The following is a 461,373-nucleotide window of genomic DNA, read 5'->3' as shown; positions in this document are numbered from 1 at the left end:
GCGGCGCGGACCAATCTCCCAGGCAAATTTTACACCGGTTGCACGCTCAAAAGCATTTACAATTTCCAGTACAGATGTTCCTTTACCCGTGCCAATGTTAAATACATCGTATCCTTTAAAACTTTCTTCTTCCATCAATCTTAACGCAGCCACATGTGCTTTCGCTAAATCTACTACGTGTATATAATCGCGTATGCAACTGCCATCAGGTGTGTTGTAATCATTACCAAACACAGTTACCTTTTCCCGCTTGCCAATAGCTGTTTGCGTAATAAAAGGCACTAAATTCTGTGGAACACCAATAGGTAACTCACCAATTAATGCCGACTCATGCGCACCAACCGGGTTAAAATAACGTAGCGATACCACTTTATAGTTACTGCCAGATGCGATCATATCCTGCAATATCTCCTCGGCTATTTGTTTGGTATTACCATAAGGCGATTGAGCTGGTTTAACCGGCGCATCCTCAGTTACAGGCAATTGGTCGGGCTGGCCATAAACCGTACAGCTTGATGAAAACACAAAGTTTAACGGCTTACCATAATAGGCGTTAAGCAAGTTAAGCAACGAGTAAAAATTGTTACGGTAATATTTTAATGGATACTGTACCGATTCGCCTACTGCTTTGAAGGCAGCAAAGTGAATTATTCCTTCTACATCGGCCACGCTTGTAGCCAAGTTTTTAACAGCGGCCTCGTCGCACAAATCCAGCTGATGAAATACCGGCTTAAAACCTAATATAGTTGTTAGCTGGTCTAAAATGCTGATGTGTGAGTTAGATAAATCATCAATAATTACAGGCTCATAACCTGCATTTACCAACTCCACTACGGTGTGCGAACCAATAAATCCTAATCCCCCCGTTACCAATATTTTTTTCATAGTGATGCTTTTTTGACAATAATAAAATTATTTATTGAAAGCGTCGAACTCTTTGTGTTCGATGATGTGCTGAGGGAGTGATTTGAAGTACTCGTAGGTGATCTTCAGTCCTTCCTGACGTGACACCTTGGGCTCCCAGCCCAGTATGGCTTTGGCCTTGGTGATATCCGGCCTTCTTTGCTTCGGATCATCCGTTGGCAGCGGCTTGGAGATGAGCTGCTGGTTGGTACCGGTCAGCTTGATGATCTCCTCTCCAAATTCCCTGATAGTGATCTCATCGGGGTTACCAATGTTCATCGGCTGCACGTAATCGCTCAAAAGCAACCTGTAAATGCCCTCCACCAGATCATCCACATAGCAGAACGCCCTGGTCTGGCTTCCGTCACCGAACATCGTCAGCGGCTCGCCTCTTAAGGCCTGGCCAATGAAAGCCGGCAGCACCCGCCCGTCGTTCAGGCGCATCCTTGGTCCGTAGGTGTTAAAGATCCGTACAATGCGGGTCTCCACCCCATGGAAGGTATGGTAGGCCATCGTAATGGCTTCCTGGAAGCGCTTGGCCTCGTCATACACGCCTCTTGGTCCTACCGGGTTTACGTTGCCCCAGTATTCCTCCGGCTGCGGGTTTACGTTCGGGTCGCCGTACACCTCCGAGGTGGAGGCGATCAGCATCCGGGCGCCTTTGGCACGGGCCAGTCCCAAAAGGTTATGCGTGCCCAGCGAGCCTACCTTAAGCGTCTGGATCGGGATCTTTAGATAATCGATCGGGCTTGCCGGTGAGGCAAAGTGCAGGATGTAATCCAAATGCCCCGGTATGTGCACAAACTTGGATACGTCGTGGTTATAAAACTCGAACTGCTCGAGTTTGAACAAATGCTCAATGTTCTTCAGGTCGCCCGTAATGAGGTTGTCCATACCGATCACCCGGCACCCTTCTTTGATAAAGCGGTCGCACAGGTGCGAGCCCAGAAAGCCTGCCGCTCCGGTAATGAGTACTCTTTTGCCTTTTATGTCTTGGTTCATAGTGGTTATTGGTTATACTTCATGGTTCATAGACCACGGTTCATCGCTTTTGTTGGTTGATGATCAATATTGGGTAGCATATCGTTTAAACGAGAAGTTCTTCTCACTCTATGTACTATCAACTATAAACCATCGAACGCAACTACTTCACTTCCTTGCGTCCAATAGAGTTATAGTAAAAGCCGCAGTCGATCATCTTGTCCAGGTCGTACAGGTTACGTCCATCAAAGATCACCTTGGCTTTCAAAAGGCTTTCTACCTTGTTAAAGTCCGGCGTGCGGAACAGTGACCATTCGGTCACAATCAGCAGCGCATCGGCGCCCTCCAGTGCTTCGTACTGGTTTTCGGCATACTTGATCTTATCACCGATCAGGTTCTCGACGTTCTTCATCCCCTCGGGGTCAAAGGCGGTCACTGTAGCGCCGGCTGCTACCAGGGCATCGATAATGTACAGGGCCGGTGCCTCGCGGATATCATCCGTCTCGGGCTTAAAGGCCAGGCCCCACAGGGCAAAATGCTTGCCGGCAAGTTCGCCGTTATAGTATTTCTTTACCTTTTCGGTCAGTACCGTCTTTTGGATCTCGTTCACTTCCATCACCGAGTTGAGGATCTTAAAGTCGTAGCGGTTCTCCTGGGCCGATTTAGCCAGGGCCTGTACGTCTTTAGGAAAGCAGCTGCCGCCGTAGCCAATGCCGGCAAACAAAAAGCGTTTACCGATGCGTTCATCTGCCCCGATGCCTTTGCGCACCATATCCACATCTGCTCCTACCAGCTCGCACATATTGGCAATCTCGTTCATAAACGAGATCTTGGTGGCCAGAAACGAGTTGGCCGCATACTTGGTAAGCTCTGAGCTCCGCTCATCCATAAAGATGATAGGGTTACCCTGGCGCACGTATGGGCCGTAAAGCTCGCCCATGAGCTTGCGGGCACGTTCATCAGAGGTGCCTACCACTACGCGGTCGGGCTTCATGAAGTCTTCCACAGCTACCCCTTCTCTTAAGAACTCAGGGTTGCTCACCACGGCATATTCCACCCCGGGTGCTGCATGCTGCTGCATAACGGCCGTTACCTTATCTGCCGTGCCCACCGGTACGGTTGATTTGGTCACGATCACTTTATAATCGGTCAGCAGTTTGGCGATGTCGCCGGCTGCACCCAGCACGTAACTGAGGTCGGCTGCGCCGTCGCCGCCCGGAGGGGTAGGCAGGGCCAGAAAGATGATCTTGGCTTCCCCGATCCCTTCGGCCAGGTTGGAGGTGAACGACAGCCGGCCCTGGGCGATGTTGCGGTGAAACAACAGCTCCAGTCCTGGCTCATAGATGGGCAGCTGACCTGCCTTCATCATCTCTACCTTCTTTTCATTGATGTCTACACAGACCACCTCATTGCCCGTCTCTGCCAGACAGGTCCCCGTTACCAATCCCACATAGCCTGTCCCTACTACCGCTATTCTCATATAATTAAAAAATTATGTTGCCGTATTTGTACTTTTATACCTGACGAATATAAGACTTTCATTTTAAATGCTCATACTATATAATATTGGCATAAGATTTTATTATTTCTTTGCAATAATTGTATCTCTATTTAACACTAAGGCCAAAGCCTGGGTAAACGGAAGACGCAGTCAAAAAATCATCCCGCTTAAAAACAGCATTTGGTTTCACTTTGCCTCGTTAGGTGAATTTGAGCAGGGACGGCCTGTTATGGAGGCTATAAAAACGCTGTATCCTGAGCATCCAATCGTTGTTACTTTTTTTTCGCCATCGGGCTACGAAATAAGGAAAAACACGCCATTGGCTGATGCGGTTTATTATTTACCGTTAGATACCGCCAGCAATGCTCAAGAGTTTGTAGCAGCCATACAACCTGTTGCTGCAATATTTACCAAGTATGAGTACTGGTATCATTATTTTAACGAGTTGCATAGCATGCAGGTGCCTTTATACGTTATCTCGGCTATCTTTCGCCAAAAGCAAGTATTCTTTAAAAGCTACGGCAGCCTGCATAGGCAAATACTAAGTAAGATTACCTGTCTGTTTGTGCAGGACGAAGCTTCAAAGGAACTATTAAGCACTATAGGCATTAGCAATGTTTTGGTTAGCGGCGACACCCGGTTTGACCGCGTATGGACCAATGCTAATACCCCTAAAGCACTACCCCTAATTCAACAATTTAAAAGCGGACATTCGGTTTTTGTGGCTGGTAGTACCTGGCCGCCAGATGAGGCGATTATAGCGCCCCTACTTAATACACACCCTGATTGGAAGTTTATTTTTGCACCCCACGAAATTACCAGCGAGAAGATTGACAATCTAATAAAGCTTTTGCCAAAAGGTAAAACAGCCCGCTTTTCGCAAATTGCTGAATTGAAGAATGAGTTGTCAACTTATCAGGCATTAATAATAGATAACATTGGTATGCTGTCTTCATTGTACCAATATGGGGAGATAGCTTATATTGGTGGTGGCTTTGGCGTAGGTATTCATAACACGCTGGAGGCAGCTGCGTTTGGCCTGCCTGTTATCTTTGGGCCTAACTACACCCGCTTTAAAGAAGCACGAGATCTGGTAAAATTAAAAGCAGGGTTCAGTATCAATAATCAGCAACAATTAACTGACATTGCCAATGAGCTCATAGGCGATAATGCCCACTGGGCGCATGCCAGCAGAACAGCCAAGAACTACGTTGCTAATGGTAAAGGTGCGACAGAAATGATTATGAAGAATATTCAGATTAGGAGCTGAAACAGCTTACTTCCGACCACGGTTTGCTGAGCATTATAGACGAATCTAATTGTACTCCTCCCTACTCTACCGAAGAAGAGACACTTTAAATTAGTTACCAGATCTTACCATCTGCTCCAGGGCATCGATCCAAAGCGGCGAATCGTTTAGGCTCTCAACCAGTTGAATATGCTCTCCACCCAACGCTTTAAATTCTTCGTTATATTCTTCTGATACTTCAAATACGGTTTCCAGACAGTCGGCTACAAAGGCAGGACAGAATACGAGCATTCTCTTAATACCTTTCTTGGCCATTTCTGCAACTACCTCGCTGGTGTAAGGTTGCATCCAAGGGTCGCGCCCTAAACGCGATTGAAAAGTAAGCGTATACTTCTCTTTAGGAATATTTAATTTTTCGGCTATTAAACGGGCGGTAGCGTGGCATTGGGCGCTATAGCAAAAGCGGTTAGCGCCGGTGATGGTATCACAGCAGTTAGCCACTTTCAAACAATGCTGTTTGGTTTCATCGGCTTTAATCATTTGCCGTTGTGGCAACCCGTGGAAACTGAATAATATATGATCGTAAGTTTCAGGCTTATGTTTGGCTCCATTGTGGGCGAAGGCCTCAATTACCAGTTCATTATCATAAAAGGAATTCAGGAAGCTAATGGTGGGAATTGCCTGCCATTTGCTTACAATTTCCATTACCTTTTGCTGCACCGAACCTGTTGAGGCTGAGGCATACTGCGGAAACAGTGGAATAACCTGGATAGAAGTAACCTGTGCAGCACGTAATTTATCCAAAGCCGACTGGATAGACGGATTTTGATAGCGCATAGCCATTTCTACATGATATTCATCACCTAAACGTGCCTTAAGCAAATTAGCAGATTTGACCGTGTAAACCATTAGCGGCGACCCTTCCTCCGTCCAAATCTCCTTGTATGATTTGGCTGACTTTGGACCACGAAAAGGCACGATAATCCCTTTAATTAACAAAGTGCGGCTAAATGCATTAATATCAATAACACGCTCATCCATCAGGAATTCATCCAAATAGCGGCGCACATCTTTCGTTTCAGGACTATCGGGCGTACCCAGATTTACTAATAAAACTCCTTTTTTCATAAACTGCCCAACTCCCTAAAGGGGAGCAATTTCGGGACTGCAAATATCTAAAATAAATTGTCAGGTGAGTGTAATACTGGCTCTGAAAGGCGCAATGTGATCAATGTCATTATTGATATGTTTTATCTCCTTTAAGTAAGGCATAAATTGCCATTGCATGACCATGGCCTAATTCAAAATCAGCCTTTAGCCAGTTGGTGATATCGCCTGCTTTAACACCAGGTTTTATAGCACCGTTTAAGGTAAACCCCTTTTCTTCGGCCAGCTTCTTAAAATCTTCGGGCCCTTTACCTGTTTTTGCCTGGATATTATCGATGTAAGCTTGAAATGACATGGTACATGGTTTTAGTACCCACAAAGTAAGCAGCTTTACTCAAATTAACAAAGGCGTGCGTACGACAGTTTAAGTGGCCGTTTGCGACAAACTCTATTTTTTAGTTTGCCACAAGCGCCACCAAGGCATACCTGGCGAATGATGATGCTCGTAATGATAACCGAAAAAGTAGCAGGAAAGGAAAGCAAACACATGATTTTTATTTTGGGTGCGCGAATGATACTGATTATCATGCTCGCCTTTGTGGGGCTGATAGGTGCCAAAATAAAACAGCTGAAGTGTGCTTAACAACGATGGGACAACCCAAAACAAAATGAGATTAGCCTGAGGTATCCATATTTTAAGCACATTGAACAGGGCTGCCATAAAAACAACCTGCCAGATAGAAAGATAGTTGCGGATAAACCGGAAATACCATGCTATAAAACTGCCGTGATGATAATCCGGATCTTCATCGGAGTGCACGTGGCTGTGGTGCTTATGGTGTTTGGTATATAATTGCGGATACCAAAAGGCAGCATATAAAAAGGTAGTGATATAGCCCGCGGCGTTGTTTACAAATTTATTGGATGACACCGTACCGTGCATAGCATCATGTGCTGTGATGAACAACCCGGTATATAGGTGCATTTGCAACAGGATAAATAAATACAGCAGGGGGTTGGTGAATTTAACATCCCATTGCATTAGTAATATGGTAGAAGTAAACCAGCAACCAATAACTATAAGCGCAATCAAAGCGCCCAAGCCAACTGATGACTGCGCTTTATTGGATAGCTTGTACTGGTGTTCCATAAGTTACTAACAGGCCCTGTGCGTATTTGTTCAGACTGGTACTACCCCTTTTAAGGAGTTAGCCTATCAATAGCTTTCCAGTTCTGCCTTAACCTGCTCCATTAGCCACATAGGGGTTGAAGTTGCACCACTAATACCGATAGTATCGCCGGGCAAAAACATATCAGGCTTAAGTTCATCAGGAGCCGAAATGAAGTAGGTGTTGGGATTATGTTTTCGGCACACCTCGAACAGCACCTTGCCGTTAGAGGACTTTTTACCCGACACAAATACTATTTTATTAAATTTTTGTGCAAATTCAGGCAAGTCCTTATCGCGGTTTGATACTTGTCTGCATATAGTATCGTTAGCTTTCACCTCGTAGCCACGGGCAATTAGTTCTTCTTTAACGCGGTAAAACTTGTCGGTGCTTTTAGTAGTTTGGCTGTACAGCGTAATTTGTTGCGGCAGCTCCATAGTATCCAGTTCAGCAATGTCCTGAAAAACTTTAGCTTCATTATTAGTCTGCCCTTGCAGGCCAATTACTTCGGCATGTCCATGCTTACCAAAAATCAAAATATTCTCTTTGCTATCATGCGAAGTTTTGATACGGTTTTGCAGCTTAAGCACCACCGGGCATGAAGCATCAATTAGCGTGATATTATTTTGCAACGCTAACCGGTAGGTTTCGGGCGCTTCGCCGTGGGCACGTATAAGCACTTTCTCGTTATGAAGGTTTACCAGATCGGCATGGTCAATTATACGCAGACCTTTGGCTTTCAGACGTTCAACTTCCTCATCGTTATGCACAATATCGCCCAGGCAATACAAGTAGCCTTCCTCGGCCAGTATTTCCTCGGCCATATCAATAGCATACACCACGCCAAAGCAAAACCCCGAATCCTGATCTATCTGAACCTGTAATTGATATGCTCCCATGTAATTGCAAAATTACAAATAAAATGTTAGTAAAATCCCCTCGCCTGGAAGGCTTTGTTGCGATCTTGTATTTCCCCATCATTTCAATAAAATTGGAAATCTTATTAAGATGGATGAACTTACCGCCTTAGAAAGATTTCTTGCTGAAGCTCAGTTAACAACTTAAATTGATAACACTTTACTTTGATAAGGCTGCTGTAAACTCTCTTAATAAACTTGAGAAATAACTTAAGCTAATTGCAATAATCCAAAAAACACAAACTCCACCAGCAGTAATATGGGTGCTACTATGGTTTGCGGCTTAATCTTGAAAGCCTCAAAAAGACCCAAGAATGCAGCGCTTACAAAAAACCAACCTATATAGTTCTTTAGTGTTGGTACGCCGCCCGCCCAACTCCAATAATCAAACTTGATGGCTATGGGCTCTATCAGCAAATCTAGCAGTACGAGTAGCGCAGCGCCTAGGAGTACGCGGGCGGCGGCGCTTTTCAAACGGCTCCTTTGCATTAACACGCCAGTAGCATAAATAAGCAGAAACCAGTTTATACCTATCATCAATGGTATATCAAAAAATTTTATACCCAGCGTTCTTCCGTAATCATAATCGCCGAATATCCAGTGCTTATGCACCCCTATCCATTCTACAACTATGCCCATAACAAAAACAAGCCAGGCAAAACGCCAAAATCTCGAATCGGCCTTGTAATGGTTTACCAACACCACCGCTAACATCAGCAGTAAGTGAAACGGCACCAGTTTCGAAAACACAGGCCTGAATGACGGCACCATAAAGCCAATTAAGCCTACAAAGTGAAAAAGAATAATAACAATGACCGATACTCTAGTTTTGCTTAACCTCATATACGGCGGCCTTTCCACACGTTGTTTTTGGTGAGGTGGTTTTGTATCGCATAAAAACCAATTACTACCAACGTAAACATTTGCACAGGGTGCAGTAAACTATTGTATAAAGCACTTTGCCCCGATGCCAGCGATATCATAATACGGGTTAAAACAATGAGCCCGCACATGAACAAGATAAGAGGCAAATTTAAAGTTGAGATGACCAGTAAGGGGCCGCCGATAATAATAACCAGGTAAAATAAAAAACCCAGCACGCTATAATTAAAAGGCGCTAAAAAGTTTTTGCTAAAACCCAAAACGCCATCCCAATAACCTGTGTACATACGACAGGTAATTAAATTATTGGCCAGCAAGCTTTCACCATACAGCTTTTTAGCTTTAACCAGCTTCATTATCTCAACGTCTTCTACTATACGATCCTTGGATAGCTCATGCCATTGGTGCTGGCGGTATAAGGCAGCATGAAACATCATAAACTGACCGCTGGCAGCAGCAAAAGCCGGATTTTTGGTGAGGTAAATTAAACGTATGGGCAGCAAATTAAGCAATAAGTAGTGCATTAAAGGCACAACCGTACGCTCACCCAGGGTGCGCATATCCTGGTTGGTAAATAAGCTAAGCAAGGCCAGGTGTTTTGATTTAACCCGATGCACCGCACTGTTTATTAATCCATCATACACCTGCTCATCAGCATCTAAAAACAGCATGTAACTCCCTTTGGCCTCCTGCGAAAGTTGATGGCAGGCATACGTTTTGCCTAGCCAGCCTTGGGGCAGCGGCTTTCCGCGCATTACCCTGAAGCGCTTATGAGTAGCGCAAAACGCCTCACAAATTTCATACGTACGGTCCGATGAATCATCATCCAGCACAATCACTTCAAAATTAGGATAGTCCTGCTCATGTATAGACTGCAGCAGCGTAAGAATATTATTCTCTTCGTTACGTGCCGGAATGAGAATTGAGACCATTTCTTCCTGCATCCGGTTAACCTTGCGCAGTTTGGGGTCTGATATGAAGTTAAACAGGGTAACAACAAAGCGCAGAATCAGAAAGAAAAAGACGATTAAAATGGCGATGATCACGTTTATAGAACAATTTGGGTTTGCAGCAGTTTGGCCGATTCGTAATGTTGCTGATATAAAGTTTTCAACTCTTCTATACTATCAGTTTCATTAACGCTTTTTTGTACATAAACGTTTATGGTAGGTTTTTTATGTTGGAAGTACTCAATAAAGGTTGCGGCAAATACATACTGAAATTTACCTGCCGCCTGTTTCATAATCTTGAGCAAGCCGCGTTCAAAATGCACATCATTTACAAAATTGGAATATAATCTGGCTTGCGGAAAAACCAGTACCAGGTTTTGCGGATCCTCCAGCAATTGAGCGGCGTAATTTAGCGACTCGATCATAGATCGTGAGTTTTTAACCACTGAGAATGCACCCATATATTTTAGAAAGAACACCTTGCGTACGGTGTCTTCCAGTATCATAATGTGAAATTTTTTCCGGAGCAGTTTATGATTGAGCCAGTATAATAAAAACCCATCCCACCAACCAAAATGATTAGCCAGCAGCAGTACCGATTTATCCCGATCGATCTGGATACTGTTAAAATTAAAGTCCTGAAAATTACTGTGCAGAATATACCCGATATACCGATGAAAGAAGGCACGTATGAAACTATTGTTTTTGGGGTAAATCATGGCATTGGCAAGATAGCAATTCTGTTGTTGTGATTACAACGTGTTAATTACCTACAGCGGTCTAATGCTCTACATTTATTTGATTTTGTAACGCCTGTTTATGAAAGCCGTTGATATTTTCGGCCAACTGATCAAACGGAACATCTCCAGCCACACCGCAATCAAACAAGTGGATGAATGCAGAAGGTTTCAGGCTTTCAAAGTAGTCTATCAACACGCATGAATATACAATTTGGCAAGGGCCTTTAATGTGTTTTATAAGACGTTCAATACCTTTCTCAATAACAATACCTGTTGCATGGTTTGACACCAACTCGCCCTGTGGGAAAACCACCACCAGGTTTTCGGGATCGTTTAGCAAGTCGGCCGCGTAATGCAGTGATTTGAGCATTTCGCGCGTACCTTTTTCAATAGAAAAGCCGCCGAACAGGTTAAACAACATGCGCTGCTGCAAATGGTCATGCTGCATCATGATGTACAGCTTACGTTTTAGGTGCCAGTAAGCAAGGTAATTACCAAAAAAACCATCCCACCAGCTAAAGTGATTACATAACAGCAAAACGGAATGGCCGGGCTTTGGCTCAAACGGCATCACTACAATGCGGTTAAATGCCTTATGCATACGGTAGCGCATGTACTTGGCAAACCAGTTGCTGAATAATTTATTACGGCGGGCGGGTATCATATTTTACAATTTACCAAATATTCATCTAACTGGGTGGTAACCAGCCAGTGCCCCATCGGTACTTCATGCACCTGTGGATGCTTGAGCCGGTTAATAAATGCCTGGGCGGAGCTTTTAGGAAACAACATATCATGCTGCCCAAAAACCAGATGGCACTTGATACCATGCTCGTTAATCCGGTTGGTTATCTTAACCACGTCGGGCTGTAACTGTTTGATAAGATTTAAGGTATAGTATACATCCAACCGCTTTTGCGGCGTATCCATTTCGCTGTAAGCTATCTTATGCAAGCTTTCGTCAATAAATTTTACCTTTTTTAATCCGTTAAGCACACCTGGTGCCAGCCACTTACTTTTGGTTACCGTTTTAAACAACAACTTACCTGCGGGGTTGTGCATTAAAAAATTAAAGCCCTTATAAACCGATAAGCCATCGGGCGCCATGAGTATAATCTCGTCAACCCATTCGGCAAAATCCTCCAATAGTACCAGCGCCAAATTAGCGCCTATGGAGTACCCCATTAAACTTATGCGCTGCTGGCCACCATGTTGCTTAAACCACTCTTCGAGATAGGCACGCACTAGCGATTTGGGCATGCCGTTGAGTATTTGCTGCTCGGCCCAATTGTTAAGCTGGGTTTGCCCATGAAAAAAGTGATCGAAACTGTATACCCGGTATTGGGTTAAGATAGATTTTTGCAGTACTTCAAATTGTCGCCCCGTCATGCCGTAGCCATGAAAAGCAAGCATGGGTTTACTGCCCGTACCGTATTCGTGATAATGAATTTGCCCTAACTGTGGTAGATGTAGAAAAGCCATTGTTAAGGCAATGTTAGGGAATTTTTGTGAGTCTGGAAGTTTGTAAGTCCAAAAGTACAGATTGAAACTATAGACAGGTGTGTTCAGTTTCACCCACTTCTCATACCCTCTAACTTACTCCACCCACTCACTTACAATTTTGGCCGATAGCAGCGCCAGTGGAATGCCGCCGCCGGGGTGAACACTGCCACCGCAGAAATACAGATTATTTATTTTGGACGAGCGGTTGGCATGCCGCAAAAAAGCAGCAAACTGGCTGTTGGAGCTGGTACCGTATAAAGAACCCTGGTAAGAAGACGTCCTGCTTTCTATGCTGCGCGGGTCGAGTATACTTTCGTTTACAATACAGGGGGTTATGTCCTCTCCTAACTGTGCAGATAACTTAAGGATAATGTTTTTCCGGGCATCGCTAATCAGGCTATCCCAATCCTGCCCGGTGTTGGCCGGTACATTAATCATCACAAACCAGTTTTCGCAGCCTGTGGGGGCGTCAGCCGGTTCATATTTATTACTGATGTTAAGATAAACGGTGGGATTATTATAAATGCTTTGCTGCTTCCAAATGGCATTAAATTCTGCCTCGTAATTATCGCTAAAGAAAATATTATGGAGATCCAATTGAGGAAATTGTTTTTGTATACCCCAATAGAAAATGAGTGCTGAGCTGCTTCGTTCCTGATTCAGTATTCTCTCCGGAAAAAGCTGCGGGTAACTGGCCAAGAGCTTGCGATAGGTAAACCATACATCCATGTTAGATACCACCAAATCTCCCTTTACCAGATCACCTTTGACCTTTAAACCTTTGGCGCGGCTACCGTTCAATACAATTTCATCAACTGGTGCATGGTAATTGAAAACTACTCCTAAATCTTCTGCCAGTTTAACCAGGCTACGTGTTATATTGTACATGCCCCCATCAGGAAAGTAAGCACCATAGTGCTGCTCTAAATGAGGTATTACATTAAGTGTGGCAGGCGCACGATAAGGGTTTGAACCATTATAAGTGGCATAACGATCAAAAAACTGCACCATGCGCTTGTCTCTAAAAAAGCCTGCGTTTGCCCTGTGCATGCTCCTAAAAGCATCTATCTGAAACAAACGTAGTATAGATTGTACCGTACGCCGGTTAAGGTATGTTTTAAGCCGGTGTAATGACTGCTCTAAAAAAACATGATTGGTGATAGCATAAATTTGGCTGCTGTTATGCGCATACTTTTGCAGGGCCTGTGCCGGCTCACCCGTTTTATGGTTAACCTCCGCGGCCATTTTTTCGGCATCTGCATAAGCGTCAATGCTGATGCCGTCGGGATAAAAATAACGGCAAACAATATCCAGCTTTCGGTAATTAAAATACTGCCTGGGGTCTTTGCCTGCCAGTGTAAACAATTCATCCACGTACTGCGGCATAGTGAATAAACTTGGACCGGCGTCGAAGCGATACCCCTCCTGCTCAAACTCAGACAGCTTTCCGCCTGCGTAGCCGTTGGCCTCGTATACTTCAATAGTATAACCCTTTACAGCTAACCTAATGGCGGTGGCTATACCGGCTATACCGGCACCAATAATAAGCGCTTTTTTTTGGGGCATGGGCAAATATAAACTACAAGCAATAAAAAAGCAGAACCGTTATTGTTCTGCCTTTTTATTCTCTATTATGATTAGTTATTTATTCAGATGCATCATGCACACCTTCGGCAATCTCTTCAATAGTTTTGCGGTTAAACGCATCAAGGTCGGCCGGGGTACGGCTGGTTACCAGACCCTTGTCGGTCACTACTTCTTCGTCAACCCATTCGGCCCCGGCATTCTTTAGGTCGGTTTGCAAGGATGGGTAAGAAGTGAGTTTGCGCCCGCTGATCATGCCCGTCTCAATAAGCATTTGCGGACCATGGCATATAGCAGCCAATGGTTTACCTTCATCTAAAAACGCCGATACGAAAGCCACTGCATCTTTATTTTGGCGCAGCTTATCCGGGTTTAAAACCCCACCCGGCAATACCAGGGCATCATAATCATCCGGGCTCACATCACTGAGCATTCTGTCCACATCCACTTCAATGCCCCAATGGTCATGGTCCCAGGCTTTAATTTTTCCGCCTTGTGGCGATATAATATGCACAGTGGCGCCAGCTGCCTCCAAAGCTTCTTTGGGGCTGGTTAGCTCTACCTGCTCAAACCCTTCTTCGGTAAGGATTGCTACTTTACGGTTATCTAAACTCGGCATAACGTTGTTTCATTTTCATGCAACTTACATAAGCTGCATAAGTACTACAATAAGCCAAATTTTAAGTTTTCAATAATTGGATTTACTGGTTTTCCAGTGCATAATTGATAAAATTACTGGTAAGTCCGTTATCTTCGGTTCCTTTACGCCTGATGAAGTAAAAGTTCCGGGTAATCTCCAAACCCTCCACAGGCACCTCAACCAAATCGCCTTCGGCCAGTTGCCGTACAATAGAGGGCCGTGGCATAAAGCCCAGGCACTGATCGGCCAGTAAGAAATTCTTCAAAGCTTCCGTACCGCCTAATCTTATCTTCACCGCTAGCTCGGCCGGTTTAATGTGATGTGCTGCCAGCGCTTTCAATAAGGCATTTAAAGTACCAGAGCCACGCTCACGCAAAGCCAGGGGCGTTTTTACAAACTGTTTTAGCGTTAAGGATTTACCAGCCAGCGAACTTTTGGCCGAACAAACCGGTATTACCTCGTCGCTCATAAAGGGCTGGTAGGTAACGTTGGTAAGTTTGTTGTCTACCTCAATAATACCCACATCCACTTCATGGTTAAGCAGGGCGTTTAAAATATACTCGGAGTTACGATTAACCAGCTGTACGCCAACATTGGCATAACGCCGCTGAAAACCCGACAAGATAGATGGCAAGATATACAACGCAATAGTAGTACTGGCCCCTAAACGCAAATGCCCTGCCGCCTGCGACTGGTTGCTGAGCACCGACAGATCATATTCCACCTTACGTTCAATCTCGGTAGCCTGCAATAAGTATTCATTCAATTTGGTTCCGGCTTCGGTGAGCGTGATGCTGTTACCCTTACGTTCAAACAAGGGCAGCTTATATTGATCTTCAAGCGCTTTAATGTGCTTGCTTATTGCAGGCTGGGTAATAAATAGCACTTGAGCTGCTTTTGAGAAACTTAAATTGGCAGCAACTTCTATAAAAACGCGGTGACCAAAGGATATCATGTCGGGATAATGATGTAGGTTCAAAAGTAGGCTATTTTACAGCATACAGCTCAATAATAAGTTCAAATAATCGCATTAACGGCAAATAAGTTAACTTAGCCTCACATTTAATTTAACCAGGCAGGTTCGCATGCGATTCAACAAAAACTACCTCATTTTTATACTTATAGCTGTATCGGTAGCTTTTGCTTTTATATCATACAACCGGGGTATGAAAGCCGACGTAAATGGCGATTACTTTATTTACTGGCAAACCGGCGGGCATTTTTTAAGCGGACAGAAGATTTATACCCCCGGCCTTGTTGATGGTGGTTTTACGTATCCACCCTTCGCAGCGCTATTTTTTAGCTTGTTTTCTTTTTTTCCTTTTCATATATCCGCCTTCCTGTTTACTTATGTAATTAACTACGGTTTATGGCTGGCCTCATTTATACTGGTACACAAAATATTTAAGCAGTTATACCCTAACCAAAATATGAACTGGCCCTTAGGGTTGGCATTACTGTTTTCTATTGGATTTTACTGGCATAACTTTATATGGATGAATGCCAACATGCCGGTGCTTTGCCTAACCTTGCTGGGCATTTGGTATTACCAGCGTAAGCAATTTGGCCTCAGCTATTTATTTTTTATGGCGGGCACTTTCTTTAAGATCACACCGGTATTGTTTCTCATTTTTGCGGCCATTAAACGCGGGCCTAAAGACTGGCCTAAAATTATCCTGACTGCACTGCCCTTTATTATTGTACCTGCTATTTTACGAGGCTTCCCTACCGGCATTAATGATTGGAAGGATTATTACGAGGCCTTTGTTGCACCTTTTGGTAAGGGCAAAATAGATGAAAACATCATAAGCTTGGGGGTGCCAGCCCTGCTTAATAAAATAAACACCGGCAATGCAGAAGTGGGCATAGCGCCTGTTTTACACTTAACAGCACGTACTTTAAAACTGGCAATCCTTGCTTTCCAGGTGGTGAGTATATTAGCCATTACGCTCAAGTTTGCATACGACCGTTATATCAAAAAATCTGAAGGCTTTTCGGCTGCCGACTTTTGCCTTATTTTTATGGTTCCGTTGCTACTGCCAGGGCGTGTCTGGGCACATCATCATGTGTGTACCAGCTTTGTGTTCACTTATGTGTTCTTTGCACTTCTTAAGGAGAAAAGAACAACGTTGCTGGTTTTTTCCTGCATACTTTGCCTACTTACAAATTTAATTACTAAAGATGTAATAGGACAAACCATGACCAACTACCTGAAACATTACAGCTTTATTACGCTGGTGATGCTATTTGTTACCGGTATTATCATTGCTTTAAACTTCGGTACTACAAAACAAGCAAAAACAGCTGGAGAGTAACCTTAACAGGTACAAGCCTGAACTTGCATTACACTTATACAAGCTTGCAGCTGTTCGTTAAATTTATTGGTTATTTTGCATTCGGGTCAACCTCCAGACGTATTACATCATAGCAAATGCCGTTGGCTACACCACCTGCAGGCACAGTTAACAATATAGTGTTTTGACCAGCTTTCAGCAAAGCGGCATTAAATTTAAAATCACGCTCTACCCATGTACCTTCCACACCATCCCGAATCATACTGGCGCCACCGCCACCTATGTCTGTAAAAGGACCAACATCGTTGCCATTCACCGTAATGCCTAATGAGCGAGCGCCCGAACCGGCAATACCAAAACGCAATGTGGCCTTACCCGAAACAGGCACATCTTTAGCCATGGTAAAATTGATGGTCCATGGTGTGGCACGGCCCTGGTCTTTACCGTCAGGTTTGAAATCAGTGTCGTGCGGCACATGGTAAATGTACCAGTCTTTGGCGGGGTCAGATTTGCCTATAGTAAAGTTCACATCGTTCGGAAAAAACTTAGCATATTCAATATACATACCCCAGTGCCAGTGGTCGTCACCTTTGTAAAACTCCCTGGCCGAGCGGTTGGGCGTACCTATTTGCCATACTTGCTTACCAAAATGAGCCGGCTTCCATTGTATAGTACCCAAATCAAGCTTTTGCCCGGGTTTAACAATAATGGTAGCAGTAGCATCATAAGCGCCCAAAACACCGTCGGCAACGGCATGCAACTGGTAAGTACCGGGCCTTACATTCGGGATAGTAAAGGTTCCATCACTGGCGCCCTTGGCCCAAAATTCGTAATGCTTGGCATCGGTTTGCCAGTTTACCGGCTGCGGCTGAAAATTGAAGCCCGGCGGGCGGCCGTTAGCCGAACGAGGCGGCAAATAAGTACCTCGGTTAGCGCGCTTGCCATTAGGCAATAACCTGCCAGCCGTGTCGGCAGGCGTAGCTGGTGCAGGCGTTGGTTCAACAACAGCCGCCACAGGCGCAGCTTCGGTCCTCACGGGGCGAGGCACACGGGGTAGTTCGGGCTCATCCGGGAACGCCAATCCTACTAACAAATTAGCCAGTTTTACTGTAGGCGCCTGCGAGTCAGTTAGCTCAATGCGCCCTTTAACGGTAGCCCGTTGAGCAGCAGGGGTATAGTCCACTCCTTTTACCCAGGCATAGGGCCACGCTGCCTGCTGCGCTTTTGCCGTATTCTTTGCATCAGCAAAAAGCGCCTTAGGATCCTTACCTGTAGGTACATAAATATACATGGGGCCAACTACCTTAGTCCAAGGCTCATTAGCTGCAAAATTGAGCTGACTGCCGCCATAATGCGTACCTCTCCAGTAATTAAGCAGCGTTGGGTCTCCGCCGTCGCCATCATCCAAATGACCGGTGAGCTCAAAATGATTTGGCCCGCTGCTTAGATACTCAAATGATGGATTGATAATATATAGGCCTACCTTTTGCTTGGTAGACGACCAGCCGAAAGCCGGAATTTCATACTGCTTGGCCGAATAATCGTACTTATGCTCGGCACGGCCTTTATAAATACCGGTAGTAAGGCGGCGTGCCTCTTTCATGTTCAGATCGTCGCCTTCGTCCCAGTCTTTACCTGTTGGCATTAAGGCGTTACGCTTTTCATCTATAGACATCCAGTCGAACACATTGGCCGCCAGTTTAAAGCCAAACCTCGATTCGCCCACCGAGCCTGCCGGGTAAGTATCCTGATGTGTAAAAATAGCATAAGTATATACGCCATGTGCACCGCGTTCCAAGGTATAACGTATTTCCAGATCGGCAATTAAACCGCCGCCTTGTCCTGCAGCCGTAGGGTTAGCCCCTAAAATCGATTTGCCGTCCGAATATCCTTTTACCGAAACTTCGCCACGAGCGCCACCAACATCGGCTGGGTTTATGCTAATACTGGCTACTTCGCGAGCGGCCAGGGCCGGGCTTTGCTCCCAGTACCCGGCATGATGCCCCGAAACGTAACCCATCAATTCAATATTGGGTGTTAAAGTTTTGGGCGTTTTCAGGGAAGTAAGATCGCCGGTTCGCTTGTTCACTACCACGGTTAGGTAGCCGTTGCTTAAGGTGTAGGTTGATCCATTATCGGTAACGGTAACAGGTGGATCAGCCGGGGCAACGGTGCGGGCTTTTGCTTTCGCTACAGGTTTGGGCTTCATCATTACAAATGATGAAAATACCGCAAGTGCGACCAGCAATATCGGTGTGTACTTATTTTGCATAAATGGCGTATAACAGGTTTATAATTTAGCCAAGAGGCTATTATTGGTTTATAAAGAAACCAATGTAAATATCCTGCTTTGATTAGCTATCCTGTACTATGATTGTGCTATGGTATTGTTACATAGATTGAATGGACACCTTTTATGCAGTACCAGCGCTGTTGCTCATGAAGTTTATCTCTATGTTTTTTATAAGCAATTAATTAGCTAAACAGTTGCGCCAACAACCTAACTTAAACAACCATACTAATGTTATTAGGATTTCACTCCAACAATCCCGAACTTTACTTTTATGAATAACCTCCCCCCGTTAGCTGAGCGTATGCGTCCAAAATCGTTGGACGACTATGTGGGACAAAAGCATTTGGTGGGCCCGGGAGCAGTACTGCGTAAGGCTATTGAGTCGGGCAATTTACCGTCCATGATATTTTGGGGACCTCCTGGTGTGGGTAAAACTACGCTTGCATATATTATTTCGCAAGGCTTATCGCGCCCTTTCTTTTCGTTAAGCGCTATCAATTCGGGTGTTAAAGATGTACGGGAAGTGATTGAGAAAGCCGCCCTGCTTAAGCAGGGCGGCCAAACTTTACCCGTGCTTTTTATTGATGAGATACACCGCTTTTCCAAATCACAGCAAGATTCGCTGCTGGGTGCAGTAGAGCGGGGTATTGTTACGCTGATTGGCGCTACAACCGAAAACCCTTCGTTCGAAGTTATATCAGCTTTATTATCGCGTTGCCAGGTTTACATATTGCAGCATTTGCACGAAGATGATTTGGTGAATCTGCTGCAAAAAGCGATGCATGAAGACGAGGTTCTGCGTACTAAAAACATCACCATACAGGAACACGAAGCCTTACTGCGCCTTTCGGGCGGCGATGCACGCAAGCTGCTCAATATTTTTGAGCTGCTTATTAACGCCATGGATGCGCCGGAGATTATAGTAACTAACAACGCCGTGCTGGAAAACGTGCAGCAAAATATGGCCTTGTACGACAAAGCTGGTGAGCAGCATTACGACATTATTTCGGCCTTCATTAAATCCATGCGGGGAAGTGACCCTAATGGCGCCGTATACTGGCTGGCCCGCATGCTGGTAGGCGGCGAAGACCCATCGTTTATTGCACGTCGCATGCTTATTTTAGCATCGGAAGATATTGGCAACGCTAACCCTAATGCGCTGTTGCTGGCCCAAAGCTGTTTTGATGCTGTTAGGGTGATAGGTATGCCCGAAGCACGGATCATTCTTTCACAAACTGCCGTCTTTTTGGCTACATCGGCCAAAAGCAACGCCAGCTATATGGCTATTGATGCCGCCATGGCGCTGGTAAAACAAACCGGCGATTTACCTGTGCCCCTACACCTGCGCAACGCACCTACTAAGCTTATGAAAAACATTGGCTACGGTAAGGATTATAAATATGCGCACAGTTATGAGGGTAATTTTACTGACCTAGACTTTTTGCCCGAAACTATTAAAGGCACCAAAATTTACGACCCGGGCAACAATGCCCGCGAGAACGAAGCTCGCGAAAAGCTACGCAAGCTGTGGGGTAACCGGTATAAGTACTAATTACGCTTATAATTGCTTTGGCCCTGCGTTTTCATATAGGCCATGTTAATTTGTATTTGTGTAGGCTAAAGACTTTTGTAAGCCGTAAACTTGGTGTACTAATTGCTTACTATTAATTTTAACTTAGTACTATGCCCGTGATACGCCCCGCCACAATGGCCGATGCCGATTGTATTGTAAAAATTGCACACCAAACCTGGTGGCCAACCTACCGTGATATTCTTTCTACTGAGCAAATTACTCATATGCTGGAGGCTATTTATATATCAGACAAAATTGCCGAACAAATAGAAAGCGGCATACAACAATATTTGATATTGGAAGAGGATGAAGAACCGGTAGCTTTTGCGGCTTACTCGCCGCGCGAGGATGATGCCCAAATTTATAAGTTACACAAGCTGTACTGCCTGCCCAAAACCCAAGGCAAAGGTTATGGCAAAATACTTATGGAAGCCGTTACTAATGAGGTAAAACAAGCAGGCAAGCAAGTGCTGGAACTAAACGTGAACCGCAATAATAACGCAAAATCCTTTTACGAAAAAATGGGCTTTAACGTAGCATATGAAGAGGATGTTCCTATCGGTCCATACTGGATGAACGATTATGTAATGCGCAGAAATCTTTGATTTAAAGAAATCAATATTTAGCTTAGTATGATGAAACCTAAAATATTTATCATTATTATTTCGCTTGTATCTTTAACCCTGGCGTCCTGCAAAAAAGAGGAAAAAAAGACCATAGAAGAATTCAGCATGGATGCATTAACTAACGATGCATGGATGCTGACGCTTAACGATAGCAACATGTCAACCAATCCTAAAACAGGAAACAACGTATACTATGCCGTACAAGACTGCCAGAAGGATGATGTATATGCGTTTTCAAAAAGTAACGAACTGTTTATTGATTTTAAAAACACCGTTTGCAATCCGTCCGAAAATAGCAAAAGCAACTTTGTTTTTGATAAGACTAATCGGAAGATAACCATTGCAGGCGTTACTTATACCGTGCTTGAGCTTAGCGAAAAACGTTTAAAATATACTGTTGCCGTACCTATAGCTAGCGGGGTCAACAATATCATTTATCTGTTTGAGCACTTCTGATAAATAACAATAATTCTTTATCGCCACCGGCATTAATAGTGCCGTTTTGAACAAAGCCTAATTTACAAAGCAGCCTGATCGACTTTGTATTTTCGACCATTGTAATTGCTGCTAAAGCTTCAACTTTAAGTTCGGTAAATGCATGCTGCATAGTGGCCGCTACTATTTCCTGCGCATAGCCGTAACCTTCATATTGCGGCAGCAGGGCATAGCCAATATCCAGATGATCAAGATACTCCCGTTTGAGCAAGCCACACATGCCCATAGGCTGATGGCCGTTTTTTGACTCGACTATATATAAGCCATAGCCGTGAGCCGCATAACTTAAAAGCGGCCCGTTTAACAGATAACTTTGTGCCTGTGCAACGGTTTTGATGTCGCGGTCGCCAATGTATTGCAGCCAGCCGGGGCTGTTTAGCAATTCGACTATAAACGGCGCATCGGCCATGGTAAATCTCCGCAGTATGAGCCTTTCGGTCTCCAGCACAACAGCCATAAAGGTGTAAAGGTTAAGTAAATGCAAACGTAATAAAAAAAGCCACTCGTAAATGAGTGGCTTGATGCTCTATACAGTAAGAGATTACCTTTCTAGCTTGGCAATACGCTTAGGCGTATCCTTACCGGCAACAATACTGCGCGAACTTAGCGCAATGGCGCGAATGGTAGCGGTGATGTTGGCTGCATCTAACGAACTGAACTCGTCATCAACACTATGGTATAACTTGTCTGTATCAATTTGGTCGGTTGATATGGTATGTGCCGGTACACCGAGGCGGGCCAGCGTGGCATTATCGCTGCGGTAAAACAGGTTTTGCTGCGGATACGGATCAGGATGAAAAGTGAAAGCAGTGCCTTGCAGGTTGCGCTGTAGTATCTCGCCAAAATCCGACCGCTCGTAACCGGTAATGAATGCCGTATTCTGACCAAATTTTGAAGTCTTGCCAATCATCTCGATATTAAACATAGCTACCGTTTTTTCCGGGTCAAGCTGTTTAGAAAAATATTGCGAACCAAAGCCACCAATTTCTTCGGCTGTAAAAGCCACAAAGATCAGGGTACGTTCGTTGTTGTTCAACTTTTTGTAATACTTGGCCAGGCTTATCATGGCTGTAGTACCTGACGCATCGTCATCAGCCCCGTTAGCAATACTATCACCTTCCATGGGTTTGATAATGCCCAGGTGGTCATAGTGGCCCGAGAAAACCACATACTCATTAGGCTTGCTTTTGCCGGGTATCATACCGGCTACATTAAACAAGCCGGGATTATCGGTCTTGGTTTTGTAGTTCACCTCAAACAACTTTACATTATCATAGGTACCCAATACCATTACTACCTGCTGCGTGCCGGTGCCGGCAGGAGCCTGCATGTTAACATTGCTGTTAAAACGCTCTTTTAAAAAGCCGAAAGTCTCTCCAAATTTAGGATCAATGATAAGTAAGGTTTTTTTACCACTACGTATATAGGTACGATACTCTTGCTGAAAATTCTGTTCGGCAGTTATGCGGGCTACTTGCACATCCGTATTGTTATTCCAATCAAAATTAGCGCCTACAATAACCACCACGTTAGCCTCAGGCACCATTTGCCCATCAAGCTTAACTTGCTTTTGCACGGCACTGGTACGGTAAGCCGTAAAGCCTTGGCGGTAACTAGTTAAACCTGTTAAAGGCTGTAAACCTGCTTTTTTAAATTCGCTTTCAATAAACGTTGCAGCCTTATCAATACCCGGAGTGAAAGTACCGCGCCCCTGCATATCATCAGCGCTCAGGGTTTTAATAATGCGTTCTACGTCTTTCCGATCAATCAGTTTATTTACATCCTGCGCCTGGCTGCTTAAACCAGCGGCCAACAAGGCCAGGGTTATTATATTTCTTTTTCTCATCATTATTTTACTTTAGTGCTCAACCATTGGTTACGAAATTCTTTTTGTGCGGCCGACAGTTCTTTCCCTGCTGTTTCATAGGTTACCACATCATACATGGGATTCTCCTGCAGCGTTACGGCAACCTCGTGGTTACCTGTGCGGTCTTTGTAAGTGTAAGTAACCTTGTCGCCTGGCTTTTTTCCATTAATAATGTCCATATAAGCTTGCTGGTCTTTAACCTCTTTACCGTCAACAGTCATGATCAGGTCACCGGCATCAATACCAGCGTTATAAACAGGCGTACCTATAACCGTGCTGCCCTCGACCAATAAGCCACCAGCAACCGGATTGGCACGTAATGCACCGGCCCAAGCCTTTCCTGCCTGTGCTTTACGCAGTACCAGGCCTGCCTTATCCAGCAGTTGTCCGTAATTATTCTTCTCGAAACCGTAAATATATTTATTAAAGAAATCAGCCGCAAAGGTTGGATTTTTAGTTACCGAGGCTAATACGGCTTGCAGATCAGGAATGGTATAAGGTTTTTCGGGCTTACCATGTGCCAGCCACACGGCGCGCATATAATCATCAAGTGTTAGCTTAAACTCGCTGCGTAAGCGTAAATCAAGGGCCAGTGCAGTAGCACCACCGTAAGTATAATAGCTGGTAAAAATGTTGGCGTTATTATTCTGATCAATAGATACACCGGCATCGGCAAAAACCGCATAGCGGCTCATTTGTGCAGGTGAGTAACGTGCTGCCGCAGGTGTGTTAAGTACAGTGTTTACCAGGCCGGCAATGGTACGGTTATAGCCATCGGCATTACGCAAGCCGGCACGAACCAGCAGTAACTCGCCATAATACTGGGTAAAGCCCTCGGCAAACCAAAGTTCACTACTCATATTGGCATGCTCAAAATTAAACGGCTCTAACGATTTTGGACGGATACGTTCTACATTCCAGCTATGGAAATACTCGTGCGAGAAAGTGCCCAGCAAACGATTTTCGTTACCGGCAATTTTAGGCGTAGTTTGCACAATACTGGTGGAGTTGCGGTGCTCCATGCCATCACCGGCATTGCTTTCGGCTACATCATGTAAAAACACATAACTGCCATAATCATACACAGGTAATTCGCCAAAAACAGCCTGCGCCTCTAAGGTAATTTTCTTTACCATCTGGCCAAAGGCATTAACCGTGGCCTGGTCATCACTGCTGTTTGAGGTTAAATGTATAGCTTGACGTTTTCCCCCCGGATTGCTGATATCCCAACTGTAAGTTTTGTAAGCCGCTAACGAGGTAGGGCTATCCATCATGTACTGCAAGTTAGGTGCCGAGTAAACGCCATCAGCCTCCGGCTTTAATTGGGTAGCTACTTTCCAGCCGTATTTCTCGGTATCTAAAAATTTAAACTTTACCGGGCGTTTATCCATGCCCATTACCCAGGCAAATGCTGCGGGCATATTAAAATGCGCCGTATTGCCATCAATACCTACATAGGTACCATCCATGTGATTGCCAAACAGGGTATAGTTAACAATAACGGTAGTGCCATGCTGGGCTATTTCGTAAACGTCGCCTTCAACCTGTTTAACAGTAAGGGGCACGTTCCTTTCGCCATAAGCTTTAACGTTATAGATGTTCTTGCCAAACTCGTGCGTGGCATAGCGGCCGGGCGATGAGCGGCTCATCCGAAAACGCATTACGCCTGCCGGCACTTGCGGTACCCGCATGCTGATCTCAGCTTCGTGATGGGCAACATTAGGAAAAGATACGGTATAGGTGATATCATTTTGGGCAAAAGCAGCGGCCGACAATAACAGGGCGGCCGCCGATGAGTAAAGATTTTTCATGTGAACGCAATTACTGCGCTGAAATTAGGATAAAAAAGGCAGATATGTAAGTGATTTTATGATTAGACCAAGGCAATTCATAAAGCAGTAACGCCAATCAAGGATTTTGGTCTGAAGATTATTCGAGGGCAATTAAGCCTTTATTGATTAGCCGGTTTAGGTAAGCATCCACTTCGGCATCTCCCATGCCGTAAATAGGCAACTCGTTACTAAAGGCCTCAAAAACGGCTGCACGGCTGCTTATACCGTTTTTATACAGCTGTAATAGCTTTTGCTCAATGTAGCCTAATCCATCTTCGTTTTGTTGCAGGCGTTTTACATGAGCTTGCAGGGCGGGTTTTAACAGGTGCATGCTTCCCCAAAAAGGATTTTCGTCAATCCATTGCTGCAGTTCATGCACATTGCCCGTTATATATTTTTGCCAGGCCTCGGTTGCCAATGTAAAGTCATAATCGGTTAAATGCAGGCGATTATCATAAAGAGACTCTAACTGTTCGCCATTTAACTGCCCCATTCCCTTAAAGTTGGTCACATCCGGAAAGTCATCCGGGCACACCAGGTATATTTGCGGTACAGAAAGATCAACATGCTGTTGCAGCAGTTGCATAATGCCCAGCAGGTTCACCTGGCAGTGCAAATCAAACTCAAACCAAAGCGTAATATCGTCATAAGGTTCGCTCAGCTTTTCCAGTTCTTGCAAAATCATTTCCTGATAATTACCGGGTGCGTCTTTAAAAGTTTGGGCAACAAATTCGGCCCGCTTGCTCCAAAACTCCGCATCCAGCGTTACTGCAAGTGGCCCTTCCGAGAAAACCTCGCGCCATACGAGCACATCGCCGTCGAGCCCGGTTTGGTTGAAGCCATTTAAAGTTGCATCGCCGTTGATAATGTGTAAGTGGTTCATTTGTTCACTGGTTCATTGCTTATGGTAAGGTAAGTTTATTTTAGATAAGTTGTTTCATTTATACAAAGTGTATCATCTATTTACAAATGAACTATTGAACAAAAACTTATCTTTAACGCCGTATGAAAAAGCTGCTTTTGTTGCTCGGTATAGGCGTACTATCGCATCAGGCCTATGCCCAGCTCACTCCTTTCGAGTTAAGTAAAGACAAAAACTACACGGCCACTTACGCCGAGGTAATGGCGTATTACCCCAAGTTGGCTAAGCAATATCCGCAGCAAATAAAATTGTTCAATTACGGTACAACCGATGTGGGCAAGCCCTTAACGCTGGTGGTATTATCAAAAGACGGCGTTTTTGATGCGGCTAAAATTAAGCAGCAAAACAAGCGGGTAATTTTAATTAACAACGGCATACACCCTGGCGAGCCGGAGGGTATTGACGCCAGTATGATGCTGGTGCGCGACCTGCTCAAAAATAAGCAGTTGCCAAAAGATGTAGTGATATGCTTTATTGCGGTGTACAATATTGATGGCAGCTTAAACCGCGGTGTATCACGCATTAGCCAGAACGGGCCGCGTGCTTACGGTTTTAGAGGAAACTACCGTAACCTGGATTTGAACCGCGATTTTATAAAGGCTGATAGCCGCAATGCGCTAGCATTTATGCAGATTCTGAACGCCTGGCAACCGGACATATTTTTAGATAACCATGCCAGCAACGGTTCAGATTATCAGTATGTGATGACGCTGATTGAAACACAAAAAGACAAGCAGCACCCCCTGCTGGCCGAGTATACTTCCAAAACGTTATCGCCGGAGCTGTACAAGCGGATGGAAAAAAGCGGCTATGAAATGGTGCCTTATGTGGAAAGCCTAAAAACCACACCCGACTCGGGCATTGTTGCTTTTTTAGAAACGCCGCGTTTTTCGACCGGATATACAGTACAGCACAACATTATCAGCTACGTAACGGAAACACACATGTTGAAACCGTATGATAAAAAAGTGTATGCCACCTACGCATTTATGCAGCACCTGGTTGATATTTGCGAGCGTGATGCCCAACAGATTGGCGAACTGAAACGCAAAGCCAATGAGCAGGTAAAGCAACAAAAAACCTTTGCGCTTACCTGGACGTTAGATGAGCAAAAGTTTGACATGATTGCTTTTAAAGGCTACCAGGCTGGCTATAAACTCAGTAACATTAGTGGTTTGAACCGGCTATACTACGACCGCAGCAAGCCTTTTACCAAGCAAATTAAGTATTATAACACTTATAAAGCCGGCGTTATGGCGAATAAGCCGGTGGCCTATATTGTTCCGCAGGCTTGGGGTAAAATTATTGATCTGTTTAAGCTGAATAAGGTAGCCATGCGCCGGCTTGCCCATGATACCACGCTTACGGTACAAACTTATTACATTGCCGATTACAAAACCGGCGCCCGCCCTTATGAGGGGCACTACTTGCATAACAGCGTCAAGCTAAACCCAGTTGATAACAACAGTGTGAAATTTTACCAGGGTGATTACGTGGTGTATACCAATCAGGCTATTAACCGTTATATTATAGAAACATTGGAACCACAGGGTGTGGACTCATTTTTTGCCTGGGGATTTTTCGACTCGATGCTGAGCCAGAAAGAACATTATTCGGACTATGTGTTTGAGGATATTGCTTTTGATTATCTGAAGAAACACCCCGAGCTGCAAAAGCAGCTGGAGGATGAAAAAGCAAAGAACCCACAGCTAGCCAAAAGTGCAGCGGCACAGCTGGACTACGTTTACCGTAATTCGCCATTTTTTGAAAACACCTATATGCGTTACCCAATTGGGCGATTATTAACTGATACTAAACTTGATTTACAATAAATGCAGCCTTATTTAGAACTGGCACCGGTGGCCTCGGCCTTGTTTGCTTTAAACATTTTATTATCGCTCCTGGCCTTTTATAATGACAGGGTTTACAGCGAATTTATGCTGCACCCTTACAGCATAGCCCGCGGCGAAAAAGTCTGGACCGTGATTACCAGCGGCTTTATACATCGCGATTGGATGCACTTGCTGTTTAACATGTGGTCGTTCTTCTTCTTTGCTTTTCAACTCGAAACCATGCTGGGTCACTGGCAATTTGGCTTACTGTATATGGCTAGCCTCATATTAAGTGATTTACCTACCATTAGTAAACATAAAGACCATTACGGGTATCATAGCCTGGGTGCCTCTGGTGCTATCAGTGCGGTGGTATTTAGCTATATTATGTTTAATCCGCTGGCGCAAATGGGTATATTTCCGTTGCCTTTTCGCATACCCGCTATCATTTTTGGCGTGCTGTACCTGGTGTACTGCGTTTATGCTTCGAGGCAATCACGCGATTCCATTAACCATGATGCACACTTTTACGGGGCATTAAGCGGTATCATGATAACAATTTTACTTTACCACGAGGTAGTTAAAGTGTTTTTGGAACAACTAGGTTTGTAAAATCACCTATCATTTGAAAGTAGTAGATTTTCGGCCAAAAAGTTGTGTAATACCTGCCACTCAACTAAATCTGACCAGGTGCAATTGTCCTGATCGCTTTCAATAACTTTGACTCTCAATCATAACGGCAAGTCAACCGCCTCGGCACCTATTTTATGCCCATCTGGTGTAAACAAAAAGCTCATGGGTTGCTCAGGGTCCTTTATGATCTCGAGCAACAGGAAACCCCATTTTTTCCAAAAGCTTTCCAGTACTTGTCCGTAGGTTTTATTAGTCCATTCATCAAAGGTTGGCCTGCTGCTGGTACCGCGCAGTGGTGCGGCTTCAATAAATATTTCATCTGCTACAGGCAAAATTTCATACTCGGGCAGGCGGTTAAATAAAAAAGCGGAATAAAATACACGGGCGCTGAATTCCTCAAACTGGATGGGGTGCAAGGTGTCATTTTTAAGTTGCTCCCATATCTGCTGATGGTACCGGCCATTAACACCATTATCCTGCAAACAAATAATCAGCCCAAAATCCTGCACACGCAGTGAAATCGTCAGCGTATTAATCTCATCACGGTAAGCAAACTCATTTTCGGCATTGTTTACCTTGAATAGAAAAAAACTAAAAGGCATAAAGCCATCAAAAACAATGGGCAATTTAAGGCTTTGCAACATAAGGTGCAGATTGCCAAACTTGTGTGTAAGCGCTTGTGATAAATTGAAAACCTCGCCCTGTGCATGCTGCTGCCTGATGCCGGCCTGCATCTCGTTAAAAATAATACCGTAAAGCAATTTGCCTGCCCAATGGAACATAGTAAGCGGATCGAGTTGCTTTACGCCTTCGTATCCTTTGGCAAAAGCAGCTTCTACCTCAGTTTCCAAGGGTGTGATATACTGTTCGTTTATGGCGGCGGCACAAGGTATCTTCAGGTCTTTATAGCCTGTGTAGCTTTCGTCCAGCAGTTTAATCACCTTGTCTTCGAGCTGGTAACGGCTCATGAGCCATGCCGGGAAAACCTGTATCTTTTCCTCTTCGGTGCTTAAAGTTTGTCCGGTTAAAAAGCAGTTGCGGTTGCTAAAATTAAAACGGGTAAAAGGATTATAAATTGATGCCGCCATTGCTGCAAAGATAGAGCTAGTAAGCGGTTAAAAGTTAAACCGTATGTCATTCTTTAGCTAAAGCAAGTTAAATTCAACTAAAATCCTGCAAGCTCTAACTTATTTATTAGCTTTAATTTTTGATATGAAATTAACATTTAAACCTTTTGAGCTGCAACTAAAGCACCGTTTCACTATATCTAAGTTTTCGCGCACCTCAACCCCCATTATGCTACTGCAACTGGAGCATGAAGGTTATACCGGCTACGGCGAAGCTTCAATGGTGCCGTACATGGGCGAGAGCATAGAAACAGCGGTATCGTTTCTGCAAAAGGTGGATGTTAACCAATTGAAGTTTCCTTTCAACTATGCCGAGATCATACCTTACCTGGATAGCATAGCGCCGGGCAACCCGGCTGTTAAAGCGGCTATTGATATGGCTCTGCATGATCTGGAAGGCAAGTTGCTGGATAAGCCGAGCTGGCAATTACTAGGTAGTAACGCCGCCCTGATGCCGGTAACCAGTTATACCATCGGCATAGATTCACCCGATATCTTTGCCAAAAAAGTGCAAGAGGCAGCGGGCTATAAAGCCATTAAAGTAAAATTAGGAAGCAGTGATGACAAGCAACTTATTGATATTGTACGTTCCATAACCGACGTACCTTTATACGTAGATGCTAACCAGGGCTGGACCGACCGCGAACAGAGCCTTGACCTGGTACACTGGCTGCATGAACAAGGTGTACAACTCATAGAACAACCCATGCCTAAAACCGATCCTGATAGCAACGCCTGGCTTACCGAGCGCAGCCCCATTCCTATTTTAGGCGATGAAGCAGTGCAACGCCTGCCCGATGTGAATAAAGCGCATGGGGTGTATCATGGCATTAACATTAAATTAATGAAATCGGCCGGAGTGTACGAGGCAAAACAAATGATTGACAAGGCCCGCCAGTTGGATATGAAGATATTGATAGGTTGCATGAGCGAAACCAGTTGCGCCACCCTGGCCGCCGCCGCCCTGGCTCCCCAGTGCGACTGGGCCGATCTGGACGGCCCCCTGCTTACCAGTAATAATCCGTTCGCTATGCCAGAATTTGAGGAAGGTAAATGGTTGTTGAATGAAGATGCGGGCTTAGGATTGAGGATGTAAACTCATTTTAAAAGATTAGCCTATTAAGCCGATATCTTTTCTCTGAAAGCCATATTAACCTGCAATTCACAATGGAGCTGCTGGTACTGCATGAAAGGCTTATTGAACGTTAAGTTCATTAAGCCCTATGCAACCTCGCCTTAAAAGCATAGCTAACAATTACAGAGACTTCTTTGTATCTGCAATTGTTAGCCAAAAGTCTCATTCAAGACTTAAACATTTTTTTCTGTTGGGCTACTAATATCGCTCAATTTGGCAGGGATTAAATTCCTCGTTTTAAAGAAGGTAACGGTTACCACCAGCAAAGTCATACATCCGCCAAAAATAACGGATGGCACCGTACCCATTAATTCGGCTGTAGAACCCGATTCAAAGGCACCAATCTCGTTTGATGAGCCAATGAACATTGAATTTACGGCAGATACCCGCCCGCGCATCTCGTCGGGTGTTAACAGTTGCATTAGCGTACTTCTGATTATTACACTAACACTGTCGAACATGCCTTCTGTAAACAGGAAGATGAGCGAAATATAAAAGCTTTTAGATAAGCCGAAGCAGAGGATAGACAAACCAAATCCGGCTACGGCAATAAGCAAGTTGCGCCAAGGCCGGTTCATGGGCGAAAAGCGAGTCATGACCAGCATGGTTAACACCGCGCCTAGCGAAGATGTAGCCCGCATAATACCTAAGCCCTCTGAGCCTACCTTTAGAATATCATGGGCAAACACGGGCAGCAGCGCAATGGCACCGCCAAAAAATACCGAGAATAAATCCAGGCTCATTGCGCCCAGCATCATTTTATTCCGGAACACAAAGTTAATTCCGGCCGATAAGCTTTGCCATATATTTTCTTTAGGGATATAAACAGGTGGATATTTACGCAGCATATATACCAGCGCCAGCGAAATAAGCAGCAGAACATTGATGATGATGAAGGTTGGCGTAATACCAAAGCTTCCGAATATTAACCCACCGATAGCAGGCCCCAAAATAGTAGCAATTTGCCATGCAGAACTGCTCCACGTGCTCCCATTAGGATAAAGCTCTTTAGGAATGCTTTGCGCGTAAATGGTAAAAGTGGCCGGCCCGTAAAAAGCCCTGGCTACCCCATTAAGAAAAATCATCACATAAATAGTAGGAACAACCCAGCCGGCATGTACCAAATGGCTCATGCTTTGAAGCGTAACTACAAAAATGGTGAGCGATGCAAACAGTACTACCGAAAATATGAGAAACAGAAGTTTACGCTTTTCATACTTATCGGCAATGTAACCACCGTATAAGGCAATGCTAATGGCCGGTATAGCCTCACACAAGCCTATATAACCTAAGGCCAGTTTACTATGCGTGATTTGGTAAATATAAAAGCCTATTACAACGGCCTGCATTTGGTAGGCCAGTGTAAAAAAGAAACGCATACCAATGTATGCGCGAAAGTCTTTATAGCGTAATGCCGCAAATGAATCTTTTTTACCGGGTGCTTCCTGTCGTTCTTCCACAATTGATATTTTGATGCGTTGCAAATTTAACGCATTTATAAGGGCACAGGTTTACCTTTTTTCAATTTGTGTCCGGATGCAGGCTATCGAGTCAAATTGACCTGCCGGCTTTTAGTGGTTTTGCGGAAAAACCCTGATCGTTTTTAAATACCGGCCCTGGTAATAAGCGTTCAGCGGTGTTTCGGTAACACCATATTGTTTGCCCGATGTAGCGTGAATAAAACTTATACTATCGCCGGCATTTACAATAATGCCCATATGACCCACAACTTTCTGCGTGCTATCGGTACCGGTAAAAAGGATGAGGTCGCCAGGTTTTGCATGCTTAAGTTCAGTAGGTTCTTTTACGTTGGTAAAGTCTTTCGAGCTTCTGGGTACTGCAATGTTGAAGTGGTTAAAAGTATACGTAATAAAACCCGAACAGTCAAACCCTTCCTGTGGATTAACAGACCCATACTTATAAGTAATGCCTGTAAGCGTACGCGCAAAGGCGACGAGTTGAGCCGGCGTGGTTTTGCCCGTATTTATGGAGGTGATAGGCCCAGCATTGCTGGTGAAGGTTGTTGACTGCTGCCCTGAATCTGCGGCTGCTAAACGCCCCGATGCTATTGTAGATACCTGGCTGCCTGGCTGATTGCACGAAAGTACAAGAAAAGCTAAAGCAAGTATAATGTATCGTAACGGCATAACTTACAGACATGCAAGTTATGCTATTGTTTTGTACGCATTGATATACTGCAGAGGCGACGCAAATGATGACAGTGTTTCTTGTTATTGCAAAAGTAGCAACATAAGTACTTTATAAAAGCAAACCCTGCCCTGTTTAAACATTGGCTCAGTTTTTATAGTTAACTTGGCATATCTATCAATATGAACCATGAAAATTGCCACCTATAATGTAAACGGTGTTAACGGACGCCTACCGGTATTGCTGCGCTGGCTCGATGAGTCGGCACCAGATGTGGTTTGCCTGCAGGAGCTAAAAGCGCCGCAGGATAAGTTTCCAGAAGAAGCCATACGCAATGCAGGCTATAACGCTATTTGGCACGGGCAGAAAAGCTGGAACGGCGTGGCCATCCTAGCCCGTGGCACCGACACGGAGATAAAGGAAGTAAGGCGCGAACTGCCCGGCGATGAGACCGACGAGCATAGCCGCTACCTGGAAGCCGTGGTGAACGGTGTATTAATTGGTTGCCTTTACTTACCCAATGGCAACCCCGCCCCTGGTCCAAAGTTTGATTATAAATTAAGCTGGTTTGAGCGTTTAATTACCCACGCCGCTAAGTTATATACGTTAGATATTCCGGTAGTACTTACAGGCGACTATAATGTAATGCCCACCGAGCAGGATGTGTACAAACCCGAACGCTGGCTGGACGATGCGCTTTTTAGACCCGAAACACGTGCGGCTTTCCAAAAACTGGTAGCACAAGGCTGGACAGATGCTCTACGCAAGCTCTACCCGGATGAGACGATATACACATTTTGGGATTACTTCCGTAACGCTTACGGTCGTAATGCAGGCTTGCGAATTGATCATTTTTTGCTGAACCCTAAGCTGGTAGGCCGCCTTACCACCGCGGGCGTAGACCGCCACGTACGCGGATGGGAAAAAACCAGCGACCATGCGCCGGTTTGGATTCAGTTAAAAGAAAAATAATATGGCAAAAAAAGTAAAGCCTTCAATACGCATTGAAGGCTTTACTTTTAACGAATGCTACTGGGCATCATAAATAACTACTTTATCAAAATATACCCTAAACTCGTCCAAAAAGGCCTGATGTATGGGGTGTACCTGGTAAACATCGTGGGCTGCCAAGTCATCAAACAACAGCACCAAACTAAACGTGTAGGTGATATCTACAACGGCGCGCTCTATAGGTGCCGGTGTGCCTACGTGAATAGTTCTCACAACTTCAATTCCTTGCAGGCTTTCTAAACCTTTACGGAAAGCTTGCTTCTTGTCGTCGGTAGTATCGGTCTTAAGCCAGAATAAAACGTGGTGTGCAATCATAACTAATATTTTCGGCTAATATACGATTGACTAGGTGTTTACCCATAATCTTAAACAACCCGTTTTAACAGAACAATGGAAGCTGAGTTCCTAAACTATTTTTTCCTTCAAAAGGTAATTCAGCCACTTTTTGGTATCTGCCGGCAGATTCAAAGTAACCAGTATTGGACAAAACCACAGGTCGCCTTAACAGTAGCATTTCAGTTGCATAAAAAGTGGCATTAAATGCTTCCTTTTCATACGCTGCCCAAACTTCTTCACATTGTTGTGGGGACATGCCGCGTGCAATGGTGATGTGCAGCTTATTAATAAAATAAGGCTTCAGGCTATCAACCAGTTTAAGCTTATCTGCAAACTTCACTTTAAGATTGCTTACCAGATCCATAATTGGCTTTGGAGTAGCAACATTTACGTAAACAGTGTGGCTGTTAAATTTTCCGAAGCCTTTTAGGCCAACATGTATAGGACTTACCACACTGGCTTGGTTACGAAAACCTCTGATGATAGCTTCTTCATTTTCCGAAGTCTGTATGAAATTGGCTAAAGTCATGTGCGGTATCAATTGTGCTGCAAGCTTGCATCCATATTCTTCTTCAACGTATTTTTTGAACCTGGTAATTGTCTTGCCTATCTCTGATGATGGTGATAAAATTAACAGGTATTCATAGTAAAAGTACCCTCTTTCTGCCTCTGTTCTCATAATCTGTTGACTTTTAATTTCTTGTCTAAGTCAAAATTAAATTCAATTACTTTAAAAACTAAAAATATTAGCATTTATTTATCAACATCTTATCCACATAATGCCTGTCAATAACTACGAGGAACGGGCCTTTAATAAACCAACTTATACCCTACGCCCCTTACGTTAATGATCTGAACGGATGGATCGGCAGATAAACGCTTGCGTAATTTCGTAATAAATACATCTAAGCTACGGGCATTGAAAAAGCTGTCGCTTCCCCAAAGGTTGTTTAACAGCTGGGTTTTGTTCACTATCTGTTGCTGGTTTTGGCATAACACCTTCAACACTTCACTCTCGCGCGAGGTGAGCGAACTAATTTCCAAACCATAGATCAGGCTGTTTTTGCGCGAAATAAATTCAAAATTGCCAAACCTGAATACCTCTTCATCACGAAGAGCCGGTTTAACTTCTAAAACGCCTTGCTTACTCAACTGCACCTGTATCCGAACAATTAATTCTTCAACGCTGAACGGCTTTTTTAAATAATCGTTAGCACCCAACTCAAAGCCAGCCACAACATCTTTAGTATGCGATTTTGCCGTTAGAAAAATGATCGGTGTCTTTTTATCATTAATCCTGATTTGCTGCGCGACCGAAAACCCGTCCATCAACGGCATCATGATATCCAGCACTACAACATCAGGACGGCATTTTTTGTACTGCTGTAACGCGGCTTCGCCATTAGGGCATAAAATCACTTTGTAATTTCTTTCTTCCAGGCTCTCCCGTACAATGTGGGCCAGTGCCAGCTCATCTTCGGCTAAAAGAACAGTATACTCCATCGGTTATAAAGGCAATGCTATGGTAAATTCGCTACCCTGGTTAACGTTACTTTTAACAGTGATATAACCACCGTGCGCTTCTACAACATACTTTACATAGCTGAGGCCCAAACCGGTACCTTTTACGTTGTGAACATTACCGGTATGCACTCTGTAAAACTTATCAAAAATGTAAGGTATATCTGCAGCAGGTATCCCTATTCCATTGTCGGTCATTCTGAGGAAGGTAAAGTTATTTTCCTGATAACACCTGATAGCTATTTGAACCGTTTCCCCAGAATATTTAATGGCATTATCAATCAGGTTAACCAGCACATTTCTCAAATGATCAGGATCGGCTTTTATGTTCTTCATTGCATCCGGAACGCTGACCGAAAAATCCACCTGTTTAACCGCTCGCAACTTTTCGGCCTTAACAATATCTTGTAACACATGGAGCACATCTACCTCCTTTATATTAAGGCTAAAGTTCTTCTGCTCATATGCCGATATGTTGAGCACCTTAGTGACCATATCGTTTAACCGGCTCAGTTCGTTTCTCGACACCTCCAGGTATCGGGCGGTCTTTTCTTTGTCTGCTAATGCATTAAAGCTTTGCATTCCTTCAATAGCGGCCGATATGGTAGCGATCGGGGTTTTCAGTTCATGCGTCATGTTGTCTATAAAATCATCTTTCATGTCGGCCAGGCGCTTTTGTCGCAAAATAGTCCGCATCATGGAGATATAGGTAATTGTAGTAATAACCAGCAATACCACAGACGATAGCACCTGAACAAGCATGCCCGAAATAATTTTAACAGGATTGGTATGGAAGTTAACGGACATCCAGCGTTTGCCGCTGGTATAAGCTATGGTTCCTGATGCCCGGTAAGCTATAAAGCCCTCATACTTTGGCGGGACCCGTTCACCGCTTGAACACATAAATAATGGCTGAATAAATCGTGTTACATCTGCAATGTTTGCTTTTGCCAGATTAGCATAGAAGTAACGCATTATCTTTGCACTATCTGCTTTGAAATACAATGGCGAACATAAATTGGCAGGTACGGGGAATAACTTTTTCAGCGTATCTAAGGCTCTTTTATTTTCAGCTGCTGTACCTAGTGCACTATACTTAAGTTTTTTTGTTGGAAGAATAACTTTAACACGCCCTATATAGATAGCCTGACCATCTTGCACTTCCGGAATACCGGCCAAGGGCAGGCTATCGCGGTTGAGATGAATGATAAGAGAGTCATTACCCACAAAAATTTCGCCCGCATAACGATTAAAAGCGATTATTTTAGGCTGAATCAACTTTGCAACCTCGTCATTATATTCTGCATGAAACTTGTTTAGGGCACCGGCTAATGCTTTTTGCACCTGATTACGAATTCTTCCATGTTCGTACAGGTAAGTTTTATGCACCCAGTCTACCTGAAAAACCAGGGTTCCAATTACCGATGCGGTAAGTATAATGGTCAAAACAGTCATTTTCCATTTCATAAAATTCAATTTTTGACCGAATATATCTTCACTGATCAGCAAGTTGGATTTCTGTTAACATACGTTAACACTATTTAAGGAACAATAATGAACGCATGATCTAAAAAAGCAAAAATAGCAATCTGCATTACGTTTCTATAAGCGCTAACCACTGCTTAATTATGTGCTGCAAGGCCTCTTGCTTAACCTCCAAATCCTCCATCGAGAATATCTTTACCATGCGCCGGCCATCGGCATAGTCACCTTCCAGCAGCCCGGTTGTATCCTCAATGGTGACGCCGGTAGGAAAAATGAGCAGCAAGTGATCCTTTTGCCGCAGGTTAAGTACAATAAGGTCTCTCTTGTACTCCTTAGCATTAAAAGCTTGCATGTGGCCGGTGTAAAAAAAGCTAGGCGAGTTCCATTTAATCTGTTCGCCAATTTGATCGCTGGCTAATAAAATTACTTGCCTGATAGCTTTTACCAGTGACTGAGCGGGTTCGTTAAGCTTGGTAATATACTCGTTTACGGCGGCAGGGTTAGAAGTATCTGTTAGTTTAGTCATGTTTAATGTAAGGGTTTAATTCCATACAAGATTGCACAATTCAGATACTTCACTGCCCATTTTTACTTTTAACAGTTTGTTTAGTGACGTAATGCCTGAGCCGGATGGGTTGCTTTGGTAATTTTATAAAGTTTAGTCAACTAATATATTAAATAATAGCGCTTTGAATCAACGGCTTGTTATGCAATTATAACCTAAAGCCGTTGCGATACTGGCTTCCATACCTTAACATTGTATTGTTCATTAATCAACTATCATGCTCCACCTCTGCTGTATAGGGCATATTACCCGCGATAAAGTTGTTCACAACCTAAACGAACGGTATTTAGCCGGCGGTACATCTTACTATTTTTCATATGCGCTGAGCCGTATGCATATAGCTTATCAACTCATAACTGCCGTTGGAGAGAGCGAGTTACCTGTGGTAAATGAACTTCGTGCCAAAGGGATACCTGTTGAAGTTTTACCCAGTAAGCACTCAGTATACTTCGAAAATATTTATGCAGCTAACCAAGATCACCGCACTCAACGGGTACTGCGAAAAGCCGATCCATTTTTGGTTGAACAACTACAGGATGTTAATGCCCGAACATTTCACTTAGGGCCGCTACTGGCTGATGATATGCCGATTGCCGTTATCAAATATTTGGCTGGTAAAGGAAAGGTATCGCTTGATGTGCAGGGCTACTTGCGCGAAGTGCGTGATTTTGAGGTACACGCCATTGATTGGCCTGAGAAGCAGGAAGCGCTGCAATATGTATCCATACTGAAAGCGAACGAAGCAGAACTGGAAGTACTTACAGGCAGTAAAAACATTGAGCAAGGTGCCCGTATGTTAGCCATGTGGGGCGTAAAAGAAGTAGTGGTTACTTTAGGCAGCATGGGCTCGGTTATTTTGAGCGATGGCCATTTTTATACCATTCCCGCTTACCCGCCTGTAGCAGTAACAGATGCCACCGGTTGCGGCGATACGTATATGGCGGGCTATCTGTATCAACGCAGTAAAGAAGCTGACATTAAGCAGGCAGGTGAATTTGCGGCAGCTATGGCCAGTCTCAAAATTGCAACATCAGGAACATCAGGACCATTTACCGGGACAGAGCAGGATGTACTCAAATTTATGAGGCTAAGCCTATAGCCTATTTATGGTCCTTGTTCCAGCCAATTTTTATTTTGCCGCTCTCGTCGTCACGGGCGGCCAGGTGCAGTACAATGCCTTTAAACCGGCGTTTTTGTAATTCTTCCTTGTCGGTTATATCCTCATCTTTTTTAGGATTACGAAGCGGTATGTCCAGCGCAATGTCAGTACCCTTGGTTAGGGCATAAACGCCTGCTATATCGGCATTCAGTACACTTGAACTAAATTGCATTGGCCGGATAAAGATCTTTTCGCCGCGTACATCAAAATGAGCATCCAGTTTTGGTATCTCAATGTTTTTTAAATCACGAAAAGGAAAAGCAAACTTGCCCACCTTTATCAACGGCTCATAATTAAGCAATGCCCCGTTGCGTAAACTTACGTTTACCGTGCCATTAATAGACCGCGGAACTAAGTCGCCTTTGTCGGTCACCCCACCAGTAATACTGGTTTTTGCTGAAAGAAAGCCTTTCAGGTTTTCATAAGTAGGTGTTGATAGTCCAAAGTTGCTGAAAGATTGAAAAAACTCACGGATGTTTACATTCAAAACAGTAGTATTCAATGCAAAGCGGTTTAAGGCATCGCCCTGTGTTACCCGCCCATTAAGTTGCAGAGAGCCACCTGCATGCTTTACACCTACATTTTTGAGAATAACACCATCAGATGTGGTAATCAGATCGGCCTTGACATCGGTAGCCAAAAACTTGCGATAATACACCTTGGCTACTTCCATGTGCATTTCAGCGTTCCCCTTATCCAAAACGTTACTTAACTGGTCAACAACGTTGCCACTATTTCCCCGTGGTGCCGCACTGGCTTTTACGCGCCTGCGGGCAGCCAGAAATCCTAAAAACTCATTTAATCTAAGTTCAGGGCTCTTAATATTCCAGGTGAGTAAGATCTTTTCCGGCGCGTTGTAATACAGGTTTAAAAAGTTGTTTACCCTACCCTCCATCGTTACTACACTATGCCCGCTTTGCAGCCTTATGTTGTTAAGTATCAAATCATCTTTAATAAAATTAAGAGATAATGAGGTGTTTTTAAAGGCAAGATTACGAGGCAGATAGACCGCATCAGCATCTTTAAAGCTAATTAGTCCGGCAATTACAGGCTTATTCAGGCGGTAGTTAACCACATCTGCCTTATAGCGTAGCTTTACGTTAGCTGTTCCCCTGGTGAACTTGGCCACATCGCCAAAAGTATAATTCAAATTAGCCAGCGGGAACTTGGCTTGAAAGTTCCCTGTAGCAATAGGTTTTTTAAGGTTAATGATGCTCCCGGTATCAATTACAAATGGCAAATGATTATACCTGCCCGAGAACCGAAAAAGCCTTATGGTTGAATTTTCATCGTCATAGCCTTTGTTTGCCGCAGCATGGTTGTTAAATTCGGCATCAAAGCTACAACTGTCAATTTTGCCGCCAGGTATACTCAGCGTGTTATTTCGTATGTTTCCTGTTACATGTAACAACGGATCACCGCCACCAAAGCTGCCGGCAATTTTTGCGTTGATTTTTATAGGCTTGGTCAGGTTAAATTTATCAAGCGTTATCCTTATGTTTTCGGCCAGCAGTGCCGAAGCATTTCGCCATGTTATCTCGTTAGCTATAACCAGTATTTTAAACTCAGTTTCCTTTTTAGCAGTAATAAATGAAGCGTTGATCTGGAACGGATCCTGACCTATAGTCAGATTTTTGGAGGTAACGTTAATTTTGCCGTTATCCTCATTGTATCCGGCAATCATTTGCCCTGCAATAGTTTTGTCTTTTAAAAAGGTTCCTTTTAAAGTATTAAATGCCAAGCTTTTTGTTAAAACGTTCAATTGCAAATCGGCTCGCCAGCCCGTGTCAGGATAATTCATTTTCCCGGCCAACTGGTTAATATAAAACTGAAAAAGCTTGTTATTTTTTTGGTTGTTTACAGCAAAGCTTACTTTTTTTAAGGTGAACTTTCCAAACTCGGCCGAACTGCCGCCGTCATCACTTTGCTCCGTTTTAGGTTGCTGCTGCTTCTTCTTTTTAAAGACAGAAGTATTGCTATAGCCGGTACTGTCTTTATATAAGTCGATTGCGGCATTGCTAATGTCAATATTACTTATCCGAATGGTGCCCCGCAGTAAGGAAGCTGTGTTTATAGAGACATCAAAGTCTTTGGCATCTAATAGCGTGTGCCGATGCTCAGGCCAGCGCTTGTCTTTAATCAGCACGTTTTTAAGCGTTACCGATATTCCTGGGAAACCCTTAAAAAAAGTAGTTTCCATATCGCCTATGGTCAACTTACCATCCAGGTTCTTGTTAAGGGTACTGGTGATAAGCGTAAGTACTTTACCTTTATTAGTGTTGATATAAATCAGCAACCCTACAGAAAGCAATACAAACAAAAGAATTATACCTGCTACAACCTTTAAAACTATTTTTAACCACTTAGGCATTTTGCGCAATTTAATATAGAAGCCTGAAAGTGGTTGATTTGTTTGATACCGCCTCAAAGGGTGTAACTGAAGAGCGGTTAGTTCCAGCAAATAATTTTATTTAGGCTAAACGCGCGTTACTTACAAGCTAAGTTCCATCTGTATATTACAACGCTCGTAAGGAGAGGGTATACCTGTAACCTTTTTAAAGCCCAGCTTATGATAAAGATTAATGGCTGGTTTCAGGATAGTATTACTTTCCAGGTAAAGTTTACCGGCACCGGCTTGGCGGGCTTTTTCTATAGCAGCATTGCCCAACAGCCAGCCTATACCTTTACCCTTTGCTTTAGGCGATACAGCCATTTTAGCTAATTCAAAAGTTTGGTTTTCCATTTTAATAAGCGCACACGTACCTACAGGTTCGTTTTGATATAAAGCAAAAAGTATGTATCCACCCTTATCAAGAATATATTCTTCCGGGTGATCCAATGATTTATAATCAGAAGTTTCCATTTTAAAATAGGTGGTTATCCACTCTTCATTAAGTTGCTTAAAAGCTAGCTTCCATTCCGGACGATAGGCTGTTATTTCTACTTCTTTACTTTCACGCAGCTTTTTTTCATCCTGCACACGTTTGAGCAGGTCTTTCTGTGCCAACAGGTATTCCCATTCTTCAATCGCTTTCCAAATGTTGTATTGCGTTTCTTGCAGTGCATTTTCAACAGCTGCGTTTACATCAGCATATTGATCTTGTATTCGTTCATTAATGGTCAGGCCCAATTCTGTAAGCTTTACAAAGTTTTTACGCCCATCTGTATCATTCCCGCCTTTTGATACAATACCATCCTGAATCATCTCTTTTACGATATTGCTTACCGATGGATGAGAGTGGCCAATCTCCTGCGCAATCTGCATGATTGATTTTTCTTCGCCCGTAGATAGTGCATAAAAGACCGGCAGCCACTTGGGTTGCATAGCAATATTGTATAATTCATACACTTTACCGGCTTGCTCTGTAAGTGTTTCGCTCAAGCGGCGCAGACGGCTACCTAGTGCCATCTTACCCATTTTATCGAAAATATCCATACTTATCAAATTACGTAGGCAATTACGTAAATAAAAACCATTAATCAAAATTTGATATTATGCTCGTACAACTATAGTAACCTGTACTGTCCTGAATCATGTTATCAGCTCATGTTTTTAATTGTAGTTTAGTAATACCAATTAAGCCGTATGTATCTCAATCACGTACAGGCATCACATACCTAATATGAAAATAAGACCTTACTTGTTTTTGGCTGCTACTTGCGCTGCAGCAGTATTTGCATCTGCCGCCCAGGCGCAAATCGGCAAACGTTTTCCGTCGGAGCGTAAAGTTGTTAAAGATCCGGTTACCGGTGTAATGCTAACCTTTCTGACCAGCACACCCGCTGGTGACACTAAAATTTACCAAACGCATCCGCAGTGGACGGCAGACGGGCAATGGCTGGTATTTCGCTCCAATCGTGCAAAAGGAGAAGCCATGGCAGTTAATGAAAAGTATGGCGATATAGTTCAAATAACCGAAGGAGGCTATACCGGTATGCTGAACCTGGCACGTAAATCAATGAAGTTGTATCATATGCGTAATGTTGGCCCGGCAACCCAAGGGCCCGGCCGCGGGGGCCCCTTGGAGGTGGTTGAAGTTGATTTAACCAAAGTACTAACCGACAGTAAAGCCGGCAAAATGCAACCGGCCAGCACCTATCAACGCGTTTGCGGAACCATACCGGCCGAAATGGGTGCAGGTGGCGACATGGCGTTGGATGCCGATGAAGATAAAGTATACTTCCATGTGGGACGCACTGAAGCTGCCAAACATTTGGCTGCTGATGCCAAAGTGGAGGGCACTTTCGGTCCGCGTAATATGGGCGCCGGCCCTAACGGCCTGGCCAGCATGAATGTAAAAACCGGCGAAATTAAATACATTGTATCCGTTCCTTTTCAGATTGGACATATACAGGTTAATCCCTGGGTACCCGGTGAGATTGTATTTTGCTGGGAGACGGGAGGCAAATCACCACAACGCACCTGGACAGTTAAGGCCGATGGTAGCGGCTTACGACCCTTATACCCCGAAAGCCAATACGAGTGGGTTACCCATGAAGCCGTTATAACGCCTGATGAGGTAGCCATTGCTATTATGGGGCACCGCAAAGTGCCAGGTACAGGCGATGCTGCAGCCGGTACTCCGGTAGGTGGCGCTAATCCTGGTCAGGAAGCAGCGTGGGGACCATCGGGCACGCGCGAAAAACCCACCGGACTGGGTATAGTAAACCTACGTACACGCGAAATGACCATTGCTGGGCAAACACCAAGCGGTAGTGGTCTTTGGCATGTGGGCGGTTCAAAAGATGGGCGCTGGGCCGTAGGTGATGATTTTTCGCGGAGCATATATCTTATCGACCGTCACACCAGTGAGATGATGATGCTCTCTACCGGGCATAAAACCACCGCGGCCGACCACCCGCACCCAACCTTTAGTCCGGATGGTACACGCATTGAAATCCAATCGGCCATGTTATCGGCTGATGGAAGGGCCATGAACATTTGCATTATCCCCGTACCGGATGCCTGGTTAAAGCGTACTTATAAGCAGTAAAGCACTAGAGGACCTTAGCATCATCTATATGACAATTGCTGCATAAATAAATTGCGAATAGGCGTTTGATTGTGTTTGCTAAATATGCTACTAAACACCTGCTTTGGCGAGTAGTTACTTGTTGCTCAGTTTTGGGGAATACCATACAAATAGCACGCTTTGTTGCGGGCATGGCATTGCATAAGCGTTGCATCTTGTGTATCACATGCAGTTTAACTATTGCAGGTCAGGCAAATTATTCTGTCTGGAAGGTTTGCATATCAATAAGCTTACGGTATAAGCCATTGTTTTGCATCAACTGCAGGTGCGTGCCCTGTTCGGCCACGCGGCCAGCTTCAAGTACAATAATCAGGTCGGCGTTTTGGATAGTGCTTAAACGGTGTGCAATAATTAGTGAGGTACGATCCTTCATCAGGTTATTCAAAGCATCCTGCACCAGCTTTTCCGATTCGGTATCCAAAGCCGACGTAGCTTCATCCAGCAACATAAGAGGCGGATTGTTTAATACGGCACGTGCTATTGATATACGCTGCTTTTGTCCGCCCGATAGTTTTACACCACGGTCGCCCACACTTGTTTGGTAACCCTGCTCGGTGTTCACAATAAAGCTATGAGCATTGGCAATGCGGGCTGCGGCTTCTACTTCCTGTGGTGTGGCGCCGGGTTTGCCAAAGGCAATGTTGTTGTAAATGGTATCGTTAAACAAAATAGATTCCTGGTTTACAACGCCCATCAGTGCACGCAACGAATCTGTTTTTACTTTCCGAAGGTCGTTGCCATCAACCAGTATTTTTCCAGTTTGGGGTTCAATAAAGCGTGGTATCAAATCCATCAGGGTAGATTTACCACCGCCCGACGGACCTACTAAAGCCACCGTTTTACCAGCAGGTATCTTTAGGTTTATTTCTTTTAACACTTCGTTATCGCCGTAGGCAAAACTTACGTTTTCAAACACAATACCCTGGTTAAAGCCATTTAAAGCAACGGCATCAGGCGCATCAACAATCTGCGGCTTTTCGTCTATCAGTTCCAATACGCGTTCGCCGGCTGCAATGCCCGAATGTATAGACGAAAAAGAGTCGCCTATAGCCTTAGCCGGCCTCATCAGCTGCGAAAACAGCGCAATGTAGCTAATGAAAGTTGGCGCCGTAAGCGTAGACTGATTGCTGATTAGCAGGTAGCCACCATACAGCACAATTATGGCTACCATAGTTACGCCTAACGCTTCAGATACCGGCGAAGCCAGTTGCTGGCGCCGCGCCATACCTTTTATAATAGCTGTATAACGGGCATTTTCGTTATGGAAACGCTGCTTGGTATATTCGGTAGCATTAAAGGCTTTAATAATACGGATACCGGAAAGTGCCTCGTCCAGGTAACTGATCATATTGCCGTAAACCTCCTGGGCCAATACAGCCTGGGCCTTTAGTTTTTTTACAATTCTGGATATAATAAAAGCCGCAATAGGTATTACCAGTAATGAAAACAAAGTAAGTTTAACTGATATGGCAAATAGAGTAACCAGGTAAGCAATAAGCTGCAATGGTTCTTTAAAAATTACCTGCAAGGTACCGGTTACCGAGTATTGCACTATCTGAACGTCTGATGCAACTTTGGATAGGATATCACCTTTGCGTTCATTGTTAAAATACCCCAGGTGCAGGTTCATCACATTGCCAAATACGGCACGGCGTAAATTAAGCAAAGTATGCGCACGCATGTTTTCCATGGTGCGTTGTGAGAAGTATTTGAAAAGATTAGCTAAAACAACCGACCCAATTATAATGCCGCATACAAACTGCAATGCGCCCCAGGTACCGTATTTAATTACAATTTCGTTAACATGATAGGTAAAAAAGCCGCTCAGGCTATCAGCCGACTCTGTGTTAACAGTTGGGGCGCCTTTATCCTTACCCATAAACAGCGTTTGCAATAACGGGGCAAGTAAAGCAAGGTTGAGGGTATTAAACGTTACAGCAAACAGTGTGCAGATAATGTAAGGAATAGCAAATTTTTCAATTGGCTTGGCATAACCCAGTAAACGGAAATACGTCTTCATTTAAAAGAATAAAATCCCGCAAAATTAGCTAAATTTTAACTAACAGGCTCTGCTAATAAATTTTATAGCTTTGCTGTGTTAAAAGCTTGTGCATGATATCTGTTATAATATCCTCAGTTGTACCCCACATGCTGGCCAGTGTTAGCGAAAACATAGCCGCTACGATAGGCGTACCTTATGAGCTAATAGGTATTGATAACGGTACCGGCGCAAGAGGTATTTGCGAAATTTATAACCATGGAACCAGGCAGGCTAAATATGACATTTTGTGCTTTGTGCACGAGGATGTAGCGTTTAAAACAGCCAATTGGGGGCAGCATGTTATTGATACATTTGCTACAGAACCTGATTTGGGTTTATTAGGCATAGCCGGCAGCACCTACAAAAATGCCGCGCCATCCGGCTGGCATGGCATAGGGTTTTTTACCGACCATGTGAATATTTTGCAGGGCTATAAACATACCAATGCCGAATTAAAGCATTACTGCCGCAACCTGCACAACGATCAATTTACCGAAGTAGTTAGTATTGACGGCGTGTGGTTTTGTACCCCGCGCAAAGTGGCACAGCAAATACAGTTCGATCAAAATACCTTCAGCGGCTTTCATGCCTACGACGTAGATTTTTCGCTGGCCGTTAGGCAACACTATAAAGTAAAGGTGACTTACGATGTGCTATTGCATCATTTTTCGGAAGGGACTTACGATGACAAGTGGATTTTTGAGATATTAAAACTGCACAATAAATGGTATAAACACTTACCGGCCCAATCGGCGCCTATTGATCCGGATGACCAGTTTACCGCTGAGAGCAAAACATTTTTCCTCTTTATATCGCAGGCTGTTGCGGCCAAAGTGCCTATGCGTTTGGTGTACCAGGCCTTATGGCATTGCACCGTTTACCGTAAAAAGTGGCCTAAGTTTTTCTTTAAGCTAAGCAAGCACATTTACCGTTCGTATAGGGCCGCCCGTTAGAGAAAGTAAAATACAGCCGCTGTACAATCAGCCAAAACAAAAATTTACCAAGTTTTAATTATTTATAAATGATCTCTGTTATAATATCTTCGGCTAACCAAAAATTACTGGCCGATGTGCGTGTAAATATTGCCGAAACTGTTGGTGTGCCGTTTGAAATTTTGGCGTTTGATAACAGCACCGGCGCTAAAGGTATGTGCCAGATTTACAATGAAGGTGTAGCGCAGGCAAAGTATGATATTTTGTGCTTTATGCACGAAGATGTTAGTATTAAAACAGCCAGGTGGGGCGAAGTCGTAAACCGCCTGTTTCAGGAAAATCCGGCCGTTGGTCTGATAGGCGTGGCCGGCAGTAGTTACAAACCCCTATCGCCATCGGGTTGGCAAGGCGTAGGCGGCGACCGTACCGATTACCTGAACGTTTTACAATCCTATAAATACAACAAATTGGCGGCTGAGCATACTTACCGCAATCCCCGGAACGAAAAGCTGACCGAGGTAGTTAGTGTGGATGGCGTATGGTTTTGCACTACCCGGACGGTGCTGGCTAAGGCACGTTTTGATGAAGACACGTTTACAGGTTTCCATAAGTACGATCTGGATTTTTCGATGCAGGTAAGGCAGCACTACCAGGTAGTGGTTACTTACGATGTACTGATGGAACATTTTTCGGAAGGAAGCTTAAGCAAGGAGTGGGTATTTGAAACTGCAAAATTTAATGCCAAATGGATTAATCAACTGCCTGCTTATACCGAAGAGCTAACGGCCAAGCAAAAATTTGTGATCGAAAAACAAACGTTCAGGGCTTATATAGCATACCTGATTAAATATAAACTACCAGCCAGCCTGGCCTATCGCGAACTGTTTCGAAACCTGCGTTATCTGAAGGTTTACCCGTCATTGTTTTTTAAAAACCTGGCCTTTGTGGGTAAGGCTTATAAGGTAGCCAAAAAAGAGGGCCGTTTATAACTTTAAACTTCTTCCCATGATTTGATGGGATGCCAATGCGTAATCGGGCTTAATAAATCCAGCTCTGCATGGGTGGCAAAACCGGGTATTGGGCTTATAAGCACGCGCCTTTCGTTTTTAAATTCAGGGGCAGCTATCAAGCCTTTTATTTTTTTGGATAGTGTTTTCTTCTCTGGTACTACGCGGTGTGTAAGTACTTGAAAGGCATGAAAATCATCGGGTATATGGTTGTGGGTAAAGCGCCACCATATTTCCTTATCTTCTCTCAAGGTTTTTACCTTAACCCCGAACGACATGGTTGTGGAATTGGTATGTTTCCAGTGCGTGCTTTTGGTTAGCAATACGCGGCTTAACTCACCACCTTGTGCAATGTGCGGGTTAGGCCCCTCTTCCGAAAAATTAAGATACTTATCAGGGTGGTCATACAGCGTTACATAATCGGCCACGCCCAATCCTTCCTGCAAGGCCGTTAACGAGCCGGGCAAATGCAGATAGTCATCTTCAATTAAGTAAACGTAGCTATTATCATCAAAGTTTTCCAGCGCACGTTCAACCACATACCGCCATGATTTTGAGTTGCCCAATGAGGTTTTTACCGGCTCAATGCCGCGGCTTTTGATAGCCTCAATAGTTTCATGGCTGCAGTTATCGGCAAATACGTAAATGTTATTTTTAAACTCCTTAATAAAGTTATCCAGGCAGTGCATTTTAGTAGCAACATCCAGCTTTAGTTTGGGGTTGCCCGCATCAGAAATACGGTAGAGGTATTTGATATCAACCGGCAAATCTGCCTTAAAATTATTGAACATTGTATGCTGCATAAGCGGGTAGCCGTGCTGCTTAAAAATAGGATGCCAAAACTCCACATGCCTATCCCAGGCATGGCAGCCAAAGGGTAATTGTTGCTTGTTTATATTGAGGGCCCTTTGCGGCGAATTTTCGAAAGCAAAGCCTACCGCCTTTTTATAATCCGGAATATTCAATACTTTCTTTTTCCGGTTTACCTCAATACTCCAAAAGGCATCTTCATTAAACTGGTGCTTACCTTCTCGGGCCAGGTACTTTTGAATGTCCTGCTTACGGCTTATGGTTATATCATAAAACTTTTTTACCCTGCGTAATGAAAAGCCACCGTTGCCCGTACGGTTCTCAAACTGCTTTGGGCTGGGTTCGCCATTTTTCTGCACATCGTACCGGGTATGCACATAATACTGCACCCCAGACTTTGCCGCCTTAAACAGATCACCATGGTCAATATCGCGCAGCCAGGGAGCACCTACATAATCAATGTCCTGATTGCACCAGTGCAAAAGCTGGTCGCTGAAAACAAAAGCATCCAACTGGTAAATCAGGATGTATTCATAGTCCAGGAACTTGCCGTAAAACTCTTCAGACAGCATCAGTTTGTTATAACCGGCTATGCTTTCAAAGTAACTGTTATCAAAACTAACTACAGCGCTTAATGACACCTGTGCAGCTGCCTGGGGTAGTTTTAGATGCTCCGGCTTTATGGCAATAAGGGGATGATTACCCAAAACTTTTTGGCATTGCTGCAATGCAATGTTTTCATAATCAGAAATTGTATCACGATAGAAAGGAATAATAACACCAACTTTTTTTAAAGCGCCGATCATGAAGCAAATTTTAATTACAAAAACACCCCGTTTAACAACATATAATTTTACCGGAATACCGGCTGCTAAAATAATTAAAATTCTTAAGCAGATGACTTACTATTGCCAAGTAATACACCGCTGTTGTTTAAGCAATACCATTGTCACTATTTGTTTACCGATTGTTAATCAGGGCTTAAAAATGTACCTTTGCGGCAAACAAATAGGGCATCCCGTTTCATGAAATTGAATATCGATTACCAGGAAAAATTCCAGGCCAGACACATTGCACCAAACGACGCAGACACCGCTAAAATGCTGAAAACCGTTGGTGTAAACTCTTTAGATGAACTGATTGAACAAACCGTTCCTGAGAAGATCCGTTTAAAGGCTCCGCTTAACTTACCTGCTGCCAAAAGTGAGTTCGATTACCTGAATACGCTGAAACAAACCGTATCTAAAAACAAGGTTTTCAAATCAATGATTGGCCAGGGGTATTATGATGTGATTGTGCCGGGCGTTATTCAGCGCAACATTTTGGAAAACCCGGGATGGTATACGCAGTACACGCCTTACCAGGCCGAAATTGCACAAGGCCGTTTACAGGCTTTGTTAAACTTCCAAACCATGGTTATTGATTTAACCGGAATGGAAATGGCCAATGCCTCTTTGCTCGATGAGGGTACTGCTGCTGCTGAGGCTATGTTTATGCAATACAGCCTGCGTAAAAATCAAAAGGCCAACACCTTTTTTGTTTCTGAAGAACTGTTCCCGCAAACTATAGATATTTTAAAAACCCGCTCCGAGCCTTACGGCATTCAGCTGGTAATTGGCGACCACCGCACGGTTGAACTGACCGACGAAATGTTTGGCGCCATTGTACAATACCCTGCCAAAGACGGTGCAGTTTATAATTATACCGACTTTGCTACTGCTGCACACACCAAAAACATTAAATTAACCGTAGTAGCCGATTTAATGAGCCTGGTACTGTTAACGCCTCCGGGCGAGTGGGGTGCCGATATTGTGGTAGGCACCAGCCAGCGTTTTGGCGTTCCTATGGGCTTTGGTGGCCCGCATGCGGCATTTTTTGCTACTAAAGAAGAATACAAACGCTCAATGCCTGGCCGTATCATTGGCGTAACTATTGACAGCGCCGGTAACTATGCCCTGCGCATGGCCCTGCAAACCCGCGAGCAGCACATCCGCCGCGATAAGGCTACATCAAACATTTGTACTGCACAGGCTTTGTTAGCGATCATGGCTAGCATGTATGGTGTGTACCATGGTCCGCAAGGGTTAAAACTGATTGCGCAGCGTGTGCATGGATTAGCCGTTTTACTGGCCCAATCACTAGGTCAGTTGGGCTATGAGCAACTCAACAACAGCTATTTTGATACCGTTAAATTTGAAGTAGGTAGTTTGGCCGGCTCTATCCATGCCGAAGCGTTGAATAACGAGATGAACCTGCATTATGATGGTTCAATTGTAAGCATTGCTTTAGATGAAACTACTTCGCCTGAGGACATTAAAACTATCATCCGCTTTTTTGCCAAAGTAAAAGGCAAAACGCTGAATGATGTAAGCTTTGATGAGCTGAAAGCAAACTTAGAAACCGTTATACCGGCCGAACTGCAACGCCAATCTGCGTACTTAACGCACCCTATATTTAACTTGCATCACTCAGAGCATGAGATGCTGCGTTATATCAAATCATTAGAGGCTAAAGATCTTTCGCTTACGCATTCAATGATTGCATTAGGCTCATGTACTATGAAGCTGAACGCCACTACCGAAATGATCCCTGTAACCTGGCCTGAGCTTGGTAAAATGCACCCTTTTGCACCGGCTGATCAAACCGGCGGTTACATGCAGTTATTTGACGAACTGAACAAATGGCTTAGCGAGATTACCGGCTTTGCCGCCATGAGCTTACAGCCAAATGCCGGCGCACAAGGCGAGTATGCAGGCTTAATGGTAATCCGCGCTTATCATAACGACAGAGGGGATCACCACCGTAATATTGCCTTAATTCCATCATCGGCACACGGTACCAACCCGGCTTCGGCAGCTATGGCTGGCATGAAGATCGTGGTGGTTAAATGCGACGATAACGGCAATATTGATGTGGCTGATATGAAAGCCAAGGCAGAACAATACAAAAATGAACTGAGCTGCTTAATGGTAACTTATCCATCAACCCATGGCGTTTTTGAAGAGTCTATTATCGAGATATGTGAAGTGATACATGCCAATGGCGGTCAGGTTTACATGGATGGCGCCAACATGAACGCCCAGGTAGGCTTAACCAGTCCGGCCAATATTGGAGCCGATGTTTGCCACCTGAATTTACATAAAACATTCTGTATACCTCACGGTGGCGGCGGCCCCGGCATGGGCCCTATTGGTGTAGCTAAACACCTGGTGCCTTACCTGCCCGGCCATGCGGTAGTAAATATCGATCAGGGTAAATCTATCCCTGCCGTATCTGCAGCACCATGGGGTTCGGCCTCCATTTTGGTTATCTCGCATGCTTATATTGCTATGATGGGCGGCGATGGCTTAACCAACGCCACCAAATATGCCATCCTGAATGCTAATTACATTAAAACCCGTTTAGAGCAGCACTACCCGGTATTATACAGCGGTTCGCAAGGCCGTTGCGCACACGAGATGATTTTAGATTGCCGCAGCTTCAAAAACTTTGGTGTTGAGGTAACCGATATTGCCAAACGCTTAATGGACTACGGTTTCCATGCGCCAACAGTATCTTTCCCGGTAGCGGGTACAGTTATGGTGGAGCCAACAGAATCAGAACCTAAGCATGAGCTGGATCGTTTCTGTGATGCCATGATCGCCATCCGTCACGAAATTGAGGATGTGGAGAAAGGCCTGCTAGACAAAGCCGACAATCCATTAAAAAATGCGCCACACACAGCCGCTGTAATTACAGCTAACGAGTGGAGCCATCCATATACCCGCCAAAAAGCGGCGTTCCCGCTGCCTTATGTAGCTGAGCACAAGTTCTGGCCATCAGTAGGTCGTGTAAACGATACGTACGGCGACCGTACCCTCATTTGCTCATGCCCGCCCCTAAGCGAGTATGAGTTTGAAGAAAGCGAAGTAACTACACCAGAATACGGTACATGATAATAACAGCAGAGGCTCCTAATGGAGCCTCTGCTGTTACTAAATACTAATATTTAATTGTTTTATATCATCACCATGTTTGGGAATAAAGCAATCTCAGCTTCCTCAATTTGAGATAAATTAAATTTGATAACACCACCTACGAACCAAGTACTCTATTTACGCTTATCTGTTGCAACTCTATAATCCGGATCTTCCAGAATATTTACATCAATTACAGCACCGGCGTTTTCCAATAACTGGCGGCAATCAGGGCTAAGGTGTTTGAGGTGGAGTGTTTTGCCGGCTTTGTGGTAACGTTCGGTGAGTTTGTTCAATGCTTCAATGGCCGACATGTCTGAAACCCGGCTATCTTTAAAGTCAACAACAACCTTTTGAGGATCACCGGCTACGTCAAACTTTTCGTTAAAGGCCGTTACCGAACCGAAAAACAACGGCCCGTATATTTCATAGTTCCTGGCGCCATCATCGTCGGTATATTTGCGTGCACGTATACGTTTGGCGCTTTCCCAGGCAAATACCAGGGCCGAAACTATCACACCAATAAGAACAGCCAACGCCAGGTTATGCAGCCAAATGGTAACCGCCGCTACCAAAATACCTACAAATACATCCTGCTTAGGCATTTTGTTAATAATGCGAAAACTTGCCCATTCAAATGTGCCTATTGCAACCATAATCATTACGCCGGTTAAGGCAGCCATAGGTACCCTTTCAATAATGGGTGCACCAAATAAAATAATAAGCAGTATAGTTAACGCAGCCACAATGCCCGATAAGCGCGCCCTTGCACCTGCTGTTAAATTAACCAACGTTTGAGCAATCATTGGGCAGCCACCCATTCCAAAAAAGAAACCATTCAAGATATTTGCAGTGCCCTGGGCTACACACTCCCGGCTGCCGTTGCCTTTGGTAGCTGTTATTTCGTCTACTAAGTTTAGCGTAAGCAGGCCTTCGGTTAAGCCAACGCCCGCCATAATTAAAGCGTACGGGAATATTATCTGAAAGGTACCTAAACCAAACGGTACAGCCGGGATATGAAACGGCGGAAAACCACCGCTAACGGCAGCTATATCTTTTACTGTTTTGGTATGAATGCCGAAGCCCAGCACTATAGCAAACACCACAATAATAGCTACAAGCGATGGCGGCACTGCTTTAGTAAGCTTTGGAAGTAACAGTACAATACCAACAGTTAGCGCTACCAAGCCCGCCATAATGTAAAGTGGTATACCGCTTAGCCAGGTAGTTTGCCCATTAACTACGGTTTTGAATTGCTCAAGCTGCGCCATAAAAATAATAACGGCAAGGCCATTTACAAAGCCGTACATAACTGGTTGGGGCACCAAACGAATGAATTTACCCAGCTTAAATAAACCAACCACAATCTGAATTACCCCAGCCAGTGCTACCGCTGCAAATACATACTCCAACCCGTGCGATTTCATGAGCGCAATAAGCACCACTGCAGTGGCTCCTGCACCGCCTGATATTAGCCCCGGCCTACCACCAAGTATGGCAGTAACCAACCCCATGATGAAAGCAGCATACAAACCCACCAATGGCGGAAAGCCAGCCAGGATAGCGAACGACAATGATTCGGGCATCATAGTCATGGCTACTGTAAGACCGGATAGTATTTCGTTTTTATAATTTACTTTTTGCGAAAAATTGAAGAGACCTAAAGAAGACATAATTAAATAACATAAAAATAGCCAGCAATAAAATGCTGCACAAGCATGGAAACAAATACATTAAGGGAAAGCCAACTATACCGGAGAACGGAAGGAATGCAACCGGAGCTCAAACTTCAGGGTGGTGTAACCGGGTTGTTATTAATAGCTTCTTTCATAACAATTTGCAGCAAAGTTAAAAATTGAAACCTATTCTATAACCATTTACTGCCGAATCTCAGCCAGGCCGGTTAATATCTCATCCAGCTTACTCTCATCCAATACTATGCGTTCAGGTTGCCCGGCCTTGTCGTATTCCCATTTTATCAGCCGCATGCAGCCTTCCGTTATTTCGATACCGGTAATGTCACCATCATCGTAACAACAGCAACCAGTATTGAAGTAAGACGGCCGGTACCCCGGAAAGCTAAACTTAGCATCGCCCTTTAACACATGCTTGTTGATCTGCGCACGCAAACTTTGCGCTACGGCAGTATCGCCCTGCTGTTCGGCCTTTTCCAGGTCAATATACAACCGCTCCAAATGGGTAAGCGAGCGGAAAACAGGTTGGTGCGTATGTCCGGTAATAAGCAGCAGGTTATTTTGCCGGCTGCTCCACTCGTACATGATTTGGTTGTGCTGCGTTTTAAGGTGATCATTAGTGGCCGGGGTATTAGGGTTTATTTCGAGATAGGCCTGCAACGGCCCCCATACATTGGCAACAAACCATTTACTAAACCAGTTGCCATCACTTTGTAAATCGCCCTGATGGCCGTGAGTGAGGTAAATGCTCAGCGGCTTATTGTTCACTTTTGTTTGCAATATTACGCCTTCATAAATCTTAACCGGCACACCATAAATCTGCTCCAGCATAATACCCGCCAGCGGATCGTTATCCCAGTACAGGTCGTGGTTACCAAATATTTTAATGAAGGCATTACTTTTTAAAAACAGCTTTTCCTTTTCAAAAGTGGCTTTATTATGCTTTTTTACCGCCAGTATGCCATTCTCCCAAAGCTCCTCGCTATCGCCCAGGTTAATATAGTGATATTGTTGCTGCCCATAATAGTCTAGCGCCGCCAGGTAATTTTTCTCAGAAAGAACAAAATCATCGGCGTGATTACGGGCGCCCTTGTGCTGATCGGAAAGTATAACAAACTTATCCTTTTCCGCGTCAAATGGTATAATAATACCCCGCTTGCCGTTGTTGGTAATAAGGGAGTTGTACAATGCTGTAAGCGCGCCATGCACCCGCACGGCATCAGGCCGCGATGAATACTTATCAGCTAAACGAATTAAAGGCTGTTTAAACCATTTTTGCAGCAAACGGCGCATATAGACCTTAAACGTAAGCAATGTACTTTTGTGTGATGCCGGGTGATGTTCTGCACACCCTACTGCTTTAGTAAGGCCGCCTCCTTTGTTGCCGAAAAAGGTAGATACTTGATTTTGTCAAATGCGAGCCGATTTTTGATATCAGCCATATCTTTAAGCTTAAACTCGACATCTTTTACAATGTTATTCATGCTTTGCTCAGATAATATCCAGTTCATGGGCACATCTTTTTGGCTGGCCGACAGCGGCGCGTCGATAAAATCGCCCTCCATGCCTTCAATAACATCCCTCAGGTCGTGCACCGCCGCGTCGCTCCGGCCTTTGCGGGCATTATAAATACCGCCAATCACTTCAAATATTTCATTCCCAAAATTTAGGTTTGCACTACCATCCTCAGGGGCCAATTGATCACTAAAGCGCAAAAATATGACCACCGGCCTAATTTGTGCAAACAGATTACTATGCTGTAACTGCAATGCTTTTAACATTTCGAGCATGGAGCCTGCCCCGGTATTTTCTACATAACCGCCGTCCAAATAATGATATTTACGGCAGGCTTGTTTTATCATTCCGCCAGGTGAAAACAAAGGAAAACGCGTACTGAAATTGATGCCGGTGCTATAGGCAATATTGCCTTTAATTCTGCCGGCCAGCAAATCGCGCTGTCCGCTGCCCCACACGCCATCGGGTGCTGCATTCATGATCCAGCATTGCTGACCGGTTTCTACCTCGTCGGTATTAAATATAACAAGTGGCTTGTTGTTTTTGGTAACGTTAAGCGTATCGAAATGAGCACTGAAGATATTGCGGGTACTGTTTGGACTGAGCAGTTTGCTGTAACGACTTTCCCAGGCCTCCTCCATGGCAATGGCCCGATCAAGCCGGTTGATGTGCCAGGGCAAAAACAAGTTCAGTAAATCACCAAAAAACATTTTTCCAACTACAGGCGCTATATAATCACCTTTAAAAAAATCGAAAGCAGCACTATCTAAACTATTTTTGTATCTCAGTTCCTGAGATGAATTACCGTAGGCTACTGCATTAAACAACCCTAAACCCAGGGCTCCTCCCGACACGCCCGACATGGCATATATAGAGCGTTTTAAGTCTATATTATCATGCTCCAACCGCTTTTGCAGCTTAGTTAAATACAAAGCGGTAAAACCACCCGTACGTAATGCCCCACCCTCGGCACAAACAAATATAACCGGATACCTTCTACTAACAGAATCAGCCTTAACCGAATCCGCCCCTGCCGGAGTAAGCCTGCTCACAGGATATAAAGCATCCAACTCGGCCTTGTACTGACTAAACCATCTTGAAAAATGGTCTTTCAACACAGGTCTTTTAGTAATTAGGTCAGCCTGCTGAAGCTCTTCCCTAACCGGATGATCTTTGTTGCTTACAGAGGAATAAATGAGCAGGCACAACAACAGGAAGCGGATCGATACCGGCCACTTGCGAAGCCGGGCAAAATCAAGATACAGCACGCCTACATAAATACCAATCCAACAGGCAAAGGCCAGCGCAACTAAAGCCGGTGCACCCAGCATTTCAAAAAAGTTACTGCCTTCCCAGTTTGTAGATACAGGTATGATACTTACTACAGTAAACACAATTAACGATAGCAACGCAACCATCACTACCTGTTTGTGCAGGTTTTTATAAAAACCGGTGGGTATGCGGTAAGTCCACTGCAAGGTATGCGGATGGGCCGGTAATTGCGGGCTGAAGCTAATGAGCTCAAATTCAGCAGGTACTTTGGTATCATTACTTGGCACCTTGCTTTGCGGAAAGTTGTTCCGCAGATCGTCAGAAGTGTTAAATGTATTATTAAACTGCGCCACCAACTCCGATTCGGGCTCATTGAACTGCCCTTGATTGGGTAATGAGTAAACGTAGTTATTATAAATGCCGTAAAGCCTGCTCACCCAATTGTACTCGGTGGCCGGCAGGCTTTCGGCGGTAGGAAACAGCCTGCGCAGGTTAAGCCGCGGCTTGCTAGCTTCCGCCTTAATAAAATATAGATTGGTTAGTACACTAAACAGCACATATAAGCCTGTAAAAGCCACAACATACGGCAATGCAATAGCGCCCGGGTCTTTGTGCCGGCCAAAAGAAATAAGCAAACTTATGCCTACTAACACAGTTGGCCAAAGCAAACAACTGCCCGATACTACACGCTGCACCGTTTTTCGCCAGGTTACACGGGCGTCGGTTAGGCTTTTGCCGGAGTTATCGCTTACGTAAATGGCATACCGTACACCAAACTCCGAAACTACACTCCAGATAAATAGTGTAAGCAAGAGGAACAGGTAATTTTCAGGCCTTCCCGCGTCGAGATTTTCTATTACAACCAACAGCGTATCTATGCCCTGCGGCAGCACAATAAAGATAACTGATGCAATGATGGCAAAAATCAGCATCAGCCCAACCTGCTGCAACACCGAAAATAAATCGTGCATCAGGTACCGGAAGGAAATACCTTTAGCTTTTTGGTAAGTGTAGGCAAAAGCACCCCGTAAGGAGGGCACAAAGAAAAACCTGAGAATTTGAGATAGGTTACGCATAATAGGGCATTTAGGTTTAATCTAAGCTACTGATAATTAGGACAGGAGAAATAGATGGGGAGTAAATTGGATCAAAAAACGGTACCTAAAGTATATCGCGTTTTTTAATGTCTTTGGCACCAAACTTGCAGCTTACCGTCCATATAAATAGTAAACAATTTAAATCAGAAATACGATGAGCTTATTAAAATGGGCAGTTTTAGGTGCTGCTGCAGCCTATGGCATTAAACACATTACAAAAAAACGCGTTGAAGACGGAAAATCAATTATTGACGATTGGAACGAACAAGCGCCTGAATGGATTGAAAAAGCAAAACAGTACACTGACGAAGCTATTAGCAAGGTAACCAACCGTGCACAAGCTGCACAAGAAGATTACCAGTAGATTTTATTAGCTACTGCTAAATAAAAAGTCCCGGACATTGCTGCCCGGGACTTTTTATTTAGGTATTATGGCAAGCTTACTACCTCAAAGCCAACCTTACCACATTACACGAATAAGGCTGAAGGGTAATAGGCAACGTTTTTCCCTTCACAGCAATGCGCTCATCTTTCGGGCTCACATTTACCGCATTCTCAAAAGTATTAACCGCTTTCAAATCATTGCTGATATAGGTATGTATACCGGTAAGCGGCAGTTTATTATTGCTCTTTAACTGTACACTTCGCGTTTGTACCTTTTTGGAGGCATTCACTATTTTAATGATTAGCTCATTGCTCTTATGATCAACCACTGCCGATGCATACAAGCTATCCTGACCAGCCACCGCCTTATTACCTGTTGTAATTGATACCACATCTGTCCCCTTATATAATGAGTACAGCTTTTGTACGTAATAATTGGGCGTGCCGTACACATGCAGGTTATCTACCCAAATCATATCTGGCGTCCATTGCCAGCCCTCGGCATGGGCAAACAGCGGCGCATATGAGGCCATGCTTACCACAGCGGCATTGCGCTCTAAGCCGGTCATAAAGGCGGCCTCGGCAATGGCGCATTGCCAGTTGTTTTGATTGGTTGGCTTAGCTATGCCATCACTTTGGGCGGCATATTCGCCGGCAAATACTTTGGAGCCGTTACGATCATAACTATCATAGCGGGTAGCATTGCTAAAAAACCAGTCGGGCGAGCGGTAATAATGCTCGTCGATAATATCGGCCTTATTTTTACGCAGCGCGTTGTTCAAAAAATCAAAGCGGGCACCATTCGGATCAGTACCTGAGCTGTTTACGATCTTAATATCCGGGTAGTGCTTTTTAAGGCTGTCGGTAAAAATTTTCAAACGCTCCAAGTACTGTGGCCCCCAGTTTTCGTTACCAATGCCCATCATTTTTAAATTAAACGGCTCAGGGTGGCCCATTTCTGCACGTTTCTTGCCCCAGGGGGTATTAACATTACCGTTGGCGAACTCTACCAGGTCAAGCGCATCCTGCACATAAGAGCCTAACTGTTCTAATGGCACCAGTTCGGCAGTATTAAACTGGCAGGCCATGCCACAGTTAATTATGGGCAGGGGCTGTGCGCCAATATCTTCGGCCAACTGGAAGTATTCAAAAAAACCTAAGCCATAGGTTTGAAAGTAATCGCCGGTTAAACGGTGCTTAAATTCGGTGTTCCAGCGGTTAATGTTCAGTTCGCGGTTTTCAACCGGACCAATTGTCTTTTTCCAGGGATAGCGCGTGGCAAGGTCTCGGCCTTCTACCACACAACCGCCTGGAAAACGGATAAAGCCAGGCTTCATATCGGCCAGCAACTGCACCATATCGCTGCGTAACCCTCCGGGGCGCTGTTTCCAGGTATCGCCTGGAAATAAGGAGATCATGTCTAGATCAATCACCCCATTACCTTCCAGCCACATACCGAACTTGCCTTTAGCAACAGTATTGTTAGCCGTAAAGCTTACGCCTTGTTTATGCCATTCTGTTCCACTTTCTGCCGGCACCAATACCGTTTGACCTACTACGTTGTTCTTTTCGTCCAACAGTTCTATATGCAGTTTTACACCGGGCGCGGCCTGCCGGTACATTACTGAGAAGTTGTAGGATAAACCTTTTTTGATACCCATGCCCCTGAACCCCTCATTTACTATACCCATATCAGTTTTACTGGCAGCGTCCCTTACGTTAATCCGCATAAACCGTGGATTTGGATTATTAACCGGACTTTGCTGCCGATTAAGTATCAGTACATCTCCCTCGCTTATTTTCTTGCCCTTAACCGACCAGCCCATGAGCGGCGTGGCAAACTCGAATGAACGGTTTTTAACCAGCTCGGCATAAATGCCACCATCGGCACCCATGTTAATATCTTCAAAAAAAACGCCCCACATAGTGGGCTGCACCTTGGCAATGGACTTGTCGGCATTTACTATAATAGGCATACTTTTTTGCGCAGCGGCATTAAAGGTTAAAGCGGTTAAGCAGGCAAGGGCGGTAAACTTTAGGTTCATAACTGTCAAACGTACAATTAAAAAGATTTGGTCAAAAATTAACATGGCAGCCATGCAGGCTGCTATAATTTATTTTCTGGAATAAGGCTGTAAGCCGGTTTATAATCGGGTGTTAAATTAATTAAAAATCTGTCAACAATAACACCCGGATCAACTACATATAATTTAAGCTGATGCTTGCCGGGCTTTAACGCCGGAAAATTTATTTTACGAATAGCGTTATTGCTCAAAACGTTGTTCTTCCATTCGTTGCTGCGGGCCTCCGTTTTAAAATTAACAACCTGCGGCTTACTGCCATCAACCGAAACGGCGTAGCGCATACCATAATTCTTATTTAGCGGATGAGTAGGCACCGTAAATACCGACAATTGCGGCCGGCTGGCATCAGTAAGGGTATAAAAATCATAGCTAACATGTGATGCAGTGGCCCAGTTGGTATCTACTGCGGCGTGCATCTTGGTATAATTAGCTATTAAGGCGTGTTGCGAATAACCCAACGTGATATCGGTATCCCAATGATGTGAATCACTCTTTTGGCCGGTATAACTGGAGGCGAATATGGATACCATTCCTTCCTTTTCAATTAACCCCTTATAGCCGGCCAATTTAACCGATGTTAGGTTATCGGCTTTTACCAATACCGTATAAGTTTTGCCTGCCGTTGTAAAATCAATCTTTCCGCTATGTAAGCCGGGTTGCTTAGCCAGTAGTTTCCAGTTGATGCTAACGTAGGTCCGGATTTGTCTTTTACCCGCCTGATTCGTCAACTCGCCCTGGTTTAATAAAGTTATCCAGGGTTGTGAGGGTATTGCTTTCCACTTTAAAGTGGTATCCTTTTTCAGGTAAACGTCTACAAAATACGACTTGTCTGCTAATTGACTTATTACAGGCAATGTAAAAGTTGCCGGAGACACTTGCAAAGTATCGCCGTACCAGCCTTCGGGCGCAATGCCCCAACTTTCGGCTGATGTTTTATGGTTAAATGCAGGCAGATCCGGCTCCTGATAAACAGGCAAATTACGGGGCTGCATAGACATGATGTTATTCCATTTACCACCGGCCAGTTTATGATTGTAATATTCGGTTTCGGTAAAGATACTTTGGTAAGCTTTCCTGCTCTTTTCCGCGTATTCCTGTGCAACTAAACGGTTTTGTTTACCATACAGGTAGGCTTTATCGCGGTACAAAAACTTTTGGTTGATAAGCGATGCGCCGTTTACAGGATAGTATACTAACTCGTAAAAAGCATCTTTGTTGAGCATTCCCGTGCTGTTGTAAATTGAAGATGCTTCTTGCGCCAATTGCTGGTAAGCGCCTACCCTATTGGCAGCCTCATCACCATAAGCAAAGTGATTGTAAGCGGTATAATTGGTTTTGGTAGTTGGTTCTGTTTGACTCCAGCCCATAAACTCGGGGCGACGCTCCCACGCCAAATTGTAATAACGCTGCAGCAAGGCGCGGATATGTGAAGCTTTACCTGCTCCCCATTTTGCAGCACACCACCGCTGCAAGTGCTGCGTTAAATCACGGCTGCTTTCGAAGTTGCCGGCCTGGTAGGCCATGTCTAAAAACAGCTGCATGTTATACTCACAAGGCTTCAGGTCACCTATGTTAAGCACCCACATTTCGCGGGCATTCATATCATAAGCCTTCATCATTTCTTCGCGCATAAGGCCCGGTGATGTTGTGCTGAGCCACAAATAATCGTGCGGACGCCCCCAGTATGAGGCATGATAGTACACACCCGAGCCGCCCTTACGTTGCTGCTCCTGCGCATTACTAAGCCGTTGTATATAGCCGTAATTATCATCAGTCCACATTAGGGTTATATCATCAGGCACGGTAAGGCCATTTTCATATACATCAAGCACTTCTTTGTAAATGGTAAAAACTTGTGGCACTTTGGTGGCATCGCGGTTTACGTACTTTTGCAGCAGGCCACGCTGATCTGCAATAATCTGCTCCAGCAAGGGCACCGCTTCCTTAGGGCCTTTTACACCCTCCATGCCGCTATCATGCACGCCTCGCATACCCATGGTGTAAATGGCGTTGTTAGCGCTGCTTTCTTTTACCCGGCTTTCCCAATAGTTATAAACAGACTGTTTGTTGGTAACGTAGTTAAAGTGTCCCATGGTTTTCTCGTTCCACTCCCCTACGTTATTACGCAGCATGGGTTCTGCGTGCGAGGAGCCTACTTCAATCTGGTAATCGGCCGCTACTTTGGCATTGCCAGGATAAGAGTAAAAAGCTTTGGTGCTGGGATGCATGGCCGGCCAAATGAGATTAGCTTTCAGGCGCAGCAAAAGTTCAAATATCCTGGCGTAAGTTTTAGGACCTATGTCGCCGGTTTCCGGTTCATAAGTTTTGGCCGCCCAGGGCTGTAAGCCCCAGTCTTCATCGTTAATGAAAATGCCCCGGTATTTTACCGAAGGCGGCGCTGATGTGTAAGCCTTAATTTCTAACGTCAGCACCTTTTGTTGAACCGGCTTTACATCTGCCCACCAGTACCAGGGCGATACGCCCATACGTTCAGAAATATCGAAAACACCGTAGGCCATGCCGCGGGCATCGCTACCAATAATTGCCAATGCATGGTTAATGCTTTTAGTGGGATGATCGATAACCTGCAAGGCATAAGTTTCCCATTTGGCTTTTAAGGATGCCGTATTAACGTTTAGCTTTACCAGTAAAGCTGATTGTGCAGTGCCCACAATAATAACATTGCCTTTTGCCGCATTTATATCAGTTAACACCTTGGGTAAATAGCCGGTTACGCGCTGAATATCCTGCGCCAGCAAATGCGCCGTAATCGAATCAAGGTTTTGCCGGCCTTCTTCATAAACAATAGTTACTTTGGATTGCGCGGTAACTACATCAAACTTAACGGCATAAGCTTTTATACCCCACGTTAGCAGGATGAGTAGAATGAGATACGCGCGATTGTGTTTGTGCATTGTTGTAAAGTGCCTTGAATTACCTGCGGCCCGGACCTAACTATAGTGCCACTCAGCTAAACCTGAGTGGCGACCGTGTCTTTCCCTAAATTTTAACCCTAATACTGCACCAGCTTAACCGGCCCCAACAACCCCGATGGCACAGGCTTCCAGTTCGCGGCATCAAACGGTTTGTAGTTGATATTCACAAAATTAATCTCGTGGTATTTGCGCCATTCAATATTATGCTGATCCATGTAACGGATGCGGTTAGCCATCAGGTTATCTACTTCAACCTTGATGGTATTCTGCCCTGCTTTTAGAAAACTGCCTACACGGGCTTTGAATGGAATACTCCATAAAATACCCACTTCTTTACCATTGATCCATACCCGGGCACTTTCATCTACCTGCCCTAAATCTAATACGTACTCACCTGCTGTTTTAGCAGGCAGGGTAAACGTACTGGTATAAACGCCGGTACCAGAAAAGTTAACGGCTGTAGTATCTCCCAAGTCGGTCCATGAGGTTAACTTGCTCAATTTTTTAGGAGCAGGCAATGTAGGGCCACCCTGCGTAAACGCTAAACTCCAGGTATTTTCGAGTTTAACCTCACCGGTTGGTTTTTCCAGATACTTCCATTTTGACGATGTTGCTTTGGCTTGCATACTGGCAAACAAGATTAGCGCCTCGCCCGATTGCAGTTGCACGCGGACATAAGTTTTTTGTTTTGTTGTGGATGCTGATGCCAAACCGAAGCTGCCGCTTTGCGGATCCATAATTGTAACCGAAGCAAACGCACCGTTCAGTGGTATGCGGGTATCTATAGCTTTTGGCGTATGGTTAACTAAATAATAATATTTGCTGCCATTTACATCTCTGCGAATAAACTGCAAACCTGTTTCCACCAGTTTTTCGGCCGGTACCAATGCAGTTGTAAGCGCATCATCTAAATCTGCTGACAGCAACACTTTACCTGCGCCTACCGCAGCTTGTTTTACACCGCCCGAATTAGAAAACTTTAAGGTTGACAAAAGCTGTTTCAGCTTTGCTCTGCGGCCTTCAACATCGGCCAGGCCGGGTACGTCTTCGGGCAACTTTTGAAAGATCACCGTTGCTCCCTGTGCAGCCAGCTTTATTATTTGCTGCAAAGTTTCAACCGGCATCATAGTACATTCGGGCACTACTAAAACTTTATAATTGGCGTTAGCGCTTGTTTTTACACCTGCTGTGGTGCCGAGGCTTTTAGATAAGGCCAAATCGGATACAAAATCCAGGCTATAGCCCTTTTTTTGCAGGTTGGTTGCATTTTTGTAAAATGCGGTTGGAATCAACCACTCATTAATATCATGAATGGCCAAGGGCATATCTAAACCTTTATGATGGTTCCAGGCATCATAAATTGGCCAGTACATCAATATCTCATTATCGGCCTTGCCTGCTTGCAATACCGACTGGCAGCGCGTAATATATTCATTTAACCCCTTGCCGTGGCTCCACAAGCTATTATCGGGCACCATATTCATGGAGGCATAAAACAACCAGCCCGGGAACTTCACATCCTCTGGCGAGTAAGTGGTTCCGTGATAGAAAACATGATTAACACCGGATAGAAATATCTGCTCTACCTCGGGCTTACATTGCGAGTAAGAAGTTTTAAAATGCTCCGTTAACCAGGTAAACGTCTCAGAAGAAACCAGCGGTTTACTGTTCACATGCCCTGCCGATGAGGCGAATTCGAGCATTATAGGGTTAGGGTCTACATTGCGCACGTCTGCACTATCACGGCGTAAGCCCGGGATATTAAACTTACTGGAACCAAATGTCTCGCATTCCGGGATGTCAACCGTTCCATATAAATCAAGCAAGTTGCCCGGCGACCCGTGCGACTGGTTTTTAGTTATACTTTTTAATCCATGCGCCCAGTTAGTCCAGTTTTGGGTAAAGTTATGCAGTAGCATGTTGCTCATGGTTTCGCGGTAATCGGACTTTACGCGGCCTATGGCTTCCTTATCATCCTCGCTCATCAACTCGCGCAGATGCAGGCGCAAATCATAGCCATGCTCTTTTTGAAAGGCATCAAACAATACCGGCGACCAGCTGGCGCCGTAAACCTCATAGCTGTCGTTAAAATAAGCTCGTACGTTAGGCCGGCCACTTTTGTAAGCATTGGTAAAACGAGCCAGGTAAGTATCGGTAGCTGTTTTAGATAAGTGATCCAACGTATAACCTTCACCGCCCGGGGCGGCACGTTTAACTTTTTGCAGCGTTTTACCTGCAAAGGCTGCATAAATTTCGGTTTTGGCAGTTACCGGTGGCATGTTAAAATTGCCATTAGCATCTACCTTGCTCATTACGTTAGTGGCATTGCCTTTTTCGTCATAAGCCACCAGGGCTTGCAATACGGCCACATCACGTTGTTTAGGGTCGTTTACACGGATGGCATCTTTTACAATCTCGCCCGGGTTAAGTTTATAGGTTTGCACAATCAACCGCGTTGCCGCATCAGCAGGCTTAATCTGCGGCCCGCCAAATGGCCAGCCTGTACCGGTATTCATATCCACACCCATGCCTAATTGCGAGGCTGTAGTAGCGGTATAATTAAGCATATCCATCCACTTGGGTGAAAGGAAATCAATGTATCGGCTCTCGTAACCAATGGCACCATAAATAGGCGTTACCTCCACCCCGCCAAAGCCGGCTTGCTGGTATTTACGCAGCAGCATGCCAATATTTTTTTGGTCAACGGCATTGCCCATCCACCACCAGCGGGTCCACGGGCGGGTTTCTTTTTTAACTGCAGGCCAAACATTGGACTGCTTAACTTTGGTTTGTGCCGTTGCAGATGTAGCAACCACACAAAAAGTACTGATGTATAAAAGTTGCTTGATAAACATAGCGTAGTGTTTAGAGAGTGAAATTAATCCAGGTGAAAAACCGTTGTAAGCGGCGTACTTACCGGCGAATTATCTGGATTGGTTTCCATAATATCGGCCATATAGGCCCACCATTTTTGTACAATTTCGGTTGTGCCTAAATCCTGCGATGACTGGCCCGACTGCAGTTGAACGCCAAACAGCGTATTGGTCTCTTCATCCAGAAAAATAGTATAATCGCTTATGCCATTTTCCTTCAACAAGGCCGAAAGTTCAGGCCATATCTCGGTGTGCCGTTTTGTATATTCGTCTTTAAAGCCAGGTTTCAGCTTCATTTTAAAGGCTACTTTTTGCATAGGTGTTTTATTTTTCAATATTGTTATTCAGAGTTGTATGCAAGAAATTTTGTTCATTATGCTAAACTAAACACGGAACAGATCTCTACCATTCGTTTGAGATAACAGAAATGATTATTTTTTAATTATTGTCCTTTTCCGCTTTTAGCGGGAGCTGGCGAAGGCGTAGTATCAAACAGTTCATCTTTAACCGGTCTGGTAAAATTTTGCTGGCCCTTGCCCGCTTGCTCCAACAACCCGAAGTAAAAATATAAGGTGCGCTTGGTAGTACCGTTTAGATGGTTAAGCTCGCCGTTGGGGCCTAATTTAGGGGTGTTCATATCCACACCCAAAGCCAGCTTTGTACCCATGGGCGGTATAGCATCTAAAAAAGACAAATTACCTGACGGCAAAGCAGGAGCCGGTTTTATGCCCGACAATCCATAAAAATCAAACAAACGCACATATAAATTCGGTTCTTTGGCTGCTATTAAAAACTTGCCTTGCACGGTATTTAATTCCATCCAGGTTATATCGGCAAAGTAGCCTTTAAACTCAGGGAATATCCAGGGAGCACTACCGGTTTGGGTGTTATTATAGGCATTGATCCACACATCATCGGCCACGCCTTGTAAACGATTTTTCCAAACGCGGTATGGGCCTTTACCCAGCCATTTGGCCCCCAACACGTAATTTTCAGGATAATTAAAGGTAATGCCGGCATAAGGGTAATCGCCTTGTGGCAAATTGTACTCATAATCGAGACTTACCCAGCCGCTGTTAAACATTTTCCAGCGGGCGTATTTTAAGTCGCCGGTGTAGCTTACCTCTACCAGTTCGCCATCGGCTTCCTGACGGTGTTTAATGTCTTTAAAAGTGGCAGTGCCGCTTACCAGCCCCGGGCCGCCGCCAAAGTTTAATGGATCGCCGCTGTTACCCGTAAGCGACCGGATCTGACCGTTGCGTGTATTAAAGGTCAAAGCGATGGCGCCCGATTTGAGTTGCAGAGTTGAATCTGTTTCGATTACTGCAACCGGGTTTTTACCGGTTAAGGTCATAACGCTGTTCAGCAGGCGGTCATTGTTATTTTTCCAAACCCAGCGGTAAACCAGGTTTTTGAACGGGTCATAAGCCGAAAGCGTTAGCGCATCATAGCTTTTCCAATCCGCGGGCAGGGGCACATGCAGTTCACCTGCAGCTACCGGTGCAACTGAAGGACCATTTAACGTACCTTTTTTGCGTGTTATATAACCACCATCATTTTCATTAGGCTTACGATAATCAATTAATTCCCAACTGTAGGTACACTGATTAAGATTAGTGAAATGGAATCGGTTCTCTACCGGTATACTGCCATTAAAATTGGCAGGAAGCGTTTTCATGGTGATATGCACCGGTGAGAATATCTCACGCAGGGCAAAAAAGCTGCCTTCCTTTTCACGGTGCGGCCCAAGCACACCATCGGGCGCGTTTACACCATTTACGTCGATGATGCCGTTTTGGTCTGTACGCACGATGCCTTCATCAACCAGGGCCCAGATGAAACCACCGCCCGAGCGTTTCGATTTCCAGTGCAGGTCCCAGAAATCAGACATGCTGGTAGCAGCGCCACCATCATCCTGCGCATGCAAAAACTCAGTAGGCATATAAATGTTGGTGTCGGCCAATATGTTTTTGGTGCTGTAGTAATCTTCGTAGTGGTTACAATCAATGCCATTGTAAGCATTGCCCGGGCGGTGATGCGGGTGTATAACCGGGCGTTTCGAAAAATCGTATTGTGTAAAGTACTGATCGAGCTCTTTATTAGTACCGCCCTCGTTACCGTTATCCCAAAATATGATAGACGGGTGGTTCAAATCGCGCAGCACCATTTCTTTTACCAACTTTTTACCAGCGGCCGTGCTGTAATACTTTTGCCAGCCGGCCAGTTCATCCAACACGTATAAACCTAAAGAGTCACATATCTCCAGGAACTTCTTATCGGGCGGGTAATGCGACATGCGTACGGCGTTCATGTTCATTTCCTTCATCAGCTTCACGTCCATCAGCTGTATATCGTCGTTCAGGGTCCTGCCTGTTTCGGGCCACCAACTATGCCGGTTAATACCCTTCATTTTGATGTTGACCCCGTTGAGGTAAATGCCATCACCCTTGCGTATCTCAATAGTACGGAAACCAAATTTCTCAGTTGTTTGATGAATAACACTACCACCCGATTTAAGCGCTACGTTTACCTTGTACAGGTTAGGCGTTTCGGATGTCCACAACAAGGGATTATTTACACGGGTTGCTATATTTACCACCGTATCTGTTGCTTTTACATTGGCAGTAATGCTTTTTACCAGTTTGCCTTTTAAATCGGTTATCTGGGCAACCACCTGTAGGGCTTGCTTTAAGTGCTCGGGGTAAACCTGCATTTTAAAATTGCCGTTCGCTTTGGCATCTACTGCTATTTGTGCTATGTGCTGTTTAGGATAAGCAGCCAGGTAAACGGGGCGAAAGATGCCGCCAAAAATCCAGTAATCGGCCAAACGCTCCGCATTGTTTACCGATGCATCGGCAGACATTTTACTTACTCTGGCTTCCAGCAAATTGCTGCTGCCAAATTTCAGTTTGTTGCTGATGTTATATTTAAACTCATAAAAAGCGCCCTGATGTTTTTCGCCGGCTGCCTTGCCATTGATTTTAACTTCGGTATCGGTCATCGAACCCTCAAAAACCAGGTACACATCCATATTAGCCCAAGCCTGCGGCACCTTAAAATTGAGCTTATAGATACCCTGCTCATCGGCAAAGCGGAAGTTTTTGCCGTAGGTTTTATAATCGCGGCCATAATTGTAACTGCCAAAGCCTTGTTGCTCCCAGCAGGACGGCACGGCAATTTTGGTCCAGTAACCGCTTTTGCGTCCACCGGTGCAATAAAAATCCCATTGTACATTAGTGCGGTTGTCTTTACCCGAAAGATATTTGATTTGCCGGGTGCCCGGTGCCGGAGCAGCCGCCTGCGTACGGATGCTTAAAATACCCAACAGCAAAGCAAAAACAAGTTTTAATCGCGAAAAGGAAACAAAGTAAGTGTTGATCATCATAGGCTAATTATCATTCAACAATGCTCGAAATCACATCCGCATTGGTTGTGGTTTCATTATACTTTTTTAGCCAAAGCACGGCCAGCAATTATGCAGTAATTCAGACATTTTCGAGTTACAGCACAAAGCCTTTTTGCGGGCTAAAAACGGCATTATTGTATTATTATAGTTTTTAACTGGTTTTGGGGCTCAATGTACTCACTCGGCTACTTTCATCTATCCTGAACCATCATGTTTTTGTAAGCAAACTTATGTAATATCTTAGCATTTGATTAATAACAACTGCGGCATGATGCCACAGGATGGTTAGTTAAAAATGGATATATAGGTTAGCATTGCCAATTTAATTTTTCGCCTGGTAAGCTACCAATTACAAAACCACCTATTTTGCATGATGAGTTACTTTTCTTTGTCTATTGTTAAAGTTGCCTTATGGCTTGGCTTACCTGCGTTTTTAAGCAACCAGGCAAGCCGGCAATTTGTAACACCCACCGATACCCTTATCAAGTCAAATGGCAACCCCATCATCAGACATAAATATACGGCCGACCCGGGCGCTATGGTTTATAAGGAGAAGGTTTACTTGTACACCGGCCACGACGTTGCGCCCGAAAAGCAGGCCCGCTATGTGATGCACGACTGGCTATGCTTTTCATCAACCGATATGGTTAACTGGACCGAGCACCCCAGTCCGCTTAAAGCAAGCGATTTTGCCTGGGCTAAAGACGATGCCTGGGCTAGCCAGGTAATTGAGCGTAACGGTAAATTTTACTGGTATGTTGCTATTACACACAATACCATACATGGCAAAGCCATAGGTGTGGCTGTTTCTGACAGCCCTACGGGGCCTTTTAAGGATGCCCGGGGCTCGGCGCTTGTTACTAACGACATGACTACCGGCCAAACCAAAATTAGCTGGGATGATATTGATCCCACCGTTTTTATAGACGATGATGGACAAGCCTATCTCATTTGGGGTAACACAGCCTGCTATTATGCGAAACTCAAAAGCAACATGACGGAGCTTGATGGCCCTATACAAACGTTTACAGGCTTGCCGCATTTTACCGAGGCTCCCTGGATACATAAGCGCAATGGTTGGTATTACCTCTCATACGCGTATGAGTTTCCAGAAAAGATAGCCTATGCCATGAGCCGCAGTATTACCGGCCCCTGGCAGTACAAAGGCATTATTAATGAGATAGCCGGAAACTCCAACACCAACCACCAGGCCATTATTAACTTTAAAGGCAAAGATTATTTCATCTACCATACTGGTGCTTTAGCTGCTGATGCAGGCGGTTTTCACCGTTCGGTTTGTATCGATTACTTATACTACAATAAGGATGGGACTATAAAACGGGTGATTATGACGAGTGAAGGAGTTAAACCGGTGAAGTAGAATTCCAGTTCAAACTATATTGACTTATGAAAAAAACAGCTTTATTTTTTATACTGATATTCATAACCTCTACCCTTTTTGCTCAAGCAACATGGTACAACGTACGTACGTATGGTGCAAGAGGCGATGGGCAAACACTGGATACGAAAGCTATTAACCAGGCCATTGATGCGGCCTCGGCAGCGGGTGGTGGCACAGTATATTTTCCGGCAGGGAATTATCTAAGCATTTCTATACACCTCAAAAGTAAGATCACTTTACGTTTGGAGCAAGGCTGCACGCTCATAGCGGCCGATACCGGTTATGATGAGCCGGAGCCGAACCCTGCAGGCGGCAATTACCAGGATTTTGGCCATAGCCACTGGCATAACAGCTTAATTTGGGGTGAGAATTTGGAGGATGTTTCCATTATTGGGCCTGGCAAAATATACGGCAAAGGGTTAACCCGCAGTTCATTCCCTAAAGCAGGACAGGGCAACAAGGCCATTGCACTGAAACTTTGCCGTAGTGTGATGCTGAAAGATTTTACCTTATTGTATGGTGGCCACTTTGGTTTGCTGGCCACCGGTGTGGATCACCTTACCATTGATAACGTAATGATGGATACTAACCGTGACGGCATGGATATAGACTGCTGCCAGAACGTACGGATAGCCAACTGCGCTGTAAATTCTCCTTGGGATGATGGCATTTGCTTAAAAAGTTCTTACGCTTTAGGCTACAACCGTGCCTGCGAAAACATTACGATCACCAACTGTAACGTAAGCGGGTTTGACCGCGGAACTTTTGCCGATGGCACCTACCAGCGTAAAGAAGCGCACCTGGTGCCCGACCATGAGGGTCCTACAGGCCGCATTAAATTTGGTACCGAATCGAACGGTGGTTTTAAGAACATTGCCATTAGCAACTGTACCTTTCAGTTTTGCCGCGGACTGGCACTCGAAACGGTTGATGGCGCCAGTTTAGAAGATATTACCATCACTAACATCACTATGCGCGATGTTGTGAACTCGCCTATATTTTTACGCCTGGGTGCCCGCATGCGCGGCCCCGCTGGTACACCAGTAGGTAGTTTGAAACGGGTAATTATCAGCAACCTGATGGTGTACAATGCCGATTCACACTTTTCATCGCTTATAACCGGCATACCCGGACATGATATTGAAGATGTGCAACTCAACAACATTCGCATTTACTACCGTCCGCTTGACTCGGCAGCCAGCAAAATACAACAAGTGGTACCTGAACACGAAAAGCTTTACCCTGAACCCGAAAAATTTGGCGTGTTACCCGCTTACGGTTTCTTTATCCGCCATGCTAAAAACATTAAGCTGAATAATGTGGAGGTAAGTTATTTAACTACCGAACCCCGTCCGCCGTTTATATTCAACGATGTGAAAGGCATTATCCTTAACGAGGTAAAAGCACAGGTGCCTGCAGGGCAGCCAATGTACAAGTTGAATAAAGTAAGTGGCTTCGAAATTTTGCCCGAGAGATGGCTTAACAAGAACCTGATTGAGGAAGTGAAGTAATTGCACTTTGATGTAATATGTTGCAAATCTTCTTCTTGGTTGTAACTTACAGTTTGAGTTTAGTTAACTTAACAAGCACAACCATAACATAAAACAAAAGGCCTGAGCATACACTCAGGCCTTTTGTCAAACCAATCAAATTAAGGTATTACTTTACTTGTAAAGCAATATTTTCGCGGTTACTATGGATGGTTTTTATCCATAGCACTTTGCTGTTTTTATCATAATACCAGCCCGATGCATTTTGCAATGCATCAGCATCGCCGGCTTGTTTAATTGCTTGTCCGTTCTCGGTCACGCTGTTAGGCGTGGCTCTATCCCAACGTATTTTGGCTACATAAGCATGGCTGCCAGGAATAAACTTACCTTGCGGCTTATTAACCGTCAAAGTATATCCACTTGCTGTTAAGGCGCTGCTGATATGCGTTTGGCTATAATCACCTTGCTTATATTTTAGGCTTAGTCCGTCATCCTCATACAAATCAAAGCTCGATGCGGCTGATGGGAATATATCCAGCGTAATCACATCGGTAGCTTTTGCATCCATGTAATTCATTTCAGGCTGCATAGGGATAATGCTACCCGCTTTCACGTACAACGGCAACTTATCAAGCGGTGTTACTACATGAATGTATTGCTTGCCGGTATAAGTCTGCCCGGTCCAGTAATCTACCCAATTACCCTCGGGCAAATAAACGGTGCGGGTTTGGGCACCTTTAACCGTAACAGGGCAAACCATCATATTGTTGCCAAACAGGTACTGGTCGCCAATATCATACACATTAGGGTCGCTTTGATAATTTAACACCAAGGCGCGCATTAAAGGCATGCCTGTTTCATACTGATTATGTGCACTGCTATAGATGTAAGGTGTTAAACGGTAGCGCAGCTGGTCATACTTTTTAAAGTTAGCCAAACCTTCGGCTCCATAGTTCCAGGGTTCTTTATAACCCGGATGATCCATACCAAACACCATAGCCACCGGACTAAACATACCAAATTGCACCCAGCGGATATACAACTCAGGGTCGGCCGCATGCTCAAAACCGCCCATACAGTGCGACCAGTAGCCCACGCCAGATAAACCAACATTTAAACCTGCTTTAATAACCGGTGCAAAGTATTGCCATTCGCTTGGCCAGTCGCCGGCAAAAATGTATGGGTAACGTTGTATACCTGCATAACCTTCGCGGGTTTGGTTAACACCTCTAAAACCATTAAGCTCCTGAAACTTCAGATAAGGTGCTTTCGCATAAGCAATAGGAAACACATTATGCAGCTTCTCAATCTCTTTACCGGTTGGCCCAACTTTGTCACTTTCATTTGCCAGGTGACCAAAGGCGCTACCTTCATCAGTCTTTAGCATTTTAGCACCTATGGATGCAACCCGCATAACACCATTGTTCCACCACCAATCGGTGGCTTTCTGGTCAAAAAAATTAACGAACTCACCCGGCTTACCGTTTTCAGGGTAAGTGTATCCTTTGGCACGGGCTTGGTCGAGAAGGTCATAAGTTTTACCGTTATCAAACCGTGGGCGCAAGTGCAGCCCCACAACTTTGTAATTGAGACCATATAAGGTATCAAACATGGCTTTGGGGTTTTTGAAGGTTTCGCGCCACTCAAAAGAAGTAGCGCCTTTACCACCCACCTTGCCAAAAATACGCCACGTTGAATCCAAAAATAAAATATCAACCGGAATGCCCATCTCACGCATTTTACGTGCCAGGGCAATTACATAAGCATCAGATGTTTGTTCCTCATGCCCCCATGTGCCGCCACTGTACGTACCCATATGCAAGCCGAAAGCAAATTTGGGCAACATAGGCGCTTTGCCCGTAATAGAAATATAGGATTTTAAAATACTCGGAAAATCGGGACCATACATAAAGTAGTAATCTAGCTGTCCGCCTCTGCTCGCAAAGCTGTATTGATCGCCGTTTTGGCTGCCCATATCCCAGGTGGTGGCGTTAGGTGTGTGTAAAAAGACACCATACCCACGGGTGCTCATAAAAAACGGAATGGGCGAATAGTTAGCCTCATTAATATTATAAGCACCAACCAGGTGGTTACCGTTAATACTTTTACCCCGACCTACATTTAAATTAAGCTTTTTGTTGCGCTGGTCAATAAAGTCCATACGCTCGCCAAAGCCGAAGAAGTGCTCATCGGCCTGCAGTTGCTTAGTACAGCCGGCCGACTCGCCTTTTTGCCAGGCGCCGTCCTGATCGGCTGAGAGCAGTTTGCCCGTCAAATTATAAACGCTTACCTTAAATGGCGAAGAATTTATCAACACCTTGATTTTAGCTGTTGCCAGCTGTACACCGGTTTTAGTAGCAGTTGCTTTAACAGCTACATTAGGCCAGCTGTAGCTCTCCTGCATCAAAAACTCATCAGGCTCAAATTTGCCATTGTGGCTCATGCGCACCCTGAACATGGTTGGCGAGCAAAACTGCAAACGGATACTTTCGCCCCTGGCTTTAAACACGTACTCGCTACCATCCTTTACCAAACCTTTAACAGTTTGCGCTTTCAGGATAGTTGCAGGCAGACAGATCATGGAACTACCTGCTAAAAACAGTAACTTATATAACGCTTTCATTACTTGCTCAATCGGTATACTTCACTACCGGCCAATAAAAAGCAGCCCAAACCATAATCCTCAAAATCGGGGATATGATCATAATTTACAGGTTGACCATCTTTTGGCTCTTTACCGGTGCCTTGTACAAAGCCCAGCATTCCATCAGGGTGCAGGCAATCCTTAATCATGGCATTCCAGGCCTTGGTTACAATGGGCTCATATTTTTTCTTTTTTAAGATGCCGTTGTTAACCCCCCAAGCCATTCCGTAAGCAAATAATGCCGTACCGGTTAGCTCTTTACCACCATAATTGGTTGGATCCATTAAGCTAACGTTCCAGTAACCATCCTGACGCTGAAGGGGTACCAGTGCTTCTATCATGTCTTTATACATGTTTAGATATTCCTGGCGGTGAGGTGCATTTTTAGGCATCACTTCCAGCACACGTACCATGGCAGCTAATACCCAGCCATTACCGCGCGACCAGTAACAGTTGGCACCATTAGGCTCCTTGTACGGCGGCACAAAGTCTTTATCGCGCCACCATAGACGCTCTTGCGGGTTATATAAACCTTTGCCACCATGTACTGTTTTGGAGTAGTTATAGATATCGTACATTTTTTCGTAATACCGATTATCGTTATAAATAGCGCCCAGTTTAGCAAAAATGGGCATGGCCATTTGCAGCGCATCAATCCAATGCCAGTCGTCAACCTTATCGCTGGTAAGCATTAAATCAATGTTCTTTTTAATGGGTTCAATATAAGCCGGATTTTTATCCAGCTGATACATCTCAATGTAAGTTTGGCCACAGCACTGGTTATCAGCATTGCGCGTGTTCAGTCCGTCGCGTGGCTCCCATTTGTGGTGGTTGCCCCAATCAAGCGCATATTGGTAATATTTTTTCTTCGGGTCTATTTTATGCAAAGCCATCAGGCCTTCATAGTAAACGGCACGCGTCCAAAGGTTGCTGGTACGTACCCGGTTCACGTTTGTGGGCGTAGCCGGATCGGGCCATTTTTTCATGAAGTATTCATTGGCCAGTGCCATATCACTTACAATCTTGGTTTTAGCAGGCAGCTTTTGCGCATGTAAGCCTTTAAAAGGGGCCACCAGCAGCAGTCCTGCTATTACTGAATAGCCTATTTTACTTTTTAACATAATTATAATTTATGATAGATCTCAATTTCGTTAATGCCTAATATGGCTTTTTTATCCGGAATTACTGCGCCAGCGGCATCCTTTTTACCGGTTACCTCTACCAGTCCAAAGCCGTCTTTATCAGTGTTTGCACCTGCCAGTTCAACTGTTAAAGTGCTGCCCTGGGTTGATTTTACCGGCAGGGTTACATAGCCAAGGCTTTGCGTTGTTTCGCCCGAATACACTACTTTGCCATCAACTTTTATACGGATTGGATAACGGCGGTTACGCCAGTTATCCAGCTTCAAAGTTACCTCATCTACCCGCTCAGGCTTTGCAAAAGTGTATTTGATCCAGCCGTTTTGCAATTGACCATCACTGGCCCAGCTGGTTATTTCATTGTCATCATAACTACCGTTAGCTTTCTCATTGTTAGATCCTGCCGTAACGCTGGCAATATCGATAGCCTTGCGGCTCAAAGTAAAAGATGGCCCTTGTGGCGTTGGGCCGCGTTTAAGGCTTCCCTTTAATGCACTCGCCGAAAAATAGGGAGTTAAACCATTATTTACCTGTACAGGCTTTGACGTTAGGCTTATGTTAGCGCTTTTTAAACCATCGGCGCTGGCCTGCAGGGTTATTGCACCTGCTTGTGGTAACGAGCGCAGAATCACCCTGTTTACGCCACACTCTACCGGCAGGCTTTTAACTAAAATGTAATTTCCGGGTCCTTGAGCCAAGCCTCCACGCCATTCTGCCGGGCCATTGAGGGTGAAGTTGATCATATTTAAAGCAGTTGGGCAGCGTTGTCCCTTGGCATCTACCACTTCAACGTCTACTAAAGCGAGGTCTGCCCCATCGGCCATTAAGCCAGTTGGGCTGGTGTGAGGTGTAAGCCTTACCGCCACAGGGTCACCAGCTGTTGTTAGCGTTTCTTCATTCAGTTTTTTGCCGGTTTTATCAAAGCTAATGGCTTTTAATTGGCCTGGCTGCCAGGCTATGTTTTTAAAGGTAAATACAAATTGGTTCGACTGCGTGCCATAGCCTAATGATTTGCCATTGAGTAATAGCTGAACCTTGTCGCCTGTAGAAATCACATAAACATCTTTTTTTATGCCTGATTTATAGTTCCAATGGCCTACTAAATGGATGCCGTTTTTATTAGGATCAACCCAGCCGTCCCAAACTACTTTATGGGTATAAAACCCATCTTTAGGGATACGCAAGGCGTCTACCTCGCCGCTGCGGCGGTAATTTTCCGTACCACGGAAATGCGTATTAGAATCAGAAAAGACAATATTTACGCCACCCGAGCTTACGCGCTTGCCCGTGCCCGGACGCTCGCGCCAGTAATCATACCAACGTACTGCATTTTCTACAGCGTGCGAGTCTTGATTACGATTATAATTAAAGCCGCTTTCCTGCTTATATTTTGGTCCGTCACCGTTTTTATGGAAGGGCGGCGAATACTCATCCCAGTATTTACGCAGCGCTTCATCACGCGAATACTCCATAGCCCAGAAAGGCATTTTAGCGCTTTTGTTAATGTAAAGCATCTCGCCACCATACTCGGCTACTTTGCTATCCAGCATCTCGCGCGAACCGGAGGCACGACCGCCATGCGGATCAAACTCATCACGTATGGCTTTCATATCTTTCATGTGCTCTTCGGTAATACCTTTATTACCCGACTCATAAAATACAATGCTGGGATTATTGCGGTTATAAACCATGGCATCGCGCATCACCTCCAGGCGATGCTCCCACCGGCGGTCTTTAGGGTCGCCCTCGGCATCCCCTGCTGGCATGGCTTGTATAAGGCCAACGCGATCACATGATTCTACATCTTGTTTTGATGGAGTTACGTGCATCCAGCGTACCAGATTGCCGTTGCTTTCTACCATCATCCCGTTACTGTAATCGCTTATCCAGGCAGGCACATCGGTGCCCAGCGCGGGCCACTCATTGGTGCTCCGTTGTGCATAACCATGCATCTGGATAACCCGGTCATTCAGTTTAACCATGCCGTTGCCAAACTCGGTCTTACGAAAACCGGTTTGCGTTTTCACCACATCTACTACAGCACCATCCACCTTAAGCACAGTGTATACATCATATAAATAACCGTACCCCCAACTCCAGAAATTTAGATTGGTAAGCGGAATATCGGCTTTCAGTATTTGTATTTGGCCTGGTGCTATTGTTGCTTTAGCGCCGGCAGCTGTCTTAATTATCTTACCGTCTCTATCGGCAACTATTACCTCAAGCTCTACGTTTTTAGGTGCTTCGTACTCGTTTTTAACCTGCGTTTCGGTAGTAACAACAGCTTTACGGGCAGCTACATCAAAATTGTGCGGGTATATATAAGTTCCGGTAGTTTTAAAAGACGAATAAAGCGGCAGCGTTTGGTAAAGCCTATCGGTTACGTACAGGTTTACATTTTTGTTGATGCCGCCGTAGTTGGCGTAAAAATTAGCGTTGTTCCACTGAAAGGTGCTATTGGTTGATTTTTCGCGGTAGTCCCAGCGGTTATCAACACGTACTGCAATTTCATTGTCGCCGGTTGGGTTCACCTTGTTGGTAATGTCAAACCCGAAGGCCATAATGCCGTTTTCGTGTAAACCCAGCGGCTTACCGTTCAGGAAGAACTCACCTGCCTGGCGTATACCTTCAAACTCTAAAAACAGCTTTTTACCAGCGCTACCCTGCGGCACCTGAAACTTTTTTCGGTACCAGCTAATTCCCGCCGTTAAATCATGAATGTCTTTTTTGAATGCATCATCCTCATTAAAGGCATGCGGTAGTGTTACGTTTTTCCAGCCGGCATCATTAAAGTCCGGCTTTTCGGCGCCGGTGGTATCGCCCGGATATAGTTTCCAATCAGGATTGAAATTGTACTTTGCCCGCGCTACAGGTAACCGGGTTGTGGTTTGTGCACTGGTTTGTAATGCCAAGCACATCATAGCACATAGGGTAGTAAGTAAATGTTTTCTTTGCATATAACTGGTTGTAATTATGAAACTCAGGCAAGGCGTACCTTACCTGAGTTTAAATTTTTAACGTGCGTATACCCGCGCGGAGCGAGACTTACTTTGCCAAGTATTTACTTAATGAAAAGCCTTTACTGTTTTTAATTCCTTTGGCTACGAGCTGGGCATTTAATTTGGCGCCGGCCTCACTGGTATGGGTATGGTCGGTGGTTGTAAAGTAGGTTGATCTAACTTTGGCTTCACCTTCCTGGTCATAAACATCGGCCACTAGTGCGTTCAGGTCTATAAATGTAGCACCGGCTTGCTTAGCTGCCTGAGAGGCCCATAAAACGTAGCTGTCAGTACTGCGGTTAACCTTACTATCTTTCCAGTTATCGCGCGGAATGAGCGAGCATACGGCAACGGTGGCTCCTTTGGCCTTGGCCTCATTGATCATTTTACGCAGGTACCAGCCGTAGCTGTGTATCACTTCGTTCTTCTTAGTAAGCGGGTTATACAACTCCTGCTGCTCATCACTGTTGTTTTTAATGGTACCCCGGGCGCGCGAACTATCTACCAGCGGACTGGCGTCATTGTGCCCGAACTGCATGATCACGTAATCGCCGGGTTTAATTTTCACCAGTACTTTATCCCACCAGCCCTGCGTTTGAAACGTGCGGCTGCTGGTACCACCCAATGCATCATTTTCAACCGTAATTTTAGTGGTATCAAAGTAAGTACCCAGGTAATTGCCCCAACCCCACAGGCCACCATCACCTTTACCCTTGCCGTTCTTTACGGTTGAGTCGCCCACAAGGTATAGCACCGGCTTGGGCTTTTGCATAAATGAGAACAATACACCGGCAGTAAACACCAGTGCTACCGCAAAAAGCAAGGTCTTCAATTGATTAGAACGCATCATCTTATTTCTTTAAGTACTTATTTAATGTAATTGATTTGTTGGCCTTAATACCTGCTACTACCGACTCGGCATTAACCGTAGCGCCCAGTTTATTGGTATGAGTATGGTCACCGGGAAAGAATTTCTTAACCGAGTCGGCACCCCAGGCATCATATTTATCGGCGGATATGCCGTTCAGATTTATGAAAGCCACTTTTTCCTGCTCAGCTATTTCCCTAGCCCATTTGCCATAATCATTATCGGCACGCAGCACTTTGCCGTCTCTAAATTCGTTACGTGGAATCATAGACAGTACAATTGGTGTAGCGCCTTTGGCTTTGGTTTCGCGGATGAACTTGCGCAGGTACCAGCCGTAAGTATGCACGCTTTCCTTGGTACCGTTTGGCCAGGTTAGTTCCACTGTTTCCTCACCAGTTCCTTTTAAAACACCCCGGTAACCTGCCTTGTTTGTATCCGGCTTGCTGCCCTCGTTGTGGCCAAACTGCATCAGCACGTAATCGCCGGGACGAAGCATGCTATCCACCCGGTGCCAGCGGTTTTCCTTTATAAAAGTACGGGTGCTGCGCCCGGCCATAGCCTGGTTATTTACGCTGATCTTGCTTTCATCAAAATAGCTGCCCAATATGGAGCCCCAGCCCCACTGCACCTTATCGCTGTTATGAACCGTAGAATCACCAATGAGGTAAATAGTTGGTTTGGATGGCTGTTTAAAAGCCAGTACCACTAAGCAAGCTAAGGCGGCTACAGTGGTTATTTTAATTAGCTTCATAATGATATATTGTTACTTAATTAGGATAGTTAATAGTTGGCATAGTTTAATCACTGTACAATTTGTAAAGTAATAGCGGCCTCGGGCAAACCGGCCATGGTAGCTTTTAAAGTAACCGGCCCTGTTTTTAAAGTTTGATTATTCCCCTTTACCAACGCCATGCAATGGCCTTGATAAGCTTTACGCGCGCCCCCCTGGTATGATTCATGACTGGCTACATTGCCATTGTCAACTGCTGCAATTTCGGCCGGGCCGCTGATGCTAAATTTCACCAGATCATCAGTATTAGCGCAAACGTTACCCGCTGCATCTACTACGGTAACGTTTACCTGTGCAGCATCGTCCCACCGGTGCGTTAACTGATTGCGGCTGGCCGTAAGCAGCAGTTTGGCCGGCGCACCAGCCGATTTAAATTCTTCTGTTGTAACTTCTTTACCCTTGTTGCGACCTACCGCTTTTAATGTTCCCTTTTCAAAAGTAAGGTCCCATTCGCGCGGCGCATCATTGGCCGGTTTTGGCTTAATACCTTGTGATTTGCCATTTAAAAACAGTTCTACCTCGTCGCAATTGCTGTACACCTGCACTTTGGCATTATCGTAGGTCCCGAAATCGGCGGGTGTCCAGTTGGCTACCCAGTTGCCTGTACCATCGTTATCGGCACGCCTTACCATGTGTACAACCGGCTTGTCGCTCCACCAACTTTGGCGTTGCAGACCCAGCGGCTTCCAGTTACCCATGCGGTCTATCAGGCCAGAATCATGCGTTGTATTAGGCCAGCCTTCTTCGCCCAGGTAGTCTATGCCCGTCCATAAAAACTGGCCTGCCATATAGGGTTTATCGCGCAGGGCCAGCCACTGGGCTATGTCATGGGCGTTTTCAGTACCAATTACAATCCAATCAGGGTGCGCTTCATGCGCAGCTATGATTTCTTTCTCGCGATAATTTTGACCTACTACATCCATCATAGCTGCAAAACCATTGGCATACACACCAGATACGTTGGGCCTGAACAGCGCCATAGTAACCGGCCTGCCCGGATCAAGCTGATGAATGAGATTTTGCTGATCGCGATATTTCTTAAATCCGGTAGAATCGTTCAGGTTATCATGAATTTCGTTCCCTACGCTGTAAATAACGATAGATGGGTGGTTGCGGTCGCGCATAACCATTTCGCGGGTGTCGCGTTCCCACCAGTCGGTAAAATACAGGTTGTAGCCTTTTTCGCCATTGGGTTTGGAGGCATTCCATGTATCGAAGGTTTCATCCATTACTACAAGGCCCATGCGGTCGCACAGGTCCAAAAACTCAGGTGCCACAGGGTTGTGAGATGTGCGGATGCCGTTCACACCAATTTGTTTCAGCGTTTTAAAGCGTTCTTCCCAAACATCTAAAGGCACTGCAGCACCCACGGCGCCACCATCATGGTGTAAACACACACCTTTTATCTTTATATTCTTTCCGTTAAGCCAAAAGCCAGTCGCCGCTTCAAATTTTGCTTCGCGAATGCCAAAAACGGTTTTCTCATCATCTATTACTGTACCGCCCTGATTAACCGTAGTGATAGCGGTATAGAGATTGGGTTGATCCAGGTTCCATAACTTTGGATTTTTCACATCGGCTTGCAGTATAAAATCAGCCGTTACACCTGCCTTAACCGATTGACTTTTTTCAACCGTGGCTACGATTTTACCAGCATTATCGGTTATGGTGGTCATTACCTTGTAATCAGCTGACTTATCAGATTCATTTTTTACCTGTGCCTGAATTTTAACAGTACCTTTTGCGGCGGTGGCAACCGGTGTAGTTATATATACGCCGTTAGGTGTTAAATGTACCAAATCGGTTTGCACTAACCTTACATGCCTGTATATACCTGCGCCTGTGTAATACCGCGATGCAGGCTGAATACTATTATCTGCCCTTACGGAAATAACATTTGAGCTACCATAAGTAAGGTAAGGTGTGATATCATATCTGAATGTGCTATAGCCATAAGGTCTTTTGCCTAAATGATGCCCATTGATCCACACATCACTATTAGCCATTACACCATCAAATTCCACATACATTAACTTAGGAGTAGCCGGCTTGCTAAACGTAAAACATTTACTGCGATACCAGCCCACGCCTGATGGCAAGTACCCTCCTCCCCGGCTGGTAGGGTTGGTTTGACTATAGGGCCCCTCAATACTCCAGTCGTGAGGTACGGTTACCTCACGCCACTTTTTATCGTCAAAAGCCAATTGTTCGGCGCCGGCAGTATCGCCTTTGTGAAACTTCCAATTGGTATCAAAAGCTACATTGACACGTTTAATTGTGGGGCGCTGGGCTTGTGCGGTAACAGCAATAGCCAATAATGAGAAGGCTGTAACGAAATATTTTTTCATACCGTTAAGGTTTAGCCGAAAGCAGATTAGGTATAGTTAGTTTTGAATTATCAGTAGCGGTAATAGTGCTATTATTCCATTTCCAGCCTTGAGCATACTTTACTTCGCCCGCTGTTTCAACCGTCATATTCACATTATCAAACTGAAAGTTTTGCAGTTGTGATTCTTGCAAACCGATAGCATTAACGGCTTTTTTAGCGCCGTTGACTTTTATGTTAGAAATGAAAACGTCTTTGAAATGCGGAATACCCTTGGATGCCGGCTCTACCTTGGTGAGCATTTTTTTCCAGTGCGGCGGCAGGGTACTTTCGGTATAACCGTCGGGCAGCTTGGAATAGCTGTAGCTCGGGTTCCAGTTCATGGTGATCTGGAAGGCTGTTCGTACGTTGTTCATGGTGATGTTAGTGAAATGAATATCTTCCACCGTTCCACCACGCGTAGTGGCCGATTTAATGTTTAAGCCGTTGCTTGTTCCGTTGCCTACCAGGTTGGTTGCGTACACGTGGCGTATTCCCCCTGATGTTTCGCTACCCAGCGTAAGCAAGCCCGAGCCTGCCCGGGCCACACAGTTGCGAATAACTACGTACTCGGTAGGTTTATTCACCCGCAGGCCATCCCAATCTCTGCCCGACTTCAGGCAAAAATCATCGTCGTTACAATCAATATCACAATTTTCAATCAATATCTTGGTTGATGAATCCACGTCAATTCCATCGGTGCTTGGTCCGTGGCCATCTACATTATTACGAATGGTAATGCCATCAACGGTCACTTGGCTGGAGTAAAGTAACTGCACCGTCCAGAAACCGGCCTGCTGCAGGGTAATGCCCTTAATGGTTACGTCGGTTGAGTTCGTTACCAGCAGTGTTCGTGGCCTTTTGGCATCGTAATCCACTATCCAGCGTAAACCTTTAGGCTCATACTCCTTACGCATATTCCAGTATAAATCCCAAAAAGGCTTGCCTTGTGCATTGACCAACCCTTTACCTGTAATAGCTGCATTGCGCTGCCCCATAATGTTGAGAAGCGCTGCGGGCCATTTCATTTCTATACCGGCTATACGTGTATCTATTTCCGGGTAGTCGGCAATGTTCTGACTGCCCATTAATTCGGCACCTTCATTCAGTTGCAAGTTCACATTACTTTTAATGAACAGTGAACCGGTTAAATACTTTCCAGACTTAACTTCAACAATACCGCCACCAGCGGCCGAACATTTATCTATGGCCTGCTGAATAGCTTTGGTGCTGAGTGTTTTGCCGTCGTTTACTGCTTTGTAATCGCTAACGAGGTAAACTTTGGTTTTATAAGGAAAACTTTTCGCGCCTACCGTTTTAACCCAGCCTGGTTCGTCAGCAGCTTTAGTCACGGGTAAATTTAATGCCACCGATGCAACTAAAAGCAGCAAGTATTTCATCTTAATCGTCATATATGAAATCATTCTGCCTTGTTTGATTTGGCAGCCTTGGCTACTTCAACTGCGTAAATTTCATCGTGCCCTTCAAAGTTGGCTCTAAAAATCACCCATTTTTCATCGGGAGAGAAGTGTACGTTAGGCTCTTGCTTATAATAGTGATTCTTCATGTTAACCAACTTTTCTGACTTGAACTTATCACCTTCGGGCCTGAACAGATAGATCCACATGCCATCGGGCGCTTTGGCAACCTGGCCCGGGTCGCCGCCATCACCGCAAAAAAGCTTTTCATCTTCCGTTACATTAAAATGGATTGACCATTCATTACGGTTCATTTCGTAAATCTTCTCTTTACCCGTTTTCATATCGTATCCGGCTAGGAAGAAGGTTTGCCCTTTAGGCTTTTGCAGATCGAACCACTCCGTGTTGCCATTTGGCGACCAGAACTCGTGACCGGCAATTTCCATAGGCATTGTACGCTTATGCAAAAGGGTAGATTTGTTGGTTTTGATATTGTAGTTCCAGATGCGGTCTACTTTTTCCCAAGGGCCCTCATGGCAGTAGGAAAGTATGTTTGGATCAGTAGTAGAAAACAACAGATGGTTGGTCCACTCGTTCTCGCGGTTTACTTCCTTCAATTCCTTGGTTTTAGTGTTGAGTATATACAGCACATGCTCAATATGTGCGTTGTAAATCCGCTGGAAGAAATCTTTTTTTTCAGGGTACTGCTTTAATATCTCACGCTCCTGGTCGCCTACTGCTTTTACGCAGGCCATGTAAGTACCATCGGCATTTACCGTACCCACCCTGCCCTTAAATGAGGGGTCGAAAGCATAAATAAAACGCTCTTTACGGGTATCTACGTTGGCAGCAAACACGCTATCGCCGCTTTGGTAATAGGCCTCACGTGTTTTAGCGCAAACCATTTCGCCGGCCACGCGAGCCCTGTTGGTTAGCTGTGCAACTTTTTTTGTTTTCAGATTAAGGGTGAATAACTGTTTGCCATCAGTTGTTGTACCACCTGAGAAAACCATGATATCGCCTTCGCTTTTTAGCTGAGGTACAAAACAGTTGTTGTTAAAATAGAAACTGGTGTTGCCGCCCGGTCGGTTAACTAAGCGCACTACTTTGTGGCCGGTATCTTTGTCAATCCATTGGGCAACGGCCATGGGCTGTTTGTTGGCGCCGGTTTCGAGCATAGGTTGCGCTTGTGCAGCTATGCAGTAGCAGCTAAGAGCGAACAGCGGGGCGAACAGTTTCTTTTTCATAACAGGTAGTTTTGGTTAGTTACCATCTGGTTTAATGGCAGAATTTTTGGGGCTTAGCGGCCAGTTGAAGCTTTCGATGGGATCAGGTTTTGATGGGTCGAACGTTTTGGTATCAACCAGATACTTTTTCAGGCCCAGGTTATTCGTTTTAACTCCTTCTACAATACATTTAGCCAATTCGTAGGCACCGTAAGGGTTAAAGTGTGTATTATCTTCTAAAGCCTTATCCTGACCAGGAAAGGTATTAGCAGGATAATGTACCAGTGCTTTCTTAGAATTTTCGACACCCAGGGCATCGTAAAATTTCGTTACCATTTGGTTCAGGTCAATCAAAGGCACATTAAGTTCTTGGGCTACCTTGCGGGCGGCAGCTGGGTAATCGCCCAGTGTGTTTACCGTTTTACCTTCGGCATCGAATGAGCGGCGGGCTGTAGAGGTTACAATAACTGGGTTGGCTTTATGTTCGCGTGCCTGCATTACAAACAGCTTTAAGCGCTCGGTATAAGATTTATAAGCGCCATCGTTAGGGCCCTTCTCTTTCTGATCGTTGTGGCCAAACTCTATGAACAGGTAATCGCCGGGTTTAATAAGACTCATAACTTTTTCCAGGCGCTTACTGCCTATAAAGCTACCCAGCGTGAGGCCCGACTCAGCATGATTGGCAATGGCTACACCTGGCTTAAAAAAACGAGGTATCATTTGCCCCCAGGCAGCCCAGGGCTCATCGTCCTGGTCAACCACGGTTGAGTTGCCTGCCAGGTAAACGGTAATTTGATTTTCTACCTTTTCAATTTCAATAGCACTAACCGCAGAGTTACCCGCAAACTCAAGTGTAAGCTTATTGTCCCAATCCAGCTTGCCGTTTTCACGGGGTTTCAGTTTTACCATTTCGCCGTTAGCAATCTGCGGCATACGGATGTTAACTATAAAACTTACCTTTTTTGATTCATTAGGCTTGGTGGCAAAGTTTTCGACCATTAAACGGCGCGACTCGGCCTTAACGGTAGTTTGGGTAGGCCCTTCAGCATCACCCAGGGTTAGTGTTACTTTATAATTCCCCTCGGGTACGGCTGCCGAAAAGTAAAAGGGTTTATTGCTGGTTACAAAGCTGCTGCTATGACCTTTACGCATGATAACTTGCGAAGCAGTGCCCATGTCAAATCCATAATCGTTATTATAATTTTTTGACGTGCTAACGGCCGTAAAACCGGCTTTAGGCTTAGCTCCGCTTAGGTCGAACCGGTAGTTGGTTGCCGCGGTTTGTGCCCAAACAGGCGTAGCTAAGCTTGCGCAGAGCCCGGCAAACGACAGGGCCAAATATTTGATAGCCATCGGCTTCATGATCTGTAACATTAAATATTATACAGCGGTTTATAACTGCACGGTGCAGATTTGGTTAGATACTGTAGGCTCAAATTTATCTGATGCAGGGCTAAAGGGTATCCTGTACCGTCCTGAAAAGGCCGTGAACCGGCAATTACAACCACTTTATAACAGCAATGATACAATCACTGCTAAGGCTTTAAGCTAATGTAGGTTGGGGCATTACGGTCGCAGGTAAGTTTGCCATCTGCATACTTCAGCTCGGCCACCTGTAAACTGCTTCGTTGCCGCTCATACTGGCTGGTAGCCGGCGGTGTAGTACGGCCGGGATGCGTGAAGTAATAGATGTAGGCACGGTCATGGTTCACCACAATATCTGCATGGCCGCCTATTACGCCGTCATCAGCACCAGTACCGGGGGCTTGTAATATGTTATCGGGCTGGCGTTTCCAGTTCAGCATATCATCAGAGCTGTACACGGCCAAACCACGCCAAACGTCGGTTATCATCCAGTACTTACCTTTCCAGGTAAATACTTTGGGGCCTTCGCCCCCTTGGTCGGCTACCGCTTTTTTACCGTCGGTCCAGCTATACAGGTCTTTACTATCGGCGTAGTAAATTGACTTATGGTCGCGCTCGTTATTGTACCACATGCGCCAGTTGCCATTGGGCATACGAGCCACACAAGCATCAATAACCTTGTCGGTAGCCAGTTTGAGGGTTGATTCATACTTCCAGTTCAGAAGGTTGGTGCTGGTGAGGTGTAAAATGTTTCGGGGGTGACTCCAATCCTTAAACACGCCTGGTACATACGTAAGGTACATATGATATAACCCGTTGTGTTCAATAATCTCTGGAGCCCAGTGTGTATAACCAGCGGTTGGGCGGTACTGAATATCAGCGGTATCACGATATTTCCAGGTAGCGCCGTCTTTTGATTCAGCAATACCAATGCGGGTGCCATGAACCCACTCTACCCCACCTACAGTGGTATCCTTTGCCCGGCGGTTAGTATAAAACATGAACCACTTCTTCTCTCCTTTATTCCATATCACTACCGGATCGGCTGCGCCATCGTAAATCGGGTCGCGAAAAAGGGGTTTGGGTGCTGGTTTGCTATGTTTGTTAGTTTGTGCAAAGATGCTGGTAGATGAAACAAGTAGCAAGAACACAAAAGATAACTTTATAACTGTTTTCATTATATGATGGGGATACTTTAACTGTATATAAGTAACATTGGGCTTGTCCAGTACATTTTACTCCTGTAGCGTCAGCTTAATCAATGTTTATAATTTCTTCGTTCTTAATTTTTTGCCGCCTTCAACTTCTCATATTCAGCAACGGTAATTTTAAATACTGTGCCATGCCGTATGCCAGAGGGTAATTGTACTTGGTCAGATATATCCGTCCAAGTTTTCAGGTCGGTTGAGGTAAGCGCTCCGTATTTGTGGTTGCGGTATTTGTCAAAATATAGTATCCACTCTTTACCTTTTTGCAGTGCGGTTGGTCCTTCGGCCCAGTAATCGCCTGTAATATGCGTACCTGCCTGCTTGTAGGGACCGGTTATTTTATCGGCATAAGCAATCTTAATGTTTTTCTGAACCGGCTTCACCGTTTCATCTTTAAAAAACATGATGATTTTTTTCCCAAAAGGCAGTATACTGGCATCAATGCAATTAAAGCCTGGATTGTACAGGAGTTTTGTTGCTGTAAAGGTTTTAAAGTCTTTAGTCAGGGTGTAATAAATACGATGATTGTACCCCTTTTCGGTTATGGTATCGGCCAGTGGGTAGCGGCCCGTGATAGTACTGGCCCAGTAAATCATGTACTGTTTGGTGGTGGCATCATAAGTTACCTCTGGCGCCCAGGTGTTACGCGCACCTTTCTCAGCAGCCATCACCGGCAAAAAGCGCTGCTCCGACCAGTGGATCAAATCGGGCGAGTTAGCGTAGCCTATTCCTTTATCGTTCCAGCTTACCGTCCACACCATATGAAAAAGCCCGTCGGCTCCACGCAGTATACAAGGGTCGCGCATCAGTTTATCACTCGCTACGGCAGGTTTCAAAAATGAGCTATCACCTTTTAAGGCTTGCCATTTTAAGCCGTCGGTACTGGCGGCCAGGTGCAGGCCATCGGCACTACTGCCTTTAAAATAGCAAAACAGGTAAACTTCGTTTTTAGCATTTTGCGCGAAGGCGCCTGCTGCTACCAGCAGCATAGTCAATAGGTATACAAATCTTTTCATGTACTTTAGGTTAGTAAAGGCAAGCAGCCAAAGTTAACAGATTAGTTGAGCTGGTAATAGTTTAACCGTCCTATACTGTCTGCTTTGTGTTGGTTAATTAACTTTATTTCACTTTAATTTGTAAGGATGCGGATCATCGTATCTTCATCAACCAATTGTTACTTATCATGCTATAGCCATAGCATCTACAACCTGAATAACCCATATGAAAGCCACTAAAGCCGGATTAATGCTTTGCTGCGGATTACTTGCCAGTGAATTGGCCTTTAGCCAGAAAGTAAATGACGTGGTAACACCGCTGCATGCCATGAAAGTGAACTACCCTGTTCCGTATGACATCACAGATCAGGCCAAGGTAAAGCAAACGCTCGACCGTATATTGGACTACCTGGACAAGGGCACGCCAACACAGTTTATTAACCGCCGCACCAATGCTACTGTTGCTTTAAATGATGCCGATACGGCTACCATATTTAAACCCGGCGATTTCAGGCTAACCAGTTATGAGTGGGGCGTTACCTATGCTGGTATGTTGTTGGCTGGCCAGGCTACGGGCGATAGCCGCTATACCGATTATACCAAAACCCGCTTAACCTTTTTGGCTGATGCTGTGCCGGTTTTCAAGAAACTGAACCAGCAATACCCATCACGCCGCAACCCGCTGCACTCGGTGATGGAACCGGGCGCTTTAGATGATGCCGGCGCTTTGTGTGCGGCTACTATTAAAACCATACGCCTCGGCAATGCATCGCCTAACCTGCGCCCTATGGCCAATAATTTTATCAATTTTATATCGGCCAAACAACAGCGCTTTGCCGACGGTACTTTAGCCCGTAACCGTCCGCTTAAGAATACTTTGTGGCTGGATGATTTGTTTATGAGCGTACCGGCCCTTGCCCAAATGGGTAAGCTTACCGGCGATAATAAATATTATGATGATGCTGTAAAACAGGTTTTACAATTTAGCGCCCGCATGTTTAACCGCGAAAAAGGGGTTTACATGCACGGCTGGGTTGAGGAAATGGACGTACACCCGCAGTTTCACTGGGGCCGTGCCAATGGCTGGGCCCTGATGGCCATGACGGAGCTGCTGGATGTACTACCCGAGCAACACCCGGGCCGCAAAGCGGTATTGCAGCAATACCAGGCCTTAGCTAAAGGCTTGGTTACCTACCAATCGAGCCAAGGCTTTTGGCACCAGTTGTTAGACCGCAATGACAGCTACCTGGAAACATCGGCCACGGCTATTTATGCTTACTGTTTTGCCCGGGGCATTAACCAGGGCTGGCTTAACGGCAAGGCATTTGGACCGGCAACTCTGCTGGCCTGGAATGCTACGGCTACCAAGGTGAATGCACAAGGACAGGTTGAAGGCGTTTGTGTAGGTACCGGTATGGCTTTCGACCCGGCATTTTATTACTACCGCCCGGTAAATGTTTACGCCGCACATGGTTATGGCCCTGTTTTGCTGGCTGGCGCTGAAATAATTAATTTATTGAAGAATCATACGTTTGAAGTGAATGACAGCGCAGTGATGATGAAAAATTAAAACTTCATAATGAACACTCCGGCCGTCTTTATAAAATAAATAATTGCAGGTTATGCTGTTTGTACGTTTGCACTTTATTAAGAATGCAGGTTATACTATTCTAGCCGGCTTAAGTATACTGTTGGGTGGCTTGTACTTGTTGCATCATGCATCAGCTGCCAGGCATGATTTAGTAGCTACAGGCTTGTTGGCCGATATGATAATTACTTTTCCCGTTGCTTATTACTTCCTGCTCATCAGGCCGCTTCAGTTGCGAAAACGAAGTTTACTGCTGGTATTTAGTTGCTGTTGTGGCGCGGCCTATCTGATACTGCCGCCGCATCAGCGGCAATATATTTTACAGCTACGCAAACTTACCTTCGTGCTCGAACTGGGCATTATTATTTATGCCTCTACCCAAATTTCAAAGATACGCCGCTATTACCAGGCACTGCAAACCCAAATGCCTGACAGTGCTCACCATTTACGGCAAAGTTTAATTAATGTATTGGGCAACAGCCTACCTGTTAAATTGCTGGCTGCGGAGCTAACAGTTGTTCGGTTTGGATTACTATGCTGGAAAAGGCCAACTAAGTTGCCTTCAAATGCTCAATATTTTACCACCCATCGCAATTCAGGCTGTGTAGCTTTATTTGGCGTTTTTTTATTTGTTGGAATCATTGAGTTGGTGGCCGTGCACCTGGTAGTGTTGCAATACAGTTATAAAGCCGCGATAGTCCTCTCATTTATTAGCGTATACGGAATAATGTTCATCATCAGCGATTTTTCTGCTATCCTGAAAAGTCCGGTAATTATATTAGATAACCAGTTATTGCTGCGTACAGGCATTCGCTGGCGTGCACAAACCGAAATTCAAAATATTAAAGCTATCCGGCAGGTTAAGGAAGACGAGCAGCCAGACAGTGTTTGCTTCAAAGGGGGCGTCACTAAAAGCAGTGCCAATCTGCTGATAACCTTTAACCAACCAGTAAGTATTGAGCGGCTTTATCACAAATCCATTATGAGCCACAGTATAATGATGAGTATAGATCAACCTGCTGAATTCATCAGCCAGGTACATGCAGCAGTGGGTAACTGATTGGTCTAAAGCTTACATGCCTCGAAGCGATCATTTGAGTCCGTCGTCCAACTTGCCAGTTTGAGGATTGTTGAACCTTTATCAGGCAGCTTATTAAGCGTTGCATTACCTGTCTTTCACTTATACAACGTATGCCTGATTTACTTTTACTGAAATTAATATTACAAATCCAGGCACTTTTCCATATGTTGCTAATTCAAATGGATTAGGAACGATAGAACTACATTCGCCTATGGCGATGGGGGCTGAGACAATTGCTTTTGAAGCAAAGCTTAAGCTTATTATTTAAAGCCAATACGTACGTTATATTCAGTTAACAATGGGCCGTTACTTTTGTATTATAAGCATTTTGTGATATGAAAGCATTCTTATCGTCTGTGTTATTTATTGCAGCCTTAGAAAACGTAGGCATGGCGCAAACCACAGTGGCGCCGGCAGATTCTGTTAAACGCACAGGAATAGGGCCCTGCTTCGGCAGTATAACTCCACCCGGGCCTTTGTATATTATCCATACTAAGCATAAGATATATCAGTTACTGTCGGTTGATCTTCTTCAGCAAGAAGAAGTAGAAAAAATGCATGTCAAAACCAACCAAATAGAAAATACTGCCCTGTATGGAATTAAAGCGCAAAATGGGCTGGTGATATTTACCTTAAAGGCAGACAAGGAATCAGCCGTAATTAAGCGTTTAAATAAGAACCTGATAAAATTATAAGGGCGCCATTTTTACAGACGCCCCTGTCCTATTCTAAAAGCCTGTTGATAAAGCGCTTCCTCAAAAAGTTTATGCCTTACTTCACCACTTGTTTAACTGGTTTACTTACTTTTCAGTATCACGATATTAGGTTTAGCGGGCGCTTTCATACCATTACCTAAAAAGAAACTAGTGTACGGAGGCTGATTGTAACCTACGTTTTGCCAGGCAATACTTAGACGATACTGTGGATCGTGCATTAGTGTACGAAATTTATATTGGGTTGGAATAGTGGTGGTGTAAATGCGCAGGCTTTGGTTGTCGGCAGCACGCAATATTACTTCTTCGCGCCAGTCGCCAAACAAGTCGGCGCTTAGGGTTGGAGTCGATTTTGAACCATTATTGGATTGATAACCATCAGCCACCAGCAAATTATCTGTTTTACTGTTTTGGTAATCCCATTTCATGATGCGGTTCCCGTCCAACAGTTCGCGCAGCAGGTCCCCATCCCACCAAATACCAAAGTTTACAGTGCGTGGAGCTGCGCCTATTTTTTCGCCTTTTGCGGTCTTCAAGCCTTCGGCGCCACCCCACTGTTCCACACCAGCATAGCGAGGGTCAATGTCTGCCGACATGCCACGACCTACGTCCATATCCGGATCGCCCTGCCAAAGTATTTCGCCCGTGCGGGCATCATACATAGCGCTGCCTGCTCCTTTGGTTTTTTCTTCAATTTCGTGCACACCAAAAACCTCCAGGCCAGGGCGCAAAGGATCCATATCGCTCACGTGCACAGCATCGCCGTGGCGTAAACCAGTTGTATACAAGCCTTTGCCATTATCATCCACACACATAGAACCGTACACTATTTCATCCTTACCATCGGCGTCTACATCAGCAACAGTTAAATTATGATTACCCATGCCCGAGTAAGGGTTAGCCCCATCTTTAGTATCAAAAACCCAGCGGGAGGTAAGCTTACCGCCGCGCCAATCCCATGCGGCCAGCACTGTACGGCCGTAATAGCCGCGGCACATTATTACGCTGGGATGCACACCATCCAGATAGGCCACGCAAGCCAAAAAACGATCGACACGGTTACCGCTGTTATCATTACCGCCATTGCCCCCGCGGCCACCCCAGCCGCCAATGTTGCCACGGGCAGGTATGTAATCGGTAGTGGCTAAAGCAGCGCCTGTACGGCCATCAAATATGGTAAAGTACTCGGGGCCATCCAGTATGCGGCCTTGCGCGTTGGCATAACGCTTGGTGCTGTCGCCAATTACTTTGCCCTTACCGTCAACGGTACCATCGGCCGTTTTGCAGGCCAGTTCGGCAATGCCGTCTCCATCCAGGTCATACACCATAAACTGAGTATAATGCGCGCCTTCCCTGATATTATGTCCCAGGTTAATTTCCCAAAGTAAGGTACCGTCCAATTTGTACGCCTGAAAAACAGGCGGGTCGGTTATACCTGCCGATGAGTTATCGCGTCCGCGACCGGTTTGGTGCAGTATGATTTCGTATTGCCCATCCCCATCTAAATCGCCTACTGAAGCATCGTTGGGAATATAACCTTTGGGGTTTTTGAGCGGCAAATTCCAGTAAGCCTGGGCCGGTGCATTTGCATTAAGGGTATAGGTATTTCCGGCAGCCCCTTCTTTACCATTGATGATTGCCTTTACAAACCAGCTGTTGGCAACGGTACTGTCTACCTTTTGCTGGGTATAGCTGGTAGCCGCGGCTAAGGGTTTGGCATTCACTTTTACGGCCGGCTTGCCGCCCGCTTTATGATAAAGGTTATAGGTTACATTATCGGGCTCGGTGCCCAGCATGCGCCAACTTAAAAATACACTGCCCCCACCCTGGCTTACGGCAACCAGGCCCCTGTTTAGGTACTCCATCTGGCGCTGAGCAAAGGCAGTTGCTGTAACACATACCGTAATCATCAGCGTGAGCTTTAAGGCTTTGTTTAAAAATATTTTCATGAGGTGATTTATTAAATTTTAGCTGAAGCGCGTTTCAAAACCGGAACCGTATTTTAATGCAATACATAATAAGTAATAGGTTAAACTGTATACATGCCTGCTCTAAAACAAAAAAGGCAGCTTCGTTAAAAAATGAAGCTGCCTTTTTTGTGCGTAATAATTTAAAGTTTAAATGGCAGATACAATCCGGCTATACTTGACAGTTTGGACTGTGCAGTAGCGCCAGCAGCAGCATTACCATCGCGGCTCAGTTTGGCAGCCACTTTACTGGCCAAATAGTTAGGATCGTTACGACGAAGGGCTACGCGCAGCAGGTCTCCCCAGCGCTGGCCTTCAAAAGCCAGTTCTGCAGCATCTTCGGCTATAATAGCATCTTCCATACCTGGTACATTTGGAGTCGGCTGATATAGATTGGGATTTAACGCAGGCAAATTAGCGCGGCTGCGTGTGCCTATCTGCCTGTGCCATGGCCCCCTGTAATAAGGAACATCGCCATTACGTGCATCAATATCATAAGGCGCTGGCAAAAGCGTTTGCTGCAGGTTTGTTTTATCGGCCGGTACAGTGCCCGTACCCGGGTATATACTATTATATACTGTGGCGAAACCTACACTGGTTAAAGCATAGGCAACTTGAACCTGATTGTCGCGGCAAGCGGCCTCGGCAAAATGCAGATTAAGCGTTGCAGCGCGGTAAAGCAACCAGCGGCCTTGCTTTTGTAAAATATTGGTAGGTATTAAGGCATTATTGAGGTAGTAATACAACTGCTTGGCAATTACCGGCTGCCCGTTTATGGTTCTTACAGAGATACGGCCACGCGCATCACCGGCAAAGCCGTTACTTTGAGTTTGAGAATTCCAGTTATCAAGAGCCAAGCCTGATGCGGTAAGCAAATAACGACCACCCTGGTTAGAAAACAAATCGATAAATGGATTCACAGGTGCAAAGTTCCGGTCAAAAGGTATTGTCCATATCCATTCCGAGCTGGTTTCAGTACCTTGCGTAGTAGCTGCAAAAATGCCTCTCCACCCGTTGTTATTGGTATTATCGTCTATTAAAGTATTTTCGTCACCTGCTTTGGTATAAGTGATCAAGAAACGGCTATAATTGGGCTTGTACTGCCAGAAGCTGGCGTCGTTAGCACCACCAGCAGCACGGTAGCCGGTCTCGGTCACATATTTATACATGGTAGAAGCTTCTCTGTATCTGCCTCTCCATAAGTACAAATCGCCTAACAAGCAGCGTTTATTTACAAAAAATAAGTTGGTTGGGTAGCCATCAACCGTTGTATTTAATGAGGTATTGGTTGCACCTGTAGCGTTGGCAGCCGCATAATCATCAAGGTTACGGTTTGCCATTGAAGCTATCAGTTTATCCAGCAGATCATTAAAATTAGTTTTCGGAAACTTGGCTGCATCTTTCAACGCGTCGACCGTAGCCAATGGGTCCGTAACGTAGGGTACGTTACCCCAGTGTATACCCAGTTGCAGGTATAAAAAGGCTCTAACCGCATTAACATCAGCATAACGTTCGTCATAATCGCGCTGTGTTAACTTAGCATCCTTTAACATGATATCAAAGTTGGCCAAAGCATCATTACAATTCATAATAATGCGGTAAAACGGTTTTGGATCGGCCCAGGGGTTATCTTCGGTTACCGTATGCGTGTTCAGCTGCCTCAGGTACTGGTCGGCATTCATTGTAGGACTCATTAAATCGGCACGCAACTCGTTCAATACAATGTACCGATCGGCTATGCCTTGCAGCTGGCCATAGATACCAATAACCGCGGCATTGGCATCATATACGTTCTGGAAATGATTGGTTATATCTACTTGGTCTTCGGGTTTTACATCAACCAACTTTTTGCAGGAAAATGCAGTAACCAGGCAACTGGCCAGTAAAATTCTATAAACAAATTTATACGAATATTTTTTCATAATACTTATAAGTCAACTTAAACTATATACCTATGCGCACACCTAATTGTACTGTTCTGAACTGTGGCTCCAGTGTTGTATCCACACCACGCAGCAGCACGTTTTCGCTGGCTGCAAACTCCGGATCATAACCCAAATACTTGGTAAAGGTGATGATGTTGTTACCGGTGGCATAAACCTTAACATATTTAGGGAATCTGGCCTTTCTCAGGTTTACATCGTAGCTTACAGATATAGTACGCAGGCGCAGGTAAGATCCGTCTTCTATCCAACGATCAGAGAATGTTGCATTACCGCTCGGATCACCGTAAGAGGCTCTCGGAATATTGGTAACCTGACCATCGGCTCTCCAACGGTTATTGATAGCTAAAGATTGGTTGTTGAAATTACTTTGCGACTCAATTTGACGACGGGTATAATTGTACAACTGGTTGCCTTTACTAAAGGTTAACAAAGCGTTTACCGTAAAGCGTTTATATATAACGCCGGTAGTTATACCGCCTACATAATCGGGGTTAGGATTACCAATTACCTGCATATCTTGCGCATCAATAATTTTATCGCCGTTCACATCTACAAACCGAACGTCACCTCCCTGCTGAGCTATCAGGTTACCCTGAGCATCACGGTAAGACATGCCGGCAGTAACCGCCTGCGCATTTGTACTGTAAACACCATTGGTTTTATATCCGTAGAATACTCCGGCAGGCAGGCCAACCTGGGTTAAGATTGTACCGCCCGCATACTGCGTTCTGATTGGAGAAGGCAAGCTGGTGATTTTATTACGGTAAGCAGCAACATTAAAGCCTACATCCCATTTCAAGTCAGCTTTGCTGATAATGCGGCCATTAACGGATAGCTCTACACCATTGGTACGCATACCGCTGTTGTTAGTAACGGCAAAGGCCAAACCTCCGGCTGTAGTGATTGGTTCACGGGTAATCATGTTGGTAGTGGTGTTTCTGAATACATCAGCCGTAATGCTTAAACGCTCCTGAAAGAACGATGCGTCCACGCCAATGTCCAGTTTTTTACCAACTTCCCATTGCAGGGCAGGATTTCCGATGTTAGCTCTTACTAAACCTTGCAAACCCAAAAGGTTTTGTGATATGTAATACTGGCGGGCAGCATAGTTACCAATGTCATCATTACCGGTTAAGCCGTAGCTAGCTCTTAACTTCAGCATTTCTATAAAGTTAAGATTGGCCATAAATTTTTCTGACGATACCACCCAAGCGGCTGACGCAGATGGCAATAGGGCCATTTTCACACCACCCAACGATATTCCGTCGGCCTCGGTACCGAAGCGGGAAGAGGCATCGGCAGTTAAATTAAAGCCAAAAATGTATTTGTTGTACAACTGGTAATTAGCACTTAAATAATTATTTAACCAGCGGTATTTACCTATATCACCACCAACGGTACGGCTGGTTGCCACACCGTTACCTACGGTAATCAGCTGATCAATAGCTGAGTTGTAGCTTCTGTCAACATTATAATTACTGGTGAAGTGGGTAAAGCGGGTGCCTAAATAAACACCCAGGGTATGAATTCTGTTAAATGTGCGGTTGTACGAAACATAGGTATCGTTATACAAACTGTATAAACGCTGTGTTTGGCTACCTAAACGACTATCAATTACCATAGTAGCTGTAGTATCGTTAGCTACGCCAGCCCGCGGAATGAAAGTACTTTCACGAACCTTATCGGTAGTAATACCAATGAGCGTTTGAGCGGCCAGATACCGGCTGATTTGGTATTTAAAACTAATGTTACCAAAAAACCGGTAATTGCGGTTAAGCGCGCGTGAATTTTGAATAAGCGCAATCGGGTTACCTATGTTAAAAATATCAACATCGGCCAGGTTAGGCGATTGAATACCCGCTGCGTTCACATCATTGGTACGCAGAAAAGGTGATTTGGTTAAACTAAGGAATAATGGATTAGTGGTATTAGACAAACCCTGGTCGCGCAGGTTCTGCTCATTATACTCGAAAGACAAATTGGCCTTTGCAGTAAGCTTACGGCTAATATTTAAATCCGCGTTGAAGCGTGTACCCACTTTGGTTAAATCGGTCATGGGAGAGATGCCCTTGTTACCGGTATAACCTACAGAAAGCACATACCTGGCTATATCATCTCCACCTGATACACGCAGGTTATAGTTTTGGTTATAACCGTTTTTGAATGCTTGTTTTTGCCAGTCGGTATTGTTATGGTAAACGTAATAGTTGGGGCTGCTGGGGTTATCGTTAAAATAAGGTTGTGCCGCAATCTGAGCCGAAGTCAGGTTACTTGTACGCAACAGATCTGACAGATAAGTGCGATAGTCACCAGCTTGCATAATAGGCAAACGGAAGCTGGAAGGAACATAATTATAACCGCTATAAATGCCCAGGTCAATTTTTGTAGCCAGTTCGGGGTTGCTGTTGGTGTTAATTAAAATTACACCATTGGCACCTTTTGTACCATATATACTTGCCGAAGCATCTTTTAATATCGTATAGCTGTCTACATCACGCAGGTCAAGGTTACTGAACGGGTTATGAACATGGCCGCTTATTAACGAACTTCCGTAACGGTAAGTATCGTATATCATACCATCAACTAATACCAGCGGCGCATTGCCGCCAAACAAGGAGTTATAGCCTCTCAAAAACAAATTGGCGCCTACGTTAGGCGTTCCTGAACGGCGTACCACATCCAAGCCGGCTACTTTACCCTGCAAATAGCTGTCGGGCGTTTCGAGCGAGGATGTTTCCCACGAGCCAAATGTATTTACAGCCGATACCGCAGTTGACAGCTGACTTTGCGGAACCTGCCCGAACGGCATACGTGCAACATCATAAACTGAACTGTAGGAGCCTTCAAAGAGATAAATATCCGGCAGCACACTACGGCCTTTGATAGGTACTTGTTTTTCCTGGTATCCTTGTCCGCCTACGGTAAGCACAACATCGAGATTAGGCAGGTTTATGGTAAAACGGCCGTTTTCATCACTAATGGCTGATGAGTACAACGGCACACCAATGTTGATACCGGATACCGGCCTTTTGGTGGCTGCATCTTTTATAACACCGCTTATTTTAGGTCCCTTTGCCCTCAAAGTAGAGTCGGCTTTATAACGGGCAATACTATCTGCAAGCCGCACCACTGATACGCTATCTGTTTCCTGCGCATAAGCTTTTACACCTCCTAAAAGGCATAAAAGGAGCAGTAAACCTAATGATTTAGTAAAATTTTGCATAGTTAAGGTTGGTCGTTATTGTAAAATAGGTATCAGTTTTACGTAATCAAAAGTTATGTTATTGTTGTTTGCACCTGTGGCGTTAGCACCCACTACATACATATTTACCGATGTCCGTTTTAACACGTTAAGATTACCCGATGTTAAAGTAATGGTATTGGCTGCCGTTGCTGTTGTGGTTGGATTGCCTCCGGCAATATTGGTAGGCGGAGTAAGCGTACTGGTAGCGCTCCTGTTAGCCGGTGTAGGCAACGGTATTTCTTCGTACTTGGTAAGGCTAACCGGCCCCATGCGTTGTGCCGGAAAGTTTACCACCGCATTAGGCGTAATGGTTCCGTTTGCGCCCAGTACTGCTGCCGTAGTTTGGCCAAAATTGAAACTCTCTACAATATCGGTAGCGGTAGTAAAGACATCATTACTGGCCCGTACAACAATTTTATACTGGCAGGTATACAAATTGTTAAGCTTGTAAGCTGCAAAAAAGTTAGCCGGGAAGTTAGCATTGGTTCCCAGTAAAATATCACGGAACACCTGACCCTGAAGATCGCGGCGGCTACGGTAAAACGTGAATGAATTTGCATCTGTACGTGCAAAAAAGCTCGGATTTTCTCCCTGAATCACAATCGGTGTAATTTTATCGGCAAGGGCAAATGGCATGCTGCCAATTACATACACCATACCGTTGCTGGCGCTGTAACGTTGCACAATAGCAGCTTTGTTAACCGGTATGGGCACGTTATTTACAGACATAAGCCCGGTTGCAGGTAAATTAGCTTCAGCTATGGCGCCTCTAACAGCAACATCCTTTAATATGTTAAAAGAAGCCAGCATGTTACGTGTAGTATCTGTTGAGTTAGTTACAGTGGCAAAATATTTCACCACTTTATCGAGCTCAGTGTTTAAAGCAGCATCCGTTAATACAAAGTAAGTATAGGTACTGTCTTCGTTGGCTAAACTGGCCACCCGTGTAAAGTACTTATTCAGGTTAACTACACCTGTTCCCGGAACCAGAACAGGCTTACCGGTTTTAGGATCATAGCTTTGTATAGTAGCTTTAGATGTGTCGATGAAATTAGTATCCTGCCGTGTAATGTAGTTCTTATGAAGATCGGCCACACCGTTCAAACTTCTGATGAATTCAGAAATATTCATTTTGGGTGGCAGCGCCTTATCAATGGTATGTACTACCCCGTTTTTTACATACTGGTTAGCCACAGTAATATTGGCCTCTTCGACCATGCCTGTGGTAAATGTTAAGTTTTTACCGCCTAACGTACGCACCCGTAAGGACGGCTTAGGCGCAGTTGTTAAATACACCTGATTGGCAATATGATTGTTTACAAACACGCGCAGTTTGGCCGTATCACTAACAGTAGCCTGATCAACGCCTTGCAGCGCCTGGTTGGTAGGTGCCCAAACGGTATAGGTTCTTGAACTGGCTAGCAGTTTATCATAACCCAGCCTGGTAAGGTAACCGGCAAAAGTGCTTAGGTTACCATTCTCCTGTATCTGTTGCATCACTGTCTTGTCCAATTGCTGGTCTACAGCTTCGGTGCGATCGTCCCATTGCTTTTTACAAGCGTAAAAAACAGTGGTAAGCAGTAGTATCGCGATTATATATCTATTCTTGAAACTATTCATTCTTCTGATAAATTCGATTAGTGTATAAAATAAGACCTTCCTCTACTAAGGTATCAATGCACCGCTTCTGCCCAGTTTCGGACGCAGCTGATTCATATCTACCGGTCTGAACTCAACTGCGTCAAGCAGGAAGGTTCTGGCATCGCCCGATTGTGCTGTTGATGTAAAGGTGATTTTATGCCGGCCGGTTACCGTTACATTTATAATACCTACCAAACGGCCTACGTGGTTGGCAGCAACAGTTACATCTGATTCTGAATAGTTTTTAAATCCGCGGGCCTCGGCTTGTGCCTCGGTTTCAGTTGTACTTAATGCATCAGCAGTGTTAACCAGGTTTGGCAAAGTTTGGCCATCAAATGCTACGGGTATGTTTTGGTTATTACCATTGCGTTTAATATCCACCCATACTTTATAACGGCCCCTCACAATTACAGGCGTAGTAAACGTAGCCGATGAAACGTTGGATGCGTTAGCGCCGTTTCTGAAGCGGTTACCTATCTGAACCCAATCGTTACCGAAATAATAATCGGCAGAACCCGGGGTAGCAGGAGTTGTATTGTAAAATAAAGCGTTGTTATTTACATCTGCCGCACCAAGCAGCGTTACTTCAGAAAGTGCATTGTAAGCAAACACTTTGTTAGTTTGACCCGGTACCCGGTAGAAACCAGATCTTCTGATTTCGGGCTGGTCGGCCACATCAAAATAAACTGCTGTAGGGAAACGAACCTTAATTTTATAAGTACCTAAAACCCGGTGCAAAACACCATTGGTAGCCGTAATATCACTATTAGGGCGGTCGAGTGCAAAGCCAGGCTCCAGCACGCCGTTAAAGGTATCGTTGTTCAATAAAATGGTTTGCCCACTTAACTGGCTGGTAGTAATCTCAAGCGGCGCTAAAGTAGCATGTGCCGTTGAGGTAGCAATATCAGACAGGTAAGCCAGCTCAGGCCATACGCGGTAAGCGCAAAACAGCCACAAGCTGTCGGCATGATCTTTAGGATCATTTTTGGTTGAAAATTTAGCTTTAAGCGCATTAAAATCAGCAATGCCACTGGCCCTAAAAGCGCTATCTGTTTCGGCCATTAACGTAAGCAATCTGCGGGTTGCGTTTGTATTGGCTGATGATGCCACATTTAAGGTATCATAAAATCCTGTAGCCTTAAGTGCAGCAGTAAATATGGAATACTTGCTGTTTTGCTCCACCGTTTTAGCCAGCGTTAAATCAGATGGCACCAGCACGTTATCAATAATATGAATGATACCATTACCTGCACGGATATTGCCGGTTACATAGTTCGCTTGCTTGTTAATTACCACTTTGGTTTCGCCGTTAATGTTACGGGCGCCGGTAATTAAGTACTGGCCTGTTTGCGTTGCGGTACGCAGCCGGCCATCTTTAAAGGCACTCGATGTTAAAGTATCGGCTATCAAACTAACCGATACAATCTTCTTTGCTGTTTCGGCATCAATAGCATCAACACTCGCTTTATTGGTTGCCTTAAGGTAGGCATTTACACCAGCGTTGTTAGCTGCAAACAAGGTATACGCCCCATATGCATCTAAAAAGCTTGCGTACCCGGCTTTATCAATTATTTGCTTAAATAATGAGTAATCGGGGTTTTGGCCCAAATACGTGTACATGTTAACCGTACTGCTTGTGGTATACGTAAGCGCTTCGCGTTTACATCCATTTAAACCCATTAGTGCAGTAATACCTAATCCAATTAGCACCAGGTAAACACGTTCGAATATTTTTTTCATAATCTTTTTGCTTTTGCTGTTAAAGAACTATCTGTAAAAAGGGTTCTGAACAAGGTTAGGGTTAAGTTGTATCTCGTTTTGGTAAATAGGCAGGTAATGGTTATTCTTATCACGCAGCTTGTTCAGGGCTGACTGTTGTGCATCGGCCGGTATTACTCTGCTGAGTGCTGATAATAGAATCTCCAAACGTGCATAATTGTTCCGTTTAGCATGGCGCAGCAAGTCAAACCAACGTTTGCCTTCATAAGCCAGTTCAAGTGCACGTTCTTGCAGTACGTAATCATTTAAACCGTTAACATCAGTTACTGCAGGTGGCGTAACAGGAGCCGATTTTGGCAAGGCCTTGGCACGGGTACGTATCTGGGCAACCAGGTTCACGGTTTCCTGACCGCGGCCCGAGTTGGCACACGCCTCAGCTTTCATTAGCAATATATCGGCATATCGGTAAAAAATCCAGTGTGCGTAAGAGTTATCGGTAGAGCGCACCGTAGTTGGCGATAGGCCCAGATACTTGTAAATGTACTGGTCAGACTGGCGTACGGAGGCATCAACGCCGCGTATATCCTTAACATTTATCGGATCAACATCATCTAACCCCCAAAAATTATCTATGACATCAGCCGGCGCTTTGTAACGCAACGGCAGGTTAAACATGGTATAAAAAGGGTTCAGGAACTGGTTGTCAAACTGCAGCTCAAATATTCCTTCAGCCGAGTTGCCTTGTACATACAGTGCATTAAACCAGCCTGCATCGCCCGCAACCAGTGCATACCGGTTTGAGTTGATAATCTTATCGCATGCCGTAATACAATCGGCATACTTTTCCATCCACAAGTATACGTCTGCCTGCAGGGCATTTACCGCATATTTGGTTACACGGCCTTTATCAGAAGCTACAGTTCCAAAATTTACCGTTGCATAACCTTCGGCCTTATTTAAATCGGAAACAATCTGATTCAAAATTTCGGCTTGCGAGCTTTTTGATATCTGCCCCAAGTCAGAATCAGACGAAGTTGAGGTTAATTTAAGTGGTACATCACTAAAAGTACGCGCCAGATAAAAATACAATAGCGCCCGGATGGTTAATGCTTCAGATAAGTAAACATTCAACTGCTCGCGGCTTAGCGTATTATCGCGCTCAATAACGCCCGGACCAAAGTCAAGCACGTTATTGCACAAGTTAATTGCGCGGTAAAAATTATTCCAGTTGGTTATGCTATTGGTAGGCAAAATATTATCGGCCACCATGTTGATATCGTCCTGGCTGGCGTTAAGGCCCGGTATAACCATATCTCCTCTTAGCTCACCCCATATAAAAAATTGTGAGGTAGTGCTACCCATGGCATTGTATAGCGCTACAATTGCAGAAGAAAGCTGTTCTTTAGTTTGCCAGAACTTATCACGTGTGATGCCGTCTTGCGGCCGCAATTCCAGGTACTTGTTGCACGAGGTTGCTGATACCGTCATAATGGTAATCAGTATTGCTTTGTATATATTTCTTTTAAACATGTTGCAGTATATTAGAATGATGCTGATAAACCTAAGGTGTAAAGTTTTAATGGCGGCGTAGCGCTGTCATCCTTTGCCAATTGGAATATACCCGTACCTCTCAGTGATACTTCCGGATCCTGACCAGTATATTTGGTGAAGGTGGCCAGGTTTTCTGCTGTTACATAGGCGCTCAAGTTTTTAAGCTTTAAACGGTTTACTAACTTTTTGTTGAAAGTATAGCGTGCTGTAATGGAACGGAAACGCATAAAGGAACCATCCTCCACGTAGCGCGATGAACCTAACCAGTTGTAACCGGTTTGATATACGGCGCGCGGCATGTCGGTTTCATCGCCAGGGGTACGCCATCTTCTCAGTACGGCAGTACTTTGGTTATTAAACGAGTACATATTGGTGGTAAGCATTTTGGTTTGGTTAATAACCTGCCCGCCTGTACGGAATGAGAAGAAAGCATTTAACTTAATACTGCCTCTCCAGGTAATGCTTGGGCCAAAACCACCTGTAAATTTAGGGTTACCGTTACCCAGGTAAACTACGTCCTGGTAGTTAATGTTACCATCGTGGTTGATGTCTTCATAAACGGCATCGCCAGGCTGAAACAGGTAATCGGTAGCTGGATAGTTGAAGCGCATTTGCACCGGTGTACCGTTAGGGCTGATGATCTTATTACCGTTGCCATCACGCGCAATGGTAGACTCTGCATCCTTATAAACACCGGCAAACTTGTAACCATAAAACGAGCCCAACGGGTTGTTTACCTGCAACAGCTGCAAATAATCTCCGTTTCGCGAAACGTTACCATCTGAGGTTGCATATAAAGGTGATATTTCTTTAACTGCATTTATATTTTGCGATATGTTAAAGTTAAAATCAACTAACCAGTCTCTGGTTTTAATAGGCGTACTCAGGATGTTCAGTTCGTAACCTTGGTTATCAATGGTACCTACGTTGTACGGCAGGTTAGCATAACCGGTTGTACTTGGAAGGTTCAGTCTGTCTACAAATAAATCGCGGGTGCGGTTCTTGTAAAAACCCAGGTCAATGTTAAGCCTTTGTTTAAACAGAATGATGTTTACACCGGCATCTATACCTGTAAGCTGTTCCCAGCGCAGGTTATCCAACTGAATATTGTTAGAATACAAACCGGCCTGGCCTAAGTAACTCGAACCTGTACTTACATAATTGTTGTAAAATAAATAAGGGTCTGAAGGCGCACGGCCGCTTCGGCCTATACCACCCCTAAAGCTAAACTCATCCAGGAAATTTTCAAACCGCTTCATGAACTTTTCACCTGAAAGGCGGTAACGGGCAGAGATGGAAGGGAACAGACCATAACGCCTGTCGGCACCGAAGTTAGAGTTACCCTCACCACGTAAAGCTACGTTGATAATGTAACGGTCCAGATACTTGTACTGACCGTTAATTAAAGCTGCCACCCACCGGGTTTGTTCAACTCCCGAAGCAAAACCCCTGGTTAAATCGGAGTTGCTTAAGCGACCCGGAACAGAAGGATCTTGCAGATACGCTGATGCAGTACCGGCAATTAATTGCGATTGGGTTACCGATTTAACATCACTGGTTTGTACAGAGAGCAGACCGGTAAATGAGTGCTTTTCGTTTAACCGCGGCGTAAAAATCAAGTTGGTTTTTGATGCAACCGAGTAGGTATCGTAATCGGAGCTTCCGGCACGGTTAACCGAAGTTTCTGTAAACGGACGGCCCGTTGCAATTTGTGGCAAAAAGCGGGTTTGCCTGCCGTTAGAGATATCAAAAACGATATCGCCGTTCAAATTGAGCACATCCGGAATGATATTGTAAGTTAAGTTAAAGTGCGGGATGATACGGTCGGTTGCTGATGTATTTTTAGCAGCAACGGCCATAGCCAGCGGGTTGTAAAACGTAACTGTATTAGAGTTGGCCGGCGGGCTGTAAGCGCCTTGTATGTTAGAGGCTGGTGAGAAAAAGTTGGGTGTTAATATACCTGCATCGTTATACTCGTATACGCTCATGTTAGGCATACGGATAGTTGCAATATTACGTACCGCATCTGAGCCGGTACCGTTATTCGCAGTAGCGTAGTTATAATCGGTAACGTTGTGGGCATAAGAAATATAGGTAGTGAACCTGATTTTGCTGGATACAATGTAATCCAGATTCAAACGGGTGTTTAGACGCGAAAAACCTGTACCCAATGTTGTACCTGTTTGGCCGTTATACCCTACTGATGCAAAGTAACGGGCTTTATCGCCACCACCCGATATGGAAAGGTTGTTATCTGTAAGATAACCGGTGCGGGTAAGCGTTTTTAGCCAGTCGGTATTTTGGCTATAATTTTTAGAGTACGGATCCTGCAAATCATAAGCAAATTCGCGTATGCTGGTAGGCAATGGCACACCAGCCACGTTCATATACATTTCCGGAATAAAAGTAGAATACTGATCGCCGGTAAGCAGCGGTATTGGCGATGGCTGCGCAGACATAGTACCTTTAAAGGTATAGCTAATTATCGGCGGACCTTTCTGGCCACGCTTGGTTGTAATAATTAACACACCGTTAGCAGCCTGCGCACCCCAAACTGCCGTGGCGGCAGCATCTTTCAGTATCGATATATCTTTAATATCTGATGGCGCAATACTCAACAAGTCGGCATATTGGGTTTGATCTGCCGTGCTAAAATTAAAGCCATTTGGGATAGTGGTTTGAAAAGGCACACCATCAACCACAATAAGCGGGTTGGTATTACCATTCAGCGTAGATGTACCCCTGATTTTGATAGACATACCAGCACCCGGGTCACCTGAGTTGGCAATGATATCCACACCGGGTAAACGGCCTTGTATCGCCTGGTCAATACTAGTGGCCTGCAATTCTTCCACATCCTTTGCATTTAAGGTAACGGTGGAGGTGGTTTGGTCGCGCTTATCAATCACTAAGCCGGTACCATTGTTAACCGGCGGGCGGGCAGTTACCACAACATCGGTTAGTGCGCGCGCGTTTGATTCCAGCGTAACGTTAATTATACGGCGGGTACCTATTTCTAAAGTACGGCTTTTATAGCCTATGGTGGATATCACTATCTTGTGTGATACATCAGTTACTTTGAGTACAAAGTTACCGTCAATATCTGTAGCCTGACCGCTGATGGTACGGCCGTCTTTGTCCTGTTCAACAACAGTTGCACCAACAACAGGCAATTTATCTCTCGAGTCGGTAACCCGTCCCTTGATCAAAATCTTTTCGGCTGTTTGGGCATGTACATTTATTACAGTAACCAAGCAACACGCTAATACTGTAAAAAAAATAGCATTATAAATATTTCTCATGTGTAAAGCCAGGTCTTAATAAGTGTATTGTAAATAGTTATTAATTAGGTGAAACAGTGTACGGTTACCGAGGTAATTACTGGTTATCTGGCCAGGAGTATTGCTGCTGCTTGCCGGTAACACCGTAGCCGAACGCCCAAAATTATCCTGAATCCGTAAGTTGTTGGGCTGGTTAAATACAGATACGTTTACCACGTTACCGTTACCATCGCGCAGCACAGTTGGTTGTGCTGTTCCGTTGGGAGATTTTTTACCATCGGGCGCAATGGTTAAACCATTGATGATGTGATATAATATAAACCTGGATACCTTGTCTTTATCGGTTGATAAACTTGGGGTAAAATTGGGCACACCTGTAGCTGCGGTCCCGGGTAATATGCCATCTCTTACTGCCTGTGCAATGGCCGCATTAGTTGGTATAAGTACGGTGTAGCTTGCGCCTACAGTTAAGCCAGTAATATCCTGAGTTACCGCATTGTAGATTTGAGAATTTTTAAGGTATTGATAAAATGCATAATAAGGTGAAGAGCTGTTATCTGCATTGTTGAATAAAATTTCTTGCGGAATCGTTTTCTCAGGATAAAACAGCAACCCGTTATTGTCTAAATAATATACTTTGCCGTTAACGTAAGTTTTTGAATCAACCGCTCTGAAGGTAAGGCCTTTTTCTACCGTGCCGCCTGATGATATTATATTGTTATCCCAGCGAATATATTCGCCGTTAACCGTTTCTATTATACCGTTTCCTGATAAATTATCCAGTTCATTATTAGGCGTTGGCACAATGCTTAGCTGTAATATTCTCAGCAACTGGTCGCGTACACCATTACCTGTAACAGTGGCACCGTTTGAAGTAAAGCTATATGTGGTTGTGGCAGCATCGTAATTGTACCCGGCGGCCCGCAAGGCAGCATCAGGCATCATAAACACGGTATACCTTAAATTTGGATTGGATACGATGGTACGCAAACCATTATTAAGCAACGTGGTCATGATAGAGTAGTTGCGTGGATCAAGATAAGCCCGGGCAAAAACCGTACTGAAAACGTTAGTTCTTTGCGGCTGGTTAGTGCCGTAGAATATACCGTTACTACAAAATTTCCTGTCAATAATATCGGTATTCACGTTAAAGCGGGCCGGCTCGTTAAGAAAGTTGGCTGTAGCCGTAAACTTTGAAGGCCATACTGTAGTTTGGAACAAGTGCGCATTTAGCAGATCGGTAACAATGTTGGGCGGCAATGTGTTAACCAAAGCATCAATCTCGGCGTTGCTTAACTGCTGATTAGGCGTAGTTTTAAAAAACTCAAGCACTACATCATTCAGATATTTATAAAGCACATCGTTAGTAGGTATGAACATCGTATACCCGTCAGATTGAGCATCGTTTTCCTGCGTTTTCAGGAAGTTTTCGTTATTAGGCGAAAAAGCCAGCGTTGGGTTATAAAACTTGACATATACGTTGTTTGACTTACCGGTAAGGATACGGTAACGATTGTTAATATCGTTGCTGGTTGCATAGGTAACCATAAACCTTTCCAGTATACGCTTGTACAGGCTATACTGAGGGTTACTGGCCAGTTGGTCTTCCAGGTTTGGTAATGGCAGCACCACGCGGTCAATCTCGTGTATTACACCGTTTTCGGCTAAAATGTCTCTGCTTAATACCTGCGCATCAACCACATTGAAGCCGTTATAAGTACTGTTTGGAAAAAAGTACTTATAATCACTCTCTGTAAGGTTGCGAGCCGTCATATAAGTCGAATAGAAATACGGAATGTGCTTATTGTTGTTATCATTAAGCAGGTACGAGCCGTTACGGTTGCTGCTTAAAAGTGTACTGTTTGCACCGTCGGGGCCAGTACCGGTATAAAAACCATCGTAATATGCGGTACGGCGTTTGTAAGCCGCATTAGCCACCCAACCTACTGGTTGCGCAGTTGACTGAAAATCAGCTATGTGATTGGTTTGAAAAGCGTTATATACCAGGCAGTAAGTAACAATCTTACGCGCAGTAACAGAATCCATTGCAGCAAGTGAGGTATTCTTTTCAGAAAAATACTTCTGAAAAGCGGCATCGTTAGGTGCAAAAAGTGTCCAGTAACCGGCGTTGCTTAAAGTATTTTTATAGCCCGATTTATCAATTACAGCCAGCAAGGTAGTAAAGTTTCCCTTCGAAGCCAGCACTTGATAAATAGGAGGCGCCAGGTTTTCAGGACGTTCGTAAAATTCCTCCTTTTCTTTCCGACAGCTCCCGAAAAAAACAACAGCACAAAATAAAACAGATAAATTTTTGAGTAATTTATACATCATAAAGAATCTAATTACAGTTAGATTTAATTAATTGGAATGTGGTATAAAGCATGAGCGGTTAGAGAAGCTAACCGCTTGTAATTAAGTGTCAAACTGACGTATGAAAATCAGCTGTGCACAAAGCCATGAAGTTAGTAAGTAAAAGTTTTTCCATATTTTGGGTTTAATAATTGGTATTGATACTACAGTATACGATATTAGCGGGGAGGTATACGATATTATCAGTCAATAAAATTATTGACTTAATGTTGACAAACCATCCTGCACTATCCTTGATTTCCGATTTTTACAAAATTGATTAAGCGAAACTTGTTTAAATTGCCATATCAATAACCAATAAACCCTTCTTTTAAAAGAAAATTAATTTCACGTGAAAAGAATTATCAACTGTGTTGCCTTTGCACTGCTATGGGTAACTGTCCTGCCTGTGTTTGCACAAAACCAAGGGCCTCAAAAGGAGGTAAAACTGTTTTTTGAAAAAGTTTACCTGCATACAGACAGGCAACTTTATGCCCCCGGAGACGATATTTGGTTTAAAGCTTACCTGCTAAATGCACAAACTAACCAGCCGTTAAACACCAGCAAAAACCTTTATGTTGAGCTTATTACCCCTGCCAACAAAATAGCTGCCCGCGAAATTATTGCTCTGACAGAAGGCTTGGGCAAGGGCGACTTTAAACTGCCCGATTCCTTAGCAGCAGGCAGCTACCGGCTCAGGGCTTATACCAATTGGATGCGCAACTTTGGCGATAACTTTGTGTTTGAAAAACCTATAACAATTATTAGTAAAAACGGCCCTGCTCAAACCACCACCCAGGCAACAGGTACAGCCCGCATCCAGTTTTTGCCCGAAGGCGGCTCATTGGTAGAAGGTTTAGGATCTATAATAGCGGTTAAGGCCGAAATGCAGAACGGGCAGGGCGTAGGTTTGCGGGGTGCCATCTTATCATCACAGGGGGATACTATTGCGCATTTTAGTACCGATAGCCTGGGTATGGGTCTGTTTACCCTGCTGCCATTTGCCGGCCAGACCTATCAGGTTAAGATACTTAATGGCATGCAGGTGTTACCGCCGGTTTTTCCTAAACCGCTAAGCAGCGGGCTTACTTTAAAGGTGTTGCGAAAAGACACTGCTACATACGCTGTTATTACCTGTAATGAAAAGGCTATACCTGTATATACAGCGCAAACCTTAACGCTTAAGGCCCGCAGCTTTGGCCGGCTTACCTACCAGCAAAGCTTTCAGCTTAAAGGCAATACGGCTGTAATTGCTATTCCTTCCGGCCAGTTACCAGCCGGCATTGCCAGCCTTACCTTGTATGATGGCGAACAAAAACCTAACTGCGAAAGGCTGATGTATATTGATAACAAACAAAACGCCAACCTTATTATTAAAACCGATAAACCAGATTACACAAGGCGAGAAAAGGTGGTTTTAGACATTAACATAACTGACAACCAGGGCCATTCAGTACCGACTCATTTTTCGTTAACAGCAGTTGATGCAACCACTGTGCCTGCCGATGAAAGTAATATTATGGCTTACTTAATGCTGCAATCAGAACTTAGAGGTACAATTAAACACGCTGCCCGTTATTTTGATACCACCAATGTACAGCGCCAAAAACAGCTCGACTTACTCCTGCTAACCCACGGCTGGCGCGACTTTATATGGAAACGCCTGGCTGATACCACCCTGCGCATAGCCTATATTCCTGAACAGGGCATCAGTTTATCAGGGTCCGTTAAACTGCCTAAACAAGGCACACCAATAACAGGCGCCAACGTAACACTAATTGCACCTAAAGCAGTTAACGGCAGGTTGTTTTCGGCGCAAACCAACGCCCAGGGCAAGTACTTTTTCGACAACATGCAACTGTATGGCTCACAAAGCTTAAGGCTAAATGCCAAGGATATTAAGGGTAAGTCAATCGGCCTTATTTCCTTAGACTCCTTAAATGCCAATTATCCGGATATTAAGAACACATCTCCGGATTTAAACAGCCCTGCGGTTACTGCAACTAAGGCCGAGGCCCTGCTTAAGCAAGCAACGCTAACTAAGCAACGCAGCCTGAGCGATACCCTGATACGGCTAAAAGAAGTTGAAGTAAAAAACAAGCCCAAACAAGTTTTGCGCGACCGTACCATTACCGATTTTGGTTACAAAGATGAAGTGCTTACCGTTACCAAAGATGATTACAGGTACAATACCCTGCGCGACTATATCCAGTTTGCTTCTAAGCAAGCACGCGTAGATGCCAGCTCCAATCGACTTTATTTTATGGCCGATGGCCAAAAAGTTCCGCCACGTATTGTACTGAATAATCGGGAAGCCATGTTTTCAGAAAACGACCCGGATGATGTGATCGACCTGATATCGAACTCTTATTACGATTTGCCTGTAACCGCCATTGAAAAGGTTATTATAAAGAAAGCAATTGGCGGCCCCTCTTTATTAGTTGCAAATACCGAAGGCTCTGCCGCTACTGCCGCCGCACTCCGGCCTGCAGGTGCCAGTGCTTCGTCTTTAAACTTAGGCGTGGTTTTTATCATTTACATCACCCTTAAACCCGAAGCGCTAAGATCGCCTGAACCAGGCGCTATGCAGGCTGCAGTAAATGGCTATTACGAAGCTCGTACTTTTTACAGCCCCGCCTATAATCCATCGGTTCCGGATAGCCGTCAAGACTTACGGGCTACCTTACATTGGGAGCCCAACGGCAATACTAATGCAAGCGGCCATAGCGCCATAACTTTTTTTAATACCGACAACAAAACAACCGTACGGGTAATAGTACAAGGGATAACCAGTACCGGCATACCAGTAGCGGCTGTAAAAACTTACACCGTTAAATAAGAAAAGGGAGCCATGCTCCCTTTTCTTATTTGATTTTCTCAACGGTAATTACGGCATTGGCTTGAGGCCTTCCCATTTTACCTTCCAGGTTCCATCTTTAGGAAAACCAGGGTTAGTGCCTTTACTACCATCCCAGCCAGCACACATGCTTGCCACAGCAGCCAGCAAGCCGCCATTACCGGGTAGGTAGAGGCGCAGCCTGTCATCCTGGTAATTATGCCCGTTTATAAGGTAGGTATTGGTTTTAATGGGCATAAATAAGCCATCAATAGCCCTTTTCGGGTTACTCAGGCGGGCTGCTGTCATCGCCACCATTGGGAAATCCCAGCCCCAGGTATCTTTCCAGTCCCAGGTATCCCAAACCAGGTCAAAAGTTCTGCGCATAGCATCCATATCCAGCCTATCATTATAAGGCGTCATACCCAGTGCGCCCAGTACCGACGGATGGTCCGTTTTGTATTTTGGATTGCTGTATGAATCGGGCGCACTCTCTGCAGCCAGGTAAACGCCATTGGCTTTGGGCAAGGCCGATAGCTTAGCCATCACATCGGCATATTTTTTATCGGGTGCCAGGCCCAAACGTTTGCGCCATTGCTGAGCGGTATTGAGCGCCCAGTACCAGTATTGCAGTTCGTAAGTAGGATTAAAAGTTTCTTCGGCGTTATAGCGCTCCTGGGCTGGGATGAGCCCCTTGCCTAAAATATAACGGTCTTTATCTTTCTCGTAATATGGATAGGTGGCCATAAAATCGGCCGTGGCTAGCACCAACTTTTTGTAGGCGCTTAAGGTTTTTGCATTAGGATGCGCACGGTAAGCCAGCTCGGCAAAGTAAATAAAATGTGGTTGTTGCCAAATTAAAAAAGCACCCACCGATGAAGGACTTTCATTACCATCAGGGTCTGTCATTTTTTGCCAGCGCGCACCGGCATAGCCCTGCCTTTTAGCTATACCTCTGGCGTTATCATAAACATGATTATACCACTGCATACTTTTTTCCAGCAACTCGGGCCTTCCCCATAGGGCAAAATGAATACCGTGCCACCAATGCATTTCTAAGTGAGGTTTGCCATACCAGCTGTTATAAGTAAGGCCGGTTTCCTGCGGTGGTTGTGAGCCTGCACATTGTATTTTAGTAAGGTATTGCGAAAGGATGATACGCCGCTCCAGTTCATGCGCACGAGGATCAGTACTCCCTGCGAAATCAATTGCGCCGCCACTTTGCCAAAAAGCTTTCCAGCTTTGTACGCTATTGATTTGCACGGCGCCAAAAGCTGGTACCAGTGCCTGCCGCTTAGGTGTAAACAGGCAGCTTACCTGCAGTTGGTTGCTTTTTCCGGCGGGCGACAGCACAAAATCATGCGTTGCAGCACTGGCCACCGAAGCCTGGCCACTCCAAGTTAGATGTGTAAAATAGCTGTTGGTATCTAACTGATGCTTGATAACCGCCTGCTGCCCCGCCGCCTGTACAATGGACGATTGGTGCTTACCGCCGTTTTTCCAATTTGTACCGGCATCGGCAAACTCATTGGTTGGGAAAGGAAAACGCAGCCTAACTTTTAAACGCCCCTGTGCTATTAAGGCAGATTGTATATTAAACGAAACCACGTCCTGCTGCTGGTGCGATACGGTTACTACTTTAACCGGCTCCCCTTCGAGTGTAAAAGAACTGGTAATTTCACCGGTCCACAAGTTTAACTCTTGCCGGATGTTCTGAATATCGGCTGCAGTAGCCTGGCTACCGTTCTTTTTGCTAAGCCATAACCCCAGATTACCTAACTGCAGCCGGTGCACATTTTGCCTGAACCAGTTAGATGCATCTTTATTGCGTTTAGGATCATTCCACTGCACCGAATAAGTAACCTTGCGCCCGTTAAGCGTATACGTTTTTAATGATTCTTCGAACTTATAGCCTACTGTATCCTTGAAGCTATGCCAGCCCCATTCAGATTGCGTACCAAGCGGCACGCCTTTATCATATTTTTCGGGGAAGGTTTGCATACCCGTGGCATCAACGGTGTAGGCAAACTTACCATTGCCTACCGATAAGGACGACAGCGAATCAATCGCCTTGACCACCACATTATGGCGCTTTACCAATTGTTCCCGGTTAATGCGTTGCTGTGCATACACAGTCGGCATAAGTCCCAGGCCGCATAAAGCACCGATCAATATTCTGGAGATGTTTTTCATACTATATTAACTCAGTCTTTTTATTTAAAACGACATAGTTTGTCAGGTTAATAACCTATTCCGATTACCTTACCAACGTCACGCCCATTAAGCCCATCACTACATCATTGGCAACGGTTCTTAACTCTAAATTTTTTAACTTCTTAGCCGGGTTGAGGCACAAATCGAGCACGGTGGCTGCCCCGCCGTCTATGGCTTTATTGCTAAAGCCTTTAATGGTGGTGTAATTTGTAAAATCTAATGATGCGGTTCCTGTTTTAAGGTAAACACGCAGGGGCTTTGCAGCACCGGGGTTAAATGCAAAACCGTCATTATCATAGTCCTGCTCTATAGGCCACCAGTTTTCGGGGTTTTTCAGTTCCAGCAGTTCTTTGGTGCCATCCTCGTAGTTAACTGTAATAGTACCGTTAGTTAAGCGGCTCTGCATAGGGTTGGTAGAACCAGCCATTAACAAGTAGGCATGTGAGGCCGCCCCGTTTAATGGCACGCTTAAACTGCGGGGGTAATTATTCCACTGCGAGGTAAAAGCAATGTTTTTACCCGTACTTAGGGTATTAAACGGAATTTGCTGAGGCAGCGTAAACTTGTTTTGCGAACCGGCCGCTTTACGCAAACCACTATCATCAATTTTGGCCGTGGTAAGCGGATAACACCAGTTACCAATTCCTTGTACCGGCAGCTGCAGCGTTGCACTTTTAGGCCTTGGCGACAAGTACTGATTGGTAAAAATGTGTGTAAGCTCATCGTTAAAGCTGGCCGACATATCAACCGTTTGCATGGCTGAGCTATTTGCCGCATTAACTCTCCAGTTTATAATAGTCGTATCAATAACCTGTCCGCCATATTGCAATCTGATTCGGTTACTACCCGGAACTAAATGCGTCGCCGGAACCGTGATTTCGGCGATAGATTGATTTTCGACAGCATTTACGCTGGTTTGATAGGCTGATTGGGTATACGGGTTAACCTGTACCAATACCCTACCCTTGTAGCCGTGGCTTTGTACCTCGAACCTGATTTCGTTTTCGGGCTGGTTGGTATCATACTTCACTTCAACCGGCTTGGCATAGGCGGCAATATGTATTGGCTGCCACCAAGTTAACGCGGCCTCTTTTAGCTGAACAAATACTGTAAAATTGCCGGTTAAGGGTTTAACTGCCCAACTGATTTGGTGAGGCAAGCTGCGTTTGCTTTGCAGCACACTCTGCGGATCGGCTATTTGCAGCACCGTTGCTTTGCCAAATGTTTGCATGTATGTTTTACCAGCAGCACAATCGGCTTCAACAGGCAAGTTTAACATAGTATTCCCGCTCCAGAGTATTTTAATGGCATAGTTTTTTTGTACGCCTGCCTCAACTTGTATAACCGGCTGCCCGACTGAGGAAGTTATGCAACTCCACTTAACTGGCTGCCCGTTAACGGTTATTTGTTTTACCTGAGCTGCCCGGGCGTTGATCTGTAATTTGAGTGAAGTGGCTTTGGGTAATGATGAGGCTATGGTATAGCTGTCGGTAAGACCATTGCGCTTAAAATCAATGCTGATATCCGGAACCTTTAGAGCAGCGTAGTTCCATGCCGCTGGGAACCCCGGCTTGATGGTAAGGGTATTGTTCAATAAATCGGGCTTTACACCAAATAAGCCCTCAACTAGGGTACGGGCAGCCATACCCACCGGATCGGCAAAATCACGGTACAGTTCGCCGCGCTGTGCGTCATAAAAAGATAATTGCTGAAAACTGCCCGGACTTGCCCCCAGGTACATACTTTCCAGTAAAGTGCTTTTCCAAAGCTGATAAGCATTTGCCGAACGGCCGCCCTGCCAGTAAGCCAAAGCTGTGTGCAGATTTTCGGCCATGGCCACATTGTTAATTGACCAGGTATAAGGCAGCCAGTTACTGGTACTCAGCAGCCAGTAGTTACCGGTTAAGCCTTTGGCTGTTATAGGTATATGTGGTATATCTGTATCCACATATCGCAGGCTTTGGTAAGCCTGGCGGCTGTCCGGAACACCTTCGTCGATAGCATGGTAAATGGTCCACAACGCCGGCGATGTATGGAGCAGGCGGTTACCCAACAAGTCTTTAAACTCGGCATAAGTACCTTTGGCGGGCATCCATAACGTAGTAGCAATAGCTTGCTTAATGTGTGCAGCCTCACGCTCATATGGTGCCGGGTCTTCACCTACCAAACGGGCCAGCAAGGCGGCCATTTGGTTAGCCCGGTAGTTATAGGCCGATGAATGCGTTACGCCACCGCCGCTGTATTGCAGGGCGTCGCTGGCCCAAATGGCACAGTAAGCGTCATAAAGCCCATCTCCATCCAAATCATAATTTCTTTTCTCCCAGGCCAGGTGCCGTTTAATTAACGGCCAAAGCTTTTTAATTTCGGTAACGTCACCTGTCCAGTTAAAGTGATTGAGCAACTGGTCAATAAACACGAGGTTCATGTCATAATGATGCGGGCGCAGATCGCCGCCGGGGTTACGGCTAATGTAGCCGCTGCTAAACATAGCGGTACCTAACTTTTCAAGCTGGCGTGCCAGGTGTAAGGCAGTGTCGGCTATGATGGGTCCGCTCTCGGGCGTGGTTACTTGCGATAGCGCATAGCTGTTAAAGTGCTGTGAGGCTCGGTCATGCCAGCCCAAAAGATCGGCTACGTATGCACCGCGCCAAGCCGGCAGGCGCATACGCCAGGCCACCGCGCCGTGCATGTAAGATGGATTTTCCCAAATGGCATCACCGGCTACCGCCAGTGCCGAACCAAGTGTATTGATATAAGCATCGGGCGTATGCAACTGCACACGCGAGGTTAACGCCTGACGGGCCACCTCTGCCTCCTGCATCAACTGAGTAATTTGATTGTTGTTGCCCAAAGTTGCACCGCGGCCTATCATCCAGTATAAAGGCGCTTGTGTGTTCTTAACCAGTCCGCAGGCAAGCGGCTTGCCAGTGGGCACTGAGTTTAGCAGCGTTAAAGGTGTGCTTTGCTGTTCGGCATTGCCATGCTTTGCTATAACAGAAGCGGGGAACAGACCAGAAACCGCATTCTTTGATGTTTCAGTTTCATTCCTTTTAGCCGGACTTTGCTCATTCTCATACCGGGTAGCCTCCGTTGTCGCTTTAGCGTTAAAGTTTATGCGGAACATCGTCTGGTTTATTTCTACCGCATTATGTACGCAATACTCTGGCTTTAGGTAGAACGAGGATTCCGGATCGGCACCTATATCGCCATCGCGCGAGAACTTCTTACCCGTTGCACCGCCGTAGGCCCAAAATAACTCTACGCCTGGTGCATCCTTTACCTCAACTTTAAGCAGCATGTGTTCAGTACTGGCAGCCGCAAGCAACTGAACATGAATAACCCCCTTGCCTAATATAGGATCATGAATGGTGTACAGCATGGAGCCGGCACGGTACCGTGCTTCAATAGCTTTGGCTTCAATAAGCCATTTGCTTTCTTTATTCTTAACCAGGCCCAATTTGAGGTTACCGCCCATTCCGGGCAGGTACAGGGCAAATTCGGGCAAATCTCCTGCCTCAATTCTGAACGCAGTGTTGGTACCATATATAGCACGGTTAAAGCGCCTAGTGCCATTGTGAATCACAATATCCTGTCCATCGGGCTGGTATCTTATCTCGCGCTCTTTGCCATGCCAGGGCAGCCTGTGCGACTGGCCATAACTATCGCTTATGCACAACAATTGACTGCATACAGCAAATGAAAACAAGGCAATATTTTTCAGTCGTGGTAGAATGAAACGCGGCAAAGACATATCAATAACAGTTGGCGGCATAACCGCTTAATAGGAAACTTAGGTAATTGGCTTATTTTGCTAATGTGAACAAACAAACGCTAATTTCAAAATAGCTCACCCTTCAATCAGGACAGACAATGATGCCAACGCACTTTTCCTGTTGTGCGAAAAATCATGGAACAGGATGGCTTTGAAGTTTTCTTTCTGTTTATTTGTAACAGCTAATAATTAACCTTTCATCAACAAGCTGTGGCTATTTGATGAATAAATCCAAATAAACAACAATAACCTCTGCCATGAAAAAGCTGCAATTGCTCAGCATCACAGTATTGCTGTTATCAATGCTTAAAACAGCCAGTGCACAACCTTTTCAGGTACGTAGCCCTAACCAACAAATTTTAGTAAGGGTTGGGCTCGATGATAAGCGACTATACTATGAAGTAAGTTATAAAGGGTCTCCTATCATTTTAAAGTCGAAACTTGGGCTGATACGTGAAGATGCGGATTTTTCGAAAGGACTGGTGTTTGAAAACGTGCCCAAAGAGCTGATGGTTATTGACCGGTATAATTTGGCGACGGCAAAAAAAAGGAATATTACCTACAAGGCAACCCGGCAGTTTTTTCACCTGAAGAATCAAGAGGGCAAACTGATGGATGTCATATTCCAGGTGTCTGACGACGGGGTGGCTTTCCGTTATTACTTCCCGGAAAGATCAACAGACGTCAAGAAGATAACCGAAGAACTTACTACATACAAATTCAGCACAAATTCCAAAGGTTTTTTGCAGCCCATGTCTGATGCCAAAACTGGCTGGTCACAAACCAATCCCTCTTACGAAGAATATTATGAGCAGGGCATTCCGGTTGGCAAGCCATCGCCTATTAAAGCGGGTTGGGTTTACCCGGCCTTGTTTCAGTCGGGCAGTAACTGGGCGCTCATTAGTGAAACTTTTCCTGAGGGCAACTATTGCGGCACGCGCCTTAAGGCCGAATCGCCGGATGGCGAGTACGTAATAGGCTTTCCACAACCGGCTGAGGCTTTTACAGGCGGCAATTTAGGGCCTGAGTCAAGATTGCCATGGTATACACCCTGGCGTATTATCACTATTGGTTCGCTTAAAACCATTACCGAATCTACCATGGGCACCAATGTGGCTCCACCCGCCGTTAAGGCAGATGTCTCATTTGTAAAACCTGGGCAGGCCTCATGGAGCTGGGTGATTTTAAAGGACGACTCGACCAAATACAGCGTACAAAAACGCTTTATTGATTATGCAGCTCAGATGCACTGGGCCTACTGTTTAATTGACGCCGACTGGGACAGAAAAATAGGATATGAGAAGATAAAGGAACTGGCAGACTATGCCAAAATAAAAAACGTGGGCATTATACTCTGGTACAACTCAGCCGGAGCCTGGAACACAGCACCTTATACACCCCGCAATAAAATGCTAACGCATGAAAGCCGCGTGCAGGAATTTGCCCGCCTGCAAAAAATGGGCATTAAAGGCGTTAAGGTCGACTTTTTTGGCGGCGACGGCCAATCAATGATGCAGTACTACATTGATATTTTAAAAGACGCTTTGACCCACAAGTTACAGGTAAACTTTCATGGGGCTACGCTGCCCCGTGGCTTGCAGCGCACCTACCCTAACCTGGTTACTGCCGAGGCTATTAAGGGGATGGAATTTGCAACCTTTGAACAGCGCAATCAGGATATACAAGCCCAGCATTGCGCAACTATACCGTTTACCCGCAACGTATTCGACCCAATGGATTTTACGCCAATGGTGTTTGGTGAGATACCGCGCATTAAACGCAAAACCACCAACGCCTTTCAGTTGGCTTTGCCTGTACTGTTCTTATCGGGTATACAGCACATGGCCGAAACTGATCAGAGCATGCAAAAAGCCCCTGAATATGTAAAAAACTTTTTGCGCAACCTGCCCGCCCACTGGGATGAGGTAAAGTTTATAGACGGCTATCCCGGTAAACTGGCTATTATAGCCCGCAAAAGCGGCAACCGCTGGATCATAGCCGGTATTAATGGTGAAAATACTGAGAAAAGCCTCAAGCTCAATTTATCTGCCTTCAAGTATTTTACTAAACGCGCGTTGATTAATGACGGCAGCGAGGAGTTCTCATTTTCTACGACACCGGTTAATTCGGGTGCTACGCAAACGGTTAAAATAAAAGGGAATGGTGGATTTGTAATGACGTTAGAGAAGTAAACTTCCAATCGTCGTTGCGAGGGTGGTTTGCTTGTAGCTTACGCTTTATGGTAGGAAACTGAAACGTGTTATTAACTCTCTTCGTTTCCTCATTACCACAGCGGCTACATCTTGTGTCTTTAAAAAAGGAAGAAAACTACGTGCAACGACGGCATGAATGCCTCAAAACAAGGTGTGAACATTTCAACTCCGTGATAACGTCATCACACAAGGTCATACTTCGGCCTGTGCAATAGTTACCCGTGCTCTTTATTATGATATTGCTCTACTTTCTAAATCACTTTGCTGGCTGATGGGTAAAACCGGATAGCGTATCAAAGTTGGTTTTAATATCATCGCATAGTTCAAACAGGTTTTGAATGGTGACCTGGGCGGCCGAACGTTTACCCCATTTAAGGAGGCATTGGTCCCATATGTCGCCAAAATTAGTCATGCTGGCTATAACTTGCACCACATATTGAACCGATGCTTCTGTACTTTCAAACTCAATGGCTTCGAGCACATGTAGCTGCTTCATCAGGTCATAAATTAAAAATGGCAGGCGCTTATTGGCAATAATGCGAATATTGGTTTCGGCAGCGTTTACCTTAGTATCATACGATGCCTCAATGTTTATTTTTTGCGCGTCTATATAAGTGAGCACCATACTTTTCAGTGCTTGCTGTATCTCCTGTAATTGTGCAGTCATGAGGCAAAGGTTTTGTATTATGTCATTAACATTAATGTGTCTATTATCTGGTAGCTGGCTTTTTGAATCATCGTTTATAAGTTAGCATTCAAAAAGCAAGTAAATTTAAAATATCAGCTAACACCTTCTATCTTATACAAAGCAACAACTACGCCCCTACTACCCTGTTTATCAGGGTTTTTATCTACAAACGTTAATAAGTTTTCCACACGCATGTTAACAACTTCAAAATACTAAGCCATGTCCAGTTAATTTATCGTTGATTTACAGCGACTTATTGCATCCAATCTCAACACAAGTTTTAACACATTCTAAGTGAGCGCGATACGCTTATTATCCTCTTTGAAAACTCATTCATCAGTTTAATAGTTATAACCATATAAACACTACTGTTATGATGAGGTCGATCTGGAAAGGCTCAATTGGATTTGGGCTGGTAAACATTCCTGTTAAATTATACTCGGCCGTGCAAAACAGCACGCTCGATCTGGATATGCTCGATAGCCGCGACCACTCGCATATTCGCTTTTTGCGGGTAAACGAGCACACGCACAAAGAGGTTCCGTACGATAAAATAGTACGCGCCTACAAGCTGGATGATGATTACGTGGTGCTTGACGAACAAGACTTTGAGGATGCCAGTCCCGAAAAAACAAAGCTGATTGAGATTGAAAGCTTTGTGGAAGCGGTAGACATAAATCCCATGTATTACGAAACATCATATTATGCCGAGCCCGATGCCAAAAACAGCAAAGCCTATATACTATTGCTGGAAGCGCTCAAAAAAACAGGCAAAGCTGGCTTGGGGCGCTTTGTATTACGCAACAGCGAGAGCCTGTGTATTATCCACCCGGTTGAAAAAGCACTGGTGGTTAGCCGCATCCGTTTTGCTCAGGAACTGCGCTCAACCGACGACCTTACACTGCCTGATGCTACTGTAAGCAAAAAAGAACTAGATATGGGCCTGGCCCTGATTAAGCAGTATACCGAAGACTTTGACGTATCAAAGTTTAAGGACGAGTACACGGCTGAGCTGTTAAAGATCATCAAAGCCAAGGCTAAAGGTAAACGCCCAACCATTAAGAAGCTTAAGGTTGCCAAAACCAGCAGCGACGACCTGTACGATCAATTAATGCAAAGTCTCAATACACGGAAAGGAGCTTAAGCCATGAGTTTAGAGAAGTATGAAGCCAAGCGCGATTTCAAGAAAACAGCGGAGCCTAAGGGTGGCAAGGGTAGCGGCAAAACTTTAAGTTTTGTAGTGCAAAGGCACCATGCATCACACCTGCATTACGATTTTAGGCTGGAGCTGGATGGTGTGCTCAAAAGCTGGGCTGTGCCCAAAGGCCCGTCCATGAACCCCGGCGATAAACGGCTGGCCATGATGGTGGAAGATCATCCTTACGATTACCAGCATTTTGAAGGCGTGATACCCAATGGCGAGTACGGTGCGGGCATTGTGATAACCTGGGATCATGGCACGTACGAGTCGCTGGCCCCCGACCGCAAAGACGATGTAAAAACCCTGCATGCCGGCCTTCATTCGGGAAATCTAAAATTCAGGCTGAATGGGGAGATACTTAGAGGCGAGTTTGCATTGGTTAAACTGCACAACTCTGATAAAGAGGACGACAATTCCTGGCTGCTTATAAAGCACAAGGATGATTTTGCCGTAACCGCTAAATTTGACAGCGAGGCTTTTGTTCCTGATAATATTAAGGTGCTTAAAAATAATAAGGACGGCAAAGTTAAAAAGCTGCCTAAGCATGCGTTACTGGAAGTTGATATGCCAGCTAAAAAGGAAGCTGCCAAAGCAGCAACACCTGCTAAAAAAAGCGCTGCAAAGAAATCTGAAGACGAAAGCGGTAAACGCACACGTTACATAAAGCCCATGCTGGCCAAGCTTGAACCCCAATTGTTTGATGACGCCAACTGGCTATATGAATCAAAGATTGACGGCTACCGCGCTATCGGCTACACCGGTAAAAAAGCGGCGTTAATTTCGCGCAATGGTATTGAGTTCAATGAGAAGTATGAAAAGGTTTTTAACGAGCTGAAGCAACTGCCTGAAAAAGCTGTGCTTGATGGGGAAATTGTACTGGAAGACAGCCATGGCCGCAGTATCTTTCAGGATTTGCAGAACTATAACAGCCAAAAGAATAAACGCACATTAAGGTACTATGTGTTCGATCTATTGCAGCTGGACGGGCATGATCTGCGTGACTTGCCGCTCGTTAAACGTAAGGAGTTATTAAAAGCCTTTACAGCATCTTTTCCAAAAGAATCATCTATCACCTACCTGGAACATACGGTAGGCAATGGTACCGAGATGATGGTTAAATCGCAAAAGCAAGGCTGGGAGGGTGTAATTGGTAAAGATGCACAAAGCGTGTACGAAAGCGGCCGCCGCAGCGACCATTGGTTGAAGTTTAAAGTGCAGGCCTCACAGGAAGCCATTATTTGCGGTTACACGCCTCCTAAAGGTGCCCGTAAGCACATCGGCTCGCTGGTATTGGGCGTACAGCAGGGCGAAAACATTAAATACGTAGGCAATTGCGGCAGCGGCTTTAATACCGAAAGCTTGCAGGATTTGTTTGATAAGCTACAACCCCTTGTTACCACAGAAAGGCCTTTTCCCGACAAGATAAATTACCACGGTAAGGTAACCTGGGTGGAGCCCAAATTGGTTTGCGAAGTGTTTTATTCGGAGTGGACTGCCGACGGCAGCATGCGCCATCCGGTTTTTAAGGGCCTACGCATGGATAAAGAGCCAGACCACGTATTAATGGAAACACCCGACAAACAACTGGCTGATGAAACTACCGTTACTTACGGTAAAAAGAAAGTAAAGCTAACCAACCAAAATAAGCTGTACTGGAAAAAGGAAGGCATTAGCAAAGGCGAAATGCTTAACTACTACCGGGATATTGCCCCGCTAATGGTGCCGTATCTTAAAGATAAAGCCCTTTCCATGCGCAGGCAGCCAAATGGAATTGACGACCCCGGCTTTTTCCAAAAAGATGTGGATGTAACCCATTTACCCGATTGGATAAAGACCGAAAAGCTATATTCTGAAAGCAACGATAAAGATATCAATTACATTGTAGGCGATGATGAAGCAACATTGCTTTATGTAGTGAATTTGGGCTCTATTGAGATAAACCCGTGGTTGAGTAACTATCAAACGCCAGACAACCCCGAGTATGTGGTAATAGACGTTGACCCGCACGATGTGCCTTTTACCGAAGCTGTGCAGGTGGCCTTAAAAACTAAAGAGGTGTTTGACCGCATGAAACTTAAAACTTTCATCAAAACATCGGGATCTAAAGGACTGCACATTTACTGTTACCTGGGTGCTGTGTACGATTATGATTTTGTAAAGATGTTTGCTGAGTACACCGCGCACCTGATCCATGATGAGCTGCCAGACATTACCAGTGTTGAACGCAACCCGGCCAAGCGTAAAAACAAAACCTACATCGATTTTTTACAGAACCGCCGCGGGCAAACCATTGCTGCCCCTTATTCGGTACGGCCTAAGCCTGGCGCTACAGTATCTACCCCCCTGCACTGGCATGAGGTAAACGATCAGTTATCTTTAGCCGACTTTACCATATACACGCTAAAAGACCGACTTAAAAATGTAGAAGATCCCTGGAAAGATATACACAAAACTAAAGCCGACTTAAAAAAGGCATTAGCCCTTTTAAAAGAACATGCATAAAAAGCCAATCTATTAAGCAGGACTAATTGTTAGAAGCGTCACTTAATAACAAATGGAATGAAATTATTAGGAAATACATTAACTAAACTTACCGGTGCAAAAGCTATTGGCGCCGAAGCCATTGGTGCGCGGGCCATTGGCGCAACAGCAGTGGGCGCTTCGGCCGTCGGAGCTTCGGCATTGGGCGCATGGGCTCTTGGCGCGCTGGCCGTTGGTGCGGTTGCCATAGGAGCTGTGGCCATTGGCCGCGTAGCTATTAAGCGTATGGTGATTAAAGATTTGCAGGTAGGAACATTGACCGTCGATAAGCTGGTGATTAAAGAAAAGGAAGAACCAGTTGCCTAACAAATATGCTGTCGGTATGGGTTTATTGAAGGCTTTTAGCAGGGCAATATTGCTTCGCTAAGCTCATACTTATGGGCATAGCGGTTGAAGACCATATTTAAAAAGAAATGTGTATCTAAAATTTCAGCTTCTTCATCACCTTAACCAATAGGTGAGCAATCACCTGGTTGCCTTTATCAGAAGGGTGCAGGCCATCGTAGGTCATGCCAATTGCTTCAGGCGGGTAGGGATAATCGTCTTCGACGGGGTTAAACTTTAAGGTAGTATAATCCGGATAACGGAAGTTTTGATACCTACCGCTTACGGTATCTCTTAATCGCTTAAATTTCACTAAACGCTTTACCTTTAAACTGCCTTTGCTGTAAAGATCAACCACATTCAAATCCTCCTGCCTACCAATCTCTTTAACAGCATCTGCAAACTCGGCAAGCCATCGCTCATTCTTTTGCCTGTATGAGCCCCATGCATTATTTTTAGGATTGCGCAGATAAACAAAATCGGCACGTTGCATAGGTGTTAAGAGTATAATCTGGGCTTGCGGGCTTACCTTACGCAAGTAATTTATAATAACCCGAAATGCGCCGTAAACTGTAGCATAACCGGTGTTGTTATTGTAATCACTTATGGTGCCCAAAGGCTGGCTTCCCCACCAATCGTTAGTTCCCAACAACACTGTATATACATCAGCTTTCTGTATGCCCAGCTTTTCAATTTGCTTAGCTATGCGAATAGTGGTCCATCCGTTATGGCCCTGGTTGGTATATTGTATATAAGGAAGTTTTTCTGTGACCCGGCTTAAATAACCCTTCGTAACCCGGTTGCCCGTTTCGTCTAAATGGTCATTCAGGTATGTAATGGAATCGCCTATGGCTACCCACTTGATTTCCTTTTCAGGAACAAATGAGCTAATAGCCAAACTGAATATACCTAAAAACAACCATTTTTTTAACCGCATGCAGCAAACGTTTAAATGCTAAGATAGTATATCTGCCTTACTGTGCAGCTACTCTAACATAAAATGGAATGTTAGCGGTTGCTACTTTGTTATGCCCGTCGCTCACATATACAAACAAACGGTAAGCGCCTTCTTTTTCGGGTGTTTTAAGGATGGCCTTGTTCGTAACAACTGATGATAATAATCCGTTGATGGGTTGGGGTCTCGATTCATGGTCGCCTCCTTCTTTCAGATCGGTACTTTCGGGCAGCAACTCCCATCGGGTGGTTAATTTATCCTGGTTTGGATCGGCTACGGAAGCAACTGCATTATAGCTTTTACCAGGTTGCAGGTAAATATTGTCTGCAGCCGGTTTACCGTTCAACAAAAATGAACTTATATGCGGCGCTCGGTTTTTAGGCCAACTGCCTGTCCAAAGGTATTGCATCACGTCAACCACTTCATTTTCTTCGCCGGCCTCGGTAAACAGGCCATACCAGGTGGGAGTACGTTCCTGCTTTTGTCCCCATAAAAATACGTATGAACCCACGCAATGCTTATCCTGTTTAATAGATGCCTCATAACGGTTTTTATAAACGGCTGCTTTCTCACTACTTGTTTCCTCAACTGATGCCTTCCAGGGAGTTTGCGGTCCTTCCCAATGGCCTGTTGGCCCCCATTCAGTTACCATATAAGCGCCTTGCCAGCCTGCATCAAGCATTTGCTGAGGAACCTTGGCCAGGCCGCCATATACCTGCACTGATAATAAATCCAGATTGGGGCAGCGTACTTTGATGTAATCCACCTCACGTTTGTTAACCCCAGCCAGCATAGTAGTAGCCGGGTGATTGGGATCTTCCTGATGAATCATTTTGGCAATATCATTCACAGCGTCCCAAACTTTCGGGTTCTTATATTGCAGGTTAAGCTCATTACCAATACCCCAAATGAGCAGCGCCGGATGATTTTTGTATTTTCTTACCTCGTGTCTGAGCCTTTCGAGTTGCTGGTGTACGGCGGCTGTGTCATCATAATTAAAACCATGGCGCTCACGAGCAACATTCAAACCCATAGTCACACTCAGTCCCAGTTTCTGCGCCTGGTCTAACACATCTTGCCCGTTGCGGCTGTCCCAGGTACGCAGCGAGTTACCGCCATAACTGGCCAACCTGTCGCTATAATTAGTACCGCCGGCTCCTTTTATAAAATACGGCTTGCCGGCTCGTGTCAAGTTGAAACCTTGTTTACCTGCAACAACTTTAACAGGTAGCGGTGCAGTAACAGGCTGAGCATAGGCGCTAATAAAAAGGCCGCAGCACATTATTGCCGAAAAAGAAAATTTGCGGAAGTTCTTCATCATTAAAATTTGAAACGCATGAATAAGCCTTTACGTAAAGGGGTTATTTATTGGTTATTTAAGATCGTGAATATAGTGCAATTAGACCAAACAAAGGGGCGATTAGTGTGTAAAATACACCATTGTTACACAAACAATTTCATGGCTGTGTATAGTATAGTAATACACCTGCATGCGGCTATCATTGAGTAAAACCTTTACCCTAATAAAGCCGTAATTAAATAGCAACATCGTTAGCTTTCTTAACAGTTTTTAATGTTTAGCGTTTAAGTTTGTTTAGATACCTATTATTAACCCGATAGCTTTAACACATTACCCTTATGGCCATTTTAATTATTGAAGACGAACCCAATGTTGTATCTGTGATTAAACGCGGCCTGAACGAGTATGGCTTTGAGACAAGCGTAGCCACCAATGGGCTCACCGGCCTCCAGATGGCAACCGAGCATCAGTTTGACCTAATTATACTGGACGTAATGTTGCCTGGCATGGATGGCATACAAGTATGCCAGCATATTCGTAAAAACAACACGCAGGTACCTATATTAATGCTTACGGCGCTCGACTCTACTGAAAATATTGTAACCGGACTGGATAGTGGCGCCGATGATTACATGGTGAAGCCCTTTAAAATTATGGAACTGGCAGCACGACTCAGAACACTGTTGCGTCGTCGTAACGGCGATCAGTCCGTAAAAAATGTTCACAGAATAGCCGATATAGAAGTAGACACTGATGCCAAGACTGTAACCCGCAATCATACACCGCTAAGCCTTACCCCTACTGAGTACAGGCTTCTGGAATATTTCATTAAAAATCAAAAAAAGGTACTTTCACGCATTCAGATACTGGAAAGCGTTTGGGATATAGATTTCAATTTAGGCACCAACGTAGTAGATGTGTATGTAAATTACCTGCGCAAAAAGTTGGATAAAGACAACATCAACCGATATATACACACTATTTTTGGCATGGGCTATATGATGAAAGACACAGAGCAGCATGAAAATTCAAAGTAAGATAACCCTGCTTTTCCTGGCGCTTTCAACCGGTATTTTATTACTCCTTAACGCTTTCATCCTATATTTTGAATACCAGTTTAATTATGAAGACTTTTTTAAACGACTGGAAGCCCGCGTAAATATCAACTCACAGGTACGGCTTTTTCCCGGCGAAGAAAGCCGCGCTTACCAGGAGGTACGTAACCGGTATTTAGAAAAGCTTGATCACGAGAAAGAAGAACTCATCAAAGCCTCAAACGGAACATTTGACACGAAAGGCTTACCCTCCGCTTTTGTTGCCGAAATACTGGCTAAAGGGCGTGCACGTTTTAAAGTTAAGAATAAATTTTTTGCAGGTAAGGTTATAGTCCAGGGAAAGGATAAGTATCTTGTCATTGTATCGGCCCTGAATCCTTACGGTTTGCGTGAGATTGGCGAACTACAAAAGATATTGCTTATTGGTTTTTTTGGCTCACTGGTCATCGTATACTTTGTGGGCAAGGCGTTTTCTTATTATACTTTTACACCTATACGCAAGCTTACCGACAAAGTAAAAAGCATCACATCTGATAATCTGCACCATCGCCTTGATGAACCACAGGGCAAGGATGAAGTTGCCGAGCTAACCCATACATTCAACAACATGCTCAACCGGCTGGAAACAGCCTTTTCAACGCAGAATAACTTTGTGAGCAATGCCTCACATGAACTGCGCACGCCGCTAACAATTATCAACAGCGAAATAGAGCTTGCCTTAAATAAAGCGGAACTAAACGCAGCGCAGCGTCAGGTGCTCCACACCATCAATAGTGAAACCGATAAGCTAATACAAATTTTAAACAGTTTGTTATTGCTGGCGCAATCGGGCTTCGATGGCAAAAAGCAAAATTGGCAAAGCATACGCATGGACGAGCTGATCTGGATGTCGATTGAGTCGGCCAAAAAAATCCATCCAGATAGCAACATACAAGTCGATTTTTCGGCGCTTCCCGATAATGAAGATATGCTGCACGTATCGGGCAATAGCAATTTGCTCCGACTGGCCGTCACAAACATTATCAGCAACGCTTGTAAATATTCACATAACGAGTTGGTAAACATTAAGCTATCTGTGCAAAACAAACGTATCGTTATCAGCGTAACCGACCAAGGCATTGGCATTCCCTCTACAGAAGTACAGCATATTTTTGAACCTTTTTTCAGGGCATCCAATACGCACGATTATGAAGGTCATGGCGTGGGCCTGCCGTTAACCTTAAACATTATCAGGCTGCATAAGGGATCTATAGTCATACGTACGGAAGTGGATAGCGGAACGGAACTGCAGGTATTCCTCCCAATTGAGACAGCAAGTTAAACTCTAATGAGATTTTAATAACTCTCTTAAAAGTTATTAATAAGTGCGGGGTACAATTGTATTACATCAATTGTAACAACCAAAGATATTAATAACTATGAAAACATTGCTCATTCCTACCGATTTCGATTTAAAATCGTTGAACTGCGTACCAGGATTGGCACGTCGTTATGCGCCTGAAAAGGTAAATATCATCCTGGTTCATATGATGAAAATTACGGATAATATACAGGAGCTACTGATGTTATCCCGCCGTTCTACCGACTATCAGCACATATCAGAAGACTTTTATAATACTTGTACCGAAATAAGGCATAGTAACGCGGCTATTAGTAGTATTAAAGTAGAGTTTTTTTACGGGAGTACGGTAGCCGTTTTTAAAAACTTTTTAGAAGCACAGGAAGTGGATGCCATTGTGATGCTTGAGAATTATGAATACCGCATGCTCAACAAAAACAGCATTCAACCCTCATTGCTGGTTAGCCGTAGCGGTTTGCCATTAATACATACCGATTGCGCTACTACTCCAAAGCTTACAGTTGTAAAAACCGACGAGGCACTGGTTGAAGAAAGTGTATAACCCTTAAATATTACTGTTATGTTATTAAAAAAGAACATCCCTATCAGTTACGTTTTCGGGAAAATTAAATTAGAGTTGATTCTGGTTAGCGTTTACTCGGTTGCGGTGTATTTTGCGCATACGTACTTTGCTTTTTCGGGCGTATCGGTACCCTTGGCCATACATGGCATTTTAGGTACCATTATCTCCCTGTTGCTGGCATTCCGCTCTAACCAGGCATATGACCGCTGGTGGGAAGCCCGTACACTGTGGGGTGCTATTGTAAACGATTCGCGCTCGTTTGCACGCCAGGTGCTTACCTACATCGATAACTTATACGATGACAATGATAAGCACGACATGAAAGAGCGTCTTATTAAACGCCAGATGGCCTGGTGCTACAGCTTGAGCCAGCAACTTCGTGGCCAGGATGCACACCAAAGCCTCCATGAGTTTGTAAGCGATGATGAGCGCCAGGCGCTTGCCAACCAAAATAATGTGCCACTGGCCTTAATGGAACAGCACGGTACCGACCTGCGCCTGCTGCTGCGTATGGGCTGGATTAACGAGTACCAGCAGGTATGCATGGACGAAACCCTCACCCGCTTTTCGAATGCCATGGGTGCTTGCGAACGTATCAAAAACACAGTATTCCCGGTTACTTACAGTGTATATATTCATTTTCTGGTGCTGCTGTTTGTAATGCTGCTACCGTTTGGCCTTATTGAGCACTTCGGTATTTTGCAAATACCGCTGGTAGTGGCCATCGCATCTTCTTTCTTTTTGATTGAGAAAATGGCTATTCATCTGCAGGATCCGTTTGAGTGCAAACCAACCGACACACCAATGACCTCTATTAGCCGTAAAATTGAGCAGGATTTGCGCCAGATGCTTAAAGACGAGCGGCCTGTTAAAACTGATGGCGTAGCCATACCGCAGAATACGATGTTTTATATCTTGTAGTTTGTTTAAGTTCAGTGTTTGTTTGACCCGGAGCCGTTCCGTTTTTACGGGCGGCTCTTCTTTTTAATTACCACTGAAAAACAAGTTGAACGGGTATTGGATCTGATGCTGGCCCCTTGTTCAATAGCACCAACGATCAGTAATATAAAAGTTAGCGACAAATCTTATTGAGGAGATTAACGCTGTTATGGCCACAACTTACAACGCATTAAACGTTTACGGAGTGTTGTATAGTGCTCCTTTAAAGCTTGCAAAGCTGTAAAATAGGAGAATTATAGTTGAATAAAGTCTTCAATGCTATACCAGCCTCGTTTCAGAACCTCAGAAATAATTGATCCGCCATCCAAGCTTTCAAACAACTTCCTTTCTTAAATACTGCTCTCCTCCGCTTGTTCAATCCCGTCATGAGCAGGCTTTTCTTGCGTTGCGGCAGGTTGCTCATAGGCATAATTGCTGGCAGGATAAGGAACAATAAAAGTGCGGTGCACGCGTGCTGAGCGCTGGAAATAGGGTATCCAGATGGCTGCGGCTAATACCGCCCTAAAGATGCCCGACCCACCTTTGTCATCAAGCGAACCATACCCAATCATGGAGGCAACGGCATAATCGGCAATGGTAAACACCAGCACAAAAATGTATAACCCGGTGATATAATTAGGCAAAATATCGCGCCTGTTAACGAGCAGCACAAAACAGAATGCTGCATAACAAAGCAAAAACACATTACCTACAGCTTCAAAAACCAACAACGCTCCTAGAGACCAATCACTTTTTGAAGCCATAGTATGCCATTGATTAAGATTTAAAAAATCGTCGTTAATTAATACAGCCATTATCAAACGATATTCGACAGGAAAAACAAGCAGCTTACTTACTCCTACTGGAATAAAGCTTATGCTGAAGTAAGCCATTACAAATAAGTTAGCCCCATAGGGTTGTTGCTATCGTAATACACTGGCTCAAAATTTTCGTCGGCCAGTTCGCAGGAGGCAGTTATGGTTAGAAAGTTAACCTGGCCAAATATGGTAGCTATGGCAGCATCGGCAGCATCGCGGCCGGTAGCTATTTTAACCAAGCCATTAAGCGGCACCAGTTTAGTGGCATCAAATATTACCCATTCGCCGCCTATAAAGGCTTCAAAACAGGCATGAAAATCGGGTGGGTTAAGTTGATAGGCATAGCCGGTAAAATAACGGGCCGGAATATCGAGCGCGCGGCAAAGCGCTATGCCCAAATGTGCAAAATCCCGACATACACCGGCCTGCTCGGTAACGGTATCATATGCTGAGGTTTGCGAATTGGTAGAACCGCTCAGGTACTCTACATTGCTGTGTATCCAGTCGGTTAGGGCCAGTACCTTCTCGAAGGCATTATTTATTTTCCCAAACTTGTTATGGGCAAACCTGAATAATTTATCGGACTGGCAATAACGGCTTGGGAAAAGGTAAGGCAGCACAGAAGTGTCCATTTGCATAACAGGCACGTTGGTTAACAAATTACCCTCCGTTTGCTTAAACGACGTATCAATAACGGCATTATAGGCAATATTTAACTTGGCCGGCTCGGTAACCTCCACCCGTATAAAACGGTTTTCGGCATGCTGCGGCGTAAGTTCTTCTATTTTATGGTAGGGCTCAATCAAAAATGATTCTTCGAGCACGGCCTGGGCCTGGGTACGCAGGGCATGTATATTGAGTATAAACGTGGCTGGCGCTAATACGTCATACCCCAATGTTCCCACTACTCTAAATTTCATTATCCGCCTTTACAATATTATTTTCCAGCTTACTAAACGCAGTATCAATCCATTGGTTTGATATGTTATTCAGCGCATTTTTTAGTTCCTGGTGCCACTGTGCCGACACGCTTTCAAGGTCGGTGCTTTCATAATGATAATCAACCATATTAAAACTGTCTTTCTGGTACAGCGCCACATCAATTGGGAAATCCACATCGGCAGCGCTGATGCGGGTAGAATCGAAAGATAAAAAACCGGCTTTAAGCGCTTGCTTCATACTGGTGTCTCCCCTCAGGATGCGATTTAGAATAGCTTTACCTTGCGCAGCGTTGCCAATAATAACGTATGGCGCACCCTGCCCCAGTTCTACCCAGTTACCTTCCGGGTACAGTTGAAACAGCTTGTGTTCTTCATCGTCTTTCATCTGTCCGCCTATGATGGTGTTAAGGTTAAATTTAAACCCGGCCTTCTCTAATGATTCGCGGTCTTCTTCGGCCACCCGTTTCACCTGCTCACCAAAAGCATTTACCACTTTGTACAGCTTATTGTATTGCTGCAGGTTGCTATCCAGCAATTCGTCAAAATACACAATGGCCTTATCGCGCACCGAGCGCAGACCGCTGGTCATGATGAACAGCGAACAGCACTCCTTTTGCAGGGTGGTGAGTTTCTTTTTGGTGGTTACATCAGTCCCCGAAGTGATGCGGGTATCGGCAATGGCAACCAAGCCTTCTTTTACTTTAATGCCTAAGCAATAAGTCATGATCAGTTTATTTAATTAGGGCTGTTAAGCACCGCAAAGTAGCTTAAATTCATATGCCAGCAAAGCAAAAAAAGCTCGCAAGTAGTTTTCAGTTCTTTAAACGCAGGTTGGCATACCTTATAGTTGTGCTTGGCTTTGAGCCGAATATGCTACCTCCCTGCACCTCAATACCAACCGGTGCATCGCCTTTGTCTATTGGGGAAAATGTGATAACGTTGGTACCGTTGATGGATGTCCACTTTAAAGATTTGCCTTTTAGGGTTTTCAATACTGGTTTCCCCCGCACGGTAACCGGCTCCGAAAACGTTACTTGCACGGTACGATAAGGAGAGCCAAACTTTACTGCTACAATTTTAGGCTGCGCAGTTGTCTCCGGATTCCAAACGCAGTTAAAGGTCCATTCAGCCGTTATATCAGCCGGCTTAGGTGCGCCGGGTGCCTGGCTCAGGTTGTTGGCATGCCAGGGTTCGTCGCCACTATCTTTATGGCTGTTGTAAAAGTATGCCCTGCGGCCGTATCTAAACTCTTCGGTTAGTTTAGCGGGCGCATCGTCATCGCGGATGTTGGTAGTGCTGTCAGAAAACCGGCAGCCTATCAGATAAAATTGTGCGTCGCGCGGGTAACGGCCCAGTGCGTATTGATGTGCACCCTTGAACGATGAGTTTATAACAACCAGTTTTTTGCTGGGATCAAGGTCACCATCGTGCCAAAGCGCAGCGCGTGTATCAACCTCGTAAAAGGTAGAATTGGTTACATAGCACCAGCCACGGGGGCACAGGTAATCAACGTTGCCCTCAAAATGGCAGTCGGCATGGTAATAATAGCCGCCGCCTACCGCCCACAGTGCCACGGTATCATTCCCATTGGCAATAAAATCGCAGCCCTTGGTAAGCACAAATGAACCACGCCCGTACAGTGCGAATGTATGCCGGCGTTGCGGGTAAGTGTTGGCTATGGTAAGGTTTTCTAAGATAACCCCATCGCCAAAGATATTTAATACCCCACGCGATGGCTGCTCCACCCCGGCAGGTATTGAATACTCGATACGGGTTTGTTTGCGGCTTTCGCCTATCAGTGTTATGTTAGGCCGGTTAATGGTGAGCTTTTCATTATATACCCCGTTTTTAATATAGATGATAATACGATGCGTAGAGGCATTGGTTATGAATGACAGCGCCTCGGCAATGGTTTTAAAATTGCCTGAGCCGTCTTTTGCCACTACATAATCGGGCTTAAGGGTATCAATAGTGCTGATGGGCTTAACGGATGCGTTATAAGATGTAGCACTAATTGCCCATGTTTTTGTAAAACAAAGCAATAGCATCAACAGCAGGAATATGCCAGTATAGCTTTTTATTATCTTGTACATGAAACAGGCTTATAATGCTGAAAGTTAGATAATAAATTGAATAGCTGTAAGCTTCCTACCAGTCAGAACAGACTGTTTGATGAGATGATATAAAGATATGATAAGATGATACAAACCCCTCAAAAGCAAAGAAGTGCACTGACCAATCACTGTTTAATGCACTTCTTCAATACTTGTTGCTATTTACTTTAAGCTTAAAGAACCTATCACAACTGTTTAGGATCTGTAACAAGCCAACGAAGCTGCCATTTAAAGTAAGTTTTACAATACCGATCTAATTGATTTATAATGTTTTTTAAAATAAAAACGCAGCCCTTGCAGGCTGCGCTGTTTGTAAAGCAGAAATAGAAAAAAGATTATAAAGTTGCTACCGCGGTAAGCTTGATATCTCTTGATGATGCACCTACCAATATATTGTAGTTGCCTTTTTCGAGCATCCAGTTATTGGTTACATCATTAAAATACTGGAAAGCATCAGCGTTGAGGCTTAGGGTTACCTGCTTTTTCTCACCGGGCTGCAAAAACACTTTATCAAACGCTTTCAGCTCCTTTTCGGGTCGGGGTAAAAGGGATTGCTGCTGCTTTACGTAAACCTGTGCAATTTCGGCACCTGCTTTTTTACCCGTGTTGGTAACGGTAAAAGTAACGGTAGCCGTGTTGCCCTGGGTTTTCACTTGCAGGCCACTATAAGCAAATGTGGTATAAGATAAGCCATAGCCAAAAGCAAACTGCGGTTCAACTTTGTAGGTATCAAAATAACGGTAGCCTACATAAATATCATCATTGTAATACACGTTAACGCCATCCTTACTGGCCGGAAACTCGCCTAATTTATGGTCGGGTGCATCGGCCAGGGTTTTAGGGAAGGTCATGGGTAACTTGCCCGACGGATTTGTTTTACCGTAGATAATATTAGCCAACGCCGTACCACCTTCCATACCGGGGTACCAGGCCTGAATGATGCCGGGGGCATTTTGCGCCCACTGCGTCATATCAATCGGCCCGCCACCTAATAACACCACTACGGTTTTAGGGTTAGCTTTTAGTACAGCCTTAATCAGTTCATCCTGACCGAAGGGCATGTTCATGTCGGGCTTGTCGGTATCTTCCGCATCGTAAGCATTGTCTGCCCATTTGTTGTAATCGTAACCGTGCGTCCAGCCGCCAACTACAATGGCCACATCAGCTTTGGCAGCTGCATTAGCCGCCTCCTGAATCATGCCGGCATCAGCCTTGGCCCCGCGCTCAATTTTATAGCCCTGTGCGTAAGTGATCTTAACACCTTTGGCAGCTTGCTTCTTCAAACCATCCAGCGCGGTAACCTCGTACAAAGCCTTAATTTGCGAACTGCCGCCACCCAAAGCCTGCGGACGATTGGCATTAAAGCCAATTACAGCGATTGATTTAACTGCAGGTGCCAAGGGCAATATGTTATTCTGATTTTTTAACAACACTATACCTTCCTCGGCAATTTTTTGTGCGGTTTGCTGGTGTTCTTTTGTATTGAAAGTTCCTTTTTTGCGTTGCTTGTCAATCACATGTGTTTTAATCATCACATATAAAATGCGGCGCACCTTGTCGTTTATTAAGTACTCGGGCGTTTTGCCCGCTTTAACCAAAGCTAATACGGTATCGCCTAAAAAGTATTTGCGGTAATCGGGCTTATCACCTAAGGAAAGGTCGGTACCCATTTCAATATCAGTTCCGTTCCATAGGGCCTGCTGTGTATTATGCACAGCGCCCCAGTCGCTTATTACTATGCCTTTAAAGCCCCATTCCTTTTTCAGGATCTGGTTCATGAGGTAGTTGTTGTGCGTGGCCCACTCGCCGCGTACTTTATTGTACGAGCCCATCAGCGTATATACGCCCCCTTCCTGCACAGCGGCTTTAAAACCTGGCAGATAAATCTCCCGTAATGCACGCTCGCTTACTTCTACATTAATGCTGGTGCGTTTGGCCTCGATATTGTTAAGCGCATAATGTTTTACACAGGCCGATACACCCTGATCCTGCACACCCTTGATGTAGCCCACTGCCAGGCGCGAGATAAGGTACGGATCCTCGCTCTGGTACTCAAAATTGCGGCCGTTTAACGGCGAGCGAATAATGTTAATGCCAGGGCCTAAAATTACATCCTTGCCCCGATAGTTAGCCTCAGCACCGAGCACCGAACCAAAAGCATAGCCCAGTTTAGGGTTCCAGGTGGCGGCTAAACAAACGCCGGTTGGCAGGTAGGTACTTGCATCGGCAATACCCATACTGTCTTTATAAGTACGGCCATGCTCCAGCCTTACGCCATGCGGACCATCAGACATTACAAACTCGGGGATGCCCAGCCTTGGTACGCCGCCCGAGGTAAACGATGAGCTGCCATGTATCATGCTTACCTTTTCGGGCAAGGTCATTTGCTTGAGCAGGGCATCAGCTTGTTTAAAAACCTCAGCATCGGTTTGAGCAAAAGCGCCGGCCTGCTGCAGCAAAAGCGCCAGCAGTGCCGAGCCTTTGTAAATTAATTTAGTCAGTTTCATTAATAGATTATAGTATCAATAGTTAAGAAAGAAGGCAAGATTTATTTGTCGATCATTTTATAAACGCGCACATAATCTACCTCCATGGCTTTCGGGAAAACGCTTTCATCAACACCTTGCGCACCACCCCAGTTACCCCCTACGGCTACGTTTAACAACAAGTGGAACTTTTTATCGAAAGGCCAGGTAGCGTAACCTTTGCCATCGTTTACAAACTCAAATATCTTTTGGTCGTCAATGTATCCGCGTACGGCATAGGGCGTCCAGTCTACCCGGTAAATATGAAAAGCATCAAAAGCATCAACAATTTTTTTAGCATCGCCCTTTTGAGTGCCTATTGCACCGTTATAAGCCTCGGTATGCACAGTGATGTGTACATTAGTAGGGTCATAACCTACGTGTTCCATAATATCAATCTCGCCCGATTTTGGCCATTGCCCATAAGCAAAGTCAGTAGGCAGCATCCATATAGCCGGCCACGTACCCCGGCCTGAAGGCAATTTAGCTTTAATTTCGAACCGGCCGTATAAAAAATCGCCTTTACCTTTAGTTACCAGGCGGGCAGAACTATAAGCATTGGTACCAGAAGTTTCTTTGCGGGCAGTTATGGTTAATACGCCGTTAGATATACTGGCATTACTGGAGCTGTTGGTGTAATTTTGCAGCTCGTTGTTACCCCAGCCTGTACCGCCTAAATCGTAACCCCATTTGGTGCCATCCGGCGCACCGCTGGTGGTAAACTCATCGGCCCAAACGGGTGTTGTTTCAAATGCCCAGCCTTTGTCTGTAGGCGGACCAGCAACCACCTGTGTATTATCAGGCGGAAGGGGCTTTAAATCTTCTTTACCCGAGCAAGACATTAGCATGCCTGCCATGATAATCTTTCCAATAATCAAGGTATACATTTTGGAATTTTTTGTTGTACTGAAATTCATATGGTATCTTTTTCTTCACAAATCAAATAGCCGCCACCGGCGCCATAATTAGGCCGCAGCTTGAGGCTGCGGCCTGTAAATCATTTTATAGCAGTTGTATGCTGCCTACATAAAATATGCCCGGTACCTGGTGGCCTTCGCCGCCTAATTGTAATACAATCTGGTCATACAAAGTATTGCTGGCCACACCCGAGAAATCAAATTCAAGCTCAACCCACTCATTAAATTTGGTTACCTGCTTAACCACTTCGGTTTGTGTTTGCCACGCATTGCCACCCATTAATGAGTTTTGTAGTTTTAAGGCTACCTGTGGTTTTAATGTGCCGGTATAATTGTTGAGGCTTGGGAAGAACACTTTAACCCTAAACTTGTTGCGGGTAGTTAAATCGAAACGGTAATCGAAGGTATACTGCAGGTTACCGTATTGGTTAGCATCGCCGGTTAAGCGCTCATAATAAGCTACCTTGGCTGCGGTATTAAGTCCTTTAGGTACCGGATTGCTAAAGTTGGGCTGAAACACTATACCATCAGCCTTCCAGTTGATGGGTTTTATGCCATCAAATTTATCTACAATATCTGCAGCTTTTAACGGCTTTTGTATTACCGGACGCACGAACCCTTTGCGGATCAGCTTCAGGTACCAGGCATTGGCAGCGTTAGCTTTATCGCCAACTTTCAACCACATTTCATCATCAGATATGGATAGGATCTGATATTTGGAAACACCGGTGTAATAGGCTATAAATCCGTTGGTAATGGTCAGGAACTTTTTGGTTCCTTCATCTGTAATAATCCAACTCATGTTTGCTGGCGGCGTGTAATTCAGCGTTACATCGGCACCGGCAGCGCCACCTAAACCGGCTGCATTAGCGCCGTTAACAAAGGTGTTGCCATTGTTCGCATAAGTATATTTCAGGTTATTAGCCAGCGTAAAGGTCATCTCGTCATCGTAAAAGCCTTCAGAGGCTTTTTCATTTGGGCCAGCCTGGTACCACTCCGGAAAATCGGACGTGGCCGGACCAACACCCAAATGACCAGTTGAGGCTTTATCGATAACCCAGGTTTTGCCTGCTGTATTGTTGGCTCCACCGGTTAAGGAATTAAAGTCTGGCCGGTTAAGCATATCATACCGTGAGTTGGCTATGCGCACGGTTTGTGTGCTGGATACATAGCCGCCGCTGGTTAATATCGTTAACTTAACGGTGTACTCTCCGGCCAGGGCGAATGATCCGTTGATTTCCTCACCCGAACCGGTTTGGCCGTTACCCAGGTCCCAAACTGCTTTGGTTACCGGGCCCGAAAGATTTTTAAAAGTGATGATGTTAGCATTTGCGGCTGTTGGCGTGGCCGAAAACTTAACCTGATCGCTGGTAGGCGCATTACCCAGTTCAGGGTCGTCAACCTTACACCCCATCCAGGTAAGCACCATAAGCAGTACTGCGGCCGATTTCAATAAATATGTCTTCATTGCTCTTCTCTCTATTAAAAGTACAAAAAACTGATCTTAAAAATTGGGTTTTAATACGGGGCACAAATCGCGCTCACTTTGCGGTATTGGGAATAAGCCGCGGGTGGATTGGTTAAACGTCACGTTAAAGTCAACCTGATCGCCTATGTAGCCTGGTCCTCTTTGCCCTTGTATGGTAATAGCTGCATTTGCCACGGCAAGGCCCTGACGCAACAGATCCCAGTATCGGATACCTTCTAAAGCCAGCTCTGCACGGCGCTCCTGGTAAATATTGGCAAGTGTTGCGGGTTTACTACCCAGGCCTACACGGGCACGCACACGGGTTAAATAATTTTGTGCCTGGCTGCCACCGGTAACTACATCAAGCTCTGCAGCCATCAGCAACACATCCGAAAAACGGATAGAGCGGTAGTTGTTACCCCAGTTAAGCTCGGTTTGGCCTGATGTTGGGCGGTAATCGGCAGTAGTTGTATATTTTTTGCTAAAAAAGCCTGTATGCTGGTAACCGGTAGTTAAAGTGCCCGTTAAATCTGTCGCCGTATTCAAAATAGTTGCATCCCTGCGCGGATCATTAGCTTCGTAAGCGTTGTACAGCTGCTGTGTTACCGGTGCAAAGCTCCAGCCAGTAGTGTAAACCGGATCGCCGCTTACACGTGGGCCTTCCATTTGGGGCTGCATGTTGCCTTCGCCACCTTGTATGTAGTTCCAATCAAACCAGGGATTATCGTTAGAGTACGAAATCTCCCAAACCGACTCTTTGCTGAACTCATTGGCTTTGGTGAAGTTATCGGCATAGTTTCCCAGCAAATCATGGCCACTGTTGTTAATGAGGTCTTGCAGTTGGGTTAAAACATACGAACCATTTACAGCAACCGAACCAGCCTGCAATTCACCGTTGTAAACACCTTTATAGAACAGGTATACACGGCCCAGCAAGCCTTGCGCCGACCAGCGTGTAGCATGCGCTTTGCTAGTACGCAAGTCCGATTTATCTAATACCGGTATAGCTTCAACCAAATCTTTTGCAATCTGATTAAACGTTGCCGATGGGGCCGCCTGCTCTGTGCAGTATTCTGCCGGATTTTGAGGAGACAGTATCAATGGAATATTGCCAAACCACTTAGCCAGATCAAAATAAAAATAAGCACGTAAAAACTTACACTCGGCAGCCATCTTAGCTTTACTTGCATCACTCATGGTTATGCCCGGCAGTTTTTGCAACAGCAGGTTAGCGCGGTAAATACCGGTATAATGGTTGGCCCAGTAAACACGGATAAGCGAGTTGGAAGTTAATATTTTTTGCTGGTCGATCTGGATCATTTCGGGAGAGTCTGACCGGCTGGCCCCGCCCGCATAAGCATCGTCTGATGCAATGTCGGCCATCATAGGATCGGGGCTAAAGCCGCCGCCACCAGCATTTGTATGCCATTGCAAGGCATCATAAACACTATTTAAAGCCTCTGCTGCATCCTTTTCTGTTTTATAAAAATTTTGCTCTACCCGATTATCCAACGGGTTAAGGTCTAAAAATTTTTTACAGCCTGTTTGTGTAAATGTTAGTACACCGGCTAATATAATGGAGGTTGTATATTTATTTAAGTTCTTCATGAGTTAAGCCATTAAAAAGTTGCACTTAGACCTAAACGGTAAATCCGCGCTTGCGGATAAACGCCGCGGTCGATGCCAATATCCAGACTGCCGCGCGCGCCAATCTCCGGATCAAAACCAGTATAATTGGTTAAGGTTACCAGGTTGTCTCCTGAAACATAAACACGCAGCGTTTGTAAACGGAGTTTGGCAGCTATATTTTTGTTTAGTGAGTAACCCAATTGCAGCGTTTTCAAGCGAACAAAGTCGCCGTCTTCCAGGTACAGGTCTGATATGCGGGTATAATTACCGTTATTATCGCTATAAGTAAAACGAGGATAACGGTTGGTGCTGCCTTCACCTGTCCAGCGGTTAAGGTAAGTGGTTTGCATATTTGATGATACCAGATCTTGGCGGCGTATCCCGTTAAATATCTGATGCCCGAATGAACCAATAGCAAAACCGCTTAAGTCAAAACCCTTATATGCCAAGCTTAAGTTAAAGCCACCGGTAACATCGGGCGTAGGGTTACCCAGCTTGGTACGATCATTCTGATCAATTACACCATCTCCATTTAAATCCTTAAAGCGAACGTCGCCGGGTACAGCATCTGGCTGAATACGCACACCGTTGCGGCTGTAGGCATTAACTTCACCTACATTCTGGAAAATACCATCAGTTTGATATCCGTAGAAATAAGAGAACGGATCGCCAACAGTACTGCGTTGAACCTGGCCGTAGGTAGAAATGCCGGCACCACCTAATATGCCTTCGGCATTTTTGATCTCGATAACCTTGTTTTTGTTAAAGCTGCCATTAATACCGGCATTCACTTTAAACTCACCAAAGTTTTGCTGATAGTTTAAAGCTAACTCAATACCTGAGTTGCGTACCGAACCACCATTGGCAAAACCTGCTCCAACACCTACGCTTAACGGAATAGGCACTTGCAACAGCCAGCCCCGGGTAGTTTTAACATAATAATCGGCGGTGAAGGTAAACATGTTACGCAGGAAGGTGAGGTCTAAACCAACGTCAAGTTGTTCACCGGCTTCCCACCTGATATCAGGATTTGCTACGTATGTAGGAGATGCACCGCTTACATAACCGTTGCCGCTGCCATTGTAATAGGTATACCCGCGACCTACACCAATTACAGCCGCCCAAGGATAGTTATCGAGTGAGGCATCGTTACCCAGCTTGCCCCAAGAGGCACGCAACTTACCAAAAGTTAAGATATCGTTTTTAGGAATAAAGCTCTCCTCTGTAAATATCCAGCCTGCCGAAACTGACGGAAAATAACCAAAGGGATAGTTTTGCCCGAACTTGGATGAACCATCCCTACGTAGTGATGCAGAAAGCAAGTATTTATCAGCATAGCTGTAATTTACCCTGCCAAATATTGATGCTAAGGAATTTTGGCTGGCTCCGCCCCTGGCTACCGCCGTACCAGCATCAACAGCCAGGTTAAGGTAAGCCATGTTAGGATCACTTACCACAAGGCCGGTGTTTGAGCCTAACAGCGTTTCAGAATTCTCACGGCGTAAAGAAGTACCGGCTGTCACGGTGATGCTGTGTTTATCAAACTTTTTTTCATAGGTCAGTATGTTTTCCTGAGCCCAGCTGTAATAGCGGTCAACACCTTTATTTACGCTTGAATTGGTACTTTGCTGCGCTGCATTTAGGTAAAATAGCGGCGTGTAATTATTAGTGGTTACAAATGCCAGGTCTATACTGAAGGTTGACCGAAAGGTTAGGCCTTTCAAAATATTCAACTCAGCATAAGTATTCCCAACAAGTTTATCAACCCGCGTAAGGCCATTAGTAACCGCTAAACGTGCCAACGGGTTAACAATTTCCTGTGAGATGTAAGGTGATATACCATATACTTGCCCTTCGGGGTTCCTAACTAAGTTAGCCGAATTATAGCGGGATGCTGATAAAGCTGCCGGATCAGTTTCGATTACAGGTGTAATAGGGTCCAGGTTCAATGCATTACTTAAAACGCCGCCAAACTCCTGGTTAGGGTCAATTGATGTGCGGCGGATGTGTGCATAAGAAGCATTAGCTCCTACTTTCAAGAAGTCTTTAACCTTGTTATCAGTATTAGCACGGAAAGTGTAACGTTTAAAATCAGACTTATCGCCGCCTACAATACCTTTTTGGTTAAACAAAGAAAAATTAATAGCATAACTGTTTTTATCAGTTCCACCGTTAACGCCTACCTGATGGTTGTACATGGGCGCATTTTTTTCAAACAACGATTTTTGCCAGTCGGTACCTGTACCTGCAGGATATTTGCTTAGATCGGTAAAAATGGGTGAGCCACCGCCATTAATAGAACCTTCATTCTGCATCACGGCATATTCGCGGGCATCCAGCATGTTTAACTTACGCCATGGGTTTTGTATACCATAGTAACCATCGTAAGTAACGCGGGTGCGCCCATCTCTAGAGCCGCTTTTGGTAGTGATTAATACCACACCGTTGCCGCCGCGAGCGCCGTAGATAGCAGCAGAAGCAGCATCCTTTAATATATCCATTGATTGAATATCTGCTGGGTTCAGGTAATCAATTCCACCCACAATAAAACCGTCTACAACATATATAGGAGAGGAATTACCATTAGAACCAATTCCCCTGATGCGAACGGTAGGTGCATCACCGGGCTGCCCCGAAACATTGGTTACCTGCACGCCGGCAACACGGCCTTGTAAAGCCTGTTCAACGCGCGTAATAGGTGTTTGTGTAATCTGATCTGGCTTTACCGATGATATAGCCGATGTTACATTACGCCTAACCTGCGTACCGTAACCTATTACTACTACATCACTCAATGCAGTGGCCCTATCAGTTAATACGATTTGTATAGGGCTGGCAGTATTTACGGTATACCGTTGGGTTTCATACCCTATACCACTAAATACCAACACAGTGCCTAAACGTGGTATACGTACGCGAAACTCGCCGCTTGCGCCGGTGGCTGCACCGCCTGCTCCGCCCTCAATGGCTACGGTAATTCCGGGTACCGGAGAGCCGTCGCTCTTTTGAGTTACCGTTCCTGATACCTGAAGGTCCTGAGCCTTAAGCCCAAATGCCGACAACAGGAAAAGCATAAAAAAAAACGTAATTTTTCCTTTCATAGAAAATCGTAAATGGTTTATAAAATTGGTTTAACTGGTTAACAGGCATGAGGCCTGATTATTGATGAAGCAAATATATAGGGCCATTTAACTAATACGCTATTTTGCCATCCTATATAACCTATACAAGTATGTAGTAACCCCCTCTAACTCCCCTACTTTGCCACTACAAGCTTAATAATTTAAGAACACAAACCACTGATTATTAACATATTCATATTTTGATCTACACCTACACACCAAAAAGGCAAATTTCATAACCTTGTAGGGTATTATTCGGCATTTTTTTAGTTTTACTGCATTAATGAAAGAAGCATTACTAACCATTTTCACCTGCCTTTCATTCCTATTATCGTATGCACAAAACCCCATTGGGTTGCCGCAAATTGTAAATTATTCTAATTTGGATTACAAGGGCGGTATTCAAAACTGGGCTATTGATCAGGATAAGGATGGAAGGGTATATTTTGCTAATAACGAAGGGCTGTTATCTTTTGACGGTAAGCACTGGAAACTTAACCGTTTGCCTAATAACACAGTAGTTCATGCTTTAAAGATAGATGCCAGCGGAAAAATTTACGTAGGTGCTCAGGATGAGATAGGCTACTACCTGCCTGATAGCCGTGGAATATTAACCTATCATTCGCTAAAACCGCTTATGCCCGAATCGAGCCGGCAATTTGCGGATATTTGGAATATCTGCCAGCAGGACGGCGCCACGTTTTTCCGTACGGTTGAGAAGATATTTTATTTGAAAGACGGAATTGTAAGCGTTTTTAAAACGAACAACGAGTGGACGTTTTTAGGTTCGGCGCAAAACCAGGTTTATGCCCAGCAAAAGCATGAAGGGCTTATGGTATTTAGAGAAGGCACATGGCAAACTGCCTGCAGTGCCCCGATTTTAAAAGAAGGCATTGTTACAGCAGTATTAGATTATGCGCCCGGTACCTTGCTTATTGCCACGCTTAAAAACGGGCTTTTTCTGCTAACCGGAAACCAGCTCATACCTAAAAATACCGATGCCGATCAAATTTTCAATACCAGCTATATTTATTGTGCTATTCCGGTAAATAGGGAATGGTTTGCTGTTGGAACCACTACTTCTGCCTGTTATATCATCGACCGAAACGGCAAAGTCATTCAGCATTTCTCGAGCGACGAGGGGTTACAGAAGAACTACATTCGAAACCTGTTTACCGACCATGCCAAAAACCTTTGGCTGGCGCTGGATGACGGAATTGATTTTATTGCATTTAACAGCGCCATAAAGCAGATCTTTCCTGACAATAAAAAGCAGATCAGCAGCTACACCTCGTATATTTTTAACCAGAACTTGTACGTAGGTGCATCAAACGGCTTATTTCACCTGCCCATTAATAACAGCATTAAAGACCTGAGTTACTCGCGCGGCGAATTTAAAGAAGTAAGCAACCTTAAAGGGCAGGTGTGGGGTTTGCAAGAAATTAATCACCAGTTGTTATTAGGGCATGAGGATGGCACTTTTAACGTAGAGCAAAACCAATTAAAACCGGTTAATCAATCTATTGGCACTTGGTTATTTGAGCCCATATCGCCCATTGAGCCATCGCCCGATGCTTTAGCTGGCACTTACGAAGGCTTGCAACTATTGCATTTTGACAAAGGCACCTTTGTAAACGCCGGACCTATTACGGGGCTGGATAAAATTTCTCTGCGGTTTATGGCTTATGATCACAGCAACAACATTGTGTGGTCATCGCACCCTTACCGTGGCGTGTTTAAGTTGAACCTTTCGGCCGACCATAAACGCATCCTTAAGAGTAAACTGCTTACTGTTAAGGATGGATTGCCATCAACCTTGGGTAACTATCTTTTCCATATCAAAAACCGGATTGTAGTGGCTACGCTTAAAGGCATTTATGAGTATAACGACCATACGCAAAGGTTTGAGCACTCCGCTTTCTTTTATCCGTACGTAAAAAACACTGCCCTGCATTATTTGAACGAGGACCGGGCCGGCAACGTTTGGTTTGTAAACGAGAAAAAGTTGGGTGTTATTGATTTTTCGACTAATAAGAACCATCCTACGGTAGTTTATTTTCCGGAGTTGACATCTAAACTCGTATCGGGTTTTGAGCATATTTATCCATTTAACCAGCAAAATATATTTGTGGGCGCTAACAAGGGTATTTACCACATTAACTTTTTAAAATACCGCGAGCAGAGCAAGCAGTTAAACGCGTTGCTAACTCAAGTTAAAATATTTGGTAAAAAGGATAGCATTGTATTTGGCGGATACAGCAGCGGCAACATCAGCCAGGTAAAATTACCTTATGATTTAAATTCGCTGCAGTTCGAGTTCTCATCAACCCTGTATGAGCAGCAAAACACTATTGAGTTTAGCTACCAGTTGAGCGGATTTGATAAAGATTGGTCGGCCTGGAGCACCAAGGCAGAGAAGGAGTACACCAATTTGCCACCGGGTAAATATATTTTTAAAGTAAAGGCGCGTAATAATTTAGGTAACGAATCGAAACCGATTGAGCATTTAGTAATCATTGAACCGGCCTGGTATCAAACCTGGTGGTTTTACCTGTTTTGTGTGTGCATAGCAGCCGGATTTATGTACCTGCTAACTAAACGGCAGCAAAAGCAACACGTACAAGAGCAAGAAAAACTAAAATATCTGCATCAGCTGGAGCTGGAACACAACGAGCGGGAGATTATGAAGCTGCAGAACGAAAAGCTGGTGGCCGATGTTGTTTACAAGAACAAGGAGTTGGCATCAACCACTATGCACCTGGTGCAGCGGGGTAAACTGCTGGCAAAAATTAAAGAGGAGTTGCTGCCTTTAGCCAACAGCAGCTCGGGCGATAAAGCTGCCGAATTTAAAAGGGTGATTAAGTTATTGAATGAGGCAGAAAGGAATGATGCCGACTGGGAGCAGTTTGCCATTCACTTCGATATGATTCACTCCAACTTTCTGAGCCGCCTTAAAGAGCGGTTCCCGGATCTAAGCCCGAATGATCTGAAGCTTTGCGCCTACCTCAAAATGAACCTTACCTCCAAAGAAATTGCGCAACTGATGAGTATTACTATTAAAGCCGTAGAAGTGAGCCGATACCGTTTACGTAAGAAAATGCAGATACCATCAGACGTGCCACTGTTTGATTATCTGATTAACGCTATTAATTATAATTACCAGGAATAAAAGAGACAGTTTATTAAAAAGCTTTGTTGATATCAAGTAATGATTAACTCATTACTATTTAAGCATTAATGAGCGGCAGCGTGAACCAAAAGGTACTTCCGTTGCCATACTCGCTTTCGGCCCCGATCTGGCCATTGTGCCTTTTAATAATCTCAGAACAGATATAGAGGCCTAGGCCCAATCCTGAGTATTGTATACCGCTGTTGTCAACCCGGTAATAGCGGTCAAACAAGTTGGGCAGCTTTTCGGGCGGAATACCCGGACCTTTATCAATTACAGACACCTTAGCCATCGAACCTTGCTTCTCCAGGTTTATGATGATTTCCTTAGCATCAGGTGCATATTTAATAACGTTATTAACCAAATTGGTAATCACTTGCTCAATTTTATCTGCATCGGCATATGCCTGCAAATCTTTATTCCCAGTTACAACCACCTCATGCCCTGCTTCTGTATGTACATTTTGGCAGCATTCGGTAACCAGGCTGCTTAGTGCAACGCTGCTTTTATTTAAGTGCAGCTGGCCTTCTGTCATTTTAGTGGTGTTGAGTAAGTCGCTGATCAGCACACTCAACTTGTTCAAGCTTTTATTAGCCTGATCTATTAGTACGGGCAGCATTTTAGGTGAAGGGTTATCCTTCATGCGTGAAAGCAATTGCAGCGATGCTTTAAGGCTAGTAACTGGTGTACGTAACTCGTGGCTGGCTACACTTATAAATTCATCCTTATTCTGAATGTTCTTCCGGCGGATGCTTACATCCATAAAGGTACCTATGCCCCCAACAATATGCCCGTTATCGTCACGTAAAGGTGCAGCATTAATAGAGATGTAAAAACGCTCACCTTCTGGAGGCTGCACAGCAATCTCCTGATCAAAAAGAGGTTCACCTGTACGCATAATCACGGCCATGGGGTGCTCCCCGTCTGGCAATGGCGTACCGTCAATTCTTAAATTCTGCCACTTCGGATCGTCATACGTTCGTTTCAGAATTTCGTGCTCCTTTACGCCTAATATTTTTTGCGCCATGGGGTTGGCGTAAATTAATTTACCCTCAACGTCAATTATACCTACTCCCTCGGCCATTGTTTCGAGTATGCGGCTCAACTGTTGCTGGTTGCTGCGCAGCTCTTCCTCCACCCTGGTCTTCTCTTCTATATTTTTTTCGAGTTGGCGGGTACGCTCTTTAACTGTATGCTCCAAAGTGGCATTTAGGTGCTGCGCCACTTTTTGTGCCTCTTCCAGTTCAGCATTTTTTTGCTTGAGCAGCTTTTGTGTTTCCTTTTGCCCGGTAAGGTCGGTTATGATAATGCTTAATGCTAATCCTTCGTCTAAATCGAGCGTTTTAAGCGATAACAAAACCGGTAGTTCGGCACCATCGGCAGCAAGCAGGGTAAGCTCATCTTTAATATTATCCGCCCACGCTTTGGCAATTAGCTCCTTGCATTCCCGCTGGCAATCGTCGGTAACGTAACTAAAGAATGATTTACCTATTACTTTTTCAAGCGGAGAATTTACCAAGCCGGCAAATTGTGAATTGCTATATAATATATTACCGTCGGTGCTTAGGGTTACGGCACCCTCAGTCATTTGTTCAATAAAAATACGGTACGTTTGGTCGGCACTTTTGAGGGTGTAAAGTTGATGCCCGTCGTTAACTTTTACCACCAAGGCATCAATCTCCCCCGACCTGATGGCATCAATGGTATCAGTAGCTTCTTCCAGCTGTATGCGCAAATCGCTCAGCTCATTTAAAAGTTCCTGGTATGACTTTGAAGTTTCCAACTACAAAAATTATAATAGTCCCAGTCCGCGTAGTACCCTATCTGTGTCAGACATATCTCCAACCAGGCGTCTTTTGGGAATGGGTGTTTTTTTAATTAACATAGGCACGGCCGTTACGTCTTCGCTTTGTACCAGCAACGGTTGCTGATGCACGTCTACAATGTCCAGTTCGTATCTGCCTTTCAGGTGTGTTTCGAGTATAGCATGCAGATTATTTATGGCGCGAACAGAAACAGGAGATGTTCCGGCTACGAACAAACGCAGTACGTAAACCGTATCCTCTTCTTTTCCCCAATCGTAGGATAAGTCCCCATCATTAATCATTGTACTGCATATAAAAATCGCTTCTGTAAATTATCTGGGGCGTATATCTAAACCTACCAGCACCTTTTCTTTATTAGACAGGTCGCCGATTATTTTACGTACCGGCTCCGGCACCTTTTTTACAAGGGTAGGTATAGCCAATATCTGGTCGCCCTCGGCCAGTTGCGGTTGTACCAGTAAATCAATCACCTCAATGGTATACTGGCCAGCTAAATGTTCCTCGCAATACTTGCGCAAGTTGTTCAGTGCCGTAACCGATTTACTCGTCTTCCCTGCTACATAAAGCCGCAGTTCATAAATTTGTTCCAATGTTGCTGCTAATTATTATTTTCCGGAATCGGGTTTATTCGTTCCCCGCCTAATATCGGTAACCTTTTGGCGATTTTGTTCCAAAATTTCCTTTTTGAGATCTTCTTCAATATATACTTTGTTCAACTCTTCTTCGGTCGACTCAAATTCTGTTTTTAAGCTATCAATTTTTGCTTCAAGCACTTTGCGTTTCCTTAACAACTCTCGGTCTTTGCGGGTAATAGCATGCGTATGCAGCATTTGGCCGGTTTCTTCTAACAGCATCTGCGCTTCGCGGGCCGAGCCGGTTAGCACGCCATCCGGGCCCAAATATACATCTACCAGGTCAAGTCCTTCATCGGTAATAATAAACTCGCGTACTTGATTAGAGTGCTGCATCCCTCTCGATTTCATGATGTGTAAACCGCGGTTACGTTCGCCGTTCATTTCAATATCTTTAATGAGCAGCCAGGCATCCACTAATGAGGATACACCTTCGTCGGTTTGCTCATTAACAATGGTGTTTAAAGTTAGCGCCGTAAACATTACTGTTATCTGCTCTTCCTGTAAAAAGTCTATCAACCGTACCAGCATCGATTTTACATCGCTTACGGTACCCACGGTAATTAAATTGGTAATAGGATCGAGCACTACAATCTGCGGCTTATACTTCCGGATGGCTTTATGAATAGCCACCAGGTGCATTTCTAAACCGTACATAGTTGGCCTTGATGCATAAAACTGCAACAAGCCGTTATCAACATGGGTTTGCAGATCCATGCCTATAGATTGCATGTTACGTATAATTTGCCGGGGCGACTCCTCAAAAGCAAAATACAAGCAGCGTTCACCGCGCTGGCAGGCCTCATTTGCGAAGCTGCAACCAACGCTGGTTTTACCGGTACCTGCTGTGCCCGATACCAGTATGCTGCTGCCGCGGTAAAAACCACCTTTGCTCAGCATACCATTTAGCGCGTCTATACCTGAACTTACAGTTTCAGATGATACTTTTTTATTTAAAAGCAATGAGGTTACAGGCAATACAGAAATGCCCTCTTCATCAATTAAAAAAGGATATTCGTTAGTGCCATGTACCGAACCCCGGTACTTAACAATACGTAGCCGCCGCGTTGATATTTGGTTGATAATGCGATGATCGAGCAGGATTACACAGTCTGACACATATTCTTCAAGGCCCTGGCGGGTCAGCGATTCGTCGCCACGCTCGCCTGTTATGATAGCTGTTACCCCTTTGTTCTTTAACCACTGAAATAGCCTTCGCAGCTCGGCCCTCAAAATAGCCTGGTTAGATAGGCCCGAAAACAGATTCTCGATCGTATCGAGCACCACGCGCTTAGCGCCAATACTGTCAATTGCATAACCCAGGCGTATAAACAGGCCTTCCAGGTCATACTCGCCGGTTTCTTCAATCTCGGCACGGTCTACATGTATGTAGTCAATTTTAATTTTCTTCTCCTCCTGCAGCTTTTTTAAATCAAACCCCAAGGAGGCTACGTTGGTAGCCAGCTCATCAGCTTTTTCTTCAAAAGCAATAAACACGCCCGGTTCATTAAACTCCTGCGCGCCTCTTACAATAAACTCTAAAGAAAACAGTGTTTTGCCACAGCCCGCGCTACCACATATTAAAGTTGGCCGGCCGGTGGGTAATCCCCCTAAGGTAATCTCATCCAATCCGCTTATGCCGGTGGGTGTTTTAGGTAAATTAATAATGCTATTATTTAAATTATCGGACTGAGAAACGGACATGATTACTTGATAAGTGTGTACAAGGTACTGCTTTTTATCTCAATAAATTAATTTTGCGCTTATTTAAAGTATATTATTGCGCACAAATATTATCTAAAAAGATAGCAACACAAAGTACAAAAAGATTCATTTGCAGGCTTATACTCTGTAAACACACCCCAAATAACGCACAACACCAAGTTGTAAATTCAACTTCAGGGGAGTTGAACAAGTAAGAAAAGTAAGGTTTACATGCAGCTTCTTTAATTTGTAAGCTTTGCTATGGTTTGCTCAATTATAGCACAGCATTCATCCATTTGCAAAGCATTTATTACTAACGGCGGCGAAAAGCGTATGGTGTGGCCATGAGTTGGTTTGGCCAGCAAACCGTTATCACGTAGGGCTAAGCATATATCCCAGGCAGTAAAGGGTAGGTTGTCGGCAATATCAATTGCATTAAGTAACCCTCTTCCTCTAACTGCTGTTACTACTGCGGGGTACTTAGCTTTGAGCTGTTCCATGCGCTCCCTGAACACTAGGCCAAGGCTGTCAGCATTTTCAGGTAGAGTTTCATCTACAATTACCTGCAGTGAGGCTACACAAACTGCCGCCGCCAAAGGGTTACCACCAAAGGTAGAGCCATGCTCGCCCGGGCGAATGCATAACATAATATCATCATTAGCCAAAACGGCCGATACTGGCAGCACACCACCGGCCATGGCTTTGCCCACAATCAGCACATCGGCATGTACATCATCATAATAGCTGGCCAGCAGTTTACCTGTACGGCCAATACCGGTCTGTATCTCATCGGCCATAAGCAGTACATTATATTGCCTGCATAGGGCATGTACAGCGGCTAAATAACCTTGTTGCGGCACAATTACACCCGCTTCGCCCTGTATGGGTTCTACTAAAAAAGCACAGATGTTAGGATTGCTTTTTAAAGCATCTTCAAGCGCCTGCAAATTATTGTACGGAATAATGGTAAAGCCTGGCAGGTATGGCCCAAACTCGTCTTTAGACTCAGCACTGTCTGAAAAGGAAATGATGCCGGTTGTACGCCCATGAAAATTACCAGACGCTACCAGTATATCAGCTTTGTTATCAGCAATCCCTTTGTGCTGATAAGCCCATTTACGCGCCAGTTTAATAGCGGTTTCAACGGCTTCAGCGCCAGAGTTCATGAACAGCGCCTTATCATAATCAAACAAACGGCATACATATTCTTCTGCTTTTCCTAACTGGTCATTATAAAACGCCCGTGAGGTTAGCGTAAGCTTTTGCGCCTGGCTTATTAGCGCATTGATAATTTTAGGATGGCAATGACCCTGGTTAACGGCGCTATAGGCCGACAGGAAATCGTAATACCGCTTACCATCTACATCCCACAAGTACACCCCCTCGCCACGTGCAAGTACAACGGGCAGCGGATGATAGTTATGCGCGCCGTAGCGCTCTTCGGTATCAATGTATTGCTGGGTATGAGATAGAGTAAGCATAGGGCCAAAATATTAATTTACGTTATAAATAACGATAATGAATGCGGATTATTTATCCTGCTGTTAGCCCACAAGGTAACAAATCTGTAAGTGATAACCCATTGCCCGGTCAAAAAATAGTAATTTACCTATATTGCGTGGTCTAAAAAGCTTACTACATATTATACATATTTCATCATTGAGCATGAATAAACTCTTACTTACGGCATTTGCATTTACCCTTACAACAACTACTTATGCCCAGCAAGCACCAACCTTAACTGCTAAAGACTATGAACGTGCCGAAAGCATGTTAGGCTATAGCGCAACCCCGCTTATTGATGGTGGCATGATACGCCCCAACTGGTTGCCGGGCGATAAATTATGGTACCGCAACTTAACTGCTAACGGTGCCGAATTTGTAATGGTTGACCCTGCTAAAGGAACCCGTACACCGGCTTTCGATCATCAAAGAATGGCAGAGGCTCTATCTAAGGCAACAGGCAACCTTTACAGTGCCAATAGATTACCTTTTCAATCCATCATACCGGCTGCCTATGGTAAGTTGTTAAGCTTTTACGCCGCCGGAAAGATGTGGAAGGCAGATTTGCAGAATTATACCTTAACCGAAGATGCCAATGCTGCAGCACCTCGCTCTGTAATGCCAGGCCGCCGCGGTGGCCTAACGGGGGTAATATCGCCCGATGGTACGAAGGCTGCCTTTATAAAAGATTATAACTTATGGGTGCGCGATGTGCCCAGCGGCAAACAAACGCAGCTCACTAACGATGGCGTTAAAGATTTCGGTTATGCAACTGATAACGCAGGCTGGAAACATAGTGATATGGCTATTCTGCGTTGGTCTCCAGATTCTAAAAAAATTGCCACTTTTAAACAAGACCAGCGCAAGGTTGGCGATATGTACCTGGTGACCACCAACGTAGGAACGCCTAAACTGGAGGCCTGGAAATATCCCCTGCCTGGCGACAAGGACATACCGATGATACACCGCTGCATTATTGAAGTGGAAAAGCCTAAAGTGATTATGCTGAAGGTGCAGCCCGATCCTCACCGCGCTACTTTGAGTGATGATATATCGAGCAGTGGTACATTCGATGATGTTGACTGGAATGCTGATGCCTCGCAACTGGCCTTCGTATCTACCTCGCGCGATCATAAGCAGGAAAAAGTACGCATTGCCAATGCAGCTACTGGTGATGTACGCGAAGTGTTTGAGGAAACCGTGGCCACGCAATACGAATCGGGTTGGGACAGTATTAACTGGAAATACCTGGCAGGTAGTAATGAGATCATCTGGTTTTCGGAACGTGACAACTGGGGGCATTTGTATTTGTATGATGCGCGCACCGGCAAACTGAAAAACCAGATTACCAAGGGTAGCTTTGTGGTTACACAACTGCTAAAGGTTGATGAAAAAAACCGGCAGTTATACTTTTTGGCCGGTGGCCACGAGCCGGGTAACCCGTACTTCAGCCACTTATATCGCATAGGGTTTGATGGTAAGAAATTAACTTCGCTTACACCCGAGGATGGCAACCACCAGATTACCTTCTCACCCACCGAAAACTATTTTATAGATAGTTATTCGAAGCCCGATGTACCGGGTGCAACCGTTTTACGCAACCTGAATGGCAGGCTGATTGCATTGCTGGAGAAAACTGACATATCGCGCCTTACCGCTACCGGCTGGAAGGCGCCCACCGCTATAACCGTTAAAGCACACGATGGCAAAACGGATTTATTTGGTTTAATGTTCACGCCTACCAAGCTCGATCCTTCTAAAAAATACCCTATAATCAATTACATCTACCCTGGTCCGCAGGGCGGCAGTGTGGGTAGCTGGTCTTTTTCGCCTGTACGGGGCGACCACCAGGCACTGGCTGAGCTGGGCTTTATAGTGGTACTGATTGAGGGCACCAGCAACCCATTGCGCTCCAAAAGCTACCATGATATGAACTACGGCAACATGGCCGAAAACACACTGCCCGACCAAATTGGCGGCATGCAGCAACTGGCCCAAAAGTACCCGTACATTGATATTAACCGTGCCGGTATATGGGGACACTCGGGTGGAGGTTTTGCCACAGCATCGGCCATGTTTAAATACCCAGACTTTTTTAAAGTAGGCATATCAGAATCGGGCAACCATGAGAACCGCAACTATGAGGATGACTGGGGCGAACGCTATATTGGGTTGTTAACCAAAGATGCCAGCGGCAAATCAAACTATGAGGATCAGGCTAACCAAAATTACGCCAAGAACCTGAAAGGCAAGCTGATGCTGGTCCACGGTATGATGGATGATAACGTGCCGCCATACAATACCCTGCTGGTAGTTGAGGCATTGGAAAAAGCTAATAAGGATTACGATTTGGTGATTTTTCCTAACAGTGCACATGGTTACGGCCCTTACAGCTCCTACATGATGCGCCGCCGGTGGGATTATTTTGTACGTAACTTGCTGGGTGCCGAACCGCCGAAAGAATACCAGCTAAAAACCAAACCGGATCCACGCAACAGCCTACAGTAAAAGGAATTGCGCTTAATTAAAGTAGTATGAAAAAGCTGTTAATTTGCTTGTATATTGTTATTGCTGCATTTGAAGCGCGGGCCCAGCCTTTAAAGAGAGCGCGCAACTACGGCCTTCAGTTTGGCGTAATACCCACTGGCAAACAGAATGCAATTACAGATGTGGCCGGTGTAAAGGTGGGGCAAACCACCTTAATTAAAGGTGACAACATACGTACTGGCGTTACGGTAATCATGCCGCATGAGGGTAACGTTTTTCAGCAAAAGGTACCAGCTGCGGTGTTTGCAGGCAATGGCTTTGGCAAACTGGCCGGCAGCACACAAATTGCGGAGCTGGGCAACCTGGAAACGCCCATTGTATTAACCAATACACTTAATGTATCTACCGGCCTGGATGCGCTGATAGATTACACTTTACAGCAAAAGGGTAATGAGAAAATACAGTCGGTCAATGCAGTAGTTGGGGAAACCAACGATGGCTACCTGAATGATATACAAGGCCGGCATGTTACCAAGAATGATGTTTTACTAGCCATCCGGAACGCTAAAGCAAGCGATGTAGCCGAGGGCGCTGTTGGTGCCGGCACCGGTACGGTTTGCTTTGGTTTCAAAGGCGGTATTGGTACCGCATCTCGGCTATTGCCTAAAAGCTTGGGCGGTTACACGGTAGGCGTTTTAGTGCAAACCAACTTTGGCGGCGTATTGCAGATTGATGGCGCACCTGTGGGCCGCGAGCTGGGCAAGTTCGACTTTAGCAACCAGTTAATGAACAACGCAGATGGCTCTTGCATGATGATTGTTGCCACCGATGCGCCTTTGAATAGCCGGAATCTGCAAAGGCTGGCTAAACGTGCTTTTATGGGTCTGGCCAAAACAGGTGGCATTGCCTCCAACGGCAGCGGCGACTATGTGATCGCTTTTTCGACAGCAGCCTCGGTGCGGGTTTTTCACCAGCCTGTCCAACCCTTGCAACAAGCGGAGTATTTACAAAACGATTACGCATCACCAGTGTTTATGGCTGCTATAGAGGCAACCGAAGAAGCGATCATTAACTCGCTCTTTGCAGGTGTGGATATGAAAGGCAAAGAAGGCCATCAAGTACCAGCCTTACCGCTGGATAGGGTAATGCCTATTTTAAAGAAATATAACGTTGTGAAAAAATGAGTAAGTATACCGTTGTTAATAATGATTTTGTATTAGCTGGCGAGGCGTCGGTTTTGATTACAGATTTAGCTGTACAAAGAGGATATGGCATTTTTGATTTTTTTAAAATCATTAACGGGCAGCCCATCTTTTTAGAAGATCATCTGGACCGCTTTTATCATTCGGCCGGGCAATTGCGTCTGCCAGTTGCTTATAATCGCGATGAGCTAAAAGCAGTGCTGTTTGAGCTGATGAAAAAGAATGGGGTATCTGACTCCGGCATCCGGATTACGCTTACCGGCGGCTACTCACCTGATGGATATACAGTAGTTAAGCCGAACATGATCATAACACAACAGCCGCTTACCATAAGTAAGGAGATTAACACCCAGGGCATTAAAGTTATAACTCACCCTCACCAGCGCCAAATGGCCCACATTAAAACAATAGACTATTTAATGGCTATATGGCTGCAGCCCCTTATTAAAGAGAAAGGTGCTGATGATGTGCTGTATCATAATAACGGTATGGTGAAGGAGGTACCGCGGGCTAATTTCTTTATTGTCACCCCCAATAATGAGGTACTTACAAGCGGAACTGGTGTGTTAAAAGGCATTATACGCAAACAATTATTAGGACTTAACGGCAACGGCTTCAACGTACAGGAACGCGAAATAAGCCTGGAAGAAGTAATGGCCTGTAAAGAAGCCTTCATCACCAGTTCAACTAAGAACATACTGCCTGTTACCGAAATAGACGGCCATGTAATTGGCAATGGTGGGGCGGGTGAGGTTAGTAAAGCATTGAGCGAAAAACTGACATCACTGTTTAATTAAACATTTAAGCATCCCTCTATAAAACAAGAACAGCAGTTGCCGAGCAACTGCTGTTCTTGTTTTAATACAATATACAGGATGATTTACTTCTTGTCTGGAGCTTTGTCTATCAGTTCCATAAACTGATCAAGTTTTGGTGTGATGATAATTTGCGTACGGCGGTTACGTATTCTGCCGGCTTCGTTATCATTGCTGGTTAGCGGATTAAACTCGCCGCGGCCACCGGCAGTAAGCCTTTTAGGATCAACACCGTAATTGGTTTGCAAAGCCATCACTACTGATGAAGCTCTCAACGCGCTCAAATCCCAGTTGTTACGAATGTTAGGTTTAGAAATTGGAATATTATCGGTATTACCTTCAATCAGTACATCATAGTCTTTATAATCAGTAATAATCTTGGCAATTTTACTCAGGGTTGCACCTGCCGCATCCGAAATTTCGTAGCTGCCTGATTTGTACAGCATATTATCAGATAACGACACATAAACCACGCCTTTAAGCACCTGCACGTTTACGTCTTTAGATTCTTGCTGGCTTAATGAACGGGTAAGGTTGTTGGTAAGCACCATATTGAGCGAATCACTCTTATTTTTGCTGTTCACCAACTGCTGAATGTATTTGTTGGATGAATTAATTTCATCAACCAGCTTAGAGATGTTTACGTTACCCTGGCCGGATGAAGTTAAACACTTATCGAGCGCAGCCTGCAACGATTTTAGGTTAGAGCGCTCAGAAGCAATCTAATCTTCTAAACTGGTAACGCGTGTTTTTGCAGAAGCTAAATCTTTTTGGCTATTTAAATACCGTACATTAAGATCCTGGTGCTTGGTACGCAGGGTATCATAACTGGTTTGCAGCTGCTGATACTTTTTGGAGCTTACACAGCCCGACGCCAGAACGACGGCGAGTAAAGCTATTGGCAAAATTGAAACTTTCATAGTTATGTGCTAAAATTTAAACATTACGCATCAGCACCATTGTTGAAAGCTGTTTGATAAAACTGCACTATAATAGATGCAGCAACGATGGCTGATGCTGTTGAATTATTCCTGTTCACAACAAAAAGCCCGCCAATTAGTTTGGAGCACTCCCCCAGGCCCTCCCGGTGGAAGTTTGGGAGGGCTCCTTAATATTTAATTATTGTAAACTCTGTTCTTCGGTTTAGCTGATGTGCGGCCTCGCTGCACTGAACGCCGTTGCGGCAACGGTTAAGCAAGCGGGTTTCGCCATATCCGCGGGCTATGATGCGGTCTTCGTCAATATCTCCAGTGGTAATAATGTACTCAACCGCCTCGTTAGCCCGGCGGCGCGAGAGCGCCATGTTGTAATCATCGTCGCCGCGGCTATCCGTGTGTGAGCCAAGTTCTATTACCAATGTCGGGTTTTCTTTCAGGATGGCTACCAGTTTATCCAGCTCCACTGCCGCATCAGGCCGGATGTAGGATTTATCTAAATCATAATAGATATTTTCAAGACGGATGGTCTTTTTGATTTCAATTTTATTCAGGTACAGGTTCTTCTTAACTGTTGCCCCCGGTTCCAACCCGGTGGTCGTGAAGGGATTTAAATTATCAGCCAGGTAACCTTTCTTCTCGCCTCTCAGCTGATACTCGGTGTTCTCATACAGCTTAAAATTGAACTGCCCGGATGCATTGGTACTAACACTTATTTTTCCGCCATTGGTTTTACTTAAGGTTACCACACTGTTACCTATGGGCTTGCGCGAGTTTTTATCATAAACAACCCCTTGCAGCTGATAACTGACCACCGGCAACGGCGAAAAGCTGTAAATATCATCACTACCCACACCGCTCATGCGGTTTGATGACAGGTAGCCCGCGGTGTCATTCACCAGCACATAAGCAAAATCATCCTGTGCCGAATTGATAGGATAGCCCAGGTTTTGTTTAAGGCCAAAGCTTGTGCCTTGCTGCACAGCCTTAAAAACATCCAGACCGCCCATACCCTTGTCGCCATCAGTAGAGAAATACAGCGTGCCCATGGCATCCAGGTAAGGTGTGCGTTCATTACCGGCAGTGTTTACGCCTGCCAGGTTAACCGGTTGAGCCCAGGTACCATCGGGCGTACGGGCGCAAAAATAAATATCGGTACCACCTAACCCACCAGGCATATCTGAAGTAAAATATAAGCCTTTCCCGTCAGCCGTAATAAATGGGTCGCCAACGGAGTAAACTTCCTCTTTATTTAACGGGAATGCAACCGGTGTTTCCCAGCGATTAGTTACTGCATTGCGTTTGCTCGAATAAACTTCGACAGTGATGGTTTTTATTTTGGCGGTATCCTTCCCCTTGCCTTTTGGCAGGCGGGTTAAAGTAAAGAACATCTCATTGCCATTGGCCGTAAAGCTGGCTGCACCAATATGATAATCGGTACCGGCAATAAACGGAAACAGCTTCACAGCATCTGCGGCGTTTGCACCTAAAGGCGATTCATATAAATTCAGGTACTTATTGCCCGTCCAACCGTAAGTGCGCTTATCTAACCCGTCATTCCCGTCAAACTTGATGTAAAACGGGCTTTTCTTTTTCTGCTCATCCTTGTTAGGTTTCACTTCCCTATCCGAAGTAAATACCACCGTATTTTGGTACCGAACCGCTCCCCAGTCAGATTCGGGCGTATTAAGCGCCTGTTCATTTTCAATCAGTACCGGTACGGGGCTCTTCATCCATTTGATGGCCGAGTCGCAAGATGAGATCCACGTTTTTAGCTGTGTTTGGTCCGCTCCGCGGCTTAGGGTATAGTAACGGGTATACTGCGTTTTTGCCTCAGTATATTTCAGATTGTTCTTAAGTACCTCGGCATACTTTAAAATGTTATCGGTGCTGCTATTGGGCATATTCACGGTAGTAGCATACCATTTTTCGGCCTCGGGGTAACTACGCATAAGGCGGTAACTGTTGGCCAGATGCTCGGCCGTATACAGCGTAGGGTTCTTTTGATAGGCTTTCAGATACAATTCGGCAGCTTTGCTGTAATTGTACAAGCTATATTGCTCATTGGCTTGTTTAAGCACATATTGCGCCTTAACTGCCTGGCCAAGCGTTAAAAAACAAATGATGATGAGTACTCTTTGCTTCATAATTTTCACTTAGCCGGTTAAAAAAATCGGGGGGTTAGCATACGGGCTTTCTGCGTTCTGATGTAAAAGCCGATAGATATCTCATGCGTGCCGCTACTATAGCCTTTAAGCGGCCCTACAGAAATATCATAAGCATAACCCACGCGCAAGTTCTCAACCGGAAAAACCTCCATAGCCGCTACAAACGAATTGAGGTTGCTCAGGTCATTCTGTAAATAACTCTTGTTGTAAAGTTTTACACCGGTACGGTAAGAGCCGCCTACCCACAACTTTTGGCCAAACATCACAAACGCATTCAAATCTAAACTGGTAGGTCCGCCGGCATCATCCTTTAACAACATGCTGGGCCTGATCAGCACATCCTCAGACAGCGGGAACAACGCACCGCCGGTTAAATAATAGTGCGGCTTTGGCTGTGCAATATATCCACGGTTGCGCACATTAATGAATTGAGAAATGAGGTTATCGGCCGAGAGACCTGCGTAATATTTATCGTCCGAATAAAAGACACCTACCCTGCCATCGGGCACAATGGTGCTTTGCATACCGGTAGGCATGTTGGGCTCCGGGTCATTAGGGTTTAGCAATGCACCATTAATGCCCAACTGCATTACGCCAATACCAAAGCCTAAGGCTAATCGGGAACTCCCTTCATCGTTCATACGCAAACGATAGGCATAATTAGCGTAGGCCGAAAGATTGCTTTGCGCACCCAGCCTGTCATTTGATATTTGCAAAGCCAAACCTACATTGCCGTTATTAGCAATAGCATCAACAGCCAGCGACATACTTTTAGGCGCCCCCTCAATACCCGTCCACTGGGAGCGGAAGAAACTGTGAAAGTTCAGGTTTTCCTTATAACCTGCATAAGCCGGGTTAATGTATATACCGTTAAACATATACTGGCTTTGCTGCGCATCCTGTTGGGCGTACAGCAGGCTGCTGCTTAATGTAAATATAATGTATATTAAAAATCTCTTCATGTCATCCTGTTTGTTGCGTGCGGCAAATACTACTTTTATTGGTTTTTGAGCGTGCGCATTAAAGTGATGTATCCTTTTAAAACCTGCCAATTGGTGGTTCGTACTTTGAGTATGTAGTAATAAGTGCCCTCGTTGAGGCCTTCGCCTGTCCAGTTGTTTTGGTAGTTAACCTTGTGGTATACCTCGTTACCCCAGCGGTTTACAATAACCAGTTCATTTTCGGCAAACTTCTCCAGTCCGCGTATCTCAAACACATCGTTTATTCCATCGCCGTTTGGTGTAAACAGGTTAGGTATTTGCAACAATGACACCGCACTCACGGTAACATTTACCGTAGCCGGATTGGTGTAATAACCATTCAGATCTTTAACCCGGTAGGTAAAGCTGTCGGTACCTGCATAACCTGCATTTGGCGTGTAGGTTACTGTACCGTTGCCGCCAATAGTAACCGTACCATGAGCTGGCTGGGTTAGTAACTCTACCGATTGCTGGTTGAAAGTACTGCCCAACGCATCGTCGTTTTTAAGGATGTCTATAACCACCGGCAAGTCAATGCTTGTAAAAGCATTATCTGCAACGGCCGCAGGAGATTTGGGGAAACTGGTAGTGATACTGGCATTGCTGCTCACGGCGTTGCCCGCCTGATCGCGCCCGTTCACGCTGGCATTATTAGTTACCGTGCCTGCGTCTTTATCGGCCTGGGTTAGGGTGTAATTGTAGTTTAGGGTAACGTTTGCGCCGGGCTGCAACCCACTTGCCGGCAGCACAACCGCCGAGTTGGTAAGCCCCAGCTTGCTATCGGTTAAGTTAACGGTAGTAAGCACCGAATTACCGGTATTAGTAATTACAAAAGTGTAAGTAATGTAATACGAGTTGAACACACCGGTTTTGCTTAAGCTTACGGCACCCACTGCTGTGGCAGCTACTACGGTAGGGTCATCTGCGGCCAGCGTATTAGGATTATCAGAACGTGGCCGGGTTATAAGAACGCCGCTGGCATCAGTACCGCTGGCACTGGCCTGATTGCTGTAGCTGCGGTTGCTTACATCAGCCGGTGTTACCGTATGGCGTGCAGTTACCGTAGCCGAGGCACCGGGCGCCAGGCTGGCAATATTAGCCGGTGTTACAGAACCTGCATCGGCACCTACGTCTGTAACCACTACGTTTGATAGTTGCGAGCTGCCGGTATTGGTAACCGTTAGTGTATAGTTAATAATATCGCCTACCTTACTGTAGCTGTTGTTGGCCACTTTAGTTAAAGCAAGGGAAGCATTATAAATAGTAACCGTTACTGTTATAGGATCTGACACCACACCATCGGGTGTAGTGAGTGTATACGTATAGGTATCGGTACCCACGTAATTAGCCACCGGCGAGTAGGTGACCCGGCCGCTTGCATCAACAGTGGTAATGCCATGCAAGCCGTTGGTTGGCGTTACCGTAGTACCATTAGCGCTGGCACCGTCATTTGTTTTTACATTGGTCACTACCGGCGTGTTCACCGGCGTGGTAACCGCATCATTTACACCTACCGGCTTGATGCTGATAGTTACAATGATAGGGGCTGATGCCACACCATCACTTGTTGTTAAAGTGTAGGTATAGGTATCCTTACCTAAATAACCCGCATCAGGCGTATAGCTAACACGGCCGGTAGCATCAACGGTAGTGGTACCGTGTGCACCGTTGCCGGTGGTTACAATTGTGCCAATTGCGCTGGCACCGTCATTTGTTTTTACAATGGTGGTTACTGGTGTGTTGATGGGCGTTACATCCGCATCGGGCACGCCAACCGGCCTCACGCTTATGGTCACTGTGATGGGGTCTGATACAATACCATCTGCCGTGGCCAGCGTATAGGTATAAGTGTCGGTACCGGCATAGCCGGTTGCAGGCGTGTAGGTGATACGGCCGGTAGCATCAACCACTGTGGTGCCATGCGTACCGTTAATAGCCGTTACGGTGGTACCGGTAGCACTGGCGCCATCATTGCCCTTTACTATGGTGGTAACCGGCGTGTTAATGGCAGTTGCGTCAACATCAATAACGCCCACAGGTTTAACATTGATGCTGATAAGTGCGCTTACGCTTTCAGTTCCGAAATTATCCTTAATAGTGTAAGCTATAGGTGTGGTTTTACCGGTAAAGGCAGCCAGTGGCGTAAAGGTCACCTGCCCCGTTGCGTTAACCGTGTAGGTTCCCTGGTTGGCAATGGTAACCGTTGTCTTTTTACCGTTATCAGCAGGATCTATTAATAACACCGTGGCCGCATTTATTGTTCCGTCAGGGTCGGTGTCATTGGCTGGAATGGTCAGGGTAATAGGCTGTGCTATGTTTGTCGTACCGGCATCGGCCACCGTAACAGGGGCTCGGTTAATACCAAAATTTACGCCGCTAACATCTAAACTGGTACCGGGTGTGTTTACACTAATCTGCAGATCGGGAGTGCCTGGTTTGAGGCCTGTGTTACCGGCATTATTAACACCATAAGCTGCACCCGAGGCCTGGAAACCGGCTGGTAGATTAGCTGCAATTGCTGTAATATTACCGCCTATAGCAACATTGTTGGTTGATATGGCCACATTGTAACTACCGCTGTTATTATTAAGTAATGTGTAAGTGCCATCTGCAGCTACAATTGCTTTATTAACAATAGTACCGGCGTTGTTTACCAGGTAAGCAAACAACTGCTTTCCGCCTACCAACTGAAGCCCTGCTCCTGCAATGGCCCCATCCGCAGCGCCATTCCCGTCGCTTACTACAGCGCCCGAAATATTAACGCCAACAACATCTCTTAAACGGTAGTCTTCGGCCTCGCCATCAGCAGCGAAAGATATGCTTCTTTCATCGGTCGGAGTTCCGCCATCATCTAACAAGCTGGTTGTAGTGAGGCGCAGCCTGGCGTATAGAGCCCCAATTTTCACTTTACCGGCAAACATGGCATTGGGGAAAGTAAGGGTAAATACTTGGTTTGCTGTATTAGCTGGTACGTTTACGCTAATCATTTCATCGGGCGCAAACAGGCCATCGCCATTAAAATCTATCCATCCGTAAAGAGTAGCAGGTACAGCCTTTTCGTTGGTAGCGGGCACTGTTAATACAACATTGCCCTGCTGGTTAACTTTCACGGCCGGTATAGAAGCAGGCGTGAGGGTGCTTTCATCTGCGTTACCCACAAGGTCATCATTATCGGCGTTTTCGCCAAAATCTGGTTGCCCGTCAGGATCCAGATTATTGGTGCCTATGTACACATGGGCCTTTGGAGCTAACGGGGTGGTGTTGTAATTAACCACCTCGTAGGTGCCATCACCCGGGTAATAATCGGTTATTTGAAAATCATCTATGTAATGACCGGTAGTGCCATAGGTTGCGGGGTCATCGCCCAAATCAAAGGGAAGTACAAAGCCCAAAGCAAGGGCAGTTATACCCGATCCCTTCATAGATACATTGTTGAGGTTGCTGGCACCGCGTGCAAACATTACAGCCTGCACGCCAAAATTGCCCGGGGGCAGATCAGCGTATAATTTAAAGGACTTGCCCGAGTTGGTTAAATCCATTTTGTAATGAATATCAGCAATATTGCCCTGCGTTCGTTTGTTGAGCAGCTGCCACGCAACGGCATTAGGCGTACTGCCCGATATATATTCGCCACCCACATCTATTGATTCTGCGTCGGCTATAATCATACCTGGGTAGGCCACATTTGTCCACACGTTATTGATAAGGATGGCTACCTTGATATCGATATCGAAGGTCACTGTACCGCCGTTAGTAGTGGCCAGTGCAGAGTTGAGCACCCCCCTCGAATTAGGTTTGGGCAGATTATTGCCTGAGTAGATGAGATCCAAACCATCTCCCGAATAATTACCCGGTGTGTAAGACGTCATTCCGGCTCCTAAGGACAGCACCTGGTTACTGATTACCGCAGTGATACGCACCGTTGGCGAAAACTGCCATACATAGGTGCCATTTACAATATTTGAAGCATTGGCCGAGGCCGGGGCAGATATTAAGGTTGTACCCACTGCATTTTTATCCCAGGTTAACCAGTAAACGGAGTTAGCCAGGTTAGTACCAGCACTACCGCCTATAGCGTACTGTGCCGCAGCCGGCTTAACGGCGCAGGCCAGCATCACAAAAAGCAGCAGTACTCTAAGAATGTATTTTTTTGTCATAGCTATTCAAATTCCCCGCTAGCCTCTTCTAAAAGATATCCAACAGGAATGCGTCGGCATTTAAGAAGCAAACTTTATAAATTAACAGGCTGCAATGCCAATACAGGGCGCAAAGCCTTACGGCTTAAACTGCCTAAATAGCCAATAATAAGTGTGGAAATGAACTCGATAAGTAAGATTTTGACCATATGGGATAAAGATACTATTACAATGATTATTTAACGGGTTGCCGGTCTTACACAGCACCGGTCTCAACTTATACGAAACTTTACGCAAGCAGGTTACCTCATTTATCGCCCGATAAACACCAAGCACGAAAATTCCTGACATAAAATTTTCCGTCAACCCGTTATAATTTAAGTTTTTTAGCTTATTTGGCTTATGCATCGCAAACAGTTCCTTTCTGCATTGGTACCAGCAACACTAGCACTATCATCTTTTAAAGCTGGCGGCAATAATGCCGTAAAGCCAAAACTTCAGAATTTACGGATACCGCCTTATTTAAAACCTGGCGATACTATTGGCATTACCTCACCAGCCGGCTACATTAGCCTGGAGGATGTACAACCGGCTGTACAATTAATGCAAAGCTGGGGTTTTAAAATTGAGATGGGTAAAACGGTAGGTAAGCGCGATTTTACCATGGGCGGAACGGCCGACGAACGTACCGATGATCTGCAGTATATGCTCAACAACCCAAACATTAAAGCCATTATGTGTGCACGGGGAGGCTACGGCGTTGTTCAGATAATTGACAGATTAAGCTTTACACAGTTTAAGGCACACCCTAAGTGGGTTATCGGCTTTAGCGATATTACAGTGCTACATAACCATATTCACACAAACTGCCACGTAGCTACGCTTCACAGCAAAATGTGCAACAGTTTTCCAGCCGACTGGAATAAGGCCGAACCTATTCAAATCGAAACCATCCTTTCTATAAAACAAGCCTTAACCGGCGAAAAACTGCAGTATAATGCCACGGCATCTGCATTTAACCGGATGGGCAAGGTAAGTGCACCCCTGGTAGGCGGAAACCTGAGTCTTGTAGCCAACTTAACGGGCACCCCATCAGACCTGGATACCCGTGGCAAAATCCTTTTCCTGGAAGACACGGGCGAATATCTGTATAATATCGACCGCATGCTTTATAATTTAAAAAGAAGCGGCAAGCTCAGCCATCTGGCCGGCCTTATCATTGGCGGTTTCAAAGTAAAAGCCGGAGAAGCGGACGACGCTTTTGGCAAAACCATATATGATATAGTATTAGATAAGGTAAAGCCTTACCAATACCCCGTGTGCTTTGATTTTCCGGTAGGGCATCAAAAAAATAATTTTGCCCTAAAATGTGGCACCTTACATACGCTTGAGGTGGGTGGCAATGGCACCATTTTAGCATCGGTGTAAATACCGGTTCTCATTATATTCGTGTGCAGATAAACTTATGTCTGTAATTTAGGGTTATACTGGTGCTTGCTTCAAAGCGTGTGAACCTATTAGGCTAATGAAATTCAAGTGTGTCATATTACTTCTGCTTGTATGCATTACGGCTGGCTGTACAAAATGCAACCATGCGGGCAAACAAGTGTATGATGATGACAAGCCCCCGGTAGATACTGATAGTCCGCGATTAAAAATTGTATGGGATAGTGCCGCCCGGAAAATATCACACCACGTTTACTTTGCCGAGTATGCCCGTATACGCCGCTGGAATAAGGACACGTTGTTGCTCTATTATCACTGTGGCACCCCTGGTAATGAGTGGGACAATATTGCATTGCGCCGCAGTTACGACAACGGAAAAACCTGGCAACCCGCACAAGTTGTTGTGCCTGATAACCATCCCAAGCGTTATTACGGCTTTGCAACACCAGACTTAATTAAGCTTAAAAATGGCTGGCTGGTGCTGGCCTATACCGGTAGGGGGCGGCCAGATGACAGTACGCATAACAATATCCAGGTACGCCTCAGCAAAAACATGGGCAGGTCATGGACCAAGCCGGCCATTATAGCCACGGGCCGTGCCTGGGAGCCCGGGCTGGTACAGCTTGCAGATGGCGCTGTAGAGATGTTCTTTTCTATAGAACTAACCAGTTCCAAAGGCGCGCGCGGCAGGCACGAGCAGAAGATAGTAATGGCTGCCTCTAATGATAATGGCGTTCACTGGAAAAAGCCCCGAGATATAACCTTTATTAGAGGGCGCCGGGACGGGATGGCTACACCGGTTGCGCTAAAAGACCATAAAGGGATAGTGTTTGCTTTTGAGTCGGTTTACAATGCACAATCGCCCTGCTTTGTATGGTCATCTGAAAAAGCGAAGTGGCGTTATAAGGACCCGGCCACGGCCGATAATGGCCGGCGCTGGTGCGGTACCGAAAACATATGGGGCGGTGCGCCCAGCCTGCTGCAATTGCCCAGCGGCGAAACCATACTATCCGTTCAGGATGCTGGCGGCAGGCCTATTGAACGGTATACACAGTGGAAAAAAAACACCATGCTGGTACTGGTAGGCAACAGTGTAGCCAAAAACTTTTCGAACGTATCGTGCCCCTGGCCCAACCTGCCCGAAAACGAGGGCGCTTATTTCAGTTCCGTTTTCTTGAAGAATGATAGCACACTGGCTGCCATAAGCACCCGAAACTTTAAGGACAAGCACAGCGAAATATGGTATAAAGAGGGTCACATCAAACGGCATAACCTCACGGCGAAAGGAAATCAAAAAGTTATACTTAAGCCGACCAAGCAGCAGCCGTTACCCAATAATATAATTACTGCACCATAAACCGCTCAAACTCCAAACTGTCACCTTTAAAGGCGTCAAAATCAACTGCATGGTTAATACCGTTTACACGGGCAGTCTCTGAATGTTGCCAAAACCACCAGTTGGTGTTTTTTCCGGCTTTAAGTTCTTCGCGGTTGTAATGGGCAATCCACAGGCGGTAATCATCAAAATAACCGTCCAGGTAATCCTTGTAAAAACTCAAGCCGGTATATATAATGGGCTTCACATGCGTTTTAGCTCGTACATGGTCTAAAAATTCCTTAAGCTGCTTTCGCATTTCAGCAGGTGCCACACCGTCTAAGCGTTCAATATCTACTACAGCGGGTAGGTCTCCGGTTTCCAGCTTAACATTTTGCAAAAAAAAGCGCGCCTGCCACTGCCCGCTTTTTTTAGGTCTGAAAAAGTGATAAGCGCCGCAGCGTATACCCGCCTTTGCCGCCTCGCGCCAGTTACGCTTAAAGTACGGATCAACCGTTAGCAAGCCCTCTGTAGCTTTAATAAATGCAAAGCTGATATGTACGCTATCTTCTTCCATAGCTTTTACCTTAGGCCAGTTAATTTTACCCTGTGCATAAGATACATCAATGCCATGTATATGATAGCGTGTAGGTATGCGTATGCCAAAACTTTTATAGGTGCGGTAATGCGGCGAGGCCCCTATATTACGTATCCACTGCCAGGTAGATGAGAAAAAACCAGCTACATAACCATAGTAAAACGGCGAAAGCAAAACAAGCAATGCGCCTGCAGCAATCAGTTTCCAGGGGATGGCCGGGCCCTGCTGTGCCTTTTTATTAGACCGGGGCTTAGCCGGCTTTTTAGCTTTAACAGTCGGCTTGGGGTTCACGGTTCTTGTCCTTTTACCAGGCGCAGGCAATTTATCGGGCGTCACGCTGCAAAGTTAGCAGGTGTCGGTGGTATTGGCAATGATTATCATTCATATTTACAATGCAGCGATTACATCAAGGCTTTACCTAAACTTTATGATTTGCGCCGTGTTGATATTATGAAAGCCGGAGTGTAAACTACCGACACCTTTATTTTACCTAAGCAATACACCCATGAGAAGCAAGATAGCTGACACCTTGGATAAGATTACCCAATCAAACACCACCCAGGAGGAAAAGATAGACACAAAAGCGCTGCTAAAGCATGCGCCCGAAGCGCCTATACCCACCGGGTTAAAGCCTATGCTTGCCACCCTTGTAGATAAACCTTTTGATGACGCTGACTGGCAGTACGAGGTAAAGTGGGACGGTTTCCGTACGCTGGCTTTTATACAGCAAGGTGAGGTGGAGCTGCTATCGCGAAACAATAAAAGCTTTAGCGATAAGTTTTACCCCATCCATCACCTGATGCAAGCGTGGAAAATGAACGTAGTGCTCGACGGTGAAATACTGGTGCTGAACGAAAAAGGTATATCCAAATTTGGCGAGTTGCAAAACTGGCGCAGCGAGGCTGATGGCGCTTTGGTTTACTACGTATTTGACCTGCTTTGGTACGAGGGTAAGAACCTGATGGAGCTACCTCTTTTTCAACGCCAGGCAATACTTAAAGACATTTTGCCAAAAGGCGACGACCGCGTGCGTATTGGGCAGGTATTTACAGCCAAAGGCACCTCTTTTTATCAAGATGCTGAAAAACTGCAGTTGGAGGGTATTATGGCCAAGCGAAGAAGCAGCACTTATACGCCCGACCTACGCTCACAAGACTGGCTAAAAATTAAAGTACACCAACGGCAGGAAGTTGTTATAGCTGGCTATACCAAAAATGAAGGCACATCCAAGCTGTTCAGTTCCCTTTTACTAGGAGTTTATGAAAAGGGCGAGCTGCAATTTGTGGGCAAGGTAGGTACCGGTTTTACTAAGAAAGTACAGGAAGAATTGATAGCGTTGTTTAAGCCCTATTTAACAAAGAAAAGCGCTTTCAAAGTAATTCCGGATATCAATAAGCCTTCGCGCTTCAGACCCGATCCGCCCAAAGCAGAGGCTTTCTGGTTAAAGCCCGAATTGGTGGGTGAGGTTGCTTTTACTGAGATTACCAGCGATGGCATTTTCAGGCAGCCATCTTTTCAGGGGATGCGATCGGACAAGAAAGCGATTGAAATTGTGCGTGAGGTGGCCCAACCTACCGCCAAGGCAGTTAAAGTAAAGGCCGTTACCGCAAGTGAGGCTTTTGCCGGTGCGCTTACCCCGCCCGAGGTTAGAGAAAGAAGAACACTGCTCAACCCTACTAATGATAGCCAGGTACGGCCGGTTTGCGGTCATGATATTAAGTTTGGCAACCTAAGCAAAGTTTACTGGCCCGAAGATGGCGTTACCAAAAGAGATATGCTCAACTATTATTACCAGATAGCTGATTATATACTTCCTTACCTAAAAGATAGACCTTTATCGCTTAACCGTTTCCCTAATGGCATACACGGCACCAGTTTTTACCAAAAAAACGTTAAAGGCAAAGCGCCCGAGTGGGCACAGACATTTCCGTACACCACCAGCGATGGCCAGCATAAGGAGTTTTTGGTGGGAAATGATGAAGACACGCTACTATGGGCTGCCACCTCTGGCTGTATCGAGATGAACCCCTGGTTCAGCAGAACACATTCGCCCGATAATCCCGATTATTGCGTGATTGACCTTGACCCTGATAAGAACACCTTTGAGCAGGTAATAGAAGCGGCTATTGAAGTAAAAAAAGTGCTTGACGCGCTTGGCGTACCTACCTATCCAAAAACCTCCGGCTCTACCGGCCTGCATATTTATATACCCCTGGGCGCTAAGTATACTTATGACGAATCGCAGGACTTTGCTCGCAAACTGGTACATGTAGTGAATAAACAACTGCCCGACTTTACCAGCGTGGAGCGCATCATTGCGCACCGCAACGGCAAAATGTACCTCGATTTTTTACAAAACAGGCCCGGAGCTACCATAGCCGGACCATATTCCTTAAGGCCTAAAATTGGTGCTACGGTATCTATGCCGCTTCATTGGGACGAGGTTAAACCAGGCCTTACCATGCGCGATTTTACCATATTTAACACTGTAGAACGCTTAAAAACTGAAGGCGATTTGTTTAAAGCCGTATTAGGTGAAGGTGTTGACTTAGAGAGAACCCTAAAAAAAGCAGAATCCCTATTCTCTTAAAAACTCAACATCTATTTAGACCCCCGGCTTTAACATTTTTAAGCCGGTGGGTCTATTTATGGCTAATGTTTACATTTCCAGCGCATAAGCATATCAAACCTTATTAATAATATTGACTAGCACCGTCGAAATTATGTTTAACGCTTACTAAAAGCATTGTTGTTAGTATTTAATATCTATAATAGCCCGAGTAAAATAAAATAACTTAAGCCAAGCACTTGCGTATAACGAAATAAATTTACTATTTTAGGATTCCCTATTGATATTAAACTGATTTGATTAGATGCGCAAAATAGCTTTACTCGCGCTGGTGGTCTTATTTGCTGCCAGTTGTAAAAAAGAAACAGCCAATACACCCTTAAACGAAAGCAATACTATTGAATTAGGTACAACACCGGCACCCCAACAAATGCCGTCGGCACTACCTAAACGGGTTGGATTTGGTGTCGAAAACGATATTTCTCAAACTAGTCAGATTATTCAAGAAAGCGACTACCGGTACCATTACTTAGCTGGCGACATTTTTTCGAATGGCTGGGCCAGCTGGAACTCACCAACGGGCGAATGGGCCCGAACTTTTCTAAATCAAACCCGCCAAATGGGCAAAATGCCTATATTTTCATATTACAACATCGTTCCGGCTAAAGGGCGTTTTGAGGATCCAGGCTTTACAAACCTGAACGATGCTGAAGTAATGAACAAGTACTTTGATGACTGGAAGCTATTATTAAAAATATGCAGAGAATATGGCGGACCGGTTATTATCCATTACGAACCCGATCTGTTGGGTTATATGCAAATGTTTAAAAACGATGCAGCTAAAAGCACCATTAAGGTAAGCGAAAGCAATTATCCAGACGTAAAAGCCTTTACCAATGATGCCAGAGGACTTGCACAGGCTATTGTAAGCATGCGCGATAAATATGCACCTAATGTGATGTTAGGGTGGCATGCCTCGCAGTGGGCAACTGGTCAGGATTTAATTAAAGGCAAAAACAACCCCGAGCAATTAGCTGCACAAACGGCTGCTTATTATAAATCTTTAAACGCACATTTTGATCTCATTTTTGCTGAATTTTCTGACCGTGATTCTGGCTATGATGAGTTTGTAGGCGGCAAGGGTAACACGCTATGGTCTACCCAAGCTAATGCATCTAATGGCAACCTGAGTGATTTTGATCGCTTTCAGCGCTACTTAAAAAGACTAAACTTTGATACTGGCCAAAAAATTATGCTGTGGCAAATACCTATCGGTAACACGCTAACCAAAACCTGTAACAATACTAACGGCCATTATAAAGATAACCGCTCTGAATACTTTTTGCAGCCGGTATTAACTAATGGCAATATGGATAAAATTAACCAGTACGCACAGGCCGGTGTAATAGGCTTTTTATTTGGCCGCGGCGCCAGCGGATGCACCAGTTACCTTGACCAGAAAAACGACGGTATAACCGGCAGCAACGAAAGCGCCGATGACGATGGAGGCTACCTCCGCAATGCTGTTAAAGCGTATTATCAAAAAGGAGCCATAGGCATAGCTGCACAGTAAAGAGAGGCGGTGTTATAGGCTTAAATCTATAGATACTTGCTTTGCAAAATCACCTTCCAAAGGTTCGAACAGGTATGACGAATAAAAGCGAAAGCACGTCGTCTGCCTATTTGTTTTTGACAACAAGGCTTACCTTACATAGTGTGAATGGAATGGGACTTTGGCGTCTACGTGTGAGGCTAGTGCCTGGCTCGGCGCTTTAAAACGCCGCCCGCTGCTTCTTTAATAGTACTGGTAAATACAAAGGCTTTGTCGTCTATCTCATGCACCATATTGCGGAGGCGTCTTACCTCCAGGCGGGTTACTACCGTAAATACAATATCTACAGGCTGGCTAATATCAAAGCTTTCTTTCAAAAAGCCCCGTTCGCCTTTATAAACGGTAATACCGCGACCTAACTCCATCACCAGCCGCTGTTTAACCATTTCGCTCTGGCTCGATATAATGGTAACACCAGTGTATTCTTCCAGACCTTCAATCACAAAGTTAATAGTGCGCGATGCTGTGTAATACGTAAGTATAGAATACAAAGCAGTAGGCAATCCCAGTTCTAACGCCGCTATAAGGAAGATGACAATGTTTATACCCAGGATAATTTCGCTGATGGTAAAGCTGATGCGCTTACCTGTATACAAGGCCAACACTTCGATACCATCAAGTGCGCAGCCCCCACGCATGGCCAAACCTACACCTATACCCATAAATACGCCGCCAAAAATAGAAACCAGCAATTTATCGGACGTAATTTGTGGATAAGGAATAAACTGCAGGCATAATCCTAATCCAATAACCGCAACAAGAGTTTTAATGGCAAAATTGCGATTTACTTGAAAAGCGCCCATCACTATAAAGGGCAGGTTTACCAGCACAATCACATAGGCAATATTGAAATGGTACAGCTCGTGCAGCAGAAGAGATATGCCGGTTACGCCACCATCAAAAAATTTATTAGGAACTAAAAAGCCTTTTAATGCAAATCCGCAAAATAAAATACCGGCTACAGTATAAAGAGAATCTGTGACCCAATGCGGTAAATTCAAACCTTTCATGTCTCGCAAACTTACTTATTATTTAACTTAAGTGCCATTAAATGCCTGTCTTTTTGAGCTTGGCGAGTATTAATTGCAGTATTTGTAAAATAATGATGATTTCCTAAAAAGCGTATCTGCAGTTTATCCCATTCATTGCGGGTACTTATTACACCTAATGTGCATAACTCCGCAAAAAGCTTCTCCCCTATGGTAAAGAAATCATTGCGGCCTAAATAATCCAGATCGGCATCGGACAATATCATCTCCAACTTGTTTTGCGGCGATTGCGGAATGCGGGTAGCCCTAATCATGCCACAAATACGGTCAATCTCCTGGCCCGTATAATTGAAGCCTGGTAATACGGTCAGTGCTATCCTGCAGGAGGCTTCTTCATGCTGATTGGGGCCTTCTAAAAAGCCGGCATCATGGTACCATGCCGCTGTAAGCAGCAGTTTCATTTCGTATTCCGTTAAGCCTTCCTGTGCACCAATCTCCGCGGCTGCATTATATACATCTTGCGTGTGCTCAACGCTATGATAATAGAAGTGATGAGGGAACTCGCGCTGTAGCTTTTGAAGAATATAGGCGCCGGCGGGCTCAAACTGCATGTGTCGGTTATAATTGTTGCAGGCTAATATAAATACTTCGAACAATCAACCAGCTATTATTCCATAAGTAATATAATTTTCATTTGTAAGGCAAATAGCTATCTTTAAACCACAACTAAGAACCGTAATTGATTATATGCAGATTTTCCCCCTTCTGGCAGCTTTCCTTTTTCTGCGGCATGTAAAACGAGGGTTAAAAACCACAGATGTATTCCTTAAATGGAACGCTCTACTAACCACAACAGGATGGATTATAGTTGCTGTGTTTTTCGCCACAGAAAATTTGCTGGATGATTGGATGAATAACATCATAAGCGGTTTAATATTGCTTGGTTTGGTTTGGTATGCGCAAAATGAAGAGGATTTTAAATCATTCAGAGCGTTTGCTTACTCACACGTTCCGCTTGGTGCACTATCTATAATATATGGGTTAGCCGAACTGATAGCGCCAGATTACAGCTGGCACAAATATTTGCAATTAGCCATATTAGGCGCGTTTTGTTGGATTTTTGGCCGGGCAGCCACTTTCAGAAAACAACAGAAAGAAGTGGAAGCCGTTACTGGTAAAAACACGCAGTTGGAAATGCTGGTGGCCGAACGCACGGCCGAGCTTACGCGGCAAAAGAATGAGCTTCAGCAAACAGTTGATACGCTAAAAACCACCCAACAGCAATTAATTCAGGCCGAAAAGCTGGCCTCATTAGGTGAGCTTACAGCTGGTATAGCGCATGAGATACAGAACCCCCTAAACTTTGTAAACAATTTCTCGGAAGTTACCATCGAATTAATGGATGAACTGGAGGAAGAAATTACTAAAGGTGATAGGGAGGAGATTACAGCTATCGTTTCAGACATTAAGCAAAACCTGGAAAAAATAACCCACCACGGGCACCGGGCTGATAGCATTGTGAAAGGCATGTTGCAGCACAGCCGGACCAGCAACGGCCAAAAAGAACCTACCGATATTAATGCACTGGCCGATGAGTACCTGCGCCTGGCTTACCATGGGCTTAGAGCCAAAGATAAAAGCTTTAATGCCGAGATGATTACGCAGTACCAGGAGGCACTACCCAAAATAAGTGCAGTGCCGCAGGATGTTGGCCGTGTGCTGCTTAATTTGTACACCAACGCCTTTTATGCTATAAAGCAAAAAGCCGCACAACAAGGCCCTAACTTTAAGCCAACGGTGCAGGTAACAACATCGCTCATAGGCAACCGCATCTACGTATCGGTTAAGGATAACGGCACCGGTATACCCGAAGCTGTGAAAGACAAGATTATGCAACCTTTCTTTACCACAAAGCCAACCGGCGAGGGTACCGGCCTGGGCTTATCCCTCAGCTACGACATTATAGTAAAAGGCCACGGCGGAAAGATTGACATTGATACGCAGGAAGGTGAATACACCGAATTTATAATTACCCTGCCTGTACGGGCATAACTTAAACTATTGATTATATTTGACTGATGGCTATGAAAATATTAGTTGTAGATGATGAGGCCGACGTACAGCCACTTTTTTTACAGCGTTTTCGCAAAGAAATTCGTAGTGGGGAGCTGGAGTTCGATTTTGCCCTGTCTGGGGAGCAGGCGCTTACTTACCTGCATAACAAACACTCCGAAGTTGTACTTATCCTTTCGGACATTAATATGCCGGGCATGAGCGGCATTGAGCTACTTGGCCACATTAGACATGATTTTGCCAATCCGCCACCACCGCCGGTGGTAATGATGGTTACGGCTTATGGTGATGAGGAAAACCACCGCCAGGCCATGCAAAACGGCGCCAACGATTTTTTGACAAAGCCTCTCGATTTTAGTTTATTAAAAGAAAAACTTAAAAACTTTATTGCATAATGGCCAAAATACTGGTAGTGGATGATGAAGAAGACCTGGAAGTGCTGGTAAAACAAAAGTTTAGGCGCAAGATAAGGGAGCATGTATATGAGTTTGTATTTGCCCGCAATGGCCAGGAAGCGCTTGAAAAGGTAGCGGCACACCCAGATCTGGACATTATCCTGTCAGACATTAATATGCCCATTATGGACGGGTTGACCCTGTTGAGCAAATTACCCGAGGCCAACCCGATGATAAAAGCAGTAGTAGTATCGGCCTATGGCGATATGCAGAATATTCGTACCGCCATGAACCGCGGCGCTTATGATTTTGTATGCAAGCCGGTTGATTTTGAGGATCTTGAACTCACCATGCAAAAGACGATAGATCATGTAAAGCAGCTTCAGGATACCCTTAAAGCCATAAAGGAGAACAACATCCTTAAAATGTATGTGGATGAGAACGTACTCAATTTCATGACGCACAAGGAGTTTGAAAGCAGCTTATTAAAAAATGAGCTGCTGGAAGCTACGGTGATGTTTGTAGATGTTTGCGGTTTTACTGCCATTACCGAGCAGGTGCCGGCCAACCAGGTGGTTGAGCTACTGAACAGCCTTTTTGATAAGATAGTAAAAGAAATTATAGCCCAGGGCGGCCACGTAGATAAATTTATGGGTGATGCGGTAATGGCGGTATTTAGGGGCGATTACCACCTGGACCGTGCGATTGATGCTGCGCTGTCGATAAAACATGCGCTGAACGATGTACAAAACATTACTGCAGGCGACAAGACTTACAAACCACAAATTTCGGTAGGAATAAATTCTGGCGAAATGATTTCTGGCAACATTGGTTCAGCCTCCCTTAAACGGCTTGACTATACGGTAATTGGCGATGCGGTTAACCTGGCTCAGCGCATTCAATCGGCAGCCAAAGCCAACCAAATTGTTATTACGGAAGAAACTTATCAGAAAGCAAAAACCTCTTTTAGTTGCGAAGCTATTGGCGAAGTGCATTTAAAAAACAAGGCCAAACCGGTAATGCTTTACGAGGTACATGAATAATTAGCTTACACCGTTGTTTTTAGCATCGGTTTATAGCACATTAGCATGCTGACATGCAAAAGAAATAACATGAAGCTAAAAATTAAAAGCTGAGCAATGCTGCAAACCAGCGCAGACTCATCTGGTTACGCAATCAATATCATTACTTGCAAGGCATCATTGTCACAATTAAGTATCCCTTTCCTAATCATTAGTTACTGCACTTGCCAGCCTTCTGTTCTGAATTTTGCACAGTTAGGTAGAGAGGTTATATCCTTAGGCAAGGCTATATCCTATTGCACAAGCCGAAGAATGGTATGCAGACCGGCCAGTGCTCTTCTTAGTAAAATAGCATTTCCCTATAAAGAAGATAAGCGCAATAATGAGTATCAACTTTAGCCAGAACTTAACAATTTTCAGGAAAAGCATCAGCACTATAACACTGCATATAGCAATAGTTACCCAAGAGGTTGTAGATAATAAGAGAACAGATAAATTTTGCATAACATTTGCCCCTATACGTATAGTGTATGCATTATTACATGCCCACTAAACGTATGTCAAAACTATAAAAGGAATTTTAAAAAGAGAATGTTTTAACGGCCGAATAAAAAGCAATGTTAACTTCTTAAACATCCGTTAAAACTATATCGACAACGCAAGGGGGAACAAAAGCCTGCAGAACGTTAAACGATTGCCGGTGTTGTAAATCTTTCCTCGCGTTTAACTGTTGGTTGCTTCATTGACACAACGCGGTCGGGGTTTATGTATTCCATACACTTTTCTATTAGCTGGTTGGCAACCATTGCCAATAAAAAAAAGTTACTAATAAATGCAAGCACTAATAGGGCACTTAATGTAAAAGTACGGCTTAGTATACTACGAAAAGCTTTATACATACAATAGTGATTTAGGGGGTATGTAGCTTGTGTACGTTATATACTGGATTTTGTTACAACTAATTTGCCTTACTTATGCCATTTTGTATCGAAAAGCATGATTAGAGAAGCATCCAGACCTATCAGGATGTGAAAGATGAAGATGACTCCTTGATAAAAGATTGTGATGACAAATAATTGCCTTGCTTTCCCACCAGGTAGAGCGTATCATTACAATAATAACAACAAAACCTACGTATGGGCAAGAAAAAGAACAGGCTTTTTACCAGCCTGCTTCGCTTAATACGGTGTAACGGCGCAATACCACATTTAGGGCATGTATTTTTAGGGGCGTTCATGAAATGGGTTATATAGTTGATTAGTCAATTTAGGGGTGACAATACAAATATAACATTTCAATTGTAAAATATTAATACACAATTAAATACACAATCAACTGATAGTATATTTAACTGTTGGTTTATTAAAAATTTCACCTTTAGGAAAAACGCAGCTTTTCCTTTGGATAAAGCTGCGTTTTAGTTATAACATCTTGCTATATTATTAACTACCAAGCAAGCTTAAAAAGGATTATTGCGCTAATGATTTAAACCAGGGTAAGGCATCCAGCATCATGGGCGTTACACTGGTTTCGTGTGTGCCTCCCGGAATTGAAGTTAACGTTATTTGCGCCGAACCGGCCGCCTTAAACCTGTTAAATGTAGATTGGCTGGTTTCATAATAAACATTTTGATCTGCCGTGCCATGGTATAACCTGGTTGGGCTAACCGGATACCAATTAGGAAAGCTATTGGCCGCTACTTGAGCTTTGAAATTAGTTTCGGCCAACGGGTTACTTAAACTACTGTAAAAAGTGGGGTTAAAAAGCGCAGAAGGGGCAGCAGGCAGGGCAGCGTTAATCTGGTCGCTGGTTTTGCTGCCATCCAATAAGCCTGGTATATTAGTGGCATAGGGCTGGGTAAAAAAGTCGGTTAAAGGACGGTTATAATTATAAATAGAATTATAACCAATCATAAATAACGCAAAGAAAGACGGATCAGGATAGGTAGGCACCGTGGCTACCTTAGCTAACATGCCCGAAACATCATAGCCACCAGCACCTTCAGCAGCAGCTGTTAAGGTTAAGTTATGACTGGTATGGGTTTCAATTTCTTTTTGAGCCGCCATAGTTACATACCCGCCTTCCGAATACCCGATCAGAAACAGCTTATTATTAACTGCAATGTTCTTATCCTTTAAGTAATACTTTGCAGCCTTCAGCATATCGGTTACAGCCAAACCTGAAGTTTGCATGTCATAGTAAGGATGAATAATATCTTTTGATACGCCATAGCCAATAAAATCGGGGATAACCGTAATGAAACCAGCTGATGCAAATAATTCAAAACCGGTAAACGTGTTTGGAAAGTTCGACGGCGCATCAGCATCTCTGAACATAGTACCATGCTGCGCGCTGAGCAACGCGGGAGTTGTGGTCATGCCTTTGGGAATACACAACAAGCCGGAAGCATTAATCTTACTGCCTTTGTATGTTGTTTGGTAAGTAATTTTATAAAAGTCTACATCATACTGTATAAGCGGCAAAAAAGATCCAAAACCTTGCAATGCAGCTAAAGCTTGCAATTGTACTTTTGTAAAACTACCCGAAGTTGCAGACGACACAAAGAACTCCTTATTAGAATCTGTTTGTTCTGGTTCATCTTCGTTACGGTCTTTTTTACAACCGCTGAAAATCAGCAGCATAACCAGCAGGTAGCTGGCATAATGTAATTTTTTTTTCATGTGATTAAGATTTTTGCGTGAGCAATCTACATATTAATTATCGAGAATATAAATTAAATAAAAATTAAATCAGAGCTTCGATTTGTCAATTTATTCTTTCTCTATCAAGCAATTTCCTGCGGCTATAATCAATTAAAAAAACAATTCTATCGGGCCAATCCTTTATATATTACTTATGGAAACTGATAAAATAGCAGTTAATAATTATGTACACCTGCAAGCTGCCGGGGCGTTAGAAATCTGCCGTGTTTTAGGTGTCGGCGACCAAATCACAGTTGCATCTATCAATGATCCATTTGCAAACCTGCAGTTACAGCCTGCAGAAGTAGCACCCATTCCGCTGACAGATTTATGGCTACTGGAGCTTAACTTTACCCAAGCCCCCGGAGACCAAAACTTTGCCATACCCACACAAAAAAAGTTTACTCGCAATGGCATAACCGTATCGTTGCAACCAACTGACGCAGACGTGGAAGAAATCACCATTTCAAGTGAGGCAAATAATAACAGTCAAACCATAAAGTATGTACATGAACTGCAGAACTACGTTACCAGCCATACCAGCGAGGTTTTAAGTCTCCCATAGTTTATTGATACCAAAGCAATCAGGCATCACCTAATACAACAGCAATAGAACGTAATTAAAAATAAGCCGGCTCAGGTACTATGAAACCCTTGCCGGCTCTAACTATTAACTGACTTATTAAATTTTTAAGCGCCCAACACGTAAGTCACATCATTAAGCGATATATCTAGCCAACAGAAAATCTTCTGCAATTATTTAACAATGCGGGGTGCTGAACGACCTTGAATAGGTTTTTAGAAACCCCTTCGGGTTCACCATTACTTCTATATAATCTTTCCATTAACCTGGATGATGGCATACACGCTACCAAAATTAGTAAGCTATTTCAATGGATAGATTGATAGACAAAGGTGCTTTCAGGTTCAGTTCGTAGTAGCTGTTTTGGGTTCCACCGATTTGATTGAAAACACGAAAACATCAAAGACGCTGATGAAATGAGTACCGAAGCAAAAAGCCTGATCATTGCGCATTATTTAGAGCATAGTTATCTAATAATAACGGCATTATGAACGTCTTTAAATCCTCGTAAAGCAGATTGCGCAATGGTGAGAAAAAGTGTGCAGTGTAGTATTATCTGACTTTAATCTTTACCTGCTTTTAAAAACCCCTCTAATGGTGTTTTGCTCCAACTACTTGAAAATATGGGTTTTCCAGGAGCTATCTTCTTGAGACTTGGAAATGGCTTCATACTTTTCATTCCCTTTCCTATTTCACTTGAGGTAATCAAGTTGGCAGCGCCTTTTTGAGCACCAACAATGTCCCCGTCATTATTATATATAATGCCGTTTGCATACCAACCCAAATGATCGCCATTGAACCCGTAAATATGCCAGGCATTATATGCATCACTTAAATAGGCAACCGGCGCGCCGTCCCATAAGTATATTGTCGAATCTTCACTAATAAATGCTTTAGCTTCACCTTCTTTATCGAAAAGAGAAGTCTCATTTCTACCCCACAGTCCGAAGGATGATGCACTTATAAGCACAGTCAACATAGCAACAAAAAGCTTTCCTTTCATAATATCCAATCGCTCTCGAATATACTACTTTAAAAATCGGGCCAGGAGTGTTAGTGCGGGCTAAAAAGCTATTTAACGCGAATGTTGGTCTAAATCGACAACCACTGCCTTCACAATTAAATACACAATCAACTATATTATTGTACTGTTAAGGTTAGTTTACAGATGTTTATAGAATATCATTCTTATAATCATGAAGAAGTTAGTCTATTTGTCGTTGTTTAGTTTACTGTTTATTACCTCATGTGAAAAGAAAGAAGACGAAGAAATTGAATTCACTGTTGTTGGTACCTGGAAGGCCAGAAAATTTAGCCTTGATGTGGTTAATTGCGGAAATGCAGGCAACCCTGGGAGCAGCAGTGTAACGCGAGAGGGAAGTCAGTTGTCGAATATTCTTTTGATCAGTCCTGATGGCTCTGGCAATATCACCGCGAACGGGGAGCTTTTAGCAACATTCAATTGGACTTATTCTGATCAGGATATTGACCACTTCTTTATCAAGTTTTCCAACTATAAGATTGTAAATGCAAAATCTGATGATTTGCTAGTAAACGCAATCTCTAATTTTAAGTTTGAGTTTCACGAATTCAGTGAAACCGCATTAGGTTTTTATAGCGTAACTTATCCATCGGCAGCTAACTCTTGCCTTACAGAATATAAGTGGTTTAATTGGGAGCGAATTTCTAAATAAGAAACCTCATTGCTAATACTGACACCCAAATACAAAGAAGCATTTCCATCAACCCATCTAAAACCTGCCGTTTAATCCCAGTTTGCAAGCACTGTATTCAAATTTGAGATATTAGAAGCTGAGATTGTCGAGCGCCTGGATCAGTTGAGCATCCAGGGTGTCAAATACATGCAACCCACCGGCATTGATGATTCGCTAGTTATTCAGCTGGATTTGATGTGGTTCCTTAACCACAAAGATTTAAATTCATAGTGGAAACTGGACTACGTGGCATTAGTAATCTGCTTAGAACTAAAGCTTTAAATTCATATCACTATTTCGTTTTAGGATGTAAATGATCGAGACCTGGTACAAGTTATTATTATCTTACTGGCATATATATTTACCATTGGAGTATCGGTCGCGTCCTAAACCCAAGTATAGCTTATTGTTTATTTCCCATCATGAATCCCTCAGTTTAACAGACCCAGCCGGTATAATAGCTGTAATTCTTGACTGGTGGCCATTTGTCATCCTCTAAGTTATACATCGCAAAAAGGGATGAGTAAATCGACACATAACCGCTTGATTGATGACCTCCGTAAGTACAAATCTTGGTTCCTAAATTAACTAGGTAAGGGGTCATTGAGCCGACCTGCTTATCTTCAATCCAGCTTTAAGTATCAGTGATTTATTGCTGATATTAATTTCATAAAAAGTACGCATGGTTTTATTAAACACTCTTAAGCAATTAAACAGAAACTTACTTCAATACTTGGAAAATTCAAGCTCCGAATATAATCGTTGTCAAAATGCTACAAGAAAATGATAATCAAGTGCAATTATCTCACGCTATCTATAATTACTATTACCACAGGTTTTAACAGCCGCTACCAATTACCATAACCGAAGCTAGACAATTACTTTTTAAACCGAGTAAAGCAAGCATCATCATGGCAGGCTAATGCTACTGCCGGGGGGTACTGCTTCGACTTCAATTTCGTTTGCGCTTGTGTATACAAACAGGCCAGCAGTTTATTGTCTAATTTTTGGGTGGTCTGAGCTGTTTGTTAAACTACAATTTCGTTAACCTTAAAACTTACACTATGACCTAACAGTACATCTATCCTCACGCAAAAGCAATTTTGGTAAGCTACCACGCTTGCTACAAGACCAATTACTAAAACCAACGATTATGAAAAACTTTACTCTGCTCAAAAAAGCAGGCAGCCGCACTTTTCAGGTGCTTTTTCTGTTGCTGCTGCTCTGCACTAGCCGGCTTACGGCCCAAACCAACACACCTGTGCCTATTACCGGCCGTATTACCTCCAATAGTGGCGAAGAATTAGTAGGCGTCAGCATTAGAATTAAAAATGGTAGTACCGCTACCATGACTGACGTGAACGGTAACTTCAAAATAATAGCTCCTGATAATGTCACCCTTGTGGTTACTTATGTAGGCTATGTTACCCAGGAAGTTGCGCTTGCCGGAAGGCAAAACGTGAATATTACCTTACAAAATGACAATAAAGCGCTTGAAGATGTAGTAGTGGTAGGTTATGGCGTGCAACGAAAGGCCAACCTTACTGGTTCAGTAGGCACAGTTACCGGGGCAACCCTAACCGAAAGGCCTGCCCCAAACGCGGCTAACTTGTTACAAGGTCGTATAGCAGGCCTGCAGGTAACCCAGCCTTCGGCCGAACCAGGTCGTGATAATCCGGGCTTTCTCATCAGGGGACGTGGCTCGTTCAGTTCGGGTACAAATACACAGCCATTGGTATTGGTCGACGGCGTGATTGGCAATATGTCTGTTCTTTCGCCTGATGATATTGAAAATGTTACGGTGTTAAAAGATGCCGCATCGGCCTCTATATACGGTGCACGTGCAGCTAACGGCGTCGTGCTGGTAACCACTAAAAAAGGAAAAAAAGGCACTACCACGGTAAGCTACCGGGGTAACGTCTCTATCAACGTAGCCAATGCCCTGCCTGATCTGATTACCAACTCGGTAGACTATATGGAAATGTACCGCACAGCAGCACGCAGGCAGGGCCTACCCGAAATTTACACCCAGGCACGTATTGATGCTTACCGCAACGCTTCGGATAAAAACCAGTACCCCAATTTTGACTACCTCGATTATTATATTCAGCCAGCAGTGGTTAACAACCATAATATCAGCGTGTCGGGTGGTAGTGATAAAAGTGCATTCAATGTATCGGCCAGCTATTTGAATCAGAACGGTGTATTGCCCAATTACAAGTTTAAGCGGTATAACACATTGCTTAACTATACCAACCAAATCAGCAAAGCGGTAAGTTTTGGTACATCCTTAAACCTGGCCTATCGTGACCGTACTGATCCGCCTTTTACAAGCGAGAACATGATGCTACTGGTATTGGCTGCTGGTCCGCTTTATGGTCCCTACCTGCCCGATGGCAGCGGCCGTATTGCACAGCGCGCATACGAGAACGAAGGCCGCAACCGTAACCCTGAAACGGTTTTCAACATGGGTTACCAAAACACTAAGGAGTACAACTTTAACGGACAAGCCTACCTGGATGTAAAGTTTCTGCCTAATCTTACCTGGTCTACGAAAGTAGCGGTAAATTATGTGGATGAGTACTATAAAATGTACCAGCACGGTATCAATACCTACCTGCTGCAGGAACGGGGCGCCAACGGCGATTACAAGTTTTTTGATAATGGTCCGCCAGATATTCTGGGCGTTACCGATCAGTATACCAAAACCATATCGCCTACCGTTTACAGTACGCTAACTTATCAAACCACCGTAGCAAAAGATCACAACTTTAAAGTACTGGCCGGGTATGAGCAGCTATTCAACCGCTATCAAACCTTACGCGCAAACCGGCCCAACAGCGCGTTTCCTATTTTGGAGGAATTGAGCGGTTATTCGCCAACCAATCAGACACTGTTTAACACTTCACCCAGGCTGCCGGGAATACCGGTTAACCCATCGGAGTGGGCCATGCAGTCCTTTTTCGGCCGGTTGAATTATAACTTTAAGAATAAATACCTGCTCGAAGCTAACTTGCGTTATGACGGCACTTCCAAAGTTTCGCCACAATACCGCTGGGGAGCATTCCCTTCAGTTTCGGCAGGCTGGCTGGTTTCTGAGGAAAGCTTTATGCGCCGGTTTAACTGGTTAACGAGCTTTAAAGTGCGTGGATCATACGGTGTACTGGGTAACCAGGATGTGGGTACTTACTTGTACCAGGATAACTTGGTGACTGATAATATTGGTTATCCATTTGGCAACACGGCTTTGCAGCAAGGCGCCGTAATCAGCATACTGCGCGACCAGAGCCTGCGTTGGGAATCAACCCGTATAGTTGACTTGGGCTTTGATTTTGAGGCCTGGCGGGGTTTGTTAGGTATTACGTTTGATTGGTTTGATAAAAAGACCTATAACGTACTGGCACAACAACCCGTACCCGCGAGTTTGGGTTTAGGTGCCCCCACCACTAACGACGGCGAACTACAAAACCGTGGTGTGGAATTGGAACTAAGACATGATAACCGGATTGGCCAGTTCACCTACGGCGCCAACGTGGTGTTTGCTACTGCTAAAAACAAGCTGCTTAAAATACGTACGCCAAGTACCAGCGGCACCAGTATAAGGCAGGTTGGCCTACCATACGATGCCCATTACCTGTATGTATGGGACGGCATTTTCCAGGTAGAGGATATAGGTAATCCGGCGGTACCACGCCACGCACTTAACCCTAATCCTAAACCCGGCGATCTGAAGATTAAAGATCTTAATGGTGATAACGTAGTGGATGCCAATGATCGTACTGTTGTTGATGGCGCTTATGCTGACTACACCTACTCATTCGGTTTTCATGTGGGCTACAAAGCATTTAACCTGAGTACTTTCTTTCAGGGTGTACAAGGCTTAAAAAACCGGGTGAATAACTGGGGCATTGATCCATTTATGCAGGGCACCGCACCAACGGAAAAGTGGCGCAACGCCTGGACACCTGAGAACCGCAGCCAAACCTTACCTGCACTTTACATTGCGGGTTATACCGGGGTGGCCAATTATGTAGGTTCAACTTATTACCTGATGGATGCGTCTTACCTGCGTATGAAGAACGTTACGCTTACGTATACACTGCCAACCGACCTGATACGGAAAGTGGGGGCCAAGGGCGCCAGTATTTATTTCTCAGGCGAAAACCTGTTCACCATAACTAATTATGAAGGTGCTGATCCTGAAAGGCTGAACGGCAGCGTTGGGGGCCCTAGCGTAACGGGTAACTATGCCCAATATCCGCAAACCCGTATCTACAACTTTGGTATCAATGTTAAATTTTAAACTGAGCATCATGAAAACAAAATATTTACTGCGGTCGGCCTCAATGATTGTGCTGGTAGCTATATCATCCTGCAACAAGGACTTTTTAGATCGCAATCCTCTCAACAGTGTTTCGAGTCAGATCTTCTGGCAGTCTGAAACCGATGTGCAAACCGCGCTTGCAGGCGTGTACTCCAGGCTGCAGCAAAACTTTTTAGGTTACGAACGGGTTTATCTCGATGGCCTTTCAGATAATGCCTTTCTGGATAACAATACCAATCAAGGTGGTAACATGAATACGCTTACCACGGGTAACCTTTCGGCTGCCACAGGCGGCGCCATCAACAACCTGTACAGCTCACCTTACCGGGCTATATCAAGCTGTAACTTCTTTTTGGATAACGTAGACAAGGCGCCACTTACAGATGCCGCAAAGAACGTGTACAAAGCCGAGGTAAGATTCATCAGGGCACTGGCCTATTTTGACCTGGTGCAGTTGTTTGGCGGTGTGCCTATATACCGTACCAGTCCGCCTACCGCAGATGATGCCAAGATTGCCAAAAGCAGTGCGGCAGACGTATATGCCTTTATAAACGAAGACCTGGACTTTGCAATTGCCAACCTGCCCGATGACCGATATACCGGCCATGCGGTAAGAGGCAGTGCCAAAGGTATAAAGGTAAGGGTGCTATTAACCCAGCAACGCTGGGCTGAAGCTGCAGGCCTTGCACAGGAAATTATCAGCTCAGGTAAGTTTGCTTTGGCTAACAACTATGCCAACCTGTTTAAAACAGCCGGGCAGAGTAGCGGTGCAGGCAGTAACAACGAAATTATGTTTTCCACCCAGTACCTGGCGCCGAACAACATTCAAAGGGCCAACCAGGGCATGGATATTGAATTGGGCTGGTTCTCGCTCATTATGCCGTATAAAGATTTGATTGATGATTATGAGATGACCGATGGCAGGCGCATTACAGAATCTCCTTTGTATAATGCTGCGACACCCTATGCTAACCGGGACCCGCGTTTAGATCTTACGATTAAACTGCCGGGTGAAGTCTGGCGTAACGCACAGGGCACGGTTTGGTCAGGTAGCTACGTGTCGCAAACCACCTTCATTATGGAAAAGTATGTCGACCTTTCGCGAGCGCCTTTTACCACCTCAACAGCGCAGTCTACCGACCAGGACTATGTACATCTGCGTTATGCTGATGTTTTATTGATGTATGCGGAGGCCCAGAACGAGGCCAACGGCCCAAGCAGTAGCGTATACGATGCCGTGGATGCCGTAAGGGGCCGCGCCGGCGTTAATATGCCGCCGTTGGATCGAACCCGCTATAGCACCAAAGATCTACTGCGCGAAGCGATACGCCACGAACGACGCATTGAGCTGGCCTTGGAAGGACAACGCTATTTTGATTTGAAGCGCTGGAATATAGCCCACATTAAGCTGCCAACTTTAAAAACACCTGCGGGCACAACGCTGGTATTTGGCACTAACAATTACCTATTGCCGTTTCAGCAGAGTGAGCTGGACAATAACCCGCAACTAAGACAGAACACAGGTTATTAGAATCTCCATTTAACGATAAAGGCCTTGCTAAGCAAGGCCTTTTTTAATAACTTTAGGTTGGTAGATTGAATCTGTATTTCTTACTAATGTTATAAATTAATACAATAATTATACACATTATACAAAAAAGCCCTTCCATTTGCCATGGAAGGGCTTTTGTACCCCCGACGAGAATCGAACTCATATCTAAAGTTTAGGAAACTTCTATTCTATCCGTTGAACTACAGGGGCATTCGGTTAAAGTGCAAATGTGCAAATTTTTTGATTTATCTGCACATTTACAGCGCTGCTTATTTTTTGCAGCTTTTTTACCTGACCACCGAGCCGTTGTGCATATCGGCACCGGGTGATACAAAGCTGAGCTTACCCTGGGCATCCTCTGCCATCAGGATCATCCCCTGCGACAGGATACCCTTGATTTCGCGTGGCTCGAGGTTGACGAGTATGCTAACCTGCTTGCCAATAATGGCATCCGGCTCAAAATACTCGGCAATGCCCGACACTACCGTGCGCCGATCCAGTCCGGTATCAATAGTGAGCTTTAACAGTTTCTTGGTCTTGGCCACCTTTTCGGCTGTTAAAATAGTGCCGGTACGTATATCCATAGCTGCAAACTGCTCATAGTTGATGTTTTCTTTAGCAGGCACCAATGGTGTGGTTTCTTCTATTACGATTTCCAAAGCTTGCTTTTTATTAATCAGTTTCTGTATCTGTTTTTCAATCACTTCGTCTTCCAGCTTTTCAAATAACAGACTGGCCGCATTTAGCTGATGACCACTGGTAAATAACATTTCCTGATCAAAGTAGATCACATCATCGGGCCAGTTGAGCATGTACAATATCTTTTGCGCGGTACCCGGTAAAAACGGCTGCAGGCAGGTAGCAATATGCCCCATCAGCACCAAACAATTGTGCAGTGCTTGGCGTGCGGCTTCAGGGTTAGTTTTAATGGTCTTCCAGGGTTCCTGCTCGGTTAGATAACGGTTGCCCAAGCGTGCAATCTCCATAACAATCTGCTGTGCCTGCCTAAATTTATAGCTTTCAAAACTTTGCTCCAGCTCGTTGTACAAGCGATGGAGTTCGGTAGTTAAGCTTTCATCTTTTAAAGTAATCTGCGCAGTATCGGCCTCAACCTTACCGTCAAAAAACTTATGCATCAGTATCATTACCCGGTTAACCAAGTTACCTAAGATGGCCACCAGCTCGTTATTTACACGGGCCTGGTAATCTTTCCAGGTAAACTCACTGTCGCTGGTTTCGGGCGCTATGGCCGTTAGGTAGTAACGCAGCTCGTCTACCTTATCCGGAAAATCCTCAAGGTACTCATGCATTTCAATGCTCCAACCACGGCTGGTCGACATTTTATCGCCTTCCAGGTTCATAAACTCATTAGCAGGTACGTTATCAGGCAACACAAACTCTCCGTGCGCTTTTAGCATGGCCGGAAAAACGATACAATGGAACACGATATTATCCTTACCAATAAAGTGTACCAATTTGCTTTCGGGATCTTGCCAGTACAGTTTCCAGTCTTTACCGTTATTTAAGGCCCACTGCTTAGTGGCCGATATATAACCTATAGGCGCATCAAACCAAACATATAGCACTTTGCCATCGGCACCTTCAACAGGCACTTTTATACCCCAGTCTAAATCGCGCGTTACCGCGCGTGGGTGCAAGCCTCCGTCAATCCAGCTTTTGCACTGGCCGTATACGTTTGTTTTCCAGTCGTTGGCATGTCCCTCTAGTATCCACTCGCGCAGCCAGCCTTCATACTTATCTAACGGTAAATACCAGTGTTTGGTAGGTTTTAATACCGGCTTATTACCACTCAGGGTAGAGCGCGGATTAATCAGCTCATCGGGACTCAGGGAGCTGCCGCATTTTTCGCACTGATCGCCATAGGCATTATCGTTGCTGCAAACAGGGCAGGTACCTATTATATAGCGGTCGGCCAAAAAAGCCTTGGCTTCTTCATCATAATACTGGTCCGACTCGCGCTCCACAAAATCGCCTTTGGCGTTTAGCACCCTGAAAAAATCCTGCGCCGTTTCGTGGTGCAGGGGGGCACTAGTGCGGTGATAGATATCGAAAGAGATATTCAGCTTTTCGAAACAGTATTTGATCAGCTCATGATATTTATCGATAATAGCCCTTGGGGTTGTACCTTCTTTCATGGCTTGATTGGCAATGGCTGTGCCGTGCTCGTCAGACCCGCATACAAACACTACATCGCGGCGTTGCAGGCGCAGGTAACGCACATACAAATCGGCCGGAATGTAAGCGCCCGCCAGGTGACCAATATGTTTTGGGCCATTAGCATAAGGTAATGCCGCAGTTATGGTATATCGTTTATATTTTTGAGCTTCCAAATTGTTGTTCCGTTTTTCTATTTTGCAAAGATAATTCAAATATGAGCATAACTCCCCCATATATTCAAAAAGGTGACCGTGTGGCCATTGTGTGCCCGGCAAAAAAACTCCCCCAGCCTATGGATGATGCCGTAGCTCTGCTGCAAAGTTGGGGTTTGGAAGTAGTATTAGGCGAAACTATTACGGCCGATTACCACCAGTTTGCTGGCGATGATGACACCCGTGCCCGCGACCTGCAACGCTTTGTTGATGACGACAGCACTAAAGCCATTTTTGCCGCCCGCGGTGGCTATGGCACCGTTAGGATGATTGATAAAGTTGATTTCAGCAGATTAAAAAGCAGCCCTAAATGGCTTATTGGCTTTAGCGACATTACTGTGCTGCATGCACATATACAACAGAACTTAGGCATGGAGACCCTACACGGCCAGATGCCAATTAACATCCCCGATGCCACATCAACCTCGCTTGAAACACTGCGGAAAGCCCTTTTTGGAGCCGAAGTAAGTTACCAGATACCGGCGCACCCCTTAAATAGAAGTGGCAAAGCCCAGGGCATTTTAACAGGGGGAAACCTGGCAATATTGGTTTCACTTTCAGGTTCGGTATCAGACTTCGATTATGAAGGCAAGATTTTATTTATTGAAGATGTAGGCGAGTACTTGTATAACATTGACCGCCTGATGTACACCTTAAAACGAGCAGGCAAACTGGCTAAACTAGCGGGGCTTATAGTAGGCGGCTTTACGGAAATAAAGGACAATGACATTCCCTTTGGCCAAAATGCACAGGAAATTATAAAGGCACTGGTTGATGAATATACGTACCCGGTATGCTTCGATTTTCCGGCCGGGCATGTGGCTAATAATTGCGCGCTGATTTTTGGCAGGGAAGTGCAGTTGGACGTAGAAAGTGCTGTTGTAAAGCTACTGTAAGAAAAGGGCTCATAAACAAAAAGCCCGGAGGCGAGTGCCTCCGGGCTTTATTTATTCTACTATAATTAATTACTTGTTATCTACTGCCAGTTTATTCAATATCAACTCATTAGCTGATATTGGCCAAATATAACCTTGTTCGGTTGGTGCTTTTGCCGACACAGACTGTTTAGCCGGTATAGTTTGCCTCAAGCGCATCAGGTCAATGTTACGTAAGCCTTCACCTATAAACTCGATGCGTCTTTCAGTAAGTATCTGATCAATCAATGCTGCATTGGTAGCAGGCGCCAAGGTAACTGTTGCGTCCGAACGGCGGTGAACCGCATTCAATAAAGCTAATGCCTGTGCATCTGGAACGGCAGCGGCGGCGGCGGTGCGTGCACGGGCTTCGGCCAGGTTAAGCAACACTTCGGGCCAGCGCATTACAGGTGCATAATCCTGGTATTGGCCACCCGTAGGGAATTTTGAAACCCAGAACTTATTTGATCTTGCGAACAAGAGATCTGTTCTTCTTTTATCGGCAGCCCCCCATTGTGGGTTAGATAATATACCGTTAGGTAATGAACTAACTGCATACTCACCCACGCCCGGCGTACTACCATTCTGAAACCAGTAGTAACCCAGCTGATTTTGGCCGCCCGGGTTTTCAACGCCGGCAACAAATGGCATGGATAGTATAGACTCAGTAGTGGTATAATTTGTAAAAACTGTTTTAAGGTCGGCCTGCAGCTCATGTGCAACACCAGAAGTTGCTTTAAAAGGAGCTGTGGTCGGCACCATCTTGTTTGCCTCAATAATTACATCATTATAACGCTGCATGGTTAAAAGAACACGTGTTTTGAACGAAATTACAGTATTTCTGTGTGCCCTGGTTACAGTAACTGTAGCGCTGGGCACGGTACCCACCGTTGCATAGGCGCCTACCGGTACTGCAGTTTCTGCAAAGTTCAAATCCTGTAATATCTGATCATAAACCTGTGCTACGCTAGCTCTTGCTAAATCATAGTTGCCGGCACCGGTATTTCCGGTTAAACGCAGCGGCACGCCCGGATTAGCGCCATTATTATCTATATAGGGTTTTGCATACAGTTGTAATAAACTATAGTAACACAAAGCTCTCAAAAAGCGAGCCTCGCCTATATAAGCATTAGACGTAGCGGCATTACCAATAGTAGCTGTCCCGGTAGCTTCCATTCCTTCCAAAAATACGTTAATACGGTTGATGGCTAGATAAGCCTGAGCCCATAGGCCTTGTACGGCCGTTGCGCTGTTAGCTAAATTTAACTGATATACATCTGCACCAGTAACCAGGTTAGATGTTTCTATCTGAAAGTCCTCTCCACGAATGTCATTATAAACCTGGTAACGGCCACCATAAAATGTGCCACTCCTGATTGTTGCATATAATCCGTTAACCCCGGCTACAATTCGTGCTGGCGTGGTTAAAGCAGTTTCTGCCACAATAGAATCTTTCGGCACATCATTTAATCGTTCTTTATTGCAAGCTGTAAATACCGAAGTACCCACCGCCAGAACTGTTGCAAATAAATATTTCTTGTTCATTGCTTTTTTTTGAATCGTATAACAATAATTAAAACCCGAAATTCACACCGAATGTAATGGTACGGGCGTTAGGGCCACCGTTTCTGTCAGATCCCTGACCAGAAGAACTTGTTCCGTTGGAGGCAACTTCCGGATCCGGACCAGGATATTTAGTAGCGATAGCCAAATTTTGACCGCTTACATATATGCGGGCATTGTTAACTTTTATTTTTGAGGCAATTGATTTAGGTAGATTATACCCTAACGTAACGTTTTTCAACTTCACAAAATCGCCCTTAAATATGTTGAAATCACTTGGAAGGGTGTTGCCATAAGATACGTTATCACCGTATATTGGTCTAACCGCATCTTTAACATCGCCAGGTTTGGTCCAGTAATCCAAAAGGTCTGTAGTGTTGTTCCAGAAACGCTGATCGTGCAATGTAGCGTTTGAGCCATAAGACACATAAAAACCAAGCTGGTAAGTCAATAACACATTCAGGTCAAAACCTTTATATCTGAAAGTATTGTCAAAACCACCTACCCATTTAGGAATAGAATTTTGATAATAAACTGCATCAGCAGCAGTGATAGCCGTAGCTGGTGCACCGTTGTCTAAATAGCTCCATAGCGAACCGCCTGTTGGAACAATGTGCTGATAAGTTACAGCACGGCCGGCTGCGTTGTAAAATATTCTTCGGCCTGTTTGCGGATCCACACCACCTGTACGCACTACCTTTAAATATCCTAATGATTTACCAACTGTGGTATAGTTTACATTCTCACCGGTAGTTGTAGTACCTGTTGCTGTAACTATTTCCGTTAAACCATTTGCCAGTGAAGTAACCAGGTTTTTATTTAAAGTAATGTTGAAGTTGCTGGTCCAGTTAAACTCTTTGGTTTGAATAGGTACACCGCCTAATGTCAACTCAATACCTTTGTTGTACATGGTGCCAACGTTTTGTAAGATACTATTTGGAAACCCTGCAGAAGGCGGTTGAGGTACGCGAAGAATTAAATTATCAATATCATTCTTGTAGTATGTGATTTCACCGGTTAAGCGGTCACCAAACATACCGAAGTTGATACCAACGTCTGTTTTCTTACTGGTTTCCCACTGCAATACGTTATTGCCTGCAGCAGAAAACGATAAAGACGGAATGCCGGCGTAAGTACCAGAACCAAATGTTGACAAGTAATCATAACTACCTAAACCGGCTATATTGCCCACCTTACCATAGCTACCTTTAACCTGGAACGAGCTGAACACTTTATCTAAACCGGCACCGGTCCAGAAGGATTCACGAGCTATTTCCCACTTGGCACCCACACCATAAAACGTACCCTTTTTAACACCTAAACCCGAGTAATTATCCTCGCGTACGTTACCGCTTATAAAATATTTCTGATCGAAGTTATAGTTTAAGCGACCAAAGAATGATGCCAGATAGTTGGAAGAAATAATTTGACTGGTAGACAAGTTGGTTGCATAACCACCTGCCTGTACCACATTAAAATCTAAATCAGCCAAACCCTGGCGGTTAATGCCGTATCCCCTGGTTGAAGTAAACTGTTGTTCCTGTCCTGCTAATAAACTCACACTATGTTTAGTAGCAAAAGTGTAGTCAAACTGTGCAGTGTTTGTCCAGGTTTGGCGGGCATATTTTCTGAAAGCACCGGTAGCTGAACCCACGGTCGATACCGCATCACCGTGTATCGGGTTACCAAAAAGATCATTATCACTATCGATGTAATCAATACTGTACAACGACCGAAGATTAACCCAGCTCACCGGCTTCAATTGTGCATAAACGTTGCCTTGTGCGTGGTTAATTTCGTTGTTTGAACGGTTTAAATCGAACAAAGGCACAGGGTTGTAGAAACCAGCCTGGTTACCTGCCAGGTAGTTGGCACCCGGGCCTATATATTGCGTGCCAATGTTGTAAGAGCCATCAGCGTTGTAGGGCGAAACATTGGGCGCTGTTACCATGGCTGTACGGCCTAAACCGGCTGTACCGTAGGCTTCTTCATTTAACGAACCTGAAGAAACCGCAGCCAGGTTCTTTTCGTTTGAATAGGTGAACTTACCACCGGCAGTAAGCACTTTATTTATCTTGCTATCCAGGCTAAAAATGGTGTTAATACGTTTGTAATCATTTTTGTTGTATATACCTTTTTGATTGGTATAGCCAAATGAAGCATAATAACTGGTATTATCATTAGCGCCCGAAATGTTTACGTTATGGTTTTGTGATACACCCTGACGGTAAACAACTTTTTGCCAATCGGTATCTACTACGTTTCCGTTGGCATCGTATTGCAACCTGAACTCCTGAGGGTAAAACTGCGTTGGGTTAGTACCAGGTATAGCTACCGCAGATGCTGCTACAGAACCCGGACGTATAGCTCTTGCGTTGGCAATAGCCGTGTTTTTATAATTCGTATACTCAACGGCGTTCATCATATCGGGTAAACGATACGGGTTAGTAAAGCCCACCCAGCCATTGTAGTTAACTATTGGTTTGCCTACTTTACCTTTTTTAGTGGTTACAAACACCACACCGTTGGCTGCCCGGCTACCATATAACGCTGTAGCAGCAGCATCTTTAGCAACCTCAATACTTTCAATATCATTTGGATTGATGTTTGACAAGGCATTACCAGCTGATGAGGTTAAGCTAACATCGCCCGTAAAAACTACTTGCCCGTCAATAACAAAGATTGGCTGCGAGCTTAACGAAATTGAGTTTGTACCGCGGATACGGAAGACCGGGGGTGAGTTCAGCACGCCTGTAGGTATGGTAATTTGTACACCTGTTGCTCTACCGGCCAGTGCCTGGTCAAAACTTTGTACCGGCAATTGTGAAATGGAAGCGCCTTTTACACTGGCAACGCTACCTACGGCAGCTCTCCTGGTTTGGGTACCGTATCCGGTTACCACAACTTCATTCAGCGCGCTGGCCGAACCAACTAAGGCTACATTTTGCCTGTCGTTGCTTGGTGTGATGGTTTGGCTTTCGAAACCAATGAATGTAAACACCAAGGCTTGCCCACTGGCAACTTTAATGTTGTACGTACCATCCGGACCGGTTTGCGTTCCTGTTTTGGAACCTTTCACCATTACACTCACGCCGGGTAACGCGAGGCCATCGGCTTTACTGGTAACTGTACCAATTACAGTTCGGGTTTGTGCATAGGCATGACCACCTATAAGCAGCAAAACCCACAAAAATCTTTGTAAAGTTTTTTTCATCAGTTAATAGTTTAGTTAATCGGCAACAATGTAGAACTATTAACACAAAAACCCAATTAAAATCTACTATTTTTTTGTCTTTTTGTAAGAAACACTTAAATATTTTGCAATAACTGTTATTAATTAACCCAATTTATAACAAAACATACAAAATATAATTAAAATACAAGCGAAATTGACGCGAATTTCCAGTTTCGAAGAATTTCTTAAAACTTTTTACTCTTTTTTCATCTTAACCGTTCATCCAACTATCTTAACCATCCATCTAACTTTAGTTACACTTTTAAATTGTTTTTGGCAGATTTGCCTATATGAAAGGTGATTACAGTTATTATAGCGGCTCCTTCTTAAAGCTTAACCGCAACAATGCTGCTATAGGAGTTATTGTAGGGCTGTGTTTATGTGCAGTGCAATCTGTGTTTAGGGAAAGAATAATGGCCACCAAGGATATACTGATGACCATTATGTTTAGCATTGTTATTACCCTAAGCATAACCAACAGTGTGTACTTGTACCAACGCTTCCTTAAACCTAAAAAAAAGGTTAATCTGTGGCAATTCATCCTGGTATACTATGTATGCAATCTGTTGGGTATGTTTATCGGTGTGGAGCTTTCTTATTTCTTCGTATCGCTCATTTTTCACCTGAAGTACGTTCCGCTTGCTCATTTTAACGATTACAAGTTCACCTTCATCGTTGTGCTCATTGTAGGCACCATTATTTATTTTTATATGGCCCAAAAAGCCACTATGAATGCACAGATTAAAGAAAAGGAGTTGGATCTGGCGCGCCTTAAGCAATTAAAAACACAGGCTGAACTGCAAACACTGCAATCTAAAATCAATCCGCATTTTTTATACAACTCACTTAACTCTATAGCCAGCCTTATACATGAGGATGCCGATAAAGCCGAGGACATGACACTTAAACTATCCAAGCTTTTTAGGTACAGCATTAATTCGCAGCAGGAGAACATGGCTTTAGTGAAAGATGAAATGGAAATTGTAAATACCTACCTGGATATTGAAAAGGTACGCTTTGGCGATCGCATTAGCTTTAATTCGAGCATTGATAACAATTTACTTGATAAACGTATACCTCGCTTTCTGATCCAGCCACTGGTGGAGAATGCCCTTAAACACGGACTTAACCATACTGCCAAAAACGGCATACTCGAGGTAAACCTCAAACAGCAAAACAATAAACTGATTATAGAAGTGGTAGACAACGGCCCGCCCTTTCCAGACGAACTGAACATGGGCTATGGCATGCAAAGTACTTATGACAAGCTCAACCTACTCTATGGTGAAGGTTATGAAATGCAGCTCATTAACACCCCGAGGAAGCACATTTTTTTAAGCTTGCCTATTATTTAATTAACCGTCCTTTTTTAACTTGTATATGAAAACCTGGAAAACCTTAATTATAGATGATGAACAACTGGCACGCCAGCGCCTGAAACGACTGCTTAAACCTTTTGAAGAGTTTGAAATTATTGGCGAGGCCGTAAACGGTGCTGACGGCCTGGAGCAAGTTGACGAGTTAAAGCCTGAGCTGATATTTTTAGATATTGAAATGCCATTGCTTAATGGCTTTGAAATGCTGAGCCGCTTGCAGCACCAACCCAAGGTTATTTTTACTACTGCTTACGATCAGTATGCCATTAAGGCATTTGAGGAAGACTCGATAGATTACCTGCTGAAACCTATTGAAACCGAACGCCTGGAAAAAACGGTTAAAAAGCTAAGGCAAACTATGCAGCAGCCCGCCCCCGCCCTGCCGTTAGAAGCCTTAATGCAGCAGCTTTTTGTTAAAAAAGACATTAAAACACTTACCGTAAAAATAGGTGATAAGATACTGCTTATTAAGCTGGATGACATTATTTATATAGAGGCCGAAGACAAATACGTTTTTTTGCATACCAGTGATGGCAAAAAGCACCTTACCGATTTTACCATTACCGGGTTGGAAGAAAAACTACCCGAACGCTTTGTACGCATTCACCGTAGTTCTATTATTAACACCGATCATATTAAGGAGATACGCAAGGGGTTTAACGGCGCAATGGTTTTTGTAATGAATAACGCCACAGGCAGCAAACTTACCTCCAGCCGCTCAAACGGAGAAATGTTGCGCAACAGGTTTGATATTTAAATCAATTTCAGAACATATAGTCAAGAGTTGATATCCAAAAACACGCCGTTGATTGTGCATTTTAGCTTTAGGTGCTCAAGGCTAATACACCTCAGCTATAAAAATACTGGGCGCATCAAACGTCAAGCTAATAAAGCCGTCGGCCTGGGTTTGGTAAGCCTGCGCTGATAATTGCTGAAGGCCTTCCGTACTTACAGGCGTATCAACCGTTAATAGGGTAACCGTTTCGCCTGCAGGTTTCCATTTGCGAAAACCAGAAGTTATGGCATAAATTTTTTGGTGCTTATAGAAGATGACCACGTTAATTTGGGCAACATAGCTTTCATAGACGCGAAGGTCTAACTCGTCGGCTACAACATTAACAGCAGGATAGCCTTTTGTTACCAGGAAATGGAAAGCGGCCTGCAACCAGGACTGGCCGTTGGTATGGATATATTGTACATCTGATTGCAAGTCGCCGCTTACCTCATCACTAACAATATAATCTATTTTAATGCCATACACAGCCAGCTGTTCGGCTACGGGCAGTGTGGCTATCACGGTGGGGCTCCACTCTAACAACTGGCCCAGTTCCTCATCGGTAAAGGTGCTTAAGCCTACTATCAATAGAGCCGGCTCCTGCTTTTCGCGTACGATATGGTGTGATGACATATTTTGTTTTTGACTAAACGCCTTTACCAGGCAAATACTATGTTTGTAAACACAAACCGGCTTAGCTGGTATATGTGTTTACAAACAACTTTAACTCCGCTAGCGCCAAAGGTACAATGAATAATAACTACACCCAACATAACGTAGCGCTACTGGTGCACACCTGTGACCGTTACCGTTTTCTGTATGATGGGTTTAGTTATTTTTTTAACCAAAACTGGGATTTCGACACGCAGTGTAACTACTATTTTGCTACAGAGGAAGTGAGCGTAAGTTTGCCCCACTTTGCCAACATCAAATCGGGCCGGGGCGAGTGGGCCGACAGGCTGCGCCACCTGCTGCAAAATGTAATCACCGAAAAGTATATTATCTACTTTCAGGAAGATATGTGGTTGAACCGGCCGGTAAGCAGCAGCTTTTTTAATGAGCTATTTGCATTAATGGCCCATAACCAATGGCAACAAGTAAAGTTAGATAGCGCCGATATTTACAAAACGCATCCTACACCTTATTATATAGAAGGTTTTAATATAGCGCTGCTCGACAATAAAACATCAGGCTATTTAATGTCGCACCAGGTTACGGTTTGGGAAAAGGAATCCCTGATTCAGCAATTGCACAAGGGTGAGCATCCCTGGCGCAACGAGCGCAAAGGCACCAAGCGCCTCAAAAAGCTCGATCCGCAGATATACCATATCGATTACTTTGCACAGAACGGCCAGCAGGCTATTAATCAAAACCAGGTGCAAATAATGAGGAGCGAGTACCATACCGTATCGGGCAATAGCATGTTACAGGATAACGTACTTCCTTATATAAAACCGCTACAGCAGGCCGGAGCTGAACAACAGGCCTATGCCGCTCAATTACTGCATCACTATCAAAACCAACTAACGCACGACGGCCAACCCAAACCCCGTAAGGAAGACATTTTCAAGAAGATTAAAAACTTCTTTAAGCGTTAGGTAAACGCTACGGCCCCAAAAAAAGCTCGTTCAAAAAGTAAGAAGGGAATAAGTCGACTAACCTATTCCCTTCTATAAAATTATTTTAATACCTCCGGTATCACTTTACCAATACAACCGCTCGGCATTTGGATATGTAGTAAAGCAGCCAGCGTGGCCGATATATCTGTCATATGCGTATCTCTATTGAGAGCACCATGTTTTACACCCCAGCCCATAAATACCAGCGGTATATGCGTATCATAAGGTGAACTAACCCCATGTGAGGTGCCCGTTTTGTTGCGGCCCGCATACCAGCCCGGTTTCAGTATAAGTTGTATGGCACCGCTACGTTCGGCATTATAGCCGTTAACCATGCGCTCCTTCAGCTCTTCCGGTATGCCGGCTTGGGCTATGTTCTGCATATCTGCCGCATACAATACTCCTTCCTGCTTACGTAACCAGTTAATGCAGTCTTGCTTTATTTTATCAAAATCAGCTTTGCTGTTAGTAATAGCTATGTTGTTAAAATTAACCTGATAGTTATCAACCCCCAATACCGCACGTTTAACTTTGTACTGTTCTTCTATCATGCGGTTTAACTCGCGTATAGCCACACTACCATCAAATAAGCCGGTCGGGATATTATGATCTTTCAGGAAAGTGCTGTTATGCGCTGCGCCATGATCGGCCGAGAGGAATACCGTATAATCACCTTTGCCTACTTTGGCATCCAGGTAAGTAAAAAATGCAGCCAGGTCGCGGTCTAAACGCAGGTACACATCTTCGGCCTCAATAGAATTTGGCCCAAACTGGTGACCTACATAATCGGTTGATGATAAGCTCACCGCCAAAAAGTCGGTTTGCGTACCGCGGCCCAATTGCTCGGCATCTAACGCGGCCCGGGCAAAATCTAGCGTTAGGGTGTTACCAAACGGCGTGCTGCGGATGGCACCGTAATCGGCTCCCTTAATGGCAGGCAAATTATGCGGAAAAGTAGGCGTTGTTTCGCTTCTGTACGGCGTTTCATACGGCACATTATCGGCAGTGCTTTGCTTGTAGGTGTCTATGGGGTAAAGTGTTGTCCAGGGCTTGGTTAGGTATGTACCAACCAATTTTTGCTCATTAAACTTTTGCACCCATGCCGGTAAGTTTTTAAAGTAATAAGTGCTGGTTATAAAGTTACCGCTAACATCATCAAACCAGTAAGCGCCATCAGGCGTATGGCCGGCAGGCAATATGCTGCCACGATCTTTCAGCGCAATGCCAATAACCTTTGAACGGAAGTTGGTTGCCAGCTTCAGCTCATCAGTAATAGTGCTGGCCTGCAGGTTACGGGGCGACATGATGCCGGCCGGAGAGGTTGTACCCACACTTTGCACGGTAGTATCCTCGGCGCAATACATGTTGCGGCCGGTGGCCTGTATATAAAAGTTATTGGCTGCTATGCCATGTATGGCCGGTACGGAACCTGTATAAATACAGCTATGACCCGGACCAGTTTCGGTTGGTAGATAATCGATATGTGTATTTTCGCAGGTAAAACCTTCGCCCAGCATGCGCTTAAAGCCACCGGCCTGGTAGCGATCGGCAAAGCGGTACAGGTAATCCCAGCGCATTTGATCTACTACAATCCCTACAACTAATTTGGGGCGGGCTACGCCAGCAGTTGCAGCGGCAGAGGTTTTAGCTTTTTGTGCAGTGCTTATTAAAGGAGCTATGGCCAGAGCGGCCAACAGCAAACGTTTTATTATCATTATAGCCTGTATTTGTAAGGTTCAAATATCAACAATGAAAATAAAACACTATGTGATTTTTTTGTTATGATTTTAAGAATATTAAGATCAGTTTATGCCCCGCCAACTGCCTTTTTACCAGTAACCACTTGCAAATGTCGCTGTGATTTGTGATGTGTTACCTGGCGCAGGCGTTTAGCCTTTGGCTTCTTGCGTTTGCCCAAATAGATTATTAACCCGGTAATGGGCAGGCTGGCACAAATCAAACTGGCTATAAAAGCAATTATCTTGCCCGGCAAGCCAGCTATCTGACCTACGTGTATGTCGTAGTTCATATTGTTCAGTTTCATGCCGGTGCTTTTTTTAGCATGGGGCATGTAATTGAGCAGTTTGCCAGTGTACTTATCAAAGGTGTAATAATCATTAAAAGCATATTTGAGCGATTGCGCATACGCGGTGGCATGCAGTGCCCCATCTGCCCCGGCGCCTTCATACAGCATATACATCAAGGCTTTGGGTGATTGTTTGCGTATGTAAGCATAGGCTTTGTCTATAATAGGTTCTGGTGCAACGTTTCCTTTGTTAAGCGAGTCTGATTTAAATTCTTTTAACTCGGCAGCATAGCTTTTACCCAGATTACCGGCTTTGTATATGCCTTTCTCCATCCACTCAAAACTCATGGACAGGCCCGTTATGGCTAATATGAGCGCTATAGCGGTAGAATAAAAGCCCAGCACATTATGAAGGTCATAATTAACACGCCGCCAGCGACCATTCCATTTTACGGTAAAGCTGCGTTTGCGGTCTGATTTGCGCTTAGGCCACCACAGCACAATGCCGGTAATCATTAGCGTTACAAAAATAAGCACCGCCACACCTACCACCACTTTGCCAATTTTAGGAGGGAGGAGCAGATACAGATGTATAAATTCTACTATGATAAAAAAGTTGGTGCGTGGGTTTTCGTCAGACAAATACTTACCGGTGTAAGGATTGAAGTACATGAAGTGCTGCGCCTTCTTTTCATCCGTTAAGCGAACCTGTGCCGACCGATCTGCACCCATGTAGGCCACCATACCCGCCTTACCTTTAGGGAACTGCTTTAAAGCGGCCTGCTGCAGAGCCGTAGGCTTAAGGTAAGGCGCATTACTTACCGCTACTTTTCGGTAATCATACATAGCATCCTGTATCTCGTCCTGAAAACAGAATAAACAACCGGTAATGCTCACTATAAACACCACAAGCCCGGATACAAATCCGAGCCAGCGGTGAACAAATAGCACAGCTTTTTTAAAAGCAGTCATATGTTAAGCGTTTAAGGTGCTGTTAAAATTTAAACGTCAGGTTGGCTACTACGCTGCGAGGCATTTGTGGCTCCACGGTTGTCCATCCTTTAAAATATTCTTTATTAGTTAAATTATCTACCTTAATACCTAAGCGGTACTGGCGGGCATTGTAAAATATAGTGCTATTCAATACGGTATACGATGGCAAGGTAAACTCACCTATGCGGGTATCATTGGCAATAATGTTTTTACCAGCATAATTACCGCCAAAGCCTACACCAAAGCCGCTTAATTTACCGGTTGGCTGCGTGTAGCTAATCCAAAGGTTAGCCAGATCGGCCGGACCAGCACTCACCGGCCTGCGGCCTTGTACAGTTGGATCGGCATCGGTTAGCTTGCTGGTATTATGACTGTAACCGGCAACCAGGTTCAACCCGTCAACAGGGTTGGCAATGATGTCAAGCTCAAGGCCTTTACTTTTTTGGGTGCCATTTTGTACGGTAATATTATAGCTTTGGGTTCCCCGTACCACTTGCTCGGTACGGGTCATGTTCTTAACCGATATATCGTAGTAGCTTGCAGTAAAGGTTAAGCGGTTTCTAAAAGTATTCACCTTTACACCGCCTTCAATCTGGTTGGCCTGCTGTGGTTTAAATACGCCCGAAACATCAGGCAGGGGCTGTGTTACCGGAGCCACGTTACGGAAACCATTCATGTAGTTACCAAAAAGGGAAACCTGATCTTTTACCAGCTGGTAAACCAGCCCGAATTTTGGCGATACGGCAGTTTGCTTATAATCTCCTGTTGTAAGGTTGGTAGCCAGGTTATAAGTTCCGTCGTTATCAAAGCGGTCTACCCGTAAGCTGAGCATGGCCAGCAAGCGGTCGGTTACATTTAAAACATCTGATGCATAGGCACTGTAAACGTTGCTGATGGTGCGGTTCTTGGTGTACCCAGCTGTGCTGGCGCCAATGCGGGTTACTATTGATGACTGGTTGATATTTGCATACCGCAGATCGTTACGCGAGGAATTAACCTGATCGAACAGGATATATGGAGCATTGTTGTTATGCGTAATCTGGTTCAGGAAATCCAAACCCACTACTATACGGTTGCGTAAGCCGCCTATCTTAAAATCGCCATTAAAGTTCTGCTGCACATCAACCACCGTACTGGTTGAGTTCTGAATACTGGCATAACGGTTTAGCAAAGTATCACTGGCGCCAATGTACATCACATATTGGTTAATACCATCAGTTTTACGATAGCTGCGTGACAGGCTGGTTTGCGACGTCCACTGATCTGACATCTTATAGGTGGCCACACCGCGTACGTTTACAGTAGGCGTTTTAATGGTAATATCATTGGCGGTGTATGAGCGTTTAAAATCAAAGTTAAGTTCGGCCGGTGTACGGGCAATGAGCTGCCTGCTGCGGTTCAGGAAAACCATTAGCGGGTTAGTGCCTTCGTAATTGTAAAACTCAGCATTCAAGTTCAGCGTAAGCTTGTCATTGGCACGAAACTCTAATGATGGTGCTACAAAGAATGATTTACGGAAACCTACATCCTGAAAACTATTTTGATAATGATATGCTGCATTTACACGGCCCAGCAGTTTCTGGCTCTTATCCAGCGGACCATATACATCGGCCTGCAAACGGCTCAGGCTAAAATTACCGGTTGAGTAAGATATATTGCCACCCAGCGTATCAATTGGCCGTTTAGTTACCACGTTGATTAAACCGCCAAAGTTGGTTAACGCACCGCCAAAAAGCGTACCCGACGGACCTTTTATAACCTCTATCCTTTCAATGTTGGATGGATCCAGGTCGCCGTTGGTTAGGCCGGCAATACCATCAATCAGCGAGGGTTGTATAGTAAATCCACGTAAGGTATAATATGCCGCGCCATCACCTGCCCTGCCTGTTGATGACCAAAGCTTATCAAGCCCCGGTGTGTTTTTTAGCGCATCGTTAAAGTTGGTTGTAATTTGCTCGGCCAGCAGTTCTTTAGAAACACTGCTGAAAACCTGCGGATTTTCGAGATTACTCAACGGCATCTTAGCCACATAAGGGCTTTTACGCGCGGCCAGCCTGTTAATTTTATTTGAGGTAATATTTACCGCGTCTAACTGCGCCATATTACTGCTAATGGTAACAGTTGGCACAGTTACGGTTTGACCGGCCGTAACATTAACTTGTGTTTCAATAGGTTTTATACCAACGTATGATACTACCAAGGTATATGAACCAGACGGTGCCTTAAAGCTATATTCGCCATGATCAGAAGTTATGGTACCATACTTAGTACCTTGAAGGCCCACTGACACATTATCGGCCGGTTTGTTATCGGATGTTAAAATTTTACCTTTTATAGTGCCACGGTTTTGCTGCGCAAAGGTTGCAGCCGTACCAAAAGCTACTAAAATGAATGTAAAAAGTAATTTGGTATATAGCTTATTCATTAATTAAGGGGGTTGATATATAAAAAGGAACTTAAATGTTAAAATCTGTAACCAATAGAGGCACGTACTACGGCCGGGGCCTCGGCCTGCCAGGTGTAAACCCTGCTGCCGGTTGGGCTTAAATAATTTTCGCTACCGCCCGAGTACAGGTACGTGTTTAGTATATTGTTTACGTTTACCGCAAAGCTTAACTTTTTGATCTGGTAGGATGCAGCAGCGTCAAGGCGGAAGTAGTTGGGCAGATCAGCTGTGCCTGCGCCCAGGCTCCAGGGTATACGGTTAAGCTGCCACTGGTAACCGGCCGATAAGCCCAAACCCTTTAAAGAGCCTGTTTGTACGCGGTAGCTTAACCAGGCATTGGTAACATGTTTGGCAAAGCCGGGTACCGGAGTACCCACATTGGCAGGGTCGGTATCTTTTGATATTTCAGAATTAGTATAGGCATAGTTGGCCATTAAGCTAAGGCCGCTTACAATTTCGCCGCGGGCGTCAAACTCAACGCCGTGCGTTTTGGTTTGGCCCAGTTGTACTACCAGTCCGCTGGTTGGGTTGTTAGGATCCCCTACTAACTGGTTGTTTTTGGTGATTTGATATACCGAGACCGAGGTACTCCATTTGCCGTTGAACCAATCGCGTTTTATACCGCCTTCAAGGTTGTTTCCTGTAATAGGGTCAGGGCTCCCTCCGCCAACAAGATTACCAGTTTGCGGCAAAAACGCCTGATCATACACACCATATACTGCAGTGGCATCATTAACAGAATAGCTTAAGCCAACACGTGGTGTTATTTTTCTGTCGTTAGCACCAGCTTCAACTGCCGTAACATGGGTAAAGCGGCCAGCCAGTGTTAAGCGCAGTTTCTGATTTAAAAAGCCTAGTTCATCCTGCACATAAACCGATTGGTAATGCTGCATACTGGTAGCACCTGCACCGCGCTCGCTAAGCGGCTTAGTGCGGTCAAAAGCTGGCATTGCAACTGCGCCGTTGTTAGGGTGATTTATGTTAAACGGCGTAACGGGATCAAGCGAGCCCGACTGGAAGTAATCGGCTACGTAAAATTTGTCGCCAAAATCCAACCCGCCCAAAATGCGGTGTACCACAGTGCCCGTTTTAACTTCGCCGTTTACAAAGGCTTGTGCAAATTTGTTACGGTTGCTGGCATCCCACAGGCCCAGGCTGCGGTCAAGGTCGCCATTGTTTTGTATATAATTTATCCAGTAGCTGTAAGCATTTTGCTTGTAATTAAAATATGCTGCCTGCGCCGTAAATTTCCACTTATCGTTAAACTTGTGCTCAAAGTTTAAGAAAGCGCTATGATCGTATATGTCTGATGCCGGCGAATTTTCGGGCGCAAGGGTGAAGTTGCGCGACAAGCTTTCATAACCATTTGTAGAAAACAGGTAAGCCGTACCAAAGGCATTCATGCGCTGGCGCTGGTAAGTATACTCAGCGGTCAGCATGGTTTTATCGCTGAATTTATAGCGCAGTACCGGTGCAATAGCCATACGATTGGTAAAATCATAAGGGCGCCAAGATTCTGATAGCTGCCCCATCAGGTTTAAGCGATATTGCAGTTTACCGTTGCTGGTTATTTTGCCATCAAAATCGGCAGTGGCCCGGTAAGTGTTAAAGCTGCCTGCCGTAAAATCAAACGACTGGCGGTTTACATCCGTAGGCTTTTTGGTAACTACATTATAAAAGCCGGACGGATTACCGTTGGCCAGCATAAAACCAGCCGGACCTTTAACAAACTCAATACGGTCAACAAACGACATATCTTCGTTCAATGGCCCCCAGGTGGCTTCGATGTTCATTCCGTTACGAAAAGGCGCCAACCTATCGCCACGGGCGTTAATGCGGGCGTAATTACCCCAGTGCTCCTGCATGGTTAAACCGCTTACATTGCGCGATGCACCTTCGAGCATGGTAAATACCACCTGATCTTTCAACTGATCGGCTGTAACTACCTGGATGTTTTGCGGCACCTCCAGTAATGGCTCGTTAAGGCGCAGTGTAGGTGATGGATTATCTACCTTATATTTTTTTGTTTTGGCTTTAATTGCTACTTCGGTTAGCTGCTGTGCATTTTGCTGTAACATAAAATCGACTGTAACCGATTTACCGGCAACAACGGTTACATCTTTCTCGGCAGGTAATAAACCGATGGCTGATACCGACAGGGTATAAGATGCCGCCGGGGCCTTAAAAGTATACTCCCCGTTCTCGTTGGTCATACTGCCGTAACGTGTTCCCTTCAGGTTAACGGATACATTATCGGCCGGCTTATTATCAGAAGTATAAACTTTGCCTTTGATGGTTCCGCGGTTTTGCCCAAAAGCTGTGGCCGAAGCTAACAGAAAGAAAAGTAAGGTAAAGACTAAGGTTTGACGGCGTTGACTCATTTTATTTAGACTTATTATAAATAACGCCCAAAAATATAAACAAGTCATCAAAAAGCAAACTTATTTTTAATTATTCTAAATAAAAGGCTGGAAAGGTGTGATTTTGATGGCGTGAGCTACACTTATACATTTTAAGCTGAGGGAGGCTATTTATTTATAAGCTGGCGACATGGCTATTTTCTTAAGCCTGGCTAACGCTACTAACCGAATAAGATTTCTCTATCGCCCGAAATTAGGGAAAGTTTAAGCGGTAATATCAGCGCCGCAACTGTACTGTTAAAAGTGTGGGGCAGCATCGTGCCCGGATGGACTGCTAACCTTGAGCGGTTATAAGTATAGCGCAATCCAGGGGGGTTGCTTTTTGAGGCGATGCAAATTTAGGGTAATAATCTACAACACCTTTAACCGCACCTACAATCCGCGTTTAAGCGTTAAAACGCTTACTTTTTCTTTACAGCTACACTGTTTTGTGTAACCTGATGACAGTTATGCAGGCTGTTGGCGTCGACTGCTTATTATACGCTCGCGGTGTTGCATTCCCCATAGTCTTAGCTCAGAAAGCACCTTATCTAATGACCGGCTGTAGGGTGTAATTTCATAAGTAACCGTAACCGGCGTAGTATCATAAACCCTCCGTATCACAAACTCATTCATTTCGAGGTCCTTTAATTCTTTAGAAAGTATTTTGGGCGTAATATCGCCTAAGGCGCGCTGTATATCCTTAAACCTCAGAGGGCCTTCAGAAAGCGCTAAAATTAAGGGCAGTTTCCATTTGCCGCTCAGCACATAAAGCGCATCCCTTACGGCACCCACGCTGGCTTGGCACACCTCACGGGCAAGTCGGTTTGGCAGGCGTGTTTCAGTTATTTCTTCCATTAAATTAGCTTAAAGGTATTAGTATCTTTAGGATAGTAAATATAAGATGGTTAACTTTTATAAACAAGCAACTCCGTTACTGCCTAAAAATAAAGGGACCCCGATTACTCGCAGGTCCCCTCTCTCTACTATCACTATTTACAACGCAAGGTTATCTCCAACCGCCCCCAACAGAGCGGTACAGATCGACAGTAGCATCAAGCTGCGCCTTTTTAATGGCAGCCAGTTCCAGTTCGCTTTGCAGTACATTGCTTTGTGCAGTTATTACTTCCAGGTAGTTAGCCATCCCGTTTTTAAACAGCAGGCTCGCGTTACCGGTAGCCTGGCGCAGGGTTTGTGCCCGGTTAGCTATTATGGCTTGTTGCTGGTTTAGTTTATCTAAACGCACTAAGGCGTCAGATACTTCACCCACAGCAACCAATACCTGCTGACGGAATTGAATGATCGATTTTTCGCGTTCTACCCTGGCCAGTTCGTATTGTGTTTTCAATTGCCCGCGCTGAAACAGCGGCTGAGTTAAGCCACCTGCCACCGTACCAAACAGCGAGGCCGGTATATTAAACCAATTGCTGGCCCTGAATGAGTTTACACCACCCTGCGCAGTTATGGTTAATGATGGATACAGCTGTGCTTTGGTAACGCCAACCTCTGCATTGGTGCGCGCCACATCCAGTTCGGCGCTGCGCACATCAGGGCGCAGGCTTAGCAGGGTTGATGGCAAACCTGCCGATAATACCGGTGATACCGGAACGGCATCCAGGGTTTGGCTGCGAATTACAGCGGCAGGTAATTTACCGGCCAGTATACTCAAAGCATTCTCCTGAATGGTGATGTCCTGCTCAAATTGCGGTATTAAACGTGCTGCGGCCAGTTGCTGCGCCTCGGTTTGTTGTACGGCTAATGAGGTTACCTGGCCTGCGTTAAACTGCAGGCGAACAATACGTAAAGTACTGTCATTTAACCGCAGATTTTTGCGGGCTACGGCCAACTGTGCATCCAGCATAAGCAAGTTATAATATCCTTGCGATACGCTGGCCACAATTTGAGTCTGTATGGCTTTGCGCGCCTCTTCGGTTTGCAGATATGAAGCTAAAGCTGCAGCCTTACGACTGCGGATCTTACCCCAAATGTCGGCCTCCCATGATATGTTAGCCGCAGCGGTATAGTCCTCAATGTGTTTGCTGCCCAGAAATTGGTTCAGGCTTAGTCCGTTCAAGCTATTGTCTGACGGGCGGTTGGTGGTAGCCGTAACATTTACGCCTACGGCGGGCAGATAACCCAGTTTGGATTGTTTATAGGTGAGCTCTGCTGCTTCGATATTTTTAACTGCTATCTGCAAATCGTTGTTGCGGGTTATAGCGCTATCGATAAGGTTTTGCAGGGTAGTTTCGGTGAAGAAACTTTTCCAGGGCAACCGGGCTATGGAAGCTGTATCGGTTACTGTGGCTGAGCGGTAGGAAGTGGGCAGTTGCTGATTAGGCACCTGCACATCCTTAGATACCTTACAGGCGCTCAGCACCAGCAGCAACGCTGCAAAAAGGTATCCGTTTATGTGCTTTTTCATGATGGTTCATTAAGAGCCCCTCCCAAACCCTCCCCGATAGGGAGGGCTTTTGAAGAGCAAGGTGTTTAAGGTTATATTTTTATGCGGGGTTTACTTCATGTTGAACGGCAACCGCATGGCCGTGGTTATTATCGGGGTGTTTTACAATTACCGGCACACCACTAATGCGCTCCTGCAAGTGCTGAAAAACTACGAATAATACCGGGATGATGAATAAGCCCAGCACTACACCGCTGAGCATACCGCCGGCTGCACCAATACTGATGGAATGGTTACCCTGAGCAGACGGCCCTGTAGCTGTCATCATCGGAATCATACCGGCGATGAATGCAAGCGAGGTCATGATAATAGGGCGCAGACGTGAACGGGCGCCTTCCAGTGCGGCATCAATTAAACCAGCACGGTTGCGGCGGCGTTGCAAGGCAAACTCTACAATCAGAATAGCGTTTTTAGCCAGCAAGCCAATGAGCATAATGAGGGCTACCTGTACGTAAATGTTGTTTTCGATACCGGTTAAGCCTATGGCTGCAAATACACCGAATAAACCTGTTGGAATTGATAGGATAATGGCCAACGGTAGGATGTAACTTTCGTACTGGGCAGCCAGCAGGAAGTAAACAAACACCAAACAAAGCATAAACACTACGGCTGACTGACCGCCCGATGAGATCTCCTCACGGGTTTGGCCAGAAAACTGGTAAGTAAAACCGGCCGGTAGTTGTTCAGCGGCAGTTTCCTCAATGGCTTTAATGGCATCACCAGAGCTAAAGCCCGGTTTTGGGATAGCGTTAATTTGTATAGAGTTGAACAAGTTGTAACGTGAGGCGGTTTCAGAACCATAAACACGGGTTAGTTTAACCAGCGTATTGATCGGCACCATTTCGCCAGCCTTGTTTTTGACAAACACACGATCAATAGATGTAGGGTCGGTTTTGTCAGCAATATCAGCTTGTACAACCACGCGGTAGTATTTACCAAAGCGGTTAAAATCTGATGCCTGGGCGCTACCAAAGTAGGCTTGCATAGTTTGTAAAACGTCTTTCACGTTTACGCCAAGCTGGTTGGCTTTTTCATCGTTAACCTCTAATTGTAATTGCGGATAATCGGCTTTAAAAGATGTGAAAGCGTAGGCAATAGCCGGCTTTTGCATCAGCTTGCCAATAAAGTTATTGGCCACGCCGCTAAACTTATCCAGCTTGCCGCCGGTTTTATCCTGCAGTACCATATCCAAGGCTTCCACGTTACTGAAACCCGGTACGGTAGGGAAACTGAACACAAAGAAACTACCTTTTGAAATAGCACCCAGCTTACCTCTGATAACGTCTTGTATAGCGTTGATGTCTTTCACCTCGCCACGTTCTTTGTTATCCTTTAGCAACACAAACACAACAGCTGATGAAGGGCTGTTAGAATTGGTAAGCAGGTTAAAGCCCGATATAGCAGTCACAAACCTTGCAGCTGGTAATGCACGCAGTTCGGCTTCGGCCTGGTTCAGCATTTTGGTAGTTGCATCCAGCGATGTACCTGAAGGGCTTGATACGGCAATAGCCACGAAGCCCTGATCTTCTGTGGGGATAAAGCCTGATTTGGTGCTTTTAACCATGTAAATGGTAACGGCAGTTAATAAAGCCAAACCGGCCATACTTGCCCACTTGTTACGCACCAGGAACTTTAAGCCACCAACATAGCGATTGGTTAAAGCGTTAAAACTGCTGTTAAACCCTGCGTAAAACCGCTGAACAAAGCCTTTCTTAGCATCCGGGTTGCCATTATGGCTGTGATTGCTCTTTAAGAACAAAGCTGCCAGTGCAGGACTTAAAGTTAAAGCGTTAACAGCTGATATCACAATGGCTATTGACATAGTGAAGGCGAACTGACGGTAAAATATACCGGTTGAGCCATCCATAAAACCAACAGGTAAAAATACCGCCGCCATAACTAAGGTGATGGAAATAATAGCGCCTGTAATTTCGTGCATGGCCGAGGTTGTTGCAGCCTTTGGAGCCAGGTGCTCGTTCTCCATTTTGGCGTGTACAGCCTCCACTACCACAATGGCATCATCTACCACAATACCAATGGCCAGTACCAGTGCAAACAGGGTGAGCAGGTTAATAGAGAACCCGAACACATTCATGAAAAAGAACGTACCTAAGATAGCTACCGGAACGGCAATGGCAGGAATTAAGGTAGAACGAAAATCCTGCAAAAAAATGAACACTACGATAAACACCAGTATAAAGGCCTCTATCAAAGTATGTTCAACCTGGCTTATAGATTCATCGAGCGCGGTTTTTGTACGGTAAAAGTTATTGTATTTAATACCTGCCGGAAAGTCTTTCGATGCTTTTTCCATCAGCTTGTCAACCGCTATCTGAATTTCATTGGCGTTAGAGCCGGCTAGTTGTATTACACCCAGTGCAATACCATCATGGCCGTTCAGGTGGCTCACGCTGGTGTAAGAGTAAGCGCCTAACTCTACACGGGCTACGTCTTTTAAGTGCAGTACCGAACCATCGGCGTTGGCACGTATAGCAATGTTGCCATACTCTTCTGGCTTGGTAAGCTTGCCTTTATATTTAATAACATATTCAAATACTTCCTTGCTGCGCTCGCCCAATTTACCCGGCGCTGCTTCAATATTTTTATCCTGTATGGCAGCCATCACCTCAGCAGGAGTAATTTTGTAGGCAGCCATTTGGCCCGGGTTGAGCCAAACACGCATTGAGTAATCTTTAACACCACCAAATATGCTGGCCGAGCCCACACCGGGTATCCGTTTAATTTCGGGGATGATGTTGATTTGGGCGTAGTTAGCTACAAATGTCTGGTCGTATTTTTTGGGATCTTCGGTATATATACCCACAGCGCCAATTAAACTGTTTTGCTGTTTAGTGGTAGTAATACCCTGCTGTATAACCTCGGCCGGTAACTGGCTGGTGGCCTGGGCTACGCGGTTTTGCACGTTTACAGCGGCCTGATCGGGGTTGGTGCCTTGTTTAAAGTAAACTGTAATGGCTAATGAACCATCGTTACTGGCGGTTGAGCTCATGTAGCTCATATTTTCCACACCATTAATAGCTTCCTCAAGCGATGGTGCAACAGAACGTAGTACGGTTTCGGCGTTTGCGCCGGGATAAACAGCTGCAACCAATACTGCCGGCGGGGCAATATCCGGAAACTGTTGCAGGGGCAGTTTGGTTAGGCCTAACACACCCAGTATCACCAACAAGATGGAGATAACGGTGGAGAGTACCGGCCTTTCTATGAATTTCTGAAACATGACTTTTATGTTTAGCGTTGGGAACTTAGTTTTTTGCTATGGCAGCTGCTTTTTCAGGCGCTTTTTGCGGACTTATTTTCATGCCGTCTTGCAGGCGGTCAACACCGCTCAGCACAATTTGCTGGCCCTCCTTTATACCATCCTTAACCAGGTAATTACTACCGCTTTTACCGGCTATGGTAATAGGCTGTTTAGCTACTTTGTTACTGTCGCCAACGGCGTATACAAATACTTTATCTTGCATTTCAATAGTAGCATCCTGCGGTACAATGGCTACCTTGTTGTGTTGCAGGCTTAATCTTACCCTACCGGTATTGCCAGAGCGCAATAAACCAGAAGCGTTTGGAAAGCTGGCCCTTACGGTGATAGCACCGGTGGTTTTGTCAAACTGTCCGTCAATCATATCAATTCTGCCAGGCAACGTATAAGTGCTTTGGTCTGACATTACAAGTGATACCGGCGGCAGGTGTTTAATTTTATCTTGCAGGGTACTGCCGGCATATTGTGATTTAAAGTTGATAAAATCGGTTTCACCAAGGGAGAAGTACACATGTACCTCATGCACGTCAGATAGCTGGGTTAAAGCCTCGGGATCATTCGGTGCTACCAGGCTACCTTGTTTTTTTAACAGGCGGCCAATGTAGCCGTTTACCGGCGCTTTAATTACCGTGTAACCTAAGTTAATTTGCGCTGTGCCTACCTGCGCTTTGGCCTGGGCTACATTAGCCTGCGCTACTTGTAAAGCAGCTTTGGCAACCTTAAGCTGATAATCAGATACTACTTTATTTTGTACCAACGGGGTAAGTTTTTCAACCTCAAGACGGGCGTTGGCCAATGCACCTTCGGCTGCGGCCTGGCTGGCTTTAGCGTTATTTAATGCCTGGCGGTAAGGGTTTTCATTGATTTTAAATAACGGCTGACCTTTTGATACATAAGCGCCTTCATCGGCGTAAACGCGGTCTAAGGTGCCACTTACCTGCGGACGTATCTCTACGTTAACGGCACCTTCAACCGATGCTGGGTACTCCTGATAAGTGGTTGCAGTATCGGTATGTATAGCAGCTACAGGCAATGGCTGTGGTGGCGCAGCCTGCTGTTGTGCCGGCTTTTCTGCACAACCGTACAAAAAGGCTGTAAGTGTTAATAGGATTGCTAGTGATTTCATGATAATAGGGATTCTTGTGTTGTTGCTTGTTGTCAAAGTTGCGTTGTTGTAGATTACGGATGAATGATGTTTGATAAATAAAGGCGTTGATTTATGTCAATACTTCAATTAAAATATCACCCATTAAACAGTGTTAAACTATTTAACACTGTTAAGCTATGTAAAAGCCGTAGGGAAACATGGACTAAGGTGTATCATACTATTTTATGATGTTTACTTATTTAACACTGTTAAGTACCGGACTAAAAAAAATCAATCCTTAATGGCTCTTATAATTCCGCCAATAGCCTCTTTTAATACTTGCTCGTTTATACCATCGGGTACGCTTTGGCGCACCAAATTAATGGATATTAAACCGTGCACAACCGACCAAAAAGTGTAATAACGTTTACAAACCTCTTCCTCGGCAGCGTTCTCACCAATCAACTGTTTAATGACTTCAAAAATCATATTAGCCGGAGCTTCCACCTCAGGTACGTTTTGCTCAAACACACAACAGTTAACCTCAATACCAAACATCAGCTGGTAAAGCTCCTTTTCGGCAAAGGCAAAGTTCCAGTAGGTGAGCCACATAGCTTCAAGCTGCTTTTCGGGCAAGCGGTGCGCATCGCGGGCAGCTTGCATATCGTGGCCTAAAATGCGGTATCCTTTTTTGGTAAGTTCCAGCATTATGGCCTCTTTATTGGCAAAGTATTCGTAAATTATAGGAGCAGTATATTCAATAATATCGGCAATCTTGCGCATACTTAATGCCTGCCAGCCTTCAGTTTTACCAATACACAGGGCAGCGTCCAGAATGTTACTTCTGGTTTCTTCTTTTAATCGCATTATCCTGTCTTTACTGGCCATTTTATGAAGGCATTAAATTATTTAACACTGTTAAGCAAAGGTATATACTCGGCTCGGAGATAGTTTAATTTAAATGTCATTTGTAACTGGTTGAATTGTCATGTATAGTACAAAACACGTCAATTCTACACTTTATATGGAAACTGGAGACGTAAGCCTAATGTATTTACGATAACACAAATCAAAAATGATCAAAGGGTAAGTAAAAAATTGTACCGTGCAGGTGTTAAGAATGAAATTAAAAGTTAAGCCCTATAGGAAAGTCCACGTAAAACTTACAGCTTTTTCTTTCATCGCTTTCAAACCAAACACTACCACCGTGCGACTCCATAATTGATCTAACAACCCACATGTCCAATCCAACCGGCTCTTCGCCATTGGCAACAGCCTCGGCAGGCTTATGAAATAACACTGGCTGCAGCTTTTTAGGTATACCGCTACCATTATTTTCAACAGTTATGGTAACTGAGTTTTCCAGCTGCTCCATATGTACTTTAATTAATCCATCATCACGCGTTAACGTAATGGCGTTTGACATAAGTTTATTGATCACCTGCAAAAGCTTTGAATGATCTACTTGAGCAAAAATTTTATCGTGCGAGCATGTAAATTCAAATTTAGTTGAAAGACTGTTTGGTGATTGAATGAAGATATCCATGACCTGCCTAACTTCCTGCACCAGATCAAGCCTTTCCTTGTTTAACACAACCTTTGTTGTATCTAGCGGCTCGGTGCTAAGCAGGTTCTTAATCATCTCCAAATTCTTCTTCGAAACGTCTCTGATCATTTTAAGCCACTCATGCACTTGCGTATGATCTTCCGCCGGCAACTCGGCACCAATAGCCGACGCCAGTGTACTTATAATGCCAATTGGACCGCGCAAATCATGTGATAAAATTCCCATCACAGAGTCCTTCCATTCGTTCACTTTCTGCATGTTTGAAAAGCCGGCTTTTCTTGGCGTATCATCTTCGGCTATTGCAAATACAAAAGCGGTGTCGTTACCGTCCAGCACCGGATATATCTTTAGTCTTATCCACCTTTCTACCTTATCGGGCCGTAAAATTCTGAAATTGATTAATGCTTTGGACTGCCTTTTGCCTGCAGCTATATACTCCGATTTAACATAGTCAACATCATCGGGATGCACGATGTTGAGCAGCATGGAGGGATTATTGATAACCTCCTGGCAACTCAATTTAGTAACGTACTCAAAAGCGTTATTTATGAATTCAAAGCGATTGCCCTGGTAATCATAAATAAAGTAAACCTCATCTGCCTGCTCAGCTACTTTTTTTAAAAAGTCAATATCAACACGTTCCATCTTATATGACTAAATTAACGAAAAAGGCAAGACTGGTTGTATAACTTAGTGAAATTGCTATTTATGGGTAGCGCTACATCAGCTAAAAAAGACCTTACTTATAAGCCCGGGATAATTCAATGAAAGTTACAACGTGAAACCGTTACAAATGTTTGATATTCAGCAAGTGGCATTATGGCATAAAAAAAGGCGGTTGGACATTCAGTCAACCGCCTTTCGTATACAAATTAATTCCTTTTAAAAGTCGAATTTCACATAGGTACGCAGACCCAATTTTGGTGCATTAGGATTATCCAGGTAAGAGAAACGACGTACCAGATCTAACCGGAGCACTTTAAAGATGTTACCCACACCAATACTGCCCTCCATGTAAGGCCCATTGCTAAGCGAATAAGTAGTAGCCTGCCCTAAGTTATTGGTTGGAAAACGCAACAGCGATGGATCACGAGCCGGGTTGTTCTCGCTGCGGACACCGCCCCATAAGCTTTTAAAGTTCACTACTTCACGCAGCTTTAATTTACGCAAAAGCGGCACTTTGTTAAACAGAAAGCCATTGAAATTATGATCTATAGTGATACTGGCGTAGTGGTCGCTTACAAACTCCTGAAAGTTCATTAAGTTGAACGATTGGAACTGAAATGCGTAGCTCTGGTTTGCACGGTGTATATCAAGCAGCGGGAAAGGCACTTTGCCAAACAGGTAGCCACCTTCGGTGCTTACATCGGTAAAGCCCAGCTGCGACAGGTAAAAGCGCTTGCTGATGTTACCCGACAAATTTTGGTAATCATAATCGCCACCCAAAAAACCTTTTAACCCTTGGGTGTAACGCAAGGTATAAACCGGGTATTTGTCAGGTATAGGTGTGCGGTACAGTTTACCCTGATAAAATTTCTCGTGCGGTGCGTAGCGTAACTGTGCCGAAAGTTCAGTGGTGTGAATAAGGTTCACATTGTTTAAAGCGCCATTGGGCAGCAAGTTCTGAAACTCCAATGCACCAGCAGGGCTTTGATTCCACTTTTTAAAACCAATGGCATACGAGAAGTGGTTAAGATATTCCTTCACGTAATCCAGCCTTAATATATCGTTGTATAACCACTGATCGTTAGCGCCGCGTTTAAAGGATAACAAGAAGTTGCTTTCCTGTACAAACTCCAGTTCCTGACCGGGTACTTTTGTATCATGCTGAAAGCTGGCGCGGATGTAGTTTTGCGGAAATGAGTAGATAGATTTATTGTTGAGCGAATAGGTAGAGCTTAAAAAGTATTTAAACTTTTGATCGCGTGTGCCATAAGCGCCATAGGTTTCAAAATAATAGCGTTTGCTCAGCGCGGTTGTTGTGCGGCCACCTATACGTGCACGGAAACCTTCAACCGGGTTAAAGCTGTAAAAAGTATTAACCGGACCCATCTCAAACGGACCAAAATTTTTGTAGCCAGCTAAAACCAGTGTAGCAATATCCATAGTGCGTTTAAACGATGGTATGGTTTGCAGGCTATCAATGTTCTTGTACAGGTTAGATGCAACGGCATCCAGCGAGTCGGGACGGCTGTTTGTCCAATAATGATCGTCCTTGTCATCAAATTTTGATGCATAAACCAACGCCGGGCCATCATAAACCTCTTTTGGCCGTGGCTGGTTGATGGCAAAGTTTTTAATGGTCACTAAACGCTCGCCATAAACACCAGTGCCTTTATTTTTATTGATGCCGAACTCAATTTTCAAATTGCTTTGGCTCATGTGGTAACGTCCATCTGCATTTTTTTCGAACGAAAGCGTGGCCTGCATCTGGCGTACAAAGTTCAGGTCAATATTTTTGTTTACCGTAAGTACCGCGTTCTGAACGGCATAGTTGCCATCCATAGTGATATAGATCTTACCCTCAAATAATTTATTAATGGTATTACGCGGGGTAAAGCTCAATTCAATCAGGTTGGGCAAATGATCTTTAATAGTATCGGTAATAAAGAACTTATAATAGTTGGGCGAATGGTCGGCTATAGGGCTTAACAGTTGGTTGCTCAGTAAGGATACATTGTTATCATAAATGTTTATATCCTGGTACATGCGGTTAAAGTAGGTGGTGAGGCCCTGGTTATCTACAAACGTTTCGTCATATTTAACCTGTTTATTGGCTTCAACCACCTGCTTTTGCGCAAAAGGAACTTTACGGTAATAGTTGTCCGTAAGTTTCTCTTCCATATATAAAGGCAGCAATGTTTTACCGCCAATGGCAGTTGAATCCTGCTGGCGAAACAAAAACTGGTAATTTTTAAAGATGCGTTTGTTTTTAAACTGGTCGCTCAGGTTACTGAGCGAAAACACCATACGCTCGTACTGGCGGTACTCGGCATAGTTATAACTCTCGAGCTGATTTTGCTTTTTGTGGGCAATTACCTGGTATATCAGCTCAACAGCCGGGTTGTTTTTATTAGTATACTTTTTCTTTTTAGATGATTTTACAACCACATCACTTAGCTGGCGGCTGTCACTGGCTAAAGCAATGTTAATGGTTTGCTCCTTGCCAGCTTCTATATTTTTAAAAACAGTTTTATAACCCACATAAGTAACCCTGATCTGGTCAAACTTATCATTGGTTCGCAAGGTATAGTGGCCATTATTATCAGTTGGTACACCTTGTGTACTGCCGGCAAAGTTTACCGTAACATAGGGTAACGCCTCTTTAGTTTTGGCATCGGTAATGATACCTTTTACCACCGTGCCTTGCGCATGCAAGGCATTAAAGGCACCGGTGAGGATGACGAGTGTAAGTAATATATTAGTAAAGAATTTCATGACGCGAGTATTGATAATGCAAAGTTGTTCGATGCTGAGATGCTGCACCTTAACATTTGTTAGAAAATGTTATTGATATTTGTCAAGAGCTGCAGAGGCGGAGAAGTACCGCAGCAAGGCCGACAATTCTATCTGGAGTTAGCATAACGTTTAGATTGAACGCTGCAAAGTTGCATTGCAGACCGTTATGTTTGCAATACCGCCGTGCTGGTATTACAATTGGATTATAATATCCTTACATTTGGCTTACATTTGCAGGTAACCTTTTAACAAGTAGTAAATAATTTTACCAAATTAGCAACATCATATAATCACCAACCATTCAACTTACATGTTCGAGCCGCTTTTCCAATACATTGAAAACTATTCGTCCATGACGCTTACCAAAGAGGATCAACAATTAATTCAGGATGCCTTTAAACACAAGCGGCTACGCAAAAAACAATACTATTTACAGGAAGGCGATATAAGTAAATATATTGGCTTTGTGATAAAAGGCGCCCTGCGCATGTACTCGGTAGACCAGAAAGGACATGAGCATATTGTACGCTTTGGTGTAGAGAACTGGTGGATGGGCGATTACGAGAGCTTCAACATGCTTACCCCTACCAAATTTAATATAGACGCGGTTGAAGATTCGGATCTGTTACTGGTTACCAACCCCCAAATACAAGAGCTACAGGCAAAAGTACCGGCCGTAGCAGCCATGGTACGCATGCTTGATCAACGCAGCAACATTGCTACCCAAAACCGCATACATGCCGCCATCAGTTTAACCGCCGAGGAGCGCTACCAGCATTTACAGGACACCTACCCCGGCTTTTTACAGCGCTTTCCGCAAAACATGATCGCCTCTTACCTGGGCATTTCGCCCGAAACGCTGAGTCGCATACGCAAGCATAGTATAGTCAATAAAAAGGTGGGGTGATGTTACTTGTAGCACGAACACAACACCCGGTTAGTTGCAACAGTGTTTCTTTCGCTGAAAAATGCTACCGCTATTTATAACCGTTGACAAATGTCAATTGCGTTTTTTGCTATATATCATGCGCCGGCCGGCTGCTGTAGCGCACCTTTGTGAGGTTACTTCATTGCACTAACACAAATGAAAAAGAACATCACCATACAATACGGCGGTAAAAATGCTAAGGTAGATCAGTTACTGGTTAACCGTTTATTACCGCATAGTTCGTTCAACAGCGTTGGCCCTTTTGTATTTTTAGATCATATTTACCCTACTGTATTGGCGCCGGAGATACCTTTGCCACCTAACGGGTCTTTTGCCCACCCGCACAGGGGAATAGCCACTTTTAGCTATTTACTAAGCGGCGCGCTGGAGCATTTCGACAGTCAGGGCAATCATGGCATTATCCAATCGGGCGGAGCACAGTGGATGAAGGCCGGTAATGGCATTTTGCATGATGAGCAGCGCAGTGCGGCTTTTCAACAACAAGGCGGCTTGTTTCACGGTATGCAATTTTGGATAAATTTGCCGGCCAAAAACAAAGCTGAAGCGCCCGAGTACAAAGCTCTACAACCAGCCGATATACCAGAGACTGCCCTGCCTGACGATGCCGGAACCCTACGTGTGGTGATAGGCGTATGCGGGGTAGAGCAATCGTCTGTAAAAACTTATACTAAGCAATTTATTTATCATATTAAGCTTAATCCCAAATCGAATTTCACTATGCCTACCAAGGCCGATTTTGAGTACGCTGCCTTTATACCGGCCAATGAGGTAAAAATAAATGATACCTTAAGCGGCAAAAGTGAATTGCTTATTTTTGATCGCAGTGATGAAAATATTGAACTTTATAATCCGGGGATCACACCGGCCGACATCATCCTGTTTGGCGGTGAGCCTTATTTAGAGCCTATGGTATCCAAAGGCCCGTTCGTGATGAATACACCGGCCGAAATAGCACAGGCCTATGACGATTTTTTTGAAGGCAAATACGGCCGGATAGAATACCCTGTTAACTGATAATGCATAAATAATACAACACCTACTCAACCTTACCTATATGTTCACCAAACTCACTCTTTTAAGCACTTTAATGGCAATTGCCGCTTTAAGCCTCGCCCAAAGCCGTACTGCCCAGCCGCCAGTTGCACGGTTCAGTGACAGCGTAATTATTAAAGTACACCCTTCTTACGATAGTGTGAGTGGCATTCACCGCTGGCTGTTTGGTGAAAATTACCGTAAGGAGTGGGCTACGCCAGTTAAATTGCCACTTATTAAAGTATCTGAAGTTTACGGCGGTTTAAAGCCCTTACGTGAGGGTGGTGGCATGCAATCTAAATCATTGCGCCTGGTAGATAAGCAAGGCAAGGAATGGGTGATACGCAGCGTAGAGAAAACGCCTGAAAAGATTTTGCCGCCTAATTTTAAAGGCACTTTTGCGGTAGATTGGATTGATGATGCGCTGAGCAGTCAGCACCCATTTTCGGCACTGGTAGTGCCACCCTTGGCCGATGCGGCAGGCGTACCGCATGCCAACCCAATTATTGGTGTTATGGCGCCCGATGCTGCTTTAGGTGAGTATAGCAAAGTTTTTAACGGCTTGGTAGTATTATTAGAAGAACGCGAACCTACGGGCAAATCAGACAATACGATAAAAATGATGCGGGAACTGAAGGAGGATAATGATACCCGCTTTAATTCCGAGCAATTTGTACGTGCCCGTATGCTGGACTTACTGCTGGCCGACTGGGACCGCCATGAGGACCAGTGGCGCTGGGGGTATGAAAAGAAAGGCAACCAAAAAGTGTATTACGCTGTACCGCGAGACCGCGACCAGGTGTTTCACTTAAGCGAAGGCATAGCCCCAAGCCTGGCAGCCCTGCCTTGGATCAACCCAACACTCGATCACTTCGATGGTGATATTCCCAGGGTGCAGTACTCCATTTTTAAAACCCGCTTTATACAGCCCTATCCTGATGGACAGATTAGCTACGCAGACTGGATGCGCCTGGCCAACGAGTTTGTAAAAGTCGAGACAGATGCCGTACTGGAAGCCGGCCTTAAAAGACTGCCGCCCGAAATGTACAAGCTGCGCCATGATGAACTGTTAGCAAAACTGAAACAACGCCGCAATAATATTCCTGCGGCTATGGATAAATACTACCGCTTCATTAACGAAACCGTAGACCTGCGTACCACAGATAAGAACGAACGGATCAATATAACCGATGCCCCCAACAAAGGCATGCGGGTGCAGATTTTAAAATCAGGCAAAAGCGGTAACGTTAAGGATGCTGCTTTGCTGGATATGGTTTACAATCCGGCCATAACACGTGAGATAAGACTGTATGTAGAGGGTGGTAATGACGAGGTAGTGGTAAACAACAGTGCATCGCCCATTAAACTGCGAATTATTGGCACCAGCGGACGTAAAAATTATAACGTGACGGAATCGGCTGGCAGTGTGAAGGTATACGGTTTAAAAGACAATGTAACCATACACGATAATGCGGCCCGGGTAAGCAGCCACTTATCAAATGATACTTCAAACACCCGCTTTGTTCAAAACAATCCATACAACGTATGGATGCCACTGGCAACCGCAGCTATTAATGCAGATGATGGTTTTTTATTAGGGCTGGGCTTTAAGCATACCCGCCGCGAAGGCTTTCGTAAACTACCTTATGCCAGTGTACAGCAATTACTGATTACACACTCTTTTGCAACAGAAGCTTTCCGTATACGCTATAACGGTGAATGGATTGATGCCTTTGGCAGGGCAGATTTTACCCTAAATGCCTTTGCCCAGGCACCAGATAATACGCTTAACTTTTTTGGCCGTGGTAACCAAACCGTTCTGAACAAATTTGATGGCTACCGCCGCTATTATCGCACGCGTTATGACACCTACCAGATTGATCCGGCCCTACGCTGGCATACCGGCGACGGAACCACCATTAGTGCAGGTCCGTCAATTCAATTTTTCCATTTGGATTTAAGCGATAACACGGGTCGTTTTATCAGTAACAGTCGCCTTATTAACTCGTATGACAGCGCTACTGTTAATAAAGACAAAGCACATGTAGGTTTACTGGTAAACTTTATCAGCAACCGACGCAATAATAACCTGCTACCCAGTAAGGGCTATTACCTTAACGTAACGCTGCAAGGCTATACCGGGCTAAACGAGTATAGCAGGTCTTTCATCCAGATTAAGCCCGAGTTTACTTATTACCAGAAACTAAACGCCAGCGGTTCCATTGTCGTATCAAACCGTGTGGGTGGTGGTGTAAGTATTGGCAAACCTGCCTTTTACCAGTCCATGTTTTTAGGCGGGCAAGGCAACTTGTTGGGCTATCTGCAAAACCGTTTTGCGGGCGATCACATGGTGTACAATAATCTGCAGGCCCGTGCTAAATTGTTTGATATTGCCAGTTATGTACTCCCGGGCCAACTAGGTATTACCGGCTTTTATGACGCAGGCCGCGTTTGGGTAAAAGGTGAAAGCTCTGATCAATGGCACACTGGTACCGGCGGCGGGCTGTACTTTTCGCCTGCCTCCTTAACCATATTTCAGTTACTGGCCGGGCACTCCAAGGAGGGTTGGTATCCCTACATTTCTCTAAACTTCAGGCTGTAAGTAGTACTGTTGTTAAATATAAGTAAACTTTCGGGGTGTTTTGCCGCCATATGCGGTGGCTAACTAACGCCGTGCTTTTATTTTGATTAATTTTGCTCAACTTATCATTAAGATATATGGGCATCGAGCAATTCGAAAATAATCCTTTTCAGCTTTGCATCTCTTTTCACCTGCTTATTGAGCACCTGGAAAAAGTTGCGAACGAAGAAAGCGGTTATGCTTCCGAGCGAGCCCAAGCCCTGCTCAAAGAAATTGAACCCTACCCTGAGCTTAGGGACGGCATTAATGATGATAAGCAACTCCAAAAAGATTTACCTGTAATCAGGAATCTGCTGGCCGATTTGTTTCCACCGGCTTTAACCAACAATGAGATTAAGGCCGTAACTATACCCTTTCATAGCTTACTGTTTAACCGTACGCAACGGTTAAAGAATATCATGAAAGGCGCCGGTGACCAGTTCGACGTTACTATCCGCGATTTTGATGAGCACCAGTTCTATGTGATGAGCTGCTGCCTTATCCTGAACGAACTTTATAATACACACCTTGACTTCGGCAAGCCGATGTTTTACGATATTCCTACAGCTGAGGGCATTATAAAACATTACCGCATTTTGTACAATGCCGATTTTTTAGATATCATTCCTACCGAAAAATCACGTAAGCTGACAGCGCAAGAGATTGATACGCTCATCAATAATTATGATGATCTTAGCTTGTGGATGGAAATGTTCCCGCCGGGAAGTTATATTCTGAAAGGTTTTGCCATACTCAGCATGTTCGATGCTACTATTGAAAACGCTGTATCGGTACTAAAAGGCACACTGTTAACTACCCTGAACGATGTGAACGTAGAGCAGGATTTTGAATCCATCTTCCGTTCCATTTATAAGATCCCTGATCTTAACGTGGGCTTTACTGCTTTTGATCCTGAAGAAAATAAGTTTAGCAGCATTGCCAACATGCGCAAAATAAAAAGCTACATGCTGAATGACAGCCTGGAGGCGATTTGCACAGACATACTGGGACCAAAATCGTACAAAGCCATTATGGGCAAAAGCGAGTTTTTTGCCATATCTAACAGCAAGAAATTCTTTTTAGAACATCCGGATAGTGAACTGGCGCACCAGTTCCTGAAACAAAATATCCAAAGCTTTATCCTGGCGCCGGTAATGAAAGATGGCTTGTTGCTGGGTATCCTGGAACTGGCCTCGCACCGGCCTGGCGAACTGAATAGTGTGAATGCCCACAAACTGGAAGTGGTGATGCCGTTTTTGGTAAATACCATAGACAGGCAAATATCTTTCAGGCAAAACCGTATACAGGCTGTAATACAAAACGAGTACACCACCCTGCACCCGAGCGTACAATGGAAGTTCCGCAAGGAGGCACAAAAATATATTGAACGGCGCGACAATCACCGCGATTATGAACTGCGCGAAGTAGTGTTCGAAAACGTTTATCCGCTTTACGGGCAAATCGACATCAAAGGCTCTTCTGACTTGCGGAACCGCAGCACACAAAAGGATCTAAACAACCAGCTTGAAGCTGTAATCAGTATTGTGAAGCAGCTATACAGCGTTGAAAAGAAAGCAGCCGCCTACTCGCAAAAGCTACAGGAGTACAAACTTCTCACCGCTGATCTATCTGCCCTTATCCGCGCAGATGTGGAGCAGCATATCCAAAACTTTATTGAGGGAAAGGTACATCCCCTGCTGCAACGTTTTTTAGATAACGAGCAGTTTAAAGCCGAAATTGAGGATTATTTTAAACAACTGGATAAGAGCAAAGGCAGTTACTATACTTATCGCCGCAAGTATGACGATACGGTATCAACCATTAATCAAAAAATGGCTACCATGTTGGATGAAAGACAAATGGCAGCCCAAGAAATTTTTCCGCACTATTACGAGCGCTTTAAAACGGATGGTGTTGAACATAACCTGTACATTGGTGCATCCATTACGCCTAACAGGGCGTTTTTACCGGCACACTTCCATAACCTACGCTTTTGGCAGCTGCAGACCTTATGCGAAATGGAGCGTGCTCATCATCAGTACAAAGACTCGCTCCCTTACCAGCTTGATGTAACTACGCTCATTTTAGCTTATAGCACCACCTTATCCATCCGTTTTAGGATGGATGAAAAACGCTTTGATGTAGACGGCACCTACAATGCCCGTTTCGAAATCGTAAAAAAACGGATTGATAAAGCTTACATCAAAGGCACCCGCGAACGCATTACGCAGGCAGGCAAAATTGCCATTGTTTATGCCAGCGATACCGAGGAAAAAGAATACCGCGATCACATCCGGCAATTGCAGGCTAAAGGCATACTGGCCGAGCATATTGAGGATATAGAGATAGAAGATCTGCAAAGCATATCGGGTCTTAAAGCGTTGCGGGTACAAATACTGCATTATGCTCCTGTTGAAACGCCGGATGCCTTGACAAACATCAACCGCACTTTTTGATATCTGTCATAGCTTGGGGCTGTCAGTTATGGCACCTTTGTATATAACATTTATACAAAAGGCCATGAAACTTATCTCACATCTATTGCCATTAGCTTGCCCAACGCCGATCCGCTGCAGATTGCAGCAGCTCTAACGGTAGGCTTAATTTATATTAGAAGGCTGGTGCGTTAATGGCATAATTTTAAAGCTGCTGCAACTATTACGCTCTAAGCTTCGTCTTGCTGGTGTAAATATCTATTAACATCGCATGAAACTTAACCTAACATCTCTTAAAACAACAGTTTTGCTTACCGCATTTACGCTGCTTACTGCCTTTGCAGCACAAGGTCAGGATAAAATCAAAACCATAGGGAATAAGCCCCGAACCGGATCCAGCAATGCAACCTTTGCGGTGGCAAAAGGCCAACAGATTGGCGTCAAAATGAACGCTGGCAACAAACCTGTACAACTGCTCAACCTTAATTTCGGCTCCCAGAACGATAACCGCGACAGCTTGGGTTTCAAAGTTAACGTTTATGATTTTAGCAGCAATACACCCGGTGACAACCTCGTAAAACAAGACATCATTGGCTATATACCACACGGTAATAACAGGATAAATGTTGACCTTGCACCCTACAATATTAGAGCAAAAGGTGCCATACTGGTAGCCATTGAGTGGTTAACTACTCACAAAGGCTCAGAGCCTCATTTTTTTATTGGTTTATTTAACGGCGGCACCTACCGTAATGAAGGTGCCGAATGGAAAAAAATGGCAGTGGCTGGTGTAGACTTTAATATTCAAGTAAAACAGCTCCAGTAAAAGCAATTTCGTATATCAATTTGGAGCCGGACTTTATGTAAGTCTGGCTTTTTTATTTCAACGAGGCCAACACCTTATTTTCTTTTTGCGAAAACTATTTGCCTGCGCGGTGTTAAATCCATATAGCAAAACAGTGTATAAAACATTATCTATTATGGAAAACACAAGCAATCAAGACCCTCAGAAAAAGTATACCAGTGAGCCTTTTCCGGAACAGGAACAGAATGTACCCGGAACGCTGGACGAAATGCAACCCAAAGTTGATCATGGCGAGACCTCTTATAAAGGTACAGGCAAGCTGCAAGGCCGTAAAGCCATTATTACCGGTGGCGACTCGGGAATTGGCCGGGCTGTAGCCATTGCATTCGCCCGCGAAGGCGCTGATGTGCTCATAGCTTACTTAAACGAAGATAAAGACGCGCAGGATACTGCAAAATATATAGAAGAAGCAGGCAGAAAAGCGGTGCTGGTGCCCGGCGATATTAGTGAAGAAGCGCAATGCAAAAAAATTATCGACACGGCTGTTGCCGAGTTTGGCCAGATAGATATTTTGGTAAACAATGCTGCGTTCCAAATGTCGAGAGAATCATTGCAGGAAGTATCAAGCGAGGAGTGGGACCGTACGTTTAAAACCAACATTTACCCTATGTTTTACCTGTGCAAAATGGCTGAGGAACATATGAAACCCGGTAGCACGGTCATCAATACCACATCGGTTAATGCTTATAAGCCAAGGCCTACCCTTATTGCTTACGCCTCTACTAAGGGCGCTATTCAAAACTTTACGGCTAACATGGCACAATTATGGGCCGAAAAGGGCATCCGCGTAAACTGTGTAGCACCAGGCCCCATCTGGACGCCGCTCATCCCATCAACCATGAGCCCTGATGAAGTTAAATCATTTGGGCAGGATGTGCCGCTGGGCCGCGCTGGTCAGCCGGTAGAACTGGCCCCGGCCTATGTGTTACTCGCCTCCGAAGATTCGAGCTATATGACAGGTTCTACCATCCAGGTAACGGGTGGTTCTCCAACTATATAATGCGGGGTTACCGTTGCTTAGTATGGAGCGGCTGGTAAACAACCCTTAATACTGTTACTATTATTTCGAACAACAGTGAGACATGTGATCTGAAAGGATTCCTCACTGTTGTTCGAAATGACAGTTATGGTTTTATTACGATTACTTTACGCCGCTACCTCGCGCTGGTACTTGTTACGGTACTCAATAGGTGATAAGCCGGTAATGCGCTTAAAGGTAGTCCGGAAGGCTTTGGTATCGGTATAACCTACATTATACATTACTTCGTTCACGTTCTCGCGCGTGTTTTCTAAACTCATTTTGGCAGCTTCTATTTTTACACGCTGTATATACTCTATCACAGTATTGGCAGTAGCCTTTTTAAAACGCCGCTCCAAATTCCGCCGGCCTAAGGCAAACATGGAAGCTAATTGCTCTACTGTAATTTTTTCCTGATAGTTGTTCTCAATAAATTCCTGCGCTTTTTTGATCGGATCATCGGCATGATCTTTCTGCCCCTGAAAGATGATAAATGGCGATTGGCTACTACGTTCCATTTCAATAGCAAACACTTTTGAGCTCAGCACGGCCATTTCGCGGCCGGCATACTTCTCAATCAGGTATAAAATAAGATTTAGATAAGAAAACGCCCCCCCGCTTGAATAAATGCCCTGCTCGTCGGTAATGATTTTTTCGGTTACCAGCTCCACATCCGGGAACATGCGTTTAAAATCATTGGCAGCCATCCAGTGGGTCGCACATTTTTTGCCCGTAAGCAAGCCGGTTGAAGCCAGCAAAAATGCGCCCATGCACAAACTGGCCACTTCGGCGCCGTTTTGGTACTGCTTAATAATCCAGGGGATAAATTCTTTATTATTTTCTACAGCACGTGTAATCTCACCATCTAAAGCTGGGATAATAATGAGATCTGTTTTTTTCACATCCTCAAGCACCACATTGGTATTCACCGTAAATAAGCCGCCTGTAATGGGCGTAGCTTTATCTAGCCCCACCAGCTCAACCTTAAATACAGAGGCCAGCCCTTTGGCGGCAAAAAAATGATTCACTTGCGTGAGTAATTGTCTTGAGCCTTCCAGGCTTCCCAGAATAGCTCCTTTAGGTACTAAGATTGAGATGTGCTTCATGCTATCAAATCTAAGTGAAAGTATTGTCGCAATCAACCCCTTAAATTGCCGTGATTTACACCCACAGCAACCACCGGTTACCTATAACTTTGTTTTGTTGGTTAGCTAATGCACTGGCTAACTGTTACAAGGATGCGCAAATTAGTACTCTCCATAAACATCACGATGGATGGCCTGATGGCCGGCCCCCACGGTGAACTGGACTGGCACTATGCACACTGGAGTGATGAAATGGCTCTGGAAAGTAATCGCCAGTTGCAATTAATGGGTGCTATTATAGTAGGCAGGGTTACTTACGAGGCCATGGTTAGATGTTGGTCGCAGGTGGCGGTAAGTCCCTTATCGTCTGACAGTGACAGGAGCTATGCCCGCTTAATTTGCGGTTTGCCTAAAATTGTATTTTCTTACACGATGCAAGAGCTGAGCAAACCGCAATCTAAACTGGCTAAAGGCCGGCTGGTTGACGAGGTAATGTACCTGAAGCACCAAGCGGGTAAAGATATTATATCATGGGGTGGTATAAACATGGCGCATGCCTTAATTGAAGCTGACCTGGTTGATGAATACTGGCTTTGGGTAGCGCCTGTAATATTGCAAGAGGGCGTGCCTTTATTCATTAACTTGCAACGAAGGCAACGTCTCAAGCTCATTAAAATGCATGCATTTAGCAATGGTGTAACGCTATTTAAATACCAAGTATAAAACCGATTTACAAGATTATTAACACTAAATTTAAAACACATGAAACGTATTGATGCTTACCTTTTTTTTGAAGAAAACTGCCGCGAGGCTATGACCTTTTACCATGAGTGCTTTGGTGGAGAACTGTTTATGCAGTCTGTTGGCGATACACCGGCCGCCAGCCACATGCCGCCACATATGAGTAACTTTATAATGCATGCCAGCATTAAGAACGATAATGTTATCTTAATGGCGTCTGACAACTGCATGGGCCAGCCTATTGTAAAAGGCAAGGATGTAAGTCTGGCTATATCATGTAATAGTGTAGAGGAGTTGAATGATCTGTTTGCCAGGCTTTGTGCAGGTGGTAAAGTAATTAGCCAGCCCAAGCTTGAGTTTTGGGGTGATACGTTTGGCTCATTAGTAGATAAGTACGGCTTTAATTGGATGCTGTTTCACAATGCCAACCAATAGCTTTTACCTATAGAAATTAATACTTAAATTAAATAAACCTTATTGCAATTTAACTCCTAATGATATGAAGAAGATCACAATTATTTACTGGATATTAACCGGCTTGTTCGCTTTTGTAATGCTGGGCTCAGCCATACCCGATGTATTAATGATGGATTTGGCTAAGCAAGGCTTTGCCGAAATACAACTGCCGGCATACTTGCTTCCCTTTGTAGGTGTAGCAAAGGTGTTAGGCGTAATAGCCATACTGGTACCTGGCTATCCGCGTGTAAAGGAGTGGGCTTACGCCGGCTTAACTTATGATTTGCTTGGCGCCATTTACTCCGTTGCAGCATCTGGCAAACCGGCAAAAGACTGGGCACCTATGTTTGTGCTGATTGCACTGGCAGCAGGCGCCTACATCTATTACCATAAAAAGCTAAAAGCCGACATCTTAAAAAAAACCAACAACAGCCTGCCAGGCAACCAGTCAACGGCAGGCTTCGATACATCGTTTGTATAAATACTACTATATATGGTTGCTCTAGAGCAAAACACCAAGCAGCCTATATTACATACGGGCTGCGCCCAACCTTACGTAGCTATACCTGTTCAACTCACCTTAAACGAGTGGCACAAATTAGATATACTGGCAAGTGAGCTAACCAAATGGCTTAATTGCCAGCGTACGCCCGTAACCGGCCCCTTATTTTATCGATACTTAAGGGTAAATAACATAGACAAAAGCTATAGCCTCGAAGTTGGCTTTCCAATCAGTGAACCTGCGATCGGCAACGGGTATATCATCGCCGGAACAATTCCTGATGGAACTTTCGCAACTCTGGTTCATTGTGGTTACCCAAAAGGTATAGCCCACACCTATTCCTTGTTGCATAATTGGGCTGCCGGGCAAGGCATCCAGTTTAAAATGCATCATGCTGGTGAATGCGAACACTGGGCGGGCCGCTTTGAATTTCACCTTACAGAGCCGGCCGGCCAGTTTAACGGCCCAGACTGCCGCACAGCTGTCGCTTTACTCTTAGCATAGCTTTAAGCTAAAAACAGACAATTTACTGTATACCTCTCTAACAAAAAAGACCTTGTGTTGAAATCATTTAAGCCCGGCTGTGTATCTTTGCCAGCATGTTTGAGGTGATACTGAAGAAAGGTAAAGAAAAAGCGGTACTGCAGCGCCATCCCTGGGTATTTTCGGGTGCCATTGAGCGGGTAAAGGGCGAGCCTGCCAATGGCGATGTAGTGAAACTAATAGATGCGCAAGGCCGCTTTATGGCTTACGGATTTTATAACGACCAATCGCGCGTGGCATTGCGCCTTTTGGAATGGGACGAGAGTACGCCGATTGATGAGAACTGGTTTCGTAGAAAAGTGGCTATTGCTGTTGAAAGCCGTAACTATGTATTACAATCGGGCAAAACCGATACCTGCCGCCTCATTTTCAGCGAAGCCGATTACCTGCCCGGACTAATTGTGGACAAGTATTCCGATTACTTATCGTTACAAATACTTACCTCAGGTATTCAAAACAACCTTTCTGTAATAATTGATGAGCTGCAGCACCTGCTACAGCCTAAAGGCATATACGATAAAAGTGATGCCACTTCGCGTGCGCACGAGGGATTAGCCACTACCAATGAGGTGTTGGCCGGTAGTCCGCCGCCCGAGCTGGTAGAGGTTAAAGAGAACGACATTACGTACGTTATTAATATTGCCGAAGGCCAAAAGTCTGGCTTTTACTGCGATCAGCGCGATAATCGCCATATACTAGCCAGCCATGCAGCAGGCAAGAAGGTACTGGATTGCTTTAGCTATACAGGCGGTTTTACGTTGAACAGCCTCAAACAAGGTGCCGCCTTTGTAACCAGTGTTGATAGCTCTGCGCTGGCTATTGAGACGTTGAGAAAGAATATTGAATTGAACGGCCTTGATGCCGCCAGGCACGCAGCCGTACAATCGGACGTTAACAAACAACTACGGCGCTTTAAGGAGGATGGCGAAATGTTTGATGTGATCGTGCTCGACCCACCCAAATATGCCCCATCACGCTCGGCGCTTGACCGTGCCTCACGAGCTTATAAAGACCTGAACCGCATAGCTATGCTACTGCTGAATAAGGGCGGCTTACTGGCTACCTTCTCCTGTTCGGGGGCTATGGATATTGATACGTTTAAACAGGTACTGGCCTGGGCCGCACTGGATGCCGGTAAGCAGGTACAGTTCATTAACCAGTTCTGCCAACCCGAAGACCACCCGGTACGGGCATCGTTTCCGGAGGGTGAATATTTGAAAGGTTTGCTGTGCCGGGTTATTTAGTTATGATTTATACAAACTAACTGAGATATCGCCAGATATAAAATTTTAAAGCTGCTAACTATGCCTCTCCGAGGAGGCATAGTTAGCAGCTTTCATTTCTTATTTAATATAAAAGGGGGGAAACCCACCTCCTTTACCTTGGCCTGTTAATGGTAACGGCCTTCTTTTCTCTTTTAGATTTAGCTTTCAGGTTAAGTAACTCCACCAGGATAGCAAAGGCCATTGAGAAATAAATATACCCTTTAGGTATTTCCTGATCAAATGCTTCTGCAAGCAGCGATACGCCTATCAGCAACAGGAACGACAGCGCCAGCATTTTGACAGTAGGCCGGTTGTTCACAAAGGTGGCTATAGGCCCTGCAGCCCACATCATAATACCTACCGAAACAACTACGGCGGCAATCATCACCTCCACATGATCGGCCAAACCCACGGCGGTTATAACCGAATCAAGCGAGAAAACAATATCCAAAAGCATTATTTGCACTATAGCACCCCAGAATGAATGCGGCTTGGTATCTTCCTCGCCTTGCTCATCATGGTCTATATTCTCGTGTATTTCATGACTGCTTTTATAAATCAGAAATAAACCGCCCACCAGCAGGATTAAATCTCGGCCTGATAGTGACAAACGCTCCACCCACTCGGCATTGGTAATGTTCACTAAAGAGGCCAGATTAATGAATGGATTTGTAAGCTTCATTATCCAGCTAATAGACAACAGGAGCAAAACGCGGGTAATCATGGCTCCGGCCAGCCCTAACTTACGTGCTTTACCTTGTTCGGCCACTGGCAGCTTACCGGCTTGTATTGAAATAAAAATGATGTTATCAATACCGAGTACAATCTCGAGCAGAGTTAGCGTAGCCAGCGATACCCAGGCTTCGGCATCCGTTAGTAGTTCCATTGCTTTAAAGTAGATTTGTTACGGGCTAAAAGTAACAAAACCCTTGCCGCAATCGACAAGGGTTTTCAAAAATATATTAAAATCACTTAATCTTAGTCGAATTTAACGCTGGCGTAGCTCGATTTAATGGTGATCACCCTATCTGAATTTCCTTTATTTACCTGGCCTTTAAAGGTACGGGTTGAAGTAAAATGACGGTCATTGTCTGCAGGGGTGCGGCTAATTACTTTAACAGCACTATCGTTATAATCGAAGCTGCCAAAGCGGGTGGTTACATCAAAGTCGTAGCTGTCTTTAACGCCTAAGTTCACTTTAGTAAATTGCGCATCTACATTAATGTTTTTACAATTTTTGTCTACCGTTGTTACAGTAACACCGTCGCCATAACGTGCCGAGATATCGCCCGAAGACTTCAGTTTATCTACGTTCATCGAACCGAAACTTATCTTGGCTCTCAGCTTGTCGGCAGTTCCTAAAATCAGTTTTCCATAACTTACGTTTACATCTCCACTGTACATAGAGGCAATTTTAGCATCTCCAAAGCTTACCTTAATATCGTTTTCGGGGTGGGTTAATTGCTGAGACACCAATGTGCCATAAGATAACTTTAAATTCACCCGGCCTGATAAATCGGGCAGCATAACGCCGCCAAACTTATTGGTAAGGTCGAGCTGGCTTTTAGCAGGCATGTAAACCACATAATTTACCTCCAGCTTGCTGGTATGGCTTTTGCCGCCATTAAACCAGGTGCCAATAACAAAGGTGTGGTTGCCGGTTGTATTGCGCTCAATGGTAGTTTTAAATGACACTACCGAGTTTTCTTTGCTATCGCTGATCGTAATCTTATCCAGCATTTTTTGCGCGTCCTCTTCCTCATTGGCATAAGCCTTCATCTGCACATCAACCTTTATTTCGTTCTTGGTCCAGGTGTTAACCGTTACCTTACCGTAGGTGTTGTTAATTTCCAGCTTGTCATTAGCATCAACCGAATAGCTTTTGCTGTAAGCTTTGCTCTTTTCCTTCAGCTCACCGCTTTGCACTTTCTCCTTTAATGTCTTATCATCAAAGTTAAAGTTGTAATTAAAAGTACTTGTTGATGCCCTTGACAGGTCGGGTGTACGAAGTGTTTTTGGAGAGATGCTAATATTCGGTGACACTATTACACCCAGCCCTTTGCTCAGGCCGCTTACATTAAGCTCATTGGTATATACCAGAGCCTGGCTGCTTAATTCTTTAGAAAGCTTTTGCAGTTCAACTGATTTTTCTTTCAGCTTTTGTACCTGCATTTTGCTGATTTCCTTTTGCAGATCGCGCATTTGCTCCCGCAATTTCTCCATCTTTTTATCAAATTCTTTCTCGTCTTCGGCTTTATTTTTTTGTGCAAAGCTACCCTGAGCAACAGCAAATAAGCCGCATAACAAAAGCAGTTTGGCGTTAAATATTTTTGATTTCATTGTTGGGTTCGTTTTTACTTCCTTTAAACTGTTCTATTACTTCTAATTGCTGATTGAGCACCTCGGCTTGTATTTGCAAGTTCCGGATCATTGCACGTAAAACACGCTCCTGGTTAGGGCTGGTAACTAAATCATGCTTTAGTCTTTTATAAGATGCTTCCATCTTGTCAATCTCGCCGCTAAACTCCTGGTAAAGCTGCGGATCGCCTTTCGTTAATTCTTTTAACTCGGTACGCTTGGTTTCAATAAGCGAGGTATATTGTACCTGCTGTTTAGCATACTCTGGATTTATGGCCGCCAAATCAACACCGGCTGTTTTGCCACTGCGTAAGTAAAAGCTAAAGCCTATACCCATTACTACAATAATAATAGCGGCTACCCGCAGTACAAAACCTAAAGAAAAGGTTTTGGCTTCACGCTTTTTTGGCATCTCAACTACAGGTGCCTCCATATTTTCTTCAATGCGGCTCCATATATCCGCGCGTGGTTCCAGGTCATCAAACTCTTCGCGGTTGGCTCTGATAAAATCTTCTAATCGCTTGCTCATTATGCTACTCCTTTTATTCTTAACACTTCGCTCAGTTTCCTTTTAGCTCTCAAAAATTGTGTTCTTGAGGTGTTTTCGGTAATATTCAAAATTTGTCCTATCTCTTCGTGGTCATATCCCTCCAGCAGGTATAATGATAAAACTACGCGGTAACCTTCGGGCAAGAGTTTAATAGCTTCTTTAACCTGCGCTACCTTATATTGTACATCTTCATCATCATATTGCTCATCATCGGCAATATTTTCCAGCTGTTCACTTTCCATCTCCACCCATTCCAGCTTACGTTTACGCAACTGGTTAATGGAGCGGTTTACCACTATTTGTTTAAGCCACAGGCCAAAAGTGGTTTCCTGTCTAAAATCCTTCACCTTGTTAAAGGCATCTAAAAAGGATTCCTGAAGCACATCTTCAGCCTCGTCCATATTATTCAATATCCGGAACGCCACGTTTAACATGGCCTTCGAATAAAGACGATACAATTCATAGCAGGCTTTTTTATTCCCCTGCTTGCAATCAACCACCAGTTGATAATGCTTGTCGATGTATAAGGCTTCCAATTGTGATTAGCTTTCGAGTTAATAGACGCAGCATTTTTCACAACGTTGCACGTACGTTAAAAAAACATACACTATTTTTAAAGCAAGTGTTAAGTTAGTAATTATTAACAGAGCTTTTAAGCGCTTTTTACAAGAACCTAACTACAAAAATGATCATTCGTTATGCTGATTGTGATGCTGCCCTGTTAAATCAGCTTTGCGCCAAGTGCCTGCAAGCCATGGCCGCAAGGTTGCTATCTGCTGCCATATTAGCGAAGTGGGTTGGCTAAGCCGGAAGTTACAGAATTTCTGAAGAATACTACTTGTCACGTCCAGAAGAAACGCCAACACAGCAATCGCCGTAGCGCAATTGAACGAGTTATTAACAGAAAGTCCTGCGCAGAGAGGCTTCGTTACTTATAATATCGGGGCTAGAAGTAAGTTTAAAACTTCTGACAAAGTAGTAGCTTAACAAAATACCTGTTTTAAACTGTTACAGGTTTTTTGAAAGGTTAAAGATTCACGCTACTTCCGCTTAAAATCATAAGCACCAAACTCAATAAAGTTAGCTACTTTGACCTGTACACTTACTACCCGGTTGTTTTGCACCAAAAATGGAAAAACGGCCCGGCCAAATACCGGATCGGAAAATGTGGCGTAAAAGCGATTTCCACCCAGCGACTGTAGGCGGGCATACATTTTAGGGTGATGCTCAAAGCGCACTTCAAGATCGTTCGCTTCGCCTTTAGCAATGGTGATACTACCATAAAGATCATTGCTGTATTTGCCGGTGTAGCTATTCAAATCTAAAGCCGGGCGCAAATTAAGCGCGGTGCTGTCGCGCAGGGCTTTTTCACGTGAAAGGTCGCGCTGCTGGTTACCCTTAACCACAGTTAAGGCCGCATCGCTGTTGTTACGGAAAGGCAGCTTAAGGTAAGCGTCGATAACATCAAAGTTCAGGGTTTCAATCAGGTTATTCTGGTCGGTATTGGTTAGTATAACTATACCCAGATTTTGATCGGGTACCAGCGTAACCGATGATACAAATCCATTTACACCGCCTGTATGCATTATTATGCGGTGGCCTTTGTAGCCTTGTAAAAACCAGCCCAAACCATAGGCACTAAAGGTACCGTCGGGCTCGCCGCCTACCAGCATTTGCGGCTGTTGGGTTGCGCGTAAAGCAGCAGCCGGCATTACGTCTTTTGCCCCTACTTTGCCGTTAGCCAGCAAAGCCAGCACCCATTTACACATATCGTTAGCCGAAGAGCTCATGCTACCGGCTGGCGCCAGATTATCAATTTGCGGGTACGGTATAGCGGCCAGCCTGCCGTCAACCAGCGTATGTGCGGCCGATTTATTAAACGAAGTGGCCAGATCCTTGGAGAGGGTAAGCGTACTGGTCATGCCTAGCGGAGCCAGTAGGGTTTCTTTGATGTAATTTTCCCAGGGTTTGCCGGTTACTTTTTCCATCACCTCGCCGGCAGTTAAAAAAGCGGCGTTAGTATACCCCCAACGGCTTCTGAAAGGGTACATGGCTTTAATATGGCTCATTCTTTCTACCACATCTTTACGGGTCAGGTTACTGGTCCAATACGTAAAGTCGCCCTGAAAAGTACCAAACCCAATACGATGGCATAGCAAATCGCGCAGCGTTACCATATCGGTGGCCACCTTATTTTCCAGTTTAAAATCGGGCAGGTATTTGGTTACCTTATCATCAAGCGAAAGCTTGTTTTGCGTTTGCAGCATGGCCATGGCTGTTGCTGTAAAAGCTTTGGTGTTACTGCCAATCATAAACAAGGTATTCTCGTCAACCTTGGTGGCCAAGCCTAATTCTTTAATACCATAACCTTTTCTGAGTATAATACGCCCATCTTTTACAATACAAACCGCAGCACCTGGCACACGCCAGTTGGTGAGCGAACGGTTAATATAATTATCCAGACTATCGGTAATGAAACGGCTACGGTTAGCATTTTGCGCAGTAGCGGTAAAATGTAATTGAAGCACGCAGAGCAGAAGTATTAGGTAGTATTTTTTCATGGATGCAGAATCCGGTATAACGGTTAAAAATATTAATTTAACGCAATTTTTGTAGCCTCATTATATAGACGGCTAAGGTAATTAAAACTCTTATTTTTGTTATGAACATTAAATTTTACCACCTGGTTTTAACTGTTTTGTTTACAGGCGCTATTGTACTGATGCAAAGCCCGGTACAAGCCCAGGAACTGCAATGGGCCGCCGATGGTTACCATTTTTACCGCACGGTTGATGGCGAGATTGCTGAACTGGATATCCGCAATCCATCTGGTAAAAATATTATAGTAAGCAAAGCAGCACTTACACCAGCAGGCCAACCAGCCATTCAGGTAAGGCGGTTCTATTTTTCTGATGACCGGCAAAAGGTGCTTATTAACACCAATACACGCCGTGTATGGCGCCAGGATACCCGGGGTGATTACTGGATATATAATACTAACACTAAAACACTTAGTCAGTTAGGTAAAGGGCGCCCGGCATCATCGCTCATGTTTGCCAAAATATCGCCCGATGGAACCAAAGCCGCTTATGTAAGTGAGCATAACATCTATGTAGAAGACCTGGCCAATGGCAACATTAAACCTTTAACCAACGATGGCACCAAACGCTTAATTAACGGCACATTCGATTGGGCTTATGAGGAAGAGTTTGATTGCCGCGACGGTTTCCGGTGGTCGCCCGATAGCCGCAATATTGCTTATTGGCAAATCGATGCCACCAAAATCCGCAATTACTTAATGCTGAACACTACCGATTCGGCCTACTCCTTTAACGTACCTGTAGAGTACCCTGTAGCCGGAACTGATCCCAGCTCCTGCAAAATTAAAGTAGTCAACGTAACTGATGGTAAAACAACCAACATTAATGTACCTGGTGATGCTGTGCAGCACTATATTCCGCGTATGGAATGGGCAGGTAATGGCAATGAGCTGATTTTGCAACAACTGAACCGCGCACAAAACCAGAGTAAAATTTTCATTTGCAATATTTCCAGCAATGCATCAAGAGTAATATACCAGGAAACCGACAAAGCCTGGATTGATGCCAAGGATGCATCTGTAGGCTGGGACTGGATTGAAAAAGGAAAAAAGTTTATTTGGCTGAGCGAAAAAGACGGCTGGCGCCATGCTTACAGTATTGACCGCTTTGGACAGGAAAAGTTGCTTACTAAAGGCAACTATGATGTGGTAGGTTTAGACTTAATTGATGAAACTAACGGCTATATTTACTTTACGGCCTCGCCCAATAACGCTACACAACGCTATCTATACCGCGTAAAACTGAATGGCGGCGCACCACAGCGTATATCACCGGCTAACCAGCCCGGCACGCACCGTTATGACATTGCACCTAATGGCTTGGTTGCCATTCATTCTTTCAATAACAGTTATACGCCACCAGTTACAGAGACGGTAAGCTTGCCGGCTCACAAGCCCTTAAACGGTGCGCCTACAACTATTAATGTAGATCTAACAGCAACTAAAGCCAGGCCAGAGTTTTTTACCGTTACCACAGCCGATGGTGTAAGCATGGATGGCTGGATGATGAAACCCACCAACTTCGACCCGTCTAAAAAGTATCCTATTGTATTTTATGTATACGGCGAACCAGCCTCACAAACCGCAGCCGACGTATATGGTGCGGGCCGCAACCGCGAGTATGCAGGTGATATGGCTGCCGATGGCTACATTTATGTATCGATGGATAATCGCGGTTCGCCGGTGCCAAAGGGCCGTGAGTGGCGCAAGGCTATTTACCGCAATATTGGTATTCTTAACGTGCGCGACCAGGCTATGGCGGCTAAAGAGCTATTTAAGCGCAATGCTTTCATTGATACCTCTCGCGTGGCCGTGTGGGGCTGGAGCGGCGGTGGTTCATCAACCCTGAACTTAATGTTCCAATACCCCGAAATTTACAAAACCGGCATTGCTGTGGCCGCAGTTGGCAACCAGTTATCTTACGACAATATTTACCAGGAGCGTTACATGGGTGTGCCAACCAATGAGGAAGGCCGGTCTTACTTCATTAAAGGATCACCCATTACTTACGCTAAAAACCTGCGTGGCAATTTACTTTACGTACATGGCACCGGCGATGACAATGTGCACTACAGCAATGCCGAGCAACTTATAAATGAGTTAGTGAAATACAACAAGCAATTCCAGCTAATGTCGTACCCTAACCGTTCGCACGGTATATACGAAGGTGAAGGGACGGGCCAGCACCTGCGCACGCTGTATACCAAATTTTTGAGAGAACACTGCGCGCCTGGAGGAAGGTAAATATAAGTGATTAAATATGGCGCACTTGCGCCATATTAACTTAACGCAAGAGAAGAATGTACCAATTAGTCTTATTTCTGTCTATTTTAATTGGCGCCACAATACCGGACGTTAACAAAACGCAACATCATACTCCATTCATTACGGCTCAAGGCATTGTTATAAGCGTTCAAGACAAGCAAGGGCATGCCATCCCGAATGCTACCTTAGTTAATAAAACACAGAATTACACCTTGTTATTTAACGACAAGGGAATGCTACAAATCACAAGCAGGCCGTTCAACGCCGAGGATGAGATTTTGATAAGCTGCGTAGGGTATAAAACTAAACGTACTACGGGTAAAGAAATAATAGCCGCCAAACAACACGTTGTTGTTTTGGAAGAGGAGGCTGTGGAATTAAAAGAAGTAGTTATTAAATCCCAGTCCGAAGAACTCCTTTTCAAAAATGTGCGAAGCCTTCCTTTCCCGTTATACTATCATTCGTGTGTTGCTAATAGCACCTATGCGTATATAATTGGCGGAATGTCGGGGTATAAAACCTGTACACAGGCACTCAAGTATGATCCTAAAAGCAACAACTGGTCAGTACTGGCACACAATTTAAAACCCATTGTTCAAAGTACAGCTACTTATATCCCTCAAACAGGTAAAATATACAGAATTGGCGGCCTTACATCAATTGTTAACTTTACTTACTTTGATAAAGTAGAAACCATTGATGTTAATACCGGCCAAACCGAGATACTGAATGTAAAGAACCCAATGCCTTCTGCTTATGGAGGGGCGGCTGTTTGGAAAAACAAAATTTACATTTTCGGTGGCGGCATTGATCAAAATTACACCTCTTACATGAAAGCAACCAAAGCTTTCTATGAGTTTGATCCGTTGACACACAAATTTAACCGACTGCCTGATATGCCCGAACCTTTACAGGCCACAGGAGCCATAGTAAATGGTGTTCTTTATGTTTTTGGCGGCTTTGATGCCAGCCGGTCTAACACCGGCAAAAACATTTATGCTTATAATATTGAAAGTAAACAATGGAGCCTGATTGGTAAGTTGCCTAAAGCAGTGTCGGCAAATGGTATTGCTGTTTACAATAACCTCATCTTCATCACCGGTGGTTACACCAATCAAGAGCTTACAGGCTTTTTAAATACTACTACTGGTAAATTCACACTGATCAAATCAAATTTTTCAGACAGGGCACATTTAGGCAGTGTGGTGCTTTATGATCATTTAATGGTTATAGGCGGCTCTAACGCTGTTCAGCGGCAAACTTCGCAACAGAACGGATTGCAGCTGGTACAAGTTGCAGACCTTAAGGATATATGGGTTAAAGAACAGTAGTGCGCAGGATATGCCGGTCTTTTGCAGGGCAAACCCTTCAACCTCATACAGGAATCTAATGCTGCTTATTTTCAAGTTAATAATATGGAAGGCAAGGTATATTTACCATAAGGTTTATTACTGCCGATCGACGTGATAAGGCGAGTGGAAAACAAAAAGTTTCTAAAAGCCTCCCGCCCCAGTGAGCGTTAGTGTCCTTAAACGACAAAGCCCTCCGGTTTACACCGTGAGGGCTTATTCATTATATTCAAGTTTGTAATTGGGCTAGTTAAAAAGGCAGGTCGTCGGCCTCGGTAGTGCGGTCGTAATCGCTATCGGCTTCTCCACTTCTCACAATCTGTCTGCCCTCGTTTTCAAAATCGCTTTTGCGACCTAAAACGGTAAAGTTTTCGGCAACAACTTCGGTAGTGTATTTCTTAATACCGGTCTTGTCCTCAAAAGAGCGAGTTCTGAGCTTGCCTTCAATGTATACCAGTTTACCTTTTTGCAGGTACTTGGCGGCTACATCGGCCAGTCCGCGCCACATTACAATATTGTGCCACTCAGTTTGTTCAATTTTACGGCCGTCTTTGTTAAAGCTTTCTGAAGTGGCCAGTGGGAAACTTGCTACAGATACACCTCCTTCCAGGTGTCTTATTTCGGGGTCTTTGCCTAAGTGTCCTACTAAAATTACTTTATTTATTCCAGACATGTTTAGTTAAAAAAAGAGAGAATTATTTTCAAATTTAAAAAAATTACTTAGAAATATAAAAATAACTTTTGGTAAAGCTAATTTTCCCCAATCTTCTGTATTTATATATACCCAGCTTGCTTTATGTTCAACCGGTGTATTCTTTAATCTGATAAAACGAATGGTAAGCCGCTGATGCGTTAATAGAAATTTCTGTAACCCAAAAACCTCATCAATTTGCGCATCCTGGCCAAAGTACTGCATTGTTTCTGGCAGCAATAGTATGTCCTGTACCGATAGTAACTCTTTGGTCTCAATAAGTGGCAAGTCGTACAAACCGGTCCATATGTCGCCGTCAGTACGCTTGTTCATTAAAATTTTGCCTTCATTAAATATTAAAAAATAGTTAAAAAACCGTTCCTTAATTTTAACTGTTTTAAGTTTTACCGGTAGTTGCATAGTAGCGTTGGTTTTAAAAGCCTTACAACCCAAACGTACAGGACAAATGCCGCATGCTGGGTTTTTAGGCTTACATAACATAGCGCCAAATTCCATCATGGCCTGGTTGTGCAAACCAGGTTCATCTCTATTTAATACTTCATCGGCCAGCTGTTTAAATATCTTTTTTCCATTGGTGCTGTTTATGGGTTCGTTAATGCCAAAATACCGGGCCAGTACCCTAAAAACATTACCGTCAAGCACAGCATGAGCCTCGTTAGCCGCAAAAGAAGAGATTGCAGCGGCGGTATAATCTCCTATTCCTTTTAGCTTAATTAACTCATTATATGCAGACGGAAACTTGCCATGGTATTGCTGCTGTATCAACCGTGCAGTTTTAAGCATGTTACGCCCTCGTGAATAGTAACCTAACCCTTGCCACAACTTTAAAATTTCATCCTCACTGGCATTTGCAAAATCTTCAATTGTTGCGTAACGCTCTAAAAAACGGTTAAAATAAGGTAAGCCCTGCTCCACACGCGTTTGCTGCAAAATAATTTCCGAAAGCCAAATCACATACGGATCACGCGTGTGGCGCCAGGGCAAATCGCGTTTATTTTGATGGTACCACTGCACCAGTTCATCAGCAAAATTCATGTAGCTCAAATTTACAAAATCAACCGCTGTTAACCGCAACATGCAAGTAATGTTTGCAGCTTAAAGGATCCCATTGTAAAAAAACGTACATTTATTTCACAGTTTCCAATTAAAGCCATACTTTTGCAACCCCAAAACAGTTAAGTATTTACATAAAATTATTAATAAAAAACAGATATGACTAAGGCGGAAATAATAGCTGAAATATCAACTAAAACAGGGATTGAGAAAGTTGACGTTCAGGAGACTGTTGAGGCGTTTTTTAAGGTAGTTAAGACATCGATGGTAAGCGGCGAAAACGTATATGTTAGAGGCTTTGGTAGCTTTGTGGTAAAAAAGAGAGCTAAAAAAACTGCCCGTAACATATCAAAAAACACTGCAATTATAATACCTGAGCACTTTGTACCCAGCTTTAAGCCAGCCAAAACTTTTGTTGAAAAAGTAAGAACAGGTAACAAAACCAAATCAACCAAAGCTTAATATATGAACAAGAAACAAATAGTTGCAGTAGTGGCCGTTGTGGTGGTTATGGGCTATTTGTATTCGCAGCCCGTTAAAGGGTTAATTAAGCCAAAAGAGGAGCGCACTGCTCCAAGCCAGCAGGCGGAGGCTCCGGCCAATGCCAATGTTGATGTAAACACAGTATCCGGACCGGCTAAAACTGCCATTGGGGCCGATTTAGCCGGCAAGATCATATCACTGGAAGAGATGCTTAAAAAAGCATCTTCACCTGCCGAAAGACAAAAGCTGCAACAAGAACTGGCCCAGCAATGGGATGGCGTTAATCAGGCAGCTCCTGCAGCGTTCTACTATCTGGAATTAGCAAAATCTAAAAATGATTATGAGAACTGGCTAACTGCAGGCCAGCGCTTTAATGACGCTTATAAGTTTACACAAGATACCACCGTACAATCTACGTTTGTTGCGAACGCCATATTTGCCTTTAAAAAAGCTATGGCTGTAAAAGCTGAAAGCCTGGATGCCAAAACCGGTTTGGGTATAGCTTATGTTAACCAAACCAGCTTGGGTATAACCGATGCCGAAGGAGGCTCACCCATGCAGGGCATTATGTTGCTGCGTGAGGTGGTTACCGCCGATCCGCAAAACTGGAACGCTAATTTAAGTTTAGGCCAGTTTGCTATGAAATCCGGCCAGTTTCAAAAAGCGGTTGACCGGTTTAAAGGTATGATTGCGCAGGATACTAAACGGTCGAAGGTGGAGCCTTACTTTTACCTGGCCGAGAGTTACAAGCAGCTGGGCATGAAAACCGAAGCTATTGAAGCTTACCAAAAATGTAAGGAACTAATGGCCGACCCAACCATGGGGCAAACCATTGATAACTATATTAACGAATTAAAAAATTAAATAACCCTTTAAAAAATTAGTATTATGCCAAGCGGTAAGAAACGTAAAAGACATAAAATGGCTACCCACAAACGCAAAAAGCGTTTAAGAAAAAACAGACATAAAAAGAAATAAGCCGTAGTTACGGTGTGTTTGCCTGCGGTTACTTTAGGTAGTGGCAGGCAAATTTTTTTATTTTTGTTTTTTATCCTCATATTGTACGCGGCACTTCGCCGCTTTTGAAGAAATGGAGTAGCAGTTGATAAAAGAATTAATTATCGATTCATCCCCTAGCGGGGCAACTATTGCCCTGTTACAGGATAAACAACTCGTCGAACTTCATAAAGAGCAAATTTCCAATAATTATACCGTTGGGGATATTTACCTGGGCCGTGTTAAAAAAATCATGCCCGGGCTTAATGCTGCTTTTATTGATGTAGGTTACGAGAAGGATGCGTTTTTGCACTACCTGGATCTTGGTCCGCAAGTGCAAAGCCTGCTCAAATTAACCAAACAGGTACGTGGGGGTAGTTACCAAACCAAATTGCTGGATGATTTAAAGCTGGAAGCTGACATCAACAAATCGGGTAAGATATCTGAAGTGTTGACCAAGAACCAGTTAATACCGGTGCAAATTGCCAAAGAGCCTATTTCAACAAAAGGCCCGAGGCTGAGCTCCGATCTATCTATTGCCGGCCGCTATGTAGTACTGGTGCCGTTCTCTGAAACCATCTCTATCTCTAAAAAGATAAAGAGCAATACAGAGCGCACGCGCCTGCGCAAAATTGTGGAAGGTATTAAACCGGCTAATTTTGGTGTAATTATCCGTACGGTATCAGAAGGTAAGGGGGTAACCGAAATGCAAAAGGACCTGCTTGATCTGATATCCAAGTGGGAATCTTTCATGACGAGGTTACCGGCAACTGATCCTTCAAAAAAGGTATTAGGTGAAATTGACCGTACATCGACCCTACTGAGGGATATATTAAATGCTGATTTTCAGCACATTCATGTAAACGAGCCTTCCATATTCGAAGAAATCCGTTCATATGTACATGATATATCGCCTGATTTGGAAAACATCGTACGCCTGCATAAGCACCGCGATCCGATATTTGAGCATTATGGAATTGAGAAGCAGATTAAATCTGCATTCGGGAAAACCGTAAATCTGGCTGGTGGTGCTTACCTGGTTATTGAGCACACTGAAGCCTTGCACGTAATTGACGTAAATAGCGGCAACAGAACGGCAAACAAAGAAAACCAGGAAGATAATGCCTTTCAGGTAAACAAAGAGGCTGCCCGCGAGATTGCACGCCAGCTGCGTTTGCGCGATATGGGTGGTATTGTGGTAGTCGATTTTATTGACATGCACAAGCCCAACAACCGCAAAGAGCTGTTTGACTATCTGCGCGACGAGATGGCACATGACCGGGCCAAGCACACTATTTTGCCACCGAGTAAGTTTGGTTTAGTGCAAATAACCCGTCAGCGGGTGCGGCCGGAGATGAACATTGTGACCAACGAGGTTTGCCCAACCTGCCACGGCACCGGGGCCATCAGGCCAACTATTTTGTTGCTGGATGATATTGAAAACAATTTCAATTACATCCTGGTAGAACAGAATGAGAAAAGCATTACGCTTTGTGTACACCCGTACATTGAAGCTTATATTAAGAAAGGCCTCATAAGCCGACAAATGAAATGGTACTTTAAATACGGCCAGTGGATTAAAGTAAAAGCAAACTCGTCATACCAAATTACCGAGTTTCACTTTATGAACGCTAAGGACGAACAAATTAAACTATAATTTCTGAATTCGGATCTTTGATTCCGGATTTACATTAAACAAAGCAGGTTCCGCTAACGGGTGAACCTGCTTTGTTTGTTTTACACCAGCATAACTAAATATATTAGCATTTTCGTATCTTTACCTTAAATCCAAAGTCAAACACCTGACTTTCGAAATCCAATAAATGGCTAAAACAAAATCAGCATATTTTTGCCAGAGCTGTGGCTATGAATCGCCTAAGTGGCTGGGTAAGTGCCCTTCATGCAACCAATGGAATACGTTTGTAGAAGAAGTTGTAGAAAAACCACACGCAGCGGCATCTAACTGGAAAAGCAGCAATAGTGCTCCTGGTTCGGGCTCAACTTCATTGCAGCGTGCCAACAAGGCGGTGTCGGTAAGCAACATCAGCTTCAATGAAGAGCATCGCATACTTACGCCCGATAAAGAATTGAACCGTGTATTGGGCGGCGGTATTGTGGCTGGCTCGCTTATACTAATTGGCGGTGAACCCGGCATCGGCAAATCCACACTCATGCTGCAACTGGCTTTAAGCATGCCTGCAGCCAAGGTGCTTTATGTATCGGGCGAAGAAAGTGACCGTCAGATTAAAATGCGGGCTGAAAGAATAACACCAGCCCAGCAATATAAGGCCGCAGAAGCAGGCATGGGCTGTTTTATCCTCACTGAAACCTCAACACAGAATATATTCAAACAGATTGAGCAGCTACAGCCCGACCTGGTAATTGTAGACTCCATCCAAACGCTATACTCGGCGCATATCGAATCTACGCCAGGTAGCGTGTCACAGGTTCGAGAGTGTACAGCAGAGCTGCTTCGCTTTGCTAAGGAGAGCTCTACGCCCGTATTCCTGATTGGACATATTACCAAGGACGGCATGATTGCAGGGCCTAAAATACTGGAACATATGGTAGATACCGTATTGCAGTTTGAAGGCGACAGGCACCACGTTTACCGCATCCTGCGGTCTATAAAGAACCGTTTTGGGTCGGCGTCCGAGCTGGGTATTTACGAAATGCTTGGAGCTGGTTTGCGCGAGGTGTCTAACCCATCGGAAATCTTACTATCACAGCGGGATGAAGCTTTAAGCGGCATAACCATCAGCGCTACATTAGAGGGCTTGCGGCCCATGTTGATTGAAACGCAGGCACTGGTGAGCACGTCGGCTTACGGAACACCTCAACGTTCGGCTACGGGCTTTGATACGAGACGGATGAACATGCTGTTAGCCGTGCTGGAGAAACGCTGTGGCTTCAGGCTGGGCACTAAAGACGTTTTCCTGAACATTACGGGTGGCATACGGGTTGAGGACCCCGCTATTGACCTTGGCTTGGCTGCGGCTATTATTTCCTCGCACGAGGATATGCCCATTTCATCCAAAACATGCTTTGCAGGCGAGTTAGGCCTATCGGGCGAAATAAGGGCCGTTAACCGTATTGAGCAGCGTATTGCCGAAGCCCAAAAGCTTGGGTTTGAGCAAATTTTTATTTCCAAGTACAATTTACCCTCGGGTAAAAAAGACAAGAATCAGTTGGATCTGTCGCACTACAAAATTGAGATCAAAGCGGTAAGCCGTATAGAGGAAGTGTTCGGCCTGTTGTTTGGATAATTGCGGCGTTTAGGGGGTTGGATAAAAATCAGGGCGCTACATTGTTTTGCTAAACTTGCAAGTGTCGCGTCATGAAACACATTCTTTGCCTCGATAGATGCCATCTCGAATAGTAGATCCGTACCGAACCCGAAAGGCTTTCTCCTCCGTATGAGATTCTCTTTATCACTGGAAAAAATGCGCCGTATTTTACACAAGAGAATAGACTATGGAAAAATCAATAGCCAATTTTCCATTCACAACTATCGCGAGCGGTCTTGTTCTATTGGCATTTAAGCGCATCAAAAAAAAATTTCGATCATGTGCCCGAAATTATCAGGAAGGAACTGTTGCTATATAAAAGTAGCCCGGCAATGCCGGGCTACTTTTATATAGGATTGTTATCTCGAACCGAAGTTAAATATCCTGTTCATTGTGCAGAATATAATGCTTGTCAGGTTCAATCAAGATTTTGCTTACGCTCGAAATAACCGGACTGGCTTATAAAAATGCTTTTAAAACTGTACTTGCCCTGCGTTTTTCATCAGCCATATATCTTCTTATTGTATAACTACCTTACGGATGCGATGGTTATTATAGTCGGCTACGTAAAGGGTTTTATTGGCACCTACGGCTATACCCGCAGGACCGGCAAATAAAGCCGTTGCTTTGCTGCCATCTAAAAAGCCTGATGTTTCTGTTTTACCGGCCAAGGTATATAAAACGTTCTGGCTGCTGATTAACATAATACGGCCGCTTTGGTCGGTTATATAAATATTATTTTGTGCATCAACGGCTATACCCGTCGGTACGTTTAATAAAGCAGTTGTTATGCTGTTACCTATCAGCGTACTTACTACGCCGGCTGAGGTTACTTTGCGAATAGCATAGTTATTTTGGTCGGTTACATACAAGTTGCCGGTTGCATCCAGCGCTACGCCTGCCGGGCGGTTAAACACGGCTGTTGTACCATCGCCATTAGTAAAGCCGTTAGCCCCGGTGCCCGCTAATGTACTTACTACGCCGGCTGAGGTGATTTTACGAATGCGGTTATTGTTACGATCGGCTACGTAAACATTGCCAGCACCATCAACCGCTATACCCTGCGGCGAATTAAAGGTAGCAGCGCTCCCAGTTCCGTTTGATGCGCCTACCGTGCCGTTGCCAGCCAGTACAGTTACCGTACCAGCCTGCGTTATTTTGTAAATAGCATTGTTACCTTGGTCGGCTACGTAAACATTGCCGGAGCCGTCAACGGCTATGCCCTGAGGGCTATAAAACTGCGCTTCTGTAGTTGCATTTCCACCCGAAAAGCCCAGTGTGCCCTTACCTGCAAAAGTACTTACTATGCCTGCCGGCGTGATCTTGCGGATCAGGTGATTAAAGGAGTCGCTTACGTATACGTTGCCTTGTGCATCCACCGCAGTACCTTGCGGACTGTTAAACGAAGCATTGATAGCAGCGCCGTTTGTCAATCCAGGCGAACCATTGCCAGCCAGCGTGGTTACATTAACCGTAATATCGGCAGTACCGGTACTGGTTTTAAACGTTACCAAATTGCCATAGCCAGTACCCGCGTCATTTTGTACATAGGAACGCAGGTAGTAGGTAGTATTGGGTGTTAAACCAGTTAAGGCACTTTTGAATACTGCTTTACCACCGTCACTGGTTTTAGAGTCAGATATGGTAGGGTTTTGATTGCTCGCGCTCCAGCAAACACCTGATGCAGTTATGCTAATTGCACTTCCCATATTGGTAACCGCACCTCCGCTTAGCGCAGTAGATGATGTAAGGTAAGCAATTACCGGTGTAGTTTCGGCTGTTGGCGCTACTATGGTGGTTTCCTGGCTATCCTTATGGCAGCTTGCGGCCAACAAAGCCAGGCCGAGCAAACCGGCATAAGCTTTCATTTTAAATAGTAGAGATTGTTTCAACATCATCATCGTTTATATCGTCAATATTTAAATTTAATAGTGCTTTTACCCGTACGGTGGCGGCTGGTCTTTTATAACATTAAGATAAATAAAAAGCCCGAGTAAGCCGCATTATAGTTAATGCGGCAATATGCTGCAAATAAACAAACCGTACGCGGTATTGCGTAAACATAAGTGTTAAATTTTGTTAACACCCTGCACTTAGCCAATTGCTTTGTAAAAACGCTGTAATATCAAAGCGATAACCTAATTGTCCGAAACCATGACAACCAATTATTGTTGTTTTGAAGAGGTTAATTTAAATGAGATACGTTGTATACAGTCTGTTCATCCTGCTCATCACATCACTAAACGTAAATGGGCAAAATCGAACACCACTACCACATGGGATGGTGTTTGGCAACAAGCCGAGTACGGTGAGCCTGATGCCGGCATCGGAGCTGGAAAGCTTTATGAGCAAACGCACGCGCACCAGCGCTGCTATTATAGGTAAGGTAGTTAAAGTAACGCACGAAAAAGGCGGCTGGTTTACTCTGGATGCCGGTAACGGCCGCACTATCAGTGCGCGCTTCCGGAATTACAAAGTCGTTTTGCCATCGGCTATTAAAGGCCGTGAGGTTATAATATCGGGTATAGCCACCAAGCAATTTATTGCCGATGACCAGCAGCAACTGGCCGGCGATACCGTTGTTGGCAAAAAGCAGCATAATGTTAAAACAGACCCTAAACGGCGGCTGCTGTTTGAGGTGTATGGATTAATGGTGAATAAGTAAAACCGGATTTAAAGCATAGCACTTTAATCGCTCCTATTTGGTGAGTATTCGACAGCTTTTGACAATGGCGACCTAGAAAAAGACGGTGTTCCAAACGATGACAGTTATTTTATTGACGAGCAAGAGAGATTGGAGAACGTTGGTAAATATTTAAAGATCTTAAAAGGCAGTTATCCTTTTGCGCACTGGTCTTTAAAACTTACAAGCCTTTATCTTAATCAATGCACTTTATTAAGAGCTAATAAATAATAGCCTGTTTATAGCTTGTAGACGACATTAGCTATGGTCGGTGTTATCAATGCCCCACTAATTTACAATGGATAGCTAAATTTTCTCCAATAAAAAAGGACAAAGAATTTTCATCCTTTGTCCTTAGTCAATTAGTCTTTTATCTAAAGCTTACCTGCTCAAATACATTGATTTCTCTTTGTACAGGTGTCTGAAATAGGGGTCCTGTAGATCAGGGATGAAGCGGATGGCTTCTCCTGTCGATTTCATCTCGGGCCCTAACTCCTTACTTACCTCAGGGAATTTATCAAATGAGAATACCGGTTCTTTAATGGCGTAGCCTTTCAGCTTGCGCTCAATGGTGAAATCGGTAAGCTTGTTTACGCCCATCATCACCTTGGCTGCAATGTTGATGTAGGGTACATCATACGCCTTGGCAATAAACGGCACTGTACGTGATGCACGCGGATTGGCTTCAATTACGTAAACCTTATCGTTCTTAATGGCAAACTGAATGTTCAGTAAACCTTTTACATTTAATGCCTTAGCAATCTTAACCGAATACTCTTCCATTTGCTGCAGCACGGTTTCAGATAAATCAAACGGTGGCAACACGGCAAATGAATCGCCTGAGTGAATACCGGCGGGCTCAATATGCTCCATCATACCAATGATGTGTACATTCTCGCCATCGCATATCGAATCAGACTCGGCCTCTGCGGCACGATCCAGGAAGTGGTCAATAAGCACACGGTTACCTGGCAGCGCTTTTAACAGATTAACAACAGCACGTTCCAGGTCTTCGTCATTAATTACAATACTCATGCCCTGGCCGCCTAATACATAGCTCGGGCGTACCAGTACAGGGTACCCTACCTGATGAGCTACTTCAATTGCCTCTTCGGCACTTTCGGCTACCCCATACAGCGGGTAAGGAATATCAAGGTCTTTCAAAAGGTCAGAGAAACGGCCGCGGTCTTCGGCAATATCCATATCGTTGTAAGATGTACCAATGATCTTGATACCGTGCTCATGCAGCTTTTCAGCCATTTTAAGCGCAGTTTGGCCGCCTAGCTGCACAATCACACCTTCCGGTTTTTCCAATTCTATAATCTCGCGTACATGCTCCCAAAACACCGGCTCAAAGTATAGCTTATCGGCCATGTTAAAGTCAGTTGATACCGTTTCGGGGTTACAGTTGATCATGATAGCTTCATAGCCCGACTCTTCGGCAGCTAACAAGCCATGCACACAACTGTAGTCAAACTCAATACCCTGTCCAATACGGTTAGGGCCGGAGCCTAATACAATGATTTTCTTTTTATCAGTTGGGATGGATTCATTCTCGCCCTCGTAGGTAGAGTAATAGTACGGCGTTTGAGCCTGAAACTCCGCAGCACAGGTATCTACCATTTTATAGACCCGGTTAATGCCCAGAGCCTTGCGGCGTTGGTAAACTTCTTCTTCGGTGGTGTTAACCCCTAATATCCAGGCAATCTGTACGTCTGAGAAACCTTTTTGCTTAACGGTAAGCAAAATATCTTCAGGAATGTTATTTACAGAGTAGCGGCGCAGTTCGGCTTCCAGGTTCACTATTTCCTGTATCTGGTTTAAAAACCAGCGGTCTATCTTGGTGGCTTTGCGTACCGATTCAATTGGTACACCCAGGCTCAGTGCATCATATACGTGAAACAACCTGTCCCAGCTTGGATGCTCGAGGCTGTGCATGATCTCGTCCAGGTTGCGGCTCTGGCGGCCATCGGCTCCTAAACCGGCGCGACCTATCTCCAAACTCTGACAAGCTTTTTGCAGCGCTTCAATAAAGCTGCGGCCAATGCCCATTACCTCACCTACCGATTTCATTTGCAGGCCCAGCTCACGGTTGGCACCTTTAAATTTATCAAAGTTCCAGCGAGGAATTTTAACAATTACATAATCGAGCGTTGGTTCAAAATAAGCCGAGGTGGTTTTGGTGATCTGGTTCTCTACCTCATCCAGGTTGTAACCAATAGCCAGTTTGGCAGCAATTTTAGCAATTGGGTAACCTGTTGCTTTTGAGGCCAGGGCAGATGAACGCGATACCCGCGGGTTGATCTCGATAGCAATAATCTCCTCGTTAGCCGGGTTAACCGAAAATTGCACGTTACAACCACCGGCAAAATTACCAATGGCGCGCATCATCTTAATAGCCTGGTTGCGCATTTCCTGGTAGCAGCGGTCGCTCAGCGTCATGGCTGGAGCTACGGTTATCGAGTCGCCGGTGTGGATACCCATCGGGTCAAAGTTCTCTATAGAACAGATGATGATTACGTTATCGCGGTTATCACGCAGCAACTCCAGTTCGTATTCTTTCCAGCCCAACACGGCCTGCTCCACCAAAACCTCGTGCGTTGGCGATGCCTGTAAACCGCGGCTCAGGGCTGCATCAAAATCTTCTTTTTTGTGTACAAAGCCTGCGCCTTTACCACCCAGCGTATAGCTTGGGCGTATAACCAGCGGAAAGCCGATTTCCTGCGCAGCTTCTTTACCCTCTAAAAATGAGTTGGCAATTTTTGATTTGGCCACACCTACGTTAATGTCGACCATTAACTGGCGGAAAGCCTCGCGGTTCTCTGTTTTTTCGATAGCGGCCACATCAACACCAACCACTTTAACGCCATACTTCTCCCAAATACCACGCTCCGAAGCTTCAATACAAAGATTAAGCGCTGTTTGGCCGCCCATGGTAGGCAACACGGCATCTATGTGCTGTTCGCTCAGAATTTTTTCTAAACTTTCGCAGGTTAAAGGCAGCAAGTACACGTTATCGGCAATAACCTTATCGGTCATGATAGTTGCCGGATTGCTGTTGATAATGGAAACTTCAATGCCTTCGTCTTTCAACGAAAGCGCGGCTTGTGAACCGGCGTAGTCAAACTCGCAAGCCTGACCAATGATGATAGGGCCTGATCCGATAATCAGCACCGATTTTATGGAAGTATCTCTGGGCATAGTAGTATTTAGCTGTTATATGTTTAGTTCACAGTTAACGGTCATGGTTCATAGCGTTTTGCTACATCCTATGAACTATAAGCCATCAACCCTGCACCTCTAATTCTATGCGCTGAAAACAAAAAACCCGACTTCAGCGTCGGGATGCAAAGATAGGAGAATATAAGGTATCTGTTTTAAAAATTTCACATTTAATATAAGCGCTCATTGACACGTTAATAAGTTAACTCAAGGCAAGTTGAATACAATGGGTACGGTGTACTTAACACGAACATTTCGCCCGTATTGTACGCCAGGAATCCATTTTGGACTTTCTTTAATAACTCTTATTGCTTCTGCAGCCAATAAAGGATTAGGAGAACCGCCTACAGCTCTTACGTCATTCAGCGTACCGTCGGTTTCAACCACAAAGGTAACATTTACACGGCCCTGTATACGCTTGCTGATTGCTTCACTCGGGTAACGTAAATTTTTACTGAGAAACTTGTTAAACGCCGGCGTTCCGCCTTCAAACTGTGGTAACGCTTCTGATTTAGTATATGTATAGCTTTGGCCATTAGCTAATTGAGCCATCCCGCTTACCAATTTACCTTCCTTATACGTTTCGGTAAGCAACAAACTATCGCGGTTAACACTAATTTTCCACTCACCATCTTTAAGGCCCTTCTTTAGTTCTCCCTCGCTTACCTTGGGTTTAGTACCACCTTCTATTTTTTTATACCGCCCGTTGCCATTGGTTACGAGCGCCTTTCCGGAGGAGTCATTAAAGGCCATAATAAGATATACCTGCTCAGAGAGCGCTTTTGATTTGTCAACAGCGGCATACTCCCGGGTTTCGGCCAGGTTGCCGTTACGGTAGTAGTGAAACTGCTCGCCTGCTAATGCGCCTTTACTATAATTTAGTACACTTTTGCGCTTGCCGTTATCATAATATTCTATGCAAGCACCTTCCAGTTTTATCGGCTCTATAGCTGAAGAAAGGGCCATACGCCGTGGCCTGCCATCAAGGTAATACTCCAAAACCTTGTACAGCACGGAGCCAGAGTCGGGTTCGCGTACTACGCGGGTATAATCGGCGCTATCGCGTTGTGTTACCTGCCTGCCGTTGTTCTTAAAGAAATATACATTTTGGCGCTGTGCACTCGCTGCCATGCAGCTCATTATCAGGAAACCTACAAGTAAGTATTTCATCTTAAGCTTTACTAAACATACAAATTTTATTTAGCGCCCTTGGCCGGCGTACCGAAAGTAGTAGAAACTATCCACGAGGAGTTAATGGGCAAACCATTACGGATAGCCGGTTTCCAGTTTGGCGAACTATTAATTGCCGCAGTTATGATCTTATTGATCTCAGGTGTAATGTTACCTAAAAAGCGACCGTTGCTTACCTTGCCTGTCTTATCAACCATAAAAGACATAACACCTATGCTTGATTTGTTTTTGAGCGTTGCCAGGTATTTAAACTTCTTTTTGATGTAGGCTATAAAGGCTGCATCGCCGCCTTTAAACTCCGGAGATTGCCGCCGGCTGGTGTAAGTAAACCGCGTACCGGTACCCGTAACGCAATAGCCTGAAACGAATTTGCCATCGCGGTAAAGATCGGTGTAGGTAACTTTTTCGCTGGGGTAGCCGCCGTGCCATTCTCCATCAGGATGGCCGTTTTTTACGGGGCCTTCTTCGCTTATGGCACCTGTTAACATGTTGTAATCCACATAACGGCCATTACCATCGGTAACCAGTGAGGCACCTGTGGTATCCATGCAGCTTACAATACTTACTTTTTCTTCAGGAGATTTAGTGGCGGTTGTGTCATACTCTAGCGTGGCATGCAGTTTACCGTTGGGGTAAAACAGGAACCCAGTGCCTATCAAAGCTCCCTGGGTATAAGTTAAAACCGATTCGCGCTTACCGTTACTGTAGTAAGTTACCGCCTGGCCTTCAAATGTCGGCGGATCAATGGTAGATGACTTACCCATCATTTTGGGCTTGCTGTTGCGGTAAAAATCGGTAATACCAAATAAGGTAGACCCAGAATCGGGTAGGCTAACGGCGCGGATAAAATCGGCACTATCAACCAGGGGCACCTTAGTACCATCGTTGCGGAAGTAAAATACTTGTTGGGTTTTTGCTTTTTGAGCCAGACATAAAGTTGCTGTAAACAAACAGCATACGGCTAATATATACTTCATTGGTTTTAATTCAAATAGATTGGGGCTCCTAATCTATCGAATTAATTTATTATCTGTATCAGGAAAAACTAAAATTGGTTCGTACTTGCGGGCCTCGTCCATTTCCATGTATGCGTATGACATAATAATCACAATATCGCCCACCGCCGCTAAACGTGCTGTAGCGCCGTTTAAGCATATGGTACCGCTTCCACGCTCGCCTTTTATTACATAGGTTTCAAAGCGTGCACCGTTATTATTGTTCACAATCTGTACCTTCTCGTTCGGGATAATGTTTGCCGCCTCTATCAAATCCTCATCAATTGTAATGCTGCCTACATAGTTAAGCTCGGCCTGCGTTACCTTAGCACGATGAATTTTGGATTTTAACACCTCAATAATCATAAAGCAAAGTTAGTAATTAAAAATAACAGCACGTTATCACCGTATTATCACATTATCAATGAGCCGGGTATTGCCTACCCTGGCGGCAACTAACGCCACTATGCTGTTGCTACTGCTGTTAGCTTCACGCAATGTTTCACCATCAGCTATTTCAAAATATTCCAATTGTGTACCAGGTTCATGGCTAATCAATTCGGCGGCCTGCTGCTGAATACTGGTTAGAGACTCGCCACCTTCGAAACCGGCTTTAGCCTGGTTTAACGCTCTGGATAGAACGAGGGAATGCAACCGGTCATCGGCCGTTAAGTGGATATTGCGTGAACTCATGGCCAAACCATCGACCTCACGCTCAATAGGGCACATCACCAGTTTAACCGGCAGCCCAAGTAGGCCAATCATACGGCTTATTACCATAACCTGCTGGTAGTCTTTCTGACCGAAAAAGGCAAGGTCGGGCTTTACAATATCGAACAGTTTATGCACAACCTGCATTACACCCTGGTAATGCCCCGGCCTAAACCTGCCTTCCAGCAGATGCTCCAGTTCGCCTATATCCAAATGCCAGTTTTCATTGTCGGCATACATTTCTGTAACAGCCGGATTAAACAGAACATCGCAACCAGCCTGCTCTAATTTTTGAATATCGGCTTCAATAGGGCGCGGATATTTGTCGAGGTCTTTAGGGTCGTTAAACTGCGTGGGGTTCACAAAGATGCTGCAAACAACTACGCTGGCCTGCTGCTGCGCCTGCGCCAGTAAGGAGAGGTGCCCCTGGTGCAAAGCACCCATAGTGGGCACAAAACCAACAGTTTTACCAGCACTTTTCAGCTGATGCAGGTATTGGCTAACCTCGTTTTTGGTGGTAAAAATTTTCAACTATTGTATAATTAAAAAAAGTGGGCAAAGGTGTGTAATTACTTTATGAAAACCAAAAGTACTTGCATAATTCATTGATAGTTCATAAGATAATGTGTATATTTGCACACTCAAAAATTTTTTTTGACTTCTTACATATAACTTAATTTTGATACAGAGATGGGTAAATCTAAGCTTTTGTTCATAACTCATGAAATGTCTCCCTTCCTTGAACTCACCAAAATTTCTGAAATAACCCGCCAGCTGCCCCAGGCCATGCAGGATAAGGGTTTTGAAATTCGCATCCTGATGCCGCGTTTCGGGAACATTAATGAGCGCCGGAACAGGCTGCATGAAGTGATACGTTTGTCGGGAATGAATATCATTATTAATGACAATGACAATCCTTTAATTATTAAAGTAGCATCAATACCTGCGGCCCGTATGCAGGTGTATTTTCTGGATAACGAGGAGTACTTTCAACGCAAGCATGTGTTTGGCGACAAAGACGGTAAATTTTACGCCGACAACGATGAGCGCATGATTTTCTTTTGCAAAGGCGCACTGGAAACGGTTAAAAAGTTAGGCTGGTCGCCAGATGTGGTACATTGCCACGGTTGGATGAGTGCTCTTGTGCCGGCTTACCTGAAAACCACTTATAAGGATGATCCTACTTTTAAACACTCAAAGGTAGTTTACTCTATATATGAAAACGCCTTTACAGACGTTTTAAACGCTGAATTTGCCCAAAAAGCAGTAATGAGTGACATGACCGAGCAAAACACTGAGTTATTTAAACCAGGTACTAACAACGCCCTTCACCAAGGTGCTGTACAGTATAGTGATGCGGTAGTATTGGCAAGCGAAACTATTGACACTGAAGTGTTAAATTATGTTAAAAACAGCCAAAAACCGGTTTTAGAATTTAATTCGACTGCTGATTTCGAAAATTATTACAATTTTTACGACGAAATTACCAACGACGAATTGGTGAACGTTGCATAAGATTTGAAAGTAAATATGAAATTTATAAGACTAGACTTATTAACCTTGTTGATAAGTCTTTTTATTTTAGGTAGCTGTAAAAATCAGAATGAAGTTGGTCTCCCGGTGGGCGATCAGCAACTGAATGGCTCCTTGCTGGTTTATGATAATATCGTGGTAAAAACGGATACCGATAACGTATCAACTGCATCAAACCCCGCCCAAACTCCGTTAGCCTCGTTTAACGACCCGGCTTTAGGACTTACTGATGCCAATATTGCCAGCAGCCTTAATTTACCAACGGCTGCGGCATCGTACACTGTACCCACAGGCACTATTACTACCGATTCGGTAATTATGGAGCTGCGGTATACACAGGGTTTTTACGGAGATACGTTAAACTCAAGGTATAAAGTTAATGTATACCAGCTGGATGAAAAGCCTAGTCCCAGTCAGCTTTATTATGCCAACAAAGAATGGAAAGTAAAGACCACCTTATTAAATGATCCGGCCAGAACAGGCATTTTCAATGCGCGCCCTAATACAAAAATTAAGGTTACTCAAATTGTAAAAGGCGGTAAGGACACGCTTAAGAATATTGCTGCACACATAAGAGTTCCGTTAAACAAAACGTTTATCCCCGGCTTCTTGTTTAATACGCCTACGGCCGTTACCTCCAACACTGCCTTTCAGAATGCGACTAATGGCATATACCTTGATCTTGAACGCAGCCAAACTTCTGAGATTGGTGGCACTATGATGGTAAACCTCGACTCGAGCAGTGTAAAAGTGTATTACCGCGTAAACAATGCCGGGGCACTTGATACGGGTGTAGTAACGCTGCCTTTTAACGTAAGCGCTGCAGAGGTAAGAAATAAGTATGCCGATTTGAGAAATTATTCAGCTGAGGTTAAAAGTGCCATCAGCAGTACCACGTCTAACGACGTGTTCTATTTACAGGGATTAGCCGGTTTGCGTGCAAAACTTACCTTCCCTAACGTAAAAACGATGTTTGGTGCGGGGGTTGACCTCAACACCATAGCCATTAACCGTGCCGAGCTGGTCATTACGGCCAAGCCAGGTACAGATATTCCTTTTGCGCCGCAACCCTTATTAACGTTGTACAGGTTAGATTTAGCCAAGCAACGGCAACGGGTGCCTGATGCTAATGCTACTTATAGCTCAACAAGCGGCCTTACACCGCTCGACGCCCGCTTTTTCAGTGCGGCTGCTTTTGGCGGCGAGTACAGAAGCGATAAAAAAGAGTATCACTTCTTACTGACTGGTTACCTTCAAGACTTACTCAAAGGCAAACTTGAGAATGAGGGCCTGTATGTAGGCACAATCGACGTCACAAACCGCCTTTCTGTTGGGGTGGTTGATGTAGCGCCAACCATAGCCACAGCTGGCAGAACCATAGCGGTAGGCAGCGACAAGAGCTCGCCGTACAGGATTAAACTCAACGTTATTTACACTAAGAACAACTAAGTTATACTGATAATAACTATGGCATAAAAAATCCCCGCACAACGGGGATTTTTTATGCCATAGTAAATTTGAAACATTAGCGGTAACTTTGCTTTTACAGCATACCATTTTTAGCTGTTTACACATTATATTAAACTCATTTTATGTGCGGAATTGTAGGTTACATAGGCTATAGAGACGCCTACCCTATTATAATCAAAGGCCTGCACCGGTTGGAGTACCGGGGATATGACAGCGCCGGCGTAGCATTGCTGGATAAAGACTTAAAGGTTTATAAAAAGACCGGTAAGGTTAGCGACCTCGAAGACTTCGTTAAAGGCATTGAAATGAAGGGATCATTGGGCATGGGCCATACACGCTGGGCCACACACGGTGCGCCAAGTGACCGTAACTCACACCCTCACTCATCGGGCAACCGTAAGCTTTCTATCATACACAACGGTATTATTGAAAACTATGCGGTAATTAAAGAGACCCTGCTAGCAAAAGGCCACATATTTAAAAGCGATACCGATACTGAAGTACTGATTCATTTTATTGAAGACATACAGCAGGAAACCGGCCTTGAACTGCGCGAAGCTGTGCGTATTGCGCTTAACAAGGTGGTAGGCGCTTATGCTATTGTAATTATGAGTGCCGATGAGCCAGACCAGCTTATTGCAGCACGCAAAGGTAGCCCCATGGTAATTGGTGTTGGCGAAGGGGAGTACTTTATAGCCTCAGATGCTACGCCTATTGTAGAGTACACTAAAAATGTAATCTACTTAAATGATAACGAGATTGCTTACATACGCCGCAATGATCTGCTGATTAAGAACATTGACAACACCGTTCAAACGCCATATATACAACACCTCGAGCTACAGCTCGAAATGCTGGAAAAAGGCGGTTATGAACACTTTATGCTCAAAGAAATTTACGAGCAACCCCGTTCTATACGCGATTGTATGCGCGGCCGCATCTATCCAACCCAAGGCAAAGTACAACTGGGCGGTATAAAGGAATATACAGATAAGCTGAAAAACGTAGATCGCATCATCATTGTTGCCTGTGGTACCTCATGGCATGCGGGCTTGGTGGGCGAATATTTAATTGAGGAGTATGCACGTGTACCTGTTGAGGTAGAGTATGCTTCTGAATTCAGATATCGGAACCCCATTATAAGCGAGAAGGACTTGGTAATTGCTATCTCGCAGTCGGGTGAAACAGCCGATACCATGGCCGCAATTGAGCTGGCTAAGGAGAAAGGCGCTACTATATTCGGAATTTGCAACGTGGTGGGTGCTTCTATTCCGCGTATTACACACGCGGGTGTATACACGCACGCTGGACCTGAGATTGGTGTAGCGTCAACTAAGGCATTTACGGCACAGGTAAGTGTTTTAACGCTTATAGCGTTTTACATTGCACAGCAACGTGGCGCTATAACCCGCAACAAACTGGTTGAACTGTTAACAGAGCTTGATGAGATACCTGAACTGGTTGAACGTGCCCTTAAAACTAATGAGCATATTGAGAAAATAGCCGAAAAGTTTAAGAACAGCAACAACTGCTTGTTCCTGGGCAGAGGCAGCTCGTTCCCGGTGGCCCTGGAGGGCGCTTTAAAGCTTAAGGAGATCTCTTACATACATGCCGAGGGTTATCCTGCTGCTGAAATGAAACACGGCCCTATCGCCTTAATTGACGAAGATATGCCGGTTGTGGTAATTGCAACCAAGCACTCATCTTACGAGAAGGTGATTAGCAATATACAGGAGGTAAAAGCGCGTGGCGGCCATATCATAGCTATTGTAACCGAAGGAGATACCGAGGTAAAAAGCATGGCCGACTATGTAATTGAAATACCACCAACCGCCGAGCCTTTTGTACCTTTACTGGCCACTATACCGCTGCAATTATTGGCTTACCATATTGCCGTAATGCGTGGCTGTAACGTTGACCAGCCACGTAACCTGGCCAAATCGGTTACGGTAGAATAATCTAAAAGGCGATCACATTCTGATCGCCTTTTTTTATAAAGATTTTGCCAATAGATTTTATTGATAGATATTTGTCACGTCAATCAAAATCATCTATGACCATTACTCAGCTCGAATACATAGTAGCCGTAGATACTTATAAGAGTTTTATACTGGCCGCCGAAAAGTGCTTTGTTACACAGCCTACCCTAAGTATGCAGGTGCAGAAGCTGGAAGACATGCTGGGAGTAAAAATATTTGACCGCGCGCGTCAGCCCATTTCGGCTACCGAGGTTGGAGCCGAAATTATAGCTCAGGCCCGCGTAATGCTGGCCGAGAGCTATAAGATTAAAGAAATTGTTACCGACCGGCAAAAGGAGCTGTCGGGCGATTTGAAGATTGGCATTATCCCAACCATTGCCCCTTACCTGTTACCCCGAATTATTACCCGTTTTGTTGAAAAGTACCCGCAGGTTAAGTTGGTTGTTTGGGAGCAAAATACCGAGCAGATTATCCAGCAATTAAAAATGGGCGTAATTGATTGCGGTATTCTTTCTACCCCGCTACATGAAAACGCGCTGACTGAAATACCGGTATTTTACGAGAATTTTGTAGCCTATACATCCAAAGCCAGTAAGCTTTACAAAAAGAAAAACATTAGCCCGGAGGATATTGACGTAGAAGAGTTGTGGGTATTGGATGAGGGCCATTGCATGCGCGAACAGGTATTAAATATTTGCCAGCGGCGCAAATCAACCAAAGGCTTTCAGCACTTTGAATATAATACCGGGAGCGTAGATACATTGAAACGGATGGTAGATCAGAATAACGGCGCCACCATTTTACCCGAACTGGCTTTAGACGATCTGAATGAAAAGCAGATGGACCGGATACGCTATTTTAAAGCGCCTGAACCGGCCCGTGAAGTTAGTATTGTGATACAACGCAACTTTCTAAAACGCCGTATAATTGAAGCCTTAAAGAACGAGATACTACACTTTATACCTAAAAAGCTTCGCACTAAAAAGAAAAAGGACGTAATAGATATATAAGCAGTAAAGACTTATTTAGGTAACACCTCATTCGGTAAGTGGTCGTCATCTGCCGGGTCTAATTCCTTAGAGTCCTCATTTACGCGTAGTTCATACAGATCTTCTTCGTCCTGCATCTCATCGTCAAATGCATCGTCATCATCATCGGCCAGGCTTTCTTCTGATGGATCGTGTGGCGTGGCCATAGCCCGGTAGGCTATAATATCCTGCCAATCGGCAGCTTGTTCCATAGTAACTATCATAATACAGGCTTTATTGTTGAACAGTAACAAGCCGGCAAATGTTTATGTTTAGTGTGCTTATTAATGCGTGACCAATAAGCAAGCATTGAAACAAGCCCCGTCGCAAACAAAAAAAGACCAGCCAGCGCCAGTCTCTTTTCTATTCACAATTGTTTTAAAATGCTTATTTTGCTGCTATGCCGGCCTCGGCCACTAACAATAACAATGCTCTTTGCGTTGCCTGGTATCCTTTATCGTCCAAAAACCATTCGTTCAGTGCGTGTGCACCGCCCGATTTACCTCCACTGCCAATAGTAACGGCCGGAACGCCCCTGGCAATAGGAATGTTAGCATTGGTTGAGCCAACGCCCAGTATAGCACCGGTATTAAAATAACTGGTAGCGGCAATAGCACGCTGCACAAAAGGAGTAGCCGGGTCCTCAACACCCGATGGGCGGTCACCTACCATTTTTACGTCAACAGTTAAATCTGGCCCCATACGTTTCATCTGGTTTTCTTCTTTCAGGGCGCGTTGCACGGCATCCTGCAACAGTTTATCAATACCGGCTACACGCTCGGGGCTTTCCGAACGCATATCTACTTCCATCCAAGATTCAAACGGAATTGAATTTACAGAAGTACCGCCGCCTATAACACCCACATTGTAGGTTACGCGCTCACCGGGTTGGCGCGAAAATTTATCGGCATCTAAAGCCCAGTAGTGTATAGCACGGCCCAAAGCATTATGCGGGTTAACCAGCCCAAAGGCACCTGATGAATGCCCGCCAGGCCCTTTAAAGGTGATATGGTAACGATGTGAGCCCAAACCACGGTGTACAATACGGTCCATACCGGTTCCATCAACAGCAATGTAGGCATCAATCTTACCGGGACCTTTATTACTAAACAGGTTCTTCACGCCACGCAAGTCGCCAGGGCCCTCCTCGCCTACGGCGCCAATAAACAGCACATCAGCATCGGTTTCGATATTTTCCTTTTCTACAGTTTTCAGCACGGTTAATACTACGGCCAGGGCGCGGGTATCATCAGCAATACCGGGCGCATACAGTGTGTCGCCTTTATGCTTAATTTTCACATCTGTGCCTTCAGGGAACACCGTATCCAGGTGCCCTTCCAACACTACAACCTTTTTGCCGCCGCCTTTGCCTTTACGCCGTGCAATTACATTACCTACGTTATCAATCCAAACCGAATCGGCACCGGCTGCTTTTAGCATCTCCGCATACTTTTTAGCCCGCTGCATTTCTTGGTAAGGAGGCGCAGGTATCTTAGTAAGCAGCATATGATCCTGCAGAGTTTGCGGCTGCTTATCTACAATGGTTTGAAAGGCTTTCTTAATTGCAGCCTTGTTGGCAATAGTGTTGATTTGTTGGATATATACTTTGCCGGCTACGGTTGTTTTATAGGAGCCAGGAGCTTCCTCCTGGCCAAAAACCAAAGTTGTGGCTACTGCCGCCGCAACAGTTAGTGATGTTTTAAATAAAAGCTTTCTCATTTTCTTTTAAGAAGTAATTACATTAATGTTAATTGGCTGGCTTCTTCCCCGCTGTATCATTAACTATTCTTTTCCATGCGTCCATTGTTAAAATAACCATTCCTCCCTTAGCCATATCCCAACTAGAGACATAATTTTTAGACAGTACATAATGTGTTTTCCAATCGGTTATGTTTTTATAGAGCATCAGCGTGCATACATCAGTTGCTGTGATAAAATCGCCGGTTTCTGGTTGATGATTATGCACACCAGCAGTTTGCCCATCGCCGTGCTTGGTCTGCATAGGTAAAATATTTCTGTGCAGCTTCTTTTTACTCAAGATATTATTGGATTGATCGAACTCAATCAAGTAGTCGTTGCCAAATACAATAACATTACTTACCGTTGGTCCCGTCAATATATACACTCTTTTAAAGCCATTATAAATAAGAGGTATGAAATTCAGATTTGTGTTTTGATACCTTTTAAATGAAGTATCAGTTTTTGAAGTTTCAATAGCTTTACTACGAAGCACAACTAACTCATTTTCCGCGCTAGTTAATTTACGTGCAATAGTATCTATTTTGTAATGGTTTAAATCGAAGCTGTAATCAAAAGTAATTGTTGATAACACATCCGGACTGTCGCCTTTGTTGAAGAACACATTTTTAACACTGTTACCATCATCATAAGAGATGTAGCCTCCTATTTGTGCTTGTTTATGTTTCAACTTAGCTAAAAATATATCTGTACCATGCCAGGAGGCCATCTCTGAGTTATAAATTCGTTTTGCTTCCTGCTGTATGCTGTCAGCAATAGCATTAACATCTTTCTTTTGAGCTTTGGCGCTAAAACCAACAACAAACAAAACGCTTAAAAACGTAAAAATTTGCACTTTCATAAACATCCTATTAAGCAGCTTATTTCCCCTTACCCGCCATATAATCCAGTGTTAAATTACATAGGGCTTTTACACCCAGGCCAAAGCCGCTTTCATCTATAAAGAAGTCGGGTGTGTGGTGGGCGGCGGTTTTGAGCGGATCCTGCCCTTTGGGCATACCACCTAAAAAGATAAACAAGCCGGGTACCTTTTCCTGAAAAAAGCTAAAATCTTCGGCACCGGTTACTGCAGGGCGTAACAGTACATTAGCGGCACCGGCGGTTGCCTGTAAGGTAGGCAGCATTTTTTCGGTTAGCTTAGGGTCATTATAAGTTACCGGGTAACGGGTACTCAGCGGAATCTTTACCTCGGCTGTAGCTCCGGCTGCTTCGGCAGTTTTGGTGGCTATGGTTTTAACCCGCTCTATTAGCATCTTTTCATCCTCAGCACTCAAAGCACGTAAGGTACCCATCATGGTTACCTGTTCGGGTATAATGTTAGAACGGTTACCGCCATTGATAGCACCTATGGTTACCACGCCTGCATTTTCGGTAACGTTTAAATTACGGCTTACAATGGTTTGCAAGGCGTTAATGATCTGCGCCGAAACTACTATCGGGTCTACACTGCTCCATGGGTAAGCGCCGTGCGCCTGTTTACCCTTCACGATGATTTGCATATCATTTACTGCGGCCATGGTACCACCAGGGCGATAGGTGATCTTACCAACCTCAGTTTGGGCATTAATATGCAGACCAAATATGGCATCCACCTTGGGGTTTTGCAACACGCCTTGCTTTACCATCAATTCCGCCCCGCCTTCCTCGCCAAACGGCGGACCTTCCTCAGCAGGCTGAAAGATGAATTTTACAGTACCACGTAAATCACTCTTCATGGATGCAAGCACCTCAGCTACCCCCATCAGGATAGCCACATGTGTATCGTGCCCGCAGGCGTGCATTACGCCTACCTCTGCATTATTGTAAGTTGCTTTAACTTTGGATGCAAAGGGCACCGGTGTTCGCTCAGTAACAGGCAAGCCATCCATATCGGCCCGCAGGGCTACTACGGGGCCGGGCTTACCGCCTTTCAAAATACCCACCACACCTGTTTTGGCTACCCCAGTTTGCACATCTATCCCTAAAGATTTTAGATGCGCCGCAATAATACCCGCCGTACGTGTTTCATGATTACCTAACTCGGGATTTTGATGAAAATCACGCCGCCAGGCTACCAATTTAGGTTGCATTGCATCGGCTCTTTTTGCGGCTGCAGTTTTGAGCGCATCTGTTTGTGCAAAGGCGGAACTGGCACTTAGTAAAAAGGCCAGGAAATAAATTTTTTTCATATCTGCGATTTGGCCTTTAAGATATGAATTTTGCAGATGTATGAGCCAGCTTGGTTGTAATTAGTGCGGGGTTACTGCTTACGGAAATGGAAATTGTACGCTGCCCGTAAACCGGCTATTGGTTTACTGTTGTAACTAAATTTATCAAAATTACCATGAACCGATAACTCAAAGTTGTAATTCGGTTTATTAAACACACGATAACCGGCACTGGCTGTTGTGCCAACCCCATTATAAAAATCGTTACCCACCCAAAAGAATGGACCTGCTGTAATGAAAGCCCGATTGGTTATATAGTATTTGGCCGAAATGCGTGCAGATACATACTCATTTACCTCGTGAACGGAAATTGCAGGCTCGACAGCCCACTTATTTAACACGCGTATATTACCTAATAAGCTAATGCCGGGGTGCAACTGATTGTCATACTCATGGAAGGTCTTATTAACACCCAGGGTGAACCCCAATGAGCTTCGAGCTTGGCCGTATGCACTACCTGCCATGAGCAAATTTGCTAATACTAGTACTTTAACCCGTAGCTGCATGTTGAATTTTTGTTGATGACGCACAAACGGTAGTTGATGTTACAATTTTAACCAAAAAAGAAAAGGGGCTTGAAGCCCCTTATGTTATATTATCATTATTAAATGCTTACTTAATACTTAGCATATCAATAGTAAACACCAGCACTTTGTTTGCTGGTATAGTACCCCTGCCCTGCGGACCGTAAGCCAATGCAGATGGCACCATAAGTAAAAGCCGCCCATTGGTATTAATTTTTTGCAAACCTATCTTCCACCCTTCAATAACGTTACCATTTACTACGGTGGTGAAGTTGCCGCTATCAAAAGTGGTACCATCGGTAAACTTGCCGGTATAGTTTACATTTACGGTTGAAGTTGCGGTAGGATAAGCACCTGTACCAGGCGTTAAAACAGAATAGTAAACACCAGAAGGATCTCTTGTTGCTACAATTTTATTATCATTAATATATGACTTTATCTGTGCCTCATCAAACGCAGCTTGTTGTTCAGCATAATTAACATCTTCTTTCTTACTGCATGCCGCCAGTACAAAAACGAGCATGCTACAAATTATTAATAGCTTTTTCATCCCTGATAACTAAACAGTTGTTTTAATATTCAATTCCTTCATTTGTGCCTCTGCAATTACCGACGGAGAGTCGATCATCACATCGCGGCCTGAGTTGTTTTTAGGGAAGGCGATCACATCGCGGATAGAATCCAATCCAGCAAAAATGGAGCACAGCCTGTCGAAACCCAAGGCAATACCACCATGTGGCGGCGCACCAAACTCAAAGGCATCCATCAGGAACCCGAACTGCTTTTGTGCTTCCTCAGCGCTAAAGCCTAAATGCTTAAACATTAAGGCTTGCAAATCGCGGTCGTAAATACGTATAGAGCCACCACCTACTTCGATGCCGTTAATCACCATATCGTAAGCGTTAGCACGTACCGAACCCGGCTCTGTATCCAGCCTGGCAATATCCTCAGGCTTTGGTGAAGTGAACGGGTGGTGCATGGCATGCCAGCGGCCGCTTTCTTCATCAAATTCCAGCAGCGGAAAATCAAGCACCCAAAGCGGTGCAAATACTTCTTTGCTGCGCAGGCCTAAACGGGTACCCATTTCCAGGCGCAGCTCGTTCATTTGTTTGCGTACCTTGTCTGTTTGTCCGGCCAATATCAACACTAGGTCGCCCGGTTGGGTATCAAACGCGGCCGACCAGCCTTTAAGTTCTTCCTCGTTGTAAAATTTATCAACCGATGATTTTAACGTACCATCATCATTGTGGCGCATATAAATTAAACCGGTGGCGCCAATTTGCGGGCGTTTTAACCACTCGGTCAGCTCGTCAATCTGTTTGCGGGTATAGCCGGCCGCACCTTTGGCGTTAATACCTATTACCAGTTCGGCATTATCAAACACGCTAAAACCTTTGTTTTTTACCAGATCATTCAGCTCCACAAACTGCATCCCGAAACGTACATCTGGCTTATCAGAACCATACAAACGCATGGCATCGGCATATTGCATACGCGGGAAATCGCCCAGCTCAATACCTTTTATGGTTTTGAACAAGTGGCGGGCCATACCTTCAAATATGTTCAGGATGTCTTCCTGTTCAATAAACGACATTTCACAGTCAATCTGTGTAAACTCGGGCTGGCGGTCGGCACGTAAATCCTCATCACGGAAACACTTTACAATCTGAAAATAGCGGTCGAAACCACTTACCATCAGCAATTGCTTAAATGTTTGCGGTGATTGTGGTAGAGCGTAGAACTCGCCCGGATTCATGCGGCTTGGCACCACAAAGTCACGAGCCCCCTCGGGTGTAGATTTGATCAATACCGGGGTTTCTACTTCAATAAAATCTTTAGCATCTAAATATCTACGAATCTCCTGCGCTATTTTGGAGCGCATAATCAGATTGTTGCGTATAGGGTTACGGCGTAAATCCAGGTAACGGTATTTGGCGCGCAATTCCTCACCACCATCGGTTTCGTCCTCAATTAAAAACGGAGGTATCTTGGCCTGGTTAAGTATATCTAAAGCTTCAACGGTAATTTCAATATCACCGGTTGGTATTTTAGTATTTTTGTTGGTGCGTTCCAGCACTTTGCCCGTAACTTTAATTACAAATTCGCGGCCAAGGCTGCGGCCGGCATCGCGCAGAGCAATATCACTATCGTTGTTTAAAACTAACTGGGTTAAACCATAGCGGTCGCGTACGTCAATAAAAGTAGTTCCGCCCAAATCGCGCGATTTTTGCACCCATCCGCATAGGGTTACTGTTTCACCTAAATTACTGAGGTTTAATTCGCCACAAGTATGAGTTCTAAGCATAGTACCAAATTTATAAAGTTTGCAAAAGTAGTTTTTTGATTTTGCATTTGGTACTTTTTATGGCTTTACATTTTGGCTTGCAACATGCGTTTATGCTTAAAAAGCATTAGTTTCACTGCTTTAATTGCTGTACCATGTCTAAAAGCCGCTGGGTAGTATTAAGCGCTGTTATTATTGTAATTATTGCCGGCTTAGCCTCGCGTAAAGTTGCCTTTATACCGCTGTGGGTGGGCGATACCCTATGGGCGTTGATGGTTTACTTAATGGTTCGCTTCCTGTTTATAGAACGAAGTATTGGCAAGGTGGCTTTAATAAGCTTGGCTTTTAGCTTTGCTATAGAGTTTAGCCAGTTATACCAAGCCGAATGGATTAACCGTGTAAGAAATACTGTGCCCGGCCACCTTATTTTAGGCAGGGGATTTTTATGGGGCGATTTACTGGCTTATATACCGGGCGTGCTGTTAGGCCTCTTTATAGACGCGCTTGTCTTTAAGAAACAACACGTAAGTAAATGAGGTTTAACCTAAAGCTACTCAATCTTTAACTATGCTTTTGCAACTTTAAGCTGCGTTAAATTGTCATAGTTAAAATTGATCAGATCTACCAGGTCAATTTCCAACACTTCAGAAATACCAACTAATCTATTGATGGTAATATTACTATACCCAAGCTCAATTTTGCTGTAGGCATTTTGCGAAATATCAAGCTTAGCTGCCAGATACTCCTGCGTATAATTACGAAACTCACGTAATTTTCTAATATTGGCTGCTACCGCTTTGGTTTTTGCGTCACACAATGCTTTCATGCATTTAAAGGCTAAATATTTGGATTAGTATACGTACAGCTTATAATTCACAAAGTGGTACGTAATTGTACATGTTCTATAACATCGAATTGCCAAATGTGTGTTATCGAATTTACACCTTGTAGTTTTAAAGTGATTTTATTTAGCGATGGTTTTTACAAGAGTAGAAGCGATAAACGTTAGTAATTTGGTAGTTGAGGTAGCAATGCCAACTACCAATACTTAAATAAAAAAGGCAGACACTTTGATAAGGTCCGCCTTGTGTTTTTAACTAGCTGTTTGATCAGTAAAGTAGCTGGTCATATGGGTATCGCTCAGTATGAATAGCTATTACTTTATCATACAGCAACTGCCTAAACTCATCTACGTTCTCCTTTTTTAACGCCGAAATGAAGATTGCCGGACTATTATGACTAGCCATCCAACTGTGTTTAAATTCTTCGAGCGTAAGTGCTGGGGCCGGATCTTCCGGATGTGTAGGTACCGGCTGGTAGGCATCTATTTTGTTAAACACGGTTATAACCGGTTTATCAATAGCGCCTATGTCTTTCAGCGTCTCGTTAACGGTATTCATATGATCCTCAAAGTTAGGATGCGATACATCCACTACGTGGACCAAGATATCAGCCTCGCGTACTTCATCCAGGGTAGATTTAAAGCACTCTACCAGATGGTGAGGCAACTTACGGATAAACCCTACCGTGTCTGACAGCAGAAAAGGAAGATTTTCGATCACCACTTTCCTAACCGTTGTGTCCAGCGTGGCAAATAGCTTGTTCTCGGCAAACACTTCCGATTTAGAGATCATGTTCATGATGGTTGATTTACCTACGTTGGTATAACCTACCAACGCTACGCGTACCAGCTGAACACGGTTTTTGCGTTGTGTTTCGTTTTGCTTGTCTATCTGCTTTAACCTGTCTTTCAACAGCGATATCTTGTTCAGGATCAAACGACGGTCGGTCTCAATTTGCGACTCACCCGGACCACGCATACCAATACCACCCTTTTGGCGCTCCAAGTGGGTCCATAAACGGGTTAAGCGGGGTAACAGGTATTGCAACTGGGCCAACTCAACCTGGGTTTTAGCCTGTGCCGTTTGTGCCCTGCCAGCAAAAATATCCAGAATGAGGTTACTGCGATCTAGTATCTTTACCTGCAGTTCCCGTTCAATATTACGCAATTGCGATGGCGATAGTTCATCATCAAACACCACCATATCTATTTCTTCGGCTATTACATAGGCCTTTATCTCTTCCAGTTTACCAGAGCCCACAAAAGTTGCACGGTCCGGCCGTTGCATACGTTGCGTAAAAGTTCGTATCGTTTTGCCACCTGCAGTGTCTACCAAGAACTCCAACTCCTCTAAATACTCTTTCTCCTGTGCTTCGGTTTCATTTGGTGTAATGATACCTACCAGCACAGCGGTTTCCTGCTTGATAGCAGTATCATAAAATTTTTGTTTCATTAACAGTAATATAACAATGTAAATGCCAAGGTTGTAAAACCGGCTAAGTTGCAGGTATTAAAGTTGTTTTGGTGCCAAAATAGCAGTTAGAACCAGCCTATACTTAACCCCTCTTTTTGGCGAGGAATGAAGCAACCCATGCTTAATACATTTCATGTTCGCAAGGCAACCTGAACGCCCGCTTTACCAAACCTTGGTGTAATAAGAACCCAATTCATCTGCTCAATTGTATTCAGGAATACTAAATACCAGAAGGAAAAGGCACTTACCTTAACTCCTTTACAAACTCTTCCATTGCCGCACCGGGGTTGGGTTGACGCATGAAGTTTTCACCTATCAGGAAACCGTTAAACCCTACCGCTTTGAGCTGTTTGATAACGTGGGTACTGCTAATGGCGCTTTCGGATATTTTAAGGAACTGATTAGGGATGTGCTCCACCAATTGAAATGACGTATCAACCGAAACCGAAAAGTCGGCCAGGTTACGGTTATTTACACCAATGGCGTCCAGGTTATCGTCCAGGCTGCGTTCCAGCTCTTCACGGTTATGCACTTCCAGCAAAACGTTCATGCCTATGCCCTTGGCCAGCGCCGCAAACTGCTTTATCTCGGCTGGAGTAAGTATGGCTGCTATAAGCAAAATAATATCGGCACCAAGTGTTTTAGCCTCTACAATCTGATACTCATCAATCATGAAATCCTTGCGCAGAATGGGTACATAGCTAAATTTGGCCGCGTGCAATAAATCAGTTTTGCTGCCGCCAAAAAAGTGTCTGTCGGTTAAAACCGATAAAGCAGACGCGCCTGCATTTTCATACGCGCGGGTAACCTCGGTTACTTTTACCTGATCGTTGATAACCCCTTTTGATGGTGATTTGCGCTTAAATTCGGCAATGATACCGGTACGCTCAGGATCCAGCAAAAAATCGCGAAAGGATAACGGCTCACGTAAAAACAGGTCGCGTTCTTCCAATTGCGTGTACGAGGTAACTATTTTAGCTGCTGCTACTTCTTTCTTTTTACGCAGCACTATTTTATCTAATATCGTCATCTTTTATGTATTCGTCATTTCGGGGCACGAAGCAATGACGTTATTTATTTTGATTAATTACTAGCAGCTTAACCAGTTTCGCATCATTTCTTTCCCGTACTCCGTTAACACCGACTCGGGGTGAAACTGCACGCCGCGAACATCAAGCGTTTTATGGCGCAGGGCCATAATAGAGTTGTCCTTTTCGTCTACAGCGGTAACGGTTAGTTCCGTAGGTAAGCCTTCTTTTGATACTACCCAGGAGTGATAGCGGCCTACACTAATCTGCTCGGGTAAACCGGCAAACAGCGGCTCATCTATATCGGTAACCTTAACAGGTGTTGATATGCCGTGCATAGGCCTGCTCAGGTTATATAACCTGCCGCCAAACACCTCAGCAATAGCCTGCTGACCCAAACATACACCAAAAATACTTTTAGTAGGCGCGTATTTACGTATAACATCAAGCAGCAAGCCCGCTTCAGATGGTATGCCCGGCCCAGGCGATAGAATGATCTTGTCAAATTGATCCACGTCTTCGAGCTTAAACTGATCATTACGCCATACCTCACACTCCAAGCCCAACTCGTTAACCAAATGCACCAGGTTATACGTAAACGAGTCATAATTATCTATAATCAGCACTTTTCCCTTAAAAGGTAGCGTCTTATTTTCTATATCTTTATTCAAGCTCATTGCTTATATCTTACAATATTAATATCTTTTCTTTAACACTTGTACCAAGATCCATCGGCTTGTACCTCCACACTATAACTCACCCGCCATTTGAATGGCCTTACGTAAAGCAGCTACTTTGTTATTCACTTCATTCAGCTCGCTTTCGGGTATTGAGTCGGCCACAATACCAGCACCTGCCTGGTAGTGCAAAACATTGTTCTTGCTTAATAGGGAACGTATCATAATGGCGTGATTAAAATCGCCGTTAAAGCCGAGGTAACCAATGGCGCCGCTATAAAAGCTCCGCTTGATGTTTTCGTTCGCATCGATAATTTCCATAGCCCTAAATTTTGGCGCACCGCTCAGCGTACCGGCCGGAAATGTATCGGCTACTATTTTAAACGATGAAACATCGGGTCTTAGTTTACCGCTTACGTGAGATACCAGGTGAATTAAATGCGAGTAATATTGCACCTGCTTAAAGGCCTTTACCTCCACCTGCTCACAATGGCGGCTCAGGTCGTTACGGGCCAGGTCAACCAGCATCACGTGCTCGGCCGATTCTTTTGGGTCGTTTTCCAGCGCACGGGCAGCTTCAGCATCTTTCTCATCATTACCGCTGCGTTTAAAGGTACCGGCAATGGGGAAAATACTGGCGATACGATTTTTGATGGTAATTTGCGCCTCGGGCGATGAGCCGAAGATGCGGAAATCACCGTAATCAAAATAAAATAGATAAGGCGAGGGATTAACCGAGCGCAAAGCCCGGTATACATTAAACTCATCGCCAGCAAAGGTTTGCGAAAAGGCACGTGACGGCACAATCTGGAAAACATCACCACGATAAATGTGCTGTTTCATCTTTTCCACAATATCCATAAAACCTACATCGGTAAGATTGGATTGCTCCTCGGCCTTAGTTTGAAAGTGGTATTCTGGAAAATCCTTACTTTTTAACAGGTACTCCATTTTTTCCAGGCCTTTATCATCGGCATCTTCACCATATTGGTTCTCAAAAATGTACAGCTCGTTCTTGAAATGATCAATCGCTATCAGGTAGCGGTATACATGGTATTGCATTTCGGGTATCTGCCGCACATCATTTTCAACCTTCTTAAGGCGAATGGTTTCATAATGCTCAACCGCCTCATGCGTAAAGTAGCCAAATAGGCCGTTAGAAATTATCTTAAGCGGCAGGGCTTCGGTCTCAAAGCGTTTTAAAAATTCGTCTATCTGGCGCACCAGGTTAAACTGGCCCTGCTCCTGTACCTGTTGGCTGCCGTCCGGAAACTTTTGTGTTAATACACCTTTACTTAAAGTTAGGCCGGCTATGGGCTCACAGCATATATAGCTCATGCTGTTATCGCGGCTATGGTAGTCTGAGCTTTCCAGCAGCAGCGAGTTGGGAAAAATATCCCGTAGCCGCAGATAAATGCTTACCGGTGTAGTGGTATCAGCAAGCAGCTTTTTATAGGTAGTAGTTATTTTAAACGTTTGCATTATTGATAAATAGTATAAAACAAAAAAACCCGGCGTGGTTGGCGCCGGGTCTCAAATCAGGTTTATAATTGCTTAATCTTTTCTAACTAATAAACTAACCGGGCTGCCTTATTACTTAGGTGCCACCAAATCAGATTATGTAATTGTTTTGTCATAAATACAAAGGCAAATATAGAAAGAAAAATGAGGTTACAAACTTTTTGTGAAATTAATTTTCAATGCATGCACAATAATTTTAGAATTAGTGCATTACAATAAATTGCCAGCCTCAAATTAACCGCTAATGCCTAAAAATGGCCGTTGGCTTTGTATAATAGCCACTACTATAATTATTGTTGCCAGTAAGTAAAAGATGGCAATTGCACGGTGCTTAGCCTCGGGCAAGGTTGCCTTTTTGGAACGGCTATGGCCAATGGTAATTAATATAATTGCAAACAGCATCATGGCAATATGCTCTACCGTCCAATAACGGGTCGTAGCTTCTTTCATGGTGTTGCTGCCAAATTGTACAAACGGGCTGATGAAGTAAAGAACCAGCCCAATCAAGAACTGGGTATGTGCCGATATCATGGCAAACATATATAGCTTGCGGTTTCCTTTAGTGTAAGCTTTACGGCCCAGCCATCCTACTAAAGCAGTTAAAATAGCTACCACAATTAATACTAAAACCACAAACCTGAAGCCTGAGTGCAGATACCTTAAAATTTCGTAAGCCGACATATGATAATTTTTTGGCAAATATAGGATAAAATAGAGCGACGCCGATTTTTTGATGAATTTGATGTAACAATCCGGCTATTATTAAAAGTCTTCTATCATTTTAGCTGCTTAATTAAATATATTTAAACCGATTAACTCAAAAACTGCAAAATGAAGAAATTTTTACTCGCTTGTTTTGCCCTCCTGATTACCCATTTAAGCTATGCCCAGGAAACTTTCCCGGTTAACGGCTCATGGGATATAAGGTCGGGGCAGTACGCCTTCACCAATGCAACCATTGTTGTAAGTGCAAGCCAAACCATTAACAATGGCACACTGGTTATTAAAGACGGCATCATAGAGTCGGTTGGTACCGGCGCAGTACCCAAGGGCTATGTGGCTATTGATTTAAAAGGTAAATTTATTTACCCAGGTCTTATAGATGCGTATACAACCTACGGTATACCCGAGGCTCCACGCCAGGCCATGGGAGGCTTTGGTGGCGGCTTTAACCGCGTTTCAACTCCGGTGTCAACCAAACCCGGCCCTTACGCCTGGAATGATGCCATACGCCCTGATGTGCAAGCCCGCAAAATGTTTCATGTAAACACCGCCCGTGCCGATGAGTTAAAACGCAATGGTTTTGGCGCCGTACAAACACTGGTACAAGACGGTATTGCCCGAGGCACCTCAGCCGTATTAACCTTAGCTGATGCCAGCGACAACGAGGTACTGATTAAAGATGAAGTTGCGGCACATTATTCATTTAGCAAAGGTACTGCGGCCACCAATTATCCGTCATCATTAATGGGTAGTATTGCGTTGCTGCGCCAAACCTATTATGATGCACAATGGTACAAAGGGCAAAGCAAAGAGTATAATATTTCGTTAGCCGAGTTTAACCGCACACAGACACTGCCGCAGATTTTTGAGGTAGGCGATGTACAAAGCATACTCCGTGCCGATAAAATAGCCAAGGAGTTTGGCAAGCAATACATCTATAAAACAGACGGACAAGAGTACCAGCGCATTGATGCAGTAAAGGCTTTAAATGCAAGCTTCATTATTCCGTTAAGCTTTCCTGCTGCTTTTGATGTGGAGGATGCTATAGAGGCACGCAATGTGAGCTACGCACAGTTAAAAAACTGGGAACTGGCTCCAACTAACCCGGCCGCTTTAGAAAAAGCCGGCATCCGCTTTGCCCTAACATCAGCAGGCTTAACCAACGCCCGCGATTTTTGGACCAACCTGCGTACAGCCATCACCAACGGACTGAGCGAGAAGCAAGCACTGTTATCGTTAACTGAAATTCCGGCCGCTATGCTGGGTGTGAGCGATAAGGTAGGCACTTTAGCCAAAGGCAAACTGGCTAACTTTGTGATCACTTCAGCCAATTTGTTTAAAGCCGATAATGTAATTTATGAAAACTGGGTACAAGGCCAAAAATTTGTAGTATCCAAAATGGATGTAAGCGACCTGCGCGGCACTTATACTTTAAGCGGCAGCGGCCTGGCTGGTACCACTTTAATAATTGGTGGTACACCCGGCGCTTACACTGCCAACATTAACCGCACCGGTGCCGATAGCGCCCGGGCCCAAGGCACCATTGTTCGCACCGGCGATCTGGTGAACTTATACTTCGACTTAAAAAACAAGCCATCGGGCAACATTCGCCTAAACGGTTATATTACTTCGTTATCACCTGTTACCTTAAAAGGCGATGGTATATTGCCCGATGGCAGCGCTGCTAAATGGACCGCAACTTATACCGGCGCCGCCACCGGCGGCTTTGGTGGCCGCGGCGGCCGAGGCCCGGGTGCCGATCAAACGGCCAAAGCGCCTGTTGTTGGTCCTGTTGTTTATCCGTTTGCAGCTTTTGGCAACACAAAAGTACCTACCACCGAGACCACCTTGTTTAAAAATGCTACCGTTTGGACCAACGAAAAAGAAGGCGTCCTGAAAAACGCTGACGTACTGATTGAGGGCGGTAAAATAAAAGCAGTAGGTAAAAACCTTGCTGCTGGTAGCGCTAAGGTGATTGATGCTACCGGCAAACATATTTCAGCTGGTATTGTGGACGAGCACTCGCACATTGCGGCCACAAACGGCATTAACGAGGGCACACAATCGGTAACTTCCGAAGTTCGTATAACCGACGTAATAGATGCCGAAGATGTTAACATTTACCGCCAGTTGGCCGGTGGTGTTACTACATCGCACATTTTGCATGGTTCGGCGAACGCTATCGGCGGTCAAACCCAGTTAATCAAGCTTCGTTGGGGTGTACTGCCCGAGCAGTTAAAGTTTGAAGGCAGCGATGGTTTCATCAAATTTGCCCTGGGCGAAAACGTAAAACAAAGTAACCGCCCGCAGCAGTTTGGCGATGCCAACGTGCGTTTCCCGCAAACCCGCATGGGTGTTGAGCAAGTGTATATTGATGCCTTTACCCGTGCTAAAGAATACAAAGCGGCACGTGCCGCCAAAAACAGCACCACCCGCCGCGATCTGGAACTGGATGCATTGGTTGAAATTTTGGATGGTAAACGTTTTATCACCTGCCACTCTTACGTACAATCAGAAATCAACATGCTGATGCACGTGGCCGATTCTATGGGCTTTAAGATCAACACCTTTACCCACATTTTGGAAGGCTACAAGGTAGCCGATAAAATGAAGGCCCGTAAAATTGCCGGCTCTACGTTTTCAGACTGGTGGGCTTATAAAATGGAAGTGGCAGAGGCTATTCCGTACAACGGCAAGCTGATGCACGAAGTAGGCGTATTAACCGGCTTTAATTCTGATGATGCCGAGATGGCCCGCCGCCTTAACCAGGAAGCAGCCAAAGCGGTTACCTACGGCATGATGAGCGAAGAGGAGGCGCTTAAACTGGTTACCCTTAACCCGGCTAAAATGCTGCATGTGGATAACCGCATTGGCAGTATCAAACCAGGCAAGGATGCTGACCTGGTTTTATGGTCGGCCAACCCGCTTTCTATTTACGCTGTTGCCGAAAAAACTTATGTTGATGGCATCCCTTACTGGGACTATGCAAAGGATGGCGACCGCCAAAAAGCGATGAAAGCTGATGAAGGCCGCATCATTCAAAAAATGATCGAATCTAAAAGCCGCGGTAACGCTACACAGCGCCCGGCCTTTCAACGCCCGCGTTTATACGAGTGCGAAGATATTGAAGACGCAGCCTACGTAATAGCCGACGATTATAACCGCATGAACCAAAATCAAACTAACGTTCAAAAAGCGCAGCATTAATCCCTCATTATAATCATCATGAAAAAGAAATTAGTTTTAAGTTTTGGAGGATTGATGCTGAGCGCTGTCCTCGCGTTTGGCCAGGCTAACATTATGCCGGCCAAGCCACAAGCAGGCCCTGTTGTAATTACAGGGGCAATTATACATGTAGGTAACGGCAAGGTGATCAGCAATGGTTACATTGCTTTTGATAAAGGCAAAATAACCGCCATTGGCGAAGGAACTGCCCCTAACACGGCAGGCGCTACAATAGTAAATGCTAACGGCAAGCAAGTATACCCTGGTTTTATATGCCCTATCACTTCATTAGGTTTGGTGGAGTTTGAATCGGTAAGGGCTACAGACGATGAAACCGAAACCGGCGAATTAAACCCGCATGTACGTTCATTAATTGCCTACAATACCGACTCTAAGGTTATACCAACCGTTCGTTCAAACGGTGTGTTGCTGGCACAGCCTACGCCACAAGGCGGCACTATGCCTGGTCAATCATCGGTAATGATGCTGGATGGCTGGAACTGGGAAGATGCCGCATACAAAAAAGACATCGGCATTCACATGACCTGGCCGGTAGCGCGTGCTGCCCGCGGTCGGCGTGGTGGTTTTGGCGCTCCGGGTGGAGCTCCGCAAGAGTCGCCTGCTGAGCGCGCGCAAAAAGCTATTGATGGGTTCGTTAGTCTCTTCTCGCAAGCGAAAAGCTACGCGGAGGCCAAACCAGCGGTAACCAATGTACGCCTGGCCGCTATGGTAGGTTTATTTAATGGCACCAAAAAGCTATTCATCAATGCTGATGGCGCTAAAGAGATTATGCAGGCAGTAAACTTTGCCAAGCAATTTGGTGTACAGGCCGTAATTGTTGGTGGTCGCGAATCTTACCTGGTTACCGATATCCTGAAAGACAACAATGTACCGGTTGTAATCAAAGAAACCCAAGCCCTGCCCGATAAGGACGAAGACGATGTTTACCTCCCCTACAAATTGCCGCACCTGCTGCAGGAAGCCGGCGTAATGTATGGCTTAACGGGTACCGGTTTCTGGCGTCAGCGCAATTTGCCTTTTGAGGCAGGCCAGGCGGTGGGTTACGGCTTAACCAAAGAGCAGGCTGTATCCATGATTACCCTTAACAATGCCAAAATATTAGGTATCGATAAAACAACCGGCACCTTAGAAACCGGCAAAGACGCCAACCTCTTTATTTCAACCGGTGATGCCCTGGACATGCTTACTCTGAACGTAGAAAATGCCTACATACAAGGCAAAAGCATAAGCTTAGACAACCTGCATAAGCAACTATACAAACGCTACAGCGAAAAGTATGGATTAAAGGCAAATGTGAATTAAGGGGGGGTACAGCGTACCAATCTTTAAACGAGAAAGGCTTGCCGGTGGCAAGCCTTTCTCGTTTAAAGTGTAATTTAACAAAGCTGTTATCAGGGTATCATTTTCGAGTGCTAGCAAGAACACTTTTTAAATCGATAGGTGCTCCGGAGGTTTGCGGCTTACGCCGGAAAGCTGAACTTGCCCATTAATATTGCCGGGTTTGTACCAATGGAAACAGGCTCACCCGCAACCGCCTCATTGGCCAGCAAGGCGAACAAAATAGCCTCTTTAGCATCTGCGTTAATGCCTATAATATTGGTATCTGCAATTTGCACCGCAGGGAAAGCCTTGCGAAGATGATTAACAAGACAGGTATTTTTCGCCCCACCTCCGCTAAGCAGTAATTGGGTGATATTATCAGCAACATTGGCTTTAACAAAATTGATGATACCTTCTGCTGTAAATGCCGTTAATGTGGCCACCAAATCTTGGGGCTGGATACCTAACGTATCTGATTTTTGCTGAGCCTCCTGCACATATTGTTTACTGAACAACTCTGGTCCTGTTGTTTTGGGTGCTGGCTGGGTAAAAAACGGGTGCTGTAGCAATTGTGTTAAAAGGGGTTGGCTTACACGACCACTGAGAGCTATGCGCCCACCGTTATCATAAGGCTGGTTAAAGTATTTTTGACAGGCAGCATCGATCAAGGTATTGCCGGGGCCTACATCTGTGCAGATGATATTCTGTTTATTGGCTGGCAACCAGGTAAGGTTAGCTATACCACCAATGTTAAGCAGTATCCTGTTTTGGTGTGGATGACTGCCCAGCAACACATCGCCGTACAATACCAGCGGCGCTCCCTCGCCGCCGCCGGCCACATGCTTTTGCCTGAAATCGCTGATGGTTATAACGCCGGTTTTTACCGCTATGTGATCAGCATCGCCTATTTGAAGGGTAGCATTAGGGTAGCCTGCCAGCCCGTGCAGGCGCTGCGGTGCATGGTAAACAGTTTGCCCATGACTGGCAATCAGATCTACATCACCTGCCTGGTATCCCCAATGCTGTAACATGTTACTTACATATTCACCATGCAGGCTGCCAATGCTGGCATTGAGCAGGCATAGTTTTTCGAGGCTAACTTGTTTTTGTGCAAATACCTCCCGAACATCCTGCCTGAAGGTATCCATATAGGCAACAGTAGCAAAATCAAGTAATTCGAACGTGGTATTAAAACCGCTGCCACTAATCCGGCACAAGGCAATATCCAGCCCGTCAAGCGAGGTACCCGACATGAGGCCCACAATTATTCGCTCAGGCTTTTGAGCGATAGTAAACAGCTTGCTTAAATTGGCATTCAGCATACGCTAAGGTAGGTAAAATCATATCCTCAACATCTACACTATACTTACTTAAATAATTGTTTACATTTATGCAACGCATATGACTTCAAACCTTACAACAAAAAGCCCCCGGCTTCTCTCGCTCGATGTTTTTCGCGGCATTACCGTAATGGCCATGATACTGGTAAATAACCCCGGCAGCTGGGGTCACATTTATCCGCCTTTAGAACATGCAGCCTGGAACGGCTGCACCCCAACCGATCTGGTGTTTCCTTTCTTTCTGTTTATTGTGGGCATATCTATCCCGTTTGCAATGGAAACCAAAAAGGCAGACCCATCTACACACATGACCCTCATGTTAAAAGCGCTTCGCCGGGCTGTCATCATTTTTCTGCTGGGTGTGTTTATGTCTTTTTTCCTGAATTGGGATTTGAGCACCGTGCGTATTCCGGGCGTTCTGCAACGCATTGCGCTGGTGTATCTTATTTGCAGTTTAATTTATATTAAAACAGGCTACCGCGTGCAGGCAGTGCTGGCCGCATTATTTTTAATAGGCTATTATTTGCTTATGACACGTGTGCCCGTACCGGGCGGAACAGCACCCAACCTGGAACCCGAAACCAACCTGGGTGCCTGGCTGGATCGCACCATATTTACTAGCGCCCACTTGTGGAAACAAAGCAAAACGTGGGATCCGGAAGGCTTGCTTAGTTCAATGCCCGCTTTATCTACCGGTTTGCTGGGTATATTGACCGGCACTTGGCTCAGGCAAAAAAACTATACCAGCCAAACCAAAGTTTATGCCTTGCTGGGCGCAGGCATATTACTTACAGGCTTAGGGTTATTATGGAACGTTTGGTTCCCTATTAATAAATCGTTATGGACCAGTTCATATGTGCTGTTTGCAGGCGGCTTGGGCATGCTTTGCTTTATGTTGTGTTACTGGCTTATTGATGTGCAAGGCTACCGCCGCTTTACCAAGCCTTTTGTAGTTTACGGTGTAAATGCCATTACGGTGTTTGTGGTTTCGGGCATGATGGCACGTGCCATGGGCCGTATAAAAGTCAACTTTCAGGGCGACAAAGCAAGTTTAAACACCGCACTTTATGACACCCTCTTTACGCCGTACTTTTCTCCCATAAATGCCTCCCTGGGCTGGGCAATTGGCTATGTATTATTATGGATGGCGATCTTGTGGGTTATGTACAATAGAGGTATCTTGATCAAAATTTAACGAAATGTCTTCTCCATCAAAATTCTTATTGATTTGTTTATTGGTTTTAACTGCAGGCTTAGCAAAAGCACAAACCGCTACGCCGTCAGCCAGTCACCTTAAAGCTGCCGAAGCTTTGCTCAATGCAACTGATATGGCGGCCCAGTTACCCCGCTCATACAGTGCTATTGTTGATGCAAGCAGTGCACAAGTTCCGGCCGACAAGAAAGCGAAGTTCAAAGAAATAATGTTAGCCTTTTTAACCAAGTACATGAACTTTAATGCCATGAAGCCAGACTTGGTTACCCTGTATGCGCAAGAATTCACAGAAACTGAACTAAAACAAATAACTCAGTTTTATTTAACGCCTGCCGGAAAAAAAGTAAACGAAAGACTACCGGCACTCTTGCAAAAAGGCATGGCATTGGGTCAGCAAAAAATGCAGGCACACCTGCCCGAGTTTCAGGCCGAGTTGCAAAAGGCTTTTGGGCCTCAGTAAAGTTATATCCTATTTTATAATTTGCAGATTTTCATAAAACGGCAAATATAAGCTGCCTGTTTTTTCTTTTGGTTCGCCTATTATAATAGCTGTACAATTGCTGTTGGAGTCAATTTCAAACGTAATGCCACGGGTTGTGGTGTATAAGGCATACCGCTCATTGCCCTTTGTATAATAAGCTGCCTTTGTAAGCTCGTAATGCTGCTTTATCTGCTGCAATGGTACGCCTGTATGCACGCTGTCGGCCGTTGTAAACCAGGGCGAGGTAATGCGTATTTGTTTTACGCGGGCGGTTTCATCACTGGTACCCATTTGCCGGGCAGTATAAATCATGGTTTGATGTGCGGTACTATCATGGTTGGCGTACCATATGGACACTGCCTTACCCATGGCGGCGTCACCAGCATCTGGCCTACCCAGTCGTTTTACTACTTCAGCACCGTTATCATTTAATACTGTACGGCCTACAGACTTGCCGGGAACGATAAGCCTGTCGGCAGGAACCGGCTTAACCGATCCCGTGTCCGCATGTTTAACAGAATCAAAGGGTTGATTTTGAGCTTGACTAGAATTAGATGATGGTTTGCAGGCCATCATTAGTAAGGCCGATGTATAAAGAAGGTAACGCATATATACTATATACAAACAACACACCGTTACTGTTGGCATGCAACTAAAATACGGTTGCTTTGTATTATTACAACATGAGTAGCAAAGGGCAGGAAATAATTAGCCGGTGGTTTAAACAAAAAGGATGGCAGCAGTTCCCGTTTCAGCAGGAAATGCAGGACGCCTATTTGGCCGGCTATTCGGGCCTGCTCAACGCCCCTACCGGCAGCGGTAAAACATTTGCGCTGTTTTTACCCTTCCTGGTGGGTTATATAAATCAATACCCCGACACCTATAAAACCCGTACCAACAACGGCCTGCTTATGTTGTGGATAACGCCCTTGCGCGCTTTAACCAATGATATACGAAAGGCCATGCAGGAAGTATGTGATGAATTGGAACTTCCCTGGCGCATAGGCACCCGCACCGGCGATACCTCTGCTGCCGAAAAGCAGGCTCTACGTAAAAAACTACCTGAAGTACTGCTCACCACGCCCGAAAGCCTACACCTGATGCTGGCCCAAAAAGACTACCCTAAACTATTCCAGCACCTGCAAGTGGTGGTTATAGACGAGTGGCACGAACTTCTGGGCAGCAAACGGGGCGTACAGGTTGAGCTGGGACTATCGAGGCTGAAGGGGTTGAGAGGCGAAGAAAGCACAAAGCACGAAGTAGAGGGACTACCAAAAACAGTCAGCTCAAATAATAAATCCGGAATTAAAAGCTCCGTACCTGGTACTAAAGACACTGCGCACCTAAAAATCTGGGGCATAAGCGCTACTATTGGCAACCTGGAGCAAGCGGCAGAGGTGCTGCTGGGTAACAATTATCCGGCCGATAGGATGCGGATGATCAGGGCTAACATTAATAAAAAGCTGGATATACAATCGGTAATCCCCGAAGATGTGGAGAACTACTCCTGGACCGGTCACATTGGCCTGAAACTGTTACCCGAAGTAATGGAGATTGTAGCCAACAGTAAAACCACGCTTATTTTTACCAATACGCGCGCACAGTCCGAAATTTGGTATCACGCCATTTTGGACCGCTACCCCGAGTATGCGGGCATTATGGCCATGCACCATGGCTCGCTTGATAATGAACTGCGCAACTGGGTAGAGCAGGCGCTGCACCAGGGTATACTAAAGGTGGTGGTTTGCACCTCAAGCTTGGACTTGGGGGTCGATTTTCGCCCGGTAGATACTGTAGTGCAAGTAGGCAGCCCCAAAGGTGTTGCGCGTTTTATGCAGCGGGCCGGGCGTAGTGGTCACCATCCGGGTGCGGTGTCTAAAGCCTACTTTATCCCTACACACTCCCTGGAGTTATTGGAAGGCGCAGCCTTAAAACAGGCTATCGAAAATGTAAATTTTGAAAGCCGCGACCCTATTTTGCTGGCTATGGATGTATTGATCCAATACATGGTTACGCTGGCCGTATCAGACGGTTTCCGGGCCGACCAGTTGTACAATGAAGTAAAAAGCACCTTCTCTTTTGCCGATTTGCGCGAAAGCGAGTTTGGCGAGTTGCTAACGTTTATTACAACTGGTGGCGCCACCCTATCACAATATGACGAGTTTTTAAAGGTTGAGGTTGAGGACGGCTTATACAAGGTGAACAGCCGACGGGTAGCTATGCGACACCGTTTCAGCATCGGCACTATTACCAGCAGCGTGAGCCTGCGGGTCAAGCTGCTGCATGGCGGAGGGTTGGGATCTATTGAAGAAAGCTTTGTATCACGCCTTAAACCCGGTGATACATTTTGGTTTGCCGGCCGCAGCCTCGAATTTGTGCAACTGAAAGAAATGACGGCTTTCGTCAAAAAGTCAACCAAAACCAAGGGACTTATACCAAGTTGGGCAGGTGGGCGCATGCCGCTTTCGTCGCAACTATCGTCGGTACTGCGCGATAAGCTGGACGAGGTGGCCCATCATCAGGAAAAAGACCCGGAAGTGAAGGCCCTCCGCTCACTATTTAACCTGCAGGAAGAACTCTCACACCTGCCCAAAAAAAGCGATCTGCTGATTGAGTCGTTCGAATCCCGCGATGGGCACCATTTGTTTTTTTATCCGTTTGAAGGCCGGCTGGTGCATGAGGGCATGGCATCATTAATTGCCTATCGCATTGGCAAAATTAAAAAAGCAACCTACAGCATTGCCATGAACGATTATGGCTTTGAGCTGCTTACCGATGAGCCCATCCCACTCATGGAAGCACTGGAAGAAGATCTGTTCAGCATTCACAATTTAATAGACGATATACAACATAGCCTGAATGCCAATGAAATGGCACGCCGCCGTTTCAGGGATATTGCCAACATTGGCGGGCTGGTATTTACGGGCTATCCTGGTCAGCCTGTAAAAAACCGGCACCTGCAAGCCAGCACAGGGCTGCTGTTTGATGTGTTTATGGAGTATGAGCCCGATAACCTGCTCATCAGGCAATCATTTAATGAAGCGCTGGCATTCCAGTTGGAAGAATTCAGGCTAAGGGCGGCACTACAGCGCATCCAGACCCAGGAAATTGTTATTAAAAAAGTGGAGCGCCCTACGCCTTTCGCCTTCCCTATTATGGTAGACCGGCTTCGGGAAAAACTGACCTTGGAAAGTTTGGAAGAACGCGTAGCCAAAATGGCTCGTCGGTATGATGCTTTTGATCAGGATACCCTTGCCGAGCCGCAGCCTGAACCTGCTAAGGGTAAGGAAAAGAAACCAGCTCCGTCAAAACGCCGTAGCCCCTACATTAAACGCGTTTAGCGGCTGCACTTCCACACCGGCCCTTACTGTTGTGGAAGCGTTTGCCCAAAAAATTTCGGGCTGACATAAAAAACGCCGCTGCTGGGCTTTAAAGCATAGTTTACATAACTGGAATACACTTTGCAACCTTTTGTATGTAACTAACGTACAAGCACATGATGATAGCCTTAATTATTTCCTTAGTTGTTGTAAACCTTGTGGTGGCGCTTTATAAACGTCGTACTATATAAGTCAACATAACTTCCTTATTATTTGCTAAAAAGCTCCGTCTGTATTTTTTTAGGCAGGCTTTTAACAATAAGCTCATACGAATGATCTATCATTTCGCACAGTTGCTTGCGGGTGAGCGAGCCATCCATGTACACAGTATTCCAATGCGTTTTATTCATGTGATAGCCGGGTTGCACTTCGCTGAATTGTTCACGCCATTCCATAGCCAACTCGGGGTCGCATTTAACATTAAAGCGGTTACCCGTATCCAGACTGGTTAGCAAAAATATCTTACCACCCACTTTAAACACCAGCGTTTCTTCGCCAAAAGGCATCGCTTCTTCAGTGTATGGTTTCTGCAGGCAGTAGTCACGCAGTTCTTCCGTATTCATCCATTAAAGGTAATATAATTTGTGTATTCGTTCGGTGTCGGGCACTTGTCATTTCGAGAGATAACAAGTGTAGTATTAAGAAAGGTAGAAATCGGCGCAATGATAAAAAACACTAAGTATGTCACAAAACACCATCTTTGTTCGGATATTTGAATTACTATGAATCTACGCGACTTTACCGTTACCCAACGCTTTTTACGTTATGTAACTATAGATACCCAGTCAGACCCCGAATCATCAACTTACCCATCTACCGAAAAGCAAAAAAACCTTGGCCGTGTGCTGGTACAAGAACTTCTGGAAATGGGCATTGATGATGCACACTTGGACGAATACGGTTATGTGTACGCCACCATACCCGCAAACACTTCCAAAGTAAATGTGCCGGTTATTTGCTTTTGCTCGCACATGGATACCTCGCCCGATAGCAGTGGCAAAGGCGTTAAACCCATTGTTCACCGCAATTACCAGGGTCAGGATTTGGTGCTGCCAGATGATAACACCCAGGTGCTTAAGCCCCAAAACCACCCTGAGCTACGTAATCAAATAGGCAACGATATTATAACTGCCAGCGGCACCACCCTACTGGGCGCCGACAATAAAGCTGGCGTAGCCGAAATTATGGATGCCTGCTACCAACTGCTTCATCATCCCGAAATTAAACACGGAACCATCAAAATACTTTTTACGCCTGACGAGGAAATAGGCCGCGGTGTAGACAAGGTTGATCTTAAAAAGCTGGGCGCCTTTGCTGCATACACCATGGATGGTGAAACCGCCGGCAACATGGAGAACGAAACCTTTTCGGCCGACGGCGCTAAACTGCTGATCAGTGGCGTAAGCGCTCACCCGGGCTTTGCTAAAGGGCAAATGCTAAGCGCCATTAAAATTGCCGGACAAATCATTGCGGCGCTGCCATTCGGGTTATCGCCCGAGGGTACCGAGGGCAAGCAGGGCTTTGTACACCCTGTAGGTATAAGCGGCCATGTAGAGCACGCTATGATTGAATTCATTATTCGTGATTTTGATACGGATGCATTAAAGCAACACGCGCAAACCATTAGGGATATTACCGAAAACATATTGAAAGGTTTTCCGGGTGCAACCTACAAACTACAGGTTAAGGAGCAGTACCGCAATATGAAACAGGCGCTGGATGAACACCCCCACATTGTAGATTACGGCATGGAGGCCATCCGTCGTGCCGGATTAGACGCCAAACTATGCAGCATTCGTGGCGGAACCGACGGATCACGGCTCTCGTTTATGGGTTTGCCTTGTCCCAACATTTTTGCTGGTGAGCATGCCTTTCATGGTCGCCAGGAATGGGTATCGGTACAAGACATGCAAAAGGCTGTAGAAACCATACTGCACCTTGGCGCTATTTGGGAAGAGCGCAGTTAATTACAGCAGCTTTTACGCTATTGTATAGGTAATTTATCACCCGCACTCTTACGCTAAAGCTACCTGCAGTTTTACCCAAAAATGGGCGTGTATTTAAGCCCTATTACAACTATAAAGAATATGCTGGTTTTAACGAACCACATCATACAAAAGCCAGCGTATTCTTTTGCCACGCCTTACCCCACGCAGTTATTTGCATGATAGTTGTAACTACTCCATACAAAACAATAAACATATGGCTATCCCAGTTAATGAAGCACAAGGCAATTAACTTATAGTTATACACTGGTTACTCCGTCTGCTATTGTTTAAATTTGTCGCTTTTTAATGTTTAAGCGTGTTTTTTATATAGTTATTAAATTTTAACAAACAAGTTTGCCAGAATTAGTTGCACAAATCCTTGCTTAACATCCGCTTTGGGCTTTATTAATTAAACTTAGAGCAAAATGTGTATTTTAGTACGGGTTTAAAAAAGTGCAGAAGGCATATCCTTAATTCAGGGTATACTCTTGATGGCAACGCTGTTTTTAGCTGGCACTGGCAAAACTGCTTTTTATAATATGGGGAAATTATTACTTATTCTATCGCTTATTTTACCCATTTGGGCAAATGCTCAAACTACAGCATCTTACATACAGGCAGGCAATGCTAAAGATAAGGTCAAGAATTATAATGGCGCTATACAGGATTATACCCACGCACTTCAGCTCGATTCGACTAATGTAAATGCCATTTTTTACCGCGCAAACTCGCGCACTAATACAGGTGACTTTGCCGGCGCCATTGCCGACTATACGCAAACCATCAGGTTAAAATCAGACAAGGGCGAAGCTTATTACTACCGCGCCAATGCACACAGCAATTTGCAGCACTATGAAGACGCTGTAAAAGATTACACTACGGCGTTGCGCTATCTGCCTAACAATGCTGACATTTATCATTATCGCGCCAACGCTAAAAGCAACCTGAAGGATTTTATAGGCGCTGTAGATGATTTTAATAAAGCCATACAGCTTAAGCCTAACAATGCCGACCTGTACACCTACCGGGGCGTAGCCAAAAGCAATATGGGCGATAATGCCGGCGCTATACTGGATTACGACCGTGCCATTAAATTTAAGCCCAACAGCTCTGAATTGTATTACTATCGCGCCAATGCCAAAGCTGCCTTAAAGAATTACAACGGCTCCATTTTAGATTTTGATAAAGCCATTGCCTTAAACCCACGCAATGCCGAGGCCTTTTATTACCGGGGCAACGCTAAGGTAAATATGGGTAACAACCAGGGCGCAATTAATGACTATAACCAGGCAATGCGCCTCAATCCAAAATTATCAGAGCTGAACCATTACCTGGCTAACGCCAAAATAAACGTAGCCGATAACCGTGGTGCTATTGTGGAGTATACCAAAGCCATTACGCAAAACCCAAACAATGCTGAACTGTATGTAAGGCGCGGCGTAGCCCGCTTAAACATTGGCGATAAAGTAAACGCCTTGGCCGACCTTAACAAGGCCATTCAACTTTCGCCTGATGGTTACCCCGAGGCTTACCGTGCGCGTGCCGGTATACGCTATGATAACAAGGATTACGAAGGCGCCATTGATGATGCCGATTTTGTAATTAAAAGCAATGATAAGGATGATGGTGCATTTGCTATACGGGGTAATTCAAAAGCAGAATTAAAAGATACGGTTAATGCTTTGAGCGATTTGAATACGGCAATTGAACTGAATAACCGCAACAGCTATACCTATTACTCGCGCGGTAACGTAAAGCGCGATTTGAAAGACTTACGCGGTGCTGTAGAAGATTACACCCGCGCCATTGAGCTGCGCCCCGATTATATGGACGCCTACCTGGAACGCGGCAACGTGCGTGCACGCTTACGCAACTTTGCCGGCGCGGCGCAGGATTACCAGCGCGTGCTCGACAATTCTCCAAGAAGCGAGGAGGCTTATTTAAAACTCGGTAACGCCCGTGCCTTGTTTCGGGATTACCAGGGCGCTATTGATACGTACAACCTGGGTATAAAGATCAATCCAAAAAACACCGCATTTTTTATTAAACGTGGTGTAGCCAAAAGTAAGCTGGGCGATACGCAGGGTGCCGCACGTGATTTTAACCAGGTATTGCGCATTGATACCGGATCGGCAGAGGCTTACCAGAACCGGGGTAACCTGAAAGCCGGTTACGGTGATTTTGAAGGCGCTCTTGCCGATATAAACAAGGCAATTTCGCAACGCCAAAGCGAGGAAGCTTACTTGTTTTTAGGAAATGCCAAAGCCGGCTTAAATGACCATTTAGGGGCGATTGATGCTTACAACAAAGCGCTTGACATAAATACCAACAGTGCCAAGGCTTATTATTTCAGGGGCTTATCCAAAGCTTATTTGCCCGATTCATTAAGCGCAATGGATGATTTTAAAAAGGCGTATGAAAATGACCCACAGGATGAGGACGTTTTTGTATACCGGGGCCTGGCTAAATTTGCCTTGCAGGATTCTATTAACGCCATACAAGAGTACAACACCGCTATTGATATGAACCCTAACAACTCGGATGCTTACCTGTACCGCGGCGTGGCAAAATTTAAACTGCAAGATTACCGTGGTGCTATGCTGGATTATACCACAGCTATACAAATGAACGCCGCAAACAAAATGGCTTTCCTGCGCAGAGGAGAACTTAAGGTGCAGCAGAGAGATAGTCGGGGCGCCATTGACGACTTTACGGCCGCCATTGCGCTTGATACCCGCTTACGCCAGGCTTACTACCAACGTGGTATGATACGCGTACAAGTATCGGCCGAAAAAATAAATGGCTGTATGGACCTGAGTAAAGCCGGCGAATTAGGCTTAAAGGAAGCTTACGACGCAATCAGGAAGTATTGTAACTAACCTATTAGCTGCCTAGGTTACCTTCAAGTAAGATTATGGGCTAATTTTGAATGCAGGTGCCGAAGGGAGGGCAATTCTCTTTAGCGTTTAACTCCAACCCTCTTTTGCCCTGCAGGTAGGATGTTAAGATGAATATAGCCAGAATTTTTAGTCTTTATTATCATTTGCTTAACTCGATAAGCAGGCAACCACTTATAAAGTATTACACAATTATTTTACTAAAGCCATCTTTCACACGGCTAAGCTTGGCCTGAAACATGATGCTCATGAGTTCGGCGCGTTTCTTGGCATCATCGGCCATGGGGCCTTCAAAGTTGTCGTTAACAGTTTGGTTAAACACTTGCAGCCAGCGGTCAAAATGCTGTGGTTGTATAGATAACGGCGCATGCCGTGCAAAAGGGTTGCCCCTAAAGCCAGCTACACCAAACAAGGCAGCATTCCAAAAGGCATACATTTTATCCAAATGAGGCTGCCAGTCATCCTTAATTACGTCGGCAAACACCGGTCCCAGCAGTTCATCGTTCCTTACACTGGCATAAAACCGGTCTACCAGCAGCTTAATGCTTTCCAAATCCTTGATATCAAACTTCACTTTCCTTACCATCACTTAGCTTTTCTTTTATTCTAAGATACATATTCCTTTTGTCGAGCGCTTTCTCCAACTGGCCTAAAATGTTTAGTAGATTAGTATCGGCCTCGCTCAGCCAATGTTCGTTTTCAGTCCTAATCACCTCCAGCACCGGTGCCAGCTGTCGTAACAGCTTTTTACCGCTGGCCGATAAAGACACCATCCGCTTACGGCCGTCATTTTCATCCTTTTGTGCAATAATAAGCTTAGCCTTCAGCATCTGGTCGGCAAACTGCACAATAGCGGGGTGCGTCAGCTTTAATTCATCAGCGATATCAACAATAGACATTACCTTTCTCCGGTTTAGCAGTTCAAGCACCAAAAACCATTTTGATTCAAAATTAAGATTAAGCTCCTTGTATATCTTGTTTACGTCTTGCGCCAGCCGGTCGCTCAGGCGTTTCAAGCGCGTAGCCAAAGCAAGCTCGGCCAGTTCGGTAATAAGGTCCATAGTTGATAAATAGTTCCCTAATATACAATCTTTCCTGCACCCATGCGACTCCTAAAGTGCGCCAGAAGGCTTGCGGGCAGCTTTTTACCAGATTTATAAACTAAGCTTCAACCCGGCTATCTTCAAACCGGCAAAATTCTTTAGTCGTTTTTAGCGTAGTGTAATTAAAACCGAATACCCAGCCGCCTGTAGTTAGGATATACTAACAACAACTTAAAAATGAATATTACATTAGAACAAGCGCAGGCAATTATAACGGCAGCACAGTTAAAAGCGCAGGAGATTGGCGTGCCCATGAATATTGCCGTGGTAGATGCCGGCGCTAATTTGAAAGCCTTTGCGCGCATGGATAATGCCTGGCTTGGCTCTGTAGATATATCAATCAAGAAAGCCAAAACGGCACTTTTTTTTGATATGGAATCGGGCGATATAGGTGGCTTATCACAACCCGGAGGCCCCTTGTACAACATTGAAGTATCTAACGGCGGGTTGATATCTTTTCCGGGTGGCGTGCCGTTGAAAAGCGCCAGTGAGATTGTTGGCGCTATAGGCGTATCGGGCGGTAGTGTAGAACAAGACCGTGAGGTGGCTTTGGCCGGAGTTGCCGCTTACAAATAAGAATAAAGTGCTTACTGGTACATACTAGTAAGCACTTATTCTTTTTTTATGGGTTGGTAGACCACAAGCCAGCTTCTTTTACAAATACCCGGCGGTTCAGCTTTAGGTTGTGCACTATAAACTCAGCAAAGTCTTCGGGCTGCATAACCTTGTCAGGATTACCATCCGTCAGTTTCAGATCTATAGCCAAACCTGTAGCCACGGTGCTTGGTGTGAGACTGCTTACCCGTATGTTATGCTTGCGAACCTCCTGCATGAGCGATTCGGACAAGCCAATTAAACCGGCTTTAGATGCGCTGTAAGCACTGGTAACCGCAGCGCCACGCTGCCCTGCTGTTGATGAGATATTGATGATATCGCCTGTTTTGCGCTCAATCATGGCAGGTAATACAGCACGGGTTACATAGTATACGCCTAACAAATTCACTTGTATGGTTTGCTCAAACTTCGCCGGGTCTAATTCTAAAAAGCTACCAAAGTAAGCTACGCCCGCGTTATTCACTAAAATATCAATAAAACCTAAGTCTGCCTGTAATTGCTTAACCGCCATGTTTACGGCTTCCATATTGGCAACATCGGCGGTAGCAACCGCAACTTTTACGTTAAACTGCTGCAGCTCGGCCGCGAGTTGTTCCAGATCGCTTGCGGTACGGGCCAGCAGACCTACGTTTACACCTTCTTTGGCTAAGGCTATAGCCAGCGCTTTGCCAATGCCTTTACCGGCACCGGTTATCAAAGCTATTTTTCCTGATAATGATTCCATAATTATATGCATCAAAGCTATATTATAAGCGCCAGAGCAACCAATAGTTTACACAAGCTGATTAAAATATGGCAGTGATCCTGTAATCACTTTAACAAGTCGGCAAAAAAATTATCAGTAAAATCGGCACTAAAATGCAGGATGTGATCGAGGTGGGCAAATTCCTCACGCTGATGGGTGGTGGTTAATACCACCGCAGGCATACCTGCATTTAATGCCGCTTCTGCACCTTTGGGTACGTCTTCAAACACCAGGCAGTCAATTGGGTCTACCTGTAACACTTGTGCGGCTTTCAAAAACGTTTCGGGATGAGGTTTGCTCAGCAGCACATCATCGGCACTTACAATGGCTTTAAAGTAATGACGGATGTTAAGATTATCCAGCACAAAATCGATATTAAAAGGTATAGCAGCTGATGCAATTGCCATCGGCACTTGTTGTTGATATGCTTCTTCTAACAGATTGGCCAAACCGGGCAATAAGGCAAGTTGAGGCAGGTATTCCTGCTGGTAGCGTTGCTCTTTGGCAAATGACAGCGCTTTCTTCTCCTCCTCTGTAAACCGCTGCGCGCCAAATACCCGCTCCAGCACTTCATCATTTTTGCCGTACATCTGTACCTTAACTTCGTCCCAGCTAAAATTGCCACCCAATTCTTCATTAAATATGCGCTGCCAGGCCTTGGTATGGTAGTCCATATCGTTTATCATGGTACCATTCATATCAAATATTAATGCGCGCGGTCGTTTAGTCATGGTTGCAAATAGGCTAAAATTAAACATTAAGGCAAATTTTTGTTACAAAAGCCGGTTAGTCATCTACACATGTACTTTTTGCTACCTTTGCCGGCGCATTATTCGTCATGAATCTGAATAAAATTATAGCCTCAATTTTTGGTGTTGGATATATAAAAGGCGGGGGTACCGTAGCTGCGGTAATTACTTGTTTAGTTATATATCTGCTACGCCCAACTGATGTTTTTGAACATATTTTGGTATTACCTTTAGCCACTGTATTGGTTACCCTAACAGGCATCCATACCGGCAATCAGGTAGAGGCCGATTGGGGTAAAGACAGCTCCCGGGTTGTGATAGATGAAGTAGCCGGGCAAATGATAGCCTTGCTATTTGTCCCGTTAACCAATTTTAACCTTATAGTTGCACTGATACTTTTCCGCTTTTTCGATATTGTTAAACCCCTCGGCATACGCAAAATGGAAAAGCTCCCAGCCGGCACCGGCGTAATGATGGATGATGTGCTCGCCGGCGTTTATGCCAACATTGTGCTGCAAATCATTCTTTTTATTATCAGCCGTTATGTTTAAACTTATTTAATTTTGATCAGGTAATCGGTAGTGCAGGCTTGCTTTCGGGTAGCCGGATTCAGAAACTCCTTGGTTAAGCGGGTTATACCAAAATCGGTATCAGCATAAACAACTTCGTATTTTACACCTTCTTTCAGCAGGTTAGCCTTAGCTTCGGGCGTAGTGAATATCCACACTTCCTCGCCTTTAGCTCTCTTCTCCTTAATACCCGGAACGCCAATAAAACCCGTGAGGTTTTGTGCGTAGAAGTTGAACCCTGAACTGTGATGATAAAAGTTATAAATATGCTGTTTAGGAATATGATTGCGGTTAACCACCTGTGCCAAACCTATACCGCCCTGGTAATTTAACAATTGCTGGTATACATTACCGTTAATAAGCACGTTGGTAAGTGATGCCATTAAAACCGAAAGTACCACCAGCCTGGTTAGCACCTCGCGCTCTTTAACCAGCACATAAACCATTGCAGCCAAAACAACAACCGATACCCCTATAACCGACCAAGAATGTACTGGGAAACACCAAAAGTTTAACAGCACCAGCAGCACAGCTACAATGGCAATTACTAAATACTGAATAATTAGGTAAATATTAAGGCTACGCTGATGATGCAACTCAAATTTAGCAATAAGCAACCCGGCAGTAATAAGCGCAAAAAACGGGAACAGGATATTTAAATAATGCGGCAGCTGATAACCCGATGATGATATGATAACAAAGATGAAGATGATGGTACCAACTGTTAAGAATTCGTAATGCTTAATGGGCCTAAAACGGTTCTTTACAAAAAAGGCCACCCTGTCGAAAAACGCCACATAGGTAAGCAGGCAAAACGGCAGGAAAGCCCATAGCAGGGTATGAAAAAAGAAAAAATAATCTTTGTGCCCTTTACCCCAATGCTTGCCATCCAGTCGTTCAAAATTTTGCTGCCAAAGGATGAACTTTACGCCCGATACGTTGCGCATATTACGCACCACCTTTTCGGGATGCAGATCATATTGCAGGTAATAACAGTACACGCAGGGGGCAATAAAAATAGCCCAGCAAACCAACACCACCAGCCAGCGCCAGTGAAAAATAGCTGTCCAGTTGCGCTGATATACCAGTAGAAAGAACAGTGCAGCGCAAGGCATTACAAATCCAATCATACCCTTGGTGGTAAAAGCCATAGCCAACCCTAAAGCTGCCAGCACATAGTTGTACAAACGCGCATTATAAACCGATTCTACCAATTGCCAGGTAGCAAATATGATACTGGCCGTAAGCAGTGCATCCATACGTACATCGTTATTAGCCAGAAACTGGGCCTGAGCACTGGCATAAATTACAGCAGCCAGCAGGCCGGCCGGTTGATTATACAAGCGCTTACCCAGCTTGTATGTAGAAAACAAGCCTAAAATGGTTGCTAACAACGCTGGTATTTTATAAGCAATAGTATTTACGCCAAACAGGTTGAACGACAGGGCAGACAGCCAGAAATGCAGGTGGGGTTTGTCCAGGTAATCTTTGCCATTATCATCAACCAGGTTCACATAATCATGGTTTTGCACCATGTGCAGGGCAATGTTAGCGTGGTGCGAGGCATCCTCGTTCATCAGGGGTACAAACAGGCCAAAAACATAGGCCACCGCTAACGAAAAAAACAGCCAGAACCAGGTTTTATTATTAATAGGATTTTGCGTCATGAATATGTGCGGATCAAAAGCTTAGGCCATTAAGCACAAGCGTTAACACAGCAAAATTACTTATTTAAGAATATACTTAACCTGTTTAGCAAAACATTAACAGAAACGCACCTGTTTACCAGCTACAACAACATATATAACCATGATTATGAAAAACATAAAGAGCTTAGCTGCTATAGCATTAATAGCCGCTTCATTAACCGCATGCGGGGGTAACGGCGGCGAAAATAAAAACGTAGGTGGCTCTACCGATACTGCCAATGCAGTAGAGGGTTCAAATGCAGGCAATGAAACAACAGGCTCAAGCATGACCACCGATTCAACCGGTAAAGATTCAACCAGTATGAGTGAAGGCAATGCCAAGCCCGATGGCCGTCCGCAACAGTAATTAAACAAAAAGCGTCATTACCAAGCAGTAATGACGCTTTTATCAAAATACGAAATTCAACACCGGGATTTCGAAATCAATTTAATCTATCCACTCAAAACGGGTATAAGGCACCAGTACCTCCGGTATTTTAATACCTTTATCAGTTTGGTTATTCTCCAATAGGGTGGCTACAATACGCGGCAGTGCCAGTGCGCTACCATTTAAGGTATGCGCCAGTTGAGTTTTACCCTCGGCATTGCGGAAACGCAGTTTTAAGCGGTTACTTTGGTACGTTTCGAAGTTAGAAACTGATGATACCTCCAGCCAGCGCTGCTGTGCGGCGCTCCAGGTCTCCATATCATACGTAAGGGCCGACGTAAAGCCCATATCGCCGCCACATAAACGCAGTACGCGGTAAGGCAAGCCCAGCTTTTGCAGCAAGCCTTGTATGTGTGTGCTCATTTGCTCCAGTATATCATATGATTGATCGGGATGTACTACCTGCACAATTTCCACCTTATCAAACTGGTGTAAGCGGTTCAACCCACGTACGTGTGCGCCATATGAACCTGCCTCACGACGGAAACATGGTGTATAACCACAATTTTTGATGGGTAGTTCGTCACCCTTCAATATTACATCGCGGTACAGGTTGGTAATAGGCACTTCAGCAGTAGGTATCAGGTACAAGTTATCCTGACCAACAAAATACATCTGTCCTTCTTTATCCGGCAGTTGCCCGGTGCCAAAACCCGATGCTTCGTTTACCATCAGCGGCAGCATCACTTCGTTGTAACCGGCTTTTTCGGCCTCATCCAAAAAGAAACTAATTAAAGCACGCTGCAATTTAGCTCCCTTGCCCTTATAAACCGGAAACCCGGCGCCGGTAATTTTAACGCCCAGTTCAAAATCTATAAGGTTATATTTGGTGGCCAGTTCCCAATGTGGCAGGGCATTTTCGGGTAAGTTAGGTCTCTCGCCATTCTCCAATACTACCTCATTGTCATCAGCGCTTACTCCTTTCGGCACACTAGAATGAGGCAGGTTGGGCAGTATTACCAGTTTTTGCTGTAACTCTTGCTCAATGGCGCTCAGCTGCTCGTTTAGCTGCTTAATATCCTCTTTCCAGGTTCCGGTTTGCGATTTAAGCAGGTCGGCTTCAGCTTTCTGTCCATTACGCATGAGCTCACCAATACGCTTGGCGGCCGTGTTGGCCTCGGCCGATGTAGTGTCTAAATGGTTTTGCGTCTGACGGCGGTTATCGTCTAAGCGTATAATTTCATCAACCAGTTCGGGCTGTTTAAAATTTTTAACAGCTAAACGTTCTAAAACCTGTTCCTTGTTATCGCGGATATAACTAACTTGCAGCATTATTTCAGATAATTTTCGCAGCAAAGATAGGATGAGTTGCGGGTTGTGAGTGGTGAGTGGTGATTTTTTTTCACTTGCGCTCAACCAATCAGCCTGTAACCACCACCCGTAAGCAACATGACCGGTAAACTTTACTTAGTGCCTACACCCATCGGTAACCTAGAGGATATGACCTACCGGGCCATCAGGGTGCTAAAAGAGGCCGACCTGATACTGGCAGAGGACACCCGTACCTCAGCCCCCCTGCTCAAACATTTTGGCATCGAGAAAAAGGTATTTGCGCATCATCAGCACAATGAGCATCAATCATCAACCGAAATTGTAAAGTTCTTGCTGGAAGGAAAGAATATAGCGCTTATATCAGACGCCGGCACGCCGGCTATCTCCGATCCGGGTTTTTTCCTGGTGCGTGAGGCCCTACGGCATGATTTGCCCGTGGAATGCCTGCCGGGCGCCACTGCTTTTGTGCCCGCCCTGGTTAACTCGGGCTTCCCGACGGATAAGTTTTGCTTTGAAGGTTTTTTACCGCTGAAAAAAGGCCGCCAAACACGGTATAAATATTTAGCTGAAGAGGAGCGCACCATTATTTTATATGAGTCGCCCCATCGCCTGTTAAAAACGCTGGATGAAATGATTACTTACTGGGGAGCCGACAGGCAGATCTCCGTATCGCGCGAGCTCACTAAAATGTTCGAAGAAACCGTACGTGGAACAGTAGCCGAGGTAAAAACGTATTACGAAACGCACCCTGTTAAGGGCGAATTTGTGATCTGCGTGGCGGGGAAGGAATAGTTCATCCAAACTCTCTAGAAATAAGACTTGAGATCCGTTTATTAAAGAACCGCAACGCCATCCCGAACGTTGCACCAAGAATACGACTGTAAAATAGTGGTATAATGTACTAAGCAATGCTAGGGAATATCAAACCGGTTCCGTTCACCGTCTTTATGCTTGAAATTAAATTTGTAGGCTACCCGTATTCCAGCGGCTGGAGGCAAGCGCGTGTAAGCCTGCAAAAAGTCAGTCCTTAGCGAAAACTCTATGCTGCTAAAGCCATCAAGCGTCCAATCATACCCTGCACCAACGGCACCGCCGGCACCTGCTACACCGTTATCATTCCCCCCTGCATAAACGGATGGGCCTGCGTAAATAAACACCGTTTTACTAACATAGTATTTAGCGGCCATGTTTAGAAAGGCTACATCCATATTGGCTTCCTGCTTACCTTTAAATTTTTCCAAGCCAAGTACCGGCATAAAAGCCCATTGTTTTTTGGAGAATAACTGCATCTGTAGTACCCTGTCGCGGCCAATGCTATAGCCTGTTTTGAAGGGGAAATTTAAACCGGCGCCAACACCAATTGAATTACGTGCCTGGCCATAAGCCACTTTGAAAGCGATATTAAACAGTACAATAGAAAGAAGAATAGGCCTGGCAAATCTCATGTAATAGATAAAGCAAACACATAAGCGTGCTTTTATTAAGGTTGATGTTTTCTGTTGTGCAAACGCTAAAACAGCTTCAATTGTTCGGGCACATCGTCCCTTTTTACTTTAGGGGCTAGCTCTCCAAAGTTGGATACCGAAATACCCAGCAAGCGAATACGCACGTCATCAGGCTGTGTGGCCAGCAGCAGTTGCTTTGCTGTAGTGCTAAGTGTTTGCACATCACCAATGGGTTGGGTAAAAGATTGATTACGGGTGATCTGCTTAAAGTCGCTGTATTTAATTTTGAGTGTTATGGTGCGGCCTTTAAGATTATAGCGTTCGAGGCGGTCGGCTACAGTTTGTGCTATTTTATCCAGCTCGGTATGCATTTCTTCGGTCTCGGTCAGGTCGTAGGCAAAGGTATCTTCGGCACCCATGCTTTTCGTTTCGCGGTGCGGTTGTACGGGCCGGTCATCAAGGCCACGCACAATTTGATGATAAAAGCGGCCTGTTTTACCAAAGTGCTTAACTAAATCGTCTTGAGTAAGCTGCTTTAAATCAGCACCGGTATGCAGCCCCATCTTTTTCATTTTCTCTGCAGTTACTTTACCTACGCCAAAAAACTTTTCGACCGGTAACTGCTCCATAAAATTTTCAATGGCCGACGGACCAATAAACTTCAACCCATCTGGCTTGTTAATATCAGAAGCAATCTTAGCCACAAACTTATTAACCGATACCCCAGCCGATGCCGTAAGCTGCAACTCATTCTTAATGGCTTTTTTAATTTGCATGGCAATTTCTATAGCCGACCCTATACCCAATTTATCTTCGGTTACATCCAGGTAAGCCTCATCTAACGAAAGCGGCTCAATTAAATCAGTATACCGGCTAAATATTTCGCGTATGTGCCTGGAGACTTCTTTGTACACCGCAAACCGCGGGCGCACAAACAAAGCGTGCGGACACAATTGCAATGCTTTTTTTGAGGGCATTGCCGAGCGAATGCCAAACTTACGCGCTTCATAACTGGCCGTTGCCACCACACCTCCCCGGCCCTCCGGCAATCCGCCTACCACCAGTGGCTTACCTCTGTATTCGGGATTATCGCGCTGCTCCACAGATGCATAAAAAGCATCCATATCAATATGGATTATTTTACGGTAGGCATTGGGTAAGAGCATATACAAATATAACAACTGCGAGCGAGTTGCTTGAAGGCTGTGTAATGCTTAATTTTTTAAGTTGAGCAATAGCCAAGAATCACATTTTGCATGAGCTACACGTAAGCATACGGACATACACGCTCAAAAAGGATATTAATTAGCCCGGCTCTTGTCGCCGTCAGTAATTTGTTTGATGAGGGTACCCCAGGCAATAGGGTTAAGCAGTGGGTTAGGTATAAGGGAGTGTGAGTTAAGTATCCTATTGTGCATATCCTGCCCAACGGCCGATTGTATTTCGTTGGCATCGCGAGGCAAGGTGCTGTTGGCCGCCGCAAGTGAGCTCCGGCTCAGATTTTTGCGGGCATTTTCTAGATCATCATCGGCCAGTTTCATGGTGAGGAAATCTTTTTTAAACTCATCAGTAGTAGCCCAGGGGAACATATGGAAAGCCGGCAGGTTAATAACCTGCGGCTTCATAAATATTTGAATCGTGTGGCTTTTATTAGCCAGGTTAGCGGGTATAACTACTTCCTGCGGCGCAAAGCCTACCGATGTAAACCGCAAAGTATCGCGCTCGTGCACTACAAAAGAGAAGTAACCTTTGTAATTGGCAATAAAAACAGAATTTTTGTTAGACAGGTTAGTGATGGTTACATAAGGTACTATTACCCTATCGCTGTCGGCATTAAAAGTAATACCGGTAAATTGCACCAGGGGCTTATCTGCCTTTTGGGCAAAAGCAGTCACTGCAGCAAACAGGCATACAATTAAAATCAGCAAACACTTCTTCATGGAACACTTAAGCCGTATAATATTATTTACGCCGGGTTTATTCAAATAGTTTCAGCAAGCAAAAATAATGTTTAAAATAAAATTGGGCTAAGCTTTAACATTACTTAACATTAACGCATATTGGCTGGCAAAACCGCATTAGGATCGTCCATATCGGTTAAGTTTAAAGCCTCAACCGCAGTTACCTCGGGCACTGCCTTCATAATGGCCTGCTCAATTCCTGCTTTTAGAGTCATGATGCTCATAGGGCATGAACCGCACGAACCCAGTAACTTTAATTTAACAACATTATCAGGAGTAATCTCTTCTACCGAAACATTCCCCCCGTCAGCTTCCAAATATGGTCTTATGGTATCGAGAGCTGCTTCTACCTGATCAAATAAACTCATGTTTATACTTTTTTGTAATGTAAAGATATTAATTTTTTAACGATTTATGACGTCGGCATAGTCTGTTGCCTTTGCGTTATAAATCGATACTTGCTGTGCTACGCGCTCGGCTATATGGCCAAACGCCTGGTGCATTAAGCCTGCACCCTCCAGCACGGCCGGTTTTCCTGCATCTCCCGATTCGCTAATGCTTTGCACCAGTGGAATTTCTCCCAAAAACGGCGCATTTACTAACTGAGCCAGCTTTAAACCGCCACCCTGACCAAAAATATAATATTTATTATCGGGCAGTTCTGCAGGTGTAAAGTACGACATGTTCTCGATCACACCCAGTATAGGCACATTGATAGATTCCATCATGAACATCCCCACACCTTTCTTGGCATCGGCCAGCGCTACGTTTTGCGGCGTGGTTACAATAACAGCGCCCGTTATGGGGAAGCTTTGTGTTACAGTGATATGAATATCGCCGGTGCCTGGAGGCAGGTCAACTACTAAATAATCCAGCTCACCCCAGTCGGCATCGTTAAATAATTGTTTTACCGCCGTTGATACCATTGGCCCGCGCCATGGCACAGGTTGATTAGGATCGGTAAAAAAGCCTATTGAAAGCAATTTAATACCATATTTTTCAATCGGCTCAATGCGGGTTTTACCATTCTCCTGGCTCGCTTTAGGCCGGGCTCCTTCTAAACCAAACATAATAGGCACCGAAGGACCGTATATATCCGCGTCAATTAAGCCCACCTTGGCCCCACTGGCTGCCAAACTTAAAGCCAGGTTAGCCGCCACGGTTGATTTACCTACCCCGCCTTTGCCCGATGCTACGGCAATAATATTTTTAACGCCCGGTACGCCGGTGTTTTTTTGCGTGGTAACGCGCGAGGTCATATTAATGCTCACTTCAATATCCGGGCTGATGAAATGACTGATCGCATTGCGGCAGGCATTCTCAATGAGCCCCTTTAACGGACAGGCCGGCGTAGTTAATATCACCGAAAAGCTAAGCTTGTTACCTTCAATATGTATATCCTGAATCATGTTCAGCGTAACCAGGTCTTTTTTCAGATCGGGCTCCTCAACATTACTTAAGGCTTGCAGTACTTGTTCTTTGTTTAGTTGCATGTTTTTATATTGACACAAAAATACTAAAACAGGGGCGTATTGCTTTTGTTAGAGAAATAATTGCGGTTCGAAATCGTTTTATAGCCGATAAGATTTAGTTTTGGATAAAATTTACTGATGCATCGCCTTAACCCTAAATATCTTCGTATAGCCGGCATTGTGCTCGGCATAATTGTACTGTTAATCCTGATCGGCGGGTATGTAGCATATTCAAAGCGCGAAACATTGCTGCAAAATGCTATCAGCAAAGCTAAAGCAAAAGCCAAACGCGAGTATAATTTAGATGTAAAAATAGGCAAAGCCAAGTTCACCGGCCTCAGCAGTGTGGCTTTTGATCACATCAGTATAGTGCCCTACCAGCGTGATAGCCTGCTGCGCATCGACAATTTTGAACTAAGCGTAAAGCTTTGGCCGCTAATTTTCGGCAACATTAAACTGTCAGACGTAAAATTGGTGGATGGCTATTTAAATTTCATCAGTAAAAACGGCGTACGTAATTATGATTTCCTGTTCCGTAAAAAAAGAGACTCTACTTCAACCAAGACCAAATCGGGTTTAAATGAGTTTGCTGATAACCTCATTAACCAGGTGCTTTATAAAATTCCGGACAATCTTAATCTTCAAAATTTTAGAATAACGTTTGCTGACGATAGCAACCAGGTGAAGTTATTAGCTAAAACCGCTCGTATTGATGATGGAGACCTGACCTCCACCATTGATGTGAACGACCACGAATCCACCTGGCATTTTACAGGCAAGCTACACCCATCAGATAAAGAGATTGACGTAAAACTATACGCCGATGGCAAAAAGGTGGAACTGCCGCTGATAGAAAAGAAGTTTAAGCTGAAATTTAACTTTGATACGCTCACTACACGCCTTAATAAGGTAGAGCACGGCAACGATGAAACACAGGTTTACACTTATTGCTCGGTTAAAAACCTGTTGGTTAATCATCCGGCACTGTCAGCTACAAATGTAGTTGTGCCCGATGGATCAATTGATGCCAATGTGTTTGTAGGTGATAAGTATATATCGCTCGATAGCTCATCGGTTATTCACCTTAAAAAGCTCAACATCCATCCGTATATTAAATATAAAATGCGGCCGGTTAAATTGTATACCGTTAAAGTACATACTGACTGGCAGGATGCGCAGAACTTTTTCGACTCCTTTCCACGCGGGTTATTTGACTCTGTTGAAGGTATACAGGTAGCCGGAAAGCTGCGTTATAACATGCACTTCTTTTTAGATACTTCTAATCCTGATGAAGTACAGTTTGAATCGGGCCTGGCCAAGCAGGATTTCCGGATATTGCGTTTTGGCAAAACAGACCTGAGCCGCCTCAACCGCGAGTTTGTTTACACACCTTACGAAAAAGGCAAGCCTATGCCACCACGTACCGTAGGTCCGTCAAACCCTGATTTTACACCGCTGTACGAAATAGCGCCCGACCTGCGTAATGCGGTTATGACGGCCGAAGATCCATCGTTTTATACCAACCATGGCTTTGTGCAGGAATCACTGCGTAAATCAATAGCCGAAGATTTTAAAGAAAAGCGTTTCAAACGGGGTGGCAGTACTATCTCTATGCAATTGGTTAAAAACGCTTTTTTAAGCAGGCAAAAGACCCTTACCCGCAAGTTTGAGGAAATACTGATTGTGTGGCTTTTGTATAACGGCCAGGTGATGACCAAGGACCGCATGCTGGAAGTTTATTTTAACATTATAGAGTGGGGTAAAAATGTTTACGGCATTGGCGAAGCAGCCCGGTTCTACTTTAACAAAACACCTGCCCAGCTTACTTTGGGCGAAAGTATTTACCTGGCCAGCATTGTACCCAATCCAAAGGCAGGTTTATACGCCTTTGAGCCCGATGGCTCGTTGCGTTACCGCCTGCATGGCTATTTCAGGCTAATTGGTAACCTGATGGCTAAACGCGGCTGGACCCAGCGCGACAGCAGCGCTTACGGGTTTTACAATGTACGTTTAAGAGAATCGCTAAGGCAGCGCATTGCTCCTATTGACACCGCAGTGGCCGATAGCCTGATGCAGCAGGATCCTGACGATACAGACGCACCAAACATCTTACTACCAGGCGTTACAGAGCCGCAGGCTGAGCCTGAGAAAAAGCAGGGTTTCCTGTCACGTCTGTTTGGCAAAAAAGATAGCGCTGACCGCCGCAAAGAGGCGATTGCCGACTCCCTTGACGCCGTAAAGAAGCGGGAAAAGGATGCACAAAAAGAACAAAAGCGCCTGGAAAAGGAACGCCGTAAACAATTACGTGAACGTGGCTTGCTTTAATTAATCGCCCTCATTTTTGTCCCTAAAAACCAGGCATCAATAAGTATGACAATATGATTGCAAAAATACATGTTTAAACATGTATTTTTGCTCTACTAAAACAAACAGTCATGTCATTATTAAACGCCTTAGAGTGGCGCTATGCTACTAAGAAATTTGATCATACTAAAAAAATCAGTGCCGATAAGCTGCAAACGTTATTAAAGACAACACAACTCGCACCTTCTTCATTTGGCCTGCAACATTATAAAATTATTGTAGTGGAGGATGCTGCAATACGCGAGCAACTCAAGGAAGCCGCTTACGGCCAAACGCAATTAACCGACGCATCGCAAGTGATAATATTTGCTGCCGAAACAGAAATTAATGAGGCTTACGTTAAAACCTACGTAGACGAAGTTGCACGCGTACGCCAGGTAGACCGTGCAAACCTGGCAGATTTTGAGAACGCCATGCTGGGTTCAATCGCACGCATGGGCGAAGACCAAAAAATTGCTTGGGCACACAAACAAGCTTATATTGCTTTAGGCGTATTAATCAGCGCTGCTTCTGAACTCGGCATTGATACCTCCCCTATGGAAGGCTTCAACGCTGGCAAATTCGACGAAATTTTGGGCTTAAAAGAAAAGGGCTTGACCACTTCTGTACTGGTAAATGTGGGCTACCGTTCGGACGAAGATCCATACAGCCAGTTTGCTAAAGTGCGTAAGCCCGATGCAGAGCTTTTCATCAAAATATAATTACAAATTTAATAGGGGTATATTAGGTTGTAAGGGTTGTCTTTTTACAAGGCAGCCTTTTTTTTGTAAAACCGGCTTCTTTCAAAACTGTTGTAGTTGTAAATAATCTATTATTATGAAAAAGCACGCTCTTTTAATGATACTTGGTGCATTATTCGCCCAGCTATCTTTTGCCCAAACTACAGATACGGTAACTGTAAACTTTGTAAAAAATGCCGCCATGGGTAATACAATGGAAGTTAAAGCCGGCCAACTGGCTGCTAAAAAAGGTAAATCTGCCAGCGTTAAAGCCTACGGCTTGCGTATGATTAAAGATCACACACTGGCTAATGCAGAATTGAAAAAAATTGCCCTTAAAAAAGGCTATTCGACTGCAGTGCCTGCTATGCCTGCCGATCCTATGTTAGCCAACACTACAGGCACTGAGTTTGACAAGAACTACATAACTATGATGGTAGCCGACCATAAGAAAACAATAGCCTTGTTTGAGAGAGCATCAACCAACGCAAAAGACGCGGACGTAAAAGCGTTTGCGGTAAAAACACTGCCTAAATTAAGGCAGCATTTGGCTTCTGTACAATCCATAGCAGCCAATATGAATTTATCTGTACAGTAATTTACAGTACACTTTACCATAAAAGGAGACCAGCGCTGGTCTCCTTTTGTGGTTTATTTAACCACCAATAGCCACTTGTTTCATATTGATTAATATCCGATACTTGGCATACGAATTGTTCAGTTCCTGTTGAATAAAAGCCATGTACAAAAAGATATTAGCCGTAGACGACGATAAGGAAACGTTGGAGATGCTAAGGGATTTACTGTTGAGATACGATTATAAAGTAGAAACCCTTTCCAAGGCCGAGAATATATTTCAGGCCGTAGCACGTTTTAAACCCGATTTGATTTTGCTGGATATTATGCTGGCCGGATTAGATGGAACCATAATTTGCTCAGCACTGAAATCAGCCCCCGAAACGAGGCATATACCTATTATTTTTATATCAGGAAATTACCAGGCTGCATCGCGTTTGTTAGAGAGCACGGAAGGCGCTCCCGATGATTTTGTGCTAAAGCCGTTTGATGTGCAGGCGCTCATTAATAAAATTCAGTTTCAGCTAGCTGCCTGAGGTATACACAGCAGTTTGTAAGCTTACAAATGCAACAAACCACTTGAAATTCAAATAAAAGTATTTATATTTGTGGAAAGAAAAGAGGGGACCTGTGTCCCCTCTTTTTATTTATCAATCAAATTTTGGTAAATGATGAATATTGAAAAGCGGGTAACAGAACTGGTTGAAGAAAAGCTGGCCGAAAAGCCAGGCGTGTTTTTGGTAAGTGTAAAAATGCACAGCAACGGTAAGTTAATTATCCTGATTGATGGCGATACCGGACTTGGCGTAGGCGATTGTGCCGATGTGAGCCGCCACGTAGGCTATCATCTGGAAGAGGAAAATGTAATAGCCGATGCTTATAACCTGGAGGTATCATCGCCGGGTATTGATACGCCTCTTACCCTGCCGCGGCAGTATGTAAAAAACGTTGGCCGCCAGGTAGCTATCAAAACTGCAGATGGCGGCAAACGCGAAGGCAAGTTGCTGGCTTTAACGGCCGACAATGTAATTATTGAAGAAAAAGTAAAAGAACAAGGCAAAAAAGCCGTACTGGTAGAAAGTGCCATTCCGGTTGATAGTATAACAGAAACTAAAGTTTTAATATCGTTTAAATAAGATGAGCAATATTAATTTGATCGACTCCTTTCAGGAGTTTAAGGATTTTAAAAACATTGACCGCCCAACCATGATGAGTGTGTTGGAAGATGTATTTCGCAGCATGATCCGTAAAAAATACGGCAATGACGAAAACTGCGACGTAATCGTTAACACCGACAATGGTGACTTGGAGATATGGCGTACCCGTACCGTAATGGAAGACGGATTTTCGGAAGATGACGACCTGGAAATTGAATTAGCCGAAGCACACAAACATGACCCAGATTTGGAAGTTGGTGACGAGTTTGTTGAACAGATTACGTTAGAAAGTTTTGGCCGCCGGGCTATTTTAGCCGCACGTCAAACACTGGTATCCAAAATTCTGGAGCTCGAGAAAGACGAGATCTTTAAAAAATACAAAGACCGTGTAGGTGAGCTAATTTCTGGTGAGGTATACCAGGTTTGGAAAAAAGAAACGCTGGTACTGGATGATGAAGGAAATGAGCTTTTGTTACCAAAAAGCGAACAAATTCCGGCAGATTACTTCAAAAAAGGCGACAGTGTAAAAGCGGTGGTACACAAGGTTGACATGATGAACAGTAATCCTAAAATCATCATTTCGCGTACCGCACCAGAATTTTTACAGCGTTTGTTTGAACTGGAAGTGCCCGAAATTTTCGACGGATTGATCACCATTAAGAAAATTGTTCGCGAACCGGGCGAGCGTGCTAAGGTAGCCGTTGAGTCATACGATGACCGTATTGATCCGGTAGGCGCCTGTGTGGGTATGAAAGGTTCACGTATTCACGGTATCGTTCGTGAATTAAAAAATGAAAATATAGACGTTATAAACTACACCAATAACGTCCAGCTGTACATTCAGCGTGCATTATCACCGGCAAAAATCACCACCATTAAGTTGGATGAGGAGCGTAAAACAGCCGCTGTTTATTTAAAACCCGATCAGGTATCACTGGCTATTGGCCGTGGCGGCCACAACATTAAACTGGCCGGCAAATTAACCGGTTACGAGGTTGATGTTTACAGGGAGGCCGATGAGCACGAGGAAGATGTGGACATCGAAGAATTCTCAGATGAGATAGATGGCTGGATTATTGATGAGTTTAAACGCGTTGGTTTAGATACAGCAAAATCAATATTAAGTCTGAGCCTTGGTGAGTTGGTTAAACGTACTGACCTTGAAGAAGAAACGATAAAAGAAGTTTTATCAATTCTGCAGGCTGAGTTTGAATAAGCTGAATATATGCCAATAAAAAATCGTAAATTTGCATATAATAAGCAGAGAAAGAATTAATAAATGTCAGAAGACAAAGGTATAAAGTTAATTAAAGCAGTAAAAGAGCTGAACATTGGTATGGGTACCATTGTAGACTTTTTAAACTCGAAAGGTTATAAAGTTGACAAAAACCCTAACGCAGTGCTTAACAGCGACATGTACAGCAGTCTGGTAAAGCAGTTTGCTGCTGATAAAAGCATTAAGGAAGAAGCTAAGCAGATCAACATAGGCAAAATACGCCGTGATGAGCCTGGCTTTGTTCCTGACAAGCCGGCCGAGACACGTGCTAAGGATTTTGAGCAGGAGGAAATCCTGATCAAAAACGCGGGCACATTTGCGCAATCGCCCAATCGGCCTAAAGAGGCTGAAAAGCCACAAGAGCGGCCAGACGGTTCGTTACCGGGCGTAAAGGTTGTAGGTAAAATTGACCTGAACAACCTGAACAAACCCGCTCCGAAACCCGAAGCCAAGCCAGAGCCTGCTCCCGAGCCGGTTAAACAAGAGCCAGTGGCTCCTGCACCTGCTGCTCCGGTAGTACAAGCACCGGCGGCACCTGTGGCCAAGCCAGAGCCTGCTCCCGAGCCGGTTAAGCAAGAGCCAGTGGCTCCTGCACCTGCTGCTCCGGTAGTACAAGCACCGGCGGCACCTGTGGCCAAGCCAGAGCCTGCTCCCGAGCCGGTTAAGCAAGAGCCAGTGGCTCCTGCACCTGCTGCTCCGGTAGTACAAGCACCGGCGGCACCTGTAACGCCTCCGGTTGCAGCTACAAAACCAGAAGCTGAAGTAGCCCCGGAAAACCAGGTAATTCGTGCGAAAGCAGAACGCCTTACCGGCCCAAATGTAATTGGTAAAATACAACTACCGGTTGACAATAACCGCCGTGGAAACGGACCTGCAGGGTCATCAAACCCTAACTCTGCAGAGAACAAACGTAAACGCAAGCGTAAGGAAAACGGACCAGGCCAGGGCCAGGGACCTCAACAAGGTCAGCAACCCGGTGGTCAGCAAGGACAAGGCGGCGGCCAGCAGGGTGGCAACCAGCAAGGCGGTGGTAATCGTCAGGGTGGTTTCCAACAAGGCGGTGGCAATCGTCCGGGTTTTGGTGGTAACCGTCCGGGTGGCGGCTTCCAGCAAGGCGGCAATCGTCCGGGTTTTGGTAACCGAAATGCCCCGGCACCAGGTACACCTAAAGAAGAGCCAACAGAAAAAGAAATACAAGACCAGATTAAAGCTACGCTTGCCCGCTTAAGCGGCGCAGGTAAATCGGGTAAATTTGCACAACGTGCTAAATTCCGTCGTCAGAAACGGGATGATGTAGCTGCATCAGCAGAGGAAGCAGCATTAGAACAGGAACTGCAATCTAAGGTACTTAAAGTTACCGAGTTTGTTACCGCTAATGAGCTGGCCTCCTTAATGGACGTTTCTGTAACGCAAATTATCTCAACATGTATGAGCCTGGGCATGTTCGTATCCATCAACCAACGTTTGGATGCGGAAACCCTGAGCATTGTGGCCGACGAGTTTGGCTATCAGATTGAGTTTGTTAAGCCTGATGAGGAAGAGATAAACCTGGAGGAAGAAGATGCTCCGGAAACACTGATCCCTCGTGCACCTATCGTAACCATCATGGGTCACGTCGATCACGGTAAAACTTCATTGCTCGACTTTATACGTAAAACCAACGTTATTGGCGGCGAAGCTGGTGGTATAACCCAGCACATCGGTGCCTACGAAGTAACACTGGAAGACAAACGTAAGATCACTTTCCTGGATACACCTGGTCACGAAGCGTTTACGGCTATGCGTGCACGTGGTGCCCAGGTAACGGATATTGTTATCATTGTTATTGCTGCTGACGATAGCGTGATGCCGCAAACCCGCGAGGCCATTAACCACGCGCAGGCTGCAGGTGCTCCTATTATATTTGCCTTCAATAAAATTGATAAACCGGGCGCCAATGCCGACAAAGTGCGCGAGCAGTTAGCTGCCATGAACATTTTAGTTGAAGATTGGGGCGGTAAATACCAATCGCAGGAAATTTCAGCCAAATCTGGCTTAAATGTAGGCCTGCTTTTGGAAAAAGTGCTGTTAGAGGCTGAGTTAATGGAACTGAAAGCCAATCCTAATAAACGCGCTGTAGGTACTGTAATTGAAGCAGCCTTAGATAAGGGCCGTGGTATTGTTACTACAGTACTGGTACAAGCTGGTACCTTACGTGTAGGCGATCCAATATTAGCCGGTAGCTATAGCGGCCGTGTTAAGGCATTAACTAATGAGCGCGGTATGCGTGTAAGCGAGGCAGGCCCATCAACACCGGTACAGGTGCTGGGTATGCAGGGAGCACCAACCGCAGGTGATAAGTTTAACGCACTTGAAAGTGAGGTTGAAGCCCGTGATATTGCCAACAAACGTTTGCAATTACAACGCGAGCAGGGCTTACGTACACAGAAACACATCACCCTTGATGAAATTGGCCGTCGTTTAGCGATAGGCAACTTCAAGGAGCTGAACATTATTGTGAAAGGTGACGTGGACGGTTCTATCGAGGCATTATCCGACTCATTACTGAAATTGTCTACAGACCAGATACAGGTTAACATTATATCAAAAGCAGTAGGTCAGATCTCCGAATCAGATGTATTGCTTGCAACTGCTTCTGATGCAATTATCATTGGTTTCCAGGTACGCCCATCGGGCAGTGCACGTAAACTGGCCGAGCAGGAGCAAATAGATATACGCCTGTACTCTATTATTTATGATGCCATCAACGAAATTAAAACAGCGATGGAAGGCATGCTGGCACCAACCTTTGAAGAAAAGATTGTGGCTAACGTTGAAATACGCGAAACCTTCAAGATCAGTAAGGTGGGTACCATTGCAGGTTGTATGGTATTAGATGGTAAGATTACCCGTAACAGTAAAATACGTATCATCCGCGAGGGTGTGGTAATTTACACCGGCGAGCTAGCTTCACTTAAACGTTATAAAGACGATGTGAAAGAAGTAAACACCGGTTACGAGTGTGGTTTGAACATTCAAAACTTTAACAACATTGAAGTAGGTGACATTGTAGAAGCCTACGAGAATGTAGAAGTAAAGCGTAAGCTGGCATAAGCTTTCGGAAATATGAATAAAAAAGGCCGATGTATTTTATATACGTCGGCCTTTTTGTTTTAAGCGAGGTTGTAATCCCTAAAACGACATTATTCGATATAAAGCACTATCGAGAATGAGCAACGCTTTGATCGCCTTCTTTAGTATGCTCTACAGATATGATCCCATCGCCTTCGATCAGGAAGCAGATGAGGCCTACCAGCACCGTGCACGAAAGCCAGAACTCAGCGTAAGGCTTAAATATATTATGGCTAAGGTTAACAAAAAATACTGCTACAAGCAATACTGGTAAGTTTAATAAACATGATGTGCGAGTGTGCGAACCTAAAACAATAAACAGGCCGCCTATCACGTGCAGTACAATGATGATATGCGCTACAATACTTAATGAAACCGCCGTGACCAGCCTGCTCTGCGTCATTAAGGCTGTAAAAGCGCTTAAGTTTAAGGCAAAAGATACACCTTTCCAGATCAATATCATGCCTAATACAATGCGGAAGTAATCTAACCATTTGGGGTGATGGCGATCGCCCCAGAGTTTAACTTGGGATAGCAGTTCCATAATGTTTAAAATTGGTATACTAATACAACGCACAAAGCCCGTAAAATGTTATTTTACAGGCTAATGTTTAGATGCTGAGAACTATATGGTAAGCCTATTAATTAACCTTAGCGGCTATAATATTGTCGGCAAAGCGCTCCATCTCTTCGAGCTGAGGGCTGCATTGTAAAAGAAAGAAATCGACGCCAACCTTCTCAAACTCGGCTATACGATCCTGAACCTGCCAGGGTGTACCGGTAAGGCCCGAGCGCAAGCCCCGGTTTGAGACCGAATAATCATGCAATGAAACGCGTTGCTCCAGTTGAGTACCCGACAGCCACTGCTGGTAATTTTTGTAACCCGATGAGCCTTCCTGCACGTTTGTAATGCGTTCCAGTTCTTGTTTAACTTCCTGCTCGTTATTGCGGATGATGCTGTACGCGGCCACGCCATAAAGCATAGGCGGCAAACCCTTCTTTTCGCGACGTTCGCGCATGTCGGCTATCCGGCGACCTATCAGCTCGGGTGAGTCGCCGTGCATCACGTACCCATCGCAGGTAGAAGATATCAGATCTTTAGCCGCGTCAGATTCGCCGCCGGCATATATTTTAGGCCGGGGTGTTGATACCGGCTTAGGTTGCAAGATATTGTCTTTTACCTGGTAGTATTTACCCTCAAAGCTGTAGTTGTCGCGGTTCCAAACGCTGTCTACCACGTTCAACCACTCCGCCGTGCGGGCATAACGGTCATCATGCTGTTCAAATTGGATGCCGTACTTTTCGGCCTCATCTTTCCACCATGATGATACCACATTTAATGATATACGCCCGTTACTGATGTGATCTATATTAGCCGCTTGCTTGGCTAACTGGGCAGGGTTATGAAACGTTGGCCTTACAGCCACCATCAGTTCCTGTTTATGCGTAACAGCGGCCAGTGCCGCGGCAGTAGACCAGGCATCTAACGAAGGTGCCTGCTCTCCCTTAATATCGTTCAGGTAAAGTTCGGCTATCAGGGCCAGATCAAAACCAATTTCTTCACTGCGCATGGCCAGCTTCTTTACATAATCCCACGTAGGGGTCATGTTCTCGTCTTCTACATTGCGCAGCCACCCGCCAAACACGGGTAACCAATATCCGTAATTCATTATTGAGTTGTATGTTATATTGTAGGTTGTGCGTTGTAAGTTGCAGACAATTCATTTCGGGTATTACCTCAAAATATACTTACAACGCACAACTTATCTTAGACCACCGCTACATCTTCAGCTTTTTTAACTGCTTCCTGCTCCAGGTATTCCACCAGGCGCTCGTGCGGGTTAAAGCCAATTACGTTAACGGCATCGGCCACAAAGTTTGATAGGGCGTTTACATCGTAATACAGCACCTCACCGTCGCGGTCGTCAATAATATATTCAATGCCACCTACATCAATACCGCTTTGCTGTACCAGTGTCTCAATGTTTTTAATTACATCAGCAGGTGGTGTATAGGCTTCTACTTTAAGTCCATTTTTAGGCGCATCAAGCGCACAGGCATTACGAACTAAATCCTGACCTGTAGTTGTCTGGCATATATCGGCCGGGCACAGGTTAAAACTTTCGCCGGTGGTGTATACTTTAATGCCGTATAAAAATTTGCCGCCCAAAGTTTCTACACGCGTAATGTAACCGCCACGGGCCGGAATAAATTCCTGCACCAAAGCAGTATGGTCAATTCCTAAATCAATTTGATTGTTTTGAATAGCCTCACGCACTTCGTCCATCGAATTAAATTTTTCGATACCAGCGCCACTTCCGCCAATATTAGCTTTCACCACTAGGGGGAAGCGCAGGCCTTCGGTAGCGGCCTCAATTTGCGAAGGATGATTAATGACCCTTGATTTTGGGTATTTGATACCCAGTTGTTCCATCAGCATTAATTGTAATGCCTTTGATGTTTCGTACACAAAAGCGCGGTACCCGTTAATAACCCGTATGCCATGATGCTCCAGGTGTTTCAGGTAGTTTAGTGTATAAAAAGTACCCTGCACGCCACCACGCAAATAAGCCGACGGACTCATGCGGTTAAAGAACAGCGACATTTGTGGCGTCTTCTCTTCTATGGCATAAAAATGCTGGGTCGGATTTACAGTTTCGTAAGGAATACCTTTTTTCTCAAGCTCGGTAAATAGTGGCTTAAACCAATCCGGGTGCTCGTGCGATATAATAAATGGTAACATAATTAGTCAGTTGCTTAAAATCAAAGTTATGCACTTTACCAGCGGCGTCCAACAGGCCCTGTGTAAAATTTCAGTCTACAATGGTTGTAGATTTTTAACATGTGCCAACGAAATTATGTTTGCATCAACCGCTATTAAAGCAATTACTGGCAATGTTTAGCCAGGTAACTGTCGGCCATATTGCTTCCGGTATTTTTAACAAAGTTCCAGTCTTTACAAGCGCCTTCCTTATCGCCTTGCTTAAGCTTCTGGTTGGCTTGCTCAAGCAAGTCCTTCCAAAGATCCTCGTTAATGCCTAACTCCGTTTTAAGCGCCTCAATGGTGCTTTCTTTTTGTGTTGGGGCCTTACCTGCATACTTGTTAATATAATAATTAGTTACGGCATTTTCCAGCTCTTGTCTTTTTTGGTAGGCTATAATGGCTTCTTGCATACTCATCATTCCTTCTGTACGCTTTTGGCACTTTATGTAATCGGGCCGGAAACGGATAGGGAGTACTACTCTTACCGCATTGGTGTAACCTGCGGGGACTTCCCATTTACCAGAGGTTAGTTTTACCACACGCAAGGCTTCTTCATCCAGATCAATACCAGGCCCCTGCTGAACCTGAGCGTCGGTTACTCCGCCAGCTTTATCAATATTAAAGCTTACTTGTATAGTAGCAGCAATGCAGTTCTGACTCGAAAACTCAGGGTATATGATGTTAGCTGCAATAAAATTATCAAGCGCGGCTGCACCACCTTTAAACGTGGGCTGCGCATAGCCGCTAAACAGGCCGCAAAAGCCTGTGGTTATTATAGTTAAAAGAACTTTTAACATTTTAAATCAATTACTTAACTTAAACGCTAACAGTTAAATCAGATTATGGTTGCGGCTGTAAATTGCAAAATTAAATTTGGGTCGGCAATATTTTGCCGCCAGTGCTCCATTTGCGAGTAAGGAGCTACACCCGGATAATCACCAGCCAGCCCTTCCATATCGAACATCAGCTGAAAGTGCAGGTGAGGTGGCCAGTTACCATTTTCGGTTATATTGCCAAACTGCGCCAACTGCTGGCCTTGCGTAATTACCTGGCCAATGCTTAAATCCTGTAAACTGGCACGGTTTAAATGCCCATATAAGGTATACAGCAGTAATCCATCAAGATGGTGTTCCAAAATTATGGTAGGCCCGTAATCACCAAAGCTGTTATTATCCTGAAAGCTGTGCACATGGCCTGCTAACGGAGCGTATACAGGCGTACCGGCATCGGCCCAAATATCTGTTCCTAAATGTAAACGGCGGGGCTCTGCTCCGCCTGTGCCAAAAAGTTTGCTGCGTGCATACAAAGTACGGTGCTCCATGTAGCCACCTATACCATAACGGCAACCGCTTTGCAGTAACTCCTGGCTTACCCACGCACTAAACTTAAGTGTGTCTGCAATATCTTCGCTCGACAGCCTGGTATTGTTGCTGGTAAAATCAAACTGCAACAGGCGGTCAGTACCAGGATCAAAGTCAACAACCCCACTTACCTTATTACGGTTGTTCTGCAAATAGGTAGCCAGCTGCTCGTGCTTGCTCATTTACTCAGTTTCGCCCTCCTCGCTCTGGCGTGGCTCTTTACTTATTTTGTCAAAAATCTTGTCCATACGCTCTACATACTCGTTGGTATCATCCACAAAAAACTCCAGTTGGGGTATTACCCTTACCTGGTCTTTAATGCGGGCACCTAGTTTATAACGAATTTCAGACGCATGCGACTTTACAGTTTGCAGCGATTGCTGCGTATTGGTGTTGTTGAAAAAGCTTAGAAATACCCGGGCAATAGCCAAATCGGGGGTAACTCTCACCTTGGTAATAGTTACCAGCGTGTTGGGCAAATAATTCATTCCTTCGCGCTGAAAAATAGCGGCCAGGTCTTGCTGTAACACACCGGCAAATTTTTGTTGACGTTTTGATTCCATGATAATTATTTTAGGTGAAAGGCTATATAAGGATAAAGGTAAAAGGTTAAGGCCGGAGTTTGGTTTTACGAAACTGACAATTTAAAGCAATTCTGCTTACCAGCTGCTTTGCTATCCTTTTAATTACAAAGATCGGGTGGTATCTCCCTGGTTATCTTGAGCACTTTTTTTACCACCAGGGTGCTATCATACTCCGAGCCTATACCCTCGCTACCTGATGGGATCTTTTTGCCTTCAACCTCAACATAAACAGGCTCGTAAGGCTTTTCAAAATTCATTTGGGTATACTTTAGCTCTAATTGGGCTGAGCTGTCGGTTACCCAGTATTCGTGCGTATCGTCACAGTTTTTAAAAGATTTTATCTCCGGACCAAAACTGTACAAGCCCTTAAACACCTGGGGCTCGTCTTTCCCGGCTTTTTGCTTACAAGCAAAGCAGCAGGTTAAAATAACCAGCATTGCTAAACTCCATTTAAAACGCTTATACCCCATGCTGCAAATTTATAAATCCTGTTTAATTTCGTCTAACCCTTTTACGCTTAAACGAGCGCTAATACCCGACGCAATAACTGAGATACCCGTTACAGTTAAAAAAACGAGGATAAAGTCAGTAAATTTCATATCAACCGGGTAGGCATCAATCACCATCATTTGGCCACCCATTTTTACCAGCCCAAAATGTTGCTGTAGTATACAAAATACTAGTCCTACAATGATGCCTGCTATACAACCGGTAACCGATATCATCATGCCCTCAAAAAAGAAAATGCCTTGTATGAGCGGCTTACCGGCACCCAAGCTGGTTAAAATGGCAATATCCTTCTTTTTATCCAGCACCAGCATTGTTAACGACCCTATGATATTAAATATGGCTATTATGAGTACAAAAGTGAGAATCAAAAACGTAAACCAGCGTTCGTAATTCAACGTTTTGTAAAGCTCGGTATTTTGCTGATACCGGTTTTTAACAGAAAACGCTTTGCCCAGTTTTTGCTGTATAACTTGTTGCTGCTGGTTAATGTTGATGCCTTTTTTGAAGTTAAGTGCTAATGATGACACATCTTTTGGCTCGTCGAGCAGGTCACGGGCAAAAACTAATGGCGTTATCACTATGTCGTCAAAATCCTGCTGTATAGAAAAAACGCCCGATACTGCAATAGGGCGCCTCACAAACTCGTCTTCGGGATTGATAGAATTTACCACCCTGCGGCGCGGCGAATACAATTGTAAGGCTGCATACCGATCATTTATATTTACGGCCAAACTATTTTGCACCATTGAACCAATTACGGCATAAGCCACATTATTTGCTTCGAGCGTAAACGAGCCGTTTTGTATAGTGCTGTCCAGTTGCTTGTTTTTTAAAAAATCCTTGCTTACCCCGCGCACAGTTGCAATAAACTGACGGTTGCCATACCGTACAAGGGCTTTCTCTTCTAACGCCTCGATGTAAGAAAAAAGCTTTTCATTTCGCCGCAAGCTTTTGAAGTAAGGGGTATTCGGGTCGAAGGTTTTACCACGTGTCGGTTCAATTTTTAATTCGGGCGTAAAGTTGTTGTATAATGACAAAATTACCTTCTCGAATCCGTTAAAAACCGACAAAATTATAATGAGCGCTGCGCTTCCCACAAATACCCCCAGCATGGAAATACCTGAGATAATATTAATGGCATGCATCTTCTTTCTCGAAAAAAGGTATCGTTGCGCTATGTAGATGGAGGTATTCAAAGTTGGTTTTGAGTTGTAGGTTTCAAGTTGGTAGGCTGTAAGTTTACTTTAATAATGGAGTAATGGTTTGCTTCATGTTTTTTTAAGCCCTCTGTTTTATAATATCTTACAACTTCATTAATAACGTTCTTATAGCTTCTAATTGTGCAACCGCTTGTTTCTTATCTTTCTCTTTTATGTATTACTGCAAGTATGGCTAATGAAGTTTTTGTTTCTGATTCATATAAGCCCTTGCAATATAAAAGAATTGAAGGCTATCTTTTGCATGATACCTTTCGAAGACTCGCCAATATTAAAAGGCACTAAAACAGCACATCTTCTATCTGATAAGTCAAGCCGGATTGCTCATCTTTTAGAACCCAGATAGCTGACAATATGCATAACGGCCTTTTACTACTAACCCAACACTCAACTCAGTATATCGTTTGTATTCTACTTGCATCTTACTTAGAACTTACCCAAAAAACGGGTTCGTCTCCCGTTCTAAGCCTATGGTGGTTTCAGGACCGTGACCGGGATAAACCACTACATTGGAAGGTAGGATAAAAAGTTTCTCGCGGATGTTTTTAAGCAACTGTGTGTGGTTGCCGCCTGGCAGATCGGTACGGCCAATGCTGCCACTAAAAAGCACATCACCACCAACCAGCAATACATCATCTTTGCTATAAAAACAAAGGTGCGCAGGCGAATGGCCGGGGGCAAAAATGAGTTCGAGCGTGGTATTGCCAAATGTTATAGTGCCGCTTTCTGGCAAGTATGTATCGGGCAAAGGCGAAAGTTCGTAACGGATACCCGATTGCTGGGCCCATACGGGCATAGTTTGCAGTACCACTAATTCGCCTTCATGAAATTGTGGTTTGAGGCCGTACTGATCAAACACGAACTTATTGCCCAGTACATGGTCGATATGGCAATGCGTGTTGAGCAGTAAAACCGGTTTGAGCTGATTTGAGCTGATAAAATTAACTACGGCATTTTGCTCAGCCGCGGTATACATGCCTGGGTCTATAATAGCGCATTCTCCGCTATCATCATATAATATATAAGTATTTTCCTGGTATGGATTGTTTGGAAATGCCTTGATAGATGCCATAGCCAAAAGTAGGACTTGATTTCGGATTTTGGCTATATTGAATGTCAGATAGCAATCAATACTTGCTAATCATCCCACTAAATGGGAAACTACTTCCATTTAAAGCTTTTAATGAGCACGGCCATGTCCTTCTTTACAAAATTGAGCACTGGCTGTATGGAATCAAGCTTAGGAGCGGTGTTAAAGTAAAGCGCTCCGCGCAGGTAATGCTGTGTACTGTCGGTTAAAAAAAACTGGGCCAAGGAGGCCGCGTTACCATCTATAGTATAATAGATGCCATATACCTTACGATCAGGGTAGCGAATAATACCTTCATCAATAGAAGTGGCTTTCACCGTGTGCTTAAATGCAAAGGTGTGTGCATCCTCTATCAGCTCATTAAATACTTTTTTGGAGGTAATGGGTTGGTAACTTAAATGCAGGGTTCCTTTAAATTGCGGGAGCTGGAGGTTTATCCAGCAAGGCTTTGCTCCTGGTGTTTTATCTGCTTCAATAACAGCGTAAGTGGGGTAGGTAAATGTATAGGCACAGCCAGACCTATATTCTTTATATGCCCGCTGCGGAAAATAAATACGATAGTAGCCGCGTGGCTTTGGCGAATAGTCGGGCGTGCTTTCACAAGCCGGCAGGCATAACAGTATGCCCGCAAGCAAGCTAAGTAGCTTTAACGAAGCTTTTATTTTGCATTCCATATTTCCCATGACTTTTCGGCTTGTAACAGCAACATGTCGTATCCGTTCTTAGTGGCAGCTCCTTTTTCACGCCCTTTCTGCAAAAACAGCGTTTCTTCAGGGTTATAAATCAAATCATACAAGAGATGATCGCTGGTAAGGTGCTCATAAGGAATGTCAGGGCAGCGATCAACATTAGGTGACATGCCCAGCGGCGTAGTGTTAATAATAAGCTTATGGTTGGCAATATGCTCTGCGGTTAAATCTTCGTAAAGGATACGGCCGGCATCGCTTTCGCGCGATACATAGGTAGAGTAAATATTAAGCTTGCCAAGTACATGTTTAACTGCCCTTGAAGCACCACCTGTGCCTAAAATTAAAGCCTGTGTATGATGCGGCCTAAGCAGCGGCTTTAGCGACGTTTCAAATCCGTAAACATCCGTGTTAAAACCTTCAAGTCTAAACTCATGATCTTTAATACCCACCTCTCCCGAAAACACTGCGGTTATTGGACTTTCGGAGGTTATGCGTATACAATTTACTGCATCCACTTCTTTGGCTTCCGGTTCAACCCAATCCAGGTAAAACATCACACCAATTTTATGCGGAACAGTTACATTCAAGCCGCACAAATCTGGGTTTGCACGTAATAATTCCGGAAAATCGCTCAGGTTACTTAGTTCGTACAGATCATATTTATGATCTTCGATCTTTTCCCGCTCAAATTTTTCAGAAAAATATTTTTTTGAAAATGAGTGTGTAAGCGGATAGCCAATTAACCCGTATTGTTTCATGTAAGCGTTATCAGTAATTTGCCGTAAGGTGCTCTTTTATTTTGTAACAGGCAACAGCGCTTATTGATTTAAAAAATGGTCGAAAGTATCACTGCGCAACCCTAACCGCAAGGTTTCCAGTGGTATCATATCGGCCGGAGCAATATTACCCAGGTTTACATTACTGCCCACCAGTTTAATAAACCAAACCTGCTGCGCTTTCTGTGGCGCTTCCCATATAATGGTTTCGGCCGGTATTTGGGTAAGTATCTCATCAATTAGCCCCTGCCTTACCTCGCCCGAATCACGATAAATACCTACGTTACCACTTTCACGAGCCTCTGCAATCACCTTCCATGAACCGGCTTCCAGCTCAGCCTTCATCAACTGAATCCATTTATACGGCGCAAATATCTTCTGCACATCTTTAGAGCCCACTTCAGAAATAACAGTTACCTGCTTGCTCAGTTTACTGATGTACTCACACTTTAAATCGTGCTCAATAGTTATGGACCCGTCAGATACCTCTGCATATTCTAATTGGTAAGTATCCAGCATACGGCAGTAATCATCGTACTGGTTACGCACTATGAAAGCTTCAAACAGCGTACCACCAAAATATACAGGAATACCCGCCTGGCGGTACAGGGCAAGCTTTTCTTTTAAATTAGGCGTAACATACGATGTAGCCCAGCCAAGCTTAACAATATCAGTATAAGTGCCCGAGACTTCCAAAAAGTCTTCAACCTGCCGTAGGCTCAAGCCTTTGTCCATTACCATGGTCATGCCGCTGGTACGTGGTTTTAAGGTGCGTTCGGGTATTTGTGTTAATGCGTAGTTCATAACCAAGATAGTAAGTTATAGTCTATAACTAAAAGTTCTAATGGTGCAAAGATTGGAATATTCTGTCATTTTAAGGCATTACATTTAGAATTTGACTTTTAGCGGCTTATGTTTTTGCCACACATCATTCAAAACAAAATATGTTTAAAGCACTTGAATAAAATATACGCTTACATATACACAGCATATGAGTTTTATAAACGATGATACCGGCTCAAAGCAGAACGACAGCCTCTTTTTAAAAAGAGTTTTTATGGGCGCAGGCGCTATCGCCTTATTGGTTATATTAATTTTGATTATACGGGTAGCTTTCAATGTAATGCTGATGGTATTGGCAGGTACGCTCATAGCTGTATACTTTAACGGCCTGGCCGATGCCATTGAACGCTATACACCTTTAAACAGACGCATTTGCATGCTTATATCCGTAATAGGCACTTTTGCTATAATAGGGTTGTTGTTTTGGTTTATGGGTACCAAAATCCAGCACCAGGTAAATGCATTAAGCGAAGATTTCCCGCGGTTACTTGCAAAGCTGGAAAGCCAAGTAAGGGAATTGCCTTTTGGCGCAAAAATGCTGGATAATGTATCGGGCAACGACTCGCAAAAGATCATGAATACGGCCCAAAACTTTTTCAGAACCAGTTTTGGCGTGTTAGGTGATATCTACATCATTATTTTCCTGGGTATATTCTTTACGGTAAGTCCATCGCTTTATAAAAATGGCATAATTAGGTTAGTACCCCGAGGCGGGCAGCCAAAAGCCAAAGAAATTATAAATCGCCTTAGCTTGGTACTCAAAGGCTGGCTTAAAGGAATGATGATTGCCATGGTACTTATAGCAATACTTTCATTTACAGGCTTAACTATTATTGGTATACCCATGGCGCTGGCTTTGGCCGTAATTGCAGGTATATTAAACTTTATACCAAATTTTGGACCTATTATGGCAATGGTACCTGCAGTACTGTTAGGCTTGGTTGATAGCACGCAAAGTGCCATAATTGTTGCGGCATTGTACATTCTTATTCAAACGCTCGAGAGCAATATAATAACGCCTACTATTCAGCGCCGCATGATTAACCTTCCTCCTGCCCTTCTTATCATCAGTCAGTTATTGATGGGAACACTATCGGGAGCATTAGGTATTATATTGGCTACCCCCATGTTGGCCATTATTATGGTTTTGGTAGAGGAGCTGTACACCAAGGAAAATAACCGCGAAGATGTTGAAGCGGCTATGCCTTAATTAAAATAATGTTTGCGATAAAAAAAAGCCTGGACGTTGATTAACATCCAGGCTTTTTAATAGTATTTATACTGTTTAAAGCTGTATACTTTGAATGGCTTTATCTAACGCATTTTCTTTTAAATGCGGCATGTTCACGCCTTCAACACGGTAAGTGGTAATATCTGTCATACCCATAAAACCGAGCACAGCTCTCAAATAAGGTTCCGTAAAGTCAAATGCCTTAAAAGGTCCATCAGAGTATACACCGCCCGAAGATATAGCCAGGTATAACTTCTTACCTTTCACTAATCCTTCCGGTCCATTTTCATTGTAACGAAATGTAACGCCTGCACGGGCAATGTGATCAATCCACGCTTTAAGTGTAGAATGGATACCAAAATTATACAGCGGCGTGCCAATTACAATTATATCAGCATCCTTTAATTCTGCTATGGCCTCGTCAGAATGTTTAATAGCCTCTGCCAATTCAGGCGTTCTGCCTTCTAAAGGAGTGAAAAAAGAATTGATGTGTACTTCTTCCAGATGCGGGAAAGGGGTTTGCGTTAAGTTGTGTGTTTTAAGACTACTTCCCGGGTTTGCCTGTTGCAACTTATCTACAATGGCGTTGCCCAATTTGATGCTGAATGATGCGTTACCGCGGGGGCTTGATATTAAATGCAGTATTTTCATGATTTGCTTTTTTGTTTAAGCAAACGTAGGCAACCATACTTTCAAATAGATATTACTATCCTAAAGGATACCGGTATCCTTTAGGATAGTATCTAAATAACAAGGCACAAAAAAACCCGGACTTTATAGTCCGGGTTACAATAAATGTAGGTGGTATTATCTTGTATACCGATTAATAATATCCAGTATTACCTTGTTTTTTTGCAGTTGGGGCAGGTAATCAAACAATATGTAATGCTTGTCTGGGTCTGATGTAAGGGCTTGTTCCAACGTAGCCAGCGCCTCGTTGTAATCACCTTTGGCAAACAGGTAAGCTACCATACGGTAGTATAGTTCGGCCGCCTCTGGATTATTTTTAATGGCGTCGGCAATAACTTCAATAGCATCCGTTAACCGCTCTTGCTCGTACAAAATAGATGAGTAATCAAGCCAGGCATCCACATCGAGCGGGTTAAGCTCTACTACCTTTTCGTAAGCGCTCTCGGCTTCGGGCAGGTGGCCCAGCTTATATTCTGCATCGGCTATGGCAAACCAGTAGTCGGCATTCAGTGCATCCAGATCGAGCGCCTTACGGTAAAAATGCAAGGCCTCAAAGTAACGTTCTTCAAAATCGAGCGTTACACCAATACCAAACCAGGCATCGGCCAGTTTGCTATCCATACGTACTGCTTTTTTGTAAAAAGAGCGGGCCTCGTCCATCTGCTCCAGCTTTTCGTAACACTCGCCAATGGCACAATAAGTATCGGCATTTGGCTGCTCGTATTCGAACGTTTCACGGTATACTTCAATAGCCTCTGCGTATTTTTCGAGGTTAACCAACGCATTGCCTTTGTTAAAGTAGGCCGAAGCAAAGCTATCCTTAATCAGGATGGCGTAATCATACGCGTCAATTGCTTTTTCAAACAAGCCTAATTTCGTAAAAGCGTTGCCTAGATTGTACCAAGCCGCGTAACTATAAGGCTCATTATCAATATACTGCTGGTAAAATTGTATACTCTCCTGCTGATTGTCAATCACATCGTAACAAAAAGCCAGTTCATACAACGCGTCCTGATTTTCCATGTTCTGTTTTAAACACTCTTTCAGGTAATGTATGGCCATTTCGTAATCACCCATGTTTTGGTGTACGTAGGCTATATGTAACAGTATATCGTCTGTTTCTTCGGCAAGGGTAAGCGCCTTTTCATAATTTTCAAGCGCTTCGGTATAGCGATCCATACTCTCGTACAGGTTACCGCGTATAATGTAAATATCAGCGTCCGAAGCTTCTAACAGGGCGGCCTTATCAAGCGCAGCAAATGCTTCAGGCACTTTATTGGTAACCACCAGAAGTTGGGCTTGCTTAATTAAAAAAACGGCTGCAAAGGGGTGTTGGTTACGGGCATACTCCACTACTTGAAGCGCTTTTACCGGGTCATTCTTTTCAATGTAATAATCAATAATATTTTCAAATGCATGCGCATCAAAAAAGTACTGATCATGATTACGGATCATCTCCTCATATCGTTCTACCGAAAACTTAGGGTCTTCTGTAAAACCAAATTCATATTCATCTTCCATCTGATCGTTTTTACAGCTATAAAGACATTATAGCAAAATTTAGGCTTAATTGTACTATAACTGTGATTAAGTTACAATAATAAGGCATTGTGTGACAATTTAGTTTTCAACAACAAGGCCATGTGGAAATCTTTCTACTCAAAATATTGATAATGAATATATAACAGATATCACTTGTTGAATACTTTTAATACACCCAATGTAACTTCAACACGATTGTTACAAATGCATTAGTTAAGCACCCGCCCTTATAATAGTAAGTGTAAATATAAAACGTTTTAACAACATCAAATGTTGTACAGCTTTTACTGCAATACCGGCAGCAATTATTGTATAAAATAATCGTTAACAAATGAAAACCGGGCTCAATATGTAATATATTGCCCCGTAAATTAAAAATATGACTATTTATAATAAACACTTATTGGGCTACGCTTTGTGCGGCGCGCTGTTGCTTGGCAGCTGGCAGGCCAGCGCACAAACTGCTGCGCCAAAACCAGTTGAAGCGCCTAAAAACTGGCATTTGCTCGATCTTAAAACCGATGGCTTTTACGGCGTAAGCTTAAACAAGGCTTACCTGGCTTTAAAAGGCAAAAAGAGCAAGACGGTTGTTGTAGCCACAATAGACAGCGGTATAGACACTTTGCAAACCGATTTACGCAGCATATTATGGACCAACCCCAAAGAAATACCCGGCAACGGTAAAGACGATGATGGCAACGGCTACGTGGATGACGTACACGGCTGGAACTTTTTGGGTGGCCCCGGTGGTAAATGTGATTTTACCGAAACTACCGAAGAGGTACGTGAATACAACCGCCTAAAAGGAAAATATTTATCTGCAACTGAAGCAACCGCTAGCGACAAAAAAGAATTTGCCTACTGGCAAACGGTTAAAGCCACTTACGATTCTACCATTGCCAAATCAACCAGCGAGTCGGCACAGCTATCACAAATGATGAATGTGTTGATGATTACCAGCGGGTATGTGAAAAAAGCGCTTAAGTTACCTGCTAACGGCAGCTTCAATACAGCAAGCCTGAGTAAAATACAAACCACTAATGACACTGTTGCGCAAAGCAAAAATGTGTGGACGTCTGTATTACAGGAAGAAGGGCCAACTGCCAGCAATGAAAAAGTTCTGAAAGACCTGAGTGAGTACCTCACTAAGCTGAACAACGATATTAACCCCGATCTGGAAGTACGTATGCGCATTGTAGGAGATGATCCCAATGTTTGGGATGATAAGCCACATGGCAGCAACTTGCTTAAATTCGATGATGCCTCTCACGGTACCGGGGTAGCAGGTTTAATTGGGGCTATACGCGGCAACAAATATGGCATTGATGGTGTAGCTAACAATGTGCGTATTATGGCTATTAAAGCAGTACCTAATGGCGATGAGTACGATGAGGATATTGCCAAAGCTATACGTTACGCGGTCGACAACGGTGCCAAAGTAGTGAATATGAGCTTCGGCAAAAAATTATCTCCACACAAAAAGTGGGTTGATGATGCCTTTAAATACGCAGCTGAGCATGACGTTTTATTGGTGCAGGCCGCAGGTAATGACCACCAGGACGTGGACGTAAAACCAGAGTTCCCTAATGATATTTTTGAAGACGGTTCGGGTACCGATGCGGATAACGTGATCAGCGTAGGTGCATCGGCAGCCAAACAAGATGCCACGCTTGCCGGCAGCTTTAGTAACTATGGCAAAAAGAATGTTGACGTTTTTGCCCCCGGCGTAAAAGTAACTTCGGTTGATAAAGATGCCGAGTTTAATACCGCCGATGGAACCAGCTTTGCCTCGCCTATTACAGCTGGCGTTGCTGCCCTGTTACTGCAGTACTACCCCGATCTAAGCGCGAAACAGCTAAAGCAAGTCATCTTGCAATCGGCCAAACCGCTTACGGGAACCATGGTATTGAAACCAGGCAGCCAAACCGAAAAAGTTGACTTTACTACCTTGAGCAAAAGCGGTGGTGTTGTAAACGCTTACGAAGCGGTAATATTGGCAGGTAAAATTAAAGGCGAAAGGAAAAAGTAACGTTCAAAAAACCGACCTTGATAGGTGAGTTTGAAAACCATAGGTCATCCTTGACATACGCTTGGGATGACCTTTTTTTTAAGATCTATAATTAAAATCCAGTCTTTGGAGAGGCCGGTTAAATGACGTTATCGTAAAATTTAAATTACAGCGGTATCTTTTGTCTGAGCAGGTTGTTTTTAAACGACCATTAACTATATTTGCTCCCAGAAAATTTTCATCTTTAATAACATAATGAGAGAAATACAGTTCAGAGAAGCGCTTCGGGAAGCCATGAGCGAAGAGATGCGCAAGGACGAAACCATATACCTAATGGGTGAAGAAGTTGCCGAATACAACGGCGCTTACAAAGTAAGCCAGGGTATGCTTGATGAATTTGGTGCTAAACGCATTATTGATACGCCTATCTCTGAGTTGGGTTTTGCCGGTATAGCTATTGGTTCGGCTATGAATGGCTTACGCCCTATAGTTGAATTCATGACGTTCAACTTCTCTTTGGTAGCTATTGACCAGATCATCAATGGTGCAGCTAAAATGATGAGCATGAGCGGCGGCCAGTTCTCGGTGCCAATCGTGTTCCGCGGCCCAACTGGTAACGCTGGTATGTTAAGCTCACAGCACAGCCAGTGTTTTGAAAACTGGTATGCTAACTGCCCGGGCTTAAAAGTGGTAGTACCGTCTAACCCGGCTGATGCCAAAGGTTTATTAAAATCGGCTATTATTGATCCAGATCCGGTTATCTTTATGGAATCGGAACTAATGTACGGTGATAAAGGCCCTGTTCCAGAAGAAACTTATTACACCCCGATAGGCAAAGCTGCCGTAACTAAAGAAGGTACTGATGTAACTTTGGTAGGTTTTGGCAAAATCATGAAAGTGGTTTACGCTGCTGCTGCCGAGTTGGAAAAAGAAGGAATCAGTGCTGAGGTAATAGACTTGCGTACAGTACGCCCTATCGATTACCCTACTATTATTGAATCGGTTAAAAAAACTAACCGTTTAGTATTGGTTGAAGAAAGCTGGCCATTAGGTTCAATAGCTACTGAGATTGCGTTTAAAGTACAAAAAGATGCCTTTGATTATCTTGATGCACCTATCCTACGCATTATGGGTGGCGACGTGCCCCTGCCATACGCACCAACACTTATCCAGGAATACCTGCCAAATCCTGAGCGCGTAATTAAAGCGGTAAAAGAGGTTATGTACGTAACTAAGTAACCCTTTATAAATTTGATATAAGAAAGCCCCGCAAATGCGGGGCTTTTTTTATGCTCCTTGTATCGCTATTTCCCGAATATTGGAAACTTCCATGTGCATGTCCTTCTTGCTTGTACCGCTACTTAAACGATTGAACCTGCTTTTTAGCTTTAGAAACCGTTGTTCGTACAAATGGTAAGAGCATACAGCTGTAATGGTTAAGAAAAACAAGTTTAAAGCAACCGAATTGCTAAACGGAAATGCGTTACCCCATGGCTGTTGCTTTGTAAATATTTGCTGCCATATATAAAGGCTGAATGATAGGGTGCCGATATACTTAATGCCTTTTAGATTCAGCAACCTGTTAATTCTACTATTGTTATCTGCAATGGTAGTTACCAGCACCAAAGCAATACACACTGCCGTTAAGCTGATAGGCAATAGCAACTTAACACGGAAAAAAATCCAGCTAAGCACAATTAATGCTATTTGTGTTGCTTCAATAAATTTAAATTTAAACGTAAAGTACTGCGGATATTTTGCTACAGCTACCGATAATAAACTTCCAATCAATATGGTGCTTATCCCGTGGCCCAGCAAGTGATAAACGACGTACAGCGGCGCACTTAACCAAACCGATTCCGGATGCCAGTGAAAGTAAACATACACAATGGCGGGTGTCATCCCAATAACAACCAAGCCTCTTATAATATATAACTTCAAACTCCTGTTTAAAATGAAAGGGAACATCAAATAAAATTGCTCTTCTACACTGAGGCTCCAGTAATGGCCTGCAGGAGTAAAGCTTGAATGATCACCAAAATTTTCTACAAAAAAGAAAGGCCTTAAAAAATCGGCAGCTGCCAGGTGCATGTTAAAAGCCCGATTAAGAAATATTAAAACCAGTATAAATAAATACGCTACGGGTAATATTCTTAAAAACCTGCGTATATAAAACCTTCGGAGTGATACTTTGCCATGCACTGCCTTTTCTTTCAGCAATAGCGTGGTAATTAGGAACCCGCTTATGATGAAAAATACGTTTACGCCATACAACCCTATACTATATTTTTCAAACACAGGGTAAGGTAAATGACTTAATATCACTAATATGATTGATATAGCCCTTAAGCCATCAAGCGATGGGATATAGCGCTGATTTAAGATTGAGGGCAAGCTTTGCACCTCAGAGAATAGATATTTTAATTTACCAGACGGAATATTTTGCTGTATCAAGTTATGGCGATATTTATAATACTTAGCTAATATCAATTCCTCATAAATGTTTTAATAAGTTGATATACCGTTTCGATATACAATCACCAACCTTTTCATATTCTTAAAAAATCAATAACAAACAAGCAATATTCAAAACCAAAGTCTATATTTGCTTCATAATTCTTAAGGGGTGCCTTGCTTTGAGCAATCAAAACTGAAAGACAGGCTGAGATCATACCCATGGAGATAGTTGTGTGGTATAGGTTCCGAATTGTAAGTGTAGCAATGCTTCAATGTTTAAACCTTCAACTTCCAACTCACTCCTGCACCTGATCCGGATAATGCCGGCGTAGGGAGAGGTAAAATAGTTAAGTGTACTGTACGCAATTTACACCCTTAGCGGGCAGATGGTTTAACGCAATTTATTTATTAAAAACTTGAAAAATTTCTTTTCGGCACTTATTGCCCTGCTGTTGCCGTTTGTGGCTGCGGCCCAATTCTCTGTATCCGGAAAAATTACGGATGAGCGTACCGGCCAGCCTTTACCCGGCGCTACACTTGTACTACAAAGCTTGCAAAATGCACCTAATACGGTAAGCCAAACGGGCGGCGAGTACCGGTTTACCAACTTAAAAGCCGGCAGTTACGTACTTAAGGTAAATTATGTAGGTTACCAACAAGCCAGTAAATCATTTAACGTTAATCGTAACACGGTAATTGATGTAAGCCTTAGCACCAGCACCTTTACGGCCGAAGAGGTAACCGTAAGTGCAACACGCGCATCGGCTAAATCGCCAACAGCGTTTACCAATTTGCGCAAGCAGGATATCGAAAAAAACAACCTCGGTCAGGATTTGCCTTACCTGCTTAACCAAACGCCATCGGTAGTTACTACCTCTGATGCCGGTGCAGGCGTGGGCTATACCGGTATCCGTGTACGCGGATCGGACGGTACGCGCATCAACGTAACCGTAAACGGCATTCCACTTAATGATGCCGAAAGCCAGGGCAGTTTTTTTATAAATTTACCTGACTTTGCCTCATCAGTTGATAACATACAGATACAGCGAGGCGTTGGCACTTCAACCAACGGTGCCAGTGCATTTGGTGCCAGTTTAAATATCCAAACCACCACCCGCCGCGATAGCGCTTATGCCGAAATCAACACCTCGGCAGGTTCTTATGGTACAGTAAAAAACACGGTGATGGTAGGCTCGGGCTTATTGAATGGGCACTTTAGCCTGGATGGCCGCCTTTCACGCATTGCATCAGATGGCTATATTGACATGGCTTCGTCTAACCTGCGCTCCTTTTATTTAAGCGGTGCATGGTATGGCAAAAACAGCACATTACGTGCTAATGTATTTGCTGGCCGCGAGCGTACTTACCAGGCTTGGTACGGTGTGCCCGATTATGTAATTGGCGACAATACTATACCTGATAACCGCCGTTTCAATGAATTGGGGATTATGCCCAACGGCGACCGTTACCCTAACCAAACAGACAATTACCAACAAAACCACTATCAATTATTATACGATAAGCAGTTGAATAGTAAACTGTCTTTTAGTGGTGCGCTCCATTATACTAAAGGCGCCGGTTATTACGAAGAGTTTAAAGAAGATGCAGATGTGAAGGACTATGGTTTAACACCTGTTGTGATTGGTGCTACACAAACTAACCCCGGCACTACACTGAGATACACTGACCTGGCACGACGCTTATGGCTGGATAACGACTTTTACGGATTAACTTATTCTTTGAAATACCATCCGCAAAACAATACCAACTTAATTTTAGGAGGCGCTTATAATGAATATAAAGGTGCACACTTTGGTAATATTATTTACACAAAACAGAGTGCCGGCATTATACCTAACTACGAGTATTACCGGGACGATGCCAAGAAAACTGACTTTAATATCTTTGCGCGTGGTGAATTTAATATAGGTAAATTCTTATTGTATGGCGATATGCAATACCGCCGTATTTATTATTCGTTCCTGGGCTTTGATCGCAACCTGAATAACGTGCAGCAAAACGCCACCATGAACTTTTATAACCCCAAGGTTGGCGTTACTTATAATATTAATGACCGCAGCAATATATACGCTTCACTGGCTGTAGGCAATCACGAGCCAAACCGCGATGACTTTACCAACTCCACACCGCAAAGCCGCCCTAAATCTGAAAACCTTAAGGATTTTGAAGCAGGATACCGTACACGCGGCTCAAATTACAATGTAGGTATAAACGGTTTTTATATGCTGTATAAAAATCAGCTCATATTAACCGGCGCCTTAAATGACGTGGGTGCAGCTATACGTAGTAACATTGCAGATAGCTACCGCGCAGGTGTTGAGTTGGATGGCAGGGTTGCTATTCTACCTCAGCTAAGCTGGGCCGCTAATTTAACTTTAAGCACAAATAAAGTAAAAAATTACGTACGTGTATTAGATGGTCTTTATGAAGATTATACACCTACAAAGCTGTCTGTTACTCAAAATTTTGATAAAACAGACCTTGCTTTTTCGCCTTCTGTTATTGCTGGCAGCGAGATCAGCTTTTCGCCTGTAAAAGGTGGTAGTATTGCTTTATTGAGTAAGTATGTAAGTCGCCAATATTTGGACAACACTTCAAACATTAATCCACCAGGATACCCCCTTACAGATGATGCTCTGAGCAACCCTTATGCACGTAACCGCTATTTGAACGGTTATTTTGTAAACGATGTGCGACTAAACTATAATTTCAATATTAAAGGCATTAAGAATATAGGAGTTACACTGTTGGTAAATAACGTGTTCAGCACCAAATATGAATCCAATGGAGCAACCTATCCAAATCTGATAGGTGCTGGTCCGGTAAACGGAACCTTACAAGGCTTTAACTTAGTGAACGGAAATTATTTTTATCCTCAAGCCCCTATTAACTTTTTGGCAGCTGTTAATTTAAAGTTTTAACACTATCCCTTTTTTGTAGGGGATAAAATACATACAACAAGATAAAATAAGCCTTCTATAGAAATTTTGAATAAGCCAAATGCAAAACTGGATTGACCTTTTCACCACCCAAATGCAGCAAACCACCTTATTAGAGTGGTTTGCTGTACTACTGGGGGTTGCCGAAGTGTTACTTGCCCGCAAGAACAGTGTATGGCTTTATCCTGCGGGTATAGGCGGCTCTGCCATTACCATATCCTTACTACTCAAAGTAGGCCTATATGCGGAATCGGCCTTGGGCGCCTATTACGTAATTATGAGTATTTATGGGTGGTATGTATGGGTGCGGCGTTCAAATGAACCGCCAGTGCAGGTTGCCTGGGCAACACGCCAGGAATGGGTAATTACCCTGATTATAGCGTTTGCAGGGTGGGGCATAATTTACTTGCTGCTGCACCATTATACATCTTCAACCGTACCTGTTTGGGATGCCTGGGTATCTTCAACAGCATGGGCGGGCACTTGGTTACTGGCCCGCCGGCGCATTGAGAACTGGGTGGTGCTCAATGTATCTAATTTATTTGCCGTACCCCTCCTGTTTCATAAAAACTTGGCCCTCTTTGCTGCTCTAACAATCTTTTTATTTGTGATAGCCATATTCGGCTTTTTCGACTGGCGTAAAATATATAACCAACACCGAGCTACCGCTACTGCCTGATATGAACACCGAACCCCATCCGTCTTTATTACTGCAACCCCACTGGGTAAAGGCAATTCGGCAATATGCCTTTGCGGCCGAAGAGGCTGGTATGCTGCAACCCGAACAACTGGACATAGTTTACCAACAACAATGGTTTAAGCTTTTAGTGCCAAAAGCATACGGCGGCCTGGAGTTACCATTGCCTGAGCTGATACGGCTTGAGGAGGCTCTTAGCTGGGCTGATGGCAGTTTGGGCTGGGTAGTTACCCTATGTGCAGGAGCAGGATGGTTTGGCGGCTTCATAAATCCCGAAGCTGCGTCTGAAATTTTTGCTGATCCGAAAGTTTGCCTGGCCGGCAGTGGTGCTTCAACAGGCACAGCTACAAAAACAGCTGACGGTTATTTGCTTAATGGGCATTGGAAATACGCGAGCGGGGTTAAGCATGCTACGCATTTTACGGCCAATTGCCTTATTCAGGATGAGAATGGCAATAGTGTATTGAACGAAGACGGCGACCAGCTGGTATTGCCTTTTGTGATAGACAGCAATACAGCCACACAGGTTGCCGCCTGGAAATACATAGGCATGATGGGCACAGGAAGCCACGCCTTTACTATGCAGAACGCTTATGCTCCGGCAAACCGCTGCTTTAAGATTGATGCCGTTGCAGCGGTAATTGACACATCGTTATACCGCTATCCCTTTATGCAGTTGGCCGAGGCCACGCTGGCCGCCAATATTGCGGGTGTGGCTATGCACTTTGTGGACTTGTGCGGTTCCATATTTGAGCGAAAGATTGAGGAGTCGCGCCGCATGAGCGATGAGAACCGGGTAACGCTAATGAAAACCCTGCACAATATTAAAGAAAACCTGCAAGGCATACGTAACCAGTTTTATGAGGCCGTTGATGCCTCATGGCAAGCCGGCTTAAATAACCATTTAACATCCGAATACTTAAAGCCGGTAAGCACCACAAGCCGCTTATTAGCCCGCATAGCCCGCGAGGGTGTAGATGAGTTGTATCCTTTTTGCGGCTTGCAAGCTGCTTCGCCCGATACGGAAATAAACCAGGTATGGCGTGACCTGCATACGGCCAGCCAGCATGCGCTATTAACATTTATGGAGTAGTATTGCCATTTACGATGGCTTAGGGCAGATTACAGTGCTTTACCTTGGATGAACTAATGTGCTAAAGTTCAAAAATGCTAAAAGCCTTGCAAATTTCTTTTACGGATGGCTTCTTCCGTTTCAGGAACAAGAGACTCTAACCCAACTCTTACCGCCTCGGCCTGAACTTCTTCTATAAATGGACGGAAGCTTTTGTTGTACTCCTGAAATGCAGATTCGAAATCTCCTTTGTGCTTTTGAAAGGCCTCAGCTAATGCTGCAGCTCCATCTATAGCTAACGATCCTCCCATTCCTGCAGCTGGTGAAGCGCAATAGCCTGCATCGCCTACCAGGGCTACCCTGCCTTTTGTCCACGATGGCATTTTTATTTGACAGAGTTTATCAAAGTAAAATGTTCTTGATTGCTTTACTTCTTCCAATAATTCTGCGGTCCTCCAGCCAGCTCCTGCAAAGTGTTCCAAAATAATGTGCCGCTGTTGCTCTTCGTTACGATAATCATAAGGAATCTCTTTTTCTGAACGGAAACAAAGAATAATATCGGTCTTGCTGTTATAAGCATTCAGCATTACTGCTTTGTTAGGCACGTTGTATATTTGTGCGGTATTTTGTTTGATGAGCAGTTTATTAACGATAGTGATAGAAAAATACTGCCCCAAGAAATGCATGTATTCACTTTCGGGGCCGAACCAGATGTTTCTTACAGCAGAATGAATGCCATCGCAGCCAAACAGCAAATCAAACTGGCTTTGCAAACCATCTTTGAACGTAACGTGTATTTCGTCTCCGGTTTCACTCAGCCCGGTGATACGGTTGTTGAAAATAAAGTCAACTTCATCTTTCACCGCATCAAATATCATGTTTAGTAATTCATCCCGTTCTATCTCAAAGTCATCGTCTGGCAGTGGCTCCCCCTCTTGCCTGAGCAACATGGCACCTTCCGTAACATCGTCTGCATTTTTAAACTCCCATGTTTCCAAGTTTAACCGGTTGGCTTTTATCCGGTCAAAAAGGCCCATGCGTTTCACAATGTCAACGGTATTTCCACGAACGTTTACCGGGGTGCCGCCTTTCTTAAGCCCGTTTCCAACTTCAACAATAGTTACATGGTAACCTAATTTGTTCATCCAAAAAGCGGTTGAAAGTCCGGCAAAGCTTGCACCCGATATCAGTACTCTTTTTTCTTTTAATGATTTCATTTTATATAAATCCATCTTACCATGTTGAGATGGGTGACAACAAAATTCGGGCTTGCACTCCGGTTAGGCTTGTAAAAACACGACAAAAACACTGCCTGCAGCTTGTTAATGAATAAACCTTTGAAAGGAAAAGTCGGGTTGTCGCATCTCTATCTCATTATTGGCCGACTCGAGCTGTGCAGCGGCGGCATACACTAACATTTGCTGTTCGTAATTGCTAATGGCCGCTTCTATGGTCTTGTATTTTCCGCTAGTGACGTTTTCCGATAAAATCAAGGCGTCCATTAATCCTGTATTTACGCCTTTTCCTGCAAAGGGTGGCATTAAATGCGCGGCGTCTCCAATAAGCGTAATAGGCAAGGGGCGCGCCTTGTTCCAGGGTTTGTTCAGCGGTAATTTTTTTGTAGGCAATACCCAAAAAGCAGATGTAGCGCTCAATAATCGCTGGTAACGATCATCCCAATCAGATAACCTGTTGGAAAGAAAAGCACAGATGCTGTCCCTGCGCTGAAAGTCTAATTCATAAGCGTGAGCCCACTCCTCAGGCTTCTTAAAGATGACGCCGTAAGTTAACACGCCGTTATTATAAGGGTTTGCTACCAATAAATTACCTTGGTAAGCTGCCATGAGCCTGTTCCCGTTGCATAACTTATAAAATTCCGGGCAGTTTATCTCGGGTTGGGGTACATCTCCTTGTATAATCACCGTCCCTGTTTCTTGCGCTTGGATGTCTGTTACATAGTGTCTGACTTTTGACATACCACCATTCGCAACGATCACCAGATCAGCGGTTTTAGTGTGTTGATTTTCGAAATGGAGCAGCCATTTTCCGCAGTGTCCTTCAAGTCCTATGGTGTTCTTGTCCCAAGCTACTGTACCTTCGGTTAAACTACTCAGTAATATAGTTCTTAAATCGTTCCTGTTTATTTCAGGATTATCGAACTGAGTTTCGGGTGTGGGGGTTTTAGTGAACAATACCTTACCTTGTTCATCGGCCATGGTAACGCCCATGGGCATAGCTTTGGCATAATAGGTTTGCAGCAATCCTGCCTTTTTCAAGGCTTGCTGTCCTGAATCTTTATGAAGATCGAGTGTGCCGCCCCAAATTCTTGCCTGTGGGTCTTTGTCTCTTTCATAAACGGTTACCTCTACGCCATTTTGCTGTAGTAACCGGGCCATGGTAAGGCCAACCGGCCCAGCGCCTATAACGGCAACATTTTTATTTCGGAGTAACATGAATTTGCATGGTTATTTACCTGCAAAATTCAACAATGCCTCGGCATCAGGCTTGTACAAATGCGACAAAGTCTTCGGTTATGGTCTGTTTTCCCTTTCGTACTTTTCGGGCAAACGCGGCTGGCGTGGTCCCGGTATAGCGCTTAAAATCGCGGCTCAGGTGGGCTTGGTCTGCATAACCCAGTTCGTGAGCTAAGCCAGCAAGATTAGCGTCGGGATTAAGCCATAGATGGTTTCGTACCTGCTCAAAGCGCATCAAACCAGAAACGTCTTTCACCGTATAGCCTGTAGATTGTTTAAAGTTTCTTTCGAGTGTGCGCACTGTGGCGTGAGCGGCGGCGGCTACCTGGCTTACGGGTAAAGTACCGTTTGCTTTGCGCATGGCAACGCCCGCTTTAAACAACAAACTATTAGCGGCAATTCCCTCTCTTGCGTTCAGGAAATATTGTTTAACATGTTCCAGTGCTTCTTCAATTTTACCAACTTGAACTAACTGGCTGAGCGAAGACTGTAAACGGGCAATTGGGTGTTTAAATACGTGCACGCGATCCTGCCCCGGCTTGAGTCCAAGCAAATCGAAAACGGTCCACGGAAAGCACCTGATACCTATCACCTGCAAATGGTTAGTTGCATGCAAGATAACCGGCTGCCCCAACAGCCCCATGATGAACGGTGATGGCAGTGGCTGCAAGCCCCCGGGCGTAGAAATGCTACAGGTACTCCCGAAAATAAAAACGATTTCCGCATAACCGTCGGGAAGCACTTCAAAGGTCGATAGGTGTTCTCCAAAATCGATGCTGGTGTACCAAAAGCACTGTATGGCATCCCGTAACTCTTCGGGAGATTCAATTTCCTGGTGCTTCATATTACGTATTCGAGTTAAAGGTAATGAAATACTAAAGTTAACCCGTCGTTTCCCAATTATTCCAAAATCTTACCAAAAGTAGCCAAGCAATCCATTGGCATGCTCCCACCAATTGAAGTGTTAAGCGTATAGAGCAGGGTGGTAAAATACTTCAACAAGCTATACAGCACAACGCCCAAATTGCCTATATATGTATACGTCCGCCTATTGGCGGCCTGTTTCCTGCAATTATAAAACGATTAAATTGCTTCACAAATGAGTTGAGCCAGGCTTTTGATATCAACAAAATCATCATCACTAAACAACCTGGTGTTAGCGTGCGAGTCTGTACAGATCAGTTTTTTAATCAGCCCGCTGTTTCGAAGTTTGTTAATACCGTCATTTACAAACAGACCATGGGTGGTAATTACAAAAATATCGGCCGCACCGGCTTCTTTATAAGTTTTAGCTGCATTGATGATGCTGCCGCCAGAGCGAATCATGTCATCATAAATCACAACCGTTTTGCCGGCTACATCTGCATTGATAGCGCTTACCTCGGTATGGTCGCCCTTGAGGCGGCGTTTCAGTATAAACGCGGCGTTAACGCCTAAATCGTTCGCCAATGATTCTACCCATTTAGCACGACCGGCATCGGTACTGGCCATCACGAAATTATCGCCCCCGTACTGCCTGGCAACTGCCATTATAATAGGTTTACAGTATACATGTACCGGGTACAAATCATGCTCAAAATAATACTGAATGCCCTCTGAATGCAGGTCAAAAAGCAAAACCTTATTACCCCGGTTTGATTTAGGGATGCTGGATAACAGCCGGGCTCTGGTTTTAGCGGTTACAATCTCGCCGCTCAATACAGCCCGCTCCATGGTCGAATATCCAAAATAAGGAATAACTAACGTTAAAGAATTAGCACCGTAACTTACCAGAGATGATGCCAGATCATACAGCTCAAGTGTGGCTTCATCACTTACCGTACCACCAACCAGCACCACATCCCGGTTCTCAATTACAGAAATAATGCGCTGGTACCGTTCACCGTCAGTAAACTGGCTTACTTCCAGTATGCCTTGTTCAAAGTCGGCACAGACCAGTAATTTTTTGGCCAGGTATTCATATTCTTTAATGGCAAATAGTATCTTTTTCATATCCATTGTACTGGCGTTTTACCTGTCAAAAATAGTGGTATTAATCAGCTTTCCGTCAAATGCAGCATGTAACTCATTATGCAGGTTAGCATAGCTCTAACTCATGTAAATGGGAGAGCATTAAACACTTTCAACAAATGGCTCATGTAATTACTTAACGGTAGCGTAATATGTAAGGCTAAACCATCTGTATAATAATACGTTAGTTGTTTGTGTTACTTTATACACTTATTAAAAGACCGGTGCCATGTTGGAAAATTATATTATTGTTTTGGAGTGGCCTTGGCCTGTTTTTATTTGCATTTAATAATTTATCGGATATGCTGAAGGAGCCAATGGGCAACAGAGCTAAAAGACGGCTGGCTATTTTATAAATACATACCATTGCTCAAAATTATTAAACCGCTTAATTCCTACTAAAAGTCAGCAAACTTCACAGGGCTTTAACTCTACATAACTTACGTAAATATTTAAGCAGGTGGGCGTGCTGGCAATATTTGTTAAAAAACTATACCTACGGTTGTGTGTTGCAGCCTGTAAAAAAGAAGGTTCATATGAAATTTAACCATATTCATTTTATCATCAATCCGGCCTCTGGTAAAGAAGAACCTATTTTGTCTTACATTAATCAAACTTTGGATAACACTGGAATAGAGTGGGAACTGTCTGTTACAAAAAGAAACTTTAGCGCTGGGGAGATTGCAAAAGCGCTGATAGGTAAGACAGACCTGATTGCCGTTTATGGCGGCGATGGTTGTGTAACAGATGTTGCAGGCGCCATACAGGGTACAGCAACACCAATGGCCATCATACCGGGCGGAACGGCCAATGTGATGGCCAAGGAGCTTGGTGTGCCTGTAGACGCTAAAGCGGCGCTGGAATTACTGGTTAACGGCAAGTTGCAATTGAAAGTAGTTGATATGGGTATTGTGAATGATCACCTTTTTTTGCTGCGGATAAACTTAGGAATTATGGCAGATATGGTTTTGCAGGCTGATCGGGATTTAAAAGATCAGATTGGGCAGCTGGCTTACGGGGTAACAGCGGTTAAAACTATTGCAGAGGCAAAACCTGTTACCTACCGCCTCACTATTGACGGAAAAGCCGTTGAAGAAACAGGCGTATCATTAACAGTTACCAACTCAGGCAATATAGGCATTGGCGATTTTGCTTTACAACCCGGTATAAGTATTACGGATGGCTGGTTGGATGCTATCCTGTTAAAGGATGCCAGCTTTACATCACTACTTAAAGCTGCCGGCAGTACCTTGCTGCAAAATGAAACGGATGCTATTAAGCATTGGCAGTGCAAAGAAATCATTATTCAAACAGACGCTGACCAACGTTTTATTTGTGACGATAGTGAGCAGGTAGCCCAACTATTGCATATTAAGGTTGTACCGGCTGCTATACGTATTGCGGTTCCGGCCGAAATCTAAATTCTTATGCTTGCTAAAATCAAAAGTATCATTGTTTTGATTGTCATATTTTTCCAGAAAATATATGACAATGTATACCGACTGATAGCCGGTATGCCCACGTTGAAGCGGAGCCAAATTACAGCCGATCTGTTTTTAGGGAGTCAGTATAATTTGCTGGGATTACGTAAATTGAAAGCGCTTGGCGTAACAGCCATCATCAATATGCGTATACACTCTGTATACAGCGAGGCCCAATACGATGGGTTTAGCTACCTGCATTTACCCACAGAGGATAACACGCCGCCCACCATAGAAGCACTGGTAAAAGGCGCTGATTTTGCAGCCAGGGCCGTAGCTGATGGTGGTAAGGTGTATATTCATTGCAGGCAAGGGCTAGGCAGAGGACCAACCATGACTATCGCTTACTTGATTAAAACCGGTTTAACTTTTGATGATGCTTTTGCTTTAGTGAAAAAGGTACGCACCTTCATTAATCCCCGTCCGTCCCAAATAGCCAGGTTGAAAGAACTGGAGCAATATTACCAAAACAGTAGTAAAGTACCAGGTGCTTAACGCACATGTGCTGAAGTGTAAGCAGCCTGAATATTAATTACACCGAAATTAAATCCCTTTGTAAAGCTACCTGCAAACGCCTTGACGATACCGTTGCGGCAAATTTAATAGTAACAACCTATTCAATTCATATAGCCCGGGTAATTTTGCTGTATGCCGGCTATTTCTATCGAAGACATCTCTAAAGTAACGGGTACGGCAAAGCTGCCGGGTGTGGCCCGTTTGCTGATGAAGTTACTTAATATTGATGCGTTTAACCTGATGATGCAGCAAGCGGGCGAGTTAGATGGCCCGGCCTTTACCAACTTTGCATTAAACTATTTAGGCGTTACTTTAAATGTAAATGAAAACGAACTCAAGCATATTCCAGCCAACGGTGCATTCGTGGTTGTAGCCAATCATCCATATGGTGCAATTGAATCGCTAGCGCTGCTTACCCTCCTGGTTGCAAAAAGGGCCGACACCTTGTTCATGGGTAACTTTTTGCTTAAACGGGTGCCTAACCTGGCTCCATACATTATAGCGGTTAACCCTTTTGAAAAAGTAAAAGATTCTTCAAGCATCAGCGGAATTAAGACAACGTTACTTAAACTTAAGCAAGGCACACCGGTTGCAATTTTTCCGGCCGGCGAAGTTTCAGCATTCGATCTAAAAAGCCGGTCTATCACAGACCGCCAATGGCATCCTGTAGTGGGCAAGCTAATTGCCAAGGCCAATGTGCCTGTACTACCTATATATTTTCATGGTAATAATGGTTTTGGCTTCAGCCTGCTTCGCATGCTTCATCCAAGTTTGCAGACTGCAATGTTGCCTACGGAGCTTTTTAACAAAGAGGGGAAAGTGCTTCATGTGCGTATCGGTAAACCTTTAATTCCAGGTGTTGATTTGGACCCCAGACCGGAAACATCACTCCATCAACTCAGAACGCACACTTACGCAATGGGCAATCGCCTCTAGCCATGAGTCGGGTTCTTACAAAGGCATCACAGCGGAATTTGGTATACCAGTTTATCCGTTCAATGCTGCCCGTTCCAACGGTCGTCCCATTCAACATTCACCAGTTGGGTAGGCAATACATCTGCCTTATAATCATTCGTTTTTCCAGTCGTTAGCGCTAGGCTTGTATTATGCTACTGCGGCAAAACGGGTTTAGTAATTCTCCAGGGCTCAGTGGTTATAGATTCTAAAAATGCAATAATTGCAGCCCGTTCTTCTTTTGTAAGATTTAATTTTTTTAGGTGTACATCTGTTTTAGGAAACAACGGATTGTTAACCTGATTAGGTTTAGGTTTGGGCTGAGCCATCCCTGCGTTGTACATGTTCAATACACCTTCCATATTATCAAACAAACCGTTGTGAAACCATGGCCGGGTACGCATAACATCTCGTAAGCCAGGAGTTTTAAACTTGCCTACATCTTTCGGATCTTTGGTGATGTTGTACCTGCCCAAATCTTCATACTTATCACGGCCATAATACGTAAGACCAACGTTATGAAATTCATTGTCAGTAAAAAGCGGCCCGTTATGGCAATTCATACAGCGTGCCTTTGTACGGAATAAATGTAAGCCTTCTATTTGCTGGTCTGTAAGGCGCTTACTACTGCCTTGTAAGAAATAGTCAAAATCTGACTTCCGGCTGGTAAAGGTAAGCTGGTAAGTAGCCAGTGCCTTGGCTATGCGTTGCTGCGTAATATTTTTACTGCCAAAGGCGGCGGCAAACAGCGGTGGGTATCCTTTTATAAGCGATAATTTACCAGGGAGCTCCTTAAGATTTTGGTGCATTTCGATATCTGAAGCTATCGGACCGGTTAATTGCTCTTCCAGGTCTTTCGCGCGTCCATCCCAAAAAAGCATTTTGTAAAACCATACGTTTTCCAGGGATGGTGCATTACGTGAATTGGCCATTTGATTGTGTCCTAAAGAGACCTGTCGCCCGTCTGACCAATGCATTTCGGGCGCATGACAGCTTATGCACGATATTTGATTAGAACCAGACAATCGCGGGTCATAAAATAAAACCTTACCTAATTCAATCATCTCCTTATCCTTTACAGACTGTGCAGATATAGGTGCTTTAGGCAGCATACCTAACTCAGTCCACTTTATATCCGGATCAACATCAGGCTTAGGCCATCTATCGGGTGATTGGTTGTAAATGGCCCGCAATGAATCAGCGTTCAGCCCGTTAAAAGTCAATATTATGGTGCTGTTAAAAGAAAAATGTATGATAATGCACAACAAGGCTGTGATAGAGAGCAGTACCTTCTTCATCTGCTAAAAATATAAATTTAGGTTTAGGGCATAGGATAGCCTGCTTGTGCCTGGAGCAAAAGCGGCAGGCAGTAACACCGCCGGCGAACTAAGTTTGCGGTTTAAACCAGTTTGCAGACCGAAACCGGTACGGTAGCCTTTTAATAAGTTGGAGCTCACATAATTTAGTGTAGCCATCATCCCCCCGCTAAAGCTTTTATAGAAGTAATAATCCGGATAAACTACACCTTTTGTAAATTCTGTAACGGTAGATTCAGGAGCAATAAGATTGTTTTCAAGAGGGACCAGCGCTAAAACGCTTACCTTTACCGATAAATCGTTCTGGTTGTTTATATGATTGTAAAGCGCTATACCAACACTTGGCTGCAACCAAGTATAACGATTACTGGCATAAACACTCAAATCACGCCTGCTTATATCTTGGTACAATGCCCCTGCGGTAAACCCGGGCACAATGTGCTTAAATTTATTTAACATAACATTATACTCAGCGCTGTATTTTTTGTGGCTGACGTAATAATTTGTTGCGCCAATACGATTGTAAAAACCGCTGCCATCATCTAACCATATATGGAGCTTTACTTGCTGGCTTAGCTTATTTGTTTGATGTGATAATAACAACGCCGCATCCAGTTGGTCTGCCTGATAATTGGCAATATTGTCAAAGTTAAGGCTGGTGATTAAACCCGACTTATTGTTTTCTTCATTGAGTAAGTATGCGGCCACTGCTTTGATATTCCAGTTGATGATACTGCCGCTATAACTTACGTTCAAACCTTTGTATCGCTGATTTCTGTTTATTGTTAAGTTTGATCGTTGGGGATAAGCAGAACCATAACCCGTTACAAAATAAGTTATCCAGGGTTTATAAATATCAGATGTGTTTTCGCGGTAGCGATCGCTGGCGTAGGCTATGCCATTATCCTCATAGCCCGTGCCCCAACTCACGCCTACCCCAATGGTGTGCATGTTTGACCGATAAATTAATTCAGGCTTTATCATAATCCTGAAAATCTTTACATCCGGCCTCGGGTCCACAGAACGCGTTGCCGTATTGTACAAGTAATCAATTCCTGTACCTATAAACCAATGTTTTGGAGAAAGCTGAAAGCTTAATTGCCCACCCATATAAAACTGGTCGCGCTGATAAGGTCCGGCTTTGGCTGATGCAAAGTAGTAGGGCCGATCTTCATCCGGCAGTCCTTGCTGTGTCCAGGCCAGGCTGTCGTCGGCCCTATGTTGGTACGAAAAATAGCCCGACACCTTAAATTTACGCAGCGAGGCAATTCCTTCGGCACTAAATTCGGCAAGTGTGGTGCGTTGTGCCACTTGTGAAAGCCTGTAGCCACCAGACTCGCCCGATACCTTTAACTGTACCTGACTTGCCCTTTCAACAGGTACCACCAAAAGTTGGGAAACTGCTTTTTTTGAAAACTGCAAATTCTCAAAATTTTGCTTGTACAGATACAAACTATCGGTAACGGCCTGCGCGCAAGCTGTTACCGATAATAGCAATAAACACCAACCTATAAACAAGTGCTTCATCCTTACTTGAAAATGGTTTTAGTAGCGTCCGCCCGATCAAGATAATCAAAATCGTTGCTGGAATTGTTGGTGTCCATAAGCACACGGCGGCCATTAACCGTTTTGCTGGTTTTACGTATGATAGATTGAGAGGAGTAGGAACCACCTGGTACCATACCAAATCCCGCGTCCAAATCATCAGTGAACTTCTTAGGGATGCGTGCATCGGCTGATGTAGGCTGAATATCTACAGCGTCAAAGATGGTAACCTCTGCTTTCGGAATACGCAGTTTGTACTTAGTGTCATTGGTAATGCTTTTTACGTCTGGGGCCGGAATCAGTGCATATTGTTTTAAATCTTTTGTTGTTTTAAATACTACAAAGCCGTCACGACCCAGGTTATCCATAATAAAGTCGTTATTATATTCAACAACAATGTTCAGGTTAGTCACATTTAAGTTATCGGCATCAGAAGCAAAGCTTTTAGTGGTGCCCTTGGTTACTTTTAAATAATCAACCAAATAAGCTTCAAAATCTGCATGGCTAAGATCTACAGTAAGGCTTGGATCAGCAACAGCATAAGTGGTGCCGTTACCACTCCATGATACTTTGTGATTTTGTGCATTTTGAGCGATGATGATACTGCCACCGGGTTGTACAGGATATTTTTTACCCGATCCATCACTTGGAATCATATACAGAGAGGCGGCATACAAATAATTTTCATTTGCCTTGCTCACTGTATTACCAATTGCCTTGCTCCAATCAAACTGGCCAGACTGCAAATAAAACCCTTTCGATTGATCAATTTTTGATATGGCTGTAGCTACCCCTTCTATTTGACCAAAATACAGGCTGTCAGCATACATCAACTCGTTAGAGTTGTTGTAGATTTCCAAAAACTGATCTCTGAATATAGCACCGTTCTTTTGGTTTGATCCGGCGTAATAAATTTGTTTAATTACCCAACCGCCCAATCGCCCGCTCTTTAACACCAGAGACAGCTGGGTATTAGCGGCTGTAACGCTTTGGTTGCCCAAAGAGCCATTGAAAACAACATCATCAGTTACATAGGCATTTGTTTGAGCATTATAATCTTTGGCAGACATTTTTAATGCTGCAGTAACATTGTAAGTACCTTGGGTAATGTTGCCAAAGGTTACAGTTCCTTTTTCATTGGCAGTTGCTTTGTTGGTTTGCCCAGTAATTAAGTTGGTAATAGTAACCTCTGTATTTAACGCTGAAAAGTTATATTCTTTTAGCTGATCATCGAACGATACCGTAAGGCTCATGGAGACCTCTCCTGCATCGGGCCCCTGGCTTTTTTTACAACCAGCGGCAATAAAAAACAAGCTAAGCAGTAATAGTAAATTTACCTTTTTCATATTGTTAAGAGTTTAAATTTTAATAGATAGTTCAGCGCTAACAGCTACCGGGCTGTTAGGGGCATATACCTGCTGAGTTTCGGGGTTTTGATAACGCGGCATTAGGTTAAACACGTTATAAGCGCTTATTGCAAACCTTATTCGTTGCCTAATCTCCTTGGCAATTCGCATAGAGATGTTTCCATAAACAATAGGAACTTTAACATAGCTGGATTCCGTTCCGATATAGCCCAGGTATCCGTAATCGGGATTATTAATGTCAAAAGATGTTATAGGATGCCTGTTTAAATTTTTATCCAGATAGGCTACCGGAACGTTACTTGCATCCAACGTACGTTGAGAATTGAACCAGGCAACGTCTGCAATAACATTTACTACAAATCCCAGCTTGGGTATGTGTGTAGTAGTAGTAAATTTGCTGGTAATGGCCCAGTTTTGGTACTGATTACCATTATATACACCCCACCACGCAGCGCCACCCGCCAATGCCTTTAAGGGGTCGGCTGGAGAATAACGCTCACCCAAGTTATTATACTTGCTGTAGATGATAGAAGCATTGGCGCCTACGGATGTTTCTATGGCTTCAATTTTCTTTGTGTTAACAAATATTTCGGCACCATAGTCATTAGTATTCACCACATTGCTTATTTGGGTATCTGTTAAACTGCTTCCAATAAGTAGTTCATATTGCCCACTGAAAGTATAATTCGGCTTTTGTCCGCTTGCCACAACGTAATTATATTTAGGTACAATGAACGACCGAGGGGTTGATATGCCGTTGAAGCCGCCCCTGTTTTTTTTCATATATCCAAACACCGATACATCAAACAGGCTATGATTGAATTTTAAGCCGGCTTCAAGCTGGCTTGAACGAGTTGGCTTAAGATCCGTGTTGTCTGGAGTTACCTTTTGGGTATACACCAAAAATAAACTTTGATCAATGTTATTATCTGGTGTCCGGTAAGTGATTAATGGAAAGTCGTAATATACCGGACCTGGGTACCGATAAGCCATTGTAGGCGACTTAGTGGCGATACCGTACGCCAGCGTAAATTGTAATTGCTCTGATAGCTGGTAGCTGGTGTTGATACGGGGCTGAACATTCCCGAAACCATTCTGCTCATCATACCGTATGCCAGGCGTTACACTCAAATACCGGTTCAATACCTTAATCCTGAAATTGTCTTCGGCATATATGCCCAGATTAACTAGGGCGGGTAGCAGCTGAAAGTCATAAGGACGACTATTTTTGTTGCCTTGGTTACGCCATCTTGGGTTGTCAGGGTCTTCGAGCACACCGGCACCTTTGTTGGAGGAGGTTGACAAAGTTGTACCCAGATTGAACCGGTGGAACACCTTACCAATATTGAACTGCCCTAAAAAGCTTAGGGTTGCATTAATATTAACAGGCTTGCCTACGGTATGTTGTACCGAGCGGTAATCGCCGGGCACGAAGTACCCCTCATAAACACCGGTTGTATCTTTCGAAGCAATGGGCAATAAACCACCACGCCGCATTTCATACTCAGCATACGATTCAGAATAAGCTGTACTGAACCCGCCGTTGAAGTTTATACGCTTAAGGTACTTACTGTTGATAGTTGCGGAGAAGCGTTCGGCAATACTTAACCGGCGGTCCTTTGAAAAAGTGCGTCGCCCTTGTATATCTTCGGGATCAAGCTTTATATCGTCAAATTTGGTATTATAATCAACCGACAATGTATTTCTAATACCTTTGGACAGATAGCTGGTCCACATCACGCCAGTGCTAACCCTGTCATAAGATTTTACACTATTTCGTGGGTCTTGATAGCTGCGTAAAAAATTTACATTTACGTTGATGGCTCCTGCTCTTTTACCAAGCATATACCCTTTAGCCAAAGCGTAATTTGTAGAACCATACGTAGTACGGGCATTAAACTGATAAAAAGTTTTGCCTGCCTGCCTGTTTAAAATTACTGCGCCATCGGTTATATCTCCATATTGCGCCGAGGCCACACCGCGTACAACCTCAATGCTTTCAATATTATCGGCCGGAATGTTGCGTAAATCTAAGCCTGAAAATGTAGCGTCATAAATACCATTATAACGGCTATCTGTTATTTGTGCCCGGCTTAAGCCCAGGGTGCCAATATTGACGTTTTGCATATTGGCATTGTTAGACTGCTGAACGCCATCAACAATGATGGCTACGCCCATTGAATTATTTGATGCGCTTGCCCCTGTAGCTGCAGTGCGTAAGGTTAAATTTTGCATCGTTTGCAGATTGGGTGCAACGGTGGCCTTGCCAGGTAAGGAGTTCAAAATATCGGTAAGACTGAAAGCTTGTACTTGTTCAATGGCCTGCCTGTCGAATGTAATTGAAGAGTTTGAGTTCTCTCCTTTTTGCTTTTCGGTTACCTGTACATCGTTAAGCGTTAGGGTTAATTCCTGTAAGATGAAGACCGTTTCATGCTTCGGATTTTGCAGGTTCACTTTTGCCAAAATGGTATTCATGCCAACAAAAGAAACTTTCAAGGTGATAACAGGGAATTGCCTGACATTAATGGGGAACTTAAACTTGCCGGCAACATCTGAATAAGCTGTTATGCCCGTCTCTTGTACTAAGACTGTCGCAAATTCAATTGGCTTTTTCTTGCTGTCTAAAACCTGCCCTTGGTATGTGGCAATAGTTTGAGCCTGGCTTATTAGCGGGATAAATAATAAAAGTAAAAATCTCTTCACCTTATTTAGACTAAATCTAATTAAAAACAAAGAAACACTTTTTTTCCATAATCATCAAAGATGTAAGCAAAGTTTTTGACAGCTAAATTGCCGGCACAGAAACACTGCCGATGATAAGGGTGTTTTTGGCGCTGCCGCTTCAGCGCTTTTCTCATTCAAGGCTTTTAACGTTCTTGCCAGCTTTAATATAACGGAAACGCAAATACTTAGGATCAATTTGCCTACGCATGTTTTTTGTTCTTACAGCCGCTTGCCACGGATTATTCCAGCAACTATAATGTTGCTATATTTATCACTTAACTACCAAGCACTTTTGTCATGAAATTTCTTCTTTTGTTCATCGCTTTTTCCTGGTTTTATCCAGCAATTGCACAACCAAAGCTTCCTGTTGTCAATGCAACTTCCAATCAGGCTAAGTTTTTTGAACAGGATAACCCTGTATCGGGCTGGACCATCAATCCAAAAATAAAACCGGATATTTTTATTACAGGGAAACTGACGGAAAGTAAAACGGTAAAATTTAAAACAGATATTGATTCGATAAAATTTAAAATTGCACCCGGACAGCAAAAAGATTTTATTGTATTGCTCAACGGCAAAGATTCCTGCCTCACCAGAATTGAAGGCCCCGAGGTAAAAGACTTCAGCAAACTGCCGGTAGAAATTCATGACACTATTCCCTTTTTTGTAAACAGCTTCAATACCAATTTTATACCTGTTGTATTTAACAACGCAGATACACTCATGCTGAATTTCGATACCGGCGCAACTGAAGTTTCCTTCACGAATGATGCACTTAAACAAAAGGTCAAGTCTCATCCTGAACTTTATAAAACCCGTTATGGAATCAAAATTGGAAACCAAACATATCACAGCAAAATTTATGATATACAACTTGCTGGGAACAACACAGACGGCCTGCTAGGATGGGACTTGTTTGACGGCATGATTGTAGAACTTGATTATGATCACAATCAACTAATCCTTCACTCCAAAATGCCGAAGCATCTTATGCATGACCGAAAGTACTCCAAGTTTAAGATACGTTATATTAAAAACCGGCCCTTTATTGAAAGTGAACTCACACAAAGCGGAAATAAAAACAAAGGCTGGTTTCTGTTTGATTTGGGTTACCAAAGAACCGTTATGCTCGATAACGATCTGCTGCGTGAGGCGCGGTTTCCAACTGAAAAAATGGCGGTTATCAAAAAAACAATTATGCATGGGGTAAGGGGCAACGAAGTACCCGTGACTACAGCAAGCTTAGAAATATTGAAACTTGGTAACCTTGAACTAAGAGATGTTCCTGCTCAAATTATGGAACAAAACAAGCCTATGCGCGGTGTCAACATCCATATTTTGGGAACCGATGTTTTGAAAAGGTTTAACACGATTCTTGATTTTCAAAACAATTTGATTTACCTGAAACCAAATCACTTGTACGGCACAGTATATTCAGACCAAAATAAAAGAGGTAGTTGATGATTACAGCTACCACGTTAATAAACGTTAACTCAAATAAATTTAAATGAAGCCATCCCCTGTAATACAGAATAAAGTCAAATTTCTTTTCTTCCTTTTTTTATCGACCTGTGTGCCGGTTTATGCACAGTCCGTAAGTAGTGAACAAGATATTGCAGCCATTCGACAGCAATATCAAACCATTAATTCGCTTAAGCTAAATACACAGCGCTTTACCTACGAAAGTTCGGGATGTGTGGACGGCGGTGTGATAACCTATTTTTTAAAAAATAAGGAGATTGTAAGGATCACAGAATCCGGTTCGATAGGAGATGGAAGCTGGGTAAATGAATACTACTACAGTGCAGGCAAAACCATATTTTGTTTGGAAACCATTGTAGGCGGACCTGCGATTGGTAAGGTGACCAAAACTCAATACCGCTACTACATTAAAAATGGCCGACCTGTAAGGGTAATGAAAGGACAAAAAATTATACCGGCTGATAGTAAGGCTACCGAAATACTCCGTACTGCCAGCAAGATTTATAAAGCCTATACAACTAAAGATTTTGTATCAGCGCTTTGCAATCCGTAAGTTGAGACGTTTGTTAAACCAATAAAGGCATATTATAGCCTAAGACGTATGATCTTCAACTTGAAGATTTTTACTAATCAAACTGTTTAAAACAGAATTGAATTCATCAATATCAGCTCCCAAATTGGTTGACTTGTATTGGCTAACATCCCTGTTGATGTGGAGTGTGGTTAACACGTGCAAATTTCCATGCACCTCTACCCTCGCCTTAAAAACACAGTGTCCTGTCCAACTTCGGTGTAGGTAAACCCACTCAGCTTCCACATACATCAACCATCGGTCTTCCATATCTTTGGGCCAGAAACCGTGCACTAACGCTTCATATTCCTGATCGGACATTTTTGTGTTAAGCACGGTTTCTGCAATAGTCTCTGGCATAGCGGTAACAGATCCGCCCTGCGGTTTTACGACCTTTGTCATTACGTAAATTAGCGCTATCAGAGGTACCTTAACCTGCTAAGCCATCCTTTTTAGCCTTCTCTATTACCTTTGCTGCACGTTCTGAGCTATCCGGGTGTGAACTCAACATTTTTTCAGACTTGCTTCTTTCCGTTCCGGACGATTTTTCCATATCAGCAAACTTTTTAAAAGCGCTGGCTAATGCCGTTACTTTATAATTATGCTGCTTCATAAAATTGTAGGAATAATCGTCGGCTTCACTCTCTTGTTTCCGGCTATACTTACTATCTAACAAAGCTGTGGCAAAACTACCCAACTGGCTTTGAGAAAGTGTATTAACCACCCCCGATTGCGAAGCTGCTGCATCCATCATAGCCTCTCTTTTATAGGCACTTTTTACAGCATCTCTGGAATCCTTATTAGCTACATGGCCAATTTCGTGTCCAATTATGCCTAAAAGTTCCTCATCCGTCATGATGTCCATTAATGATGAAAACACCCGGACACTTCCATCTGCACAGGCAAAAGCATTAATATCTTTTACTTTATATACTTTAAAATTAAGCTTCATGCCACCTTCATTCTGATGTTTGGCAAATAACTTCTTTAACCTTACCGTATAAGGATCATTTTCTGCAGCCACAGGGTTGTGTGTATCCATGTAAGCCACTGCTTCTCCAGCCAGCTTAGCTGCATCAGCATCAGAAAAAGTTACGGCTTTTACTCCTTTGCCAATGGCACCTAAGCCCTTAGCATTAAGTTTAATTTGCGCAGAAGCGATTGGCGCGGTCGACATCAGAAGTCCGGTAACGGCTAAATAAACGAAAGATTTTTTCATGGTTGAATGCTTGGATTAATTGTGGTTCCATCTCCAACAAAAGCACTACACAAATGTTTTGAATGTAAGCGTTTCTGGTTTGGAGGGATAGGCCGCCTTGAAAATTCGAGTAGGAGGTTAACCGATATAAACGAGCAAACGCAACTAATCAAAAGCCCATGACGCGCCTGATACTTTATGCAGCGACAGCTTCATTGTTTTTTGCTTCATGCAGGCAAACAAGCAGCCCTGTAAATATTAAAACGGCACCTCCTGTTAACGAGATTGACACTTCCTTAAAATGGGTTGATTACCACATCGGCGAACCGCCGCCCGAAGGTTATTACACTGCTTTTGATAGTGTTATTAAAAAGTGGAACATTCGTTATCAGCGCATTGAAGGTGGTTGCGAGGGGCTACCTGATGAAAGAAGAAGGTTTGAAAAAGATAATCCAAAATACTTTGCACTATTAAAGATCAGGTTTGGTGAGGACTGGCTTGACCGTTTCCATGCAGACGTAAAGGCTTTGGACAATAAGCTGCATACTAAATAGTAAGCTAAAAGAACAGTATTTTAACATAACTTAAACCAAAACAGCAGGTCTATTATTTGTATTCATTAAGATATTGCAGTTACTTCTCATGAAATTTATTTTTTTCGTCTCAGCGCTGTTCCTGTTAACCACAACGGCGTTCTCACAGCTCAAGCCTATGAGAACCGGCGCCCATTCTTTTACTATCCAATGGATCAGTTTTAATAAGGTGAAGCCGGGTACGGTTACCATTAAACCGAGCAAGAATGGCACATACAGTATTGAAGGTGAGCAAAGAGACAAAAACCATAATGAGTATGTAACCATAAAAGGCACCATTGAACCAATTGGTCGAAATTTATACTTCAATGGTAAGATAGTTAGTCGTATTACATCCATTAACAACGGCCAACCTTGCGAATTAAACGGACAGGCCGTTTTTCGGGCATCGGGCCAAAGGAAGTATTGGCGCTTACAGCAAATGCTGAACTGCGATAGCGAAACTACCGATTACATAGACATATTTTTTTAGTAAAACGCCCAATAGCGTAGTGGCTACACTTGCTTCATACTGACGCTAAATAAAATTCCGTACTATAATGACATACTTTTACCGCCCTTTAAGCACATCCTGCCGTATAATATTTTGCTTATTTACCGCTGTATTATTGCAGGCCTGCAAGCAACCCCGAAAAACGCATGCAACCCAACAAGATACCGTTACAACACCGGTTAAAGCACCAGTGCTTGTACCAGCGCAAGAGGCGGCTACAGATACTGTAGATGATTGTCCGCGAGGAAATGCAGAGCCGGTGATTAAAAAAGATATTTTTCCTGCCGCAACATTTACCATGCAAGCCGATCATAGAACAGGTATCGAAACATTGACCTTTGACGATGGCGATAAGCTTACGATTAAGCAGTCGGGGTGCGAATATTACAGACTCGATTTTAGGTTTGAGACATCCCGGTTTGAAGCCGACACCACTAATGTAACTTATTGGAGCAACACGGGGCTTGCGCTGATGCGCAGGGCAATTAAAGGTTTAGATACGCCATTAGAAATCGACAGGGCCCTAAACAATCTTTCGGCCCGTTTGGAGAAAGACAAGTCCGGTTCGGGTACTAACCTTACCCTGGGAGAGGAAATTGATTTTGGTGGCTCCGATCCAAGGCAATATTTAACTATCGACCGGATAACCCGGCTGGCAAACCAGCGTTATGCCATCGAGCTTAGCCTAAGCTATGGTCCTATTTAGCATCTGCTTAATAAATTTTTAATTTAATCTATGGCCTTCAAGTTACCGTCAATTAACCGCTTATTCAATTATGTGGTAAGTACCATAAAGCGGTTTCCGTTCGAATTTTTATTTGCACTGGCCGGAACCTGGTCAGCTGTATCACTTTCCTCCAGCTATCTTTACGGGTACGTTACCGACCAATGGTACGCCCGTACACTTATGATGGCCGCTATTGGTATGCCACTCAGTTTGGCTGTCTCCCTTTATAAAATTCATAAAGGATGGCCTGATAGCAGGCTGCGTTCGCTTCGATACATAGCAGCAGGAGCAGCGGTGTCGTTTCTGTTTATTTTCAAGCCCGAAGTATATCCACAGCATTACATACATTTTGCGTTATTATTTATTGCTATGCATTTGCTGGTATCATTTGCTGCATTTACAGGCAAAGGCAATACACTCGCGTTTTGGCACTTCAATAAAACCATATTTATTCGGTTACTAACCGGGTTACTATATAGTTTGGTATTAGGGGCAGGCTTAAGTGCCGCGTTTGGCGTAGTTGATAACATATTCGGCGTAAATTTAAACTGGAACTATTTACGGTACATCTGGATCCTGATTTTCGGCCTTTTTAATACTTTGTTCTTTTTGGCCGGGATACCCGAACAAATGCAAAATGCAGATGCCGTAGGCAATTACCCGAAAGGGCTAAAGTTTTTCAGTCAATATATTTTAATCCCCTTAGCCTCTATTTACCTGGCCATACTACTGGCTTACGAGGTTAAAATTTTGGTAGAATGGACCTTGCCCAAAGGCTTGGTTTCGGCCCTTATTTTAGGTTACGCAGGGTTAGGCTTACTGGCAATGTTGCTGGTTTATCCGCTTCGCGACCAGGAAGGCAACGGCTGGATCAGGGTTTACAGCCGGTATTTTTATATGTTTTTGCTGCCGCTTGTGGTACTTTTGATATTAGCTGTTACCAAACGGATTGACAGTTATGGCATAACGCAATACCGTTATTTTTTGATAGTACTGGCTGCCTGGTTATTGTTTTTAATCGGCTACTTCCTCTTTTACAAAAAGGCTACCATTAAAGCTATACCCATTTCATTGTTCCTGATCATTATGCTGATCATCTACGGACCGCAAAGCGCTACCACCGTGAGTCTCAATTCGCAAAGAGCAATTTTATTAAACCTGTTTGCCCGCGAAAAATTAGTTAAACAGGGCAAGCTGATGCCTGTAGACGAGCGGAAGGTGAAGCCATATACGGCCGTACGTATGGCCAGCACACTCGACTATATTTTAAAGCGCTATGATTTTCAAGCGTTGCAGCCATTACTGGGTATAAATTTAGAGCAACAAGAAAACACACTCAGAAAAAGCTGGCAGAACAACACAAACATCGTATTTGACGAAGACAGTTTTAAAATATACCGCACGAACTGGGTACAAAGCTATTTAAAACTGGGTGGGTATGAATACCGCCAGCAATACAGTGAAGAGCAACTGGAGAACGAGTTGAATACCAACTACTATATTCACACAAAAGAAGCGTTGTTAAATTTGAAGGGTTATGACTACATGTTGGTTAAAGAAACCTATGCTGATACCGTAAGCATTGATACCGTATCTGGCTATTTAATAAGGCAGGGTGATAGCTTTGAATATGATAGCATGATTTTGAATATTGGTAAAAATAAATTCAACTTCCTGGTAACAGACCTGGCTAAACAGATAATGAAGCAAACCGAAAACTTAAAGCCGTACGAAGATCAAAGCACGCCGCAAGGGTTGGATAAAAGGTATCTACTGCCACAAAAAATGCTCCGGCTTTCTCAAACAAAATCGGGTATAACCGTAATGGCACAAGTGCAGGAAATGAGTTTCGATTATACCAAAAAATATGGCGTTAGGGTTAACTCTGTTCGTGCCTATTACTTTATAAAATTTAATAAGTAAGTACAACTAATCAGATCGTCATAATGACGTTCAACTCTTGAATAAAGCGCTCAATATCGGCGCTTTTTTTAAGGGAGATGACCGTTAACAAATCCTGCTTTCCATTTTTACCGGGCACATCAAAGTACATATTAATGTCGGTGCCCGCGTACACAAAATTAATGGACCTGCGCAGGGTTTGAATGCCGGCAAATGCACCAAATTGGTACCTGCGATTGAGAAATTTGGCAACACCGGTTCGTTCAATGGTTTGCGTAGCCTGGTTAAAAGTTAACGTAGTATAGGCGGCGTTGAAAAAAATAAGCGCCAGGAAAAGAGTGGCTGCAACAATGAAGATTTTAGCTACTATACCATTGGTTTCTATGGTCAACAATGAGAGGCCAATCACTAAAAAGAGCAAGCCAAAAAATATCGCCCCACCCTTTTTACTTTTAATTGTATACAGGTTTCCATTTTGATTGAAAAAACGGAAGGATGTAATAGGTTCTGCAACATAATCAGCTGGCGAATCGTGCAAGTCAAGATAGCCATGTATTATGGGTACTGCTTCTTCCACAAAAGCAACAGCATTAGCATCGTCATTTTTAGTGTAACCAGATGAAACCACAATACCGCTTCCATATTTGGCATCTTTTTTAAACAGCCGGTAGTTATAGCTTCCAGCCATATTGCTCACTGCGTTAATTCCCTGGAGCTTGCTGAATGGTACATTAGCCACAGGGATGAAGCCCATTAGCAATTTACGCATCTTTCCCCTGCTATTATCGAATTCAATTTGCGTAGCTCCATACCCCCAAAACATTACAACCATTAGCAACAGTAACAGCACAAACGGAAGCGACTCAGCAATAGTGGTATTTTGATAGTTAATATAAATTAACAACAGTCCGGTAAACAAAACGGCAATAATTGCGGTAAAAATATAGAATACGCCATAGGGGTAAATAGTGACCTTATCTTGTTCGATTTTCCACCGCGTTTTGGAAAGGCTTTTTAATGACATTGTGCTTAAGTTGAGTTACAGCAATCAACAGTCCACTTAATTTGTGGTTTGGCATTATTATAAAAACTTATTTGTGGTTAATTGTTCTAACAACGCAACTACTTACAGCCACCTAATCTTTACATGTTACGAGTTTGTTACCTCTTATTGTTGCTTCTTGTGTTTCAGCAAAGTTCAGCTCAAACTTCTGAGTTACCTGTCGCGGTTCCTTCCAACCTCAAAAAATTTGTTTTAGCAGGTTACGATGTGCTTGATATTACGAAAGGTGACTTGAATCGTGACACCTATCCGGATGCCATAATGATACTCTGTAAAAAGGATGAAAGAGAAACCTCCGATGTAATAAATCATCCTGAAAAGCGGCCTTTGTTAGTTTTACTTGGCGAGGCTAACAAAACCTATAAATTAGCCGCCCGTAGCAATAATGCAGTATATTGTGTTGACTGCGGAGGGCAAATGGGCGATCCTTTTACCGGGGTAACTATTAAAAACGGCTATTTTTCTGTAGAGCATTATGGCGGCAGCGGCTGGAGATGGACACGCATAATTACTTTCAAATACGCTACTGCAGAAAAGAACTGGTTCTTATACAAAGATGGTGGAGAACGCTTTCATGCTACATCGCGTGAGGAAGTAAAGACCCCTGTTAAAACAGTTAAAGACTTTGGCAAAGTACCATTTATTAAATTTGACATATACAAAGAGAAATGAAAAATGTAAGCTTTCGTTTATGCTGTGCTTTAGGGTTGGTATGGGCTATTTCGCTATTTACTTATAACGCAGTTAGCGCACAACCGGCCGGTACCAGTAATTTTTTAAAGGAAATTAAAAACTATAACCTGGCAACCCTATGGCATGCCGACCGCCTTAGGTTAATCAGCCTTAAAGAAACCGAAGCATTTCCGGAGCCGTTGGGTATACTGGGAAAAAATTACCAGCGGTTTTATATTCACTATACTTCAGTTATAAAAAACGTGGCCAACCCGTACCAGTATAATGTACAGGGCAAAACCAGGGTTGGCAACCAGGTACGTGCCTTTACCGGAACGATTACAGTAACACAAGCAGGAATATTTAAGCCCGGCAAAAATAATCCGTATGCCCCCGACGCTTACAAAGGTTACAAACGAGGGAAACTATTATGCCGAGTTGTTCTTAACGAAGCCGGTTCAACCCCGACAACCGGAAATATAAATGGAGAGCTGACAACAGACTTTTGCATTAACGCACAAAACCAGTTGTTGTATGATACCCTTGATTTTGGTATAGATGGTTACAGCAACAACCAGTTTACAGGTACCTGGACAGCGCATGGTAGCAAAGCAGCGCAGACACTTCAATTTGGGGATATAAGTATCCCTAATGATAAGTTTGCAGATGTTTATGGTATCACGGTTCCTCACGAATATGAGAAGTATGGCTGGCAAAGCTTTGTGGCCGCCATACCTGATGATTTACGCCCAGCCAGTAAAGCGGCTATAGCAGAAGAAAAGCGACATTGGTGGAAATAATTCAGACCAGCTCAAGCTTTACAAGCTGTTATAACCAGGATTTAATGCCAGGGCTATAAGCTTATACCCATTGCCTGTCTTGAGAAACGAAAAGTGTTCCTGGTAACTAAGCTGATGGTTACCATCATAATGGCTCGTTATCACATCAAATGATGGATACCTGGCAATATTAGGTTCTCCACAATCTGTATAAAAGGGTTTGAATTGCTTACTATAAGTAAACGCATTAAGCTCTTCCTTTATGATCGTCACTTCTACCTGCCCTTGTTTAACAGCAGCCATCTTTTTTTGCAGTAATGCACCATATTCTCTTATAAAAGCAGCTTTGCTGTAAGTTTTTCTAAGCGTTTGCTTCCATACTCGTTCTATAATAATTTCATCAAAGCAGTTAAGCAATAAAGCTTTGCTTTTTAAATTGATGAAAAACTGGTTGTAAAGCCAATTAGTAAATTCTTTTTGGTAGTTAATAAAGGTATAATACTTTCCTTTTTTAGTCTTGAACGATGTGTATAACGTTGTATCTGCAACACTGTCAACAATTTTGCAAGAAAACCAGTTTAAGTTTTCTATAGCTGTTATATCAACACTATCAGCTATAATCTCCCCCCGGTTATTTATTAATGCAGTTATACCATTCCAGCTCCAATGTTCACACAAGTCGGCTTTGTAGGGCGTACCATCTGCACAAATGCGTTTACCGTTATGGATCACTAATGACAGTCCATTATAAAAGGGGCGTGCATCATTGTAAACAGCCGGAATAACAACTTTGCCATTGTTATCCAAAAAGCCAACCCGGTCTGTAACCCGGTCACGAAATCTGATTTTACCCTCCTGCTCACAGTCGTAAGTCATATCCCATACATACAAACTGTCTTTCGCAACTTTTTGCCCGTTTTTTAAAAGGTAATAAGATTTGTTAGTTCTTCCTTCTGTAACAGCAATTATATTTTTAAAGGTGGATGTCGGCGTTATGCCGGTAAAACGTGCTGAAATTTTTATTTTTCTTTGGGCATCTTTATAACCGTAAGTGTCTTTTTTTGCGTCGTAATAGCGATACCAGTTTTCAGCCTTTTGTGCTTTGGCCAACATCATGATTCCTGATACCATCATTAAATTAAAAAAGACAAATACACTACGCATACACCAATATTAGCTGACAAGTGAATGTAACCAACAATACTTATAAAACCTAACATACAGCACCCTGTTTATAATGAATAAGAAATCTGATTGCCAGGACTACAATGGTAAGAAATTGCAAACTCAACATATGCATTCAATGGTTAATAACATGGGTTGTTATAGGCTGCGGTCAATCTAATGAATCGGGTGCCAAGATGCGGCACCAGCCGCTTAGAGACGTAGACAAATCAACGTTAATTACCATGATAGAACACCTGCACCGCAGCTTAGATGTGAAGGACTATGCGGTAAATAAAGGCATTGATGCGCTTAAGCCATACCTGTCAAAATATAAAGTATGCATACCCGGTTTCTCTGCAATGGTGCCGTACAACAACAGCTATTTGTATATCTATTGTATTTACGACAGCAAAGAAACGCCGCCGCGAATATTATCTTTCCGGTTCGATATTCCTAACAGGTTGACCAAACAGCTAACCCTAAATGACATCAGGAAGCCGTTCAAAACATGGCAACTAACCACCCGGCACAGTTCTGATAGCACAACAACCAATGCCTACCACGCAGGCACCAATAACGTAAGCATCAATTTAACACAACGTAGGCTTCCAAACCAAGAAGACAGTATAGTTACCGAAGTAGTGGTGTACCGTTAATGTGAGTAAACGTATGTATACGCACTCCTAGCTTGCCAAAAGATTACGCTTATGTAAAAAACTCCGGGTAGGTAATTGGTGACACGCAACTGCTGCTTTGTTCTATGGTGGTGTCTTTAAAAGGCAACCACATTAACTGCTCAAATATCTCTTCAATCTTTAAACAAGCTTCAAAATCAGCTTCCGAAACTTCATAAAAATTGTTGTCGGCCGTGCCCGAGACAGAAAAGTTTAGGGCTGTACTGTTAATGGTTAAATATACCTTTTGCCCTGCAACATTGACAAAGCCCGGTTGCTCCATATCCGGAAATGGATAAACAGGTATCTTAAATTTTGCAAATTCAGTACCTATGTATGCTTGCCCGGGAACGGGCTGCGGATCGTCCGGACCGATAACACCCGGCACTATTCCAAGTTTCAAGAGTTTATCTTCCAAATTAACCCGGTCTGTGTAAAAAATGCTGGCCTGAAAAGAATCATCATCATTGGCATGTCCGCCCCGTGCTCTAACAAAGTAAAAGTACTGTAATTGACGTGCCCAGCCTGCAACGGTTTCCTTGCTGTGCTGCCTGAACATGTAAGAATCCGGACGTTTTTCCATGGCCTTAAAACGATGATTGGTTAAGTTACAATTCATTTTCCTCAATACTACCCAAATAGCCCAAACAGTAGCACAACAAGCATAAACAAGCAAAAAAGCGTTAGTATAATAACCAATAAGCGTTTTAAAACGATTTTAAATGGCCGCTTAGTAATTGAAGTATTAGCCGGTGACGCCGGGAAATATTTGTCTTTAATTAACTCGAATACGAAAAACAGGGGTAAGACTATCATGAGCCAGTAATAACGATGAAACCAATCTTTAACATATGCCCAACGGGCTGCCCAGCGCTCCTGCTCATGAACACTTATATGGGTAACGTAATCGCTTCCCAAAAATGACCGTCCGGTTTTTACGCGTAATGCTTGATATGGCCTCAGCAAAAAGTAGCTCGTCCGTGTTCCTTTAAAAGTTACTAATTGGTTTGGATAAGCTAACGCTACTTCCGTTTGAATAAAGCCAAGCTTTGGGGAAAATATGCGCCGAACAGTTTTAACAGGAAATACCTGTTCTTTTTCAGGCTTTACAGCGGCGCTAATCAGCAAGTCTAACTTCAGTGTAGTAAAATATGCTGAGCCCAAATACAGCCCTAAAATGATCAACGAAAAAACAACATCAGTGTACCGACCGGTAAATAATGAGTTACGCGTTAGATAGCTAGTGCAGGCAGCTAATGGCAGTGCTACTGCCCCTGCCCACCAAAAAGCAATGCTATAATCCTTATCCGTATAAAGGTCAATAAAGAGATCAATGGTAAGGTGTATAATTGCAAAAAAGATCCAATAGGCCAACAGTATATAACCGGCAAATCCAACCGATTGCCCGCTACTCTCCTTACGCTTAGCCTTTGTTACCAATATCCTACTTGCTTTTGACAGAACCGGCACATACATCACCTTCAGGAATACCGGTTAGCCACACCCGTAAAAATTTAGTCCTTTCCTTGGTTAAGGTTTCCAGATAGATAGATTCGCACATTGGTGCAACTGAGCCGTAACTGCCTCTTTCGGGATACTTAGCTGCTAACTCTGCATCACGAAGCTGTATCCACAAGCGTTGCGCAACTTTAAGCTTTTTTATAAATTGTGGCTGGGCAGCATATTCCTTCAAAATTTTCCGGTAAACGGCATTAAGTTCCTTATCTGCTTTTTCATAGGCGCTACCAGCATTCATGTTCATGGCCGTTTGTGATTGCGCCCATGCACCATAATTGGTAAAGAAAATCATCATGCTGGTTAAAATACCAGCAATTGTATTTTTGTTGCATTGCATATTGAGTTGCTTTAAATAAATTCTTATTTCCACCACTGACGCTTCTCTTCGGCCCTTGCTTTGATGGCTGCTGCTTTGCCGCTGCCTGCATCAAGCGAAAGCATATAATTTTGCCAGCCGTTTTTTACATACTTTTCATTTGCCATAAATTCGCTTATGCTAAAGTCCAGGTCGCCAGCTTCCGGTATCTTGAAATCGCCCCAGTTGCAAACCTTACTTACACCACCTTTGTATGATGTCCAGCGGGCCACACACTCATTGTTGCTAAAACCATCTGCAGGGATCAACGTATCGTAGGCAAACTGTCCGCGCTCATTAATGTACCAGTTGGTGGTTAGTTTGCCTTTGATAGCGCCGCTGCCTGGTTGTTTGGGATCTTCTTTCAGGTCAACCTGGCAAACCAGATATCCATATTTATATTTTGGATACTCCTCGTTTGGTTCCAGGTACCTTTTAGCCTCCTTAACCGTGATGGTACCGGTAAAGCTGCAAATGTTATTCTTAACCCTGGTTTTCCCTTTTACACGGTATAGGTACGAGTTCGACGGATCTTTGATGACCGATGTATAATGGATATAAAAACGTTGGTAATTTGAACCTATAAACCCTAAAGGCTCCGGAAAATCCTCCCACGGGTTTGGTGCACCTACAAAGTAAATCTTTGGCGCATGCCATAGCGAAGCTAGATTAACTTTACCAGCCACGGCATAGTAGTCAGCAACCTTGCCTTGCGCCAAACATACACCTGTTTTAATAAAGAAGCATATCAGCGTTAGTGTTAGCCTGCATGTAGATGTTTTTATGGCCGATTTCATACAGCCCAAACAGAAAACGTATACTAAATGTTTAGCTACCAAATGGCTCGAGATATTAAAGCGATACAATGCCCTAAATGCGGCAGCACATTTAAGCAAGAGATTAAGCCCGAATTTTACAGATGTCAGAATTGCCAAACGGAGTACTTTTTAGATAGTGATGATACGCATGTTTATCATCATCACGAACGTGCGAAGCCCGTGCAAAGTTCTGCCCCGCCGGTTAACCCTAACTTGCCGGTTTATGTACTTATTGGTGCCGTTGCTTTTATAGCCATAGTGTACATAACCACAATGTTGCTACAGCCCAAAAAAAGTGCTACTAACAGCTATATAACTTATAAACCCAGGCGTTCTTATCAAAGTAGTTTTGTTTATACAAACACTGCTACCGGCGACCCCGTGTATTTACGTATGGGCGTAGATTATATTGATAAAGGCAACGGCAAATCAGAACAGGAACTGCATGCACAGTTCAATAATGCCATGGATGGCAATCTGATAGCGGATCGCTTAATGACCGATGAGAGCATGCGCAATAACCGATGCTCGCTCACCTTTAAAATTTACTCCCCTAATATAGTTTACGCTATTGGCTGCAATAGTGTGTTATTACAGTTGGATACCAGGAATAATCGCCTTACTGACGTTACGCAAAGCACCTTTAAAAACTACCCCAAATTAAGTTCCGGGGTGGCTAAATTAGACTTTGATTACAGTAAGCCGATGATTAATGTAATGAACAATGAAGGCGAAACATTTTATTATTTCCCTGCCGTTAAGAAATTAGTGAACACCCAAACGGAAGCTGATAAGATTTGGAAACAAATTTATAATGCCAGGCGCTATTTTGAGTTCGGTTACATGGGAGATTACTTCGATGATAATAAAGTTAATCAGTTATTAGAGGTTAAATACATTAAAGAGGCGGATCAAAACTTGAAACGTGATCTTACACCGGGGCGGAAATACTTCGGTCCTGCTATTATTTACCAGGACGAAAACAACCTGATAATTGTGGTCAATACAACGGCGGCCCCCGATCCACCAATGAGCATTCAAAAAATTGATACGGAAACCGGAAAAATATTATGGGCCTTGCCTCCCGATAAGTTTTATTTATCACAAGTAGTAAAATGCAAGCAAGGGTATGCCATAGAATACCACAAGGATGAGGAAGCAGATTATGTACATGGTGTAATGGTGGTATCTGATTCGGGGAAACTGATTCACAATTATCAATTAAGCCGCACTGAATAAATAACCGTAACCAATAATTAGCTAAATTATGATATGGGTCTTATTAACTTTTTTAAAGAGCAGTTTGCAGCAGTAATTGAGTGGAAAGATCAACCGCAAGATGTTTTATTCTTTAAGTATCCGTTTAAAAGCGATGAGATAAAAGATGCCAGTAAACTCATTATAGGGCCAGGGCAAGGTTGCTTGCTGGTATACGAAGGAAAGGTTACCGGTGTAATGGAACAAGAAGGTATTTACGAATTGCAAACTGATAACGATCCGTTTATTACCACTCTTTTTAAACTGATGCAGGGGTTTGAAAGCGAGCACAAACTCAAAATTTATTTTTTCCGCAAAGCAGAAGTGACTAATCAAGGATGGGGCACATCCAACCGGGTAAAGTATGAAGAGCCGGTTTACCGCTTCCCCGTAAGTTTAGGAGCTTACGGCAATTTTTCTTTTAAACTAACAGACGCCAGGCTATTTTTAACAGAGATTGCCGGCCTTTTAGATCTATTCACTGTTGCACAAAGCCAGATGCTGATCCAGTCGCGGATTGAACAGCAGCTAACCGTTACACTCGCTACATCTGCGTATTCTATTTTGCAGATAGACAGTAAGCTTGATGCACTGGCCGAAGAATTAAAAACCAGGTTAAACGATAATTTCTCATCACTGGGTTTTGAGCTCACTAACTTTAAGGTGCAGGGCGCATCGTTTGATCAGCAAACACAGCAGCAGATAAACCAAATTGCCAATGCCCGGGCAGGAATTTTAGCTGCAGAACAAGCCGGACTCAATTATACCGAAATGGAGAAATTGCAGGCTTTGCGGGATGCGGCACGTAACGAAAATGGCGTTGCTGGCGCAGGTTTGCAAATTAACCTGGGCAGTACCCTGGGCAATACCGTGGGTAATCGCACTGATGAACCTAATGATAAGCAGCCCGATGCCGTCACTCAATTGGAAAAATTGAAAGCACTGTTTGATAAGGGCATCATAACTCAAGACGAATTTGATGCCAAGAAGAAACAATGGCTGGACAAATTGTAACACCTATAAAGACTCCGGATATTTATTGAGCTGGATTTTTTTAAAAGTTTTATGAACAAGGAGCACTTTAATTACCAACTTATCCTGTAAAATATTAACCAGGCAAAAGCTAATGAAGTGCTACTTAAGCAATCGTCATGACTATAACGAAATTGATGATCGAGGATAATACCAAACTTCCCCACCACAGCACTTTGTTACCCGGATAGTGAAATAGCGAATACATTTTATAGTGGTAGTAGGCTCCGCAAAAGCAAGCTGCCTGAGTGGCCAATAAAAGCAGCCATACAAAATATAACCAGCTGTTATCGGCTGCATAATTCAGTGCGTCCAAAAAATGTTCTTTACGCGAAGGCAGCTTATTTACCCCTCTAATATCGAAGAAAGAGACCTTTTGGTGAGGTGCAAAAAGTTTTGCGCTATCTTTTTTCAACACGTAAAAACGAACCGGCTGACCGGTGCTATCCGCGTGAAACCCGTCATAATCAGACATAAATAGTGAAGTGATATTTTGCGAGGCTATTCCAAATATATGCCGGTGATAGTCCCTGAAAAGTGTAGCCTTATATGGGCTGACTTTGAAGGTATACCTTTTATGCATCTTGTATGAATTTTCTTCAAAGAATGTGACTTTACCTTGTAACAAAGTCAGGTTATGCTGGATAGAAGAAGCATAAAAAAGCAATCCGCCAATAAATAATATCGGAAGCATTAAAAGGGCAATTGCCAGCAGATTGAACTTGGGGAATTTTACGGAGGGCCGGTGCATAGTACCGCCAATAAAGATTTCTGGTTGCTGACCCGGACTTTTTACATAAGCCACTTTGATGATGTTACCGATCACCCGTTCTGCAGCACCTGATGGCGCTTGAAAATTAAGTGTTATCGGCTTTTCATTAAAACACTCCGGGTCATCAATACCTGAATTGAAAGGAGAGCCGGTTACAGGCTGTTTGAATTTCAGTTCAAAGAAGAACTGTTCGTGTACGGTAGCGCCGGAGCGAAAATCTGAAAACTGGGTAATGGTAACGCCCTCCCATACAACGCTTATCAGCTTATTTGGCTCGGCTTTCATTTTTAATTTTAATTAGATTTTTGGCTGCAGGCTGAACAGAGGAAGTAGATATGAATCTACCCTGGTAAAAATGTAAAAGCTGATCAATCTTTTTGCGGCTCATGTCAAATGCGTCTAATTCAAGTTCTGCTTTTGCTCCGGCTGTAAAATACTCCAGATAATATTTCCGGTACTTTCCACTGCCGCGCGGAACAATGTGCATATCGCTGATCTCGGACCAGGAACTGAAAGGTAAGCGTGCAGTTGCCAGGCCGTCGTTGCTCATCATGATCTTAGGACTTCTATCCATCATTTCGCGAATTGTCAAATAGATCAATGCCATGCCGACTATGGCAATAAAACCCTGGAACAGGTACCCAAAAATAGATTTAAAACTGTAGGGATCTTTTTGGTGAGAGGTGAGCAGCCATATGCCAACAAAAACCATGAGACCGTAAAAAGGTAAGGCTAGTATTCTTTTAATTATTGAAAAATAAACGTGTGTCTCAGCGGGAATATTAGGGTCATCTATAAATTCATCAGGCTGTTCAAACCGTAACGCTAATTTGTCCCAGTTACTTCTTTGCACTTTCGTCCAAATTTCAAATTTACGTAATCCCGTATCACTTTTCTCCGGGATCAGCAGTGCATAAGCAGCGCGTCTTCTAAGCTCATGCACATTCCTAACCCTGGCAAATGCCCAGGTCATCCACCGTGGCACTGCATAAGCGCGGTACAAGCCAGCCACAAAGAAAGCCACGAGCAAAATGATAGGTGACAGCATAACGCCGTACGGCTGCGGCAGTGCCACAAAAGCAATGGCCGGCATAATAAGCATGATAGCTAACGCAGGTAACCATATGGTTTTTCGTCCCTGACGAACAGCTTGGTCCACGGTTACATCGTACATAAAGGCATTTTATAAACCCGTATTTGGTAAAGCACTACAGCGTGTAAGTTCAATTGTTCACCTGATTTTGTGATAATCATTAGTGAAGCAAGCTTATGATTTTCATGAAGCAAAACGGCAGTTTGCAGCGGCAACGCTTTATCCATAGCTGGATTAATAATTCTGGCGCTCTGCACCGGGGTAAATAATAAGCAGCAAATAGTTAATAACGAGGACAACAGGACCGGCAATGCTATTTTCATAAGCATATCAATATGTAATCACCTTTACAACATCATAAATCGTAAAATGATTGTATAGGGCCGATGATTATCGTTCGGTTAGTTTTGAAATGAGGTAACAGCTAGGGATAAGCCTTGTTATTCTACCCTCATAAGTTCAGTTATTGGAATGAAGCCGGATGTTTCCTTACCCGCCTTATTGGTGAAATAAACGTACAGCCAATTTTGCTTGCTCGCACCTATCCTGTCAATATCAAGCCGTACCTTATCGCCTTTAAGCACGTAGGTTTTAAGTTTGCTACTGGCATTTGGCGTTTTATAGAAGTACGCTTTAGGTACCTTTACCCTATAATCACCAGCCACAGCATCGGTAATCTTGTTATAAACGCCGTTAAAATCTTCTGTTAAATGATCGGTACTGCAATTATTGTATACAGCCTTTATTTTACCTTGAACCATGCTCAGGCTTACCTTACAACCGGGGTCATTTTCTTCGCTGCGCAATACAACCGTATTGTTCTTTAACACGCCTGTTCCGTAATAACTACCTGTTTGAGCAGAAGCGGTATTCCACCAGGTAAAAATTTCTGCTGTTACCTGGTTGCCTTTTTTCTGAAGGGATATTATGCCGTATGCACCTTGCGAAGCTTTTTTTTCATATGTGCCGTTTTGTGCATTTGCTGCTAATGATGAGCATAATACAGAGAACCATACCGCCACCCATTTATAACTTTGGGCTATATTGTTTATGAATAGAAATCTCATATGAATAGTGATATATTATATGTTCTAACTTATTTCCTAATTAAGAGGCTCAATTTGACTTGATAAAATCACTTAGATAACTGCATTCATTAATAGCTTTTTTATAAAATGCTGTTGTTTTATATTGTTGCATTTCCTTAAAGTAACTGTTTTGCCTAAGTTGTTCTGTATATAGTTTTTCGAGTTTCTTATAAGCGTCGTAGTCATCGCCAAAAGATGGCGCTTCGTGTTCCTTCTGCTCACACTTGGCTGCCATAAAGGTACATTTGGCTTTGATCTCGGGGTCGTCACTTAGCTCACGAGCCTTTAAATAGTACTGTTTAGCTTTCGACGCTTTGATATAATCGCCGTCATAGTAATAGAGCGGCTTTCGGCCAACGTCGGTAGCCGACCATGTGTAGGCAATAAGCCCCCATGAATTGCCATAAGTGGAGGTGTTATATAAGCCATTAGCCATCTGGTAATAGGCGGCAGCATTTTTCGGTTCTTTTTGTGTTTCGCTCCAGAGTTGGGCCATCTTTTGGGCAAACGTAAGTTTCGTATACCGTTTACCTTCAAAATGTTTAGGATAATCATTAATCTCCACAACAAAAGGATCGCCCTGGCTGCTTTCGCCGTCGTTATAATAATCCTGCCCGTTGTATGATTTATTGATGAGCTTGCTGTTCCTGATGTGCTGAAACGCTGTAACCGCTTCAGGGTAGTGGTGCTCGCGCAGCTCAATGGTTCCTAAGAGTTCATACAGGTTATCGGTATTCACCCGGTTTAACCCCTTACTTAGAAACGCCAGGTATTGGTCTGCAGGGCGATTGGTTTTCCAATCAATTAATTGTTTAAGCTGAGGTGAGTGTACAAAGTTAAACCAAAAATCAGGCATATCTTGGTTTATATACCAGTTGCTGTTTGCCGTAATGGTATTATTGCTGTTCAGCATAGCCAGCGCCGCCCTGGCTGTATCGCCCTGGCGCAGGTAGGCAGGAGCTAACACATAGGTGTAGAAATTGCGTTGGGCTATAGCAAACTGATTAACGCTTTCCGGTGTGGGAGGGTATACATCTGTTTTAGGTTTAACGCCCGCTACAACCTTTTCATTAAGCCATTTTAACGAAGGTAGCAGTGAAGCCTCGTCAATCGCTTTAAGTTGTTTAAGGCGCTGGGCAGATAACAGCAGGTTTACAATTTGTTTTTGATCGCCGAGTTTTGCATTAAGATTTTGTCCGTCCAATTCTTTGAGTGCAGCAAGACCATCATCGGGCTTATTTTGCATAAAATACAGGTAGGCATTTGTCAATGTTCCTATTTGTGGTTCTTTGTACTTGGCATCGCTGGCAAGCGTTGTGCAAAAGCTTCGCAGCTTTTCAATATGCTTATCGTATTTGTTTTTTATACTATCGGGTACAGCAACAAAAAAGCTGCCTTTCGGCAATTTTTGTGCTTCGGGTGTTTCATCTTGCTTGTGGATCAAAATCCAAACTACGCAAACAGCCCCTACCAATGTTAACAGGCCACCGGCTATCTTAATAGCTGGCTTGCCTGGTTGTTTTTTGAACCCTATAAGCATTACCACTATGCCAGCAAAAAGACCGATCAGCCCAATCCATATTAGCCATTTTTTTTTACCGGCATGCTGTGGTGTCTCAGGCTTGGCTAAATGCCCATCACTGTAAAATTGATCGGTATTATTGTTGAGTGCCGGTGTAAGATAATACTGCTCAAGTTTATTAATTTCCCTTACCAACAGCACACCCACCAGCGCTGATGAAGGTGCGTTGTTGTATACCTCTTCCAGGTTGTCGGCACCAATCTCGGGGTTAGCAAAACCCCGGATAGCATATAGGTTGGCCTTTTCTTCGGGCGTGCGCGCCAGTTTTATTACGTCATTAAACGGTGCGTCAATGTAGTGGTAATTTCGATAGGCCTGCAAGCGGCGCTCCGGATAACCAGCAAACACTTTCGAAAACAAGAAAGCAGCCTGAACGGTATCTCCAAGGCGCCGTTCTTCACCGGCTTTTAAAGCCAATGCCCAGCCTTTGATATGGCTGGACGATGTTGTATTTGCAATATGTTGTTCGTAAATATTTTTAGCTTCTGCAAAGTTGCCGGCATAATGGTTCAGCTTCTGCGCCTGATAAAAGTATCGTAATTTTAAAAAACTGTCATTCTCTCCCATTGCCGACTGTACCGCTTCATTGGCGGTATTTCTTAGTGCTGCCGTATCCAATGGTGCAGGTTCCCAGTAGTTGTAATTTGATTGCCCTAAAAGTTCTGCCTGTATGGCAAATTGGTAGTATTTCTTGGCGGCATCATGTGCCGAATCTTTCAAACTCCATAAAAAGCTGCTTTTAACCAAACTATCCGCTACCGGTGGGTCTTGTTCGAAAAAATGATAAGCCCTTTCTTTTCCTGCAGAGTCTAGGTGGTACATAATCTTTTCTACATCATTAGCCTTTACCTTACCGCCTAAGTACTGCGCCCATTCAGTCGAATTAATGGCCGCCTCGCTTGCCGGTTCTTCGTTGCCATAAGTAAAGTGGTAATCGGTGAAATAAAACGCGCCGTAATCCTTTTTGCCCTGAATGTCCGGGTGAAAGAACGAAGTGTAATAATCGTAAGGATCAGGCTCATCCGAGCAGGCCATGATTATGGCCACGCTGATCAGGCATAAGCTGGTAATGCTAACGAAATACAGCAGTAGTTTTCTCCAGGTTTTCATAAGTATAGTGTTTAAGTGTAGGTTCGTCTAAATGGAAAAAGATGACGTTTAAGGTATCTGAGGATATGTATTTCTGAATATAGTTAGCAGCAGACAGTAATTCGCTGGCTGGCAGATACTCCCACCTGACCTCGTCACCACGCAATAACCCGTAGTTAGGAAGGTCTCTTTGCACCCTATACAGGCTACTGCCGTTTGCTTTAAATGTTCGTTGATCGCTAAAGTTTTCCTGATGCAGCCTTTTAGAAATCCCGGCATATTGCTTTTGCCTGAAAACCACGGCCCAGCTAAAAACTGGCAGGCCAACGTCTACAGGCATAGGGTAATTACTTAAGTTTTCACCAACATACTTCTCCAATGCGCTTTGTTCGAGTATAGAATTTTGACTGCCATACTTACGCAGGTTCCCCATATTATAACACATGAGCATTACCCGGTCCACCGGTGGGATACCACTGTTTTTTGGGTTCTTGAGTTGATGCAGCCGCAGTGTGGCCGATAATTTTATATTTTTCAGACCGGCGTTTGCGCTAATTTGCCTAAGCAGGTAAAAGTAGTTGTCGCGGGTAGTCCGGGTCCAGTCGCAATCAAGCTGTAACTCGTTATAGTTTTTTTTGCCTGATGACTTGATCCGGCCATTAACATAATATACAATCTTGCCGGCCAAGTCGTTTAGCTGCTGGTGTGTTTGATGTTTGAGTACATCATTAACCACAAAAACAACCGGAACAAGTTGTACAGCATTGGGCAGTGCTGCTTTGAAGGTAACAGGCGATATTGGTACAGCACTGTTGTCGCCCTTGTTTACATCCATAATGCGCATGTATAGCTTTTTACAGCCAAGGGTGTCAAAATATCGCTTTTCGGTAGCATTGGTATCATACACCGTTTTCCAATAGTAAAACGAAGTATTAACCACACGATTTTTGCGGCAGGATACCAATCCAAGCAACATTATAAACGCCATAACACAAGCAGCCACTTTAAGCATGCCGGTACAATAAGTTACTGAACGGAATCATACTGTTTTATGCTTTGTAAGAATTAACGCCGCTGATGAGCGCACGGTTAATATAATCGTATAAGTAAAATGAAAGCTTTTCATAGGCTTCATTATCTTCCGGCGTTTCAAAACCTAAATCATTCCAGGAGCCCATGCCGCCAAATACGTGGGCAGACATGGCTGCATACATTAATTGCAAAGCCGATTGTTCATAACCATTTTCGTTAATCTGGCTACCGAACCAGTTATTGGCAGGATCCGAACCATCTAAAATATTAAGAGATCTCTGAAAAATGTCTGCCCAATTAATTAACTGATGACCAAGGGCAAAAGCATGAATGTCGGTTAAGATGTCTTTAAGCCCTTTTCGTACCTGTACAGGGTCGGGCAAAAAATTGATCGTTTCGGCCTGGCTAACGGTACGACCATAGCTTACAGACCAGATCTTTTGCTCCGGGGCATTCTGTTTATTAACTTCCCAACGGGCAGCCCAAAAATCAGAATAAGAATCATATATGGATTCAATAAGCCAGGTACCACCACCGCCCACAAAGCCGGCTAGTTGATGGTCTGGGGTACCGTTTGCGTTTCCTTCTGAAGGGTGGTAATAGGCCTTTAATTGACGGCAACCCTCCTGTCTGAGTAAATTAAACCAATCGTCAGGATCTGCAGCAATAACACGTTCCGCTGTAGTTCCATCTGCTTGTGTAAATAAGTGCAGAAAATCCACTTTGTTGCAAAACTTGAACGTTACATTGTTGGGGTAATAATCCGGGGATATTTGGCCGGTAGTTAAAAAATAGTTCCCGTGAGTAATTAGTGATAAGAGTTGACTGGTAGTACCGTTCATGAAAACGATTGGGTTTATTAATAAATGGTGAGTTAAACAACAACGTTAAGTTTTTTTCGCTTATAGTAGGCCTGTATATAAAATATTATACCCGATGCTGGTATTACGGCAATTGTAAAAAACATCCCCAACAAGGCAAATCCTACCAATCCGGTAGCACACTTCACATCAGATGGCAGGTTTACCATAGCAATATTGCTGGCAAGCACCGGCAGCACAATCCCGGCGATAAGGCAAATCAAAGTAATAATGGTAATAGACAATTTAATACGGCCGCTAAGGTGTAAAATACATAAAATGATTTGCGCTACAGGCGCTATAACCATTAGCATTAGTTCAAAGAGGAACAGTATCATAACAGCGTTTTATATGGATACATTAAATCAAAATAAGTAACCCGCTCATACGTCTAATTAATAGCTGTAAATCTACTGTTCAATCACAATACCATTAATTGACACTTCCTGACAGCTAATGGAGATAGCTGCCGCGCTGTAAGTGTCACTATAACCAGCTGCTGACATTTGATCTGAATAACTATAGAGACTGGCTTGTTTAAACCTGATGGTCCGTGTGGGTTTTTTACCGTAGGTATCCACTATGGTAATAGTGCCGTCGAATCGGTTTCGTTTTTTAGCCAGTACACGCAGCAGGTCATCACTAATCTTTTTGGCATCCAGCGTTAAATAAAAGCCCGCCGGATAGTATCCGGGAAGTTTACTTTTTGAGGTGTCTTTTGTTGCAATGACCGGCGTTTCCTCATAATTGCGTGATAAACTAGTGCTAACGCCATTCAGATCCGTGACAATGTTTTTGCCCGCCACAACAATCGTCATTTGTATTTGAGTACGGCTTTCTTCAGTTTGGGCACGCGTATGTGTTGCAAAAAATAGCAATAATAGTGAAGATGTAAAGGCAAATACCGTTTTCATAAGTCTGGATAGTTGCCCTGTAAACAACCCAAAACAACGATTGTTGGATGGTAATGAGATAACTCAAAAAGAATTATTGGCCTTATGAGTTGTGTTCAGTATTTGTAGTTATTAAACATCGGTATAGTTTTAATGTTATTGATGCAAGTGCTCTTACATGCCGACTACATGACCTATACTCAATATAACCAATCGCTATATCACTTCACAACTCGCAGGGCATCCAACCACTTGTTCAACTTTTTGGTTGTCGCCCTGTTTTTTTGCGGCTTGCCTTGTTATGCTTTTCAGGGTAAGCCCTATCAATCCGTTGCAGAGATTCCAAATCCAAAGGATGCAGGCACCGGTTATGTGAGCGATCCGCAAAGTTTATTAACCCCCGGTGAGCTCGACAGTTTAAATCACTTGCTGGCGGAGTTAAACACTAAAACAAGCGTGGAGGCAGCCGTTGTGGTCATTAATGATTTTAAAGAAGATGAAGATGACTTTACATTTGCTACGGCGCTCTTCCGGCACTGGGGCATCGGTAAGCGCGGGGCCAACAATGGCCTTTTATTGTTCATAGCAACCAACCGAAGGCAGTACCGCTTTATAACCGGCTACGGTGTAGAGGGCTTATTGCCCGATGCAACCCTATCTAAGATAGGTGAAAATGTTTTGGTACCAGCGTTTAAGAAACAAGCTTATGGCAGTGGCATAATCAATACTATGCAGGTAATTAGCCAATACCTGCAGCAACCAGTTAATAAGAAAGAGCTTAATAGTTTAATAGCCAGGCAAACATCACAAACTATAGGCATTACTAATCGGGATATATGGCTTGCCATTGCCATTATAGCATCAGTGGGCGCTGGCTGGCAAATCAGGAAATTTAAGTCGCCTTTTTTGAACGCGAAACACAAGGCTTCTAACTTATATGCAGATATATCAGGATGGTCTGCTTTTATATTAATCGGCTTAGTATGCCTGTTTGGTGTTGTCGTTTTCTTCTTCGGTAGCATCAGTGATATGCTATCCGCTATTCCACAGGCCTTACCGGTAATCATCTGCATAACTATTGTTGCTTATTTTTTCTTTGCGCATTTAAGCGTGCTGAGTCAACTACGTAAGTTTTACAAAGACGATGTAAATTATTTTGGCGCAGTCGGTAATTTTTACCGGCAAGCCTGGTGGCATGCGTTATTATCCCCCATCCTGCTTTTTTTCGTTATAGTACAATTGGTACAAATAACACGATTGAAAAGACGCACTAAGCCGCTGATTGATACCGACGGCAAACCAATGCAACGTATTAACAGAGATAGTGCGTACGATGTTAATAAGTACCTTTCAGCCGGCCAGCTGAAAGAAGAAGAAACGGGCAGTCTGGTTTACGATATATGGACAACAGACGGCAGCAAAGAGATAAAACTGGTGCCTAATGATGGGTACCACTATAACGACTTTGAGGCATGTCCGGCTTGCGGGTTCAGAACTTATACCCAACCTATTGAAATTACTGTTGAAAGAGCTACCTATACTCAAGGGGGAAAAGCTAAGCGGGTGCAGGTATGCCGCTATTGCAACCATGAAAACTTTATTGAATTTATAACGCTCGCTATGTTGGTACGGTCAACGTCATCAGGTTCGGGGAGTAGCAGTAGTAGTGGTTCATCTTCTTCATCAGATTCTGGCAGCTCATCTTCCGGTAGCTGGGGCGGAGGTAGTACAGGCGGTGGTGGTGCTGGTGGAAAATGGTAGTCCCATCAGCTTTCTTTTTAAAATCCAGGTAAATGATAGCCAAGTTCTTTTTGTTTACGAAGAATGGTGGGAAGCTTGTTGTTATATTATTCATTTGCCTTAATTCTCTAAACGAAAAGCGATACAACATAGTACTAAAAAATTTGTTGAAGCAGAACGTTATGCCTATGGGTGCGAAAGGCAATAGCTGCCAGGCATTATAAGCACAAACAACTATATTAACCCATGCTCATGTATACCATCAACCGGAAGATTATTTCATCACTTATTGCAGCAATAGTAATATTGAGCGCCTGTACCCATGATCAGGCCAAATCAAAAAAGGAAGTTTCTAAGCTTAACGCACCAGCATCACCGGCAATCAACACAACCTATGGAGAGGTAAATACCTGGCTGGATGACTTTAAAAATTTCAGAACCGCTGTTTACCAGGAGGACTTGGTAAAGATGAAAAGCTATTTCGATTTTTCGGCACCTGCTGATACGACTCAGATCTGGACGGCGATTTACGATAATATGAATGAAAACAAACGCCCCGAAACGTATCCCAGTACCTTTACAGAAGCCGACCTTGAAAAGTATCACCGGAATATTTTTACAGATGACTTCACTAAAAGCCTGCTTAAAGTGAAGAGTGAGGTGCTTTACCGAAAAGGGGAATATACGACGCCCGGCATTAAACAAAACGACCGTACCTATCATATGCTGGCCCAGTACGACAAGGCAACAACCACACTTCAATTGTTCGTTTCGTATTCAGGAGGCGTTGACGAAAATGGTGAGGAGGTTAGTGAGGGCGAGTATGCAATCATTTACTTTTTCAAAATTGAAAATGGCAAGTATTTAAAGTTTGATAAAATACTGTTTGCCGGTTAAGGAAGAATTATATATCTATTGATTAACCCGGCAACTTATCAGGGGCAAATCATCAACACAGTGGTAGCTGATTGAGCGCGCTATTTGGCCAAACGATATTTACCGGAGGCCGAAACCTAAAGAAAAGCTGTTTGTTGATAGGACTGATTGAGTGTATTACTAAAATAAATATTATGCTGTCATCTCTTCAGAACAAAGACAATAGCGCTGAAAATAGCGACCTTACTAACAAAGTTATGGGTGCCCTGGAACCTGCTATAAAAGAGCATTGGCCCAAGATTGAACCTTATGCTGATAAAGCGTTAGCTGCCGCACACAACGATGAAACTGTTGAAATGCTGGCCCGCAAAGTTTATCCATGGCTTCCTATGATGGTACGCCTGGCCATAAAAGAAGATAAATTTGTAGCCTTCACTTTAGAACATAAAGGCCCGCTTCTGGCTAAACTGGCAGAAATAAAAAATAAGCAAAATACCTGATTTGCTTTTATCGTTTAAAAGCGCCGTTACAACGTTTTAGGTAAGGTTAGCAATTACTTTAAACTGCATGGTCCATTTTTGTTAACGATCCAAATATGTGCTCGGCAGTTACAGAATAGGAAACGCTTTTGCTGCAAAACTTTCCATTCAACCCTTACTATAAACACCTAGTGCTACAAGCTGTTGCCTGTGGTGATAGCTGTCGTTAAGATGCGCTTACAAAAACACGGATATAGCTTTACCATATGCAAATTTTGGTGTCATTAGGCGTAATTAACTTAAAATAATTGCCATGCTTTTAGGAACTACAGCCCATCATGGAACTGCTGAGGGCACAGAAACCTTCATTTTACAATTGCTGTTGCAACAGCGTTATGCAGAAGCGTATGAATTGCTTGTTAAGCAGCCCGTTCAAACAGCGGCCCTTTATAACACAGCAATTTGCCTGCACTGGAGCGGCGACTATCAGGAAGCTTTGAACCGGTTGGAAAAGATTCAGCTTGCTCCGCACATGAGCAGCGGTAACCAGCTTAATACCGAGAATATCTGTAAGCAAATCAGAAACAAGCAGAACCAAACCGACGATTTTTTACAGGGAATAAGCGAAGCTTACATCAAAAGCTTTCCTGCTTTAGTGCATGATGCCATCATCCGGCTTAAAACAGCCTGTTGGTTGCAACTGGGCAGTTATGAAAAAGTGATTGCAATTGCTACGCCGATAGCTCACAAAGGATATAAGAATATTACCGATGCATTAAAATTAGCCGATACAGCCCATGACAAAAGAATTTGATAAAATTAAAGAAGCATACCAGCGAAATATGTTTGCGGCAGAAAGCGACAAGGTGGATATGCTAAGCCTGTACAAGCAATTACCGGATCTCGGCATCAATAACGATTACGAAGAAAACCTCTACCACCTCGCAGCTCGTTTTACCGACGCTGAGGCTATCCGGTTTATGACAAAGGCGGGCTTAAAATCAGCTGCAGATAAGTATGGTAACTCTGCGCTGCATTCGCTTACCAATACCCGGTTTGATTTCGACGATCCGAACCTGGATGAAAAAGCTGCAAAAATTTATGATACCGCCCAAGCACTGCTGGATGCCGGCATCAATCCTAAAAAGAAAAATGACTCGGGTAAGCTTGCTTATTTTGAAGCGGGCTTGCTTTACATGTACCCGTTCCTTCAGGCTATGGGTGAGGCAGGCGTCAGGATGGATGTTACCGAATCCGGAGGGATGAACTTACTACACGTTATTTGTGATAAATTGGGTAACCGCAAAGATATTAAAGGCGCAATACCTGCGGTTATGAAAACGGTACGTATACTGCTTGAAAAAGGTGGTATTGACGTCGAAGATAAAGATGTGTTTGATACGACGCCGCTTACTTATGCACAGCGAAGTGGCGTAAAAGAGGTAGCAGCTCTAATTTCGGGTGATGAAAGTGATGTGGCCACTGGTGGTATGACCATCCACGAGGCGGTTTTAAACCGGGATGCTACCGCCGTTGAAGCCTTAATAAAGTCGGGGGCTGATTTGAACGAAATTGCCGACAAATACCGGCGCACGCCGCTCATGCTGGCTTGTGAGTACCCTTCTGCACCATTAGTACAACTACTGGCTGAAGGTGGTGCTGATGTAAATTTTAAAGCAGGAAACGGGGAAACAGCGGTTTACTATCTTCTTACTAAAGCAATGAGTAACCTGGGCCGTGGTATGAGCCAAAACACTAAAGATGTTGTTAAGATGTTACAAGTTCTGCTGGCCAACGGACTAAACGTGGATGCTGCTGTTGATAACGAGGCCAACACCGCCCTAAACCTTTTGTGCCAGGCTGGTCATTACTTGGCCGATTTGAATAGTACGCTGGCAGAAGAATTGATAGATGCCGGAGCCAGTGTTAACCAGCCTAACCAGCTGGGCAAAACACCCTTAATGTCATTTGCTGAACGCGGCAACGAAATGAAATATGGCATCGCCGAACTGTTGCTGGACAATGATGCCGACGTTACTTATGTGGATCAATCTGGCAATACGGCATTGATTTATGCAGCGGGAAATTCGGATCACATGTCGGGCAAGCGGATAGTTTCTTTAATTTTGGAAAGAGACAAATCCACCTTGGAGCGGGTTAATAACGCAGGACAAACGGCAATGGATGTAGCTATTAAGCAAAACAATGAGGCTGTGGTTAAACAGCTCATAAACTAAACAGGTAAGCAAAGCACTATGGATAATATGTTTTTAAACGCATGTAAAAATGCGCAAAAAGGAATCGTACAGGCTTTTCTGAAAAAGGGCGGCGTTAATGTAGATAAGCGCGACAGCTTGGGTAATACGCCCTTGTATTACGTTTGCAGTAAAGGAGCTAAAGATATTGCCAAATTATTAATTGATGCTGGAGCCGACGTGAATCTGCCAAATAACGTTAGTGAAACGCCATTGCATATTGCCGCCCGTAGCGGCAGTAAAGAACTCATAAAGCTGCTTGCCGATGCCGGTGCCGACATTAATGCCGCCAACAACAGCGGGCAGTCTCCCCTGTTTTACGCCGTGCTGGATTACAAAACTGAAACAGCCCTGTATTTGATAACGCTAGGGGCCGATGCGTCGGTTAAAGACAACTCGGGATATAACGTACTGGATCATGCTACGGCTAATGGCATGCGCGACTTAATTACGGCTATATCAAACGGAAGTGTAGCACAAAAAGACGACCATGGCAATACCCCGCTGCACCAGGCGGTTTACAACAACCGGAGCGAAACCGTACAGGCACTGCTGAAAGCTGATGCATCCAACGTAAACGAATTAAATAATGACGGCGTTACCGCTCTGGTATTGGCTGTAAACAATTCAAATATTCATTTAGCTGAATTGCTTATTAAAAACGGAGCCGATGTAAACCTGCATCTTTTAAACGGCAACTCAGCCCTGCATTATGCAGCCGGTATTGGAAATCACCATATTGGAAAATTATTACTTAACGCCGGTGCCGACGTCAACTCACGCAACAGTTTCAGCGAAACGCCACTACTTGTTGCTGCGCAATGCGGCTTTAATGACTTTACGGCTCTGCTGATTGAAAACAGTGCAGATGTAAATGCTGTAGACAACGAAAGCCGTAGCGCAATGACGTTTGCGAGCGAGCGCGGTTACACCGAAATTTTAGAACAACTATTAACGGCAGGTGCAGATGGAAAGTGATTGCAGCCCCCTTAGGTAGAGGGAAAATTAGTAGCATAATTAGATAATAAAGGAAAGCTTATCCTTGATACTTTAACACGCGGCAGGCCACGACCATATACGTAAAAGAAAGACAAGCTATTCGAATTACCTAACCGGAAATTTCATTTGCAGATTGTTTTGTTCTTTATAACAGGTGTCGGGTCACGAAGATTAGGTAGACACTAAGTAACGTGACTTTTTTAATCATAGCCTAGTTCTCACTTTATTCGCTGCCAGTAACACTAACAAATCCGCCCAGGCCAATGGTTTCGCCGGCTTTTCCGGTAAACAGTATACTAACGGTACAGCTTAGCAGATACTTCAGTTTTGAGTTGAAGCCTCCCTTTGACACTTACATGGATACCTGGCCAGGTGCCTTAAGGTAAAAGGCGAAATGAAACTTTTTGGTTGTTTACCATTAAAGAGTATACCCCGGGTTGCAGGTGAACCTTGCCGTTAGCATCTGGGTACCCCAAATGTTTAAGCGGATCAATCTCAAACTGATACGTGGCGGTGGCCCCTTGCCTGATTTCCTTTTTTTCAAAGAATACCAACTCCTTAAGCGGCCTCGAAATGTTTCCGGCCGGATGTGCCACATACCAAAACACCACTTCTTTACCATCCATATTACCTGTGTTGGCCACATCAACCCTGGCAACTATTTTTTGGCCGGGTTTAATAGTCAAGCTCGATAACGTTACCGCTCCGTACTTAAACGGTGCATAACTCAGGCCATCGCCAAACCAGTAAAGCGGAGTGGTGGGTATGTCCTGATACCGGCCTTGGTCGGGGCGTGCGCTTTGGCGCATACTATAGTAAACAGGTATTTGCCCGGTGGTTAACGGGAAGGTAACAGCAAGTTTTCCTGACGGGTTTATTGCTCCGGATAGGATAGCCGAAGCTGCGGCACCGCCTTCTACACCGGGCTGCCATATTTCCAGTATGGCATCGGCAAGCGGCTCAATCCTTATTAATTCGAGCGGTCTGCCGTTGGCTAACACCAGTACAATTGGCTTACCACTTAGCTTTAAATGTTCAACCAGTTTTTCCTGAACCCGTGGAAGAGAAATATTGGAACGTGACGCATTTTCACCGCTCCATTGTTTATTTTCGCCCAGGCATATTACCACTACGTCCGCATCCTGTGCAGCTTTTGCAGCTTCAGCAAAGCCCGACTCATCATCGCCATCAAAATCACACCCTTTTGCATAGGTAATTTGCGTTCCATTAAATTGCTGTTGCATTCCTTCAAGCAAAGAACACACATCATTAGGTTGGCCATGATATGACCACGCTCCTAAAAGATTAATCTTATCGTTTGCCATAGGCCCCACAAGTGCAATCTTTTTGATGCCAGATTTTAATGGCAATACTGCTTTATTATTTTTTAACAACACCATTGATTCAGCAGCCAAATTGCGGGCTATGGTCCGGCTTTCGGGCAGTAAGTACCGTTTATTGTCAGGTAGTACAGGCGCAAAAGGCTTTTCAAATAACCCTAACCGAAACTTAACCCTTAGTATACGCGCCACCGCCTCATTAATCTGCAACATCGTTACCTTTTTTTCGGCAAGTAACTGTTGTAAATACTCCCGGTATATGTCATCCTTCATGTCCATGTCAACTCCGGCATTAAACGCCTTCAAGCCCGCCTCTTTGCGGTTGGCTGCAACGCCCTGGTCAATTAACTGGCCAATCGCATTCCAGTCAGACACTACAAACCCGTCATGTTTCCAGCGCTGTTTTAGCACCTCTTTTAACATATACCTGTTTGCAGTGGCCGGTATGCCGCTTATATCGTTAAATGAACTCATCAGCGTAGCGGCCCCAGCTTTAACTCCTGCTTCAAAAGGCGGCAGATAAGTCTCCCAAAGTGCTTGCATAGATACATCAGTGTAATGATAATCTCGCCCACCTTCAGAGCGCCCATAAGCTACATAGTGCTTGAGGCAGGCTGCTATCGAAAACTCATCTGATAAATGTGTGCCCTGGTAACCCTTTATTGAAGCAACCCCAAAAGCGGAGTTGGCGTAAGTATCTTCACCATAACCTTCGGCAATGCGGCCCCAGCGCGGGTCGCGGGCAACATCGATCATGGGAGAGAAAGTCCAGTCTACTCCCGATAACTTGGCCTCTTTTGCAGCCATACTGCAGGCGGCCGTTACCAATGCAGGGTTCCATGAACAGGCTTGAGCCAGTGAGATAGGATAAATTGTGCGGAAGCCATGAATAACATCATAGCCGAAGAGAATGGGTATGCCAAGCCTGGTTTGCTTAACGGCTTTCGCCTGTACCAGATTGCGAATTTGGGGATCATCGCCAAAATAAATAAGCGAACCAATTCCGGCCGGGATGTCGTCAATCAGCGCTCCAATGTTGTTTGCATTTGTGTTTTTCCCGAATGTATACTGATTTAATTGCAATACTTTTTCTTGCAGTGTCATTCTTGATAAAAGATCCCTTACACGAACTTCGATAGGCTTTTGCGGATCCCGGTATGCCGGCGTTTGAGCATATAGCCAGGCGCTGGATAACCAGCATAACATCAGGGTAAATTTAAATCTCATTAGTAGTAATTGGAATAATGCAGAAAAGATCACTGGTAAATTTTATACGCTTTGTTGTGCAATGAACACCGTAGCCTGAATTTGTAGCAGTTTTAAATACCGTAATTATCATACTGTACATAGGGCAATTACTTTTTAGAATAAATTTTGCCATACCTGTTGCTTTATATTTTTAAATAACCCGGACTAACCAACAATATGGTTAGCCGGGTTGTGTAACGCGTTGCCTTGAATGAGTTTAAAACCCTCAGCGTTGTATGGGCTGGCAACCTGTTGTTGCCTGGTAGGTATCAAGCTTAATTGAAAACTTCATGCAATCTTTAAAAAATGCTGGGCTTTCGTCAATAAAGTCTCCATTTATAAGGATATGACCATCTTTGAGTATGAAATAAAATTTGGCATTACAGATATGCATCAGGTAGTGTCGTACCCAAAGGTTAGCCTCCTCGGCAGATAAAAAATCGGTACGGCAAATTTCAAACACATTGTCCAACTCGTAAAAAACAGAATACACAGCGTTCATACTTTTCAACTTTAATATCATATCCTCAATTCTCTATTGCTTATAAAACTCAATATCGTCCATACTGCAATAGGCATTATTGCCTGCGGTGTTCAAACCTATGGTACATTGCCCATTGGTTACGTTTATATTGGTAATGGTTACTTTTACCCAATTAGCATTAATCAATATATTTTGGTTAATCTGTGTTCCGCCGAAATCCTTTGCGAACAAATAGTTGCTAACCATAGTCTGCGGACTTTTAACCCAGGCCTGACAAGTGTATAAGCCGTTGGATAAACCTGTAATGGTTTGGCTGGTTGCCACGTTGTAAGCACTGCTTTTCCAGTGGGTAAGCGTAAAAAGGCCAGTATGCGGATTGGTCTCCGTATAGTTAGCATCGGGGTTACTGCCCGTAGTTACCCAGCCCGATGGTGAGGTCGCGGCTACTGTATCAACCTCAAAACCCGGATTTTTAACCAGCGAAAAACCATCCATGCCTAAAGTTGGGCGCTTGCTGGTGGCATCAAAAATACTGCGGTTGGGTGCAGCATGGTCATAAGCCTGGGGTTCCCAGTAGCAAACGCCTAAGCCTTTGTTATTAGGCAGGCTGCTTAGGTCATCAAGCAGCGTACTTACCATTAGGCGGGCTGTTTTAGGGTTGTTTTGAAAATAACCACATTCAGCTACCAAAACTTCTTTATTGTAAGTTGTTACCAAATCCTGAAGGTTAAGTTTGGTATTGTTCATGGTGGTGGCATAGGTTGAGGTTGGATAAACAGACACGCCTACCACATCAAAACTGGCACCGTTTGCAATAAGACCGTTTAATACACTTTTACAGTTGCTGTTATCATACCCTCTTGAAAAATGCACGATAACTTTAATGGAACTGTTTACGGCTTTAACCGCTGCATAACCTGCTTTATAAAGCGTGGCATAACCGGCCATATTGCCGGGCAATTGCCCCATAGGCCAAAGCATACCATAGTCGGTTTCGTTGCCAACCTGTACATACTCGGGGGTAATACCATTAGCTATAAGTGTATTTAAACAGGATGTAGTATGGTTGCTAACGGCGGTTTCCATAGCTCCAAGGCTGTAGCCGCTCCAGGCGGCCGGGATATTTTGCTTGGTAGGGTCGGCCCAGGTATCGCTGTAATGAAAATCAATAAGCAGTTTCATGCCCGCATTTTTGGCCCGTACTGCTTTTGCAACCACATCGGCAATACTATTGTACTGGTTGGCACTGGTGGGGTTTACCCACACCCTGAGCCTGATGAGGTTGATACCACGTTCTTTAAGAATGGTAAAAATATCTTGCTGGTCGGTTGTGTTAAAAAAAACCCGACCCTTGGCTTCCTGCTCGGTAATAAAACCAACATCAGCGCCGCGCAAAAACGAGCTGTTGTTGTTAATGGTAAGCGGTGTACGGATACCTCTTGTGTCACTGTCCGGCGATGTAGTATTTATGGTTTCATTTTTTTTGCAGCCATTTATCAGCAACAGCGTTGCTGATAATAGTAGTGCGGAGATGGTGTACCTGAACTTACCCGCCGATTTTGCCTTTAATAAACTTTTCATATTTGTGGTTTTTGTTAATTGGTTACTATTACAAAATCATCAGAAAAAGCCTTTTTTACAGATTGACCCAACCGAAAGCTACCTGTTATTTACTGGGCCAGGCCCCTTAATTACTCCAGTTATCTGTCCTGAACGGCACTGCAGGGAGATGGGCTTTGTTATATAGGTTACAGCCCTCGGGATTATCGGCCCAGGCGTAACGTACGGCAACCGGTTTAGCTACATCAGCACTCCAAACCGAAATTTTATTATTTTGTATCTGCGCATTGGCCCAGTGAAAAATGTGATCGGCACCGGCAATGGCAAATTGTTTTAATGGGCCATTTTGAGCCACCAAACCCATAGCGGAATTATTAAAACGGAGTATAATTTTGTTACCCTGGTTTTGCATGGATTGGTAAACAGGGCCCGACACGGTAATATTTTCTCCATAAGCTACCCGGCGTGCCACCAGTGCCAAACGATGGCCAACTACTTTTTTGTTGTATGGGTGTACATCATAAGTCTCGCCGGCATCTATACTAACCGACATGCCACAACCCGGAACTGATTGCGCAGTTTTAAACTGTGCCTCGCGTAACATAGCCCAGTCGCTCGCTTTTGGCACTACTGGCGGAACCATGTGATTGGCCAACTGAACAATAAGAAAAGGAAAATTACCCTGCTGCCATTTATTGCGCCAGTCTTTTATTAATGCAGGTAGCAGTTCATTGTATTCGGAGGCCTTACTGGTATTGCTTTCGCCCTGGTACCAGGTGGCTCCCTTAATGGTGTAACCCGCCAAGGGCCTTATGCGGCTATTAAACTGAATGGCCGGAGTAAACTCTAAACGGGTAAGCGTTTTTGACGGAAAACCCGTGGTAGCGTAACCCATTTTGTAAACCCATTCGCCAGTTAAATCAACATAACCTTTTTCGTTTCCAAGCCGGTATTGCTTGCCGGGCACCACTCCGCCCGAACCTTCTTTATTAATAACACGAATAACAATGGTGTTTTTGCCTGCCTTTAAGATACCTTGGGGTACCAGGTACCGGCGCACCAGGTATCTGTTGTCTTTAGAGCCTATGCAAGTGCCGTTAATATAAGTTGAATCTATATCTGCAATCAAGCCCATTTCCAGAAAAACAGGCTTATTCAGCATGGCTGCTGGTAGCGAAACTGTTTTCTTTAGCCAAAAAACCCCGTCCTGGTCAGCAGAGCCATAGTCTTCTATGTAACCAGGCACCCGCATTGTTTTCCAGCCTGTGGTGTCGGGCTTACTGCTCCAAACGGCGCGGCCGTTTTGAAGGCCAGCGTCTTTATTATTTACCTCGGCCATCCATCGGGCTGTAGTTGTCCTGTTTTGAGCAAGTACTGATTGTGTGTAAACCGAATCGTGATAAGGCTGCGCTTTTTGCAGATAATGAGGAAATGCAGCTAAGCCTTCCTCACTTACCCAGGCCTCGGCCGGGCTGCCCGGATAGCTGGAGTGAATAATGCCGATAGGTACTTTGTAAACCTCGTACAAGCTTTGCGCAAAAAAGTAGGCTACCGCACTAAAATTAAGCACAGTTGCAGGGCTGGCCTGTTTCCAGCTGCCAACTGCATTGAGCTGCGGCTGCATTGTATAAGGATTTTTTACGTCAAACTCGCGTATTTTATAGGTTCCGGCGCGGGCAATATTATCCGGAAAATAGGTAGCAGATTTATATAGCTGGTATTCCATGTTAGACTGTCCTGAACACAGCCATACATCGCCAATCAGTACGTCGTTTATAGTAATGGTGTTTTGGCCTTTCACGGTTAATGTGTGGGGGCCTCCTGCCTGCATGGGCTGTAAGTAAATGTCCCAGCGGCCATTGGCAGCCGTATTTTGTTTTACAACTTGCCTGTTAAACCACACCGTAACAGTTTCGCCCGGTGTTGCCCATCCCCATAAGTGTACCTTTTGGTTGCGCTCTATAACCATGCCATCGCTTACCAGGCTGGGCAAGCGCACATTGGCCAGGCACAATAGTGGCAAAACAACCAGCACAAAAAACACCTTTAGCTTTTTCGTCATCACAAATATTGGCATAAGCAGTTACCAGTTTTTTAACTCGGTGGTGGGTTTCGGAGGCGTACCTTTACTTGCAGGGAGCAGGTATACATTAAAGGTTTTACGGGTATGTGCCGGTACCTTAATTTCAAATCCAACCAGGATAGTACCGGGGTTCAGGGCATCGTAGTTGTGCGGCGGATCAGTTCCCCAGGTTTGCAACGTGACTCCTTCTACACCATCTACCTGTAGTTTAAGCTTTTTGCCGTTACTGGCAAGCCAAAGGCTATTACCCTCAACAGAAGCCACCTTAGCCGGGGTAAGCATAGCCCACCTAATGGAGCATTCCTTGTCGCCGGTTTCAATTTCGTCTCGTACTACGACGTATTGCTTGTCTATTATTGCAATGCCACGCTCGGCTTTGTTTAAGTCTTCATGGTATGCCGAGGTAAGGTCCATTACAGCATACATGTTCAAAGGATTATCTGATGCTTTTTTCAGATGCGCATCGCCCTGAACGGCTTGCTTATGCCCGTTCACCGTAAGTGTGCTGTGCGATAAATTAGAATACCTAAAAACATCCCAGCGCTGCGAATTTTGACCCATCTCCCATATGCTCAATCCTGCTGATTCCAAAGAATTGTATTGCTGCATCCCCAAATCTGCCGACCACCGGGTGCCGCCAAAATCGGCCACAAACGAACCAACATCCATGTGTCCGTGGCTAACCGAGGGGCTTCCGCCTTTAAAGCCAACGTAAATACCATTGTATCTGCGCCAGTCGGTACGCATGATGGCTACCTGGTTTTCGCCTTTTGCCTGCCACATTAGGTCTGCTGGCGCTTTAATAGCATCGGCGTTTGTGTTACCTGCCCAAATCATGGCCGCAGGTAGCAGCCGGTTTGTTTTGGCATTAAATTTTGATGTTTGCAGATAACCTTTTTCCACAAACAGCAATGAGGGGTCATTTAATTTATTGGCAAACCAAAACATGGCCGGCTGCAAGCCTTCAACACCCCCGGCGTCAGAGTAGTTAAAAGGTATACCCGAAACACCAATTAGCTGCTGGTAAAAAGCCGCCGTTTTCATAAACCCAGGCTGCCCGCTTAAATTAAAATCGGTACCAAAAACTTTTTCGATTGCGCTGATGAGAAATACATTGTAAGAGGTACCGTACCCCCAGTAGCTATAACCTTCTTTATAATTGCCATCAGGTGCATACTCTTTCATGGGCGTTTGCACCGAGGTTATTGCACGGCTTATAATGTTAACCGAGAGTTGCGGCTGGTTTTCATATACCGCAATAGCGCCAAAAGTAAGGCCGCCGTTGCATACCTGGTTCCAGTTATTAGACGCGCGCAGCCAGCCATTGTATTTACTATCCATAGAGGTTTGCAGGCCCTTTTCTATGATAGCTTTGCTGATAGTGGCTCTTGATTTGGGCGACAGGCCACTGTATAGCCAGTCGTAACCGATGGCAGTGGCCATGGTCATTTCGGCAACGTCTAAAAAGTGATCGGGGTTCCAGTCAGGGAAACTACTTACAGCCAGCAGTTCCTCCTCGCCACGTTTCAGGTATTTTTTTTGACCAGTTATCCGCCAGGCATACGACAGGAAAAACACTCGCCGCAAAGCTTCCCTTGAAACCTGTAACAGCCGCCGTCCAATCAAGGTACGCTCCTGCGGATAGGCCATCAGCATGGCGTCACATTCAGTTATAATGCTTTGATGCACGTTGCGCCAAAGCGTGTCTTGCTTTATGAGCGTTTTAATTCGCTCCTCGTCATTTTTAGACAGTAACAAACGGGGGTGTTGCCCAAACTTGGTGGTGTCAATAACAGGCTGTGCCAGCGCGCTAACGCTCAAAAACAAAACAAGTGCACATGCTTTTAAAGCAATAAAAGAACAATACTTTGTTTTTTTGGCGGCCTGAGCAGCCGGTGATACTTCTATAAACATTGTTTCTTGCCGTTAATTAAGTAATTTATACCTGTTAAGCGCTTCCAGAAAATAGTAATCAGCGTATACAAGCGGCACATCGATTTCAACGCCGTGTGCAATGCTGCCAACGCTGTGTTTCAATAAAAATCCGCCGTTTTTCCCTGGCTGTGCCCTGTAAACGGGGCTGCTTAACGAATGCAGGATTTTGATGCCTGCATTGCGATAATTTGCCGCATCAGGCACTTTGAAGGTACTCAGTTCTAACAGAGCCGAAGCGGTTACGGTCGCAGCAGATACATCACGATAGTTGGTTGGGGTTTCGGGCGCATGAGAATTTACAGAAGGTAAATAGCCATTTTGGTTAGCGTTAAAATCCCAATAACTCACGCCGTCAGCCGGCAGGTTTGCATGGTTAATATAAAATTGCGCCATTTTTTGTGCGGTTTCAAGATATCTTTTATCCCCCGTTTCGCGATAGGCCATAGTAAAACCATAAATACCCCATGACTGGCCACGGGCCCATGTTGAATTATTAGCATATCCCTGGGCCGTTTCTTTAGCCAGCACTTTGCCTGTTTGCGGATCGTAACAAACTACATGGTAGCAACTGTAATCGGGTCGTATCTGATTCTTTATTACATTGTTGGCATGTGTAATCGCTATATTTTTGTAGGTTGGATCGCCGGTTACTTTTGAGGCAAAAAACAGCAGTTCGAGGTTCATCATATTATCTATAATCACCGGAAAATCATATTTGTGCTGCCCATCCCATGAGCCAAACCGGTTCCATGACCGTATGCTTCCCGTTTTAGGACTATACCTTGTGCTAAGCGATTTTGCAGCCTGTATAAGCACCTCTTTGTACTTTATGTTTTTGGTAAGACGGTATGCATTGCCATAGCTGCAATACATCATAAACCCTAAATCATGGTGTTCTGTAAAATTTTTCAGTGGTTCAAGTTTTTCGGTCCACTTGATAGCCTGCTTACGCATATCCTCATCTTTGCCCAGCTCGTAAGCATACCACAGCGAGCCGGCAAAAAAACCTGATGTCCATTCATATTTGTTGGTAAGCAACACTTGCCCGCCCTTACCCGTTGTACGCGGAAACAACGTATCCACTTTGTTGGCAGTATCCAGCAAATGCTTAAGCTGCTTTTGGGCAAAAACATAGTTCTCATTTACAAAAACATCTTTTTCAGTCCAGTAAGTAAATGCTAAAAAAACCAAGGATAAAATCACCGTAACAAAGCTGTATTTCTTCATATAATTAATAGCTGTTTATGTTTGTGTATGCGTTTAGTACTAGTTAACATTGACTTTTACAGATTTTTGAACAAATTTTTCGCGGTTGATGTCAATGCTGCCGCCAACAAAAACGGCGTTGAAAGAGCCCTTTGCAGCATACTTGTAAGTAAAGGCACTGGCACTTAAACTTTGGGTAGGATTTTTAATCAGCACACCTACATCGGGCACCACCTTGCGCAGGTTTATACTGCCAATGATTGCCCAGGCTTCGGCCGTTTCTTTCGCGGTGGCTGTTGTTGTAGCTCCTGTTATCATCAGCTGGGTTGATGTGATGTTCCACAAATAGGTATTTTGTAAGGTGTAACCAGCCCAACCTGGGCTAAACGTATCAACCCCGTAAACTTGATAGGGAGTGGTAGAACTGTTTAGGTTAGCTATCTCGTAAGTGGTGCCGTCGGCCAGTTCGTTTTTAATACTAAAGCTGGTGATGGTCCAACGGTTTTGAATAGTGCCCGCAGCAGCATTGTATTTAAAGGCAAAAAATACGGGTTTGCCTGCCGAAGCAAAGTCTGACAGATTGATGGCGCCTGAAGGCGTTGCGGAGGTACTGCCGCTTGATAAGGTGGCACGCGAGGTAATATCTGTCCAGGTGGCGGCTGCTATGTTGGCTTTGGTTGTTACAGTATCGCCTTTAGCCACTCCCTTAAAATCAGTTGATACCATTAACTGTAAAGAATTGGGCTGTGTGCCGTTTGCCCTAACTGAGTTAAAGGTGAGTACAGGCGTGCCGTCGGCAGTTGCCCGGCCGCTGTATTCAAATCTTTTGCCGGCTTCGCCTGAGTAAAAGGTAACTATATCCGGATTGCCATTGAACCTGAATCTGGCCGTATCACCAAGGGCGAGCGTTGATTTGTCAATACTTACTGTAAAATCGGTATCGCCGGTGCTTAAGTCCTTTTGACAGCTGGCAAAAACCGTTGCCAGCATAAACAGGGTAATATATAACGTTCTCGACATTGTTTTAAATTAAAAGGTTTACCATCCGGGGTTTTGAGTCATTGCCCTGTTTACGTTTATCTCAAGGGCTGGAATAGGCAGCAGCAAGTATCTGGATGACGACGCTGCTGTGTTATAACCTAAGCTCCACAGCGCTTTATTAGTAGCCGTAGCATTTGAGCCATTTATTTCGGCAGCGGTAGCCGACATAACCTGCGTAAAAACGCCCCAGCGTATCAAATCGGGCTTGCGGAGCGCCTCAAAGCACAGTTCGCGGGCGCGCTCATCCATGATGGCCTGCCTGAAACTGTTCTTGCTCAGTCCAGGCGCAAGGTCGGCTACGGCACTGGCTACGTTAACCGGCAAGGCATATCCCCTGCGGCGTACCGAATTAATAGCATTGTAAGCTGTTGCTGTAGGGCCGTTTACTTCATTTTCGGCCTCAGCCAGCATCAGCAGCACATCAGCATATCGCAGTATCGGAAAGTTTTGGCCTGACTTAAATTGCTGCTTAGGCGACGAAAGCGGCTCAAACGAACGGCGCCACTTACCGCATGCCCTGTTGATGACGGCCGTTGCCGCATAAGGCACACGGGTGGCTGAAGTGGTTGTACTGGTATAAGTGAACGGCGCTATTGCCCAATCCCTGCGGCGGTCGGCAGTTTGATAAAGGTTGTAAAGCTTTATAGTGGTGCGCACGTTGCTCGAAGCGTACCCCGTATCCAAATTATTACAAGCAATGCCGTAAGTACCCAGGCGGCCACCTTCCGAAAATGCAGTGTTGTTACCAAACATATTAAAATCGGCTTCCCACATACATTCCTTTACATCATATACATCCTGCGCCTCGTTAATAAATATCTGGCTGTAAGGCGAGTTGGTGTAGGTTAAATTAGGTGTGGTCAGCAATGCATTTTCGCCACTGATTACTACTTTCTGTGCCCATGAAAGCGCATCTGCATACTTAGCTTTATCGTTAAGGGGGTTACCCGCCATGTACAGGCAAACACGGGCCAGCATACCCTCAACCGTAGTTTGCGATATGCGGCTGGAATTGCCTATTGTGCTTGCCTTATTCACTTTAAGCTCGGCATCCTGCATATCTTTTAATACCTGCGCGTAAACCTGCGCTGAAGGCGTGCGCGGTATTTCAACAACGTTTACGCTTTTAGTTGATGCCAGCTTAAGTGGAATATCGCCATAATTGCTCACGAGCATAAAGTGGTAAAACCCTCTTAAAAATAAGGCTTCACCTAAAATTGCCTGGCGTCGTTTTTCATCCATTACCGGTTTACTTACATTTTCAATAAGCAGGTTAGCCCGCTCAATGCCTATATAGCATTGCTCCCACAAACCGCTTACATAGCTGTTGGTATAATCGTACTGGTAAAACATAGGCGCAGCAAATGCATTTGCGCTGTTAGGGTAAAAGGATTCGTCGGTGCAGTTGCCAAACTGAAACCACAAGCCGCTGGCGTAAAGGTACTCGCTACCCAAGGGGTCGTATACGCCGGCAAGGGCTAAATTCAGGTCGGCTTCGCTATTAAAATAATTTTGTGGCTGCACAAAATCAGAAGGTTCTTTTTCTAGCAGCTTTTTGCACGAGCTTAACGCCATTATGGCTAACACTAAAAGCAAAAGGAAAATTCTTTTTGTATATAATTGATTCATAATGGTTATTTTAAAAGCTTGCGTTTGCTCCCAGGGTTATAGTAAATGGCCGTGGATACGCCGAGTAGTCAACGCCGGGCGTTAATACCGAGTTATATATGCTCACTTCGGGGTCAACGCCGCTGTATTTAGTCCACGTAATGAGGTTTTGGGCAGCGCAATACATTCTTAAAGATTTAAGCCCAATGCGCTTTGCCGATTTTGCAGGCAGGTTGTAACCCAACTGCATTGTTTTTAAGCGTAGGTAAGAGCCGTCTTCAATTACCCTTGAGTTGGCGCCTGTTGGCGTTGACGGCCCCGCACCACCAAAGCCGGCCCTAAACAGGGTGGAACTTTGATTAGTAGGCGACCACCGGTCTAAGTAGCTGGCAAACTGGTTAAGGTTGGCCCGGTTAAGAATGTTACCCTCAAAAATGTACCGGTTGGCGTTTATGATATCATTGCCGTATGACCATTGAAAGAATAAGTTCAGGTCGAAATTGCGGTAACGGAAATCGTTATTGAAGCCACCGGTATGAATGGGCAAACCACGGCCAATGATGGCGTAATCACTGGCGTTGATGGCCAAATCGCCGTTTAGGTCTTTAAACTTTATATCACCAGGCTGTATAGCACTGCGCGTATTGCCGTTTGTAGGTATGTTGTCCTTTAAAATATAGTTGCCGGTTGTGGTAACATTAAAATCCGAGTACTGGTAAACGCCATCCCAAACATAACCGTACATCATGCCCAGCTGGTTGCCAACTTTAGTAATAAATGATGGTATGGTGCGAAAGGTGGCATCAAAAGGTGCATAAGCCAGTATAGCTTCCTGTTTTTCAGACAGCTGGAGTATTTTGCTTTGATTAAATGATATATTAAAGCTCGATTTCCATCCAAAATCGCGTTTGTTAATGTTATCGGTGCTAATGGTAAACTCCAAACCCTGGTTGCGTACACGGCCAATGTTACGGAGTGCCTGGTTATATCCCAATGATAATGGGATGTTGGCGTTAAGCAGTAAATCGCGGGTAACTTTGCGATAAATATCAGCAGTGATGTTAATGCGGTTTTTAAAAAAAGACAAGTCCAGGCCTAAATCAGTTTGTTCGGTGGTTTCCCACTTCAGATCTTCGTTGCTTGGCGAACCGGGTACCGCGCCGGAAATAATACCATTGCCAAATGTGTACGCATACGGATTGTACGAGATAATCATTTGTGTTTGGTAAGGAAAATCGGTAACACGGTTATTACCTGTTAACCCGTAGCTTACCCGGAGTTTACCATCTGATATAACCCTGTTGTTTTCCAAGAAGTTTTCTTGCGAAAAACGCCAGGCTAATGCTCCCGAGGGGAAATATCCCCATTTGTTGCCCGGTGCAAACTTCGAAGAACCATCAGCACGGTACGAAGCGGTTAACAAGTATCTGGATTTATACTTATAATCAACCCTCCCTAAGTACGACATCAAGCCCCATAAGGATGATACTGCCGTTACGGTTTGCGGCGTACCTTCATTTAAACCACTGATAACCAACTGTGCCCTGGGCAAATTAGTAGCCGAACTGCCATAGCCCGATGTACGGTTGCCCGATTCGGTTATACCAGCTAATAAGGTAAGGTTATGTGATTGGTTAAAGGTTTCGTTATAGGTTAGCGTATTTTCATTGATCCAGGTTGTGTTTTTATTAAATATAACGCTGCCATTTACGCCATTGGTTGAGCCTATTAGGGTACGGCGGTTACCATATACGGTAAGCGTGTCGTTAAAAGTGTTGTTCTGTGTAAACGTTTCGTTAAGACCACCGGTTATTCTCAGTTTAAGCTTGGATGTAACAGCGTAATCTACATAACCATTAAGTATGGTGTTACGGCCAATTACATCTCTCACCAAATGCCGCTGGTTAAGAATCGGATTTATTCGCAAATCTAGTGAGGGATCAATGAAGGGGTCGAAAAGATCATCTGATACATCATTGGTGCCGCTTAATGAAAAATTACGGTAACCATACACACTATACAACGAAGCTGCCGTTGAGCTGGTGCTTGATGGGTTTGACGGCGATATGCCCGAACGCTTGTTGTGTGCTATGTTGAGGTATATACCCGCTTTAACTTTGTTATTAAAAGTTTGGTCGAGTGATACCGAGCCCTGGTAGCGGCGGTAGTCAGAATTGATAATTACACCGTTTTGTCCAAACACGTTACCCGACACGTAGTATTTCGTCTTATCATTACCGCCCCTAACCGAAAGCGAAGTATTGAACATAGGCGCCACATGTAAAAACTGATCTTGCCAGTCAATTTCGGGAATGTTGCGGTAAAAATCGAGCGTGCGGCCTTCGCGCAGGTAAATGTTTGCAGCATCAGCCGGGCTTTTTTCAACCTGGTATTGTACAAACTCATAGGGGTTCATCAGCTTCATGCGGTTACGGTCTTTCTGAAGGCCGTAATAAGCGCTCAACGTGATAGCCGGAGCTCCCGACTTACCTCTTTTGGTCGTAATCATGATCACACCGTTAGCGCCTCTTGAGCCGTATATTGCCGTTGCCGACGCGTCTTTTAGCACGTCAATCGATTCTACGTCCTGCGGCTGAATGAAATTATTATCAGGGTTTTCAATCGGGAAGCCATCAATAACATACAGCGGTGAGTTATCTTGCGTAACAGAGTTTGCACCGCGTATAACGATATTATTGGCCGATCCGGGTTGCCCATCAACAGAAGATACCACCACGCCGGCTACCCGGCCGCCCAGTGCTTCATCAATTGACCTTACAGGCGCTTTTTGCATATCCTCAATTGGAGCCTTCACAACCGAGCCGGTCACATCGGCGCGTTTCACCTGCGCATAACCAATAACCACAGTCTCGGTAAGGCTGTTAACCTGGGTCCTCATCACAATGGTGTACCGCGTGCGGGCATCTACAGCCACTTGGTTATTAGCATAACCAATACCTGAAAACAATAAGGTATCTTTTGGCGAAGCTTTTATGCTAAACTGCCCGTTCAGGGCGGTTTGCGTACCGCCACTTTTGCCTTTAATCCGAATTGTTATTGCAGGTATAGCGGTTCCGGTCTCATCTTTTACTTCTCCGGTTATTTGTTGTTGCGCAAATACCGGAAGTGTACTTAATAAAATAATAATCAATAACAATGTTCGACGCCGCAAATACGGTTTGAACTTGCCATTCATTTTACCACAGTAAAACTGCATGGTCATGATAGGGGGTTTAAATGGTTATAATTGGTTACTGGCAACCCGCAAGGCCGCTCTGTGGGGGCAAACGGGTAAAGCGAATTTGAGTATTATGAATTGAAATGAACGGTCAAAAAATCGATAATTTAGGATGAATTTTTAAAAGAAATGCCGAAAATATGTCGGAATACAGGGTTAGACTGGTTTAATGAGTATTGCTGTTTGTGGTTTGGCATTTTTAAACAACAGCTTTTGTTAAAGTATACATTGCCCAGGCTGGTAACGTAATCAGCTTGATTTTTTAAATAAATTGATCAACAAACAGCACTGACCTTACAACCTTAAATATACATAAAGGAATAAGGGGGTGAGGTAAATGCCCGGCTATCAGAAAACCAGGCTTTATGTACTACCGTAATTCCTCTACATCCTTATTGTTGCTAAACAACAGGGATATGGGATATTACCAATGGAAAAAAAGACGGAAATTTGATTCCGAAAGGTAGTCACGGTACGTAAAAAATCATTTAATTAGCAGTCAGCTTCTGCCGGTAAGTTAAACCTAAAAAGACATCATTATATTTTTAGCACAATGCGATTAAAATGCATTATTTACTTTTTAGTGTGCTGTATACAGGCAAGTTACGCCCAAAGCGTAAAGTTTGACAGGCTGAGTATTGAAGACGGCTTATCACAAAACTCTGTACTTGCCGTATGCGAAGATAAAGATGGCTTTATTTGGCTTGGAACCCGCGATGGGTTGAACAAGTACAACTCATATGATTTTAAAATTTATAAAAGCCACCCGGCAAATAAAAGCAGCTTACAATCCAGCTACATAACTAACTTATACTGTGATAGTAAAAACAGGCTATGGGTAGGCACCAGCAAAGGATTAAACATTTATGACCGAACCCTGGATGCTTATAAAAGGGTGCCACTTTTATTTAAGAATGGGGAAGATATAAACCTAAGCCGTATCAACAGCATTTTAGAAGACCGTACAGGGCGCTTATGGGTTGCCTCGGAATACGACCTCAACTTAATTCAGGCAAACGGTCGGTTAAAACATATTGTGCCGGTAAATCCTAACACAAACAGAATGGTACTTCGCTCTTTATGCCAGGATCATACCGGAACTATATGGCTTGGTACCACCCACGGCATTTACACCGTCGCCGAAAAGCAAAAAAAATTCAGCATTGAAAAATGCTTGCCATTGGCAACGGCCGGTTTAGCCGATGCTCCAATTATGAGTATAACCGAAGATACCGCTCATAACTTATGGATAGCCACATCGGGCAAAGGCTTGTATAAATATGAACCAGCCCTACGGGCCATAAAACATTATACTGCATCGGGCAAGCCTGATAGTTTGAGCGACGATAATGTAAGGCGCCTTTTGCCAGACGGCAAAGGTAATTTATGGATAGGTACGCAAACTGGCTTATCGTTATATAACGCCTTTACCAAAAAGTTTTCTAATTACCGTAACGACCCTTGGGACAATACCAGTTTGAGCCAAAATTCAGTTCATAGCTTGTATAAAGACCATGCCGGCATCATCTGGGTCGGAACCTTTTTTGGCGGCGTTAACCGGATTTACCCTTATCCGGCACCGTTTTCTGTTATCAGCAACCGGTCATTCACGGCGGCTTTAAACAATAACGTTATCAGCTCCATATTAAAAGATGCGCAAGGTTATTTATGGATTGGCACCGAGGGGGGCGGCATCAACGTTGTTGCACCCAATGGCCTGCATACCAAAGTGTACCAGCATGTTACCGGCGCGCCTCACACCTTGGGCTCTAATTTGGTAAAAGTTATCTTCAAAGACTCTTTCAATCAGATTTGGGTAGGTACACATGGCGGTGGACTTAATTTATTTGACGCCGGTATTAACGGCTTTAAACAATACCTAAACCACAATCAGGCAACATTAGGGTCTGAAATTACCTGTTTGGCAGAAGACAATGCAAAACGCTTGTGGATTGGCACCGAAACTGCCGGCCTCAATGTGTTTGAAAACAACAACGGAAATCTAATAAAGGTTAATGATGCCAAAATTACACGGCTTACTAAAAACCGTTCTATACTCTCTGTTATAAAAGATGACGATGGAAAAATATGGGCTGGCGGACCAGATGGCTTGTATATAACCAATGCCAAAGGTGTTGTTTATATAAAAAAAATACCCCGTGACAGACCTTTAGCTGTAAATTGTATTTTCCAGGACTCACTGAAAAATGTATGGGTTGGTACCAATGCCTTGGGTTTGGTTAAGTTTTCTAAAAACGGCCACTTTATTCGAAACTATACTGTAGATAATGAGCTTTCGGACAATAAAGTGCTTGGCATATTACAGAACGGTAACGACCTGTGGATAAGTACTGGAAACGGCCTGAACAGACTGAATTTGAATAGCAACACCATCAATCACTATTTTGAGACCGACGGGCTTGCGGGTAACATCTTCAACAACAATTCTTACTATAGGGCCACTAACGGCCTGATGTATTTTGGCGGATACAACGGGCTTACCATCTTCAACCCTAACAGTATCAGGATCAATAAGCAGGCTCCCGTTGTACGGCTAACCTCACTTAGCGTACATAACAAAAAAGTAGTTCCCGGAGACAGGAACAATATTTTGAAGCAAAATATAAACCTCACTAAACAAATTACCTTAAACCACGATCAAAATGTATTTACGGTTCAGTTTGCGGTGCTAAATTTTATCAAACCCGAAAAAAACAAATACCGGTATTACCTGGAAGGATATGATAAAGACTGGCAAAGTGTTAATTCACCGGTTGCTACTTATACCAACGTGCCGCCGGGCCATTATCGCTTTTATGTTATTGGTTGTAACAATGACAATGTGTGGAGCAATAGGTTAAGCCTGCAGATAAATATACGCCCGCCGGTTTGGAGAGCATGGTGGGCGTATATGCTCTACTTTATATTGTTAACCGGCCTTGTTACGCTGGTAGTGCGTTACCTGTTTATAAGAGCACTTTATAAAAAAGAACAAGAGCTTACCCGCCTCAAGCTTAACTTTTTCACCAACATATCGCACGAAATAAGGACGCACCTGGCACTGATTACCGGCCCGGCCAATAAACTGATTGCCGATAATGAGCCACTTTTAAAAGGGAAGCAACAACTGGTTACTATAAAAAACAACTCAGAAAGCTTATTGCAGTTGGTTAACGAATTACTGGATTTCAGAAAAGCCGAAACCGGCCATTTGAGCCTGCGGATTACCCTGGTTGACATTGTTGATTTTATTGGTAACGTGAAAACAAATTTCAATGAAATAGCTGCGGAAAAAAACATAGTTTTTGAACTACAGGCAAGCGCCAGCCGTATTGATATGTACTTTGACCGCGAGCAAATGGAGAAGGTTTTTTACAACCTGCTTTATAACGCATTTAAGTTTACACCAGGCGGCGGCTTTGTGAGTGTTATCATAAAAAATGAGAAGGATGATGTTGTTATAGACTTTGTAAACTCCGGCCCGGGCATAGCTAAAGAAAACATTGACAAGCTTTTTGAAAATTATTTCCAGGAAATTGATTATGGGAAGCAAAACACCGGTTATGGTATAGGTTTAGCTTTATCTAAAAGCATTGTTGATTTACATGGGGGTAGTATAAAGGTAGAAAGTTCGGCACATGAAAACGGGCAAAGCCTCACTAAATTTACTATAAAATTAAAAAACGGAGCCGGCCATTTTTCAGCACGGCAAATAAAACAAGGACAGTTATCTTACGCTAACGCGGTAAATATACCTGCCACCCGCAATGAGCATGAGCAAGCCAATTATTCTCTTTCGCCGCTTTACAATCACAAAGATTTAGTGCCAGACGAAGAAAAACTAACTATACTGCTTGTTGAAGACAATCCGGACATGAGAGGTTTTATTAAATCAATTTTACAGCCCCGCTATACTATCATTGAAGCTTGCAACGGTTTGGAAGGATTTGATGTAGCCACGCTTGAAATACCCGACCTTGTAATTAGCGATGTGATGATGCCAGAAATGGACGGACTAACGTTTTGTGCCAAAATAAAATCAGACGAACGCACCAGCCATATACCTGTTATTTTACTAACGGCTCAAAGCAGTGTACAACATCATGTAAACGGCCTGCAAACCGGCGCCGATATTTATTTAACCAAGCCTTTTAGCAGCGATGTACTGATGCTGCAGGTAAATAACCTTATTAGCGCCCGCGAGTTAATTTGGCATAAATTGAACCGTGAATTTAAGTTACATATTAAGAAGTTAAGCTTAACTGATGAGGATAAAGCTGTTGATAAACAAACGGTACATTTACACCCGCTTGATGAGGCTTTTCTTGATCGTATAACCAACATGGTTAATGAAAACTTGATGAACCGTAACTTTGGCGTTCAACAGCTCTCTCAGATGGCTGGTATGAGCCAGCCGGTCCTTTTTCGAAAAATTAAAGGGATTACTGGTTTGTCGGCTAATGACTTTGTAAAATCTTTACGTCTAAAAAAAGCAGCCGAATTACTCTTAGACGGCCATTATAACGTTTCTGAAATCAGCAACATAGTTGGGTATGAAAGCAGTAAATATTTTAGCCGCGAGTTTAAAAAATCTTATGGGGTAAATCCATCTGCCTATACTAAAGACTCGGCGAGAAACAATGAAGAAGTGAACAATCATCAATAGATGGCACACACCCCACCGATTTGGCCTACGCCCGTATGCTGAACCATATAAAGCCAAAAACGCTTTAAAAATCAATGTTAAAAGTATTTTATTGCGCTATTCATAGCTCCCGGTATCATTAAGCACACATGATTCAACCAATAGCACCGCTGCGGCCAGCTTGGGCACTCCCCCCGTGTAGCTTTCCTCTAACACTTTGGTGCTTATTCAGCATCAGACGTGTCTGAATATTAATAATAACCCTAAGTCAATGATCACTTAAAATCAAAGCGATATTTTAAGTCTTTTAAAACTAGGTATGACCAAATTTTTATACATCACTATCATCTCTATGCTGTGCGCCTTGCTTTTCCTTAATATGCGTTGCAAAAAGGAAAATGAAATGGACCCAAACGGGCTTCCCAAAGCCACCCGGGTAGGCTCCCTGTTGTTTGCCTGCAAGATCAACGGCGAGAATTGGACATCTAATAAAAATAGTTACTCGGTAAGTGGCGGTGTTAAAAATGGCATTATAACAGTAAGTGGATTTAACGACTCAAATTCTGCAAGGGCTTTAGAGTATTTACAGATTCAGGTGAAGGAAGTTGCTTAACAAATGGTATACCGCCTAAACGACCCCATTTCAGGGCATTTAGCTACCTACAAAACCGATAGAGATTGTTTTACTGTAGTTTCTTTTACAAATCGGGCAGATTCAAGTGACGGAGAAGTTTCTTTTACCCGGATTGACAAGGCCAACCGGATTCTTTCTGGTACTTTATGGTGTAATATTCCAACCGAAAAATGCGGCGTAATTAAAATTACCGATGGCCGCTTTGACATCCTATATTAACATTTAACCTTTTAACCAAACCTTTCAGGAACGATTAACGGTTTTCATAGTAATGCTATACGCTGTCTTATTTTTTTTGAAATCTCGGATAGAAAGCCGGATGCCAGAAAATGGTATAAGCATTTACTCCCAATATTTGGCCTGGGGAAAGAATATTAGTGAAGAACGGTTGAAAGAGGCTCGGATAAGATGTAATTTGGAATGAACGCATTAGGCCTTTTTAACAAACTCCGATTTTAACGCCATTGCACCAAAACCATCTATCTTGCAATCGATGTTATGATCGCTGTCGACCAGGCGAATGTTTTTAACTTTAGTGCCTGCTTTTACGGTTTGCGAAGTACCTTTAACAGGTAAGTTTTTAATCGTGACTACGGTATCTCCGTTAGCCAGGGTGTTGCCGTTGCTATCTTTTACAACGAAGATGTCATCACTATGCACATCCTCATTACTACTCCACTCATGCCCGCATTCCGGACAAGCCAGTAAATTTTCCAGCTCGTAAGTGTAGGGGGATTGGCAAATGGGGCAAGGCGCTAGTTCTTTCGTCATCGTACAAATTCTTGAAACGTCAAAGTTAGCAAATGATAGCAAGTATTGAATTGTAGTCTTAAGTTTCAGCAGAACTTCTATCGTAGCTGCCAAGAAAACTCATTCGCTATTAAGAAAGATAAATGTTGCTGTATGCTATTTCATTACAGCCCATATAGGACTTCATAAAAATGTGCAAAAGCTTTGCAGTAATTTATAATTATAAGCTCCGCTCCTGATTTATGAAAAACAATTAACTCGCATTGGGTTACTAAACCGGCTCCTGAGGTATAAATTACAAAGCCCTTATAGCCGTATGCATAATCGTTTAAAACCGCTGATATCACTACCGTTTCTTATTTGCCTGGCGCTTTTAATCGTCAACGATTTCTATCTGAAGGAGGCTTTCCATAATGTGTTTACAGGCAAGTTATCTGATTTTTGTGGATTATTTATCTTTCCTATTTTCTGGTCGACCTTGTTCCCCAAACATAAATTCGGGGTTTTCATATTAAGCGGAGCACTATTTATTTACTGGAAAAGTGAGTATGCTGCGGGGCTTATCCACTTTGTGAGTACTTATTTTTTCGATGTTCAACGAACGGTTGATGTTACCGACCTGATCGCTTTGCCGGTATTAGGGCTGGCCTGGTTAAGTTTGAAAGGAGACGCAAGAGCATTTGAAACGAATGGGTTTATCAAACAGGTAAGCCCTTATATAATAGCAACCCTCACCGTTTTTTCGTTTTGCGCAACCAGCCTTCCAAAATATGTACAAACCTTTGATCAACCACAGTACATACTTTTTCAGTCTGATGCCGTGCCCGACTCCAGCCAAATAGAAGAAGGCTTTAACTTTTATCATTTCGATTCTTTGCTGGTTGTTCAGGTTAACCAATTATACGTTACGAGCCGGCCAGCCAAAGATGATGATTATAATAAAAACCTCGTGACCAAAAACCTTGAGAAAGAGATTTTCGAAATTATACCTGTTAAAAAAAGTTTAATGGTTGCCGGAAAAGTTACTTCATTGACCATTAAAACACCACAGGGTGATGATCATGTTAACTTCAATGGGGGGCGTTTGGACGGTCAGTTCATCAGAAATAAAGGTGGAAAAGCCGTTATCGAGGGCGTTTATAAAATGGGGATAGAAGATTCCATATGGACTTTTCGAAACACCGGCAATACCAAGGTCACCAAAATAACATTTAAGAACGGCGAACGAACCAAAGTTGAGCAGTTTGAGGGTGGCAACCTCATATCTTCCAGCAAGATCAACACCCGTGCGGAGGTCATAAGAAACAAGTATATTCAAATAGCGGCATTAGTCCTAATGACGATAGGCACTCTTGTGCTTTTAGTAAAAAATTACCGGCACAGATATCAGGAGAATCTTCAGATCATGTTAGCCTGGAAATGGCTGGTTTGCCTGTTGCTGCCGATGGTTGTCTGGCTGTTACAGTTTGCAATTACCTTTTTACTGGGCGATTTACATTTTGATGTGTTCGCTATACTGGGTACAGTTTTTTTGATATATGTAATCACCTGCCCGCTATTTTTCATCGTCGTGTTTGGAATCAAGTTAAGCAGGCAGATAGACGCTCTTTTGTACTGTTTATTATTCGCCCTTGCCTTCAGTATTTGGATTGAGCATGATATATTGACTAAACTTTCTGTCTGAAAGTGTATCACTGAGCTACATAAGTTGCAATTGAAATCGATAAATTAATTACGAAGTTGCCAAATGGTCTTAGGTTAAATTTGGGGGAAGAAAAAGACTGGTTATTGACTTAAGTCTTATTCTTAGTAACACCTCCTCGAACTAGAAGGCTGTAAAAGAGGCCAGCCACATTATTTATACTCGCAGTAATCATTAACAACTTCTTTTCGTTCGCGCTTTTAGCCAACCATTCAAGCCTCACTGTTTAGGATTCGTAAGCGACCTTAATTCAAATTTCTAATGCCAGCTAAAGGCTATAAAATAATAGGAGCCTACGGTCGTGTAGGTATGCTCAAAAACTATGCTGCCCCGATGCTATGTATTTAGTTGTAGCTTTGAGGTTCAAAATATAGTGGGGTGATGTCCTAATACGGTTACTAAATTTCCAAATCATCAAAAGTAGATGAGCTTTACTCGTGGATGCCACTAATTACAGCTACATAAATCAATATAATTGTAACACTTTAGCGTAAAAGCAAAGCCGCCCTTCTGTGAAAAAAGGCGGCTTAATGATCATTTTACTCAGCTTATCTTACCTACAGCAAACTGCGCCGGCCAAGATTTTGACCAAACCGGTAGGTAAGGGTTATTTCGTGGGTGTTATTTTTAAAGCCACGTGCCACGTTATTGGAAGCTGTTCCAAACTGGTAACTGTAACCTACCCTCACAGCTTCTATGCTCACCGACAAGATGCCAGACATCTCGTTGTTAGTACGAAAGTTACCGCCTATACCCAACGTCTCTTTTAAGTACAAGGTTGTCGAAAAATCGGCAATAAAAGGAACACCTTTGGTATAAGTGGCGAGCACTGCAGGCTTCACCCTTACCTCATCACCGGCTTTTCCAAAAAGGTAAGCACCTGAAAAATTATAATGGCTACTGAAATAACTATTATCTACCTGTGAGGCATTGCCTAGCGAACGGGTAGTAAACTCCGGTACGGCTACACCCAGATAATAGTGATCGGTATAATACAGCACGCCGAAGCCGATATTCGGCCTGGTTTCCCTAACATCATTCCGGAATTGCGGATCTAATGGATCCAAGGCAGAATAATTAGCCGCATAACGCCTTATGCCTCCGTTTAAAGACACTGCCAAATGCTGGTTGTCGGCCAGTTGGATCGACTTGGCAAAAAACAAATTGATTTCGGTTAGATGCTCCACGGCAAACTGATCGTTCAGTACCGTTATACCCGCTGCCCCACCTATTGATTCTACAGGTAAGTTGCCATTGAATATAAATGTAGAAGGCGAACCTTCAATACCAGCCCATTGCCTTCTAACTATGGCATTTACTGAACCGGCCTTATCAATTAAAGAATAAGCCGGATTAAGCGGGGTTAAATTATTCATGTACTGCGAGTAACTGAACAGCTGCTGCGCTTTAACAGTTGAAAAGCTACTTATAATAAGCAGGCTGAATACCAGCCTGCTTAAAAGATGTGATGTTGATTTCAATATTGTTATATTTATAATGATCTGAATCAAAAAAGAACCTTAGTATTTTAATACGAACCAACCGGTTTTACGCTTGCCTTCGTACTGTAACAGGAAGAAGTAAGTACCAGCCTGCTGCATTTGATTAGTGACGCTTGAGCGGCCGTCGAATACGCGCGAGCGGTTATCGTATCCTTTGATCTCGAACACCTTTACGCCATTACGGTTAATAACGGTTACGCTATTGTCAGGATGTTCCTGGATACCTTCTATGTACAGGAAGTCGTTAACACCGTCGCCGTTTGGTGATACCGCCTGGCGTACAACTATTTCATTACCGCCATCCGCATCATTTACCTCAATGGTTTGCACTACGCTGTTTGCTGCCAGGTAATTTGCGTTACCTGCCTGCGATGCAGTTACCTGGGTGCTACCAATACGGTTTGCCTTGAGGGTATTACCATCCAAAGTTACAATGAACGGATCGGCTACCGTAAAGCTTACTGGCAAGCCCGAAGAAGCCCTAACTACGCTCAGATCATATTTGCCTGTTACACGGTTCAGTACCGGTATCGAAGTAAAATCAATAGTCTGCCTGGCTTTGTTTACCGTCAGTAACTGCGTTACCGGCTGGGTCGAAGTATAGTTACCGTTCACCGGCGCACTTGCGGTAATATTGGCGGTACCTGCACCCACAATATGTATCCGGCCATTGATAATGGTAGCCACACTGTTATTATCACTACTGTAAACTACAGTTTCCCCGCTGCTAAGTGTTGCACCTGCAGCAAAGTCAGCATCACCATAAGTAGCCTGTAGCGGCCTGTTAAAGGCAATGCTACGGTTGGCCGGTGCAATGGTTAAAACACCTTTATTGTAAACTATGCTGTAATTGTTTGATGCAGCACCCGATGCAGTGATATCATACGCACCCACGCCCGATGTGGCATTGGCTGCTGTACCTAACACAGGCTGTGCACTTAAGCTGGCCTGCGTATCGCTGTTTACAAAACCACTGTAGCTAACAGTAAACGCCGGGTTACTTGCACCATAGGTACGGGTTTTGTTATCGGCTGTAATGGTCAATGGCGCTTTATTAATGGTTAGGGTACCTTTAGTGTACACAATATCATAACTGTTAGATGCAGCCCCGCTTACAGAAATATCGTAGTTACCTGCGCCCGACTGAGCCGTTGCTGCAGTGTTAGCCACGGGCTGCGCACTCAGGTTAGCTTTGGTATCGCCATTAAGGAAGCCACTGTAAGTTACCGTTAACTGCGGGTTAGCCTCGCCATAAGTTTTACTTTGATTAACCGCAGCAACAGTCAACTGCGCTTTACTGATAGTTAAGGTGCCTTTAAGGTAAGTAATGTTATAGTTATCAGATGCTGCACCCGTTACCGTAATATCATAACTACCCGCTGCCGAAGCCTGGTTAGCTGTAGTACGCGCTACAGGTTGAGCAGTTAATTTGCCTGCATCATCACCATTGGCAAATCCATTGTAACTTACCGTTAATGCCGGGTTGACTTCACCATACCGTTTGTTCTGGTCATCGGCCTTAATCACCAAATCCTTTTTACCAATGGTAAGGTTACCGCCTGTATAAGTAAGCGCGTAGTTGCTGCTTAGCACTAAACCACCTTGCTTAATGGCATACGTACCCGCGTTTTCACCAGCATCCCTGGTTAGGCTACCGCTGAAGGTATCGCCAGTCACCAGCGCCGGACTAAATGTATAAGTTAAGGCTGGGTCCGCTTCGCCGTAAGTTTTACTTTGTGCATTTGCCGTCACGGCTATGGCCTTTTTGCCAATTTCAAGGGCAGCGCCGTTGTAAGTAAGCGTATAGTTACTGTTTAGGGCAAGGGTTCCTTGTTTAATAGCATACGTACCGATATTCTCGCCCGCGTCACGACTCAAAATGCCGGTGAAGCTATCGTTCCCCACTAATGTGCCAGCTGTAATGTTATAAGTTAAAGCTGGATCGGCCTGACCGTAAATCTTGCTTTTTATGGCTGCAGCTACCGTAACGGCCTTTTTGCCAATCGATAGATCTGCGCCCTCATAGCTAAGGTTATAGTTGTTATTTAAGGCCAGTGTACCCTGCTTAATAGCATATGTACCTGTATTTTCACCTGCATTGCGGGTAAGCGATCCTGTGAATACATCGCTTCCTTTTAATGAGCCGCCGGTAATGCTGTATGTTAAAGCCGGATCAGCCTCGCCATAGGTTTTACTTTTGGCTGCAGCGGTTACTGCTATATCTGCTTTTGCTACGGTTAATTCGCGTGTAACATTCTGCGAGGCCACATAATTCGCGTTTCCTGCTTGTGAGGCAGTGATATTTGCAGTACCAGCACCCACAATATGTATTCTTCCATTTACAATACTTGCCACAGCTGCATTATCACTGCTGTATGTAACCGGAATAATGGTATTGCTACTTGTTGCACCGGCTGTAAAGTCGGCATCACCATAAGTTTTTGCTGGCAAACCAGCAAAAGTGATGTTTTGCAATGCTTGTCCGATTGTTAAGTTGGCACCCGTATACGTCAGCACGTAATTGTTGTTAAGTGCAACTGTACCTTGCCTTATGGCGTATGTACCTGCTGCCTCGCCGGCCTCACGTGTTAATGAGCCGCTGAAAGTATCGCCGGTAACCAATGAACCACCGTTAATGCTATAGGTCAGTTCTGGATCGGCCTCGCCATATATTTTACTTTTTGAAACAGCCGCAATATTAACCGCACGCTGTGTTATGGTCAAGTTGGCCGGCGTATAGGTTAAGGCGTAATTGTCACCTGCACTCAGCGATCCTTGCTTAATAGCGTAGCTGCCAGCAGTTTCGCCTGCATTGCGGGTAAGTGTGCCTGTTAAAGCGTCGTTACCGGCTAATGTACCTGTGGTGATGGTGTAAGCAAACGCTGGATCTGCTTCGCCATAAGTTTTGGTTTTAGCGGTAGCCGCAACTGTAATTGCCCGGGTACTAATCGACAGATCGGCACCTGTAAAGGTAATTGCGTAATTGCTGGTAAGTGCTAATGTTCCTTGTTTAATAGCGTATGCGCCTGCGTTCTCACCCGGCTCGCGGGTTAACGTACCGCTAAAGGTGTCGTTTCCTTTTAAAGTACCTGATGTTACCTGATAAGTTAAAGCCGGATCAGCATCACCATAAGTTTTGCTTTTAGCTGCTGCTGTTATGGTAATGGCAGCTTTATTTACCACCAAATCTTGGACTACGCTTTGCGCAGCAATATAGTTAACATCGGCTGCCTGAGAAGCGGTTATATGGGCCAAGCCCGAGCCTACTATATGGATTTTGCCATTTATAATGGTAGCCACTGCAGCATTATCACTGTTGTACGAAATAGCGGTAGTGTTATTAGTACTGCCGGCGCCAGGCGCAAAGTCGGCGTCGCCATATGTTTTGGCCGGTAACGAAGCAAAAGTGATAACCGGTTGATCGGCTGTAACGGTTAGTGTACCATTCACATAAGCCAGATCATAATTTGCGGCAGAGCCACCACTTGGCGTAATGGTATAAGTACCAACTGGCGATGTTAATGTTGCTATTGTAACTGCAATGGCCTCAGTTGTAAGGCTGGTTTTAGTTTCACCGTTCACAAAACCGCTGTAAGATACAGTTAATGGAGGAATGGCCTGTCCATACACTTTCGACTGGTTGTTAGCCGTTGCTGTAAGCGTCGCTTTATTAATTGCAAGGTTGGCCGTTTGAAATGTCAGCGCGTAATTGGCATTTAAAGCCAAAGTTCCCTGCTTAATGATGTAAGTACCTGCATTTTCGCCTGGCTCACGGGTTAACGTACCATTCAAAACATCTGTACCTACTAAACTACCGCTGGTAATGGTGTATGTTAAAGCCGGATCGGCGGTGCCGTAAACCTTGCTTTGTGCGCTGGCAGTTACTGCAATGGCCTTGGCGTTAATAGTTAATGTTTGAGACACGCTCTGCGCAGCCGAGTAACCGCTGTTACCAGCCTGAGTTGCGGTAATTGTGACTACACCTGCCTTATGCACAGTTACCGTTTTACCGTTGATAGATGCTACAGCAGCATTACTGCTGGTAAAGCTCACCGGTAAACCTGAAGATGCTGTAGCATTCAGATCAAAATCAGCGTCGCCATAAGTTTTGGCAGCTAGTGCGTTAAAGGTAATGGTCTGGGCAACAATGGGTGTGCCGTCTACCAACACGCCTGCTGTGCTTGCTATGTTGTTTAATGTTAACACTGCATTGTTACCTGCAGCATCTTTAACAGTACCGCCGTTTAATGTCAGCGAACCTAACGCAATGCCATCAAGGTCCTTATCTGTTGCTTTTACTGTGTAGCGATAGGTATGGGTTGATAATCCTGAACCGGATACATATTTAGCCATTACCACCCCGCCGGTGTTAAGCGTTACCGAAAGGTATGGCGTACCACCCAATTGATCTACGGTTGTACTTTCTGTAAATTCAACCGCAAAATCCAGGTTTTCGCCAGCTACATAGGTTCCGTTTGCCGGTACGCTTACCGATGCTATTACTGGTGCAGTTGCATCAATGGTAAACGTATTAGTATTACTGTTTGCACTGTTATTACCAGCGGCATCGGTTGCAAGGGCATAAACAGTATGGCTGCCTGTTAACAGAGCAACCGGCTGACTTTTACTCCAAGTACCTGATGTGCTTGCCGTAGCGGTACCGATAGAGCCACCATCTACATAAACTGTTACTGTTGAACCAGCCTCAGCCGTTCCGGTGTAAATAGGTTTGTCGGTTATAGTTAAACTGCCGTTTGCTACGGTCACTACTACTGGCGCAGGCGGCAACTGAGTGTCAAATACTAACGAAGGGGTTGCACCAGCGCTGCCTAAATTGCCTGCCGCATCGGCGTAACTGCCAGCAGCAACAGTAATGCTTGCCGTACCGGCATTTGTATTAGCATCCGGCGTAAAGTTTGCATTGCGGATTGCTCCTGAGCCTGAGATGGCACTGAGTGTGCCGCCAGACAAAACTACATCGCCGCTCGATCCGTTCCAGGTAAAGGTTGCACCCGGATCTTCACTGAACGTGAATGTTATAGTAGCGGTCTCTCCTGCTTTTAAGGCCGATTTATTACTGCTTATCGCTACCGTTGGCTTGATATTATCAACAGTAAAAGTATTGGTATTGCTGTTCGCACTCACCGAGTTGCCGCTGAGCTGGGCAGTGGCATACACCGTATGAGAACCTTGCGTTAGCGCAGCCGGTTGGGTGATGGCCCAGTTGCCGGCCGAGTTTGCTGTTATTGTGTTGGCAAGCGATACCCCGTCGGAGTAAATGGTAATGGTTGACCCCGCCGGTGCCGTTCCTCCATAGGTAGGCGTTGTGGTGCTTACCATACTGCCGTTGGCAGGTACGATCACTACCGGTGCGGCGGTTACCGCCTGCGAATAAGTGATGGAAAACTGCGTTGCAGCCGTGTTGCCGTTACCGGCAGCATCTTGCGCAACATTGGCAGGTAAACTGATGGTTACCGCACCACTTGCGGCAGGCGTTGCATTGAATGTATAAGTTGTGCCGCTACCTGCAAAGCCGGTGATGGTTGCATTAACCGCGGTTAAATCGGCGACTACAAAACCTGTTACAGCTTCCGAAAAAGTTACTGTAAAAGGAATAGGTGAGGTGCCGGTCGATCCGCCCGATGCACCCGCCGTACTGCTGATCGCTACCGTCGGCCTGATATTATCAACAGTGAAAGTATTGGTATTGCTGTTCGCACTCACCGAGTTGCCGCTGAGCTGGGCAGTGGCATACACCGTATGAGCGCCTTGCGTTAGCGCAGCCGGTTGGGTGATGGCCCAGTTGCCGGCCGAGTTTGCTGTTATTGTGTTGGCAAGCGATACCCCGTCGGAGTAAATGGTAATGGTTGACCCCGCCGGTGCCGTTCCTCCATAGGTAGGCGTTGTGGTGCTTACCATACTGCCGTTGGCAGGTACGATCACTACCGGTGCGGCGGTTACCGCCTGCGAATAAGTGATGGAAAACTGCGTTGCAGCCGTGTTGCCGTTACCGGCAGCATCTTGCGCAACATTGGCAGGTAAACTGATGGTTACCGCACCACTTGCGGCAGGCGTTGCATTGAATGTATAAGTTGTGCCGCTACCTGCAAAGCCGGTGATGGTTGCATTAACCGCGGTTAAATCGGCGACTACAAAACCTGTTACAGCTTCCGAAAAAGTTACTGTAAAAGGAATAGGTGAGGTGCCGGTCGATCCGCCCGATGCACCCGCCGTACTGCTGATCGCTACCGTCGGCCTGATATTATCAACAGTGAAAGTATTGGTATTGCTGTTCGCACTCACCGAGTTGCCGCTGAGCTGGGCAGTGGCATACACCGTATGAGCGCCTTGCGTTAGCGCAGTCGGTTGGGTGATGGCCCAGTTACCGGCCGAGTTTGCTGTTGTTGTGTTGGCAAGCGATACCCCGTCGGAGTAAATGGTAATGGTTGACCCCGCCGGTGCCGTTCCTCCATAGGTAGGCGTTGTGGTGCTTACCATACTGCCGTTGGCAGGTACGATCACTACCGGTGCGGCGGTTACCGCTGGTGCTGTAATGGTTAGTGTTAGCGGTACAATTGCCGATACACAACCTGTGGCGCTATTGGTTACTCTTAGGTTAAAATCGTAAGTACCTGCGCTGCTAGCTGGTATCACTACGTTGATAGGCGATGTGCCAAGAACCGAATTGTTAACCGCAGCGAAACCTGTTAAGCTACGAGTTCCCGTGCTGATCGTATAGCTATCTGGCGAGCCTGTTGTTGCACTGTAAGGAATGCTGAAAGAAGTTGCCGTGTTTGAAACCGAAGTTATAGCACTTGTTGTAATGGTTGGTAAAGCGTTCACCGTTCCGCTAACCGGAATATTCTTAGTCGTCGCGCCTGCAGAACTAACGGTAATATTACCAGCAGCCGGGCTGCTGGTTGCAGCGGCCATACGGACATATAAGGTAGTGGCGGCTACGGTGCTGCTAACCGGAGTAAGGGTAATACCTACGCCGCTAAAGCCTATATTATTATTTGATAACTGAAACCCCAACGGTGGCGTTATCACCAGATCGCCTGTTAAATTGTTACCTGAAACGGTAAAACTTTGCCCCGTTGTTGAAGAACCATAACAGCCGGCAAAAGCCTCAATGGTTCCTGCTGTGGTAACTGTTGGCGTAGCCGAGGCTGTAGTCGTAAAAGTTTGTTCGGTTCCATAGGCAGTTCCCGCACTGTTAATCGCATAAGCTTTAAAGTAGTAAGTGGTTCCAGGTGTAAGGCCGGTGGCGTCTACTGAAATGCCACCTGTTCCTGCAGCGCTATTTACCAATTTGGAATTGGCTGTTGTTGGGTTAGAAGAAGTGTTATAAACAACACCTTTTTCAGTGACTGTTGCACCGCCATCAGAGCTAACATTACCAGCCAGCGTTGCTGTAGTGGCAGCGTAAGTAGAAGTTGCCGTAGTAGAAACTATTGGTGCGGTTGCAGCCACAGAACCGATAATAATTTTGTTGGCACTCTCATAAGACGGTGTGACAGTGCTGCCTTGTTGTGTCCAGTTATTAACATTAGCAATTCTCGAAAGCCAAGTAGCCGCATCGGTAGCAGTAGTAGGTCCGGTATAAGCAACATTGGTTTGCCTGCTTGTAAAACCGATGGCGTTAACGCCGTTGGTAAGGGCATTTTGACTGCCATTCCCATCAGGAAGATTTGAAGCGATAGCATAGCCTGTGGTGAAACTACCCGTCGGCACCCATCCCGTCGCATCTATTGTAGGAGAAGATGAAGTTGTACTAATGGTATTATTAAAACCAAATATAAAATTGGGATTCGTAGACAATCCCTGGTAAATGAAGAAATTGTCTCCCGTATTAACAATCAGATCTGTTAAAACATTGCCATATCCGGTAAAGGTTAGGTCGGCTGCTGCAATAGCTGTGTTTGTAGTTAGGTTTTTTAAGGTGATGTTTGCACCATTAGTGTACGTTATTCTTATAACCGAGCCTTTGCTAACAGCCGAAGATAAGGTCCATTTAATATTTCCCTCACCTATTGAACTTACACTACTAGCCGCCCATGCACCATCAGGATTTGACCAGCCCCAGTCTGTAAAGTTCACAATCGTACCCGCAGAGAGATCTTTTAAAGTCACTACATCCACGGTGTTGTTTATGGCACTCCAGGCTGTCATTGCCATATCGCCGGCATTTAAAGAGGTTGGGCTGCTTGCTGCCTGGGTGGTAAATGTCAGGTCTTCCCCGTAAGAAGTACCAGCACTATTCGTAGCATATGCCCTGAAATGGTAAGTAGTATTTGCCGTAAGGCCTGTAGCATTTACCGAAATAGTTCCTGTGCCAGCAGTGGCATTTACTATTTTTGTACCAGCAACAGTAGTAGGGTTGGCAGATGTACTATATACAACGCCCTTTTCGGTGACAGTGGCACCGCCATCAGCCGTTACGTTACCGGCTAATGTGCCTGTAGTGCTGGTTATAGAACTGCTATTTACGGTTGTTACTGCAGGTGCCGTAGCTGCTACGGCAGATGCTATACTGAAAGAAGTAAGATTTAATGCAGTTAAGTTTGAGCCGGGCTTTGCTGTAAAATAAACTTTGTATGTGTCTATTACCTTAGATGTAAGACTGCCTAAATTTATGGGATAAGTAGTCACATAATTGTTGCTTCCGCTTACAATATTGGAAACACCTTGCGAAACGCCACCTAAAAAGCCTTCTACATAAACATTAGTAAATTCGGATGCGGAAACTGAACTATTTATGTCATACTCTCCAATGTCAATAGCGGTGAGTTTGAAATTTCCAAGTCCCCCTACCGCTGATACCTGAAGATAACCTGTACGGTTTGTTGCAAGTATCGCTCCATCATTAATAAATGCGCCATACTCATCAGCGGCCTGAGCAAGGCTAAAGCTGTTAGTTACGCCGAAAAATCCATCCGGACTATAAGCAAAAGCAGGATATTTACTATCGGTTGTGTAGCCGGAAAAGGTTTGTAAAGCATTGGGCAAACCCGGGGCTAACAGTTTAATCTTTGCTGCACCGGACGATGCTTTAAACTTAGTTGTTCGTATCAATTCAAGCTTTTTGCCGATCCTTTTTGTGTTGGCAAAAGATAAATCCACAAAGCAAAAAATAAACAGTGCCAATAAAACAGGTAAAAATTTCCTCATTCAAAGTTAAAATTAGGGGATGTTGGAAACGCTATTAGAATGCCTGTTAATGCGCTATTACATCAAAAGGCTATAGCTGGTTGTAATATTTGTGAAATAAGTAATGAACGATTTTAGTTAAAAACAGCCGGCAAGCTGCCATTATTAAGATAGGTTGATACTGCTTTTAAAACTGTCATTAAACTGCTGCGAAGTTTAATATCACTTTGAAGGGCATTAAATTGCCCCTGCAGGTTAAAATGTTGTAAAGACGATAAATCCGATGTGTAGGATAATGTACTTTCTGAACGTGAAAGACGGGAATAATCAAGTACAGGTAATACAATACCATACACTGCAAGAGTTAATACACTCATTGTATAATTAATTAGGGTTGTATTCTCTGCAGGCGGTAATCATATGCAGCTTACAGATAATGCGACGTTATACGACGTAACGATGACAATGTTGCTTATGAAGGATATTTTTATTAATTAATAATAAAAATCGCAGTAAGGAGTTACGACTGTCACCATAAGCAGTTATCTACTCTTTATAGCAATCATAGCACCCTTTGTGACAACATTCATCTTCTAAGGCGGAAAATTGTAGCACTGCTTTTAAAAGCGGACTAATTAAAAATCTGATATTTGGAAATGATCGTATTCTAAAAATTGTGTTGGCTTAATCTTAGCCCGACACATATCTTAGGGCTTGAATATAACTTATTTGATCCTTCCTGTATTTGCTTGAAAAATGATCTGGCTGCCTACAAAGCCGATACGGAATTGATTTTGAAAAAAAGTCGTGAATTGGGCATTCCATCAACTGGTGGATCGCATATAAATGCGTCAAAAGGATCCAGCAAACCGCGGCCCGATGCCAATTGTTGTACCTCTTGTTGAAACCGCGGGCAATTAGCCGGAGTAGTTACATTGGCGATCACCGGCACCGTAGGCAAATCGAGCATATTGGCGTAAAACTGCGTTTCTTCCCAGCTTAGCCACCGATCATGTTCGCGTACAGCAAACACGTAAAAGTGGTTTTCCACATTACGGTACTCTATAGAATGCACTGCATACAGGTTCTCTAAAAAGATTTCTAGCGAACCTAAATCGTGCTTAATGAGCTGCCAGAATCGGCGCAGGCTTTCCGTCCAGGGCGAGGTGGCAGGTGCTGCGTGTGAGCGGGCAAATACGCCATATTGGTTCAGGCAATTGTTCTCGCCGTCCAGCTTTTCGGTATGAATGATGTTGGGAATACGCTGTAAATGTTCCCAATAGTCGTGCGCTATACGGTCATCGCTCGTCGTTTCAGGCGAAAACGGGTAATGATAGGTACGACCATATTTTGTGATATAACCATGTTTAAATACATTGAATAAGAAAATAGATTATCGCTTCCTTCCCTGGAACGGGAAAGACCATAAATGAATTATGCGCGGGCGATTACATGGCTCAAAACTTAAGGCATTCTTGTATGCGCAAATGTAAGCAACTCATTTTCAATGTTATACTTAAAATATTCCATCCCAAAAACTTCTCGGAATGGAACATCTAGTTTTTACGAGCTACCGCAGTTCGGCTTTAATAGTTTTTACCGGATTACCGCGTTCCAACATGTGGTGTTCCATCCACTGGCTTTGCTGCTGTTGCATCAGATGCTCGGTTTGCCAAACCAGAACTTTGGCTTCCAGCCGGGCTAAGCACAGCTTTTTGTTTTCCAGTTGTGAGCGGCTGTCCATCGCCATCACCTGCAAGCCCGAGGGCAGGTGTGTACCCCTTACGGCGGTTTCTACCTTGTTCACATTTTGTCCGCCCGGGCCAGATGAGCGGCAGGTTTCCAGCTTTACATCTTTGGGATTCCACTGCATCAATTCTTGAATATCGAAAGCTGCAACGCCCACAAACCAATTCTTACGTTTATGCTTCCTGTAAGGGCTTTGGGCTATCCATTGTATGGTGCCCGTCCATTCGCCGACAAAGTTTTGCAGGTTTTTACCTGCTGCCATCATCGTAGCCGATAACAGTGTTCCGTTTAACTCGCCGGCTTTGTTTTCCAGCACCTGCAATTCAATGCCCTGCTGGGCTGCTTGCTTCATCATCAGGCTTTGCACACAGGCTACAACCCGGCAGCATTCTGCCGGGCCTTTGCCTGAGGTGATTTGTATGATCATTTTTTGCATTACTACTCCTTGTTCATTCTAACGATACGCGGATAAAACTTGCCCTGGATGTCAACTAAGTCACGCTGCGCCGCAATCACACTTTCAATATCCTTGTAGGCTAACGGGTTTTCTTCTACCGTGCCGCCAATCAACGTAACCCCGGCATGGCTGAGCAGCTTTTTCATGCCCGAAACGGTCATGCTATCCTTGGCCTTTTGCCGGCTCATGATCCGCCCTGCACCGTGCGATGCCGAATACAATGAATTAGCTTCACCTTTACCTGATACCAGGTAGGCAGGCGTAGTCATGCTGCCGGGAATGATGCCCAACTCACCCTTATGTGCTGGAGTTGCGCCCTTACGGTGGATGATGATTTCCTGCCCATTGGCCAGCTTGTCTTTCCAGGCAAAGTTGTGATGGTTCTCTACCACGTGCAGCGCTTTCAACCCTAAAGCCTTTAACAGGTTGGCATGGATACGTTCATGACAGGCTTTGGCATAATCGCCAGCTAAGGTCATGGTGAGCCAGTATTCCTGCCCGGTTTCACTGCTCAAGTCAAGCCAGGCCAATTGTTGGGCATGGCGTGGCAGCTTGCAGGTGTTCATGGCTATCTGCGTATAGTGTTTGGCAATGGCCGAACCTAAACCCCTACTGCCCGAGTGGGTGAGCAAAGCGGTATACTTTTTGGCAGGCAAGCCCAAAGTATTATCAGGCAATAATTCTATCTCGCCAAACTCGACAAAGTGGTTACCGTTGCCCGAGGTACCTAACTGTCTGGCGGCTTTGCCACGGAGCGGTTTCAGAAACGGTATTTGGTTAAATACCGGGCTATCCAGCACCTCATGTTCCTGCCTGACTTCCAAGCCACCCTCCATACCGAAGTGCGTATGATTTTTAAGCGCCTGCTTAATTTGATATTCGTGCCGCTTGAGGAAGCCATCACTCTCGTCAATGATAGTCAGTGCCATGCGGCAGCCAATATCCATGCCTACTGCATAAGGGATAACTGCATTATGGGTAGCCAGCACACCGCCAATAGGTAAGCCAAAACCCATATGCGCATCGGGCATTAAGGCCCCTTGTACACTTACGGGCAGCAGGTTTGCCAGTTCCATTTGCTGTTTAGCAGATGACTCAATGCCTTTGCCGCCGTAAGTTTTGCAATAAACCGGCTCGTCCCGCAATTCGTAAGCGCTGAACGCTGGTACTTCCACTTTGCCGATAACCTTCTCGGCTATCTTAGCGGTTAACTCATTATCCAAAAACGCTTCGGGATTGTCTTTGATCTGCACCAGCAAATCCAGCAATTGCTCTTTGCTGTGGTGCTTGAAATTTTTGGCGGCTATGCTGATAACCAAGCTTCGCAACTGGTCATTGTGGTAGCCTATTTTACTTAAATCTTTTGTTTTTAAATTGCCCATGTGGGTTATGTTGTTGTGTCCAGGTAAGCCGCTGTTTGGCTGTACCTGGGCAAATTTTTTAATGTGTTAATGTATTTGAGGCGCTCGTTAAACTCGTCCTTCCAGCGGTAGCGTTTCCCGCTCGTAAGTCGGTGCATACGCGGATCATAATTATGCGCCCGTACATAGTTGTTCAGTTTGGACAGTTCACTTTCCAGTTCTGTATCCACCATTTTACGATGCGTGATGATATGCGGTGCTACCTTGAGGACAAAGCGCCAGGGCTCCGTAATCACATACTTGATTTCCAAACGCCGGGTTCTGATATGAAAAGACTCGGTACGGGTAAAGCATGCTTTTTCCTCTTCGGTCAACGCAAGCTTTGAGCTGTTCCAGTCATACTCGTCAAGCTCCCGCAGATTTTGTTTTTTAACCACGTAGCCATACTTGCCTTTGCGGCGTTTCTTTCTTTTGAAAAAACGGTCATGATGATACTCAAACGTGTTTACCTTTTCGAGCAGCGCTTCATAAAAATCAGCTTTAGGGCCTTTCCTAATGTCATCGCGCAATACAAAAAAGCGCTTCCAGCCGCGCTGGTAGGGAGCCCCTAAAGGTACCCACGGTAAAGTCCTGCGCTTTTCCCAAAGCGCTTCCAGCCGTTTATGAATTTGTATGAGCCGCTTATCCAAATCTGTTTTAACAAGCCTCTTTTTACGGCGCACCGATTTAATACGGCACGCCAGTTCAGGTGTGTCCATTGGACTTCCATTTAATTTCCTTGATGTTATTGACTTTCCGTTCGTCCTAACGTGATGATATACCCTTGCTAAAGGCGCTCAAAAAAGACCCAATAAATTAATTCGGCAGGCAAAAAAGCAGCATAGGATTGCCAGGGCAACCTAATTTCATAAAATATAAGTGCAGTGTTTGCCTACCTAATGGGCAATGAGCGAAAGGGGCGATATGTAGCGTTGCTCTAGCATGATTCCTTGATATTTAAAAGGTTAACAAATCAGGAATTGAATGCAAAGATATAATTTAAATTGTTTTCCTATAGAATCCATGTTAACGCTTTGTCTTGGCTGCTTTGGGTAAGATCCATAACTTTGAAAAATGGAAAGAAGGGTTGTCCGTGCTTTTGATCAAGCGCAAGATTGAACCTTTTTTGAACACCTGGGCGCTGCCGGGTGGACTGGTAGGCGATAAGGAATCACTAGAAGAGGCTGTACAGCGTGAATTGAAAGAAGAAACCGGCATCAATATCAACTACCTGGAGCAGCTTTACAGCTTTGGGCAGCCGGGAAGGGACCCGCGTAACCGTGTATTATCCATTACTTATTACGGCCTGGTAAAGCCTGATGCTTTTGAGTTGCAGGCAAGTACCGATGCCGGCCGTGCAAAGTGGGTAGAATCATTGGCGAATGACTTAGGCGTAAATGCTGCTTTTATTTTAAAACGCCGCCTGAAAGGCGACCATACCGAAGTAAGCGCCATCAATGCCGATGTAGCCGGTAAAACGGTTATAATTTACGATGATATGATCCGCTCGGGCGGCAGCATCATTAACGCGGCTAAAACGTATAAAGATGCTGGCGCTGCTGCAATATTTGTAATTACCACCCACGGGCTGTTTATAAACGATGGGGTTAATAAACTCAAAAGCTGCGGCCTGATCGAAAAGCTGATTTGCACCGACTCGCATGTAAACACCCAAGGGTTAGCTAATGACGACTTTGTGGAAGTAAAAAGCGTGGCGCAATTAATTTGTGAGGTCATTTAAAGCTTCTCCAACTGCAGAAACTCCGGCGGCACAGTATCAGTTAACCAAACACCATTGGCCGACAAATAAAATACAAATCCTTTTTGCTGCATCTGATCAGCCAGTACCTTCAGCACCAGAGGCTTTCCATGCTTGCTGCCCACTTTAACAGCAGTTTCAGGATCAGCACTTAAATGCACATGCTGTCTACTACGTTTTTGAAGACCTAAATGCAGTATGGAATCTACCGACTGAGCACCTGTTCCGTGATAGAGAACAGCTGGGGGCACGTGCGGCTCGTAGCCTAGCTCCACTTCAACCGAATGTCCTTGGCTGGCTCTTATCTTTTGCTTGTCGTCACTAAAAGCAAAACGCTTTTTGCTGTTGGTTTCTACCACATGGTTCAGCATCTCCAGGGTAATTAGCTTACCATGCCCGTTAGCTTTTTTTAACAGCTCATCAACGCTTACCCAACCCTGCAAATCAAGCTCCATGCCTATTAGCTCGGGTTGATGCCGTAGCACCAAACTGAGGAATTTGCTGATGCTGGTGATTTCTTTTTCGCTAATCATTTTTAATAAAATTTAAACTTCACTTGCCTTTTCTTCCGGCCCTTCATCACGTTGCTCCTGTTTATATCCTTCCAATGCTTTCCAAAATTGTTCTTTGATTTGTTTAACCAATATACGCGGACCCAACACCCGCATCTTAGAGCCAAAGCCCAAAAATTCGCGCTCCAGTTCAAAATTGAGAATGACACGTATACTGAATATTTTGCCTGTTTCATCCTTGCTCAGCAGCTTTTGGGTGTGGTGCAGGGGTTTGGTTATGATATAGGGCGCATTGTCTTTATCTACCCAAAACACCACCTCACAATCGCGTTGGTTGGGGCTTTTGGTTACGCCTATTACATCGTTATAGTAAGTGGTTAAATCTAACTGTGTGTTTTCGCGGTAATCATCGGCATGTTCTTCAACGGTTTGTATGCGGTCTAAAGCCAGGGTAAGCAAAGGCGCGTGCCGCTGATGCGATTGCCCCAGCACAAACCAGCGGTTGCGGTATTCTTTCAACAAATATCCGCTAAAACAAAACGTATTGGGCTCGCGGGCTTTAAAAGATTGGTAAGTAACACAAAGCGTCCGTTTAGCAACAATGGCTTTTCTGATCACTTCTATCCATTCCAGGCCTTTCAGGTTATCGTTCTTCTCAAAATCAATAACCGGAGCACTGTGCGTTTTCTGGGTGTAGATCTTGTCTTCCAGCTTGCTTACCATTTCGTTTACATCCGCAAAATGACCAAAGCCTTTAAACTGTTTCAGCAGGCCCGATACTTCGCTTAGCACCTGCATGTCTTGCTGGTTCAGCGGACTATTAGTAATGCTATAATTCTTATCGCTATAGGTATAATACTTTTTATCAACTACCACTATGGGCGCTTCGTAACCAAGTTTGTTGCTACGCATCATTTCCATATCGGCTTGTACCGTGCGGCGGCTTACACCGGTATCAATGCCCTGGTATTCGTAAATAGCATCACTGCAAGCCTCAATTAAATCGTCCAGCGTCCACTTTCTTTTTCGGTTTTGCAGGCATTGGTCAATGGTGCGGTAGCGGATGAGAGCGTTACGGTTAACAGGCATCGGTTTGAAAATATTTTGATGAATTTATAAATTAATTTTTACTGCGCAAATACGCTGCGCACTTGCTGTTTTTCTTTGTAGTGCCCGAAAGGCTGAACGCGTTCACGAACGCCCCTCTCTCCATTTGGGGAGAGGGTTTTAGGCCGGAAGGTTTAAATTGTAAATTCTTTTATTGCTATAGCTATGGAAAAGGAAAAAATAGGCAACAACGAATTAAAAGCATTAGGCATTAACGATGTGGAAATACTGGTGAACTTTAGCCGGGTAGCGAATGGTTTGTTAAAGCATGGCGTAATGGCCAAACCCGAAATATTAGCCAATTTAGAAGCCTTGATTGATGACCCTATGCCTTACGCCCTGAAGAAAGGAGGTAAGTTTAAAAACCTGGCCGAAGACGTGATTGCCCTGCGTAAAGAAGGCAAATTTGTAAAGCAGGAACGCAACAACTTTAAGCTGAAAGAAGAGATAGCCGATTTCCCGGTGTGGGGAATGGAGCATATTGAAGTGGGTGCACTATCACAAATGCGTACCGCCGTACAATTACCTATTGCGGTTGCCGGCGCTTTAATGCCAGATGCACACCAAGGCTACGGCTTGCCCATTGGCGGCGTTTTAGCTACCACGGCCAATACAATTATCCCTTTTGCGGTGGGTGTGGATATTGCCTGCCGTATGTGCCTGAGCATTTTTGATTTGCCTGCAGAGTCTATTGACACCGAAACCGACAAACTAAAAAGCATACTGGTGGATAACACCTACTTTGGTATAGGTTGTACTACCCAATCGTACTTTGACAGTTCGTTGTTTGACAGCAAAACCTGGAACGAAACCAAGGTGATCCGCTCGTTGAAAGATAAAGCCTATGCGCAATTGGGTACCAGCGGAACCGGCAACCACTTTGTGGAATGGGGTGAGCTGACTATTGCCAATGGTGCCCTGGCCGACATACCAGCCGGTAAATACCTGGCTTTGCTATCACACTCCGGCTCGCGAGGTTTTGGCGGCAGTGTGGCCGACCATTACAGCAAAATTGCCATGACCAAAACCAAACTGCCATCCGAAGCCAAGCACCTGGCCTGGTTAGATTTGGATAAAGACGAGGGACAAGAGTACTGGATAGCCATGAACCTGGCCGGCGAGTACGCCAGCGCCAACCACCACGAGATTCACAATAAGATTGCCCGTGCTTTGGGTATCAAACCCGTGGCCATGGTAGAAAACCACCACAACTTTGCCTGGAAAGAGCAACTGGCCAATGGCACCGAGGTAATGGTGCACCGTAAAGGCGCCACCCCGGCTAGCGAGGGTGTGCTAGGCATCATTCCCGGCAGCATGAGTACGCCCGGCTTTTTAGTGCGTGGTAAAGGCAATACGGATAGTATCAACTCCGCAAGCCACGGTGCAGGCCGGGCCATGAGCCGTAGCGCAGCTTTTAAGACGCTCGACAAAGCCTTGATCGCCGCCAATTTGGTTGATAAACGTATAACCTTAATGGGTAGCGATGTAGACGAGGCGCCTATGGCTTACAAGGACATCCATACCGTAATGGCGGCGCAAAATGACTTGGTTGAAGTGTTAGCGAAGTTTGAACCGAGGATAGTAAGGATGGCGGATGCGAGGGAGAGGCCGGAGGATTGAGGGAGTATAGGATTGGTTAGGGTTAGCACACGCGTCATGCGTGCGCCTGCCAAGTAACACTACTTATTTTAATACATTATTAACCTTATAATAACACCATTAATTTAATGATTAAATTTGAAAGAAAATAAATACTTATGGCTGTTGAAAAGTTTACTTTAATTCAAAAAGAAAGATTGGGGCGCTTAGAACCTGCGTTGAAGAAAGCTGTACTAAGAGGAGATTTAAATTCAATAAAGTCTATTATAATAGACCTTCAAAGCATGTATTTGGCAACAGGTAATGAAGCGAAACTTTTAATGGCAAAAAATCGTTGGCTAGAGGTTGAGATGGATCAAGGCAACTTAGTTACAGCAGAGAGAGGCTTGATCGGAATTCGTATTAAAGCTAATAATAAGACTAGGGTCTACTTAGAAGCTACAACTTTATTGGCGATTTGTTACTTACGTAGCAATACGTTAGAAAAGGCTGAGCCTTTGATTAAAGAAGTTTTAACTAACGACACTGTAATTAAATCACCTGAAAGGAGATTAGACTTTAGACGCTTAGTAATTGAAAGGTTTGATGAAGAAGCAGTTCTTTATGCGATAAAATCTGAACGGATTTCTGAGTTGATCTCTGATACAGAAATGATTATGTCAGAGGCTGTCAACTTAGCAGGCACATACTCAACTGATAAGTTATATGAAAACTTGGGCCTAAAGATTCCTAAAATAGCCAAAGATATTCTTAGTCGAGTTGACACCTTTTCCAAGAGACAGCTACCCTCAGCTGAAAGACTAAAACTGCCTTCACCTACCTTGAGCCATGAAGATAAAAAGGTAGGTAAAACAGTATTCTCTTCAATTAAAAGAAACTTATATAAATCACTATGTGACAAAGAGGGTGATATAAACAAAAAAATAAATACTGGTTTGCTTAGTATTCAAACAACATTAACAGTTGCTGTCACAGAGGTATTTAATAAGCTTAATATCGGCATTAAGATTTTCTTAGTCAACGTACTTGCAATAATTATAAAACTCGGTTTAGATGTTTACTGCGATATGTATAAACCGGTAGATGTGATGGATTTACGATAAAGATATTTGGATGTACCTCAGTAGATATATTTCATATTCAATTTTCATAAGTGATACATATTTCTAACTTTACATTATACTTTTATAAACAAAACTTATCATATGAGTGAATCGAAGATTCAAATAAAAATTGGCTCAATAGAGTTTTCAGGAGAAGGCCAACAAGATTGGCTTTCTTTGCAAATTGATAAAATACTTAACAAATTACCAGAGCTTCTTAAGAATGAAAGTGTTGCTCAAACGCTTCAAAATGGACCAACTGACCATGTACTTAAAGCTAGTAGCAATAAAGTTTTGCCAACTTTATCTATTTGGCTGAAAGACAAAGGAGCTACTACAATACAAACAAAAAAATTCCTTGCAACAGCTGCTCATATACAATTGAACGGAAAAAGTAGAGTTACAACAGGAGATGTAAATGCAGCTCTAAAAAATGCAAATCAAACTAAACTTAACAACTCAAGCGACTGTTTAAATCAAAATGTGTCTAAAGGTTTTTGTGAGAAAGATACACAAGGCTTTTTCATTACCGTTCAGGGACTGGCAGATCTTGGTATTAATGAATGAAACTAGACGAAATTTTAAAAGTTGTTCCTAATGGATTAAAGCTTCCGTTGATAACCGAGTATAATAGCATTATAAAAAATTATATGGAACATCGATGGACTGCCGCTGAATTAAGTGGGGGTAAGTTCTGCGAGATTGTATACACTATATTAGACGGATATTCTAAAGGGTCTTTTGAAAGTTCTCCATCAAAACCATCAAACTTTGTTGATGCATGCAGAAAGCTTGAAAATAAATCTAATGTTCCAAGAAGTTTCCAAATTCTTATACCGAGAATGCTACCGGCTTTATATGAAATAAGAAATAATAGAAACGTTGGTCATATAGGTGGTGATGTTGATCCAAATATAATGGACTCACAAGCAGTGGCGGCAATGTGTAGTTGGATTCTCGGAGAAATAATAAGAGTTTTACATAATACTACTATTTTAGATGCTCAAAAAATTGTAGACTTTATTACTATTAGAAAAATCCCAATTGTTTGGGACATAGGAAATATTAAACGTATTTTAGAACAAGGACTCAACTTAAAAGATAAAATTCTTTTATTGATGGGCTCTTCGCAAGGAGCAACTTCTTTTGAAGATTTGATTATTTGGACGGAATATAAGGATCGAAAGTATTTCCTTAGGTCACTAAGAGAATTACACTCTAAAAGATTAATTGAAATGAATTCAAAAGAAGGAAGTGTTGATTTATTGCCTCCAGGTTCATTGCATGTTGAGAAACTTATTTTGAAGCTGACAAGTACAAAGAATCGCTAGCGTATCTGCGGTTGGTATTCTCTCGTGAACCTACCCCGCTGTCCGTAGATTTACCCCCCCCTGCTGACACAAGCGTGCCGTGTGTGCCAAATTTATACCACAAGTAAATGCTTGTAGTATAAAACTAAAGCTAATCAGAATACTTTTTTGTAAACATATCCTTCTTCATCAACATAAGCTGTAATACATATTATTCCTTTCCTATTTTCATAAAAGCATCGGTTTTTCCTATTATACCAAGTGCTATAACCATGTCGTCCTGGCAATCATCACAACCGCAATCGTCATAAGGTGTTGCGCAATGGCAGCCAATAAAAGTTGAACCAGTTTTGTCGTAAACCCATTCACCTTTCGGTTTCCAATTTTCAAATCTGTTAGTTTCCATATTCTATTTTTTAAAGGAAGTAAATTAACAATTCAAATTACCACGAACGAGTTTCGAACTTGTAATGCTCGAGAGTTCAATTCCCTCTTAAGTCTTAAAGATAATTTTAACCTTTTTTCAAAAATTTCCACCTGCGCAAATACACTGCGCAGTGCCTCTATTTCTTTGTATCAACAATAAGAAAAAGGAGGTTCACAATGAAATTCAACCTGTTAAGCAAATTCAAAAACCAGACCGTTAACCACGCGGGTGCCAAAGCGTTTACGCTATCGCCCGAAATGGAACTGTACACTGCTGTGGTTACCTGGAGCTTAAACGATTCCTTTTACGAAAAAGACGAGGCACGTTTAGCACGCCTGCGCAAATTAATAGGCGAATGTGACCCGGTGTTTGTGGGTAAGCTGGCTGTATACGCCCGCACTAAAATGTATATGCGTTCGGTACCGCTGGTGCTGGTTACCGAACTGGCCAAGCTGCACTCGGGCGATAGCCTGGTGGCCCGGGTTACCGATGGCGTAATTAACCGTGCCGACGAAATTACTGAGCTGCTAGCCTGCTACGAACTACTGAACAAGCGTACCGGTACTAAAAAGCTGAATCGCCTGAGCAAGCAATTACAAAAAGGTTTAAGTACGGCGTTCAACGGGTTCGACGAGTACCAGTTTGCTAAATACAACCGCGACGGCGCCATTAAACTGCGCGATGCCTTGTTTTTGGTTCACCCAAAAGCAAAAGACGAATTGCAGCAAGTACTGTTCAACAAAATAGTAAACGGCGATTTGCAAACGCCTTACACCTGGGAAACGGAGCTATCGGCTTTAGGTCAGCTCAATTTTGACAGCGATGAGGCCAAAGCCGAAGCGTTTCGCGCTAAGTGGGAAGAATTGATAGACAGTGGTAAGCTGGGCTACATGGCCCTGCTGCGTAACCTGCGCAACATACAGGAAGCCGGTGTAAGCTATGCACACTTTGAAAAAGTATGCGCCCGTTTAGCCAATGCCGATGAGGTGGCGAAAGCCAAACAGTTCCCGTTCCGTTACCTGGCAGCTTATCGTGAGCTGATCGCTACAGAAACCATGTCGCCGGTTAAAGGGCTTACTAAAAAGCTAAGCGCAATGCTATTAGGCAACAAGGGCTACACTGGAGAACTGCTGGACGCTTTGGAAAAAGCCGTACAGGCCAGTGCCGCTAATATTAAAGGTTTCGATCATGAAACCCGTGTGCTGTTAGCGTGCGATGTTTCCGGATCGATGCAAACACCAGTATCGGCCAAAAGCAAGATACTGTTGTACGATGTGGGTTTGATGCTGGCTATGCTGTTGCAATCGCGTTGTAAAAACGTAGAGGTGGGTATGTTTGGCGATAGCTGGAAAACCATCACTGTACCGCGTAACAATATATTGGGTAACGTACAGGAGTTTTACCGTCGCGAGGGCGAGGTGGGTTACAGCACCAATGGCTACTTGGTTATCAAGGATATATTACAACGCAAGGCACAGATGGATAAGCTGTTTCTATTTACCGATGCCCAGTTATGGAACAGCAATAACACTGCCGACCATATCCAAACTTTATGGTTACGCTACAAGGCAGAGGTAGCGCCAAACGCGAAACTCTACTTGTTTGACCTGAAAGGTTATGGACAGGCGCCACTGCAAATATTGCGTGATGATGTTTATCTGGTAGCCGGCTGGAGCGATAAAGTTTTTGAGGTGTTAGCTGCCTTAGAAAACGGAGGCTCGGCACTGGATGCGATCAATAACATAGAACTATAAACCAAGTATGGGGAAGCTAACGCCCCATACTTTTAAAAAAATAGATTGAAAAATAAGGATGCCGTAGAAACGGGTTACTTCGCTCATGAAGGGGGTGGGCAGTGTAGCGCAGGTTATGCTGTGGATTCGAGTCCCAACAAGCGGTCCCCCGTCCCACGTTCGCCTGTTGCTCCTTATAAAATATAAAAGAAGGTGTCGTAAATAAGTCTTACTTCGATTGGACGCTGGGGTTGGCGGTTCGAATCCGCCCTCGCAAGGGTAGCTCAACTGGATAGAGCACAGTGCAGATTGGCTTATTGCTTTTACCCTTCTTAATATAAAATTAAAAAGAATAAAAGGTGTCGTAAATGAGTGTTACTTCGCATCCACCGTCCAGGTCGCCGGTTCAAGTCCGGCCTGTGGTTTAGGCCAGTGTAGCTCAGTTTGGTTAGAGCAGGAACACCGCAAGGTGTATTTCACTTATTGCCTGTTACCCTTTTAAAGGTATTAAAAATATTAAGGTGCCGTAGATATGCGCTACTTCGTGTCGCCGGTTCGATCCCGGCCTGTAGGAAAAGTCCTGCAGTAGCTCAGTTGGTAGAGCAGTGCAAGCGCATATTGACCATCGCCCTTAAGAAATAAAGAAGATGCCGTAGGCCAGCGTTACTTCGCCTGTCAAGCTTTATATAAAACTCTGGTTGAATATTGCTCTTCTCTAAAAGCAAAAAGGTGCCGTAAACTGGTGATACTTCGGTATGACGTTTCCTTCCTGGAAAAGTTGCAGATTCAAATTCTGCCTGCAAGCAATTGCAGTAGTCTAACAATAAAAATCCTCACCTGTTGCTTTTTGCCCTTTTTATAAACATAATGAAAGATGTCGTAGGCGGGTGATACTTCGCTGGTGAAACCGCGCAGGCGGTAGGGTTCGACTCCCATAAGGCACTTGCCGATTGTTGCTCTTTCATTTATGTTTTGCAACCTGATACGATAGAATGATGAAAGAAAGATTATCCTCCAAAAGCTGCTCGAACTAGAGCAGGCAAAAAATATAAGAATATTGGGGGCTGCGAATCAGTTAGCCGGACATGTAGTTCATCCTCACTTCAGAAATAGCAGTTTTTAAACTGAAACAGAGGGTTGCCAACTGCGCGAGCAATACGCAAAGTGTAAACAAACTTGTTTACACTTGATTATGACCAGCGAATTTAAAAAATACAAAAGCATCCATCCCATTTCGACGTAGCTGTCTAACAGTTTACGGACATAAGATGGAACTAAGCTGCCCGTATCTAAGATTTGCCAATGTCAGGTACAGAATTTTTCGTTAATAGACATCTAAATTTAGCGGGTCTAAGCACACAGAACAAGATCATGCTTTTACATAGTCCTTGTCAATCAACTTCTCTACGCCTTTGTTGTGCTCATCGAATGCTTCCAGCAGCGTTTTGCTGGGTGCCGGTAAAGCGGCCTGGCCAAGGTATTTTGTCTTTAATAGCCTCTGCGGTAACCGGCCTGTCACATCTGCTTAAACCAACGTATATTTCAAATAGGTTGTTGCCGACCTCGTTGATGTACTTGTTGGTAATACGGACTTCATCTCCGCTGCCTTTCATAAAGCCACTTCTAGGATCCCACTTCTTGGGATTAAGTTTCTTTTTTAAAGAGATTTCCGCTCTCTTGCTGTCAACAGTAACTCTCGCATAAAGCGGAACCAAGCCGTTGACAGTTGCTTTTGACTTGTTTGCCCAGAATAGAACTGAAAAACTTTTCGAATTTTTCATACCCTTTGATTTTTGATTTCCAACCGAATAATAATTTTTGAACTGTTTTAATGTATTTTAACTCATTCAAAATCAATCAATTGCAAGCCATTCGGTTACCTAATTTTATTGACTTTCGGATAGGTAACCGAATAATCAACCTGGGTATCCATTTACTTTGGTATGAAACGGGCGCTTATAGCATAAAAAAAGCGCCTAAATCATTGATTTAAGCGCTTTTTAGTGGGCTTTGTAACCCTTTCTGCGGAATGGACGGGACTCGAACCCGCGACCCCATGCGTGACAGGCATGTATTCTAACCAGCTGAACTACCACTCCTCCCGTTTGGGAATGCAAATATAGATATCAAATTTGCAATCCCAAAATATTTTTGAAAAAAATTAGGCCACAGTGCCTTCTTTTAGCTTTTCTGCGTTTTCGGCAAACTGCAATGACTCCATAATCTCCTGTAAATCACCGTTCATAACGTTTGGTAAATTATAAATGGTTAAACCAATGCGATGTTCGGTAACACGGCCTTGCGGATAGTTATAGGTGCGTACTTTGGCCGAACGGTCGCCGGTTGACACCATGGTTTTACGTTTTTTAGACGTTACCTCTAAATGTTTCTGCAATTCCATCTCGTAAATACGTGAGCGTAATACTTGTAATGCCTTATCGTAGTTCTTCAATTGCGATTTTTGGTCCTGGCACTGAGCCACAATACCGGTTGGCACGTGAGTTAAACGTACGGCCGAATAAGTAGTATTCACCGACTGACCGCCCGGCCCTGAAGCACAGAACAAATCCTTACGGATATCACTTACCTTTAAATCAATATCAAACTCATCAGCCTCTGGTAGCACCACCACCGAAGCGGCCGATGTATGTACACGGCCTTGAGTTTCGGTATCAGGTACACGTTGTACCCGGTGCACGCCCGATTCGTACTTCAGCGTACCATAAGCATCCTCAGCGTTTACATTGAAGACAATTTCCTTGTAACCACCAGATGTGCCTTCAGTAAAATCTACCAGCTCAGTCTTCCAGCCCATGCGTTCGCAATAGCGCATATACATGCGGTAAAGGTCGCCGGCAAATAAAGCGGCCTCATCGCCACCTGTACCGCCCCGTATCTCTACAATGGCCGGACGCGCATCCTCAGGGTCTTTCGGGATCAGCATGAGCCTGATCTCCTCTTCCTTCTCATCGCGTTGCGCAATCAGTTCATCAAGCTCCATTTTGGCCATCTCCCTAAACTCCTCGTCTTTCTCGGTGGCCAAAATTTCCTTGTTGGTGTCAATATTGCTCATGATGTTTTTATAGATCTTGTACTGATCCACCACGGCTGTTAAATCTTTGTATTCCTTATTCAGTTGAGCAAAGCGTTTCATGTCAGCCATGGCATCGGGGCTGCTCAATTCATTTTCAACGGTTTGCCAGCGGTCTCTGATCGCCTCTAATTTCTCTAACATGGTATTTTTCTTGAAAATCAGTTGCAGTGCCTCTTCGGTTCCGGTAGTCCCGCTTTACGCTGCAAGTTTTGCGCCGCTACTATGTCCCGGTCCCGGCAAAAGCTTTACGCTGCAATCGGGTTTATTATACACAGGGCAGTGCAAAAAAGCTTACAAAGCTACGCAAAATCAGGCACATTAGTTAGCTGATGTACAGTATACCAGGTAAGTAAAAAGTAAAAATCGTGTGTGTGTGTGGGTTATACAGGGTAAGTAGATCAGAACGCAGCAATGGAGGTGCAGGCGCAGTTGTGCATTGCAATAACCGCAATCGCATGCTCGGCCTGCATTTGGCCTACCGCACATCTACTTTATCTTCACTTACCTCAAGCCTGCGCTCCAACCCCTTGGCTAGCTGCTTCAATATTCTCAAAATATTTCAGGACCACTACACCATCGTACATCACAGCATAAGAGTTATGGTGCATCCACTCACCCAAGTTTACGTATTTGCTGGCGGCACTTAGCTCTGTCACCATGGGTATATGCCGATGGCCGAAAATAAAATAATCATAATGCGTAACTTGGAGCACCTCGCGGGCAAAGCTTACCAGCCATTCGTTCTCAAACAGCTTACGTTCCTGCCCGGCAGCATTGGCCAAACGGCTATGCCCCGACCAATAGTTGGCCAAACCCACCCCCAGGTTAGGGTGCAAACGCTCAAAAAGCCACTGGCATAATCGGCTCCGGAAAACCTTTTTGAGCAGCTTATACTTGCCATCGCCCGGCCCCAGGCCATCTCCGTGGTGCAGGTACAGCTTTTTACCCTGCCGCTCCAAGATCAGTTCATTGCTAACGATGGTTGCATTTAGTTCCTTCACAAAGTAATCGAACATCCACATATCGTGGTTGCCTTTAAAAAGATACAGTTTTACGCCGGCATCTGCCAGCTCAGCCAGTTTGCCTAAAAAACGGATGTAGCCGCGCGGAACCACTGTTTTGTACTCAAACCAAAAATCAAACACATCGCCTACCAAAAACAATTCGTCGGCATCATGCTTAATGCTGTCCAGCCAGCGCACAAAACGGGCCTCCCGCTCGCGGCTGCTTCGGTAGCCAGATGCACCTAAATGAATATCAGAAGCAAAATAGATTTTGTTGCGTATAGACATGGGTGCTCAAAAATAGGCTTTTAAGCTGAAAGGATGAAGAAGGAGGAAATGTTGGAACAGGATTCGGCCGAATTTTTGGTTTCGCCTAAGTTGTGCCTACAAAAGTTAATATAAGCATGGGGAGGAAACAGAGCATCTGAAGCAAGAGTAGCCGCCGGCAGGCGTGCTGAGGCTATACACAGGGCAGTAAATAACCAACAGCGGCACTTTAACCAGCGGCACTCGTTGTTATAGAATGTTTAGGCAACCACCTGGTTTGAAATTGGAAAAAAGTGGATAAGCTGCGCTTCATGCGGATTAACATCAGTTTGTGCCTGACTGCGCATGTGTAATTTCCTTTCAGCAATAACTTGTTTTAATAAATTTATAGACTGAAGCAGCATAGCTTTTTCCATAGATCCTTTTGGAGCCTGTCGGTATCTAATCAATAGAGTATTTAAAGCCTGCTTGAGCTGGGCTGATTTGCTTAGGGGCGTATTCATGCCCTTAAGATAAAAAGGAATTTTTTGTTTGTTTTGACACTTGGCGGTTTGTGTAGCAAAGTGTGAATTACCCACGCTGCATTTTTAAGTGTCACTTCACATACTTTAACAAAATTGCGAAATAACGGTAAGTACTTACTTACTCAAACGCCCACCAAACTGTACGCCTTGGTGCATTGCCTACAACAAATGGCTCACCTATAAGCGGAATAGATACGGGAATACTTAAGGTTACGGCAGCAGGCAGCAGCAAGTTTACAGGTTCGTTCCATGGGTGGGCGCTTTCGGCAAATTTGGCCCAATGTACAGGCTGTATCATGCGGGCATGCAAATCGGCAGCGGCCTGGGCGGTTTGTGCAGGCAGCATGTGGTGATGAAGCCAGGCCTGGTTATACTGCCCGCATTCCATCAGAGCCAAATTAAAAGGACCATACTGTTGTCCTATTTGTTTGAAATGACTGCCGTAACCGCCATCGCCGCTGTAAAACAGGCGGTAGCCATTGGCCTGTATCACATATGATGCCCAAAGGGTTTTCTTTTCGGCAAAGGTGCGGTTACTACGGTGGCGCGCGGGTGTAGCCGTAATTTTCAGGCCGCTTGCCAGGGTGTACGACTGATTCCAATTCAACTCCACAATATTTTTACGATCAAATCCCCAGTATACTAAATGCGAACCTACGCCCATAGGCACTACCGCTTTTTTTATGCGGCTTTTGAGCTTTTTAACTGTGCGGTAATCCAGGTGATCGTAATGGTCGTGCGAGATGATGAGCACATCTATATCGGGCATATCATCGGCGCTGTAATGGGTAGTACCATCAAAAGCTTTAACCATGCCCGGAATAGGACCGGCATGATCGTTAAAAACCGGATCGATCAAAATATTACCGCTTTGCGTTTTAATGAGTACCGACGAATGCCCAAACCAAACCACAGTGGGCTGAGCCGCCGTCAGATTCTTTAAATCGGTTTTAACCCAAGGCACCGGCCTTTGCGGCGTAACGCTTCGGGGCCGGTTAAATATGGCTTTTAAAGCCCGGCCGGGCTTTACCTTATGCTGACCGTTATCGGCACTGTCTAAATTTTGGAACGTCCCGTTCTTATAGTTAGGCAACGCCTGTATACGTGCCAAATCGTCGCCCTGCGGATTTTTGCCTAACGATTTTACCAGGCCACAACCCGCTGCCACCAGCAGCAGCAAAAGCACTGTAAGCGAATGGAACAGGTATTTAGAGCGCAGGATTTTCATACAAACTTTATAAAACAGCTATGCAAACAGGCCAACTTTGCATATAACGGTAAAACAAGCTAATGAATACAGCTTCGTTGTAAGAAAGGCAAAAGCATTTTAATTACACTCATCATCAAAAGCACTTTTCCGGCGGCCGCTACAGGGTAGCAAAAATCACTCAGCAGTACTGAGCGGATCTAAATTATTGAGCGCATGCGTTAGCTAATGTACGGCTAAATGCTTTGCAGTTGTAAAGCTATACGCAATGGCAACTTAGGCCGAGGCTACCAGCTTGCTGGTGCTTCTGTACAAATAAGTGCCGAAAATATGCCTGCGGGCAAATCTCCCAGGCGAATCGGCATTGATGAGCTTAATATATACCGCCTTGGGAACATCAAAGTACTCATACGTATTGCCATCGGTAAAGCTTACGGTAAGTATTTGTGATTTGTACTCAAAATCGGCTATTGCAGCGGTAGTGGTGGTAAGCGTATAATCGGCAAATGATTGGGCACGCGTTTCGGGCGCTATGCTCACTAAAAAGTGATAAGCTTCAATAATGCTCTTGCTTTTATCTTCGGCAGCCAGTTTGCTTTCGTTACTATCCTGAAACTTATCGGGGTGCCAGGCTTTCATTAAGCCCCGGTAAACCGTTTTTAATTCCTGCAAATCGGCATCCTTAGTAACACCCAACAGCTTCCTGTAATCGACAATCTTTTTCATATCTTAATTATAACTTTATTGTCGTTGAAACGATGAGGTGTCTTTCCAAGAAAATAATTTGCGAAGGTACACTTTTCTTATGGCTATACTTATACTTTGCTTACAGACGCTTTTAGCCTACTCCTTGCTTATGCCAGCCCACGTACGTTTTATGCGCTGAAGATTCTTCACATATTACCTTAGCCAAATAAATTCGATCTTTAAATCGAAAATTCAGCTTACCTGTTATCCAACCATGGAAGATCGGGTTTCGGTTATTGGCCGATATAAGCAACTGTTAAATGAAATACTGCCGGCAACGTTCACCGAGCCGGTACGGTATAACCATTGCTTCAACCGGATTGTGTTAGACTGGCTTTTACAGGATGTATGGTACAATCACCTGGATAAATCAAAAACGGCTATTAGTCAGTTAAGCCAAACGCAGCTGCAAAAAATGGTTGAGCGGATGGAGCAATGGCTAAAACAGCCTGAGTTGCTTTTCAGCGATAATCAGCAGTCGTTAAAATGGCGAAGAAAGCAGAAGTAGTACCGATGCTATTACTTCTAAACCCATAACAGTATTGCTGCAGCGAGGAGACTTTAATACATCTTCATAATTTATCAATTTGCCGTTTTTTAGTTTACTTGCTCTCATTTGCTAAAGTCACTCATTGACATTAGTTTAACTCCTGCAAGTAATTAAAAGATAATTACTCCCTGAACGAGATTTGAACTCGTACAAGCTACGAGAATACCTTAATGCCAATCAAACCCACAAAATCTGCATTGCTTAGCCTGTGGTGTTCTGGCCAATTTGGTGCATCTTGGGCATCGATTAAAGAACACCATATCCCGGTTTTCTTTCAAAATTCGGTCTGCGCAGTTAAGTATGAACTGCGCGTACCCCTCTTTAAATAATTTAATATAATCGGGTCATCACTTAACCAACCTGCTTTTAAATGCATGCTGGTTAGTCGCCTATCCTCTACATCTTTAAGCTTAAGGGTAGAGTGGTGATGCCTTAATGCCTTCCGCTCTTGCCAAGTGAGCAAATGACTATAATAAGCAATAACGTAATTAGCTTTTTCTATAGTAACATCATCCATCTATGATAGTTTAAACAACTTCTATTGCGCAAATACACTATGCAAGGCCTTATTTCTTTGCCTCAACAAATTACAAAGAGGAAGCTTATCATAAATTTCGGGTTGCATTTTTGAAAGCTTATTAACGATGCCGTACGCACGTGATAATTTACATGGCTAAACTGCGTGAGCGAGCAGGCCCGAATATGGAAAGCCTATTATCGCTTGTTGGTCTTTCATTTACAAAATTATTTTGCCTTTTGGCTTACTTCCTTTGTCATTTTTAAGGTAAGCACTAACAGGGCAAGCAGGGCCAAGCCGCCGGCTACCCACATTAGCCACACCGGAATGGTATTCGTAATAACCTTTGGGGTGTGTTGAGGTAACTGCGTGATGGCCGTGTGGCTAATAACAGGCAGCGGGCCACTGCCAATGCTATCGGCAAAAAATTGCAGATCGTATTGCGGTACAGGCGCTTTCTCATCACCAAACAAAAACTGGTACTGGTGTTCTTTTTCCAGGTAGGCCACCAGCGATTGCTTAAGCTGATGAACCTGAACGGCCTTAACCACCAACGGCGGATTATCTGCATTAAAAATGATGACTTGCAGAGCAGATGCCTTGGCCGATACATAGACTTCACCATTACTGGTTGAACTAATTGAGGTGTCTTTAAGCCATGTTCTGCTTTTTCCGTTAAACTGATAGATTTCAATCCGGCGCTTATAATATCTGGCACCGGCCAGTTGTAAATGCAGCTTATCAATCCGGTAATAGTCTTTGAACTTAAGGGTGATAATACTACTGTCGGACCTGTTTTGGGTACTAAAGCCGGTTGTAGGCACTGGTACGAAGCTAGGGTGTGTACGGCGCGCTACGTAAATACCAGCCTGTAAAACATGAACCGGCGCCAGCTTGCGTTCATTAACCTGAATTTTAAAATATTGGTATGTACTTACCGGAAACGTAAGCAGTTCTTGGAAAGTTCCGCCAGTGCCCGAAATGGTTTCCTGCAAGGGGATATTTTCCTTAATGGCAAACCAATGCTGTAAATCATCGCTGCCCAGCAGGTTTACGGTACGGTTTACGGCAGTGTTGCGCAACTTAAGCCACAGGCGGTCAATGCTAATGCCGCCCTTGTTATGTACGATGTATACGGGGAGTGTGTCCTGTTGGTCAACAACAACTGCTTGAGGTAATTCCTGGTACCGGCTTTGCACCTGCACGGGCAGTGCATTGCCCAACAGGTAAGGAACGGGTTTGCCTTGCTCATCTGTCAGCCTGATGTCGGCCAGTCCGGGTTGACATTTTGCGGTTAGGGCTGGCTGCAAATCAATGCGGTAAAACCGGCTCGAATCTGCCTTTTGCAGCGCTGCTTTGTATTTGAATTTTTGCTGCGCCCACGCAGGCATTGCGCCACAACCTAATAGTATAAGCAGGGCAATTACATTAAGCTTGAGGCGTGGTTTCATCTTGTACTATTATTTTTTTCACCTTTTGATACATAAACGAAATGATAAGCAGCAGCACGCCCAGGCAAAAGAAGGCTGCAATTTTTCCGGCAGGCGGAATGTTGCGAATATCAAATATAAACAGCTTAAGCAGTGTGATGGAAAACAAGGTAAGCGAAATGATCCTTAGCGTACTTACTTTATAACGCATACCCAGCCACATCAAAGCAAATGATAATAAGCCCCATAAAACGGGCAGTCCTGTTTTAATATATACGGTTGTTATGTGCTCCATGGAATATTGCTTAGTATAGAACAACAGGTTGCTGGCTAAAGAAACCTCCAAGCTTAAAAACAGCACAATTGCTGAAGAAATTATCCAGCAGGCCGTTTTAAGGATGCCCTCGGGCAGGTGTAACCTAACCAGTTGTATAAGCTGATAAAACAGCAAACCAATTACAATAGCTCCAACCCAGTGCGCTATAAAATGCAGCGAGCTTACTTTGTTTTGTACCAGTATGCTATACTCGGCGTTGAAGAACCGTGGAGTAGACAGTAAGTAAACCGCAAGTGTAAGGCCAACTAATACTAGCGTTACTTTCCAACTCATACTCATAGATGCGGCACGTTTAGCCACTACATTAAACAGGTAAACAAATACCGGCACATACAACATGATGTACACCATGTTTAACGATGTATAAGGATACCGGTTCAAAAACTGGTGGTTAATTTCGAGCAAACCGCTTAAAAACAACAATACGAATGCAATATACCGGTACAACCGGCTTTTCATCTTCAAGCCGTAAAGCTCTTCCGATTCATCTTTCAGCATCAGCAGATATAACCCATAAGAGGCAATGGCCGCCATAAGCGTGGTTATGAAACCTTTGTTGGCTATAATGTTTAGCGTTAGCCCCGAGTAACTGTACAATTGCGTCCAGTCAATCAACAAGCTCAGCATCATGGTACACCACACAATGAGCGAGGTCAGTTTCATGAGCTTAATACGCGATTTAAGGTATAACCAGTAAAGCAACACCGTTTCTGCTGCCCAAAACATGGTAATATAGTGCCCATGAAGCTGTATGGGTGCCGTAAGCGATATAAAAGTAAGCGTAATGCCAATTAGCAGGTACAAAATATTACTGTCTACCTTACGCACTTTGAACAACACAAAAGACAAAACTAAATTGATGACGGCAAGACTGGCAGAGAATACTCCCCTGAGCTCTTCGTGATGCATGGCGGTGAGCAGGTAAAGGCCGGCACCAAAATATAACGAGGTATTGACGAGCAGTATACTAAAGTCAGACGCCATAAAGGTTTTGTTCTCCTTGATGTTGTTGGCTACGTTAATGGCAAAAAACAACAGATACAACACGCTGCAATACCAAAAGCCCATAACACAGGCCGCAGCCGGCAGGGTAAAAACAACCGCGCCGCAAATAATTACTGTTAGGCCAAATGCTGTAGCATTAAGTACCCGCCACAATTTGAAATAAGCAATGGCAAGCAAGCCGGCATTTAAAATAATGAGGTATATAAATAAGGCGTTGTAATTGGCGTGGCCGCTGCTTACCATAAAAGGGCTGGCCAATCCGCCTACTAAGGCAATTACAGCCAGTTCCTGCTTATCATACAAAATGGAGAGTATAATAGCAAAAATGGTTATCACAATCAGGATAATGAAGGATGCGGTTTGGTTAAACAGATGGAACTGGTGATAGGCCAGCGTAATGGTAAAGTAAAATATGGCCAGTCCTCCACCTACTAAAACTGAGCTGAAAGCCTTATAACTGTTACGCAGTCTGTGGGCAATACCTATCAGTATAGCGCCGCACAATATACCAATACCTACTCGGCCGGCAGGACCTACCCAGTTGTTATCAATAGCATATTTTACAAAAAAACCGATGGCTAAAACCAATATGGCAATACCGATTTTGTTAACCAGGTTTTCGCCAATAAACTTTTCCAGATCGGGGTGGCGTTCAAAGAACGATGGTTGTGGTTCGGGTGCTTTGAATACGGGTGGCCTGTAAACAGCAACAGGGTCTTTCGTCGGTTCGGCAGCGGGGCCTGAAATAACCTCTTTATACCGCTCAGCCGGTGGAGGAGCCACTGGCCTGGGTAAATGCAGAGCTGTTTCCGGTTTGGGTAATTCGGCTGGCTTAGGGGGCAGTTTGGTTTCCTGTTTAAGGCTTTCTGCAGCAGGACGGCTTTCCAGGCTTTGCTTCAGTAACTTTTGCAGTTCCAGCAACCGCACTTCCAGGTGCTCAAACTTAGCGTCGGCGCCGCTTTTATGAGTTACCAGCAGATAGATAACCAAAATTAAAAGCAGTATTACTAAAAACTCCATATGAAAAGGTTAGGTAGTAAATATAGAGCTTATTTCATCAAAAGATAATACGACGTGTGGATGCTCCTTTGATCGCTTCAAATTTGCTTTATAATAAGCTTGCACCATTAGATATCCATAGCCGATTTGCTTTATTTATGCTCTTAACCGAACACTAAAAACATTTTGGTGTTATGGATGAATAATATGCTTATCAAGAAAAGAATTTCGATTTTTTATTTTATCCGCACCATCAAATGGGATGTACTGGCCATTGCGGCGTATGCTATGCTGGCTGGTACGTTTGACCACTACGGCATCCTAAGCCAGGTTTCTATACCGTTGGCGGTTACTGCGTTCAGTGGTACTGTTTTATCGCTATTACTGGCATTCCGAACTTCACAATCATACGAACGCTGGTGGGAGGCCCGGGTAGTTTGGGGTGCTATTGTGAACGACAGCAGGACGCTGATACGCCAGGTTAAACAATTTATGCCCAAAACGGAACAGGGTTTGGCCGTTGCAAAAGACTTTGCCGCACGGCAAGGCGTTTGGTGCTTTGCACTTTCAGAATCACTTCGAAAAGTAGAACATAGCAACAAGGTAAGCACCTATTTCAGCAATATCGGTGCTAATAGCGCCAACAAAGCTAACCTCATTTTAGACCACCATGCAGATGCACTTGCTGCAGCAAGCGAGCAGTTTAACATCAATGCTAATAAGCAGGTACAAATAGACGCTACGCTGGCCAGGCTTTGCGACTCAATGGGAAAATGTGAACGGATTAAAAACACTGTTTTCCCAAGAGCTTATAGTGTGCTGATCCACTTTCTGATCTATGTACTCATGACCATGCTGCCGTTTGGCCTGGAGGATCAAAGTAAACTGGTAGAAGTATCGCTCACGATTATTGTCCCCGTGTTATTCATTGCTATAGAACAAACAGCTATCTTAATGCAGGACCCATTTGAGAACCGGCCAACCGATACGCCAATGACGGCCTTATCCATGTCGATAGAAAACACGCTAATGGAGATGGTTGGCGAACCGCCGGTATATAAAATTGAACCGCCTGCATCTTATTATATCATGTAACAATAAAAGCATCAGGCAAGTACAAAAACAAAAGGCCGAAGATTTCGTCTTCAGCCTTTTTTATTGCAGTAATTTAAATACACAAGCTTAAAAGCCGGTGTTCTAAAATTATTTGGCAATTTTTACTTTGATAGCGTTGGGGCCTTTTTGTCCCTGTTCAACTTCGAAAGTAACTTTGTTGCCTTCTTTGATCTGCTCCATAATGCCATTAATGTGCACAAATACGCTTTCCTGAGTTTGCAGGTCGCGTATAAAGCCGTAGCCCTTCGATTCATTGAAGAACGATACGGTTCCGGTTCTAACCACCTCGTATTCGATCTCTTCCTGCTTAGGCGTACCAATCTGTATATCTTCTACCAGTATCTTTTTACGTTTACCGGGCTCTTGCGGCATAGATGTTATGTTGCCATTCTCGTCAACATAAGCCATCATGTCTTCCAAACCTTTTCCCTTTACAGCATTAGCTTTCCGGTCTTCGGCTTTTTCTTTTTTGTCTAACTGTTTGCGGGCTTTTTTCTTTTCCCGTTCTTTCTTACTGAATGTTTCTGTGGATTTACCCATATTTTAATTTAAGTGTAACTTAGAACTTCTATTTTCCCGAAGTTCTGATTAATATTTAAGCTGCTATAACCGGCTTGTTGAGGGCCAACTTTGCAAGGAAAAATTTTTACAAAAAAAGCATCTTCCTATAGTGGAAGATGCCTCACAATAATTTATAGTGTGTTAAGCTACTTTTACATTTACTGCGTTTGGTCCTTTACGGCCTTCTTCCACATCATAACTAACAACAGTATTCTCACGAATATTGTCAATCAGACCTGATGAATGAACAAAGATTTCGCTTCCACCATCATTAGGTGTGATAAATCCGAAACCTTTTGTTTCATTAAAAAATTTTACTGTTCCTTGTTGCATTATATTGCTTTTAATAAGTCTACAAGGTACGAATAAATATCCGTATAAATTTCCTTTTGGTGAAAATAATTAATATTTATTTAACCCTGCAGTGATTCTAGCTGTTTATGTACTATAAACCGGGTTATTGAACAAATTCAATTTCCACGCGTCTGTTTTGCTGCCGACCTAATTTGGTTTTGTTAGAAGCAATGGGCTTGGTATCGCCAAATTCGGTTGAAGCAATGCGCGATGAATCGGCACCTTTACTAACCATGTACTCTTTAACCGTGTTAGCCCGCGCTTGTGACAGTTTCCAATTATACACATAACCGCCTTTGTTATCAGCATGTCCGCTTAATTTAACCGCTGCATTATTGTCGGCCATTAATTTCACCACTTTATCCAATCGTGCGTATGTTTCCGCACTAATAGCAGAACGATCAAACCCGAACTGTACATTTTTAATCTTTACGCTTCTGAGGTCGATTTTAGTAACCGGCGACTTGGCTTCACTTTTTTTATTTTTGGAAGGTTCGGTTGCTTTTGCTACGGCAGGCAACATCATAGCCACCATGGCAAGCGTTAAAATAACTGACTTTAAATAATTGGTTTTCATAATTCTATAATTTGGTAAATAAATTAGCCGGTAAGTCATCCGCACTGCATAAAAGCATGCGGCATAACGGCTTTTTAATAATTGCTTACTGAGTTTATATTTAAATAATAGGCGGGCAGGTATTTGGTTTTATTGATACCTTTTATAGAGTATTAATTCTGGCAAAATTGGTATTTGCACAGCGTATCGGCTATTTATACCATTAATGCGCAGCGTGTTTGGCTACAATTGCCGGGCTATTAATTTGTCCTGCTTGCCACAACTCATTAAGCCGTACAAGGTGTGCCTTGTCAGTAATTTTATAGGTTACCAGGCAAAACGTAATATCGGTACGGCTAATCATGGGGTGTGCGTAATCTTCGAGTAACGGGCCGCATACAACAATATAGTCAAACTGCTTGTGTAACTGGTTTATAAGCTGGTTAAACTTCCTATCTGGCATTGCTTTTTGCATTGGGTCGGCCTCTGCCGATAAGTTTGGCGAAATATCTAATAACCCCAGCATAGATACCATCTCTGCCTTGTGCTGGTTTTTAGCAACGCCCGATCCGATAAAGTAAAGACTATCGACCCCCTGAACAGGTACGATCAGGTCATCAATAGTAACTATATCTGCGTTCAGGTACTCATATAATCCCTTGTTGTACGGAAGGCCCAACTCATCATATGATAATGAATCGGGCATATCATTATCAACTAAAACGGTACTTTTGCCGGTATGAGCAAGCGCTTGTGCCAGTTGCAGCGCCAGTTGCCTCGCGCCTTCCTCGTCGGTATTTGCCGTAACCCAAATTGTTTGATGATGGCTGTGAACATTGAATATATAAGAGGCCAATGCATTAACAGAAATATCGGCGTCCGGTGCATCTTCATTTTGCTGAGGCTCAAGTTCTGTAACAACCGGAATTTTACTTATCCGCTTTATATCTGCAACGCTGTGAATCTTTCTATTCAGCATTTGTAAAATATAAACAGCTAAAACCGAAAATAATATCCCTGCTAAAACTGAGGCTATATAAAATAACGGCGATTGCGTGTGCATTGCCCGGCTTTTAAAAGAAGTAACCGCTATAGCCGAACTTGCCGGCGCCGGCCTTCCTATTGCAGATTGTTTTAAAGCGGTTAGCGAATCAATAGCGGCTGTAATATGGGCCGCCTGCAAACGATATTGCTGTAACGAAGCAGCAGTATCAGTACCCGGATTTAGTTGCTTTTGGATGTACGCTCTTTGAACAACAACCTGGCGTTTAATCTGCTCCTGCAAAAATTTAATCTGCTGGTTAAACCTCACCGTATTCGGGTCATTTAAGCTTCTGGCGCCCAAATAGCTTTGTTTTTGCAATTGTAACTCATTAAACTTATTGATAGATTTAAGCAAGTCATCGTCGGGTGGTATAAAGCTGTCGGGTATAACCACAAAACTACTAATGGGCTTACTAACGTAATTTACCACTACGTCTAATATCCTCGACTGCTTTACAAACTTTTCTTTCAACACAGCACGTTCAGCCGGGTTGGCGGCGGCTTGCAAAGCCCCTAACCGTATCTTTTCATTTAAAGTGCTCAGCTTGCCTTTTAAAGCGGCTATACTATCATTAAACCGGCGGGTGTTAACTTGCTTGCCAGCATGGTTTAAAACTTTATATCGGTAACTATCCGTTAACGCTGTTATAGCCGCCTCGGCTTTGTAAGCGCTTTCGCCGGTTGCCGTTACAGTTAAGGTGTTTGGTCGGCCTGCCGGTTTTACAGCGGTAAGGTTATAGTCGGCCGTCAACTCATTATAAACCTCTTTAAAAAGCTGTTGTTGGGTGGCAGCGTCCCGCGCCGGCTCAAACCGTACACTTGCGCTTGCCTCATAGTGCGATATCCTGTTGCTTTGATAAAGGTATGCACCAGCCAGCATAATGGTTATAATAACTATAAAGAAGTATTTATGCGTACTTACATAGCTTTTTATCATCAACCAATAATGCAGCAGCCCGCTCCCAAGCGCTGGCCATAAGTCACTCTTGTACATAACTATACCTAACTGTTAAAATAAATTTAGAGAGCCGCAGAAAGTATAGTGGCAGGTAAAAGCTTTATTGAGGTGTAGATGGTTAGCTCTCGTGTATTATTATATAGTGTACATGTTTTGATGATAAATGTTTGATAATGACTTTTAACACTTAAAACGTATGGCTATTAACAGTGTACTTTTTGTTAAATACGCATAGCTAACATTGCTGCGTTTGTAGCAAAAGGCGGGCTTGCTGCTGCTTAAACCCAAAATGGGTTTGCCCGTCAGATATTGTAAACAAAATCTGTTTCAAACTATTTGGTACCTGGTAAGTTTAAACCTATTACATTACAGCTATTACAATATGGGTAAAGTGTTTACCATAACTCAGGGACTCGAAAATATGGGTGCTTTGCGAAACGGAGGCCAGGGCTCAGTTTACAAGGCTCGTCGTATAGGCGAAATTATCGTAGCTGTAAAACTTTTGCCCACGCCCATTCATACCGAAAGTGAAGACGATAAAAATTTCAAGAACTTCAGGAATGAGGTAGAGAAATTAAAAAAAGTAAATGAGAACCCGACGCCGCATGTTGTAAAAATATTTAGTTCGGGCATTACTGAGAGTGGCTCGCTGCCCTTTATTGAGATGGAGTTTATTGAAGGGCCAGATTTGGGTGAACTGCTAAACGCGCCTCACGATCCGGTCTTTACCATTCATGAAGTAATTAAGGTGGCCGACCAACTGGCCAGCGCCCTGAGCCATTGCCACAAGGTTGGGGTAAAGCATGGCGATGTTAAAAGCAATAACGTTAAATACAATATCCACACAGGCAATTATGTGTTGCTTGATTTTGGCCTGGCTATCATGACCGATGAGCAGCGCCGTGATAGTTTACGAAATGCGGGCGCAGTGGAGTTTATGGCACCCGAGCAAAACGAAGGCATCATGCAGCCACAGAGTGATGTTTATAGCTACGGTATCATCCTGTACGAACTGCTGGCCGGGGCAGTACCCTTCCCGTTAACGGCTAACGCACAAACGGCACGCAATAACATCATGATTGCGCACCTGGAAGCGCCCGTGCCCGATTTACTCGAATTGCGAAAAGCCAATCTGCCCAATACCTGGGACGATCAAAAGAAGGCCTGGGAAATGCAAGTACCCGAATGGCTGTTACAAATTATTAACCGCTGCTTGCAAAAGCAACCTGCCGACCGCTTTGCCGACGGCACTGAACTTCACCAAGCTATTCTGACCCAAAACAGCGCCCTTGCCGCCAAGAGCAATACAGAAGAAGCCCTCCTATTACAAGCCGAGAACGAAAGTCTGCAGAAGCTGTTAGCCCAGGAACGTGAAAAAGCCGCGCGTTACGAGCAGGAAATAACAAAGGCCAAGCAAACCTTAGCGCAAAGCAATAACGAGCTAATGACTTTGAGAAACACAAGGCCGGCTACACCTGACCCGGTTGCACAGCCAACTGTTACTGCAGGCAAATCAAAAGGTATATCCGTTGCGGCTGCCTTATGGATAGGCCTTATCGTAGCTTGTTTGGGCGCATATGCCGGACATCTGTTGTTCCCTACTACAGCAAATGCCAAGCAGGAGACTCCGGTGAGCCAGACACTTGCTGTTGAAAAAAACACTGAGCCGGTTAAAAAAACAAGTAAACCAAAAGCAAAAAAGAAGGCAGCTGCAGTTAAAGAAGATACCGCCACCGAATATGAAGTGAAAAACGAAGTGACAGACACGGTAGCTAAAGAAGAAGAGGCTAAAACGCAGCCCCAAAAAACCATACAGCCACCTGCCAACGACCCCAAAGGAAAAGATGCCGGCAAAACCTTTACGCTCTTTGCCAGCTACGCCTATTTTCATGACCGGCCTGATGCCTCCAGTGTACGCAAGGCCAACATTAACCGCTGGAACAATGCCCGCCTCACCGCCATTGATGATATAAACGGATACATTTATGTAGTTTATAAAAACGAGCAGGGCCAGGTAAGTAAAGGCTGGCTCAATAAAAAAGATCTTATAAAGGTTAATTAAGGTCTTAACAACCTGACAGATTTATCTACCCGATAGAAACCCAACCGTTTTGGGCTCTTTAATCTCTACGGCAAATCCTTCAATGAATAACTGATCGGCTACATATTTGGGCCTTATTGAGCTTTCATCTACTTTAAAATTTTTGCCCTTAAGTTTTTCGTTGATGGCATCTATGATATCGCGGGTAATAAAGCCGCTGGTGGTGCGTAAAGTATCGTCAATGGTTTGCAGCGTTACACTTTCTACTTTGTAAGAAAACCCGATGGTGCTGGTCTTGCTCATGGTGGCTATAGATTTTAAAATGCAAGGTAAGATAATTTGCGCTTGCTTGCGTTTCCTGCCTGAATCAATTTTGTAAAGATTACGCGCGCAAAATGGCTGTTTTGTTGTTATAGTAATGGCAGCCAAAGTGTAAACCAACATGGAAAAAGAGAAGATAACCAATAGCGAGATCAGCGATTTAGGGGTTGAAGATTTAGATACAATTGTCCTTTTTAGCCGGGTAGCCAACGGCTTGTTGAAGCACAAGGTGATGGACAAGCAGCAAATTTTGGCCGAGCTGGAAGCCCTCATTGCCGGGCCCGAGCCTTATGCCCTTAAACGCGGCGGCAAGTTTAAAAACCTGGCCCAAAAGGTGCTGGAATTACGGCAGCAAGGCCAGCTAATTAAACCGCAACGCCCCATAAATGAACTTAAAAAGGAAATTGCTGATTTTCCGGTGTACGGCATAGAACATATCGAGGCGGGCGCCCTCAACCAGATGCGTACGGCTATACAACTCCCTATAGCTGTGGCCGGCGCTTTAATGCCCGATGCGCATCAGGGGTACGGCCTGCCCATTGGCGGCGTACTGGCCACAACGGCCAATACCATTATACCTTATGCCGTAGGTGTGGATATTGCTTGCCGAATGTGCCTTAGCATTTTTGAACTACCTGCACATACTGTTGATGATAAAACCGACGATTTAAAAAGCATTCTACTTAAAAACACCCACTTTGGCATGGGCAGCGAAAGTAAGTGGCATGATGACGACAGCCTGTTTGAGAAACCCGACTGGAAAGCAACCAAGCAAATACGTACGCTGAGAGACAAAGCTTATAAACAACTGGGCACATCCGGTACAGGTAACCATTTTGTAGAATGGGGAGAGCTTACCGTACAGGGCGGCGCATTAGAGGGTGTACCGGCCGGCAACTACCTGGCATTGCTCTCTCACTCCGGCTCACGCGGCTTTGGAGCGGGCATAGCAAGCTATTACTCTGACCTTGCCATGAAGAAAACTAAGCTGCCACCTGAGGCCAAGCACCTGGCCTGGTTGGATTTAGATAGTAATGAAGGCCAGGAATACTGGATTGCCATGAACTTGGCTGGTGATTATGCCAGCGCAAACCATCATGAGATACACAATAAGATTGCCAAAGCCATGCAGCTGCAACCGCTGCTACGTATTGAAAACCACCACAACTTTGCCTGGCAGGAAAAACTGGCCAATGGCACGCCGGTAATGGTACACCGCAAAGGCGCCACCCCGGCAGGCAACGGCGTATTAGGCATTATACCCGGTAGCATGAGTACGCCCGGCTTTGTGGTACGTGGCAAGGGTAATGCGCAGTCTATCAACTCAGCCTCACACGGTGCGGGTAGGTTAATGAGCCGAAATGCTGCCTTTAAAACAATAAAGCGCGATCTGGTAACGGCAGAGCTGCTGGAAAAAAAGATAACCCTCGTGGGGGCAGACCTTGACGAAGCGCCTATGGTGTACAAAAATATTCATGCCGTAATGGAAGCCCAGCATGACCTGGTCGACGTACTGGCAAAGTTCCAGCCCCGCATTGTGCGTATGGCTGATGCCAAAGAAAGACCAGAAGATTAATTTGATTTAAGCTAACCTTTTTTTCTATCTAAGGTAATTACCGCTCCTTTATAATAGTCGTCTAATTTGCCAGTAACTGTTTCTCAGGCGAGATACGCCATGTATTTTAAAATCCGATACTGAATAATGGCTGGTAAAGCTCGCTTAGGCAAATTCACGCTGGTTTCCAACTTTAAACCAATGTCCTGGTTGAAAATCAGCGAAAAAGTGTTGTGCTTTGACCAAATAAACCGGTTAGCTTTTTCCAACCAGCTTATTGAGCATTTGCTGCTGGGTTTGCGAAACGGTTGCGGTAGGCGCCAAATAGTTTTTCAATTTAAAATGGCCGTCAAATATCTTGCCTTGCAGTATCTGTTGCTTGCCGTCGCGTAGCACGGTTATGCTAATTTCAGGATGATCAGTATTGGTATTGAAGTATTTATCCCAAATATCGTCTATAGTTTCTGCCGATACCACCACATCGTCAATCTTCTGAAACGTATCGCCTTCCTTCACACCTAAAGGGTTTTTATCAACGCCGGTAAATACAAATGCTTTATTGGCCTCTTCATATTTTAAGCCCATCTTTCCAGGATAAAAAGCAGCCACATCTTTGGACGGTTGGTAGTCATAACCCAGCCGATTAAAATATTCGCTATAAGGCAGCGGCTGGCTGCCTATAATGTATTTATCGATGAACTGCCTTACATCGGGGTGTGAGGCGGCTACAAAATCATCAAAAAGCTGGTTGTCATCAAAGGGTTTATTGGGGCCATACTTTTGAGTAAGCGTGAGCATCACCTGCTTCAGGTCTTTAGTGCCTTCAGTCCGTTCACGTATCAGCACATCCAGCATCAGGGCAATGAGGGCCCCCCTATTGTACACACTGCTGTATTTTTTCTGAAAGCTGTCTTCCATCACCCGGCGGCTCATTTCCGTCATCGAAAAATCGCCAAACTCTTCTGCCTGGTTTATCTTGTTGCGCATTTCCTCAAAAAACTTCTTTTGTGTTATCAGTCCGTTTTGCAACTGTATAAGCTGCGCAAAGTATTCGGTTACACCTTCGTACAGCCACAAATGCTGCGACATTACCGGCTCGGTAAAGTTGAAGTTCTCAATTTCGTTGCTATGCAGGTTGAGGGGCGTTAGTATATGCAAAAACTCGTGGCCCGATACATCGTGTACCATCGAAATTAAGTCCTTTTCAAAAGCCACCTCGGGCAAGTAGTAAAGCGATGAATAATTATGTTCCAGCGCACCATAGCCGCCTTCGCCGCCCTTACGATCAGTCAGGGCTTTTTTGGGGTCTTCAAAATAAAACAAAAACTGGTATGATTTTACCGGCAAGCCATTAAAGAATTTGGTTAGCGCAGCCGAAAGCGGTTTTAAATAACCGGCAACCTGAGCGGCCTTCACTTTCCCTGTGGCCGAATAAACCGACACATTAATTTGGCTGTTGCCGGCATTAAAGGAAACTGTGTCGGGCCGTGCATAAATAATTGGGTTATCGGCCAGGTATACATAGTTCTTGGCGGTGAGCACGTCTTGCGTAGTGGAAACATGCGTTACATCAAGGTGTGTTGCTCCATAAAACTCGGCAGGCTTGGTTACTGTTATTTCATAGGGCAAGTTGCTTAGGCCCTCAAAGTAACCATAAAAAGCATGGTTATTCATCACCACATTAGTGCCCGCTTCGATGTTGGAGCCGCCCGGCTGAAAAATAAAGTCACTGTGCTTGGTATCCCAGGTATCATCAACCAGGTAACTAATTTTTGCCAGTTCGCTGGCGTTACTAATGCGGAATTGGTTGGCGCCTAGCTTTTCGGTCTTTAATTTTTTACCATCCTTACTAAATGCAGCAAAGCTGCTTACAAAACGGCCATAATCCTTACGGGCGTACGATCCGGGTATGGCTTTAGGGAACGAGAATACAGCATTTTGTTGGGTTATAACTGGTGTTTTTAAGGTAACAGCCACCTTATCGTTCTGAATATTGGCAATATCAACCGCGTACTGGTATTTCTCTTGCGCATGCGCAGCAACAGCCATACCGGCCCAAATAGCCAGTGCCGAAAATAGTATCCTCATGATAGTAAGTAAAGTTTTCTGGCATTAATATACACATTAGCCCCGAATGTGCAAATTGCATGTTGTACGCCGTATACCGTTATTAGTTGCTCTTCTGTTACGAGCGCTTAAACACCTGTAATGGTTATTGTATAGGCGTATGCTCTAAAAAGTTGTGCCACTGTTGCAGCTTATCCATCAGCTCTTCCACTTTTACCGGTTTGCTGATGTAATCGTTCATACCCGCCAGCAAGCATTCCTCCCGGTCGCCCTGCATGGTATTGGCAGTAAGCGCAATAATAACCGGCTGATGCCCCAGCGCTTTGCGGATAACCACGGTCGCTTCCAGGCCATCCATGTCGGGCATTTGCATGTCCATTAAGATTAAATCGTACGTATTTTTGCGGCAGGCGGCAACGGCTTCAAGGCCATTTTCTACCACCTGGGGCTGATAACCCAGCTTGCCCAAAATGTGCATAATCACATTCTGATTAATCTTATTATCTTCTGCAATAAGTATACGGAGTGGGTTGCGCTCGCCAAAATCAGGAGAAAGGCGGCTCTTGGTGGTTTTCTCCTCGTTTACAGGCTGGGCTTTCAGGTGCAGGCTGTTAAATACATAACGGCTCAAATCATCCTGCTTTATGGGTTTGTTTAGAATATAGCTAAACAAGCTTGCATGCTGCCGGGCATGTTCATCGCCTATAGAGCTGAGCAGGATAATAGGAATGCCAGGGTATTGCTGCTTAACCTGCTGCGCCAGTTGTACGCCGTCCATATCAGGCATTTGTGCATCGGTAATAATAAGGTCAGGTTTCAGACCCCCTTGCAGCATATCCACCGCCTCATGGCCTGATTGTACAATTACCGGCACTAGCTTCCAGTTTTCGAGCTGGTTCTTAAGGATTGCCCTGTTGGTGGCATGGTCATCAATTACCAGTACTTTTTTACCAGCCTGATCGCCCATGAAATGGGTTACCGTTGGTTTTAATTCTTTAGTGCCGGCGCTGGTTTGTATGGTAAACGTAAAGGCAGATCCCTTACCGGGTGTACTCTGCACCGAAATGCTGCCGCCCATTAAACCCGCCAGCTTTTCACAAATTACCAGTCCAAGACCTGTACCGCCGTATTTGCGTGTGGTTGAGGAATCGACTTGTGTAAATGCCTTAAACAGGCGGTCAATTTTTTCGGGCGGGATGCCAATGCCGGTGTCTTTAACTTCAAAACTGAGGGAAATGGTGCCATCATTAGCCTTGTTAGTCAGCGCTGCCTTAACCACTACCTCGCCGTGTGTAGTAAACTTAAGCGCGTTACTTACCAGGTTGGTTAAAATCTGCTGCAAGCGTACTTTATCAGCTACTATTTGTGCAGGTACGTGGCGGTCAATAATATAGGCCAGCTCAATACCTTTTTGCGAGGCTTGTTTACTGAACATGTCCAACACATCCTCAATACAGTAAAACAAGTTAAAATCCTCTCGCTCCAGCTCCATGCTGCCAGCCTCAATCTTCGAGAAATCGAGAATGTTATTGATAAGTACCAGCAAGTTTTCGCCACAATTATTAATAGTGTCGGTATAGGTACGCTGCTGCTCGGTTAAGGCCGTTTCGGCCAGCAGGCCCGACATGCCAATTACCCCATTCATAGGTGTACGTATCTCATGGCTCATCATAGCCAGGAAAATACTTTTGGCCTGATTAGCTTTCTCAGCTTCCTGGCGGGCCTCGTCGGCCTCATGGCGGGCCATTTCGAGTTCCTGGTTACTTTGCAACAGCTTTTTATTGTATACCGCCAGTGCCTCTTCGCGCTGCTTAATCTCTTCTATTAATACCGCTTCTTTCTGCAGCTCGCCCAACTTAATAGCTTGCTTAAGCTGCGCAGTACCATATTTTTTTAGCTGATAGGCCCACAAGCCGCTAATGTAAAAGATGATGCAGGTTAATAAGAGGTGTATGATTATTGTTTGCAGGTCGAATGAATCGAGCTGGGTTACATACATACCTTCAATGCCCTGGTTTTGCAGGTACCCAAAGGTAGCATGATGTAAGCCAACAACCACGAAAACCGGTATCTGCAGCTTCCAGTTCTGGTAAGTGATGAGTACGGCGCTGCCAATAAATGCAAAAAAGTGCATCTCGAACATGCCATGCATCTGGTAAATAAACTGCGCCATAAAAATACCCAGCACCGCACTGAGCACATACTGGTACAGATCAGATTTAGGCAACGCTATTTTTACCGAGTAATAGGCAGTTAAGCATAGCCCGGTAATACATATGGCCATTACCCAGGTATCGTAATAAGCAGCCAGCCCCAATCCGGTTAGCGCATAGGCAACCAGAAAATAATCCATTAACCGGTCCGAACGTTCTTTCACTTCGGCCTGCAAGGCATATTTATAGGTTTGATAATCGTTATTGGGCTGCATACGTACTATTGTTATTGGCAAAACGGCACCCATAAGCGGTGGTAGACAATGGGTTGTTAAGCACCGGCAGACCATGCAGGAGGTTTTCTAATGCCATGCGTGCATATTCGGTTTTTTTGTTAGTGCAGTAACGGCTGCTGTTGTAATTGCCCCGGTAATAAAGCTGCCGGTTTGCTTTCAACAAAACCGCCTGCGGGGTGGAATATACGCCACACGCAGTAGCCAGCGTCTTATCTGCAATTACGGGTATCTGCAAATCAAACTTATCCTGTATCTGCTGTGCGGTATAAGGTTTCGCGGTAACCAGTACAAGCGCAAAATCAACACTATTATGATATTGTTTAATTAACGATTTTACGTGCTGCAGGTTAAAGCGTGAGCATGGACAGTCGGGGTTAAAAAAGTGCAGCAATACCGGCTTCCGCCCTGTTAAATTTAAACCAGAAGTTAAGTGGATGAACGTACCGCTTTTTACCGTTTTGTAACCGTTGGGCACCGGTGTAGGCAAACTATAACGGTATTGGTTGTACCAAAATAAAGCGCCTATGGTAAATAACAATATCACCAGCCAAAAACTAATCAACAGCTTTTTCATTTAAATAAGGAAAATAACGGCTAGAAAAAGAAAAACACACTTTTTTATACTGTCGCTTCAAAAAAGCGGATAAGCTATATTACGAAATTTTTATGATTATTATTCGTTTTAAAAAGGCAATATTACTCCTAAAAAGAATATTTCTACACGGTTAAAAATTACCTTTACCATAACGAAATGGCGAAACAGCACCACTTTGTGCAAAAAGAGAAGCAAAATGTGTTAAAATTTACATAATACTAGTAAACCATTTGCAGGTATGTTGCTTAATCGTGTGATGTAAAAGCGTAACTTTACGTCGTCGCCCACTAATGCATTGCCGTAATTAATATGTTTGGATTATTTAGCAGAAGCAAAAAACAACCACAGGAAACTTTCGACTACAGCTTTGTTTCGGTTGATATGCACTCGCATATACTGCCGGGCATTGATGATGGTGCACAAACGGTAGAGGATTCGGTTTTACTGATACGGGAAATGATGAGTGTAGGCATAAAAAAAATAATTGCCACGCCGCACATCATGGCCGATTATTATAAGAATAACGCCACAACCATTAATGATGCCCTCAATCGCTTAAATGATCATTTACAGACCGAAGGCATTGAGATACCTATACAGGCCGCTGCCGAGCATTACTTTGATGAGTTTTTTGTAAAACTGATTGATAATAACGAATTAATGCTTATCAATAACCAGTTTGTTTTATTTGAACTGGCCTTTACCAGCAAACCGCCTAATTTAATTCATACCGTACAACGAATAACCGATAAAGGACTTACACCCATATTGGCCCATCCGGAGCGCTATCCGTACCTTACCCTTAGTGAGGTGGAAAGCTTACGCAGCTGGGGATGCCGTATCCAAACTAACACCATTGCTTTAACCGGCTACTATGGTAAAGAGGTTAAAAAAAGCGCCGAGGCTTTGGTTGATGAAGGATTTATTGATTACATATCAAGCGATATGCACCACCCGCGTCATGCTCTGGCGCTCAAAAACACCTTAAAAATGCCTTATCTGCAAAAGCTGAAAGATGGAGGCAAGCTCCTGAATCTTGAACTGCTTTAAGCCTTACCTCACTGCTTTTTTAAATCGATTGCTTTTCTGGAATCAGTATAAATAAGCTTTTAATGCACCCCCTTTTATAAAAAACAGGTAGCTTGGTATAGATAATCCAAGTACCTTATGGAAGACCTTAATAACGGGTTTACGGCAGATGATAATCATCAGCCGAAAGATAATCCAAGGCGTGATTTTTTAAAGAAATCATCGCTCCTTACTGCCGTGGCCCTAACGCCCGGCGTAGCTGTAAAAGCTGCCGAAAATCATCTGGACGAAAAAGTTGCGGCTGTATTCGAAAAATTGCCGCTCAATATTACGGTGAACGGAATAGCACATAAAGTTTCTATAGAACCCCGCGTAACCCTCTTGGATTTGCTGCGCGAACAACTGCACTTAACCGGTACTAAAAAAGGCTGTGATTACGGCCAGTGCGGTGCCTGCACTGTGCATGTTGATGGGCACCGGGTAAACTCCTGCCTTACGCTAGCCATGATGACTGACGGTAAAAAAGTAACCACCATTGAAGGCCTGGCTAAAGGCGATGAGTTGCACCCAATGCAGGAAGCTTTCATTAAGCACGATGGTTTCCAATGCGGTTACTGCACACCAGGGCAGATCATGTCTGCAGTGGCTTGCATCCGCGAGGGTCATGCCAACTCAGAAGGAGAAATCAGGGAATACATGAGCGGTAACATTTGCCGTTGCGGCGCCTATCCGAACATTGTAAATGCTATACAGGAAGTGAAGAACGGAGGGCAGCAGGTATGAAGCAGTTTCAATACGTTCGCCCGTCCAGTCAGCAAAATGTACTGGCTGCCATAGCACAGCCCGGCACCAAAATTATTGCCGGCGGCAGTAACCTGGTGGATCTGATGAAGCACGGTGTTATGACGCCCGATAAGCTGGTGGATATTAACAGGCTGCCTTTGCGCAATATTAGCGACATTAAAGGTGGCTTACACATTGGCGCACTGGCTCTTAACAGCCAGGTAGCCGAAGATAAGCTGGTAAAATCCATGTTTCCATTATTATCACAGGCCTTAAATGCAGGCGCATCTGCACAGTTGCGTAACATGGCTACCGTGGGTGGCAATATGATGCAGCGCACTCGTTGCCCATATTTTTATGATGTGGCCATGCCCTGCAACAAGCGCTCGCCGGGCACAGGCTGTGGTGCGCTGGAGGGCTTTAACCGCATGCACGCCATTTTTGGTTTTAGTGATAAGTGTATTGCCGTACACCCATCAGATATGGCCGTGGCCATGGCTGCACTGGATGCAACTGTGCTAATACAAGGCCGTAAGGGTGCCCGCCGGTTAAAGTTTACTGATTTTCATCGTTTGCCGGGCAATACACCCGAACTGGATAACAACCTGGCTAAAGATGAGCTGATTACAGGCGTAGAAATACCGGTTAACAATTTTGCTAATCACAGCTATTACCTTAAAGTTCGCGACCGGGCATCTTATGCTTTTGCACTGGTTTCGGTAGCTGCGGCGATGGATATACAGAATGGTATAATTAAAGATGCCCGCCTGGCTATGGGTGGCGTAGCACACAAGCCATGGCGCTTAACTGCTGCCGAGCAAGCTTTAAGAGGCAAGCCCGCTACCGCGGCTACTTTTGAGCAGGCAGCACAAGTGGCCATGCAAGGCGCCAAATCATTTAAAGACAACGCCTTTAAATTAAAAATGGCTCCGGCCACCATAACTGAAGCATTAAAACACGCAGCAGGATTGGTTTAGGTGATTGTGTGTTCTGATTTCTATGGTTTACGTAAGCTGTAGATGTAAGAGACTTAGAAACACATCATCCGTAACCAGAACACATAGCCTAAAAGCCAAGCTTGCAACTCCGAAGCCAGAACCAAACTAAAATGGAAAAAGAACTCCTCAATATACCCCCGTTTACCGAAGGCATTGACCGGGTAGACGGCCGCCTGAAAGTTACAGGAGCCGCTAAATATGCTGCCGAATTTGAGGTGCCGGGCATGAGCTATGCGGCTTTTACAACCAGCACCATAACTAAAGGCACTGTAAAAACCATAGACACCAGAGCTGCAGAACGTGCACCGGGCGTGCTAATGGTAATTACGCATTTAAATGCCCCCAAAATACCTGGTTATGAAACAGGTAAAGACCCCAGCAAGCCGCCTACCGGCGGTGGACCGTTAAGGTTTTTTGCGGATAACAGCATTAAATACAACGGCCAGCCTGTAGCCATGGTGATTGCTGATAGCTTTGAACGCGCTACGCACGCCGCCTCATTGGTAAAACTAGATTATGCCAAGGAAGCGCACCAAACCGACACTTCTAAAGTGTTAGATAAGGCCGCTACACCAAAAGGCCCCCGCTTTGCAGATTACAAACGCGGCAACCCTGATGAATGGCAAAGTGCCCCGGTTAAAATTGAAACGGAATACATTCAGCCTATTGAGGTACATAACCCTATGGAACTGAGCGCCATTATTGCGCACTGGACAGCCGATGATAAAGTTACCGTTTATGATAAGACCCAGGGTGTAAAATCAACGCAAAACGCCGTAGCCCAAGCATTCAAATTGCCGCTTGATAACGTGCAGGTGATCGCCAAGTTTGTAGGCGGCGCATTTGGTAATGCCCTGCGTACCTGGCCGCATGAAATTGCAACCGTTATGGCTGCCAAAATGGTTAAACGGCCGGTTAAACTGGTTTTGCCTCGCGAAATGCAGTTTTATACCGTAGGTTACCGTCCTTATACCTGGCAAAAAGTAAGTCTTGGTGCAACTGCCGATGGTAAGCTTACCGGCATAATTCATGAGGCACGGGCACAAACATCCAGCTTTGAGGAATTTACCGAGGGTACCGTAAACATGACCCGCTTTATGTATGCCTGCCCTAACGTAGGCACCATTTATAAAATTGTACCCGTTGATGTAAACACGCCTACCTGGATGCGCGGACCGGGTGAAGCTACCGGCGCCTTTGCACTAGAGTCGGCCATTGATGAACTGGCTGACAAGCTGGGCATGGATCCTATTGAGTTTCGTGTACGCAACCACGCCGATACCGATCCCGAAAATGGTAAGCCGTTCAGCACCAAGTATCTAAAAGAAGCCTACCAGATGGGAGCCGATAAAAT

At 44.3% G+C, this 461,373-nt stretch carries 355 protein-coding genes, 2 tRNA genes, 1 pseudogene and 1 riboswitch (2 of these 359 running past the window's edge); of the genes and pseudogenes, 135 read left to right on the top strand and 223 right to left on the bottom strand.

Annotation, left to right across the window (positions count from 1 at the left end; genetic code table 11):
* From galE to ABDD95_RS02345, 3 genes are all read right to left on the bottom strand, one after another.
* Positions 1-885, bottom strand: partial view of a UDP-glucose 4-epimerase GalE gene (gene galE / locus ABDD95_RS02355; protein WP_345950302.1) — the 5' portion only. It extends 138 nt beyond the left edge of the window; only the first 885 of its 1,023 coding nucleotides appear in the window; its start codon is at positions 883-885; its stop codon lies beyond the left edge, outside the window.
* Positions 886-912: 27 nt separating this feature from the next.
* Entirely contained in the window at positions 913-1,893 is a 981-nt protein-coding gene (locus tag ABDD95_RS02350) for a UDP-glucuronic acid decarboxylase family protein (protein ID WP_345952085.1), read from the bottom strand.
* Between the two features lie 154 nt (positions 1,894-2,047).
* Positions 2,048-3,364: a UDP-glucose/GDP-mannose dehydrogenase family protein gene (locus ABDD95_RS02345; RefSeq protein ID WP_345948362.1), complete on the bottom strand. Its 1,317-nt coding sequence runs from the start codon at positions 3,362-3,364 to the stop codon at positions 2,048-2,050.
* A 67-nt stretch (positions 3,365-3,431) separates the two neighbouring features.
* On the opposite strand from ABDD95_RS02345, the gene ABDD95_RS02340 reads away from it, so the two are divergent.
* On the top strand, positions 3,432-4,655 hold the full coding sequence (locus tag ABDD95_RS02340; protein WP_345950301.1) for a glycosyltransferase N-terminal domain-containing protein: 1,224 nt from the start codon (positions 3,432-3,434) through the stop codon (positions 4,653-4,655).
* 90 nt (positions 4,656-4,745) lie between these two features.
* Here ABDD95_RS02340 and hemH read toward each other — a convergent pair whose 3' ends face one another.
* The 12 genes from hemH to ABDD95_RS02280 form a co-directional block, all read right to left on the bottom strand.
* Positions 4,746-5,762 (bottom strand): ferrochelatase, encoded by a 1,017-nt coding sequence (gene hemH / locus ABDD95_RS02335; protein WP_345950300.1) that lies wholly within the window; start codon positions 5,760-5,762, stop codon positions 4,746-4,748.
* Positions 5,763-5,871: 109 nt separating this feature from the next.
* Positions 5,872-6,096 (bottom strand): DUF4287 domain-containing protein, encoded by a 225-nt coding sequence (locus ABDD95_RS02330; protein WP_345950299.1) that lies wholly within the window; start codon positions 6,094-6,096, stop codon positions 5,872-5,874.
* 93 nt (positions 6,097-6,189) lie between these two features.
* Positions 6,190-6,891 (bottom strand): fatty acid desaturase, encoded by a 702-nt coding sequence (locus ABDD95_RS02325; protein WP_345950298.1) that lies wholly within the window; start codon positions 6,889-6,891, stop codon positions 6,190-6,192.
* 66 nt (positions 6,892-6,957) lie between these two features.
* On the bottom strand, positions 6,958-7,809 hold the full coding sequence (locus ABDD95_RS02320; protein WP_345950297.1) for a 4-hydroxy-3-methylbut-2-enyl diphosphate reductase: 852 nt from the start codon (positions 7,807-7,809) through the stop codon (positions 6,958-6,960).
* A 228-nt stretch (positions 7,810-8,037) separates the two neighbouring features.
* Complete coding sequence (locus ABDD95_RS02315; RefSeq protein WP_345950296.1) at positions 8,038-8,670, bottom strand: carotenoid biosynthesis protein; 633 nt, start codon at positions 8,668-8,670, stop codon at positions 8,038-8,040.
* Positions 8,667-9,755, bottom strand: coding sequence for a glycosyltransferase family 2 protein (locus ABDD95_RS02310; protein WP_345950295.1), 1,089 nt, complete (start codon positions 9,753-9,755; stop codon positions 8,667-8,669). Before ABDD95_RS02310 ends, ABDD95_RS02315 begins: the two co-directional genes overlap by 4 nt.
* Positions 9,756-9,757: 2 nt before the next feature.
* Entirely contained in the window at positions 9,758-10,378 is a 621-nt protein-coding gene (locus ABDD95_RS02305; RefSeq protein WP_345950294.1) for a 1-acyl-sn-glycerol-3-phosphate acyltransferase, read from the bottom strand.
* A 61-nt stretch (positions 10,379-10,439) separates the two neighbouring features.
* Positions 10,440-11,063, bottom strand: coding sequence for a 1-acyl-sn-glycerol-3-phosphate acyltransferase (locus ABDD95_RS02300; RefSeq protein ID WP_345950293.1), 624 nt, complete (start codon positions 11,061-11,063; stop codon positions 10,440-10,442).
* A complete protein-coding gene (locus ABDD95_RS02295) occupies positions 11,060-11,881 on the bottom strand; it encodes an alpha/beta hydrolase (protein ID WP_345950292.1) in 822 nt (273 codons plus the stop codon). Before ABDD95_RS02295 ends, ABDD95_RS02300 begins: the two co-directional genes overlap by 4 nt.
* A 114-nt stretch (positions 11,882-11,995) precedes the next feature.
* Positions 11,996-13,468 carry a 1-hydroxycarotenoid 3,4-desaturase CrtD gene (crtD, locus tag ABDD95_RS02290; RefSeq protein ID WP_345950291.1) on the bottom strand — a complete coding sequence of 491 codons (1,473 nt, stop codon included), beginning with the start codon at positions 13,466-13,468 and terminating at the stop codon, positions 11,996-11,998.
* Positions 13,469-13,547: 79 nt separating this feature from the next.
* On the bottom strand, positions 13,548-14,105 hold the full coding sequence (locus tag ABDD95_RS02285; RefSeq protein WP_345950290.1) for a type 1 glutamine amidotransferase domain-containing protein: 558 nt from the start codon (positions 14,103-14,105) through the stop codon (positions 13,548-13,550).
* A gap of 82 nt (positions 14,106-14,187) precedes the next feature.
* The gene (locus ABDD95_RS02280) at positions 14,188-15,105 is read right to left on the bottom strand and encodes a LysR family transcriptional regulator (RefSeq protein WP_345950289.1); all 918 of its coding nucleotides are present in this window, start codon (positions 15,103-15,105) and stop codon (positions 14,188-14,190) included.
* A 106-nt stretch (positions 15,106-15,211) separates the two neighbouring features.
* On the opposite strand from ABDD95_RS02280, the gene ABDD95_RS02275 reads away from it, so the two are divergent.
* Positions 15,212-16,441, top strand: a complete 1,230-nt coding sequence (locus ABDD95_RS02275; RefSeq protein WP_345950288.1) for a glycosyltransferase family 87 protein — start codon at positions 15,212-15,214, stop codon at positions 16,439-16,441.
* Between the two features lie 70 nt (positions 16,442-16,511).
* Here the strand turns inward: ABDD95_RS02275 and ABDD95_RS02270 are convergent, their stop codons facing one another.
* Positions 16,512-18,692, bottom strand: coding sequence for a polysaccharide lyase family protein (locus tag ABDD95_RS02270; protein WP_345950287.1), 2,181 nt, complete (start codon positions 18,690-18,692; stop codon positions 16,512-16,514).
* 292 nt (positions 18,693-18,984) lie between these two features.
* Here ABDD95_RS02270 and ABDD95_RS02265 point away from each other — a divergent pair, with 292 nt between their 5' ends.
* From ABDD95_RS02265 to ABDD95_RS02255, 3 genes are all read left to right on the top strand, one after another.
* Positions 18,985-20,265 carry a replication-associated recombination protein A gene (locus ABDD95_RS02265; protein ID WP_345950286.1) on the top strand — a complete coding sequence of 427 codons (1,281 nt, stop codon included), beginning with the start codon at positions 18,985-18,987 and terminating at the stop codon, positions 20,263-20,265.
* A 131-nt stretch (positions 20,266-20,396) separates the two neighbouring features.
* Positions 20,397-20,891 (top strand): GNAT family N-acetyltransferase, encoded by a 495-nt coding sequence (locus ABDD95_RS02260; RefSeq protein ID WP_345950285.1) that lies wholly within the window; start codon positions 20,397-20,399, stop codon positions 20,889-20,891.
* A gap of 27 nt (positions 20,892-20,918) precedes the next feature.
* Positions 20,919-21,368: a hypothetical protein gene (locus tag ABDD95_RS02255; protein ID WP_345950284.1), complete on the top strand. Its 450-nt coding sequence runs from the start codon at positions 20,919-20,921 to the stop codon at positions 21,366-21,368.
* On the opposite strand, the gene ABDD95_RS02250 is transcribed toward ABDD95_RS02255, so the two are convergent.
* The 4 genes from ABDD95_RS02250 to ABDD95_RS02235 form a co-directional block, all read right to left on the bottom strand.
* Positions 21,343-21,864: a GNAT family N-acetyltransferase gene (locus ABDD95_RS02250; protein WP_345950283.1), complete on the bottom strand. Its 522-nt coding sequence runs from the start codon at positions 21,862-21,864 to the stop codon at positions 21,343-21,345. The two genes, ABDD95_RS02255 and ABDD95_RS02250, sit on opposite strands and share 26 nt — an antisense overlap.
* Positions 21,865-21,948: 84 nt before the next feature.
* Positions 21,949-23,256, bottom strand: a complete 1,308-nt coding sequence (locus tag ABDD95_RS02245) for a M20/M25/M40 family metallo-hydrolase (RefSeq protein WP_345950282.1) — start codon at positions 23,254-23,256, stop codon at positions 21,949-21,951.
* Positions 23,256-25,085 (bottom strand): PDZ domain-containing protein, encoded by a 1,830-nt coding sequence (locus tag ABDD95_RS02240; protein ID WP_345950281.1) that lies wholly within the window; start codon positions 25,083-25,085, stop codon positions 23,256-23,258. Before ABDD95_RS02240 ends, ABDD95_RS02245 begins: the two co-directional genes overlap by 1 nt.
* A 118-nt stretch (positions 25,086-25,203) precedes the next feature.
* Positions 25,204-25,989: a DUF1835 domain-containing protein gene (locus tag ABDD95_RS02235; RefSeq protein ID WP_345950280.1), complete on the bottom strand. Its 786-nt coding sequence runs from the start codon at positions 25,987-25,989 to the stop codon at positions 25,204-25,206.
* A 122-nt stretch (positions 25,990-26,111) separates the two neighbouring features.
* On the opposite strand from ABDD95_RS02235, the gene ABDD95_RS02230 reads away from it, so the two are divergent.
* Positions 26,112-27,860, top strand: coding sequence for a M14 family zinc carboxypeptidase (locus tag ABDD95_RS02230; protein ID WP_345950279.1), 1,749 nt, complete (start codon positions 26,112-26,114; stop codon positions 27,858-27,860).
* Positions 27,861-28,472, top strand: a complete 612-nt coding sequence (locus ABDD95_RS02225; protein WP_345950278.1) for a rhomboid family intramembrane serine protease — start codon at positions 27,861-27,863, stop codon at positions 28,470-28,472.
* Between the two features lie 119 nt (positions 28,473-28,591).
* Here the strand turns inward: ABDD95_RS02225 and ABDD95_RS02220 are convergent, their stop codons facing one another.
* Entirely contained in the window at positions 28,592-29,581 is a 990-nt protein-coding gene (locus ABDD95_RS02220; protein WP_345950277.1) for a hypothetical protein, read from the bottom strand.
* A gap of 124 nt (positions 29,582-29,705) precedes the next feature.
* On the opposite strand from ABDD95_RS02220, the gene ABDD95_RS02215 reads away from it, so the two are divergent.
* Entirely contained in the window at positions 29,706-30,716 is a 1,011-nt protein-coding gene (locus ABDD95_RS02215) for a dipeptide epimerase (protein WP_345950276.1), read from the top strand.
* A 212-nt stretch (positions 30,717-30,928) separates the two neighbouring features.
* Here the strand turns inward: ABDD95_RS02215 and ABDD95_RS02210 are convergent, their stop codons facing one another.
* Together ABDD95_RS02210 and ABDD95_RS02205 are read right to left on the bottom strand one after the other, a co-directional pair.
* A complete protein-coding gene (locus ABDD95_RS02210) occupies positions 30,929-32,215 on the bottom strand; it encodes an MFS transporter (protein ID WP_345950275.1) in 1,287 nt (428 codons plus the stop codon).
* Positions 32,216-32,326: 111 nt separating this feature from the next.
* Positions 32,327-32,902 carry an NlpC/P60 family protein gene (locus ABDD95_RS02205; RefSeq protein WP_345950274.1) on the bottom strand — a complete coding sequence of 192 codons (576 nt, stop codon included), beginning with the start codon at positions 32,900-32,902 and terminating at the stop codon, positions 32,327-32,329.
* Between the two features lie 190 nt (positions 32,903-33,092).
* Here ABDD95_RS02205 and xth point away from each other — a divergent pair, with 190 nt between their 5' ends.
* Complete coding sequence (gene xth, locus ABDD95_RS02200) at positions 33,093-33,875, top strand: exodeoxyribonuclease III (protein ID WP_345950273.1); 783 nt, start codon at positions 33,093-33,095, stop codon at positions 33,873-33,875.
* 57 nt (positions 33,876-33,932) lie between these two features.
* Here xth and ABDD95_RS02195 read toward each other — a convergent pair whose 3' ends face one another.
* The 5 genes from ABDD95_RS02195 to ABDD95_RS02175 all read right to left on the bottom strand — a co-directional run bounded on the left by ABDD95_RS02195 (position 33,933) and on the right by ABDD95_RS02175 (position 37,782).
* Positions 33,933-34,229 (bottom strand): Dabb family protein, encoded by a 297-nt coding sequence (locus ABDD95_RS02195; protein WP_345950272.1) that lies wholly within the window; start codon positions 34,227-34,229, stop codon positions 33,933-33,935.
* 64 nt (positions 34,230-34,293) lie between these two features.
* The gene (locus tag ABDD95_RS02190; protein WP_345950271.1) at positions 34,294-34,929 is read right to left on the bottom strand and encodes a 2'-5' RNA ligase family protein; all 636 of its coding nucleotides are present in this window, start codon (positions 34,927-34,929) and stop codon (positions 34,294-34,296) included.
* 131 nt (positions 34,930-35,060) lie between these two features.
* Positions 35,061-35,753 carry a response regulator transcription factor gene (locus tag ABDD95_RS02185; protein ID WP_345950270.1) on the bottom strand — a complete coding sequence of 231 codons (693 nt, stop codon included), beginning with the start codon at positions 35,751-35,753 and terminating at the stop codon, positions 35,061-35,063.
* Between the two features lie 3 nt (positions 35,754-35,756).
* On the bottom strand, positions 35,757-37,238 hold the full coding sequence (locus ABDD95_RS02180; protein WP_345950269.1) for a HAMP domain-containing sensor histidine kinase: 1,482 nt from the start codon (positions 37,236-37,238) through the stop codon (positions 35,757-35,759).
* A 127-nt stretch (positions 37,239-37,365) separates the two neighbouring features.
* Positions 37,366-37,782, bottom strand: a complete 417-nt coding sequence (locus tag ABDD95_RS02175) for a DUF1801 domain-containing protein (protein ID WP_345950268.1) — start codon at positions 37,780-37,782, stop codon at positions 37,366-37,368.
* Between the two features lie 256 nt (positions 37,783-38,038).
* Between ABDD95_RS02175 and ABDD95_RS02170 the strand changes: the two genes are divergently transcribed.
* Entirely contained in the window at positions 38,039-38,920 is an 882-nt protein-coding gene (locus ABDD95_RS02170) for a PfkB family carbohydrate kinase (protein WP_345950267.1), read from the top strand.
* Between the two features lies 1 nt (position 38,921).
* On the opposite strand, the gene ABDD95_RS02165 is transcribed toward ABDD95_RS02170, so the two are convergent.
* Together ABDD95_RS02165 and ABDD95_RS02160 are read right to left on the bottom strand one after the other, a co-directional pair.
* On the bottom strand, positions 38,922-41,351 hold the full coding sequence (locus ABDD95_RS02165) for an AsmA family protein (protein WP_345950266.1): 2,430 nt from the start codon (positions 41,349-41,351) through the stop codon (positions 38,922-38,924).
* A 120-nt stretch (positions 41,352-41,471) separates the two neighbouring features.
* Positions 41,472-42,416 (bottom strand): bifunctional helix-turn-helix transcriptional regulator/GNAT family N-acetyltransferase, encoded by a 945-nt coding sequence (locus tag ABDD95_RS02160; protein ID WP_345950265.1) that lies wholly within the window; start codon positions 42,414-42,416, stop codon positions 41,472-41,474.
* Between the two features lie 187 nt (positions 42,417-42,603).
* On the opposite strand from ABDD95_RS02160, the gene ABDD95_RS02155 reads away from it, so the two are divergent.
* The gene (locus tag ABDD95_RS02155; protein ID WP_345950264.1) at positions 42,604-43,974 is read left to right on the top strand and encodes a hypothetical protein; all 1,371 of its coding nucleotides are present in this window, start codon (positions 42,604-42,606) and stop codon (positions 43,972-43,974) included.
* A 235-nt stretch (positions 43,975-44,209) separates the two neighbouring features.
* Here ABDD95_RS02155 and ABDD95_RS02150 read toward each other — a convergent pair whose 3' ends face one another.
* A complete protein-coding gene (locus ABDD95_RS02150) occupies positions 44,210-46,033 on the bottom strand; it encodes an ABC transporter ATP-binding protein (protein WP_345950263.1) in 1,824 nt (607 codons plus the stop codon).
* Positions 46,034-46,125: 92 nt separating this feature from the next.
* On the opposite strand from ABDD95_RS02150, the gene ABDD95_RS02145 reads away from it, so the two are divergent.
* Together ABDD95_RS02145 and ABDD95_RS02140 are read left to right on the top strand one after the other, a co-directional pair.
* Positions 46,126-47,007, top strand: a complete 882-nt coding sequence (locus ABDD95_RS02145) for a glycosyltransferase (protein ID WP_345950262.1) — start codon at positions 46,126-46,128, stop codon at positions 47,005-47,007.
* Positions 47,008-47,075: 68 nt separating this feature from the next.
* Positions 47,076-47,975 (top strand): glycosyltransferase, encoded by a 900-nt coding sequence (locus ABDD95_RS02140; RefSeq protein WP_345950261.1) that lies wholly within the window; start codon positions 47,076-47,078, stop codon positions 47,973-47,975.
* 2 nt (positions 47,976-47,977) lie between these two features.
* Here the strand turns inward: ABDD95_RS02140 and ABDD95_RS02135 are convergent, their stop codons facing one another.
* Complete coding sequence (locus ABDD95_RS02135; protein ID WP_345950260.1) at positions 47,978-49,609, bottom strand: DUF5672 family protein; 1,632 nt, start codon at positions 49,607-49,609, stop codon at positions 47,978-47,980.
* Here ABDD95_RS02135 and ABDD95_RS02130 point away from each other — a divergent pair.
* Both ABDD95_RS02130 and gcvP read left to right on the top strand, forming a co-directional pair.
* Complete coding sequence (locus ABDD95_RS02130; protein ID WP_345950259.1) at positions 49,608-49,832, top strand: hypothetical protein; 225 nt, start codon at positions 49,608-49,610, stop codon at positions 49,830-49,832. The genes ABDD95_RS02135 and ABDD95_RS02130 overlap by 2 nt on opposite strands.
* Entirely contained in the window at positions 49,829-52,738 is a 2,910-nt protein-coding gene (gcvP, locus tag ABDD95_RS02125; RefSeq protein ID WP_345950258.1) for an aminomethyl-transferring glycine dehydrogenase, read from the top strand. The genes ABDD95_RS02130 and gcvP overlap by 4 nt, the downstream gene beginning before the upstream one ends.
* Positions 52,739-52,893: 155 nt before the next feature.
* Here gcvP and ABDD95_RS02120 read toward each other — a convergent pair whose 3' ends face one another.
* From ABDD95_RS02120 to ABDD95_RS02110, 3 genes are all read right to left on the bottom strand, one after another.
* Entirely contained in the window at positions 52,894-54,432 is a 1,539-nt protein-coding gene (locus ABDD95_RS02120; protein WP_345950257.1) for a SulP family inorganic anion transporter, read from the bottom strand.
* Positions 54,433-54,636: 204 nt separating this feature from the next.
* Positions 54,637-55,767, bottom strand: a complete 1,131-nt coding sequence (locus tag ABDD95_RS02115) for a metallophosphoesterase (RefSeq protein ID WP_345950256.1) — start codon at positions 55,765-55,767, stop codon at positions 54,637-54,639.
* 38 nt (positions 55,768-55,805) lie between these two features.
* Positions 55,806-58,316, bottom strand: a complete 2,511-nt coding sequence (locus ABDD95_RS02110) for a hypothetical protein (protein ID WP_345950255.1) — start codon at positions 58,314-58,316, stop codon at positions 55,806-55,808.
* Between the two features lie 175 nt (positions 58,317-58,491).
* Between ABDD95_RS02110 and ABDD95_RS02105 the strand changes: the two genes are divergently transcribed.
* Entirely contained in the window at positions 58,492-58,701 is a 210-nt protein-coding gene (locus tag ABDD95_RS02105; protein ID WP_345950254.1) for a YtxH domain-containing protein, read from the top strand.
* 79 nt (positions 58,702-58,780) lie between these two features.
* Here the strand turns inward: ABDD95_RS02105 and ABDD95_RS02100 are convergent, their stop codons facing one another.
* The 5 genes from ABDD95_RS02100 to ABDD95_RS02080 form a co-directional block, all read right to left on the bottom strand.
* Positions 58,781-60,766 carry an alpha-L-arabinofuranosidase C-terminal domain-containing protein gene (locus ABDD95_RS02100; protein ID WP_345950253.1) on the bottom strand — a complete coding sequence of 662 codons (1,986 nt, stop codon included), beginning with the start codon at positions 60,764-60,766 and terminating at the stop codon, positions 58,781-58,783.
* Between the two features lie 62 nt (positions 60,767-60,828).
* A complete protein-coding gene (locus tag ABDD95_RS02095) occupies positions 60,829-63,720 on the bottom strand; it encodes a glycosyl hydrolase 115 family protein (protein WP_345950252.1) in 2,892 nt (963 codons plus the stop codon).
* Positions 63,721-63,818: 98 nt separating this feature from the next.
* Positions 63,819-66,596: a glycosyl hydrolase gene (locus ABDD95_RS02090; protein WP_345950251.1), complete on the bottom strand. Its 2,778-nt coding sequence runs from the start codon at positions 66,594-66,596 to the stop codon at positions 63,819-63,821.
* A 23-nt stretch (positions 66,597-66,619) separates the two neighbouring features.
* A complete protein-coding gene (gene rhaM, locus ABDD95_RS02085) occupies positions 66,620-66,949 on the bottom strand; it encodes an L-rhamnose mutarotase (protein WP_345950250.1) in 330 nt (109 codons plus the stop codon).
* 107 nt (positions 66,950-67,056) lie between these two features.
* On the bottom strand, positions 67,057-69,999 hold the full coding sequence (locus ABDD95_RS02080; RefSeq protein WP_345950249.1) for a glycoside hydrolase family 2 TIM barrel-domain containing protein: 2,943 nt from the start codon (positions 69,997-69,999) through the stop codon (positions 67,057-67,059).
* Between the two features lie 391 nt (positions 70,000-70,390).
* Here ABDD95_RS02080 and ABDD95_RS02075 point away from each other — a divergent pair, with 391 nt between their 5' ends.
* Together ABDD95_RS02075 and ABDD95_RS02070 are read left to right on the top strand one after the other, a co-directional pair.
* A complete protein-coding gene (locus tag ABDD95_RS02075; RefSeq protein WP_345950248.1) occupies positions 70,391-71,401 on the top strand; it encodes a glycoside hydrolase family 43 protein in 1,011 nt (336 codons plus the stop codon).
* Between the two features lie 26 nt (positions 71,402-71,427).
* Positions 71,428-72,933, top strand: a complete 1,506-nt coding sequence (locus ABDD95_RS02070) for a glycoside hydrolase family 28 protein (protein WP_345950247.1) — start codon at positions 71,428-71,430, stop codon at positions 72,931-72,933.
* 148 nt (positions 72,934-73,081) lie between these two features.
* On the opposite strand, the gene ABDD95_RS02065 is transcribed toward ABDD95_RS02070, so the two are convergent.
* From ABDD95_RS02065 to ABDD95_RS02015, 11 genes are all read right to left on the bottom strand, one after another.
* On the bottom strand, positions 73,082-75,535 hold the full coding sequence (locus ABDD95_RS02065) for a TIM-barrel domain-containing protein (protein ID WP_345950246.1): 2,454 nt from the start codon (positions 75,533-75,535) through the stop codon (positions 73,082-73,084).
* Entirely contained in the window at positions 75,535-76,677 is a 1,143-nt protein-coding gene (locus ABDD95_RS02060; RefSeq protein WP_345950245.1) for a glycoside hydrolase family 88 protein, read from the bottom strand. Before ABDD95_RS02060 ends, ABDD95_RS02065 begins: the two co-directional genes overlap by 1 nt.
* 2 nt (positions 76,678-76,679) lie before the next feature.
* Positions 76,680-79,652, bottom strand: coding sequence for a sugar-binding domain-containing protein (locus tag ABDD95_RS02055; RefSeq protein ID WP_345950244.1), 2,973 nt, complete (start codon positions 79,650-79,652; stop codon positions 76,680-76,682).
* Between the two features lie 88 nt (positions 79,653-79,740).
* Entirely contained in the window at positions 79,741-80,544 is an 804-nt protein-coding gene (locus ABDD95_RS02050; protein WP_345950243.1) for a rhamnogalacturonan acetylesterase, read from the bottom strand.
* Position 80,545: 1 nt separating this feature from the next.
* Positions 80,546-81,313, bottom strand: coding sequence for a rhamnogalacturonan acetylesterase (locus ABDD95_RS02045; protein ID WP_345950242.1), 768 nt, complete (start codon positions 81,311-81,313; stop codon positions 80,546-80,548).
* Positions 81,314-81,363: 50 nt separating this feature from the next.
* Complete coding sequence (locus tag ABDD95_RS02040; protein WP_345950241.1) at positions 81,364-83,700, bottom strand: glycoside hydrolase family 2 TIM barrel-domain containing protein; 2,337 nt, start codon at positions 83,698-83,700, stop codon at positions 81,364-81,366.
* Between the two features lie 4 nt (positions 83,701-83,704).
* Positions 83,705-85,117 (bottom strand): glycoside hydrolase family 28 protein, encoded by a 1,413-nt coding sequence (locus ABDD95_RS02035; protein WP_345950240.1) that lies wholly within the window; start codon positions 85,115-85,117, stop codon positions 83,705-83,707.
* 20 nt (positions 85,118-85,137) lie between these two features.
* Complete coding sequence (locus ABDD95_RS02030; protein WP_345950239.1) at positions 85,138-86,382, bottom strand: oligogalacturonate lyase family protein; 1,245 nt, start codon at positions 86,380-86,382, stop codon at positions 85,138-85,140.
* 15 nt (positions 86,383-86,397) lie between these two features.
* The gene (locus ABDD95_RS02025; RefSeq protein WP_345950238.1) at positions 86,398-87,735 is read right to left on the bottom strand and encodes a rhamnogalacturonan acetylesterase; all 1,338 of its coding nucleotides are present in this window, start codon (positions 87,733-87,735) and stop codon (positions 86,398-86,400) included.
* 161 nt (positions 87,736-87,896) lie between these two features.
* Positions 87,897-88,904, bottom strand: coding sequence for a family 43 glycosylhydrolase (locus tag ABDD95_RS02020; protein ID WP_345950237.1), 1,008 nt, complete (start codon positions 88,902-88,904; stop codon positions 87,897-87,899).
* Between the two features lie 104 nt (positions 88,905-89,008).
* Complete coding sequence (locus ABDD95_RS02015; RefSeq protein ID WP_345950236.1) at positions 89,009-89,950, bottom strand: glycoside hydrolase family 43 protein; 942 nt, start codon at positions 89,948-89,950, stop codon at positions 89,009-89,011.
* A gap of 205 nt (positions 89,951-90,155) precedes the next feature.
* Between ABDD95_RS02015 and ABDD95_RS02010 the strand changes: the two genes are divergently transcribed.
* From ABDD95_RS02010 to ABDD95_RS02000, 3 genes are all read left to right on the top strand, one after another.
* Entirely contained in the window at positions 90,156-91,499 is a 1,344-nt protein-coding gene (locus ABDD95_RS02010) for a glycoside hydrolase family 88 protein (RefSeq protein WP_345950235.1), read from the top strand.
* A 52-nt stretch (positions 91,500-91,551) separates the two neighbouring features.
* Positions 91,552-92,577, top strand: coding sequence for a hypothetical protein (locus ABDD95_RS02005; protein WP_345950234.1), 1,026 nt, complete (start codon positions 91,552-91,554; stop codon positions 92,575-92,577).
* A gap of 356 nt (positions 92,578-92,933) precedes the next feature.
* Entirely contained in the window at positions 92,934-93,293 is a 360-nt protein-coding gene (locus tag ABDD95_RS02000) for a hypothetical protein (protein WP_345950233.1), read from the top strand.
* 101 nt (positions 93,294-93,394) lie between these two features.
* Here ABDD95_RS02000 and ABDD95_RS01995 read toward each other — a convergent pair whose 3' ends face one another.
* The 8 genes from ABDD95_RS01995 to ABDD95_RS01960 all read right to left on the bottom strand — a co-directional run bounded on the left by ABDD95_RS01995 (position 93,395) and on the right by ABDD95_RS01960 (position 110,991).
* Positions 93,395-95,260, bottom strand: coding sequence for a rhamnogalacturonan lyase (locus ABDD95_RS01995; RefSeq protein WP_345950232.1), 1,866 nt, complete (start codon positions 95,258-95,260; stop codon positions 93,395-93,397).
* A gap of 161 nt (positions 95,261-95,421) precedes the next feature.
* A complete protein-coding gene (locus ABDD95_RS01990) occupies positions 95,422-97,200 on the bottom strand; it encodes a RagB/SusD family nutrient uptake outer membrane protein (RefSeq protein ID WP_345950231.1) in 1,779 nt (592 codons plus the stop codon).
* 22 nt (positions 97,201-97,222) lie between these two features.
* Positions 97,223-100,447, bottom strand: coding sequence for a SusC/RagA family TonB-linked outer membrane protein (locus tag ABDD95_RS01985; protein ID WP_345950230.1), 3,225 nt, complete (start codon positions 100,445-100,447; stop codon positions 97,223-97,225).
* A 15-nt stretch (positions 100,448-100,462) separates the two neighbouring features.
* A complete protein-coding gene (locus ABDD95_RS01980) occupies positions 100,463-102,088 on the bottom strand; it encodes a fasciclin domain-containing protein (RefSeq protein ID WP_345950229.1) in 1,626 nt (541 codons plus the stop codon).
* 45 nt (positions 102,089-102,133) lie between these two features.
* Complete coding sequence (locus ABDD95_RS01975) at positions 102,134-103,849, bottom strand: fasciclin domain-containing protein (protein ID WP_345950228.1); 1,716 nt, start codon at positions 103,847-103,849, stop codon at positions 102,134-102,136.
* A 27-nt stretch (positions 103,850-103,876) separates the two neighbouring features.
* Positions 103,877-105,358 (bottom strand): RagB/SusD family nutrient uptake outer membrane protein, encoded by a 1,482-nt coding sequence (locus tag ABDD95_RS01970; protein ID WP_345950227.1) that lies wholly within the window; start codon positions 105,356-105,358, stop codon positions 103,877-103,879.
* Positions 105,359-105,369: 11 nt separating this feature from the next.
* The gene (locus ABDD95_RS01965; RefSeq protein ID WP_345950226.1) at positions 105,370-108,681 is read right to left on the bottom strand and encodes a SusC/RagA family TonB-linked outer membrane protein; all 3,312 of its coding nucleotides are present in this window, start codon (positions 108,679-108,681) and stop codon (positions 105,370-105,372) included.
* Positions 108,682-108,696: 15 nt separating this feature from the next.
* Positions 108,697-110,991, bottom strand: a complete 2,295-nt coding sequence (locus tag ABDD95_RS01960; RefSeq protein ID WP_345950225.1) for a fasciclin domain-containing protein — start codon at positions 110,989-110,991, stop codon at positions 108,697-108,699.
* A gap of 370 nt (positions 110,992-111,361) precedes the next feature.
* Here ABDD95_RS01960 and ABDD95_RS01955 point away from each other — a divergent pair, with 370 nt between their 5' ends.
* Positions 111,362-113,848, top strand: a complete 2,487-nt coding sequence (locus ABDD95_RS01955; protein ID WP_345950224.1) for an MG2 domain-containing protein — start codon at positions 111,362-111,364, stop codon at positions 113,846-113,848.
* A gap of 48 nt (positions 113,849-113,896) precedes the next feature.
* On the opposite strand, the gene ABDD95_RS01950 is transcribed toward ABDD95_RS01955, so the two are convergent.
* Both ABDD95_RS01950 and ABDD95_RS01945 read right to left on the bottom strand, forming a co-directional pair.
* Positions 113,897-116,038, bottom strand: a complete 2,142-nt coding sequence (locus ABDD95_RS01950; RefSeq protein ID WP_345950223.1) for a hypothetical protein — start codon at positions 116,036-116,038, stop codon at positions 113,897-113,899.
* A gap of 64 nt (positions 116,039-116,102) precedes the next feature.
* Positions 116,103-119,831 carry a DUF4450 domain-containing protein gene (locus ABDD95_RS01945; protein WP_345950222.1) on the bottom strand — a complete coding sequence of 1,243 codons (3,729 nt, stop codon included), beginning with the start codon at positions 119,829-119,831 and terminating at the stop codon, positions 116,103-116,105.
* A 257-nt stretch (positions 119,832-120,088) separates the two neighbouring features.
* Here ABDD95_RS01945 and ABDD95_RS01940 point away from each other — a divergent pair, with 257 nt between their 5' ends.
* A complete protein-coding gene (locus tag ABDD95_RS01940; protein ID WP_345950221.1) occupies positions 120,089-122,023 on the top strand; it encodes a glycoside hydrolase family 97 catalytic domain-containing protein in 1,935 nt (644 codons plus the stop codon).
* A gap of 277 nt (positions 122,024-122,300) precedes the next feature.
* On the opposite strand, the gene ABDD95_RS01935 is transcribed toward ABDD95_RS01940, so the two are convergent.
* The gene (locus tag ABDD95_RS01935) at positions 122,301-122,711 is read right to left on the bottom strand and encodes a hypothetical protein (RefSeq protein ID WP_345950220.1); all 411 of its coding nucleotides are present in this window, start codon (positions 122,709-122,711) and stop codon (positions 122,301-122,303) included.
* Positions 122,712-123,108: 397 nt separating this feature from the next.
* Here ABDD95_RS01935 and ABDD95_RS01930 point away from each other — a divergent pair, with 397 nt between their 5' ends.
* From ABDD95_RS01930 to ABDD95_RS01920, 3 genes are read left to right on the top strand one after another with little or no spacing between them, the layout of a single operon-like run.
* Positions 123,109-123,876, top strand: a complete 768-nt coding sequence (locus ABDD95_RS01930) for a Ku protein (RefSeq protein WP_345952084.1) — start codon at positions 123,109-123,111, stop codon at positions 123,874-123,876.
* Between the two features lie 3 nt (positions 123,877-123,879).
* Positions 123,880-126,435 (top strand): DNA ligase D, encoded by a 2,556-nt coding sequence (ligD, locus tag ABDD95_RS01925; RefSeq protein WP_345950219.1) that lies wholly within the window; start codon positions 123,880-123,882, stop codon positions 126,433-126,435.
* Between the two features lie 57 nt (positions 126,436-126,492).
* The gene (locus tag ABDD95_RS01920) at positions 126,493-126,780 is read left to right on the top strand and encodes a hypothetical protein (protein ID WP_345950218.1); all 288 of its coding nucleotides are present in this window, start codon (positions 126,493-126,495) and stop codon (positions 126,778-126,780) included.
* Positions 126,781-126,895: 115 nt separating this feature from the next.
* Here the strand turns inward: ABDD95_RS01920 and ABDD95_RS01915 are convergent, their stop codons facing one another.
* Together ABDD95_RS01915 and ABDD95_RS01910 are read right to left on the bottom strand one after the other, a co-directional pair.
* Positions 126,896-127,735: an SGNH/GDSL hydrolase family protein gene (locus ABDD95_RS01915; RefSeq protein ID WP_345950217.1), complete on the bottom strand. Its 840-nt coding sequence runs from the start codon at positions 127,733-127,735 to the stop codon at positions 126,896-126,898.
* Positions 127,736-127,772: 37 nt separating this feature from the next.
* The gene (locus ABDD95_RS01910) at positions 127,773-129,074 is read right to left on the bottom strand and encodes a glycoside hydrolase family 2 TIM barrel-domain containing protein (RefSeq protein WP_345950216.1); all 1,302 of its coding nucleotides are present in this window, start codon (positions 129,072-129,074) and stop codon (positions 127,773-127,775) included.
* A 317-nt stretch (positions 129,075-129,391) separates the two neighbouring features.
* Between ABDD95_RS01910 and ABDD95_RS01905 the strand changes: the two genes are divergently transcribed.
* The 4 genes from ABDD95_RS01905 (at position 129,392) to ABDD95_RS01890 (ending at position 132,951) form a co-directional block, all read left to right on the top strand.
* A complete protein-coding gene (locus ABDD95_RS01905; RefSeq protein ID WP_345950215.1) occupies positions 129,392-130,090 on the top strand; it encodes a response regulator transcription factor in 699 nt (232 codons plus the stop codon).
* Positions 130,074-131,429, top strand: coding sequence for a HAMP domain-containing sensor histidine kinase (locus tag ABDD95_RS01900; protein ID WP_345950214.1), 1,356 nt, complete (start codon positions 130,074-130,076; stop codon positions 131,427-131,429). Before ABDD95_RS01905 ends, ABDD95_RS01900 begins: the two co-directional genes overlap by 17 nt.
* A 97-nt stretch (positions 131,430-131,526) precedes the next feature.
* The gene (locus ABDD95_RS01895) at positions 131,527-132,009 is read left to right on the top strand and encodes a hypothetical protein (protein ID WP_345950213.1); all 483 of its coding nucleotides are present in this window, start codon (positions 131,527-131,529) and stop codon (positions 132,007-132,009) included.
* Between the two features lie 18 nt (positions 132,010-132,027).
* Positions 132,028-132,951 (top strand): bestrophin family ion channel, encoded by a 924-nt coding sequence (locus ABDD95_RS01890; protein ID WP_345950212.1) that lies wholly within the window; start codon positions 132,028-132,030, stop codon positions 132,949-132,951.
* Positions 132,952-133,319: 368 nt separating this feature from the next.
* Here the strand turns inward: ABDD95_RS01890 and ABDD95_RS01885 are convergent, their stop codons facing one another.
* From ABDD95_RS01885 to ABDD95_RS01845, 9 genes are all read right to left on the bottom strand, one after another.
* A complete protein-coding gene (locus ABDD95_RS01885; RefSeq protein ID WP_345950211.1) occupies positions 133,320-133,784 on the bottom strand; it encodes a DUF2569 domain-containing protein in 465 nt (154 codons plus the stop codon).
* Between the two features lie 77 nt (positions 133,785-133,861).
* Positions 133,862-134,707, bottom strand: coding sequence for a transglutaminase family protein (locus ABDD95_RS01880; RefSeq protein ID WP_345950210.1), 846 nt, complete (start codon positions 134,705-134,707; stop codon positions 133,862-133,864).
* Positions 134,697-135,452, bottom strand: a complete 756-nt coding sequence (locus tag ABDD95_RS01875; protein WP_345950209.1) for a peptidase — start codon at positions 135,450-135,452, stop codon at positions 134,697-134,699. The genes ABDD95_RS01880 and ABDD95_RS01875 overlap by 11 nt, the downstream gene beginning before the upstream one ends.
* An 88-nt stretch (positions 135,453-135,540) precedes the next feature.
* On the bottom strand, positions 135,541-136,821 hold the full coding sequence (locus ABDD95_RS01870) for a pectinesterase family protein (protein WP_345950208.1): 1,281 nt from the start codon (positions 136,819-136,821) through the stop codon (positions 135,541-135,543).
* A 356-nt stretch (positions 136,822-137,177) separates the two neighbouring features.
* A complete protein-coding gene (locus ABDD95_RS01865; RefSeq protein ID WP_345950207.1) occupies positions 137,178-139,349 on the bottom strand; it encodes a glycoside hydrolase family 3 C-terminal domain-containing protein in 2,172 nt (723 codons plus the stop codon).
* Between the two features lie 41 nt (positions 139,350-139,390).
* Positions 139,391-140,254, bottom strand: a complete 864-nt coding sequence (locus ABDD95_RS01860) for a glycoside hydrolase family 16 protein (protein WP_345950206.1) — start codon at positions 140,252-140,254, stop codon at positions 139,391-139,393.
* A gap of 115 nt (positions 140,255-140,369) precedes the next feature.
* Positions 140,370-141,752 (bottom strand): PKD domain-containing protein, encoded by a 1,383-nt coding sequence (locus ABDD95_RS01855; protein ID WP_345950205.1) that lies wholly within the window; start codon positions 141,750-141,752, stop codon positions 140,370-140,372.
* A gap of 36 nt (positions 141,753-141,788) precedes the next feature.
* Positions 141,789-143,360, bottom strand: a complete 1,572-nt coding sequence (locus ABDD95_RS01850) for a RagB/SusD family nutrient uptake outer membrane protein (RefSeq protein ID WP_345950204.1) — start codon at positions 143,358-143,360, stop codon at positions 141,789-141,791.
* Between the two features lie 11 nt (positions 143,361-143,371).
* Positions 143,372-146,482 carry a TonB-dependent receptor gene (locus ABDD95_RS01845; RefSeq protein WP_345950203.1) on the bottom strand — a complete coding sequence of 1,037 codons (3,111 nt, stop codon included), beginning with the start codon at positions 146,480-146,482 and terminating at the stop codon, positions 143,372-143,374.
* A gap of 304 nt (positions 146,483-146,786) precedes the next feature.
* On the opposite strand from ABDD95_RS01845, the gene ABDD95_RS01840 reads away from it, so the two are divergent.
* Positions 146,787-149,672: a triple tyrosine motif-containing protein gene (locus ABDD95_RS01840; protein ID WP_345950202.1), complete on the top strand. Its 2,886-nt coding sequence runs from the start codon at positions 146,787-146,789 to the stop codon at positions 149,670-149,672.
* A 58-nt stretch (positions 149,673-149,730) separates the two neighbouring features.
* Here the strand turns inward: ABDD95_RS01840 and ABDD95_RS01835 are convergent, their stop codons facing one another.
* From ABDD95_RS01835 to rocD, 5 genes are all read right to left on the bottom strand, one after another.
* Positions 149,731-151,455, bottom strand: a complete 1,725-nt coding sequence (locus ABDD95_RS01835; RefSeq protein WP_345950201.1) for an ATP-binding protein — start codon at positions 151,453-151,455, stop codon at positions 149,731-149,733.
* A gap of 9 nt (positions 151,456-151,464) precedes the next feature.
* Positions 151,465-151,779 (bottom strand): circadian clock KaiB family protein, encoded by a 315-nt coding sequence (locus ABDD95_RS01830; protein ID WP_345950200.1) that lies wholly within the window; start codon positions 151,777-151,779, stop codon positions 151,465-151,467.
* A gap of 30 nt (positions 151,780-151,809) precedes the next feature.
* Positions 151,810-152,088, bottom strand: coding sequence for a circadian clock protein KaiB (gene kaiB, locus ABDD95_RS01825; RefSeq protein WP_345950199.1), 279 nt, complete (start codon positions 152,086-152,088; stop codon positions 151,810-151,812).
* 15 nt (positions 152,089-152,103) lie between these two features.
* A complete protein-coding gene (gene kaiC / locus ABDD95_RS01820) occupies positions 152,104-153,834 on the bottom strand; it encodes a circadian clock protein KaiC (protein ID WP_345950198.1) in 1,731 nt (576 codons plus the stop codon).
* Between the two features lie 242 nt (positions 153,835-154,076).
* Entirely contained in the window at positions 154,077-155,315 is a 1,239-nt protein-coding gene (gene rocD / locus ABDD95_RS01815; RefSeq protein WP_345950197.1) for an ornithine--oxo-acid transaminase, read from the bottom strand.
* 184 nt (positions 155,316-155,499) lie between these two features.
* On the opposite strand from rocD, the gene ABDD95_RS01810 reads away from it, so the two are divergent.
* From ABDD95_RS01810 to ABDD95_RS01800, 3 genes are read left to right on the top strand one after another with little or no spacing between them, the layout of a single operon-like run.
* Positions 155,500-157,845: a DPP IV N-terminal domain-containing protein gene (locus ABDD95_RS01810; protein ID WP_345950196.1), complete on the top strand. Its 2,346-nt coding sequence runs from the start codon at positions 155,500-155,502 to the stop codon at positions 157,843-157,845.
* A gap of 26 nt (positions 157,846-157,871) precedes the next feature.
* Positions 157,872-159,008: a P1 family peptidase gene (locus ABDD95_RS01805; RefSeq protein ID WP_345950195.1), complete on the top strand. Its 1,137-nt coding sequence runs from the start codon at positions 157,872-157,874 to the stop codon at positions 159,006-159,008.
* Complete coding sequence (locus ABDD95_RS01800; protein WP_345950194.1) at positions 159,005-159,823, top strand: aminotransferase class IV; 819 nt, start codon at positions 159,005-159,007, stop codon at positions 159,821-159,823. The genes ABDD95_RS01805 and ABDD95_RS01800 overlap by 4 nt, the downstream gene beginning before the upstream one ends.
* Positions 159,824-159,906: 83 nt before the next feature.
* Here ABDD95_RS01800 and ABDD95_RS01795 read toward each other — a convergent pair.
* The 4 genes and pseudogenes from ABDD95_RS01795 to ABDD95_RS01780 form a co-directional block, all read right to left on the bottom strand.
* A pseudogene (locus tag ABDD95_RS01795) lies at positions 159,907-160,761 on the bottom strand (OmpA family protein).
* Between the two features lie 188 nt (positions 160,762-160,949).
* On the bottom strand, positions 160,950-162,923 hold the full coding sequence (locus tag ABDD95_RS01790; protein ID WP_345950193.1) for an OmpA family protein: 1,974 nt from the start codon (positions 162,921-162,923) through the stop codon (positions 160,950-160,952).
* A gap of 17 nt (positions 162,924-162,940) precedes the next feature.
* Entirely contained in the window at positions 162,941-163,906 is a 966-nt protein-coding gene (locus ABDD95_RS01785) for a type IX secretion system membrane protein PorP/SprF (protein ID WP_345950192.1), read from the bottom strand.
* 35 nt (positions 163,907-163,941) lie between these two features.
* Positions 163,942-168,081, bottom strand: coding sequence for a CshA/CshB family fibrillar adhesin-related protein (locus ABDD95_RS01780; RefSeq protein WP_345950191.1), 4,140 nt, complete (start codon positions 168,079-168,081; stop codon positions 163,942-163,944).
* A gap of 381 nt (positions 168,082-168,462) precedes the next feature.
* Between ABDD95_RS01780 and ABDD95_RS01775 the strand changes: the two genes are divergently transcribed.
* Complete coding sequence (locus tag ABDD95_RS01775) at positions 168,463-169,488, top strand: LD-carboxypeptidase (protein WP_345950190.1); 1,026 nt, start codon at positions 168,463-168,465, stop codon at positions 169,486-169,488.
* A 97-nt stretch (positions 169,489-169,585) separates the two neighbouring features.
* Positions 169,586-170,863, top strand: a complete 1,278-nt coding sequence (locus ABDD95_RS01770) for an exo-alpha-sialidase (RefSeq protein ID WP_345950189.1) — start codon at positions 169,586-169,588, stop codon at positions 170,861-170,863.
* Here the strand turns inward: ABDD95_RS01770 and ABDD95_RS01765 are convergent.
* A complete protein-coding gene (locus tag ABDD95_RS01765) occupies positions 170,850-171,755 on the bottom strand; it encodes a glycoside hydrolase family 25 protein (protein WP_345950188.1) in 906 nt (301 codons plus the stop codon). The two genes, ABDD95_RS01770 and ABDD95_RS01765, sit on opposite strands and share 14 nt — an antisense overlap.
* Before the next feature lie 169 nt (positions 171,756-171,924).
* Here ABDD95_RS01765 and ligD (ABDD95_RS01760) point away from each other — a divergent pair, with 169 nt between their 5' ends.
* Both ligD (ABDD95_RS01760) and ABDD95_RS01755 read left to right on the top strand, forming a co-directional pair.
* The gene (ligD, locus tag ABDD95_RS01760) at positions 171,925-174,009 is read left to right on the top strand and encodes a DNA ligase D (protein WP_345950187.1); all 2,085 of its coding nucleotides are present in this window, start codon (positions 171,925-171,927) and stop codon (positions 174,007-174,009) included.
* A 283-nt stretch (positions 174,010-174,292) separates the two neighbouring features.
* Positions 174,293-175,561, top strand: coding sequence for a hypothetical protein (locus tag ABDD95_RS01755; RefSeq protein WP_345950186.1), 1,269 nt, complete (start codon positions 174,293-174,295; stop codon positions 175,559-175,561).
* A gap of 179 nt (positions 175,562-175,740) precedes the next feature.
* Here the strand turns inward: ABDD95_RS01755 and ABDD95_RS01750 are convergent, their stop codons facing one another.
* Positions 175,741-176,610, bottom strand: a complete 870-nt coding sequence (locus ABDD95_RS01750; RefSeq protein WP_345950185.1) for a YitT family protein — start codon at positions 176,608-176,610, stop codon at positions 175,741-175,743.
* 11 nt (positions 176,611-176,621) lie between these two features.
* Positions 176,622-177,200, bottom strand: a complete 579-nt coding sequence (locus tag ABDD95_RS01745) for an HD domain-containing protein (RefSeq protein WP_345950184.1) — start codon at positions 177,198-177,200, stop codon at positions 176,622-176,624.
* Positions 177,201-177,336: 136 nt separating this feature from the next.
* On the opposite strand from ABDD95_RS01745, the gene ABDD95_RS01740 reads away from it, so the two are divergent.
* The 3 genes from ABDD95_RS01740 to ABDD95_RS01730 are packed head-to-tail and all read left to right on the top strand — an operon-like array spanning position 177,337 to position 180,100.
* Positions 177,337-178,641, top strand: coding sequence for an ATP-binding protein (locus ABDD95_RS01740; RefSeq protein WP_345950183.1), 1,305 nt, complete (start codon positions 177,337-177,339; stop codon positions 178,639-178,641).
* 32 nt (positions 178,642-178,673) lie between these two features.
* Positions 178,674-179,057, top strand: a complete 384-nt coding sequence (locus ABDD95_RS01735) for a response regulator (RefSeq protein ID WP_345950182.1) — start codon at positions 178,674-178,676, stop codon at positions 179,055-179,057.
* Positions 179,057-180,100 carry an adenylate/guanylate cyclase domain-containing protein gene (locus ABDD95_RS01730; RefSeq protein WP_345950181.1) on the top strand — a complete coding sequence of 348 codons (1,044 nt, stop codon included), beginning with the start codon at positions 179,057-179,059 and terminating at the stop codon, positions 180,098-180,100. The genes ABDD95_RS01735 and ABDD95_RS01730 overlap by 1 nt, the downstream gene beginning before the upstream one ends.
* Positions 180,101-181,548: 1,448 nt before the next feature.
* On the opposite strand, the gene ABDD95_RS01725 is transcribed toward ABDD95_RS01730, so the two are convergent.
* Complete coding sequence (locus ABDD95_RS01725; RefSeq protein ID WP_345950180.1) at positions 181,549-182,760, bottom strand: prolyl oligopeptidase family serine peptidase; 1,212 nt, start codon at positions 182,758-182,760, stop codon at positions 181,549-181,551.
* 175 nt (positions 182,761-182,935) lie between these two features.
* Here ABDD95_RS01725 and ABDD95_RS01720 point away from each other — a divergent pair, with 175 nt between their 5' ends.
* Complete coding sequence (locus tag ABDD95_RS01720; RefSeq protein ID WP_345950179.1) at positions 182,936-183,346, top strand: hypothetical protein; 411 nt, start codon at positions 182,936-182,938, stop codon at positions 183,344-183,346.
* 580 nt (positions 183,347-183,926) lie between these two features.
* Here the strand turns inward: ABDD95_RS01720 and ABDD95_RS01715 are convergent.
* Positions 183,927-184,367 carry a 4-fold beta flower protein gene (locus ABDD95_RS01715; protein ID WP_345950178.1) on the bottom strand — a complete coding sequence of 147 codons (441 nt, stop codon included), beginning with the start codon at positions 184,365-184,367 and terminating at the stop codon, positions 183,927-183,929.
* 193 nt (positions 184,368-184,560) lie between these two features.
* Here ABDD95_RS01715 and ABDD95_RS01710 point away from each other — a divergent pair, with 193 nt between their 5' ends.
* From ABDD95_RS01710 to ABDD95_RS01700, 3 genes are all read left to right on the top strand, one after another.
* Entirely contained in the window at positions 184,561-185,058 is a 498-nt protein-coding gene (locus tag ABDD95_RS01710) for a hypothetical protein (protein WP_345950177.1), read from the top strand.
* Positions 185,059-186,232: 1,174 nt separating this feature from the next.
* Positions 186,233-189,382 carry a TonB-dependent receptor gene (locus tag ABDD95_RS01705; RefSeq protein ID WP_345950176.1) on the top strand — a complete coding sequence of 1,050 codons (3,150 nt, stop codon included), beginning with the start codon at positions 186,233-186,235 and terminating at the stop codon, positions 189,380-189,382.
* A gap of 10 nt (positions 189,383-189,392) precedes the next feature.
* The gene (locus ABDD95_RS01700) at positions 189,393-190,934 is read left to right on the top strand and encodes a RagB/SusD family nutrient uptake outer membrane protein (RefSeq protein WP_345950175.1); all 1,542 of its coding nucleotides are present in this window, start codon (positions 189,393-189,395) and stop codon (positions 190,932-190,934) included.
* Positions 190,935-191,093: 159 nt separating this feature from the next.
* Here ABDD95_RS01700 and ABDD95_RS01695 read toward each other — a convergent pair.
* Positions 191,094-191,165, bottom strand: a tRNA-Arg gene (locus ABDD95_RS01695).
* Between the two features lie 77 nt (positions 191,166-191,242).
* Entirely contained in the window at positions 191,243-193,306 is a 2,064-nt protein-coding gene (metG, locus tag ABDD95_RS01690) for a methionine--tRNA ligase (RefSeq protein WP_345950174.1), read from the bottom strand.
* Positions 193,307-193,347: 41 nt separating this feature from the next.
* Here metG and ABDD95_RS01685 point away from each other — a divergent pair, with 41 nt between their 5' ends.
* Positions 193,348-194,241 carry an LD-carboxypeptidase gene (locus ABDD95_RS01685; RefSeq protein WP_345950173.1) on the top strand — a complete coding sequence of 298 codons (894 nt, stop codon included), beginning with the start codon at positions 193,348-193,350 and terminating at the stop codon, positions 194,239-194,241.
* Between the two features lie 69 nt (positions 194,242-194,310).
* Here ABDD95_RS01685 and ABDD95_RS01680 read toward each other — a convergent pair whose 3' ends face one another.
* Together ABDD95_RS01680 and ABDD95_RS01675 are read right to left on the bottom strand one after the other, a co-directional pair.
* A complete protein-coding gene (locus ABDD95_RS01680; RefSeq protein WP_345950172.1) occupies positions 194,311-195,804 on the bottom strand; it encodes a RagB/SusD family nutrient uptake outer membrane protein in 1,494 nt (497 codons plus the stop codon).
* 28 nt (positions 195,805-195,832) lie between these two features.
* On the bottom strand, positions 195,833-199,036 hold the full coding sequence (locus ABDD95_RS01675; RefSeq protein ID WP_345950171.1) for a SusC/RagA family TonB-linked outer membrane protein: 3,204 nt from the start codon (positions 199,034-199,036) through the stop codon (positions 195,833-195,835).
* Between the two features lie 311 nt (positions 199,037-199,347).
* Between ABDD95_RS01675 and ABDD95_RS01670 the strand changes: the two genes are divergently transcribed.
* Together ABDD95_RS01670 and ABDD95_RS01665 are read left to right on the top strand one after the other, a co-directional pair.
* Positions 199,348-200,412, top strand: coding sequence for a histidine kinase (locus ABDD95_RS01670; protein ID WP_345950170.1), 1,065 nt, complete (start codon positions 199,348-199,350; stop codon positions 200,410-200,412).
* 25 nt (positions 200,413-200,437) lie between these two features.
* On the top strand, positions 200,438-201,190 hold the full coding sequence (locus ABDD95_RS01665; protein WP_345950169.1) for a LytTR family transcriptional regulator DNA-binding domain-containing protein: 753 nt from the start codon (positions 200,438-200,440) through the stop codon (positions 201,188-201,190).
* 81 nt (positions 201,191-201,271) lie between these two features.
* Here ABDD95_RS01665 and ABDD95_RS01660 read toward each other — a convergent pair whose 3' ends face one another.
* Positions 201,272-201,841, bottom strand: a complete 570-nt coding sequence (locus ABDD95_RS01660) for a thiamine pyrophosphokinase (RefSeq protein WP_345950168.1) — start codon at positions 201,839-201,841, stop codon at positions 201,272-201,274.
* A gap of 116 nt (positions 201,842-201,957) precedes the next feature.
* On the opposite strand from ABDD95_RS01660, the gene ABDD95_RS01655 reads away from it, so the two are divergent.
* Positions 201,958-202,806, top strand: a complete 849-nt coding sequence (locus tag ABDD95_RS01655; RefSeq protein ID WP_345950167.1) for a hypothetical protein — start codon at positions 201,958-201,960, stop codon at positions 202,804-202,806.
* A gap of 80 nt (positions 202,807-202,886) precedes the next feature.
* Here ABDD95_RS01655 and pafA read toward each other — a convergent pair whose 3' ends face one another.
* From pafA to ABDD95_RS01600, 11 genes are all read right to left on the bottom strand, one after another.
* Complete coding sequence (pafA, locus tag ABDD95_RS01650; protein ID WP_345950166.1) at positions 202,887-204,542, bottom strand: alkaline phosphatase PafA; 1,656 nt, start codon at positions 204,540-204,542, stop codon at positions 202,887-202,889.
* A gap of 92 nt (positions 204,543-204,634) precedes the next feature.
* Positions 204,635-205,825, bottom strand: a complete 1,191-nt coding sequence (locus tag ABDD95_RS01645) for a PepSY-associated TM helix domain-containing protein (RefSeq protein ID WP_345950165.1) — start codon at positions 205,823-205,825, stop codon at positions 204,635-204,637.
* Between the two features lie 22 nt (positions 205,826-205,847).
* A complete protein-coding gene (locus ABDD95_RS01640; protein WP_345950164.1) occupies positions 205,848-208,271 on the bottom strand; it encodes a TonB-dependent receptor in 2,424 nt (807 codons plus the stop codon).
* A gap of 38 nt (positions 208,272-208,309) precedes the next feature.
* Positions 208,310-210,673, bottom strand: coding sequence for a TonB-dependent receptor (locus ABDD95_RS01635; protein WP_345950163.1), 2,364 nt, complete (start codon positions 210,671-210,673; stop codon positions 208,310-208,312).
* A gap of 486 nt (positions 210,674-211,159) precedes the next feature.
* Positions 211,160-211,549, bottom strand: coding sequence for a helix-turn-helix domain-containing protein (locus ABDD95_RS01630; protein WP_345950162.1), 390 nt, complete (start codon positions 211,547-211,549; stop codon positions 211,160-211,162).
* Positions 211,550-211,700: 151 nt separating this feature from the next.
* On the bottom strand, positions 211,701-213,113 hold the full coding sequence (locus ABDD95_RS01625) for a TolC family protein (RefSeq protein ID WP_345950161.1): 1,413 nt from the start codon (positions 213,111-213,113) through the stop codon (positions 211,701-211,703).
* A gap of 79 nt (positions 213,114-213,192) precedes the next feature.
* A complete protein-coding gene (locus tag ABDD95_RS01620; RefSeq protein ID WP_345950160.1) occupies positions 213,193-216,393 on the bottom strand; it encodes an efflux RND transporter permease subunit in 3,201 nt (1,066 codons plus the stop codon).
* A gap of 25 nt (positions 216,394-216,418) precedes the next feature.
* Positions 216,419-217,558 (bottom strand): efflux RND transporter periplasmic adaptor subunit, encoded by a 1,140-nt coding sequence (locus ABDD95_RS01615; protein ID WP_345950159.1) that lies wholly within the window; start codon positions 217,556-217,558, stop codon positions 216,419-216,421.
* Positions 217,559-217,810: 252 nt separating this feature from the next.
* Positions 217,811-218,386 (bottom strand): TetR/AcrR family transcriptional regulator, encoded by a 576-nt coding sequence (locus tag ABDD95_RS01610; protein ID WP_345950158.1) that lies wholly within the window; start codon positions 218,384-218,386, stop codon positions 217,811-217,813.
* 259 nt (positions 218,387-218,645) lie between these two features.
* A complete protein-coding gene (locus ABDD95_RS01605) occupies positions 218,646-219,731 on the bottom strand; it encodes a PAS domain-containing sensor histidine kinase (protein WP_345950157.1) in 1,086 nt (361 codons plus the stop codon).
* A 237-nt stretch (positions 219,732-219,968) separates the two neighbouring features.
* A complete protein-coding gene (locus ABDD95_RS01600; protein ID WP_345950156.1) occupies positions 219,969-222,524 on the bottom strand; it encodes a DUF5686 family protein in 2,556 nt (851 codons plus the stop codon).
* 331 nt (positions 222,525-222,855) lie between these two features.
* On the opposite strand from ABDD95_RS01600, the gene ABDD95_RS01595 reads away from it, so the two are divergent.
* The 6 genes from ABDD95_RS01595 (at position 222,856) to ABDD95_RS01570 (ending at position 231,446) form a co-directional block, all read left to right on the top strand.
* Positions 222,856-223,452, top strand: a complete 597-nt coding sequence (locus ABDD95_RS01595) for a Crp/Fnr family transcriptional regulator (RefSeq protein WP_345950155.1) — start codon at positions 222,856-222,858, stop codon at positions 223,450-223,452.
* 177 nt (positions 223,453-223,629) lie between these two features.
* Positions 223,630-224,508 (top strand): pirin family protein, encoded by an 879-nt coding sequence (locus tag ABDD95_RS01590; protein ID WP_345950154.1) that lies wholly within the window; start codon positions 223,630-223,632, stop codon positions 224,506-224,508.
* A gap of 40 nt (positions 224,509-224,548) precedes the next feature.
* Positions 224,549-227,128, top strand: a complete 2,580-nt coding sequence (locus tag ABDD95_RS01585) for a BamA/TamA family outer membrane protein (protein ID WP_345950153.1) — start codon at positions 224,549-224,551, stop codon at positions 227,126-227,128.
* Between the two features lie 116 nt (positions 227,129-227,244).
* Positions 227,245-229,602 (top strand): GAF domain-containing protein, encoded by a 2,358-nt coding sequence (locus ABDD95_RS01580; RefSeq protein WP_345950152.1) that lies wholly within the window; start codon positions 227,245-227,247, stop codon positions 229,600-229,602.
* Between the two features lie 250 nt (positions 229,603-229,852).
* Positions 229,853-230,407 carry a hypothetical protein gene (locus tag ABDD95_RS01575; protein ID WP_345950151.1) on the top strand — a complete coding sequence of 185 codons (555 nt, stop codon included), beginning with the start codon at positions 229,853-229,855 and terminating at the stop codon, positions 230,405-230,407.
* 154 nt (positions 230,408-230,561) lie between these two features.
* Positions 230,562-231,446: an SDR family oxidoreductase gene (locus ABDD95_RS01570; protein ID WP_345950150.1), complete on the top strand. Its 885-nt coding sequence runs from the start codon at positions 230,562-230,564 to the stop codon at positions 231,444-231,446.
* A 146-nt stretch (positions 231,447-231,592) separates the two neighbouring features.
* Here ABDD95_RS01570 and ABDD95_RS01565 read toward each other — a convergent pair whose 3' ends face one another.
* On the bottom strand, positions 231,593-232,570 hold the full coding sequence (locus ABDD95_RS01565; protein ID WP_345950149.1) for a helix-turn-helix domain-containing protein: 978 nt from the start codon (positions 232,568-232,570) through the stop codon (positions 231,593-231,595).
* A 132-nt stretch (positions 232,571-232,702) separates the two neighbouring features.
* On the opposite strand from ABDD95_RS01565, the gene ABDD95_RS01560 reads away from it, so the two are divergent.
* From ABDD95_RS01560 to ABDD95_RS01540, 5 genes are all read left to right on the top strand, one after another.
* Entirely contained in the window at positions 232,703-233,272 is a 570-nt protein-coding gene (locus tag ABDD95_RS01560; RefSeq protein ID WP_345950148.1) for a dihydrofolate reductase family protein, read from the top strand.
* 39 nt (positions 233,273-233,311) lie between these two features.
* A complete protein-coding gene (locus tag ABDD95_RS01555) occupies positions 233,312-233,725 on the top strand; it encodes a VOC family protein (RefSeq protein WP_345950147.1) in 414 nt (137 codons plus the stop codon).
* Positions 233,726-233,789: 64 nt separating this feature from the next.
* Positions 233,790-234,227 carry a DoxX family protein gene (locus tag ABDD95_RS01550; RefSeq protein ID WP_345950146.1) on the top strand — a complete coding sequence of 146 codons (438 nt, stop codon included), beginning with the start codon at positions 233,790-233,792 and terminating at the stop codon, positions 234,225-234,227.
* 12 nt (positions 234,228-234,239) lie between these two features.
* A complete protein-coding gene (locus ABDD95_RS01545; RefSeq protein ID WP_345950145.1) occupies positions 234,240-234,752 on the top strand; it encodes a GyrI-like domain-containing protein in 513 nt (170 codons plus the stop codon).
* Positions 234,753-234,847: 95 nt separating this feature from the next.
* Positions 234,848-236,035, top strand: a complete 1,188-nt coding sequence (locus ABDD95_RS01540; protein WP_345950144.1) for a class I SAM-dependent rRNA methyltransferase — start codon at positions 234,848-234,850, stop codon at positions 236,033-236,035.
* Between the two features lie 133 nt (positions 236,036-236,168).
* On the opposite strand, the gene ABDD95_RS01535 is transcribed toward ABDD95_RS01540, so the two are convergent.
* From ABDD95_RS01535 to ABDD95_RS01515, 5 genes are all read right to left on the bottom strand, one after another.
* On the bottom strand, positions 236,169-236,942 hold the full coding sequence (locus ABDD95_RS01535) for a TerC family protein (protein WP_345950143.1): 774 nt from the start codon (positions 236,940-236,942) through the stop codon (positions 236,169-236,171).
* Between the two features lie 92 nt (positions 236,943-237,034).
* Positions 237,035-238,396 carry a hypothetical protein gene (locus ABDD95_RS01530; RefSeq protein WP_345950142.1) on the bottom strand — a complete coding sequence of 454 codons (1,362 nt, stop codon included), beginning with the start codon at positions 238,394-238,396 and terminating at the stop codon, positions 237,035-237,037.
* Complete coding sequence (locus tag ABDD95_RS01525) at positions 238,377-238,943, bottom strand: hypothetical protein (protein ID WP_345950141.1); 567 nt, start codon at positions 238,941-238,943, stop codon at positions 238,377-238,379. Before ABDD95_RS01525 ends, ABDD95_RS01530 begins: the two co-directional genes overlap by 20 nt.
* Positions 238,943-239,500: an RNA polymerase sigma factor gene (locus tag ABDD95_RS01520; RefSeq protein ID WP_345950140.1), complete on the bottom strand. Its 558-nt coding sequence runs from the start codon at positions 239,498-239,500 to the stop codon at positions 238,943-238,945. Before ABDD95_RS01520 ends, ABDD95_RS01525 begins: the two co-directional genes overlap by 1 nt.
* Before the next feature lie 504 nt (positions 239,501-240,004).
* Positions 240,005-241,525 carry a serine hydrolase gene (locus ABDD95_RS01515; RefSeq protein WP_345950139.1) on the bottom strand — a complete coding sequence of 507 codons (1,521 nt, stop codon included), beginning with the start codon at positions 241,523-241,525 and terminating at the stop codon, positions 240,005-240,007.
* A gap of 101 nt (positions 241,526-241,626) precedes the next feature.
* Here ABDD95_RS01515 and ABDD95_RS01510 point away from each other — a divergent pair, with 101 nt between their 5' ends.
* Positions 241,627-243,807, top strand: a complete 2,181-nt coding sequence (locus tag ABDD95_RS01510) for a DPP IV N-terminal domain-containing protein (RefSeq protein WP_345950138.1) — start codon at positions 241,627-241,629, stop codon at positions 243,805-243,807.
* A gap of 56 nt (positions 243,808-243,863) precedes the next feature.
* On the top strand, positions 243,864-245,159 hold the full coding sequence (locus tag ABDD95_RS01505) for a kelch repeat-containing protein (RefSeq protein ID WP_345950137.1): 1,296 nt from the start codon (positions 243,864-243,866) through the stop codon (positions 245,157-245,159).
* Positions 245,160-245,427: 268 nt separating this feature from the next.
* Here ABDD95_RS01505 and ssb read toward each other — a convergent pair whose 3' ends face one another.
* A complete protein-coding gene (ssb, locus tag ABDD95_RS01500) occupies positions 245,428-245,850 on the bottom strand; it encodes a single-stranded DNA-binding protein (RefSeq protein ID WP_345950136.1) in 423 nt (140 codons plus the stop codon).
* Positions 245,851-245,856: 6 nt separating this feature from the next.
* Complete coding sequence (gene mutY / locus ABDD95_RS01495; RefSeq protein ID WP_345950135.1) at positions 245,857-246,924, bottom strand: A/G-specific adenine glycosylase; 1,068 nt, start codon at positions 246,922-246,924, stop codon at positions 245,857-245,859.
* Positions 246,925-247,101: 177 nt separating this feature from the next.
* Between mutY and ABDD95_RS01490 the strand changes: the two genes are divergently transcribed.
* From ABDD95_RS01490 to radA, 5 genes are all read left to right on the top strand, one after another.
* Positions 247,102-247,404 carry an HU family DNA-binding protein gene (locus ABDD95_RS01490; RefSeq protein WP_345950134.1) on the top strand — a complete coding sequence of 101 codons (303 nt, stop codon included), beginning with the start codon at positions 247,102-247,104 and terminating at the stop codon, positions 247,402-247,404.
* Between the two features lie 3 nt (positions 247,405-247,407).
* A complete protein-coding gene (locus ABDD95_RS01485) occupies positions 247,408-248,289 on the top strand; it encodes a hypothetical protein (RefSeq protein WP_345950133.1) in 882 nt (293 codons plus the stop codon).
* Between the two features lie 24 nt (positions 248,290-248,313).
* Entirely contained in the window at positions 248,314-248,403 is a 90-nt protein-coding gene (locus ABDD95_RS01480; protein ID WP_008506795.1) for a hypothetical protein, read from the top strand.
* Between the two features lie 124 nt (positions 248,404-248,527).
* Positions 248,528-250,078 (top strand): Rne/Rng family ribonuclease, encoded by a 1,551-nt coding sequence (locus ABDD95_RS01475; protein WP_345950132.1) that lies wholly within the window; start codon positions 248,528-248,530, stop codon positions 250,076-250,078.
* A 166-nt stretch (positions 250,079-250,244) separates the two neighbouring features.
* Positions 250,245-251,687 carry a DNA repair protein RadA gene (gene radA / locus ABDD95_RS01470; protein ID WP_345950131.1) on the top strand — a complete coding sequence of 481 codons (1,443 nt, stop codon included), beginning with the start codon at positions 250,245-250,247 and terminating at the stop codon, positions 251,685-251,687.
* Between the two features lie 539 nt (positions 251,688-252,226).
* Here the strand turns inward: radA and ABDD95_RS01465 are convergent.
* On the bottom strand, positions 252,227-253,576 hold the full coding sequence (locus tag ABDD95_RS01465) for an NHL repeat-containing protein (protein WP_345950130.1): 1,350 nt from the start codon (positions 253,574-253,576) through the stop codon (positions 252,227-252,229).
* A gap of 326 nt (positions 253,577-253,902) precedes the next feature.
* Between ABDD95_RS01465 and ABDD95_RS01460 the strand changes: the two genes are divergently transcribed.
* Positions 253,903-254,373: a DUF4920 domain-containing protein gene (locus ABDD95_RS01460; protein WP_345950129.1), complete on the top strand. Its 471-nt coding sequence runs from the start codon at positions 253,903-253,905 to the stop codon at positions 254,371-254,373.
* 399 nt (positions 254,374-254,772) lie between these two features.
* Here ABDD95_RS01460 and carB read toward each other — a convergent pair whose 3' ends face one another.
* The 5 genes from carB to panC all read right to left on the bottom strand — a co-directional run bounded on the left by carB (position 254,773) and on the right by panC (position 261,041).
* On the bottom strand, positions 254,773-257,592 hold the full coding sequence (carB, locus tag ABDD95_RS01455; protein WP_345950128.1) for a carbamoyl-phosphate synthase large subunit: 2,820 nt from the start codon (positions 257,590-257,592) through the stop codon (positions 254,773-254,775).
* Between the two features lie 228 nt (positions 257,593-257,820).
* Positions 257,821-258,783, bottom strand: a complete 963-nt coding sequence (locus tag ABDD95_RS01450) for a TonB family protein (protein ID WP_345950127.1) — start codon at positions 258,781-258,783, stop codon at positions 257,821-257,823.
* A 26-nt stretch (positions 258,784-258,809) separates the two neighbouring features.
* Positions 258,810-259,781: a hypothetical protein gene (locus tag ABDD95_RS01445; RefSeq protein WP_345950126.1), complete on the bottom strand. Its 972-nt coding sequence runs from the start codon at positions 259,779-259,781 to the stop codon at positions 258,810-258,812.
* 33 nt (positions 259,782-259,814) lie between these two features.
* On the bottom strand, positions 259,815-260,165 hold the full coding sequence (gene panD, locus ABDD95_RS01440) for an aspartate 1-decarboxylase (RefSeq protein WP_345950125.1): 351 nt from the start codon (positions 260,163-260,165) through the stop codon (positions 259,815-259,817).
* Between the two features lie 36 nt (positions 260,166-260,201).
* Positions 260,202-261,041: a pantoate--beta-alanine ligase gene (gene panC, locus ABDD95_RS01435; RefSeq protein ID WP_345950124.1), complete on the bottom strand. Its 840-nt coding sequence runs from the start codon at positions 261,039-261,041 to the stop codon at positions 260,202-260,204.
* Positions 261,042-261,200: 159 nt separating this feature from the next.
* Here panC and ABDD95_RS01430 point away from each other — a divergent pair, with 159 nt between their 5' ends.
* The 4 genes from ABDD95_RS01430 to ABDD95_RS01415 all read left to right on the top strand — a co-directional run bounded on the left by ABDD95_RS01430 (position 261,201) and on the right by ABDD95_RS01415 (position 266,502).
* Positions 261,201-262,025 (top strand): glycogen/starch synthase, encoded by an 825-nt coding sequence (locus tag ABDD95_RS01430; protein WP_345950123.1) that lies wholly within the window; start codon positions 261,201-261,203, stop codon positions 262,023-262,025.
* A 15-nt stretch (positions 262,026-262,040) separates the two neighbouring features.
* Positions 262,041-263,492, top strand: coding sequence for a hypothetical protein (locus ABDD95_RS01425; protein ID WP_345950122.1), 1,452 nt, complete (start codon positions 262,041-262,043; stop codon positions 263,490-263,492).
* Positions 263,493-263,635: 143 nt separating this feature from the next.
* Positions 263,636-265,471: a glutamine--fructose-6-phosphate transaminase (isomerizing) gene (gene glmS / locus ABDD95_RS01420; RefSeq protein WP_345950121.1), complete on the top strand. Its 1,836-nt coding sequence runs from the start codon at positions 263,636-263,638 to the stop codon at positions 265,469-265,471.
* 95 nt (positions 265,472-265,566) lie between these two features.
* Positions 265,567-266,502 (top strand): LysR substrate-binding domain-containing protein, encoded by a 936-nt coding sequence (locus ABDD95_RS01415; protein WP_345950120.1) that lies wholly within the window; start codon positions 265,567-265,569, stop codon positions 266,500-266,502.
* 11 nt (positions 266,503-266,513) lie between these two features.
* On the opposite strand, the gene ABDD95_RS01410 is transcribed toward ABDD95_RS01415, so the two are convergent.
* The 7 genes from ABDD95_RS01410 to aspS all read right to left on the bottom strand — a co-directional run bounded on the left by ABDD95_RS01410 (position 266,514) and on the right by aspS (position 273,314).
* A complete protein-coding gene (locus tag ABDD95_RS01410) occupies positions 266,514-266,744 on the bottom strand; it encodes a hypothetical protein (protein WP_345950119.1) in 231 nt (76 codons plus the stop codon).
* A 163-nt stretch (positions 266,745-266,907) separates the two neighbouring features.
* Complete coding sequence (locus ABDD95_RS01405) at positions 266,908-268,239, bottom strand: M20/M25/M40 family metallo-hydrolase (protein ID WP_345950118.1); 1,332 nt, start codon at positions 268,237-268,239, stop codon at positions 266,908-266,910.
* Between the two features lie 28 nt (positions 268,240-268,267).
* Positions 268,268-269,119: a hypothetical protein gene (locus ABDD95_RS01400; protein WP_345950117.1), complete on the bottom strand. Its 852-nt coding sequence runs from the start codon at positions 269,117-269,119 to the stop codon at positions 268,268-268,270.
* A 19-nt stretch (positions 269,120-269,138) separates the two neighbouring features.
* On the bottom strand, positions 269,139-270,446 hold the full coding sequence (locus ABDD95_RS01395; protein WP_345950116.1) for an amidohydrolase: 1,308 nt from the start codon (positions 270,444-270,446) through the stop codon (positions 269,139-269,141).
* Positions 270,447-270,517: 71 nt separating this feature from the next.
* On the bottom strand, positions 270,518-270,949 hold the full coding sequence (locus tag ABDD95_RS01390) for a hypothetical protein (protein ID WP_345950115.1): 432 nt from the start codon (positions 270,947-270,949) through the stop codon (positions 270,518-270,520).
* A 148-nt stretch (positions 270,950-271,097) separates the two neighbouring features.
* Positions 271,098-271,532, bottom strand: coding sequence for an FKBP-type peptidyl-prolyl cis-trans isomerase (locus ABDD95_RS01385; RefSeq protein ID WP_345950114.1), 435 nt, complete (start codon positions 271,530-271,532; stop codon positions 271,098-271,100).
* Positions 271,533-271,568: 36 nt separating this feature from the next.
* Positions 271,569-273,314: an aspartate--tRNA ligase gene (gene aspS, locus ABDD95_RS01380; RefSeq protein WP_345950113.1), complete on the bottom strand. Its 1,746-nt coding sequence runs from the start codon at positions 273,312-273,314 to the stop codon at positions 271,569-271,571.
* Positions 273,315-273,448: 134 nt separating this feature from the next.
* Between aspS and ABDD95_RS01375 the strand changes: the two genes are divergently transcribed.
* Positions 273,449-273,829, top strand: coding sequence for a DUF2809 domain-containing protein (locus ABDD95_RS01375; protein ID WP_345950112.1), 381 nt, complete (start codon positions 273,449-273,451; stop codon positions 273,827-273,829).
* Between the two features lie 29 nt (positions 273,830-273,858).
* Here the strand turns inward: ABDD95_RS01375 and ABDD95_RS01370 are convergent, their stop codons facing one another.
* The 6 genes from ABDD95_RS01370 to ABDD95_RS01345 all read right to left on the bottom strand — a co-directional run bounded on the left by ABDD95_RS01370 (position 273,859) and on the right by ABDD95_RS01345 (position 279,515).
* Positions 273,859-274,119, bottom strand: a complete 261-nt coding sequence (locus ABDD95_RS01370; RefSeq protein WP_345950111.1) for a helix-turn-helix transcriptional regulator — start codon at positions 274,117-274,119, stop codon at positions 273,859-273,861.
* A 283-nt stretch (positions 274,120-274,402) separates the two neighbouring features.
* Positions 274,403-275,587 carry a GTPase HflX gene (gene hflX / locus ABDD95_RS01365; RefSeq protein WP_345950110.1) on the bottom strand — a complete coding sequence of 395 codons (1,185 nt, stop codon included), beginning with the start codon at positions 275,585-275,587 and terminating at the stop codon, positions 274,403-274,405.
* Positions 275,588-275,852: 265 nt separating this feature from the next.
* Positions 275,853-276,638, bottom strand: coding sequence for an indole-3-glycerol phosphate synthase TrpC (gene trpC / locus ABDD95_RS01360; RefSeq protein WP_345950109.1), 786 nt, complete (start codon positions 276,636-276,638; stop codon positions 275,853-275,855).
* Positions 276,639-276,698: 60 nt separating this feature from the next.
* Positions 276,699-277,313: an aminodeoxychorismate/anthranilate synthase component II gene (locus tag ABDD95_RS01355; RefSeq protein WP_345950108.1), complete on the bottom strand. Its 615-nt coding sequence runs from the start codon at positions 277,311-277,313 to the stop codon at positions 276,699-276,701.
* Positions 277,314-277,385: 72 nt separating this feature from the next.
* Entirely contained in the window at positions 277,386-278,795 is a 1,410-nt protein-coding gene (locus ABDD95_RS01350) for an anthranilate synthase component I family protein (RefSeq protein ID WP_345950107.1), read from the bottom strand.
* A 273-nt stretch (positions 278,796-279,068) separates the two neighbouring features.
* Positions 279,069-279,515 carry a cytochrome B gene (locus ABDD95_RS01345; protein WP_345950106.1) on the bottom strand — a complete coding sequence of 149 codons (447 nt, stop codon included), beginning with the start codon at positions 279,513-279,515 and terminating at the stop codon, positions 279,069-279,071.
* Positions 279,516-279,665: 150 nt separating this feature from the next.
* Here ABDD95_RS01345 and ABDD95_RS01340 point away from each other — a divergent pair, with 150 nt between their 5' ends.
* Entirely contained in the window at positions 279,666-282,764 is a 3,099-nt protein-coding gene (locus ABDD95_RS01340) for an amidohydrolase family protein (protein WP_345950105.1), read from the top strand.
* Between the two features lie 18 nt (positions 282,765-282,782).
* Positions 282,783-284,105 carry an amidohydrolase family protein gene (locus ABDD95_RS01335; RefSeq protein WP_345950104.1) on the top strand — a complete coding sequence of 441 codons (1,323 nt, stop codon included), beginning with the start codon at positions 282,783-282,785 and terminating at the stop codon, positions 284,103-284,105.
* 158 nt (positions 284,106-284,263) lie between these two features.
* On the opposite strand, the gene ABDD95_RS01330 is transcribed toward ABDD95_RS01335, so the two are convergent.
* On the bottom strand, positions 284,264-285,445 hold the full coding sequence (locus ABDD95_RS01330) for an anhydro-N-acetylmuramic acid kinase (protein WP_345950103.1): 1,182 nt from the start codon (positions 285,443-285,445) through the stop codon (positions 284,264-284,266).
* A gap of 79 nt (positions 285,446-285,524) precedes the next feature.
* On the opposite strand from ABDD95_RS01330, the gene ABDD95_RS01325 reads away from it, so the two are divergent.
* Both ABDD95_RS01325 and ABDD95_RS01320 read left to right on the top strand, forming a co-directional pair.
* Positions 285,525-286,658 carry a DUF5009 domain-containing protein gene (locus ABDD95_RS01325; RefSeq protein WP_345950102.1) on the top strand — a complete coding sequence of 378 codons (1,134 nt, stop codon included), beginning with the start codon at positions 285,525-285,527 and terminating at the stop codon, positions 286,656-286,658.
* Between the two features lie 4 nt (positions 286,659-286,662).
* Entirely contained in the window at positions 286,663-287,136 is a 474-nt protein-coding gene (locus ABDD95_RS01320; protein WP_345950101.1) for a DUF2059 domain-containing protein, read from the top strand.
* Between the two features lie 9 nt (positions 287,137-287,145).
* Here ABDD95_RS01320 and ABDD95_RS01315 read toward each other — a convergent pair whose 3' ends face one another.
* The gene (locus ABDD95_RS01315) at positions 287,146-287,766 is read right to left on the bottom strand and encodes a hypothetical protein (protein WP_345950100.1); all 621 of its coding nucleotides are present in this window, start codon (positions 287,764-287,766) and stop codon (positions 287,146-287,148) included.
* 74 nt (positions 287,767-287,840) lie between these two features.
* On the opposite strand from ABDD95_RS01315, the gene ABDD95_RS01310 reads away from it, so the two are divergent.
* On the top strand, positions 287,841-290,498 hold the full coding sequence (locus tag ABDD95_RS01310; protein WP_345950099.1) for a ligase-associated DNA damage response DEXH box helicase: 2,658 nt from the start codon (positions 287,841-287,843) through the stop codon (positions 290,496-290,498).
* A gap of 248 nt (positions 290,499-290,746) precedes the next feature.
* Here the strand turns inward: ABDD95_RS01310 and ABDD95_RS01305 are convergent, their stop codons facing one another.
* Positions 290,747-291,100 carry an MmcQ/YjbR family DNA-binding protein gene (locus ABDD95_RS01305; protein ID WP_345950098.1) on the bottom strand — a complete coding sequence of 118 codons (354 nt, stop codon included), beginning with the start codon at positions 291,098-291,100 and terminating at the stop codon, positions 290,747-290,749.
* 159 nt (positions 291,101-291,259) lie between these two features.
* On the opposite strand from ABDD95_RS01305, the gene pepT reads away from it, so the two are divergent.
* Positions 291,260-292,504 carry a peptidase T gene (pepT, locus tag ABDD95_RS01300; RefSeq protein WP_345950097.1) on the top strand — a complete coding sequence of 415 codons (1,245 nt, stop codon included), beginning with the start codon at positions 291,260-291,262 and terminating at the stop codon, positions 292,502-292,504.
* 560 nt (positions 292,505-293,064) lie between these two features.
* Positions 293,065-295,404: a tetratricopeptide repeat protein gene (locus ABDD95_RS01295; protein WP_345950096.1), complete on the top strand. Its 2,340-nt coding sequence runs from the start codon at positions 293,065-293,067 to the stop codon at positions 295,402-295,404.
* 202 nt (positions 295,405-295,606) lie between these two features.
* Here ABDD95_RS01295 and ABDD95_RS01290 read toward each other — a convergent pair whose 3' ends face one another.
* A complete protein-coding gene (locus ABDD95_RS01290; protein WP_345950095.1) occupies positions 295,607-296,008 on the bottom strand; it encodes a group III truncated hemoglobin in 402 nt (133 codons plus the stop codon).
* Positions 295,986-296,483 (bottom strand): MarR family transcriptional regulator, encoded by a 498-nt coding sequence (locus ABDD95_RS01285; RefSeq protein ID WP_345950094.1) that lies wholly within the window; start codon positions 296,481-296,483, stop codon positions 295,986-295,988. Before ABDD95_RS01285 ends, ABDD95_RS01290 begins: the two co-directional genes overlap by 23 nt.
* A 219-nt stretch (positions 296,484-296,702) precedes the next feature.
* Between ABDD95_RS01285 and ABDD95_RS01280 the strand changes: the two genes are divergently transcribed.
* Entirely contained in the window at positions 296,703-297,101 is a 399-nt protein-coding gene (locus ABDD95_RS01280; protein ID WP_345950093.1) for a heme-binding protein, read from the top strand.
* Positions 297,102-297,147: 46 nt separating this feature from the next.
* Here the strand turns inward: ABDD95_RS01280 and ABDD95_RS01275 are convergent, their stop codons facing one another.
* Positions 297,148-297,864, bottom strand: a complete 717-nt coding sequence (locus ABDD95_RS01275; protein ID WP_345950092.1) for a 3-ketoacyl-ACP reductase — start codon at positions 297,862-297,864, stop codon at positions 297,148-297,150.
* Between the two features lie 86 nt (positions 297,865-297,950).
* On the bottom strand, positions 297,951-298,616 hold the full coding sequence (locus tag ABDD95_RS01270) for an HAD family phosphatase (protein ID WP_345950091.1): 666 nt from the start codon (positions 298,614-298,616) through the stop codon (positions 297,951-297,953).
* A gap of 107 nt (positions 298,617-298,723) precedes the next feature.
* On the opposite strand from ABDD95_RS01270, the gene ABDD95_RS01265 reads away from it, so the two are divergent.
* Positions 298,724-299,185, top strand: coding sequence for a phosphatidylglycerophosphatase A (locus tag ABDD95_RS01265; protein WP_345950090.1), 462 nt, complete (start codon positions 298,724-298,726; stop codon positions 299,183-299,185).
* A gap of 2 nt (positions 299,186-299,187) precedes the next feature.
* Here ABDD95_RS01265 and ABDD95_RS01260 read toward each other — a convergent pair whose 3' ends face one another.
* Positions 299,188-300,870, bottom strand: coding sequence for a glycosyltransferase family 39 protein (locus ABDD95_RS01260; RefSeq protein ID WP_345950089.1), 1,683 nt, complete (start codon positions 300,868-300,870; stop codon positions 299,188-299,190).
* A gap of 148 nt (positions 300,871-301,018) precedes the next feature.
* On the opposite strand from ABDD95_RS01260, the gene ABDD95_RS01255 reads away from it, so the two are divergent.
* On the top strand, positions 301,019-301,258 hold the full coding sequence (locus ABDD95_RS01255; RefSeq protein ID WP_345950088.1) for a hypothetical protein: 240 nt from the start codon (positions 301,019-301,021) through the stop codon (positions 301,256-301,258).
* An 81-nt stretch (positions 301,259-301,339) separates the two neighbouring features.
* On the opposite strand, the gene serS is transcribed toward ABDD95_RS01255, so the two are convergent.
* On the bottom strand, positions 301,340-302,611 hold the full coding sequence (gene serS / locus ABDD95_RS01250; RefSeq protein ID WP_345950087.1) for a serine--tRNA ligase: 1,272 nt from the start codon (positions 302,609-302,611) through the stop codon (positions 301,340-301,342).
* A gap of 117 nt (positions 302,612-302,728) precedes the next feature.
* On the opposite strand from serS, the gene rsmI reads away from it, so the two are divergent.
* Positions 302,729-303,403 carry a 16S rRNA (cytidine(1402)-2'-O)-methyltransferase gene (gene rsmI / locus ABDD95_RS01245; protein WP_345950086.1) on the top strand — a complete coding sequence of 225 codons (675 nt, stop codon included), beginning with the start codon at positions 302,729-302,731 and terminating at the stop codon, positions 303,401-303,403.
* 119 nt (positions 303,404-303,522) lie between these two features.
* On the opposite strand, the gene ABDD95_RS01240 is transcribed toward rsmI, so the two are convergent.
* The 5 genes from ABDD95_RS01240 to ABDD95_RS01220 form a co-directional block, all read right to left on the bottom strand.
* Positions 303,523-304,056, bottom strand: coding sequence for a hypothetical protein (locus tag ABDD95_RS01240; RefSeq protein WP_345950085.1), 534 nt, complete (start codon positions 304,054-304,056; stop codon positions 303,523-303,525).
* A gap of 65 nt (positions 304,057-304,121) precedes the next feature.
* Positions 304,122-305,222 (bottom strand): DNA polymerase IV, encoded by a 1,101-nt coding sequence (gene dinB / locus ABDD95_RS01235; protein WP_345950084.1) that lies wholly within the window; start codon positions 305,220-305,222, stop codon positions 304,122-304,124.
* Between the two features lie 135 nt (positions 305,223-305,357).
* Positions 305,358-305,996, bottom strand: coding sequence for a hypothetical protein (locus ABDD95_RS01230; protein WP_345950083.1), 639 nt, complete (start codon positions 305,994-305,996; stop codon positions 305,358-305,360).
* Between the two features lie 110 nt (positions 305,997-306,106).
* Positions 306,107-306,385, bottom strand: coding sequence for a NifU family protein (locus ABDD95_RS01225; RefSeq protein WP_345950082.1), 279 nt, complete (start codon positions 306,383-306,385; stop codon positions 306,107-306,109).
* A 36-nt stretch (positions 306,386-306,421) separates the two neighbouring features.
* Positions 306,422-307,510: an Mrp/NBP35 family ATP-binding protein gene (locus ABDD95_RS01220; protein WP_345950081.1), complete on the bottom strand. Its 1,089-nt coding sequence runs from the start codon at positions 307,508-307,510 to the stop codon at positions 306,422-306,424.
* Positions 307,511-307,627: 117 nt separating this feature from the next.
* On the opposite strand from ABDD95_RS01220, the gene ABDD95_RS01215 reads away from it, so the two are divergent.
* From ABDD95_RS01215 to infB, 7 genes are all read left to right on the top strand, one after another.
* A complete protein-coding gene (locus tag ABDD95_RS01215; RefSeq protein WP_345950080.1) occupies positions 307,628-309,814 on the top strand; it encodes a transglycosylase domain-containing protein in 2,187 nt (728 codons plus the stop codon).
* Between the two features lie 110 nt (positions 309,815-309,924).
* Positions 309,925-310,554, top strand: coding sequence for an NAD(P)H-dependent oxidoreductase (locus ABDD95_RS01210; RefSeq protein WP_345950079.1), 630 nt, complete (start codon positions 309,925-309,927; stop codon positions 310,552-310,554).
* 115 nt (positions 310,555-310,669) lie between these two features.
* On the top strand, positions 310,670-311,170 hold the full coding sequence (locus ABDD95_RS01205; protein WP_345950078.1) for a DUF4142 domain-containing protein: 501 nt from the start codon (positions 310,670-310,672) through the stop codon (positions 311,168-311,170).
* Positions 311,171-311,312: 142 nt separating this feature from the next.
* A complete protein-coding gene (locus tag ABDD95_RS01200) occupies positions 311,313-311,684 on the top strand; it encodes a response regulator (RefSeq protein ID WP_345950077.1) in 372 nt (123 codons plus the stop codon).
* A gap of 135 nt (positions 311,685-311,819) precedes the next feature.
* The gene (gene rimP, locus ABDD95_RS01195) at positions 311,820-312,284 is read left to right on the top strand and encodes a ribosome assembly cofactor RimP (RefSeq protein WP_345952083.1); all 465 of its coding nucleotides are present in this window, start codon (positions 311,820-311,822) and stop codon (positions 312,282-312,284) included.
* A gap of 1 nt (position 312,285) precedes the next feature.
* Positions 312,286-313,521 carry a transcription termination factor NusA gene (gene nusA, locus ABDD95_RS01190; protein WP_345950076.1) on the top strand — a complete coding sequence of 412 codons (1,236 nt, stop codon included), beginning with the start codon at positions 312,286-312,288 and terminating at the stop codon, positions 313,519-313,521.
* 63 nt (positions 313,522-313,584) lie between these two features.
* Positions 313,585-316,674 (top strand): translation initiation factor IF-2, encoded by a 3,090-nt coding sequence (infB, locus tag ABDD95_RS01185; RefSeq protein ID WP_345950075.1) that lies wholly within the window; start codon positions 313,585-313,587, stop codon positions 316,672-316,674.
* A gap of 106 nt (positions 316,675-316,780) precedes the next feature.
* Here the strand turns inward: infB and ABDD95_RS01180 are convergent, their stop codons facing one another.
* From ABDD95_RS01180 to ABDD95_RS01125, 12 genes are all read right to left on the bottom strand, one after another.
* Positions 316,781-317,236 (bottom strand): DoxX family protein, encoded by a 456-nt coding sequence (locus ABDD95_RS01180; protein ID WP_345950074.1) that lies wholly within the window; start codon positions 317,234-317,236, stop codon positions 316,781-316,783.
* 97 nt (positions 317,237-317,333) lie between these two features.
* Positions 317,334-318,362, bottom strand: coding sequence for an LLM class flavin-dependent oxidoreductase (locus ABDD95_RS01175; RefSeq protein ID WP_345950073.1), 1,029 nt, complete (start codon positions 318,360-318,362; stop codon positions 317,334-317,336).
* A gap of 98 nt (positions 318,363-318,460) precedes the next feature.
* Positions 318,461-319,435, bottom strand: coding sequence for a hypothetical protein (locus ABDD95_RS01170; protein ID WP_345950072.1), 975 nt, complete (start codon positions 319,433-319,435; stop codon positions 318,461-318,463).
* A 143-nt stretch (positions 319,436-319,578) separates the two neighbouring features.
* A complete protein-coding gene (locus tag ABDD95_RS01165) occupies positions 319,579-320,253 on the bottom strand; it encodes an energy transducer TonB (protein WP_345950071.1) in 675 nt (224 codons plus the stop codon).
* Positions 320,254-320,291: 38 nt separating this feature from the next.
* A complete protein-coding gene (locus ABDD95_RS01160; RefSeq protein ID WP_345950070.1) occupies positions 320,292-320,999 on the bottom strand; it encodes a peptidoglycan DD-metalloendopeptidase family protein in 708 nt (235 codons plus the stop codon).
* Positions 321,000-321,380, bottom strand: a complete 381-nt coding sequence (gene rbfA, locus ABDD95_RS01155; protein WP_345950069.1) for a 30S ribosome-binding factor RbfA — start codon at positions 321,378-321,380, stop codon at positions 321,000-321,002. It lies immediately after the preceding gene.
* Between the two features lie 119 nt (positions 321,381-321,499).
* Positions 321,500-321,871: a hypothetical protein gene (locus tag ABDD95_RS01150; RefSeq protein ID WP_345950068.1), complete on the bottom strand. Its 372-nt coding sequence runs from the start codon at positions 321,869-321,871 to the stop codon at positions 321,500-321,502.
* Between the two features lie 9 nt (positions 321,872-321,880).
* A complete protein-coding gene (locus ABDD95_RS01145; protein WP_345950067.1) occupies positions 321,881-323,107 on the bottom strand; it encodes an ABC transporter permease in 1,227 nt (408 codons plus the stop codon).
* Positions 323,108-323,561: 454 nt separating this feature from the next.
* Entirely contained in the window at positions 323,562-324,200 is a 639-nt protein-coding gene (locus ABDD95_RS01140) for an MBL fold metallo-hydrolase (RefSeq protein WP_345950066.1), read from the bottom strand.
* Positions 324,201-324,289: 89 nt separating this feature from the next.
* Positions 324,290-324,892 (bottom strand): gliding motility lipoprotein GldD, encoded by a 603-nt coding sequence (gene gldD, locus ABDD95_RS01135; protein ID WP_345950065.1) that lies wholly within the window; start codon positions 324,890-324,892, stop codon positions 324,290-324,292.
* The gene (gene aroE, locus ABDD95_RS01130; protein ID WP_345950064.1) at positions 324,877-325,665 is read right to left on the bottom strand and encodes a shikimate dehydrogenase; all 789 of its coding nucleotides are present in this window, start codon (positions 325,663-325,665) and stop codon (positions 324,877-324,879) included. Before aroE ends, gldD begins: the two co-directional genes overlap by 16 nt.
* Positions 325,666-325,725: 60 nt before the next feature.
* Positions 325,726-326,487, bottom strand: a complete 762-nt coding sequence (locus ABDD95_RS01125) for a phosphosulfolactate synthase (protein ID WP_345950063.1) — start codon at positions 326,485-326,487, stop codon at positions 325,726-325,728.
* A gap of 187 nt (positions 326,488-326,674) precedes the next feature.
* Between ABDD95_RS01125 and ABDD95_RS01120 the strand changes: the two genes are divergently transcribed.
* Positions 326,675-327,736 (top strand): AI-2E family transporter, encoded by a 1,062-nt coding sequence (locus ABDD95_RS01120; RefSeq protein WP_345950062.1) that lies wholly within the window; start codon positions 326,675-326,677, stop codon positions 327,734-327,736.
* 75 nt (positions 327,737-327,811) lie between these two features.
* Here ABDD95_RS01120 and ABDD95_RS01115 read toward each other — a convergent pair whose 3' ends face one another.
* On the bottom strand, positions 327,812-328,408 hold the full coding sequence (locus tag ABDD95_RS01115; protein WP_345950061.1) for an FMN-dependent NADH-azoreductase: 597 nt from the start codon (positions 328,406-328,408) through the stop codon (positions 327,812-327,814).
* Between the two features lie 156 nt (positions 328,409-328,564).
* Entirely contained in the window at positions 328,565-329,968 is a 1,404-nt protein-coding gene (locus tag ABDD95_RS01110) for a tetratricopeptide repeat protein (protein ID WP_345950060.1), read from the bottom strand.
* Positions 329,969-330,368: 400 nt separating this feature from the next.
* Between ABDD95_RS01110 and ABDD95_RS01105 the strand changes: the two genes are divergently transcribed.
* Positions 330,369-332,018 (top strand): S8 family serine peptidase, encoded by a 1,650-nt coding sequence (locus tag ABDD95_RS01105; protein ID WP_345950059.1) that lies wholly within the window; start codon positions 330,369-330,371, stop codon positions 332,016-332,018.
* Between the two features lie 234 nt (positions 332,019-332,252).
* Complete coding sequence (locus tag ABDD95_RS01100) at positions 332,253-333,236, top strand: pyruvate dehydrogenase complex E1 component subunit beta (protein WP_345950058.1); 984 nt, start codon at positions 332,253-332,255, stop codon at positions 333,234-333,236.
* A gap of 48 nt (positions 333,237-333,284) precedes the next feature.
* Here the strand turns inward: ABDD95_RS01100 and ABDD95_RS01095 are convergent, their stop codons facing one another.
* Positions 333,285-334,451: an acyltransferase gene (locus ABDD95_RS01095; protein WP_345950057.1), complete on the bottom strand. Its 1,167-nt coding sequence runs from the start codon at positions 334,449-334,451 to the stop codon at positions 333,285-333,287.
* A 158-nt stretch (positions 334,452-334,609) separates the two neighbouring features.
* Positions 334,610-334,806: riboswitch (TPP riboswitch) on the top strand.
* 64 nt (positions 334,807-334,870) lie between these two features.
* Between ABDD95_RS01095 and ABDD95_RS01090 the strand changes: the two genes are divergently transcribed.
* The 3 genes from ABDD95_RS01090 (at position 334,871) to ABDD95_RS01080 (ending at position 339,204) form a co-directional block, all read left to right on the top strand.
* On the top strand, positions 334,871-337,396 hold the full coding sequence (locus ABDD95_RS01090) for a TonB-dependent receptor (protein WP_345950056.1): 2,526 nt from the start codon (positions 334,871-334,873) through the stop codon (positions 337,394-337,396).
* Positions 337,397-337,475: 79 nt separating this feature from the next.
* A complete protein-coding gene (pnuC, locus tag ABDD95_RS01085; protein ID WP_345950055.1) occupies positions 337,476-338,093 on the top strand; it encodes a nicotinamide riboside transporter PnuC in 618 nt (205 codons plus the stop codon).
* A gap of 1 nt (position 338,094) precedes the next feature.
* Complete coding sequence (locus ABDD95_RS01080) at positions 338,095-339,204, top strand: acyl-CoA dehydrogenase (protein ID WP_345950054.1); 1,110 nt, start codon at positions 338,095-338,097, stop codon at positions 339,202-339,204.
* A 77-nt stretch (positions 339,205-339,281) separates the two neighbouring features.
* Here the strand turns inward: ABDD95_RS01080 and ABDD95_RS01075 are convergent, their stop codons facing one another.
* The 4 genes from ABDD95_RS01075 to prs all read right to left on the bottom strand — a co-directional run bounded on the left by ABDD95_RS01075 (position 339,282) and on the right by prs (position 343,649).
* Positions 339,282-340,400 carry an FAD-dependent monooxygenase gene (locus tag ABDD95_RS01075; RefSeq protein WP_345950053.1) on the bottom strand — a complete coding sequence of 373 codons (1,119 nt, stop codon included), beginning with the start codon at positions 340,398-340,400 and terminating at the stop codon, positions 339,282-339,284.
* A 105-nt stretch (positions 340,401-340,505) separates the two neighbouring features.
* A complete protein-coding gene (locus tag ABDD95_RS01070; protein ID WP_345950052.1) occupies positions 340,506-341,636 on the bottom strand; it encodes an NAD(P)/FAD-dependent oxidoreductase in 1,131 nt (376 codons plus the stop codon).
* A gap of 46 nt (positions 341,637-341,682) precedes the next feature.
* Positions 341,683-342,501: a helix-turn-helix domain-containing protein gene (locus ABDD95_RS01065; RefSeq protein WP_345950051.1), complete on the bottom strand. Its 819-nt coding sequence runs from the start codon at positions 342,499-342,501 to the stop codon at positions 341,683-341,685.
* A 239-nt stretch (positions 342,502-342,740) separates the two neighbouring features.
* Entirely contained in the window at positions 342,741-343,649 is a 909-nt protein-coding gene (gene prs / locus ABDD95_RS01060; RefSeq protein WP_345950050.1) for a ribose-phosphate diphosphokinase, read from the bottom strand.
* A 554-nt stretch (positions 343,650-344,203) separates the two neighbouring features.
* Between prs and ABDD95_RS01055 the strand changes: the two genes are divergently transcribed.
* The 3 genes from ABDD95_RS01055 to ABDD95_RS01045 all read left to right on the top strand — a co-directional run bounded on the left by ABDD95_RS01055 (position 344,204) and on the right by ABDD95_RS01045 (position 346,600).
* Positions 344,204-345,088 carry a YegS/Rv2252/BmrU family lipid kinase gene (locus ABDD95_RS01055; protein WP_345950049.1) on the top strand — a complete coding sequence of 295 codons (885 nt, stop codon included), beginning with the start codon at positions 344,204-344,206 and terminating at the stop codon, positions 345,086-345,088.
* A gap of 6 nt (positions 345,089-345,094) precedes the next feature.
* Positions 345,095-345,643: a dual specificity protein phosphatase gene (locus ABDD95_RS01050; RefSeq protein WP_345950048.1), complete on the top strand. Its 549-nt coding sequence runs from the start codon at positions 345,095-345,097 to the stop codon at positions 345,641-345,643.
* A gap of 153 nt (positions 345,644-345,796) precedes the next feature.
* The gene (locus ABDD95_RS01045; RefSeq protein ID WP_345950047.1) at positions 345,797-346,600 is read left to right on the top strand and encodes a 1-acyl-sn-glycerol-3-phosphate acyltransferase; all 804 of its coding nucleotides are present in this window, start codon (positions 345,797-345,799) and stop codon (positions 346,598-346,600) included.
* A gap of 173 nt (positions 346,601-346,773) precedes the next feature.
* Here the strand turns inward: ABDD95_RS01045 and ABDD95_RS01040 are convergent, their stop codons facing one another.
* The 4 genes from ABDD95_RS01040 to ABDD95_RS01025 are packed head-to-tail and all read right to left on the bottom strand — an operon-like array spanning position 346,774 to position 353,549.
* Entirely contained in the window at positions 346,774-347,916 is a 1,143-nt protein-coding gene (locus ABDD95_RS01040) for a cytochrome c peroxidase (RefSeq protein ID WP_345950046.1), read from the bottom strand.
* A 3-nt stretch (positions 347,917-347,919) separates the two neighbouring features.
* The gene (locus tag ABDD95_RS01035; protein ID WP_345950045.1) at positions 347,920-349,461 is read right to left on the bottom strand and encodes a DUF6850 family outer membrane beta-barrel protein; all 1,542 of its coding nucleotides are present in this window, start codon (positions 349,459-349,461) and stop codon (positions 347,920-347,922) included.
* A 2-nt stretch (positions 349,462-349,463) separates the two neighbouring features.
* Positions 349,464-350,825, bottom strand: a complete 1,362-nt coding sequence (locus ABDD95_RS01030) for a DUF4876 domain-containing protein (RefSeq protein ID WP_345950044.1) — start codon at positions 350,823-350,825, stop codon at positions 349,464-349,466.
* A gap of 12 nt (positions 350,826-350,837) precedes the next feature.
* Entirely contained in the window at positions 350,838-353,549 is a 2,712-nt protein-coding gene (locus tag ABDD95_RS01025) for a TonB-dependent receptor (protein ID WP_345950043.1), read from the bottom strand.
* Positions 353,550-353,867: 318 nt separating this feature from the next.
* Here ABDD95_RS01025 and ABDD95_RS01020 point away from each other — a divergent pair, with 318 nt between their 5' ends.
* Both ABDD95_RS01020 and ABDD95_RS01015 read left to right on the top strand, forming a co-directional pair.
* Positions 353,868-355,031 carry a hypothetical protein gene (locus ABDD95_RS01020; RefSeq protein WP_345950042.1) on the top strand — a complete coding sequence of 388 codons (1,164 nt, stop codon included), beginning with the start codon at positions 353,868-353,870 and terminating at the stop codon, positions 355,029-355,031.
* Between the two features lie 46 nt (positions 355,032-355,077).
* Entirely contained in the window at positions 355,078-355,605 is a 528-nt protein-coding gene (locus tag ABDD95_RS01015; protein WP_345950041.1) for a hypothetical protein, read from the top strand.
* Between the two features lie 39 nt (positions 355,606-355,644).
* On the opposite strand, the gene ABDD95_RS01010 is transcribed toward ABDD95_RS01015, so the two are convergent.
* The gene (locus tag ABDD95_RS01010; protein ID WP_345950040.1) at positions 355,645-356,025 is read right to left on the bottom strand and encodes a hypothetical protein; all 381 of its coding nucleotides are present in this window, start codon (positions 356,023-356,025) and stop codon (positions 355,645-355,647) included.
* Positions 356,026-356,053: 28 nt separating this feature from the next.
* Positions 356,054-356,842 (bottom strand): M48 family metalloprotease, encoded by a 789-nt coding sequence (locus tag ABDD95_RS01005; RefSeq protein WP_345950039.1) that lies wholly within the window; start codon positions 356,840-356,842, stop codon positions 356,054-356,056.
* A gap of 158 nt (positions 356,843-357,000) precedes the next feature.
* Here ABDD95_RS01005 and ABDD95_RS01000 point away from each other — a divergent pair, with 158 nt between their 5' ends.
* From ABDD95_RS01000 to ABDD95_RS00985, 4 genes are all read left to right on the top strand, one after another.
* On the top strand, positions 357,001-357,375 hold the full coding sequence (locus ABDD95_RS01000; RefSeq protein ID WP_345950038.1) for a hypothetical protein: 375 nt from the start codon (positions 357,001-357,003) through the stop codon (positions 357,373-357,375).
* An 88-nt stretch (positions 357,376-357,463) separates the two neighbouring features.
* Positions 357,464-357,886 carry a hypothetical protein gene (locus ABDD95_RS00995; RefSeq protein WP_345950037.1) on the top strand — a complete coding sequence of 141 codons (423 nt, stop codon included), beginning with the start codon at positions 357,464-357,466 and terminating at the stop codon, positions 357,884-357,886.
* A gap of 67 nt (positions 357,887-357,953) precedes the next feature.
* On the top strand, positions 357,954-358,613 hold the full coding sequence (locus ABDD95_RS00990) for a hypothetical protein (protein ID WP_345950036.1): 660 nt from the start codon (positions 357,954-357,956) through the stop codon (positions 358,611-358,613).
* Positions 358,614-358,643: 30 nt separating this feature from the next.
* A complete protein-coding gene (locus ABDD95_RS00985) occupies positions 358,644-360,557 on the top strand; it encodes a DUF4153 domain-containing protein (protein WP_345950035.1) in 1,914 nt (637 codons plus the stop codon).
* A 10-nt stretch (positions 360,558-360,567) separates the two neighbouring features.
* On the opposite strand, the gene ABDD95_RS00980 is transcribed toward ABDD95_RS00985, so the two are convergent.
* Positions 360,568-361,560: a hypothetical protein gene (locus ABDD95_RS00980; protein WP_345950034.1), complete on the bottom strand. Its 993-nt coding sequence runs from the start codon at positions 361,558-361,560 to the stop codon at positions 360,568-360,570.
* Positions 361,561-361,683: 123 nt separating this feature from the next.
* On the opposite strand from ABDD95_RS00980, the gene ABDD95_RS00975 reads away from it, so the two are divergent.
* Both ABDD95_RS00975 and ABDD95_RS00970 read left to right on the top strand, forming a co-directional pair.
* Entirely contained in the window at positions 361,684-362,271 is a 588-nt protein-coding gene (locus tag ABDD95_RS00975; RefSeq protein ID WP_345950033.1) for a hypothetical protein, read from the top strand.
* Positions 362,268-363,071, top strand: a complete 804-nt coding sequence (locus tag ABDD95_RS00970; RefSeq protein WP_345950032.1) for a hypothetical protein — start codon at positions 362,268-362,270, stop codon at positions 363,069-363,071. The genes ABDD95_RS00975 and ABDD95_RS00970 overlap by 4 nt, the downstream gene beginning before the upstream one ends.
* Before the next feature lie 18 nt (positions 363,072-363,089).
* Here ABDD95_RS00970 and ABDD95_RS00965 read toward each other — a convergent pair whose 3' ends face one another.
* Positions 363,090-364,184, bottom strand: coding sequence for a WG repeat-containing protein (locus ABDD95_RS00965; RefSeq protein ID WP_345950031.1), 1,095 nt, complete (start codon positions 364,182-364,184; stop codon positions 363,090-363,092).
* A gap of 134 nt (positions 364,185-364,318) precedes the next feature.
* Between ABDD95_RS00965 and ABDD95_RS00960 the strand changes: the two genes are divergently transcribed.
* Positions 364,319-364,873, top strand: coding sequence for a hypothetical protein (locus tag ABDD95_RS00960; RefSeq protein WP_345950030.1), 555 nt, complete (start codon positions 364,319-364,321; stop codon positions 364,871-364,873).
* Positions 364,874-364,922: 49 nt separating this feature from the next.
* On the opposite strand, the gene ABDD95_RS00955 is transcribed toward ABDD95_RS00960, so the two are convergent.
* The 4 genes from ABDD95_RS00955 to ABDD95_RS00940 are packed head-to-tail and all read right to left on the bottom strand — an operon-like array spanning position 364,923 to position 367,561.
* The gene (locus ABDD95_RS00955) at positions 364,923-365,474 is read right to left on the bottom strand and encodes a hypothetical protein (protein ID WP_345950029.1); all 552 of its coding nucleotides are present in this window, start codon (positions 365,472-365,474) and stop codon (positions 364,923-364,925) included.
* Between the two features lie 47 nt (positions 365,475-365,521).
* Entirely contained in the window at positions 365,522-366,331 is an 810-nt protein-coding gene (locus ABDD95_RS00950) for a hypothetical protein (RefSeq protein WP_345950028.1), read from the bottom strand.
* A gap of 4 nt (positions 366,332-366,335) precedes the next feature.
* Positions 366,336-366,746 (bottom strand): lysozyme inhibitor LprI family protein, encoded by a 411-nt coding sequence (locus tag ABDD95_RS00945; protein ID WP_345950027.1) that lies wholly within the window; start codon positions 366,744-366,746, stop codon positions 366,336-366,338.
* A gap of 23 nt (positions 366,747-366,769) precedes the next feature.
* A complete protein-coding gene (locus tag ABDD95_RS00940) occupies positions 366,770-367,561 on the bottom strand; it encodes a hypothetical protein (protein ID WP_345950026.1) in 792 nt (263 codons plus the stop codon).
* 42 nt (positions 367,562-367,603) lie between these two features.
* Here ABDD95_RS00940 and ABDD95_RS00935 point away from each other — a divergent pair, with 42 nt between their 5' ends.
* Together ABDD95_RS00935 and ABDD95_RS00930 are read left to right on the top strand one after the other, a co-directional pair.
* A complete protein-coding gene (locus tag ABDD95_RS00935) occupies positions 367,604-368,821 on the top strand; it encodes a hypothetical protein (RefSeq protein WP_345950025.1) in 1,218 nt (405 codons plus the stop codon).
* Between the two features lie 33 nt (positions 368,822-368,854).
* On the top strand, positions 368,855-369,853 hold the full coding sequence (locus tag ABDD95_RS00930; protein WP_345950024.1) for an SPFH domain-containing protein: 999 nt from the start codon (positions 368,855-368,857) through the stop codon (positions 369,851-369,853).
* Between the two features lie 124 nt (positions 369,854-369,977).
* Here ABDD95_RS00930 and ABDD95_RS00925 read toward each other — a convergent pair whose 3' ends face one another.
* From ABDD95_RS00925 to tssD, 9 genes are all read right to left on the bottom strand, one after another.
* Positions 369,978-370,928, bottom strand: a complete 951-nt coding sequence (locus tag ABDD95_RS00925; RefSeq protein WP_345950023.1) for a hypothetical protein — start codon at positions 370,926-370,928, stop codon at positions 369,978-369,980.
* The gene (locus ABDD95_RS00920) at positions 370,909-371,817 is read right to left on the bottom strand and encodes a hypothetical protein (protein WP_345950022.1); all 909 of its coding nucleotides are present in this window, start codon (positions 371,815-371,817) and stop codon (positions 370,909-370,911) included. Before ABDD95_RS00920 ends, ABDD95_RS00925 begins: the two co-directional genes overlap by 20 nt.
* On the bottom strand, positions 371,805-372,059 hold the full coding sequence (locus ABDD95_RS00915; RefSeq protein ID WP_345950021.1) for a hypothetical protein: 255 nt from the start codon (positions 372,057-372,059) through the stop codon (positions 371,805-371,807). The genes ABDD95_RS00920 and ABDD95_RS00915 overlap by 13 nt, the downstream gene beginning before the upstream one ends.
* A gap of 117 nt (positions 372,060-372,176) precedes the next feature.
* Positions 372,177-372,803 carry a hypothetical protein gene (locus tag ABDD95_RS00910; RefSeq protein ID WP_345950020.1) on the bottom strand — a complete coding sequence of 209 codons (627 nt, stop codon included), beginning with the start codon at positions 372,801-372,803 and terminating at the stop codon, positions 372,177-372,179.
* 49 nt (positions 372,804-372,852) lie between these two features.
* On the bottom strand, positions 372,853-375,516 hold the full coding sequence (locus ABDD95_RS00905) for a hypothetical protein (RefSeq protein ID WP_345950019.1): 2,664 nt from the start codon (positions 375,514-375,516) through the stop codon (positions 372,853-372,855).
* Positions 375,479-376,507, bottom strand: coding sequence for a hypothetical protein (locus ABDD95_RS00900; protein ID WP_345950018.1), 1,029 nt, complete (start codon positions 376,505-376,507; stop codon positions 375,479-375,481). The genes ABDD95_RS00905 and ABDD95_RS00900 overlap by 38 nt, the downstream gene beginning before the upstream one ends.
* 37 nt (positions 376,508-376,544) lie before the next feature.
* On the bottom strand, positions 376,545-377,369 hold the full coding sequence (locus tag ABDD95_RS00895) for a hypothetical protein (RefSeq protein WP_345950017.1): 825 nt from the start codon (positions 377,367-377,369) through the stop codon (positions 376,545-376,547).
* A gap of 32 nt (positions 377,370-377,401) precedes the next feature.
* The gene (locus tag ABDD95_RS00890) at positions 377,402-377,725 is read right to left on the bottom strand and encodes a hypothetical protein (protein WP_345950016.1); all 324 of its coding nucleotides are present in this window, start codon (positions 377,723-377,725) and stop codon (positions 377,402-377,404) included.
* A gap of 72 nt (positions 377,726-377,797) precedes the next feature.
* A complete protein-coding gene (tssD, locus tag ABDD95_RS00885; protein ID WP_345950015.1) occupies positions 377,798-378,301 on the bottom strand; it encodes a type VI secretion system tube protein TssD in 504 nt (167 codons plus the stop codon).
* 141 nt (positions 378,302-378,442) lie between these two features.
* Here tssD and ABDD95_RS00880 point away from each other — a divergent pair, with 141 nt between their 5' ends.
* The 6 genes from ABDD95_RS00880 to ABDD95_RS00855 all read left to right on the top strand — a co-directional run bounded on the left by ABDD95_RS00880 (position 378,443) and on the right by ABDD95_RS00855 (position 384,608).
* Positions 378,443-380,041: a TPM domain-containing protein gene (locus ABDD95_RS00880; RefSeq protein ID WP_345950014.1), complete on the top strand. Its 1,599-nt coding sequence runs from the start codon at positions 378,443-378,445 to the stop codon at positions 380,039-380,041.
* A 231-nt stretch (positions 380,042-380,272) separates the two neighbouring features.
* On the top strand, positions 380,273-380,917 hold the full coding sequence (locus tag ABDD95_RS00875; RefSeq protein WP_345950013.1) for a hypothetical protein: 645 nt from the start codon (positions 380,273-380,275) through the stop codon (positions 380,915-380,917).
* Between the two features lie 173 nt (positions 380,918-381,090).
* Positions 381,091-381,396, top strand: coding sequence for a hypothetical protein (locus ABDD95_RS00870; RefSeq protein WP_345950012.1), 306 nt, complete (start codon positions 381,091-381,093; stop codon positions 381,394-381,396).
* Positions 381,397-381,688: 292 nt separating this feature from the next.
* On the top strand, positions 381,689-382,189 hold the full coding sequence (locus tag ABDD95_RS00865) for a hypothetical protein (protein WP_345950011.1): 501 nt from the start codon (positions 381,689-381,691) through the stop codon (positions 382,187-382,189).
* Complete coding sequence (locus ABDD95_RS00860; RefSeq protein ID WP_345950010.1) at positions 382,173-383,612, top strand: ankyrin repeat domain-containing protein; 1,440 nt, start codon at positions 382,173-382,175, stop codon at positions 383,610-383,612. The genes ABDD95_RS00865 and ABDD95_RS00860 overlap by 17 nt, the downstream gene beginning before the upstream one ends.
* Before the next feature lie 18 nt (positions 383,613-383,630).
* Entirely contained in the window at positions 383,631-384,608 is a 978-nt protein-coding gene (locus ABDD95_RS00855) for an ankyrin repeat domain-containing protein (protein WP_345950009.1), read from the top strand.
* Between the two features lie 244 nt (positions 384,609-384,852).
* Here the strand turns inward: ABDD95_RS00855 and ABDD95_RS00850 are convergent, their stop codons facing one another.
* The 10 genes from ABDD95_RS00850 to ABDD95_RS00805 all read right to left on the bottom strand — a co-directional run bounded on the left by ABDD95_RS00850 (position 384,853) and on the right by ABDD95_RS00805 (position 400,357).
* Positions 384,853-384,981, bottom strand: a complete 129-nt coding sequence (locus ABDD95_RS00850; RefSeq protein WP_345950008.1) for a hypothetical protein — start codon at positions 384,979-384,981, stop codon at positions 384,853-384,855.
* 25 nt (positions 384,982-385,006) lie between these two features.
* The gene (locus tag ABDD95_RS00845) at positions 385,007-387,196 is read right to left on the bottom strand and encodes a glycoside hydrolase family 3 N-terminal domain-containing protein (RefSeq protein ID WP_345950007.1); all 2,190 of its coding nucleotides are present in this window, start codon (positions 387,194-387,196) and stop codon (positions 385,007-385,009) included.
* A gap of 247 nt (positions 387,197-387,443) precedes the next feature.
* On the bottom strand, positions 387,444-387,740 hold the full coding sequence (locus tag ABDD95_RS00840; RefSeq protein WP_345950006.1) for a hypothetical protein: 297 nt from the start codon (positions 387,738-387,740) through the stop codon (positions 387,444-387,446).
* Positions 387,741-387,752: 12 nt separating this feature from the next.
* Entirely contained in the window at positions 387,753-389,282 is a 1,530-nt protein-coding gene (locus tag ABDD95_RS00835; RefSeq protein ID WP_345950005.1) for a glycosyl hydrolase 53 family protein, read from the bottom strand.
* Positions 389,283-389,388: 106 nt separating this feature from the next.
* Positions 389,389-391,323 (bottom strand): sialate O-acetylesterase, encoded by a 1,935-nt coding sequence (locus ABDD95_RS00830; RefSeq protein WP_345950004.1) that lies wholly within the window; start codon positions 391,321-391,323, stop codon positions 389,389-389,391.
* Positions 391,324-391,344: 21 nt separating this feature from the next.
* The gene (locus tag ABDD95_RS00825) at positions 391,345-393,258 is read right to left on the bottom strand and encodes a heparinase II/III family protein (RefSeq protein ID WP_345950003.1); all 1,914 of its coding nucleotides are present in this window, start codon (positions 393,256-393,258) and stop codon (positions 391,345-391,347) included.
* Between the two features lie 12 nt (positions 393,259-393,270).
* Complete coding sequence (locus ABDD95_RS00820; protein WP_345950002.1) at positions 393,271-394,506, bottom strand: glycoside hydrolase family 88 protein; 1,236 nt, start codon at positions 394,504-394,506, stop codon at positions 393,271-393,273.
* 39 nt (positions 394,507-394,545) lie between these two features.
* A complete protein-coding gene (locus tag ABDD95_RS00815) occupies positions 394,546-395,505 on the bottom strand; it encodes a DUF5017 domain-containing protein (RefSeq protein WP_345950001.1) in 960 nt (319 codons plus the stop codon).
* Positions 395,506-395,523: 18 nt separating this feature from the next.
* Positions 395,524-397,155: a RagB/SusD family nutrient uptake outer membrane protein gene (locus ABDD95_RS00810; RefSeq protein ID WP_345950000.1), complete on the bottom strand. Its 1,632-nt coding sequence runs from the start codon at positions 397,153-397,155 to the stop codon at positions 395,524-395,526.
* Between the two features lie 10 nt (positions 397,156-397,165).
* A complete protein-coding gene (locus ABDD95_RS00805; RefSeq protein ID WP_345949999.1) occupies positions 397,166-400,357 on the bottom strand; it encodes a TonB-dependent receptor in 3,192 nt (1,063 codons plus the stop codon).
* 568 nt (positions 400,358-400,925) lie between these two features.
* Between ABDD95_RS00805 and ABDD95_RS00800 the strand changes: the two genes are divergently transcribed.
* The 3 genes from ABDD95_RS00800 (at position 400,926) to ABDD95_RS00790 (ending at position 405,870) form a co-directional block, all read left to right on the top strand.
* A complete protein-coding gene (locus ABDD95_RS00800) occupies positions 400,926-405,038 on the top strand; it encodes a two-component regulator propeller domain-containing protein (RefSeq protein ID WP_345949998.1) in 4,113 nt (1,370 codons plus the stop codon).
* Between the two features lie 298 nt (positions 405,039-405,336).
* Positions 405,337-405,630, top strand: coding sequence for a hypothetical protein (locus ABDD95_RS00795; RefSeq protein WP_345949997.1), 294 nt, complete (start codon positions 405,337-405,339; stop codon positions 405,628-405,630).
* A gap of 3 nt (positions 405,631-405,633) precedes the next feature.
* A complete protein-coding gene (locus ABDD95_RS00790) occupies positions 405,634-405,870 on the top strand; it encodes a hypothetical protein (RefSeq protein WP_345949996.1) in 237 nt (78 codons plus the stop codon).
* A 210-nt stretch (positions 405,871-406,080) separates the two neighbouring features.
* On the opposite strand, the gene ABDD95_RS00785 is transcribed toward ABDD95_RS00790, so the two are convergent.
* Positions 406,081-406,422, bottom strand: coding sequence for a zinc ribbon domain-containing protein YjdM (locus tag ABDD95_RS00785; protein ID WP_345949995.1), 342 nt, complete (start codon positions 406,420-406,422; stop codon positions 406,081-406,083).
* 295 nt (positions 406,423-406,717) lie between these two features.
* On the opposite strand from ABDD95_RS00785, the gene ABDD95_RS00780 reads away from it, so the two are divergent.
* A complete protein-coding gene (locus ABDD95_RS00780; protein WP_345949994.1) occupies positions 406,718-408,085 on the top strand; it encodes a hypothetical protein in 1,368 nt (455 codons plus the stop codon).
* Positions 408,086-408,660: 575 nt separating this feature from the next.
* Here the strand turns inward: ABDD95_RS00780 and ABDD95_RS00775 are convergent.
* The 7 genes from ABDD95_RS00775 to ABDD95_RS00745 all read right to left on the bottom strand — a co-directional run bounded on the left by ABDD95_RS00775 (position 408,661) and on the right by ABDD95_RS00745 (position 423,080).
* On the bottom strand, positions 408,661-409,584 hold the full coding sequence (locus ABDD95_RS00775; RefSeq protein WP_345949993.1) for a PorP/SprF family type IX secretion system membrane protein: 924 nt from the start codon (positions 409,582-409,584) through the stop codon (positions 408,661-408,663).
* Positions 409,585-409,623: 39 nt separating this feature from the next.
* On the bottom strand, positions 409,624-418,776 hold the full coding sequence (locus ABDD95_RS00770; protein ID WP_345949992.1) for an MBG domain-containing protein: 9,153 nt from the start codon (positions 418,774-418,776) through the stop codon (positions 409,624-409,626).
* Between the two features lie 113 nt (positions 418,777-418,889).
* Positions 418,890-419,132, bottom strand: coding sequence for a hypothetical protein (locus ABDD95_RS00765; RefSeq protein ID WP_345949991.1), 243 nt, complete (start codon positions 419,130-419,132; stop codon positions 418,890-418,892).
* 392 nt (positions 419,133-419,524) lie between these two features.
* Positions 419,525-419,968, bottom strand: coding sequence for an RNA ligase family protein (locus ABDD95_RS00760; protein ID WP_345952082.1), 444 nt, complete (start codon positions 419,966-419,968; stop codon positions 419,525-419,527).
* 357 nt (positions 419,969-420,325) lie between these two features.
* Positions 420,326-420,940: a peptide chain release factor H gene (gene prfH, locus ABDD95_RS00755; RefSeq protein ID WP_345949990.1), complete on the bottom strand. Its 615-nt coding sequence runs from the start codon at positions 420,938-420,940 to the stop codon at positions 420,326-420,328.
* Positions 420,941-420,942: 2 nt separating this feature from the next.
* Positions 420,943-422,343 (bottom strand): RtcB family protein, encoded by a 1,401-nt coding sequence (locus ABDD95_RS00750; protein WP_345949989.1) that lies wholly within the window; start codon positions 422,341-422,343, stop codon positions 420,943-420,945.
* Positions 422,344-422,348: 5 nt separating this feature from the next.
* The gene (locus ABDD95_RS00745) at positions 422,349-423,080 is read right to left on the bottom strand and encodes a hypothetical protein (RefSeq protein ID WP_345949988.1); all 732 of its coding nucleotides are present in this window, start codon (positions 423,078-423,080) and stop codon (positions 422,349-422,351) included.
* Between the two features lie 320 nt (positions 423,081-423,400).
* Between ABDD95_RS00745 and ABDD95_RS00740 the strand changes: the two genes are divergently transcribed.
* The gene (locus ABDD95_RS00740; protein ID WP_345949987.1) at positions 423,401-424,102 is read left to right on the top strand and encodes an NUDIX domain-containing protein; all 702 of its coding nucleotides are present in this window, start codon (positions 423,401-423,403) and stop codon (positions 424,100-424,102) included.
* Here ABDD95_RS00740 and ABDD95_RS00735 read toward each other — a convergent pair.
* Together ABDD95_RS00735 and ABDD95_RS00730 are read right to left on the bottom strand one after the other, a co-directional pair.
* Positions 424,099-424,653: an RNA 2'-phosphotransferase gene (locus ABDD95_RS00735; RefSeq protein ID WP_345949986.1), complete on the bottom strand. Its 555-nt coding sequence runs from the start codon at positions 424,651-424,653 to the stop codon at positions 424,099-424,101. The genes ABDD95_RS00740 and ABDD95_RS00735 overlap by 4 nt on opposite strands.
* A 12-nt stretch (positions 424,654-424,665) precedes the next feature.
* Positions 424,666-425,721 carry a WYL domain-containing protein gene (locus tag ABDD95_RS00730; RefSeq protein ID WP_345949985.1) on the bottom strand — a complete coding sequence of 352 codons (1,056 nt, stop codon included), beginning with the start codon at positions 425,719-425,721 and terminating at the stop codon, positions 424,666-424,668.
* A gap of 183 nt (positions 425,722-425,904) precedes the next feature.
* Between ABDD95_RS00730 and ABDD95_RS00725 the strand changes: the two genes are divergently transcribed.
* The 4 genes from ABDD95_RS00725 (at position 425,905) to ABDD95_RS00710 (ending at position 429,772) form a co-directional block, all read left to right on the top strand.
* Entirely contained in the window at positions 425,905-427,359 is a 1,455-nt protein-coding gene (locus ABDD95_RS00725; RefSeq protein ID WP_345949984.1) for an RtcB family protein, read from the top strand.
* A gap of 137 nt (positions 427,360-427,496) precedes the next feature.
* Positions 427,497-428,441, top strand: a complete 945-nt coding sequence (locus tag ABDD95_RS00720) for a hypothetical protein (protein WP_345949983.1) — start codon at positions 427,497-427,499, stop codon at positions 428,439-428,441.
* Between the two features lie 102 nt (positions 428,442-428,543).
* Positions 428,544-429,008, top strand: coding sequence for a hypothetical protein (locus tag ABDD95_RS00715; protein ID WP_345949982.1), 465 nt, complete (start codon positions 428,544-428,546; stop codon positions 429,006-429,008).
* Complete coding sequence (locus ABDD95_RS00710) at positions 429,005-429,772, top strand: hypothetical protein (protein ID WP_345949981.1); 768 nt, start codon at positions 429,005-429,007, stop codon at positions 429,770-429,772. The genes ABDD95_RS00715 and ABDD95_RS00710 overlap by 4 nt, the downstream gene beginning before the upstream one ends.
* Before the next feature lie 190 nt (positions 429,773-429,962).
* Here the strand turns inward: ABDD95_RS00710 and ABDD95_RS00705 are convergent, their stop codons facing one another.
* The gene (locus ABDD95_RS00705; protein ID WP_345949980.1) at positions 429,963-430,157 is read right to left on the bottom strand and encodes a hypothetical protein; all 195 of its coding nucleotides are present in this window, start codon (positions 430,155-430,157) and stop codon (positions 429,963-429,965) included.
* Positions 430,158-430,354: 197 nt separating this feature from the next.
* On the opposite strand from ABDD95_RS00705, the gene ABDD95_RS00700 reads away from it, so the two are divergent.
* A complete protein-coding gene (locus ABDD95_RS00700; RefSeq protein WP_345949979.1) occupies positions 430,355-431,932 on the top strand; it encodes a TROVE domain-containing protein in 1,578 nt (525 codons plus the stop codon).
* 1,400 nt (positions 431,933-433,332) lie between these two features.
* Here the strand turns inward: ABDD95_RS00700 and ABDD95_RS00695 are convergent.
* The 7 genes from ABDD95_RS00695 to ABDD95_RS00665 form a co-directional block, all read right to left on the bottom strand.
* Positions 433,333-433,692 (bottom strand): Arm DNA-binding domain-containing protein, encoded by a 360-nt coding sequence (locus tag ABDD95_RS00695; protein WP_345949978.1) that lies wholly within the window; start codon positions 433,690-433,692, stop codon positions 433,333-433,335.
* A 244-nt stretch (positions 433,693-433,936) separates the two neighbouring features.
* Positions 433,937-434,010 (bottom strand) — tRNA-Asp (locus tag ABDD95_RS00690).
* Between the two features lie 62 nt (positions 434,011-434,072).
* Positions 434,073-435,146 (bottom strand): peptide chain release factor 1, encoded by a 1,074-nt coding sequence (gene prfA, locus ABDD95_RS00685; RefSeq protein WP_345949977.1) that lies wholly within the window; start codon positions 435,144-435,146, stop codon positions 434,073-434,075.
* Positions 435,147-435,511: 365 nt separating this feature from the next.
* Positions 435,512-436,297, bottom strand: a complete 786-nt coding sequence (locus ABDD95_RS00680; protein ID WP_345949976.1) for a UDP-2,3-diacylglucosamine diphosphatase — start codon at positions 436,295-436,297, stop codon at positions 435,512-435,514.
* A gap of 239 nt (positions 436,298-436,536) precedes the next feature.
* The gene (locus ABDD95_RS00675; protein WP_345949975.1) at positions 436,537-436,779 is read right to left on the bottom strand and encodes a hypothetical protein; all 243 of its coding nucleotides are present in this window, start codon (positions 436,777-436,779) and stop codon (positions 436,537-436,539) included.
* A 139-nt stretch (positions 436,780-436,918) separates the two neighbouring features.
* Positions 436,919-438,028 carry an MBL fold metallo-hydrolase gene (locus tag ABDD95_RS00670; RefSeq protein ID WP_345949974.1) on the bottom strand — a complete coding sequence of 370 codons (1,110 nt, stop codon included), beginning with the start codon at positions 438,026-438,028 and terminating at the stop codon, positions 436,919-436,921.
* A 255-nt stretch (positions 438,029-438,283) separates the two neighbouring features.
* Positions 438,284-438,733: a KTSC domain-containing protein gene (locus tag ABDD95_RS00665; protein WP_345949973.1), complete on the bottom strand. Its 450-nt coding sequence runs from the start codon at positions 438,731-438,733 to the stop codon at positions 438,284-438,286.
* Positions 438,734-438,968: 235 nt separating this feature from the next.
* On the opposite strand from ABDD95_RS00665, the gene ABDD95_RS00660 reads away from it, so the two are divergent.
* Positions 438,969-439,262, top strand: a complete 294-nt coding sequence (locus tag ABDD95_RS00660; protein ID WP_345949972.1) for a hypothetical protein — start codon at positions 438,969-438,971, stop codon at positions 439,260-439,262.
* A 316-nt stretch (positions 439,263-439,578) separates the two neighbouring features.
* On the opposite strand, the gene ABDD95_RS00655 is transcribed toward ABDD95_RS00660, so the two are convergent.
* The 3 genes from ABDD95_RS00655 to ABDD95_RS00645 form a co-directional block, all read right to left on the bottom strand.
* A complete protein-coding gene (locus ABDD95_RS00655) occupies positions 439,579-439,821 on the bottom strand; it encodes a hypothetical protein (RefSeq protein ID WP_345949971.1) in 243 nt (80 codons plus the stop codon).
* A gap of 227 nt (positions 439,822-440,048) precedes the next feature.
* A complete protein-coding gene (locus ABDD95_RS00650; RefSeq protein ID WP_345949970.1) occupies positions 440,049-441,272 on the bottom strand; it encodes a hypothetical protein in 1,224 nt (407 codons plus the stop codon).
* The gene (locus tag ABDD95_RS00645; RefSeq protein WP_345949969.1) at positions 441,250-443,613 is read right to left on the bottom strand and encodes a DUF2339 domain-containing protein; all 2,364 of its coding nucleotides are present in this window, start codon (positions 443,611-443,613) and stop codon (positions 441,250-441,252) included. Before ABDD95_RS00645 ends, ABDD95_RS00650 begins: the two co-directional genes overlap by 23 nt.
* A 186-nt stretch (positions 443,614-443,799) precedes the next feature.
* On the opposite strand from ABDD95_RS00645, the gene ABDD95_RS00640 reads away from it, so the two are divergent.
* A complete protein-coding gene (locus tag ABDD95_RS00640) occupies positions 443,800-444,687 on the top strand; it encodes a bestrophin family ion channel (RefSeq protein WP_345949968.1) in 888 nt (295 codons plus the stop codon).
* Between the two features lie 108 nt (positions 444,688-444,795).
* On the opposite strand, the gene ABDD95_RS00635 is transcribed toward ABDD95_RS00640, so the two are convergent.
* The 4 genes from ABDD95_RS00635 to ABDD95_RS00620 form a co-directional block, all read right to left on the bottom strand.
* Positions 444,796-445,248, bottom strand: coding sequence for a cold shock domain-containing protein (locus tag ABDD95_RS00635; protein ID WP_345949967.1), 453 nt, complete (start codon positions 445,246-445,248; stop codon positions 444,796-444,798).
* Between the two features lie 162 nt (positions 445,249-445,410).
* A complete protein-coding gene (locus ABDD95_RS00630) occupies positions 445,411-445,602 on the bottom strand; it encodes a cold shock domain-containing protein (RefSeq protein ID WP_345949966.1) in 192 nt (63 codons plus the stop codon).
* Between the two features lie 124 nt (positions 445,603-445,726).
* Positions 445,727-446,200 (bottom strand): OmpA family protein, encoded by a 474-nt coding sequence (locus ABDD95_RS00625; protein ID WP_345949965.1) that lies wholly within the window; start codon positions 446,198-446,200, stop codon positions 445,727-445,729.
* Positions 446,201-446,402: 202 nt separating this feature from the next.
* The gene (locus ABDD95_RS00620; protein ID WP_345949964.1) at positions 446,403-448,217 is read right to left on the bottom strand and encodes a hypothetical protein; all 1,815 of its coding nucleotides are present in this window, start codon (positions 448,215-448,217) and stop codon (positions 446,403-446,405) included.
* 346 nt (positions 448,218-448,563) lie between these two features.
* Here ABDD95_RS00620 and ABDD95_RS00615 point away from each other — a divergent pair, with 346 nt between their 5' ends.
* The gene (locus ABDD95_RS00615) at positions 448,564-450,243 is read left to right on the top strand and encodes a serine/threonine-protein kinase (RefSeq protein ID WP_345949963.1); all 1,680 of its coding nucleotides are present in this window, start codon (positions 448,564-448,566) and stop codon (positions 450,241-450,243) included.
* A 21-nt stretch (positions 450,244-450,264) separates the two neighbouring features.
* Here ABDD95_RS00615 and ABDD95_RS00610 read toward each other — a convergent pair whose 3' ends face one another.
* Entirely contained in the window at positions 450,265-450,525 is a 261-nt protein-coding gene (locus tag ABDD95_RS00610) for a hypothetical protein (RefSeq protein WP_345949962.1), read from the bottom strand.
* Positions 450,526-450,664: 139 nt separating this feature from the next.
* Between ABDD95_RS00610 and ABDD95_RS00605 the strand changes: the two genes are divergently transcribed.
* The gene (locus ABDD95_RS00605; protein WP_345949961.1) at positions 450,665-452,119 is read left to right on the top strand and encodes an RtcB family protein; all 1,455 of its coding nucleotides are present in this window, start codon (positions 450,665-450,667) and stop codon (positions 452,117-452,119) included.
* Positions 452,120-452,353: 234 nt separating this feature from the next.
* Here ABDD95_RS00605 and ABDD95_RS00600 read toward each other — a convergent pair whose 3' ends face one another.
* The 3 genes from ABDD95_RS00600 to ABDD95_RS00590 form a co-directional block, all read right to left on the bottom strand.
* On the bottom strand, positions 452,354-454,186 hold the full coding sequence (locus tag ABDD95_RS00600; RefSeq protein WP_345949960.1) for a hypothetical protein: 1,833 nt from the start codon (positions 454,184-454,186) through the stop codon (positions 452,354-452,356).
* Between the two features lie 124 nt (positions 454,187-454,310).
* Entirely contained in the window at positions 454,311-456,593 is a 2,283-nt protein-coding gene (locus ABDD95_RS00595) for a response regulator (RefSeq protein WP_345949959.1), read from the bottom strand.
* On the bottom strand, positions 456,580-457,188 hold the full coding sequence (locus tag ABDD95_RS00590) for a thioredoxin fold domain-containing protein (protein ID WP_345949958.1): 609 nt from the start codon (positions 457,186-457,188) through the stop codon (positions 456,580-456,582). Before ABDD95_RS00590 ends, ABDD95_RS00595 begins: the two co-directional genes overlap by 14 nt.
* A gap of 330 nt (positions 457,189-457,518) precedes the next feature.
* On the opposite strand from ABDD95_RS00590, the gene ABDD95_RS00585 reads away from it, so the two are divergent.
* The 4 genes from ABDD95_RS00585 to ABDD95_RS00570 form a co-directional block, all read left to right on the top strand.
* A complete protein-coding gene (locus ABDD95_RS00585) occupies positions 457,519-458,259 on the top strand; it encodes a CpsB/CapC family capsule biosynthesis tyrosine phosphatase (protein ID WP_345949957.1) in 741 nt (246 codons plus the stop codon).
* Positions 458,260-458,376: 117 nt separating this feature from the next.
* A complete protein-coding gene (locus tag ABDD95_RS00580) occupies positions 458,377-459,021 on the top strand; it encodes a (2Fe-2S)-binding protein (protein ID WP_345949956.1) in 645 nt (214 codons plus the stop codon).
* On the top strand, positions 459,018-459,998 hold the full coding sequence (locus ABDD95_RS00575) for a xanthine dehydrogenase family protein subunit M (RefSeq protein ID WP_345949955.1): 981 nt from the start codon (positions 459,018-459,020) through the stop codon (positions 459,996-459,998). Before ABDD95_RS00580 ends, ABDD95_RS00575 begins: the two co-directional genes overlap by 4 nt.
* A gap of 131 nt (positions 459,999-460,129) precedes the next feature.
* Positions 460,130-461,373: the 5' portion of a xanthine dehydrogenase family protein molybdopterin-binding subunit gene (locus ABDD95_RS00570; RefSeq protein WP_345949954.1), read on the top strand. The gene runs 919 nt beyond the window's last position; the window shows 1,244 of its 2,163 coding nt (coding positions 1-1,244); the start codon lies at positions 460,130-460,132; the stop codon falls past the right edge of the window.

Source organism: Mucilaginibacter sp. PAMB04274 (assembly GCF_039634385.2).
Lineage (GTDB): Bacteria > Bacteroidota > Bacteroidia > Sphingobacteriales > Sphingobacteriaceae > Mucilaginibacter.
The sequence above is the reverse complement of the archived record's forward strand: the minus strand, read 5'-3'. Positions and strand labels throughout refer to the sequence as shown.

Coding starts and splice junctions, on each gene's coding strand:
- ABDD95_RS00765 (WP_345949991.1), bottom strand. CDS start 419,132: ATGAGTGTATTAACTCTTGCAGTGTATGGTATTGTATTACCTGTACTT.
- ABDD95_RS01125 (WP_345950063.1), bottom strand. CDS start 326,487: ATGAACTACGCATTAACACAAATACCCGAACGCACCTTAAAACCACGT.
- ABDD95_RS02120 (WP_345950257.1), bottom strand. CDS start 54,432: ATGTCTTCTTTAGGTCTCTTCAATTTTTCGCAAAAAGTAAATTATAAA.
- ABDD95_RS01270 (WP_345950091.1), bottom strand. CDS start 298,616: ATGACTAAACGACCGCGCGCATTAATATTTGATATGAATGGTACCATG.
- ABDD95_RS00705 (WP_345949980.1), bottom strand. CDS start 430,157: ATGGAAACTAACAGATTTGAAAATTGGAAACCGAAAGGTGAATGGGTT.
- ABDD95_RS01620 (WP_345950160.1), bottom strand. CDS start 216,393: ATGTTTCAGAAATTCATAGAAAGGCCGGTACTCTCCACCGTTATCTCC.
- ABDD95_RS01020 (WP_345950042.1), top strand. CDS start 353,868: ATGAAATTTCTTCTTTTGTTCATCGCTTTTTCCTGGTTTTATCCAGCA.
- ABDD95_RS01655 (WP_345950167.1), top strand. CDS start 201,958: ATGAATAATAACTACACCCAACATAACGTAGCGCTACTGGTGCACACC.
- gldD (WP_345950065.1), bottom strand. CDS start 324,892: ATGGAATGCAAAATAAAAGCTTCGTTAAAGCTACTTAGCTTGCTTGCG.
- ABDD95_RS01530 (WP_345950142.1), bottom strand. CDS start 238,396: ATGAAATCAAAAATATTTAACGCCAAACTGCTTTTGTTATGCGGCTTA.
- ABDD95_RS01335 (WP_345950104.1), top strand. CDS start 282,783: ATGAAAAAGAAATTAGTTTTAAGTTTTGGAGGATTGATGCTGAGCGCT.
- ABDD95_RS01715 (WP_345950178.1), bottom strand. CDS start 184,367: ATGAAAGGAAAGCTTTTTGTTGCTATGTTGACTGTGCTTATAAGTGCA.
- ABDD95_RS01660 (WP_345950168.1), bottom strand. CDS start 201,841: ATGTCATCACACCATATCGTACGCGAAAAGCAGGAGCCGGCTCTATTG.
- ABDD95_RS00995 (WP_345950037.1), top strand. CDS start 357,464: ATGAAATTTATTTTTTTCGTCTCAGCGCTGTTCCTGTTAACCACAACG.
- ABDD95_RS01990 (WP_345950231.1), bottom strand. CDS start 97,200: ATGAAAAAATATTCGTATAAATTTGTTTATAGAATTTTACTGGCCAGT.
- ABDD95_RS01615 (WP_345950159.1), bottom strand. CDS start 217,558: ATGAAATCACTAGCAATCCTATTAACACTTACAGCCTTTTTGTACGGT.
- ABDD95_RS02225 (WP_345950278.1), top strand. CDS start 27,861: ATGCAGCCTTATTTAGAACTGGCACCGGTGGCCTCGGCCTTGTTTGCT.
- ABDD95_RS01810 (WP_345950196.1), top strand. CDS start 155,500: ATGAATAAACTCTTACTTACGGCATTTGCATTTACCCTTACAACAACT.
- ABDD95_RS01965 (WP_345950226.1), bottom strand. CDS start 108,681: ATGAGAAATATTTATAATGCTATTTTTTTTACAGTATTAGCGTGTTGC.
- ABDD95_RS01800 (WP_345950194.1), top strand. CDS start 159,005: ATGAGTAAGTATACCGTTGTTAATAATGATTTTGTATTAGCTGGCGAG.
- ABDD95_RS02030 (WP_345950239.1), bottom strand. CDS start 86,382: ATGAAAAAGAAACTGTTCGCCCCGCTGTTCGCTCTTAGCTGCTACTGC.
- ABDD95_RS01705 (WP_345950176.1), top strand. CDS start 186,233: ATGAAAAACTTTACTCTGCTCAAAAAAGCAGGCAGCCGCACTTTTCAG.
- ABDD95_RS00595 (WP_345949959.1), bottom strand. CDS start 456,593: ATGCAGCCCAATAACGATTATCAAACCTATAAATATGCCTTGCAGGCC.
- ABDD95_RS00675 (WP_345949975.1), bottom strand. CDS start 436,779: ATGAATACGCCCCTAAGCAAATCAGCCCAGCTCAAGCAGGCTTTAAAT.
- ABDD95_RS01425 (WP_345950122.1), top strand. CDS start 262,041: ATGAAATTTATAAGACTAGACTTATTAACCTTGTTGATAAGTCTTTTT.
- ABDD95_RS01525 (WP_345950141.1), bottom strand. CDS start 238,943: ATGAGCAAGCGATTAGAAGATTTTATCAGAGCCAACCGCGAAGAGTTT.
- xth (WP_345950273.1), top strand. CDS start 33,093: ATGAAAATTGCCACCTATAATGTAAACGGTGTTAACGGACGCCTACCG.
- ABDD95_RS02170 (WP_345950267.1), top strand. CDS start 38,039: ATGCTCCACCTCTGCTGTATAGGGCATATTACCCGCGATAAAGTTGTT.
- ABDD95_RS02090 (WP_345950251.1), bottom strand. CDS start 66,596: ATGTTTATCAAGCAACTTTTATACATCAGTACTTTTTGTGTGGTTGCT.
- ABDD95_RS00805 (WP_345949999.1), bottom strand. CDS start 400,357: ATGACCATGCAGTTTTACTGTGGTAAAATGAATGGCAAGTTCAAACCG.
- aspS (WP_345950113.1), bottom strand. CDS start 273,314: ATGCTTAGAACTCATACTTGTGGCGAATTAAACCTCAGTAATTTAGGT.
- ABDD95_RS00815 (WP_345950001.1), bottom strand. CDS start 395,505: ATGTCGAGAACGTTATATATTACCCTGTTTATGCTGGCAACGGTTTTT.
- ABDD95_RS00720 (WP_345949983.1), top strand. CDS start 427,497: ATGGCTGTTGAAAAGTTTACTTTAATTCAAAAAGAAAGATTGGGGCGC.
- ligD (WP_345950187.1), top strand. CDS start 171,925: ATGAGAAGCAAGATAGCTGACACCTTGGATAAGATTACCCAATCAAAC.
- ABDD95_RS02330 (WP_345950299.1), bottom strand. CDS start 6,096: ATGTCATTTCAAGCTTACATCGATAATATCCAGGCAAAAACAGGTAAA.
- ABDD95_RS00575 (WP_345949955.1), top strand. CDS start 459,018: ATGAAGCAGTTTCAATACGTTCGCCCGTCCAGTCAGCAAAATGTACTG.
- ABDD95_RS01355 (WP_345950108.1), bottom strand. CDS start 277,313: ATGAGCTTGAATAAAGATATAGAAAATAAGACGCTACCTTTTAAGGGA.
- ABDD95_RS02080 (WP_345950249.1), bottom strand. CDS start 69,999: ATGATGATCAACACTTACTTTGTTTCCTTTTCGCGATTAAAACTTGTT.
- ABDD95_RS02015 (WP_345950236.1), bottom strand. CDS start 89,950: ATGAAAAGATTTGTATACCTATTGACTATGCTGCTGGTAGCAGCAGGC.
- ABDD95_RS02165 (WP_345950266.1), bottom strand. CDS start 41,351: ATGCCTAAGTGGTTAAAAATAGTTTTAAAGGTTGTAGCAGGTATAATT.
- ABDD95_RS01275 (WP_345950092.1), bottom strand. CDS start 297,864: ATGGAATCATTATCAGGAAAAATAGCTTTGATAACCGGTGCCGGTAAA.
- ABDD95_RS02315 (WP_345950296.1), bottom strand. CDS start 8,670: ATGAGGTTAAGCAAAACTAGAGTATCGGTCATTGTTATTATTCTTTTT.
- ABDD95_RS01950 (WP_345950223.1), bottom strand. CDS start 116,038: ATGAAAAACATCTCCAGAATATTGATCGGTGCTTTATGCGGCCTGGGA.
- ABDD95_RS00855 (WP_345950009.1), top strand. CDS start 383,631: ATGGATAATATGTTTTTAAACGCATGTAAAAATGCGCAAAAAGGAATC.
- ABDD95_RS00750 (WP_345949989.1), bottom strand. CDS start 422,343: ATGGGCAATTTAAAAACAAAAGATTTAAGTAAAATAGGCTACCACAAT.
- ABDD95_RS02095 (WP_345950252.1), bottom strand. CDS start 63,720: ATGCACAAACACAATCGCGCGTATCTCATTCTACTCATCCTGCTAACG.
- ABDD95_RS01570 (WP_345950150.1), top strand. CDS start 230,562: ATGGAAAACACAAGCAATCAAGACCCTCAGAAAAAGTATACCAGTGAG.
- ABDD95_RS01780 (WP_345950191.1), bottom strand. CDS start 168,081: ATGACAAAAAAATACATTCTTAGAGTACTGCTGCTTTTTGTGATGCTG.
- ABDD95_RS00920 (WP_345950022.1), bottom strand. CDS start 371,817: ATGTACGATGTAACCGTGGACCAAGCTGTTCGTCAGGGACGAAAAACC.
- prfA (WP_345949977.1), bottom strand. CDS start 435,146: ATGTTAGAGAAATTAGAGGCGATCAGAGACCGCTGGCAAACCGTTGAA.
- ABDD95_RS00700 (WP_345949979.1), top strand. CDS start 430,355: ATGAAATTCAACCTGTTAAGCAAATTCAAAAACCAGACCGTTAACCAC.
- panD (WP_345950125.1), bottom strand. CDS start 260,165: ATGATTATTGAGGTGTTAAAATCCAAAATTCATCGTGCTAAGGTAACG.
- ABDD95_RS01225 (WP_345950082.1), bottom strand. CDS start 306,385: ATGAGTTTATTTGATCAGGTAGAAGCAGCTCTCGATACCATAAGACCA.
- ABDD95_RS01720 (WP_345950179.1), top strand. CDS start 182,936: ATGGAAACTGATAAAATAGCAGTTAATAATTATGTACACCTGCAAGCT.
- ABDD95_RS01900 (WP_345950214.1), top strand. CDS start 130,074: ATGAAAATTCAAAGTAAGATAACCCTGCTTTTCCTGGCGCTTTCAACC.
- ABDD95_RS00780 (WP_345949994.1), top strand. CDS start 406,718: ATGCATAATCGTTTAAAACCGCTGATATCACTACCGTTTCTTATTTGC.
- ABDD95_RS01830 (WP_345950200.1), bottom strand. CDS start 151,779: ATGATTAATGATGGGGACTTATCCTACGATTGGGGAAAAGAAGAGGAT.
- ABDD95_RS00965 (WP_345950031.1), bottom strand. CDS start 364,184: ATGATGGTATCAGGAATCATGATGTTGGCCAAAGCACAAAAGGCTGAA.
- ABDD95_RS01285 (WP_345950094.1), bottom strand. CDS start 296,483: ATGGACCTTATTACCGAACTGGCCGAGCTTGCTTTGGCTACGCGCTTG.
- ABDD95_RS01510 (WP_345950138.1), top strand. CDS start 241,627: ATGAACATTAAATTTTACCACCTGGTTTTAACTGTTTTGTTTACAGGC.
- ABDD95_RS01205 (WP_345950078.1), top strand. CDS start 310,670: ATGAAAAAGCACGCTCTTTTAATGATACTTGGTGCATTATTCGCCCAG.
- ABDD95_RS01590 (WP_345950154.1), top strand. CDS start 223,630: ATGAAAAAGAACATCACCATACAATACGGCGGTAAAAATGCTAAGGTA.
- ABDD95_RS01545 (WP_345950145.1), top strand. CDS start 234,240: ATGGTTGCTCTAGAGCAAAACACCAAGCAGCCTATATTACATACGGGC.
- ABDD95_RS01070 (WP_345950052.1), bottom strand. CDS start 341,636: ATGTTACTCCGAAATAAAAATGTTGCCGTTATAGGCGCTGGGCCGGTT.
- ABDD95_RS01985 (WP_345950230.1), bottom strand. CDS start 100,447: ATGCAAAATTTTACTAAATCATTAGGTTTACTGCTCCTTTTATGCCTT.
- kaiC (WP_345950198.1), bottom strand. CDS start 153,834: ATGTCCGTTTCTCAGTCCGATAATTTAAATAATAGCATTATTAATTTA.
- ABDD95_RS01685 (WP_345950173.1), top strand. CDS start 193,348: ATGAGCATAACTCCCCCATATATTCAAAAAGGTGACCGTGTGGCCATT.
- ABDD95_RS01630 (WP_345950162.1), bottom strand. CDS start 211,549: ATGGAAGAAATAACTGAAACACGCCTGCCAAACCGACTTGCCCGTGAG.
- ABDD95_RS01160 (WP_345950070.1), bottom strand. CDS start 320,999: ATGAGCAAGCACGAGCAGCTGGCTACCTATTTGCAGAACAACCGTAAT.
- ABDD95_RS00830 (WP_345950004.1), bottom strand. CDS start 391,323: ATGACGAAAAAGCTAAAGGTGTTTTTTGTGCTGGTTGTTTTGCCACTA.
- ABDD95_RS02275 (WP_345950288.1), top strand. CDS start 15,212: ATGCGATTCAACAAAAACTACCTCATTTTTATACTTATAGCTGTATCG.
- ABDD95_RS01330 (WP_345950103.1), bottom strand. CDS start 285,445: ATGCTGAATGCCAATTTAAGCAAGCTGTTTACTATCGCTCAAAAGCCT.
- ABDD95_RS01535 (WP_345950143.1), bottom strand. CDS start 236,942: ATGGAACTACTAACGGATGCCGAAGCCTGGGTATCGCTGGCTACGCTA.
- ABDD95_RS01850 (WP_345950204.1), bottom strand. CDS start 143,360: ATGAAGAACTTAAATAAATATACAACCTCCATTATATTAGCCGGTGTA.
- ABDD95_RS01675 (WP_345950171.1), bottom strand. CDS start 199,036: ATGAAAAAAACTTTACAAAGATTTTTGTGGGTTTTGCTGCTTATAGGT.
- ABDD95_RS00695 (WP_345949978.1), bottom strand. CDS start 433,692: ATGAAAAATTCGAAAAGTTTTTCAGTTCTATTCTGGGCAAACAAGTCA.
- ABDD95_RS01735 (WP_345950182.1), top strand. CDS start 178,674: ATGAAAATATTAGTTGTAGATGATGAGGCCGACGTACAGCCACTTTTT.
- ligD (WP_345950219.1), top strand. CDS start 123,880: ATGAGTTTAGAGAAGTATGAAGCCAAGCGCGATTTCAAGAAAACAGCG.
- ABDD95_RS00670 (WP_345949974.1), bottom strand. CDS start 438,028: ATGAAAATCCTGCGCTCTAAATACCTGTTCCATTCGCTTACAGTGCTT.
- tssD (WP_345950015.1), bottom strand. CDS start 378,301: ATGAAAACGGTATTTGCCTTTACATCTTCACTATTATTGCTATTTTTT.
- ABDD95_RS02130 (WP_345950259.1), top strand. CDS start 49,608: ATGAAGCAAATTTTAATTACAAAAACACCCCGTTTAACAACATATAAT.
- ABDD95_RS01460 (WP_345950129.1), top strand. CDS start 253,903: ATGAGATACGTTGTATACAGTCTGTTCATCCTGCTCATCACATCACTA.
- ABDD95_RS01920 (WP_345950218.1), top strand. CDS start 126,493: ATGAAATTATTAGGAAATACATTAACTAAACTTACCGGTGCAAAAGCT.
- ABDD95_RS00860 (WP_345950010.1), top strand. CDS start 382,173: ATGACAAAAGAATTTGATAAAATTAAAGAAGCATACCAGCGAAATATG.
- ABDD95_RS00770 (WP_345949992.1), bottom strand. CDS start 418,776: ATGAGGAAATTTTTACCTGTTTTATTGGCACTGTTTATTTTTTGCTTT.
- ABDD95_RS02245 (WP_345950282.1), bottom strand. CDS start 23,256: ATGATGAGAAAAAGAAATATAATAACCCTGGCCTTGTTGGCCGCTGGT.
- rsmI (WP_345950086.1), top strand. CDS start 302,729: ATGACCGGTAAACTTTACTTAGTGCCTACACCCATCGGTAACCTAGAG.
- ABDD95_RS02260 (WP_345950285.1), top strand. CDS start 20,397: ATGCCCGTGATACGCCCCGCCACAATGGCCGATGCCGATTGTATTGTA.
- ABDD95_RS02160 (WP_345950265.1), bottom strand. CDS start 42,416: ATGGATATTTTCGATAAAATGGGTAAGATGGCACTAGGTAGCCGTCTG.
- ABDD95_RS01740 (WP_345950183.1), top strand. CDS start 177,337: ATGCAGATTTTCCCCCTTCTGGCAGCTTTCCTTTTTCTGCGGCATGTA.
- ABDD95_RS01980 (WP_345950229.1), bottom strand. CDS start 102,088: ATGAATAGTTTCAAGAATAGATATATAATCGCGATACTACTGCTTACC.
- ABDD95_RS01110 (WP_345950060.1), bottom strand. CDS start 329,968: ATGGAAGATGAATATGAATTTGGTTTTACAGAAGACCCTAAGTTTTCG.
- ABDD95_RS02250 (WP_345950283.1), bottom strand. CDS start 21,864: ATGGCTGTTGTGCTGGAGACCGAAAGGCTCATACTGCGGAGATTTACC.
- ABDD95_RS00970 (WP_345950032.1), top strand. CDS start 362,268: ATGAAAAATGTAAGCTTTCGTTTATGCTGTGCTTTAGGGTTGGTATGG.
- ABDD95_RS02055 (WP_345950244.1), bottom strand. CDS start 79,652: ATGCAAAGAAAACATTTACTTACTACCCTATGTGCTATGATGTGCTTG.
- ABDD95_RS01075 (WP_345950053.1), bottom strand. CDS start 340,400: ATGAAATCATTAAAAGAAAAAAGAGTACTGATATCGGGTGCAAGCTTT.
- ABDD95_RS01170 (WP_345950072.1), bottom strand. CDS start 319,435: ATGTTACCATTTATTATATCGCACGAGCACCCGGATTGGTTTAAGCCA.
- ABDD95_RS00665 (WP_345949973.1), bottom strand. CDS start 438,733: ATGAAAAAGATTGTCGATTACAGGAAGCTGTTGGGTGTTACTAAGGAT.
- ABDD95_RS01320 (WP_345950101.1), top strand. CDS start 286,663: ATGTCTTCTCCATCAAAATTCTTATTGATTTGTTTATTGGTTTTAACT.
- ABDD95_RS00895 (WP_345950017.1), bottom strand. CDS start 377,369: ATGAACGGTACTACCAGTCAACTCTTATCACTAATTACTCACGGGAAC.
- ABDD95_RS01750 (WP_345950185.1), bottom strand. CDS start 176,610: ATGAAAGGTTTGAATTTACCGCATTGGGTCACAGATTCTCTTTATACT.
- ABDD95_RS00865 (WP_345950011.1), top strand. CDS start 381,689: ATGCTTTTAGGAACTACAGCCCATCATGGAACTGCTGAGGGCACAGAA.
- ABDD95_RS01540 (WP_345950144.1), top strand. CDS start 234,848: ATGTTTGAGGTGATACTGAAGAAAGGTAAAGAAAAAGCGGTACTGCAG.
- ABDD95_RS01805 (WP_345950195.1), top strand. CDS start 157,872: ATGAAAAAGCTGTTAATTTGCTTGTATATTGTTATTGCTGCATTTGAA.
- ABDD95_RS00890 (WP_345950016.1), bottom strand. CDS start 377,725: ATGATACTGTTCCTCTTTGAACTAATGCTAATGGTTATAGCGCCTGTA.
- ABDD95_RS02270 (WP_345950287.1), bottom strand. CDS start 18,692: ATGCAAAATAAGTACACACCGATATTGCTGGTCGCACTTGCGGTATTT.
- ABDD95_RS02135 (WP_345950260.1), bottom strand. CDS start 49,609: ATGATCGGCGCTTTAAAAAAAGTTGGTGTTATTATTCCTTTCTATCGT.
- hflX (WP_345950110.1), bottom strand. CDS start 275,587: ATGAAACAAAAATTTTATGATACTGCTATCAAGCAGGAAACCGCTGTG.
- ABDD95_RS02065 (WP_345950246.1), bottom strand. CDS start 75,535: ATGAAAGCGTTATATAAGTTACTGTTTTTAGCAGGTAGTTCCATGATC.
- ABDD95_RS01870 (WP_345950208.1), bottom strand. CDS start 136,821: ATGTACAAGATAATAAAAAGCTATACTGGCATATTCCTGCTGTTGATG.
- ABDD95_RS01140 (WP_345950066.1), bottom strand. CDS start 324,200: ATGGCATCTATCAAGGCATTTCCAAACAATCCATACCAGGAAAATACT.
- ABDD95_RS01255 (WP_345950088.1), top strand. CDS start 301,019: ATGAAAAACATAAAGAGCTTAGCTGCTATAGCATTAATAGCCGCTTCA.
- ABDD95_RS01370 (WP_345950111.1), bottom strand. CDS start 274,119: ATGAAAGCATTGTGTGACGCAAAAACCAAAGCGGTAGCAGCCAATATT.
- ABDD95_RS02060 (WP_345950245.1), bottom strand. CDS start 76,677: ATGTTAAAAAGTAAAATAGGCTATTCAGTAATAGCAGGACTGCTGCTG.
- ABDD95_RS01960 (WP_345950225.1), bottom strand. CDS start 110,991: ATGATGTATAAATTACTCAAAAATTTATCTGTTTTATTTTGTGCTGTT.
- ABDD95_RS01730 (WP_345950181.1), top strand. CDS start 179,057: ATGGCCAAAATACTGGTAGTGGATGATGAAGAAGACCTGGAAGTGCTG.
- hemH (WP_345950300.1), bottom strand. CDS start 5,762: ATGAAAAAAGGAGTTTTATTAGTAAATCTGGGTACGCCCGATAGTCCT.
- ABDD95_RS02255 (WP_345950284.1), top strand. CDS start 20,919: ATGATGAAACCTAAAATATTTATCATTATTATTTCGCTTGTATCTTTA.
- ABDD95_RS01945 (WP_345950222.1), bottom strand. CDS start 119,831: ATGCCGCCAACTGTTATTGATATGTCTTTGCCGCGTTTCATTCTACCA.
- ABDD95_RS02105 (WP_345950254.1), top strand. CDS start 58,492: ATGAGCTTATTAAAATGGGCAGTTTTAGGTGCTGCTGCAGCCTATGGC.
- ABDD95_RS01405 (WP_345950118.1), bottom strand. CDS start 268,239: ATGAGAAAGCTTTTATTTAAAACATCACTAACTGTTGCGGCGGCAGTA.
- ABDD95_RS02155 (WP_345950264.1), top strand. CDS start 42,604: ATGAAAATAAGACCTTACTTGTTTTTGGCTGCTACTTGCGCTGCAGCA.
- ABDD95_RS01035 (WP_345950045.1), bottom strand. CDS start 349,461: ATGAAGCACTTGTTTATAGGTTGGTGTTTATTGCTATTATCGGTAACA.
- ABDD95_RS02230 (WP_345950279.1), top strand. CDS start 26,112: ATGAAAAAGCTGCTTTTGTTGCTCGGTATAGGCGTACTATCGCATCAG.
- ABDD95_RS00940 (WP_345950026.1), bottom strand. CDS start 367,561: ATGAAATCGGCCATAAAAACATCTACATGCAGGCTAACACTAACGCTG.
- ABDD95_RS01445 (WP_345950126.1), bottom strand. CDS start 259,781: ATGAAGTATATATTAGCCGTATGCTGTTTGTTTACAGCAACTTTATGT.
- ABDD95_RS02175 (WP_345950268.1), bottom strand. CDS start 37,782: ATGACTAAACTAACAGATACTTCTAACCCTGCCGCCGTAAACGAGTAT.
- ABDD95_RS00730 (WP_345949985.1), bottom strand. CDS start 425,721: ATGCCTGTTAACCGTAACGCTCTCATCCGCTACCGCACCATTGACCAA.
- ABDD95_RS02285 (WP_345950290.1), bottom strand. CDS start 14,105: ATGCCGAGTTTAGATAACCGTAAAGTAGCAATCCTTACCGAAGAAGGG.
- ABDD95_RS01770 (WP_345950189.1), top strand. CDS start 169,586: ATGAAATTCAAGTGTGTCATATTACTTCTGCTTGTATGCATTACGGCT.
- ABDD95_RS01595 (WP_345950155.1), top strand. CDS start 222,856: ATGTTCGAGCCGCTTTTCCAATACATTGAAAACTATTCGTCCATGACG.
- ABDD95_RS00870 (WP_345950012.1), top strand. CDS start 381,091: ATGCTGTCATCTCTTCAGAACAAAGACAATAGCGCTGAAAATAGCGAC.
- ABDD95_RS01550 (WP_345950146.1), top strand. CDS start 233,790: ATGAAGAAGATCACAATTATTTACTGGATATTAACCGGCTTGTTCGCT.
- ABDD95_RS01970 (WP_345950227.1), bottom strand. CDS start 105,358: ATGTTTAAAAGAAATATATACAAAGCAATACTGATTACCATTATGACG.
- ABDD95_RS01390 (WP_345950115.1), bottom strand. CDS start 270,949: ATGGCAGGTAGTGCATACGGCCAAGCTCGAAGCTCATTGGGGTTCACC.
- ABDD95_RS02195 (WP_345950272.1), bottom strand. CDS start 34,229: ATGATTGCACACCACGTTTTATTCTGGCTTAAGACCGATACTACCGAC.
- ABDD95_RS00925 (WP_345950023.1), bottom strand. CDS start 370,928: ATGAAAGCCGAGCCAAATAAGCTGATAAGCGTTGTATGGGAGGGCGTT.
- ABDD95_RS01875 (WP_345950209.1), bottom strand. CDS start 135,452: ATGACTTATTGCTTAGGCATTAAAGTAAAAGAAGGCTTGGTTGCCATT.
- ABDD95_RS00620 (WP_345949964.1), bottom strand. CDS start 448,217: ATGTACAAGAGTGACTTATGGCCAGCGCTTGGGAGCGGGCTGCTGCAT.
- ABDD95_RS01295 (WP_345950096.1), top strand. CDS start 293,065: ATGGGGAAATTATTACTTATTCTATCGCTTATTTTACCCATTTGGGCA.
- ABDD95_RS00785 (WP_345949995.1), bottom strand. CDS start 406,422: ATGACGAAAGAACTAGCGCCTTGCCCCATTTGCCAATCCCCCTACACT.
- ABDD95_RS01280 (WP_345950093.1), top strand. CDS start 296,703: ATGAATATTACATTAGAACAAGCGCAGGCAATTATAACGGCAGCACAG.
- ABDD95_RS00735 (WP_345949986.1), bottom strand. CDS start 424,653: ATGATTAGCGAAAAAGAAATCACCAGCATCAGCAAATTCCTCAGTTTG.
- ABDD95_RS01340 (WP_345950105.1), top strand. CDS start 279,666: ATGAAGAAATTTTTACTCGCTTGTTTTGCCCTCCTGATTACCCATTTA.
- ABDD95_RS01045 (WP_345950047.1), top strand. CDS start 345,797: ATGCCGGCTATTTCTATCGAAGACATCTCTAAAGTAACGGGTACGGCA.
- ABDD95_RS01180 (WP_345950074.1), bottom strand. CDS start 317,236: ATGGAACTGCTATCCCAAGTTAAACTCTGGGGCGATCGCCATCACCCC.
- ABDD95_RS02320 (WP_345950297.1), bottom strand. CDS start 7,809: ATGGGAGCATATCAATTACAGGTTCAGATAGATCAGGATTCGGGGTTT.
- ABDD95_RS01755 (WP_345950186.1), top strand. CDS start 174,293: ATGCGCAAAATAGCTTTACTCGCGCTGGTGGTCTTATTTGCTGCCAGT.
- ABDD95_RS01665 (WP_345950169.1), top strand. CDS start 200,438: ATGAAAACCTGGAAAACCTTAATTATAGATGATGAACAACTGGCACGC.
- ABDD95_RS01105 (WP_345950059.1), top strand. CDS start 330,369: ATGACTATTTATAATAAACACTTATTGGGCTACGCTTTGTGCGGCGCG.
- ABDD95_RS00645 (WP_345949969.1), bottom strand. CDS start 443,613: ATGGAGTTTTTAGTAATACTGCTTTTAATTTTGGTTATCTATCTGCTG.
- ABDD95_RS00975 (WP_345950033.1), top strand. CDS start 361,684: ATGTTACGAGTTTGTTACCTCTTATTGTTGCTTCTTGTGTTTCAGCAA.
- ABDD95_RS01790 (WP_345950193.1), bottom strand. CDS start 162,923: ATGAAGCAAAGAGTACTCATCATCATTTGTTTTTTAACGCTTGGCCAG.
- ABDD95_RS00945 (WP_345950027.1), bottom strand. CDS start 366,746: ATGCAATGCAACAAAAATACAATTGCTGGTATTTTAACCAGCATGATG.
- ABDD95_RS01050 (WP_345950048.1), top strand. CDS start 345,095: ATGCTTGCTAAAATCAAAAGTATCATTGTTTTGATTGTCATATTTTTC.
- ABDD95_RS02265 (WP_345950286.1), top strand. CDS start 18,985: ATGAATAACCTCCCCCCGTTAGCTGAGCGTATGCGTCCAAAATCGTTG.
- ABDD95_RS01315 (WP_345950100.1), bottom strand. CDS start 287,766: ATGCGTTACCTTCTTTATACATCGGCCTTACTAATGATGGCCTGCAAA.
- ABDD95_RS02345 (WP_345948362.1), bottom strand. CDS start 3,364: ATGAGAATAGCGGTAGTAGGGACAGGCTATGTGGGATTGGTAACGGGG.
- ABDD95_RS01640 (WP_345950164.1), bottom strand. CDS start 208,271: ATGAATAAGCTATATACCAAATTACTTTTTACATTCATTTTAGTAGCT.
- glmS (WP_345950121.1), top strand. CDS start 263,636: ATGTGCGGAATTGTAGGTTACATAGGCTATAGAGACGCCTACCCTATT.
- ABDD95_RS01240 (WP_345950085.1), bottom strand. CDS start 304,056: ATGAGATTTGCCAGGCCTATTCTTCTTTCTATTGTACTGTTTAATATC.
- ABDD95_RS01880 (WP_345950210.1), bottom strand. CDS start 134,707: ATGAAATTTAGAGTAGTGGGAACATTGGGGTATGACGTATTAGCGCCA.
- ABDD95_RS00880 (WP_345950014.1), top strand. CDS start 378,443: ATGCAAGTGCTCTTACATGCCGACTACATGACCTATACTCAATATAAC.
- crtD (WP_345950291.1), bottom strand. CDS start 13,468: ATGCCCCAAAAAAAAGCGCTTATTATTGGTGCCGGTATAGCCGGTATA.
- ABDD95_RS01395 (WP_345950116.1), bottom strand. CDS start 270,446: ATGAAAAAAATTTATTTCCTGGCCTTTTTACTAAGTGCCAGTTCCGCC.
- ABDD95_RS01555 (WP_345950147.1), top strand. CDS start 233,312: ATGAAACGTATTGATGCTTACCTTTTTTTTGAAGAAAACTGCCGCGAG.
- ABDD95_RS00900 (WP_345950018.1), bottom strand. CDS start 376,507: ATGCTTAAAGTGGCTGCTTGTGTTATGGCGTTTATAATGTTGCTTGGA.
- ABDD95_RS00630 (WP_345949966.1), bottom strand. CDS start 445,602: ATGCAACAAGGAACAGTAAAATTTTTTAATGAAACAAAAGGTTTCGGA.
- ABDD95_RS01055 (WP_345950049.1), top strand. CDS start 344,204: ATGAAATTTAACCATATTCATTTTATCATCAATCCGGCCTCTGGTAAA.
- ABDD95_RS01635 (WP_345950163.1), bottom strand. CDS start 210,673: ATGAGTCAACGCCGTCAAACCTTAGTCTTTACCTTACTTTTCTTTCTG.
- ABDD95_RS01150 (WP_345950068.1), bottom strand. CDS start 321,871: ATGGGGTATAAGCGTTTTAAATGGAGTTTAGCAATGCTGGTTATTTTA.
- ABDD95_RS01005 (WP_345950039.1), bottom strand. CDS start 356,842: ATGAAAAAATCTTTCGTTTATTTAGCCGTTACCGGACTTCTGATGTCG.
- ABDD95_RS01710 (WP_345950177.1), top strand. CDS start 184,561: ATGAAGAAGTTAGTCTATTTGTCGTTGTTTAGTTTACTGTTTATTACC.
- ABDD95_RS01465 (WP_345950130.1), bottom strand. CDS start 253,576: ATGAAAGCTTATGCCGGTTTGCTCGGCCTGGCTTTGTTGGCCGCAAGC.
- ABDD95_RS00930 (WP_345950024.1), top strand. CDS start 368,855: ATGGGTCTTATTAACTTTTTTAAAGAGCAGTTTGCAGCAGTAATTGAG.
- ABDD95_RS01580 (WP_345950152.1), top strand. CDS start 227,245: ATGGGCATCGAGCAATTCGAAAATAATCCTTTTCAGCTTTGCATCTCT.
- ABDD95_RS00660 (WP_345949972.1), top strand. CDS start 438,969: ATGGAAGATCGGGTTTCGGTTATTGGCCGATATAAGCAACTGTTAAAT.
- ABDD95_RS01935 (WP_345950220.1), bottom strand. CDS start 122,711: ATGACTGCACAATTACAGGAGATACAGCAAGCACTGAAAAGTATGGTG.
- dinB (WP_345950084.1), bottom strand. CDS start 305,222: ATGCTCTTACCCAATGCCTACCGTAAAATAATCCATATTGATATGGAT.
- ABDD95_RS01175 (WP_345950073.1), bottom strand. CDS start 318,362: ATGAATTACGGATATTGGTTACCCGTGTTTGGCGGGTGGCTGCGCAAT.
- rimP (WP_345952083.1), top strand. CDS start 311,820: ATGAATATTGAAAAGCGGGTAACAGAACTGGTTGAAGAAAAGCTGGCC.
- ABDD95_RS01265 (WP_345950090.1), top strand. CDS start 298,724: ATGAATCTGAATAAAATTATAGCCTCAATTTTTGGTGTTGGATATATA.
- ABDD95_RS01080 (WP_345950054.1), top strand. CDS start 338,095: ATGAACACCGAACCCCATCCGTCTTTATTACTGCAACCCCACTGGGTA.
- pafA (WP_345950166.1), bottom strand. CDS start 204,542: ATGATAATAAAACGTTTGCTGTTGGCCGCTCTGGCCATAGCTCCTTTA.
- ABDD95_RS00745 (WP_345949988.1), bottom strand. CDS start 423,080: ATGGACACACCTGAACTGGCGTGCCGTATTAAATCGGTGCGCCGTAAA.
- ABDD95_RS00715 (WP_345949982.1), top strand. CDS start 428,544: ATGAGTGAATCGAAGATTCAAATAAAAATTGGCTCAATAGAGTTTTCA.
- ABDD95_RS01845 (WP_345950203.1), bottom strand. CDS start 146,482: ATGAAAGGAAAAATTACGTTTTTTTTTATGCTTTTCCTGTTGTCGGCA.
- ABDD95_RS02240 (WP_345950281.1), bottom strand. CDS start 25,085: ATGAAAAATCTTTACTCATCGGCGGCCGCCCTGTTATTGTCGGCCGCT.
- ABDD95_RS01600 (WP_345950156.1), bottom strand. CDS start 222,524: ATGAAATTCTTTACTAATATATTACTTACACTCGTCATCCTCACCGGT.
- ABDD95_RS01010 (WP_345950040.1), bottom strand. CDS start 356,025: ATGACAAAGGTCGTAAAACCGCAGGGCGGATCTGTTACCGCTATGCCA.
- nusA (WP_345950076.1), top strand. CDS start 312,286: ATGAGCAATATTAATTTGATCGACTCCTTTCAGGAGTTTAAGGATTTT.
- ABDD95_RS01565 (WP_345950149.1), bottom strand. CDS start 232,570: ATGAAGCACATCTCAATCTTAGTACCTAAAGGAGCTATTCTGGGAAGC.
- ABDD95_RS01400 (WP_345950117.1), bottom strand. CDS start 269,119: ATGAAAGTGCAAATTTTTACGTTTTTAAGCGTTTTGTTTGTTGTTGGT.
- ABDD95_RS01230 (WP_345950083.1), bottom strand. CDS start 305,996: ATGAAGAAGTGTTTGCTGATTTTAATTGTATGCCTGTTTGCTGCAGTG.
- ABDD95_RS01560 (WP_345950148.1), top strand. CDS start 232,703: ATGCGCAAATTAGTACTCTCCATAAACATCACGATGGATGGCCTGATG.
- ABDD95_RS00725 (WP_345949984.1), top strand. CDS start 425,905: ATGGAAAAGGAAAAAATAGGCAACAACGAATTAAAAGCATTAGGCATT.
- ABDD95_RS01325 (WP_345950102.1), top strand. CDS start 285,525: ATGACTTCAAACCTTACAACAAAAAGCCCCCGGCTTCTCTCGCTCGAT.
- ABDD95_RS01515 (WP_345950139.1), bottom strand. CDS start 241,525: ATGAAAAAATACTACCTAATACTTCTGCTCTGCGTGCTTCAATTACAT.
- prs (WP_345950050.1), bottom strand. CDS start 343,649: ATGAAAAAGATACTATTTGCCATTAAAGAATATGAATACCTGGCCAAA.
- ABDD95_RS01855 (WP_345950205.1), bottom strand. CDS start 141,752: ATGAAGACATATTTATTGAAATCGGCCGCAGTACTGCTTATGGTGCTT.
- ABDD95_RS00800 (WP_345949998.1), top strand. CDS start 400,926: ATGCGATTAAAATGCATTATTTACTTTTTAGTGTGCTGTATACAGGCA.
- ABDD95_RS01975 (WP_345950228.1), bottom strand. CDS start 103,849: ATGAAAAAAATATTCGAACGTGTTTACCTGGTGCTAATTGGATTAGGT.
- ABDD95_RS01015 (WP_345950041.1), top strand. CDS start 355,078: ATGAAGCCATCCCCTGTAATACAGAATAAAGTCAAATTTCTTTTCTTC.
- ABDD95_RS02150 (WP_345950263.1), bottom strand. CDS start 46,033: ATGAAGACGTATTTCCGTTTACTGGGTTATGCCAAGCCAATTGAAAAA.
- ABDD95_RS01350 (WP_345950107.1), bottom strand. CDS start 278,795: ATGCAAACGTTTAAAATAACTACTACCTATAAAAAGCTGCTTGCTGAT.
- ABDD95_RS00980 (WP_345950034.1), bottom strand. CDS start 361,560: ATGTCATTAAAAAGCCTTTCCAAAACGCGGTGGAAAATCGAACAAGAT.
- ABDD95_RS01260 (WP_345950089.1), bottom strand. CDS start 300,870: ATGACGCAAAATCCTATTAATAATAAAACCTGGTTCTGGCTGTTTTTT.
- ABDD95_RS01040 (WP_345950046.1), bottom strand. CDS start 347,916: ATGAAGAAGGTACTGCTCTCTATCACAGCCTTGTTGTGCATTATCATA.
- ABDD95_RS01915 (WP_345950217.1), bottom strand. CDS start 127,735: ATGCGGTTAAAAAAATGGTTGTTTTTAGGTATATTCAGTTTGGCTATT.
- ABDD95_RS01200 (WP_345950077.1), top strand. CDS start 311,313: ATGTACAAAAAGATATTAGCCGTAGACGACGATAAGGAAACGTTGGAG.
- ABDD95_RS02185 (WP_345950270.1), bottom strand. CDS start 35,753: ATGGAGTATACTGTTCTTTTAGCCGAAGATGAGCTGGCACTGGCCCAC.
- ABDD95_RS01670 (WP_345950170.1), top strand. CDS start 199,348: ATGAAAGGTGATTACAGTTATTATAGCGGCTCCTTCTTAAAGCTTAAC.
- ABDD95_RS01165 (WP_345950071.1), bottom strand. CDS start 320,253: ATGTTAAAAGTTCTTTTAACTATAATAACCACAGGCTTTTGCGGCCTG.
- pnuC (WP_345950055.1), top strand. CDS start 337,476: ATGCAAAACTGGATTGACCTTTTCACCACCCAAATGCAGCAAACCACC.
- ABDD95_RS01415 (WP_345950120.1), top strand. CDS start 265,567: ATGACCATTACTCAGCTCGAATACATAGTAGCCGTAGATACTTATAAG.
- ssb (WP_345950136.1), bottom strand. CDS start 245,850: ATGTCTGGAATAAATAAAGTAATTTTAGTAGGACACTTAGGCAAAGAC.
- ABDD95_RS01895 (WP_345950213.1), top strand. CDS start 131,527: ATGAAAACATTGCTCATTCCTACCGATTTCGATTTAAAATCGTTGAAC.
- ABDD95_RS01375 (WP_345950112.1), top strand. CDS start 273,449: ATGTCTAAAAGCCGCTGGGTAGTATTAAGCGCTGTTATTATTGTAATT.
- ABDD95_RS02025 (WP_345950238.1), bottom strand. CDS start 87,735: ATGTTACAGATCATGAAGCCGATGGCTATCAAATATTTGGCCCTGTCG.
- ABDD95_RS01725 (WP_345950180.1), bottom strand. CDS start 182,760: ATGAAAAAAAAATTACATTATGCCAGCTACCTGCTGGTTATGCTGCTG.
- pepT (WP_345950097.1), top strand. CDS start 291,260: ATGAATCTACGCGACTTTACCGTTACCCAACGCTTTTTACGTTATGTA.
- ABDD95_RS00985 (WP_345950035.1), top strand. CDS start 358,644: ATGGCCTTCAAGTTACCGTCAATTAACCGCTTATTCAATTATGTGGTA.
- ABDD95_RS02205 (WP_345950274.1), bottom strand. CDS start 32,902: ATGCCGTTACGATACATTATACTTGCTTTAGCTTTTCTTGTACTTTCG.
- ABDD95_RS01065 (WP_345950051.1), bottom strand. CDS start 342,501: ATGAAGCACCAGGAAATTGAATCTCCCGAAGAGTTACGGGATGCCATA.
- ABDD95_RS01785 (WP_345950192.1), bottom strand. CDS start 163,906: ATGAAGAGATTTTTAATATACATTATATTTACATTAAGCAGCAGCCTG.
- ABDD95_RS00875 (WP_345950013.1), top strand. CDS start 380,273: ATGTATACCATCAACCGGAAGATTATTTCATCACTTATTGCAGCAATA.
- ABDD95_RS00590 (WP_345949958.1), bottom strand. CDS start 457,188: ATGAAAAAGCTGTTGATTAGTTTTTGGCTGGTGATATTGTTATTTACC.
- ABDD95_RS00680 (WP_345949976.1), bottom strand. CDS start 436,297: ATGTCTATACGCAACAAAATCTATTTTGCTTCTGATATTCATTTAGGT.
- ABDD95_RS00810 (WP_345950000.1), bottom strand. CDS start 397,155: ATGAATCAATTATATACAAAAAGAATTTTCCTTTTGCTTTTAGTGTTA.
- ABDD95_RS02220 (WP_345950277.1), bottom strand. CDS start 29,581: ATGGCGGCATCAATTTATAATCCTTTTACCCGTTTTAATTTTAGCAAC.
- prfH (WP_345949990.1), bottom strand. CDS start 420,940: ATGCAAAAAATGATCATACAAATCACCTCAGGCAAAGGCCCGGCAGAA.
- ABDD95_RS02145 (WP_345950262.1), top strand. CDS start 46,126: ATGATATCTGTTATAATATCCTCAGTTGTACCCCACATGCTGGCCAGT.
- ABDD95_RS00650 (WP_345949970.1), bottom strand. CDS start 441,272: ATGAAACCACGCCTCAAGCTTAATGTAATTGCCCTGCTTATACTATTA.
- ABDD95_RS01000 (WP_345950038.1), top strand. CDS start 357,001: ATGACGCGCCTGATACTTTATGCAGCGACAGCTTCATTGTTTTTTGCT.
- ABDD95_RS02035 (WP_345950240.1), bottom strand. CDS start 85,117: ATGAAATACTTGCTGCTTTTAGTTGCATCGGTGGCATTAAATTTACCC.
- ABDD95_RS01610 (WP_345950158.1), bottom strand. CDS start 218,386: ATGCGATTAAAAGAAGAAACCAGAAGTAACATTCTGGACGCTGCCCTG.
- ABDD95_RS00935 (WP_345950025.1), top strand. CDS start 367,604: ATGGCTCGAGATATTAAAGCGATACAATGCCCTAAATGCGGCAGCACA.
- ABDD95_RS00955 (WP_345950029.1), bottom strand. CDS start 365,474: ATGGAAAAACGTCCGGATTCTTACATGTTCAGGCAGCACAGCAAGGAA.
- ABDD95_RS01860 (WP_345950206.1), bottom strand. CDS start 140,254: ATGTATACCTTGATTATTGGAAAGATTATCATGGCAGGCATGCTAATG.
- ABDD95_RS00790 (WP_345949996.1), top strand. CDS start 405,634: ATGGTATACCGCCTAAACGACCCCATTTCAGGGCATTTAGCTACCTAC.
- ABDD95_RS01505 (WP_345950137.1), top strand. CDS start 243,864: ATGTACCAATTAGTCTTATTTCTGTCTATTTTAATTGGCGCCACAATA.
- ABDD95_RS01220 (WP_345950081.1), bottom strand. CDS start 307,510: ATGCAACTAAACAAAGAACAAGTACTGCAAGCCTTAAGTAATGTTGAG.
- trpC (WP_345950109.1), bottom strand. CDS start 276,638: ATGACGATATTAGATAAAATAGTGCTGCGTAAAAAGAAAGAAGTAGCA.
- ABDD95_RS02110 (WP_345950255.1), bottom strand. CDS start 58,316: ATGCGTAACCTATCTCAAATTCTCAGGTTTTTCTTTGTGCCCTCCTTA.
- ABDD95_RS01840 (WP_345950202.1), top strand. CDS start 146,787: ATGAAAGAAGCATTACTAACCATTTTCACCTGCCTTTCATTCCTATTA.
- ABDD95_RS00910 (WP_345950020.1), bottom strand. CDS start 372,803: ATGAGATTTCTATTCATAAACAATATAGCCCAAAGTTATAAATGGGTG.
- ABDD95_RS00835 (WP_345950005.1), bottom strand. CDS start 389,282: ATGAAAAGTTTATTAAAGGCAAAATCGGCGGGTAAGTTCAGGTACACC.
- ABDD95_RS01680 (WP_345950172.1), bottom strand. CDS start 195,804: ATGAACAAGAAATATTTATTTGCAACAGTTCTGGCGGTGGGTACTTCG.
- ABDD95_RS02305 (WP_345950294.1), bottom strand. CDS start 10,378: ATGATTTACCCCAAAAACAATAGTTTCATACGTGCCTTCTTTCATCGG.
- ABDD95_RS00625 (WP_345949965.1), bottom strand. CDS start 446,200: ATGAAAACCAATTATTTAAAGTCAGTTATTTTAACGCTTGCCATGGTG.
- ABDD95_RS01910 (WP_345950216.1), bottom strand. CDS start 129,074: ATGATGAAGAACTTCCGCAAATTTTCTTTTTCGGCAATAATGTGCTGC.
- ABDD95_RS00960 (WP_345950030.1), top strand. CDS start 364,319: ATGGTAAGAAATTGCAAACTCAACATATGCATTCAATGGTTAATAACA.
- ABDD95_RS01385 (WP_345950114.1), bottom strand. CDS start 271,532: ATGCTCGTTTTTGTACTGGCGGCATGCAGTAAGAAAGAAGATGTTAAT.
- ABDD95_RS02190 (WP_345950271.1), bottom strand. CDS start 34,929: ATGAGAACAGAGGCAGAAAGAGGGTACTTTTACTATGAATACCTGTTA.
- ABDD95_RS02005 (WP_345950234.1), top strand. CDS start 91,552: ATGCTGTTTGTACGTTTGCACTTTATTAAGAATGCAGGTTATACTATT.
- ABDD95_RS00795 (WP_345949997.1), top strand. CDS start 405,337: ATGACCAAATTTTTATACATCACTATCATCTCTATGCTGTGCGCCTTG.
- ABDD95_RS00600 (WP_345949960.1), bottom strand. CDS start 454,186: ATGAGGATACTATTTTCGGCACTGGCTATTTGGGCCGGTATGGCTGTT.
- ABDD95_RS01605 (WP_345950157.1), bottom strand. CDS start 219,731: ATGGAACGTGTTGATATTGACTTTTTAAAAAAAGTAGCTGAGCAGGCA.
- ABDD95_RS02070 (WP_345950247.1), top strand. CDS start 71,428: ATGAAAAAAACAGCTTTATTTTTTATACTGATATTCATAACCTCTACC.
- ABDD95_RS02100 (WP_345950253.1), bottom strand. CDS start 60,766: ATGAACCTAAAGTTTACCGCCCTTGCCTGCTTAACCGCTTTAACCTTT.
- ABDD95_RS00585 (WP_345949957.1), top strand. CDS start 457,519: ATGTTTGGATTATTTAGCAGAAGCAAAAAACAACCACAGGAAACTTTC.
- ABDD95_RS02050 (WP_345950243.1), bottom strand. CDS start 80,544: ATGATGCGTTCTAATCAATTGAAGACCTTGCTTTTTGCGGTAGCACTG.
- infB (WP_345950075.1), top strand. CDS start 313,585: ATGTCAGAAGACAAAGGTATAAAGTTAATTAAAGCAGTAAAAGAGCTG.
- ABDD95_RS02140 (WP_345950261.1), top strand. CDS start 47,076: ATGATCTCTGTTATAATATCTTCGGCTAACCAAAAATTACTGGCCGAT.
- ABDD95_RS02000 (WP_345950233.1), top strand. CDS start 92,934: ATGAAAGCATTCTTATCGTCTGTGTTATTTATTGCAGCCTTAGAAAAC.
- carB (WP_345950128.1), bottom strand. CDS start 257,592: ATGCCCAGAGATACTTCCATAAAATCGGTGCTGATTATCGGATCAGGC.
- ABDD95_RS00845 (WP_345950007.1), bottom strand. CDS start 387,196: ATGAGATTTAAATTTACCCTGATGTTATGCTGGTTATCCAGCGCCTGG.
- ABDD95_RS01305 (WP_345950098.1), bottom strand. CDS start 291,100: ATGAATACGGAAGAACTGCGTGACTACTGCCTGCAGAAACCATACACT.
- ABDD95_RS02340 (WP_345950301.1), top strand. CDS start 3,432: ATGCTCATACTATATAATATTGGCATAAGATTTTATTATTTCTTTGCA.
- ABDD95_RS00655 (WP_345949971.1), bottom strand. CDS start 439,821: ATGGATGATGTTACTATAGAAAAAGCTAATTACGTTATTGCTTATTAT.
- ABDD95_RS01310 (WP_345950099.1), top strand. CDS start 287,841: ATGAGTAGCAAAGGGCAGGAAATAATTAGCCGGTGGTTTAAACAAAAA.
- ABDD95_RS00615 (WP_345949963.1), top strand. CDS start 448,564: ATGGGTAAAGTGTTTACCATAACTCAGGGACTCGAAAATATGGGTGCT.
- ABDD95_RS00710 (WP_345949981.1), top strand. CDS start 429,005: ATGAAACTAGACGAAATTTTAAAAGTTGTTCCTAATGGATTAAAGCTT.
- ABDD95_RS02045 (WP_345950242.1), bottom strand. CDS start 81,313: ATGAAGCTAATTAAAATAACCACTGTAGCCGCCTTAGCTTGCTTAGTG.
- ABDD95_RS00820 (WP_345950002.1), bottom strand. CDS start 394,506: ATGAAGAAATACAGCTTTGTTACGGTGATTTTATCCTTGGTTTTTTTA.
- ABDD95_RS01930 (WP_345952084.1), top strand. CDS start 123,109: ATGAGGTCGATCTGGAAAGGCTCAATTGGATTTGGGCTGGTAAACATT.
- ABDD95_RS01290 (WP_345950095.1), bottom strand. CDS start 296,008: ATGGTAAGGAAAGTGAAGTTTGATATCAAGGATTTGGAAAGCATTAAG.
- ABDD95_RS00635 (WP_345949967.1), bottom strand. CDS start 445,248: ATGGGTAAATCCACAGAAACATTCAGTAAGAAAGAACGGGAAAAGAAA.
- ABDD95_RS00915 (WP_345950021.1), bottom strand. CDS start 372,059: ATGAAAATAGCATTGCCGGTCCTGTTGTCCTCGTTATTAACTATTTGC.
- ABDD95_RS02215 (WP_345950276.1), top strand. CDS start 29,706: ATGAAATTAACATTTAAACCTTTTGAGCTGCAACTAAAGCACCGTTTC.
- ABDD95_RS00825 (WP_345950003.1), bottom strand. CDS start 393,258: ATGTTTATAGAAGTATCACCGGCTGCTCAGGCCGCCAAAAAAACAAAG.
- ABDD95_RS00640 (WP_345949968.1), top strand. CDS start 443,800: ATGCTTATCAAGAAAAGAATTTCGATTTTTTATTTTATCCGCACCATC.
- ABDD95_RS02180 (WP_345950269.1), bottom strand. CDS start 37,238: ATGAAATGGAAAATGACTGTTTTGACCATTATACTTACCGCATCGGTA.
- ABDD95_RS00580 (WP_345949956.1), top strand. CDS start 458,377: ATGGAAGACCTTAATAACGGGTTTACGGCAGATGATAATCATCAGCCG.
- rbfA (WP_345950069.1), bottom strand. CDS start 321,380: ATGGAATCAAAACGTCAACAAAAATTTGCCGGTGTGTTACAGCAAGAC.
- ABDD95_RS01115 (WP_345950061.1), bottom strand. CDS start 328,408: ATGAAAATACTGCATTTAATATCAAGCCCCCGCGGTAACGCATCATTC.
- ABDD95_RS02300 (WP_345950293.1), bottom strand. CDS start 11,063: ATGATACCCGCCCGCCGTAATAAATTATTCAGCAACTGGTTTGCCAAG.
- ABDD95_RS02010 (WP_345950235.1), top strand. CDS start 90,156: ATGAAAGCCACTAAAGCCGGATTAATGCTTTGCTGCGGATTACTTGCC.
- ABDD95_RS01485 (WP_345950133.1), top strand. CDS start 247,408: ATGAACAAGAAACAAATAGTTGCAGTAGTGGCCGTTGTGGTGGTTATG.
- ABDD95_RS00840 (WP_345950006.1), bottom strand. CDS start 387,740: ATGATATTAAAGTTGAAAAGTATGAACGCTGTGTATTCTGTTTTTTAC.
- ABDD95_RS01645 (WP_345950165.1), bottom strand. CDS start 205,825: ATGACTGCTTTTAAAAAAGCTGTGCTATTTGTTCACCGCTGGCTCGGA.
- ABDD95_RS01865 (WP_345950207.1), bottom strand. CDS start 139,349: ATGAAACTGACTAAATTAATTTACAAAGGCTCGGCACTGCTGGCGCTT.
- ABDD95_RS00605 (WP_345949961.1), top strand. CDS start 450,665: ATGGAAAAAGAGAAGATAACCAATAGCGAGATCAGCGATTTAGGGGTT.
- ABDD95_RS01345 (WP_345950106.1), bottom strand. CDS start 279,515: ATGTCGGCTTACGAAATTTTAAGGTATCTGCACTCAGGCTTCAGGTTT.
- ABDD95_RS02325 (WP_345950298.1), bottom strand. CDS start 6,891: ATGGAACACCAGTACAAGCTATCCAATAAAGCGCAGTCATCAGTTGGC.
- aroE (WP_345950064.1), bottom strand. CDS start 325,665: ATGAAACAATACGGGTTAATTGGCTATCCGCTTACACACTCATTTTCA.
- ABDD95_RS00905 (WP_345950019.1), bottom strand. CDS start 375,516: ATGAAAACCTGGAGAAAACTACTGCTGTATTTCGTTAGCATTACCAGC.
- ABDD95_RS00610 (WP_345949962.1), bottom strand. CDS start 450,525: ATGAGCAAGACCAGCACCATCGGGTTTTCTTACAAAGTAGAAAGTGTA.
- ABDD95_RS02040 (WP_345950241.1), bottom strand. CDS start 83,700: ATGAAAAAATATTTCGTTACAGCCTTCTCATTATTGGCTATTGCTGTT.
- ABDD95_RS01885 (WP_345950211.1), bottom strand. CDS start 133,784: ATGGCTGTATTAATTAACGACGATTTTTTAAATCTTAATCAATGGCAT.
- ABDD95_RS01625 (WP_345950161.1), bottom strand. CDS start 213,113: ATGAAAAAGCACATAAACGGATACCTTTTTGCAGCGTTGCTGCTGGTG.
- ABDD95_RS01775 (WP_345950190.1), top strand. CDS start 168,463: ATGCATCGCAAACAGTTCCTTTCTGCATTGGTACCAGCAACACTAGCA.
- ABDD95_RS01905 (WP_345950215.1), top strand. CDS start 129,392: ATGGCCATTTTAATTATTGAAGACGAACCCAATGTTGTATCTGTGATT.
- ABDD95_RS02295 (WP_345950292.1), bottom strand. CDS start 11,881: ATGGCTTTTCTACATCTACCACAGTTAGGGCAAATTCATTATCACGAA.
- ABDD95_RS02235 (WP_345950280.1), bottom strand. CDS start 25,989: ATGAACCACTTACACATTATCAACGGCGATGCAACTTTAAATGGCTTC.
- ABDD95_RS01215 (WP_345950080.1), top strand. CDS start 307,628: ATGCATCGCCTTAACCCTAAATATCTTCGTATAGCCGGCATTGTGCTC.
- radA (WP_345950131.1), top strand. CDS start 250,245: ATGGCTAAAACAAAATCAGCATATTTTTGCCAGAGCTGTGGCTATGAA.
- ABDD95_RS01210 (WP_345950079.1), top strand. CDS start 309,925: ATGTCATTATTAAACGCCTTAGAGTGGCGCTATGCTACTAAGAAATTT.
- ABDD95_RS01490 (WP_345950134.1), top strand. CDS start 247,102: ATGACTAAGGCGGAAATAATAGCTGAAATATCAACTAAAACAGGGATT.
- ABDD95_RS02020 (WP_345950237.1), bottom strand. CDS start 88,904: ATGAAAACAGTTATAAAGTTATCTTTTGTGTTCTTGCTACTTGTTTCA.
- ABDD95_RS00990 (WP_345950036.1), top strand. CDS start 357,954: ATGACATACTTTTACCGCCCTTTAAGCACATCCTGCCGTATAATATTT.
- ABDD95_RS01120 (WP_345950062.1), top strand. CDS start 326,675: ATGAGTTTTATAAACGATGATACCGGCTCAAAGCAGAACGACAGCCTC.
- ABDD95_RS01700 (WP_345950175.1), top strand. CDS start 189,393: ATGAAAACAAAATATTTACTGCGGTCGGCCTCAATGATTGTGCTGGTA.
- ABDD95_RS01995 (WP_345950232.1), bottom strand. CDS start 95,260: ATGAAAATATTTTTAAACAAAGCCTTAAAGCTCACGCTGATGATTACG.
- serS (WP_345950087.1), bottom strand. CDS start 302,611: ATGCTGCAAGTTAGTTATATCCGCGATAACAAGGAACAGGTTTTAGAA.
- ABDD95_RS01745 (WP_345950184.1), bottom strand. CDS start 177,200: ATGCAGTTTGAGCCCGCCGGCGCCTATATTCTTCAAAAGCTACAGCGC.
- ABDD95_RS01940 (WP_345950221.1), top strand. CDS start 120,089: ATGAAAAAGCTGCAATTGCTCAGCATCACAGTATTGCTGTTATCAATG.
- ABDD95_RS01430 (WP_345950123.1), top strand. CDS start 261,201: ATGGGTAAATCTAAGCTTTTGTTCATAACTCATGAAATGTCTCCCTTC.
- rocD (WP_345950197.1), bottom strand. CDS start 155,315: ATGCTTACTCTATCTCATACCCAGCAATACATTGATACCGAAGAGCGC.
- ABDD95_RS01890 (WP_345950212.1), top strand. CDS start 132,028: ATGTTATTAAAAAAGAACATCCCTATCAGTTACGTTTTCGGGAAAATT.
- ABDD95_RS01480 (WP_008506795.1), top strand. CDS start 248,314: ATGCCAAGCGGTAAGAAACGTAAAAGACATAAAATGGCTACCCACAAA.
- mutY (WP_345950135.1), bottom strand. CDS start 246,924: ATGAATTTTGCTGATGAACTGGTGCAGTGGTACCATCAAAATAAACGC.
- ABDD95_RS01410 (WP_345950119.1), bottom strand. CDS start 266,744: ATGATAGTTACTATGGAACAAGCTGCCGATTGGCAGGATATTATAGCC.
- ABDD95_RS01100 (WP_345950058.1), top strand. CDS start 332,253: ATGAGAGAAATACAGTTCAGAGAAGCGCTTCGGGAAGCCATGAGCGAA.
- ABDD95_RS01450 (WP_345950127.1), bottom strand. CDS start 258,783: ATGAAATACTTACTTGTAGGTTTCCTGATAATGAGCTGCATGGCAGCG.
- ABDD95_RS01575 (WP_345950151.1), top strand. CDS start 229,853: ATGAAACTTAACCTAACATCTCTTAAAACAACAGTTTTGCTTACCGCA.
- ABDD95_RS02075 (WP_345950248.1), top strand. CDS start 70,391: ATGATGAGTTACTTTTCTTTGTCTATTGTTAAAGTTGCCTTATGGCTT.
- ABDD95_RS01030 (WP_345950044.1), bottom strand. CDS start 350,825: ATGAAAAAGGTAAATTTACTATTACTGCTTAGCTTGTTTTTTATTGCC.
- gcvP (WP_345950258.1), top strand. CDS start 49,829: ATGAAATTGAATATCGATTACCAGGAAAAATTCCAGGCCAGACACATT.
- ABDD95_RS01585 (WP_345950153.1), top strand. CDS start 224,549: ATGTTCACCAAACTCACTCTTTTAAGCACTTTAATGGCAATTGCCGCT.